The organism is Arsenicicoccus dermatophilus (assembly GCF_046267915.1).
Taxonomy (GTDB): domain Bacteria; phylum Actinomycetota; class Actinomycetes; order Actinomycetales; family Dermatophilaceae; genus Arsenicicoccus; species Arsenicicoccus dermatophilus_A.
The window spans coordinates 2835162-3293088 of sequence record NZ_CP176520.1 but is presented as its reverse complement, the minus strand read 5'-3'; the positions used below and the strand labels follow the sequence as shown (position 1 = coordinate 3293088).

At 72.9% G+C, this 457927-nt stretch carries 403 protein-coding genes, 2 tRNA genes, 4 pseudogenes and 6 riboswitches (2 of these 415 only partly in view); of the genes and pseudogenes, 257 read left to right on the top strand and 152 right to left on the bottom strand.

The features are described from left to right. Both ACK2IS_RS15450 and ACK2IS_RS15445 read right to left on the bottom strand, forming a co-directional pair. Positions 1-2352: the 5' portion of a DUF6049 family protein gene (locus ACK2IS_RS15450; RefSeq protein ID WP_409484174.1), read on the bottom strand. Its footprint begins 60 nt before the window's first position; 2352 of the gene's 2412 nt are visible here — the first part of the coding sequence; it begins with the start codon at positions 2350-2352; the stop codon falls past the left edge of the window. After that, positions 2349-2822 (bottom strand): NUDIX hydrolase, encoded by a 474-nt coding sequence (locus ACK2IS_RS15445; RefSeq protein ID WP_409485689.1) that lies wholly within the window; start codon positions 2820-2822, stop codon positions 2349-2351. The genes ACK2IS_RS15450 and ACK2IS_RS15445 overlap by 4 nt, the downstream gene beginning before the upstream one ends. A 236-nt stretch (positions 2823-3058) precedes the next feature. On the opposite strand from ACK2IS_RS15445, the gene ACK2IS_RS15440 reads away from it, so the two are divergent. The 3 genes from ACK2IS_RS15440 to ACK2IS_RS15430 all read left to right on the top strand — a co-directional run bounded on the left by ACK2IS_RS15440 (position 3059) and on the right by ACK2IS_RS15430 (position 6927). Beyond that, complete coding sequence (locus tag ACK2IS_RS15440; protein WP_409485688.1) at positions 3059-4567, top strand: CCA tRNA nucleotidyltransferase; 1509 nt, start codon at positions 3059-3061, stop codon at positions 4565-4567. 75 nt (positions 4568-4642) lie between these two features. Continuing rightward, complete coding sequence (gene wecB, locus ACK2IS_RS15435; protein WP_409484173.1) at positions 4643-5707, top strand: non-hydrolyzing UDP-N-acetylglucosamine 2-epimerase; 1065 nt, start codon at positions 4643-4645, stop codon at positions 5705-5707. Then, a complete protein-coding gene (locus ACK2IS_RS15430; RefSeq protein WP_409484172.1) occupies positions 5707-6927 on the top strand; it encodes an acyltransferase in 1221 nt (406 codons plus the stop codon). The genes wecB and ACK2IS_RS15430 overlap by 1 nt, the downstream gene beginning before the upstream one ends. Before the next feature lie 23 nt (positions 6928-6950). Here the strand turns inward: ACK2IS_RS15430 and ACK2IS_RS15425 are convergent, their stop codons facing one another. Next, complete coding sequence (locus ACK2IS_RS15425; RefSeq protein WP_409484171.1) at positions 6951-7994, bottom strand: glycosyltransferase; 1044 nt, start codon at positions 7992-7994, stop codon at positions 6951-6953. Beyond that, on the bottom strand, positions 7991-9175 hold the full coding sequence (locus ACK2IS_RS15420; RefSeq protein ID WP_409484170.1) for a glycosyltransferase family 1 protein: 1185 nt from the start codon (positions 9173-9175) through the stop codon (positions 7991-7993). The genes ACK2IS_RS15425 and ACK2IS_RS15420 overlap by 4 nt, the downstream gene beginning before the upstream one ends. Before the next feature lie 22 nt (positions 9176-9197). Here ACK2IS_RS15420 and ACK2IS_RS15415 point away from each other — a divergent pair, with 22 nt between their 5' ends. Continuing rightward, positions 9198-10187, top strand: a complete 990-nt coding sequence (locus tag ACK2IS_RS15415; RefSeq protein WP_409484169.1) for a hypothetical protein — start codon at positions 9198-9200, stop codon at positions 10185-10187. Then, complete coding sequence (locus tag ACK2IS_RS15410; RefSeq protein WP_409484168.1) at positions 10180-12201, top strand: acyltransferase family protein; 2022 nt, start codon at positions 10180-10182, stop codon at positions 12199-12201. Before ACK2IS_RS15415 ends, ACK2IS_RS15410 begins: the two co-directional genes overlap by 8 nt. Before the next feature lie 70 nt (positions 12202-12271). Here the strand turns inward: ACK2IS_RS15410 and ACK2IS_RS15405 are convergent, their stop codons facing one another. The 9 genes from ACK2IS_RS15405 to ACK2IS_RS15365 all read right to left on the bottom strand — a co-directional run bounded on the left by ACK2IS_RS15405 (position 12272) and on the right by ACK2IS_RS15365 (position 22673). Continuing rightward, positions 12272-14068, bottom strand: a complete 1797-nt coding sequence (locus ACK2IS_RS15405) for an ABC transporter ATP-binding protein (RefSeq protein WP_409484167.1) — start codon at positions 14066-14068, stop codon at positions 12272-12274. Beyond that, positions 14065-15243: a glycosyltransferase gene (locus tag ACK2IS_RS15400; RefSeq protein ID WP_409484166.1), complete on the bottom strand. Its 1179-nt coding sequence runs from the start codon at positions 15241-15243 to the stop codon at positions 14065-14067. Before ACK2IS_RS15400 ends, ACK2IS_RS15405 begins: the two co-directional genes overlap by 4 nt. 170 nt (positions 15244-15413) lie before the next feature. After that, positions 15414-16493, bottom strand: coding sequence for a glycosyltransferase (locus tag ACK2IS_RS15395; RefSeq protein WP_409484165.1), 1080 nt, complete (start codon positions 16491-16493; stop codon positions 15414-15416). 175 nt (positions 16494-16668) lie between these two features. Continuing rightward, positions 16669-17655 (bottom strand): Gfo/Idh/MocA family protein, encoded by a 987-nt coding sequence (locus tag ACK2IS_RS15390; protein WP_409484164.1) that lies wholly within the window; start codon positions 17653-17655, stop codon positions 16669-16671. Further along, positions 17655-18752 carry a DegT/DnrJ/EryC1/StrS family aminotransferase gene (locus ACK2IS_RS15385; protein WP_409484163.1) on the bottom strand — a complete coding sequence of 366 codons (1098 nt, stop codon included), beginning with the start codon at positions 18750-18752 and terminating at the stop codon, positions 17655-17657. The genes ACK2IS_RS15390 and ACK2IS_RS15385 overlap by 1 nt, the downstream gene beginning before the upstream one ends. Before the next feature lie 6 nt (positions 18753-18758). Continuing rightward, positions 18759-19382 (bottom strand): acyltransferase, encoded by a 624-nt coding sequence (locus tag ACK2IS_RS15380; protein ID WP_409484162.1) that lies wholly within the window; start codon positions 19380-19382, stop codon positions 18759-18761. Continuing rightward, positions 19383-20717, bottom strand: coding sequence for a nucleotide sugar dehydrogenase (locus ACK2IS_RS15375; protein WP_409484161.1), 1335 nt, complete (start codon positions 20715-20717; stop codon positions 19383-19385). A 124-nt stretch (positions 20718-20841) separates the two neighbouring features. Next, positions 20842-21510 (bottom strand): GOLPH3/VPS74 family protein, encoded by a 669-nt coding sequence (locus ACK2IS_RS15370; RefSeq protein ID WP_409484160.1) that lies wholly within the window; start codon positions 21508-21510, stop codon positions 20842-20844. A 71-nt stretch (positions 21511-21581) separates the two neighbouring features. After that, positions 21582-22673: an inositol-3-phosphate synthase gene (locus tag ACK2IS_RS15365; RefSeq protein ID WP_409484159.1), complete on the bottom strand. Its 1092-nt coding sequence runs from the start codon at positions 22671-22673 to the stop codon at positions 21582-21584. Positions 22674-22859: 186 nt separating this feature from the next. Between ACK2IS_RS15365 and ACK2IS_RS15360 the strand changes: the two genes are divergently transcribed. From ACK2IS_RS15360 to rplI, 6 genes are all read left to right on the top strand, one after another. Further along, on the top strand, positions 22860-25214 hold the full coding sequence (locus ACK2IS_RS15360; RefSeq protein ID WP_409484158.1) for a transglycosylase domain-containing protein: 2355 nt from the start codon (positions 22860-22862) through the stop codon (positions 25212-25214). A gap of 43 nt (positions 25215-25257) precedes the next feature. Then, the gene (locus ACK2IS_RS15355; protein WP_409484157.1) at positions 25258-26682 is read left to right on the top strand and encodes a hypothetical protein; all 1425 of its coding nucleotides are present in this window, start codon (positions 25258-25260) and stop codon (positions 26680-26682) included. Positions 26683-26822: 140 nt separating this feature from the next. Then, positions 26823-27110 carry a 30S ribosomal protein S6 gene (gene rpsF / locus ACK2IS_RS15350; protein WP_409484156.1) on the top strand — a complete coding sequence of 96 codons (288 nt, stop codon included), beginning with the start codon at positions 26823-26825 and terminating at the stop codon, positions 27108-27110. 69 nt (positions 27111-27179) lie between these two features. Further along, positions 27180-27770 carry a single-stranded DNA-binding protein gene (locus tag ACK2IS_RS15345; protein WP_409484155.1) on the top strand — a complete coding sequence of 197 codons (591 nt, stop codon included), beginning with the start codon at positions 27180-27182 and terminating at the stop codon, positions 27768-27770. Between the two features lie 112 nt (positions 27771-27882). Next, positions 27883-28119: a 30S ribosomal protein S18 gene (gene rpsR, locus ACK2IS_RS15340; RefSeq protein ID WP_288799179.1), complete on the top strand. Its 237-nt coding sequence runs from the start codon at positions 27883-27885 to the stop codon at positions 28117-28119. A gap of 20 nt (positions 28120-28139) precedes the next feature. Next, positions 28140-28589 carry a 50S ribosomal protein L9 gene (gene rplI / locus ACK2IS_RS15335; RefSeq protein ID WP_409484154.1) on the top strand — a complete coding sequence of 150 codons (450 nt, stop codon included), beginning with the start codon at positions 28140-28142 and terminating at the stop codon, positions 28587-28589. A gap of 384 nt (positions 28590-28973) precedes the next feature. On the opposite strand, the gene ACK2IS_RS15330 is transcribed toward rplI, so the two are convergent. Then, the gene (locus ACK2IS_RS15330) at positions 28974-29714 is read right to left on the bottom strand and encodes a GntR family transcriptional regulator (protein WP_409484153.1); all 741 of its coding nucleotides are present in this window, start codon (positions 29712-29714) and stop codon (positions 28974-28976) included. Between the two features lie 101 nt (positions 29715-29815). Here ACK2IS_RS15330 and ACK2IS_RS15325 point away from each other — a divergent pair, with 101 nt between their 5' ends. The 6 genes from ACK2IS_RS15325 to ACK2IS_RS15300 all read left to right on the top strand — a co-directional run bounded on the left by ACK2IS_RS15325 (position 29816) and on the right by ACK2IS_RS15300 (position 36071). Further along, positions 29816-30796 (top strand): substrate-binding domain-containing protein, encoded by a 981-nt coding sequence (locus ACK2IS_RS15325; protein WP_409484152.1) that lies wholly within the window; start codon positions 29816-29818, stop codon positions 30794-30796. Next, positions 30796-31911 (top strand): ABC transporter permease, encoded by a 1116-nt coding sequence (locus ACK2IS_RS15320; RefSeq protein ID WP_409484151.1) that lies wholly within the window; start codon positions 30796-30798, stop codon positions 31909-31911. Before ACK2IS_RS15325 ends, ACK2IS_RS15320 begins: the two co-directional genes overlap by 1 nt. Next, on the top strand, positions 31908-32717 hold the full coding sequence (locus tag ACK2IS_RS15315; protein WP_409484150.1) for an ATP-binding cassette domain-containing protein: 810 nt from the start codon (positions 31908-31910) through the stop codon (positions 32715-32717). Before ACK2IS_RS15320 ends, ACK2IS_RS15315 begins: the two co-directional genes overlap by 4 nt. A 113-nt stretch (positions 32718-32830) precedes the next feature. Then, the gene (locus ACK2IS_RS15310; RefSeq protein WP_409484149.1) at positions 32831-33853 is read left to right on the top strand and encodes a Gfo/Idh/MocA family protein; all 1023 of its coding nucleotides are present in this window, start codon (positions 32831-32833) and stop codon (positions 33851-33853) included. Between the two features lie 29 nt (positions 33854-33882). Beyond that, positions 33883-35256: a mycothione reductase gene (locus tag ACK2IS_RS15305; RefSeq protein WP_409484148.1), complete on the top strand. Its 1374-nt coding sequence runs from the start codon at positions 33883-33885 to the stop codon at positions 35254-35256. Further along, positions 35256-36071, top strand: coding sequence for a hypothetical protein (locus tag ACK2IS_RS15300; protein WP_409484147.1), 816 nt, complete (start codon positions 35256-35258; stop codon positions 36069-36071). Before ACK2IS_RS15305 ends, ACK2IS_RS15300 begins: the two co-directional genes overlap by 1 nt. A 39-nt stretch (positions 36072-36110) precedes the next feature. Here the strand turns inward: ACK2IS_RS15300 and ACK2IS_RS15295 are convergent, their stop codons facing one another. Next, positions 36111-37409 (bottom strand): MATE family efflux transporter, encoded by a 1299-nt coding sequence (locus tag ACK2IS_RS15295; RefSeq protein WP_409485687.1) that lies wholly within the window; start codon positions 37407-37409, stop codon positions 36111-36113. Positions 37410-38172: 763 nt separating this feature from the next. On the opposite strand from ACK2IS_RS15295, the gene dnaB reads away from it, so the two are divergent. The 5 genes from dnaB (at position 38173) to ACK2IS_RS15270 (ending at position 46028) form a co-directional block, all read left to right on the top strand. Next, the gene (dnaB, locus tag ACK2IS_RS15290) at positions 38173-40773 is read left to right on the top strand and encodes a replicative DNA helicase (protein ID WP_409485686.1); all 2601 of its coding nucleotides are present in this window, start codon (positions 38173-38175) and stop codon (positions 40771-40773) included. Between the two features lie 516 nt (positions 40774-41289). Next, positions 41290-42187, top strand: a protein-coding gene (locus ACK2IS_RS15285) for an IS5 family transposase (RefSeq protein ID WP_409484146.1) whose coding sequence is annotated in 2 segments (ribosomal slippage) — positions 41290-41649 and positions 41651-42187 — 897 coding nt in all. Because the reading frame shifts where the segments join, the coding sequence is not laid out codon by codon here. Between the two features lie 59 nt (positions 42188-42246). Continuing rightward, a complete protein-coding gene (locus ACK2IS_RS15280) occupies positions 42247-42777 on the top strand; it encodes a hypothetical protein (RefSeq protein WP_409484145.1) in 531 nt (176 codons plus the stop codon). 2 nt (positions 42778-42779) lie between these two features. Beyond that, on the top strand, positions 42780-43172 hold the full coding sequence (locus ACK2IS_RS15275; RefSeq protein WP_409484144.1) for an SRPBCC family protein: 393 nt from the start codon (positions 42780-42782) through the stop codon (positions 43170-43172). 231 nt (positions 43173-43403) lie between these two features. After that, positions 43404-46028 carry a hypothetical protein gene (locus ACK2IS_RS15270; protein ID WP_409484143.1) on the top strand — a complete coding sequence of 875 codons (2625 nt, stop codon included), beginning with the start codon at positions 43404-43406 and terminating at the stop codon, positions 46026-46028. Positions 46029-46103: 75 nt separating this feature from the next. Here ACK2IS_RS15270 and ACK2IS_RS15265 read toward each other — a convergent pair whose 3' ends face one another. The 6 genes from ACK2IS_RS15265 to ACK2IS_RS15240 all read right to left on the bottom strand — a co-directional run bounded on the left by ACK2IS_RS15265 (position 46104) and on the right by ACK2IS_RS15240 (position 51315). Further along, on the bottom strand, positions 46104-47687 hold the full coding sequence (locus tag ACK2IS_RS15265; RefSeq protein ID WP_409484142.1) for a diguanylate cyclase domain-containing protein: 1584 nt from the start codon (positions 47685-47687) through the stop codon (positions 46104-46106). 10 nt (positions 47688-47697) lie between these two features. Continuing rightward, a complete protein-coding gene (locus ACK2IS_RS15260) occupies positions 47698-48729 on the bottom strand; it encodes a Clp protease N-terminal domain-containing protein (protein WP_409484141.1) in 1032 nt (343 codons plus the stop codon). After that, positions 48726-48986 carry a helix-turn-helix domain-containing protein gene (locus ACK2IS_RS15255; protein WP_409484140.1) on the bottom strand — a complete coding sequence of 87 codons (261 nt, stop codon included), beginning with the start codon at positions 48984-48986 and terminating at the stop codon, positions 48726-48728. Before ACK2IS_RS15255 ends, ACK2IS_RS15260 begins: the two co-directional genes overlap by 4 nt. A 91-nt stretch (positions 48987-49077) precedes the next feature. After that, positions 49078-49929 (bottom strand): FkbM family methyltransferase, encoded by an 852-nt coding sequence (locus ACK2IS_RS15250; protein ID WP_409484139.1) that lies wholly within the window; start codon positions 49927-49929, stop codon positions 49078-49080. Continuing rightward, the gene (locus ACK2IS_RS15245; protein ID WP_409484138.1) at positions 49898-50746 is read right to left on the bottom strand and encodes a cytochrome c oxidase assembly protein; all 849 of its coding nucleotides are present in this window, start codon (positions 50744-50746) and stop codon (positions 49898-49900) included. The genes ACK2IS_RS15250 and ACK2IS_RS15245 overlap by 32 nt, the downstream gene beginning before the upstream one ends. After that, positions 50743-51315 (bottom strand): DUF2243 domain-containing protein, encoded by a 573-nt coding sequence (locus ACK2IS_RS15240; protein ID WP_409484137.1) that lies wholly within the window; start codon positions 51313-51315, stop codon positions 50743-50745. Before ACK2IS_RS15240 ends, ACK2IS_RS15245 begins: the two co-directional genes overlap by 4 nt. 280 nt (positions 51316-51595) lie before the next feature. Here ACK2IS_RS15240 and ACK2IS_RS15235 point away from each other — a divergent pair, with 280 nt between their 5' ends. From ACK2IS_RS15235 to ACK2IS_RS15180, 12 genes are all read left to right on the top strand, one after another. Beyond that, a complete protein-coding gene (locus ACK2IS_RS15235; RefSeq protein WP_409484136.1) occupies positions 51596-52516 on the top strand; it encodes an SDR family oxidoreductase in 921 nt (306 codons plus the stop codon). Positions 52517-52854: 338 nt separating this feature from the next. Further along, positions 52855-53061, top strand: coding sequence for a cold-shock protein (locus tag ACK2IS_RS15230; protein WP_241453796.1), 207 nt, complete (start codon positions 52855-52857; stop codon positions 53059-53061). A gap of 162 nt (positions 53062-53223) precedes the next feature. Next, the gene (locus ACK2IS_RS15225; RefSeq protein WP_409484135.1) at positions 53224-54690 is read left to right on the top strand and encodes a protein adenylyltransferase SelO; all 1467 of its coding nucleotides are present in this window, start codon (positions 53224-53226) and stop codon (positions 54688-54690) included. Positions 54691-54851: 161 nt separating this feature from the next. After that, positions 54852-55865 (top strand): hypothetical protein, encoded by a 1014-nt coding sequence (locus ACK2IS_RS15220; protein ID WP_409484134.1) that lies wholly within the window; start codon positions 54852-54854, stop codon positions 55863-55865. 248 nt (positions 55866-56113) lie between these two features. Next, positions 56114-57076 carry a hypothetical protein gene (locus tag ACK2IS_RS15215; RefSeq protein ID WP_409484133.1) on the top strand — a complete coding sequence of 321 codons (963 nt, stop codon included), beginning with the start codon at positions 56114-56116 and terminating at the stop codon, positions 57074-57076. Positions 57077-57228: 152 nt separating this feature from the next. Then, positions 57229-57999, top strand: a complete 771-nt coding sequence (locus ACK2IS_RS15210) for a peptidylprolyl isomerase (RefSeq protein ID WP_409484132.1) — start codon at positions 57229-57231, stop codon at positions 57997-57999. Between the two features lie 107 nt (positions 58000-58106). Further along, positions 58107-58637, top strand: a complete 531-nt coding sequence (locus tag ACK2IS_RS15205) for a DUF1697 domain-containing protein (RefSeq protein ID WP_409484131.1) — start codon at positions 58107-58109, stop codon at positions 58635-58637. Between the two features lie 41 nt (positions 58638-58678). Further along, the gene (locus ACK2IS_RS15200) at positions 58679-59845 is read left to right on the top strand and encodes a PQQ-dependent sugar dehydrogenase (protein WP_409484130.1); all 1167 of its coding nucleotides are present in this window, start codon (positions 58679-58681) and stop codon (positions 59843-59845) included. Positions 59846-59970: 125 nt separating this feature from the next. After that, complete coding sequence (locus tag ACK2IS_RS15195; protein ID WP_409484129.1) at positions 59971-61500, top strand: ABC transporter substrate-binding protein; 1530 nt, start codon at positions 59971-59973, stop codon at positions 61498-61500. Beyond that, complete coding sequence (locus ACK2IS_RS15190) at positions 61500-62513, top strand: ABC transporter permease (protein ID WP_409484128.1); 1014 nt, start codon at positions 61500-61502, stop codon at positions 62511-62513. Before ACK2IS_RS15195 ends, ACK2IS_RS15190 begins: the two co-directional genes overlap by 1 nt. Continuing rightward, positions 62510-63328 carry an ABC transporter permease gene (locus tag ACK2IS_RS15185; RefSeq protein WP_409484127.1) on the top strand — a complete coding sequence of 273 codons (819 nt, stop codon included), beginning with the start codon at positions 62510-62512 and terminating at the stop codon, positions 63326-63328. The genes ACK2IS_RS15190 and ACK2IS_RS15185 overlap by 4 nt, the downstream gene beginning before the upstream one ends. Then, a complete protein-coding gene (locus tag ACK2IS_RS15180; RefSeq protein ID WP_409484126.1) occupies positions 63325-65148 on the top strand; it encodes an ABC transporter ATP-binding protein in 1824 nt (607 codons plus the stop codon). The genes ACK2IS_RS15185 and ACK2IS_RS15180 overlap by 4 nt, the downstream gene beginning before the upstream one ends. 51 nt (positions 65149-65199) lie before the next feature. Here ACK2IS_RS15180 and ACK2IS_RS15175 read toward each other — a convergent pair whose 3' ends face one another. After that, positions 65200-66903, bottom strand: a complete 1704-nt coding sequence (locus tag ACK2IS_RS15175) for a choline/carnitine O-acyltransferase (RefSeq protein ID WP_409484125.1) — start codon at positions 66901-66903, stop codon at positions 65200-65202. 282 nt (positions 66904-67185) lie between these two features. Here ACK2IS_RS15175 and ACK2IS_RS15170 point away from each other — a divergent pair, with 282 nt between their 5' ends. Continuing rightward, a complete protein-coding gene (locus ACK2IS_RS15170) occupies positions 67186-68499 on the top strand; it encodes a polysaccharide deacetylase family protein (protein ID WP_409484124.1) in 1314 nt (437 codons plus the stop codon). Positions 68500-68545: 46 nt separating this feature from the next. Here the strand turns inward: ACK2IS_RS15170 and ACK2IS_RS15165 are convergent, their stop codons facing one another. Further along, a complete protein-coding gene (locus ACK2IS_RS15165; protein WP_409484123.1) occupies positions 68546-68686 on the bottom strand; it encodes a hypothetical protein in 141 nt (46 codons plus the stop codon). A gap of 239 nt (positions 68687-68925) precedes the next feature. Next, a complete protein-coding gene (locus tag ACK2IS_RS15160; RefSeq protein ID WP_409484122.1) occupies positions 68926-69909 on the bottom strand; it encodes a helix-turn-helix transcriptional regulator in 984 nt (327 codons plus the stop codon). 90 nt (positions 69910-69999) lie between these two features. On the opposite strand from ACK2IS_RS15160, the gene ACK2IS_RS15155 reads away from it, so the two are divergent. Together ACK2IS_RS15155 and ACK2IS_RS15150 are read left to right on the top strand one after the other, a co-directional pair. After that, on the top strand, positions 70000-70365 hold the full coding sequence (locus tag ACK2IS_RS15155) for a VOC family protein (RefSeq protein WP_409484121.1): 366 nt from the start codon (positions 70000-70002) through the stop codon (positions 70363-70365). Positions 70366-70433: 68 nt separating this feature from the next. Beyond that, positions 70434-71420 carry an IS481 family transposase gene (locus tag ACK2IS_RS15150; protein WP_409484120.1) on the top strand — a complete coding sequence of 329 codons (987 nt, stop codon included), beginning with the start codon at positions 70434-70436 and terminating at the stop codon, positions 71418-71420. A 30-nt stretch (positions 71421-71450) separates the two neighbouring features. Here the strand turns inward: ACK2IS_RS15150 and ACK2IS_RS15145 are convergent, their stop codons facing one another. Continuing rightward, on the bottom strand, positions 71451-71789 hold the full coding sequence (locus tag ACK2IS_RS15145) for a DUF2218 domain-containing protein (protein WP_409484119.1): 339 nt from the start codon (positions 71787-71789) through the stop codon (positions 71451-71453). A gap of 77 nt (positions 71790-71866) precedes the next feature. Here ACK2IS_RS15145 and ACK2IS_RS15140 point away from each other — a divergent pair, with 77 nt between their 5' ends. From ACK2IS_RS15140 to ACK2IS_RS15090, 11 genes are all read left to right on the top strand, one after another. Next, positions 71867-72796: an exodeoxyribonuclease III gene (locus ACK2IS_RS15140; protein WP_409484118.1), complete on the top strand. Its 930-nt coding sequence runs from the start codon at positions 71867-71869 to the stop codon at positions 72794-72796. Positions 72797-72933: 137 nt separating this feature from the next. Beyond that, the gene (locus ACK2IS_RS15135; protein WP_409484117.1) at positions 72934-74550 is read left to right on the top strand and encodes a metallophosphoesterase family protein; all 1617 of its coding nucleotides are present in this window, start codon (positions 72934-72936) and stop codon (positions 74548-74550) included. A 100-nt stretch (positions 74551-74650) separates the two neighbouring features. Next, positions 74651-75625, top strand: a complete 975-nt coding sequence (ligD, locus tag ACK2IS_RS15130; RefSeq protein WP_409484116.1) for a non-homologous end-joining DNA ligase — start codon at positions 74651-74653, stop codon at positions 75623-75625. Between the two features lie 142 nt (positions 75626-75767). Next, positions 75768-76703: a sensor histidine kinase gene (locus ACK2IS_RS15125; protein ID WP_409484115.1), complete on the top strand. Its 936-nt coding sequence runs from the start codon at positions 75768-75770 to the stop codon at positions 76701-76703. Continuing rightward, complete coding sequence (nrfH, locus tag ACK2IS_RS15120) at positions 76700-78043, top strand: cytochrome c nitrite reductase small subunit (protein ID WP_409484114.1); 1344 nt, start codon at positions 76700-76702, stop codon at positions 78041-78043. The genes ACK2IS_RS15125 and nrfH overlap by 4 nt, the downstream gene beginning before the upstream one ends. Before the next feature lie 3 nt (positions 78044-78046). Continuing rightward, positions 78047-79615 (top strand): ammonia-forming cytochrome c nitrite reductase subunit c552, encoded by a 1569-nt coding sequence (locus ACK2IS_RS15115; RefSeq protein WP_409484113.1) that lies wholly within the window; start codon positions 78047-78049, stop codon positions 79613-79615. Between the two features lie 405 nt (positions 79616-80020). Then, positions 80021-81013, top strand: coding sequence for a tetratricopeptide repeat protein (locus tag ACK2IS_RS15110; protein WP_409484112.1), 993 nt, complete (start codon positions 80021-80023; stop codon positions 81011-81013). Between the two features lies 1 nt (position 81014). After that, the gene (locus ACK2IS_RS15105) at positions 81015-81734 is read left to right on the top strand and encodes a cytochrome c biogenesis CcdA family protein (RefSeq protein ID WP_409484111.1); all 720 of its coding nucleotides are present in this window, start codon (positions 81015-81017) and stop codon (positions 81732-81734) included. Between the two features lie 10 nt (positions 81735-81744). Continuing rightward, positions 81745-83274: a cytochrome c biogenesis protein ResB gene (locus tag ACK2IS_RS15100; protein WP_409484110.1), complete on the top strand. Its 1530-nt coding sequence runs from the start codon at positions 81745-81747 to the stop codon at positions 83272-83274. 2 nt (positions 83275-83276) lie between these two features. Next, positions 83277-84221 carry a c-type cytochrome biogenesis protein CcsB gene (gene ccsB / locus ACK2IS_RS15095; protein ID WP_409484109.1) on the top strand — a complete coding sequence of 315 codons (945 nt, stop codon included), beginning with the start codon at positions 83277-83279 and terminating at the stop codon, positions 84219-84221. Beyond that, on the top strand, positions 84221-84847 hold the full coding sequence (locus ACK2IS_RS15090; protein ID WP_409484108.1) for a TlpA family protein disulfide reductase: 627 nt from the start codon (positions 84221-84223) through the stop codon (positions 84845-84847). Before ccsB (ACK2IS_RS15095) ends, ACK2IS_RS15090 begins: the two co-directional genes overlap by 1 nt. 210 nt (positions 84848-85057) lie before the next feature. On the opposite strand, the gene ACK2IS_RS15085 is transcribed toward ACK2IS_RS15090, so the two are convergent. Continuing rightward, entirely contained in the window at positions 85058-85396 is a 339-nt protein-coding gene (locus ACK2IS_RS15085; protein WP_409484107.1) for a DUF4288 domain-containing protein, read from the bottom strand. Positions 85397-85629: 233 nt separating this feature from the next. Between ACK2IS_RS15085 and ACK2IS_RS15080 the strand changes: the two genes are divergently transcribed. From ACK2IS_RS15080 to ACK2IS_RS15010, 15 genes are all read left to right on the top strand, one after another. Then, positions 85630-86604, top strand: a complete 975-nt coding sequence (locus ACK2IS_RS15080) for a hypothetical protein (protein ID WP_409484106.1) — start codon at positions 85630-85632, stop codon at positions 86602-86604. Positions 86605-86664: 60 nt separating this feature from the next. Beyond that, positions 86665-86881: riboswitch (cobalamin riboswitch) on the top strand. Between the two features lie 138 nt (positions 86882-87019). Beyond that, entirely contained in the window at positions 87020-88048 is a 1029-nt protein-coding gene (locus ACK2IS_RS15075; RefSeq protein WP_409484105.1) for an EamA family transporter, read from the top strand. Positions 88049-88122: 74 nt separating this feature from the next. Next, positions 88123-88300: riboswitch (cobalamin riboswitch) on the top strand. Positions 88301-88335: 35 nt separating this feature from the next. After that, positions 88336-89049, top strand: coding sequence for a (2Fe-2S)-binding protein (locus ACK2IS_RS15070; protein ID WP_409484104.1), 714 nt, complete (start codon positions 88336-88338; stop codon positions 89047-89049). Continuing rightward, positions 89019-90056, top strand: a complete 1038-nt coding sequence (locus ACK2IS_RS15065) for a FecCD family ABC transporter permease (protein WP_409484103.1) — start codon at positions 89019-89021, stop codon at positions 90054-90056. The genes ACK2IS_RS15070 and ACK2IS_RS15065 overlap by 31 nt, the downstream gene beginning before the upstream one ends. 1 nt (position 90057) lies before the next feature. Next, positions 90058-90867 (top strand): ABC transporter ATP-binding protein, encoded by an 810-nt coding sequence (locus ACK2IS_RS15060; RefSeq protein WP_409484102.1) that lies wholly within the window; start codon positions 90058-90060, stop codon positions 90865-90867. Continuing rightward, complete coding sequence (locus tag ACK2IS_RS15055) at positions 90864-91919, top strand: ABC transporter substrate-binding protein (protein ID WP_409484101.1); 1056 nt, start codon at positions 90864-90866, stop codon at positions 91917-91919. Before ACK2IS_RS15060 ends, ACK2IS_RS15055 begins: the two co-directional genes overlap by 4 nt. Positions 91920-92113: 194 nt before the next feature. Then, a riboswitch (cobalamin riboswitch) is annotated at positions 92114-92341 on the top strand. Positions 92342-92455: 114 nt separating this feature from the next. After that, positions 92456-92968: a hypothetical protein gene (locus ACK2IS_RS15050; RefSeq protein ID WP_409484100.1), complete on the top strand. Its 513-nt coding sequence runs from the start codon at positions 92456-92458 to the stop codon at positions 92966-92968. After that, a complete protein-coding gene (locus ACK2IS_RS15045; protein ID WP_409484099.1) occupies positions 92965-94878 on the top strand; it encodes a methylmalonyl-CoA mutase family protein in 1914 nt (637 codons plus the stop codon). Before ACK2IS_RS15050 ends, ACK2IS_RS15045 begins: the two co-directional genes overlap by 4 nt. Then, positions 94875-97148: a methylmalonyl-CoA mutase gene (scpA, locus tag ACK2IS_RS15040; RefSeq protein ID WP_409484098.1), complete on the top strand. Its 2274-nt coding sequence runs from the start codon at positions 94875-94877 to the stop codon at positions 97146-97148. Before ACK2IS_RS15045 ends, scpA begins: the two co-directional genes overlap by 4 nt. Continuing rightward, positions 97141-98205 carry a methylmalonyl Co-A mutase-associated GTPase MeaB gene (gene meaB / locus ACK2IS_RS15035; protein ID WP_409484097.1) on the top strand — a complete coding sequence of 355 codons (1065 nt, stop codon included), beginning with the start codon at positions 97141-97143 and terminating at the stop codon, positions 98203-98205. The genes scpA and meaB overlap by 8 nt, the downstream gene beginning before the upstream one ends. Positions 98206-98436: 231 nt before the next feature. Further along, a complete protein-coding gene (locus tag ACK2IS_RS15030) occupies positions 98437-99060 on the top strand; it encodes a superoxide dismutase (protein ID WP_409484096.1) in 624 nt (207 codons plus the stop codon). Continuing rightward, a complete protein-coding gene (locus tag ACK2IS_RS15025; RefSeq protein ID WP_409484095.1) occupies positions 99057-99356 on the top strand; it encodes a hypothetical protein in 300 nt (99 codons plus the stop codon). Before ACK2IS_RS15030 ends, ACK2IS_RS15025 begins: the two co-directional genes overlap by 4 nt. Before the next feature lie 79 nt (positions 99357-99435). Then, positions 99436-99613: riboswitch (cobalamin riboswitch) on the top strand. 102 nt (positions 99614-99715) lie between these two features. Further along, on the top strand, positions 99716-100633 hold the full coding sequence (locus ACK2IS_RS15020) for a cation diffusion facilitator family transporter (protein WP_409484094.1): 918 nt from the start codon (positions 99716-99718) through the stop codon (positions 100631-100633). A 27-nt stretch (positions 100634-100660) separates the two neighbouring features. After that, positions 100661-101047, top strand: a complete 387-nt coding sequence (locus ACK2IS_RS15015) for a DUF6394 family protein (RefSeq protein ID WP_409484093.1) — start codon at positions 100661-100663, stop codon at positions 101045-101047. Between the two features lie 34 nt (positions 101048-101081). Continuing rightward, a complete protein-coding gene (locus ACK2IS_RS15010) occupies positions 101082-102797 on the top strand; it encodes an NAD-binding protein (protein WP_409484092.1) in 1716 nt (571 codons plus the stop codon). A gap of 54 nt (positions 102798-102851) precedes the next feature. Here ACK2IS_RS15010 and pntB read toward each other — a convergent pair whose 3' ends face one another. From pntB to ACK2IS_RS14995, 3 genes are all read right to left on the bottom strand, one after another. Beyond that, positions 102852-104246, bottom strand: a complete 1395-nt coding sequence (gene pntB / locus ACK2IS_RS15005) for a Re/Si-specific NAD(P)(+) transhydrogenase subunit beta (RefSeq protein WP_409484091.1) — start codon at positions 104244-104246, stop codon at positions 102852-102854. Between the two features lie 2 nt (positions 104247-104248). Further along, positions 104249-105796: a Re/Si-specific NAD(P)(+) transhydrogenase subunit alpha gene (locus tag ACK2IS_RS15000; protein ID WP_409484090.1), complete on the bottom strand. Its 1548-nt coding sequence runs from the start codon at positions 105794-105796 to the stop codon at positions 104249-104251. Positions 105797-106010: 214 nt separating this feature from the next. Then, a tRNA-Cys gene (locus tag ACK2IS_RS14995) sits at positions 106011-106081 on the bottom strand. A 284-nt stretch (positions 106082-106365) separates the two neighbouring features. On the opposite strand from ACK2IS_RS14995, the gene ACK2IS_RS14990 reads away from it, so the two are divergent. Together ACK2IS_RS14990 and ACK2IS_RS14985 are read left to right on the top strand one after the other, a co-directional pair. Beyond that, positions 106366-109794: an SNF2-related protein gene (locus ACK2IS_RS14990; protein ID WP_409484089.1), complete on the top strand. Its 3429-nt coding sequence runs from the start codon at positions 106366-106368 to the stop codon at positions 109792-109794. 121 nt (positions 109795-109915) lie between these two features. Beyond that, positions 109916-110668, top strand: a complete 753-nt coding sequence (locus tag ACK2IS_RS14985; protein ID WP_409484088.1) for a phosphotransferase — start codon at positions 109916-109918, stop codon at positions 110666-110668. An 858-nt stretch (positions 110669-111526) separates the two neighbouring features. Here ACK2IS_RS14985 and ACK2IS_RS14980 read toward each other — a convergent pair. Further along, positions 111527-112816 (bottom strand): citrate synthase, encoded by a 1290-nt coding sequence (locus ACK2IS_RS14980; RefSeq protein WP_409484087.1) that lies wholly within the window; start codon positions 112814-112816, stop codon positions 111527-111529. A gap of 144 nt (positions 112817-112960) precedes the next feature. Here ACK2IS_RS14980 and ACK2IS_RS14975 point away from each other — a divergent pair, with 144 nt between their 5' ends. The 3 genes from ACK2IS_RS14975 (at position 112961) to ACK2IS_RS14965 (ending at position 115045) form a co-directional block, all read left to right on the top strand. After that, positions 112961-113398, top strand: a complete 438-nt coding sequence (locus ACK2IS_RS14975) for a hypothetical protein (protein WP_409484086.1) — start codon at positions 112961-112963, stop codon at positions 113396-113398. A 20-nt stretch (positions 113399-113418) separates the two neighbouring features. Next, positions 113419-113850: a hypothetical protein gene (locus ACK2IS_RS14970; RefSeq protein WP_409484085.1), complete on the top strand. Its 432-nt coding sequence runs from the start codon at positions 113419-113421 to the stop codon at positions 113848-113850. A 463-nt stretch (positions 113851-114313) separates the two neighbouring features. Then, entirely contained in the window at positions 114314-115045 is a 732-nt protein-coding gene (locus ACK2IS_RS14965) for a MarR family transcriptional regulator (protein ID WP_409484084.1), read from the top strand. 80 nt (positions 115046-115125) lie between these two features. Here the strand turns inward: ACK2IS_RS14965 and ACK2IS_RS14960 are convergent, their stop codons facing one another. The 7 genes from ACK2IS_RS14960 to ACK2IS_RS14930 all read right to left on the bottom strand — a co-directional run bounded on the left by ACK2IS_RS14960 (position 115126) and on the right by ACK2IS_RS14930 (position 120359). Beyond that, on the bottom strand, positions 115126-115722 hold the full coding sequence (locus ACK2IS_RS14960) for a hypothetical protein (RefSeq protein WP_409484083.1): 597 nt from the start codon (positions 115720-115722) through the stop codon (positions 115126-115128). A gap of 263 nt (positions 115723-115985) precedes the next feature. Further along, positions 115986-116078, bottom strand: a complete 93-nt coding sequence (locus tag ACK2IS_RS14955) for an NUDIX domain-containing protein (RefSeq protein WP_409484082.1) — start codon at positions 116076-116078, stop codon at positions 115986-115988. A gap of 105 nt (positions 116079-116183) precedes the next feature. Next, a complete protein-coding gene (locus ACK2IS_RS14950) occupies positions 116184-117782 on the bottom strand; it encodes an SDR family NAD(P)-dependent oxidoreductase (protein WP_409484081.1) in 1599 nt (532 codons plus the stop codon). Beyond that, positions 117685-117936 (bottom strand): hypothetical protein, encoded by a 252-nt coding sequence (locus ACK2IS_RS14945; RefSeq protein WP_409485697.1) that lies wholly within the window; start codon positions 117934-117936, stop codon positions 117685-117687. The genes ACK2IS_RS14950 and ACK2IS_RS14945 overlap by 98 nt, the downstream gene beginning before the upstream one ends. Before the next feature lie 167 nt (positions 117937-118103). Further along, a complete protein-coding gene (locus ACK2IS_RS14940; protein WP_409484080.1) occupies positions 118104-118367 on the bottom strand; it encodes a hypothetical protein in 264 nt (87 codons plus the stop codon). Positions 118368-118598: 231 nt separating this feature from the next. Then, a complete protein-coding gene (locus tag ACK2IS_RS14935) occupies positions 118599-119291 on the bottom strand; it encodes an HNH endonuclease family protein (RefSeq protein ID WP_409484079.1) in 693 nt (230 codons plus the stop codon). Between the two features lie 198 nt (positions 119292-119489). After that, the gene (locus tag ACK2IS_RS14930; protein WP_409484078.1) at positions 119490-120359 is read right to left on the bottom strand and encodes an alpha/beta fold hydrolase; all 870 of its coding nucleotides are present in this window, start codon (positions 120357-120359) and stop codon (positions 119490-119492) included. Positions 120360-120480: 121 nt separating this feature from the next. On the opposite strand from ACK2IS_RS14930, the gene ACK2IS_RS14925 reads away from it, so the two are divergent. The 7 genes and pseudogenes from ACK2IS_RS14925 to pflA all read left to right on the top strand — a co-directional run bounded on the left by ACK2IS_RS14925 (position 120481) and on the right by pflA (position 130260). After that, positions 120481-121026 (top strand): YceI family protein, encoded by a 546-nt coding sequence (locus ACK2IS_RS14925; RefSeq protein WP_409484077.1) that lies wholly within the window; start codon positions 120481-120483, stop codon positions 121024-121026. A gap of 231 nt (positions 121027-121257) precedes the next feature. After that, complete coding sequence (locus tag ACK2IS_RS14920) at positions 121258-121944, top strand: maleylpyruvate isomerase family mycothiol-dependent enzyme (RefSeq protein WP_409484076.1); 687 nt, start codon at positions 121258-121260, stop codon at positions 121942-121944. Positions 121945-122057: 113 nt separating this feature from the next. Next, the gene (locus tag ACK2IS_RS14915; RefSeq protein ID WP_409484075.1) at positions 122058-122867 is read left to right on the top strand and encodes a PIG-L family deacetylase; all 810 of its coding nucleotides are present in this window, start codon (positions 122058-122060) and stop codon (positions 122865-122867) included. Positions 122868-122924: 57 nt separating this feature from the next. Beyond that, a complete protein-coding gene (locus ACK2IS_RS14910; protein WP_409484074.1) occupies positions 122925-124793 on the top strand; it encodes an ABC transporter transmembrane domain-containing protein in 1869 nt (622 codons plus the stop codon). After that, complete coding sequence (locus ACK2IS_RS14905) at positions 124790-126790, top strand: ABC transporter ATP-binding protein (RefSeq protein WP_409484073.1); 2001 nt, start codon at positions 124790-124792, stop codon at positions 126788-126790. The genes ACK2IS_RS14910 and ACK2IS_RS14905 overlap by 4 nt, the downstream gene beginning before the upstream one ends. A 180-nt stretch (positions 126791-126970) precedes the next feature. Further along, positions 126971-129388, top strand: a pseudogene (gene grcA2, locus ACK2IS_RS14900) (autonomous glycyl radical cofactor GrcA2). Then, complete coding sequence (pflA, locus tag ACK2IS_RS14895; protein ID WP_409484072.1) at positions 129385-130260, top strand: pyruvate formate-lyase-activating protein; 876 nt, start codon at positions 129385-129387, stop codon at positions 130258-130260. The pseudogene grcA2 and the gene pflA overlap by 4 nt, the downstream one beginning before the upstream one ends. A gap of 111 nt (positions 130261-130371) precedes the next feature. Here the strand turns inward: pflA and ACK2IS_RS14890 are convergent, their stop codons facing one another. Next, positions 130372-132321, bottom strand: coding sequence for an amino acid transporter (locus tag ACK2IS_RS14890; RefSeq protein WP_409484071.1), 1950 nt, complete (start codon positions 132319-132321; stop codon positions 130372-130374). A 175-nt stretch (positions 132322-132496) separates the two neighbouring features. Then, positions 132497-133072 carry an SRPBCC domain-containing protein gene (locus tag ACK2IS_RS14885; RefSeq protein WP_409484070.1) on the bottom strand — a complete coding sequence of 192 codons (576 nt, stop codon included), beginning with the start codon at positions 133070-133072 and terminating at the stop codon, positions 132497-132499. A gap of 123 nt (positions 133073-133195) precedes the next feature. Between ACK2IS_RS14885 and ACK2IS_RS14880 the strand changes: the two genes are divergently transcribed. From ACK2IS_RS14880 to ACK2IS_RS14845, 8 genes are all read left to right on the top strand, one after another. Next, positions 133196-133411, top strand: a complete 216-nt coding sequence (locus ACK2IS_RS14880; protein ID WP_409484069.1) for a hypothetical protein — start codon at positions 133196-133198, stop codon at positions 133409-133411. An 80-nt stretch (positions 133412-133491) separates the two neighbouring features. After that, positions 133492-134811 (top strand): FUSC family protein, encoded by a 1320-nt coding sequence (locus ACK2IS_RS14875; protein ID WP_409484068.1) that lies wholly within the window; start codon positions 133492-133494, stop codon positions 134809-134811. Then, entirely contained in the window at positions 134808-135590 is a 783-nt protein-coding gene (locus tag ACK2IS_RS14870; protein WP_409484067.1) for a class I SAM-dependent methyltransferase, read from the top strand. Before ACK2IS_RS14875 ends, ACK2IS_RS14870 begins: the two co-directional genes overlap by 4 nt. Before the next feature lie 3 nt (positions 135591-135593). Next, positions 135594-136448: a hypothetical protein gene (locus tag ACK2IS_RS14865; RefSeq protein WP_409484066.1), complete on the top strand. Its 855-nt coding sequence runs from the start codon at positions 135594-135596 to the stop codon at positions 136446-136448. Positions 136449-136539: 91 nt separating this feature from the next. Continuing rightward, positions 136540-136977 carry a DUF6918 family protein gene (locus tag ACK2IS_RS14860; RefSeq protein ID WP_409484065.1) on the top strand — a complete coding sequence of 146 codons (438 nt, stop codon included), beginning with the start codon at positions 136540-136542 and terminating at the stop codon, positions 136975-136977. Between the two features lie 111 nt (positions 136978-137088). Further along, positions 137089-137838 (top strand): ANTAR domain-containing protein, encoded by a 750-nt coding sequence (locus ACK2IS_RS14855; RefSeq protein WP_409484064.1) that lies wholly within the window; start codon positions 137089-137091, stop codon positions 137836-137838. Positions 137839-137937: 99 nt separating this feature from the next. Next, a complete protein-coding gene (locus ACK2IS_RS14850; RefSeq protein ID WP_409484063.1) occupies positions 137938-138477 on the top strand; it encodes a DUF305 domain-containing protein in 540 nt (179 codons plus the stop codon). 96 nt (positions 138478-138573) lie between these two features. Next, positions 138574-138837: a DUF2277 family protein gene (locus ACK2IS_RS14845; protein WP_409484062.1), complete on the top strand. Its 264-nt coding sequence runs from the start codon at positions 138574-138576 to the stop codon at positions 138835-138837. A gap of 152 nt (positions 138838-138989) precedes the next feature. Here the strand turns inward: ACK2IS_RS14845 and bioB are convergent, their stop codons facing one another. Continuing rightward, on the bottom strand, positions 138990-140294 hold the full coding sequence (gene bioB / locus ACK2IS_RS14840) for a biotin synthase BioB (RefSeq protein WP_409484061.1): 1305 nt from the start codon (positions 140292-140294) through the stop codon (positions 138990-138992). Positions 140295-140387: 93 nt separating this feature from the next. Here bioB and ACK2IS_RS14835 point away from each other — a divergent pair, with 93 nt between their 5' ends. Further along, on the top strand, positions 140388-140954 hold the full coding sequence (locus ACK2IS_RS14835; RefSeq protein ID WP_409484060.1) for a TetR/AcrR family transcriptional regulator C-terminal domain-containing protein: 567 nt from the start codon (positions 140388-140390) through the stop codon (positions 140952-140954). Positions 140955-141024: 70 nt separating this feature from the next. Here ACK2IS_RS14835 and ACK2IS_RS14830 read toward each other — a convergent pair whose 3' ends face one another. Then, on the bottom strand, positions 141025-141642 hold the full coding sequence (locus ACK2IS_RS14830; RefSeq protein WP_409484059.1) for a hypothetical protein: 618 nt from the start codon (positions 141640-141642) through the stop codon (positions 141025-141027). Between the two features lie 182 nt (positions 141643-141824). Between ACK2IS_RS14830 and ACK2IS_RS14825 the strand changes: the two genes are divergently transcribed. From ACK2IS_RS14825 to ACK2IS_RS14810, 4 genes are all read left to right on the top strand, one after another. Further along, positions 141825-142487 carry a DUF433 domain-containing protein gene (locus ACK2IS_RS14825; protein ID WP_409484058.1) on the top strand — a complete coding sequence of 221 codons (663 nt, stop codon included), beginning with the start codon at positions 141825-141827 and terminating at the stop codon, positions 142485-142487. After that, complete coding sequence (locus tag ACK2IS_RS14820) at positions 142477-142863, top strand: DUF5615 family PIN-like protein (RefSeq protein ID WP_409484057.1); 387 nt, start codon at positions 142477-142479, stop codon at positions 142861-142863. Before ACK2IS_RS14825 ends, ACK2IS_RS14820 begins: the two co-directional genes overlap by 11 nt. Positions 142864-143036: 173 nt before the next feature. After that, the gene (locus ACK2IS_RS14815) at positions 143037-143900 is read left to right on the top strand and encodes an aminodeoxychorismate lyase (protein ID WP_409484056.1); all 864 of its coding nucleotides are present in this window, start codon (positions 143037-143039) and stop codon (positions 143898-143900) included. Between the two features lie 8 nt (positions 143901-143908). After that, positions 143909-144217 carry a hypothetical protein gene (locus ACK2IS_RS14810; protein ID WP_409484055.1) on the top strand — a complete coding sequence of 103 codons (309 nt, stop codon included), beginning with the start codon at positions 143909-143911 and terminating at the stop codon, positions 144215-144217. 62 nt (positions 144218-144279) lie between these two features. On the opposite strand, the gene ACK2IS_RS14805 is transcribed toward ACK2IS_RS14810, so the two are convergent. After that, complete coding sequence (locus ACK2IS_RS14805; protein WP_409484054.1) at positions 144280-145596, bottom strand: MFS transporter; 1317 nt, start codon at positions 145594-145596, stop codon at positions 144280-144282. Between the two features lie 31 nt (positions 145597-145627). Here ACK2IS_RS14805 and ACK2IS_RS14800 point away from each other — a divergent pair, with 31 nt between their 5' ends. The 9 genes from ACK2IS_RS14800 to ACK2IS_RS14760 all read left to right on the top strand — a co-directional run bounded on the left by ACK2IS_RS14800 (position 145628) and on the right by ACK2IS_RS14760 (position 154870). After that, positions 145628-146134: a sugar O-acetyltransferase gene (locus tag ACK2IS_RS14800; protein WP_409484053.1), complete on the top strand. Its 507-nt coding sequence runs from the start codon at positions 145628-145630 to the stop codon at positions 146132-146134. 161 nt (positions 146135-146295) lie between these two features. Continuing rightward, complete coding sequence (locus ACK2IS_RS14795; RefSeq protein ID WP_409484052.1) at positions 146296-147231, top strand: DUF389 domain-containing protein; 936 nt, start codon at positions 146296-146298, stop codon at positions 147229-147231. Positions 147232-147373: 142 nt separating this feature from the next. Continuing rightward, positions 147374-148699: an AI-2E family transporter gene (locus tag ACK2IS_RS14790; RefSeq protein WP_409484051.1), complete on the top strand. Its 1326-nt coding sequence runs from the start codon at positions 147374-147376 to the stop codon at positions 148697-148699. A 196-nt stretch (positions 148700-148895) separates the two neighbouring features. Beyond that, entirely contained in the window at positions 148896-150041 is a 1146-nt protein-coding gene (locus ACK2IS_RS14785; RefSeq protein ID WP_409484050.1) for an acyl-CoA dehydrogenase family protein, read from the top strand. Positions 150042-150287: 246 nt separating this feature from the next. Next, positions 150288-151052 carry an SDR family oxidoreductase gene (locus ACK2IS_RS14780; RefSeq protein ID WP_409484049.1) on the top strand — a complete coding sequence of 255 codons (765 nt, stop codon included), beginning with the start codon at positions 150288-150290 and terminating at the stop codon, positions 151050-151052. A 129-nt stretch (positions 151053-151181) separates the two neighbouring features. Next, entirely contained in the window at positions 151182-151970 is a 789-nt protein-coding gene (gene fabG, locus ACK2IS_RS14775) for a 3-oxoacyl-ACP reductase FabG (RefSeq protein ID WP_409484048.1), read from the top strand. A gap of 142 nt (positions 151971-152112) precedes the next feature. After that, positions 152113-152568, top strand: a complete 456-nt coding sequence (locus ACK2IS_RS14770) for a MaoC family dehydratase (protein WP_409484047.1) — start codon at positions 152113-152115, stop codon at positions 152566-152568. After that, positions 152568-153650: a phosphotransferase family protein gene (locus ACK2IS_RS14765; protein ID WP_409485685.1), complete on the top strand. Its 1083-nt coding sequence runs from the start codon at positions 152568-152570 to the stop codon at positions 153648-153650. Before ACK2IS_RS14770 ends, ACK2IS_RS14765 begins: the two co-directional genes overlap by 1 nt. Then, entirely contained in the window at positions 153650-154870 is a 1221-nt protein-coding gene (locus tag ACK2IS_RS14760; protein ID WP_409484046.1) for an acyl-CoA dehydrogenase family protein, read from the top strand. The genes ACK2IS_RS14765 and ACK2IS_RS14760 overlap by 1 nt, the downstream gene beginning before the upstream one ends. Positions 154871-155107: 237 nt before the next feature. Here the strand turns inward: ACK2IS_RS14760 and ACK2IS_RS14755 are convergent, their stop codons facing one another. From ACK2IS_RS14755 to ACK2IS_RS14740, 4 genes are all read right to left on the bottom strand, one after another. Then, the gene (locus ACK2IS_RS14755; protein ID WP_409484045.1) at positions 155108-157024 is read right to left on the bottom strand and encodes an ABC transporter ATP-binding protein; all 1917 of its coding nucleotides are present in this window, start codon (positions 157022-157024) and stop codon (positions 155108-155110) included. Beyond that, a complete protein-coding gene (locus tag ACK2IS_RS14750) occupies positions 157021-158910 on the bottom strand; it encodes an ABC transporter ATP-binding protein (protein ID WP_409484044.1) in 1890 nt (629 codons plus the stop codon). Before ACK2IS_RS14750 ends, ACK2IS_RS14755 begins: the two co-directional genes overlap by 4 nt. Positions 158911-158959: 49 nt before the next feature. Then, on the bottom strand, positions 158960-160693 hold the full coding sequence (locus ACK2IS_RS14745; RefSeq protein WP_409484043.1) for a diguanylate cyclase: 1734 nt from the start codon (positions 160691-160693) through the stop codon (positions 158960-158962). Between the two features lie 153 nt (positions 160694-160846). After that, positions 160847-162415 (bottom strand): GGDEF domain-containing protein, encoded by a 1569-nt coding sequence (locus ACK2IS_RS14740; RefSeq protein ID WP_409484042.1) that lies wholly within the window; start codon positions 162413-162415, stop codon positions 160847-160849. 328 nt (positions 162416-162743) lie between these two features. Between ACK2IS_RS14740 and ACK2IS_RS14735 the strand changes: the two genes are divergently transcribed. Together ACK2IS_RS14735 and ACK2IS_RS14730 are read left to right on the top strand one after the other, a co-directional pair. Further along, positions 162744-163520, top strand: a complete 777-nt coding sequence (locus ACK2IS_RS14735) for an alpha/beta fold hydrolase (protein WP_409484041.1) — start codon at positions 162744-162746, stop codon at positions 163518-163520. Further along, the gene (locus ACK2IS_RS14730; RefSeq protein WP_409484040.1) at positions 163517-165046 is read left to right on the top strand and encodes a Mur ligase family protein; all 1530 of its coding nucleotides are present in this window, start codon (positions 163517-163519) and stop codon (positions 165044-165046) included. Before ACK2IS_RS14735 ends, ACK2IS_RS14730 begins: the two co-directional genes overlap by 4 nt. A gap of 98 nt (positions 165047-165144) precedes the next feature. Here the strand turns inward: ACK2IS_RS14730 and ACK2IS_RS14725 are convergent, their stop codons facing one another. After that, positions 165145-165450: a hypothetical protein gene (locus ACK2IS_RS14725; protein ID WP_409484039.1), complete on the bottom strand. Its 306-nt coding sequence runs from the start codon at positions 165448-165450 to the stop codon at positions 165145-165147. Positions 165451-165546: 96 nt separating this feature from the next. On the opposite strand from ACK2IS_RS14725, the gene ACK2IS_RS14720 reads away from it, so the two are divergent. Together ACK2IS_RS14720 and ACK2IS_RS14715 are read left to right on the top strand one after the other, a co-directional pair. Then, positions 165547-166056, top strand: a complete 510-nt coding sequence (locus tag ACK2IS_RS14720; RefSeq protein WP_409484038.1) for a GNAT family N-acetyltransferase — start codon at positions 165547-165549, stop codon at positions 166054-166056. 120 nt (positions 166057-166176) lie between these two features. Then, positions 166177-167304 carry a hypothetical protein gene (locus ACK2IS_RS14715; protein WP_409484037.1) on the top strand — a complete coding sequence of 376 codons (1128 nt, stop codon included), beginning with the start codon at positions 166177-166179 and terminating at the stop codon, positions 167302-167304. Between the two features lie 116 nt (positions 167305-167420). Here the strand turns inward: ACK2IS_RS14715 and ACK2IS_RS14710 are convergent, their stop codons facing one another. After that, positions 167421-168929 (bottom strand): long-chain-fatty-acid--CoA ligase, encoded by a 1509-nt coding sequence (locus ACK2IS_RS14710; protein WP_409484036.1) that lies wholly within the window; start codon positions 168927-168929, stop codon positions 167421-167423. Between the two features lie 88 nt (positions 168930-169017). Here ACK2IS_RS14710 and ACK2IS_RS14705 point away from each other — a divergent pair, with 88 nt between their 5' ends. Then, positions 169018-170289, top strand: a complete 1272-nt coding sequence (locus ACK2IS_RS14705; RefSeq protein ID WP_409484035.1) for a saccharopine dehydrogenase family protein — start codon at positions 169018-169020, stop codon at positions 170287-170289. An 88-nt stretch (positions 170290-170377) separates the two neighbouring features. Here ACK2IS_RS14705 and ACK2IS_RS14700 read toward each other — a convergent pair whose 3' ends face one another. Further along, entirely contained in the window at positions 170378-170809 is a 432-nt protein-coding gene (locus tag ACK2IS_RS14700; RefSeq protein ID WP_409484034.1) for a cupin domain-containing protein, read from the bottom strand. A gap of 164 nt (positions 170810-170973) precedes the next feature. On the opposite strand from ACK2IS_RS14700, the gene ACK2IS_RS14695 reads away from it, so the two are divergent. The 4 genes from ACK2IS_RS14695 (at position 170974) to ACK2IS_RS14680 (ending at position 174225) form a co-directional block, all read left to right on the top strand. Continuing rightward, positions 170974-171381, top strand: coding sequence for a molybdopterin-binding protein (locus tag ACK2IS_RS14695; RefSeq protein ID WP_409484033.1), 408 nt, complete (start codon positions 170974-170976; stop codon positions 171379-171381). Further along, positions 171378-172256, top strand: coding sequence for a molybdate ABC transporter substrate-binding protein (gene modA / locus ACK2IS_RS14690; protein WP_409484032.1), 879 nt, complete (start codon positions 171378-171380; stop codon positions 172254-172256). The genes ACK2IS_RS14695 and modA overlap by 4 nt, the downstream gene beginning before the upstream one ends. Next, a complete protein-coding gene (locus ACK2IS_RS14685; RefSeq protein ID WP_409484031.1) occupies positions 172253-173050 on the top strand; it encodes an ABC transporter permease in 798 nt (265 codons plus the stop codon). The genes modA and ACK2IS_RS14685 overlap by 4 nt, the downstream gene beginning before the upstream one ends. A gap of 119 nt (positions 173051-173169) precedes the next feature. Further along, positions 173170-174225, top strand: coding sequence for a sulfate/molybdate ABC transporter ATP-binding protein (locus tag ACK2IS_RS14680; protein WP_409484030.1), 1056 nt, complete (start codon positions 173170-173172; stop codon positions 174223-174225). 309 nt (positions 174226-174534) lie between these two features. On the opposite strand, the gene ACK2IS_RS14675 is transcribed toward ACK2IS_RS14680, so the two are convergent. Then, on the bottom strand, positions 174535-175605 hold the full coding sequence (locus ACK2IS_RS14675) for an alkene reductase (protein WP_409484029.1): 1071 nt from the start codon (positions 175603-175605) through the stop codon (positions 174535-174537). Positions 175606-175806: 201 nt separating this feature from the next. Between ACK2IS_RS14675 and ACK2IS_RS14670 the strand changes: the two genes are divergently transcribed. Then, positions 175807-177252: a cation:dicarboxylate symporter family transporter gene (locus ACK2IS_RS14670; protein WP_409484028.1), complete on the top strand. Its 1446-nt coding sequence runs from the start codon at positions 175807-175809 to the stop codon at positions 177250-177252. A 55-nt stretch (positions 177253-177307) separates the two neighbouring features. Here the strand turns inward: ACK2IS_RS14670 and ACK2IS_RS14665 are convergent, their stop codons facing one another. Together ACK2IS_RS14665 and ACK2IS_RS14660 are read right to left on the bottom strand one after the other, a co-directional pair. Next, on the bottom strand, positions 177308-177922 hold the full coding sequence (locus ACK2IS_RS14665; protein ID WP_409484027.1) for a class I SAM-dependent methyltransferase: 615 nt from the start codon (positions 177920-177922) through the stop codon (positions 177308-177310). A 55-nt stretch (positions 177923-177977) separates the two neighbouring features. Beyond that, positions 177978-179123: a hypothetical protein gene (locus ACK2IS_RS14660; protein WP_409484026.1), complete on the bottom strand. Its 1146-nt coding sequence runs from the start codon at positions 179121-179123 to the stop codon at positions 177978-177980. A 236-nt stretch (positions 179124-179359) separates the two neighbouring features. On the opposite strand from ACK2IS_RS14660, the gene ACK2IS_RS14655 reads away from it, so the two are divergent. The 3 genes from ACK2IS_RS14655 (at position 179360) to ACK2IS_RS14645 (ending at position 182317) form a co-directional block, all read left to right on the top strand. Further along, positions 179360-180346, top strand: coding sequence for an ANTAR domain-containing protein (locus ACK2IS_RS14655; RefSeq protein ID WP_409484025.1), 987 nt, complete (start codon positions 179360-179362; stop codon positions 180344-180346). Positions 180347-180512: 166 nt separating this feature from the next. After that, a complete protein-coding gene (locus tag ACK2IS_RS14650; RefSeq protein WP_409484024.1) occupies positions 180513-181322 on the top strand; it encodes a D-hexose-6-phosphate mutarotase in 810 nt (269 codons plus the stop codon). 347 nt (positions 181323-181669) lie between these two features. After that, the gene (locus tag ACK2IS_RS14645) at positions 181670-182317 is read left to right on the top strand and encodes a YczE/YyaS/YitT family protein (RefSeq protein WP_409484023.1); all 648 of its coding nucleotides are present in this window, start codon (positions 181670-181672) and stop codon (positions 182315-182317) included. A 55-nt stretch (positions 182318-182372) separates the two neighbouring features. Here ACK2IS_RS14645 and ACK2IS_RS14640 read toward each other — a convergent pair whose 3' ends face one another. The 4 genes from ACK2IS_RS14640 to ACK2IS_RS14625 form a co-directional block, all read right to left on the bottom strand. Next, the gene (locus ACK2IS_RS14640; RefSeq protein WP_409484022.1) at positions 182373-183266 is read right to left on the bottom strand and encodes an amino acid ABC transporter permease; all 894 of its coding nucleotides are present in this window, start codon (positions 183264-183266) and stop codon (positions 182373-182375) included. Beyond that, the gene (locus ACK2IS_RS14635) at positions 183263-183943 is read right to left on the bottom strand and encodes an amino acid ABC transporter permease (RefSeq protein ID WP_409484021.1); all 681 of its coding nucleotides are present in this window, start codon (positions 183941-183943) and stop codon (positions 183263-183265) included. The genes ACK2IS_RS14640 and ACK2IS_RS14635 overlap by 4 nt, the downstream gene beginning before the upstream one ends. Before the next feature lie 2 nt (positions 183944-183945). Further along, on the bottom strand, positions 183946-184788 hold the full coding sequence (locus tag ACK2IS_RS14630) for a glutamate ABC transporter substrate-binding protein (RefSeq protein WP_409484020.1): 843 nt from the start codon (positions 184786-184788) through the stop codon (positions 183946-183948). 131 nt (positions 184789-184919) lie between these two features. Next, the gene (locus ACK2IS_RS14625; RefSeq protein WP_409485684.1) at positions 184920-185639 is read right to left on the bottom strand and encodes an amino acid ABC transporter ATP-binding protein; all 720 of its coding nucleotides are present in this window, start codon (positions 185637-185639) and stop codon (positions 184920-184922) included. 261 nt (positions 185640-185900) lie between these two features. On the opposite strand from ACK2IS_RS14625, the gene ACK2IS_RS14620 reads away from it, so the two are divergent. From ACK2IS_RS14620 to ACK2IS_RS14610, 3 genes are read left to right on the top strand one after another with little or no spacing between them, the layout of a single operon-like run. After that, positions 185901-186425, top strand: coding sequence for a SigE family RNA polymerase sigma factor (locus tag ACK2IS_RS14620; RefSeq protein WP_409484019.1), 525 nt, complete (start codon positions 185901-185903; stop codon positions 186423-186425). Positions 186426-186429: 4 nt separating this feature from the next. Continuing rightward, entirely contained in the window at positions 186430-187386 is a 957-nt protein-coding gene (locus ACK2IS_RS14615) for a hypothetical protein (protein WP_409484018.1), read from the top strand. Positions 187387-187403: 17 nt separating this feature from the next. Further along, on the top strand, positions 187404-188195 hold the full coding sequence (locus ACK2IS_RS14610; protein WP_409484017.1) for an alpha/beta fold hydrolase: 792 nt from the start codon (positions 187404-187406) through the stop codon (positions 188193-188195). Positions 188196-188292: 97 nt separating this feature from the next. Here the strand turns inward: ACK2IS_RS14610 and ACK2IS_RS14605 are convergent, their stop codons facing one another. From ACK2IS_RS14605 to ACK2IS_RS14590, 4 genes are all read right to left on the bottom strand, one after another. Then, the gene (locus ACK2IS_RS14605; RefSeq protein ID WP_409484016.1) at positions 188293-189699 is read right to left on the bottom strand and encodes a trypsin-like peptidase domain-containing protein; all 1407 of its coding nucleotides are present in this window, start codon (positions 189697-189699) and stop codon (positions 188293-188295) included. Between the two features lie 210 nt (positions 189700-189909). Continuing rightward, complete coding sequence (gene eis, locus ACK2IS_RS14600; RefSeq protein ID WP_409484015.1) at positions 189910-191136, bottom strand: enhanced intracellular survival protein Eis; 1227 nt, start codon at positions 191134-191136, stop codon at positions 189910-189912. Then, entirely contained in the window at positions 191133-191360 is a 228-nt protein-coding gene (locus tag ACK2IS_RS14595; RefSeq protein WP_409484014.1) for a hypothetical protein, read from the bottom strand. The genes eis and ACK2IS_RS14595 overlap by 4 nt, the downstream gene beginning before the upstream one ends. 168 nt (positions 191361-191528) lie before the next feature. Continuing rightward, the gene (locus tag ACK2IS_RS14590; protein ID WP_409484013.1) at positions 191529-195059 is read right to left on the bottom strand and encodes a proline dehydrogenase family protein; all 3531 of its coding nucleotides are present in this window, start codon (positions 195057-195059) and stop codon (positions 191529-191531) included. 195 nt (positions 195060-195254) lie between these two features. On the opposite strand from ACK2IS_RS14590, the pseudogene ACK2IS_RS14585 reads away from it, so the two are divergent. From ACK2IS_RS14585 to ACK2IS_RS14555, 7 genes and pseudogenes are all read left to right on the top strand, one after another. Next, a pseudogene (locus ACK2IS_RS14585) lies at positions 195255-195437 on the top strand (IS256 family transposase); the annotation flags it as partial. A 271-nt stretch (positions 195438-195708) separates the two neighbouring features. Continuing rightward, positions 195709-197457, top strand: a complete 1749-nt coding sequence (locus ACK2IS_RS14580; RefSeq protein WP_409484012.1) for an alpha/beta hydrolase — start codon at positions 195709-195711, stop codon at positions 197455-197457. A gap of 180 nt (positions 197458-197637) precedes the next feature. Then, positions 197638-198489 (top strand): PhzF family phenazine biosynthesis protein, encoded by an 852-nt coding sequence (locus ACK2IS_RS14575; RefSeq protein WP_409484011.1) that lies wholly within the window; start codon positions 197638-197640, stop codon positions 198487-198489. 163 nt (positions 198490-198652) lie between these two features. Continuing rightward, on the top strand, positions 198653-199555 hold the full coding sequence (locus ACK2IS_RS14570; protein WP_409484010.1) for an oxidoreductase: 903 nt from the start codon (positions 198653-198655) through the stop codon (positions 199553-199555). Positions 199556-199575: 20 nt separating this feature from the next. Then, positions 199576-200505, top strand: coding sequence for an EamA family transporter (locus ACK2IS_RS14565; protein WP_409484009.1), 930 nt, complete (start codon positions 199576-199578; stop codon positions 200503-200505). Positions 200506-200558: 53 nt separating this feature from the next. Continuing rightward, positions 200559-202172 (top strand): phospholipase D family protein, encoded by a 1614-nt coding sequence (locus ACK2IS_RS14560; RefSeq protein WP_409484008.1) that lies wholly within the window; start codon positions 200559-200561, stop codon positions 202170-202172. Between the two features lie 135 nt (positions 202173-202307). Next, positions 202308-203630: an AI-2E family transporter gene (locus ACK2IS_RS14555; RefSeq protein ID WP_409484007.1), complete on the top strand. Its 1323-nt coding sequence runs from the start codon at positions 202308-202310 to the stop codon at positions 203628-203630. Between the two features lie 60 nt (positions 203631-203690). Here the strand turns inward: ACK2IS_RS14555 and ACK2IS_RS14550 are convergent, their stop codons facing one another. After that, a complete protein-coding gene (locus tag ACK2IS_RS14550) occupies positions 203691-204089 on the bottom strand; it encodes an SRPBCC family protein (protein ID WP_409484006.1) in 399 nt (132 codons plus the stop codon). A 142-nt stretch (positions 204090-204231) separates the two neighbouring features. Then, on the bottom strand, positions 204232-205797 hold the full coding sequence (locus tag ACK2IS_RS14545; protein ID WP_409484005.1) for a CHAD domain-containing protein: 1566 nt from the start codon (positions 205795-205797) through the stop codon (positions 204232-204234). A 90-nt stretch (positions 205798-205887) separates the two neighbouring features. Here ACK2IS_RS14545 and ACK2IS_RS14540 point away from each other — a divergent pair, with 90 nt between their 5' ends. The 3 genes from ACK2IS_RS14540 (at position 205888) to ACK2IS_RS14530 (ending at position 209073) form a co-directional block, all read left to right on the top strand. Beyond that, positions 205888-207873: an amylosucrase gene (locus tag ACK2IS_RS14540; protein WP_409484004.1), complete on the top strand. Its 1986-nt coding sequence runs from the start codon at positions 205888-205890 to the stop codon at positions 207871-207873. A gap of 228 nt (positions 207874-208101) precedes the next feature. Then, a riboswitch (cobalamin riboswitch) is annotated at positions 208102-208269 on the top strand. A gap of 53 nt (positions 208270-208322) precedes the next feature. Then, a complete protein-coding gene (locus ACK2IS_RS14535; protein ID WP_409484003.1) occupies positions 208323-208781 on the top strand; it encodes a hypothetical protein in 459 nt (152 codons plus the stop codon). 118 nt (positions 208782-208899) lie between these two features. Next, positions 208900-209073: a hypothetical protein gene (locus tag ACK2IS_RS14530; protein WP_409484002.1), complete on the top strand. Its 174-nt coding sequence runs from the start codon at positions 208900-208902 to the stop codon at positions 209071-209073. A gap of 249 nt (positions 209074-209322) precedes the next feature. Here the strand turns inward: ACK2IS_RS14530 and ACK2IS_RS14525 are convergent, their stop codons facing one another. Further along, positions 209323-211131, bottom strand: a complete 1809-nt coding sequence (locus ACK2IS_RS14525) for a metallophosphoesterase (RefSeq protein ID WP_409484001.1) — start codon at positions 211129-211131, stop codon at positions 209323-209325. 195 nt (positions 211132-211326) lie between these two features. On the opposite strand from ACK2IS_RS14525, the gene ACK2IS_RS14520 reads away from it, so the two are divergent. The 3 genes from ACK2IS_RS14520 (at position 211327) to ACK2IS_RS14510 (ending at position 215490) form a co-directional block, all read left to right on the top strand. Beyond that, positions 211327-213081, top strand: coding sequence for an alpha/beta fold hydrolase (locus tag ACK2IS_RS14520; protein WP_409484000.1), 1755 nt, complete (start codon positions 211327-211329; stop codon positions 213079-213081). A gap of 129 nt (positions 213082-213210) precedes the next feature. After that, on the top strand, positions 213211-214419 hold the full coding sequence (gene lhgO, locus ACK2IS_RS14515; RefSeq protein WP_409483999.1) for an L-2-hydroxyglutarate oxidase: 1209 nt from the start codon (positions 213211-213213) through the stop codon (positions 214417-214419). 267 nt (positions 214420-214686) lie between these two features. Beyond that, a complete protein-coding gene (locus ACK2IS_RS14510) occupies positions 214687-215490 on the top strand; it encodes a hypothetical protein (RefSeq protein ID WP_409483998.1) in 804 nt (267 codons plus the stop codon). 370 nt (positions 215491-215860) lie between these two features. Here ACK2IS_RS14510 and ACK2IS_RS14505 read toward each other — a convergent pair whose 3' ends face one another. The 5 genes and pseudogenes from ACK2IS_RS14505 to ACK2IS_RS14485 all read right to left on the bottom strand — a co-directional run bounded on the left by ACK2IS_RS14505 (position 215861) and on the right by ACK2IS_RS14485 (position 220478). Further along, positions 215861-216460 carry a hypothetical protein gene (locus tag ACK2IS_RS14505; protein WP_409483997.1) on the bottom strand — a complete coding sequence of 200 codons (600 nt, stop codon included), beginning with the start codon at positions 216458-216460 and terminating at the stop codon, positions 215861-215863. 128 nt (positions 216461-216588) lie between these two features. Next, on the bottom strand, positions 216589-217854 hold the full coding sequence (locus tag ACK2IS_RS14500) for a hypothetical protein (RefSeq protein ID WP_409483996.1): 1266 nt from the start codon (positions 217852-217854) through the stop codon (positions 216589-216591). A 203-nt stretch (positions 217855-218057) separates the two neighbouring features. Further along, positions 218058-218573, bottom strand: coding sequence for a PadR family transcriptional regulator (locus ACK2IS_RS14495; protein ID WP_409483995.1), 516 nt, complete (start codon positions 218571-218573; stop codon positions 218058-218060). Between the two features lie 92 nt (positions 218574-218665). After that, a pseudogene (locus ACK2IS_RS14490) lies at positions 218666-219184 on the bottom strand (ABC transporter ATP-binding protein); the annotation flags it as partial. Between the two features lie 187 nt (positions 219185-219371). Then, complete coding sequence (locus tag ACK2IS_RS14485; protein WP_409483994.1) at positions 219372-220478, bottom strand: hypothetical protein; 1107 nt, start codon at positions 220476-220478, stop codon at positions 219372-219374. A 208-nt stretch (positions 220479-220686) separates the two neighbouring features. On the opposite strand from ACK2IS_RS14485, the gene ACK2IS_RS14480 reads away from it, so the two are divergent. From ACK2IS_RS14480 to ACK2IS_RS14465, 4 genes are all read left to right on the top strand, one after another. Then, positions 220687-221991 carry a M18 family aminopeptidase gene (locus ACK2IS_RS14480; RefSeq protein WP_409483993.1) on the top strand — a complete coding sequence of 435 codons (1305 nt, stop codon included), beginning with the start codon at positions 220687-220689 and terminating at the stop codon, positions 221989-221991. 278 nt (positions 221992-222269) lie between these two features. Then, a complete protein-coding gene (locus ACK2IS_RS14475; protein ID WP_409483992.1) occupies positions 222270-222902 on the top strand; it encodes a LysE family translocator in 633 nt (210 codons plus the stop codon). A gap of 55 nt (positions 222903-222957) precedes the next feature. Beyond that, a complete protein-coding gene (locus ACK2IS_RS14470) occupies positions 222958-223539 on the top strand; it encodes a Type 1 glutamine amidotransferase-like domain-containing protein (RefSeq protein WP_409483991.1) in 582 nt (193 codons plus the stop codon). Positions 223540-223684: 145 nt separating this feature from the next. Then, positions 223685-224539 carry a GNAT family N-acetyltransferase gene (locus tag ACK2IS_RS14465; RefSeq protein WP_409483990.1) on the top strand — a complete coding sequence of 285 codons (855 nt, stop codon included), beginning with the start codon at positions 223685-223687 and terminating at the stop codon, positions 224537-224539. Between the two features lie 29 nt (positions 224540-224568). Here the strand turns inward: ACK2IS_RS14465 and ACK2IS_RS14460 are convergent, their stop codons facing one another. Then, on the bottom strand, positions 224569-225201 hold the full coding sequence (locus ACK2IS_RS14460; protein WP_409483989.1) for a LysE family translocator: 633 nt from the start codon (positions 225199-225201) through the stop codon (positions 224569-224571). A gap of 88 nt (positions 225202-225289) precedes the next feature. Between ACK2IS_RS14460 and ACK2IS_RS14455 the strand changes: the two genes are divergently transcribed. After that, positions 225290-225871, top strand: coding sequence for a CGNR zinc finger domain-containing protein (locus ACK2IS_RS14455; protein ID WP_409483988.1), 582 nt, complete (start codon positions 225290-225292; stop codon positions 225869-225871). A 162-nt stretch (positions 225872-226033) separates the two neighbouring features. Here ACK2IS_RS14455 and ACK2IS_RS14450 read toward each other — a convergent pair whose 3' ends face one another. The 9 genes and pseudogenes from ACK2IS_RS14450 to ACK2IS_RS14410 form a co-directional block, all read right to left on the bottom strand. Continuing rightward, positions 226034-227017, bottom strand: coding sequence for an NAD(P)H-quinone oxidoreductase (locus tag ACK2IS_RS14450; protein WP_409483987.1), 984 nt, complete (start codon positions 227015-227017; stop codon positions 226034-226036). Between the two features lie 80 nt (positions 227018-227097). After that, positions 227098-227277, bottom strand: a complete 180-nt coding sequence (locus ACK2IS_RS14445; RefSeq protein ID WP_409483986.1) for a hypothetical protein — start codon at positions 227275-227277, stop codon at positions 227098-227100. Position 227278: 1 nt separating this feature from the next. Then, entirely contained in the window at positions 227279-227860 is a 582-nt protein-coding gene (locus tag ACK2IS_RS14440; protein ID WP_409483985.1) for a molybdenum cofactor guanylyltransferase, read from the bottom strand. Further along, positions 227857-228594: an IclR family transcriptional regulator gene (locus tag ACK2IS_RS14435; RefSeq protein WP_409485683.1), complete on the bottom strand. Its 738-nt coding sequence runs from the start codon at positions 228592-228594 to the stop codon at positions 227857-227859. Before ACK2IS_RS14435 ends, ACK2IS_RS14440 begins: the two co-directional genes overlap by 4 nt. A 101-nt stretch (positions 228595-228695) precedes the next feature. Further along, a complete protein-coding gene (panC, locus tag ACK2IS_RS14430) occupies positions 228696-229547 on the bottom strand; it encodes a pantoate--beta-alanine ligase (protein ID WP_409483984.1) in 852 nt (283 codons plus the stop codon). A 36-nt stretch (positions 229548-229583) separates the two neighbouring features. Then, positions 229584-230447, bottom strand: coding sequence for a 3-methyl-2-oxobutanoate hydroxymethyltransferase (gene panB, locus ACK2IS_RS14425; RefSeq protein WP_409483983.1), 864 nt, complete (start codon positions 230445-230447; stop codon positions 229584-229586). Between the two features lies 1 nt (position 230448). After that, positions 230449-230910, bottom strand: coding sequence for an aspartate 1-decarboxylase (gene panD, locus ACK2IS_RS14420; RefSeq protein ID WP_409485682.1), 462 nt, complete (start codon positions 230908-230910; stop codon positions 230449-230451). Positions 230911-231081: 171 nt separating this feature from the next. Beyond that, positions 231082-231867 (bottom strand): annotated as a pseudogene (locus tag ACK2IS_RS14415) (Rossmann-like and DUF2520 domain-containing protein); the annotation flags it as partial. Further along, a complete protein-coding gene (locus tag ACK2IS_RS14410; protein WP_409483982.1) occupies positions 231864-232229 on the bottom strand; it encodes a nuclear transport factor 2 family protein in 366 nt (121 codons plus the stop codon). The pseudogene ACK2IS_RS14415 and the gene ACK2IS_RS14410, both read right to left, overlap by 4 nt. Positions 232230-232376: 147 nt before the next feature. Here ACK2IS_RS14410 and hutH point away from each other — a divergent pair, with 147 nt between their 5' ends. The 4 genes from hutH to mptB are packed head-to-tail and all read left to right on the top strand — an operon-like array spanning position 232377 to position 237035. Further along, a complete protein-coding gene (gene hutH / locus ACK2IS_RS14405) occupies positions 232377-233927 on the top strand; it encodes a histidine ammonia-lyase (RefSeq protein ID WP_409483981.1) in 1551 nt (516 codons plus the stop codon). Positions 233928-233968: 41 nt separating this feature from the next. Next, positions 233969-234199, top strand: coding sequence for a hypothetical protein (locus ACK2IS_RS14400; protein WP_409483980.1), 231 nt, complete (start codon positions 233969-233971; stop codon positions 234197-234199). A 56-nt stretch (positions 234200-234255) separates the two neighbouring features. Next, positions 234256-235572 (top strand): glycosyltransferase 87 family protein, encoded by a 1317-nt coding sequence (locus ACK2IS_RS14395; protein WP_409483979.1) that lies wholly within the window; start codon positions 234256-234258, stop codon positions 235570-235572. Beyond that, positions 235569-237035: a polyprenol phosphomannose-dependent alpha 1,6 mannosyltransferase MptB gene (mptB, locus tag ACK2IS_RS14390; protein WP_409483978.1), complete on the top strand. Its 1467-nt coding sequence runs from the start codon at positions 235569-235571 to the stop codon at positions 237033-237035. The genes ACK2IS_RS14395 and mptB overlap by 4 nt, the downstream gene beginning before the upstream one ends. Before the next feature lie 93 nt (positions 237036-237128). On the opposite strand, the gene ACK2IS_RS14385 is transcribed toward mptB, so the two are convergent. Continuing rightward, positions 237129-238274, bottom strand: a complete 1146-nt coding sequence (locus tag ACK2IS_RS14385; RefSeq protein ID WP_409483977.1) for a glycosyltransferase — start codon at positions 238272-238274, stop codon at positions 237129-237131. 129 nt (positions 238275-238403) lie between these two features. Here ACK2IS_RS14385 and ACK2IS_RS14380 point away from each other — a divergent pair, with 129 nt between their 5' ends. Beyond that, a complete protein-coding gene (locus ACK2IS_RS14380) occupies positions 238404-238838 on the top strand; it encodes a cold-shock protein (protein ID WP_409483976.1) in 435 nt (144 codons plus the stop codon). A 191-nt stretch (positions 238839-239029) separates the two neighbouring features. Next, positions 239030-240685: a urocanate hydratase gene (gene hutU / locus ACK2IS_RS14375; RefSeq protein ID WP_409483975.1), complete on the top strand. Its 1656-nt coding sequence runs from the start codon at positions 239030-239032 to the stop codon at positions 240683-240685. Positions 240686-240744: 59 nt separating this feature from the next. On the opposite strand, the gene ACK2IS_RS14370 is transcribed toward hutU, so the two are convergent. Next, positions 240745-241158, bottom strand: a complete 414-nt coding sequence (locus tag ACK2IS_RS14370) for a hypothetical protein (protein ID WP_409483974.1) — start codon at positions 241156-241158, stop codon at positions 240745-240747. Between the two features lie 156 nt (positions 241159-241314). Here ACK2IS_RS14370 and ACK2IS_RS14365 point away from each other — a divergent pair, with 156 nt between their 5' ends. The 3 genes from ACK2IS_RS14365 to ACK2IS_RS14355 all read left to right on the top strand — a co-directional run bounded on the left by ACK2IS_RS14365 (position 241315) and on the right by ACK2IS_RS14355 (position 242476). After that, positions 241315-241500 carry a hypothetical protein gene (locus ACK2IS_RS14365; protein WP_409483973.1) on the top strand — a complete coding sequence of 62 codons (186 nt, stop codon included), beginning with the start codon at positions 241315-241317 and terminating at the stop codon, positions 241498-241500. 261 nt (positions 241501-241761) lie between these two features. Beyond that, a complete protein-coding gene (locus ACK2IS_RS14360; RefSeq protein ID WP_409483972.1) occupies positions 241762-242229 on the top strand; it encodes a hypothetical protein in 468 nt (155 codons plus the stop codon). After that, positions 242183-242476 (top strand): endonuclease domain-containing protein, encoded by a 294-nt coding sequence (locus tag ACK2IS_RS14355; protein ID WP_409483971.1) that lies wholly within the window; start codon positions 242183-242185, stop codon positions 242474-242476. The genes ACK2IS_RS14360 and ACK2IS_RS14355 overlap by 47 nt, the downstream gene beginning before the upstream one ends. Before the next feature lie 126 nt (positions 242477-242602). On the opposite strand, the gene ACK2IS_RS14350 is transcribed toward ACK2IS_RS14355, so the two are convergent. Genes ACK2IS_RS14350 through ACK2IS_RS14335 form a run of 4 tightly spaced genes read right to left on the bottom strand, consistent with a single transcriptional unit; the run spans position 242603 to position 246133 of the window. Next, the gene (locus ACK2IS_RS14350) at positions 242603-243208 is read right to left on the bottom strand and encodes a response regulator (protein WP_409483970.1); all 606 of its coding nucleotides are present in this window, start codon (positions 243206-243208) and stop codon (positions 242603-242605) included. Next, the gene (locus tag ACK2IS_RS14345) at positions 243205-244395 is read right to left on the bottom strand and encodes a sensor histidine kinase (RefSeq protein WP_409483969.1); all 1191 of its coding nucleotides are present in this window, start codon (positions 244393-244395) and stop codon (positions 243205-243207) included. The genes ACK2IS_RS14350 and ACK2IS_RS14345 overlap by 4 nt, the downstream gene beginning before the upstream one ends. After that, positions 244392-245150, bottom strand: coding sequence for an ABC transporter permease (locus tag ACK2IS_RS14340; RefSeq protein WP_409483968.1), 759 nt, complete (start codon positions 245148-245150; stop codon positions 244392-244394). Before ACK2IS_RS14340 ends, ACK2IS_RS14345 begins: the two co-directional genes overlap by 4 nt. Further along, positions 245147-246133: an ABC transporter ATP-binding protein gene (locus tag ACK2IS_RS14335; protein ID WP_409483967.1), complete on the bottom strand. Its 987-nt coding sequence runs from the start codon at positions 246131-246133 to the stop codon at positions 245147-245149. The genes ACK2IS_RS14340 and ACK2IS_RS14335 overlap by 4 nt, the downstream gene beginning before the upstream one ends. A gap of 98 nt (positions 246134-246231) precedes the next feature. Between ACK2IS_RS14335 and ACK2IS_RS14330 the strand changes: the two genes are divergently transcribed. The 8 genes from ACK2IS_RS14330 (at position 246232) to ACK2IS_RS14295 (ending at position 256299) form a co-directional block, all read left to right on the top strand. Next, positions 246232-247452: an allantoate amidohydrolase gene (locus tag ACK2IS_RS14330; RefSeq protein ID WP_409483966.1), complete on the top strand. Its 1221-nt coding sequence runs from the start codon at positions 246232-246234 to the stop codon at positions 247450-247452. 51 nt (positions 247453-247503) lie between these two features. Beyond that, positions 247504-248853 (top strand): formimidoylglutamate deiminase, encoded by a 1350-nt coding sequence (locus ACK2IS_RS14325; protein WP_409483965.1) that lies wholly within the window; start codon positions 247504-247506, stop codon positions 248851-248853. Next, complete coding sequence (gene hutI / locus ACK2IS_RS14320) at positions 248850-250085, top strand: imidazolonepropionase (protein ID WP_409483964.1); 1236 nt, start codon at positions 248850-248852, stop codon at positions 250083-250085. The genes ACK2IS_RS14325 and hutI overlap by 4 nt, the downstream gene beginning before the upstream one ends. 147 nt (positions 250086-250232) lie before the next feature. Then, positions 250233-251501 (top strand): sensor histidine kinase, encoded by a 1269-nt coding sequence (locus ACK2IS_RS14315; protein WP_409483963.1) that lies wholly within the window; start codon positions 250233-250235, stop codon positions 251499-251501. 11 nt (positions 251502-251512) lie between these two features. After that, positions 251513-252244: a response regulator gene (locus tag ACK2IS_RS14310; RefSeq protein ID WP_409483962.1), complete on the top strand. Its 732-nt coding sequence runs from the start codon at positions 251513-251515 to the stop codon at positions 252242-252244. A 319-nt stretch (positions 252245-252563) separates the two neighbouring features. Next, a complete protein-coding gene (locus ACK2IS_RS14305; RefSeq protein ID WP_409483961.1) occupies positions 252564-253334 on the top strand; it encodes an ABC transporter ATP-binding protein in 771 nt (256 codons plus the stop codon). Positions 253335-253337: 3 nt separating this feature from the next. After that, entirely contained in the window at positions 253338-255791 is a 2454-nt protein-coding gene (locus ACK2IS_RS14300) for an FtsX-like permease family protein (protein WP_409483960.1), read from the top strand. A gap of 19 nt (positions 255792-255810) precedes the next feature. Further along, positions 255811-256299 (top strand): NUDIX domain-containing protein, encoded by a 489-nt coding sequence (locus ACK2IS_RS14295; protein ID WP_409483959.1) that lies wholly within the window; start codon positions 255811-255813, stop codon positions 256297-256299. Between the two features lie 48 nt (positions 256300-256347). On the opposite strand, the gene ACK2IS_RS14290 is transcribed toward ACK2IS_RS14295, so the two are convergent. Further along, positions 256348-256662 (bottom strand): DUF4235 domain-containing protein, encoded by a 315-nt coding sequence (locus ACK2IS_RS14290; RefSeq protein ID WP_409483958.1) that lies wholly within the window; start codon positions 256660-256662, stop codon positions 256348-256350. 37 nt (positions 256663-256699) lie between these two features. Continuing rightward, positions 256700-256805: riboswitch (TPP riboswitch) on the top strand. A 45-nt stretch (positions 256806-256850) separates the two neighbouring features. Here ACK2IS_RS14290 and ACK2IS_RS14285 point away from each other — a divergent pair. The 6 genes from ACK2IS_RS14285 to ACK2IS_RS14260 all read left to right on the top strand — a co-directional run bounded on the left by ACK2IS_RS14285 (position 256851) and on the right by ACK2IS_RS14260 (position 286957). Beyond that, entirely contained in the window at positions 256851-257513 is a 663-nt protein-coding gene (locus ACK2IS_RS14285) for an ECF transporter S component (RefSeq protein WP_409483957.1), read from the top strand. After that, positions 257510-259777, top strand: a complete 2268-nt coding sequence (locus tag ACK2IS_RS14280) for an ATP-binding cassette domain-containing protein (protein ID WP_409483956.1) — start codon at positions 257510-257512, stop codon at positions 259775-259777. Before ACK2IS_RS14285 ends, ACK2IS_RS14280 begins: the two co-directional genes overlap by 4 nt. 358 nt (positions 259778-260135) lie before the next feature. Further along, a complete protein-coding gene (locus ACK2IS_RS14275; protein ID WP_409483955.1) occupies positions 260136-284930 on the top strand; it encodes a beta strand repeat-containing protein in 24795 nt (8264 codons plus the stop codon). Positions 284931-285188: 258 nt separating this feature from the next. After that, positions 285189-285674, top strand: coding sequence for a hypothetical protein (locus tag ACK2IS_RS14270; protein ID WP_409483954.1), 486 nt, complete (start codon positions 285189-285191; stop codon positions 285672-285674). Between the two features lie 129 nt (positions 285675-285803). Further along, positions 285804-286571: a helix-turn-helix domain-containing protein gene (locus ACK2IS_RS14265; RefSeq protein WP_409483953.1), complete on the top strand. Its 768-nt coding sequence runs from the start codon at positions 285804-285806 to the stop codon at positions 286569-286571. Between the two features lie 89 nt (positions 286572-286660). Then, positions 286661-286957 (top strand): hypothetical protein, encoded by a 297-nt coding sequence (locus ACK2IS_RS14260; RefSeq protein ID WP_409483952.1) that lies wholly within the window; start codon positions 286661-286663, stop codon positions 286955-286957. Here the strand turns inward: ACK2IS_RS14260 and ACK2IS_RS14255 are convergent. Continuing rightward, positions 286911-288308, bottom strand: a complete 1398-nt coding sequence (locus tag ACK2IS_RS14255; RefSeq protein WP_409483951.1) for an MFS transporter — start codon at positions 288306-288308, stop codon at positions 286911-286913. The two genes, ACK2IS_RS14260 and ACK2IS_RS14255, sit on opposite strands and share 47 nt — an antisense overlap. A 28-nt stretch (positions 288309-288336) precedes the next feature. Continuing rightward, positions 288337-289680 carry an MFS transporter gene (locus ACK2IS_RS14250; RefSeq protein ID WP_409483950.1) on the bottom strand — a complete coding sequence of 448 codons (1344 nt, stop codon included), beginning with the start codon at positions 289678-289680 and terminating at the stop codon, positions 288337-288339. Positions 289681-289924: 244 nt separating this feature from the next. On the opposite strand from ACK2IS_RS14250, the gene ACK2IS_RS14245 reads away from it, so the two are divergent. From ACK2IS_RS14245 to ACK2IS_RS14190, 12 genes are all read left to right on the top strand, one after another. Then, positions 289925-290752 (top strand): helix-turn-helix transcriptional regulator, encoded by an 828-nt coding sequence (locus tag ACK2IS_RS14245; RefSeq protein ID WP_409483949.1) that lies wholly within the window; start codon positions 289925-289927, stop codon positions 290750-290752. After that, positions 290749-294483 (top strand): nitrate reductase subunit alpha, encoded by a 3735-nt coding sequence (locus ACK2IS_RS14240; protein WP_409483948.1) that lies wholly within the window; start codon positions 290749-290751, stop codon positions 294481-294483. The genes ACK2IS_RS14245 and ACK2IS_RS14240 overlap by 4 nt, the downstream gene beginning before the upstream one ends. Positions 294484-294520: 37 nt before the next feature. Continuing rightward, positions 294521-296323 (top strand): nitrate reductase subunit beta, encoded by a 1803-nt coding sequence (gene narH / locus ACK2IS_RS14235; protein ID WP_409483947.1) that lies wholly within the window; start codon positions 294521-294523, stop codon positions 296321-296323. Further along, entirely contained in the window at positions 296320-297051 is a 732-nt protein-coding gene (narJ, locus tag ACK2IS_RS14230; protein ID WP_409483946.1) for a nitrate reductase molybdenum cofactor assembly chaperone, read from the top strand. The genes narH and narJ overlap by 4 nt, the downstream gene beginning before the upstream one ends. Then, on the top strand, positions 297048-297800 hold the full coding sequence (gene narI / locus ACK2IS_RS14225) for a respiratory nitrate reductase subunit gamma (RefSeq protein WP_409483945.1): 753 nt from the start codon (positions 297048-297050) through the stop codon (positions 297798-297800). The genes narJ and narI overlap by 4 nt, the downstream gene beginning before the upstream one ends. Positions 297801-298110: 310 nt before the next feature. Then, positions 298111-298800 (top strand): trypsin-like serine protease, encoded by a 690-nt coding sequence (locus ACK2IS_RS14220; protein WP_409483944.1) that lies wholly within the window; start codon positions 298111-298113, stop codon positions 298798-298800. A gap of 327 nt (positions 298801-299127) precedes the next feature. Beyond that, entirely contained in the window at positions 299128-300936 is a 1809-nt protein-coding gene (locus tag ACK2IS_RS14215) for a glycosyltransferase family 39 protein (protein ID WP_409483943.1), read from the top strand. 113 nt (positions 300937-301049) lie between these two features. Next, the gene (locus tag ACK2IS_RS14210) at positions 301050-301931 is read left to right on the top strand and encodes a hypothetical protein (protein WP_409483942.1); all 882 of its coding nucleotides are present in this window, start codon (positions 301050-301052) and stop codon (positions 301929-301931) included. Continuing rightward, a complete protein-coding gene (pgsB, locus tag ACK2IS_RS14205; protein WP_409483941.1) occupies positions 301928-303265 on the top strand; it encodes a poly-gamma-glutamate synthase PgsB in 1338 nt (445 codons plus the stop codon). Before ACK2IS_RS14210 ends, pgsB begins: the two co-directional genes overlap by 4 nt. Next, entirely contained in the window at positions 303258-304274 is a 1017-nt protein-coding gene (locus ACK2IS_RS14200; protein WP_409483940.1) for a poly-gamma-glutamate biosynthesis protein PgsC/CapC, read from the top strand. Before pgsB ends, ACK2IS_RS14200 begins: the two co-directional genes overlap by 8 nt. 44 nt (positions 304275-304318) lie before the next feature. Beyond that, on the top strand, positions 304319-306568 hold the full coding sequence (locus ACK2IS_RS14195; RefSeq protein ID WP_409483939.1) for a CapA family protein: 2250 nt from the start codon (positions 304319-304321) through the stop codon (positions 306566-306568). Further along, complete coding sequence (locus ACK2IS_RS14190; RefSeq protein WP_409483938.1) at positions 306565-307419, top strand: hypothetical protein; 855 nt, start codon at positions 306565-306567, stop codon at positions 307417-307419. The genes ACK2IS_RS14195 and ACK2IS_RS14190 overlap by 4 nt, the downstream gene beginning before the upstream one ends. A gap of 53 nt (positions 307420-307472) precedes the next feature. Here ACK2IS_RS14190 and ACK2IS_RS14185 read toward each other — a convergent pair whose 3' ends face one another. The 5 genes from ACK2IS_RS14185 to rpmG form a co-directional block, all read right to left on the bottom strand. Further along, positions 307473-307721, bottom strand: coding sequence for a hypothetical protein (locus ACK2IS_RS14185; protein WP_409483937.1), 249 nt, complete (start codon positions 307719-307721; stop codon positions 307473-307475). Positions 307722-307884: 163 nt separating this feature from the next. Beyond that, positions 307885-308130 carry a type B 50S ribosomal protein L31 gene (locus tag ACK2IS_RS14180; protein WP_409483936.1) on the bottom strand — a complete coding sequence of 82 codons (246 nt, stop codon included), beginning with the start codon at positions 308128-308130 and terminating at the stop codon, positions 307885-307887. Next, complete coding sequence (locus ACK2IS_RS14175; RefSeq protein WP_409483935.1) at positions 308127-308483, bottom strand: HU family DNA-binding protein; 357 nt, start codon at positions 308481-308483, stop codon at positions 308127-308129. Before ACK2IS_RS14175 ends, ACK2IS_RS14180 begins: the two co-directional genes overlap by 4 nt. A gap of 5 nt (positions 308484-308488) precedes the next feature. Then, on the bottom strand, positions 308489-308794 hold the full coding sequence (gene rpsN / locus ACK2IS_RS14170; RefSeq protein ID WP_409483934.1) for a 30S ribosomal protein S14: 306 nt from the start codon (positions 308792-308794) through the stop codon (positions 308489-308491). Beyond that, complete coding sequence (gene rpmG / locus ACK2IS_RS14165; protein ID WP_409483933.1) at positions 308795-308998, bottom strand: 50S ribosomal protein L33; 204 nt, start codon at positions 308996-308998, stop codon at positions 308795-308797. A 49-nt stretch (positions 308999-309047) separates the two neighbouring features. On the opposite strand from rpmG, the gene rpmF reads away from it, so the two are divergent. Beyond that, the gene (gene rpmF, locus ACK2IS_RS14160) at positions 309048-309227 is read left to right on the top strand and encodes a 50S ribosomal protein L32 (RefSeq protein ID WP_409483932.1); all 180 of its coding nucleotides are present in this window, start codon (positions 309048-309050) and stop codon (positions 309225-309227) included. Between the two features lie 99 nt (positions 309228-309326). Here rpmF and rpmB read toward each other — a convergent pair whose 3' ends face one another. After that, entirely contained in the window at positions 309327-309563 is a 237-nt protein-coding gene (gene rpmB / locus ACK2IS_RS14155) for a 50S ribosomal protein L28 (RefSeq protein ID WP_409483931.1), read from the bottom strand. Between the two features lie 118 nt (positions 309564-309681). On the opposite strand from rpmB, the gene ACK2IS_RS14150 reads away from it, so the two are divergent. Next, positions 309682-310782 carry a GTP-binding protein gene (locus tag ACK2IS_RS14150; protein WP_409483930.1) on the top strand — a complete coding sequence of 367 codons (1101 nt, stop codon included), beginning with the start codon at positions 309682-309684 and terminating at the stop codon, positions 310780-310782. Between the two features lie 175 nt (positions 310783-310957). Here ACK2IS_RS14150 and ACK2IS_RS14145 read toward each other — a convergent pair whose 3' ends face one another. From ACK2IS_RS14145 to ACK2IS_RS14095, 11 genes are all read right to left on the bottom strand, one after another. Then, a complete protein-coding gene (locus tag ACK2IS_RS14145; protein WP_409483929.1) occupies positions 310958-311347 on the bottom strand; it encodes a transcriptional repressor in 390 nt (129 codons plus the stop codon). A gap of 60 nt (positions 311348-311407) precedes the next feature. Then, positions 311408-312388 (bottom strand): metal ABC transporter permease, encoded by a 981-nt coding sequence (locus tag ACK2IS_RS14140; protein WP_409483928.1) that lies wholly within the window; start codon positions 312386-312388, stop codon positions 311408-311410. Continuing rightward, positions 312381-313241, bottom strand: coding sequence for a metal ABC transporter ATP-binding protein (locus ACK2IS_RS14135; RefSeq protein WP_409483927.1), 861 nt, complete (start codon positions 313239-313241; stop codon positions 312381-312383). Before ACK2IS_RS14135 ends, ACK2IS_RS14140 begins: the two co-directional genes overlap by 8 nt. Further along, positions 313238-314248: a metal ABC transporter substrate-binding protein gene (locus ACK2IS_RS14130; RefSeq protein ID WP_409483926.1), complete on the bottom strand. Its 1011-nt coding sequence runs from the start codon at positions 314246-314248 to the stop codon at positions 313238-313240. Before ACK2IS_RS14130 ends, ACK2IS_RS14135 begins: the two co-directional genes overlap by 4 nt. A 119-nt stretch (positions 314249-314367) precedes the next feature. Continuing rightward, entirely contained in the window at positions 314368-315588 is a 1221-nt protein-coding gene (locus ACK2IS_RS14125; protein WP_409483925.1) for an MFS transporter, read from the bottom strand. A 121-nt stretch (positions 315589-315709) separates the two neighbouring features. Next, positions 315710-317353, bottom strand: coding sequence for a cation acetate symporter (locus ACK2IS_RS14120; protein WP_409483924.1), 1644 nt, complete (start codon positions 317351-317353; stop codon positions 315710-315712). A 1-nt stretch (position 317354) separates the two neighbouring features. Next, entirely contained in the window at positions 317355-317699 is a 345-nt protein-coding gene (locus ACK2IS_RS14115) for a DUF485 domain-containing protein (protein ID WP_409483923.1), read from the bottom strand. 169 nt (positions 317700-317868) lie between these two features. Next, positions 317869-319452, bottom strand: coding sequence for a cation acetate symporter (locus tag ACK2IS_RS14110; protein ID WP_409483922.1), 1584 nt, complete (start codon positions 319450-319452; stop codon positions 317869-317871). Beyond that, on the bottom strand, positions 319446-319901 hold the full coding sequence (locus ACK2IS_RS14105; RefSeq protein WP_409483921.1) for a hypothetical protein: 456 nt from the start codon (positions 319899-319901) through the stop codon (positions 319446-319448). The genes ACK2IS_RS14110 and ACK2IS_RS14105 overlap by 7 nt, the downstream gene beginning before the upstream one ends. After that, a complete protein-coding gene (locus ACK2IS_RS14100) occupies positions 319898-320752 on the bottom strand; it encodes a LytR/AlgR family response regulator transcription factor (protein WP_409483920.1) in 855 nt (284 codons plus the stop codon). The genes ACK2IS_RS14105 and ACK2IS_RS14100 overlap by 4 nt, the downstream gene beginning before the upstream one ends. Continuing rightward, positions 320749-321951: a sensor histidine kinase gene (locus ACK2IS_RS14095; protein WP_409483919.1), complete on the bottom strand. Its 1203-nt coding sequence runs from the start codon at positions 321949-321951 to the stop codon at positions 320749-320751. The genes ACK2IS_RS14100 and ACK2IS_RS14095 overlap by 4 nt, the downstream gene beginning before the upstream one ends. A gap of 46 nt (positions 321952-321997) precedes the next feature. Here ACK2IS_RS14095 and ACK2IS_RS14090 point away from each other — a divergent pair, with 46 nt between their 5' ends. From ACK2IS_RS14090 to ACK2IS_RS14070, 5 genes are all read left to right on the top strand, one after another. Further along, complete coding sequence (locus ACK2IS_RS14090; protein WP_409483918.1) at positions 321998-322846, top strand: hypothetical protein; 849 nt, start codon at positions 321998-322000, stop codon at positions 322844-322846. 450 nt (positions 322847-323296) lie between these two features. Continuing rightward, on the top strand, positions 323297-324019 hold the full coding sequence (locus tag ACK2IS_RS14085; RefSeq protein WP_409483917.1) for a hypothetical protein: 723 nt from the start codon (positions 323297-323299) through the stop codon (positions 324017-324019). Beyond that, a complete protein-coding gene (locus tag ACK2IS_RS14080; RefSeq protein WP_409483916.1) occupies positions 324016-325206 on the top strand; it encodes a TadA family conjugal transfer-associated ATPase in 1191 nt (396 codons plus the stop codon). The genes ACK2IS_RS14085 and ACK2IS_RS14080 overlap by 4 nt, the downstream gene beginning before the upstream one ends. Continuing rightward, complete coding sequence (locus tag ACK2IS_RS14075; protein WP_409483915.1) at positions 325203-325922, top strand: hypothetical protein; 720 nt, start codon at positions 325203-325205, stop codon at positions 325920-325922. Before ACK2IS_RS14080 ends, ACK2IS_RS14075 begins: the two co-directional genes overlap by 4 nt. Further along, positions 325919-326515, top strand: coding sequence for a type II secretion system F family protein (locus tag ACK2IS_RS14070; RefSeq protein WP_409483914.1), 597 nt, complete (start codon positions 325919-325921; stop codon positions 326513-326515). Before ACK2IS_RS14075 ends, ACK2IS_RS14070 begins: the two co-directional genes overlap by 4 nt. Before the next feature lie 114 nt (positions 326516-326629). Here ACK2IS_RS14070 and ACK2IS_RS14065 read toward each other — a convergent pair whose 3' ends face one another. From ACK2IS_RS14065 to ACK2IS_RS14050, 4 genes are all read right to left on the bottom strand, one after another. Further along, entirely contained in the window at positions 326630-327745 is a 1116-nt protein-coding gene (locus ACK2IS_RS14065) for a diguanylate cyclase domain-containing protein (protein ID WP_409483913.1), read from the bottom strand. 181 nt (positions 327746-327926) lie between these two features. Further along, positions 327927-328550: a hypothetical protein gene (locus tag ACK2IS_RS14060; protein ID WP_409483912.1), complete on the bottom strand. Its 624-nt coding sequence runs from the start codon at positions 328548-328550 to the stop codon at positions 327927-327929. 159 nt (positions 328551-328709) lie between these two features. Continuing rightward, a complete protein-coding gene (locus ACK2IS_RS14055) occupies positions 328710-329942 on the bottom strand; it encodes a GGDEF domain-containing protein (RefSeq protein WP_409483911.1) in 1233 nt (410 codons plus the stop codon). A 149-nt stretch (positions 329943-330091) separates the two neighbouring features. Continuing rightward, a complete protein-coding gene (locus ACK2IS_RS14050; RefSeq protein ID WP_409483910.1) occupies positions 330092-330709 on the bottom strand; it encodes a hypothetical protein in 618 nt (205 codons plus the stop codon). A 294-nt stretch (positions 330710-331003) separates the two neighbouring features. Between ACK2IS_RS14050 and ACK2IS_RS14045 the strand changes: the two genes are divergently transcribed. From ACK2IS_RS14045 to ACK2IS_RS14010, 8 genes are all read left to right on the top strand, one after another. Continuing rightward, the gene (locus tag ACK2IS_RS14045; protein ID WP_409483909.1) at positions 331004-331276 is read left to right on the top strand and encodes a hypothetical protein; all 273 of its coding nucleotides are present in this window, start codon (positions 331004-331006) and stop codon (positions 331274-331276) included. A gap of 74 nt (positions 331277-331350) precedes the next feature. Continuing rightward, the gene (locus ACK2IS_RS14040) at positions 331351-331524 is read left to right on the top strand and encodes a hypothetical protein (protein ID WP_409483908.1); all 174 of its coding nucleotides are present in this window, start codon (positions 331351-331353) and stop codon (positions 331522-331524) included. Between the two features lie 60 nt (positions 331525-331584). Then, positions 331585-332217: a hypothetical protein gene (locus tag ACK2IS_RS14035; protein ID WP_409483907.1), complete on the top strand. Its 633-nt coding sequence runs from the start codon at positions 331585-331587 to the stop codon at positions 332215-332217. Between the two features lie 109 nt (positions 332218-332326). Next, a complete protein-coding gene (locus ACK2IS_RS14030) occupies positions 332327-332728 on the top strand; it encodes a hypothetical protein (protein WP_409483906.1) in 402 nt (133 codons plus the stop codon). A gap of 53 nt (positions 332729-332781) precedes the next feature. Beyond that, the gene (locus ACK2IS_RS14025; protein WP_409483905.1) at positions 332782-334212 is read left to right on the top strand and encodes an FtsK/SpoIIIE domain-containing protein; all 1431 of its coding nucleotides are present in this window, start codon (positions 332782-332784) and stop codon (positions 334210-334212) included. Beyond that, positions 334187-334693, top strand: coding sequence for a hypothetical protein (locus ACK2IS_RS14020; RefSeq protein WP_409483904.1), 507 nt, complete (start codon positions 334187-334189; stop codon positions 334691-334693). Before ACK2IS_RS14025 ends, ACK2IS_RS14020 begins: the two co-directional genes overlap by 26 nt. Further along, entirely contained in the window at positions 334683-334892 is a 210-nt protein-coding gene (locus tag ACK2IS_RS14015; RefSeq protein WP_409483903.1) for a helix-turn-helix domain-containing protein, read from the top strand. Before ACK2IS_RS14020 ends, ACK2IS_RS14015 begins: the two co-directional genes overlap by 11 nt. Positions 334893-335063: 171 nt before the next feature. Next, positions 335064-336062, top strand: a complete 999-nt coding sequence (locus tag ACK2IS_RS14010) for a hypothetical protein (RefSeq protein ID WP_409483902.1) — start codon at positions 335064-335066, stop codon at positions 336060-336062. On the opposite strand, the gene ACK2IS_RS14005 is transcribed toward ACK2IS_RS14010, so the two are convergent. Further along, positions 335988-337535, bottom strand: a complete 1548-nt coding sequence (locus ACK2IS_RS14005; protein ID WP_409483901.1) for a recombinase family protein — start codon at positions 337533-337535, stop codon at positions 335988-335990. The genes ACK2IS_RS14010 and ACK2IS_RS14005 overlap by 75 nt on opposite strands. A gap of 3 nt (positions 337536-337538) precedes the next feature. Here ACK2IS_RS14005 and ACK2IS_RS14000 point away from each other — a divergent pair, with 3 nt between their 5' ends. The 3 genes from ACK2IS_RS14000 to ACK2IS_RS13990 are packed head-to-tail and all read left to right on the top strand — an operon-like array spanning position 337539 to position 338422. Continuing rightward, positions 337539-337694, top strand: a complete 156-nt coding sequence (locus ACK2IS_RS14000) for a DUF4244 domain-containing protein (protein WP_409483900.1) — start codon at positions 337539-337541, stop codon at positions 337692-337694. A 4-nt stretch (positions 337695-337698) separates the two neighbouring features. Continuing rightward, positions 337699-338031, top strand: coding sequence for a TadE family type IV pilus minor pilin (locus tag ACK2IS_RS13995; protein WP_409483899.1), 333 nt, complete (start codon positions 337699-337701; stop codon positions 338029-338031). Then, positions 338024-338422: an Rv3654c family TadE-like protein gene (locus ACK2IS_RS13990; RefSeq protein ID WP_409483898.1), complete on the top strand. Its 399-nt coding sequence runs from the start codon at positions 338024-338026 to the stop codon at positions 338420-338422. Before ACK2IS_RS13995 ends, ACK2IS_RS13990 begins: the two co-directional genes overlap by 8 nt. 49 nt (positions 338423-338471) lie before the next feature. On the opposite strand, the gene ACK2IS_RS13985 is transcribed toward ACK2IS_RS13990, so the two are convergent. Next, entirely contained in the window at positions 338472-338816 is a 345-nt protein-coding gene (locus ACK2IS_RS13985; RefSeq protein WP_409483897.1) for a hypothetical protein, read from the bottom strand. 84 nt (positions 338817-338900) lie between these two features. Next, positions 338901-341303, bottom strand: coding sequence for a DEAD/DEAH box helicase (locus ACK2IS_RS13980; protein ID WP_409483896.1), 2403 nt, complete (start codon positions 341301-341303; stop codon positions 338901-338903). A 188-nt stretch (positions 341304-341491) separates the two neighbouring features. Here ACK2IS_RS13980 and ACK2IS_RS13975 point away from each other — a divergent pair, with 188 nt between their 5' ends. From ACK2IS_RS13975 to ACK2IS_RS13960, 4 genes are all read left to right on the top strand, one after another. After that, positions 341492-341893 (top strand): STAS domain-containing protein, encoded by a 402-nt coding sequence (locus ACK2IS_RS13975; protein ID WP_409483895.1) that lies wholly within the window; start codon positions 341492-341494, stop codon positions 341891-341893. A 40-nt stretch (positions 341894-341933) separates the two neighbouring features. Further along, entirely contained in the window at positions 341934-343472 is a 1539-nt protein-coding gene (locus tag ACK2IS_RS13970; RefSeq protein WP_409483894.1) for a methyltransferase, read from the top strand. Between the two features lie 206 nt (positions 343473-343678). Beyond that, positions 343679-346561: a type I DNA topoisomerase gene (gene topA, locus ACK2IS_RS13965; RefSeq protein WP_409483893.1), complete on the top strand. Its 2883-nt coding sequence runs from the start codon at positions 343679-343681 to the stop codon at positions 346559-346561. A gap of 157 nt (positions 346562-346718) precedes the next feature. Continuing rightward, positions 346719-347327: a hypothetical protein gene (locus tag ACK2IS_RS13960; protein WP_409483892.1), complete on the top strand. Its 609-nt coding sequence runs from the start codon at positions 346719-346721 to the stop codon at positions 347325-347327. A gap of 279 nt (positions 347328-347606) precedes the next feature. On the opposite strand, the gene ACK2IS_RS13955 is transcribed toward ACK2IS_RS13960, so the two are convergent. The 3 genes from ACK2IS_RS13955 to ACK2IS_RS13945 are packed head-to-tail and all read right to left on the bottom strand — an operon-like array spanning position 347607 to position 351028. Further along, positions 347607-348788 (bottom strand): trans-sulfuration enzyme family protein, encoded by a 1182-nt coding sequence (locus ACK2IS_RS13955; protein ID WP_409483891.1) that lies wholly within the window; start codon positions 348786-348788, stop codon positions 347607-347609. A 58-nt stretch (positions 348789-348846) separates the two neighbouring features. Then, complete coding sequence (locus ACK2IS_RS13950; RefSeq protein WP_409483890.1) at positions 348847-350406, bottom strand: DUF6297 family protein; 1560 nt, start codon at positions 350404-350406, stop codon at positions 348847-348849. Beyond that, complete coding sequence (locus tag ACK2IS_RS13945) at positions 350396-351028, bottom strand: ATP-binding cassette domain-containing protein (protein WP_409483889.1); 633 nt, start codon at positions 351026-351028, stop codon at positions 350396-350398. Before ACK2IS_RS13945 ends, ACK2IS_RS13950 begins: the two co-directional genes overlap by 11 nt. 55 nt (positions 351029-351083) lie before the next feature. Here ACK2IS_RS13945 and ACK2IS_RS13940 point away from each other — a divergent pair, with 55 nt between their 5' ends. Further along, positions 351084-351902, top strand: a complete 819-nt coding sequence (locus tag ACK2IS_RS13940; RefSeq protein ID WP_409483888.1) for a MerR family transcriptional regulator — start codon at positions 351084-351086, stop codon at positions 351900-351902. 147 nt (positions 351903-352049) lie between these two features. Here the strand turns inward: ACK2IS_RS13940 and ACK2IS_RS13935 are convergent, their stop codons facing one another. Next, on the bottom strand, positions 352050-352598 hold the full coding sequence (locus tag ACK2IS_RS13935) for a hypothetical protein (RefSeq protein WP_409483887.1): 549 nt from the start codon (positions 352596-352598) through the stop codon (positions 352050-352052). Here ACK2IS_RS13935 and ACK2IS_RS13930 point away from each other — a divergent pair. Beyond that, positions 352582-352878, top strand: a complete 297-nt coding sequence (locus ACK2IS_RS13930; protein ID WP_409483886.1) for a hypothetical protein — start codon at positions 352582-352584, stop codon at positions 352876-352878. The genes ACK2IS_RS13935 and ACK2IS_RS13930 overlap by 17 nt on opposite strands. Before the next feature lie 81 nt (positions 352879-352959). Then, positions 352960-354042, top strand: a complete 1083-nt coding sequence (locus ACK2IS_RS13925; protein ID WP_409483885.1) for a hypothetical protein — start codon at positions 352960-352962, stop codon at positions 354040-354042. A gap of 125 nt (positions 354043-354167) precedes the next feature. On the opposite strand, the gene ACK2IS_RS13920 is transcribed toward ACK2IS_RS13925, so the two are convergent. Beyond that, positions 354168-355283 (bottom strand): YihY/virulence factor BrkB family protein, encoded by a 1116-nt coding sequence (locus tag ACK2IS_RS13920; protein ID WP_409483884.1) that lies wholly within the window; start codon positions 355281-355283, stop codon positions 354168-354170. A 157-nt stretch (positions 355284-355440) separates the two neighbouring features. Next, complete coding sequence (locus ACK2IS_RS13915; protein WP_409483883.1) at positions 355441-357306, bottom strand: EAL domain-containing protein; 1866 nt, start codon at positions 357304-357306, stop codon at positions 355441-355443. A 268-nt stretch (positions 357307-357574) separates the two neighbouring features. On the opposite strand from ACK2IS_RS13915, the gene tmk reads away from it, so the two are divergent. The 4 genes from tmk (at position 357575) to ACK2IS_RS13895 (ending at position 361165) form a co-directional block, all read left to right on the top strand. Next, a complete protein-coding gene (gene tmk, locus ACK2IS_RS13910) occupies positions 357575-358174 on the top strand; it encodes a dTMP kinase (protein WP_409485681.1) in 600 nt (199 codons plus the stop codon). A 77-nt stretch (positions 358175-358251) separates the two neighbouring features. Further along, a complete protein-coding gene (locus ACK2IS_RS13905; RefSeq protein WP_409485680.1) occupies positions 358252-359385 on the top strand; it encodes a DNA polymerase III subunit delta' in 1134 nt (377 codons plus the stop codon). A gap of 113 nt (positions 359386-359498) precedes the next feature. Next, positions 359499-361031 carry an alpha/beta hydrolase gene (locus ACK2IS_RS13900; protein WP_409483882.1) on the top strand — a complete coding sequence of 511 codons (1533 nt, stop codon included), beginning with the start codon at positions 359499-359501 and terminating at the stop codon, positions 361029-361031. 60 nt (positions 361032-361091) lie between these two features. Then, positions 361092-361165, top strand: a tRNA-Thr gene (locus ACK2IS_RS13895). A gap of 71 nt (positions 361166-361236) precedes the next feature. Here the strand turns inward: ACK2IS_RS13895 and ACK2IS_RS13890 are convergent. Genes ACK2IS_RS13890 through ACK2IS_RS13865 form a run of 6 tightly spaced genes read right to left on the bottom strand, consistent with a single transcriptional unit; the run spans position 361237 to position 366856 of the window. Continuing rightward, positions 361237-362382, bottom strand: coding sequence for a tyrosine-type recombinase/integrase (locus ACK2IS_RS13890; protein ID WP_409482778.1), 1146 nt, complete (start codon positions 362380-362382; stop codon positions 361237-361239). Beyond that, positions 362379-362558 (bottom strand): helix-turn-helix transcriptional regulator, encoded by a 180-nt coding sequence (locus tag ACK2IS_RS13885; protein ID WP_409482777.1) that lies wholly within the window; start codon positions 362556-362558, stop codon positions 362379-362381. Before ACK2IS_RS13885 ends, ACK2IS_RS13890 begins: the two co-directional genes overlap by 4 nt. An 11-nt stretch (positions 362559-362569) precedes the next feature. Further along, positions 362570-364165 (bottom strand): replication initiator, encoded by a 1596-nt coding sequence (locus ACK2IS_RS13880; protein ID WP_409482798.1) that lies wholly within the window; start codon positions 364163-364165, stop codon positions 362570-362572. 5 nt (positions 364166-364170) lie between these two features. Further along, on the bottom strand, positions 364171-364608 hold the full coding sequence (locus ACK2IS_RS13875) for a hypothetical protein (protein WP_409482776.1): 438 nt from the start codon (positions 364606-364608) through the stop codon (positions 364171-364173). After that, on the bottom strand, positions 364605-366419 hold the full coding sequence (locus ACK2IS_RS13870) for a hypothetical protein (RefSeq protein ID WP_409483881.1): 1815 nt from the start codon (positions 366417-366419) through the stop codon (positions 364605-364607). The genes ACK2IS_RS13875 and ACK2IS_RS13870 overlap by 4 nt, the downstream gene beginning before the upstream one ends. A gap of 2 nt (positions 366420-366421) precedes the next feature. Further along, complete coding sequence (locus tag ACK2IS_RS13865; protein ID WP_409482774.1) at positions 366422-366856, bottom strand: plasmid replication, integration and excision activator; 435 nt, start codon at positions 366854-366856, stop codon at positions 366422-366424. A 138-nt stretch (positions 366857-366994) separates the two neighbouring features. On the opposite strand from ACK2IS_RS13865, the gene ACK2IS_RS13860 reads away from it, so the two are divergent. Together ACK2IS_RS13860 and ACK2IS_RS13855 are read left to right on the top strand one after the other, a co-directional pair. Further along, positions 366995-367837, top strand: a complete 843-nt coding sequence (locus ACK2IS_RS13860; protein ID WP_409482773.1) for a GntR family transcriptional regulator — start codon at positions 366995-366997, stop codon at positions 367835-367837. After that, positions 367834-368496: an HAD family hydrolase gene (locus tag ACK2IS_RS13855; RefSeq protein WP_409482772.1), complete on the top strand. Its 663-nt coding sequence runs from the start codon at positions 367834-367836 to the stop codon at positions 368494-368496. The genes ACK2IS_RS13860 and ACK2IS_RS13855 overlap by 4 nt, the downstream gene beginning before the upstream one ends. Before the next feature lie 89 nt (positions 368497-368585). On the opposite strand, the gene ACK2IS_RS13850 is transcribed toward ACK2IS_RS13855, so the two are convergent. The 6 genes from ACK2IS_RS13850 to ACK2IS_RS13825 form a co-directional block, all read right to left on the bottom strand. Continuing rightward, complete coding sequence (locus tag ACK2IS_RS13850; protein ID WP_409483880.1) at positions 368586-369464, bottom strand: RES family NAD+ phosphorylase; 879 nt, start codon at positions 369462-369464, stop codon at positions 368586-368588. A gap of 160 nt (positions 369465-369624) precedes the next feature. Continuing rightward, positions 369625-370572: a sce7725 family protein gene (locus tag ACK2IS_RS13845; protein ID WP_409483879.1), complete on the bottom strand. Its 948-nt coding sequence runs from the start codon at positions 370570-370572 to the stop codon at positions 369625-369627. 6 nt (positions 370573-370578) lie between these two features. Then, the gene (locus tag ACK2IS_RS13840) at positions 370579-371475 is read right to left on the bottom strand and encodes a sce7726 family protein (protein WP_409483878.1); all 897 of its coding nucleotides are present in this window, start codon (positions 371473-371475) and stop codon (positions 370579-370581) included. Positions 371476-372364: 889 nt separating this feature from the next. After that, complete coding sequence (locus tag ACK2IS_RS13835) at positions 372365-373687, bottom strand: thioredoxin family protein (protein WP_409483877.1); 1323 nt, start codon at positions 373685-373687, stop codon at positions 372365-372367. A gap of 332 nt (positions 373688-374019) precedes the next feature. Continuing rightward, entirely contained in the window at positions 374020-374658 is a 639-nt protein-coding gene (locus tag ACK2IS_RS13830; protein WP_409483876.1) for a response regulator, read from the bottom strand. Continuing rightward, on the bottom strand, positions 374655-375980 hold the full coding sequence (locus ACK2IS_RS13825; protein ID WP_409483875.1) for a sensor histidine kinase: 1326 nt from the start codon (positions 375978-375980) through the stop codon (positions 374655-374657). The genes ACK2IS_RS13830 and ACK2IS_RS13825 overlap by 4 nt, the downstream gene beginning before the upstream one ends. Before the next feature lie 130 nt (positions 375981-376110). Here ACK2IS_RS13825 and ACK2IS_RS13820 point away from each other — a divergent pair, with 130 nt between their 5' ends. The 5 genes from ACK2IS_RS13820 to ACK2IS_RS13800 all read left to right on the top strand — a co-directional run bounded on the left by ACK2IS_RS13820 (position 376111) and on the right by ACK2IS_RS13800 (position 382297). Continuing rightward, the gene (locus ACK2IS_RS13820) at positions 376111-377286 is read left to right on the top strand and encodes an ABC transporter permease (protein WP_409483874.1); all 1176 of its coding nucleotides are present in this window, start codon (positions 376111-376113) and stop codon (positions 377284-377286) included. 1 nt (position 377287) lies between these two features. Beyond that, on the top strand, positions 377288-378046 hold the full coding sequence (locus ACK2IS_RS13815) for an ABC transporter ATP-binding protein (protein ID WP_409483873.1): 759 nt from the start codon (positions 377288-377290) through the stop codon (positions 378044-378046). Between the two features lie 74 nt (positions 378047-378120). Continuing rightward, entirely contained in the window at positions 378121-379602 is a 1482-nt protein-coding gene (locus ACK2IS_RS13810; protein WP_409483872.1) for a diguanylate cyclase domain-containing protein, read from the top strand. Next, positions 379599-380978, top strand: a complete 1380-nt coding sequence (locus ACK2IS_RS13805; protein ID WP_409483871.1) for a diguanylate cyclase domain-containing protein — start codon at positions 379599-379601, stop codon at positions 380976-380978. Before ACK2IS_RS13810 ends, ACK2IS_RS13805 begins: the two co-directional genes overlap by 4 nt. Before the next feature lie 116 nt (positions 380979-381094). Then, entirely contained in the window at positions 381095-382297 is a 1203-nt protein-coding gene (locus ACK2IS_RS13800; RefSeq protein WP_409483870.1) for an alpha/beta hydrolase, read from the top strand. A gap of 274 nt (positions 382298-382571) precedes the next feature. On the opposite strand, the gene ACK2IS_RS13795 is transcribed toward ACK2IS_RS13800, so the two are convergent. Then, positions 382572-382979: a hypothetical protein gene (locus tag ACK2IS_RS13795; RefSeq protein WP_409483869.1), complete on the bottom strand. Its 408-nt coding sequence runs from the start codon at positions 382977-382979 to the stop codon at positions 382572-382574. Between the two features lie 16 nt (positions 382980-382995). Here ACK2IS_RS13795 and ACK2IS_RS13790 point away from each other — a divergent pair, with 16 nt between their 5' ends. After that, a complete protein-coding gene (locus ACK2IS_RS13790; RefSeq protein ID WP_409483868.1) occupies positions 382996-384123 on the top strand; it encodes a C40 family peptidase in 1128 nt (375 codons plus the stop codon). 126 nt (positions 384124-384249) lie between these two features. On the opposite strand, the gene ACK2IS_RS13785 is transcribed toward ACK2IS_RS13790, so the two are convergent. Beyond that, the gene (locus ACK2IS_RS13785) at positions 384250-384771 is read right to left on the bottom strand and encodes an inorganic diphosphatase (protein ID WP_409483867.1); all 522 of its coding nucleotides are present in this window, start codon (positions 384769-384771) and stop codon (positions 384250-384252) included. A 277-nt stretch (positions 384772-385048) separates the two neighbouring features. Between ACK2IS_RS13785 and ACK2IS_RS13780 the strand changes: the two genes are divergently transcribed. The 9 genes from ACK2IS_RS13780 (at position 385049) to ACK2IS_RS13740 (ending at position 394257) form a co-directional block, all read left to right on the top strand. Next, the gene (locus ACK2IS_RS13780) at positions 385049-386329 is read left to right on the top strand and encodes a D-alanyl-D-alanine carboxypeptidase/D-alanyl-D-alanine-endopeptidase (RefSeq protein WP_409483866.1); all 1281 of its coding nucleotides are present in this window, start codon (positions 385049-385051) and stop codon (positions 386327-386329) included. An 88-nt stretch (positions 386330-386417) separates the two neighbouring features. After that, positions 386418-387515: a zinc-dependent metalloprotease gene (locus ACK2IS_RS13775; RefSeq protein WP_409483865.1), complete on the top strand. Its 1098-nt coding sequence runs from the start codon at positions 386418-386420 to the stop codon at positions 387513-387515. Between the two features lies 1 nt (position 387516). Continuing rightward, positions 387517-388527: a tRNA lysidine(34) synthetase TilS gene (tilS, locus tag ACK2IS_RS13770; protein ID WP_409483864.1), complete on the top strand. Its 1011-nt coding sequence runs from the start codon at positions 387517-387519 to the stop codon at positions 388525-388527. Between the two features lie 104 nt (positions 388528-388631). Continuing rightward, a complete protein-coding gene (gene hpt, locus ACK2IS_RS13765) occupies positions 388632-389183 on the top strand; it encodes a hypoxanthine phosphoribosyltransferase (protein ID WP_409483863.1) in 552 nt (183 codons plus the stop codon). 126 nt (positions 389184-389309) lie between these two features. Continuing rightward, positions 389310-391385: an ATP-dependent zinc metalloprotease FtsH gene (ftsH, locus tag ACK2IS_RS13760; RefSeq protein ID WP_409483862.1), complete on the top strand. Its 2076-nt coding sequence runs from the start codon at positions 389310-389312 to the stop codon at positions 391383-391385. Next, positions 391378-391992, top strand: a complete 615-nt coding sequence (gene folE / locus ACK2IS_RS13755) for a GTP cyclohydrolase I FolE (protein ID WP_409483861.1) — start codon at positions 391378-391380, stop codon at positions 391990-391992. Before ftsH ends, folE begins: the two co-directional genes overlap by 8 nt. A gap of 11 nt (positions 391993-392003) precedes the next feature. Continuing rightward, positions 392004-392834: a dihydropteroate synthase gene (gene folP / locus ACK2IS_RS13750; RefSeq protein ID WP_409483860.1), complete on the top strand. Its 831-nt coding sequence runs from the start codon at positions 392004-392006 to the stop codon at positions 392832-392834. Next, positions 392831-393799, top strand: a complete 969-nt coding sequence (gene folK / locus ACK2IS_RS13745; protein ID WP_409483859.1) for a 2-amino-4-hydroxy-6-hydroxymethyldihydropteridine diphosphokinase — start codon at positions 392831-392833, stop codon at positions 393797-393799. The genes folP and folK overlap by 4 nt, the downstream gene beginning before the upstream one ends. Further along, positions 393793-394257: a DUF3180 domain-containing protein gene (locus ACK2IS_RS13740; RefSeq protein ID WP_409483858.1), complete on the top strand. Its 465-nt coding sequence runs from the start codon at positions 393793-393795 to the stop codon at positions 394255-394257. The genes folK and ACK2IS_RS13740 overlap by 7 nt, the downstream gene beginning before the upstream one ends. Here the strand turns inward: ACK2IS_RS13740 and ACK2IS_RS13735 are convergent. Together ACK2IS_RS13735 and ACK2IS_RS13730 are read right to left on the bottom strand one after the other, a co-directional pair. After that, positions 394254-395151 (bottom strand): IS5 family transposase gene (locus ACK2IS_RS13735; protein ID WP_409483857.1). Its coding sequence is split into 2 segments (ribosomal slippage): positions 394254-394790 and positions 394792-395151, totalling 897 coding nucleotides; the frame shifts between segments, so codons are not numbered across the junction. The two genes, ACK2IS_RS13740 and ACK2IS_RS13735, sit on opposite strands and share 4 nt — an antisense overlap. 68 nt (positions 395152-395219) lie before the next feature. Beyond that, positions 395220-395894, bottom strand: a complete 675-nt coding sequence (locus tag ACK2IS_RS13730) for a hypothetical protein (RefSeq protein WP_409483856.1) — start codon at positions 395892-395894, stop codon at positions 395220-395222. Between the two features lie 139 nt (positions 395895-396033). Here ACK2IS_RS13730 and lysS point away from each other — a divergent pair, with 139 nt between their 5' ends. The 8 genes from lysS (at position 396034) to ACK2IS_RS13690 (ending at position 403460) form a co-directional block, all read left to right on the top strand. Then, positions 396034-397566, top strand: a complete 1533-nt coding sequence (gene lysS, locus ACK2IS_RS13725) for a lysine--tRNA ligase (RefSeq protein ID WP_409483855.1) — start codon at positions 396034-396036, stop codon at positions 397564-397566. A gap of 32 nt (positions 397567-397598) precedes the next feature. Continuing rightward, the gene (locus tag ACK2IS_RS13720) at positions 397599-397781 is read left to right on the top strand and encodes a lysyl-tRNA synthetase (protein WP_409483854.1); all 183 of its coding nucleotides are present in this window, start codon (positions 397599-397601) and stop codon (positions 397779-397781) included. A 93-nt stretch (positions 397782-397874) separates the two neighbouring features. Continuing rightward, on the top strand, positions 397875-398207 hold the full coding sequence (locus ACK2IS_RS13715; protein ID WP_409483853.1) for a histone-like nucleoid-structuring protein Lsr2: 333 nt from the start codon (positions 397875-397877) through the stop codon (positions 398205-398207). A 3-nt stretch (positions 398208-398210) separates the two neighbouring features. Further along, positions 398211-398942 carry a (2Fe-2S)-binding protein gene (locus ACK2IS_RS13710; RefSeq protein ID WP_409483852.1) on the top strand — a complete coding sequence of 244 codons (732 nt, stop codon included), beginning with the start codon at positions 398211-398213 and terminating at the stop codon, positions 398940-398942. A 23-nt stretch (positions 398943-398965) separates the two neighbouring features. Next, complete coding sequence (locus ACK2IS_RS13705; protein ID WP_409483851.1) at positions 398966-399358, top strand: DUF4440 domain-containing protein; 393 nt, start codon at positions 398966-398968, stop codon at positions 399356-399358. Positions 399359-399422: 64 nt separating this feature from the next. After that, positions 399423-400109: a hypothetical protein gene (locus tag ACK2IS_RS13700; protein ID WP_409483850.1), complete on the top strand. Its 687-nt coding sequence runs from the start codon at positions 399423-399425 to the stop codon at positions 400107-400109. Between the two features lie 140 nt (positions 400110-400249). Then, positions 400250-402820, top strand: a complete 2571-nt coding sequence (locus ACK2IS_RS13695; protein ID WP_409483849.1) for an ATP-dependent Clp protease ATP-binding subunit — start codon at positions 400250-400252, stop codon at positions 402818-402820. A 115-nt stretch (positions 402821-402935) separates the two neighbouring features. Then, entirely contained in the window at positions 402936-403460 is a 525-nt protein-coding gene (locus ACK2IS_RS13690; protein ID WP_409483848.1) for an amino-acid N-acetyltransferase, read from the top strand. Here the strand turns inward: ACK2IS_RS13690 and ACK2IS_RS13685 are convergent. From ACK2IS_RS13685 to ACK2IS_RS13665, 5 genes are all read right to left on the bottom strand, one after another. Further along, the gene (locus tag ACK2IS_RS13685; RefSeq protein WP_409483847.1) at positions 403444-404268 is read right to left on the bottom strand and encodes a GDSL-type esterase/lipase family protein; all 825 of its coding nucleotides are present in this window, start codon (positions 404266-404268) and stop codon (positions 403444-403446) included. The two genes, ACK2IS_RS13690 and ACK2IS_RS13685, sit on opposite strands and share 17 nt — an antisense overlap. A 14-nt stretch (positions 404269-404282) precedes the next feature. Continuing rightward, complete coding sequence (locus ACK2IS_RS13680; RefSeq protein ID WP_409483846.1) at positions 404283-405152, bottom strand: A/G-specific adenine glycosylase; 870 nt, start codon at positions 405150-405152, stop codon at positions 404283-404285. 23 nt (positions 405153-405175) lie between these two features. Beyond that, entirely contained in the window at positions 405176-406243 is a 1068-nt protein-coding gene (gene disA, locus ACK2IS_RS13675) for a DNA integrity scanning diadenylate cyclase DisA (RefSeq protein ID WP_409485679.1), read from the bottom strand. A gap of 176 nt (positions 406244-406419) precedes the next feature. Beyond that, positions 406420-407826 carry a DNA repair protein RadA gene (gene radA, locus ACK2IS_RS13670; RefSeq protein ID WP_409483845.1) on the bottom strand — a complete coding sequence of 469 codons (1407 nt, stop codon included), beginning with the start codon at positions 407824-407826 and terminating at the stop codon, positions 406420-406422. A gap of 122 nt (positions 407827-407948) precedes the next feature. Then, positions 407949-409355 (bottom strand): DUF222 domain-containing protein, encoded by a 1407-nt coding sequence (locus tag ACK2IS_RS13665; RefSeq protein ID WP_409483844.1) that lies wholly within the window; start codon positions 409353-409355, stop codon positions 407949-407951. A 211-nt stretch (positions 409356-409566) separates the two neighbouring features. Here ACK2IS_RS13665 and ACK2IS_RS13660 point away from each other — a divergent pair, with 211 nt between their 5' ends. After that, positions 409567-410070 (top strand): NUDIX hydrolase, encoded by a 504-nt coding sequence (locus ACK2IS_RS13660; RefSeq protein WP_409483843.1) that lies wholly within the window; start codon positions 409567-409569, stop codon positions 410068-410070. A gap of 67 nt (positions 410071-410137) precedes the next feature. Here ACK2IS_RS13660 and ACK2IS_RS13655 read toward each other — a convergent pair whose 3' ends face one another. Further along, positions 410138-410857 carry a class I SAM-dependent methyltransferase gene (locus tag ACK2IS_RS13655; protein ID WP_409483842.1) on the bottom strand — a complete coding sequence of 240 codons (720 nt, stop codon included), beginning with the start codon at positions 410855-410857 and terminating at the stop codon, positions 410138-410140. Then, a complete protein-coding gene (locus ACK2IS_RS13650; RefSeq protein ID WP_409483841.1) occupies positions 410854-411753 on the bottom strand; it encodes a hypothetical protein in 900 nt (299 codons plus the stop codon). Before ACK2IS_RS13650 ends, ACK2IS_RS13655 begins: the two co-directional genes overlap by 4 nt. Positions 411754-411813: 60 nt before the next feature. Between ACK2IS_RS13650 and ACK2IS_RS13645 the strand changes: the two genes are divergently transcribed. The 13 genes from ACK2IS_RS13645 to ACK2IS_RS13585 all read left to right on the top strand — a co-directional run bounded on the left by ACK2IS_RS13645 (position 411814) and on the right by ACK2IS_RS13585 (position 422395). Next, entirely contained in the window at positions 411814-412746 is a 933-nt protein-coding gene (locus ACK2IS_RS13645) for a Ppx/GppA family phosphatase (RefSeq protein WP_409483840.1), read from the top strand. Positions 412747-412915: 169 nt separating this feature from the next. After that, positions 412916-413653, top strand: coding sequence for a sugar phosphate isomerase/epimerase family protein (locus ACK2IS_RS13640; protein WP_409483839.1), 738 nt, complete (start codon positions 412916-412918; stop codon positions 413651-413653). Next, on the top strand, positions 413650-414249 hold the full coding sequence (locus tag ACK2IS_RS13635) for a TetR family transcriptional regulator (protein WP_409483838.1): 600 nt from the start codon (positions 413650-413652) through the stop codon (positions 414247-414249). The genes ACK2IS_RS13640 and ACK2IS_RS13635 overlap by 4 nt, the downstream gene beginning before the upstream one ends. Before the next feature lie 72 nt (positions 414250-414321). Continuing rightward, positions 414322-415182: an ABC transporter ATP-binding protein gene (locus ACK2IS_RS13630; RefSeq protein WP_409483837.1), complete on the top strand. Its 861-nt coding sequence runs from the start codon at positions 414322-414324 to the stop codon at positions 415180-415182. Then, complete coding sequence (locus tag ACK2IS_RS13625; RefSeq protein WP_409483836.1) at positions 415179-415913, top strand: ABC transporter permease; 735 nt, start codon at positions 415179-415181, stop codon at positions 415911-415913. Before ACK2IS_RS13630 ends, ACK2IS_RS13625 begins: the two co-directional genes overlap by 4 nt. An 18-nt stretch (positions 415914-415931) precedes the next feature. Then, positions 415932-416885: a proline dehydrogenase family protein gene (locus ACK2IS_RS13620; RefSeq protein WP_409483835.1), complete on the top strand. Its 954-nt coding sequence runs from the start codon at positions 415932-415934 to the stop codon at positions 416883-416885. A gap of 36 nt (positions 416886-416921) precedes the next feature. Continuing rightward, positions 416922-417749, top strand: a complete 828-nt coding sequence (gene proC, locus ACK2IS_RS13615; protein ID WP_409483834.1) for a pyrroline-5-carboxylate reductase — start codon at positions 416922-416924, stop codon at positions 417747-417749. A gap of 49 nt (positions 417750-417798) precedes the next feature. Further along, a complete protein-coding gene (locus ACK2IS_RS13610) occupies positions 417799-418353 on the top strand; it encodes an N-acetyltransferase family protein (RefSeq protein ID WP_409483833.1) in 555 nt (184 codons plus the stop codon). 77 nt (positions 418354-418430) lie between these two features. Further along, positions 418431-419627 (top strand): acetoin utilization protein AcuC, encoded by a 1197-nt coding sequence (locus tag ACK2IS_RS13605; protein ID WP_409483832.1) that lies wholly within the window; start codon positions 418431-418433, stop codon positions 419625-419627. 183 nt (positions 419628-419810) lie between these two features. Then, on the top strand, positions 419811-420011 hold the full coding sequence (locus tag ACK2IS_RS13600; protein WP_409483831.1) for a helix-turn-helix domain-containing protein: 201 nt from the start codon (positions 419811-419813) through the stop codon (positions 420009-420011). 93 nt (positions 420012-420104) lie between these two features. Beyond that, entirely contained in the window at positions 420105-420203 is a 99-nt protein-coding gene (locus ACK2IS_RS13595; RefSeq protein WP_003792170.1) for a 30S ribosomal protein bS22, read from the top strand. Positions 420204-420332: 129 nt separating this feature from the next. Then, positions 420333-421400 (top strand): NAD-dependent epimerase/dehydratase family protein, encoded by a 1068-nt coding sequence (locus tag ACK2IS_RS13590; RefSeq protein ID WP_409483830.1) that lies wholly within the window; start codon positions 420333-420335, stop codon positions 421398-421400. Next, entirely contained in the window at positions 421397-422395 is a 999-nt protein-coding gene (locus ACK2IS_RS13585) for a lysophospholipid acyltransferase family protein (RefSeq protein ID WP_409483829.1), read from the top strand. The genes ACK2IS_RS13590 and ACK2IS_RS13585 overlap by 4 nt, the downstream gene beginning before the upstream one ends. Before the next feature lie 21 nt (positions 422396-422416). Here ACK2IS_RS13585 and ACK2IS_RS13580 read toward each other — a convergent pair whose 3' ends face one another. Together ACK2IS_RS13580 and ACK2IS_RS13575 are read right to left on the bottom strand one after the other, a co-directional pair. Further along, positions 422417-424039 (bottom strand): hypothetical protein, encoded by a 1623-nt coding sequence (locus ACK2IS_RS13580; RefSeq protein ID WP_409483828.1) that lies wholly within the window; start codon positions 424037-424039, stop codon positions 422417-422419. Between the two features lie 171 nt (positions 424040-424210). Continuing rightward, positions 424211-424885 (bottom strand): sigma-70 family RNA polymerase sigma factor, encoded by a 675-nt coding sequence (locus ACK2IS_RS13575; protein WP_409483827.1) that lies wholly within the window; start codon positions 424883-424885, stop codon positions 424211-424213. A 280-nt stretch (positions 424886-425165) separates the two neighbouring features. On the opposite strand from ACK2IS_RS13575, the gene ACK2IS_RS13570 reads away from it, so the two are divergent. The 14 genes from ACK2IS_RS13570 to ACK2IS_RS13505 all read left to right on the top strand — a co-directional run bounded on the left by ACK2IS_RS13570 (position 425166) and on the right by ACK2IS_RS13505 (position 438509). After that, a complete protein-coding gene (locus ACK2IS_RS13570) occupies positions 425166-425465 on the top strand; it encodes a glutaredoxin family protein (RefSeq protein WP_409483826.1) in 300 nt (99 codons plus the stop codon). Positions 425466-425657: 192 nt separating this feature from the next. Continuing rightward, positions 425658-426332 (top strand): redox-sensing transcriptional repressor Rex, encoded by a 675-nt coding sequence (locus ACK2IS_RS13565; protein ID WP_409483825.1) that lies wholly within the window; start codon positions 425658-425660, stop codon positions 426330-426332. After that, positions 426329-427660, top strand: coding sequence for a glutamyl-tRNA reductase (locus tag ACK2IS_RS13560; RefSeq protein ID WP_409483824.1), 1332 nt, complete (start codon positions 426329-426331; stop codon positions 427658-427660). Before ACK2IS_RS13565 ends, ACK2IS_RS13560 begins: the two co-directional genes overlap by 4 nt. Then, positions 427653-428669 (top strand): hydroxymethylbilane synthase, encoded by a 1017-nt coding sequence (gene hemC / locus ACK2IS_RS13555; protein ID WP_409483823.1) that lies wholly within the window; start codon positions 427653-427655, stop codon positions 428667-428669. The genes ACK2IS_RS13560 and hemC overlap by 8 nt, the downstream gene beginning before the upstream one ends. An 11-nt stretch (positions 428670-428680) precedes the next feature. Continuing rightward, entirely contained in the window at positions 428681-430339 is a 1659-nt protein-coding gene (locus ACK2IS_RS13550) for a uroporphyrinogen-III synthase (protein WP_409483822.1), read from the top strand. A 108-nt stretch (positions 430340-430447) separates the two neighbouring features. Continuing rightward, a complete protein-coding gene (gene hemB, locus ACK2IS_RS13545; protein ID WP_409483821.1) occupies positions 430448-431422 on the top strand; it encodes a porphobilinogen synthase in 975 nt (324 codons plus the stop codon). A 150-nt stretch (positions 431423-431572) separates the two neighbouring features. After that, complete coding sequence (locus ACK2IS_RS13540; RefSeq protein ID WP_409483820.1) at positions 431573-432070, top strand: MarR family winged helix-turn-helix transcriptional regulator; 498 nt, start codon at positions 431573-431575, stop codon at positions 432068-432070. Between the two features lie 59 nt (positions 432071-432129). Next, complete coding sequence (gene hemL, locus ACK2IS_RS13535; RefSeq protein WP_409483819.1) at positions 432130-433476, top strand: glutamate-1-semialdehyde 2,1-aminomutase; 1347 nt, start codon at positions 432130-432132, stop codon at positions 433474-433476. Between the two features lie 5 nt (positions 433477-433481). Further along, complete coding sequence (locus tag ACK2IS_RS13530; RefSeq protein WP_409485678.1) at positions 433482-434147, top strand: histidine phosphatase family protein; 666 nt, start codon at positions 433482-433484, stop codon at positions 434145-434147. Further along, positions 434144-434767 carry a TlpA family protein disulfide reductase gene (locus ACK2IS_RS13525; RefSeq protein WP_409483818.1) on the top strand — a complete coding sequence of 208 codons (624 nt, stop codon included), beginning with the start codon at positions 434144-434146 and terminating at the stop codon, positions 434765-434767. The genes ACK2IS_RS13530 and ACK2IS_RS13525 overlap by 4 nt, the downstream gene beginning before the upstream one ends. Next, positions 434764-435525: a cytochrome c biogenesis CcdA family protein gene (locus ACK2IS_RS13520; RefSeq protein WP_409483817.1), complete on the top strand. Its 762-nt coding sequence runs from the start codon at positions 434764-434766 to the stop codon at positions 435523-435525. Before ACK2IS_RS13525 ends, ACK2IS_RS13520 begins: the two co-directional genes overlap by 4 nt. Before the next feature lie 65 nt (positions 435526-435590). After that, positions 435591-437213 (top strand): cytochrome c biogenesis protein ResB, encoded by a 1623-nt coding sequence (locus tag ACK2IS_RS13515; protein ID WP_409483816.1) that lies wholly within the window; start codon positions 435591-435593, stop codon positions 437211-437213. After that, entirely contained in the window at positions 437210-438238 is a 1029-nt protein-coding gene (gene ccsB, locus ACK2IS_RS13510) for a c-type cytochrome biogenesis protein CcsB (protein WP_409483815.1), read from the top strand. The genes ACK2IS_RS13515 and ccsB (ACK2IS_RS13510) overlap by 4 nt, the downstream gene beginning before the upstream one ends. A gap of 4 nt (positions 438239-438242) precedes the next feature. Beyond that, positions 438243-438509, top strand: a complete 267-nt coding sequence (locus ACK2IS_RS13505; RefSeq protein ID WP_409483814.1) for a DUF4229 domain-containing protein — start codon at positions 438243-438245, stop codon at positions 438507-438509. A 76-nt stretch (positions 438510-438585) separates the two neighbouring features. Here the strand turns inward: ACK2IS_RS13505 and ACK2IS_RS13500 are convergent, their stop codons facing one another. Then, entirely contained in the window at positions 438586-439461 is an 876-nt protein-coding gene (locus ACK2IS_RS13500) for a 1,4-dihydroxy-2-naphthoate polyprenyltransferase (RefSeq protein WP_409483813.1), read from the bottom strand. 182 nt (positions 439462-439643) lie between these two features. Here ACK2IS_RS13500 and ACK2IS_RS13495 point away from each other — a divergent pair, with 182 nt between their 5' ends. Beyond that, positions 439644-440819, top strand: coding sequence for a prohibitin family protein (locus ACK2IS_RS13495; RefSeq protein ID WP_409483812.1), 1176 nt, complete (start codon positions 439644-439646; stop codon positions 440817-440819). A 25-nt stretch (positions 440820-440844) separates the two neighbouring features. Here the strand turns inward: ACK2IS_RS13495 and menE are convergent, their stop codons facing one another. Further along, positions 440845-441981: an o-succinylbenzoate--CoA ligase gene (gene menE / locus ACK2IS_RS13490; RefSeq protein ID WP_409483811.1), complete on the bottom strand. Its 1137-nt coding sequence runs from the start codon at positions 441979-441981 to the stop codon at positions 440845-440847. Between the two features lie 109 nt (positions 441982-442090). Further along, on the bottom strand, positions 442091-443305 hold the full coding sequence (locus tag ACK2IS_RS13485) for an IS110 family transposase (protein ID WP_409482884.1): 1215 nt from the start codon (positions 443303-443305) through the stop codon (positions 442091-442093). A gap of 275 nt (positions 443306-443580) precedes the next feature. Between ACK2IS_RS13485 and ACK2IS_RS13480 the strand changes: the two genes are divergently transcribed. Beyond that, a complete protein-coding gene (locus ACK2IS_RS13480) occupies positions 443581-444330 on the top strand; it encodes an SDR family oxidoreductase (RefSeq protein ID WP_409483810.1) in 750 nt (249 codons plus the stop codon). 34 nt (positions 444331-444364) lie between these two features. Here the strand turns inward: ACK2IS_RS13480 and ACK2IS_RS13475 are convergent, their stop codons facing one another. The 3 genes from ACK2IS_RS13475 to ACK2IS_RS13465 form a co-directional block, all read right to left on the bottom strand. After that, positions 444365-445024 (bottom strand): SRPBCC family protein, encoded by a 660-nt coding sequence (locus ACK2IS_RS13475; protein ID WP_409483809.1) that lies wholly within the window; start codon positions 445022-445024, stop codon positions 444365-444367. An 89-nt stretch (positions 445025-445113) separates the two neighbouring features. Beyond that, positions 445114-446280 carry a transglycosylase SLT domain-containing protein gene (locus tag ACK2IS_RS13470; RefSeq protein ID WP_409483808.1) on the bottom strand — a complete coding sequence of 389 codons (1167 nt, stop codon included), beginning with the start codon at positions 446278-446280 and terminating at the stop codon, positions 445114-445116. A 239-nt stretch (positions 446281-446519) separates the two neighbouring features. Further along, positions 446520-447488 (bottom strand): 1,4-dihydroxy-2-naphthoyl-CoA synthase, encoded by a 969-nt coding sequence (locus tag ACK2IS_RS13465; protein ID WP_409483807.1) that lies wholly within the window; start codon positions 447486-447488, stop codon positions 446520-446522. Between the two features lie 68 nt (positions 447489-447556). On the opposite strand from ACK2IS_RS13465, the gene ACK2IS_RS13460 reads away from it, so the two are divergent. Next, the gene (locus ACK2IS_RS13460; RefSeq protein ID WP_409483806.1) at positions 447557-448057 is read left to right on the top strand and encodes an NUDIX hydrolase; all 501 of its coding nucleotides are present in this window, start codon (positions 447557-447559) and stop codon (positions 448055-448057) included. Between the two features lie 8 nt (positions 448058-448065). On the opposite strand, the gene ACK2IS_RS13455 is transcribed toward ACK2IS_RS13460, so the two are convergent. Continuing rightward, positions 448066-448317, bottom strand: a complete 252-nt coding sequence (locus ACK2IS_RS13455) for a hypothetical protein (RefSeq protein WP_409483805.1) — start codon at positions 448315-448317, stop codon at positions 448066-448068. 53 nt (positions 448318-448370) lie between these two features. Here ACK2IS_RS13455 and ACK2IS_RS13450 point away from each other — a divergent pair, with 53 nt between their 5' ends. Next, positions 448371-449372 (top strand): o-succinylbenzoate synthase, encoded by a 1002-nt coding sequence (locus ACK2IS_RS13450; protein WP_409485677.1) that lies wholly within the window; start codon positions 448371-448373, stop codon positions 449370-449372. Next, the gene (gene menD / locus ACK2IS_RS13445) at positions 449369-451258 is read left to right on the top strand and encodes a 2-succinyl-5-enolpyruvyl-6-hydroxy-3-cyclohexene-1-carboxylic-acid synthase (RefSeq protein ID WP_409483804.1); all 1890 of its coding nucleotides are present in this window, start codon (positions 449369-449371) and stop codon (positions 451256-451258) included. The genes ACK2IS_RS13450 and menD overlap by 4 nt, the downstream gene beginning before the upstream one ends. Positions 451259-451406: 148 nt before the next feature. Here menD and ACK2IS_RS13440 read toward each other — a convergent pair whose 3' ends face one another. From ACK2IS_RS13440 to ACK2IS_RS13430, 3 genes are read right to left on the bottom strand one after another with little or no spacing between them, the layout of a single operon-like run. Then, positions 451407-452717, bottom strand: a complete 1311-nt coding sequence (locus ACK2IS_RS13440) for an isochorismate synthase MenF (RefSeq protein ID WP_409483803.1) — start codon at positions 452715-452717, stop codon at positions 451407-451409. Next, the gene (locus tag ACK2IS_RS13435) at positions 452714-453751 is read right to left on the bottom strand and encodes an alanine racemase (protein WP_409483802.1); all 1038 of its coding nucleotides are present in this window, start codon (positions 453749-453751) and stop codon (positions 452714-452716) included. Before ACK2IS_RS13435 ends, ACK2IS_RS13440 begins: the two co-directional genes overlap by 4 nt. After that, complete coding sequence (locus tag ACK2IS_RS13430) at positions 453748-454890, bottom strand: lipid II:glycine glycyltransferase FemX (RefSeq protein WP_409483801.1); 1143 nt, start codon at positions 454888-454890, stop codon at positions 453748-453750. The genes ACK2IS_RS13435 and ACK2IS_RS13430 overlap by 4 nt, the downstream gene beginning before the upstream one ends. A 99-nt stretch (positions 454891-454989) precedes the next feature. Here ACK2IS_RS13430 and ACK2IS_RS13425 point away from each other — a divergent pair, with 99 nt between their 5' ends. The 4 genes from ACK2IS_RS13425 to ACK2IS_RS13410 all read left to right on the top strand — a co-directional run. Then, the gene (locus ACK2IS_RS13425; protein WP_409483800.1) at positions 454990-455682 is read left to right on the top strand and encodes a demethylmenaquinone methyltransferase; all 693 of its coding nucleotides are present in this window, start codon (positions 454990-454992) and stop codon (positions 455680-455682) included. A 222-nt stretch (positions 455683-455904) separates the two neighbouring features. Beyond that, the gene (locus ACK2IS_RS13420) at positions 455905-457221 is read left to right on the top strand and encodes a geranylgeranyl reductase family protein (protein WP_409483799.1); all 1317 of its coding nucleotides are present in this window, start codon (positions 455905-455907) and stop codon (positions 457219-457221) included. Positions 457222-457297: 76 nt separating this feature from the next. Next, the gene (locus ACK2IS_RS13415; protein WP_409483798.1) at positions 457298-457663 is read left to right on the top strand and encodes an NADH-quinone oxidoreductase subunit A; all 366 of its coding nucleotides are present in this window, start codon (positions 457298-457300) and stop codon (positions 457661-457663) included. Positions 457664-457665: 2 nt separating this feature from the next. Next, on the top strand, positions 457666-457927 hold the start of the coding sequence (locus tag ACK2IS_RS13410) for an NADH-quinone oxidoreductase subunit B (protein ID WP_241452940.1). Its footprint extends 293 nt past the window's final position; the window shows 262 of its 555 coding nt (coding positions 1-262); it begins with the start codon at positions 457666-457668; its stop codon lies beyond the right edge, outside the window.

The following is a 457927-nucleotide window of genomic DNA, read 5'->3' as shown; positions in this document are numbered from 1 at the left end:
ACCGAGCTCCCGCTCGGCGCGCGTCGGGCCGCCGCGACGCAGGGCACGCGCCAGCCCGAGCACGAGAATCGCGCCGACGATACCTGCGATGAGCGCGAACACCCACGCGCTGGTCGGGCGGACGTTCATGTTGACGGTACTGGGCGAGCCGAGGACGACACCGTCCGGGGTGGTGAGCCGAGCCTCCAGCGGGACCGTCCCTGCGGCCCGGGCCGACACCTGCACCCGCGTGGTGGTGCGGCTGCCCGCCGCGATGGACAGCGGAGGCGGCGCCTTGTCGACGCGCAGGGTCCCGATCCCGGGCACGAGGTCCAGGCGCAGGTCGTGGACGGCATACGGCAGGGAGTTGGTGATGGTGATCTGGATGACGCCGGTGTCGGCGAGGAAGTTGAAGGTGCTCGGAGGCACCTGCACCCCTCGGCGTGCCGTGCCCACGGACTCGTCGAGGGTATGGCGCAGCTCCTCCCACTCCTGCGGCCGACCCCGCCACCGGGCCGAGGCGAGGTCACGCAGCGCCATGGTCCAGGACGTGGTGAGCCGCTCCTCGCTGGGCAGGATCGTGCGCAGGCCGGTGACCGCACGCGCCCCCTCCGAGAGCTCCTGGGTCGTCTGCGGGGTCAGGGGCGATGCCGTGGCGGGCCGCAGCCGGGAGGGCGCGGTGGCGCGGCTGCTCGCGCTGAGGAAGGTGCTCGCGTCCACCTGACGCAGCCACGGGACCGTGCGGGTCGCCCGCCACAGCCGCCGCAGGGCGGCCGGGCTCGGCGCGGCGTCCCGGGGGAGGGCGACGAGGGCGGTGCGCCGGGTGCCGGGGCGCTCGCCCAGCAGGGCCAGGGTCTGCCCGAGGAACTCCTGCACGAGCTGGGCGTCCGTGCGCGTGCGCCACCCCGACGCGATCGCGCTCAGCCCTTCGTCGTAGGCCAGCAGGGGCAGCCCCTCGGAGCTGCGCTGCCCGGCGCCCGGGGTCAGGTCCGGGGAGCTGCGGATCGCGTTCGTGGAGACCAGGGCGGCCGCCGGGGCCGTGCGCGCCGTGGCGGCCTGCCAGGACGCCGTCCGGCCCTCCGGCCACAGCCCGTCCGCGGGCCAGGCGACGGAGTCGGGGACGGAGCGGCCCACCGCGGCGTCGAGGGGCGAGGCCTGCTGAGGCCACAGCAGCGGCCGCAGCTCGCGCGGGTTCGCGGTGAGCAGGGCGGCGGTGTCGGGGTCGCCCGGGGGCAGGGCCCACAGGGGCTGGGTGTCGTCGAGCGCGCGCAGCCGGGCGGCGAGCTGCTGGGCGTCGCGGGCCGCACCCGCCAGGGCGCCGGCCCCGGAGCCGGGGCTCGTCGGGGTGGGTGCCGTCGGGGTGGGGGTCGTCGGGTGGCTGCGGGCCGAGGCGTGCCCGGTGGCTCCGACGAGGGGGTGCGGGGTCGGGGTCGAGGTCGAGGTCGAGGTCGACGTCGGGGTCGGGGTCGCGGTGGGCACGGCCGTGGGGTCGGAGATCAGACCGCCCGGCCGGCTCGGTGGAGCGAGGACCGCCGGGTCCACCAGCCAGGTGACGGGCGTGCCGACGGCGGCGTCCAGCCGTTGCTGCAGGGGCCCCTGAGGTCCCACCGTCCGGGACCAGGCCGCCCCCACCTGCGCCGCGGTGCCTGCCGTGAGCTCGGGGTCGGCGGGGAGCGTGATCGGGGCGACCCAGGCCAGGCGGAGGGGTTCGTACTCCGGCGTGGCCCGCAGGCCCGCCAGGACCGAGCGCAGGACCCCGGCGCGGGTGGTGCCCGAGCGGACCTCGACGGCCAGGGGATAGGCGCCGAAGGGCCGTCCCCGGGGCACCGCGTCGGCCGGGATCGTCAAGGTGAGCGTCGAGGCGCCCCGCGCCACCAGCGGCGGGATCTGCTCCTGCGCCACCTCGCGGGAGGTCAAGGGGCGCGGCGTCGTCGCGTGCAACCAGGAGTCCAGCACGGCCCGGCTGGTCACCGGCGTGTCCCCCACCAGCAGGCGAGCCGACAGCGGACCCGTGGCCGCCGGGGCCGTGACCGTCAACCGGACCTTCACCTCCTGGCCCGGGCTCGCCACCACGGGCGCCACGTCGTCCAGGGTGATGCCCACGCGGGCGGCGGACTCCCGCTCCCGGGACGACGTCGGCACGGAGCCACGCCGCGCCACCGCGGCGGCGGGGGCCGCCGAGCCGGCACGGGCCGACACGGCGGGCGGGGGGAGCGCGGCGGGCGGGGGGAGCGCGGCGGGCGCGGCCGGCCGCCCGCTCACGGCGCCCCGGGAGGACGTGGCGCCCGCTGCCGTCATACCGCCGAGGAGCGGGGCGAGGGTCGCCAGGACCGCGGCGAGCCTCGCCGCCGCCCCCCTCGCGCCTCGGATCACCGGTCGCCGGCGAGGCGCTGCCAGGCCGTGGCCGCGATGCGCCTCTCGTTGGGGAAGGTCAGCTCGGTCGTGTGGTCGCCGAGTCGCACCCACGCCACGTCGATGGCCTCCTGGTCCGGGTCGTTCTCGATCGTCAGCCGGCCGCCGAGGGCCTCCAGCAGGTAGTGGTGCACGACCTTGTGGACGCGCGACGTCGCCGTGGTGAACCAGTAGTCGATCGATCCCAGCGGGGCAATCACCCGACCGTGGATGCCCGTCTCCTCGGCCACCTCGCGCACCGCGGTCTGCTCCAGCGTCTCCACGCCCTCGATGTGTCCCTTGGGCAGGCACCACTCGACGCGGCCCGCCCGGTTGCGCCGGGCGATGATCGCCAGCTCCGCCAGCCCCCGCTCGACCCGCACGATCACCCCGCCCGCGGAGACCTCCTCCACGGCAGGCAGCCGCCGCGGGAAGCGGGCAGCCGGGCTCATGGGGTAGGGACTGGACACCCCAGCACTCTAACGAGTACCCCTGGGAGGGCGCCTGCCGCCACGTCGGGGCGAACCCAGGTGACGATGAGTGATGACCGTTCGCACCCAGCAGTCGCGGCCCCCGCTCGCGGTGCCGGGCTGCGCCGTGGCCGGGCTGCGGTGCCGGGCTGCCCGCCCCCCGGTGGACTCTCCTAAGGTGGGGTGCTGTGCCTGGACCCACCACCACCCCCGACCCGCTGCGCGACCCGCAGCCCACCCCGCCCGACGGGCCCGAGCTGCTCGCCGTCGCGGCGCGCCACCTCGGGCCCGTCTCCGGACTCCTGGGCGAGCTGGGCGAGAGGTTCGCCGCGGCGGGGCACGAGCTGGCCCTGGTCGGCGGCCCGGTCCGCGACGCCGTCCTCGGCCGGGTGTCCACCGACCTGGACCTCACCACCAGCGCCCGGCCGGAGCAGACCGAGCGGCTGCTGCGAGGCTGGGGCGACGCGCTGTGGGACGTCGGGCGGGCCTTCGGGACCATCGGGGCGCGCAAGGACGGCTGGCAGGTCGAGATCACGACCTACCGCAAGGACGCCTACGACCGCACGACCCGCAAGCCCGAGGTGTCCTACGGCAGCACCCTCGAGGACGACCTGGTCCGGCGGGACTTCACCGTCAACGCCATGGCGCTGCGGCTGCCCGAGATGACCTTCGTCGACCCCCACGACGGGCTGGGCGACCTGGCGCGCGGCGTGCTGCGCACCCCGGGCACCCCCGAGGAGTCCTTCGGGGACGACCCGCTGCGGATGATGCGGGCGGCGAGGTTCGTGGCGCAGCTGGGACTGGCTCTCGACGACGAGGTGCGGGCGGCGATGGTCCGGCGGGCGGACTCGCTGCGGATGATCTCCGCCGAGCGGATCCGTGACGAGCTGGTCAAGCTACTCCTCACCGACCGGCCCCGCGCCGGCCTGGAGGTCCTCGTCGACACCGGCCTGGCCGAGATCATGCTGCCGGAGCTGCCCGCCATGAAGGCCACCGTCGACGAGCACAAGCGGCACAAGGACGTCTACGAGCACTCGCTCACCGTGCTCCAGCAGGCGATGGACCTCGAGCTGGCCGAGGCGCCCGCCCGTGGCGCGGACGAGCCCGAGGTCGCCGACGGGGGCCCCGTCGTCCGGCCTGATTTGGTCCTGCGCCTCGCGGCCCTGCTGCACGACATCGGCAAGCCCGCCACCCGCCGCTTCGAGCCGGACGGCGGCGTGAGCTTTCACCACCACGAGCTCGTGGGCGCCCGGCTGGCGAGCAAGCGGCTCAAGGCGCTGCGCTTCGACAAGGACACGACCAGGGCGGTCAGCCGGCTGATCGAGCTGCACCTGCGCTTCCACGGGTATGGCGACGGCGAGTGGACCGACTCCGCCGTGCGTCGCTACGTCACGGACGCGGGTCCGCTGCTCTCGCGCCTGCACCTGCTCACCCGCGCCGACTGCACCACCCGCAACGCCCGCAAGGCCGCCCGGCTGCGCCGCACCTACGACGACCTGGAGCGGCGGATCGAGCGGCTGCAGGCCCAGGAGGAGCTGGCCGCCGTCCGTCCCGAGCTCGACGGCAACGAGATCGCCGAGGTGCTCGGCATCCGGCCCGGGCCGGTGCTGGGCAGGGCCTACAAGCACCTGCTGGCCGTCCGGCTGGACGAGGGGCCCATCGGTCGCGAGGCGGCCGAGCAGCGGCTGCGTGCGTGGTGGGCGGAGCAGCCCGAGTCCCGAGGCTGAGCGGTTTCACGTGAAACAGCGCCCCGCGGGCGTGGGCCGTCCGAGGGGCGAGACCACTCCCGTTAGGCTGTCCGCGTGAAGATCTTGAGCGTCGTCGGAGCCCGCCCGCAGTTCGTCAAGCTCGCGCCCATCGCCCACGCCATGGCGGACGCCGGCGTCGAGCACGTCATCGTCCACACCGGTCAGCACTACGACCACGCCATGAGCGACTCGTTCTTCGAGGAGCTGCGGATCCCGGCGCCGGACGAGAACCTCACGGTCGGCTCCGGGACCCACGGCCGCCAGACCGGCGCCATGCTTGCGGGGATGGACGGGGTGCTGGAGAAGCACCGGCCCGACTGGGTGCTCGTCTACGGCGACACCAACTCCACGCTCGCCGGCACGCTCTCCGCGGTCAAGATGCACGTCCCGCTCGCCCACCTGGAGGCGGGCCTGCGGTCGTTCAACCGGCGTATGCCGGAGGAGCACAACCGGGTGCTCACCGACCACGCCGCCGACCTGTGCCTCGCGCCCACCGAGGTTGCCATGCGCCACCTCGCCGACGAGGGCATCACCGACCGCGCCGTGCTCGTGGGCGACGTGATGACCGACGTGCTGCACCAGGTGCGCGACCGGGTCGCGGGCGACGAGATCCAGGTGCCCAGGGGCATCGACCCGACCCGCCCCTTCCGGGTGGCCACGCTCCACCGGGCGGACAACACCGACGACCCGGCCACCCTGCGCACCATCGTGGACAACCTCGCCTCCCTCGACGTGCCCACCCTGCTCCTGGCGCACCCGCGGCTGCGGGCCAAGGCCCAGGAGCACGGCATCGACCTGGGTGCCGGGTCCGTCGTGGTCGCCGACCCCCTGCCCTATCCGCAGCTCGTCCGGGCGGTCATGGGATCGGCCGGGATCATCACCGACTCCGGTGGTCTGCAGAAGGAGGCCTTCCTGCTGCGGGTGCCGTGCACGACCGTGCGCACCGAGACCGAGTGGGTCGAGACCGTCGACCTCGGGTGGAATGTCCTGGTCGCCGACCCTGCCACCCTCGCCCGGGACGTCGACCGGCCGGCCCCGGCACCGACCGAGGCCGCACCCTACGGTGACGGCCGGGCGGCGGCCCGGGTGGTCCGGGAGCTCCAGCAGCACGCCCGCTGATGAGCCCGGACACCGACACCCTCGTCTCCCCGGCCGATGGATCCTCGGTCGTGCCCGGCTCGGCCCGGACCGCGCCCACCCGCGACCGCCACGCCCCCGAGCCGTCGGGACCGGCATCGACGGACCCCGCTCCGACGGGGCCCGGCGCGTCCGCCGCCCCCTCCCGGCCGCCGCTCGCCTGGGTCGCCTGGGTCCGTCTCGTCGCCATCCTGGGCGTGATCTCCATCCACAACGCCGGGGCCAACGCCACGGCCGCGCGGGCGGGCGACCACCGGCCCGCGCACCTGCTGGGCGTGGCGCTGGACCTGCCGTTCAGCGTGGCGGTGCCGGTCTTCGTCATGGTCTCCGGGGCCCTGACCCTGGATCCGGCGAGCTTCCGCGGGACCGGGCACTACCTGCGCAAGCGGGTGCTGCGGACGGTGCCGGCCATCGTCGTGTGGCACCTGGCCTACGTCGCCTTCCTCCAGCTGTGGTGGTATCCCGAGCCGTTGACGACCCGGGACGTCGTCCAGCGGATCCTCACCGGCCGACTGGCGCCGCACCTGTACTTCCTGTGGATCGTGCTCGGGCTGAGCCTGATGGCGCCCGTCCTGATCCGGTGGCTCGCCCAGGCCGGCCGCCGCGAGCAGGTCCTGACCGGCGCCGCGCTCGCCGCCATACCGGTGCTCTCCTCCGCGACCCGGTCGTGGCGCGCGACCCAGGCGGTGGCCGTGGAGACCCCCTGGACCTGGTGGGTCTGCTACCTCGGGCTCTTCGTGCTGGGGTGGGCCCTGCGGGACGTGGTGCTGCGCGGAGTCGCCCTCCTGGTCGCGGGGCTGCTCGCCGTCGGTCTGCCGACGCTGGTGAGCTGGCAGTACGCCGACCCCGGCCTGGCTCCCCGCCTGGACCAGCTGCTGCCCGTCAGCTACTACGGCGGCAGCGTCGTGGGGGGCGCGGTCTGCGCCTTCCTCGTCGCCCGGTCGACCATCCGCCCCGGCGGCGCGCTGGCGCTGCTCGCCCGACCCGGCGTGGTGCGGTGGGTCAACCCGCTCGCCGTCGCGTCGCTCGGCATCTATGCCTGCCACGTCATGGTGATGTGGACCCTCATGAAGCTCGGGATCCTCGGCGCGCCGGTGCTGTCCGGGCCGGACCTGGTGCTGCGGCTGCTGCTGATCGTGGTGATCTCGACGGCCCTGACCCTGGCGGCCCGGCGGGTCCCGGTCGTGCGGCGGGTCTTCTGAGGCTCTCCCGCGGCCGGTCCGGGTCAGGCGGGGACGCCGAGCCAGGGGCGCAGCGCCTCGGCCGCGGCCCGGCCGTCGTGGTGGCGGGCGACGTAGGCCGGGCCCTGCGCCGCGCGCTCGGCGGAGCCGTCCCGGTCGGTGAGCACGCGGCGCAGCACGGCGTCCAGGTCGGCGGGGGTGGCGTCGACGACGGGGATCTCGTCGTCGACCAGGTCCCGCGACCCGAGCACCGAGGCGACCACGAGCCGCCCGGCCGCCATGGCCTCCACCGCGGTCGTGCCGTAGGAGTCGCACAGGATCTGGTCGACCACCACGTCGACGTCCGTGATCAGCGCGACGAGCTCGGCGTGCGGCATGTGGTCGGGAGCGAGGTAGTCGCACAGCCCCTCCGCGGCGAGCCCGCGCAGCACCGGGTCGATGACGTCGGTGCCCTTGATCGCCGGACGACGACGGCTCGGCAGGTGCAGCACCCGGGGGAGCCGGTCGCCGGCGAAGGCCGGTGCCGTCCCCGCCCACGGGGTCAGGTCGACGGTCAGCGGCAGCCAGGTCGCGCGGGGCACGTCGTGGAGCAGGTCCGGGGTGGAGACGAAGACCGGCCCGTCGAAGCCGCGCAGCACGGCCCGGTTGCGGGCGACCGCGGCCGCGCCGAGCGCGAGATAGGGCACCCCTGCGGAGCGGAACCACGAGTGTCGCACCCGCAGCGCGTGGCCGAGCGGGTCGCGCACGTCCGAGCCGTGCGCGACCAGTGCCGGGCGGACCCCGGCGGCCGCGAGCTCGGCCAGGTCCCGGTCCGGTCGCCCGGCGACCTGACCACCCGACAGTGCGAGGAAGCCGTCGAGGGCGACGTGGGTGGCGCCCGCCCACCCCGGGGCCACGGCCGGGTCGCTCACCGGCACCCGCCGCGACAGGGCGCCGCCGCGGGCCGGCATACGGCGGTCGACGGGGAAGGCGAAGCCCTCGGTGCGCGCGAAGCACCAGGCCGGGACCCCCAGGGTGCGCCGCACCGTCGCGGCCCAGGCGCTCGCCTGACCGGCGTAGTTGGCCGGCCCGACGGCGAGGGCGGTCATCGGGCCATCAGCGCGGCGATCGCGCGGTCCCACACCTGCACCTGCTCCTCGGCGGACAGGGCTCGGGCGGCGGCGTGCGAGGCGGCCTTGAAGCCGGCGACCGACTCGGGGGTCAGCGTGTCGAGCGCGGCGGCGAGGGACTGCGCGGTGAAGTCCTCGGTGACCACGCCGAGGCCGTGCTCGCGGATGATCCCGGCCATCTCCGGCGAGGGGGAGAGCACGAGCGCCAGCCGGGCCTGGACGAAGTCGAAGAACTTGTTGGGCAGGGCCCAGCGGTTGTTGAAGTTGACCGGGGGCAGGACGTAGATCCCGGCGTCGTGGTCGTTGAGCACGGCGAGCAGCCGGTCGTAGGGCACCGCCGGATGGATCCGCACCCCGTCCAGGCCCGCCGCCCGCTCGGCGAGCGTCGCGCGATAGGCCTCGTCCTCGCCGGTGAGGTAGAAGTCGAGCGTGAACGGCCGGGACGCGAGCCGCACCGCGTCGATCATCAGCTCGAGGTAGCGGTCGGGGCGGGCCTGACCGGCGTGGACCAGGGCGATCGGCTCGTGCACCGGCGTCGGGGCGAGGTCCGCGGCCGGCGAGGCATTGGTGACGACCTGCGCGTCGATCCCGAAGACCGTGCGGTACTCCTCGGCGATGCCGCGGCCCACGGTGGTCACCGAGTCGGCGCAGGTGACGTGCCGGGCGCACAGCCAGGTCATCAGCGGCGCCACGAACAGCCGCCAGCGGGTGACGTCCTCCTTCATCCGCGGGGCGTACTCGTGCAGGTCGGCGTGGACGCCCTTGCGGGCCCGCAGCGACAGCGCGAGCGGGACGGTGTCCACGTCGTCGGCCAGGACCACGTCGTAGGCGCCCCTGGGCAGGACGCCGCGCAGGTAGGCCACGACCGGGTTGCGCCAGTAGGCCAGGGCGAACTGTCGCGCCAGCACCAGCGGCCGGGGATAGCGCCAGTAGACGAGCTCGTCCGGGATCCGCACGTGGTCCACCACGCCCTCCGGCGCCTCCCCGTAGCCCACCGTCGTCACGTCGTACTGCGGCGTGAACAGGCGGATCTGCTTGAGGACGCGCGCGTCGGACCGCAGCCCGGAGAAGGAGATGATCAGCAGCGAGGGGCGGGCCATGCGCCCATTGTGGCAGCCGGGGCCGGGCACCTCGTCGAGGCGGTATGGCGGGGCGGTCACCCGGGCCTCGTAGGCTAGGCGGGTGACCGACGAGCCGCGCATCCTGCACCTCAACGACTGTGCCTACGTGGCGCGACAGCTCGTCGACGCCGCCGCCCGCACCGGACGCCGCTGGGACTACCTCCCGCCCGAGCGGGTGCGCCCCGCGACCGTGCCCGCCAACCCGCTCCTGGCCAAGGCCACCTACGCGCGGTTCGTCGCGGACCGGGCGCTGCACGTGGGGCGCGCCGACGTCGTGCACGTGCACTACGGCACCACCGCGCGGCTGCTGCGCGAGCGGGGGATCCCCCGCCGGCCCTACGTCCTGACGCTGCACGGCACCGACATCCGCGAGCAGTGGCAGGACCCGCGCTTCCACGACGAGATCCGGCGCGGCATCGACGAGGCCGCCCACGTCTACTACACCAACCTCGACACCGTCGAGCAGGCCACGACGGCCCGCGCCGACGCGGAGTACCTCCCGGCCTTCGTCGACCTCACCCGGCTGCCCGCCTGGACCCCCGCCCCCCGCCCCACCGTCGTCTTCGCCTCGCGCTGGGACGACGTCAAGGGGGCGGCCGCCAACCTCGAGCTGGCCCGCGCGCTCGGTCGGGCCCTGCCCGAGGCCCGTCTCGTCGGCCTGGACTGGGGCGCGCACGCGGCGCGGGCCGGCGAGCTCGTCGAGCTGCTGCCGCGCACCGACCACGCGGGTTACCTGCGGCTGCTGGCCACGGCCCACGTCGCGGTCGGCCAGGCCCGGGACGTGCTCGGGGTCAGCGAGTTCGAGGCCATGGCCATCGGGGTGCCCACCGCGATCCTCGGCGCCCGCATCCCGCGGCCCGACGACGGCACCACGCCGCCGGTGCTCGAGGGCACGGTCGACGAGGTCGTGGCGCAGGTCCGCGACGCCCTCGCCGACCCGGCCGCCGCCTCCGCCCGCCTGGGCGCCCGCACCTGGGTGGCCGAGCGCCACGTCGCCGACCCTGTCATCCCGCGCCTCGTCGCGACCTACCAGGCGGCCGTTCGTGGCTGAGTCCCTCGACCAGGACGTGACCGCGGCGCCCGACGAGACCCCGACGGGGGCGCCCGACCAGACGCAGACCGCCGCCACGGGGCTCTCGCGGCGCGACACCCGGCCCCAGCACGGCGGCCGGCTCGACGCGCTCGACGGCCTGCGCACCATCGCGGTCTTCCTCGTCGTCCTCTTCCACGCCGAGGTGCCCGGGATGCACAGCGGCTTCCTCGGGGTCGACCTGTTCTTCGTCCTCTCGGGCTACCTCATCACCGCCGGGCTGGTCCGGGGGCTGATGCGCGGGCGGGGCGCAGGGCTGTCGAGCTTCTGGTCGCGGCGGTTCAAGCGGCTCCTGCCCGCTGCCCTGCTGGTGTGCCTCGCGGTCCTCGTGTGGTCGATGACCCTGGCTCCGGCATACCGCCGCCCCTCCCTCGGGGCCGACCTGTGGTGGACCAGCCTGTATGCCGCGAACTGGCACTTCATCGAGTCCGCGGGCTACTTCGCGGCGCAGGGCGCCCCGTCGCCGCTGCTGCACATGTGGTCGCTGGCCGTGGAGGAGCAGTTCTACCTGGTGTGGCCGCTCGTCCTCGCCGCCACCTGGCACCTGCTCGGCCGGGGCCACCCCGGGCGGGCCCGCCGGGCGGTCCTCGCCGTCGGTGTCGTGCTGGCCGTCGCGTCCGCCGTGCTGTTCGTCCGGGTCGCGGGCTCCGGCGCCACCGACCGGGCCTACATGGGCTCGGACACCAAGGCCTTCGAGCCCCTGCTCGGGGCGTTGGTCGCCGTGCTGCTCGCCGATCCCCGTGCGGGGCAGCTGGCCCGCCGCGCCGCGCCGGTCGTCGGGTGGATCGGTGCCGTCGGGCTGGTGCTCGCCATCCCGCAGCTCGGGGACTCCGCCGGCCCGAGCCCGTGGTACTTCGGGTCGGGCGCCATCATCTTCTCGCTGCTGTCGGCCGCGGTCATCGTCGCGCTCGCCCGCGGCGAGGTCCCCGGCCTGTCGACGGTGCTGGCGCTGCCCCCGGTGTCCTACCTGGGGCGCATCTCCTACGGGATCTACCTGTGGCACTGGCCGGTGGCCTGCTGGCTGCCCGGCGAGGGCTTCGCGCCCTGGCGGGCCGTCGCCGTCGTGGTCCTGTCGGTGCTGCTCGCCGCCGCGTCATACCACCTGGTGGAGCTGCCGGTCCGCGACGGCAGCCTGAGCCGCCGGCTCACGCCTCGGCGCACGTTGACGTCCAGCGCCGGGATCGTGGGGGCCCTCGCCCTCGCCGCCGCGGTGCTCGGCGGCACCCCCGCGTCGGCCGCGATCAACGGCGTCGTCCGCCTCCCCGCACCGCCCGGGGACAAGGTCGTGCTCGTGGTCGGCGACTCGGTGCCCCAACGGCTGCTCACGGACCTGGCGGCGGCCGCCGACCGGCGTGGGCTCACCCTGGTCTCCGCGACCGCGGGCGGCTGCTCGCCGCTGGGCGCGCACACCGAGATCTCCCCCGGTGAGAAGATGGGCCTGAACTGCCTCTCGGTGCCGGACAAGATCCGCACCGCCGTGGACACCTACCACCCGGGCACCGTCATCTGGTGGTCGCGCTACGAGCTGGCGGACCGGTATGACGGCGCGACCCTGGTGCGGGTCACGGACCGGTCCTTCTGGGACGTGCAGCGTCGGGACCTGCGCACCCGGATCGGGGACCTCACCGCCCACGGCGCCACCGTGGTGTTGGTGCAGACCGACCGGGTGGGCGTGGGCATCCGCAGCCGGTGCACGCCCCAGCGGTGCCACCCCTTCCTGGACCGGCTGGTCCACCACGACGAGCTTCGGCACACCTGGAACGACCTGGTGGCCGACGTGGTGAACCAGGACCGCCGCACCCGGCAGATCGCCATCGACGACGTCTACTGCCACGATGCCAAGGCGCCCTGCGACGACCGGGTGGCCGGGGGCGTGCCGGCGCGGCGGGACGGGAGCCACTTCGACGACCCGCAGACCCGGGCCGTGGTCGCCGGGGCCCTCCTGGACCGGGCCATGGCGGCCCGCCCCCGCTGACCTACCGGCGGTGGTCGGACTCGCCGGGGAGAAGTGAGCAGGCGGATCCGACCACCGCCGGTAGGTCGGGTCAGGCGAGACCGGCCAGGCGGGCCTGCTCGGCGAACTGCGGCGACGCCGCCACCACCTCGTCGAAGGTCCCGCGCGCGGCGATCCGTCCGTCCTGCATGAAGCACACCTGGTCCGAGTGGCGGATCGTGGACAGGCGGTGGGCCACCGCGACGACGGTGACCTCGCCGTGCATCTCCCGGATCGCCTGGGAGACCGCCTCCTCGGTCGCGGTGTCCAGGGCGGACGTGGCCTCGTCCAGGACGAGGACGAGGGGTTCGACATACAGCGCCCGCGCGATCCCGAGGCGCTGGCGCTGCCCGCCCGACAGGGTCAGGCCGCGCTCGCCGATCCGGCCGTGGATGCCCCCCGGTCGCGCCTCGACGATGTCCAGCAGCTGCGCCCGGGCGAGCGCGGACCGCACCCGGGTCTCGTCGACGTGCTCGGACCAGGTGAGCGCCACGTTCTGGGCGATGGTGCCGTCGAAGAGCGTGACCTCCTGCGGGACGTAGCCCACCCGCTCCCGCCAGGCGTGCAGCACGTCCTCGAGACAGTCCCCGTCGATGGCGATCCGGCCGTGGGTCGGGGTGATCAGGCCGAGCAGCAGGTCGACGAGGGTCGACTTGCCCGCACCCGAGCCACCGACCAGAGCCAGGGACGAGCCCATGGGAACCCGCAGGTCGACGTCGCTGACGGCGGGCCGGTCAGAGCCGGGATAGGTGAACCCCACGTCGCCGAGGGTGAGCTCGCGCGGCGTCTCGGCGAGCGGCTGGTGGCCGACCTCGCGATAGGTCCGCAGGTAGCCCTCGGCCGAGCGCACGTCCTCGATGATCGTGTCGGCGAAGGGTGCGTTGGCCTCGATGGAGGTGACGTAGTTCTGCAGGCGGGTGATCGACGGGATGATCTTGAAGCCGGCGATGCCGAAGAGCGCGAGCGACGCCATCGCGGCGGGCATCCCCGCACGGACGTAGTTCGCGCCGCCGATCAGCAGCAGCCCGCCCACGAGCGCGATGTCCGTCGCGAACTTCGGCACGGCGGTGAGGAAGCGGATGTTGGCGCGGGAGCGGGTGACCCGACGCCGCACGGCGTGGATCTGGTCGCCCATCTCGTCGGACTTGTCCCGCAGCGTGATCTCCTTGAGGGCGGAGACCATCTCGGCCATCAGCTGGTTCATGTGCAGCGCGGAGTCCCGGTTGACCCGCCCGGCGATGCGGGCCTGCCGGCCGACCCAGGCGTAGATGACCAGCGCGATCACCCCCAGGTAGGCCACGGTGAGGCAGGCGGTGAGCGGGTCGCGCACCAGGATGATCGTGGTGACCGACAGCATGGTGACGATCTCGGTGGGCAGCTGCGCCGCGGGCAGGAGCACCCCGGCGATCATGTTGGCCAGGCCCACGTCGGCGAGCGACGCGAGCTGGGTGGAGGAGCGCTTGAGTCGCTCGGTCCACGGCGAGCGGATGTACGCCTGGAAGAGCTGGCGGCCGATGGACAGCTCGTAGGTCTCGAAGGTCCTGGTGGAGTGGAACTGCAGCCCCAGGACCAGCAGGGCCTTGACGATCATCAGGGTCCCGGCGGCGAGCAGCAGCCAGGCCACGGCGGACCCCTCGACGGTGCCGAGGAGGGGGATGCCGCTGACCCGGGGCACGCCGCCACCGGACGTGTTCATCAGCGGCTGCAGGACGAGGGCCATCATCGCCAGGGCGGCGGTGTCCAGCAGCGTGAGCGCCGCGGAGGTGATCGCGAAGAAGCCGAGGTAGCGCCGGGCGCCGGGGGGCAGCAGCGTGAGCAGCCGGCGGATGGTGGGGCCGAGGTTCTTCATGCGCGGGCCCCGGCTCCGCGCAGGCGCGCGATCACGGCGACCGCGGCGTCCTGGGTCCGCGCGGTCAGCGAGGCGTGCGTCCGGGTCCAGGTCACCAGGTGCTCCCGGTCCGGTATGCCGAAGGGCGTGGTCACCGAGTCCATGGCGACGGCGATCGCCGTCGGCGTGAACTCCGCCGCCAGCCCCAGCCGCTCGCTGCGCACCAGCTCGGCTCCGGCGGCGTCGGCCGCCCCGGCGAAGATCACCGGGGTGCCGGTGGCCGTGGCGGCGTAGATCTTGGTGGGGCGGGCGAAGTCGTAGCCGAGGCCCGGCTTGATGGACACCAGCGCCGCCGTGGCGCCGCGCAGGTAGCGGGCGGCGACCTCGGGGGCGACCACGCCGGGGAAGTCGACGGCGCCCGGGACCAGCCGGGCGGCCAGCTCCTTGAGGGCGGTCAGCTCGCTGCCCTGGCCGAGGAAGACCAGCCGGCAGCGGCCGCCGCGGCGACGGTGCTCGGCGAGGGCTTCGACGAAGACTCCCGCGCCCTGCCACTCGCTCATCGTGCCGGTGTAGACGAGGTAGGGCTCGTCGCTCTCCTGCCGTGGGCCCTCGGGCGTGAACACCGCGGTATCCACCCCGTTGCCCACCGTGATGACCTGCTCGCGGGGGACCCCGAGCTCGACGAGCCGGTCGGTCACCGCGTCGGACACGGACAGCACGACGGCGGCGCCGCGCAGCACGGTCCGCTCGACGAGGCGCAGCCCGGCGACCACGGGAGCGGGTGCCCCGGCGGAGCCGGCCGCGTCGGACCAGACGTCCGCGGCATACCAGACGTAGGGGACCTGCTGCAGCCGGGAGACCGCGAGCATGACCGCCCCGGTCGTGGGCGGCGGCTCCACGACGTACAGGTCCGGACGGCCCCGCAGGAGGGTGCGCACGGCGAGCGGCAGGTCGTAGGACAGGTAGGGCAGGTAGCCACGGATCACGCCGTTGTCGTCGCGCAGGGCGGGCCAGCGGGACACCCGCAGGGCACCGTCGTCGCCGGCGGGGGAGCCGGGCGCGGGGGTCGAGGTGAGCACCTCCACCTCGCAGCCCAGGGCGGCGAAGGCGTCGGCGAGCCGGCGCTGTCGGAAGGCCCCTGCCGCGACCTCCGGGGAGAACAGTCGGGAGGTCACTCGCACGAGGGGTCGACGCATGGCCCCCATCGTAGGTGTGCGGGGTGGGGACCATCTGCAGGCCCGCCTGGAGCAGGCGGCGGGCGCTCGGGGAGGGGCTGGCGGCACGGCGCCGGGGGCACGGCGATGCCGTGCCGCGAGGCTCGAGCCCCGGCTCGACGGCACCGGGCCTGAGGGCCGACCCAGGCGCCTCAGCGCATCAGCAGCGAGGCCACCATCAGCCGCAGCGGGGCCTGGGCGCCCAGCAGGTGCTCCGGCTGCGGCGTCACCAGCGTGGCCGGCAGCCCGTGCCGTCGCCGCGCCTGCGAGGCCACCACCAGCCGGGCCGCCGGGATCGAGGGATCGAGCAGGGCGTCCAGCAGTCGGCGCTCGGCGACCGACAGGGCCTGCAGCGCGTGCGGGGCGGCCACCAGCACGGCGCGTGCCCCGTCCCGGGCGGCGACCCGGTCCTCGGGCGTCCAGGCGGTGACCCGCTCGCGATAGGCCGCGATCCCGAAGAGGTGGATGCGCAGCAGCTTCACGCCGACGGCCGTCCGGTGGGCGACCGGCAGCCCGGCGAACCACGGCCGCCGCACCAGGTCCATCACGGCGGCGAGGTCGTCGGCCACCGGGCGCACCGAGGTGGTGATCCGCTCCTGGGCGTCGTGGCCGATGACGTAGGCCGGCGCGTCCGCGGCATACCGCAGCCGGCGCCCGAGCGACCACAGCCGGGTGGAGAACGCCAGGTCCTCGCCGGTGGCGAAGCCCTCCGTCAGCCGGATCTCGTGCTCGCGCAGGGTCACCGTGCGCATCAGGCCCAGCGGTGCGGTGCGATAGGCGAGGCGGTCCCGGGCCAGGTCCAGGTCGCGCCCGCGCAGCGGCAGGGTCCGCACGGGCGGGGTGCGCAGGACGCCACCGGTGGAGTGGACGACCCGGGCGACGACGGCGTCGCTGCGGTGCTCGTCGGCGATGGCCCGCCAGGCCTCGACGGCTCCCGGCTCCACGGTGTCGTCGCTGCCCATGACCGCGACGTAGGTCGCCTCGCTGGCGTCCAGCCCGGCGTTGAAGGGGCCGCCCGGCGCGGGGATCCCGTCGACGTGGCTGATGACGCGGGTGCGGTCGCGGACGTGCTCGGGCAGCAGGTCGCGCACGGCGTCGACGTCCAGGCCGTGGCCGACGACGAGCGGGCGGATGCCCGGGCCGGCGCCCGCCAGCACGCTCGCGGCGGCCCGACCCACCGGCCGGTCGGTGCGGTGGACGGCGATGACGACGTCGACGGTGCTCGTGCTCACGGGCGCCATCCTTCCACCCTCCGCCCCGCCCACCCACTAGTGGCACGTGGTGGCGACACGCCGCGCGAATCTCGCCACGTGCCCCTGGTGGCGAACCGGGGAAGAGACGGCGGCGGGGGTATGCCGACGCCCGCCGGTCGGGCGACCGGCGGGCGTCAGGTGGGTCGGGGCAGACTCAGAAGGTGATCACGGTGCCGGTCCTGGCCGACTCGATCATCGCCTCCGCGACCTTCACCGTGGCCAGACCCTGCTGCATCGTCACGATGTCCGCGTCCTTGCCGAGGACGGCGTCGCGGAACTGCTCGTGCTCGGTGCGCAGCGGCTCGGGCTTGGCGAAGGCGAAGCGCACCATGTCACCCTCGGAGACGCCCCGGAAGCGGGAGACGTCGTCCCAGGTGGTCTGCACGGAGCCGTTGGCGTAGAACGTCAGGTCGGCGTGCAGGGTGTCGGCGACGAAGGCGCCCTTCTCACCGGTGATGACCGTGGTGCGCTCCTTGAGGGGCGACAGCCAGTTGACCAGGTGGGAGGTGATGGTGCCCTTGGAGAGCTGGCCGACGGCGGCGACCATGTCCTCGTGGGGCCGGCCCGAGCGCGTGGTGGTGCGGGCCGACACCGAGGTGTAGGTCTGCTGGGTGACCCACGCGGTCAGGTCGATGTCGTGCGTGCCGAGGTCCTTGACGACCCCCACGTCGGCGATCCGCCCCGGGAAGGGACCCTGGCGGCGGGTGGCCACCTGGTAGAGGTCACCCAGGTCGCCTGCCTCGATGCGGGCGCGAGCCTGCTGGAGGGCGGGGTTGTAGCGCTCGATGTGGCCGACGGCGCCGACGAGCCCGGCGTCCGCGAAGGCCTTGGCCAGGCGCTCGGAGGACGCGGTGTCGTGGGCGAGGGGCTTCTCGACCATGCAGTGCACGCCGGCGGCGGCGAGCGTGAGGCCGATCTCCTCGTGCAGCCCGGTGGGGGCGGCGACCATGACGTAGTCGAGCTTCTGCTCGATGAGCTCGTCGATGCTGGACAGGACCGGACGGCCGGCGGCGACGCCGTGCACGTCACCGGCAGGGTCGGCCACGGCGACGAGCTCGACGCCCTCGAGGGAGCCGAGGACGCGGGCGTGGTGGCGGCCCATCATGCCGAGGCCGATGAGGCCGGCGCGCAGGTCTGCCATCACGCACCAGCCTTGGCGAGGGTGTTGACCGCGGTGACGATGCGCTCGAGGTCATCCTGGCTGAGCGAGGGGTGGACCGGGAGGGACAGGCACTCGCGGGCGGCCTTCATGGTCTCCGGGAGCTGGGCGTCGTCGGTGGTGCCGGCGAAGGGCTTGAGCTGGTGGTTGGGCACGGGGTAGAACATGCCGGACCCGATGGCGTACTCCTCCTTGAGGGCCTTGGCCAGGCCGTCCCGGTCGTCGGCCACGCGAATCGTGTACTGGTGGTAGACGTGCACGGCGCCGTCGGCGACCGGCGGCGGGGTGACGCCCTCCAGGTGGGAGGACAGGAACGCGGCGTTCTCCTGGCGCTTGGCGGTCCAGGCGTCGACCTTGGTGAGCTGGACGCGGCCGATGGCGGCGTGGATGTCCGTCATCCGGTTGTTCAGGCCCACGACCTCGTTGTGGTACTGCTGCAGCATGCCCTGGTTGCGGTAGAGGCGGGCGCGGCGCTCGATCTCGGGGTCGGCGATGCTGATCATGCCGCCCTCGCCCGAGGTCATGTTCTTGGTGGGGTAGAGCGAGAACATGCCGAAGGTGCCGAAGGACCCGACGGGGGTGCCGTGCAGCGAGGCGCCGTGCGCCTGCGCGGCGTCCTCGAAGACCTGCAGGTCGTGCTTCGCGGCGATCTCGACGATCTGGTCCATCTTGGCCGGGTGGCCGTAGAGGTGGACGGGCATGATGCCGACGGTCTTGTCGGTGATGGCGGCCTCGATCGCCCGGGGCGACAGGCAGAAGTCGTCGGCGTCGATGTCCGCGAAGACCGGCGTCGCACCGGTCAGCGCGACCGAGTTGCAGGTCGCGGCGAAGGTGAACGACGGCACGAGGACCTCGTCGCCGGCCTTGACGCCCGCGGCGAGCATGCCGATGTGCTGGCCGGACGTGCCGGAGTTGACGGCGACGCAGGCGCGGCCGAGCGTGAAGTGCTCGGAGAACTCCTTCTCGAAGGCAGCGACCTCGGGGCCCTGGGCGATCATGCCGGAGCGCATGACGCGCGCCACGGCCTCGATCTCCTCCTCACCGATCAGCGGCTTTGCCGGGGGGATGAAATCAGCCATGTTCTCTTACTCCGTCTCGGTCGTGGCCGCAGAGGCCTCGGTGAGGGTCTCACCGTTCTGGATGTACTTCTCACCCGTCTGCGGACAGGTGAACTCGTCCTCGCCGGTCTGCTCCAGGGGGACCCCGGCCTTGCCGACCCAGCGCAGCCGCTTGGCAGGCACACCCGCGACCAGGGCGAAGTCGGGCACGTCCTTGACCACCACTGACCCGGCGGCCACCAGCGCCCAGCGGCCGATGGTGACGGGGGCGACGCAGACGCTGCGGGCGCCGATGGAGGCGCCCTGCTTGCAGGTCACCCCCACGGCCTCCCAGTCGTCGCCCCGCTTGAGGGTGCCGTCCGGGGAGATCGAGCGAGGGTAGTGGTCGTTGGTGAAGACGACGGCGGGGCCGACGAAGACGCCGTCCTCGAGGCGGGCGGGCTCGTAGACGAGGGCGTAGTTCTGCAGCTTGCAGTTGTCGCCCAGCTGCACGCCGGTGCCGACGTAGGCGCCGCGGCCGATGATGCAGCCGGTGCCCAGCACGGCGTCCTCGCGCACCTGGGCGAGGTGCCAGATGCTCGAGCCCTCGCCGATCTGCGCGTTGTCGGCGACGTCGGCGGAGTCGACGATGCGGACGTTGTCGCGAGTCATTCAGCTCTCCTTGGTCTCGGGGAGCCCGCCGACGTGCTCGGCGGTCCCCACGGTGAGGAGGCGGACGCCGTCGAAGCCCGCCTGGTCGAGGATCCTGCGGCCGTCGACGACGACCTTCACGCCCGGGAGGTCGCGCGCGCTCAGACCGGCATACTCCCGGTGGTCCGCCTGGACGACGGCCAGGTCGACCTGCTCGCCGAGGTGGTAGGGCGTCCAGCCGAAGCGCTCGATCTCCTCGTCGGAGTACATCGGGTCGTGCACGGCGACGACCGCACCCTGGCGGGTGAGCTCCTCGACGGTCCCGAAGATCCCCGAGAAGGCCGTCTCCTTGACCCCGCCGCGGTATGACGCGCCGAGGACGGCGACCTTGGTGCCCGCCAGCGATCCGCCGAGCGCTCCGGCGGCCAGACCCACGGTGTATGCCGGCATCGAGGCGTTCGCCTCCCGGGCCGCCCGCACGACGGTGGCGTCGGGGTCGTTCCACAGGTAGAGCCGTGGGTAGACCGGGATGCAGTGGCCGCCGACGGCGATGCCAGGCCGGTGGATGTGCGAGTAGGGCTGGGAGTTGGCGGCCTCGATGACCTGGTAGACGTCGATGCCGTGGGCGGCGGCGAACCGGCCGAACTGGTTGGCCAGCCCGATGTTGACGTCGCGGTAGGTCGTCTCGGCGAGCTTGGCCATCTCGGCGGCCTCGGCCGAGCCGAGGTCCCAGACGCCGTTGCCGCGCGGCAGGTCGGGGCGCTCGTCGAACTCCAGCACCTGCTCGTAGAACGCGGTGGCCCGGCGGGCGCCCTCGGCCGACAGCCCGCCGAGCAGCTTGGGGTACTTGCGCAGGTCGGCGAAGACGCGCCCGGTCAGGACCCGCTCGGGGGAGAACACGAGGTGGAAGTCCTGGCCCTCGACCAGCCCGGAGCCCTGCTCGAGGCGGGGCTTCCAGCGGGTGCGGGTGGTGCCGACGGGCAGCGTGGTCTCGTAGATCACGAGGGTCCGGCGGTCCTTGTCCAGGCCGCGGGCGATGTCGTCGGTGGCGGAGTCCATCCACCCGAAGTCGGGGCGGGCCTCCTCGTCGACGAACAGCGGGACGACGACCACCACGGCGTCCGACTCGCGGACGGCGGCGGCGGTGTCGGTGGAGGCGGTCAGCCGGCCGGCGGGAACCACCTCGGTGAGGTACTCCTGCAGGTGCGCCTCGCCGGGGAAGGGCTCGGTGCCCTCGTTGACGAGGTCGACGACCCGCTGGGACACGTCGGCGCCGATCACCTCGTGCCCCGACCTGGCGAACTGGACGGCGAGCGGCAGGCCGATCTTGCCGAGACCGACGACGGTGATCTTCACGAGACTCCTCGGGCGCGTGGCGGTGGTTCGCGTCGATCCTAGACGCACGCGTCCGGCGCGCCGGGGCACCCCGCCCCTGCGCGGCGGGGGAGCCGGCGGCTCGGCCCGGGTCCGGGGGGAGCGGTCAGTGCCCCATCAGCTCGTCCACCGCGGCGAGCACCCGGCCGCACGGGCCGTGCACGTCGGTCAGCGAGCGCACCTCCAGGGCGGTCCGCAGCGCGGTCTCCCGGTCCGCCTCCAGCTCGGGCAGCGCGACGAGCAGTCCGTCGACGGCGTGCAGCAGGCCGATCAGGTGCCGGGCCCGGTCGTCGGGATCGGCGTGCCGCACCAGCACGTCGGCGATGTGCGCACGGACCTCGTTCTCGTGGCTGGAGTCCACAGCGACCCAGGTGGTGCGCGGGACCATGGACCGCTGGGTCGGGGCCTCGCGACGCAGGACGCCCTTGGCCTCCAGGTCGCGGTGCAGCAGGGGATACAGCGACCGGCCGAGGATGGGCAGCACGTTGGTGAGCTTGCGTCCCTGCATCCCGCGGAAGCCCTCGAGCGCAGCGTCCAGCACCGGGTCGGGCTGGTGCTCGACCTCGTCGTCGATCACCAGGCGGCCGGACCGCACCGGCTCGCCCAGGGAGCCCGTCACGTGCTCGTGCTCGTCGACGACGCGGACCCGCTCCACCGCGCCGAGCTCGCTCAGCGCACCGCCGGCGACGGCGAGGTCGAGGACCCGCTCGGGGACCGCCATGAGGCCGGTCTCGTCGTCCGTGAGCAGGAGCAGGAGTTCCTCGGCGAGCTGCATGCTCCGACCGTAGACCCCTGCTCCTGCCCACGCAGCGGATCAGCGCCCGCTGCCACGCATCACCCGCCGGGTCAGCGGGGCTCGCTGCCCGCGATGAAGGCCTCCACGCGCGCGCGGCCCTCCTCGTCGGGGCGCTGCTCCGGGGGCGACTTCATCAGGTATGCCGCGGGGGACAGCAGCGGTCCGCCGATGCCACGGTCCTTGGCGATCTTGGCCGCCCGGATCGCGTCGATGATGATGCCGGCGGAGTTGGGCGAGTCCCAGACCTCTAGCTTGTACTCCAGGTTCAGCGGCACGTCGCCGAAGGCGCGCCCCTCCAGGCGGACGTAGGCCCACTTGCGGTCGTCGAGCCAGGCGACGTAGTCCGACGGGCCGATGTGCACGTTGCGGTCGTCGGTCTTGCCGGCGAGCGAGCCCGTCAGGTTGGACGTGACGGCCTGGGTCTTGGAGACCTTCTTGGACTCCAGGCGCTCGCGCTCGAGCATGTTCTTGAAGTCCATGTTGCCGCCGACGTTGAGCTGGTAGGTCCGGTCCAGGGTGACCCCACGGTCCTCGAACAGCTTGGCCATCACCCGGTGGGTGATGGTGGCGCCCACCTGGGACTTGATGTCGTCGCCGATGATCGGGACGCCGGCCTCGGTGAACTTCGCCGCCCACTCCGGGTCGCTGGCGATGAAGACGGGCAGGGCGTTGACGAAGGCCACGCCCGCGTCGATCGCGCACTGGGCGTAGAACTTGTCGGCCTCCTCCGAGCCCACCGGCAGGTAGGACACGAGCACGTCGACCTGGTTGTCCTTGAGGACCTGGACGACGTCGACCGGCTCGGCCGAGGACTCGTCGATGGTCATCCGGTAGTACTTGCCCAGCCCGTCCAGGGTGGGGCCGCGCTGCACCTCCACGCCGAGGGTCGGGACGTCGCAGATCCTGATCGTGTTGTTCTCCGAGGCGTTGATCGCCTCGGACAGGTCCTTGCCGACCTTCTTGTCGTCCACGTCGAAGGCCGCCACGAACTGCACGTCGCGCACGTGGTAGTCGCCGAACTGGACGTGCATCAGGCCCGGCACGGACTCCTGGGGGTCGGCGTCCTTGTAGTAGTGGACGCCCTGGATCAGGGACGTCGCACAGTTGCCGACGCCGACGACGGCGACGCGCACTGCTGGCATGGGAGTTCTCCTCGTCGAGAGTGACATGACAAAGGGCCACTTTGTCATGCTCGACCCGTGGGCGTCCACACCTGGGTGGAGGTGCGGTGCGCTGCGCAGATCGGGCGTCAGGCACGAGACGCCCAGGTTGGGTCGGCATACTGGACCGACCTGTGATCACGCCAGGTGCCCCCCGAAGGAGAGCTCGTGACCCCAGCCACCAGCGCCGACGGCGCCCCCATCCGCGGCGCGCGGCGCACCGACGGCCCCAGCGCGCGGCGTCGTCGCCCCCTGTGGGCCCGGCTCCTCGGGTGGCTCGTGCTGCTGGTCGTCCTGATCGGTCTGGCCGGGGTGGCGGCGTTCGGCTACCTCTACTCCGTCACCGAGATCCCGGAGGCCAATCCCGCCACCAAGGCGCAGATCTCCACGGTCTACTTCGCGGACGGCAAGACCGAGATGGGCCGTCTCTCCGGCGGCACCAACCGGGAGAACGTGCCGCTGAAGCGCATCCCCCTGCACGTGCAGCGCGCCTTCCTCGCGGCGGAGGACCGGTCGTTCTACAGCAACAACGGCATCTCCCCGAGCGGCATCGGGCGGGCCGTCAAGGTGGCGCTGCAGGGCGGTCAGACCCAGGGTGGTTCCACGATCACCCAGCAGTACGTCAAGAACACCTTCCTGACCCGCGACCAGACCATGCAGCGCAAGCTCAAGGAGCTGATCCTCTCGGTCAAGCTCGACCAGCAGCGGAGCAAGGACCAGATCCTGCAGGACTACCTCAACACCATCGACTTCGGTCGCGGCGCGAGCGGGGTCCAGGCCGCCTCCCGGGCGTACTTCGCCAAGGACGTCTCCCAGCTCGACCCCGCCGAGGGGGCGCTCCTGGCGTCGGTCATCAAGGGCCCGGCGCTCTACGACCCCTCCCGCTCGGCTAAGAACCTCGCCCGCAGCAAGGAGCGTGTCGCCTGGATCCTGGACGGCATGGCGCAGGAGGGCTGGCTGACCCCCGCGCAGCGGGCGGCCGCGACCTACCCCACGGTGATGCGGCGCAAGCCGATCGAGATCACCGGTGGCACCAGCGGCTACCTCGTGGACATGGTCACCAAGGAGCTCACCGGGCTGGCCGGGCTCGACGACGACCAGGTCAAGACCGGTGGGCTGCGGATCGTGACGACGATCGACAAGCGGCAGCAGGACGCCATGATCTCGGCGATCCACGAGTACGGCGCGTCCGAGGACATCCCCGGGGCGCAGACCGGCATGAGCGCGATCAAGCCCGGGACCGGTGAGATCCAGGCGCTGTACGGCGGGGAGGACTTCCGCAAGCGCCCCTTCAACAACGCCGTGGACGCCCACCTGTCCGCGGGGTCGACGTTCAAGGCCTACACCACCGTCGCGGCCCTGGAGTCGGGCTTCTCGACCCGGTCGCGCGTGTCCGGGTCCTCCCCCTACCAGTACGGCCCGGCCACGGAGGACAAGGTCGAGAACGAGTACAACCAGCAGTACGGCTTCATCGACATCCGCGCCGCGCTGGCGGACTCCGTGAACACCGCGTTCATCCGGATCAACGAGAAGATCGGGCCGGCCGCGACCAAGAAGGCCGCCCTCCAGGCCGGCATACCCGCCACCCCCGCGGTCGGGCTGCAGGACAACCTCACCAACACCCTCGGCACGGCGACCCCCTCGGTCCTGGACAACACCAACGGTTTCGCCACGATCGCCGCGCAGGGGCGCCGCGCCACGCCGCACCTGATCCGGACGGTCAAGAGCGTCGACGGCGAGGTGGACTACACCGCGTCCACCGAGTCCAAGCAGACGATCGACAAGGACATCGCCATCGACACGACCGAGGCGCTGACCCACCCGATCACCGAGGGCACGGCCGTCAAGGCGCAGCGCCTGCGCCGCCCGGCCGCGGGCAAGACCGGCACGGCCGAGGACCACAAGGAGGTGTGGTTCATCGGCTACACCCCCCAGCTCGCAGCGGGGTGCGCGATCTACAAGCCGCAGGCCGACGGCACCGGCAACGAGCCCCTCGGGCGCAACGTCGGCGGCTACAAGTACTGCGTGCCGATCTGGACGGCCTTCATGCGCGAGGCCCTCGACGGCCAGGACAGGGCGAGCTTCCCGGAGCGGGTCGGTGTCAACGACGACGGCCGCAAGAACTTCTCCACGTCCCCGCACCCCGGCGCGACGGGGGACGGGAACGCCCCAGGTCCTGAGGGGACCAGCACCCCCGCCGGCCCCGACGGCCCCGACGCCAGCACCGGCGACGGCGGGTGGACCGACGGCTCGACGCGTCCCACGGACCGCCCCTCGCCGTCCCGCCCCTCCGACGGGCCGACGCCGTGGCCGACCCGTACGCGACACGGCCGTCGCCCCACGGCGACGGCGACGGCGACGGGTCAGGACCCGCAGCCCGCCCCGCCCCAGCCTGCTCCGCCGGAGCCGGCTCCGCCCCAGCCCGGTCCGCCGGAGCCGGCTCCGCCCCAGCCCGGTCCGCCGGAGCCGGCTCCGCCCGCGCCGGATCCGGGGAAGCCGGTGGCGACGACCGCTCACGGCTGACGGCCCCTCCCGTCGCCCGAGCAGATGCGGGCATGATGGGCCCATGCAGCTGACCGACCCCACCCGCACCGTCGCTCCCACGCGCGAGGACCCGGTCGCCCGGGCCGCCAGCGAGTGGTTGGGCGGCCCCACGGGACGTCTCGCCGCGGTCGGTCGTCGCGGCCTGCGCCCTGCCCTGCTCGCGCTGACCGCGGCCGCCACCGTGGTGATGCTGCTGTCCACCCTCCTGCGGGGCCACTGCCTCACCCACGGATGGCGGGCAGGCGACCAGTTCTGGCACATGTGCTACTCCGACATCCCGGTCGTCTACCAGAGCAGCGGGCTCGCGGACGGCGGCTTCGCCTACGGGCAGGGCACCGGGGTCGGCCAGGCCGCCGGCACGGGCGTCGTCATGTGGCTGGTGTCCCTGCTCGCCCCCGGCGGCGACCAGGGCCGCACCCTGGCCGCGGCCCAGGCCTACACCGGGCTGTGGGCCGGGCTGCTGACGCTCCTGCTGGTCCTGCTCGTCGGCCTGCTCGTGCGGGCAACCCCGCGCACCCGGTGGAACGTCGCCCATCTGGCCCTCAGCCCCGTGGTGATCACCACGGCCCTGGTCAGCTTCGACCTGGTGGCGGTGACGCTGGCGATGGCCGGGCTGGTGGCGTGGAGCCGTCGTCGGGCCGTGGAGGCCGGCCTGCTGCTGGGGCTGGCGATCACCTGCCGCACCCCCGCGGTGCTCCTGCTGGTCGCCCTCGGCCTGGTGTGCCTGCGCGCGGGACGGATCGTGGACTGGTGCCTCACCGCCGGGGTCGCGCTGCTCACGGCCGTCGCCGTGATCGGGGGCGTCGTGGCGTACGCCGGCGGTCAGGCCCTCGACGTCTACACCCGCTGGGCCGCCGCGCAGCCGGGCTACGGCTCGATCTCCTACCTGCTCACCTCGCTCGGCGTCACGGTGCCGTCCGGCCTGGCCACCGGCCTCGCCGTGACCGGCTGGGTGGTCGCGGTGCTGCTGGCCGTCCTCCTCGCCCTCGGCGCGGCCCGCCGCCCTGGTGTCGCGGAGGTGGCCCTGCTGCTCCTCGTGGTCGTGGGCCTGACGGGTCGCTCGGTTCCGGTGCAGTGGTCCCTGTGGCTCGTCCCGCTCCTCGCCGTGATCGGCGTGACCTGGCGCGAGCACCTGGTGTGGGCGGGCGTCGAGGTCGCCTACTTCGTCGGCCTGTGGCTGCACATCGCGGCAGGTCAGGCTCCCGATCGGGGTCTGCCCGCGGGGTGGTTCGCCGTCCTGACGGTGGCGCGGCTCGCGACCTGGGTCTGGCTGGCCTGGCGGGTGACCCGCCGGGCGCGCGACGAGGTGCCGGACCGCGAGGCCACCGCCGCGACCCCGGAGCCCGGGTCCGGGCGTGCCACGCGGCTGGGCGGCCGGGTCGAGCGGGACCCGCTGGCCGGCGTCTGCGCGGGCGCGCCGGACCAGGTGCTGCTGCGGGTCGTGTAGCCTGGGAAGGCTTGCATCCTCCCCGTCCGTCGTGCGGCTTCCGCCGGTGGCGGACGTCCGGGCCGGGTGCCGGCATACATGCACACCCTCCTGCCACGGAGAGACCGTGGCCGCCGAGACCAGAGGAGGTGGGTTAACGCATGCGTCAGTACGAGCTGATGATCATTCTCGACCCCGCTCTCGAGGAGCGCACCATCCAGCCGTCGCTGGAGAAGTTCCTCACCGTCGTCACCAACGACAAGGGCACCGTCGACAACGTCGACCTGTGGGGCAAGCGCCGCATGGCCTACGAGATCAAGAAGAACGCCGAGGCCTACTACGCCGTCGTGAACTTCACGGCCGAGCCGGCCACGGCCAAGGAGCTGGACCGTCAGCTCTCGCTGAACGAGTCCATCCTGCGGACCAAGCTCATGCGCCCCGGCGCCTGAGTCGTCCCATCGCTCGATCACCCCTGACCCACACCTGACACCCGCGACGCACGGATCGAGGAGAGCACCATGGCCGGAGAGACCACGCTGACCATCGTCGGCAACCTGACCCAGGACCCCGAGCTGCGGTTCACCCCGTCCGGCGCGGCGGTCGCCAACTTCACCGTGGCCTCCACGCCGCGCACCTTCGACCGGCAGAGCAACGAGTTCAAGGACGGCGAGACGCTGTTCATGCGGTGCTCGGTCTGGCGCGAGGCCGCGGAGAACGTGGCCGAGTCGCTCCAGCGCGGCATGCGGGTCGTCGTCACCGGTCGACTCGTCTCCCGCTCGTGGGACGACAAGGAGACCGGTCAGAAGCGTTCGGTCATGGAGATGCAGGTCGACGAGGTCGGCCCTTCCCTGCGCTACGCCACCGCCAAGGTCACCAAGACCCAGCGAGGCAACGGCCAGGGCGGCGGCTTCGGCGGCCAGCAGGGCGGCGGTCCGGGGGGCCAGCAGGGTGGCGGCTGGGGCGGCAACGCCGGCCAGTCCGACGACCCCTGGTCGACCGGAGGCGGGCAGGGCGGTCGTGCCCCGGCCGCTCCGGCCCAGGGCGGGGCTCCCGCCCCGCAGGGTGGCGGGTGGGGCGGCGCGCCGTCCTACGACGAGCCCCCCTTCTGATCCCGCCCGATCGAGCATCGACCGACCAGGCGCGAGCCCGCGTCGGCATACCTCTTGAGCCGTGGCCCCAGGCCCGGCACCACCTCTCGTAGACCACGCAAGGAGAACCACAATGGCCAAGCCCGTTGTGCGCAAGCCCAAGAAGAAGGCGAACCCGCTCAAGGCCGCCAAGATCGAGAACATCGATTACAAGGACACCGCGCTGCTGCGCAAGTTCATCTCCGACCGCGGCAAGATCCGCGCTCGGCGCGTCACCGGTGTCTCCGTCCAGGAGCAGCGCCTCATCGCCAAGGCCGTCAAGAACGCCCGCGAGGTCGCCCTGCTGCCCTACTCGAGCTCTGCTCGCTGAGCCCAGGGAAGGGAACTGACATGAAGCTCATCCTCACCAACGAGGTGACCGGCCTCGGCACCCCCGGCGACATCGTCGAGGTCAAGGACGGCTACGCCCGCAACTACCTCATGCCCCGTGGCTTCGCGACGCCGTGGACCAAGGGTGGTCAGAAGCAGGTCGAGGCGATCCAGAAGGCCCGCGTCGCCCGCGAGCACAAGTCGATCGAGGAGGCCAAGGACGCCAAGCAGCGTCTCGAGGTCAAGGCCTACAAGGTGCCGGTGAAGTCCGGCGACGCCGGCCGTCTCTACGGCTCCGTCCACAGCGCCCAGATCGTCGACGCGATCGTGGCTGCGGGTGGCCCCAAGATCGACCGCCGCAAGCTGGAGGTCCAGGGCGCGATCCGCACCCTCGGCGCCTACACCGCGACCGTGCGCCTGCACCCCGAGGTGCTCGCCACCGTCAAGCTGGACGTCGTCGCGGCCAAGTAGGCCCCGGCGTCGATCGAGACCCGTCACCCTCCGGGGTGGCGGGTCTCGTCGCGTCTCGCCCCGGTCCGCCCCCACGCCTCGCCTCACCCAGGCCCCGGCTCCTCGTCTGCCGCCCTCTCGTGCGCACCCACCTGCCCCGCGTCTTTCTGCTGCGCGCCACCCCCGTGTCTCTTCTGCGCTCGCAGCTCGACGAATACACGTTCTCGGCCCCAGAACGCGCACCTTCTGAGCTGCGAGCGCAGTAGGGGTCGGCCGGACCGGGCGGGGCGGCGTGGGACGAGCGGGAGGAGAACGGTGCGGAGGAAGGCGGCGGTATGGCGGGTCCGCGGTATGGCGGGGGCGGCGGTATGGCGCAGCGAGGGGCCGGCGTCGCGCGGTGCGGGTTCAGGGGTTGCGCAGGGTGTTGTCCACGACGTACTGGTCCCCGCGGTAGGCGTGGTCTCCGTACTCGATGGGCGTGCCGTCGGGGGCGTAGGACTGCCACAGCACCGTCAGGACGGCGTCGGCGCGGGTGAGCTGCAGCTGGCGGCGTTCGGTGAGGGTGGCCATGCGCGCGCCGAGGCGCTGGCGGGCGAGGTCGGCGACGACGCCGCGCCTCGCGAGCAGCTCGTAGAGCCCGTGCTCGGCCAGCTCGGCGCTGGTGAGCGTGGCGAACTGCGGCGGCAGCCAGGAGCGGAGCACGACGAGGGGTCGGCCGTCGGACCAGCGCACCCGCTCGAGATAGACCAGGGACGTGCGGGGGTCGAGGCCGAGCGCGGTGGCGGCGACCGTGTTGCGGCGGGCGGGCACCAGGCGGATCACCTGGGTCGTCGGGCGGCGGCCGGTGCGGTCGAGCGCGTCATACAAGGGCGTGAGGTCGTCGCGCTGGTGCACCACCGGGCAGGCCACGCGGGTGCCGATGCCGCGGTGGCGGACGAGCAGCCCGTCGGCGACCAGCTGGGCGATGGCCTTGCGGACGGTCGGGCGGGAGACCTGCAGGCGGGCGGCGAGGGACAGCTCGTTCTCGAAGGGGTCGCCCGGCTGGAGGACGCCCCGGTCGATGGCGGCGCGCAGCTGAGCGGCCAGCTGGTCGTAGAGCGGTGTCGACGACGAGCGGTCGAGAGTCAGGTCGGCCAGGGCACCCACACAGGCAGGTTAGTGCCGATGGGAGGTGGCGGAGTGTCATCGCGGCCGGTCCTGGGTGACAATGCTGGTGTTTGTCACCTCCCAGACCTCAGAAGGACCTCATGAGACGCCGTCCTGCCCTCGTCGTCGCCGCGGCCGCCGCGGCGCTCAGCCTGGCTGCCTGCTCCGCCACCGGGGGCCGCCAGGCCGTCGAGCAGGCCGCGGCCGCCGGCGGCAAGCCCGCCAAGACCATGACGGTCACCCTGATCACCCACTCCGCGCCCGGCGACGACTTCTGGGACCTGGTCCGCAAGGGCGCCGACGACGCGGCGGACAAGGACGGCATCACGCTCGAGTACCAGGCGAGCCCGGACGGCGCCGAGCAGGCCAACCTGGTCCAGGCCGCCATCGACAAGAAGGTCGACGGCATCGCGGTGACCCTGTCCAAGCCGGACCAGATGGGCCCGGCGGTCACGAAGGCCGTCGCGGCCGGCATCCCGGTCACGGCGCTCAACGGTGGCGTCGATGCGTGGAAGCAGCTGGGCGTCAAGGGATTCTTCGGCCAGGAGGACCGTGTCGCGGGCCAGGCCACGGGCGAGCGGCTCAAGGGCCTGGGCGCCAAGAAGGTCCTGTGCATCCTGCACGAGCAGGGCAACGTGGGAAACGACGCGCGGTGCGCGGGCGTCAAGGCGGCTCTGCCCGCGACGGAGACGTTGTACGTCAACGGCGCCGACACCGCCGACGTCCAGTCCAAGCTGACCGGCAAGCTGCAGCAGGACAAGGCGATCGACTGGGTGCTCGGGCTCAAGGCGTCGGTCGCGCTGACGGGCGTGCAGTCGGTCAAGGAGGCCGGGTCGGCCGCCAAGATCGCGACCTTCGACACCAACGCCGAGCTGATCAAGGCGATCAAGGCCGGTGACGTGCAGTTCGCCGTCGACCAGCAGCCTTACCTGCAGGGCTACCTCGCGGTGGACGCGCTGTGGCTCTACAAGACCAACGGCAACGACGTCGGTGGTGGGCAGGCGACGTTGACCGGCCCGGCCTTCGTCGACAGGACCAACGCCGCCGCCATCGAGAAGTACGCCGCCGCGGGGAAGCGCTGATGTCGCCCGCCACCGCCGGCACCGCCGCGGCCCAGCCCACCGCCGACCTGACGCCCACCGGCGCCGCACCCCAGGCCCCGGAGCTCGAGGTGGACGACCGCACCACCCGGCCCTCCCTCGCCACCCGCCTGCTCGTGCGCCCCGAGATCGGCTCGCTGATCGGCGGGCTCGCGCTGCTCGTCCTCTTCCTCGCGATCGCGCCCGGCTTCCGCAACGTCAGCAACGTCGGGACGATCCTCTACAGCGCCTCGATCATCGGGATGATGGCCGTGCCCGTCGCCCTGCTGATGATCGGCGGCGAGTTCGACCTGTCCGCGGGGGTGCTCGTGACCACGGCAGGCCTGGCGGCGGCGCTGCTGGGGTGGTACCTCAACCTCCACGTGTGGGTGGCGGTGCTGGTCGCCCTGCTCGTCACCCTGGCGATCGGCCTGGTCAACGGGCTGCTGCTGACCCGCACCAGGCTGCCGAGCTTCCTCACCACGCTGGCGACCTTCTTCGTGCTGCAGGGCGTCAATCTGGGCATGACGCGCGAGATCTCGGGCAACGTCGCGTCCCGCTCGATCGCCGACATGGAGGGCTGGGACTCCGCCAAGGCGGTCTTCGCGGCGGAGACGACCGTGCACCTGGGCGGCGCCGCGATCAACCTTAAGGTCACGCTGCTCTACTGGCTGCTGCTGACCGCGGTGGGCGCCTGGCTGCTGCTGCGGACCCGGCAGGGCAACTGGATCCTGGCGGTCGGCGGCGACGACGGCGCCGCCCGCGCGTCGGGCGTGCCGGTGCGCCGCACCAAGGTCGCGCTCTACCTCTTCGTGGCCTTCGGGGCCTGGCTGTCCGGGATGCACCTGCTGTTCGGCTACGGCGTGGTCCAGTCCGGCGAGGGCGTGGGCAAGGAGTTCATCTACATCGTCGCTGCGGTCATCGGCGGCTGCCTGCTGACGGGTGGCTACGGCTCGGTCGTGGGTGCCTCGGTGGGCGCCCTGATCTACGGCATGGCCCAGCTCGGCATCAACTACGCCGGCTGGAACCCGGACTGGTTCAAGACCTTCCTCGGCGTGATGCTGCTCGCCGCGACGCTGGTCAACGTCTGGATGAAGCGGAAGGCGGAGCGTCGATGAGCACGGTCCAGCAGGAGCGCGACCACGTCGCGGTGACCTCGCAGGCCCCGATCCTCGAGCTCGACGAGGTCGGCAAGTCGTACGGACACGTCGAGGCGCTGCGGGGGGTCTGCCTGACGGCGCGGGCCGGCGAGGTCACCTGTGTCCTCGGCGACAACGGCGCCGGCAAGTCCACGCTGATCAAGGTCATGGCAGGGCTGCACGAGCACACCTCGGGCGTGCTCCGGGTCGAGGGCGACCCGGTGCGCTTCACGTCCCCGCGGCAGGCGCAGGCGGCAGGCATCGCCACCGTCTACCAGGACCTCGCCCTGGCTCCGCTCATGGCCGTATGGCGGAACTTCTTCCTCGGCAACGAGATCACGCGTAAGCCCTTCGGGCGGCTGGCGATCGAGGAGATGAAGGCCAGGGCCGACGCGTCGCTGCGGGAGCTCGGCGTCGTCATACCGGACCTGGAGACACCGGTCGGGGCGCTGTCGGGCGGGCAGCGGCAGTGCGTGGCGATCGCCCGCGCGATCCACTTCGGCGCCAAGGTGCTGATCCTGGACGAGCCGACGGCCGCGCTGGGCGTCAAGCAGTCAGGTGTGGTGCTGCGCTACATCGCCAAGGCCCGCGACGCCGGGATCGCCGTCGTCTTCATCACCCACAACCCCAACCACGCCATGCTCGTGGGTGACCACTTCGTGGTGCTCAAGCTGGGCCGGGTCTGCCTCGACCGGGCCAAGGCCGACCTGACGCTGGACGAGCTCACCCACGAGATGGCGGGCGGCGGCGAGCTGGACGCCCTCGCGCACGAGCTGCGGCGCTGACGCCGGCAGACGACCGCATCGACGCAACTGGACCGGCTCCGGGCTCTCGACCGCCCGGAGCCGGTGCGCGCTCCTAGCCTGGGCAGATCATCCCCTCGACGAGGAGTGCACCGATGTCGCTGCCGCTGCCGTCCCCCGACCGTCTCCACCCCCTCGACGGGCCCATCGTGCGCTGGGGGATCCTCGGCACCGGCTGGGCCGCCGACCGCTTCCTCGGGTCGGTCCTGAGCCACACCAACCACCAGGTCGCGGCGATCGGCTCGCGCGACCTCGCCCGCTCCACCGAGCTCGCCGCGCGCCACGGTGGCCGACCCTGCGGGTCCTACGAGGAGCTCGTGGCGCAGGACGACGTGGACGTGGTCTACGTCGCCACGCGCCACCCGCACCACGTGGACCACGCGCTGCTGGCGATCGAGGCGGGCAGGCACGTGCTCGTGGAGATGCCGATGGCCGTCGACGCGGCGGGTGCCCGGCAGATCGTGACCGCCGCGCGGGCGCGAGGCGTCTTCTGCGCCGAGGCGATGTGGTCGATGTTCCTGCCGAAGTTCTCGGTGCTGCGCACGGTGCTGGACGAGGGCCTGCTCGGCGACATCCACCTGCTGTCGGCCGATCTGGGGGAGTACTTCGACGACGACCACCGGATCAACGACCCCGCCGCGGCGGGCGGGGCGATGATGGACCTGGGCACCTACCTCGTGGCCTTCGCGACCTGGGTGCTCGGCCGCCCCACCGAGATCCACGCGCAGGGCGTGCGCGGCCCGTCCGGCGTGATGGCGCAGACCGTGATGGAGCTGCGCCACGGCGACACCACCCAGTCCGCGCTCAAGGCGACCTCGCTGGTGCGCACCCCGACCCTCGCGTCGATCAGCGGCAGCACCGGGTTCGCGACGCTGGAGGGGCCCTTCTACAAGCCCGGCCCGCTCACCGTCCGCACCCGCGACGGCCAGGTGCTGCGCCACGAGGAGACCCCGATCGCGCACGCCGCGTTGTTCTACGAGGCGCTGGAGGTGGCGCGCTGCCTGGACGCCGGACTGCTCGAGACCCCGATCCGGCCGCTCGACGCGACGATCCTCACCCTGGAGGTCATGGACGAGGTGCGGGCGCTCACGGGTGACGCCCTGGTCGGAGCCCGCTGAGCCCCAGGCGCCACGGCTAGCCTGAGCCCATGGCGGACAGGCACTTCGACCTCATCATCATCGGCACCGGCTCGGGCAACTCGCTGCTGACCCCCGAGCTCGAGGGGCGCGACGTGGCGATCCTCGAGCGGGGGGCCTTCGGCGGGACCTGCCTCAACGTCGGGTGCATCCCGACCAAGATGTTCGCCTACCCCGCGGACGTGGTGACCGAGGCCGCAGACCTGCAGCGGCTCGGGATCTCGTATGCCGATCCCCAGGTCCGCTGGCAGGAGATCCGCGACCGGGTCTTCGGCCGCATCGACCCGATCGCCCGCGGCGGCGAGGACTACCGCCGGCAGGACCCGCACGTGACGGTCTTCAGCGGGAGCGCACGGTTCACGGCGCCCACCGAGATCGACACGGGCACCGGAGCCACGATCACGGCCGACCAGATCGTGATCGCCGCGGGCGCCCGCCCCACGATGCTGCCCGTCGACGGGCTGCGCGAGGCCGACCCCGACGCCGGGATCCACACCTCGGACACGGTGATGCGGATGCCGCAGCTGCCCCGGCGGATGGCCGTCGTCGGCGGGGGCTACATCGCCTGCGAGTTCGCCCACGTCTTCGACGCCCTCGGGGTCGACGTGGTGTGGCTGCAGCGCTCCGACCTGCTCCTGCGCACGCAGGACGAGCTGGTCTCGCGGGTGGTGACCGACGCCGCGGCCGACCGCTTCGACCTGCGGCTCGAGACCGAGGTGACGGCGGCGACGCGACAGGACGACGGCTGGCACCTCGCGCTGTCGACCGGCAGCGAGGTCGTCGTCGACGCCGTGCTCGTCGCGGTCGGACGCACCCGCAACGGCGACCAGCTCGGCCTGGCCGAGGTCGGCTACCGCATGGCGGGCGAGCGGCTGTGGGTCGACGAGCACCAGCGCACCTCGGTCGAGGGGGTGTGGGCGCTCGGGGACGTCTGCTCGCCATACCAGCTCAAGCACGTCGCCAACCACGAGGCCCGCGTCGTCGCCCACAACCTCGCGCACCCGGACGACCTGCGCAGCACCGATCACCGGTTCGTGCCGGCGGCGGTCTTCGGGCACCCGCAGGTGGCGTCGGTGGGTGCGACCGAGCGCGAGCTGCGCGAGGCCGGCCGGGACCACGTCGTCACGGTGCAGCGGTATGGCGACACGGCGTACGGGTGGGCGATGGAGGACCAGACCGGCGTGTGCAAGCTGCTCGCCGACCCGCAGACCAAGCAGCTGCTCGGGGCGCACCTGGTCGGGCACCAGGCCAGCCTGCTCGTCCAGCCGCTCGTCCAGGCCATGTCGCTCGGCACGACGGTGCCGCAGGTGGCGCGAGGGCAGTACTGGACCCACCCGGCGCTCGTCGAGGTCGTCGAGAACGCCCTGCTGGGCCTCGAGCTGTGATGGGCCTCGGTCTGGCGGCCGCGCTCGCGGGGATGCTGCTCTATGCCCTGGCCTCCGTCTCCCAGGGGCTCGCCGCGTCGCGGGCCGAGGGCTCCGCGGTGCTGCGGCACCCCGCCTATCTCGTCGGCCTGGGCTGCGACGGTCTCGCCTGGGTGGCCTCGCTGGTCGCGCTGACCCGGATGCCGCTGTTCGCCGTGCAGTCCCTGCTCGCCGGATCCCTCGCGGTCACGGTGCTGCTCGCCCGCGTGGTGCTGCACGCACGCACCTCCGGCCGTGACTGGGTGGCCATCGGGGTCGTCTCGCTCGGGCTGGTGCTGGTGGCGCTGTCGTCCGGCGCCGAGTCCGACGCCGGTGTGCCGCAGGGCTATCCGACCGCCGTGACCGCCCTGGCGGTCGCGGCGGTGGTGGCGCTCGCGGCGCTGTGGCGACGCGGTCCCGCGCTGGTGCTCGGCGGCCTGGCCGGAGTGGGCTTCTCGGGGCTGGCGCTCGCGGCGCGGGCGGTGCACGTCGGGTCCGGCGGGCCGCTCGACATGGTCCGTGAGGTGGCGCTGCAGCCGGCGGCGTGGGCGCTGCTGGCCTCCGGCGCCGTGGGGGCGGTGGCCTACGCGCGGGCCCTGGAGCGCGGGTCGCTCGGGCCGGTGACCGCCGTGATGTGGGTGGTCGAGGTGCTGCTGCCGGGCGTCATCGGGGTGCTCGTCCTGGGCGACCTGGTGCGGCCGGGGTGGGGGTTCGCGGCCCTGGCGGGTGTCGCGGTGGCGGTGGCCGGGTGCGTGGTGCTGGCGTTCAGCCCGGCGGCCGAGGCGGCGGGCGGCTGAGGCGGTGCCGCGGCCGCGGCCTCCCTCGCCTGCGCCGGCTCAGCGGGTGCCGGTCACCAGCCAGGCGTCGCTGCGGGCGCGCAGGTGTAGGGCCACCCCGCGCAGCGCCATGAACGTCGCAAAGCCGGCCCACAGCCAGGTCATCGCCAGCTCGGGTGTCTCTCCCGTCGCCAGGTGGCGCACGCCCAGCACGATCGGGACGTATGCCGTCAGCAGGCCCACCTGGGCCCCGGCGAGCCAGCGGCTGTCGCCCGCCCCGATGAGCACCCCGTCGAGCACGAAGACCCACCCCGAGATCGGCTGCGAGAGGGCGACGACGACCAGGCCCGCGGCCAGCGCCTGCCGGGTCGCCCGGTCCGGGGTGAACAGCGCGGGCAGCACGGTGTGCGTCACGAGCAGCGCTGCGCCCAGGACGATCCCGGCCACCACGCCCCAGCGCACCATCAGCGTGGTGGCGGCGCGGGTGCCCGCGGTGTCGCCCGCGCCGAGCGCCTTGCCGGTCAGCGCCTGCGCCGCGATCGCCAGCGCGTCGAGGGCGAAGGTGAGGAAGCTCCACACCGTCGCGCTCACCTGGTAGGCCCCGAGCGGCACGTCCCCCAGACCCGCGGCCGCCCAGGTCGTGAGCAGCAGCACCGCCCGCAGCGCGAGGGTGCGGACCAGCAGCGGTATGCCGTCGCGCGCGGCCCGCAGGACCCGTGCCGGGTGCGGGCGCAAGGGGGCGTGGAGTCGGCGGGCGGCGCGCCCCACGACCAGGAGCAGCGCGACCGCCATACCCCACTGGCTGACGACCGTGCCCAGCGCCGAGCCGCCGATGCCCAGGTGCAGTCCGTGGACGAGGAGGACGTTCAGGGCGAGGTTGCCCGTGAAACCAGCCACGCTGACGACCAGCGGCGTGCGGGTGTCCTGGACCCCGCGCAGGATGCCCGTCGTGGCCAGGGCCACCAGCATCGCGGGCAGCCCGAGCGCGCTCAGCCGCAGATAGGTCGCCCCCTGGTCGAGCGCGGCGGCGCTCGCCCCGAAGACCGTGAGGATCGGGCGGGCCGCGCCGGCGACCAGGACCGCGGTGACCAGGCCGAGACCGCTCGCCAGCCAGACCCCGTCCAGCCCGGTGGCGACGGCGCCGCGCTCGTCGCCCGCGCCCACGTGCCGGGCGACCACGCTGGTCGTGCCGTACGCGAGGAAGACGAACACGTTGGCGGCGGTCAGCAGGGCGGCGCTCGCCACCCCGAGGCCGGCGAGCGGAGCGGTGCCGAGGTGGCCCACGATCGCGCTGTCGGCCAGCAGGAAGAGCGGCTCGGCGACGAGGGCGAGGAAGGCCGGGACCGCCAGTCGGAGGATCTCGCGGGCCGGGGAGGCCTCCGGCGGTGGGGGTGGCGACGGGCTCTGGCCGGGGCCCGGGCGGGACTGCTCGCAGGGGTCCGTGGTCACCACCGCAGGATAGGGGGCCGTGCTCACGCAGGGTGTGGGTGAACGGCGGGTGGACGGGTCGTTGACCGCAGGAGGTTGTCCACAGCGACGGGGCCGTCGGGGCGCGAGGTGTGGACAGGGGCGCGCCGGGGCCGATTACTCATTCGTAAAGTGACCGAGCATTGACGGAGCGCAACGGTATGTCGGGTATGTGCAGCTGGCGGTCCGAGAGGGCGTCCCCCTTGTCCACATTGTCCCGCGTGTCGTCCCGGAGGGGGCCATCCCCAGGAGTCAGTGTCCATGCACAGGGCGTGTGCCGCTTTTGTGCAGATCAGAGCGGGTGTGGGGCATTCTGCGAACCCAGAAGTCACAGGTTGTCCACAACCCTGTCCACCGCGTCACCCCCAGGGGCCAGCGCGTTGTCCACACGTTGTCCACAGGCTGTGCTCGCCCGCGGGTCGTGCCACCGGCCGCTGCTGCGGACGGCGGGCACGGATCTCGCCTTGACCGTTCAAGGCCTTGGTTATCCACATCCCCCGCCCAGCGGTGGTGGGTGAACGGACCGGAGCGCCGAGCTCGACCAACTTCCCCGGCATACGCCCTGTCCGTGGCGGATTTGTCAGCGCTCTGTGATGGACTGGGCCCACCGCCGAGCAGGGGCGGCGGAGCGCGGACGAGGGAGCGGCACGTGTCGATGGACGACCACGACGGTCAGGGCGCCCCGCGGGGCGGGGACGACCGGGTCCCGCCGCAGGACGTGCACGCCGAGCAGTCGGTGCTGGGCTCGATGATGATGTCCAAGGACGCCATCGCCGACTGCGTCGAGACGCTGCGCGGCAAGGACTTCTACCGGCCCGCGCACGAGTCGATCTACGAGGCGATCCTCGACCTGTACGGCCGTGGTGAGCCGGCCGACGCCATCACCGTCGCCGACGAGCTGACCAAGCGCGGTGAGATCCAGCGGATCGGCGGCCAGGCCTACCTGCACCAGCTCATCGACTCGGTCCCGACCGCCGCCAACGCCGGCTACTACGCCGAGATCGTGCAGGAGCGCGCCGTCCTGCGCCGCCTCGTCGAGGCCGGCACCCGCATCGTCCAGCTCGGCTACGGGCAGGACGGCGACGTCGAGGACATCGTCAACGCGGCCCAGGCCGAGGTGTATGCCGTCGCGGACAAGCGCGGCGGCGAGGACTACATCGCCATCGGCGAGATCCTCGAGAGCACCATCGACGAGATCGAGCACGCCAGCGGCAAGGGCGGCGAGATGGTGGGCATCCCCACCGGATTCACCGAGCTCGACCAGCTGACCAACGGCCTGCACCCCGGCCAGATGATCGTGATCGCCGCCCGCCCGGCGATGGGCAAGGCGCTCGCGCTGGACACGCCCCTGCCCACGCCGACCGGGTGGACGACGATGGGCGAGGTCCAGGTCGGCGACGAGGTGATGGGGGCGGACGGGCGACCCACCCGCGTCGTCGCGGCAACCGAGGTGATGGTCGACCGGCCGTGCTACGAGGTGGCCTTCTCGGACGGCTCCTCGATCGTGGCCGATGCCGAGCATCAGTGGCTGACCGATACGCGAGCCAGCCGTCGTGCGGCTTCTGCCGCCCGTACCGACGGGGTCCGTCGCGGGGCGACGCAGGCTCTCCCGGGCGTCCGGACCACCACGGAGATAGCCGAAACGCTCCGAACCCAGACGAAGGATGCTCGGCTAAACCACAGCGTCCGACTCGCTCGGCCACTGGATCTCCCAACCCGCGAGCTGCTCGTTCCGCCCTATGTCCTGGGGGCATGGCTGGGTGACGGAACGTCAGCGGCGGCCCAGATCACCACGGCTGACCCTGAGATCGTCATGAGGCTCGAAGAGGACGGCCTCGTCGTCACCAAGACCACGTCCCCGATGCGGTACCAGATGTCGCTAGCAACCCCGGCGCCACAGGAGCGCAGCTGTGCCGTTTGCGGAGCGACGTTCTCGAACCCGAAGACCTTCGTGCGGACGTGCGGTCAGTCGTGCGGTGGAAAGCTCAAGGCAATCCAGGGTCCGATCCCCACCCCTCGATGCATGGACTGCGGGGGCCCCACCTCCACAGGCCGGCAATGCCTCTCCTGCCGCAGACGGACGGGGTCTCTTCAGGCGCGGCTGCGGGAGATCGGGGTGCTGGGCGCGAAGCACATCCCCTCCGCCTACCTGCGTGCCCACGAGACTCAACGTCGAGCACTGCTCGCGGGCCTGTTGGACACGGATGGAACCGTGGTCAACACGGGAGCCGTTCAGTTCACATCCACCAGTCGGCGTCTCGCCGCGGACGTTCATGAGCTCGTGCTGAGCCTGGGCTACCGGGCGTCGATCGCTTCCAAGCCGGTCAAGGGACGCTCGGCCGAGAGTTCGGTGGCGTTCAACGTCAATTTCTCGACCGACGACGATGTCTTCGAGCTGGAGCGCAAGAAGTTGCTGCACAAGGAGGCTCGCAGGCGTCAGTTCCAGCGTCGGGATTCCCGTTTCATCACGGAGGTAACCCCAGTCGCCTCGGTGCCGGTGCGGTGCATCCAGGTCGCTGCGGCGGACCACCTCTATCTCGCGGGCCGCTCGATGATCCCGACGCACAACTCGACGTTCGCCATGGACATCGCCCGGTCGGCTGCCATCCACGCCGGCCACGCCGCGGTGTTCTTCAGCCTGGAGATGAGCAAGACCGAGATCACCATGCGTCTGCTGTCGGCCGAGACGAGCATCTGGCTGCAGAAGCTGCGCAAGGGTGAGCTGCGCGACGACGACTGGACCAAGATCGCGCGGGCGACCGGGCGGCTGTCCGAGGCGCCGCTGTTCATCGACGACTCGCCCAACATGTCCCTGATGGAGATCCGCGCCAAGTGCCGGCGGCTCAAGCAGCGCAACAACCTCAAGCTCGTGGTCATCGACTACCTGCAGCTGATGAGCTCGGGCAAGCGCGTCGAGTCGCGTCAGCAGGAGGTGTCGGAGTTCTCGCGCGCGCTGAAGCTCCTCGCGAAGGAGATCGAGGTCCCCGTGATCGCGCTCTCCCAGCTGAACCGTGGTCCCGAGCAGCGTCCGGACAAACGTCCGATGGTGTCCGATCTACGTGAAAGTGGCTCGATCGAGCAGGATGCGGACATGGTTATCCTTTTGCATCGCGAAGAGGTGTATGACAAGGAGACCGCTCGGGCAGGTGAGGCCGACATCATCGTCGCCAAGCATCGTAACGGTCCGACGGCCACGATCGGGGTCGCCTTCCAGGGGCAGTGCGCCCGCTTCGCCAACATGGCCACCGGCTTCTGACTGCCGCCCTCGCTCGTCGCGATCGGCGCACCAGCAGGCCGCCTTCGCGGTTGTCGAGGTGCAAGGAACTTTGCACGAATTCCGATCTGTTCAATCTTGAACGTTTGCCATTGTCTCGATGGTGGTGCTATTGGGCTGAATGGGGTGGCGGTTGCTTGTTGAGTGTTGTTCGCAACGTCCCCGTAGACGATAATTGAATATGAAACCCGCAGGTCAAGGGCTTGCGCATGAGAACAGTTCCCACATCACAGGTCTATGGGCGAAACTTGCTGTGAACGGTTCGGCAGAGTTCTCACGGAGTGTTACTGTCGCCGCTGTAAACGTCTCCTGGGGCGGCAGCGCTTCGCGATGCCGCCGTCGTGTGGCTCCCCTGGCAAACTGCCCAAGACTCCGCGCCGGTGGCGGAGATGCGCTCTGAGGTGGTGTGGTCGGGGCTGGTGTCGGCGGCGGCGAGTTGAAGGGCAGCTAGGGCGTGTCTCCCAAAGGTGAGCGTGGTGACACGCGATTGTCGGTGTCATGTCGCGGATGCAGGTGCTCTCGGATAGCGAGTGGGAGCTGATCGAGCCGTTCATGCCGTGCGCGGACGGTAAGCGGGGCAGGCGGTTTCGTGACCACCGGACCGTGGTCGAGGGGATCATCTACCGGTACCGGACCGGGATCGCGTGGCGGGACCTGCCGGGCGAGTTCGGGCCCTGGCAGACCGTGTGGAAGCGACACCGCCGGTTCGCCGGTGACGGGACCTGGGACCGGGTGCTGACGGCTCTGCTGGCCCGTGCGGACGCGGCGGGGGTCATCGACTGGGACGTCGCGGTCGACTCCGCCATCACCCGCGCCCACCAGCACGCGACGAACACCACCCGCCTCGCGGGGGGATCGGTCGAATCACAAGAATCAGCGGATCGAGCCGGCTGACCACGCCATCGGCAGGTCACGCGGCGGGTTGTCGACCAAGGTCCACCAGCTGTGCGACGGCCAGGGCCGCCCGATGGTCGTGCTCCTGGGCCCTGGGCAGGGCAGCGACAGCCGGATGTTCACGAACCTGCTCGACGCCGTACGGGTCCCGCGCCCAGGCCCGGGCCGCCCACGCACGACACCGGACGCGGTCATGGCCGACAAGGCCTACTCCAGTCGAGCCCACCGCGCGCTGCTCCGGCGGCGCGGGATCACCACCGCGATCGCCGAGCCCCGCGACCAACGCGCCAACCGCACACGCCGCGGGTCCAAGGGCGGACGGCCCCCGAAGACCGACCCTGGCCTGTACGCCAAACGCCACGTCGTCGAGAACAGCTTCCAACAGCTCAAGCAATGGCGCGCCATCGCCACCCGCTACGACAAGCTCGCCCTCACCTACCGCGCCGCCATCCTCCTACGCGCCATCACCCTCTGGCTACCAGCATTAAGAGACACGCCCTAGGCGGGTGCCGTCGGGCGGCCGCGGTGGCGGGGCCGAGCAGCCCCGACGACACTGGGGCGATGCCGCTGCACTCCCTGGAGCTCGTGCTGACCCCCGTGGACGACGCCCGTGTCCGCGCCGACTGGGAGGCGCTCGCGCGGGTCGGGCCGTCCCAGGCGCAGCACCGGGGGGCGACCAACGCGCCGCACGCCACCGTGCTCTCGACGCCGGGCATCGCCGCCGCCCAGGAGCAGCTCGCAGCCGCGGCGTGGGGGCCGGCGCTTCCCGCGCGCGTGCGGGTGGTCGGCCTCGTGGCCCTCGGGCGGGGTCCGTTCACCCTGGCCTGGCTGCTGTCGCCGGATGCGTCCGTCGTCGCGGCGGCGCAGCGGTGCCGACGAGAGGTGGGGGATGCCTTCGACGGGGCATGGCTGCCGCACGTCACGCTTGCGCGCCGGGTCCCCGCGCCCGCGCTGCCCGCCGCCGTCGAGGTCATGGCCGCGCGGCCGTGCGCCGAGCTGACGATCGCCGGTCTGCGACGCTGGGACCCCGACACGGCGACCGTCCGCGTACTCCTCGCGTCGACCGATTCCGTTGCGACCGAGGGGAGCTGATCATGCAGCGCCGCATCACCGTCACCGGCCCGGTGGCCGTCGACGAGGCCTGGGAGAGGTATGCCGACCTGCGTCTGTGGTCCCGGTGGGCGCCGCAGATCGTCGGCGTCGAGGCGGGGTCGCACCGCCTGCAGGCCGGGCTGACCGGCCTCGTCCGGGGACCCGCGGGGATCGCCGTCCGGTTCCGGGTGGAGGAGGTGGAACCCGCCGCGCGCACCTGGCGGTGGACGGCCGGGCTGCTCGGCGTGAGGGTCCGGATGAGGCACGACCTCACGGCGGACGGCAGCGGCACCACGGCCGGTCTCGACCTGGACGGGCCGGCGGTGGTCGCGCTCGCCTATCCACCGGTCGCGGCCCTGGCCTTGCGGCGCCTCGTGGCTCGGGACCTGTCCTGATCTGGTAGTCCGCCGTCGAGCGGGAGGCCCGAGCTGCCGCGAGTGCGTGCGGCACGCCGCCGGGATCCCGCCACGTGCCCCTGGTGCGGGAGGCGGGGGCGGGATGCGAGAAGTGGCGAAGGGTAAATCGCGTCACGGGCCAACGGTGCTCACCGTCCGTCCAGGCTCCGGGCCTAGCGTGATGAGCAGTCGGCGCTCGACCCCGTGGGCGCCCCACGGTGAGAAGGTCCCATGCCTGCCCGTCGCCCTGCCAGCGCCCTCGCCCTCCTCACGGCGTCCGCCCTCGCGTGCGCCCCCGCTGCGGGCGCCGCGCCCGCCCCGACCCCGACGGCGGGTGCCCCCGCCACGGACACCAAGCCCGTGGCCGAGGCTCCGCCGGGGTGGCGGGTCCTCCCGGCCGCCAAGGGTTTCGACCTGGTGCGCCTGCCGCTGCGCCGCACCCCGGTCACCGACGCCCGCCCCCACGTCGCCACGGCGGCAGGCGACCTCGGGCCGGCGCGCACCACGCCCGACGGCTCCGTCACGATCACCGTCGACCGGCTCCCCACCGACCTGTCCTCCCTCGTGGTGCGCTACGGCCACGCCACGGAGGCCGAGCTCCTCGCGCGCCAGCCGCGGCCCGCCCCGGGAACCGACACCGATCGGGGTCTGGCCGCCCGCTCGGCGTCCGGCCCCGGCGTCGTCACCACGACATACACCGCTGCGGCGCAGCGCCTGCCCGGGCTGACGCAGCCGCAGGCGATCACCGGACGGGTGGTCGCACCCGCGACCGGCACCAGGCTCCCGGTCGTCCTGCTCCTGCACGGGCGCCACAGCTGGTGCGACGGCGGCGACGGCTCCTGGCCGTGCAAGGCACCCGCCAAGCCGGTGCCCAACCTCGAGGGATACCGCTACCTGCAGGACGAGCTGGCCCGCCGCGGCTACTTCACGGTCAGCATCGACGCCAACGCCATCAACGCCCAGGACGCCTGGCTCGCCGACCTCGGCATGACCGCCCGCTCGGCCCTGGTGCGGGCGCACCTGGCCCTGCTCGGGACCTGGCGGTCCGGCGCGTCCGCGCCCTTCGCCGGGACGATCAAGAGCCGGTACGACGCCACCAACACCCTCCTGGTCGGGCACAGCCGCGGCGGTGAGGGCGTGGCCTACGCGGCGATCGAGCAGGAGCCGGCCAAGGGCTACAAGGTCGGGGGCCTGGTGCTCCTCGGCCCCACCAACTTCTTCCACACCTCCGCGTCGACCACGCCGACGCTGACCGTGCTGCCGGGCTGCGACGGCGACGTCTCCGACCTGCAGGGAGCGGGCTACGCCGACGGGGCGGAGTGGTATGGCGCACAGCACGCCTTGTCCTCGGTGGCCTACCTGCCGGGAGCCAACCACAACTACTTCAACACCACGTGGACACCGCCCGCGGGCACCGGCGTGGACGACGGCTCCGGCACCCGGTGCACCGCCGCCTCACGCCTCACGCCCGCGCGGCAGCGCCAGAGCGGGGTGTCGCTGGTGGCCCTCGCGGCCGACCGCTTCCTCAAGGGCAAGGGGGACCCGGCCGCGATCGACGGCACCGGCACCCTGCCCGCCGACCAGCGCTGGATGAAGCTCGTCACCTCCGCGACCGGTGGCGCCCGGCGTCGCCTCGCCGACCCGCAGACCGGGGGCTGGGCCATGAGCGGCGCGACCGTCTGCCGTGGCACGACCTGCGCGCCCACCCAGGAGGACGGCACCTCGACCGGCGTCCACTGGAACGGCCATCCCCAGGAGAACCCGGCCGGCTGGCGCTGGGACCTGCGGCGATCGGCGACCCTGCGGCTGCGGGCCCCCAAGCCCGTGTCGGTCAAGGGCTCGGCCTCCCTCGACGTGCGTATGGCGCTCTCGCCCGCGGCGCGCCTCACGCCCACGCTGCGGATCACGGACGCCGCCGGGCGTGCGGCCGTCCTCAAACCGCTGGGTGCGGCCGTCCGCACGGGCGTCTCCGGCACGGCTGACGGGCTGCGCGGTCGCGTGGTGGCGCAGAACGTGCGGTTCCCCCTGCCCGCCAGGGGGATCGACCTGGCCCGGATCGCGTCGGTCACCCTGGAGCGCGGTGCCGGGGCGACCGGCACCGCGGTCGTGCTGGACCTCGCCGCGGCGCGAGCCGGCATCACCCCCGCCGTGGCCCTGCGTCCCTCCGTGCTGCGGATGCCCGCCCGGGCGACCGTGGTCGAGGGGGCCAAGCCATGGACCCATGTCGTGAACGCCACCCTGTCCGCGCCGGCGGCCCAGCCGCTCTCGGCGCTCACCGTGGTCGTCGGCCCGGGTGGGTCGGTGCTCCGGACGGTGCCGGTCCCGGCCCGCGGCCGACGGATCCCGATCGCGATGCCCGTGGCCGGCAACACCGTGTGGAACACCGAGCAGGAGATCGTCGGCCAGGTCCGGGTGCGGGGACCGGTGCTGGTGGCCACGCCCGCGACCACGCTCGTGGTCACGGACGACGACCCCAAACCCGTCGGCACCCTGACCCCCACGACCACCGCCCGGCCCGGCGGCGCGCTCACCTGGACCTTCACGCTCGACCGGGCCAGCGGTGAGAGCGTCGCCCTGGAGGTCGCCGCGGTCAAGGCGACCGGCACCGGCCTCGGGGTCGCCGACGTCGCCACCGCCGCCCGCGAGGACTGGAGCCTGGGCACGACCAAGGACGTCCCGCTCGACCAGGCCCAGGCGCGCACCTACGTGATCATCGCCCCGGGTGCCAGGACGGGGCGGATCACCCTGCCGCTCGCCAAGGGCGCCCGGGTGGGCCGCCAGGTGGCGCTCGCCGTGTCCGTCGAGGGCGCCGGGGTCAAGGGCGGCACCCGGGTGACCGGGACCGTGGTGAAGTAACCGACGTGACGAGGGGTCGGTCGCTCGTGGCGACCGGCCCCTCGAGGCTGCGGGTGTGGTCGGACCGGGCGACGATCAGGTCCCGGACGCCTCGGGGGAGCGTCGCCCGTCGGCTACCAGCTGGGTGTCCGGGGAACGCTTGGCGCCATGCATCAGCTGGTCGGCCCGCTCGAGCGCGGCCTCGCAGCCCCGCTCGTCCGACCACGCCACCCCGATGCTGGACACCACCTCGGGCAGCCCCACGTCGTCGTGGCCGCGGACGCGCGTCGCCGCCTCCAGGTCCACGGCGAGCAGGCCCTCGGCCCCCGCCGGGCGGACGACCACGAGCTCGTCCCCGCCGTACCGCGCGCAGGTGTCCCGGGGGCCGCACACGTCCTGCAGGACCTGGCCGAGCCGTCGCAGCGCCTCGTCACCGGCGTGGTGCCCGGACTCGTCGTTGATCGTCTTGAGGTGGTCGACGTCCACGAGGGCCACCTGGTGCCCGGCTCCGTCGAGGTCGGTGAGCACGGCGTCCAGGTGCCGCCGGTTCCACAGACCGGTGAGCTTGTCCCGCCGGCTGGGGTCCCGGAGGCGTTCGCGGTCCCGGTTGAGCTCGGCGAGCCGGGCCTGCAGGCGTCGGGCGACCTCGGCGGCGGTCCGGGCCTGCTCCTCGGCGCGCCGGGAGCGGTGCCACACCTCCAGGGCCCGCACGGCGACCCGGGAGCCGTCCACGTGATGCTCGTCGACGAGCGAGTGGCGACGCTCGGCAGCCTCCAGGGCCGACTCCAGATCGCCTGCCTCCCGGTGCATCTGGATGACGACGCCGAGCAGCTCCAGGGCGTGGGCGGGCGGCAGCCGGTCGACCGTCTCGGTCAGCGTCGCGAGGGTCTGGTCCGGGTGACCGGCCTCCCGCCCGAGGCGGGCCAGGGCCTGGGCGACCAGTGCGGCGTTGGTCACGTCCCGCATGCCGCGGGGGTCGGGCAGGTCGGCGGCGAGCCGGCGCGCCTCGTCGCCGTCCCCGGCCGCCAGGGTGCTCTGGGCCCGCAGCGCCCGTATGGCGGCACTCAGCTCGGGCCAGCTCCGACGCGTCAGCTCCTCCGCCTCGGCATACCCGGGCAGGCCCTCGGGCAGCTCCTTGTCGCAGGTGTCCCGCAGTCCGTGGAGGTTGACGACGGCCAGGGCCTCCAGGGCCAGGGCGTCGACCCCGGGCTCCTCCTCCTCGGCCACGACGAGGGCGTGGGCCCGGGTCCAGGCCTCGACGAAGCACGCCCACGCCCGGTCCGGGTCGCTCGCGCCGTGGCTGACCCCGAGGTCGTGGACGGTGGCGGCCACCGCGATCGGGTCGGTGCTGCGTGGGGCCTCCTCCAGAGCCTGCAGCAGGCACTCCCGCGCCTCGCAGGGCAGGCCGATCTCCAGGAGCACCGCGGCCTGGACGCTGCGGGCCCGGACCGACCACAGGGCGCTCAGGTCGTCCGACTCGAGCAGTGGGCCGAGCAGGGTGAGTGCCTGGTCCGGGCGGCTCTCGCGCCACGCCACGAAGGCCGCCAGCACGGCCCGGGGGGCGCCGTCCGGCACCTCGGTCATGATCGCCCGCATGGCCGCCGGGTCGCTGAAGCGCACCGCCCAGGCGCGTGCGGCCGCGTCGTCGCCCGGGTGCGCGGGCCGGAGGGGGTGATCCACCTCTCCGAGACTAGTGCGACCTGGCCTGCGGTGAGGGGAAGATCGGGGCTACCGCTCGGTGCTCGTCGGCGAGCTCGTCCGCGACGAGCGCGAGGTCTTGCAGCATGGTCGCCGTCGAGAGCGGGGTCAGCGCTGCCCCGATCCGGCGGAACACCCCGCCCATCGGCCCGTGACCTCGCAGGCCGCGGGTGAGACGGACGTGGGTGCCGCCGGCCGTCGGCGTCAGCGCCAGGTGCACGTAGGCGCCGCGCGGGTCACCGCCCTGCGACGGCGGGGTGAACTCCTGCCACGCAACGGTGTCCACCCCGTCCAGCCGGCCCAGCTCGCACCGGACGCGACGCAGCTCCAGGGCAGGGACACCCCGGGCACCGCTCGTCCGCAGCGTCGCCTCGTCCAGGATCGTCACGTCCTCGTGCCAGCCGAACCACCGCGTGACGGTGGCCGCGTCGCACACCGCCCGCCAGACGTCGTCGATGGGCACGGGCACGAATCGCGCCGTGCTGGTGGTGCTCTCGGCGAGGCCGTCGAGCAACCCCGGGACGGGCGGGCAGGAGGTGAAGCCCTCGACGGGACGGTCGGCCTCGGCGTGGGCGGCCTCGAGCACCCCCTCGACGTAGACCCCGGCGTGGCGCAGCGCCTCGGCAGGCGTGCCGGAGGGGTGCTCGAGCAGGTGGGCCAGCAGGCGCAGCTCGGTGAACGGCACGAGCTTCAGGGCCTGCTCGACGGCGGGGGAGACGGCGATGTCGCCCGCGGCGCCCCGACGCGGGTCGCGTGGCCGGCGCGTGGCGCCGTGAGTGCGGCCGGCGTCGGGGCGGTGCCGGTCGTCCCGGGCGGGGCGCAGCGCCGCGCGGCGCAGGACGTGGAGCCGGGCCCCGTTGCGCGCGAGCAGCTCCGCGGCCGGCCCCCCGGAGACCAGGAGGGCGATCAGCAGGTGGTCGAGGGTGACCTCGCGGCTCCCGTGGCGGGCGGCCTCGCGCCAGGCGGTGTTCTGGATCGTGAAGCTGCGGCCCGTGCTCGCGGTCAGGCGAGAGGCAAGGCTCATCGTGGGTCTCCCGGTCGACTGGTCAGCTCGGGACGGACTCGCCCCTTGAACTTCTTGTGGACGGCCTGCCGACTGACACCGAGGGCGTCGGCGATCTCGGCCCAGCTCAGGCCGGCGGCCAGGGCGGCCTCGACCTGAGCCAGCTCCAGCTCGTCGGCGAGGCGGCGCAGCTCGGTCACGGCTCGCAGACCCTGTCGGGGGTCGCTGGTGTCGCCCGCTGCGCGTGCGAGGCCGCTGCCGTTCATGGCGTCAACCATGGTTGACCATTCGGGTGACTGTCAACCTTGCCGAGAGTGACCCGACATGACGGTCCGGAGCTGCCTCGAGGCCCCCCTCGTGATCTGCGGATCAGACTGGGCGCCAGCGCTGCTCGACCTCGGCGACGGCGCCCCGGCGGGTCAGCTCGGCCACCGCTCGCAGGGCCACGCCGTCCGCGGCATACACCTCGTGGGCCACCAGGGCCAGGTGCCGCAGCTGCTCGTCGTCGAGCCGGTCCAGGCGGGCGAGGTCGCGGACGTAGAGCACGTCGGCCTCGACCAGCTGGCGCGCCTGCTCCTGGTCGGGGTCGGCCCACCGCACCGGCGCGAGCGGCCAGTCCTTGGTCGTCACCAGGCGGTGCGGGACGAAGCCCTGCGCCCGCAGCTCCAGGTCCACGTCGGCGAAGGTCGGCTGGTCCCGGTAGATCCGGTGGAAGCCCACCTCGACCTGGATGGTGGTGAGCCCGGCCAGGACTCGTCGTCCGTGCCGGAAGACGTCCAGCTCGGCCCCCTGCACGTCGATCTTGAGGTGGTCGGCGCTCTCGATCTCGGCGACGTCGTCCAGGCGGGTGGTGCCGACCGTGACCTGCTCGACGACGCTCGCCAGTCGCGGGAAGTCGATCAGCAGGGCGAGCTGCTCGGGGTCGGGCTCGTGGAGGCTGGAGAAGCCGGGCGAGGCGCAGACGTGCAAGGTGCGCTCCCCGCCGTCGCCGACGGCATACGGCAGGTAGCGCTCCAGATCGCCCGCCGCCGCCCGCAGGCGCGCCAGGCCCTCCGGCTGCGGCTCGAAACCCGTGACCCGACATCGTCGCCGGCGCAGCATCACCAGGTATGGCGGGGTGTCCTCCAGCGGGTTGGCCCCGACGTCCACCACCTCGGTCAGGCGGGCCGGCTCCAGGAGCTCGCGCAGGTCAGGGCGTGGTGGCTCGACGTCGTACGACACCGCTCCAGTCTCGGGCACGGCGCGGTTCGGGGCGCCAGGAGCTCACCATCGCCAGGGCGAGCGCCAGCTCGGCGAGATCCCCGCCGTAGTACATGAGGTCGCCCCCGGCCCGGCGGTCCGCGGCAGGCCCGGGGATGTCCACGCCGATCCCGGCATAGATCACCTGGGCGAGCACGGCGTGCACCAGGATCGCCACGCCCAGCACCCACAACCGGGCCGGCACCGAGGGTCGCCCGGGCGCGGGGTCGGGGCCGGCGATCACCCAGGAGAACAGGCACCCGGCGGCCAGGAAGTGCACGTGCACCAGGTGGTGCAGGGCGGGGTGCTCCTGGGTGAGGCGGTAGAGCGGCGTGACGTACAGCGCCACGAGGACGCCGACGTTCAGGACGAGCGCCACCACCGGGTGCGAGACGAGCCGCACCCAGCCGCTGTGCAGCACCCGGGCGATCACGCGCCGGCCCGAGGGCGAGGACGACCGCAGGAGCAGCGTCACCGGGGCCCCGAGGACCAGACCGATAGGGGCGTACATCCCGAGCAGCAGGTGCTGGTGCATGTGCCCGGCGAAGCTGCCCGCCGGGTAGGGCGAGAGCTGGGGGAGCAGGCTCACCCCGAGCAGCACCGCACCGGCGAGGAAGCTGAGGGTGCGGGCCAGGGGCCACCCGCGGGGGCTGCGCCGCTGCTGCTCGGCCAGCACGAGATAGCCCGCAGCGAGCAGCAGCGCGCCGCCCACGGCCGCCAGGATCTCCACGCCGACGGCGCCGTGGGCGTGTCCCTCGTGCCCGGTGCCCGACGTGACGAGGGCCGCCAGGGCGGTCATGCGCGGGAGGTCTGGACGTGCACCGCGCGGGCCGCCCGGTGCATGAGCGTCCCGACGGTCACCAGGACCGCGCCCAGCGCGAGGAAGCACAGGTCGGCGAGGAGCTGGTAGGGGCCGCTGACCACGTGGTGGATCGCGAGCAGGTGGTGGTCGACGACCCCCTCCACCAGGTTGAACAGGCCCCACCCGGCGAGGATCAGGCCCCACAGCGCTCGGGAGGTCCAGATCCGGCCGCGCGCGTGCGTGACGCGGGAGTACAGGATGCCCAGGCCGGCCAGCACGCACAGCCAGGTGGCGGTGTGGAAGAAGCCGTCCCAGAGGGTGTTGATCTGCAGCCCGTGGACCGTGGTCACCGGGTAGTCCCCGATCGGGATGTTGGCGCTCGCCGAGCTGGACAGCATGTGGTGCCACTGCAGGATCTGGTGCAGCAGGATCCCGTCGAGGAAGCCGCCCAGACCCACGCCGAGCAGCAGACCGGGCAGGAGGATGCCGGGCCCGTGCGGATCGGCGCCGGTGGTCGAGGCCGGGTGGGTCGGGGCGGGTGCGGGGTGGGCCGTCGATCCGGACATGGGTGCGCTCCTGGCGTCGAGGTCGCGGGCGTCTCCACCGTATGTCGTGCAGGGGCTGCGAGCGGGCTTGCGGCGCGGGCTTCTCCAACGAGCGGCCCGCCGACGAGCGGCCCGCCGGCGAGCGGCCCGCCGGCGAGCCGTCGCAGGCCCCGGGTGGCGGCCCCCCGCGCGACCCCCGCACGGCCGGGCGGCGGGGCCGTCTCGGCATACGACCCGCAGGATGGCCGCCCCGCCCGCCGGGTAGGTGAACGATGAAAGATCACCCGACCCAGGAGGACCCATGGCGTCCCAGGACACCGACCAGACCACCGTCGACCAGCTGACCCTGCAGGACCCGGTGAGCCGCTACCCCAGGATCACGCCACCGGCGGAGGCGCTCCCCGGCACCGGCCTGGACGCGCAGATGACCCCCAAGGCCGACCTGGGCGAGAAGTCCTACCGCGGCACGGGGCGGCTGCAGGGGCGCAAGGCGCTGATCACCGGCGGCGACTCCGGCATCGGTGCGGCGACCGCGATCGCCTTCGCCCGCGAGGGGGCCGACGTCGCGATCACCTACCTGCCCGAGGAGGAGCAGGACGCCGCCGCGGTCGCCGCGATCATCGAGGCCGAGGGGCGCACCTGCGCCCGCATCCCCGGTGACCTGCGCGACAAGGACTTCTGCATCGAGGTCGTGGAGAAGGCCGTGGACGAGCTCGGCGGGCTGGACGTCCTGGTCAACAACGGCGGCAAGCAGGTCGCCACCGACCGGATCGAGGACATCGACGACGAGCAGCTCGAGGCGACCTACGACATCAACATCCTGGCGATGTTCCGGGTCGTCAAGGCCGCGCTGCCGCACCTGCCCCAGGGCGCCGCGATCATCAACACCACGTCGGTCCAGGCGTACTCGCCGTCCGAGACGCTGCTGGACTACGCCTCGACCAAGGCCGCCATCAACAACTTCACCAAGGGTCTGGCCCAGCAGCTCGCCCCCCAGGGCATCCGGGTCAACGCCGTCGCCCCCGGCCCGATCTGGACCCCGCTGCAGCCCTCCGGCGGCCAGAAGCCCGAGGACCTGCCGGAGTTCGGCCACGCCACCCCGCTCGGCCGGGCGGGTCAGCCCACCGAGCTCGCTCCTGCCTACGTCTTCCTCGCGTCGCCCGAGTCGAGCTACGTCGTGGGCGAGACGCTGAACGTCAACGGCGGCATGCCCACCCCCTGACCAGGTCCCGGGCCACCGGTGCGGTCCGCCCGGGGCCCTCGACCGGCCCGGTCGGGGCCCCGGGCGTGGCGAGCTGAGAATTCTTTCGCCACCGGTGTCCGTGCAGGTCAACGGCCTGTGCCGGGGTCTCGAGAGTCGCCCTGGGGCGGCGCCGGACCACGATGTGGTCACCGGGCCCGGTCACGGTGCCCTAGTGTTGACCTCGTTGACGTTGGTAGTGCAAGGAAATGCGGAAGGCCCCGACCGGGGCGGACCGGCTTACCTGAGCTATTGGTGAGAAACATCATCGACGGACCGTTCGACACGCGGATGGTCGTCTCTCAGGAAGAGGTATTCCTATGGCTACTGGCACCGTGAAGTGGTTCAACTCCGAAAAGGGCTTCGGCTTCATCGCGCCCGACGACGGCTCGGCCGACGTCTTCGCCCACTACTCCTCGATCGCCTCCTCGGGCTACCGCTCGCTGGACGAGGGCGACAAGGTGCAGTACGACACCGAGCAGGGCCCCAAGGGTCCCCAGGCGTCCAACGTCTCCGTGATCCGCTGATCACCCAGCACCTCTCCCAGGCCTGACGCCTGGACCAGGAAGGGCCCCGCACCTCACCGGTGCGGGGCCGTTGTGCTGCGCCGCGGCCCACGAGGGCCCAGCCGCACGAAGACGTGACGCGCGAGCCCCCGCCGGAGGTGGCCGCCCGTCTAGGCTCGCCGGATGAGCCACGCCATCGGTCCCTTCCGGCTGGAGCACTCCTACGCCGAGGCCGTCCCCGAGCTCGCGCTGGCCTGGCGTGCGGCCCCCGCGCCCGACCCGGAGCTGCTCGTCCTGGACGAGGACCTGTGCGCCGAGCTGGGGGCCGACCCCGACGAGCTGCGCACCCCGCAAGGCGTCCGGCTGCTGCTGGGGCAGGTGCCCGAGCAGATCCCGACCTACGCGCAGGCCTACGCCGGGCACCAGTTCGGCGGCTGGTCCCCGCGGCTGGGCGACGGCCGGGCCCTGCTGCTCGGTGAGGTCGTCGACCGGGCCGGGCAGCGCAGGGACCTGCACCTCAAGGGGTCCGGACGCACGCCCTTCTCCCGGGGCGGGGACGGCAGGGCCGCGGTCGGCCCGATGCTGCGCGAGCACCTCATGGGGGTGGCCATGCACGCCCTGGGGATCCCGACCACGCGGGCGCTCGCGGTGGTCGCCACCGGGGAGACGGTGGTGCGCCAGACCCCGCTGCCGGGAGCCGTGCTCGTGCGGACGGCCGCGAGCCACCTGCGGGTGGGGACCTTCCAGCTCGTCGCGTCCGCCGCCAGCCCGCAGATCCTGCAGCGGCTCACGGCCTACGCCATCCAGCGGCACCACCCGCAGGCCGCGGAGGCGGACGACCCCGCGCTGGCCCTGCTCGACGCGGTCGTCACCGTCCAGGCCGAGCTGGTGGCGCGGTGGATGCAGGTGGGCTTCATCCACGGGGTGATGAACACCGACAACGTCACGATCTCCGGCGAGACGATCGACTACGGTCCCTGCGCCTTCGTCGAGAGTCCCGACCCGGCGACGGTCTTCAGCTCCATCGACACGGGCGGGCGCTATGCCTACGGCAACCAGCCCGCCGCGGCACTGTGGGACCTCGCGCGGTTCGCCGAGACGCTGCTGCCGCTGATCCGGGTGCGGGGGACCGCCGGGACGGGCGACGCGCAGCCGGACGAGGCGGTGGCGCGGGTGACCGAGGTGCTGGAGCGTTTCCACGAGCGGTATGACGATGCGCTGGTGCGCGGCTGGGCGGACAAGCTCGGCCTGGTCGAGCCCGACCGCGAGCTGGTGACCGACGCCCTGGAGCTGCTGCGCACCCAGGCCGTGGACCTGACGTCCTTCTGCCGCAGGCTGGCCCGCGACGAGGCCCGCGAGCTCTTCGCCGATCCGGGGCCGTATGACGCGTGGGCGACCCGCCGGGCCCGGCTCGTGGGCCCGGATCCCGGTGCGACGGCGGCCCGGATGGACGCGGTCAACCCGGCCTACGTGCCACGGAACCATGTCGTCGAGGCGGCGCTGGAGGCGGCGACCGGGGGCGACCTCGCGCCCTACGACCGCCTGGTGACGGCGCTGCGCAAGCCCTTCGAGGAGCGGCCTGACCTGGGCGATCTGGCCTCCCCGGCCCCGGCGGGCAGTGCCCCGCACGTGACCTTCTGCGGCACCTGAGCGCGTCTCGGGAGGCATCCGAGACGCCTCCCGAGGAGTCTTTGGTTGCACCGAAGATCGCCGAATGTTTTCTTTTCTCGGGTGCAACTGATTGCCCCCCGAAGCGGCTCTACAGGTCAGATCGCGGACGCCGGGTCCGCACAGAATCAGGGGGTAATCACATGAACACCAACGCTCTTCGCGCTCTCGTCCTCGTCGGTGCCGCCACCATCGGCCTGTCCGCCTGCGGCTCCGCCACGACCGCCTCCGCACCCGCCACCACCACCGCCACGCAGGTCGCGGCGCCGGTCGCAGCCGCCCCCGCCGCCCAGGCGCAGGGGCAGTCCGCCGGCGAGGCCTTCGCGGCCCAGCTCGCCTCCGCCACCCGCTCCGGCGCCAAGGCCACGGTCGGCCACGCCGGCGCCGTCCGGACCACCGCCCTGACCGGCAAGGCCAAGCCCGCCGGTGCGGCCAAGGCCGCCAAGACCACCACCAAGGCCACCGACGGCCCCTGGGAGGAGGGCAAGGCCGGCGGTCAGGTCAAGGGTGCGACGGGCGACCTGAAGGCCTTCCTCGTCAAGCAGCTGCGCACCATCAACGCAGGTGACGGCTGCGACGTGGGCGCCATCGTCGACAAGCGCGTGGGCGGCTACGCCCGGGGTCAGTACTGGGCTCCCGAGTGTGGCGGCGCGGCCGCGATCTGGGCCGACGCGGGCCACGGGTGGTACCAGGTCTACGAGGGCCAGGAGGCCCCGGCCTGCTCCCTCATCGCCCGCAAGGCCCCCAAGCTGCCGGCGTCCCTCGGGGTGGGCTGCGTGAACGAGGCGGGCAAGGCCGTGACCTACTCGCCCGACATGGTGACCGGCTCGGTCACCGGCGCCACGGGCGACCTCAAGACCTACCTCGCCAAGCGGGTCGGCCAGATCAACGCCGACTCGGGCGACGGCTGCGAGCTGGGCGCCGTCGTGAGCAAGCGGGTGGGGGACTACGCCAAGGGTCAGTACTGGGCCGAGGAGTGCGGCGGCGAGACCGCCATCTGGGCCAAGGGCAAGAACGGCTGGACCGAGGTCTTCGCCGGGCAGTACGCCCCGGCCTGCTCGGTCATCGCCGCCAAGGCGCCGCAGCTGCCGGCGTCGCTGGGCGTCGACTGCATCGCGTCCTCGGGCAAGGCCGTGACCTACCGCCCGGGCGTCTGAGCCCCTCATCTGGCCGTATGCCGGCGGCCGGCCCGCGGGTGACGTGACCCCGCGGGCCGGCCCGGCACGAGCCCTCGACCCGTGCGGTCCCGCTCTATCCCCATGGGAGCGGGGCCGCACGTCTTACGGAATCTTCCGGAACTTACCGAAATATCTTTCGCCACCGTGCAACGTCACGGGCGCTCTTCTCGCTCTACCAGTCAGCAGGGCGGACCACCCGCCCGACCATCATCGCCAGGGGGAATCACATGAACACCAACGCTCTTCGGGCCATCGTCGTGGTGGCCGCTCTCGCCGGCAGCCTCTCCGCCTGCGGGTCGGCCAGCACGCCAGCCGCCACGGGCACCACGACCGCGGTGCAGTCGACCACGCCGGTCGCGGGGGACGCGACGCCGGGGGGTGCCACGGACGGCGCCGGCGCGACGGGGACGCAGGGCACCGGCTCCCAGGGCACCGGCTCCCAGGGCGCCGGGGCCCAGGGGTCGAACGGCTCGGGCACCTCGGCCAAGGGCAAGGGGGCGGCCTCGGGGGTGGCGGCCGGCTCGGTGACCAAGGGGCAGGTCAAGGGCGCGTCCGGGAGTCTGCAGGACTACCTCGCCAAGCGGGTCAAGACCTACCACGGTGCTGATGGCTGCGACTTCGCGGCGATCGTCGACAAGCAGATCGGCAGCTACGCCAAGGGCCGGTACGTCGCCCCGGGCTGCGGTGGGGAGTACGCGCTGTGGGTCAAGGGCCCCAACGGCTGGTCCGACGCCGTCGCCGCCCAGGAGCCGCCGGCCTGCGACTGGCTGAAGGCCAACCACCCCCAGCTTCCCGCGTCGCTCGGCATGCTGTGCGAGGGAGGCCCCGAGCGCGCCGCCGACGCCCGGCCGGCAGGCACGGTGAGCGGCGGGTCCGCCGACCTGCAGGCCTACCTCAAGACCGTCAAGCACGACGGCGGCGACTCCTGCCCCCGCGACGCCAAGGTCACCGGTCAGGAGAACGGCTACGCCATCGTGGCCCTCACGCCGCACCAGTGCCAGGGCGTGCCCGGTGACACGATGCGGTCCCTGGCCGTCAGGCGCGGGGGCTCCTGGAGCCTGATCGACATGGGCCAGGAGGAGCTCGGCTGCGACACCCTCAAGGCCAAGGCGCCCGGCGTCCCGACCCGGCTCATCCCGACCTGCCTGGACGGCCAGCGGAACTCGATCGCCTGGAAGCCCGTGAAGTGATCCTCCGGGCGGAGCCCGACCGGGCGACGGCCGGCTGAGCAGGGGAGGGGGCGGCCGAGGCGACCCGAGGCCCCTGTCGCGGGTGGTCGTCCGAGCCTCTAGATTGACGAGTCCTGGCCCACCGGGCCAGGACTCGTCTGCGAAAGGACCCGATGATGTCTCCATGCACCCGCCTGGCGACCGCCCTGCTGGCGCCCCTGATCGTGGCCCTCGCGGCCCCGACCGCGTCCGCGGTGCCCCACCGTCCGGGCCCGCAGCCGCCCGCCCCGCACCCCACCACCGGCGCGTGCGCCTTCACCCCGATGAAGGACACCAGCCACTCGACCTACGTCGGCATGCCCCCGGACCCGCGGCGACCCCGCACCCGCGGCCGGGTGACCGTCGTCCTGCACACCCAGCGGGGCCACGTCCCGGTCGTCCTGGACCGCGCGGGGGCTCCCTGCGCGGCCGCGAGCTTCGAGTTCCTCGCTCGCCACAAGTACTTCGACGGCACCAGCTGCCACCGGCTGACCGCCTACCACACCCCGCCATACGCCCTGTCGGTCCTGCAGTGCGGGGATCCGCTCGGGACCGGGGAGGGAGACCCGGGCTACTCCTTCATGGACGAGCTGACCACGGCCAAGGCGCTGAACAACTGGCCCGGCTACCCCGACGGCAGCCGCAAGGTCTACCCCCGCGGCACGCTCGCGATGGCGAACTCCGGCCCGGACACGAACGGCTCGCAGTTCTTCCTGGTGTATGCCGACTCCCGGCTGCGCCCGGACTACACGGTCTTCGGGCACGTGACGCCCGCCGGCATGAAGGTCCTCGACCAGATCGCCGCCGGCGGGATCGACCCCGGCCCGGACGGCACCCCCGAGGACGGACGCCCCCGGCTCACGACCACGATCCACCACACGACCACGCGCCCCGGTCGGCGCTGAGGACGTCTCCCGGAGCCTGAGCCGGCTCGCCGTCCTCGTGGCGACGCAGCCCGACAGGGTGGTCGGGCTGCCTCGCCCGTCGTGGCGCGGTGAGGGAGGCTGGGGACATGACGACCTGGATCGCCTTCCTGCGCGCGGTGAACCTCGGTGGCCGGCGCACCTTCCGCCCCCCGGAGATCGTGACCTGCCTGGAGACGGCCGGGTTCACGCAGGTGGCGACGCACATCAACACCGGCAACGTGCGGCTCGTCACCTCGATGCGGTCGCGCGAGCGGGTGCGGGACGCGCTGGAGCGGGCCTTCCTCGCCGACCGCGGCTTCGAGGTGCCGGTGTCGCTGCTGACCACCGCGCAGGTGCGGCAGGTGGCGGCGGAGCTCGACGAGGTCGCCGCGGGCCACGCCGGCGCCCACCTGGTGTCCTTCCTGCGTGAGTCGCCCACCCCCGAGCAGGTCGCCGCGCTCGAGGCGCGCCAGGCTCCGGGCGAGCGGATCGTGGTGCGGGACGGGGCTGCTCACCTGCTGCTCCTGGAGGAGGTGCACCGCTCCCGGCTCGGCAACGGCGTCGTCGAGCGGTATGCCGGCACCGCGACCTCGCGTACCCGCAAGGTCGTGGCCGACATCGCCGCGATGTGGTGCTGACATCCCCCACCAGGTGACGCGGTGCGGGCTACCGTCGAGCCATGAGGACCGCGACCCTGGCCGCGACGCTGACCGCCTCGGCGCTCACGCTCGCCGCCTGCTCGGCCGATCCCGCCCCGCCGACCGGCCCGCGGACGACGAGCGCGGCGACGTCGACGGGCCCGGGACCCGAGCCGAGCTCGCCCCCGGCGACGACGGTCCCCGGCCTGCCGTTCACCATCGCCGAGCGCGGGACCTTCGTCGAGCCCTGGGCCATGTGCTGGCTGCCGGACGGGCGCGCCCTGGTCACCCAGCGCGGCGGAGAGCTGCGCGTCTACGACCCCCGATCCGGGTCGTCGACGATCGTGACCGGGACCCCGGAGGTCCACCACGTCGGTCAGGGCGGGCTCGCCGACGTCGTCCTCGGTCCGGCATACGCCCAGGACGGCACGATCTATCTCAGCTGGGCGCAGGACGGCCCCGACGGGACCTCGCGGGCCGCGGTCGGCCGCGCCACCCTGCAGCTCGCCGGTCCGGAGCCCCGGCTCGCGGGCCTGCAGGAGATCTGGCACCAGGACCGGTTCGTGCCGGGCGACGGGCACTACGGCCACCGCCTCGCGATCTCGCCCGACGGCCGCACCCTGTGGGTGAGCTCCGGGGAGCGGCAGAAGTTCGACCCGGCCCAGGACGACGGCACGACCCTCGGCAAGATCCTGCGGATGGGCCTGGACGGCACCGGCGCCCAGGTCGTCTCCACGGGGCACCGCAACCCGCTCGGGCTCGCCTTCGACGCGCAGGGCAGGCTGTGGGAGTCCGAGATGGGGCCCAGGGGTGGCGACGAGATCAACCTGATCCAGGCCGGCGGCAACTACGGCTGGCCGCGGGCGAGCAACGGCTCCCACTACGACGGCCGCGACATCCCCGACCACCGCCCCGGTGACGGCTACGTCGCGCCCCAGGTCTGGTGGAACCCGTCGATCTCCCCGGGCAGCCTGATGATCTACTCCGGCGAGGCCTTCCCGCAGTGGCGTGGTGATGCCTTCGTGGGGGCGCTCTCCGGGCAGGCGCTCGTCCGGGTCCACCTCGCGGGCGGCACGGCCACCAAGGGCGACCAGTGGAACCTCGGTCAGCGGATCCGGGAGGTCGAGCAGGGCCCGGACGGCGCCATCTGGCTGCTGACCGACGGAGAGCAGGGCCGACTGCTGCGGCTGGCGCCCGTCTCGCGCTGAACGGACCCGTTCCCAAACGTTGCCCACAGTGCACATATGCACCCCTACGGTTAGGTTTGCCGACAACCCGAGGGGAGGGGGGTCCCGTGAACCTACCCGCCGCACACCCAGACTCGTCACCGACGATGAGTCGCCGCCAGGCCCTGCAGCTCGGGGCCGGGGCGCTCGCCGCCGCCACCAGCGGACTGCTGGGCGGGTGCGCCCCCTCGTCCGGGGCGGTCACCAGCGAGCTCATCCACGGTGCCACCGGCGGCGGCCTCAAGGACTCCCTGGACCCGCACTTCCCGGTGACCATGCCCGACATCGCGCGGGTGCGCCAGCTCTACGAGCCGCTGCTGCGGTTCACCGCCGACTACCGCGTCGAGCCGAGCCTGGCCACCGCGGTCGAGCACAACCCCGACGCCACCGAGTGGACCTTCCACCTGCGCGAGGGGGTGACCTTCCACGACGGGCGACCCATGACCGCGCGGGACGTCAAGGCGTCCATGGAGCGGATGGCGAACCCCAAGAACCCCGCCGGGCTCCTCACCGACGTGGCGCCGCTCATCGACCTCGCCCGCTGCCGGGCCGTGAACGACCACACCTACCGCGTGGTGCTCAAGGAGCCCTACGGCATCCTCGACCAGCTGCTCGCGTCATACACCCTCGGCATCGTCCCCGCCGACTTCGACATGGCCAGGCCCGTGGGCACCGGGCCCTTCCGGCACGAGACGTTCCTGCCCGGCCAGCGCAGCCACTTCGTGCGGCACGACGGCTACTGGGACCGCAAGGCCGCCGTGGACTCCCTGACGATCCTGGACTTCACCGACGACGCGGCCAAGGTGTCCGCGCTGCTCGCGGGTCAGGTCCACACCGTGGACAACCTGCCGCCCTACCTCGCCGGGGCGATCGAGCGGCAGGGCGCGCACCCGCTGGTCTCCGAGACGGGCGGCTGGGTGCCGTTCACGATGCGCGTCGACCAGCGGCCCTTCAGCGACGTGCGGGTGCGCCAGGCAATGCGTCTGGTGGTGGACCGGCAGGAGCTGATCGACCAGGCGCTCAGCGGTTTCGGGCGGGTCGCCAACGACGTCTACGGCCCGTTCGACCCGGACTACATCGGGGACGAGCTGCCGCAGCGCCACCAGGACCTCGCGCAGGCGCGCCACCTGCTCAAGGCGGCGGGCGCCGAGGACCTGCGCGTCGAGCTGGTCACCTCCACGGCGGTCGGCTCGGGTGGGGTCGAGGCGGCGAACATCCTGGTGCAGCAGGCCGCCAAGGCCGGGATCACCGTCAAGCTCACCAAGGCCGACCCGGGCGTGTTCTACGGCGAGAGATACCTGACGTGGGGCTTCGCGCAGGACTTCTGGGCCACCCGGCTCTACCTGCCCCAGGCGATCGCCTGCGCGCTGAAGTCCTCGCCCTACAACGAGACCCACTTCGACGACCCGCAGTTCACCGCGCTGATCGTCGCCGCCCGCCGCACCACCGACCCGGCCCGTCGGCGCACCCTGCTGCAGGACGCCCAGCGCATCGAGCACGAGCGCGGCGGCCTGATCATCTGGGCCTTCGCCAACCAGGTCGACGCCTACGGCGGACAGGTGTCCGGGCTGGTTCCGGCGCGCGAGCAGCCCTGCTCGTCATACCGGTTCAACCTCGCCACCCTGAGGGAGTCGTGATGTCCGGAGCCACCGTCGCCGTGCGCGTGCCGCACCGGTCGCCCGCGCGGGCCTGGACCCTGTGGCTGGGCCGCCGACTGGCGCTGGCCCTGCTCACCCTGCTCGTGGTCTCCCTGCTGGTCTTCGCCGCCACGTCGGCGCTGGGGGACCCGGTGCGGGCGATCCTCGGCAAGGACTACGCCGTCAGTCCCGATCGCGTGCAGCAGATCCGGGACGCCCTGCACCTGGACCAGTCCCTGCCGCAGCGCTACCTCACCTGGCTCGGCGGGCTGCTGCGCGGCGACCTCGGCACCTCGGTCACGAGCGGGCTGCCCGTCGGCGAGGTGATCGGGACCAAGGTCGCCAACAGCGCCTTCCTGCTCCTCGTGGTCGCGCTGGTGATGGTCCCGCTGTCCTTCGCGCTGGCGGTCCTCGCCGCCCACCACCGCGGGCGCGCCGCCGACCACGTCATCCAGGTCATCACCCTGGCGCTCGCGGGCGTCCCCGAGTTCGTCACCGGCATCCTGCTCGTCGCCCTGCTGTCCACGAGCGTGCTGCACCTGTTGCCCGCCGTGACGGTGCTCCCGGCGGGCGCGATGGCCTGGCAGCGACCGGCGGCGCTGATCCTGCCGGTGGCGACGCTGGTGCTCGCGATCGTGCCCTACCTGACGCGGATCCTGCGATCCACCCTGGTGGAGACGCTGGACTCGGACTACGTCGAGCTCGCCCGCCTCAAGGGGATCCCCGAGCGGCAGGTGCTGCGACGGCACGCGATCCCCAACACGCTGGTGCCGACGGTGCAGGTGACCGCGCTGCAGCTGGCCTGGCTGCTGGGCGGCGGCGTCCTCGTGGAGTACCTCTTCAACTTCCCGGGACTCGGGACGACGCTGGTCGACGCGGTGCGCAACTCCGACCTGCCCGTCGTCCAGGCCCTGACGATGCTGATCGCCGCGGCCTACGTGCTGGTCAACCTGCTCGCGGACGCCCTGTCGATCCTGCTCACCCCGCGCGCCCGGACGGGGATGGTCGCATGAGCCCGGCCCGGAGCCTGCTGCGCGACCCGCGCACCGTCGTGGGGCTGCTGCTCACCCTGCTCGTCGTCGTCCTGGGCGTCATCGGCCCGTGGGTGGCGCCGCACGGCGAGCACGACATCGTCGGGCGGCCCTTCGCGACCGGCGGCGGCCTGCTGGGCACGGACTACCTCGGTCAGGACGTGTGGTCGCGGCTGCTGCACGGCGGGCGGACGATCCTCGTCTCCTCGGTGCTGGCCAGCGCGCTCGGCGTGGTCGTGGGGGCGCTCTACGGCGTGCTCGCGGCGTATGCCGGTGGCTGGCTCGACGAGCTGCTCATGCGCGCCAACGACGTCCTGCTCGCGCTCCCGCAGATCCTCGTGGCCCTGCTCGTCCTCACCGCCGTCAAGGACCCCGCGTGGTGGGTGGTCGTGCTGTTCGTCGCCGCCTCGCACGCCCCCCGCGTGGCCCGGGTGGCCCGCGGCGTGGCCCTGACCTACGTCCACCAGGACTTCGTCAAGGCCGCCGAGGCGGTGGGGGAGAGGCGCTGGCGGATCGTGGCCGCCGAGCTCGGCCCCAACCTCGCGGTGCCGCTGCTCGCCGAGGCCGGGCTACGCCTGACCTACTCGATCGGGATGATCGCCGCGATCGGCTTCCTGGGCTTCGCGGCCGACCCCGGCGCCGCCGACTGGGGGCAGATGACCAACGAGAACCGGCTCGGACTGCTCGTCCAGCCCTGGGGCGTCCTCGCCCCCGTGCTCGTCGTCGCCGCCTTCACCATCGGCACCAACCTGCTCGCCGACGCGATCGGCGCCCGGACCGCGAGGGGATCGCGATGAGCGATCGACGCACCACCCAGCCCGGCCCGCCCGGACCCGACCCCGAGCCCGTCTGCGTCGTCCGGGGCCTGCGCGTCGGGCTCACCAGCGGCCTCGACGACGTGGTCGAGGGCGTCGACCTGACCATCCGCCCCGGCGAGATCGTCGGCCTGGTCGGCGAGTCCGGCTCCGGGAAGACCACGACGGGCACCGCGATCCTGGGCTACGCCCGCCCCGGCGCCGAGATCAGCGGCGGCGAGCTCCTCGTCGCCGGCCACGACCTGCGCGCCCTGCCCTGGCAGCAGGTCCGCCGGCTGCGCGGCACCCAGGTCGCCTACGTCCCCCAGGACCCGAGCAGCGCCCTCCACCCGGCCATCCGCATCGGCGACCAGCTGCGCGAGCTGCTCGACCTGCACGCCATCGGCACCCCCGCCGAGCGGGACCGTCGCATCCGCGAGATCCTCCCCGAGGTGGGCCTGCCCGGCGACGACGAGTTCCTGCGCCGCTACCCCCACCAGCTCTCCGGCGGCCAGGTCCAGCGGGTGGCGCTCGCGATGGTCTTCCTCCCGCACCCCGCGGTGCTCGTCCTGGACGAGCCCACCACCGGGCTCGACGTCACCACGCAGGCGATGGTGCTGCAGACCCTCGCCGACCTGTGCGAGCGGTTCGCCGTCGGGGCGCTCTACGTCACCCACGACCTGGCCGTCGTGGCAACCGTCGCCGACCGGGTGGTGGTGATGTATGCCGGCGAGCTCATCGAGCAGGGTCGCACCGCGGACGTCTTCGCCGCGCCCACCCACCCCTACACCCGCTCGCTGCTGCGGGCGATCCCGCACCTGCACCAGCCCTACCGGCTCTCCGGCATACCCGGTCGCGCCCCCGCGCCCGGCCGACGACCCTCGGGCTGCCGCTTCCACGACCGCTGCTCCTTCGCCGTCGAGGAGTGCGCCCAGGTGTCACCCCCACCCGTCGAGGTGGGGGCCGGGCACGTCGCCCGGTGCATCCGGATCCCCGACCTGCCCGCCTGGGACCCCGACGGCCGCGCGATGGCCGACACGCCCCCGGACCGGGCCCGCGAGATCGTCCTGGCCGTCGAGCACCTCGACGTCCGGTATGGCGCCGGCCAGGTCGTCCATGACGTGTCCTTCGACCTCGCCCGCCGCGAGATCGTCGCCCTGGTCGGTGAGTCCGGGTCCGGCAAGACCACCACCTCGCGGTGCGTCGCCGGGCTCCACGACGACTGGACCGGCCGCGTGGTGCTCGACGGGCAGCAGCTCGCCCCCGCGGCCCGGCGCCGCAGCCCGGCCGAGCGCAAGCGGGTGCAGTACGTCTTCCAGAACCCCTACCAGTCGCTCAACCCGCGCCGCACCGTCGAGCAGATCCTCACCCGGCCGCTGGCGCTGTTCGAGATCGCGCGCGGACGTGCCGGGCGCGAGCGGGCGGCCGAGCTGCTGGAGCAGGTCCAGCTGGACGCCTCGCTGCTGCGGCTGCGCGCGGGCGGGTTGTCCGGCGGGGAGCGGCAGCGGGTGGCCATCGCCCGGGCGCTCGCCGCGGAGCCGGACGTGCTCGTGTGCGACGAGATCACCTCGGCGCTGGACGTGTCGATCCAGGGCTCGATCGTCGCGCTGCTCGAGCGGATCAAGGCCGAGCGGGGCATCTCCATGCTCTTCGTCACCCACGACCTGGCGCTGGTGCGGTCCGTGGCCGACCGGGTCGTGGTGCTGCAGCACGGGCGGGTCGTCGAGCAGGGCCTGACGGCTCAGGTGCTGGACGCGCCACGCGAGGACTACACCCGGCAGCTGCTCGCGCACACGCCGGTGCTGACGAGGGCCTCCGGCTGAGACCGGCGGTCCCCGGCCCAGGACGGCGGCGGCGCCGGTCAGGGCCGGCGCTCAGCCGACGCCGCAGGTGCGCAGCAGGGCCCACAGCCGGGCCACGCCCTCGTCCAGCGCGTCCAGGAAGTCCTCGACCCGCTCGGCCGCGCCCTCGGCATACGACACGGAGAACTCCAGCCCGCCGTCGACGGCGACGTAGTAGACGCCCAGGCCACCCTCGCTCGTGGCGCAGAAGGCCGCCCGCACGATCCGGTCGACGTCGCCCAGCGAGGTGGTCGACAGGAAGTCCGTGGTCAGCCGGCGATAGGCCTCGTCGGTGAAGACCGGTGCCGCCCAGCCGTGCTGCTCGGCCATCAGCCGCAGGCCGAAGAGGTGCCGGTCGATCGCCTGGCCGCTCTTGCACCGCTTGACCAGCTCGCGGTGCGCGGCGAGGTGGTCCTCCAGCAGCTCGCGGGTGGCGCTGCCGTCGACCAGGGCGTGGGCGAGGGCGACGTTGGCGGCGGTGACGGGGCGCAGGCACTCGGTGCGCCCGCCGCGGTACTCGCGCATGTCCACCGACTCGTAGGTGCTGCGGATCCGCCCGTAGGCCGCGAGCTGGGCGTAGCAGATCACCGCCTGCAGGCACGCGTCGAGGCTGAGCCGCCAGGGCAGCTCGGGCAGCTCGGGGGTGGCCACGCGGCGGATGACGTGACGCTGGCGGCCGGCCTCCTCGGCATACGCCCGCATCGCGTCGACGAGGCGCGCCCGCTGGTCGCCGGTGAGCTGCCAGGCGATCTCCTCGGCGGCCGCCGGCTGGTCGTCCGGCCCGCCGTGGACCGGCGCGACCTGCTGGGCCCGACCGAGGATCGCGACGAGGGTGGACCCGTCGAGGGTCGAGTGCTCCAGGTGCATCCCGGTGAAGTCGTCGGCCAGGTCCACGTGGAAGGTGACCGGCTTGAAGGGATAGGCCAGGCCCGCCTCGAAGGAGATGCGGGTGAGGTGCTCCTCGAGCTCGCCGCCGCGGTCGTCCAGCCCGACGAGGAACAACAGCTCGCGCAGCCGGTCGTGGGTGCGGGCGTTGTGCTCGTCCCGGCGCAGCTCCACGAGCAGGTCGGCACCGTCGTCGCTGGACAGGTAGCCCGGCGCCGTGAAGCCCGGCTCCGCGGCTGCGTCGAGCTCGATGACGCGGGCCAGCGCCTGCCGGATGCTGCTGACCGAGAGCGGGTGCCCGGCCTGGTCACTCACGCGTATGGCGACGGCGCGGCCCCGCCACAGCACCCCCACCTCACGCTCCGCGGCGCCGCCGGACCCGGGCAGGAAGACGTCGAGCTCGTGCCGAGGGTCGCGGATGCCGCCCGCCACGTGGTCCCACTGCTGCTGGCACAGCTCCTCGCCGCGGACGCTCAGGTCGGCGCCGCCCTCCCCGCGCAGGTGCGCGAGATAGACCGTGGCGCAGCGGTGGACGAGCTCGGCGGCCCGGTCGAGCCCGGATCCCGCCGTCGGCACGACGATCTCGAAGCCGACGTTGCTGACGAGCGGGAGCGGGGTGCGGGTGCGGTGGTAGCCCTCGAGCCAGGCGTCCCACAGCCAGGAGCGGCCGGCGGCGTTCTGCTGCTCGGCGAGGTCCTCCAGCGCCTGCTGGCAGCGGGGTCCGTCACCGTCGGCGAACTCCGCCACGGCGCGGCGGGTCCGGTCGAGCTCGGCAGCGGTGAGCAGGGGGGCGGCGGTCTCGAGGTAGCGGTCGAGGGTCTGGCGCAGCGGGGGGACGGGCAGCGTCTTCATGGGGGCCTCCTGGCGGCCAGCCTAGGGGGCCGGGGGTCGGGCTGCCCGCCGGCGCCGGGGGGTCTGTCGACGGGCGCGCCGAGCCTGCGCGCTCGGGCCACGCGCTCGGGGAGAGCTCGCTCGTGGGAGGCGCAGCGCCGTCCGGCGGACTCGGCGCGTCGGGGGCTGGATTCCGGCGTCATCTCCCCCTATCGTCACTGTGAGTAGTTTTCCAGCCCAGGGGAGACCAGCATGACGAGGCATTCAGGTGGTCGGCGGCGCCGAACCGTCACGGTCGGTGCCATGACCGTGATCGGGGCACTCGTGGCCATGACGTCGGTGGGGTGCTCGGTCGAGCCGCGGGGCACCGCCGCCACGACGACCGGTGGCGGGCCCGGGCATGCCGCCACGAGCACCCCGAGCGCCGCGAGCCCCACGCCCACCGTCGACGTGGTCGCCCAGGCTCGCACGCAGGCCGCGCAGTACGACTACGACGCCGCCATACGCACGCTCGCCGCCGCCACGAGCCCGCAGGCCAAGGCCGAGCTCGCGCAGGTGCAGGCGCTGCGGGCCAAGGCCGTCCGCTGGCCCGACAACACCACCATCCCGCACCTCTTCTACCACTCGGCCGCGGTCGACCCGCGCCGCGCCTTCGCCGCCCCAGGCAGCGAGGCGGTCGGGTTCAGCCAGTACATGACCTCCGTCGGCGAGCTGCGCAAGCAGCTGGAGCAGATGCACGCGCGCGGCTGGGTCCTCGTCCACCCCCAGCGGATCGCCGCCCGTGGTGCCGACGGGATCATGCGGCCGCAGCCGATCCTGCTCCCGCCGGGCAAGAAGCCCTTCGTCCTGTCCCTGGACGACCTGTCGTACTACGAGTACATGGTCGGCAAGGGTTTCGCGAACGTCCTGGTGGCCGAGCCGGACGGCCGAGTCGTCAACACCTACACCGACGCCGCGGGCAGGACGGTCGAGGGGTCCTTCGACTGCCCGCCGATCATCGACGACTTCGTGCGTGACCACCCCGACTTCTCCTACCGCGGGGACAAGGGCTCGATCGCCATGACGGGCTACAACGGCGTCCTCGGCTATCGCACGAGCATCCGCACGTATGGCGACACGCCCGCGACCCGGGCCGCCCAGGCCCAGGCCAAGGTCGTGGCCGCCGCCATGAAGCGCAACGGCTGGCAGTTCGCCTCGCACTCCTGGGGTCACATCAACATGACCCGCAGCGACCTCGGTCGGATCAAGGCCGACGCCGGCCGGTGGGACACCGAGGTGCGCCCGATCCTCGGGGACACACCCCTGATGATCTATCCCTTCGGCGCCGACATCGGCGACGCCAGCCCCTACTCGCCGGGCAACCCGAAGTTCGAGTTCCTCCACGGCACCGAGAAGTTCGACTACTTCTTCGGCGTGGACGGGACGACGCCGCACTGGGTGCAGCTGTCGGGGCAGGTCTTCCGCCAGTCGCGCGCCAACGTCGACGGCATCAGCCTGCAGCGTGCCCTGGACGGCAGGCGCACCGCGATCACGCAGTTCTTCGACGCACGGCCGACCATGGACCCGGCCCGCCCCCTCCCCGTCCCGTCGGTGGGCGGCCCCAAGGCCGGCGGCTGACGCCGCTCGTCGAGTGGTTGCTGAGGTGTCCTCGGGCTCCCCGGAGTCAGCTGTGGTGGAGACCGGCCGGCAGGACGACGAGGCGGTCGCCATCGACGAGGCGGTCGACGCGCTCCTGGATCTGTCCATCGGCCCCGAGCCAGCAGGGGCAGTCGTCCCCGCCGTGCGGCGTGCAGACGAGCCTCATCGCACCGGATGGTGGTCGGAACGCTCCCCGGCCTGAGCCTGTCGGAGGCTCTACCAGAGCGCTGCCTGCGGCCACGGGGTCGCTCGTCGGTGCGAGCACGGGCGAGGCGGCTCAGGTGGACGTGGAGCCGTGGAGATGGGCCCTGATCGGGTCCGGTTCGTCGACGGCGGAGGCCCAGGCATCACGTTCCAGCGCAACGACCCTGGGGTCGTGACCCTCGTCGCCGACTGAGCAGCGGCCTAGCTGTACTGACCGGGGACGTTGGTTGAGCTGCTTGCGGCGTGAGCCCGCATGATCTGGGCGGCGAGGTCGTGGAACCGAGTGGCCGCTTCGGTCGGGGCCAGGATGCGGATGTGGTCGCCGAACTGGAGGAGCTGTCGCACCGATTCGACATCGGGGTAGTGGATGACGATTGGGGTCCAGTCGTCCTCGGTGGTGGTGATGTTGACCAGGCGTGTTCCGAGGATTCGCTGGGCCAGGTCCACACGGGTCGAGCGCAGCAGCGCGCGCACCTCGACACCGGGCTCCGGGTGGAAGCTGGCCAGCAGGTCCCGCCACACCGACCGTAGATCGCAGTCTGGTCGCAGTGCCGCGGTGTCCGTGAGGGGCGCACAGTGCTCGATGCGGCTGGTGTTGAACAGGCGGGGTTGCCCGTCAACGTCAGCCACGAGGTACCAAGAGCTGGCCTTGTTCACCAGCCCGTAGGGGTCCGCAGTGAGCCACTGCCCGATTGCCTCCCCGCTGCGTCGATATCGGAGGAGGATGCGTCGTCGTTCGCGCGCTGCAGTCAGCAGGACGGTCAGGTCGAGTTCCTGCCCGGTCGTGTACCACCCCGATGGGTCGATGAGGAGCACCTCGGACAAGGGCGAGGTGGTAGGAGCCTGCGCTCGCGTGGCGACGGCCGTCAGCTTCTCCCGAGCGCTGGTTTGAACTGCCTGCAGCCCGACGTGCTCGAAAAGGTTGGCGTCCAGTCCTGCGACGGTCAGTAACTGCAGCTCGGCAGGATCGAGACGCGCCACATCGAGACGGGATCGGCGGTCCAGCACAATCGCCCCGCCCCGGCCCTGCTCCGTATGGACCGGGACGCCAGCGGCCGACAGCGCCTCGACATCACGCAGGATCGTGCGCTGCGATACTTCGAACCGGCGGGCCAGCTCCTTGCTCGTCATCCGCTCGTGGGTCTGCAGGAGCAGGAGGATCGACAAGAGCCTCGAGGACTTCATGGCCCGATCCTCACAAAAAAACATGACAGCAGATGTCGTCTTTGACTGATCGGATGAAGCCACCCGATCCACCGATCCGAGGAGACATCCATGCCGACACCCAACCTGTTCCTGACCTACGTCAGCAGCGCCGAACGGTCCACCGCCTTCTACCGCGACCTGTTCGACATCGAACCCACCTTCACCAGCCCGCGCTACGTCGCCTTCGAGGTGGCACCCGGGGTGCTGTTCGCCATCTGGACCGGCGGCAACGAGAACACCACTCCTGAGACACCTCGCACGAGCGAGATCGGACTCATGGTCCCCGGTCCCGCCTCGGCCATCGACGCCGTCTACCAGGAGTGGACCGCCAAGGGCGTGCGCGTTGTCGAAGAACCTCATGACGACGTATTTGGCCGCACCTTCGTGATCGCCGACCCCGACGGCAACCTCATCCGAGTCAGCCCCATCGACTGACCCGACAAGAGGCCCCACGTGGCGGCGAGCACCAGCTCGCCGCCACGACCATGTCTGCACGAGGTTCCATGTCACACCCCAACGCCGCTCTCACACCCCGCCACCGCCTGATCGTCGGCCGTCTCGTCGTCGACGAAGGCTGGCCGATCAGCGAAGTCGCCGCCCGCTTCCAAGTCTCCTGGCCGACAGTGAAACGCTGGGCCGACCGCTACCGCGCGGGCGAGTCAATGCAGGACCGATCGTCGAGACCGCGCCGGTCTCCGAACAGGACAAGCCAACAGACCACCCGGCGCTGCATCCAACTCCGGCTTCGCCTCCGAGAGGGACCAGTTCAGTTGGCCTGCCGGCTCGGCATCGCTCCGTCGACCGTCCACCGCATCCTGGTCGACGTTCACCTGAACCGGCTCTCCCACGTTGACCGCGCGACTGGCGAACCGGTGCGCCGCTACGAGCACGACCATCCCGGCGCGATGCTCCGCGTCGACGTAAAGAAGCTCGGCAACATTCCCGACGGCGGCGGCTGGCGCTACGTCGGCCGGCGGCAAGGCGAGAAGAACAGAGCCGCCACGCCCGACAAGCCGAGAAACAAGTACCGGGACCCGCTGATGGGCAAGGCCTTCGTCCACACCGTCATCGACGACCACTCCCGCGTCGCGTACGCCGAGATCCATGACGACGAAACTGCCGTCACCGCCACCGCTGTACTCGTGCGCGCTGTTGAGTGGTTCAACGCCCGTGGAGTCACCGTCGAGCGGGTCCTCTCCGACAACGGCGGCGCCTACCGCTCACACCTATGGCGCGACACCTGCGCCGACTTGGGGATCACGCACAAGCGGACTCGCCCGTACCGCCCGCAGACCAACGGGAAGGTGGAGCGCTTCCACCGGACCATGGCCGACGGGTGGGCCTACGCCCGCTGCTACACCAGCGAGCAAGAACGACGAGACGCACTCCCCGGCTGGCTCCATGACTATAACCAGCATCGGCCCCACACCGCCTGCAGCAACCAGCCGCCCTTTTCACGCTTGATCAACGTCTCCGGTCAGTACACCTAGCGCCGACCGAGCACCGACCGGGCGTCGAGCTCAGCGGCGGCGCAACCGGCCCAGCGCCCGCCCCAGCACGCCGCGCGCGGGTGACTGCGGGCCGTCGCCCGGCAGCTCCTGGTCCCAGGTGACCCGCAGCTCTGCGCGCTGCCCGAACCTCTCCAGGTGCCCGCCCACCACGCGCGCGAATCCCGGGTCCTCCAGCCGGATCTCGAGGGCGCCCGGCGTCGGCGTGAGCAGCACCACGCCCCCGTCGGCCATCGTCAGCCGGGTCGACCCGTCCGGGTCCTGCGTCGCGGTGCAGCGGGCCGCCCAGTGGCTCGCGAGCTGCCGGGCATAGCGCTCGGGCCGCTCGGTCGGCATACGGCCGGTGATCATCTGGTCCCCCTCGGTCCGGTGGCCACACCGTATCCCGGCGCGACCCGTGCCTCGCCTCGCGCACGTAGGATCGCCCGGTGCTGCGCGTCGCGACCTTCAACGTCAACGGGATCCGGGCCACCCGGCGTCGCGGGTTCGACGACTGGCTGGCCCGCCGCGAGTGCGACGTCGTCGCCCTGCAGGAGGTCCGCTGCCCGGTGCCGCTGCTGCCGGACGGCGTCTTCGGTGACTACCACCTGACGTATGACGCCGGCCGGCTGGCCGGGCGCAACGGCGTCGCCGTGCTCACCCGCGAGGCGCCCGCGGCCGTCCGCTCCTGGGGCGCCGGCGCGGTCGTCCGCGCTCCCGGCGACGCCCACGTCGAGCTCCGCGAGGAGGCCGAGCGGGGGCCGCTGGCCCGCGAGCTCAAGGCCTTCGCCCACGAGGGCCGTTATCTGGAGGTCGATCTCGCGGACCAGCCGCTCACCGTGGCGTCGCTCTACCTGCCCAAGGGCGGGCTGCCCGCCCACCTGCAGGTGCCGGGCACGATGCGCGAGGAGCCCGACGGCGGCGCGAAGTACGAACGGAAGATGAGGTTCCTCAAGGGATTCGGCCGCCACCTGACCGCCGCGCGGCGGGCGGCCAAGGCGCAGGGCCGCGAGTTCCTCGTCATGGGCGACTTCAACATCGCGCACACCGAGCGGGACCTGAAGAACTGGCGCACCTCCACGAGGTCCGAGGGCTTCCTGCCCGAGGAGCGGCAATGGTTCGGGTCGATCCTGTCGCCGCGCTCGCTGGTCGACGTGGTGCGGCGGCTGCACCCGGACGAGCCGGGTCCCTACTCCTGGTGGAGCTGGATGGGCGGCGCCTTCGACCGGGACACCGGCTGGCGCATCGACTACCACCTGGCCTCGCCGAGGCTGGCCCGGACCGCGGTCACCGGGGGCACCGACCGGGAGCCCTCGGCCGAGGAGCGGCTGAGCGACCACGCCCCCGTCGTCGTGGACTACGACCTGACGAGGCTCTGAGCGCACCACGGCATCACCGCACCGCGGAGCGGACCGCCACGACCTGGTGGTGACGCGTTCAGACCGGTGACACCGGCGCGTCATACGGCAGGAGCAGGGTCGAGCCCGATCCCGACCCGCGCCCCGAGGAGCCCTCCGTGAAGTCCGCCCTGTCCCTCGCCACCGCCGTCGGCGCGGTGCTCGCCACCTCGCTGACCGCCACCTCGACGGCGGCGACCGCGCAGCCCACGGACCGGCAGGTCCCACAGGCGGCCCAGGCCGGCGCGCCCCACCGCCCCGCCCGACAGCCGATGAACGAGCAGGTGCTGTGGCAGGAGAGCTTCGACGGCCAGGCGAGCCCCACCGGCTTCACCCACCGGGCGCCGCGCGGCTGGACGATCGCGAGCAGCGGCTTCACCACCGGCGAGCAGCGCTGGGCCGGCTGGGCGTTCACCAACGTCCGCGACTGGACCTGGGCCGTGGGGACCGAGCGGCGGCACTGGTTCACCGGCGCCCACGACACCGTCGCCGTGGTGGAGAGCAAGCACCAGCGCCTGGCTCCGCGCGACCACCTGACCACCACCCTGACGTCCCCGCCCGTCCAGGTCGCCGGGCAGCGCGACCTCGCGCTGCGATTCGACTCCCACTACGCGCAGGGCAAGGCCCCCCAGAGCGCCTACGTGACGGTGAGCTTCGACGGCGGCGCCCCCCAGCGGCTGCTCACCCTGGACAAGGACCGGCTCAGCGCCCACGAGGACCTGACCGTCACGGTGCCCCGCGGCGCCGGCACCGCCCGCTTCAGCTGGACCTACGACCAGGGGCGCAACGACCTGTGGTGGGCCGTCGACAACGTCGCGCTGGTGCGGGCGCCCAAGCCGGTCCAGGGCGCGCCGGTCGCGACCTTCGACGTCCTCAGCGACATCCACGCCCCTCGCGGGAACGCGAAGTACGTCAAGGCGATCCGGCTGCTCACCGCCCAGCCCGACAAGGCCGGCGCGCTGCTGCTGAACGGCGACGTGGTCGACCTGGGCACGGCCGAGGACTACGCCTCCGCCACCCAGATGCTCAAGGCCACGCCGCACCCCTCCGGCACGGTCCTCATGGGCTCCGGCAACCACGAGCTCCTCGGCAAGGAGGACTTCGCGGCCTACCAGAAGCGCTTCCTGGCCCTGGCCGGCCGCTCCGTGCCGTGGGGCGAGGTCACCGTCAACGGCATCCCGGCGCTGTCCTTCTCGACGGAGTACTACAGCGACGTCGACCGCGAGGGCAAGGAGCCCTACGTCACCCTCGGCCGGCAGCAGCTCGCCTGGCTGGAGTCCCGCCTCGCGACCTACGCCCGGCGCGGCACCCCCGTCGTCCTGATGAACCACCACCCGCTGCCGCAGTCGGTGTCCTTCACCCACTCCGCCTGGTACGGCAACGACTTCGCCGACCTGGAGGTGCTCAACGCCGTCATCGCGAAGTACCCGAACGTGATCTACCTGTCCGGGCACACCCACGCCTGGCTCGGCCTGAACGACTGGTGGGGTCGCTACCGCGTCGACGGGTCCGGCAACCCGGACGGCTTCCCCGCGGTCAACACCGGCGCGGTCCTCAACGCCGGCGTCCCGGACGACGACCACGACGAGGCCACCCTGCCCGGCGAGCACACGACGGGCCTGCGGCTCAAGGTCTTCCGCGACCGGGTGCGGGTCGAGGCCTGGGACGTCGAGGCCGGGACCGTGATGAAGCACCAGGACTTCCCCGTCACGCAGGCCTTCGCCCAGGGCCGCTGAGTCCCCGGACCCCACCAGCAGGCAGGGGTATGCCGACCAGGCCCGACGCACCTTCGCGGCATACCCCTGCTCGTGTCCCGGACCTGCTGGACTGGACCTCATGAGCCCCAAGGCATCGCCCGCCGTCGAGATCGAGGTCGCCGGCCGCAGCGTCCGCGTCAGCAACCCCGACCGCGTCTACTTCCCCGAGATCGGCGCCACCAAGCGCGATCTCGTGGACTACTACCTCGCCGTGGGCGACGGGATCGTGCGCGCGCTGCGGGACCGGCCGTGCATGATGCACCGCTATCCCGACGGCCTGGCGGGGGAGAAGGTCCACCAGAAGGCCCTGCCCAAGGGGGCGCCGGACTGGGTCGAGACGGTGCCGGTCTGGTTCCCGCGGTTCCGGCGGACGGTCCACGAGCTCTGCGTCACCGACCTCGCCCACGTCGTGTGGGCGGTGCAGATGAGCACCGTCGAGCTGCACCCCTGGAACAGCCGCCGCGCCGACGTCGAGCGCCCCGACGAGTGGCGGATCGACCTGGACCCGATGCCGGAGGCGGGCTTCGACCGGGTGCGCGAGGTCGCGGCCGTGGTGCGCGAGCTGCTCGACGAGCTCTCGATCACGGGCTATCCCAAGACCTCCGGCGGCAACGGGCTGCACGTCTATGTCCGGGTGCGGCCGGACCACGACCACGCCGACGTGCGGCGGGCGGCCCTGGCCTTCGCCCGCGAGGTGGAGCGGCGCGCCCCGGACCTGGTGACCGCCACCTGGTGGCGCAAGGACCGGGACCCGCGGGCGGTCTTCGTCGACTACAACCAGAACGCCCGCGACCACACCATCGCCGCGGCCTACTCGGTGCGGGGGACCCCGCGCGCGACGGTGTCCTGCCCGATCGCCTGGGACGAGGTCGCCGACGTGGCGCCCGCGGAGCTCACCATCGCCACCGTGCCCGAGCGGTTCAGCCGTCTCGGGGACCTGCACGCCGGGATCGACGAGGTGCACCACGACCTCACCCCGCTGCTGGAGTGGGCGGAGCGCGACGAGCAGGGTGGTGCCGCCGACCCCGGTGCGGGACCCGAGCCCGGTGCGTGAGCGGAGGCGATCGCGCCGATCGAGGCCTACCCTGGGTGCGGGGGCCAGGACCATCCGTCAGATGATCTAGAGTTAATCCGGTTAATTCCTGTACCCATCCCCTCCGGCTGGACCGGACGGCCCGGAGGAGGTGCTGTCCTCGGTGGACTCCCCATCGCCCCGGGAGGATCGCTCCTCCCCGGCGTCCCACCCTGATCCCCGGCGCGAGCGAGACCTGTGGTGGCGCCAGCTGCGCCTCGTCGGCGTCGGGCTGCCCGCCCTGTTCATCGTGGTGCTGCAGGCCGCCCGTCCGCTGCTCTTCGACCGGCTGTGGCCCGAGCGCTCCGACCAGATCGTCAGCGGCCTGACCGCGGTCGCCGCGATCGCCTTCGGGCTGATGATGTTCACGCTCATCGACCAGCTGATCGAGGACGACCGCTACCGCTCCACCGTCGCCGAGCGCGACCGCATCGCCCGCGAGCTACACGACTCGCTCGCCCAGGTGCTCGGCGCCACCAACCTGCGCCTGCAGGCGCTCGCCTACCAGCCGGCCGTCCGCTCCGACCAGGCCCTCCAGGAGGAGCTGACCGACATCGCGGGCGGCTGCCAGGAGGCCTATCGCGACGTGCGCGAGGCGATCCTCGGGCTGCGGGAGGGCCCGCGCGGCCAGCACACCCTCCTCGAGGGCCTGCGGACGTATGCCGAGAAGTACACCCGCCAGTCCGGCATCCAGACCGACGTGGTGGTCCACCTCGACGGGGAGCCCACCCTCACGCCGCACCGCGAGGTCCAGGTGATCCGGATCATCCAGGAGGCGCTGACCAACGCCCGCAAGCACTCCGGCGCCCGCCACGCCCGCATCACGGTGAGCGAGGACGGCGACTGGACCCGCTTCCTCGTCGAGGACGACGGCCAGGGCTTCGTGCCCGAGTCGTCCCCTTGCGGTGAGGGATTCGGGCTGCACTCGATGCGCGAGCGGGCCGAGCTCGTCGGGGGCCACCTGGACGTCAGCTCCGGGCCCGGCCTGGGTACACGTGTCGTCGTCGAGGTGCCGCGTGGTGCCCGGGGCACCCGGCTGCAGGCGATGATGTCCGGATGACGACCCCTGCGCCCGAGGCCGCCGCTCCCGTCCGGGTGCTGCTCGTCGACGACACCGCGCTGTTCCGCCGCGCCATCGCCACCCTGGTCGACCAGCAGCCCGACCTCACCGTCGTCGGTCAGGCGGACGACGGGCTGCGGGGCGTCGAGCTCGCCCGCGAGCTGCTGCCCGACGTGGTGCTGATGGACATGGAGATGCCGGTCATGACGGGCCTGGAGGCCGCCGGCCTCATCCTCGACCAGCTCCCCACGGTCAAGGTGGTCATGCTGACCGTCTGCGACGACGACGAGCGGCTGCTCGGGGCGATCCGGATGGGCGTGCACGGCTACCTGCTCAAGGACCTCCACCCCGAGGACCTGTTCTCCATGCTGCGGGCCGCGGCGCGCGACGAGACCCCGGTGTCCCCGCAGCTGGTGGGTCGCCTGCTGGCCGAGCTGCGCGGTGGTTCTCGGCATACGACCGCCGCTCCCTCCCGGCAGGAGGAGCAGCCGCACCTGTCCGCCCGGGAGATGGAGATCCTGCGGCACGTGGCGGCCGGCCTGTCCAACCGCGAGATCGCCCGCACCCTGGTCATCACCGAGGGCACGGTCAAGAACCACGTGCACAACGCCCTGCACAGCTGGGGCTGGAGTCCCGGGTCCAGGCGGCGGCCTACATGGTCCGTTCGGGGTATGCCGCGCCCCGACCCGATTGACGCCGGACCGGCGCGGGGATACAGCGGCGACCGTGCGGGGTGTACCCCGGATCTACCCATCGACGGATGGTCCCGGTCGTGCTCCTGGGCGCAGCATGAGTGCGATGGATCAGTCGACCGGGCCGGTCCGCGTGCCCGAAGGACGGTGATGAGCGTGGCCGACACGGACGGCTCGCGCCTCGGGTGGCTCCGGTCGCCCCAGGGTCTGTTCTCCGTCTTCCTCGCCCTGGGCATCGGCACGCTCTTCGGCGTCGTCCTGTTCACCTTCGGCTACGCCAACGGCGCGTCGTACTTCTCGGCGGACCCCAAGGCCTGCGTGAACTGCCACGTCATGAACACCGAGTACAACGCCTGGACCAAGTCGAGCCACGGCAAGGTGGCGACCTGCAACGACTGCCACACCCCGCACGACCTGGTCGGCAAGTACCTCACGAAGGCCGAGCACGGGTGGAACCACTCGGTCGCCTTCACCACCGGGAACTTCCCGCAGAACATCCAGATCAAGAGCCGCAGCCTGGCCACGGTCGAGGAGAACTGCCTGCGCTGCCACCAGCAGCTCGTGTCCGGGATCGAGCACACCAAGCCAGTCGGCCAAAGAATCTCCTGCGTGCAGTGTCACGCCGACGTCGGGCACCGAAGGGGCTGAACGATGAGCACTTCCACCACCAAGCAGGGCACCGGGTCCTCCGGGGCGCCACGCGGCAAGGGCCACAAGGGCCTGCTGCTCGGGGCCATCGTCCTCGCCACGGCCCTCGTGACCATCGGCGTCGTCGCCCTGCTGCTGAACATCTTCCAGCACAAGCAGGAGGCCAGGCAGACGAGCTTCACGGTGACGCAGCTCGACGACACGGTGGTCGACCCTGCCGTGTGGGGCCGCAACTTCCCCCTGCAGTACGACATGTACCTCAAGACCTCGGACCAGAGCCGCACGAAGTTCGGCGGCTCCGAGGCGCTCCCGCAGACGCCCTCCCAGGCCGACCCGCGCTCCGTGGTCGCCGCCAGCAAGCTGGAGAAGGACCCCCGCCTGGTGCAGATGTGGGCGGGCTATGCCTTCAGCAAGGACTACCGCGAGAAGCGCGGCCATGCCTACATGCTCATCGACCAGCGGGACACCAAGCGGGTCCAGGACTTCAAGCAGCCCGGCACCTGCCTCAACTGCCACGCCTCGATGGTCAAGGTCTACAAGGACCTCGGCAACGGTGACATGAACGCCGGCTTCGACAAGATCAACCACATGACCTATGCCGAGGCGACCAAGCTGGTCGACCACCCGGTCGCCTGCATCGACTGCCACGACCCCAAGACCATGCAGCTGCGGATCTCGCGTCCGGCGTTCATGAACGGCATCAAGGCGCTCAAGGCCAGCCAGGGCATCCAGAACTACGACGTCAACAAGCAGGCCACGACGCAGGAGATGCGCACCTTCGTCTGCGCCCAGTGCCACGTCGAGTACTACTTCAAGGGCAAGGAGAAGACCCTCACCTTCCCCTGGGCCAAGGGCGTCAACCTCGACGACGAGTTCGCGTACTACCAGGAGCAGGGCTTCACCGACTGGGAGCACAAGATCACCGGCGCGCCCATGCTGAAGGCCCAGCACCCGGAGTTCGAGATGTGGAACCAGGGCGTGCACGCCAAGGCCGGCGTCTCCTGCGCCGACTGCCACATGCCCTACACCGCCGTCGGTGCGCAGAAGGTCTCCGACCACCAGGTCCGCAGCCCGATGCTCAACGTCAACCGCTCCTGCCAGGTGTGCCACCACGCCTCGGAGGAGGAGATGAAGGCTCGCGTCGACACCATCCAGACCCGGGTGCAGAAGACGCGTGACTCGGCCTTCGACGCGCTGACCCAGCTCATCGCGGACATCGACGCCTCCAAGAAGGCCGGCGTGGCCCAGGACCGGATCGAGGCGGCCCAGAGCTGGCACCGCAAGGCGTCCTTCTACATCGACTACGTCGTGTCGGAGAACTCCACCGGCTTCCACGCCCCCGAGGAGAGCATCCGCTACCTGCAGGAGGCGACCGACGCGGTCCGCAAGGGCCAGCTCGCCCTGGTCGGCAAGGAGAAGATGGACCCGACCGCGGTCAAGGCCTTCCAGCTGTGGAGGGCGAAGAAGGCCGCCGACGCCGCCGCCGCGGCTGCGAACCCCACGGCGACGGCCACCACCCCGACGCCGGCCGCGACCCTGACGGACGCGGCGACGCCCACCCCCTCGCACTGAGGGATCGCGGGGAGAGCCGACACCGGACCCCTCGCCACCGGACCAGACCGCCTCGTGGGGACGAGGCGGTCTGCTCCGCGTCCGGGGTCCGGCGCGCCGATCCGGACCCGGTGGCCGCGGTGCCCCGGGGCCAGGCTGGCCCCGTGTCACGTTCAAAGAGGGTCCCGAGTGTGCTCGGCGGGGCCGGTCTGGCCCCGACGAGCAGGAACGGTGGCAAGGCGCCCACACATGGCGCTGACGCACTGTGCCCGAGTGTGCCTTCTCTGTACCCCTCTCTATCCTGCAAACCCGGATCCTCTATCTCGACCGTGACGCCCGAGGGATGGTCCAGGGCGTGCGGGCGGCGGACAGTGGTCCCATCGGACTCCCCGCGGCCCCTGGGTCGCCCGACGCACAGGACCTTCCATGACGCAGCCCACGACCGGGGCGACGACCCCGGGCACACCCACCTCCCCTCAGGCGCCGGCGGCGCCGCAGCACGAGGCGGGTGACCTGCGTCAGGCCCTGCTGACCTCGCTGGGGCTGCCCCGGGACGCCACCCCCGACGACGTGGACGTCGCCCACGACCGGGTCGCGGCCTACCTCACCGCCGCCCCCGCCGAGCTGTCCGCGTGGGCGCACCAGCAGGCCGCTGCCGCGGACGCGGCGCACGCCGTCCTCACCGGCAAGGCGGGCGACGTCCTGGCCCGGCGTGCCGCGAGCACCTCTGCCACCCGTCCGGGCGCCACCGCCGCGGCACCCGCCCGACGCAGCCTGCCGACCCCGCTGCTGCTCCTCGCCGGGCTGGCCCTGATCGCCGGGATCGTGCTCGGTGTCTACAAGTTCGGGCCCGGGGCGCAGACCACGGCGACCAAGCCTCCCGTCACCATGGGCGACCAGGGCAGCGGTCAGGACGCGACGCCGCAGGGCATGCCCACCCAGGCCAAGCCCACCCCCGCGGACCCCGCCAAGATCAAGGCGCTGCAGGACAAGATCGCCACGAACCCGCAGGACGTCTCCTCGATGGCCCAGCTCGGCGACCTTTACTTCGGCGCCGACGACTTCACGAACGCCGCCCGGTGGCGGGACAAGCTCGTCGCGCAGCGCCCGACGGACACCGACATGCTGCTCGCCGCCGGCGTCGCCCACCTCAACGCCGGCGACCGCGCCCAGGCCAAGGCGCAGTGGGAGCGGGCGATCGCGCTCGAGCCCAAGAAGGCCGAGGCGTACTACGACCTGGGCTTCCTCTACCTCACCCAGACGCCCCCGGACTCCGCCCGCGCCAAGCAGATGTGGGACAAGGTCATCGAGCTCGACGGCAACGGCCCGCTCTCGCAGAAGGTCCAGAACCACATGGGCGCGCTCATGACCCCCGCCCCCGGCGGCGCGAGCACCCCCGCCCCGACGGCCGGCAAGTGACATGGACGGGGTCTCCCTCCCGCTGGCGCTGCTCGCGGGGATCGTGGCCTTCGCGTCACCGTGCTTCCTGCCGGTGGTGCCGGTGTTCGTGAGCTATGTCGCGGGCACCACCCCCGCCGGCGGACACCGGGCCCGGCGGGCTGCGGCCACCCAGGCGCTCGCCTTCGTCCTGGGCTTCTCGGTCGTCTTCACCCTGATCTGGGTGTCCATGGGGCTGATCGGCGTGGTGGCCGGTGGTCACCGCGATCTCCTGCGGATCGCCGGCGGCATGCTCCTCGTGGTCATGGGCCTGCACGTGGCCGGGCTGATCGAGATCTCGGCGCTCTACCGCGAGGTGCACGCCCCCGTGCGGGGCGCGACCGGCCGGCCCGGCGAGCAGCCTCCGTCATACACGAGGTCGCTGCTGATGGGCCTCGCCTTCGGGGCCGGGTGGACCCCCTGCATCGGCCCGGTCCTCGGCGGCGTCCTCGGCCTCGCCACCGCCTCGGAGTCCGTCGGACGCGGCGCCCTCCTGCTCGTCGCGTTCTCCCTGGGTCTCGGGATCCCCTTCGTGCTCGTCGCGATGGGCGCCTCCGAGATCACCGTCCGTCTGCGCTGGCTGCACCGCCACGAGATGGCCCTGTCCCTGGTCTCCGGGGCCATGCTGATCGGCATCGGCTTCGCGATGATCACCAACATCCTCGGCAGGCTCTCGGGCCTGCTCCCGGCCTTCGGCGTCTGAGAGGCCCACCATGAAGCTCCGTCCCACCAGCTCCGCCCCGCCCGCCCCCGACGAGCCCACCGAGGGCCTCCTCCCGGATGACACCATCGAGGCCGCCGACACCATCCGGATGCCCGGGCCCCTGCACCGGGTCTACCGCTTCTTCATCTCCAAGCGCACCGGCATCGGCCTGATCCTGTCCATGGCCGTGCTCACCCTGCTCGGCACCATGCTGGTCCAGTCCACCGCCGACCAGCGCGAGGACCCGCAGCTGTACGCCGAGTGGCTCGACACCGTCCGGCCCAAGTACCAGGGCTGGACCGACATCCTGGACTGGCTCGGCCTGTTCGACGTCTTCGGGTCGTGGTACTTCAAGGCCGTCAACATCGCGCTGTGCATCTCGATCCTGTGCTGCGTCGTGCACCGCATCCCGCTGCTGTGGAAGCGCGCGACCCGGCCCCAGCTGCACGTCACCGAGCCCTTCTTCGCCCACGCCGGGATCCACCACGACCTGACCGCGCCGGTCCCGCCCGAGCAGGCCGAGACCCGGGTCCGGGCCGCCCTGTCCGCCGCGCGCTACCGGGTCCTCGACGACCCCAAGGGGCCGGGCCGCAACACCTACGCCGACAAGTTCCGGTGGATGCCCTTCGGCACGATCATGGCCCACATCGCCTTCGTGATCATCCTGCTGGGCTGCCTGATCACCGCCAACACCGGCTTCAGCGTCGCCAGCCTGCCCGTCACGGTCGGCACCCGCACCGACGTGGGCCACGGCACCGGGCTCAGCATCGAGGCGACGAGCTTCGAGGACGCGTACTACGACGACGGCCGGCCCAAGGACTACGTCAGCCACCTCGTGCTCTACCAGGACGGGGTCAAGGTCAAGGAGCAGGACACCCGCGTCAACGAGCCGCTGCGGTACGACGGGGTGAAGGTCTTCCAGGCGGCCTTCGGCTTCGCGGCCAAGGTCTCGGTCAAGGACCGGACCGGCACCGTGATCTACCAGGGCGGCGTCCCGCTCAAGGTCAGCACGCCCGACGGCGAGCACGTCTACGGCAAGGTCGCCGTGCCCGGCCGCGACGTCGACCTCTTCGTCGTCACCTCCGCGTCCGGCAAGGTCGACCCCGAGCTCGGACCCGGCGCCGCCGTCATCCGGATCATGCCCACCGACAAGGACGAGAACCTCGGCGAGCAGGTCGTCACCCAGGGCCAGTCCGCGACGATCCGCGGCCTGACCTACACCTTCGAGCGCGAGGCGCAGTACACCGACCTGATGGTCTCCGACGACCCCGGCGCGCTGTGGGTCTGGATCGGCTCCGGCATGATCCTGGTCGGCATGACGGTCACGATGTTCCTGCGTCACCGTCGACTGTGGGTGCGCGTCGTCCCGGCCGAGGGCGGCTCCCGCATCCGCATCGCCTCCTCCGAGCGGCACGACACGGCCTACGAGGCCTGGGTCGCCCGACTCGTCGAGGGCATCGCCGCCGACCTCGGCGCCACCCCCACCTCAGCCGCGTCCGGGCCCGACCGGGCCGCCCGTCACAGCACCGTAGGAGCCTGACGATGTTCCAGCTCTCCCAGTACGCCCTCGTGGCCGCGACCATCCTGGTCGCCCTCGGCGTGGCCGCCACCATCGCCAACCTCACCCGCCACCCCTCGCAGCGGGAGGCGCTCGCACCGGCTCCCGTCACCGTGGGCGGCGGGGGCGGCGTGGCCCTGCATCCCGGCCACGGCGGCGGGGAGTCCGGTGGGGTCGGCGGGTCCGGCGGGGCCGGCATCCCGCCCGCCGGCGGGGTGCGACTGGCGGGCTACGCCTCGCTCGTGACCGGCCTCGCGCTCCTCGTCCTGACCCTCGGCCTGATCTTCAGCGCCCTCGCCACCGGCCACGGTCCCTTCGCCAACCAGCACGAGTTCGCCGTGGCCTTCGCCTGGGGCATCCTCGCCGCCAACCTCTTCTTCGAGTGGCGCTACCACGCCAGGGCGCTCGCGATCTTCGTGCTCCCCTTCGCGCTGGCGATGCTGGTGTATGCCGTGACCATCGACGCCAAGCCCGGCCCGCTGGTCCCCGCCCTGCAGAACTCGCTGCTGCTGACCGCCCACGTCTTCACCGCCGTCCTCGCCTACGGTGCCGCCGCGGTCGCCTGCGCCGCCGGCACGCTCTACCTCCTCGCCCCGCGCATCCGCTGGCACGGCATGCCCAGGCAGTCCTTCCTCGACGAGCTGGGCTACCGCGCGGTGATGATCGCCTTCCCGCTGATGACCGTGATGATCATCCTGGGCGCCATCTGGGCCGACGTCGCCTGGGGTCACTACTGGAGCTGGGACCCCAAGGAGACCGCGGCTCTCGTGACCTGGCTGATCTACGGCGCCTACCTGCACGCCCGCGTCTCCCGCGGCTGGCGCGGCGACCGGTCGGCCTTCCTGCTGATCCTCGGCTTCGCGGCCGTGATCTTCACCTTCATGGGCAACTACTTCTTCACCGGCATGCACTCCTACGGGGGCAAGTGATGGCGACGGCCGCACCCGAGCCGACCCAGGAGGACTGGCGCAGCGGCATACGGGGAAGTCGTCGCAACCAGCTCCTCGTGCTGCTGGTCACCGCGCTGCTCGTCGCCGGTGGTGCCTGGCTGCTCGGCGGCCGCACCGGCAGCGGCAAGAGCGCCATGGCGGGCGGGCAGTCGGTCACCGTGACCGGCGACCGGTCCGGGCCCGCTCCCGAGGTCGGGAAGGCCCCGCAGGACTTCACCGCCACCACCGTCACCGGGGAGCGGGTGAGCCTCGCGTCCCTCAAGGGCAAGCCGGTCTGGCTGACCTTCGGGGCGTCCTGGTGCACCGCCTGCCGCGCCGAGGCGCCGGACATCGAGGCGGCCTACCAGGCGGCCAAGGGTCGGGGGCTGCAGGTCGTCGCCGTCAACCTGCAGGAGAAGCCCGCCGACGTCCTGGCCTATGCCGGGCGGGTGGGGCTGACCTATCCGCAGGTCGCGGACCCCGAGACGGCGCTCGCGTCGCGGTTCCGGATCGCCGGGCTGCCGACGCACTTCTTCGTCGACAAGGACGGGGTGCTCCGCAAGATCCACGTCGGCGGGCTCACCCGCGCCACGATGGACGAGCAGATCGCCACGATCGCCCGCTGAGCAGCGTGGTCGGGGGCTGAGGGCCGCGGTCGCCGACACACGGGCTGACAGGCTGCGGGCCCGTTGACAGGCCCGGTGGCCGTCGACAGGTTGCGTGGCGGCTGCCCCGCTGCAACCGGTCAACGGACGACGCGCGTGGCACCGCGCGGAGAGCGGGCGACAGCGGGGCGGCGCAGGCTCGCCCGGGCAGGGCGGGGGTTGCGGCCGGTCTCAGGACTCGTCGGTCAGCGACCGGTCGAACCGCACGTAGGCCTCGTGGTCCCGGAAGTGCCGGGCGTAGAGGTCGGCGTCCTGCGCGAGGTCCTCGTCGAGCAGCGGCGCCACGTCGACCACGCGGTCGAAGGTCCACACGATGCTTTCGCCACGATCGTTGCGGTAGCTCGTGGCCGCGGCCCGGCCGCGCTCGGCTGCTCGCGTCCGCGCCTCCTCCGGCGAGTCGGCGTGGATCAGCACGAGATCCTCCGACCACAGGGGCACGTAGCCCTCGGCTTGCGAGGATGAGCGGCTGAGCAGCACCGCGACGAACCGGGTGGTCGTGAGCTCGTCCATGGTGAATCTCCTTGACCTGCTGAGCAGTCGGCAGCCACGAGGGTATGCCGTGGGCGCGCCGGGGGTCGACCGCTGTGCGCCGGCGGCGGCCATGGCGGGGTGGCGAGGGGACCGGGCGGGGGGTGCGATCTGAGATGTGGGGCAGGTGCGATGAGCGAGGGAGCCGCCGCCGGGGAAGGCGCGTCCCACTCGCAGCGTTGTCATCCGAGACGACCTGGTGGAGGAGAGACGCCGTGATCGTGACCGCCGTGCTCGTGGGCACCGGTGCCGTGGCCGTGACGACGGGGGTGGGACGCTACGCGCGGGAGCGCTGGCGGACCCGCCACCAGCCGGCCGAGGGGCGCCTCGCGCCCGGGGTCGCGCTTACCGCCGCGGGCGGCGCCCTGGTGATGTCGCCCGACGTCATGGCCGCCGTCGGCCAGCTGCCCGTCGACGACCCGGCGTCCGCCGTCGTCCTCGCGCTCTACAACGTCCTCGCCCTCGGCGGCCTGGGCACCGTCGGCGCCGGGATGTGGCTGTCGAGCCGCCGAGTCACCCGCGCGGTGCGTGGCGGCGTCGAGTCCGTCGTGGACGGCATACCGCTCGTGGCCCGACGCCGGGCCCTGCGCCGCGGCACCCCCACGGACTTCCCGCGCGAGTGGGCCGGGCTCGTGGCGCTGGACACCGAGCTGACCCACCGCTTCCTGCGCTACGAGCGTGACCTCGAGGCGGCCGTGAACTTCCCCGTGATGACCGACCACACCGACCCGCTCACCCGCGGTGCCCTCGACGCCATGCTGCGGTGCCGCGAGCTGCGGTCCCCGGTGCCGCCGGCCGGGACGCGCGACGCCCGCGACACCGACTACGCCCGCGCGGTCGCGGACTTCGCGACCGCGCTGGAGGCCGCCGAGGCCAACGCGGAGCGCCTGGTGGCCAGCACCTTCAGCGAGGACGAGCGGCGGGTGCTCGACGAGGCCGCGGCGACGCTGGAGTTCATGCGGGCGGCCACGACGACACCGGCCGAGCGACAGGCGGTGTACGAGCGGGTGGCGGCCCAGCTCGCGGACTTCCCGCGGCGGGCGACCGAGGCCGCACCCACCGAGGCGGTCCGCGCCGAGCGCCTGGTCGTGGCGGACGACGGATCGGTGCACGTCGTGGGGGAGTCCGGGGCCACCCGGGTCGCCCGACCGCACCCCTTCCTGGACGTCGAGGACCGCGCCCGCCGCTGATCGAGTCCTTCGTGACTCGCCGGCTCCGGGGCACCCGGCGCCCCGCGACTCCCGGACCCGTCCTAGGCTGCAGGAGCTGGTCCGAGCGCCCTGATCCGAGGGTGCTCGGGGCAAGAGGGAACCCGGTGCGAGTCCGGGACTGCCCCGCAGCGGTGAGTGGGAACGACCGCCGTCATGAGCACTGGGTCCTGACCTGGGAAGCGACGGCCAGTAGGCCTCCGGGTGATCGCCCGGCCGTCCACGAGTCCGAAGACCTGCCAGCAGCCGTGCACGCCGTGCACGGTGTGGTCGTGGCCTCGTGGGTGGGCTGCTCGACCGGGTGTCCCGCAGGTGCCGTCACGGACGCGCCCGCAGGCCGCCCGTCGGGGCGTGCTCCTCCTGGTCCGACCGTCGGACCGCTCGCGAGGAGAGAGCCATGGCCCTGACCGCAGCTCACCACACCACCGTTCCGCCACAGCCCCCCGAGAACAGCGCCCCCGAGGTGGTCGAGGCCGGCGTCAGACCGCTGCCACCAGTCCTTGAGCACCCCGCGCCGCCACCGGCATCCGTGCTTGTCGGTGTCGTGCTGGCAGTGGTGTCGGCCATCGCGTTCGGCACGAGCGGTCCTTTCGCGAAGGCGCTCCTGGAGAGCGGGTGGTCACCGGCTGGTGCGGTGCTCGTCCGCCTGACCGGCGGGGCTCTCGGGCTGGGGATCCCGACCCTGATCCTGCTCCGCGGCGACCTGCGGCCCTTCGGCACGAGCTGGAAGGTGGTGTGCGGCTATGGCGTGGTGGGGGTCGCCTTCAGCCAGCTCTCCTACTTCATGGCGGTCTCCCACCTGTCTGTCGGGGTCGCCATGCTCCTGGAGTACCTCGCTCCCGTCCTCGTCGTGGGATACCGATGGGCCCGAGTCCGCGAGGTGCCGTCCGTGGGGGTGCTGCTGGGATCCGCTCTGTCGGTCTGCGGCCTGTGCCTGGTCATCGACGTCGCGGGTGGCATCACCATCGACCCCGTGGGACTGTGCTGGGGCTTCTGGGCAGCCTGCTGCAACGCGGCCTACTTCGTCCTCGGGGCGCGACCGACCAAGGGACTGCCGGCGATCGGCCTCGCGGCAGGAGGCCTGGCGGTGGGGGCGGCAGTCATCGGCCTTGCCGGTCTGGCCGGGGCTGCACCGGTCGTCACGGCGACCCGGGACGTGACGCTGGCGGGAAACCCGCTGCCGTGGTGGCTGCCGGCTGCCGGCCTGGCCCTGATCTCGGCGGCGGTGGCCTATGGCTTCGGCGTGGCGGGGAGCCGTCGGCTGGGATCCACGGTGGCGTCGTTCGTGGGCCTCAACGAGGTGCTGGCCACGATCCTGTTCGCCTGGCTGCTCCTCGGCGAGGTGCCGGGTCCGATGCAGCTCCTCGGCGGCGCCACCATCCTCGCCGGCGTCCTCGCCGTCAAGCTCGGCGGTGCGCACGCATGACCTGGACGTGGCGCTCGGCGCCGCCGCTCCACCCGGGCACCCTCCTGACGACGGTTGCCGCTGGTGACGGCCATGGCTATGGTGACCGGGTCGGTCGCACCCGAGGGGTGCCAGGGAACCCGGTCGAAGTCCGGGACTGACGCGCAGCGGTAGGGGAGCTGCGCAGGGCACGATGCCACTGGCAAGAGCTGGGAAGGCGCTCTGCGCGAACGATCCCGAGTCCGAAGACCTGCCGACGCTCCATCCGATCGGGCCTCGCGCATGGGCCCCGGCGAGAGTTGGTGCTGGTGTCTGCCTCCGACCTTTCGGTCGGCGACGCGCTGGTGGCCGCAGGCTACCCGGTGCTCGTCGACCCTGATGAGCGTGAGCCCCGTGCGGGCCGTTGGCTGCCGTTGGCCGAGGTCCGACGGCCGGAGCGGGTCCTCGACCTGGTGGAGCGGTACACCGCGTGGCTCGGGGTGCCGCACCGGGCCGCCGGCGGGGCCTGTGCCAGCCAGCACTACGCCGGACGTGTCGCGGGCTACCTCGTCGGCACCTGGGCACTGACCGGCGGGATCGTCCCGCTCGAGGATCCCCGGGTGCTGGCCGAGGTGGACGAGCACGGTCGGACCCTGCGGCTGGTCGTCCCGCGGCATCCGCAGCCTGCGCCAGGAGGGGTGGGAGAGCTGGTCAGGGGCCTGCAGAACCACCTCGCGCCCCTGCTCGACGTCGTGCGGGTGACTGCCGGGATCACCTCACGTCTGGCCTGGGGCGGGGTCGCCACCTCGGTCGCGGGCGCGTTCAGCCGTGCCGTGGTGACCGTCCCGTCAGCCCGCCGGGCGGAGGTGGTCAGCGGTGCCCATCGTGCGCTGGATCCCGTGCAGTGGCCCGGGGGCAGGCCCCTCGTGACGCCGGCCGCCGACGCGACCAGCCACCGTCGGCATACCTGCTGCCTGATCTTCCTGTCCGCCGACCACGAGGAGTGCCGCACGTGTCCGCGCCACGCCCGCCTGCAGCCCTGATCGTCGTCGTCCTCGCGGTCGCCCTGGCGGCGAGCTGCGTGATCTCCCTCGCCTTCGGCTCGGAGCCGCTGCCCCTCCCGGACGTATGGCGGGTCGTGGCCGCCCGGATCACGGGCGGCACGGCGGACCCGACGTACGACGCCATCGTGTGGGACCTGCGAGCCCCCCGCTCCCTGCTCGCCGCCGTGGCCGGCGCCGGCCTCGCGGTGGCGGGTGCGGGGATGCAGACGCTGGTGCGCAATCCCCTGGCCGATCCCTACCTGCTCGGGGTCTCGTCCGGAGCCTCGGTGGGCGCCACCGCGGTGATGACGACCGGCGTGCTGTCCGGGCTCGGGGTCTGGGCGCTGTCGGGCGGGGCGCTGCTCGGGGCCTTGGCCGCGTCGGCGCTGGTCTATGCCATCGCCATGGCGCAGGGCGGGCTGACGCCGCTGCGGCTGGTGCTGACCGGGGTGGTCCTGTCCTCGGCGTTCAGCGCGATCGCCAGCTTCCTCGTCTTCCTGTCCAACGACCCCCGCGCCGCTCAGTCGGTGCTCTACTGGCTGCTCGGGAGCGTGGCCGCCGCCACCTGGGAGCTGCTGCCGCTCGCCGCTGTCGTGACGCTGGCCGCTGTCCTCGCGATGGCCGCCGCCTCCCGGTGGTTGGACGCGCTGGCTGCCGGCCCGGACCTCGCGGCCTCGCTCGGGGTGCCCGTGGGAGCACTGCGGACAGCCCTCTTCGTCGGCCTTGCCGTCCTCGTCGGGGTCCTGGTCGCCGTGTCCGGCGGTATCGGCTTCGTGGGGCTGGTGGTGCCGCACCTGGCGCGCATGGTCGTGGGGGCCCGCCACCGGGTGGTCGTCCCCGTGGCGGCCCTGGCCGGCGGACTCTTCCTGGTCTGGGTCGACGTCCTCGCCCGCGTGTGCGTCCGCCCCCAGGAGATCCCCCTCGGCGTGGTCACCGGACTGGTGGGGGCGCCGGTCTTCCTCCTGCTCGTCGGCCGGCGCCACTACCGCTACTCCGGGAGTCGCTGACATGCGGGTGCAGACCCAGGACCTGTCCGCCGCGGTCGACGGCCACGTCGTCCTGACCGGGGTCGACCTCGACCTGCCCTCCGGCGGCGTCACCGCGCTCGTCGGCGCCAACGGCTCGGGCAAGTCCACGCTGCTGCGCACCCTCGCCGGCATCGTTGCGGCCCCACGAGGGCACGTCCTCGTCGGGGGCGAACGGGTGGACCGGCTGCGACCCCGCGAGCGCGCCCTGCGGATGGCTCTGGTGGCGCAGGAGGACTCCCCGCCCGACGACCTGCTTGTCGGCGAGATGATCGCGCTCGGCCGCATCCCCCATGCCCGACCCTGGGCCCTCGGTGGGGCTCAGGAGCGCCAGGTCGTCCTGCGCGCCCTGGCCCAGGTGGGTCTGCAGGACGTGGTGGACCGGCCCTGCCATGCGCTGTCCGGCGGGGAGCGGCGACGTGCCCTCCTCGCCCGGGGGCTCGCCCAGGACGCGCCGGTCCTCCTCCTCGACGAGCCGACCAACCACCTGGACGTGCCTCACCAGCACCACCTCCTGCGCCTGGTGCGGGGTCTGGGACGCACCGTCGTGATGGCCATCCACGACCTCGACCTCGCGCACCGCTACGCCGACCACGTGGTCGTCGTCGGGGAGGGATCCGTCCTGGCAGCGGGGCCCGCTCCTGACGTGCTGACCGGCGAGGCCGTCCAGCGGGCCTTCGGCATACGCACGGTCACTCTCGTCGACCCCGCGACCGGACAGGCACACCTGATCTGCGCCCCGTCCGACAACCACCAGGCCCCTGGGCCAGTCCTCCAAGGAGACCCATCATGATCCGTCGTCCCATCGCTCTCGTCGGCACCGGCGTCCTGGTGCTCGCCGTCGCCGCCTGCGGCTCCCCACCCGGAGGATCAGGAGCGGGCGGAACCTCCTCCGGGTCGACGGTATCGGTCACCAACTGCGGTCACTCCGAGCCCTTTCCGTCGCCGGCCAGGAGAGTCTTCGTGAACGACGGCAACATGATCGCCATGGCGCTGGCTGTGGGAGCCAAGGACCAGCTGGTCTCGGTGACCAGCCTCCAGAAGGACAGCACGGTGCTGGCCAAGGTCTACGGGGACCAGGCGCGGCAGCTGCCTGACTCGGGCGCGGACTACCCCACCCTCGAGGGCGTTCTCGCCAAGCGGCCGGACGTGATGGTCGCGGGATACAACTACGGCTACAGCGAGTCGCGGAACCTGATGCCGGACCTGCTGCGGAGCAAGGGCATCGCTCCTTACATCCTCTCGGAGAGCTGCCGCCAGAAGGCCGGTGAGAAGGCACGCGGCACCATGGATCCGTGGGTGGCGCTACGCACCGACCTCACCAATCTCGGCGCGATCACCGGGCATGCTGCCCAGGCCAAGCAGGTCACGGACGACCTCGACGCCCGGCTGGTGGCCCTGCGCGCCGCACCGCAGGCGACGCGCAAGCCCGTCGTGCTGCTCTTCGACAGCGCCAAGGATGCGGTCTTCACGAGCGGGTCGTACGGCGGGCCGCAAGGTGTCATCGATGCAGCGGGTGCCACCAACGTGGCGGGTGCCATCCACGACACCTGGACCAACATCTCCTGGGAGAAGGTGGCGACGGCCAAGCCCGACTTCATCGCCTTCGTGCACTACGGGCAGCAGACGATGGCGGACAAGGTCGCACTGCTCGAGGCCAACCCGGCCACCCGCGACCTGCCTGCCGTCAAGGAGAAGCGTTATCTGAACCTGCCCTACGCGGCGTGGACGAGCAGCCCGCTGAACATCGACGCGGCCGAGAACCTCCGCAAGGCACTGGAGAAGGCGTCCCTCCTCCCCGCCTCGCAGATCACGCCCAGGCACGACCTGCGCGAGGTCGGTTGACCCGCCCGAGGCGCGCTTGGGTCGGCTCCGACCGACCGGGTGCCGCCGCAGGTCGGGGCCCGGGAGGGGCGGACGGGCGATCTCCGGCACCACCCGTGGTGGGGTCCTCGTCCCCCGGCGTGGGGAGCGGCCGTGCCCCACGGACCTGCCGGGTGTCGGGCCCGAACCCCCCTGTCGCTGCAGGGGGAGGCATGCGCTACGTTGGCGGTGCTGGTCCTCCCGTCCTCGGTCGGGAGGGGAAAGAGGGAACCCGGTGCGAGTCCGGGACTGCCCCGCAGCGGTGAGTGGGAACGACATCGTCATCAGCACTGGGACGACCACCTGGGAAGCGACGGTGAAGGACTCCGCGACGTCAGTCGCGGTGAGCCTCCGAGGCTCGACGCCCACGAGTCCGAAGACCTGCCAGTGTGCCGCGTCAGCGGTTCGCCCGTGTCCGCGCCTCGAGGGAAGGCCAGGACACCCTGCCCGGCAGGCGTCGTCCCGTCGGCAGCGGCGTCCTCGGTGCACCTCGGGCTCATCGCTGGGAGGTCACCTCCATGAACACCCTGCCCCTGCCCTCGCCCCGCCCGGGCATCCGCTTCGTGCTGTATCCCGACCACGAGGCCCTGCACATCACCGACGAGCTGCAGCACCTGGAGCTCGTCGGGGCGCGGGTCCCCTTCCGCACGGGAGGTGGTGCCACCGACTGCTCGTCCTGGCTCGAGTCCTGCACCGCCGAGAGCGGGTTCCGCCTGGTGACGATGAGCATGGACGGGCTGCTCGTCGGCTTCGCCGCCGGTGTCGTCGCCGAGGGGCTGGTCGACCTGCGGCACCTGATCATCGCCTCGGCCGTGCGCACCCGTCACCCGGACCTGCTCGGCCTTCTTGTCGACGTCTTCGTCGAGTCGTCCCAGCAGCCCTGGGCGGACGTGCTCATCCCCCGCGGCTGCCCGGCGCTCGGCCACCTGCTGCAGGCCGGCTGGTGCCCCAGCCTGCGGACCGGCCCGGCCGTAGCCGCCTCGGGCGACCTCGGTGAGTCCCTGCGGCTGACCGCGGCGGCCGGCCGATGAGCAGCGCGGACGTCGCCGCGCCCGCCGACGTCGTCGGCCCGCCCCTGACGGGGCTCGCCGAGGGGTTCGAGGTCCTGGACCGGGCCGCATGGGCCTCGATGGCGGCCGACGTGCTCAACAAGCGCCGCCCGCCGGAGCGTCGGCTGACCGGCCAGCAGGCGGAGGCCAGGCTGCGCACCACCACCCTCAGCGGGATCGCCGTGGAGGCGCTCTACACCCGTCCGGACGGGCAACGACCGTTAGGTCGGCCCGGGGTGATGCCCTTCGTGCGCGGGTCCTCGGTGCGCCCCGGGGCCGTCGACGCCTGGCAGGTGCGCCAGTGGCACGACGACCCTGACCTCGACCGCGGACGTCGCGCGGTGCTGACCGACCTGGAGCGTGGCGCGACCGCGCTGTGGCTGCAGCTGGGCGCCGACGCGATCGCCGTCGACGACCTGGGGGCGATGCTCGACGGGGTGCTGCTCGACCTGGCGCCGGTCTGCGTCAGCAGCCACGACGACCAGATCGGCGCCGCCCGTGCCCTGATGGCGGTCTGGACCCGGGCCGGGCTCGAGGGTTTCACCGTGCGCGGATCGCTGGGCGTCGACCGGCTCGGCGCGATTGCGCTCGGGCACGGCGCGCCGTCGCGCAGCGAGGTGCTCCGGCTGGTGCGCGACTGCCTCGGCAGCTATCCCTCCGTCCGGTCCCTCACCGTGGACGCCACCGTCCACCACGAGGCCGGCGGTGGTGAGGTCGAGGAGCTCGCCTGCGCGGTCGCGACCGGGGTGGCCTATCTGCGGGGGCTCGAGGAGTCCGGGGTCTCGGTGGCGCAGACCTTCTCCCAGCTGGAGTTCCGGGTGGCGGCGACCGCGGACCAGTTCCTGACCATCGCCAAGCTGCGGGCCCTGCGGCGGCTGTGGGCCCGGGTCGGTGAGGTGAGCGGTGTCCCCGACGTCCAGCGAGGTGCCTGCCAGCACGCCGTCACGACCCGGCGGATGCTCACGCGGGACGACCCCTGGGTCAACATCCTGCGCACCACGACCGCGTGCTTCGGCGCCGCCGTCGGCGGGGCCGAGGCGATCACCGTGCTGCCCTACGACACCATCCACGGGCTGCCGGTCGAGTCCTCGCGCCGACTCGCCCGCAACACCCAGGTCCTCCTGGCCGAGGAGTCCAACCTGGGTCGGGTGACCGACCCGGCCGGGGGCGGGTGGTACGTCGAGGCGCTGACCGACGCCCTGTGCGAACGGGCGTGGGCGTGGTTCCAGGTGCTCGACGCCGACGGGGGCATGGAGGCCGCGCTGCGCGACGGGCGGGTCGCCGACCGGATCGCCGAGGTGCGCGACGAGCGCGACCGGCGCCTGGCCACCCGCAGGCTGCCGCTGACGGGGGTCAGCATGTTTCCCGCCGCGGTGCAGCCGCCGCTCGACCGGGAGCCCCGGGTCGTCCTGGCCCCGGCCACGACCCCGATCCTGCCGCCCACCCGCGACGCCGAGGTCTTCGAGCGGCTGCGCGACCGGGCCGCCGCCGCGGCCGCTCAGGGGCGACCCGCCACCGTCCTGCTGGCCTGCCTGGGCACGCGCCGCGACTTCGGGCCCCGCGAGACCTTCACCAGCAACCTGCTGCACGTGGCGGGCATCGACACCCCGCTCTGCGAGGGAGGCACCCCCGAGGAGGTCGTGACGCGCCGCCGGGAGGTCGGCGCCGAGGTCGTGGTCCTGTGCTCCTCCGCCGGCGTCTACGCCCAGCAGGGGGTCGCGGTCGCCGAGGCCCTGCACGCCGCGGGTGCCCGCGAGGTGCTCGTCGCCGGACGGCGCACCGAGCTCGGCCCCGACGCGCCACCGGGCGCGGTCGACGGCGAGCTCTTCGACGGCATGGACGTCGTCACCTTCCTGTCCACCCTCCTCGACACCCTGGGAGCCCCGGCATGAGCACCATCCCGTCCTTCTGCGCCGTGCCGCTCGGAGACGGTGCGCCCCCGCCCGGCTCCACCGAGCAGTGGGAGCGACTGGTCGCCATGACCGGGGGCTGCTCCCACGGGTGGCAGACCCCCGAGCACATCCTGGTCCCGCCGCTCTACACCGAGGAGGACCTCGCCGGCCTGGACTTCCTCGACACCACCCCGGGGGCGCCGCCGTTCCTGCGCGGTCCCTACGCCACGATGTACGCCAGCCAGCCGTGGACGGTCCGGCAGTACGCCGGCTTCTCCACCGCGGAGGAGTCCAACGCCTTCTACCGGCGCAACCTGGCGGCCGGGCAGAAGGGGCTGTCCGTGGCCTTCGACCTGGCCACGCACCGCGGCTACGACTCCGACCACCCCCGGGTGGAGGGCGACGTGGGTATGGCGGGCGTCGCCATCGACTCGATCTACGACATGCGGCAGCTGTTCGACGGCATACCGCTGGACCGGATGAGCGTCTCGATGACCATGAACGGTGCCGTCCTGCCGGTGCTGGCGCTCTACGTCGTCGCCGCCGAGGAACAGGGCGTCCGGCCGGAGCAGCTGTCGGGGACCATCCAGAACGACATCCTCAAGGAGTTCATGGTCCGCAACACCTACATCTATCCGCCCGCGCCGTCCATGCGGATCATCTCGGACATCTTCGCCTTCACCTCCGAGCACATGCCGCGGTTCAACTCCATCTCCATCTCCGGCTACCACATGCAGGAGGCGGGGGCCACGGCCGACATCGAGATGGCCTACACGCTCGCCGACGGGGTGGAGTACCTGCGTGCGGGCGAGGCCGTGGGGCTGGACGTGGACCGGTTCGCGCCCCGGCTGTCGTTCTTCTGGGCGATCGGGATGAACTTCTTCATGGAGGTCGCCAAGATGCGGGCGGCCCGGCTCCTGTGGGCCCGGCTGGTGCGTGACTTCGACCCCCAGAACCCCAAGTCGATGTCCCTGCGCACGCACTCGCAGACGTCGGGCTGGTCGCTCACGGCGCAGGACGTCTACAACAACGTCGTGCGGACGTGCGTGGAGGCCATGGGTGCGACCCAGGGCCACACCCAGTCGCTGCACACCAACGCGCTCGACGAGGCGATCGCGCTGCCGACCGACTTCTCCGCGCGCATCGCCCGCAACACCCAGCTGTTCCTGCAGCAGGAGTCCGGGACCTGCCGGGTGATCGACCCCTGGGCCGGGTCGGCCTACGTCGAGAAGCTCACCCACGACCTGGCCCGTCGCGCCTGGGGGCTGATCCAGGAGGTCGAGGCCGCGGGCGGTATGGCGAAGGCCATCGAGGCCGGGATCCCCAAGATGCGCATCGAGGAGGCCGCCGCCCGCACCCAGGCCCGGATCGACTCCGGTCGCCAGCCGGTCATCGGCGTCAACAAGTACCTCGTGGACGGGGACGAGGGCATCGAGGTGCTCAAGGTCGACAACGCCTCGGTGCGCAGCAGCCAGCTCGCCAAGCTCGCCCGGCTGCGCGCCGAGCGGGACGAGGCGGCCTGCCAGTCCGCCCTCGACCGGCTGACCTGGGTCGCCGAGCACCCGGGCGAGGGCGGAAACCTGCTGGGCGCGTCCATCGACGCCGCCCGGGCCATGGCGACCGTGGGCGAGATCTCCGCCGCGCTGGAGCGGGTCTTCGGCCGGTACACCGCGGCGATCCGCACCATCTCGGGGGTCTACAGCAGCGAGACGGGAGGCTCGGCCGCGATGGTCGAGGCGCACGAGCTGGTGAGCGAGTTCGAGAAGGCCGAGGGACGCCGCCCGCGCATCCTCGTCGCCAAGATGGGGCAGGACGGCCACGACCGTGGCCAGAAGGTCATCTCGACGGCCTTCGCGGACCTGGGCTTCGACGTGGACGTGGGCCCGCTCTTCCAGACCCCCGCCGAGGTGGCGCGGCAGGCGGTGGACGCCGACGTGCACGTCGTCGGGGTCTCCTCGCTCGCCGCGGGGCACCTGACCCTGGTGCCGGCCCTGCGGGCGGAGCTGGACGCGGTGGGGCGCCAGGACCTCATGATCGTGGTCGGCGGGGTCATCCCGACCCAGGACTTCGACGAGCTGCGGGAGAAGGGCGCGGACGCGATCTATCCGCCGGGGACGGTCATCCCGCGGGCCGCCTGCGGTCTGCTGCGCCAGCTCCTGGAGCGCCACCACGGGATCACCGTGCCGGAAGGGACAGCCGTGCCGGAAGGGTCAGCCGGGCCCACGGGGTCGGCGGGGACGGCCGGGGCGGAGGCCTCGCCGGATGCGTGAGGCCCTGTCCGTGGACCGGCTCGTCGCCGGGGTCCGGCACCGGGACCGCGCGGTGGTCGCCCGCGCGCTCACGCTGGTCGAGTCCTCGCGACCGGAGCACCGCGAGCTCGCCCGCGAGCTGCTGCGCGAGCTCGCGCCGGACGCGGGCTACGCGCGGCGCGTGGGGATATCGGGGGTCCCGGGGGTGGGGAAGTCGACCTTCACCGACGCCCTGGGGACCCGGCTCGTCGACCGCGGTCACCGGGTCGGCGTGCTGGCCGTCGACCCGTCGAGCTCGCGGACCGGCGGATCGATCCTGGGGGATCGCACCCGGATGGCGGCCCTGGCCGCCCGTGACGACGCCTACATCCGGCCCGCCCCGTCGGGGGGCCACCTGGGGGGCGTGGCTCGGGCGACGCGGGACTCCATCGTCGTGCTCGAGGCGGCCGGGTTCGACGTGGTCGTCGTCGAGACGGTGGGGGTGGGGCAGTCCGAGGTGGCGGTGTCCGGCATGGTCGACACCTTCCTGTTCCTCGCGCTGGCCCGCTCCGGCGACCAGCTCCAGGGCATCAAGAGGGGGATCCTGGAGCTCGCCGACGTCATCGCCGTCAACAAGGCCGACGGCGAGCACGCCGGGGAGGCCCGGGTGACGGCGCGCGAGCTGGCGGTCGCGATGCGGCTCGTGCTCGGTCCCGACGAGGGGCGGCCGCAGGTGCTCACCTGCTCGGCGCTGACCGGTGACGGTCTCGACGAGGTGTGGCAGGCCGTGGTCGACCACGCCGACGGGCTGCGCCGTCGGGGCGTCCTCGAGGAGCGGCGCCGTCGTCAGCAGGTGGACTGGCTGCGGGCCGTCGTGCAGGACGAGCTGCGGCTGATGCTGTCCGGGTCCGGGCACGCGGGCGCCGTCGCCCGGGCCGCGGAGCAGGACGTGGCGAGCGGCGCCGTCACCGTCCCCGAGGCCATGGACCGGGTGCTGATCGCCCTCGCGGCCGACCTGACCGCGCGAGCCCCGGGCCGCGCCCCCGAGTCAGCCCGGGGCCCCGCCCCCGAGTCAGCCGGGGGCCACGCCCCCGGGTGACCACGATCTCCCGCGGTGTCTGGACTCGCCCTTCGTGCGCCGCGGGACCACGAGTCCACGCTGCCAGCCATGCACCTGGACTCGTGCGGGCCCGCAGGGGGTCACCCGGCCCCCTGCGGGTCCGCTCCGACGCGCGGACGCCCGGGCGATGCCCCCTGTCCGGAAGTTCGCGGAAAGACGTTGTCCTACAACGACTTTCGCTTTTCGGCGCGGGTGGGCAGGATGGGTGGCATGAGCATCTACGCGCTGCCGGACCTGCCCTACGACCATGCCGCCCTGGAGCCCTACATCTCGGGCCAGATCATGGAGCTGCACCACGACAAGCACCACGCGACCTACGTCAAGGGCATCAACACCGCCGTCGAGCAGCTCGCCGAGGCCCGCGAGAAGCAGTCCTTCGACGCGCTGTCCACGCTGGAGAAGAACTTCGCCTTCCACCTCGGGGGGCACGTCAACCACTCCGTGTTCTGGGCCAACATGTCTCCCGACGGCGGGGACAGGCCCATCGGCGACCTCGCGGCCCGCATCGATCAGGACTTCGGCTCCTTCGACGCCTTCCGTGCCCACTTCCAGGCCGTCGCCCTCGGGGTCCAGGGATCGGGCTGGTCGGTGCTGGCCTGGGACCTGGTCGCGCAGCGCATGTACGTCGTCCAGCACTTCGACCACCAGGGCAACCTGCCGATGTGCCTGGTGCCGCTGCTCGTGCTGGACATGTGGGAGCACGCCTACTACCTGCAGTACAAGAACGACAAGGCGAGCTTCGTGGCGCAGTGGTGGAACGTCGTGAACTGGGCCGACGTCCAGGAGCGTCACGCCCGGGCCGCCATGCAGACCGCCGGCCTGATCCTGCCGTGACCGCGCAGGGCACCGGGAACGACCCGCAGGGGGAGGGGGCGGCCGAGCTGGTCGAGCACGCGCAGCTCGCCGCCGGCATCCTGACTGCCCGGCACCGCGGGGACCGCGGCTCCGCGGTCATGCTCGCCTCGACGGCGGACCTGCACGAGCTGCTCGGTGGCGCCCTGCTGCTCGCCGAGCTCCTGGCCGGTCTGTATGCCGACGCCTGCGGCCAGGACCCCGCCGACTGCCTCAGCGACCTCGCCGTGCAGCTCGAGGCATCCGTGCCCCGCGCTGACCACAGGCCCGGCGCGTGACCGCCGGGCCCACGCCCGCCGCCACCCGAGGGGTGCCCGGGCGCTTCCGTCCGGCGTCTTGCCGACCGGACGGAGGCAGGGCTAGGGTCGCCGGGTCGGCCGCACCCGAGGGGTGCCAGGGAACCCAGTGAGAGTCCGGGACTGACGCGCAGCGGTGAGGGAGCTGCGCAGAGCACGATGCCACTGGCGAGAGCTGGGAAGGCGCTCTGCGCGAATGATCCCGAGTCCGAAGACCTGCCGACGCTGGACCCGATCGGGCCTCGCGCATGGGCCCTGACGAGAGTTGGTGCACGTGCACGCGTTCTCCTGCGAGCCCGGACGGGCCGGCGGCCCTCCCGGCGTGGACGGGCCGGTCTGACATGGGCGCCGGACATCATCACGCGGCGCCGTCGGACAGCCGCACCCGCCTGGCCGTGACGCTGGCCCTCACCACAACGGTGCTGGTCACCCAGGTCGTCGGCGCGCTCCGGACCGGCAGCCTGGTGCTGCTGGTCGACGCCGCCCACCTGCTCACCGACTCCCTGGGGCTGGTCGTCGCCCTGGTCGCCGCCGTGCTGATGGCTCGCCCCCCGTCGGCCCGACGCACCTGGGGATGGCGGCGGGCCGAGGTGGTCGCCGCCGCGGCGCAGGCCTCGTTCCTGCTGGTCGTCGGCACCGCCGCGGTCGTCGAGGCCGTCCAGCGGCTGGTCGCGCCGCCGCAGGTGGCGGCGCCGGGCCTGGCCGTGTTCGGTGCGGTCGGCCTGGCCGCCAACGTCGTCGCCATGCTCGTGCTGGCCGGGGGCCGCGGGCACGACCTGAACGTGCGGGCGGCCTTCCTCGAGGTCGCGAGCGACGCGCTCGGCTCGGTGGCCGTGCTCGTCGCCGCCGCCACGATCGCTCTGACCGGCTGGCAGCGGGCCGACGCGGTCGCCGGGCTGGTCGTCGGCGCGCTGATCGTGCCGCGCGCCGTCGGGCTGCTCCGCGAGGCCGTCACGATCCTGCTGGAGTCCACCCCGGCCGGGCTCGACCTGGACGAGGTGCGCCGCCACCTGGCGGGTCAGCCGCACGTGCTGGGAGTCCACGACCTCCACGCCTCCACCATCGCCAGCGGCCTGCCGGTCCTCACGGCGCACGTCGTCCTCGACGACCGGTGCTTCACCGACGGGCACAGCACCCAGCTGCTCGACCGGATGCTCCGCTGCCTGGCCTGCCACCACGAGCTCTTCCTGGAGCACTGCACCCTGCAGCTGGAGACCCCCGCCCTGGCCGCCCACCACGCGGAGCACCTCCACGCCTGAGCCGTCGACACCGGTAGCCTGGACAGGGTGAATCTCGAGAAGGTCATCTTCGGCTTCTTCGTGCTGCTCGCCGCGACCGTGAACTTCGGCTTCGTGGTGGGCGACCTGGGCGACCCGGACATGCACAACATCTGGGAGCTGTATGCCGCGATCGTGGTCAACGTGGTCGCGCTGGTCCTCAAGTTCGGGGATCGCACCCAGATCGGGGCCACCCACCTGGCGACGAGCCTGGTCGCCGTGCTGCAGCTGATCGGCGCCGCGGTGCTCTACATCTACTTCACCCAGTCGCACTCGCAGGCCATCTCCGGTCCGGAGATCGCCTCGGTGGTCTCGCTCGCGTGCGGCGCGCTGCTCGCGAACCTCGTCTCGCTGGTGCTCCTGGTCGCCGAGACCGTGTCCTTCCGTCGGCGCTGAGCCGCGAGCCCGACGAGCCGACGAGCAGGCCCCGATGACCAACCCGCTGCTGCTGTTCCTCGCCCGCCCGTCGACGCGTCGTCGCGGGGTGCGCGGGCCGCGCGAGCGGGTGCGGGTGCCCACCGAGGTGCCGTCGACCGACGCGATCTTCCTGGTGCTGCGGCGGATGCGGACGCCGCTGATCGTGCTGGTCGCGATCTTCTCGGTCTCCGTGCTCGGGCTGGCGCTGATCCCCGGCGAGGACGGTGCGCGGCTGTCGCCCTTCGACGCCTTCTACTTCATCTCCTACACCGCGACCACCATCGGTTTCGGCGAGATCGTGCCGTTCACGGCGACGCAGCGGCTGTGGGTGACCTCGTCGATCTACGGCACGGTCATCGGGTGGGCCTACGCGATCGGCACGCTGCTGTCGCTCTTCCAGGACTCGGGTTTCCGCGAGGCCTTGGCCACGCAACGGTTCCGGCGCCGGGTGCTGCGGATGAAGGAGCCGTTCTTCGTGGTCGCGGGCTACGGCCGGTCCGGGCAGGCGGTGGTGGCCCAGCTGGACGAGGCCGGGCGGCGGGTCGTCGTGGTGGAGACCGACCGTGACTGCGCCGACAAGCTCGCGTGCGAGCAGCTGCAGAACGACGTGCCGGTCCTGGACGCCGACGCCTCCTTGCCCGGGGTGATGGGTCTGGCCGGTCTCGGCCTGCCGAGCTGCGAGGGTGTCATCGCGCTCACCGACGACGACACCGTCAACCTCGCCGTGGTGATGACCGTGGACCTGCTGCGTCCCGAGCTGCCCGTCTTCGCCCGCTGCCACTCGCGGATCTACGAGGAGCGGATGCACGACTTCTCGGCTGCGGCCGTGATCAACCCGAGCGACCGCTTCGGTGGCTACCTGGTGCTGGCGATCCAGCGGCCCGCGACCTTCCGCCTGGTGGCGTGGCTGATGAGCCCTGCGGGTGCGCTGCTGCAGGAGCCGCAGGGGCGCACCCGGCAGGGGCGCTGGATCGTGGCCGCCGAGGGCGCCTTCCGCGACGAGATCGCCCACGACCTGCGCCGGGCCGGGGAGGAGGTCGAGGTCGTCGACCCGCGCGCCGGCTACCACGACCTGGCCGGGGCCCGGGGCCTGGTCGCCGGCTCCGAGTCCGACACGCTCAACCTCGCCATCGCCGAGCACGCGCGCATCGTCGACCCGCAGATGTACGTGTGCGTGCGGCAGCACGCCACCTCCCGGCGGGTCCTGGTCGAGGCCCTCGACATCGACAGCGTCTTCGTCCCCAGCGAGCTCGTGGCCGCCGAGGTGCTCGCGCGCGTGGTGACGCCGACCTTCTGGAGCTGCGTCGAGCACCTGATGACGCGGCCGGAGGAGGAGTCCGAGGCGGTCCTCCAGCGGCTCGTGCAGGCGTTCGGTCGGCGGGCGCCGCACCGCGAGCTGGTGGTCGTCGACCACCGGGAGGCTCCCGCCCTGACCCGATGGCTGCAGCGTGGTCGGCCTTTCGCCGTCCGAGACCTGCTGCGCGACCCCGAGGACCGCGACGCCCGGCTGGGGGCGGTGGTGCTGGTCGTGGAGCGCGACGGTCACCGGCACCTGCTGCCGGACGGCGACCTCCAGCTCGAGGTGGGCGACCGGATCCTGCTCGCCGGGCGGGCCCGCGCGCTGGACGGGCTCACCCCCACGCTGCTGCAGGAGACCGCGGTGGAGTATGCCGCGACCGGGCGCGAGGTCCCGGGCACCTGGGTGGGCCGGCTGCTCGCCCGCCGCTGAACGCCCGACCGCCGCCGACCGGTCGGTCGGTGGCGGTCGGTGTCGGCGCTGCGGTCAGAGGGCCTTGAGGATGTCGTCCACCCGCTCCTTGGCGTCGCCGAAGAGCATCGAGGTGTTGTCCTTGAAGAACAGCGGGTTCTGGACGCCGGCATACCCGGTGCTCATCGACCGCTTGAAGACCACGACCTGGTCGGCCTTCCAGACCTCGAGGACCGGCATGCCCGCCACGGGGGAGTGCGGGTCCTCCAGGGCGGAGGGGTTGACGGTGTCGTTGGCGCCGATGACGAGCACCACGTCGGTGCCGGCGAGGTCGTCGTTGATCTCGTCCATCTCCAGGACGATGTCGTAGGGGACCTTCGCCTCGGCGAGCAGGACGTTCATGTGGCCGGGCAGACGGCCGGCGACCGGGTGGATGGCGAACCGCACGTCGATGCCCTGGTCTCGCAGCCGGCGGGCCAGGTCGGCGACGGGATACTGCGCCTGCGCGACGGCCATGCCGTAGCCGGGCGTGATGACCACGGTCTTGGCCTCGCGCAGCAGCCGGGCGGTCTCCTCGGCGGTGATCTCGTGGTGCTCGCCCTCGATGGTGGCACCCCCGGTCACCGCGCCGTCCGAGCCGAAGCCCCCGGCGATGACCGACAGGAAGGACCGGTTCATCGCCGTGCACATGACGTAGGACAGGTAGGCACCCGACGAGCCGACGAGCGCGCCGGTGACGATGAGCAGGTCGTTGGAGAGCATGAAGCCGGCCGCGGCGGCGGCCCACCCCGAGTAGGAGTTGAGCATCGACACCACGACGGGCATGTCGCCGCCACCGATGGAGGCGACCAGGTGCCAGCCGAGAGCCAGGGCGATGACCGTCATCAGCACCAGCAGCCAGGTGGACGGGGTGATGACGAACCACACCGTGAGCAGCGCGAACGCGACCAGGGCGCCGAGGTTGAGCGCGTTGTGCCCGGGCAGCATCAGCGGCGCGGACTTGATCTTGGCCGAAAGCTTCAGGTAGGCCACGACCGACCCGGTGAAGGTCACCGCACCGATGAAGACGCCGACGAAGATCTCCGCCAGGTGGATGCCCTCGGTCGTCGCGTCCATGCCGTGGGTGCCCATGAGCCACGAGCCGTAGCCGACGAGCACCGCGGCCAGGCCGACGAAGGAGTGCAGGAGCGCGATCAGCTCGGGCATGCCGGTCATCTCGACCTTGCGGGCCCGGCTCGTGCCGATCGCGGCACCGACGAGCATGGCCAGGAGGACGACGGCCACGGCGCGCAGGACGTCACCGCTGTGGGACAGGGCGAACCACACGGTCGCGAGGAGTGCCAGGCCCATGCCGGAGATGCCGTAGAGGTTGCCCATCTTGGCGGACTCGTGCCTGGCCAGGCCGGCCAGCGCGAGGATGAACAGGATGGCCGAGATCGTGTAGCTGGCCAGCAGCAGGGTGATGGGCACGGTCAGTCCTTCCGGAACATCGTCAGCATGCGCTGGGTCACGGTGAAGCCACCGGCGATGTTGATGCTGGCGAGGAGTATGGCGAGAAAGGCGAGGACCGCGACGAGCACGTTGCCGCCCGCCATGCCGGCCTGGAGGATCGCGCCGACGACGATGATCCCAGAGACGGCGTTGGTCACCGACATCAGCGGCGTGTGCAGCGCGTGGTGCACGTTGCCGATGACGTAGTAGCCGATGACGCAGGCGAGGGCGAAGACCGTGAGGTGGCCCAGGAAGGCTGACGGCATACCGAGGCTGAGCACGAGGAGCAGCAGCGCGGCCACGGCGATCAGGCCGAGCCGGCGACCTGGGCTCGGGGGCGCCGTGGGCGTGGCAGCCGGGGCGCTGACCGCGGTGGCGCCGGCCGCTGCCGGTGGGGGTGCCGCCGAGACCGTCACCGGCGGTGGCGGCCACATGACCTGCCCGCGCTGGACGATCGTCATGCCGCGCACGACCTCGTCGTCCATGTCCAGGACGTACTGCCCGTCCTTGCCCGGCGTGATCAGCTTGAGCAGGTTGACGAGGTTGGTGGCGTAGAGGCGGGAGGCGACCAGCGGCATCCGGTTGGGCAGGTTGGAGTGGCCGAGGATGCGCACGCCCTGCGGGGTGATGATCCGCTCGTCGGCGACCGAGCCCTCGACGTTGCCGCCGGACGCGGCCGCCATGTCGACGATCACCGACCCGCGCTGCATGCCCGCGACCATCTCGGCGGTGATCAGCCGCGGCGCCGGACGGCCCGGGATCAGGGCGGTCGTGATGATGATGTCCATCTCGGGGACGGTCTTGGCGTAGAGCCGCGCGGCAGCCTCGTCGAAGGCCTGGGAGGTCTCGCGCGCGTAGCCGTCGGTGCTGCGCTGCATCTCGACGTCGACCGGCAGGAAGGTCGCGCCCATCGACTCCACCTGCTCGGCCACCTCGGCGCGGGCGTCGGTGGCGTAGACGATGGCACCCAGGGCGTTGGCCGCGCCGATGGCCGCGAGCCCGGCCACGCCGGCGCCGACCACGAGCACCTTGGCGGGGGCGACCTTTCCGGCCGCGGTGACCTGGCCGGTGAAGAAGGAGTCGAACTCCTCGGCGGCCTCGATCACGGCGCGGTAGCCCGAGATGTTGGACATGGAGGAGAGCACGTCCAGGCTCTGCGCCCGGGAGATGCGGGGGACCGAGTCGGTGGCCAGGACCGTGATGTCGCGCCGGGAGTACATCTCGATGAGCTCGGGATGACGGCCGGCGCCGACCAGGGAGATGACCAGCGCGCCGTCACGCAGCCGGTCGACGTCCTCCTGGCGGGGGGCGTGGATGCCCAGCACCACGTCGGCGGCGCAGGCCTGGTCGCGGCCCCCGATCGAGGCGCCCGCGGTGACGTAGTCGTCGTCGTGGAAGCCTGCCTGCAGACCGGCCCCGCTCTCGACGAGCACGTCGTAGCCGAGACCGCGCAGCTGCTCGACGTGCGTGGGGGTCGTCGCGACGCGGGTCTCACCCGGTCGCGTCTCGCGGGGTACACCGATCAGCATGCGCAGCACCTCTGGTCCGGTGATGTCGGGCCGGCGGGCTCCGCTGCCCGGCATCTGCTGGCCGTGACCGTCCGGTCACGAGCACTCCCCAGCGTAGGACCGGGACGGGTCGGCCGTGCGCGCACCCCCCGCCCAGGCGGGAGGAGTGCTGGGGCGCAACGGTGCCGGGCCGGACATGGCGGTGGCCCCCGACGTGATCGTCGGGGGCCACGGGAGGTGGAGACAGGAGTCGAACCTGTGTAGACGGCTCTGCAGGCCGCTGCCTAACCACTCGGCCACTCCACCGGGTGACCACAACTCTGCTGCAGGACAGGCTGACGGGCTAGCCCCTGGCGGCCATTCGACCCTTTTAGGCGCAATCGTGTGACTCGCAGTGAGTTGAACCGGCAACGTGCAGTGGCGTCGGTCAGGCAACCGGCGCGTAGCGTGGCGTCGCCATACCTCCTGCCCCTGTCCCTGATCGATCGTCACGCGCCGCCTCCCTGCCCGGGCGCCCGTGGTCGGCGGGGCGGACCTGTCGGGCGGGGTGACTAGTCTGAGGCGGACCGAGCGGCGGAGGAGGCCCCAGGATGGCGCGACTGGTGCAGCTGGCCAGGGTGGACGAGCTGTCCGCGGCTCAGCTGAGGGGGCTGTGCGACTCGGGTGCCGTGACCCGGGGGCTGGGGTACACCGCCCGCGACATGGTGACCGAGCTCGTGGTCTCGGGCGACGGACGCCGGGTGGACGGCCTGGTCCGCGGGTCGGGGCGGCAGCGCTACACCACCTGGGCCGAGCTGCGCGACGAGCCGCGCCGTCCAGGTCACTCACGCTGGTCCTCGTCGTGCTCGTGCCCGATGCAGGTGGACTGCAAGCACGTCGTGGCCCTCGTCCTCACGGCGACCCAGCTGCGCAGCGACGAGCGCGCCGAGGCCGAGGACCTGGCCGATCGGGGCCCGTGGCGCCCCGGTCCGTCCACGGTCACCAGCTGGCGATCGGTCGTCGCCTCGCTCGCGGGCGACGACGGGACCCCTGCTGCGCTCCAGCTCCACCTCACGCCGCCGCCGCGCCGGGCGCCCACCCTCGGCCCCGGCGTCACCCTGACGCCGCTCGTGCAGGGTGCGCGAGGGTGGATCAAGACGGGGATCAGCTGGGGCGGCATCGACCCGGGCAGCTACTACGGCACCGTGCGCGCCGAGGTCGACCCCCTGCACCTGCAGACCCTGGAGGAGATGGCCCGCGCGGTGCGGGCCCGCCGAGCGGTCCACGCCTCGGGGGCGATCGACCGGGTGTCCCTGGCCGACATGGGGCCGCCCGCCGTGCCGCTGCTGCGCGCCGCCCGCCGGGCGGGGGTCGCGCTGATCGACGCCCAGGGACGGGCGGTGCACGTCCCCGACGAGCCCGCGTCCTTCGAGATCGCCCTGGAGACGGCCGAGGACGGCGCGGTGACCCTGCGTCCGGTGCTCGCGATCCCCGACGGCATCCCCCTGACGCAGACCCTGCCGGTCGGGGTGCCCGCGATCGCCCTGGTCCACGAGCGCCCCGACGGGCTGAGCGTCGTCGAGCTCGACCCCCCGCTCACCCAGGACCACGAGCGGCTGCTCGCCGAGGGCCCGATCGAGGTGCCGGCGCAGGAGTGGCCGTCCTTCGTCCTCGAGCAGCTCCCGGCCCTGCGGCGTCGGGTGCGGGTGCGGGTCGCGCAGGACCTGGAGACCACGGCCAGCCCCCGGCCGCGGCTGCTGGTCCAGGTGACCCCCCGACCCGGGCACCTCACGGAGGTGGAGCTGCGCTGGCGGTATGCCGTCGGCGGGCGCGGGCTGGACCTGGGGCCGGTCGTCCCGGTCCCCGGCGTCCGGGAGACCGGTGGGCGGGCCCGCGACCACGCCGCCGAGCGGGTCGTCCTCGACGAGGTGGCCCCGCTGCTGGAGCCGGTGCTCGCCCCCGTCGCCAGGCCCGGTGCCCCCTGGACGTCCGCCGCCACCCTGGTCCTCGGGCCCGCGGCGTCGATCGCGCTGTCCGCGGTGCTGCCCGACCTGCGCGAGCACCCCGACGTGGTCGTCGAGGAGGTGCTGCCGCTGCCCACCTACGTCCGGGCCACCGGCGAGGCCGTGGTCACCCTCGGGGTGGACGAGGCCGCCCCCGGCAGCGCTGACGCCACGGCACCGAGGACGCCCGACGACGCGGACGACGACGGAGCGGGCCGGGCCGGTGCGGGCGGCGCGCCCGACAGCCCTGCGGGCGAGCGGGGCGCGCCGGTCCACGCCCGCTCCACCGACTGGTTCGACCTGGACATCTCGGTCAGCGTCGACGGCGAGGACGTGCCCCTGGCCGACCTCATCCTGGCGCTCACCACCGGCCAGGAGCTGCTCATCCTGCCCTCCGGCCGCTGGCTCCCGCTCGCCGAGGACGAGCGGCTGGCGGCGCTCGCGACGGTGCTGGCCGAGGCACGCTCCCTGCAGGACGGCGACAGCGGGTCCTGGCAGGTCACGGCCTTCCACGCGGGCCTGTGGGACGAGCTCGTCGAGCTCGGCGTCGTCCACCACCAGAGCGAGCGCTGGCGTCGCACCGTGGACGCCCTGCGGGGACTGCAGCCCGGCGACCGGCCCGTCCCCGAGGGGCTGCAGGCCACCCTGCGGCCCTACCAGCACGAGGGTTTCCAGTGGCTCTCGCTGCTGTGGGAGGCCCGGCTCGGCGGGATCCTCGCCGACGACATGGGCCTGGGCAAGACCGTCCAGACCCTCGCCGCGGTGCTGCGGGCCAAGGAGACCGGCGACCTGGCCGACCCCTTGCTGATCGTCGCCCCCACCAGCGTCGTCGGCGCCTGGGCCCGCGAGGCCGAGCGCTGGACCCCCGACCTGCGGGTCGTCACCCTCGACCGCACCCTGCGCAAGGCGGGCACGACCCTGGACCGGGCCGTGGGCGATGCGGACGTCGTGGTGACGTCATACGCCCTGGTCCGGCTGGACGAGGAGGCCTATCTGGCCCGGCGGTGGGGCGGGCTCGTCCTGGACGAGGCGCAGTTCGTCAAGAACCACCAGGCCAAGACCTATCAGGTGGTCCGCCGCCTCGACGCCGGCATGAAGCTCGCCGTGACCGGCACGCCGCTGGAGAACTCCCTGATGGACCTGTGGTCGCTGCTGTCGGTGGTGGCGCCGGGCCTCTACGCCCAGCCGCGTGAGTTCCGGGACAGCTACGTCAAGCCCATCGAGGCGGGCGAGGGCGCCGAGCTCCTCGCCACCCTGCGGCGCCGGATCCGCCCGCTGATGATGCGCCGCACCAAGGAGCAGGTCGCCGACGACCTGCCGCCCAAGATCGAGCAGCTCGTCGCGGTGCCGATGCACCCGCGGCACCGCGCGGTCTACGACCGGCACCTGCAGCGCGAGCGGCAGCGGCTGCTCGGGCTGATCGAGGACGACTTCGGGCGCAACCGGGTCGCGATCCTGCGCGCCCTGACCGCCCTGCGCCAGCTGTCCCTGCACCCCGGCCTCGTCGACGCCGAGCACCTCGGCACCGGCGACGACGCCAAGACCGACCTGCTGGTCGAGCACCTGCGTGAGCTCGCCGCCGAGGGCCACCGGGCGCTGGTGTTCAGCCAGTTCACGGGCTACCTGCGGCTGGTGCGCGAGCGGCTCGACCGGGAGGGGATCGACCACTCCTACCTCGACGGGCGCACCCGCAAGCGGGGCGAGCGGATCGCGGAGTTCCGCGAGGGGACGCAGACAGCCTTCCTCATCTCGCTGAAGGCCGGCGGCTTCGGTCTGACGCTGACCGAGGCCGACTACGTCTACGTCCTGGACCCCTGGTGGAACCCCGCCGCCGAGGCCCAGGCCATCGACCGCACCCACCGCATCGGGCAGGACCGTACGGTCAACGTCTACCGCTTCGTCTCCGAGGACACCATCGAGGACAAGGTGGTGGCGCTGCAGCAGCGCAAGCGCGAGCTCTTCGCCCGCGTCGTCGACGAGGGCGACGCGCTGTCCGGCGCGATCACCGCCGAGGACATCCGCGGCCTCCTGGGGTAGCCGTGATGGTCGAGCGCGCTGGTCGAGCCGGTCGTGACAGCGCTCTCATGTCGGAAGTCGGTCATTGGCCAGGACGGAGATCCATGGGCGGTCTTGCCGAGTGCTGCCTGGCATCGGAGCAATGGATGACGAGGAGCTGCTCGAAGGTGGTAACGCGTCGGGCGCTGTCGTCAGGGTGGGTCAGACGGTCCGTAAGCCCTGGACGCGGACGACTTCACGCGTGGTGGAGTTCATGGCTGCGCTGCGCACCCGCGGGATCGACCTCCCGGGCACTCACGGAGGCGATGATCAGGGTCGTCTGGTCCTCGACTACGTCCCCGGCACGATGGCCATAGACATCGCACCACTGCCCGACGACATCGTCCGGAAGATCGGCGCCCTGGTCCGTGCCATCCACGACGCCAGCGCACCTCTCGGTGTTCCCGGCGACTGGCCCGACGGAGTCCTGCCCGCACCTCAGCGGGAGCTGATCTGCCACAACGACCGTGCCACCTGGAATCTCGTCATCGACGATGGCCGCCTCGTCCTCATCGACTGGGACGGCGCCGCGCCCAGCAGCCGACTGTGGGACCTCGCCTACGCCGCAACAGCCTTCGCCCACCTGTTTCCTCACGCCGATGTCAAGGCATCCGCACGACGACTCCGGGCCTTCCTCGATGGCTACGAAGCAGACTTCGACCTGCGGGCAGCGTTACCCGAGGCTCTCGAGCAACGCGCACAGGCCATGTTCGATCTGCTGCACGAGTCACACACCACCACCGGCCTCCAGCCGTGGGCCACCATGTACCGCGAGGGCCACGGCGAGCACTGGCGAAACACGACCCAGTTCATCGTCGAGCACCATCGGGTCTGGACTCTGGCAATACGAGGATGACGTCCTCACATCAGCGTGAGGTGTCTTGTGTCAAGGACTGGGTCGGGTGTCCCGGTGCGGTCGCTGGTCCCTGCACAGGTAACGGTGCTGTGCTCGGCAGCGTGTGATGGGGTTGTGCGACGACGGGTCGGAGCGGCCCATGATGAGCGACGAGATGCCTGGTGGTGCGGGCTCAATGCCGCGAAAGGCTCGCCCCGACCCAGCTCTTGGGGTGATGGCGCCTGCATGACCCGGGCCCGGGCCGCGTCGTCAGGGGCCGCCGCTGACCAGCGACGGTAGGAGCGCGCGGCGACCGGGCAGCCCTGAGAGGTCAGGACCGGACAGATCGACTCGACCGCGCACCCCTTGGCCTTCAGGGAGTCGACGAAGGCCATGATCAGCGCTTGCGGGATGGGGGCACCTCCCGCTTGCGGGTCGTCCTGGGCGACCCATCGCCGCAGGGTCTCTTTCGCGACGCCTTCCTGTTCGCGACAGCCTCACAGGCCTCGGTCCGGGTCCGGTAGTGAGCCCGCTGCTCACGCACCAACCTGACCGCCCGCGCGCGGGTGTGCTCGTCGTGCTTCTTCGGCATGGATCCGATCCTTCCGGTTTAGACCCGCACACCACCGGCCACGCCACCCGAACGCTTCAGACACCTGGCTTGGAACCGGCCCTCCGAGGTCTACCGTGGCCTGGCGGACCCGACCGTCCCCACCTTTCCCAGGCCGAGGTCCTGGCAACTACTTGACGCGGGACACTCGCAGCTCGGGTATGTCCTGCCGCCGAGGACGACGCCGACCCCGCCCCGCGCCCGAGCTGGTCGGTCGGGGACGGGGTCGGGGTCGGGGCGATGGTGCGAGGGGCAGCCGCCCGTGGGGTTCAGCCGCGCTGGTCCCGGGGGATCCAGTGCTGGTCGACGGGGCCGGTGTAGATCTGGCGCGGACGGTAGATCCGACCCTTGGGGTCGTCGTGGATCTCCTTCCAGTTGGCGATCCAGCCGGGCATGCGGCCGATCGCGAACATCACCGTGAACATGTTCAGCGGGATGCCCATGGCCCGCAGGATGATGCCGGAGTAGAAGTCGACGTTGGGGTAGAGCTTGCGCTCGACGAAGTAGTCGTCGGCCAGCGCGACCTCGGCCAGCTCGCCCGCGATGTCGAGCAGCGGGTCGTGGATGTCGAGCTCCTTGAGCATGTCGTCCGCGGCCTTGCGCAGGATCTTGGACCGCGGGTCGAAGTTGCGGTAGACGCGGTGCCCGAAGCCCATGAGCTTGACACCGTCCTCCTTGTTCTTGACCTTGCGCATGAACTCCTCGACGGAGGTGCCGCCGTCGCGGATCTGCTCGAGCATCTCGATGACCGCGACGTTGGCGCCGCCGTGCAGCGGGCCCCACAGGGCGCAGACGCCGGCCGAGCAGGAGGCGAACATGTTGGCCTGCGAGGACGCGACCATGCGGACCGTGGAGGTCGAGCAGTTCTGCTCGTGGTCGGCGTGCAGCAGCAGGAAGAGGTTGAGCGCCCGGGACACCGCCGGGGTCGGCTCGTAGTCCTTGTAGGGCTTGGAGAACATCATGTGCAGGAAGTTCTCGGCATACCGCAGGTCGTAGCGCGGGTAGACGATCGGCTCACCCACGCTGGACTTGTAGGCCGCCGCCGCGATGGTGCGGACCTTGGACATGAGCACCGCGGCGGCGCGCTCGATGGACTCGTCGTCCTTGGTCTCCCACACCTCGGGGTCGTGTGCCGACAGGGTGTTGATCATGGCGGACAGGATCGCCATGGGGTGGGCGTTGGTCGGGTAGCCGTCGAAGTGCTTCTTCATGTTCTCGTCGAGCATGGAGTGCTCGGTGAGGATCGACGCGAAGCGGTCGCGGTCGGCCTGTGTCGGCAGCTTGCCGAAGATGACCAGCCAGGCCGCCTCGATGAAGCTGGACTTCTCGGCGAGCTCCTCGATCGGGATGCCGCGGTAGCGCAGGATGCCCTGCTCGCCGTCGATGAAGGTGACGGCAGAGGTGCACGAGCCCGTGTTGCCGTAACCCGGGTCGAGCGTGATCAGTCCGCTCTCCGCGCGCAGCTTGGTGATGTCGATGCCGAGCTCGTGCTCGGTCCCCTCGACCACGGGCAGGTCGTAGGACGTGCCGTCGTACTCCAGCCGGGCGGTGTCGCTCATGCGTAACCCCTTCGTTGCGGTGTCGTCTTCGCTCCCACTCTACGAGCCAACCGGGGCGGCTGCCCGCACTCCTCCCGCCCGGCGGACGGGCCGCTGGACGGGGCGGCGAAGCCGTGCGATGCGGGGTCAGGGAGGATGGCGGACATGACTGAACCTCCACCGGTCCTGTCCCGGGGCACCCGTGAGGCGCTCGCCCGCCGCCACCTGGTGATGGTGCCGTGGCTCGTGACGGTGGGAGCGCGTCCGCTGCTCGATCCGACCTCGGACGCCTGGGCTCGGTGGTTCTTCGGGGTCCTGATGCCGGCCACCGCGCTGCTGTCGGTGTGGTGCTGGTGGCGTGAGGTGCGCGAGGCTCGGTCCGACGCCCCGGTACGGACCGAGGCGCGTCCCCTGGGCGGGATGCTGTGGCTCTGGCTTGCTGCGGGGGTCTGCAGCGCTGCGGTGCTCGCCGGCGAAGGTCACCTCCCCGGGCGGATCATCGGCGTGGGCTGCGCCGTGCTGATCCCGCTCGTGGCCTGGGACCAGCGGCGGGCGCGCACGAGGTATGCCGCAGAGGTCGCCGGGGCCCGTCCGCAGCTGTGAACAGGTCCGAGGGAGAGATCGTGTCCGAGCAGGTTCCGTCGTTGTCCGTGCCGACCCGGCTGGCGCTCGCCCGCCGCCACCTGATGATGGCACCGATCCTGGTCCTCCTGGTGGCCAACGCCGTTCACCGGGCACGGGATCAGGGTGACCTGCTGTGGTGGTCCACCGCGGCGGTGCTGCTGGCCACGCTCAGCGCCTCGTGGTGGGTGTGGTGGCGTGAGGTCCGCCAGGTCCGGGCGGGTGCGGAGCCTTGGTCGACGATCGTGCCGCAGTCTGCGCTGCTCCTCGTCCTGCTGGTGGCGGCGACGACCGGCTGGGCGGGTGCCCTGGTGAAGGACTTCGGGCCGGCCGGGCTGGTGGCCGGGCTCGTCGCCCTCGGCGCGACGGCCGCACTGGCATGGGATCAGCGCGCAGCCGCTCGGCGGTATGCCGGCGAGACCACGCCTCGGTGACGTCACGACTGCTACGGCTGGCCCCTGCACGATCGAGGGAGGATTTGCGCGAGAGCATGCTTCGGCGGGAGATCGCGCAACGCCTCGTCGTCGGGTCTCAGCCCTGAGCGTCGTCTCCGCGAGGCTGGTCGTGAAAGTTCATCGTGACGAGGATTGTTCAACTTTCGGGTCGGAGGCGTATGGCGGAGTACAGGCGGGCCTTCCAGCAACCGGACCCGCAGGGACCTGATCGGTGGAGCATCCAGGGTGGCGACTACCGGTGGTACCTCCCTGACCGCCTAGCCGCAGACCACTCAATCTGTCGTCAGGTACGCGGGCGCGCCTGGCCGCCGTCACGGAGCAGGTGGCACACCTGGGGGAGCGGTTTCGGGAGCGCCCCTTGCCCGCCTTGTACGCGACACTGCTCCGGTCGGAGAGCATCGCGTCATCGCGCATCGAGGGAGTGCGAGAGGATCCCAGTGCCGTGCTCCTCGCCGACATCGACGATGCGCCGAGGACTGAGCATTCGGCCGCGCACATGAACACGCGCAACATCGACACCGTCCGCCAGGCCGTCGAGAGCCTGGCTACGCGCTCTCGGTGGACGGCTGCGGACATCGACGAGCTGCACCGCACGCTGCTACCCGCCCATCCGGAAGGCTTCCGCAACTCGGGCAGTGTGTCGGCCCTCACCGCATTCCGCTACGACCCTCGGCGCGGTGAGACCGCTGACGAGGCGCGGGAGGCTTTCGTGTCGTTCTTCCTGCAAGCGACCTCTGACGCTGTGGTCGTGGCCTCGGACCTTCTTGAGGAGGTCCGACGAGTGGAGGCGTCCTGGGCGGAACGAACGGCGCACGTACGCGCCCACTCGGCGCAGCACCGACTGCTGGCACTCCTCGCGGACCGGCCGGTCCTGACGATTCGGTACGCGCTCGACCAGGCTCAGTACAAGGACTCACGGGGGACTGTGCGTACCTACTCCCGTGCTGCGATCAGCAAGGCCTTCGCCGAGCTCGAGGCCAAGGGGATCGTCGATCGGATGCCCAGCCGCGACGGCCGCCATCTCGTCTACCGGGCTCGGGAGCTACTGGATCTCCTCCTGCTGACGGAGCGGCGACTCGGCTCGGCTGAGCTCGACACCGTGGCCGCGCCTCTGTCAAAGCGCTTCCGAGGCCGGACTCCCGAGCTGCCCACCCACCTGCGCCGCTCCACCTGACGGTGGCTGCCTCGAAAAGTGGAATTCCGACGCCGTCATTCAACTTTTCTCCGCGGGAGTGAGTGCGCCGCCCTCGGGCGTCACAGGCGTGGAAGCTCTTCACCCCCGTGGCGCAGGATCCCCCTCTCCTGCCTGAGAAACAGCCAGCCCAGGAGTGTCAGCCACACCGCGGCCGCAGGCAGGACCAGCAGCCACAGCCTGCTCCCACGCCCAGGCAGGTCCTGGCCGATGAGAGCCAGCAGGGCCAGGCCAGCTGTGGTCGTGATCGCCCACGTCCACCCCCGGACGAAGCCGCGGTAGGTCCGCGGTCTGATGCGGAGGCAGAGACTGTAGTGATTCGGTCCGAGGGCGACCCACACGTCACGGGCCAGCTCGATCACGGCCGGATCGTCGTCCGCGCCGGACCGCATCAGGAAGGTCTCCCACTCGCTCGGCGACCGGTCGTCCGGCTGCCGCTCCAGGTGCTCGAACGCCGGGATGGTCGAGGGTGCGGCCCGTTCTCTGCAGGCTCGGGCCAGACGCTCGTAGCGTTCGAGCACCTCGGCGTCGGGCAGTCCGTTGAGCCGGGGCGGGGCGCCGTTCAGCGCGGCGGGGCGCCCCTGTGCCAGGGCCGTCGAGATCAGCCGGAGGGACGGAAGGCTGATCTCCCAGGGGTACCGCGGGGGAACGTCGGCCATGGCCGGAGCCTAGGTGTACTCGGCCGGGCGGCGGATCCGGTCACTCGTCGACGAGCGCTCCGATCATGGCTCCGAGTCCGCCCGCCAGGGCGTGGGCCTGCTCCGGAGGGGGCCAGCGGCAGGTCCACGTGGGGCTGGCGGCGCCGCCCTCGGGATCAGGCTCGCCGGCCGACCAGGGCGGGCGCGCTTGATCGTCGGTCGTGAGCTCGACGAAGTGGCGGCGCGCGATCTTGTTCCGGTACGGCCTGATGTCGTCGTCCGCCTCACCCCGGCTTGCGGACGAGCCGCAGGCTCCTCAGTCCCGTCTCCTCGGCGGACTCGCGCATCGCGGCCGCTTCCGGTGTCTCACCGGGCACCCGCCGAGGCCGTGGGGACCAGGTCCGGCGCGAGAGCCGGCGACGGGTGACCAGGCGGTATGTCGAGGAGCCGGCCTCCCGCGGGTCCCTCGCACCGCCCCCGGATCACCAGGGATAGGGCTCGTAGTCCTTGAGGAACACGCCGTACAGGTCCTCGCCGCGCTCTCCACGCACGATGGGGTCGTAGACGCGGGCCGCGCCGTCGACCAGGTCGAGGGGTGCGTGCCAGCCCTCGGCGGCGATGCGGAGCTTCTCGTCGTGCGGGCGCTCGTCGGTGATCCAGCCGGTGTCGACGGCGGTCATCAGGATCTTGTCGGCGGCATACATCTCCCCGGCAGAGGTGCGGGTGAGCATGTTGAGCGCGGCCTTGGCCATGTTGGTGTGCGGGTGCCCGGGACCCTTGTAGCGCCGCGCGAACTGCCCCTCCATCGCGGAGACGTTGACGACGTACGCCCGCCTGGCGCCCCGCTGCACCGCCGCGCGCATCGCCGGTCGCAGCCTGCTGACCAGGATGAACGGCGCCGTCGAGTTGCACAGCTGCACCTCGAGGAGCTCGAGCGGGTCGACCTCGTCGACGGTGTGCTTCCAGGAGTTGGTGCGCTGCAGGTCCGGGAGCAGGCCGCCGGCGTCGACGGCGGTGCCCGCCAGGTGCGCCTCCAGGGAGGCGGAGCCCGCGGTCAGGGCGACCGAGGTCATCTCGGCGGCGGTGCGCGCGGCGACCTCCAGGGCCTCGCGCTCCTCGTCGGTGCCGGGCTCGGCGGCGCCGGGGGCGAGGTGCTGCGCGGCATACCCCCGCAGGGTCCCGGCCAGCGCGACGGGGTGCGCCTCGCTGATCCGCTCGAAGCTGACCAGGCGCGGGGTGCGGGCGGCCCCGGTGAGCGGCTGCGACTCGCCCTCGACCAGGTGGGAGTAGGCGCCGGGGGAGCGACGCACGGTCTGGGCGGCGTTGTTGATCAGGATGTCGAGGGGCCCGCTGCTCGCGACCTCGTCCGCCAGCGCGACGACCTGGGTGGGGTCGCGCAGGTCGATCCCGACGATGCTGAGCCGGTCGAGCCACTCCGGGGAGTCCGCGAGCTCGGCGAAGCGGCGGGCCGCGTCCCGCGGGAACCGCGTGGTGATGGTCAGGTCCGCGCCGTCGCGCAGCAGCCGCAGCGCGACGTGCATCCCGATCTTGGCGCGGCCACCGGTCAGCAGCGCCCGACGTCCATGCAGGTCGGTGTGCTGGTCGCGGCGCTCGTGGCTCGCGGCGGCGCAGCGCGGGCACAGCCAGTGATAGAACGCGTCGACGGTCGTGTAGCGCTCGTGGCAGATGTAGCACCCGCGCGGGATGTGCAGCTCGCCCGCCACCGCGCCGCGGACCGAGCTGACCGGCGCGATCCCCTGCGTCTCGTCGTCGATGCGCATCGGGCTGCCCGTCGCCGTCGACTCCAGGACGCGCTGGTCGGCCTCGACGAGCGGGCGACGCGTCTCCTGCCGGGCCTCGGCGCGGCGGGCCTTGCGGATCCGGTTGCGCATGGTCGAGGCGGCGCGCTTGACGGTCTCGATGTCGGGGTGACCGGCGGGCAGGGTCGGCAGCTGCTCCAGGACGCGCAGCGCCGTGGCCAGGTCAGCAGGGTCGATGCCGGCCGGCTGCTCCTGCCGCGGCACCTGGTCGGGGGTCGGGTCGGTCACCGCGAGATCGTATGCCGGACGGCCCGTCCTCATCGCCCGACCGGACCTGCCCCTCGCCCTGAGCCACGGCCGCGAGGTCGCCCGCCAGCAGCTCGCGGCGCTCCACCTCGGCGAGCTCGGCCTTGAGGGCGTCCTGCTCGCGGCGGCGCCGGACCTCCGCGACGGACAGGATCGCCGCCAGGATCACCGGCCGGCAGAAGGGCAGCTGGTCGAGCAGCCAGCCCAGCCAGCCGGGCGGGGTCCACGAGGGCAGGTCGACGTCGGGACCTGGGGATCACCTGGCCAGGGGTCCTCCCGGCATACGCCTCGGGCCGCCGCGTGACGAGCGCGCGACGACCCGAGGGGGATGGTCGATCAGCAGGACAGGTCGACGACGGCGGCGTTGCCCGCCTCGTCGGTGCCCGGGTCCTCGGTCAGGCGGGTGACCAGGTCGTCGTGGCTCAGGTCCGTGAAGGGCGAGCCGGCGAGCCGCCAGACGTCCTCGGCGCCGACGTAACGCGCCGTGACCTCGAGCCCCTTGGGGGTCTGCTCGGTCATCAGCTCCAGCTCGCCGGTCACGGCGCCCGCCTCGCGGGTCATGACCCCGCCGGGCGGGGTCTCGATCGTGGTGGTCTTCATGCGCAGGTCCCCAGCATGGTGGTGAGCGCCGACTCCTCGGCGCTGGTGACGGACATGGCTTACTTCTTCTTCACCTCGACCCAGCGGGTGGCACAGAGGCAATGGGCGGAGGCGGTGACAGGCTTCCACGCCTCCGGGCCCGGGTCCAGGGGTCGTGTGCCGAAGGCGCGCGGGGGCGGCACGCGACCGGACCCCCTGGCGCGGCGAGGGGGCCCGGTCGGGTGGTCGCCGTCAGCGACAGGTCGCGAGCATCGAGGTGAGCGCGGTCTTCTCGGCGCTGGTGATCGACAGCGCGTACTTCTTCTTCACCTCCACCCAGCGGGTGGCGTAGAGGCAGTGCGCGGAGGCGTTGACCGGCTTCCACGCCTCCGGGCCCTTGTCACCCTTCTGCTGGTTGAGGCGGTCCCAGGCGCTGACCAGCACGAGCGGGTCGTTGGCGAACTGCGTCCGCCGCGTCGTGGTCCACCGGCCCGCGCCCGAGCGCCAGGCGTTGGCGAGCGGCACCAGGTGGTCGATGTCCATGTCGGTCGCCGCGTCGAACACCTTGGCGGAGTAGGGGTCGACCCACGATCCGGTGAGGTTGGTGCAGGCGGCCGACATCTTCACGCCCGTGCCGTCGCGGTAGAGCGCCGCGTTGCGCGAGTTGCAGCGGTCGTTGGGGGCCTTGGGCCAGCCCCAGGTCGAGGCGTCCTTCCAGTGCGGGAACTTCTCCCGCGAGTAGCCGGTCATGGGGCTGGCCGGGCGGACCGGCAGGCTGCGCAGGTCGGCCTTGGCCTGGGCGGGCGTCTGCGGCAGGCCGCGCTTGAGCTGGAGGGCCGCGGTGGTGGCTGGGACGGTGCCCGTCTGGGCCGCGATGGCCGCCGGCGCCGTGGTGGGGACGATCAGGGCGCCGGCCGTGAGGACGGCGGCAAGGGTGCGACGCATGGGATCTCCTGCGACTGGTCGGGATGACGACCTGACGCTAGGTTCCGCCCTGCTCGACGCGGCGCGAACAACGCCGGACATTCAGGTGATTCGCAGGATGGGGCGTGGCTGGGTGCGCGTCGGCTCCGAGCGGCCCTGTCGGGGCCGGGCCGGCTCGTGGCGGGTGGGGACGATGCCCGCGGCGGCGCGTGCGCGGGGTCAGCGGGGTGGGCGGGGCGCGAGGGAGGTGGTGGCGCTGGGTCGGCGGGTCGGGGCGTGGGCCGCCAGCCAGGGGTCCACCACGGCGTGGAAGGCATCGGTGCGCGACCGGCGTACGCAGTGGTCGGCGCCGGGGATCACCTCGACGGTCAGGGCCGGGTTGCCCAGCGCCGCCACCTCGGCGAGCCGCTCCTCGCCGAGGATCACGCCCTCGGAGCCGGTCACGACGAGGGTGGGGGCCGTGATGGCGGCGGCGATCTCGGTCCAGGGCTGCGGCAGCGCGGCCCGCCCGCCCCGCAGGAACTCCACGTCTCCGTCGGCCTTGGCCTGGGCCCACGGCAGCAGCTCTCTCTCCGGCCAGTCGGGGCTGCGCTCGCGGCCGCGGGCGACCAGGTCGGCCACGGACTCTCGCGCCTGCACCGTGCCCATGACCCGGCCGAGCGCACCCGCCGGGTCGTGCCGGTCGGGCCGCCACGCGGGGTCCTCGAGCACCGCGGCGGCCACGAGGCCGGGCTCGCGGGCGGCCAGCGCAGCGCCCAGCCCGCCGCCCATGGAGTGGCCGACCACGACGAGCGGTGCCCCGTCCTCGGTGACCACGCGGGCGGCCAGCCGCGCGAGGGCGGCATACATGACCTCGATCGGGTCATCCTGCAGCTCGGCCGGCAAGAACCTGCGAGATCGTCCGTGCCCCAAGGCGTCCCAGGCGCTGACCTGGTATGTCGAGCCCCACCGTCGCGCCGCGTCCGCCCAGGAGGGCCCGCTGTCGGTGAGCCCGTGCAGCAGGAGGAGGCGGGGTGCGCCGGCGGGGGCGTCACCTGCCCAGGCGTGCGTCGCCACGCCGGTGTCGTCGAGCGTCGTGCGCCAGGTCATGCGGCCAGGCTAGCGAGCCGGGAGCGATCCATCCCGGTACGCCCGGTCGCCTGCTACGGTAGTAATTGAATGTTCAACTATATGCGGTCGCCGTGCCGGCCGGAACCCCGAAGGAGACCCCATGACCACCCTCCAGCAGCTCGACGGCACCTACGTCGTCGACCCCGCCCACTCCCGCCTCGGCTTCGTCGCCCGCCATGCGATGGTGACCAAGGTCCGCGGCTCCGTCGACGAGTTCGAGGGCAACGCCACCACCGGCCCCGGCCTGCAGGGCGCCTCGATCGAGATCACCGCCCGGATGGCCTCGGTCGACACCCGCAACGCCGACCGTGACGCCCACCTGCGGGCCGGCGACTTCTTCGACGTGGACACCTACCCCACCATGACCTTCCGCTCGACCTCGGTCCGGGCCACGGGCGAGGACACCCTCGCGGTCACCGGCGACCTGACCATCAAGGACGTCACCCGGCCGGTCACCCTCGACGTCGAGTACGCGGGCGCCGCGCAGGACCCCTACGGCAACGAGCGCATCGGCTTCGAGGGCTCGGCCACGATCCTGCGCTCGGAGTTCGGCATCACCTTCAATGCCGCGCTGGAGACCGGTGGGGTCCTGGTGAGCGACGCGATCCGGCTGGAGCTCGAGGTCTCGGCCGTCAAGCAGGCCTGACCGCCTCCCCGGGGGCGGGGATCCGCAGCCGCCGCCCGAGCGCGCTCCCGAGGGGCCCGGCACCTGGCACCGGGCCCCTCGGCGTGTCGCGAGGCGTGCTCGGCGTGTCCTGGACCGATCCCGGCGTGTCGCGGTGTGTCACCGTCTCAATCCTTTGCGTAGTCATAGGTGCTCGTCAGACTGGAGGGCATCCGGGGCGTGTGGCTCCGCCGGAGAGCGAAGGAGCTCGCCATGAACCACCTGTGGACAGCCGTGGCCGACCTGCGCGGTCGCCTCGCCGACGACCTGGCCACCCTCGCCGAGGAGCAGTGGCGCAGCCCCTCCTGGTGCGTCGGCTGGACGGTCGAGGACGTGGTCGCGCACCTGAGCGCGTCCGCGTCCACGACCCCCTGGGGCTTCGCCACCGGGCTCGCCGCGGCCGGGCTGAGCCGGGACCGCTACGTCGCCGCCGGGATCGCGGCCAATCGCGGGGCGACCCCCTCGCTGACCTTCGAGCGCTACGGCCGGCTGCTGAGGTCCACCCTGGCGCCGCCCGGGCCCACGGCCACGTCGCTCGGCGAGATCGTGGTCCACGGCGAGGACATCCGCCGCCCGCTGGGGCTGACCGGCCACTGCCCGGCCGACCTGCTGCGCACCGTGGCGGTGCTCTACCAACGGACCGACCTGGCTGCGGGCAGCCGGCGCCGGATCCGCGGGCTGCGGCTGCAGGCCACCGACGACGCGTGGACCCACGGCCGCGGCGAGCTCGTCGAGGGGCCGCTGCTCTCATTGGTCCTCGCCATGACCGGCCGCGGCGGTGCCTGCGCCGACCTCACCGGGCCGGGCGTCCCCACGCTGCTGTCCCGGTGCTCCCTGCCGCCGGTGCGCGACGACCGGGATGAGCCGGCACGCACGGCCTCCGGCAGCGCGGCGGCCTGACCGACGACGGGGCGGTAGGCCGGGAGGCCTCTCGGCCTGAGGCCTGGTCCTCCCGGTGTCCGCCGCGGCCCTGCCAGGTCGGTCGCCGGGCCGGACTGCGGCACACTGCACCCATGTCGACCGTCGTCTTCCTCCACGCCCACCCCGATGACGAGGCCTCCCAGACCTCGGGATCCATGGCCCGGGCCGCGCGCGAGGGCCACCGTGTCGTCGTGGTCTACGGCACCGACGGCGACCACGGCGAGGTGCCCGACGACCTCGGGGACGACACGCTCGTGGCCTACCGCCGGCGCGAGGCCGAGGCGTCCGCCCGGGTCACCGGGACGCAGCGGGTGGCCTGGCTCGGCTACGCCGACTCGGGCATGACCGGCTGGGAGCAGAACTCCGCCGAGGGCGCCTTCTCCGGGGCGGACCTGGACGAGGCCGCCGGGCGGCTCGCGGCGATCCTCGACGAGGAGGACGCCGACGTGCTCGTGGGCTACGACTGGCACGGCGGCTACGGCCACCCCGACCACGTCATGGTCCACCGGGTCGCGCACCGGGCCGCCGAGCTCGCCGCCCGCCGGCCGCGACTGCTCGAGTCGACGATGAGCCGCGACCACCTGCGCCGGTCGATGGCCCAGGCCGTCGCGGCCGGCTTGGACGAGCGGCTGGACCCGGACCAGCCGATGGACGACGGCAATCCCTTCGGCACCCCCGAGGCCGAGATCCACTGGAAGGTCGACGTCCGCGACCTGGTCGAGACCAAGCGGGCCGCCCTCGCCTGCCACGCCTCGCAGCGCACCGACATCGGCATGTTCCTGGCGATGCCGGTCGAGACCTTCGCGGAGGGCTTCGGCTACGAGTGGGCGATCGAGCCGGGCCGGGCCCCGGGGATGGTCGAGGGCTGGTGGCTGGACGAGCCGGTTCCGCCCTCGGCGTAGTCCCCGCCCCGGGAAAATCGCTGGGGTCCGACGGCACCCGTCCCTAGGGTGGGCGGGGTGCAGCAGGTCTTCCCGCCCGACCTCCGGGCGTATGCCGATCCCGACGCCGACGTCCCCGACACGAGGTCGGCCGGGCGCCTGCTGTGGTGGCTGATCCGCCGCCAGGGGTGGCTCGCCCCGGCAGGCCTGCTCGTCTCCACGATCTGGATGTTCCCGATGGCCGTCGGGCCGTGGATCGTCGGCCGGGCCATCGACGAGGGCATCGTGGCCGGGGACTCCCAGGCCACCACTCGCTGGCTGGTCCTGCTGCTGGCCGTCACCGTCGTGGGCGCCCTCAGCGGCATCGTCTACCACTCGATCGTGGTGGCCGAGTGGCTGGTCGCGCTCCACGGCACCTCCCGGCTGGTCACCAACAAGGCGCTGCAGCTGGGGCACGTGCTCGCCCGCCGCACCCCCACGGGCGAGGTGCTGTCGGTGTCGTCCGGCGACGGCGACCAGTTCGGGATGCTCATGGAGATCACGACCCGCGCCTTCTCCCAGCTGCTCGCCTACCTGGTCGTCGCGGCCATCGTGCTGTCCATGTCCGTCCGGCTCGGGCTCGTGGTGCTGCTCGTCGCCCCGCTGCTCGTGCTGGTGGCCATGCCCGTCCTGCGCCCGATGGCGCACTGGCAGGGCATCGAGCGGTCCCGCTCCTCCGAGCTGACCTCGCGCGCGACAGACATCGTCGCCGGCCTGCGGATCCTGCGCGGCATCGGCGGCGAGGAGACCTTCGGCGAGGGCTATGCCGCGCAGTCCCGGGCGGTGCGTGACGCCGGGATTCGGGCCGGCGCCTGGCAGGCCGGGGTCGACGCCCTCGGCGTGCTGATGTCGGGTGGCTTCCTGGTGGTGCTCATGTGGTCCGGGGTGCGCCAGGTCGCGGTCGGCGAGCTGACGGTGGGGCAGCTCGTCACCTTCCTCGGCTACGGCCTGTTCCTCGTGGGCCCGGTGCAGACCTTCTTCGAGGCCGCGCAGAAGTGGACCCGCACCATGGTCTCGGCGCGCAAGGCCGTGGCGGTGCTGGACCAGGAGCCGCCGTGGCGCCCGGACGCCGAGGCCACCGGTCACCTGCCGGACGGTCCGGCCGACCTCACCGACGAGCGCACCGGGCTGGTGATCCGGCCCGGGCTGCTCACCATGGTCGTCTCGGCCACCCCCGACGACAGCGCCGCGCTCGCCGACCGGCTGGGTCGCTACCTGCCCGGCGACCCGGACACCCAGGTCAGCCTGGATCTCGGGGAGGACGTCAAGGGCCGCGCCCGCCGGGTGGAGCAGCGCCGCCGCGTGGTGGCCCGGCGCGCGCAGGCTGCCGCCGACCGCGAGCGGGCCCGCCAGCCGTGGGGCGTCACCCTCGGCGGCACCGACCTCGGGAGCGTCCCGCTGGGCGAGGTGCGCGAGCGGATCCTGGTGAGCGACACCGGCTCCCAGGTCTTCGCGGGGACCCTGCAGGAGGCGATCGACCCCCGGGGCCGGCTCACCCGGAGCCAGGCCGAGCAGGCCCTGCACACCGCTGCCGCCGAGGACGTCTACGACGCCGTCCCGGGTGGCTGGCAGGGTGTGCTCGACGAGCGTGGCCGCGGACTGTCCGGCGGGCAGCGCCAGCGGCTCGTGCTCGCCCGCGCGCTCGCCGCCGACCCGGACGTGCTCGTCCTGGTCGAGCCCACCTCCGCGGTCGACGCCCACACCGAGGCACGGATCGCCGACCGTCTCGCCGCCCACCGGCGCGGGCGCACGACCGTCGTGATGACGGCCTCCCCGCTGCTGCTCCACCACGCCGACGAGGTGGCCCTCCTGGCCGGGGACCGGGTGATCGCCCAGGGGCGCCACGACGACCTGCTCGCCCACGACGCGGACTACCGCGCGGTGGTCGTGCGAGGGGAGGACCGATGACGGCCACCCGCGGCACCCCCGGCCCGGCCGACCTGCTCGACCCCGCGCTCGCCGCCGACTCGGCCGCGACCTGGCTCGAGGCCCCGGCCGCGCGGGCGACGCCGGACACGCCCGGCGGGATCGACCCGCGCCTGGTGCCGCCCGGTCGCGGGGGCCTCGGCATCCGGGCTCGTGCCTGGCGGGACCGGCACCGCCTGCGCGGGGATCGGGCCCGGGACTTCGCCGCCACCGCCCTCGGCCCGCAGCGCGGCCTGCCCGTGGCCGACGACGCCGCGGTGCGCAGGTTCGTCGGAGACCTGCTCCGGCAGCGACGCGGCTGGGTCCTGGTCGTGCTCGCGACCAACGCCGCCGCCGCGGTCGCCGGCCTCCTGGTCCCGCGGCTGCTCGGCGGGCTGGTCGACGACACCACCCGGCGGTTGCGCGACCACGCCACCACCGAGGCGCTGGACGCCGCCACCTCGACCGCGCTGGTCGTGGGCGGGGTGGTGCTGCTGCAGGCCCTGCTCACGTATGCCGCGAAGCTGTCCTCCGCCGTCATGGGGCAGGGGATCCTCGCCCAGGCGCGCGAGCACGTGGTCCGTGCGGTCCTGCGCCTGCCGCTGTCCCGCGTCGAGCAGGCCGGCACCGGAGACCTGGTCACGAGAGTCACCCGAGACGTCGGCACCATGAGCGACGCGGTCCGCTGGGCGCTGCCGGAGTCGATGGTGTCCGGGCTCACCGTCGTGCTCACCCTCGTCGCGATGGTGAGCAACTCCTGGCTGCTCGCCCTGCCGTCGCTGGTGCTGCTCGCGCTCGCGCTGGTGCAGGTCCGGCGCTACCTGCGGCAGGCGCCGGCCGCCTACCTCACCGCGTCGGGCACCTACGCGCAGATCAACACCACCCTCACCGAGACCGTCGAGGGGGCCCGCACCGTCGAGGCCCTCGGGCTGGCCGAGGTGCGCCGGGCCCACGGCTGGCGCGACCTCGCCGAGTCCGGGCAGGCCGAGCGCTACACGATGAGCCTGCGCAACCTGCTCTTCCTGGTCATGGACCTGGCGTTCTCCCTGCCGCGGGCGCTCACGCTCGCCCTCGGGGCCTACGGCTGCACGCGCGGGTGGGTCACCCTCGGCCAGATCACGACGGCGCTGCTCTACGTCGAGGCGGTGTGGGGTCCCTTCGACCGGCTCGTGCACACCCTCGACCGGGTCCAGGTCGGGATGGCGTCCACGACCCGCCTGCTCGGCATCGCCACCGTCCCCCCGGACCGCGAGGCGGGCCCCGACCTGCCCGGCGGTCGGGACCTGGTCGGCCGGGACCTGCGCTACGCCTATCGCGAGGGGCACGACGTGCTCCACGGGATCGACGTCACCCTGCGCACCGGCGAGCGGCTCGCCGTGGTCGGGCCGTCCGGCTCCGGCAAGTCCACCCTCGGCCGCCTCCTCTCGGGCATCCACGGACCGCGCACCGGGTCGGTCACCGTCGGGGACGTCGAGCTGACCCGGCTGCCGCTCGACGTGCTGCGCACCGAGGTCGCCCTGGTCACCCAGGAGCACCACGTCTTCATGGGGTCGGTCCGCGACAACGTCGTGCTCGCCCGCGAGGGGGCGACCGACGACGAGGTCGAGGCGGCGCTGCGCGCGGTCGACGCCTGGGAGTGGGTCAGCGCTCTGCCCGACGGCCTCGGGGCACGGCTCGGGTCGGGCGGTGCCACCCTCACCCCGGGTCAGGCCCAGCAGGTCGCGCTGGCCCGGCTGATCCTCGCCGACCCGCACACCCTGGTGCTCGACGAGGCGACCTCGCTGATCGACCCCGGCACCGCCCGCCACCTCGAGGGCTCCATGAACGCCCTGCTCGAGGGGCGGACCGTCGTCGCCATCGCCCACCGGCTGCACACCGCCCACGACGCCGACCGGATCGCAGTGGTGATCGACGGGCGGGTCGTCGAGCTCGGCTCCCACGACGAGCTGATGGCCCAGCAGGGCGAGTACGCCGCGCTCTGGCGCGCCTGGTCCACCTGACCACCGACGCAGGGGCCGGCAGGGGCCGGCAGGGGCCGGCAGGGGCCGGTAGGGGCCGGTAGGGGGGAAGGTCGGACCACCCGTCACGGTCGCGACCGGGGCGGGATAACCTGGGGGAGGTCCTGGAGCAGTGCCGCCCGGGAGAGCCGCGATCCCTGCCCCTCACCCGAAAGGCATGGCATGTCCACGTCTGCGCCCGACCTCGCCGCGCCCACCCTCACCGACGACGAGCTCGCCTGGGCCGGTTTCACCCCTGGTCCCTGGCAGGAGCGGGTCGACGTCCGGGACTTCGTGCAGCGCAACTACACGCCCTACCACGGCGACGCGTCCTTCCTCGCCGGTCCGACGGCCAAGACGCTGCGCACCTGGCAGACGCTGGAGCGCAACTACCTCTCCGTCGAGCGCGAGCGCCGTGTCTTCGACGTGGACACCACCACCCCCGCCGACATCGACGCCTTCGCCGCGGGTTACATCAGCGAGGACGACGACGTGATCGTCGGCCTGCAGACCGACACCCCGCTGAAGCGCGCGATGATGCCCAACGGCGGCTGGCGCATGGTGGAGACGGCCATCACCGAGGCGGGCCTGACCCCTGACCAGCGGGTCAAGGAGATCTTCACGAAGTACCGCAAGACCCACAACGAGGCGGTCTTCGACATCTACACCCCGCGCATCCGCGCCGCCCGCTCCAGCCACATCATCACCGGCCTGCCCGACGCCTACGGCCGCGGCCGGATCATCGGCGACTACCGCCGGGTGGCGCTCTACGGCGTGGACGCGCTGATCGCCGAGAAGGTCAAGGACCGTGACCGCGACGTGGACGCGCCCTTCACCGAGCACTGGGCGCGCTTCCGCGAGGAGCACTCCGAGCAGATCAAGGCCCTCACGAAGCTCAAGCGTCTCGGCGAGAGCTATGGCTTCGACCTCGGCCGGCCCGCGCGCACCGCCCAGGAGGCCGTGCAGTGGACCTACTTCGGCTACCTCGCCTCGATCAAGTCGCAGGACGGGGCGGCCATGAGCGTCGGGCGGCTCTCGGCCTTCCTCGACGTGTATGTCGAGCGCGACCTCGCCTCCGGCACCCTCACCGAGGAGGCGGCGCAGGAGATCGTCGACGCCTTGGTCATCAAGCTGCGGATCGTGCGCTTCCTGCGGACCGTGGACTACGACCAGATCTTCTCCGGCGACCCCTATTGGGCCACCTGGTCCGACGGCGGGCTCGGCGAGGACGGCCGCTCCCAGGTCACCAAGACGTCCTTCCGCCTGCTGCAGACGCTGCGCAACCTCGGCCCGGCGCCCGAGCCCAACATCACGATCTTCTGGGACCCGGCGCTGCCGGAGGGCTACAAGGAGTTCTGCTCGGCCATCTCGATCGAGACCTCCTCGCTGCAGTACGAGGCCGACGAGCAGATCCGCTCCCACTGGGGTGACGACGCCGCCATCGCCTGCTGCGTGTCGCCGATGCGGGTGGGCAAGCAGATGCAGTTCTTCGGCGCCCGGGTCAACGCCGCCAAGGCGCTGCTCTACGCCATCAACGGCGGCCGCGACGAGATGAGCGGCAAGCAGGTCGTGGAGGGCTACGAGCCCGTGCCGGGTGACGGCCCGCTGGACTTCGACGACGTGTGGCTGCGCTACGAGCGGATGCTGGACTGGGTCGTCGGCACGTACGTCGAGGCGCTCAACATCATCCACTACTGCCACGACCGTTATGCCTACGAGGCGATGGAGATGGCGCTGCACGACTCCGACATCGTGCGCACCATGGGCTGCGGCATCGCCGGGCTGTCCATCGTCGCCGACTCCCTGTCCGCCATCCGGTACGCCACGGTCACGCCGGTGCGCGACGAGACCGGGCTGATCGTCGACTACGTCACCGAGGGCGAGTTCCCGGTCTACGGCAACGACGACGACCGCGCCGACGAGATCGCCGCCGCCGTCGTCCACACGGTGATGGCCAAGATCAAGGAGATCCCGCTCTACCGCGACGCCATCCCCACCCAGTCGGTGCTGACGATCACCTCCAACGTGGTCTACGGCCGCAACACCGGCGCCTTCCCCTCCGGGCACCAGGCGGGCACGCCCTTCGCCCCCGGCGCCAACCCCGAGAACGGCATGGACAGCCACGGCATGCTCGCGTCCATGCTGAGCGTCGGCAAGCTCGACTACGACGACGCCCTCGACGGGATCTCGCTGACCAACACCATCACCCCCACCGGCCTCGGCCGCACCAAGCAGGAGCAGGTCGCCAACCTCGTCGGCCTGCTCGACGCGGGCTTCGTGCCCGGCTGCTGACGGCCCACCCCGGCTCTTCCTCCCGCCATACCGCCCCTCACCAGACGGAGAACCACCATGTCGACCAAGACCTTCGACGAGCGCCTCGCCGAGATGGCCACCGCCCGCGAGGCCCGCGGCACCCGCCAGGGCCTCTTCCACGCCAACATCAACGTCCTCAACCGCGAGACCCTGGAGGACGCGATGGAGCACCCGGAGAAGTACCCGAACCTCACGGTGCGCGTCTCCGGGTATGCCGTGAACTTCGTCAAGCTCACCAAGGACCAGCAGCGCGACGTGCTGTCGCGCACCTTCCACCAGAACGCGTGACCGCCGACGGTGTCTCCGGGGAGGTCCGCCCCGCGCCCGTCGACCTCGACGTGCCCCGGCTGCGACCGGCCGGCACGGGGCTCGCGGGGATCGCCTCGACCGGACGGATGACCCACCACGAGCACCTGGAGGCGGTGCGCCGCGGGGACCTCGGCTCCGTCCACTCCTGGGAGCTGGTCACCAGCGTCGACGGCCCCGGCACGCGGCTGACGGTCTTCGTGGCCGGGTGCGGGCTGCGCTGCCAGTACTGCCACAACCCCGACACCTTCGTGATGGCCCGGGGCGAGCCGGTGCTGCTCGAGGACCTGGTGGCCCGGCTGCGGCGCTATCGCGGGGTCTTCCAGGCGACGCACGGCGGGCTCACCGTGTCCGGCGGGGAGCCGCTGATGCAGCCGGCCTTCGTGGGGCGGTTGTTCCACGAGGCCCGGGCGATGGGCATCCACACCTGCCTGGACACCAACGGCTACCTCGGGGCCAACGCCCCCGACGCGCTGCTCGACGACGTGGACCTGGTGCTGCTCGACATCAAGGCCGGGCGGCCGGACACCTACCGCGAGGTCACCGGCGTCGAGCTGAAGCCGACGCTGCGGTTCTCCCGACGGCTGGCCGAGCGCGGGCAGGCGATGTGGATCCGGTACGTCCTCGTGCCCGGTCTCACCGACGCGGTGCCCGAGGTCGAGGCCGTCGCGGCGCACGTCGCCACGCTCGGGTCGGTGGAGCGGGTCGAGGTGCTGCCCTTCCACCAGATGGGGCGCGACAAGTGGGAGTCCCTCGGCCTGACCTACCGGCTCGCCGACACCCCCACCCCCACGGCCGCGCTGCTGGACCGGGTGCGGGGCCAGTTCCGGGCCTACGGCCTGACGACCTACTGACCCCACCCCACCCGCCGCGCCACCAGGGGCAGGTGGCGGGGTTCCGGCGGCGTGTCGCCGCCCGTCGTGGCATCTCGCGCGGGTGGCGATGGCGGCGAGCTCCGCCGGACGTCAGCCGCCGACGTGCACCACGGGTCGGCGGGCTGCGTCCGGCTCGGCGAGACGGAGGATCTCGTGTGTCAGGGGCGGGATGTCGCCCTCCCCGCCGGACAGGAAGCGCATCACGTTGTCCACGGGCGCGCGCTCGCTCCACTCGAAGTACAGGTGCGGCGGCTCGGGCATCAGGTCCCGGACGTAGAGCAGGAAGGCCGCGAGCACGTTGGACACCGACGTGCCCGACAGCCGCAGGATCTGGTGGTGCCCGGCGTGCCCGGCGGTCACCTGCACGGCGGACGTGAAGTCCGAGGCGTCGTTGATCCGCACCTCCAGGAAGATCACCTGCTCGCACGGCTGCAGGTGGGTGCGGTCGCGGACGACCTGCTCCTTCTCGTCGTACTCCTCCAGGTCGCCGACCTGCATCTTGTTGGCGATGAACCGCAGCGGCTGGGCGCCGAGCGCCGCGCGCGCCAGCACTACGTCGGCGGAGTCGTCGATCTGCACGCCGGCGACCCGCAGCTCGAGCGAGCGGGTGATGCGCGACACCAGGCTCAGGACCATGATCATCGCCACGAAGATCAGGGCGATGACCAGACCGCCGGCGTGCGAGGCGATGGTGACCACGAAGGTGTAGACGAAGATCGCGCTGATCACGCCGAAGAAGGCGGCCGGGCCGCGGTGCCTGCGGCGCAGCTCGGTGAGGAACACCGCGACGGCGGCGGAGGTCATCAGCGCCAGCACCCCGGTGGCGTAGGCCGCGGCCTGGGAGTCGACGTCGGCGCCGAAGATGATGGTGACCAGGACCGCGATGAGCGCGAAGACGCAGACGAGCGGTCGGGTCGAGCGGGCCCAGTCCGGGGCCATCCCGTAGCGCGGCAGGTAGCGCGGGACGATGTTGAGCAGACCGGCCATGGCCGACGCCCCCGCGAACCACAGGATCATCACGGTGGTCAGGTCGTATGCCGTCCCGAAGGTCTCCCCGAGCCGCTCGTGGGCGAGGTAGGCCAGGGCCCGCCCGTTGGCCTCGCCGCCGGCCTTGAAGGCCTCGGCGGGGATGAGCAGCGTGGTGACGAAGGACGAGCCGATGAGCAGGACGCTCATGATCACGGCGGCGGTGGTGAGCAGCTTCTTGGCGTTGCGGATCCGGCCCTGGGGCTTGGCGTGGGTGTCGTCGGGGTCGCCCTCGATGAGCGGCATGACCACGACACCGGTCTCGAAGCCGGACAGACCCAGCGCGAGGGCGGGGAACACGAGCAGGGCGGCGCCGATGATCCCGAACGGTGCGCTGTGGGTGGAGGTCATCGCGGACACCCAGTCGCCGATGGTGCCGGGGTCGGCCACGATGGCGCGGATGCCGTCGGCGATCACCACCGTGCTCAGGCCCAGGTAGATCACGACGAGGACCACCGCGACGCCGATGGCCTCCTTGAAGCCCTTGAGGAAGACGCCGGCGAGCATGAGCAGCAGCACGACGGTGACCACGACCTGCTTGCCCACGAGGGTGCGGTGCAGGAAGGGGTTCTCGATCAGGTGGGCGGTGGCGTCGGCGGCGGACAGGGTGATCGTGATGATGAATCCGGTGGCCACGAAGCCGAGCAGGGTCAGCACCAGCAGCTTGCTCGGCCAGTAGGACAGCAGCTTTTGCAGCATGGACAGCGAGCCGTCGCCGTGCGGGCTCTCGACGGCCACCCGGCGGTACATCGGCAGCGCCCCGAAGAGCGTGATGAGCACCAGGACCAGGGTGGCGATGGGTGCCAGCGACCCGGCCGCGAGAGCCGCGATGCCGGGCTGGTAGCCGAGCGTGGAGAAGTAGTCGACGCCGGTGAGGCACATGACCTTCCACCAGGCCTGGACGTCGTCGTGCTGCTTGGCCTCGGCCTCGCGCTCGTAGAACCCGCCCGGATCGGCCTCCTCGGCGTCGAGGAACCACCTCAGGAAGCCCGAGCGCTGCTGTGTCGCTGTCACGAGCGACCAATGTAGGCCCACCAGGGCCGTGCCGGGCGCATCGTGACGGTCCCGGATCCGTCACCTCGCCTCCCGGGCGGGCCGCCGGGCGGGGTCCGGGACGCGGAGGGTGGGGAGGTGACCCGGGGCGTCGTCGCTGCGGGGAGCTTTCGGGGTCGGCGGGGCGACCCCGCGGTCACCGGTGCTGGTTGGCGAAGACCACGTCATACCCGTCGCGCAGCTGCGTCCACCCGTAATGGTGCGCGGCCTCGGGCCCGACGGGCCGACCGACGTCGTGACCGGCGGCGCGGGCCTCCAGCCCGGCGAGGCACAGGTGCCACCCGGCCGCGAGAGAGCTGGCCCGGGTCGGGTCGGCGAGCTCCTGGCGCAGGGTGATCCGCGAGCCGTGCTCGCGGGAGGTGAGGCTCCAGCGCAGGACGTCCCCGCCCCAGCGGTGGACGAGCTCGCGGGGCGGCTCGACGGCGAGCACCTCGGCGTCGACGGGCTCCTCGTCGGGGCGCTCGCGGCTCGAGGCCGGCCCGACGGTGTCCAGTCGGCGGTCGCCGACGACCGGGGACCAGGTGGCGCTCAGGGCCGGGTCGACGAGCAGCTCCCAGGCTTCCTCGGGGCCGACCGGCAGCTCGTGGACCATGGTGAGCGTGGGGACCCCCTCGGCGGTGGTGAGCGTGGCGTCGACGGTGCGGGACTCGACGTAACCGATGAGCAGGTCGTTCACGACGTCCTCCGGGGTGCGGGCGGGGTGTGCGGTCATTGTGTCCCGTCCGACGAGCTCGTGTCCGTGTGTGTTGGCTCACGATGCCCGCCGGGGGTGTCCGGCGACGCGCCGGTGGCCTCACACTGGTGGCCGGACGACCTACTCGACGAGGAGGCCCTCATGGGCAAGTACGACCTGCAGACCACCAAGATCGGTGACCTGCTCAAGGACCCCGAGGCCGTGGCGATCTTCGACAAGCACGCCCCCGGCCTCACCTCCCACCCGATGATCGGGATGGCCAAGGGCATGAAGGCCGAGAAGGCCATGAAGATGGCTTCCGGCAAGATCCCGCAGGACCGACTGGACAAGATCGTCGCGGAGATCTCCGCGCTCTGACCCGGGACGGGACCGTCGACACGGGTCGCGTCCCGGCCGGGTCGCCGCCGTGCGGCCGTCATCCGTGCCAGCCTGGTGGCATGAGCACACCCCGCGTCCCCGGCCTCGGTCCGGGCCGCGGGGTGCGTCGTCTCCTGCGGCGGGTATGGCGGCGGGTCTGGCCCGGCGGTCCCACCACCTGGGCCGACGTGCCGCGTCGGCTGCGACCGACGGCGATGCACACCGGGCGGCTGACGGTGGCCGGTGTCCTGGGCTACGTGCTGACCGTGCTGCTCACCGACGGCGCCGTCGACCTCACCGGTGCGCTCACCGCGCTGCTGGTCTGCCAGGCGTCGACCCTGTCCACGATCCGGATGGGCATGGTGCGGGTCGGTGCCGTGGTCACCGGCGTCCTCGTCGCGGTGCTGATCTCGATCCAGGTGGGCCTGACCTGGTGGTCCCTCGGCCTGGCGATCGCCACCTCGCTGCTGCTCGCCAAGGTCTTCCGGCTCGGCGACCAGGCCCTGGAGACGCCGATCTCGGCCATGCTCATCCTGTCCGCCGGCGGGCAGGAGATCGCCGTCGAGACCCGCCTGGTCACCACCCTCATCGGAGCCGGTGTCGGGGTGGGCATCAACCTGGCCCTCCCGCCGCAGATCCCGACCGGCGCGGCCATCTCGGCGGTGCGGTGGGTGGCGGTGGAGCTGGCGGACGGCGTGGACCGGATGGCGCAGAGCCTGGCCCTGGCACCGGTCCTGCGTGCGGACGTGGAGCGCTGGCTGGACGCGGTGCGCCGGGTGGGCGGGTCGATCGCGCGGGCGAGCGACCTGGTCGAGACCGTCCGGGACTCGCGCAAGCTCAACGCCCGCGCCCTCGGTACGCGCAGCCTGGAGCCGCCGCTGCGCTCCGGCCTGGACCGGCTGGAGCAGTGTCAGATCGGGCTGCGCAACCTGCTGCTCCTCATGGTGGAGGGCGCTCCGGAGCGGTACACCCGCGACGACGGCTACGGCGAGGACGTGCGGGTGGCCTTCAGCGTGGTGCTGTCGGACGTGGCCGACTGCCTGCGCACCTTCGGCGACCTCGTGGCGGCCGAGGCGCGCGGTGACGTCGAGGAGGTGGAGCGGCAGCTGGAGCAGGCCCTGGAGACCCTCGGGGAGACCCGGGCCGTGCTGACCGAGCTGATGCTGGTCGATCCGGCCGAGACGGGGCAGTGGATGCTGCGGGGTACGATCCTGGCAGGCGTCGAGCAGGTGCTCGTGCTCCTCGCCGTCGGGGTCCGCCGACGCGAGCGCGAGCGGTGGCCCGGTGCCCCACCGGCCGCCGCCCTCGTGCCCCTCGTGCGTGAGGCCCTGCCCGACTGGCGGGGGCAGCGGCGGTCGTCCCGGCATACGCAGCGAGCCCGGTCCCAGGAGCCCTCGTGACACATCCCGCCTCACCGTCGGCGCCGACCACGCAGCCGCCGCTGCCGACGTGGGCGGCCGACCTGCTCCGCACGCCGCCGCACCGGGTCGTGGGCCGGGTCTGGTCGACCACGCCCGGCCTGTCCGCGCAGGACGCCCCGCGCGACCGGGCGGCCGAGGGTCGCGACGTCGTCGGGGCCTCCCGGAGCTGCCTGCGCACGGCCTGGGGCCTGGACCCGGTCGTCCAGCGGTCCTTCGCCCGGGCCGCGCTGTGGTCCCGCCCAGGCCCGATGGTGGACCTGGCGTGCGGGGGGCTGGCCGCGACCGCCGACCTGTACGCCGTGGCCCGGCGACCCCTGCTGCTCGTGGACCGGTCCCTGTCGATGCTGCTGCGCGCCGAGGAACGCCTCGCCCGCCGCGGGGACGTGGTGCTGCTGCACGCCGACGTCGACGAGCTCGAGCTGCGCCCGCAGGGCGTGGACACCGTGGCCTGTCTCGGGATGCTGCACCTCGTCCAGCGGCCTGCGGACCTCGTGGGCCGGATCACCACCTGGGTCCGTCCGGGTGGCACCGCCTTCCTGTCCGGCCTCACCCGGGGCCGCGGCGGCAGCGACCTGCTGCTCGGGGCCCTGGCGCGGGCCGGCCAGCTGGCCCCGCCCCGCACCCAGGACGAGCTGGTCACGACCCTCGGGCTGCCCGGTGCGCGGGTCGTGCGGCGTGGCGCGATGACCTTCGTGGATGCCGTGGTGACTGGTTCCCCCCTCGATGCGCGCGATACGCGCGGCCCGGCTACGGTCTGAGGCATGGGTCCACAGGACGACGAGCGTCGGCGCCGCGAGCAGCGGCGTGCTCTCGAGCGCTCTCGGCGCGGCCACCCGGTCGGGCGCGAGCTGCCGGGCGGCGGTGTGCCGGGGGACGGCCTGCCCCCGGTCGTCGAGCACCTGACGTCCGTGGCCGGGCAGGGCACCCCCCTGGACCTGATGCTGGAGCTGTCGTCGCTGCTCCACGAGGTGGACCAGGTCCCCGTCGGGGTCGCGGTGAGCACCGCAACCCCGGCCGCCGCGCAGCCGGACCCGTCACGTCCGGGCACCGTGCAGCCCCCCCTGCCGGGGGGTGCGGACCCGATGGCGTCGGGTCGGGCGCCGTCGCATCCTGCGGCCTCGGGACGGGCGCCCTCCCACCCGGCCACCTCCGGCGGCCAGGCATCCGCGCCGGCGACCGGCGACGGACCGCCCGAATCGCCCGACGACGAGACGCTGCCCGAGCTCGACTCCCGCTGGCTCGTCGGGACCGTCATCGACCACGAGTCCCCCGCCACGACGGTGTGTCTGGCCGTCCTGGAGCACCTGCTGCACGACGAGGTGCTGCGCGCGCGGGTGCGGCGCGAGCTGCGGCTGCGGGTCGACCAGGTGCCGGCGTGGGCCGCCCGCCTGGACGACCTCGTCCGGCTGCGGGGCGTCCGTGAGGGCATCGCGCGCATCGAGCTGAGGCTGCCGGAGGACGAGGAGCTGATGGGCATCCTCCACGCCCGGCTGGACGACGCGGGCCGCCCCGTGGGCGCCGTGATCACCCCGGGAAGCCCCGCTGCGGACTGGCCGCACTGTGCTCCGCTCGTGCGCTGGGGGGTGGAGGTCGCGGGCGCCGCCACGGAGCACTAGGTTGGGGCCTGCCCGCACCACGCGGGCACGGCGCCAGGGGGGACCTCCGCAGTCCCGGCGCCAGCTCATGACCATCACCGGAAGGCCACGCATGACCACCTCCCTGCCTGAGACCCTGCTCGACCCCGCTCGCCGCGACACCGCGGTCGACACCCTCACCGGTGTCGTCGATGCGGAGATCGCCGACAAGAAGGGCGTCAGCGGCACGGTTCTCAAGACGGCGTACTCCGCCGTGAAGAAGATCAACGACGGCATCGTGCGCAAGGCCGTCGACGCCATGCTGCCCGACGCGGCCGCTGCCATGCAGCCGCTGTGGGAGACCCGCGGCACGACGCCCTTCGGCGAGCACCTGGCCGCCAACTCCTCGCAGGCCGCGGACGCCCTCCTTGCCGTCTCGGACAAGCGCGCGGCCAACCCCAAGCACGCCGCGATCGCCAAGATCTACAACGGCGTCCGGCCCAAGGCCAAGGAGCACGTGGTGGCCGCCCTCCCGCGCGTCGGCTCGGCCGTCGAGACCCTCGCGTCCTGATCGCGTCCCGGGCCCGGTGGGGCACGTCCCCCGGGCCCGGGTAGCCTCGGCTGCGTCACGTGACGGCGTACGACGATGCCGTCATCAGCTGTCGACGATCAGGAGGGAAGCATGACCACGGTCAAGGCCGAGCCCGCCGCGGTCTTCGCCGAGCTCACCACCTTGATCCACGGGCAGCCCGCTCCTGCGGCGGTCTACCAGGCCATCGTCACCGCCGCGGTGTCGCTCGTCGCCGGCTGCGACCACGCGGCCTTGATGCTCGTCGACGCCAAGGGACGGTTCTACACCGCCGCCGCCACCGACGACATCGCCATCGCCGTGGACGACCTGGAGCTGGCGCTGGCCGAGGGCCCGTGCGTGGACGCCATCCTCGACGAGGCCTACCAGCACGATCCCGACCTGTCCGACGGCACCCCGTGGCCCGAGCTCGCGGCGCGGGTGCTGGCCGAGACGCCGGTGCGCGGCATGATCGGCTACCGGCTCCTCCTGGACGAGCAGAAGGTCGGTTCGCTGGACCTGTTCTCCGACACCCCGCACGCCATGGACCGGGCCGCCGCCGACCAGGGGGCCGTGCTCGCCTCCTTCGCCTCCGTGGCCGTCATGGGGGTGCGGGCGCAGGACACCAGCACCCACCTCGAGCGCGCGCTCGGGACCTCCCGTGAGATCGGCAAGGCCATCGGGCTGCTCATGGCGGCCCATCGCGTGGACGACGAGCGGGCCTTCGAGATCCTGCGCAAGACCAGCCAGGACCTCAACATCCGGCTGGCGACCCTGGCCGAGGAGATCGTCACGGGCCAGCGGGTGCAGTACGTCGCGCACAAGACCCCGCGGACCGGGTCCTCCCCCGAGAGCGGGGGTTGAGTGGTGGCTGCGTCCTCACGACGGGGTGGTCCCGCCGCAGCCCTGGTCCCGTTCGCCCTGGCTCTGGCCGTCGCGGGCTGTGCCGGGCCACGTCAGCCGGTGCTCGAGTCCGCGGCCGATCCCACGCCGACGCCCACGGCCACCCGCACGTCCTGGCCGACCCCCGCCACCCAGCAGGAGCGTGACCTGGCCTTCCTGTCCGCGATGGTGCCGCACTGCAACCAGACCCACGACGTCTCCCGGATCGCCCTGACCGAGCACGACGCGTCACCCGACGTGCAGTGGCTGGCCCGCCGGCTCCTGGACGACCAGCACCCTCAGGTGGTGCGGCTGCGCGAGCTGCTGGGTCGACGTGGCGCGAGCGTCGTCCCGGTGGGGGAGCAGGCGCCGGTTCCGGGCCGGATGTCGGAGCAGGACGTCACCGAGCTGCGCGAGCTCCGGGGCGCCGACTTCGACCGCCGCTGGCTGGAGCTGATGATCACCCACGCCGAGGGTGCTTCACGCCTGGCCACGACGATCGAGCGGGACTCCGCCGACCCCGAGGTCCGCGAGGTCGCCCGTGCCACGGTGGACAGGGCGCGGGCTGCGCTCGGCGAGCTGCACGAGCTCCTGGCCCGTCCGTCGGTGGCACAGTCCTGACCGGTCGTCACGCTGCGTGCCTCGGGGCTCGGCTGGATGGCTGCACTGTCCCGGATCGCCGCTCGACGGGGTCCGACCCCTGGCTACCGTCGAGACATGCGCCGCAGCGGTCGAGCAGTGCCCGGCACCGACCAGAGCGCCACGTCTGCAGATGCCCGCGCCGTGGCGCTGCAGTACGTGCGCCGACTGACCGGGCGGGCCAAGCCGCGCCAGGGTGACGAGGAGGCGTGCTCCCGGGCGGTCGAGGACATCGCGCTGGCGACGGCGACCTTGCTGGACAGCATGGGGAGCACCCCCACGCCGGCGGGCCCGGGCGGACGGCCCTGCGAGATCGTCCAGCTGCGCCGCACCGCCGGCTGACCGGCTCTCGGGCCCCTGGGGTGCTCCGCCCCCGGTATCCCGTGCCTTCGTGCCACGGTGCCCTGCCCGCGACGTCGCGGACAGGGCACCGGCGTGCTGGGGGCCGGTGAGGTGCGGTTCGACGCGCGCCACCTCGCCGAGCCGCGAGCCGGTCAGGCGTTGGCGGGCAGCTCCGTGCCGGCGCCGCGCTTGCGGGGGGTGACCACGGCACCGTCGAAGGCCGCCACGGCGGAGAAGCCGGGCCGTCCCTCCTCGGTCGCGTGGGAGGCGGGGTGCCCCGGGGTGGCGGTGCTGCCGTCGCGCGGGTGGCCCTGCCCGTGCGGGTGGCCCTCGCCATGGCCGCCGCACCCGCCACCCGCGGAGCCGCACCCGCCGCAGCCGCCGCCGGAGGAGCCGCAGCCGCTCGGGGCCGCCGGCTCGGCATACGCGCTCACGTCGACCTGGTCCAGGCTGTCCGCCCAGTCGTCGGGAGCGCCCTCGGGCACGAAACCGTTGTCGCGCAGCATCTCCAGGTCGGCGCGGCCGGGCGCACCCTCGCTGGTGAGGTAGTCGCCCAGGAAGATCGAGTTGGCGATGTGCAGACCCATCGGCTGCATCGACCGCAGGTGCACCTCGCGGCCCGCGGCCATGCGGATCTCGGTGTCGGGGTTGACGAACCGGATCATCGCCAGGATCTTGAGGCAGCGCTGCGGGCTGATCATGCCCTTGCCCGCCATCGGCGTGCCCTCGAAGGGGAGCAGGAAGTTGACCGGGATGGAGTCGGCGCCCACCTCGCGCAGGGCGAAGGCCAGGTCGACGAGGTCCTCGTCGGTCTCGTCCATGCCCGCGATGAAGCCGGAGCAGGCGGACAGCTCGGCCAGGTGGGCCTTGCGGACGGTGTCGACCCGGTCGGCGTAGGTGTGGGTCGTGCAGATCTCGTCGTACTTGGACTCGGCGGTGTTGAGGTTGTGGTTGTAGGCGTCGACACCGGCGGCCTTGAGCCGGTCGCCCTGGTCACCCTTGAGGAAGCCCAGGCAGGCGCAGACCTCGATCTCGGGGTCAGCCTCCTTGATCGCCTCGACGATGCCGGTCACCTTGTCGATGTCGCGGTCGGAGGGGCCCCGGCCGCTGGCCACCAGGCAGACCCGCTTGGCGCCGCCGTGGATGCCGGCGGTGGCCGCCTCGACGGCCTTGTCCTTGCTCAGCCAGGAGTACTTGAGCACGTCGGCCTCGGAGCCGCGGGCCTGCGAGCAGTAGGAGCAGTCCTCGGGGCACAGGCCGGACTTGAGGTTGACCAGGTAGTTCATCTTCACGCGGTTGCCGAAGAACTCGCGGCGCACGCTGCCCGCGGTGGCGACCAGGTCCAGGACCGCGCTGTCCGGCAGGGCGAGGACGGCGAGGGCCTCGTCGCGCGAGCACGACTCGCCGCGGCGGCCGCGCGCGGCCAGGTCCTGCAGGTCGATGGTCTGGGTCGGCATGGGGTCTCCCTCGACATGAACGGCGTTCAATGAACAGCGTTCATGTTAACTAGGAGGGTCCGGTCCGTCGACGCGAGGGGGAGGTGCGGGCGTATGCCGCTGACGAGGGACGAGGTGCTCGCCGTGGCCGTGGCGACGCTGGACGCCTACGGCTTCGCGGACCTGTCGATGCGCAAGCTCGCGGGCGCCCTCGAGGTGCAGCCGTCCGCGCTCTACTGGCACTTCGCCAACAAGCAGACCCTGCTGGCCGCGATCGCGGAGAGCTGGCTCGGATCGGTGCCTGCCCCGGACGCGACGTCCGCCTGGGACGAGCAGGTGCGGGCCTGGGCGCACGGGCTGCGCGGCGTGCTCACGGCGCACCGGGACGGGGCCGAGCTCGTCGCCTCGGTGCTGGCGATGCGGGCCGAGTCGGTGGACCCGACGCGCGGGCTCGTCGCGGTGCTCCACCAGGCCGGGCTGCGGGCGCCGGCAGCCCGGGCGGCCGCCGCGACGGTGCTGCACTTCGTGATGGGGCACACCGTGGACGAGCAGGGGCACGCGCAGATGCGGGCCTTCGGGGTGGCGCCGGCGACCGGGGGAGTCCCCGACGACCCGGACGAGCGGTTCGACTACGGCCTGGGGCTGCTGGTCGAGGGCATCCGCAGCCGCCTCCCCGCCTGATCCCGTCGCCCGGCTCCAGGGCTCGGCAGGCGCTCCGGCGCCCCGGCGCGCCGGCCGGATCCCGGCGTGGTCAGCGCGGGGCCCGGGCGCGCTCGATCGCGGCCAGCATGGCATCGCCGTCGAGCACGTCCCAGAAGGCGAAGGTGCTCGACGCCGAGCCGAGGACGTCCAGCCCCGTGTTGTCGTACACCGCCTGGTCGCCGCGCAGCCACGAGCTGCGCTCGGCCGCGAGCACCACGCTGGTGTGTCGCCCGTCGCGGGCTCGTTGGATCGTCGCCGGGCAGCCCGCGAGGGGCAGGTCGCGGACCCCGCCCCGCGGGCCCTCGACGAGAGCGCGCTGGTCGGTGACGAGGTAGCGGGTGCGCCGCTTGCGCCAGGCCTTGTAGGCGAAGCGCCCGACGAGACCGTAGAGGCCGATGACGACGAAGGGGATCCCCCAGAGCACCATGAGGAACGGTGGGCCGCCGGACTCGTCGGTGCCCGTGCTGCTGGGGAGCGCCGTGGCCCCGAGCGCCGAGAGCTGCCAGAAGACGGCGAACGCGCACCACAGCGTGGTGAACGGGACGAGGAGGAGGTCCTTGCCGGTCAGGTGCTTGCCGGGATCCGGGGCCCCGGACCAGAGCAGGTGCTCGCCGGGGCGCAGGGCGAGCCGCAGGGGAGCGTCCCCCGTCGACGGCAGGGAGGTCATGGTTGAAGCCTAGCCACGAGGGGGATCGCCCGCCGTCTGCACGTGCCCGTCCGGCGGTTGGGCCTCAGGCGCTGGCCAGTCGACCCACCTGGCTCCATCGGCTGATGCGGTCAGCCACCTCTGGCGATGGGGGTGCCTCGGCTACTCTTCACGTGGATGGCAAGTTCTGAGAGGGGGCCAGCGTGGACATCTACCGCACACCGATCCTGACGGCCCGCGACGCTGCCCGGCACCTGCAGATGCCTGAGTCGACTCTGGACGTCTGGCTCAAACCACTGGACGGCACGGAACCACTGGTTCACTCGGTGAAGCCCGCGCGTCGCGGTTGGCCACGAGTACCCTTCGTGGGGATCATCGAGGCCCACGTCCTCCGCGAGCTGCGGATCGCGGGCATCTCTATGGACGAGATTCGCAAGGTCGTTCGCATCGCCCGTGAGGCACTAGGTGATCCTTACGCTCTTGCGAGCAAACGACTGGCCACCGTGGGCGACCCTTCCTGCTCCGGCACGAATGAGTCCCGCCTCTTCGCGCACATCGCCGACGAGTGTCTGGTGAACCAGCACAACCAGGCGTCCATTCGCGAGGCGTTTGATGCTCACCTGCGGTTCGTGGAGTGGGATGCCGAGGGTCGTCCCCTGGCTCTCCGTCTGTCGCAGTACCCGGTCCGAGCGGAGGTCATCATCGACCCACGGTTTGCGTGGGGCAGTCCCATCCTGGCGGATTCGAGGACGCCAGTCGAGGCAGTCGTATCCCTGTGGCAGGCGGGGGAGCCCATGGCGGTTGTGGCTGAGGAGTTCGAACTCAGCCGCGACGACGTAGAGGACATTTGCCGCGTTGCCGCCTGAGTTCTTCGCAGATCGGAACCTGGGTGTGGTCACCGTCAGGCGACTGCGCGAGGCGGGCTGGACGGTTCACCGGATCGCCGATATCTACCCGGACGACGCCCAGGGAGTCTCCGATGAGGTTTGGATCGAGTATGGCTGCAGGCACGGCTGGACCCTGCTGACCAAGGACCGCCGTATCCGCTACCGCGCGGAGGAGCTGTCGGCCCTCGCTGCCGACAGCCTCCTGTTCTGCCTTGCGAAGCAGGACCTCACGACGGAGCAGATGGTGGGCGCGTTCAGGTCTGCTGCGGGTCGCATCGAAAGAGCAGTCGCACGCCGCGAGGCGGGTTTTTGGCACGTGTACGCAGATGGGAACATCAAGCGGATGTGGCCCTGACAGATCCCGAGACGGCAGGGAGCTGCTCGAGAGCTGAGCCTCCCCCTGAGTCGCTATCGGGTCGCTCCAGGTCCCCGGTGAGCGCATCTGGTGGCGGCAAGCGCTTGCGTGTCGGGGGTGCCGCTCCGTGGTGGCGGGTTTGTGCCCCAGGTCTCACGGCATACGGTCTGGGCATGACTGATGCGCACCAGGTCGTGGCCGTGCTCGGCCGCGGAGTCGTGACCCCCACCGATCCGGTCGCCGGGGCCGACGACCTCGGGCTGACCCGCGGCGACGGCTGCTTCGACGCCACGCTGGTCCAGTGGGACGGCGAGGGCTGGCTGGTCCACGACCTCGACGAGCACCTCGACCGGCTGCGGCGCTCGGCCGACGCGCTCGGGATCGACGGTCCCGACGACGACGCCTGGATCGGCCTGGTCGGCGACGCCCTGCAGGAGTGGACCGGCGGCGACGAGGTCGGCCTCAAGCTGCTGCTCACCCGCGGCGACGAGCACCGCGCCGGCAGCCCCCTCGCCGTCGTGACGCTCACCGAGGTCGACGAGAGCACCCGGCGCCAGCGTGACGGGATCGGCGTCGTCACCCTGTCGCGGGGGATGCCGAGCGATGCCTTCGCGGACGCGCCGTGGCTGCTCGGCGGGGTCAAGACCATCGCGTATGCCGTGAACGTCGCCGCGAAGCGCGAGGCGTCCCGGCGTGGCGCGGACGACGTGATCTTCACGAGCACCGACGGGTTCGTGCTGGAGGGACCGACGTCGGCGGTGCTCTGGCTGCGGGACGGGGTGCTCGCCACCACGCCGACCGGGGCCACCGGGATCCTGGCGTCGATCACCCGGGCCAAGGTCTTCGCCGGGGCGCCGGCCGCCACCGGGTGGCGCTGCGAGGAGCGGCTGGGCACGGTCGACGAGCTGCTGGCCGCCGAGGGCGTCTGGCTGGGGTCGTCGGTCCGCGGGATCGCCCCGGTGACCGCCGTCGACGGCCGGGCGGTGGCCCAGGACGAGCGGGCGACCGCGATCCTGCGCCAGCTCAACGGGTTCTGAGGGTCGGTATGCCGTCGTACCGGATCACCCTCGACGTGCTCGACGTCCTGCCGGGGCACGCGCCGCCGGAGGTGCTGGAGACCGCGATCCGCACGGTCCGGGCGACCCACGTGGTGGAGGCGGACGGGCTGGACCTCGTCGGCGGGGTGCCGCGGATCTGGGTGCGGTTCACCGTGGACGCGAGCGGGCGGGACGACGAGGAGCACGACGCCCGGATGGTGCGGGCGCGGGTCGTGCACGCCGTCGCGCAGGTCGCCCGGTGCCGCGACGGCCGGGCGGCACGGCGGGTCCGGGACCGCTGGGTGCCGATCGCCTGACGGCGCCACCGCCGGCGGCCTCCCGGTCAGCGGTGGCCTCCCGGTCAGCGGTGGCCTCCCGGTCAGCGGTGGCGCAGCCGCTCCAGGAGTGGTCCGAACTCCCGCGACAGGGCCTCGCCCCAGGTCGGCACCACCACGCCCTCGTCCTGCCGCCAGCGGCGCCGGGCCCGCGAGCGGGTGACGAAGAGCGCCGCGATCAGCGCCACGCCGATGGGCAGCTGGGTGGCCATGGCGAGCCGGAAGTCGCGCAGCGTGTAGGGGTTTCCGCCGGCGGAGTGGTCGAGGACCAGGCCGATCGTCAGGATCGAGACCAGGCCGGCCACGAAGGAGCCCATGATCACCACGCCGGTCGCCGCGCCCAGCCGGTGCGCGGGCGTGAAGGTGCGCGCGAAGTCGAAGCCGATCGCCGACCCCGGGCCGCCCGAGGCCAGGCCTACGACCAGGACGACGAGCAGCCACAGCGGTGCCCGCCCCGGCCACAGCAGCACCGCCACCCAGGGCAGCAGGTTGACCAGCGCGATCCCGATCGCCAGGTTGCTGCGACGCAGGGGATGACGCTGGGTCAGCAGGCCGAGGACCGGACCGATTCCCAGGCCGAGGACCACGAAGAGGGTGAGCAGGCCCGACGCCAGCTCGCGCGAGAGCCCTTCACCCTGCACGAGATAGGGCACGCCCCACATCATCGCGAAGGACAGCGACCAGAAGCCCGTCGCCCCGTGCGTGACCATGCCCAGCCAGGTGCCGGGGTGCCGCAGCACCGCGGCGACCTCCCGGTGGATCGGCTCCCGCTCGTGCGGCGCGAGGGCGGGGGACCCGGGCGGACGGTCCTGGATCAGGGTCGCGGCGAGGACGCACGACAGGGCCGCGGCGACGGCGGCCGTGCCGAAGGTCACGGACCAGCCCGGCCCGTGCAGCAGCGCGGCCAGCGGGACGGCGGCGAGCACCTGCCCGGCCTGACCCAGCAGCCCGGTGAGCTGGGTGATCAGTGGCACTCGCGTCGCGGGGAACCACGCGGGCACCAGCCGGATCACCGACCCGAAGGTCATCGCGTCCCCGGCGCCGACCAGCACGCGGGCGGCCATCGCGGTGGGCACGTCGTGCGCCGTCGCCATGAGCCCCTGGCCCACCGCCATCAGCAGGGCGCCGATCGCCACCATGCGGCGCGTGCCCAGCCGGTCGAGCGCGACCCCCACCGGCACCTGCAGGCCGGAGTAGACGAGCAGCTGCAGCACCACGAAGCTCGCGATGATCCCGGCCGGTGCGTGGAAGCGGGCGGCGGCGTCGATCCCGGCGACCCCCAGGGAGGTTCGCTGCAGCACCGCCGCGGTGTAGGCCGCGACCCCGACTCCCCAGACCACCCAGGCGCGCGCGTTCGTCACACCCCAGTGTCTCGCGGACGCGCTCCGGACCGTGACGGATGCCCGGCCCACCAGCCCCGCCGGGCCGCACGGCGGGGCCGACCAGCAGGCCGCCGCGGGCGGTCGCACGATGCGGGAGCGCCGGGAGGTGCTCACCCCGCTCCTCGGGACGTATGCCGAAGGTGCGCACCTGCGGGCTCCGGTCTACGTCGACCACGGCGACGATCTGTACGTGGGCGCCGGGACCTTCGCGAACTTCGGGCTGGTCGTGCTCGACGTGGCGCCCGTCCGGATCGGCGAGCGCGTCCAGATCGGCCCAGGCGTCCAGCTGCTCACGGCCACCCATCCGCTCGACCCCGTGGCCCGTGGGGAGGGCTGGGAAGCCGCCGCGCCGATCACGATCGAGGACGACGTGTGGCTCGGGGGCGGGGCGCTCGTGCCGGCGGGCGTCACCGTCGGCCGGGGGTCCGTGGTCGGGGCGGGTGCCGTGGTGACCAAGGACGTGCCGCCCGGCGTGGTCGTGGTGGGCAACCCCGCCCGCGTGGTCCGCCCCGTCTGACCGGCGGGTCCGCCCGGCGCTCGTCCCTCCGCCATACCGGCACGCAGTCCTCGCGCCCCGGGCGCGCTGGGAGCTCAGGTGGTGCCCGTTCTCGGGTCGGAAACGAGGGTCGGGTGCGCTCGCAGCTCAACAAGTGCACACGCCTGGGCCACCATGGACGCATGCTCGTCCACCTGCGCCTCGTCGCGCCGCCCGACCTCGCCGACGAGGTCACCGACATCCTGCTGCGTGACCCGCACACCACCAACGTCACTCGCGCCCGCGACGCCAGCCTGCGCCCTCGGGGCGACCTGATCGGCGCCGACGTGGCACGCGAGTCGGCGGACCGGCTGCTGGACGAGCTCGCCGCCACCGGGCTGTGCGACCGCGGCGGCATGTCGGTCACGGACGTGGCCGGCACCCTGTTCACCGAGGCCCGCCGGATCGAGCAGGAGGCGGCGGGCGCTGCGGACGACTCGGTGATCTGGCGGATGGTGCGCGCCGAGGCCGAGTCGATGGTGGAACCGTCGGCGAGCTACCTGACCTTCCTCACGCTGGCGACCGCGCTGGCCTCGGTAGCGGTGATCACCGACTCCCCGATCCTCGTGATCGGGGCGATGGTCGTCGGCCCGGACTTCGGTCCGGTGGGGGCGATGTGCGCCGGGATCGCCCTGCGCGACCTGCGGCTCGGATGGCGCGCGCTGTGGCTACTGCTGCGTGGCTTCCTCCTGGCGATCGCGATCGTCACGGTCGTGGCGCTGCTCGGCCGTCTGCTGGGCGCGGTCGACGCCGAGATGGTGACCCGGGAGCGGCCGATGACGGCGTTCATCTACCGCCCCGACCTGTGGTCCTTCGTGGTCGCCCTGCTCGCGGGGGCGGCGGGGACGCTCGCCATGACCGCGGAGAAGTCCAACACCATGGTCGGCGTCTTCATCTCGGTGACGACCGTGCCGGCCGCGGGCAACCTGGCGCTGGCGCTCGCGGTGCTCGACCGTGGTGAGATCCTCGGGTCGCTCACGCAGCTGGGGGTCAACCTGCTGGGCATGGTCATGGCCGGGGCCGCGACCATGCTGCTGCAGCAGCTGGTGCTGCGTCGGCAGGCGGGCGGTCACGCCTGACGGCGGGTGTCGCTGCGGAGCCCGCGGCCGCGGAGGTCACGGTCCGGGCTCGACCCCGTGGCAGGCCCGTTGACCAGGACCTCGATGAGGCACGCTAGGGACGCACCACCCGCCCCCGGACCCCCAGGAAGGCCTTCCGACGATGGATGCGCGACCCGCTGACCCCGCCGACCCTGCCGAGCCCCTCGCCCTGAGCACGCCCACCACGGCCGCCGAGGGCGCCGGTGCCACCAGGCTGACGCCCGCCGAGGGCGCCGGTGCCACCAGGCTGACGCCCGCCGAGGCGCGCGAGCTGGTCCACCAGGCCAGCCTGGAGCGTGCCGACCGGGTCGCCCGCCAGCTCGACGAGGACGACGGCGACACCACACGTGGCCGTGGCGCGATGCCGCGGATGCTCGTCATCCTGGTGGGCTGCGCGGCAGGCTTCATCGCGCTGCAGGGCATGACGGCGTACCAGTCGCTGATCGCCCCGGCCTTCCTCGCCCTCAACTTCATGATCGCGGCCTACCCGCTGAAGTCCGCCCTCACCCGGCGCAACGTGCCCGAGTGGCTGGCCTCCATCGTGATGGGCCTGGTGGTCTTCGCCGCGGTCATCCTCTTCTTCTGGGCGATGGGGTGGGCGGCGGTGTCGCTCGTCAACGAGATCCCGCAGTACGCCTCGAAGTTCCAGGTCTACTACGACACCTCGCTGGAGGAGCTGAGCAAGCTCGGCCTGGACCAGGCCAAGCTGGAGAAGCAGCTGCAGGGCGTCGATCCGCAGAGCGTGATGGGCTACGTCACCACCCTGCTCAACAGCCTGCAGTCGGTCACCGGCCTGCTCGCCGTCGTGGTGATGATGCTCTTCTTCCTGATGATGGACGCCGCCGGCTGGGGGGCCCGGATGGACGTCGCCCGCCGCCACCACCCGCGGGTGGTCGACGCCCTCGACGCCTTCGGGGGCGGGGTGCGGCGCTACTGGCTGGTGTCCAGCTTCTTCGGACTGATCGTGGCCGTCCTCAACTGGGGGGCTCTGCTCTACCTGGGGATCCCGCTCGCGGCCGTCTGGGCGGTGCTGAGCTTCCTCACCAACTACATCCCCAACATCGGCTTCGTCATCGGCCTGGTGCCGCCCGCGCTCATGGCCCTGCTCGCCAAGGGCCCGGTGACCGCGCTGTACGTCGTGATCGCCTACTGCGTCCTCAACTTCGTCGTGCAGTCGATCATCCAGCCGAAGTTCGCCGGTGACGCGATCGGGGTCACCCCGACGCTGGCGTTCGTGTCGCTGCTGTTCTGGGCCGCGGTGCTGGGTCCGATGGGCGCCATCCTCGCGCTGCCGATGACGCTGCTGCTGAAGGCCATCCTGATCGACGCCGACCCTCGGGCGCGGTGGGTCAACGCCTTCCTGGCGGCCGACCACAAGACCGCCGAGACCCCCTCGGTCAAGGACACCGTCGACCCGGACGGGGACCACCCGGACTCGGTGGCCTGACCTCGGGGCAGCACCCTCGCCGGTCGTGGGGCTCAGGCCTGCGACCAGTCCGTATGCCGGTCCGTCAGGCGGACGTCACGTCCGCTTCCCGCGCGGACCGGTGGTCGACGTGAAAGAATGGCTACCCGGCAGTAACCTCACCGCCGTACCCCTGAACCGCACGCCGGCACCGCAGCCGCCCACCCAAGGAGACGCCATGGAGCGCACCCTCTACGGCGAGGACCACGAGGCCTTCCGTCAGTCCGTCCGCGAGTTCGTCGAGCGCAGCCTCGTCCCCCGGGCCGAGGAGATGATCCGCGAGCACGTCATCCCGCGCGACATCTGGGAGGAGGCCGGGCGGCAGGGCTTCTTCGGCCTGTGCGTCCCCGAGGAGTTCGGCGGCGCCGGCATCGACGACTACCGCTTCAACGCGGTCTTCGCCGAGGAGATCGGCCGGTTCACCGCCGCCGCGTCCTCCTGCTTCGGGATCCACGCCGACATCACCGCGCCATACATCGTGCACCTGGGGACCGAGGAGCAGAAGCAGCGCTGGCTGCCCGACGTCGCCGCAGGCAAGAAGATCCTCGCCATCGGCATGACCGAGCCGTCCGGCGGCTCCGACCTCGCCTCCCTGAAGTCCACCGCGGTCCGGGACGGCGACGAGTGGGTCATCAACGGCTCCAAGACCTTCATCACCAACGGCCACCAGTGCGACCTCGCCGTCGTCGCCGTGCGCACCGACCCCACCAAGGGCGCCAAGGGCATCTCGCTGTTCGTCCTCGAGGCCGGCATGCCCGGCTTCACCAAGGGCAACAAGCTCGACAAGGTCGGCCAGGTCGAGTCCGACACCTCCGAGCTGTTCTTCGAGAACGTGCGGGTCACCGACGACCACCTGCTCGGCCCCGAGGGCATGGGCTTCGTCGAGATGATGAAGCACCTGCCGCAGGAGCGCCTCGGCAACGCCGTCGCCAACCTCGCCAACGCCCAGCAGATCCTCACCGAGACGATCCAGTACACCAAGGACCGCAAGGCCTTCGGCGCCCCCATCGGCACCTTCCAGCACAACAAGTTCAAGATCGCCGAGATGGTCACCCAGGTCGAGGTCACCCAGGCCTTCATGGACCAGTGCATCGCGGCCCACGCCGACGGCAGGCTCACCGCCGTCGACGCCGCCAAGGCCAAGTGGTGGGCCGCCGAGGTGCAGTGCGCCGTGCTCGACGAGTGCGTCCAGCTGCACGGCGGCTACGGCTACATGAACGAGTACCGCGTCGCCCGCGCCTGGCGGGACGCCCGCGTCCACAAGATCTGGGCGGGGTCGAACGAGATCATGAAGGAGCTCATCGGGCGGGACCTCGGCCTCTGAGGTCTTCCCTCGGCTGGCTCTGGGCGGGTCTCTGGCTCGTGTGACGGCTTCGCCGGGAGGGGCGGGCGGCCTTCCGTCCGCCGCTCGCCCCTCGCGGCTCCCGCCACGCCCGCCTGTCCGCCCGCCCCTCCCGGCGCCACCGCTGCGGTGCACGCCCAGGGTGGCCGACCAAGGTCGCCCGTCGTCGTCCGGCCGGGACCGCGGCCGGACCCACCAGGATTCGCCAGGGCAGCAAGGAGGTTCGCCATGAACGGGTTCGAGGACAAGGTCGGGATCGTCACCGGGGCGTCCCGGGGGATCGGGCTGGCCATCGCGCAGCGGCTCGTCGACGAGGGCGCCCGGGTGGTGATCACGGCCCGCAAGCCCCAGGCGCTCGAGGCCGCCGTGGCGCAGCTCGGGGGAGCGGAGCACGCGGTCGCCATACCCGGACATGCCGCCGACCCCGACCATCAGGACGAGGCCGTCCGCACCGCGCTCGACCGCTGGGGGCGACTGGACCTGCTGGTCAACAACACCGGGATCAACCCGGCCTACGGGCCCCTCCTGCAGCTCGACCTCGACGTCGCCCGCAAGATCCTGGACACCAACGTCGTGGCCGCGCTGTCGTGGGTGCAGAAGGCGCACGCCGCGTGGCTCGGCGAGCACGGCGGCGCGATCGTCAACGTCGGGTCCGTCGCCGGGCTGCGGGCGGCACCAGGGATCGCGTTCTACGGCGCGTCCAAGGCGGCGCTGCTACACCTCACCGAGGAGCTCGCGGTCGAGCTCGGACCCACGATCCGGGTCAACGCCGTCGCCCCCGCCGTGGTCCGCACCAGGTTCGCGGAGGCGCTCTACACCGGCCGGGAGGAGCAGGCCGCCCGCGGCTACGCGCTCAAGCGGCTCGGCGAGCCCGAGGACGTCGCCGGCGCCGTGGCCTACCTGCTCAGCGACGACGCCGCCTGGACCACGGGGCACACCATGGTCCTCGACGGCGGCGCCACCCTCGTCGACGGCTCCGCCATCGGCGGCTGAGACACCGACTGGCACGGCGGCCCGGTCCGCCGGAGACTGACCAGCAGCACCCGCCACCCTGACGAGGGACCGCACCCCGGCACACCGCACCCGGTGCGCCCCAGGCACATCGCTCGACGAGGAGACCCGATGACCACCCACCCCGAAGCAGCCCAGGGCGACACCCGCGTGCAGCGGACCGCCGTCGTGACCGGGGCCGCCCGCGGCATCGGCGCCGCCGTGGCTCGCCGCCTCGCCACGGACGGGATGGCCGTGGCCGTCCTCGACCTGGACGAGTCCGCCTGCCAGGGCGTCGTCGACGAGATCACCCGGGCCGGCGGCCAGGCGCTCGCCGTCGGGGTCGACGTCTCCGACGAGGACCGGGTGGAGGCCGCCGTGCAGCGGGTGGCCACCGAGCTCGGCGCACCGACCGTGCTGGTCAACAACGCCGGGATCCTCCGCGACAACCTCCTGTTCCGGATGACCCTGGACGACTGGGACCAGGTGATGGGCGTGCACCTGCGCGGCGCCTTCCTGATGAGCCGGGCGGCGCAGCGGCACATGACCGAGGCTCGCCACGGCCGCATCGTCACCCTGTCGTCGACCTCCGCGCTGGGCAACCGGGGCCAGGCCAACTACGCCGCCGCCAAGGCCGGGCTGCAGGGCTTCACCAAGACCCTGGCCATCGAGCTCGGGCGCTTCGGGGTGACCTGCAACGCGATCGCGCCGGGCTTCATCGCCACCGACATGACCCGCGCGACGGCCGAGCGGATGGGGGTGACCTTCGAGGACTTCCTGGCCGGGGCGGTCGCGCAGATCCCGGTGGGGCGCGTCGGGCTGCCCGAGGACGTCGCGGCGACCGCCTCCTGGCTGTGCGGCGAGGAGTCCGGCTTCGTGAGCGGGCAGGTGATCTACGTGGCCGGCGGGCCACGCGACTGACCGACCCGTGAGGACCCGAGCGAGGCCCGGAGCGGGGCGAGGTCGGTCGCCGAGGAAGCGGTCTGGCCGACCCCGCGGGGACCTGAGCGGCAAGACCGAGGTGGGGGCCGGTGGCCCGGCATACGACGAGAGGAAGCAGTCCATGAAGACGTTCAACGGGGTCCAGGAGATCGTCGCCGCCACGGGCGAGCACCTCGGCTGGTCCGGGTGGCACCAGGTGACCCAGGAGCAGGTCGACCGGTTCGCGGAGGCGACGGGAGATCACCAGTGGATCCACGTCGACCCGGAGCGGGCGGCACGCGAGACGCCCTTCGGCGGGACCATCGCGCACGGCTACTTCACCCTGTCGCGGATCCCGGGCATGCTCGAGGAGGTCTACCAGGTCACCGGCGTGACCATGGGGATGAACTACGGCGCCAACAAGATCCGCTTCCTGACGCCGGTGCGGGTGGGCAGGGCGATCCGGGTCGGCATCGAGCTGACCGACACCGTGGAGACCACGGCCGGCCTGCAGATGATCCTGACCATGACCGTCGAGGTCGAGGGGGCGGACAGGCCTGCCTGCGTCGCCGAGGTCGTCTATCTCGTGGTGCCGTGATGGACGCCCCCGAGGGCCTGGACCTGGTGGCCCTGCGCCGGCACCTCGAGCGGGAGCGCCCTGGTCTGCTGTCGGGCGAGCTGTCCGCGCGGCTGATCGCGGGCGGCCGGTCCAACCTGACGTATGCCGTGACCGACGCCGCCGGGACCACCGTGGTGGTGCGCCGACCACCGCTCGGCCACGTCCTCGCGACCGCGCACGACATGACGCGCGAGCACCGGGTGATGTCGGCGCTGGCCGCGACCGACGTGCCGGTACCCGCGACCTACCTGTGCTGCGCGGACCCGGGCGTGATCGGGGCGCCGTTCTACGTGATGGAGCGCGCGGAGGGCACGCCATACCGCCGCGCGGCGGAGCTGGAGGACCTGGGGCCGCAGCGGACTCGCGCGATCAGCGAGCGGCTCGTGGACGTGCTCGCCGAGCTGCACTCGGTGGACCCCGCAGGCGTGGGGCTCGCGGACTTCGGGCGGCCGGAGGGCTTCCTGCCGCGGCAGGTGCGGCGCTGGTCGACCCAGCTGGAGCACTCGCGGTCACGGGACCTGGCCGGGGTCGAGGAGCTGCACGACCGGCTGGCAGCCGCGGTGCCGGTGGAGCAGAGACCGGCGATCGTGCACGGCGACTACCGCCTGGACAACCTGCTCGTCGCCCCCGGTGCGTCCGCGAGCCCCGCCGCCGGCCCGGACGCCGCCGGTCACCCGCACGAGCCGGACCGGGTCACGGCGGTGCTCGACTGGGAGATGGCCACGCTGGGGGACCCGCTCACCGACCTCGGCCTGCTCGTGGTCTACCAGCAGCTCGCCGACCTGGACGTGAGCAGCGCGCTCGTGCCCGACGTGTCGCGGGCGCCCGGCCATCTCACGACCCGCGAGCAGCTCGACCGCTACGCCGTGGCGAGCGGGCGGGACGTCTCCGACCTCGGGTTCTACGTCGCCCTAGCCTGCTACAAGCTCGCGGTGATCCTCGAGGGCATCCACTACCGGTACGTCCGGGGCAAGACGCTGGGCGAGGGCTTCGCCGAGATCGGCGGCCATGTCGAGCCGCTGATCGACGGGGGTCTGCGTGCGCTGAAGGAGCAGGGCTGATGGACTTCGGGATCGACAGCACCACCCAGGGTTGGCTGGACCGGGCGCAGGGCTTCCTCGACGAGGTGGTCCTCCCGGCGGAGGCCGAGTTCCTCGCCGAGACAGCAGATCTCGACTGGCGGTGGACGGCCTCGCCGACCTTCCGCCGGGTGCGCGACGAGGCGCGCCGGCGGGGCCTGTGGAATCTCTTCCTCCTCGGCGAGCACGGCGCGGGGCTGAGCAACCTGCAGTACGCCCACGTCGCGGAGCTGTCCGGGCGCTCGATCCAGCTGATGCCGCCCGCGATGAACTGCGCCGCACCCGATACCGGCAACATGGAGGTGCTGGCGCTCTACGGCTCCCCCGAGCAGCGCGAGCGGTGGCTGAAGCCCCTGCTGGCCGGCGAGATCCGCTCGGGCTTCGCGATGACCGAGCCCGCGGTCGCGTCCTCCGACGCCACCAACATCGAGCTGACCATCCGCCGCGACGGCGACGACTACGTCCTGAACGGGCGCAAGTGGTGGACCACCGGCGCCATGAACCCGGACTGCCAGGTCTTCGTCGTGATGGGCAAGACCGACCCGGACGCCGAGCGGCACCGCCAGCAGTCGATGATCCTCGTGCCGCGGGACACCCCCGGGCTCACGGTGGAGCGCGGGCTGACCGTCTTCGGGTATGACGACCACGACCACGGCGGCCACGGGGAGCTCGTCTTCGACGGCGTGCGGGTGCCCGCGAGCAACCTCGTCGGGGAGGAGGGCGGCGGCTTCGCGATCGCGCAGGCCCGGCTCGGCCCCGGCCGCATCCACCACTGCATGCGCTCGATCGGTCTGGCGGAGCGCGCGATCGACCTGATGTGCGAGCGCGCTTCGCGGCGGGTGGCCTTCGGGCGGCCGCTCGCCGAGCAGGGTGTGGTGCGCGACTGGATCGCCGAGTCCCGGGTGCGGGTCGAGCAGCTGCGCCTGCTCACCCTCAAGACCGCCTGGCTCATGGACACGGTCGGCAACAAGGGCGCCCACACCGAGATCCAGGCCATCAAGATCGCGACGCCGCGGACGGTGGAGTGGGTGCTGGACAAGGCCATGCAGGTGCACGGCGGCGCCGGGATCTGCCAGGACCTGCCGCTGGCCGCGATGTTCGCCGGGATCCGCACCCTGCGCTGGGCGGACGGCCCCGACGAGGTCCACAAGAGCTCGCTCGCCAAGACCGAGCTGCGCCGCTGGGCCGCCGGCCGGTCCTGACCGGTGCCCTCCACCTGGACCGGCCTGCGGGTCGGACTGGGTGGGCGCGTGGGTCTGGGGTGGGGTGTCGGTCTGTGGCCGGACCGCAGACGGACGCCCTGGGGCGAGACAAACGCCCTCGGCTCAGACCGTCGCGCCGGGGGAGGCGAGGGCGCAGGCGTCCGCTCCGGGGTGAGACGTGTGGCCTGGCGAACACCTGTGCGCCGGCGCAGGCGTGGGCGCCCAGCCGGGCTGCGGTCAGGCGAGCGAGTCCCGCCACGCCTGGTGGAGCGCGGCATACCGCCCCTGGCCGGACCCGGCCAGCTCGGCGGGCGAGCCGTCCTCGACGACCTGCCCGTGCTCCAGCACCAGCACGCGGTCGGCGATCGCGACGGTGGACAGCCGGTGGGCGATGATGATCGCGGTGCGGTCGGCGAGGATCGTGCGCAGCGCCCGCTGGACGAGCTGCTCGCTGGGCACGTCGAGCGAGGACGTCGCCTCGTCCAGGATCAGCACCGCCGGGTCGGCGAGGAAGGCCCGTGCGAAGGCCACCAGCTGGCGCTGACCGGCCGAGAGCCGCCCGCCCCGCTTGCCCAGGTCGGTGTCGTAGCCGGCGGGCAGCCCGGCGACGAAGGCGTCGGCCCCGACGGCCCGAGCGGCCTGCTCGATCTGCTCGCGCGTCGCCCCCGGCCGCCCGAAGCCGATGTTGTCGGCGACGCTGCCCTCGAAGATGACGTTCTCCTGGGTCACCATGACGACGTTGCGCCGCAGGTCGGCGTCGGCGAGGTCGCGCAGGTCGGTGCCGTCGAGCCGCACCGCACCGGCCGTGGGGTCGTAGAACCGCGCGACGAGCTTGGCGATGGTGGTCTTGCCGGCGCCGGTGGTGCCGACCAGCGCCAGGGTCTGACCGGCCGGTATGTCGAGGTCCAGGCCGGGCAGCACGGGCCGCTCGGGGTCGTAGCCGAAGCGCACCCGGTCGAGCCGGACGGCGCCGTGGGCCCGGCCGAGCGGGGTGGGGTCGGTCGGCTCGACCACGGTGGGCTGTTCCTCGAGCACGCCGGAGAGCTTCTCCAGCGCGGCCGAGGCGGACTGGAAGGTGTTGTAGAACTGGCTGATCTCCTGCATCGGCTCGAAGAACATCCGCAGGTAGAGCAGGAAGGCCGCGAGGACGCCGACGGTCATCTCGCCCTGCATCACCCGCCAGCCGCCGTACAGCAGCACCATGGCGATGGTGAGGTTGCCCGTGAGCCGCACCGCGGGCATGAAGATCGCGATCAGCCGGAAGGCGTCGGTGTTGGCGTCGCGGTAGCGGTCGGCCACCTCACCGAAGATCTCCTGGTTGCGGGGCTCACGGCGATAGGCCTGGACGGCGCGGATGCCCGTCGTCGTCTCCACGAACTGCACGATGACCAGCGCCGACGCCTCCCGGACGGTGCGGTAGCTGCGGGTCGAGGCCAGCGAGAACCACCGCAGCACGAGCAGCAACGGCGGGAACGCGAGCAGGCACAGCGCCCCGAGCCGAAGGTCCAGGAGCACCAGCAGGATCGCGGTGCCGACCATGGTGAGCACGGCGTTGACGAGCCCGTCGAAGCCGGTGGCGAGCAGCTCCTGGATGGCCTCGACGTCGCTGGTCATCCGCGAGACGACCCGCCCGGAGGTGTAGCGGTCGTGGAACTGCACGTCGAGCCGCTGGAAGTGGCTGAACACCCGGCGGCGCAGCTCCAGCAGCACGTCCTGGCCGATCCGCCCGGACCGGGACAGGAAGAAGATCCGGGTGGTGGCCTGCACCACGAGGGCGACGACGAGCAGCGTCAGCACCTGCCCGAGCGCGGCGTTGCCCTGGTGCGCGACGAGGGGCGGGACGCCGTGGTCGATGCCGCGCTGGACGAGCGTGGGGACGGCGAGGCGGGCGAGGTTCTCGACCACCACGACCAGGCACAGCAGCCACACGAGCCGCTTGTGGGGGCGCAGCAGGTCCCACAGCAGGGCGCGGCTGCGGGCCTGCAGCGCCAGCCCGGTGGCCTCGGAGCGGTCCTCGAGGTGCTCGCCGGCGACCCCGCGCCAGCCCTCGCGGACGGCGCTGCCGTCGGCCTCCTGCCGGACCCGGTCGTCGGGCTCGCCCTCGGGGGAGGATCCGGTATGCCGCGCCTGCGGCGAGGCGGTGGCCGGGCTCATCGGTGGTGGTCCTCTCCGTCGTGGTCGAGCGCGTCGCGGGCGTCGCGGCCCTGCTCCCTGGCCGCACGGTCGCTGCCGGCCAGCACGAGGGTCTGCTCGTCGATGTCCCCGCCGACGGTGTGCTCGGCGGGGTCGATCTCGTCGTCGGCCGCGAGGAGGCGGCGATAGGCGGGCACGGTCGCGAGGAGCTCGGCGTGGGTGCCGACGTGGGTGATGGTGCCGCCCTCGAGCAGGGCGACCCGGTCGGCGAGCAGCACCGTGGAGGCGCGGTGCGCCACGATCACCGCGGTGACGCCGACGAGGACGCGCCGCAGGGCCTCCTCGACCAGCGCCTCGGTGTGCACGTCGAGCGCGGACAGGGTGTCGTCCAGGACGAGCACGCGGGGGTGGGTGAGGACCGCGCGGGCGAGCGCGAGGCGCTGCCGCTGGCCGCCCGACAGCGACAGGCCCTGCTCGCCGATGCGGGTGTCCAGGCCCCAGGGCAGGTCGTGGACGAAGCCGGCCTGGGCGACCTCGACGGCCTGCGTCACCTCGGCGTCGGTGGCGTCCTCGCGGCCGAGCGTGAGGTTCTCCCGCGCCGACATGGAGAACAACGTGGGCTCCTCGAAGGCCGTCGCGACGGTCCGGCGCAGCGACTCCAGCCGCAGGTCGCGGACGTCGACGCCGTCGATGGTGACGCGACCTGCGGTGACGTCGCGCAGCCGGGGGATCAGGCTGGTGAGCGTGGTCTTGCCGGAGCCGGTGGCACCGACCAGGGCGACGGTCTCGCCGGGCGCCAGGTCGAGGTGGACGTCGTGCAGCACGTCCTCGTCGGCGTCGGGGAACCGGAAGCAGACCCCCTCCAGGCGCAGGTGCCCGCGGGGCCGGTCGAGGTCGCCGGGCCCGTCGGCGATCTCGAGCGGGGAGTCCATGACCTCGGTGACCCGGTCGGCGGCGGTCATGGTCTCCTGCAGCATCGAGATCAGGAAGCCGAGGGAGGCGACCGGCCACACCAGGGAGAGCATCAGGGTGAGGAAGGCGACCAGGGTCCCCAGGGTGATCCGGCCGTCCGCGACGGCGAGGGCCCCGAGCCCGAGCACCACGACGAGGGTGAGGTTGGGGATGACCTCCAGGAAGGTCCAGAACAGCGAGGTCAGCCGCACCTTGCGCAGCGACGTCGCCCGCAGCCGCCGGGCCCGCTCGTCGAAGGTCGCGTAGACGTGGTCGGCGCGGCCGAAGCTCTTGATCACCCGCAGCCCGTGGGCGCCCTCCTCGACGGAGGTGGCGACGTCGCCGGTCTGGTCCTGCACCTCGCGGGAGACGGTGGTGAGGGCGTGCTCGGTGCGGTGCACGAGCAGGGCGACCGGAACCACGGAGGCGAGGACCACGAGCCCGAGGGGCCAGGCCATCCGCAGCAGCAGGCCGACGACCACGGCGATCTGCAGCAGGTTGGTGACCAGGAAGATCAGCGCGAAGCCGAGGAACCGCCGCAGGGTCCCCAGGTCGGACATCATGCGCGACAGCAGCTGCCCGGACTGCCATCGCGAGTGGAAGCTCGCGGGGAGCCGCTGCAGGTGGGCGTACAGTTCCTTGCGGATCGACGCCTCGACCTCCTGCATGGCCCGGCTCACGACCCAGCGCCGGACGAGGATCAGCGTCGCCTCGGTCACGCCGAGCGTCAGCGCGAGCAGGCCCAGGGTGAGCAGTCCCCGCCCGTCCCGGTGGGCCACCGGGCCGTCGATGATCCGCCCGGTGATCAGGGGGATCGAGATCGACGTCAGGATCCCGGCCAGCGCCGCCGCGAACGACAGCAGGAAGCGAGCCCGGACGGGCCGCAGGTAGTGCATGAGTCGGTGCAGGGACGTGGTGGCGCGCACCCGTGCGGGTCGCGGCGGAAGTGTCGGCATCACCGCCAGTCTGGCACCGGGCACCGACATGCTCCCGGGGACGGCGGACTCAGCCCGCAGCCACCTCCGGGGCGGCACCGTGCGGCCGGGCGGTGGCGGGGCCCAGGGTGCGCGACGGCCGCCCCAGGCAGGGAGCCACGCAGGCCCAGACCCGGTCGCCCCCGGCGCGCTTGGCGGCGTACATCCGGTCGTCGGCGGCGTGGAGCGCCTGGTCCAGGTCGGGGTGCTCCACCGTGGTGACCCCGATGCTCACCGAGATCACCGGCACCGCCTGCCCGTCGGCGGGTGTCGGCAGCGCCTCCCGGGCCACCCCGCGCAGCGCGTCCAGGTCGTCGGCGAGCGACGCGGTGGCCCGCCCGTCGGGCGCAGGCGGGCGGACGACGACGAACTCCTCCCCGCCGTACCGCGTGACCAGGTCCGTCGGCGGCAGGTGCGCGCGCAGGACCTCCCCGAAGACCCGCAGCACCGTGTCACCCGTGGCGTGACCGAAGGTGTCGTTGATCACCTTGAAACGGTCCAGGTCCATCAGGGCCACCTGGGCGGGCCGCTCCCGGCTGCTGCCGGCGATCAGGTCGGGGGCCACGTCGGTGAGGTGCTGGCGGTTGTGCAGCCCGGTCAGCGCATCCCGGGAGCCCAGCTCACGGATCCGCTCGTGCGCGACCCGCAGCTCGTCCAGCGCCGCCTGCCGCTCGGCGAGGGCCTGCTCGAGGGCGTCGGCACGGCCCTGCGCGGCGGCCCGGTCACGCAGCAGGTGACCGCGCCGGTGCCAGGCGTCCAGGGCCCGGGCCTGCCGGGTGGCGTCGCCCTCGCGCAGCTGGTCGGAGATCGTGGCCGACCGCCGGGCCGCGGCCAGGGCCAGACGCAGGTCACCGGCCGCCTCCGCCGCCGCGGACAGGGCCGTCTGCAGCTGCACCTCCTCGTAGGCCGAGAGCTGGTCGGCCGGCTGGTCCTGCAGGATCCGGACCGCGCGCTCCGGGTGCCCGGCGCGCACCTCCAGCGCCGCCGTGATACGGGCCAGGGCCAGGCGCACCACGGTGTTGCGCACCTCCTCCGGCCTCGGGGCGTCCGCGAGCAGGTCCCGCGCCGCGGCCACGTCGCCGCCGACGAGGCAGGACTCGGCCAGCAGGCAGCGCCCCTTGAGGTGGACCTCGGGCCACGTGTCGGCGAGTACGACCAGCGCCTGCCGGACCCAGTCCTGCGCCTGGGCGAGATCTCCCTTGCGCAGGGCCATCTCACCGATGTTGAGCTGGATCACGCCCAGCAGCGTGGGCGCGTCCACCCGGCGAGCCAGCTCCAGCGCCTCCAGGAACAGCTCCGTGGCCCGCTCGTAGGAGTGCATGCTCAGCACCGCGGAGTTCTGCAGCACGCCGGCTCGACCTACGACGTCGCCGTGCACCTCGAAGAGACGGCCGGCCTCGACGAAGCGGTCCTGCGCCTCCCGCTCCAGGCCCAGCCCCGACAGGACGATCGCCGTGGTCTCCAGGGCCCGGGCCCGCCACAGGTCACGGCCGGTGGGATCGGGCTCGCCCGGGGACGGCCTGCCGATGGCCTCCTCGGCCTCGATCGCCAGGGCGAGGGCCTCATCCATCCGGCCCACGGCCCACGTCGCGCGGGCCCGCAGCACCGCCGTGACCGGGTGGTCCGGCAGGGCGGCGACCTGCTGGGCGAAGAGGTCGGCGGAGCGGTGCCGCTCCCGCCACACCCGGTCCAGGCGCGTGATCAGGTCGGGGTCGTCCGCGGTGCCGGTGCCGCCGCCGGGGGGAGTGGTCGAGGGGGTGGTCACGCGCCCATCCTGCCGCGACGGCGTGGTGTGCGCCGCACCAGGCGGCGCCCGCCCGGTGCGGCCGGGCGGGAGGGTTCGGCCGCACCGTGCGGGGGGCGGCGTGGCCGGTGCGGTCTGCGTGGTGGATCCGCCGGTCAGCGGTTCGCAAGGAGGTCATTCGACCGGCTCGGGACCGGTCACGCGGTCACCGCCGGAGCGTTTCGCGGCATACATGCCGCGGTCCGCGACCAGCAGCGCCGACGGCAGGTCGGGGGTGGTCAGCTCGACCACGCCGATGCTCATGGCGACGCCGGGCAGCAGGCGGCCGAGGGGATCACGGGCCCGGGTGCTCCCGGCGACGGCCCGCAGCCCGTCCAGGTCGGCGGCCAGGGGCCGCCGCCGGTCGTCCGGGCCGGCCGGCGGGCGGACGACGACGAACTCCTCGCCGCCGTACCTCGCCACCAGGTCCGACGGCGGCAGGTGCTCGACCAGCACCCTCGCGAAGGCCTGCAGGACGGCGTCGCCCGCCGCGTGCCCCAGGGTGTCGTTGATGCGCTTGAACTCGTCCAGGTCGACGAGGGCGACCTGGGCCGGTCGACCTGGACGGGCGCTCGCGACGAGCCGCACCCCGGCGTCCATCAGGTGCTGACGGTTGTGCAGGCCGGTGAGCGGGTCCCGGACGCTCAGCTCGCGGATCTGCGCCGTCGCCCGGCTCAGCTCGGCCAGGGCGTCCTCCAGGGAGGCGGCGCGCTCGCGGGCGGCCTCCCGCTCCTGCCGCAGCAGCGACGACCGGTGCCACACGTCCAGGGCCCGGGCCGCGGTGGTGCGGTCCTCGGCCCCGACGACCCGCAGCTCCTCGAAGGCGCGCCGGGCGGTCTCCAGGGCCTGCTCCGGCCGCCCGGCCTGCGCCTGCAGGTCGGAGAGCAGCTGCAGGAGCAGGGGCTCGGCGGTCCGGTCCCCACCGGCCTCCAGGACGGTCTCCACCACGGGTATGACGCTCTCCGCCCGCCCCTGCGCGAGCGCGACCGCACCGATCGCCCTGGCGACGGCGGCGCGCAGCTTGGGGTCAGGGGTCGTCAGCGGGTCGGGGAGCAGGTCGGCCTCCCGCCGGGCCCCGACCAGGTCGTCACGCAGCAGGGCCAGGTCGACGAGCACGCACCGGGCGCTCACCGCGAGGTCCGGTGCCTCGACGGCGAGGATCGCCTCGGCCGATCGAGCCAGCGCCTCCCGCTCCTCCCAGGGCATGCCGGTGTCGGCCCCCACGTGGGCGAGGTTCAGGCGGATGACGCCGACGAGGGCGGGGTCCGCCGCTTGCTCAGCCAGGGCGAGGGCCTCGAGGTAGAGCTCCAGCGCGGTCTCGTCGGCCTGGAACCGGAGGGTGGCGATGTTCTGCAGGGAGCTGGCGACGCCCACCGGGTCCTGCAGCCGGTGGTAGAGCTCGGAGGCGGCCGCGAGCGAGCCCTGCGCCTCGTCCAGCAGCCCCAGGGGGAGCAGGACGTTGCCGCGGGTCTCGAGCAGCCGGGCCCGCCATACGTCGTCCTCGCGCAGCCCGTCCTCGGCCTCGGCGCACAGCTGCAGGCAGCGCCCCAGGTCGCCGTCGGCCAGCGCCACCCGGGACTGCAGGAAGGTCCGGACCGGGTGGGCGGGCAGCGCGGCGACCGACTCCCGGAAGCCGGAGGGGTCGCGGTACCGCTGCTGCCAGATCCGCTCGACCGCGTGCGGGTCGGGGACGTCGGCAGCCATGGGCCCACCCTAGGGAACGGTCGAGGACCTGACCACGGATCGTCACGGAGTTGAGCCTGCCGAGCGACGAGCATCGGGGCAGAGCCGTCAGGTGCGACCCGTGAGGGCGGCGTCGGCCGGCTGACGACGGGGTTCCGGCTCCCTCGGACGCCCGCCCTCCCCTCACCAGGATCGTGTGCGTCGACCGCCGGAATCCGGCGGTCGACGCACACGATCCTGGTGGTGTCGGCGTCGGCCGGAGAGCCCTCGAATACCCCATGGGCAGGTGCGGGCCCGGTCCGCCGCCAGGGGTGGCTGGGCGGGGGCGGTGCCCGCCTAGACTGGCACGGTGCTGACTACCCTCCTCGACGGCCAGGTGATGGCCGAGAAGCACGGCTCCGGCCACCCCCGCGTCATCGCCCTGCACGGCTGGGCCCGCACCCGCCACGACTGGGCCCCCGTGCTGCGCGACCACGACGCGCTCGCGCTCGACCTGCCCGGCTTCGGAGCCACCGCGCCGCCGCCCGACGGCTGGTCGACCGAGCAGTATGCCGACCAGCTGCTGCCCCTGCTCGACCCCGCCGCCCCCGTGGTGCTGATGGGTCACTCCTTCGGCGGGCGGGTGGCGGTGCACGCCGCCCGGCTGCGGCCGGAGGGGGTCGCGGGGCTCGTGCTCACCGGCGTGCCGCTGCTGCGCGCGCAGCTCGCCCCGGCGGGCGCCAAGCCGGCCCGTGGCCCGCTGGACCTGCGCGTCGCCAAGGCCCTGCACAAGCGCGGGATCGTCCCCGGGTCCGTCGTCGACCGCTACCGCAAGAAGTACGGCTCCGCCGACTACAACGCCGCCCAGGGCGTGCTGCGCACCGTGCTGGTGAAGGCCGTCAACGAGGACTACACCCGCGAGCTGGAGGCCGTGCGCGCCGCCGGCATACCGACCGAGATGGTCTGGGGGGCAGGGGACACCGCGGCTCCTGTCGCCATGGCGCGCGCCGCCGCCGAGCTCGTCGGCCCCACCGCCCAGCTCGACGTCGTGGAGGGGTCCGCCCACCTGCTCGACGACGCCCTCGTCGCCCACCTGCGGTCCGCCCTGGACCGCGTCCTCGCCAGCCCCAAGGAGTCCCGCCCGTGATCCTCGACGTCGTCACCTGGGCCGCCGTGGCCGCCGCGCTCGCCGCCGAGGACTCGCGCTGGCTGCGGGTCGCGCAGCGGGAGCACTACGAGCCCGGCCGCGACACCGCCATGGCGCGGCTGTGGACCGAGGTCAAGCCGGAGAACGCCGTGCTGCTCGGCGCCGCCGCCATCTGCATCGGCGCGGGCCTGTGGAGCAAGCCGTTCACCCTCGTCGGGCTCGCCGCCATCGCCGCCTGGCCGCTCGGTCTGCCCGTGCGTGGCACGACCAAGGCGCTCGCGTGGACCGACCGGATGAAGCGGCTCTCGGCCGTGACCGTCGGCCTGCAGCTCGTGCTCGCCGCGGCCGCCGGGCTCGCGCGCGGGCCGTATGCCGCCGCCGTGGTCGCCCTGCTCGCGGTGCCGCTGGTGGACCTGGCCATGGCGATCATGCGGCCGGTGGAGCGCCGGATGGCGCAGAAGTTCGTCGTCGAGGCGCAGGACAAGCTGCGCCGGATGCGCCCCACCGTGGTCGCGATCACCGGGTCCTACGGCAAGACGTCGACCAAGCTCTACGTCAACCAGCTGCTCTCGCGCTCGCACGCCGCCGTCGCGTCGCCGGCGTCGTTCAACAACCTCATGGGGCTGTCGCGCACCGTCAACGACCGGCTCGTGCCCGGCACCGAGGTGTTCGTGGCCGAGATGGGGACCTACGGCCCCGGCGAGATCCGCGAGCTGTGCAAGGTCTTCCCGCCCACGATCGCCGCGATCACCACGATCGGCGAGGCCCACCTGGAGCGGATGAAGAACCGCGAGACCATCGTCGCCGCCAAGTCCGAGATCACCGAGGACGCGGCCGTGTCGGTGCTCAACGTCGACGTGCCCGAGCTCGCGGCCCTCGCCGACCGGCTCGAGGGGGCCAAGCGGGTCGTGCGTTGCTCCGCGACCGCCGGGGCCTGGGCCGACGTGGTCGTCGCCCCCGAGGGGGACCGCTGGGCGGTCACCGTCGACGGCGAGCACGTCACGACCGTGGACGGGCCGCCCGCCGGCCACCCGATCAACCTCGCGGTCGCCGTGGGCATCGCGCGGGCGCTCGACGTGCCTGCCGCGTCGCTGGCGCCCCTGATGGTCGACCTGCCGGGTGCGGCCCACCGCGCCGAGCTGCAGCGCGACGAGCGCGGGGTCGCGGTCATCGACGACACCTACAACTCCAACCCCGACGGCGCCGCGTCGGCGCTGCGGTCCGCGCGGGCCGCCGTGGGCGAGGGCGGGCGGATCTACACGATCACCCCCGGCATGGTCGAGCTCGGTGACCAGCAGGCGGCGCGCAACCGGTCCTTCGCCGCCGCCGCGACGGCCGCGGACGACCAGGTGCTGGCGATCACCGGCCTGACCAACCGGCGGGCGCTGCTCGCCGGCGCGCAGGGGCAGCCGGGCGAGGTGCGCACCTATCCCTCGCGGGAGGCCGCGGCGGCCGAGATCATGGCCCAGGCCACGGCCGGCGACGTCGTCCTCTTCGAGAACGACCTGCCCGACCACTACGCCTGACCAGGCCGTTGGTCGAGCACCTCGCGGTCCTGGCCCGGACCCACCTGCTGCTGTCCTGACGCCCGCTGTCCGGCCGGGTCGTCGGACGGCCTCGGGCGTCAGGCCAGCAGCAGGGCGGCAGCCACGACGGCGAGGGGTATGCCGAGCAGCGCCGCCAGGACCAGGCGGCCGCCGGTGGTGGCGAGGTTGGGATCCCAGCCGTTGCCCGCCGGGCGCGGCACCCACACCCGCGGGTCGTCCGGGTCGAGGTAGGCCGCCCCCCAGCGCCTCTTGGCCGGGTCCTGCACCCGGACGGGCCCGTCGAGGGCCGACCGGGTGTCACGGGCGCTGAGCACGCCGATCAGGACGAGCGCCGACACCACGACGCCCAGCACCACCACCACGGCCACCAGGTCATCGCTCATGTCGTCCAGGCTAGTCGCGGCGCCCTGCTCGGTGCGGGCAGTTCGGCGCGTCCGCGAGGGGTCGTGTGCCGGGGGCGGTGCCCCTAGGCTCGCGGCATGGACGCCACCGTCACCCTCGCCGCCGTCGACGACGAGCTGCTCGCCCGCCTGGTCACCGTGGCCACCACCGACGCCACGGCGGGTGAGGTCACTGCGCCGATCACCCCGGGCGACGACTGGACGCCCGAGCGGGTCGCGTGGTTCGAGGACTACCACCGCCGCTGCCGGGCCGGGCTGACCGGGCCGGCCGGGGAGGCGATCTGGGCAATCCTGACCGACGTCGACCCGGTGGGGTGCGTGCGGCTGCGGGTGACCGACGAGCCCGGCGTCCTGGAGACCGGGATCTGGCTGGCCCGTTCCGCTCGGGGTCGCGGGATCTCCACGGCGGCAACCAGACTCGTGCTCGCCGAGGCACGACGTCAGGGCGCCCGGCGAGTCGTCGCCGACACCGCGCAGACCAACGTCGCCGCCCAGGGGCTGCTGCGGTCGGCGGGCTTCGCGCTCGCGGCCGCGGGGGCGGGGCGCGTCGGCGCGACGGCCGACCTCGGTGGCGGCGTCACCCCCTGAGCGGGTGCCGGGCCGGTGTCGGGCGGCGCGCCGGACAGCCGCCGGGTCAGCGAGGTCCGGCCACCGGCATACGATCAGCACCAAACCCACCAGAACGTCTGCAGAAAGGTCACCCAGACCATGCCCCAGACCGTGACCGTCGTCTTCGGCGGGCCCTCGGCCGAGCACGACATCTCGATCCTCACCGGCCTGCAGTGCGAGCGCGTCCTGCAGCGCGCCGGCGCCCAGGTCCAGTGCCTCTACTGGGACCGCGGCGGCCGCTGGCACGCGGTCCCGCCGCAGACCGAGGCGCGCGACTACCTCGACGGCGCACCGGCCAAGGCGCAGAAGGTCGAGCTCAAGCTCGGCGCCGGCGCCGAGGACGGATTCCACATGAAGGCCGGCTTCCGCGGCACCAAGAAGCTCGAGCTCGGCGCGGTCCTGCTCGCCCTGCACGGCGGCGCCGGCGAGTCCGGCGGCACGCAGGCGCTCTTCGAGCTGCTGGGCGTCCCCACGACCGGCTCCTCCCCGGCGGCCGCGGCGCTCGGCATGGACAAGCTCGCGTTCGGCGCGCTCATGGCCGACGCCGGCGTCCCCACGCTGCGCCGCGAGATCGTCTCGCCGACCTTCCGCCCGACCTTCCAGGGCCCCTACATCGTCAAGCCGCGGTTCGGCGGCAGCTCGATCGGCATCGAGGTCGTCGACGACCACGACACCGCGCTGGCCCTGCTCAAGAGCTCGTTGCACATGCGCGCCGGCGCCGTCGTGGAGCCCTTCCGCGACGACCTGTGGGACCTGAACATCTCGTTCACCACCGCGCCCGAGCTCAAGACCTCGCTGATCGAGAAGCCCCTGCGCAAGGAGGGTGGCGCGATCTACGACTACGCCGGGAAGTACATGGGCGGCGGCGCCGACGGCATGACCTCCGCGCCGCGCGAGCTGCCGGCCCGGATCAGCCCCGAGCTGGAGGCCACGGCGCGCGAGCTCGCGACCAAGGTCGCCGAGCTGACCGGCCTGACCGGCATCAACCGCGTGGACTTCCTGACCGACGGGACCGAGATCTTCGTCAACGAGGTCAACTCGATCCCCGGCGCGATGGCGCTCTACCTCTGGCCCGACGAGGACCCGGGCAAGATGCTGCTCGCCATGGTCGAGGAGGCCAAGCTGGCGAGCCACCGCGTGCCGACGACGTCCTTCGAGGAGGGGGCCGCGCTGCGCGCCGCCGGCGGCATCTCCGGCAAGCTGACGGGTCTCGGCCCGCAGCGCTGACCCGCGCCGACGGGGGAGCCGCACCGCCCAGAGGGTGGCGCGGCTCCCCTCGTCGCATCCGTCGCATCCGCCGCCCCCCGTCTCCTCCGGCGCGCCACCAGGGGCAGCTGGCGGGGTCAGGGCGTGGGGAGCTCGCGCTTGAGGATCTTGCCGGTCGCGCCCTTCGGCAGGGCGTCCACGAACCGGATCTCGCGCGGGTACTTGTACCCCGCCAGTCGCTCCTGGCAGAAGGTCCGCAGCTCGGCCGCGGTCTCGTCGGAGCCCGCCAACCCCGACTCGGGCCGCAGCGCCACGAAGGCCGCGACCTCCTCGCCGTACAGCTCGTGCGGTATGCCGACCACGGCGGCCTCCAGCACGGCCGGGTGCTCGTAGAGGACCTCCTCGACCTCACGCGGATAGACGTTGTAGCCGCCGCGGATGATCATGTCCTTGGCCCGGTCGACGATGAAGTAGTAGCCGTCCTCGTCCACGCGCCCCAGGTCGCCGGACCGGAACCACCCGTCCGCGTCGATGGCCGCCGCCGTCGCGTCGGGGCGACCCCGGTAGCCGCGCATGACGTTCTCGCCGCGGATGACGATCTCGCCGACCTCACCGGGCGGCACCGGCCCGCCCTCCGGGGTGCGCAGCGCCATCTCCACGCCGCGGATCGGGGTGCCGATGGAGCCGGGCTTGCGCTCGGCGTCGGGGTGGTTGAACGACGCGACGGGTGAGGTCTCGGACAGGCCGTAGCCCTCGAGGATCATCGCCCCGAAGGTCTCCTCGAAGGCCCGCAGCACCTCGACCGGCAGCGACGCGCCCCCGGAGACGCAGGTGCGCAGCGAGGACAGGTCGGGCACCGGCGAGCCCTCGGCGGCGAGGGTGCGGGCGGCCTGCAGCATCGCGGCATACATGGTCGGGACGCCCTCGAAGACCGTGGCGCGGTCGCGCTCGACGACGCGCAGCGCCTGGTCCGGGGTGAACCGCGGGATCAGGGTCAGGGTGGCGCCGGCGAGGACGGCGGTGTTCATGGCGCAGGTCATCCCGAAGACGTGGAACAGCGGCAGGCAGCCGATCACGGTGTCGTCGGGGGTGAGGCGGACGAGGGTGTCGTTGGTGGTGCGGGCGTTGCTGAGCAGGTTGCGGTGGCGCAGCTCGGCGCCCTTGGGCCGGCCGGTGGTGCCGGAGGTGTAGAGGATGACCGCGGTGTCGTCGTCGTCGCGGTCGACGACCTCGGCCAGCGGCGTGGCCGCGGCCAGCAGCGCGGGCAGCTCCTGCACGTCGACGAAGGTCGCGTCCGCCTCGCGGGCGCCCTCGGCGGCGTCGGGGGTCGCGGCGACGATCAGCCGGGCGCCGGAGTCGCGCAGGTAGTACTCGATCTCGCGGGGCTTGAACATCGGGTTCATCGGCACGACCACGCCGCCCGCGCGCAGGATCCCGTAGTAGGCGATCACGAAGGCCGTGACGTTGGGCAGGCTCAGCACGACCGGATCGCCCGGCCGCACCCCCTGGCCCTGCAACCAGCCGGCGGCCAGCGCGGACCGGTGCTCGAGCTCGGCATACGTGAGCTCCTGCTCGTCCTGCCGCAGCGCGACGTGCCCGGGCTGCCGTCGGGCCGTGGTCGTCAGGATGGTCGCGAGGTTGGTCATGGTGTCCTCCGGTGGGCGTCGTTGCCGTGGGGGGAGCGTAGGGCGGTCGGGTTGACCGCGACAGCGCCGTCCAGGGCATGATCGACGCATGAGCCTGCAGAGCGTGACCGAGACCACCATCGGCCGAGACCGGGACCGCGACCTCGACGTCGTCGTCTACGGGGCGACGGGGTATGTCGGCCGGCTGATCGCCGGGCACCTGGCCCGCCACGCCCCGGCGGGGGTGCGGATCGGCCTCGCGGGCCGCTCGCGGGAGCGGCTGGCACAGGTGCGCCGCTCGCTGCCGGCGTCGGCGGGCCGCTGGTCGCTCGTCGTGGCGGACTCCGCGGACGAGGACTCGCTGGCGGTGCTGGCCGAGCACACCCATGTGGTGCTGTCGACGGTGGGTCCCTATGCGCGGCACGGCCTTCCGCTGGTGTCGGCGTGCGCCTACGCCGGCACCGACTACGTCGACCTGACCGGGGAGACGCTCTTCGTGCGCGACTCGATCGACCGCTACGACGAGGTCGCCCGCCGCTCGGGCGCGCGGATCGTCCACTCCTGCGGGTTCGACTCGATGCCGTCCGACCTCGGGGTGCTGCTGACCGCCGACCACGCCCGCGAGGAGGAGCAGGGCACCCTCACCGAGACCACGCTGCACGTCCGGCGGATGCGGGGTGGCATCAGCGGCGGCACGCTCGACTCGATGCGGCTGCAGGTCGACAGCGTGCGCGGCGACCGCTCGCTCGCCCGCAGGGTCATGGATCCCTATGCCCTGAGCCCCGACCGGGCCGCGGAGCCCGAGCCGGAGGGGCGCGTCGGCCAGGTGGTGCTGGAGCGGTCCGCGGACACGGGGTCGTGGGCGGCGCCGTTCTTCATGGGCGGCTTCAACGCCCAGGTGGTGCGCCGCAGCAACGCGCTCGTGGGCTGGGCCTACGGCCGGGGTCTGCGCTATCGCGAGGTCGTCGACACCGGGCGAGGGCGGCTCGCGCCGCTCAAGGCCCTGGGCATGGCGTCGGTGCTGCCCGCCCTGGCCACCGGCTTCGCGACGCCGGGGCTGCGGCAGGTCGTGGACCGGGTGCTCCCGTCGCCCGGCGAGGGGCCGAGCGAGCAGGCCCGCGCCCGCGGCGAGTTCGTCATGGAGGTGCACGCGACCACGACCACCGGGGCGCGGTATGTCACCACGGTGGCGGCGCCGCACGACCCCGGGTACGACGGCACGGCTGTCATGATCGGCGAGGCTGCCCTCACCCTGGTGCTCGACCGCCCCCGGCTGCCCGCCCTGACCGGGGTGCTCACGCCGGCGACGGGGCTGGGCGAGGCCTGCGCGGCCCGCCTGGTGTCCCAGGGCTTCGTGGTGCGGACCGAGCGGCGCCCCTGACCGTCGCCGCCGACGGTGACGGTCAGGGGCGCCGGGCCTGCCCGTCCCGTCACCTGGTCCGGGCTCACGGGCTCACGGGCTCACGGGCTCACGGGCTCGCAGGTGAGGGGGTGCGGCTCCCGGTCACGAGCTGCTTGGCCCGGCGTGCCAGGCCGAGGCACCAGGTGACCACGCCCGGCACGGGCGCGACCAGGGTGGCGTGCTTGCGGACGTATGTCGGCACCTGCCAGCGCCATACGGTCCCGGCCGGGAAGTAGCCCGAGTCCCCGACGCCCAGCGTCGTCGTGACGCCCTCCGGACTGGTCACGGTCACCGAGCCCTCGACGACGTGGATGATCTCGTCACACCCGAAGCGCCAGTCGAAGGTGCCGGCGGTGCACGACCAGACGAAGGTCGTCAGCCTCCCGTCCGGCGATCCGCCCCACCGGGTGGCATGAGCCACCGGGTCTCCCGCGACGACCCAGGAGGGGTCGATCGGGCTGGGTAGGAGTGCGTCGTGGTGCCGGCGTGCGTGGTGCATGGTGTCCCCCCGGACGGTGTCGGGGCGCCTGCTGCGGCCCCGTTGACGGGACGGTAGCCGGTGAACCCGGATTCACCACCATGGCCTGGCGGCGGGCCGGCGCGGTTTCCGCATCTGCGGCGGTCGCGCCATGCTGCCGACGCAGGTGCGGCTAGGATCCCGGTGTGGGTGATCAGATCCGGGTGCGGGACGCGGCAGCGCTGCTGGGCGTCAGCGACGACACGGTGCGTCGGTGGGTCGACCAGGGTCAGCTGGCCGCCGGCCGGGACGGCTCGGGCCGGATCGTGCTCGACGGGGTGGACCTGGCCCGGGTGGCGCGGGAGCAGTCCGGTGAGCTGCCCGACGTGCTCGGGGTCGGCTCGTCTGCCCGCAACCGCCTCGTCGGCCTGGTCACCGAGGTGCTCGTCGACGGGGTGATGGCCGAGGTGACGCTCCAGTGCGGGCCGTTCGGCGTCGTGTCGCTGATGAGCCGGCGCTCCGCCGAGTCGCTCGGCCTGGAGCCCGGCGTCCTGGCCGTCGCGGTCGTCAAGGCCACCACCGTCATCGTCGAGACCCCGGGCGGTCAGTCATGAGTCGTCCGCCGGTGGTCCTGCGGGCCGTCCCCCTGGCCGTCGTCGGGTCCCTCGGGCTGACGGGCTGCCTCGGGGGGTCCGGCGAGGGCGCTGCGGCGCCCGGGACCACCCCTGTCCGGTCGGGAAGCGCCACGGCGCACGCAGACCCGGCCCGGGGCGCGTCGTCGACGGGCACGGCGCAGGCCGGGCGTCCCGGGGACGCCCGCGTCGTCACCGTCCTCGCCGCCGCCTCCTTGCGGCGCGCCTTCACCCGCCTCGGGCAGGACTTCGAGCGGACGCACCCCGGGGTGCGGGTGCGGTTCAGCTTCGCGGGGTCCAGCGACCTGGTGGCCCAGCTCGAGCAGGGCGCCCCCGCCGACGTCCTCGCGACCGCCGACGAGCGGACCATGGGCAAGGCCGTCGCCGGGTCCCTGGTCACGGGCGTCCCCACGCCCTTCGCGGCCAACACGCTCACCATCGTCACCGCCCCCGGCAACCCGCGGGGCGTGACCTCGCTGGCCGACCTCGCCAAGGAGGGGACGCAGGTCGTCGTCTGCGCACCCCAGGTCCCGTGCGGCGCCGCGGCCACCACCGTCCAGCACGCCGCCGGGGTGACCCTCGAGCCGGTGAGCGAGGAGCAGTCGGTCGGCGACGTCCTCGGCAAGGTCACGTCCGGCCAGGCCGACGCCGGCCTGGTCTACCGCACCGACGCCGCGGGGGCGGGAGCGGCCGTCACCAGCGTCCCCCTCCCGGAGGCGGACAAGGCCGTCAACGTCTATCCGATCGCCCTCACCGCGGCGAGCAGGGGCAGCCTCGACGCGGCGGCCTTCGTCGACCTCGTCCGCGGGCCCACGGGACGAGCCGTCCTGACGCAGCTGGGTTTCCGGGCACCGTGAGGCGGGCGGGTGCCATCTCGGCGACACCGCTGCCGCGCTGGGTCCGGCTGCCCGCTGCGGTGGGGGCGGCGTTCGTCGGCATACCGCTGCTCGCCCTGGTCGCGCAGGTGCCCTGGGACCGGTGGTGGGGCCTGGTCAGCGCGCCCGCCTCGGTCGAGGCCCTGGCCCTGAGCCTGCGCACCGCCGCCGCGTCCACCGCGCTGTGCCTGGTCCTCGGGGTGCCGCTCGCGCTGGTGCTGGCCCGCGCCGCCTGGCCCGGGCTGTCGGTGCTGCGGATGCTCGTGCTGCTCCCGCTCGTGCTGCCGCCCGTGGTCAGCGGGATCGCGTTGCTGACCACGCTCGGGCGCCGGGGCCTGGTCGGGCACTACCTCGAGCTGGCAGGCGTGCGAGTGGGATTCACGACCCTGGCGGTGGTGCTGGCGCAGGCCTTCGTGGCGCTGCCCTTCCTCGTCATGTCCCTGGAGGGGACGCTGCGCAGCGCGGGCGGACGCCACGAGCAGGTGGCCGCCACGCTCGGGGCGGGGCCGACGACGGTGCTGCGCCGGGTGACCCTGCCGCTCGTGCTGCCCGGGGTTGCCTCCGGGGCGGTGCTGGCCTTCGCCCGGTCGCTGGGCGAGTTCGGCGCGACGCTGACCTTCGCCGGCTCGCTGCCCGGCGTCACCCGCACCCTGCCGCTGGAGATCTACCTCGCGCGCGAGACCGATCCCGCTGCGGCCGTAGCCCTCTCGCTCGTGCTGGTGGTCGTCGCAGCCGTCGTGGTCGGGCTGGTGCACCTGCGCAGGCCGGCGTCATGAGCAGGTATGCCGAGGGGCGGCCGGGCGGTGCGCGCCCTGACGCGGGACCCGAGGGGCTCTGCGGAGACGAGGCCTGGTCACGGAGTCAGCCGCCGCCCGGACCCGCGCCCACCCTGCAGGTGCGCGCGCGGGTGCCGCACCGCGGGCTCGACGTCGACGAGTCCTTCGCCGGTCCAGGGGTGTCCGCGCTCGTCGGACCCAACGGAGCAGGCAAGTCCACGCTGCTCGCCGTGGTCGCGGGGCTGCTGCGGGCGCCAGGCGCCGAGGTCGTGGTGGGGGAGCGCGTGCTGCAGGACGGTGTCACGTGGATCCCGGCGCACCGGCGCGGGGTGACGCTGCTGGGGCAGGACCCGCTCGTCTTCCCCCACCTGGACGTGCGGACCAACGTGGCCTTCGGTCCGCGGGCGCGAGGACTGTCACGCCGGGCGGCCGACGCGGTCGCGGCGAAGTGGCTGGAGCGGGTGGGCGCCGCCGATCTCGCGCGGCAGCGCGGGGACCGGCTCTCGGGCGGTCAGGCCCAGCGGGTGGCCCTGGCCCGGGCGCTCGCGGCTGAGCCCGCCGTGCTGCTGCTCGACGAGCCGCTCTCCGCGCTGGACGTCGACGTGGCCGCGCAGATGCGCCAGGTGCTGCGAGCGGTGCTGCACGACAGCGGCGTCCGGGCCCTGCTCGTCACCCACGACCCGCTCGACGTCGCCGGCCTCGCCCACGACGTGACCGTGCTGGAGGGCGGGCGGGTCGCGGAGCGAGGAACGGTGGCCGAGGTGCTGGGCGCGCCGCGGAGCGGGTTCGGGGCGCGGTTGGCCGGGCGGACGCTGGTGCGCGGTCGGGCGGTCGGTCCCGACGCGATCGAGCTTGCCGACGGCACCCGCGTCCACGGGCGCGGGCCGGTTCCCGTCGGCGCTGCGGCGGTGGCGTTGTGGGACCCCGCCGACGTCGCCGTCCACGTCGGAACCGTCACCGGTAGCCCGCGCACCGTCATACCCGCTCGAGTCGCCGACCTCGCCGCCCGGTCAGGGGCGGTGCGGCTCACGGCGGACACCGCGAGCGGGATCCGGCTCGCCGCCGACGTGACCCCGCTCGCGGTCGCCGAGCTCGGTCTGCGACCTGGTGTGCCCGTCAGCCTCGCGGTCAAGGCGCAGAACGTGCGCCTCCTGCCCGCCCCGGGCGACGGCTGAGTCGTCCGGGGCGACCGGGCTCGCCGCGGACGCCCGCTGCAGCCGGCGCCGGCGGAGCCGCATCCCGAGCGCCATGAGGGCCAGCGCGACCACTCCGACGACCGCCGTCTGGGTCCAGCGGTCGTGCGCGGCCTGCACCCCGGCCCAGCTCGCGAGGACTCCCGCCAGCAGCCGCAGCGCCAGGTCGGGCAGCCGGTCCAGCCAGGTAGCCCACCGGTCGTTCGTCATGTCCCGAGCCTGACAGGGCGCGGCGGTGACGACAAGGCCGCGGGCGTGCGCGGACCGCCGTCAGCCGTCAGCCGTCAGCCGTCAGCCCAGCGTGGGGTAGTCGGTGTAGCCGTGGGCGCCCCCGCCGTAGAAGGTCGACGGGTCGGGCTCGTTGAGCTCGGCGCCGGTACGCCACCGCTCGGTCAGGTCGGGGTTGGCGATGAACGGGCGACCCACGGCCACCAGGTCACCGAGGTCCTGCTCCACGATCCGGGCGGCGGTCTCCCGCGTGGTGACGGCGCCGAAGCCGTCGTTGACGATCACGGTGCCGCCGAAGCGCCGACGCAGGTCCTGGACGAGCTCGGACCGCGGGTCGGCCAGGATGCTGAGGTAGGCCAGGCCCAGCGGCGCGATCGCGTCGACCAGGGTCTCGTAGGCCGCCCGCGTCTCCTGCGGGTCCTCCTCCACGGCGCCCTGCACGTTGTGCGCCGGGGAGATCCGCACGCCCACGCGCTCGGCGCCGATCGCCTGCGCCACCGCGGTGACCACCTCGATCGTCAGACGGGCGCGGGCGGCCGGGGAGCCGCCGTACGCGTCCTCGCGGTGGTTGGCCGACGGGGCCAGGAACTGGTGCAGCAGGTAGCCGTTCGCGGAGTGGACCTCCACGCCGTCCACGCCCGCCTCCACGGCGCAGCGTGCAGCGTGCACGAACTCCGCGACCACGCCGGGGATCTCGTCGGTCTCCAGGGCGCGCGGCGTCGGGTGCGGCTGCGGGCCGGAGACGGTGACGATGGTGCCCTCCAGCGGGATCGCCGACGGGGCCACCGTCTCCGCGCCGCCCTTGTTGTCCGGGTGGGCGATGCGCCCGGCGTGCATGAGCTGCACGAAGACGTGACCGCCGCGCTCGTGGACGGCGTCGGCGACCCGCCGCCAGCCCTCGACCTGCGCGGGCGTGTGCAGCCCCGGCGTGTCGAGGTAGCCCTGGCCCACGGCGCTCGGCTGGGTCCCCTCGGTGATGATCAGCCCGGCCCCGGCGCGCTGCGCGTAGTACTCCACGTTGAGGTCGGTCGGGGCGTGGTCGCCGGGCGTGCGGTTGCGCGTCAGGGGCGCCATCACGAAGCGCTGCGGCAGGTCCATGGCGCCGACGCGGACCGGGTCGAACAAGGTGGTCACGAGATCTCCTCGAGGGTTGGGGGGTATGTCGCACAACCCGACCCGGGGGGTGGCTATTCCGCGGGCGACCGGGGCCCACGCCCGGCCTGTCCGGACGGCGTGGACGGCCCGGACGGCGTGGCGCCGGACAGAGGGGTGCATGGGTGATCAACAGGTCGCATACTTCGATCAATCGCCCCGACGACGCGACAGGACCCGCCCATGAGCGCGAGCACCCACCCCCAGATCCCCGAGCCCACGAGCCCACCGCGGGACCGCTCGCACTGGCTCTACATCGCCGTCATCGTCGCCGTGCTCGGCGGCATCGCCTTCGGCATCCTCGCGCCCGAGCAGGCCAAGGGCTGGAAGTGGGTCGGCGAGACCTTCGTCAACCTGATCAAGATGATGATCAGCCCGGTGATCTTCTGCACCATCGTGCTCGGTATCGGCTCGGTCCGGGCCGCCGCGACGGTGGGCAAGGCCGGCTCGCTGGCCCTGGCGTACTTCCTGACGATGTCGACCTTCGCGCTCGCGATCGGTCTGGTCGTCGGCAACCTCATCCAGCCCGGACATGGCATCAAGGTCGCCGCGGGCGCGGGCAAGAAGTATGCCGAGCAGGCCGAGCACGGCGGCGGGACCGTCGAGTTCATCCAGGGGATCATCCCGGAGACGTTGTTCAGCTCGCTGATCTCCGGGTCGGTGCTGCAGACCCTCTTCGTGGCCCTGCTCGTGGGCTTCGCGGTGCAGCGGATGGGCCGCCAGGGCGAGCCGGTGCTCGCCACGATCGCCGCCCTGCAGAAGGTCGTCTTCCGGATCCTGACGATGGTGCTGTGGCTCGCCCCGATCGGGGCCTTCGGTGCGATCGCCGCGGTCGTCGGCACGTCCGGCCCCAAGGCCGTCGGCGAGATGCTCAAGCTGATGCTCGGGTTCTACCTCACCTGCTTCCTGTTCGTGGTGCTGGTGCTCGGGGCGGTGCTGTGGCTCGTCGCGCGGATCAATATCCTGCAGCTGCTGAAGTACCTCGGCCGCGAGCTCCTGCTCATCGTCGCCACCTCCTCCTCGGAGTCCGCGCTGCCGCACCTGATGGCCAAGATGACCCACGCGGGCGTCGACCGCTCCACCGTGGGCGTGGTCGTGCCGACGGGCTACTCGTTCAACCTCGACGGCACCGCGATCTACCTGACGATGGCGTCGATCTTCATCGCCGACGCCATGGGCAAGCCGATGGCGATGGGCGAGCAGGTCGGGCTGCTGGTCTTCATGATCATCGCGTCGAAGGGTGCGGCGGGCGTCACCGGCGCCGGGCTCGCGACGCTGGCCGGTGGTCTGCAGGCGCACCGCCCCGAGCTGCTCGACGGCGTCGGGATCATCGTCGGCATCGACCGGTTCATGTCCGAGGCGCGCGCGGTCACCAACTTCGCGGGCAACGCCGTCGCCACCATGGTCATCGGGCGCTGGACCGGCACCCTCGACCACGAGCAGGCCCGCGCTGTGCTGTCCGGCGAGCGTCCCTTCGACTACGCCACGATGGACGAGGACCCGCACGCCACCGAGGTCCGTCCCGGCCGCGTCCCGCACCCGGTCAACCCCGCCGACCGCCTCCAGCCGACGCCGCAGGTCGACCTGTCGCAGTACCCCACCGCCGGCTCCACCCGCACCGACGCCTGAGCGACGCCCTCGGCATACCTCTCGCGACCGGACGCGGAGGTATGCCGAGAAGCGCTCACCGCGTCGCGCGCTCCAGCACCGCCACGAGGAACTCGCTCGTCGGCCGCCAGGGCCGCAGCTCCCAGGACTCGAGCAGCAGCGACTCGCGCAGCCCGGCCACCCGCGCGTCCATCCGGAAGGCTCCGAAGTCGTAGTCGCGCCCGGCGCCGAAACCCACGACCAGCCGGCCGCCCTCGGCGAGGTGGGCGCCCATCCGCCGCAGCGCCTCGACCCGCGTCGCCGGAGCCAGGAAGGCCATCACGTTGCCGGCGCACAGCACCAGGTCGAAGGGCTCGGCCAGGCCTCGCGCCGGCAGGTCCAGCTCGGCGAGGTCGCCGACCAGCCAGGTCGGTCCGGGGTGGTCGGCCTCGGCCGCCTCGATCAGCACCGGGTCGACGTCCACGCCGACGACCGTGTGCCCCGCCTCGTGCAGGAAGGCCCCCACCCGCCCGGGACCGCACCCGGCGTCCAGGATCCGCGCGCCGCGACCCACCATGGCGTCGGCCAGGCGCGCCTCGCCCCCCAGGTCCACGCCCTCGCGCGCCATGCGCCGGAATCGCTCGACGTAGCGCGCGGAGTGCGAGGCGTCGGCCTCGACGATCTGCTCCCAGCCGCTCGGCACACGGGTCACGGGTCCTCCAGGGGTGGTGGGTGGACCTGTGAGTCTAGTGACCGGCCGTGTGCCGTCAGCGCGGCGTCGGCTGCGCCGGGAGCGGCGGCCCGTCCTGGGGCGCCGCGTCCGCTCCGGTCGGCGCCGGGGCGAGGGCCCGCACCAGGCGGGTGCGCGCGGGCGTCGTGGGCGGCAGCCGCAGCTCGACGAGGCGACCGGCCTGCTCCCCGGGCGCGGTGCCGAGCAGCACCCGGTGGCGCAGCAGGATCGTGTCCTGGTGCGGGGCGACCAGGCCCACCCGCCCGAGGGGCAGGCCCGCACGACGGGCCGTGGCGGCCACGACGGGGCACGGCGCCGTCAGGGGTGCCGCCGGCTCGGGGGTGAGCCGGGCGGCCCCGGGGACCCGCTCGTCCACCTGCCACGGCGACCAGGGGGTGGCGCGCAGGACCGAGCGCCAGACGAGCAGCCGGGCCGCGCGCAGCAGGGCGACCGCCAGCGCGGCGACGGCGACGAGGACCAGCAGGCTGGTCGCCCACTGCAGCAGGATCGGCCGGTTGACGATGCCGGGGGCCATGACCGCGTCCGGCTCGCCGGGGTCGACCAGCACCTCGACCTGGGTGCCGACGGGAACCGCCACGGCGTCCAGGCCGTGTACGGTGGAGGACACGGTGCTGCCCTGCTCGACGTGGGTGACCCGGGCCCAGGGGGAGTAGCCGAGGCCCGTCCAGGTCCACCCGGTGGCCGTGACCTGCGCGGGGGTGCGCACGCCGCGGGACTCCAGGTCCCCTGCCGCCATACGGCTCATCGCGGTGGCCAGACCCAGCAGGACGAGGGCGGTCAGGGCCACGGCCAGCGGCGCCACCGGCAGGCGCCACCGTGCGCGCCAGGCGTGCCGGGTCGCGGTGTCGGCCCACGCCGGGTCCAGGCCGTCGCAGGCGCGGTGCTGCAGGTCCCCGACCGTCAGGACGGCGAGCCGCTCGGGGTGCCGGGCCCGACCGCGCGCCGTGACCTGGTCGCGCAGGTGCCCGAGCCGGGCCCAGCCGGCGAGGGCGAGAGCCCCGACCAGGCAGGCCGTGACCAGGGTCAGGTCGACCGTGGGTGGCTGGGCCACCGAGGACCGCCGGGACCAGCCCACCAGCAGGTGCAGGACGACGACGGTGACGAGGATCCCCGCCACGACGAGAGCAGCCCGACGGGCGCGGTCGACAGCGGCGCTCGGCACGGCGCACCTCCTGGGGACGGACGAGAGTCCTTGTCGCACACTGTGCCACGGCCGAGTCGTCACGGGGCGGAGCACCGCCGTGACGCCATGGAGTGCTTCGTTGTCCACCGCTGCCCGCCCGTGCCTATCATGGGCCTCCGCCCAGGCTCGGTCAGCCTGGGCAGCGTCGTTCAGACACCAGCGATGCACCGCGTGGCCGTGGTCCCCACCCGGCCGCGTCTGGCAACGAGCTGGATGTGAGCGACGTGAGCGAGTTCCCGAGCCCTCCCACCGCCTGGTGGCACCTGGACGTGCCCGACCCCGAGCACCCGGAGCGCGTCACCTGGCACCTGACCCCGGAGGTCTACCACCTGCACGGGGTCGACCCCGGGGCGTCCCCGGACGCCGCCGCCGTGCTGGAGGCCGGACGGGTCGAGGACGACGCCGAGCTCGTGGAGCGGGCGGCGCAGGGGCTTCGTGAGCGGGGGGCCTTCGCCCACCGGCGTCTCCTGGTCCGCGGCGACGAGCAGGTCGCGGTGCTCGCCGTCGGGGTCGGCGAGCTGGACGAGCAGGGTCGGATCACCCGCGTCCGCGGGGCCTTCGTGGATCTCGGGGCCACCCTGCACGAGGCCGTCGCCGCCGGCGTCACCGCCCAGCTCCAGGAGGTCGTCGACGCCCGGGCCGCGATCGAGCAGGCCAAGGGAGTGCTGATGGCGGGCTACGGCCTCGACGCGGATGCCGCGTTCGCCCTGCTGGGCGCCTACTCCCAGCGCACCAACACCCGCGTCCGGGTGCTCGCGACCCGCATCGCCGGCTGCGCGCCGGGCCGCCCCGCCGACGGCACCGACCTGGACGCCCACCTGTCCCGCGCCCTCGACCCCCGCGCCGAGGAGGTGCCCGTGGTCCGGGCCGGGGCGGCCGCCGCAGCGGTCGAGGCCGGGCAGGTGAGCGGCACCCTGGTCGACGGCCACGTGGTGCTGGCGGTCACCGGGAGGGTGGACGCCGTCGCCGCGCTCGCGGTCGGCTCCGAGCTGCGGCGCCTGCTCGGCGAGATCCGTCGGCCGCAGCGGCTGCACCTGCTGGACCTGACCCAGGTGGCCTACCTGAGCCCCGCCGCCACCGTCGCCGTCGTCGGCGTCGTCAACCGGCACCGCACGCTGCCCGCCGCCCTGCGCGTGCTGCCCGGTCCGGCGCAGCAGGCGCTGCTGGCGGCCGGCATCGACCCGGCTGCGTTCACCCCCTGACCCCCGGCCGGTCCCCGCCCGCGCTCCGGCCCACCCCGGACCCGGCCGTCGGGCCGGCTCCCCGGCGTCCCCGCAGCGGCCACCCCGGCGTCCCCGGCGGCCCCGGAAGGGTCCTCGCGGGGGGCGCGGGGTGTCGCCGCGCAGCGGCGCGGCATACGGTCGGGGCATGACCACGCTGCCAGCTCACGACATCTCCGGCCCCGAGGCGATCGCCACCATCCACGACCAGGGCGCCCACCTGCTCACCTGGGCGCCCGAGGGGCAGCCACCCGTGCTGTGGGTCAGCCCGCAGGTGCGCCTCGAGGAGGGCAAGGGCATCCGGGGCGGGGTGCCGATCTGCTTCCCGTGGTTCGGGCCCGGCCGCACCGGTGACCGCACGCCCACCCACGGCCCCGCGCGCACCACCGCCTGGCGGGCGACCACGATCGAGCCCAGCCACGCGACCTACACGATCACCGGCGCCGAGCTCGGCGTCCAGGACCTCGAAGCGACGTACGACGTCCGCGCCGGCGCCCGGCTGGAGCTGACCTTCACCGTGCGCAACACGGGCACGCAGGAGCTGACCTACGAGGAGGCGCTGCACGCCTACCTCACCGTCGGCGACGCCCGCGAGATCACCGTCGAGGGCCTGGCCGGTGCGACCTACGTCGACAAGACCGACCAGGGCCGCACCCACCGCCAGGACGGCGAGCTGCGCCTCACCCGCGAGACCGACCGGGTGTTCCGCTCCGCCTCCCCGGTGACCGTGGTCGACCCGGTGCTGGGGCGGCGGCTGCGGGTGACCAAGACCGGATCGGCCTCCACCGTCGTCTGGAACCCCTGGGACGAGCTGTCCGCCTCGCTCGGCGACATGGGGCCGGAGGCGTGGCAGACCATGGTGTGCGTCGAGGGCGGCAACGCGATGGCCGACGAGATCACCCTGGCGCCCGGCGACGCGCACACCCTGACCTACCACCTCGAGGTGCTCCCCCTCTGACGGGAGCCCATCTGCACCACCGCCCCGCCTCGCGCCCTCCGTTCCTCTCAGGCCCTCCGCTCCGCCCCCGTGGAGACGTCCGCGATCCTCCAGGGCGTTCCTTACCTGCGCTCGCAGCTGGGTAAGTGCACGTCAGGGGCCGCTTCGGGGTTCCTTCTGCGCTCGCGGCTCGGCAACTGCACGTCTGGGGGTCGAGAACGGGTACTTCGTGAGCTGCGAGCCCAGGAAGTCGCGGGCGAGAGCGGGCGAGCGTGCGAGGTGGCGGGGCGCGGGGGAGGGCGGTCGACCGCGGGCTGCGAGGGTGGACGATGCGGCGGCGCAGCGGCGGCCTGGGCGACGATGGCCGTATGACGACCCGACGCGCCCTCACCCCCATGACCCCGGCGCAGCAGCTGCGGGCGGGTCGCCTGCCGAGACGGCTGACGCAGCTCTTCGTCGGGCTGACGATCTACGGCGTCTCGATGGCCATGATCATCCGAGGCGCGCTCGGCCTGGACCCCTGGGACGTGTTTCACGTCGGGGTGGCGCTGCACCTGCCCCTGTCGATCGGTCAGATCGTCGTCGCGACCGGGGTGCTGGTGCTGCTCGCGTGGATCCCGCTGCGCCAGTGGCCGGGCCTGGGCACCGTCGCCAACACCGTGTGGATCGGCGTCGCCACCGACGCCGCCCTGCACGTCCTGGCCGAGCCGTCGGCGGTGTGGTTGCGGGCGGCGCTGCTGCTCGGGGGGATCGGGCTCAACGGCCTCGCCGGAGCGCTCTACATCGGGGCGCAGCTGGGGCCGGGACCACGCGACGGCCTGATGACGGGTCTCGCGCACCGCTTCGGCTGGTCGATGCGGGTGGTGCGCACCACGATCGAGGTGACCGTCCTCGCCGTCGGGTGGCTGCTCGGCGGCGGCGTCGGGCTCGGCACGGTGCTCTATGCCGTGACCATCGGTCCGATCGTCCAGCACCTGCTGCCCTGGTGCGTGGTCGAGGTCGACGCTCTCGCCTGAGCCCGCGGCCCCACCCGCAGGACGGGGTGGTGGGGCTGCGGGCCGGGCAGGCGGGTCAGCGGGCGACCGAGCCCTCCAGGGCGTCGGTGCTGTGCGCCTCGATCTCCTCGGGGGTGGCCTGCGGCGCGAGGCCGGCGGTGTGCCCGGACCGGCGCAGCCGGCGCTCCACCAGGTGAGCCAGCGAGGTGAGCGAGAAGTTCATGGCGATGTAGATCAGCGCCACGAAGATGATCGCGGGCACCACGTTGCCCTGCCAGGAGCCGATCTGGTCGGCCTTGCGCAGCAGCTCCTCGTAGAGGATGACGTAGCCGAGCGCGGTGTCCTTGAGCACCACGACCAGCTGGGACACCAGGGACGGGAGCATCGCGGTCAACGCCTGCGGCAGCAGCACCGAGCGCAGCGTCTGACCCTGGGTGAGCCCGATCGACAGGCCGGCCTCCCGCTGCCCCGTCGGGAGGTTCTCCACGCCCGAGCGCAGCAGCTCGGCGATCACGGCGCCGTTGTAGACCGTCAGGCCGGTGACGACGCCGGCGAGGGACTCCTGCCCGCCGAACCACCCCATCTTGAGGTAGAGCGCGTACGCGAACAGCATCATCACGAGCACCGGCACGGCGCGGAAGAGCTCGACGACCGTGCTCGCGAGCCACCGCACGGGAGCGACGTGGGACAGGCGCCCGACGCCCAGGAGCAGGCCGATGACGCCGGCGGTGAGGATGGACAGGGCCGCGGCCTCGAGGGTGCCGAGGATCCCGGGCAGGAGGTACTCCGACCACACGTCGGTCCACAGCAGCGGCCGCCACTTCGCCGGGTCCAGCTGGCCCTTGGCGGCGAAGGTCGTCAGCACCCAGGCGCCCAGAGCCAGGGCCGCGAGGAGCAGGACCGCCGCGACGATCCGCTGGGTGCGGCGGGCGCGGGGTCCGGGGGCGTCGAACAGGACCGAGGCGCTCATCGGTGCACCGCCAGGCGGCGGGACAGCCGGGTGAAGAGCAGGCCCGTCGGCAGCGTGAGCATGACGAAGCCCAGCGCCACGATCGCGAAGAAGGTGAACATCACGTCCGGGCGGTCCTCGATGACCTGCGCCTGCAGGTAGGAGATCTCGGCGACGCCGATGACCGACAGGACGGTGGTGTTCTTGGTCAGGGCGATGAGGGTGTTGCCCAGCGGCACCAGGGCGGCCCGGAAGGCCTGCGGCAGCACGATCTCGCCGAGGGTCTGCCGGAAGCCCAGCCCCAGGGAGCGGGCGGCCTCGGCCTGCCCCACCGGCACCGTGTTGACGCCCGACCGCAGCGCCTCGCACACGAACGCCGCGGTGTAGACCGACAGCGCCGCCACCCCGATCCGGATGTTGTTGTCCTTGATGAAGGTCGCCGAGTGCGGGTCGGCCAGGTGGAAGCCGAGCTGGGCCACCAGGCCGAGGCTGCAGAACACCGCGATCAGCGTGAGCGGGGTGTTGCGGACCACGTTGACGTAGAGCGCGCCGAGGAAGCGCAGCATCGGGACGGGGGACAGGCGGAAGATCGCCAGGATCGTCCCGATGACCAGGGCGCCGATGCCGGACAGGACCGTGAGCGTGATGGTCATCCAGAAGGCGCCCAGGATGTCGAACTCCCGGAACAGGTCGAGCATGATCAGGCGCAGGCGGCGGGCTTGGGCGGGTTCTTCGTCTTGTCGATGGCGAAGCCCGAGCCGAGGTTGGCGTCGATCGACTTCTGCCACTCGCCGGAGGAGATGTACTTGTCGATGGCCGTGGTGATCTGCTTGCACAGGGCGGTGTCGCCCTTCTTGAGGCCGACGCCGTAGCTCTCCTCGGAGAAGGTCGTGCCGACGACCTTGAGCTTGCCCTGGTACTGCTTCTGCGCGGCATACCCGGCGAGGATGGTGTTGTCGGTGGTGAGGGCGTCGACGGAGCCGCTCGCGAGGGCCTCGGCGCACTTGGAGTAGGTGTCGTACTCCTGCAGCTGGACCTGCGGGTACTTGTCCTTGATCTTGGTGGCCGAGGTGGAGCCCTTGACCGAGCAGAGCTTCTTGCCGGCGAGGGCGTCCGGGCCGGTGATCGCGGTGTCGTCGGAGCGGACCAGCAGGTCCTGCCCGGCCACGAAGTAGGGCCCGGCGAAGTCGACCTTCTCCTTGCGCTTGTCGGTGATCGAGTAGGTCCCGACGACATAGGACACCTTGCCGGCCTGCAGCATCTGCTCGCGCTGGGCGGACACGGCCTCGACGAACTCGGGCGTCTTGCCGAGCTCCTTGGCGATGTACTTCGCCAGGTCGACGTCCATGCCCGAGTAGCTGGCGCCCTCCTTGAGGCCCATGCCGGGCTGGTCGAACTTGATGCCGACCTTGATGGTGTCGCCGGAGCGGCCGGCCGCGCCGGTGCCCGAGGTGGTCTTCGAGTCGCCGGAGCTGCCGCACGCGGCGAGGGAGGCGGCCAGCGCCACGGCGGCGCCGGCGGAGAGGGTGCGACGGATCGTCATGGGATCTCCTTGATGGGTGTGGTCGAGGTATGGCGACGGTCGCCGGCCTCGGGAGGATGGGTGCGGCTCCCGGGGATGGGGCCCGGGGAGCCGCGGACAGGAGGACGGTGGGAGCGCGGCGGTGGCCGTGCTCAGTGGGTGAGGATCTTGCCGAGGAAGTCCTTGGCGCGGTCCGAGCGGGGGTTGGTGAAGAACTCCTCGGGCGTGGCCTGCTCGACGATCTGGCCGTCGGCCATGAAGACGACCCGGTCGGCGGCGCGCCGGGCGAAGCCCATCTCGTGGGTGACCACGATCATCGTCATACCGCTGCCGGCCAGCTCGGTCATGACGTCGAGGACCTCGTTGATCATCTCGGGATCGAGCGCCGAGGTGGGCTCGTCGAAGAGCATGACCTTGGGGTCCATGGCGAGGGACCGGGCGATGGCGACGCGCTGCTGCTGGCCGCCGGACAGCTGGGCGGGGTACTTGTCGGCCTGGTGGCCCACGCCGACCCGGTCGAGCAGCTGCCGCGCCCGGGTCTCGGCCTCGGCCTTGGCCACGCCGCGGACCTTGATCGGGCCGAGCGTGACGTTGTCCAGGATCGTCTTGTGGGCAAAGAGGTTGAAGGACTGGAAGACCATGCCCACGTCGGAGCGCAGCTGGGTGAGCGCCTTGCCCTCCTCGGGCAGCGCTGCGCCGTCGATGGTGATGGTGCCTGACTCGATGGTCTCCAGGCGGTTGATGGTGCGGCAGAGCGTGGACTTGCCCGACCCGGAGGGGCCGATCAGCACGACGACCTCGCCCTCGTGGATCGTCAGGTCGATGTCCTGCAGGACGTGCAGGGCGCCGTAGTGCTTGTTGACGCGCTCCATGACCACCAGCGGGCGGCGGTCGTGGTGGGGCGTGGCAGCGGTGCTCATGTCCGGGAGAGTAGCCGGGCCCCTGCATGGACCGCGCACCCAAGCGGACCCTGTGAGACGAACGGTGTGCATATCGTGACCAACCGGGCGTCCCGGAAGAGGTCCGACCGGGGTAGGGGTGGCCGGTTGGACCGGATCTGACGGGGCGTGCAACCTTTGCCGAGGCACCCGCGTCGTCAGGGTGTCAGCCCTCTCGGGGAGGAGACGGACCGCATGGACGAGCGCGATGAGGAGTTCACGGCCTTCGTGGCCGCACGCTCCGCAGCGTTGCTGCGTTATGCCTACCTGCTGACAGGAGATCACGCCTCGGCGGAGGACCTGCTCCAGAACACTCTGGTGAAGGTCTACCTGTCGTGGCACAAGATCGCGGACCGAGGGTCTGTCGAGGCATACACGCGCACGGCCATGACTCGCACCAACATCTCGGTGTGGCGCAAGGTCGGGCGTCGTGAGTTCGCAACCGAGACGACACCGGACCGGGTCATCGAGGACCGGCACGACATCGACGAGCGGGACGGGATGTGGGCTCTGTTGCAGACGCTCGGACCCCGCCAGCGCACGGTGCTCGTGCTCCGGTTCTACGAGGACCTGCCGGAGGCGGAGATCGCACACATCATGGGGTGCTCGCTAGGCACGGTGAAGAGTCAGCTCTCACGAGGGCTGGCCAACCTGCGCAAGGCGCTGCCCGAGGACACGGCGGCGGGACGACCCGCGGCCGCGGGCAACGAGAGGAGGTGACGTCGTGCGCGACGACGAGATCGGACAGCTGATCCAGCGCTCGCTGGACCGGCACGTGGACGACGTCCAGCCCGCGCCCGACCTGGGCGAGTGGGTGGTCGAGCGCGGCCGGGTGGTGCGCCGCCGCCGCCGCAACGCCGCCATCGGCGGAGCCGCAGCATCCCTGGTGCTCGTCGCCGGCGCGGCGCTCATGGTGCCGCGGATGGGGCAGCAGGACGACACGGTGGTGCCCGCGGGCACCACCTCGGCCAGCCGGCGGGCGATCCCCCGGCCGACGGCCACGACCACGACGACGACGGCGCCCAGCCCGACGGACGTCCCGACCAGCCGGCACCGCTCGACGTCCTCGTCGACGGTCGTGGCGGAGCCGGCCCCCACCGAGTCCACGGGGGACCCCACGGCCACGGCGACCGACCCGGCCACCGGGACCACCACCACGACGGTTCCGGCCGGGGACACCCCGAGCCCCACCGGCTCCGGCGAGCCCACCGGCCCGACCTTCACCACGCCCTACGGCCCGGTCGCCCTGCCTGACGGCGCGAGCGCGAAGCTCTCGGGGCTCCCGCTGGGCGGGTCCTACCTCGCGCTGGTCGGCAGCACGGGCAGCCCCAACCGCGGCATCCTGCTCAACGTCCTTCCCGACCGGTCCTACAGCGTCGTCACCCAGGCGGGGTCGGGCAGCATCCGCGGCTACGACACCAGCCCCAACGGACGCTACCTCGCGGTCGCGGTCCAGCAGGGCGGGGAGCAGATCCAGGTCTACGACGCCGGCAACCCCGGTCGGGTGATCACGAGCTACGACGTCCCGGCTGAGTGGGCCGGCGGGCTCGCCGGATGGACCTCGGAGGGGGTCAGCATCATGTCCGGCAGCGGTCACGGGCCCCTGGTCTGGTCCATGGACACCGGGGTGGTGACCGTCCGGGAGAACTCCGGCGCCCCGGCGACCACCATCGCCCCCTGACGGAGCACACTGAGCGCATGACCATGCATCGCATCGCCCTCCCTGACGGATCTCACCTCGCGGTGGACCGCACGGGAGCAGGCGAGCCGGTGCTGCTCGTGCCGGGCATGAGCCAGGACCACCGGCTGTGGGGCCCTCTGGTGCGCGAGCTCGCCGGCCGGGTCGAGACCCTGGCCCTGGATCAGCGGGGCACCGGCGACTCCGACGACATGGACCGACGCGATCCCCCGACCATGGGCTCCTTCGCCGACGACGCGGCCGCCCTGCTCGACCTGCTCGAGGTCCCCCGGGTCCACGTCGTGGGGCACTCCATGGGCGGACGCATCGCCCAGTGGCTGGCCGTCAACCACCCGGCCCGGGTCGCCTCGCTCACCCTGCTGTGCACCTCGCCCGGAGACCGCATGGGCGCCCCGCGCGACGAGGCCGTGGACGCCACGCTGGCCCGCTGCGACCCCCTCGAGATGGCGCTGCTCAACTACACCCCGGCCTGGCTCGGCGCCCACCACGACGTCGTGGAGGAGGTCGACGCGGCCACCACGACCCGGTCCGCGCAGCGCGGCCTGCACTTCCGGGCCTCGCACGGGCACGACTCCTGGGACTCGCTGCCCCGGATCACCGCGCCCACGGTCGTCGTCCACGGCGACGCCGACCGGATCAACCCGGTGCGCAACGCCGAGCTGCTCGCCGCGCGGATCCCGGGGGCCGAGCTCGTGGTGCTGCGGGGAGCCCGGCACGGGCTGCCGGTGCAGCACGCCGCCGAGGTCGCCGAGATCGTCCTCGGCCAGGTGGCCCGGCACCCGACCCGCTGACCTGCTCTCCGGCCGGGGGCGGCCCGGGTGAGGGACCGGGGGTACGCCGAAGGGCGGGTGACGAGCTCTCGTCACCCGCCCTTCGGCGTGGGTCGGGTCAGCGACCGGCCAGCGCCACGTCGTCGATGACGAAGGAGGTCTGGTTCATGGAGTCCTCGGTGGCGGCGAACTTCAGCGTCACCGACTTGCCGGCGTAGCTCGACAGGTCGACGGACTTCTGGACGTAGCCGTTGGTCTTGTCCAGGTTGGAGTAAGACGCCACGGTGGTGCCGTTGACCGACACGGTGGCCTTGTCGTACTTGCTGTAGGAGCTGGTCTCGGCGGTGTCGACGGCGATCCAGTAGGTCAGCGTGGCGCCACCGGCGGGGACGGTGATGGTCTGCTGCGCGTACTCGCTCGCGGTGCGCCCGTTGCCACCCAGCCACAGCTTCCAGGAGCCGCCATGGGCCTTGCGGCCGGAGTTGTCGGTGATCACGCCGCTGGAGCCGGTCCACCCGGTGCGACCCTGCTCGAAGCCGCCGTTGACGATCACGTCACCGCCGGGCTGGGCGGTGGGCGTGTCCGTCGGCGTGCTGGTGGGCGTCGACGTGGGCGTGCTGGTGGGGGTCGACGTGGGCGTGCTGGTGGGCGTCGACGTGGGCGTGGCCGTGGGCGTCGGGGCGGGCGTGGGGGAGCCCGTGGCGCCGTACAGGGTGCAGCCGGCCTTGGCCAGGTCGACCCGGCCGTTCTCCCAGCACGCGTTGATCTGGTAGGTCTGCTCGGCGTAGGACTGGCCCTTGTGGACCGTGATGTTGCCGGCCGCGTCCACCTCGCAGGGGTTGTTCATCGTGCAACGCTCACCGTCGTCGTTGCCGGTGTTGTTGATGCCGATGACCGTGCCCGTGCCGCGGTCGATGATCGGGGAGCCGGAGGAGCCGTGCGGGGTGGTGCAGCCGGCGCTGTAACGGATCGAGTCGTCCCAGACGTAGCCCTCCTCCTTCAGGTGCGGCACGAAGCCGTTGATGGAGCAGCGGTACTCCTGCTTCCAGTAGCCCGAGGGGATGGACAGCGCGGTGCCGTCGACCGGGTGCGTGGTGAGCATCGGGCGGGCCGTGACGCCGGAGCTCTGCTTGAGCTGGGCGTAGGTCACCGTGCTGCGGTAGAGCGCGACATCGGTGCCGGTCATCGTGGCGTAGAGGATCCGGTCCAGGGTGAGCGTGGTGACCTTGTGCGCGTCCTCGCCACCCAGGATGGTGACGGTGCGGTTGGCGGCCTTGTCGTAGACGTAGGTGTTGGGGTCCGGCATCTGCGGCAGGCAGTGACCGTTGGTCATCACCACGGCCTTGTCGGTGTCGGCGGCGCCGGGGAAGCGGACGACGGAGCCGGAGCAGTTGTCCAGGGCGACGATCGCGTCCCAGGTGCCGAAGGAGGAGGCGGCCTGAGCCTGACCGGCGACGACGCCGCCGGTGGCGAGGGCGAGGGCGAAGGTCGCCGTCAGGGAGCGGCGGGTGAGCAGACGGGTCATGTCAGTCCTGCGGGTGCTGGCGGCCGTGGCCGCTGGGGGAGGTCCTGCGGGCGCCGGTGGGCGGAGGGGTCCCGTCGTACCGGTGGGGTCGACGGTAACCCCCAGATGGGTCAATTGCCAGGTTTCTCGGAAACGAATTCATGATGTGGTCAAGCGGTTTCGCAGGGTGTTCGCTACGTCCGGTCGAAGCATCCGCACACCCCGTGATGGTCAGAAGTAGTCGCGTACGTGCACCTGGCGACCGCCGCCGAGGGCGTCCCACAACCCGTCGTCCTCGGCCGGGCCGGTGAGCAGGCCGGTCGCCCGCTGCGCGGACGAGGGCTGGGCTCCGGCAAAGGCCAGGGCCAGCCCACGCGGGTCCAGGGTGCGTATGCCGTCCGGCCCGGCCGGCTGCTCCGTCCGGGTGCACCGGGCGCGGCCCGCCGCCACCTGCAGCGCGTAGCTCCCGGCCACCGGCCCGGGGCCGGTCACCGCGAAGGCCAGGTCGGCGCGCAGGTGCTCGGGGTAGCCGCGCGCCTCGAAGGCCCCCACCACGTCGAGCACCGCCAGCATGGCCGGTCGGCAGTCGATCCCGCGCCAGGTCGTGCCGGGCAGGAAGGTCCGCACGACGTCGGCGCCGCTGGTCCACACGGTGGTGCGCGGGGCGACGTGATGGCTGGTGCCGAGGTGGCGCAGGAGCACGGCATACGCCCCGGGGCTCGTCGCCACCAGGTCCTCGACCTCGGTCGTGCCGCCGTGATAGCCGTCGGTGCGCCGCCAGATGGCGTAGCCGGTGACCTGGCCGTGCTCCTCGGCGAGGGTGACCCGGGCACCTCCCAGCCGCTCCAGGAAGGTCGCCCCGTCGGCGGGGAAGAGCGCGCCGGTGCGGGTCAGCGGCCCGTCCTGGGCGCCCGCCCAGGCGGTGTAGACGGCGCGCACCGCGTCGTGGTCGTCCGCACCGGCCCGTCGCAGCCGCACCTGGTCGGTGGCGACGACGGTGCGCGCGTCCTGCAGCTCGCGGGTGACCAGCTCGACCTGGTCGTAGGACGTGACCGTCTCGTAGCCGAAGCGGCGGTAGATCGCGGGGGCGGTGGGGAACAGCAGCGACAGGACGTCGCCCCGCTCGCGGGCCCGGTCGTGCAGCTGGTCGAGGACGGGCGCGAGCGCGCCGGCCCCGCGCTCCTCCAGCCGGACCGCCACGCTGGCGACCCCGGCCGTGGGGATCTGACGACCGCCCCACCAGGTGCGATAGGGCAGCGCGCACGCCTGGGCCATCAGCTCGTCCCCCTCGATGGTCCCCACCCAGATCCGGCCGCCGCGACCCGGGTCGGGCAGCTGCTGGTCGGGGCCCGGGTCGGGATGGCCGAAGGCCTCTGACCCCAGCCGGGCGGAGGCCATGGCGTCGTCCGGACCCAGCAGGCGGGTGGTGCGGGCGCCGGCCGAGCCGGGCCCGCTCACGCGCGGTCCCCTCGGGTGCGGATCCGGTCCCAGACCCAGGCGATGGCGACCCACAGCGCTCCGAAGAGCACCGCCTGCGTCAGCGTCTCCAGGAAGGGCTCGTGCAGCAGCCCCAGCCCCCGCATCACCAGGCGCAGGATCAGCAGGGAGATGGTCATCACCAGGCCCTCGCCGAGGCGGCTGGCCCAGGACCGTGGGGGACGTCGGACGTCGTCGTCAGGCATGGCTCGACCGTAGCCCACCCGCCCCGGCCGGGGCGGGTGGGCTACGTGGGCCAGGCGCGCTCGGGCCACCGCCCGGTGAGTCACGGGCCAGTGAGTCACCGGGCACGTGGGCTCGGGCGGGTAGGCCGCCGGCGGCGTGGGGTGCCGGCGGCGTGGGGTGCCGGACGGTCAGCGGGCCAGGTCCGGGGCCACGTGGCCGTAGCGGTGCAGCGTGCGGCTGATCGCCTGCTCGCGCAGGAAGGTCAGCAGCTCGCGGCGGCCGTTGGCGAGCACCGGACCGGTGAGCACGGTGGTGGGCGAGCCGGCCAGCTCGCGCACCAGGGGCTGCGCCTGCCCGACGACCCGCACGCGGGTGGGTCCGGCCTCGCCGACCCGGGCCACGAAGGCGGCCCGGTCCTCGACCTGCACGACGTCCCGCAGGTCGTCGGCCGCCTGCCGGGCCTCCCCGGACCCGGTGGCCAGCGCCTCCCACCAGCCGGCGACGGCGGGGTCGAGGGACACGGTGGCCCGGGAGCCGGTCAGCGCGGCGGCGGCCAGCAGCCGGACCAGGTCGGCGGGACGGGCCCCCTCCTCGAGCCGGACGAGCACCTGCGGGTGCGGGCGGTAGCGGAAGACGTTGGCCTCCACCGACAGCCCGCTCTCGTCGTGCTCGACCCCCAGGTCGCTGCGCCAGGCCTGCGCGTCCGACCGCAGCGCGGCCTCCAGCCGGGGCCGGTCGGCGGCGGGCACGAGGGGCGCCAGCCGGTCCACGAGGGCGCGCACCCGCGGGGCGGGCGTGGTGCCCTGGGTGGGCAGCGCCTCCTCGTCCCAGCGACCCAGCAGCGCGACGTAGTTGGGGCCGCCGGCCTTGGCGCCGGGGCCCACCACCGAGCCCTTCCACCCGCCGAAGCTCTGGCGGCGCACGATCGCCCCGGTGGTGTGCCGGTTGACGTAGGCGTTGCCCACCTGGACGTGCTCGGTCCACCAAGCGATCTCGTCTGCGTCCAGGGAGTGCAGACCCCCGGTGAGGCCGTATGCCGTGGCGTCCTGCAGCTCGGTGGCCTCCTGCAGGGTGCGGGCGCGCATCAGGCCGAGCACCGGCCCGAAGACCTCGGTGAGGTGGAAGAAGGACCCGGGTCGCACGCCGTCCTTGACCCCCGGCGACCAGAGCCGTCCGGTGGGGTCCAGCGGTCGGGGCTCGACCAGCCAGGTCTCGCCGGGCTCCAGGGTGGTGAGCGCGCGCAGCAGCTTGCCCGAGGGCGGCTCGATGACCGGACCCATGGTGGCGCCCAGGTCCTGCGGCCACCCGACGCGCAGCGAGCGCACCGCGTCGACGAGCTGGTGGCGGAAGCGCTCGGAGCGGCCGACGGACCCCACGAGGATGCCGAGGGAGGCGGCGGAGCACTTCTGCCCGGCGTGCCCGAAGGCGCTGCGCACCAGGTCGGCCGCCGCCAGGTCGAGGTCGGCCGCGGGGGTGATGACCAGGGCGTTCTTGCCGGAGGTCTCGCCATACACCCGGGGACCGGCAGGGTGCTCGGCCCGCCACCCGGCGAACAGCTCGGCCGTCTCGGTGGCCCCGGTCAGGACCACGGTGTCCACGTCGCGGTGCGCCACGAGCGCCCGGCCCACGTCGCCCTCGTCGCAGCGGACCACCTGGAGCGTCTCGCGGGGCACCCCTGCCGCCCAGAGCGCGGCGGCGGCGACCTCGACGCAGCCGGTCGTGGGGGCGGCGGGCTTGATGATCACGGCGGCGCCGGCGGCCAGGGCGGCGAGGACACCGCCGATCGGGATGGCGACCGGGAAGTTCCACGGCGGGGTGACCAGCACGACGCGGTCGGGGGCGAAGGTCGAGCCGTCGGTGTGCGCCGACGCCCCGAGGTCGAGCTCCAGGGCCCGGTCGGCGTAGTAGCGCGCGAAGTCGACGGCCTCGCTGACCTCGGGGTCGCCCTCGGCGACGGTCTTGCCGCCCTCGGCGGCCATGACGGTGATCAGCTCGCCGCGTCGCTCCTCGAGCCGGCGGGCGGCCTCGCGCAGGACACCGGCGCGGTCCCGGGCGGGGCGCCCGGCCCACGCGGGGGCCGCGGCGACCGCGCGGGCCACCACGGCGTCGACGTCGGCGACGGACCCCAGCACCGGGGAGGTGAGCGGCGCCGGCTTGGACGTCACGGCTCGACGGGCCCACTCGCGCACCGCGGGCAGCGCCGGGTCGGAGTCGGCGGTGTTGTCGAAGCGGTCCGTGATCGCCGCCCGGTCCGGGGTGCGACGCGGCCCGACCGGGGTCGTGGCCATCGCGGCCACCGACTCGCGGAACCGGCGCTCCTGGTCGGCCATCGCGTCGTGGCTGCCGGAGTCCGGGCCGGACCGGCCGCGGCCCTTGGCGCCCGCCTGGGGGTCGGCGGCGAACATCGCGTGCAGGAAGTTCTGCGGCTGGGCGTTCTCCTCCAGCCGCCGGATCAGGTAGCTCACGGCGACGTCGAAGTCCTCGGGGGCGACGACGGGGGTGTAGAGCAGGACCGAGCCGACGTCCTCCTTGACCGCGCGGGCCTGGCTCGGGGCCATGCCCTGCAGCATCTCCACGTCGAGGGCGTCCAGGCAGCCGCGGCGGCGCGCCAGCAGGTAGGCGACCGCGGTGTCGAAGAGGTTGTGCGAGGCGACGCCGAGGCGCATGACCTCGGTGGCGTCGGGGCGCAGCGCCCGCTCCACGAAGGACAGGTAGTTGGCGTCCACGTCCTCCTTGGTGGTGTATGGCGCCTGCTGCCACCCGTGGACCTCGGCCTCGGCGCGCTCCATCGCGAGGTTGGCGCCCTTGACGACGCGGATCTTGATGCCCGCGTGGCCGGCCGCGTGCCGTTCCTGGGCGAACCGGATCAGCCGCTCCAGCGCCGGGACGGCGTCGGGCAGGTAGGCCTGCAGCACGATGCCCGCCTCGAGGTGGTGGAACTCCTCCTCGCGCAGCATCCGCTCGAAGACCTCCATGGTGAGGTCGAGGTCCTTGTACTCCTCCATGTCGAGGTTGACGAAGGCCCGGGGCTGCTTCTGCGCGGCGGTGCGGTAGAGCGGCCGCAGGCGCTCCAGCACCCGCTCGACGGTCCCCTCGGTGTCCCACGTGGAGATCTGGCTGACCAGCGAGGACACCTTGATCGACACGTAGTCGACGTCCGGGCGGGCGAGCAGGGCCCGGGTGCGCTCGGTGCGGCTCGCGGCCTCGTGCTCGCCGAGCACCGCCTCGCCGAGCAGGTTGACGTTGAGCCGGAAGCCCTCGGCCCGGGCGGCCGCGAGGTGGCGGGCCAGACCGGGGTCGGAGGCGTCGGCGACCAGGTGACCGACGATCTGGCGAAGCCGCTTGCGGGCGATCGGCACCACGACCGGTGGCGCGAGCGGCGCGACCCGGGCGCCGAGGCCGAGCAGCGACCGGTCCACCGGGCCGAGGAAGGAGCCCGCGTCGGAGGCCGTGATGGTGGACAGCACCTTGGCGGCGACGTAGGGGTCCTCGGGCCGGGCGACCTCGTCGACGAAGGTGACCGCCAGGTCGAGCCCGGTCTCGTCCCGGAGCAGGGCCCCGAGCTGGGCGGACGTGGCCCGCTCCGAGCGGGTCGCGCCCTCCGCCGTGGCGCGTGCCCAGCGGCGAGCCACCTCGACCGCCTCGTCGGCGATCGCGGCGACCGCCGCGTGGCCGGTGGCAGGGGTGAGAACGGTGTCGGAGCGTCGGTGATCCGTCATGAGCCCGATTGTTCACCGCGGGGCCCGACCCGTCATGGGCGGGGTGTGCGCAATCGACGCGACGGGTGAGCCGGCGGTGGACCCGGGGTGAACCACGGCGACGGGGTCCCGTCCAGGACGCCCTGGCCGTGACCGCGTGCTCGCCCCTGACCGGTGACCAGACCTTCGACGCCTCCTCGTTCGGCACCATCACTGCGTGCACCCCGGACACGGGGTCACTTCCCCAACGACGCCGCCGCGCTCAAGTGCCTGTACCTCGTCACCCGATCCCTCGACCCGACCGGGCGCGGTAGGGCACGATGGGTCATCAGGTGGAAGGCGCCACTTAACGCCTTCGCCATCACCTTCGAGGGACGCATCAGTCCCTCGTTCAACTGAACACGCTGGGCTACCCGCCCACCGTTAAACGGACAGACCCACAGTCGCGTGTCACCCCATCACCCTCGGCAGACACGCCCTAGAGGGGCGTCGAGACAGGGAGCTGGGCAACGCCGGCGCGGCGGCGTGGAAGTAGGCCTGCAGGGACCTCTCTCATGAAAAGCCAAAGGCCGTGGTGTTCCATGGGTCTGGAGCTCCGTCGTCGCCATCGCCGGTCGGGCTCCCCATCCGCGGCCCGGGGGGGCCAGCCGTTCTCGTGAGGAGACCATCGATGTCATCCAACCGTGCCGCCACCCTGGCGGCGCTCACCCTCGCCCTCGCCGGCAACGCCGTGGCGCCTGCCGCTTCCGCGGCACCCGGCTCGCCCGCCGCCGCCCGTGCGGCTGCCGAGGGCGACCAGCGCACGGTGCGGGCCACCCGGGCGCTGACCACCCCGCGGATCTCCTGGCAGCACTGCGGGCAGGGTCTGCAGTGCGGCACCATGGACGCCCCGCTGGACTACCGTGACCTGTCCAAGGGGACGATCACGCTCGTGCTCTCCCGCCGCCCCGCCGACGACCAGCGCAAGCGCATCGGCTCGGTGTTCGTCAACCCGGGTGGTCCCGGCGGCCAGGCCACGAGCTCGGTGCGGGGGCTGTCCCAGGCGCTCGGGTCCGAGGTCCGGCACCGGTTCGACGTGGTCGGCGTCGGCCCTCGTGGGGTCGAGGGTGCCGATCTCGCCGTCTGCACGGGCAAGCCGGGCGAGACCATGCCGACGGCCGGCGAGAGCGCCTTCCCGATCAACGCCAAGGAGATGCAGCAGCACCTGGCCTACGACGAGGCCTTCCGCCGCACCTGCCGCCAGCACAAGCCGCGGATCCTGGACCACATGACCACGGCGGACACGGCCCGCGACCTGGACCTGGCCCGACGGGCGCTGGGGGACAAGAAGATCACCTACTACGGCATCTCCTACGGCACCTACCTCGGCGCGACCTACGCCGCGATGTATCCGCAGAACGTCCGCGCCCTCGTCGTCGACGGGGTGCTGGACCCCGTGGCCTGGGCCACGGGACGGGCCAAGGAGGGGATGAACGTGCCGGTCACCGAGCGCATCAACTCCCACAAGGGTGCCTCCGAGGAGATGAACGCCGTCCTCGCCGAGTGCGAGCGCAGCGGCGTCAAGCGCTGCCCCCAGGCCACGACGGCCCGGGAGGACTGGAAGGTCCTCATGGACCGCCTGTCCAAGGGCCCGATCGACCTCAAGGACGGCACGACCCTGCGCGTCGACGACGTCATCGCCCTGACGACGCAGGTGCTGTACTCCTACGACGACATCCCGGTGCTGCTGCCGGCCCTGGAGAACCTGCGCGAGGCCGTGGCGCCCCGAGCCTCGGCGCGGGCCGACACCCCCGCCGCCGACGCCAAGCAGGCCGTGGCCCGGCTCCAGGCCCTGGCCGCCAAGGTCAAGCGCGAGCACCCGTCCGGGGCGTCGCTCACCAGCCCCCTGCTGCCCGAGAAGGCCCGCCGGTCCACGGGCCCGGCCCAGGTCCTCGCCGCCCCGGCCCCCGCCGGCGAGCCGTCGGAGGCCCCGACGTACGACGCGACCTTCCAGGGGGTGCTGTGCGCGGACAGCGTCAACCCGGCGACGGGCAAGGCCTGGATGACGGCCGACCCGCGCACGCGCAAGGCGGCCGGGAACTTCGGACCCTTCTGGCTGTGGCGCTCCAGCGCCTGCGCGGGCTGGCCGGGCTCGTCGGCGTCGGCCTACCGCGGCCCGTTCACCAGGTCCACGTCCACCCCGGTGATGGTGATCGGCACCGAGCACGACCCCGCCACGCCCTACTCCGGCGCCAAGGCCTACCGCTCGATCCTGCCGACCTCGCGCCTGGTCACCCTCAAGAACGGCTTCGGCCACGGCGCCCTCGACGTGTCCTCCTGCGTCGACAAGGTCCGCACGAGCTACCTGCTCACCGGCAAGGCCCCTGCCAAGGACACCGTCTGCACGCCTGACCACCCCTTGTTCACCAACCTCGGCTGAGGTCTTCGGCCGAGGTCCTCGGCCGGATCCCCTCGGCGAGAGCCGGTCGGCGGTCGTGGTCGTCCACGGCCGCCGACCGGCTCTCGCCGTGACGACCCGGCGCACACCGCGAGACGGGGGTCACAGCGTGGGGAGCGACCTCCCGCTGCCGGAGCCGGGCCCGACGGCTAGCCTGGGCCCATGCCTTGCGACTACCGACTCCTCAACGTGTTCACCACGCCGGAGGACCTCTTCTCCGGCAACGCCGTCGCGGTGTTCACGGACGCCTCCGGTCTCGACGACGAGACCATGAAGCAGACGGCCCGCCAGCTCGGGTGCGAGTGCTCCTTCATCACCGGCTACGACGCCGACGGCAACCCCGAGGTCCGCTTCTTCCAGCCCGAGGGGGCGTCCGGCTTCGCGGGCGGCCCGTCGATGGCGACCGCCCAGGTCCTCAAGGAGCTCGACGGCGCTCCCGAGGGCGGCGTGATCAGGCTCGTCGGGCAGAAGCACCCCGAGATCCAGGTCATCGACTCCGGCGACCACTGGACCATGATCGGCCGCAAAGCCACGATCGAGGAGATCAAGACCGAGAAGCGTTTCCTCGCCGGCCTCGTCGGGCGCAAGATGCCCGCGATCATGGACCCGACCGTCAAGGTCACCTTCAGCCGCTCGACGATCGTGCTGCAGCTCGCCACCGCGCAGGACGTGCACGAGGCGCGCATCGACGCCCGCCTGCTGCACCAGTACGCCATGCTCCTGCACGTCGAGCCGCAGGTCTACGTCTGGGCCTTCCGCGAGGACGGCGAGATCGAGTCGCGCATGTTCTACGGCCCCCAGGGCGGTGTCCTCGAGGTCGCGGCCACCGCGTCCGGTGCCTCCCGCCTCGGCGAGGTCCTCGCCGCCCGGGGCGAGCGTGACAAGGCCTACCGCGTCTACCAGGGGCGCGAGATCGAGCGTCCCTCGATGCTGCTGATGAACATCGACGCCGACGGTCAGGTCTCCCTCGGGGGCCACGCCAAGGAGATCGCCACCGGCCACATGCACCTGTGACGGTCGCCGGCACCACGAGGGCGGGCCCACCGGTCGATCCGGGGGCCCGCACTCGCGGCTGCGGTCGTATGAGGCGGGTGCCGGGGAGAGCGGGTCAGGCGGGACGCCGGCCGGCATACCTGGGTCAGACTGGAGCCATGAGCACCTGGGTCAGACTGGAGCCATGAGCACCTGGACCGCCAAGGACATCCCCGACCAGACCGGCCGCGTCTTCGTCGTGACCGGGGCCAGCTCGGGCCTCGGGCTCGAGACCACCCGCGCCCTCGTCGCCAAGGGCGGCTACGTGGTCATGGCCTGCCGCGACCTGCCCAAGGCCGAGGCCGCCCTCGCGACCGTCGACCGCAGCGGCGCCGGCGACGCCGAGGTGCGCCACCTCGACCTCGCCTCCCTGGCCTCCGTGCGCAGCTTCGCGCAGGAGCTGGCGGACTGGCGCATCGAGACGCTGGTCAACAACGCCGGGGTCATGGCCATCCCCCACGCCCGCAGCGTCGACGGCCACGAGATGCAGCTCGCCACCAACGTGCTCGGTCACTTCGCGCTCACCGCGCAGCTCCTGCCGCGCCTGACCGACCGGGTGGTGTGGCTATCGTCGCTGATGCACCGGATGGGGCGGCTGGACCTGGCCGACCCGAGCTTCGAGCGGCGCCCCTACCAGCCGTGGGCGGCCTACGGGCAGTCCAAGCTGATGGACCTGATGCTGGCCTACGAGCTGCAGCGCCGCCTCACCGCCGCCCGCTCGCCGCTGCGCTCGGTGGCGGCGCACCCCGGCTACTCCGACACCGACCTGCAGGGCCGCACCGGCAACGCCTGGGCCGACCGCGCCATGCGGGCCACCGCCAAGGTCCGCCAGGTCGCCCAGACCGCCGCCGACGGCGCCCTGCCCGAGCTGTACGCCGCCACCGTCGACGACCTGCCCGGTGGCAGCTATGTCGGCCCCGACGGCTTCCTGGAGGCGCAGGGCCACCCGCGCACCGTGGGCTCCAGCGCCGCCTCCCACGACCGCCGCAAGGCCGCCCAGCTGTGGCAGCTGTGCGAGGAGCTCACGGGAGTCACCTTCCGGGTCTGAGGGTCTGACAGGGTGGAGGCGTGCTCGCCATCACCTATGCCCTCGTCTCGGCCGTGCTGTACGGCGTCTCGGACTTCCTGTCGGGCGTGCAGTCGCGTCGGCGTCACTTCCTCGTGGTGGCTGCCGTCGCCCAGACCTTCTCGGCGACCTGCCTGACGGCGCTCGCGCTCGCCCAGGGCAGCCCGCCGACCCGTCAGGCCGTGGTGTGGGGCCTGGCCGCGACCGTCGGGCACGTCTTCGGCACGCTGATGCTGATGCGGGGCCTGGCCGCGGGGGCGATGCACGTCGCCGGCCCGCTGTCCGCCGTCTGCGCGGCCGGGCTGCCGGTGCTGCTCGGGGTGGCGCTCGGGGAGCGACCGACACCGATCGCCCTGGTCGGGATCGCGCTGGCCCTGCCAGCGGTGTGGGCGGTGGCGGCCGGCGAGGGCGGTGGCCCGAGCGGGAAGAGTGGCGCGCAGACGGGCGACGGGAGCGGTGGCGCGAGCCTCGCCGGGAGCGGCACCGGCACCCCCACCGCCTCGCACGACGACCGGGCGGGGGTCCGCGACGGGCTGCTCGCCGGCGTGGGTTTCGCGGTCTACTTCGTCGCCCTGGCGCACGCCGGGGCTGGTGCCGGGAGCTGGCCGGTGGCCGTCTGCCAGCTCGGCTCCCTGGTCGCGATGTGGGCGATCGTCCTGCAGCAGCGGGCCCACCGACGCCCCGACGGCGGGGTGCGGGCGGCGCTGCCCGCCTGGTCGGTGGGGCTCACCGGCGCCTTCGGCGCGCTGACCTACTTCCTGGCGAGCCGGGCAGGCGGGGGCCGACTGACGATCGTGCCGGTGGTGGCGTCGCTCTACCCGGCGTTCACCGTGCTGCTCGCCATGGCCGTGCTGGGGGAGCGGGCGAGCCGCACCCAGGTGGTGGGCCTGCTCGGCTGCGCCGCGGCCGTGGGTCTGATCGCCGCAGGCTGAACGTGCCCGGGCAGGTGGGGCACGCGTTCCGGCCTGCGGGCAGAATGAGTGGCATGACCATCCGGGACTGGCTCCTCACCAAGGACGAGCGGGCCAACCCGCGCACCACCCTGGACGACGTGCACCCGGACGACCAGGCGTGGAGCGACGGCAACCTTGCGACTCCCCTGATCCACGGTCGGGAGTACTTCCGCCACCTGCACGCCCGGCTGGAGGCGGTCGGCGAGGGGGACCTGGTGTGGTTCGCCGACTGGCGCGGCGACCCGGATGAGCGGCTGCTGCCCGAGGACCCCGGCTCGGAGATCGCGGCCGTGCTCATCCGCGCGGTGCGTCGCGGGGCCGACGTGCGCGGCCTGGTGTGGCGCTCGCACTGGGACAAGCTGCACTTCTCCGGCACCGAGAACCGCCGCTTCGGCGAGCAGCTGCAGCGCGAGGGCGCCGAGGTGCTGCTCGACATGCGGGTGCGCACCGGCGGCAGCCACCACCAGAAGTTCGTGGTGATCCGGCACCGCGACGACCCCACCCGCGACGTCGCCTACGTCGGCGGCATCGACCTGTGCCACTCCCGCGGCGACGACCGCGGCCACGGCGGCGACCCGCAGACCCAGGACATGGCCGAGGAGTTCGGCGACACGCCGCCCTGGCACGACGTGCAGGTGTGCCTGCAGGGGCCGGCGGTGCATGACGTGGAGACGGTCTTCCGGGAGCGGTGGAACGACCCGACCCCCTTGTCGCGCAGCCCGATCCGGATGGCCGCCGACCGGTGGCGCGGCGACGACACCGACCCCGACCCGCTGCCGCCGCGCATGCCTCCGCCGCCGCCCGTGGTCGGCGGCACGCACCACGTGCAGCTGCTGCGCACCTATCCCGACCTGCGCCACGGCCGGGACTATCCCTTCGCCCGCGGAGGCGAACGGTCCGTGGCCCGGGGCTACTCCAAGGCGCTCGCGCGCGCCGACCACCTGATCTACATCGAGGACCAGTACCTCTGGTCCTCCGACGTGGCCGACCAGTTCAAGGACACCCTGTCGACCAGCCCGGACCTGCACGTCATCGCGGTGCTGCCGCAGGTGCCCGACCAGTCCGGCGCGCTGTCGCGGCAGCCGCAGCTCTACGGCCGCCACCAGGCGTTGTCGATCATCGAGCAGGCCGGACCCGACCGGGTCGGGGTCTACGGCATCGAGAACCCTGCCGGGACCCCGGTCTACGTCCACGCCAAGGTCTGCGTCATGGACGACAGGTGGGCCACGATCGGGTCGGACAACTTCAACCGCCGCTCGTGGACCCACGACTCGGAGCTGTCGGCCGTGGTCTACGACGACGCCGGCACCGACCACAACGCCTACGCCCGCCGCCTGCGCCTCCTGCTCGCCGCCGAGCACCTGGGCCGCGAGCTGCCGCCCGACCCCTCCGACGAGCAGCTCCACGCCGTCATGGGCGACTGCATCGGCAACCGCGGCATGTTCCGGGCCTATGCCGAGTGCGCGGACCGGCTCGAGGCCTGGCACGCGGGCGGGTGCTCGGGGGAGCGGCCGCCGGGACGCCTGCGCCGGCTCCGGCCCGTCGAGCAGGGGCCGCTGACCCGGGCCTGGTGCAAGGTCGTCTACGACCTGCTGCACGACCCCGACGGGCGGCCCGGGGCGCTGCGGCGGGCGCGGGAGTTCTGAGCCGCGGCCGGCGAGTTGGTCACGGGCGGATGACGGAACGGCCTTGAGGTCCCCCGTTCGGCATACGGTGTCCTCGGGCCGAGAAACCCCAGCCGGGCCATGAATCATGGTGCGCGACCGCCCGAGAGGACCGTGATGGACCAGGACGACCTGCACGACGACCAGAGCGGCGCCACCCGGACGCCCCTCCTCCGGGGGACGATCGGGACGGTGGCCCGCACGGTCCGGGCCCGGCTCGACGCGCCGCCGCCCTCGCAGTGGGCCGCCGCCGCGGACACGCCCCAGCCCACCGCCCACGTGCACGTCACGGTGCCGGGCCCCCACGACGACGCCGACCCGATCCCCCTGGCCGTGCGGGCCGCCGCCGCGTGGAGCTGGCGGCTGATCCTCATCGCCGCCGCCGTGTGGCTGGTCGCCCACGTCCTCGGCGCGGTCCCGATCGTCACCATCCCCTTCGTGATCGCCCTGCTGCTGACGGCCGTGCTCGGCCCGGTGCAGCGCCGGCTGCGCGACGGGGCGCGGGTGCCGCACTCGCTGGCGGCCTTCCTGGCGCTGCTGCTCGGCATCGCGGTGATCGGCGCGATCATCACCTTCGTCGCCATGCAGATCTCCGCCAACGCCCCGCGGATGGGGGAGCAGTTCACGGAGTTCCTCAAGCAGGCAGGCTCGTGGCTGCACGACGGACCGCTGCAGGTGAGCGACAAGCAGCTCGACAAGTACCTCGCCGAGGCGTCCGACGCCATCTCCAAGAACCAGGGCACCCTCGTGTCCAGCGCGATCACCACCATGTCGACGCTGTCCGAGATCGTGGCGGGCGGGCTCCTGCTGCTGCTCAGCACCTTCTTCCTGCTCCGTGACGGCGAGGAGATCTGGCGCTGGGTGCTCGGCCTGATGCCCGCCGGATCGCGGCGCCGTCTCGACCAGGTCGGGCGCGTCGGCTGGCACACCCTCGGCGGCTACATGCGCGGCGTGACGATCATCGCCACGCTGCACGCCACCACGATCTGGGTGGTGCTGCTGGTCCTGCACGTGCCGATGGCGGTCGCACTGGCGGTGCTGATCTTCGTCGGGTCCTTCATCCCGCTGATCGGCATGACGGTGACCGGCTGCTTCTGCATCGCGGTGTCCCTGATCGAGCACGGCCCGGGCGCCGCCCTCGTCGTCGCCGTCACCATCGTGATCCTGGTGCAGCTCGAGGCGCACCTGCTGCAGCCGCTGATCATGAGCCGCAACGTCGAGGTCCACCCGCTCGGCGTCGCCCTGTCGGTGCTGGCGGGCACGGCCGTGGCCGGCGTGGCGGGCGCGCTCTTCGCGGTGCCGCTGGTGGCCTTCGCCAACGCGACGCTGCGGGCCTCCCACCTGCCGCTTCCGCCCGGGCCCGAGGACGAGCGGCTGTCGTCGCCGGAGGCCGCGTGCGCCGAGTCCGACGCCGCCGAGTCCGACGCCGCGGTGAGCTGACAGGCCGAGGGCCTCGCACCCGGGGAGCGGGTGCGAGGCCCTCGGCCTGCGACGGAGCGGTCAGACGCGCGCCTCGATGCGGGTCTTGATCGCCTCGAGCGCCTGGTCCAGGCCCATGTCGATGGTGGCCGGGTCGCCGTGCTCGGTGCTCAGCGCGATCTGCAGCTCGGCGGGGCGCTCGCCGGTGACGGCGAGGGAGCCGTGGTAGCTGTGCCGCTCGGAGCTCCAGCGCATGGTGCGGGCGGCCTCGTCGACCTCGAGCTGGGCGGTGCCGTGCACCTCGAGCTCCTGCTTGCCGTCGGGGGTGACCACGGCGGTGACGGCGACGGTGCCGTCGCCCTGCGGCTCGACCGACCGCATCCGGGGCATGAAGTCGGGCAGGTTGCGCGCGTCGCTCAGGTAGCCGAAGGCGATGTCGGCGGGGGCGTCGACCGTGATGGTGCGGGTGTGCTCGGACATGGGGTCTCCTCGTGTGGTGGGTGCCCTCCAGTCCTATCAGCCGCGGCGCGCCAGGTGGTCGGTGCCCCACCCGACGAGGCCGGTCAGCAGCCCGGCGACCGGCATCCGCCCGGCCGCGGCGGTTCGCGGGGACCGGCTCGGCTCAGACCTGCTTCCAGCCCTTGAGACGGCGCTTGCGGACGTCGGCGAGGGCCTTGCGGTAGCCCTCGGACGCGAGCTCCCCACGGCCGGCCTCCTCGATGCCCTCCAGCCGGCCGTAGGTGAACGACGGCTCCCCGTGCCGCTGGGCACGCATGCCGAGGTCGCGGATCGCCTCCTGGGTGATCACCGAGTCCTGGTGCTCGCCGAGCACCTCCGAGAGGGCGGCGGCGGACTTCGCGAGCTGCTTGGCCCGCAGCCCGAGCACCACGCCGGTGGACTCCGCGGCATACCGCAACCGCTTGGCGCCCTTGCGCACCTCGTGAAGGGCGTCCTCGGCGCGGGCCGGGTCGTCCTCACGGGTGGCCTGCGCGACCGCGCGGCGCATGCGGCGCCAGTCACGGCCGAGCAGGCGGGGGACGACGAGCCGGGCCTGCTCCTGGGCGAGAGGGGTCGTGGGCGGGCTGGCGACCAGCTCGTCGAGGGCGTCCAGCAGCGCGTAGTAGCGCTCGTGCTCCAGGCCGCGCACCAGCCGGGCGTGCGCCCGCGCATAGTCCTTGGCCATCTCGGCCTCGATCCGCTCGCTCACCGGGCCGAGCACCGCCTGCGCCGGCTGGGCCTCGACGAGGGCGAGCAGGCGGTCGCGCATCACCTCGGCGTCGCGGACCCCGCCCAGGGTCTCGGCGAGCACCTTGAGCTCCTCACGCAGATGAGCGGTGGTGTCCGGGTCGAGCAGCGGGCCGTAGGTCGACAGCAGGGTTCGCAGCCGCCGCGACGCCACCCGCATCTGGTGCACGGCGTCGGGCGCGGACAGGCGTGCACCCGCGTCCTCGGCCTTGAGCCGCTCCACGGTGGACTGCAGCGCCGCCATCATCACCTGGCCCGCGGTGGGCCTGTCGGGGACGGCATGGATCGCGACCGGGCGCGGCGCGAGGGACCCGAGGGCCCGCACCAGCTTGGAGGGGCCGCTCGCCGGACGCGCTCCGGCGGCCAGCAGCACCCGCTCGACGGCGTCCAGCAGCGACCGGGGCCCGTCGACGAGCTCGACCTCCCACTCGCTCCAGGTGCTCGCGGGCAGGCCCTCGCGCAGCGGGGTCGCGGTGACCCGGTCGGCGCACACCTCGGCGAGGAGGGTGCGCCGCTGCCCGGCATACAGCTCGGCGGTGGTGCGCTGGTTGGTGAGCCGCACGACCGGGGTGAGGTCGCGGCCGCGCGTGTGGGCGAGCACGTGGGGGAGCAGCTCGGCCGGGACCTGCAGCCGCTGCACGTCGATCGAGCCGTCCGCGCGGGTCGGCTCCTCGCCGAGGGGGGCGTGCAGCTCACGACGGACGTCCTTGCGGGCGGGGAGCTTGAGGTGCCAGCCGGCGTCCTTGCCCCCGGTGCGGCGGCGGAGGGTGATGCGGGCGCGGGCGAGCGCCAGGTCCACGGTGTCGACGTAGATCGCGTCCAGCTCCTCGGCGGGACGCACCTCGACGTGGTCCACCCCCGGCAGCGTCACGAGGCTGGGCAGCTCGGCCCCGCCGTCCACGTCGTACTTGCGCTCGATCTCCTGATGCTCCGTCGCAGTCACCCTCCCATTGTCGCCGACGCGCGGGTGCGGCGCCGACCGGGCTGCGGGCGGCTGCCCGGCCGGCCGCCGCGTCGATGGGAGCATGGCGTCATGGTCACGCCCCTGCCCGAGATCCCCCGGTCCTATCGCGCCCTGCCCGAGTGGGGAACTCTCGGCGAGGACGCCCGGGCAGTCTTCGAGGCCCGGCTCGCGACCCTGTGGACCGACGTGGTGCGCCCGGTCCAGGGTCTGTACGGCGCAACGGCCGACGGGGACGCCGCAGACCCGGCCCTGGACCAGGTCCTCGACGGTCTCGTAACCGTCGCCGCGCGGGCCTTCGCCGTACGACCGCAGGACCTGCACCTGCTCGACCAGCGCCGGCTGTCCCAGCCCGACTGGTTCCAGCGACCGGAGACGATCGGCTACGTCTGCTACACCGACCGGTTCGCGGGGACCTTCGCGCAGCTGCCCGAGCGGCTGGACCACCTCACCGAGCTCGGCGTGACGATGCTGCACCTGATGCCGATGCTGCTGCCGCGCGAGGGCGCCGACGACGGGGGCTACGCCGTCGCGGACTACCGGCGGACCGACCCGCGTCTCGGCGACGTCGCCGACCTGACCGCCCTCGCGAGCACGCTGCGCTCCCGGGGGATCTCGCTGGTCGTGGACCTGGTCTGCAACCACACCGCGCGGGAGCACCCCTGGGCGCGGGCGGCGGTGGCGGGCGACCCCGAGGCGCGCGCGATGTACCACTTCCATCCCGACCGGACCATGCCCGACCGGTGGGAGCAGACCCTTCCCGAGGTCTTCCCCGACTTCGCGCCCGGCAGCTTCACCTGGGTCGAGGAGGCCCGCTCCTGGGTGTGGACGACCTTCCACGACTACCAGTGGGACCTGAACTACGCGAACCCCCGCGTGCTGGCGGAGATGCTCGACGTCGTCTGCCACCTCGGCAACGTCGGCGTCGAGGTGATCCGGCTCGACGCCGTCGCGTTCCTGTGGAAGCGGCTCGGCACGAGCTGCCAGAACCAGCCCGAGGCGCACCTGGTGCTGCAGGCCTTCCGTGCGCTCACCCGCCTGGCCATGCCCGGCGTGCTGCTGCTCGCCGAGGCCATCGTCGCGCCCGAGGACCTGGCGCCCTACCTCGGCCAGGGCGAGGCGACCGGCAAGGAGTGCGAGCTCGCCTACCACAACGTCTACATGGTCGCGCTGTGGTCGGCGCTCGCCGAAGGCTCCGCCCGACTGCTCACCCACACCGTGCGCGCGATGCCCCCGCTGCCGCCCACCGCCGCGTGGCTGGGCTACGTGCGGCTCCACGACGACATCGGATGGGCGGTCAGCGACGAGCACGCCGCCGCGGTGGGCCTGTCCGGGCCGGCCCACCGCGCCTTCCTGTCGGACTTCTACTCCGGGGCCCATCCCGGGTCGTGGGCGGTCGGCGAGGTCTTCCAGGCCAACCCCGCCACCGGGGACCGCCGGATCAGCGGGTCCCTCGCGTCCCTCGCCGGCCTGGAGCGGGCTCGCTCGCTCGCGGGTGCCGAGCGGGAGCGGGCGGAGCTGCTCGGCATACGCCGGATCCTGCTGCTGCAGGGGCTCGTCCTCGCGCTCGGCGGCGTGCCGCTGATCTACATGGGCGACGAGATCGGGATGCTCAACGACCGGTCGTACGTCCAGGACCCGGCGCACGCGGACGACAACCGCTGGCTGCACCGGCCGCGCATGGACTGGGCGGCGGCGGGGGAGCGGCACGAGCCGGGAACGGTGGCGGCGCGGGTCTTCGAGGGGCTGCAGGCGCTCGTCGCCACGCGGAAGTCCTTGCCGCAGCTGCACGCCCAGCAGGCGATCGACGCGGTGCCGCTGGACAACCCGCACGTCTTCGCGCTGTGGCGGACCGGGCCGCGCGGGCACTGCCTGGTGCTCGCCAACCTGACGGCCGAGCCGCAGCACGCGTCGATCCACGGGTTCGCGGGCTTCGGGCCGCTGTCGGGGCTGCAGGACGCGCTCACCGGCGAGGACGTCTGGTGGGACCTCATGCTCGACCCCTACCAGCAGCGCTGGCTGATCCCTACCGGGGGCGGTCGGGTCAGCCGGGGTTAGTCGAGCAGGTCGATCCGACCGCCGCCGGTAGGTCTGCCGACGGTTGGTCTGCCGACGGTTGGTCTGCCGACGGTTGGTCTGCCGGCGGTCGGTCTGCCGCCGTGAGCAGCTCGTGGGGCGCCGGCCGCAGGCACCGCGACCGGCGGAACGCGCCCCGCCAGGCCGCCCCATGCCCGCCTGGATAGGTTGGGCCGCACTGGTCCGGCAGACCCTCGGGCGCGCCGGGGCAAGAGGGAACCCGGTGCGAGTCCGGGACTGCGCCGCGGACAGCCGTCCGCGGTGCAGCGGTGAGCGGGAACGACCGCGCCACACGCACTGAGCAGTCGGCTCGGGAAGCGGCGCCTAGGCCCGCGCGCAGGTCAGCCTGCCGCGCGACGCCCGCGAGTCCGAAGACCTGCCAGCGCGGCGGCCCACCCGGGCCGTCGGACCCGACTCGGTCTGGAGGACCCATGCTCACCACGCTGTCGATGCGTGTCTCCCACTACGACGGCGCCGGCGCCCAGCGTCTGCGCGACGACCTCACCCACCTGGAGGAGGCCGCCCGCTCGTCCGACGCCACCGTCCCGTGGCTCGCCCGGTCCGAGGGCGACGAGAGCTTCCGGCTGGTGACGGTGAGCCTGGACGGCCGGCTGGCGGGGTATGCCGCCGGCACGCTGCGCGGCGACCACGTCGAGCTGCAGCGCCTGCTCACGGTGCCCGCCGCCGAGCACGCCGAGCCCGGACTGACCCAGACGCTCGTGGACGTGATCATCGAGCTCTTCGCGCTGCGGCACCCCAAGGTCTCGCTCGCCTGCGACTCGCGGGCGCTCGGTCACCTGATGCACGTCGGCTGGCGCCCGGTCGTCGCCGAGAACCTCGCCGAGGGCCAGGTCATGGTCGAGCACACCGGCATGCACCGGCACGGCTGATCCCGCCGGGCACGACGGGCCGTCCTGCGGGGCGGCCCGTCGTGCGGCGTTCGGGCCCGTTCTCACGCACTTGTCGCTACGCTCGGTGATCGACCGTGACTCTTTCCCTGGAGGGTGTATGCCGATCGACCAGCAGTCCGTGAACAACGCCGCCTCGGGCACCCTGATGGTGTCGAGCCTGGTCTCGGCGTGGCAGGCCTTCCGCCGCAAGGACTACGCGACCGCGGCGGCCGTGGCCGTGCCGAGCGGCATCGCCCTGTGGCGCATGATCGGCTCGCGCGTCCGCCGCTGAGCACCTCGCGGGTGGCCCGGCCTGCCATCCGCCTCGCGCCGCCCCCGGCGCCCCGCGCCGACCACGCGGGCGCCCCACCCCCGCGTGGTCGTCCTGCGCTCGCAGCGCAGGAAGTGCACGTTCTGGCGCGCAAAACGTGCGTGTAGTGAGCTGCGAGCGCGAGAAGGGCACGTGGAGGGGTCGGCAACGTGCGTGTAGTGAGCCGCGAGCGCAGGAAGGTCAGGGGGTGGAGGGTCAGGGGGTGGAGGGTCAGGGGGTGGTACTGACGGCCGCCCGCGCGGGGGAGGTGCTCGGCTCGCCGGCGGCGCCGGCCACCACGGTCTGCAGGGTCAGCGGCGCGTCGGCGCGGCACACCCGCCCGGCAGCGGGCTGCGGCGCCTGGATCGAGCGGCCGTTGACGGCGCGGACGTCGTCATACACCGGACGCCCCTCGAGCAGGTCGCGGTAGCTGTAGCGGGTGAGGGTCTCCAGCCGGCAGTCGGCGCCGTAGCTGAGGATGTCGAAGGCGTAGGGCTGGCCGTTGAGCTCGGCCCCCGCGGGGTCCTGGCTGTAGTGCGCGACGACCCCGCCCCCGGTGAAGGTGCCCAGCTGGATCCGGTTGCCGTGCAGCGCCGCCGAGTGCATGTGACCGTTGAGGCGCACCCGGGCGGCGGCGAAGGCGTCCGCGGCATAGGGCTCGTGCGCCACGAGCAGGTCCAGGCCCCGGCGCAGGTCGGTGGTGACGGCGGCCGACGCGGCCGGGTCCGCAGACGCGCCCGGTGTGGTCGCCGGTGCGGTCACCCCCGGGGCGGTCCGCCCACCCACCGGCGTCGGCGTCCCGCCCCGCGTCGTGCTCGCGGCCGGCGCGACCCGCCCCGACCGCACCAGCTCCATCGCGCCGTCGAAGCGCCGCGCCGCCGCGACCTGCCCGGCCGTGTCGCCGCCCTCGTCGCCGAACCAGCGCGGGTCGTTGAAGCCTGCGACCTGCAGCCCCCCGATCGTGGCGACGGTGTAGGTCCCCGCGGTCGGCTCCAGCAGGATCACGTTCGGGATCTTCGCCATCCGTCGTAGCACCGACTCGTCGGTCGCGGCGCTCGCGTCGTGGTTGCCGCGCACGAAGACGTACGGGACGCCGAGGGAGGCGATGCCGGCATACATGCCCGCCGCCTCGCCCTCCTGCGCGTGCCCGAAGTTGAGCAGGTCGCCGGTGTCGACGACCGCGGTGATGCCCTCGGTCTGCACGATCTGCCGCATCAGGGGATAGGCGTTGGCGCCGTGGATGTCGCTGACCAGCAGCAGCTTGACGGCGGCCGGGCGAGCCAGGTCCGGCGGGACGAAGTGCTCCTGCAGGGCCGCGGACAGGGCGAGCATGTTCTTGACGTAGGGCTCGGCCTGGGCGGAGCGGGCCTGCACGTCGGACAGGATCCGGGTGTTGGACCGCACGTAGCCGAGGAGCCCGTCGGCCTGCACGGTCTCCAGCCGGTCGGGCCGGAAGGTCGCCCACGCCGACCCGCCCGTCCCGACGAGCGCGACCACGGCGGCGAGCGCCGGGACCGGGGCGGCCCGGCGCCACGGGCGCAGCCCGGTCTGGGCGGACCGCCAGTGCCGTACGGCGAAGGCGGCGAGCACGCAGGTGAGCAGCACCCCGGCGGCGTACCTGCCGGCGAGGGAGGACACCCCGGCGCCGATGGCGGCGTCGATCTCGGCCGCGCCCGGCTTGAGCGCGGACACGGACAGGTCCTTGGTGGCGAGGATCGCGGTGATCCGGTCGCGGACGCGGGCGTCGGCGCTGACCCCGGGCGCGGGCAGCGGGCCGTCGAAGCGCAGGTCGAGGTTGCCGAAGAGCGTCGGGGCGTGGACGGACGACAGGTGGTCGGGCTCGGCCGACAGGCGCAGGGTCGCGGCGTAGGAGCTGGTCTGCACGTCGGTGGGCCACACGCTGGTGACGCCGATCCCGACGACCGCGGCGGCCAGGGCGAGGGCGGCCAGCCCGAGCAGCGACCCGAGCACGCGCAGGGGGCGCAGCGCCCAGGCGGGTGGGGGCTGCCGACCCCGGTCGGGGGACGTGGCTGGGCTCACGGGCCCAGGGTAGCGACTGCGGATCCGCGCCCGCGCCGCATCGCGTGGATCACCGGGGCGGCCGGGGCCTGCGCGGATGACGCAGAGTCATCGCCGGACGCGAATCTCGCACTGGTGCGGGCGTGCTCGGCGGGTCCACCATGGACCGGCGGTGCCCCGGCGCCGTTCGTCCGTCATACCTGCCTGGAGGCCCGCATGTCCGTGCCCGCCCGAGGGGTCGCGCTGGTCGCGGCCGCCCTGGTGTCCGTCCCGTCGGTCGCGACGGCGGCCGGCCCCACCCCTGCGCCGGGCTCCCGCACGACGGCCGGCCCGGCCGCCGGCATCACCTGGGAGGACTGCGGCCGTGGCCTGCAGTGCGGTGAGCTCACGGTCCCGCTCGACCACGCCGACCCCGGCGCGGGCACGATCACGCTGAGGCTGGCGCGACGCCCCGCGGAGGATCGGGCGCACCGCGTGGGCTCGATCTTCACGAGCCCCGGAGGCCCGGGTCTGGCGGTCCCCGACCGGGTGGGGCAGATGGCGGACAAGCTCGGTCCCGAGGTCCGCAAGAGGTTCGACGTGGTCGGGCTCGCGACCCGGGGCACCGACGCGAGCTGCACCGCGGTGGGCGAGGACCCGGACCTTCCCGGTGGTGGCCTGGTGTTCCCGGTCACGGCGGACGAGCAGCGGGTGCGCCTCACCGCCGACGCGCGCCGGCGGGCGCTGTGCGCCACGGGAGCGCCACAGGTGCTGGACCACATGTCCACCGCCGACGACGCCCGCGACCTGGACCTGGCCCGCGCCGCACTGGGCGACGATCAGCTCACCTACTACGGCACGTCCTACGGCACCTACCTCGGCCAGACCTATGCCGCGCTCTTCCCCGACAAGGTCCGCGCCATGGTCCTCGACGGCGTCATCGACCCGGTCGCGTGGAGCACCGGCCGCGACCAGGGCACCGGGCGGCCGCTGACCGAGCGGCTCGGCTCCCACGTGGGGGCCAAGGAGGCGCTGGAGGCGGCGCTCACCGAGTGCGAGCGGGTCGGGGCGCCGGGCTGCCCGTCGGCCGCCACGGCGCGCCAGGACTGGGCCGACCTGGTCGCCGCCACCGAGCGGGGACCGGTGGCCCTCGGCGACGGGCGCGAGCTGCGGTATGACGAGCTGCACTCCACCGTCCTGCGCGCGCTGTACTCCGCCGATCAGATCCCCGGCGTCCTGACGACGATCCACGACCTGCGGGCCGCCCTGCCCGCGCGGATCCCCAGCAGCGCCATGCTCGCGGCGCCGCGGGCCCGGGCGAGGGCGACCGCCGCGCTCAAGCAGCTGCACGCGCTGGCCCGCGCGGCCGAGGCCACCACGCCGGCCGCGCAGGAGGTGCCCATCGACGTCAACCCCCAGCCGGGCGTCCATCGGCGACCGGGCGTCGTCCTGCCGGACCGGCGCCGACCGGGCTCCAAGCCCACCCCGCGCCCCACGGCCACGCCGCGCCCCAAGCCCACGGCCACCACGCCGCCGGGCCAGGAGGCCGGCTACTGGGTGGGCTACTCGGGCGTGCTGTGCAGCGACGCGGTCAACCCGAGCGACCCGCAGGAGTGGGTGGCCGCGGCCGAGCGGGCCAGGACCGCCGCGGGGGGCTTCGGCCCGCTGTGGACCTGGGCCTCGAGCGTGTGCGCCGCCTGGCCGGGCAAGGCCACGGGGGTCTATCGCGGCCCCTTCGACAGGCCCACGTCCACCCCGGTCCTGCTCGTGGCCAACCAGCACGACCCGTCCACGCCCTACGCCGGTGCCGCGGCCTACCGCTCGACGCTGCCGACCTCGCGCCTGATCACCGTCAAGGACGGTTTCGGCCACGGCTCGCTGCACGGCTACTCCGCCTGCGTCGACGAGGCGGTCACGGCCTACCTCACCACCAGGCGGACGCCGGCCGCCGACGTCACCTGCACCCCGGACAAGGCGCTCTTCGCCAGGTGACCGCGGGGGCCGGGCCGCGTCCGGGCGTTCCTGGGCGCGGCCCCGGCATACCTCCTCCCCCCACGTCGGGAGGTCCGCTCCGCCGCGGGACCGCGCGCGAGAGACTGGGGGAGTCGAAAGGGGAACCACATGAAGACCGAGGTAGACGTCCTCGTCGTCGGCGGGGGGATCGTCGGGCTCGCCACCGCCCGAGCGCTGCAGCTGCGCAAGCCTGGTGCTCACGTCGTCGTCATCGACAAGGAGGACGACATCGCCCGGCACCAGACGGGCAACAACTCCGGCGTGATCCACGCGGGGGTCTACTACCCGCCGGGGTCCTACAAGGCGCGGCTGTGCTTCGACGGCCGGGTGCGGCTGGTGAAGTACCTCCAGGACAAGGCGATCCCGCACCGGATCGACGGCAAGGTCGTGGTCGCGACCAGTGCCGCCGAGGTCGACGCGATGCGCGAGATCCAGCGCCGCTGCCAGGCCAACGACGTGCCGACCCGCTGGCTGAGCCGCGAGGAGCTCCGTGAGGTGGAGCCGCACGCGGAGGGGGTCGCGGCGCTGCAGGTGACGGTCACCGGAGTCGTCGACTACCCGGCGGTATGCCGGTCCTACGCGGACGACATCCGCGCCGCGGGCGGGGAGATCCGCACGGGCACCGCGCTCGTGTCGGGGCGGCCCGGGCTGCGCGACGTCGCCGTGGAGACCACTCGGGGCGAGATCGTCGCCAGGCAGGTCGTCACCTGCGGCGGGCTCAACGCCGACCAGGTCGCCACGGCGATGGGGGCGCACCCGCAGACCCGCATCGTCGGCTTCCGCGGGGAGTACTACGAGCTCACCCCCGAGAAGTCCTACCTGTGCAGGTCGCTGATCTATCCCGTGCCGGACCCGCGCTTCCCCTTCCTCGGGGTGCACGCGACGCGGGGCGTCGACGGGCACGTCCACCTGGGGCCCAACGCCGTCATCGCGCTTGCGCGCGAGGGCTACTCGTGGACCGAGATCAACCCCCAGGACCTGGTCCGGCTCGCGGCCTTCCCGGGGATCTGGCGGCTCGCGCAGAAGTACTGGCGGTACTCCCTCGGCGAGCTCCGGCGATCCTTCTCGACGGAGGCCTTCGTCAAGGCGACGCAGAAGATGCTGCCCGAGGTGCAGGTCGACGACGTGGTTCGCGCCGGGGCCGGGGTGCGGGCCCAGGCCATGCGCCCCGACGGCACCCTCGTCGAGGACTTCGACTTCCTGCACGAGCACCCGCGCGTCCTGCACGTGCTCAACGCTCCGTCGCCCGCGGCCACCGCTTCGCTCGCGATCGCCAAGGTCGTCGCGGACCAGCTGGCCGAGGCCGAGCGCCTCTGAGGCCGGGTCCGCGGCCACGCCGCGGACCGCACGGCGTCGGCCGCGCCACGCCCGTCCCGCCGTCCCGGCGCGGCGGGCGTGGTCCTTCCGGACCGGGACCTGGCCCGGACGGCGGTCGCGAGTAGCCCGAACGGCTCAGTCGTCCGATATGCCCGGATCATCCCGAAGATGACGCATGCGGGCTCTGTCGCCCACGTGCCGACTGCGACAGAGTTGTGGCCAACGGCGCCCGCGGGGGGCGGGCGCCGAATCCTCAAGGAGCCCAACATGTCTCGTACGTCGGCTATCGTCCTCGGCGCCACCGCCCTGTTCGGCGGGGCCGCCGCCGCGCCGGCCCTCGCCGCACCCGCCACCACCACGACGACCACCGCCACGACCACCGTCACGGCGGCTCGCCCCACCCTGACCACCGTCGGCCGCGCCCGCCTCGCGCTGCCCACGGGCTGGAAGGCCACCTGGAACCCGCACGGCCTGCGGTCCTGGTGCCTCCACCCGGCCGGCACCACGACCTGCGACGTCCTCTACATCGAGCAGGTGCCCGAGCAGCAGGTGGTCGACACCGAGACCCACGGTGGCTTCGAGGCCGACCCGCACTACTGCCCCGACCACTCCAACGGGCCGCTGACCCGCTACGCCACCCTGTCCCTGGGCGGCCGGGCCGCGGAGTACCGCCGCTGGGACATCACCTGCGGCCGCACGGCCGGCCCGACCGTGATCCAGTACGTCACGCCCATCTGGCCGGCCTCGGTCCTGTTCGCCGAGACGACCCGCGCCAAGGGCAACCGGACCGACGCGGTGCTCGCCCAGATCGCCCGCGGCTCGGTCCTGCCCAAGCAGACCCGGCCCCAGCGGATGTCCGACGTGGGCTACGTGCGCGCGGTGGCCAAGGTCAAGGGCGGTCAGCGCATCACCCTGGACCGGGTGCTCCTCGACGGCCGCGGCGGCGTCATCAACAAGGCCCGCACGACCTACACCTACGTCGTGCCGACCGCGGCTCGGCGCGAGGCCTTCCGCGTGGGCCGGCTGGTCTCGCTGCGCGGGGACGGCTACCGCATCACCAACGCCTACTGACCGGGGGCGGGACGGGCCGTTCGAGGGGGACGGCCCGCCCCGCCCCGGCCGTGACCGGTGATCGGCAGGGTCCGACTGATCCGAAATGGCCTGAAATGACTATGCGTTCGATAGACCTGGACCATCTGTGAAGATGATCCACGGGGGGCCTGTCGCGAGGGGGGTCTGGTGCGAGAGGCTGAGGGTCAGCGGCGCCCGCTGGGGGGCGGGTGCCGCGGGACCGGGGAGGCAGGCCGGGTCGCTGGGGGGCGGCCCGGCCTGCGCGTCTCCGGCGGCAGGACGAGGGGTCCGTCCAGGGCAGGGCTCCGTCGCCGGGCCGGGGTATGCCGCTCGGTGCGGTGCGGTGCGGTGCGGTGCGCGAGGAGTGCGGTCAGCGGCCGGACGTGGTGCAGGGCCTGACGAGGGCGGACAGGATCGCCCGCTGCACCGCGGTGGTGCCGTGCGCGCCGGTGACGACGGACCGGACGGTGGTGCCGGTGGGGTCTGCCGCCATACCCAGCACCGCGGCACCGGGGTCGCCCGCCAGGCCGGAGGGCCGGGCGCCGGGTGCGGTGACGGGGGCATGACCACCCTGGACCAGGTCGTGACGGGTGCCGGTGGCCGATCGGTGCGGGCATAGGTGTGCTGGCCCCCGATGACCTGGCGGCCGTCCGCCAGGCGGGTCGCCGGGGTCACCTGCCACAGGGGAGCCGCGCACCAGGTCATCACCCCGGAGACGAGGAGCGGCCAGCGACTGCGGGGTGAAGCTCCTGACCCCGGCCGGCATGGCGGGCACCGCCACCCGCACGAAGGTCGTGCCCTGGCTGCGCCACAGGGTGCTGGTGGCGCCCGTCGTGAGCAGCCAGATGGTGCCGCTCGAGACGGCGACCTGGCCGGCTCCGGCAGCGGCCGCCTGGGCCCGGAAGGGCGGGCGTCGGACCGTCCAGAACCCGAGCGCCGCCGGCTGCCGGGGTGCCCCGGGGCGCTCCACGACCGGACCTGCCGCCCCGGCGGCGGTCGGGGCGGACCGGGCCCCGGGGACGGCGCCGGAGGTGAGGAGGCGAGCGCCGGAGGCAGGAGCGGCTGGACGAGGGCGGGTGGACGGGACGGCGGCGGGTGTCAGCCCCGGACCGGGCCCCGGGCCGGGGGCACGGCGAGGGGCCTGGGCGCCGTCCTGGCGGTGGTGCCGACGGTGAGGACGGCGCGCTGCACGGCCGTGCGGCTCCCGGTCCTGACCACGGACCAGACGACGGAGCCCCTCGGCTCGGCGGCCAGGTCGACCACGGCGTCCCCCGGATCGCCGGGCAGGACCTGCGGGGTGGCGCCCTGCGCGGTGAGGACGGCATACCCGCCCTGGACCAGGTCGGTCCGCTCCTGGGTGATTCGGTCGTCCGTGGTGAAGGTGTCCTGGCCCCCGACGACCTGACGGCCGTCGGCCAGGTGGTCGGCCGCGGTGACGGCGTAGGCCGGGGCCGGGCACCGGTCGCGGCGGCCGGGCGTCACCCGGAGGCACAGACCGCGGGTGCGGTAGACGAGGTCCCCTCGCGGGTCCAGGGTGGTGCCGGCGCCCCACGCGGTGACGTCCTGCGGGGAGCGCGCGGTGAGGGCCTGGGCCCGGTAGCCACCGCCGTCCGGGGCGTGCACCTCGAGCCAGCCGAGATCCTTCGGCGGGGTGGTCGCGTAGTCGTAGAGCGTGCCGTAGATGTGCGTAGCCCCCATGAAGCCGGTGCCCGCGAGGGCGTGGCCGCCGACGAGCTCGAGGACGGCGTCACCGGTGCGGTCCGACGGCCCGTACAAGGTGGTGGGGCCGAAGGAGTCCTGCTGGAAGGTCCACGTCCTGCCGTCGAAGCGGGCGAGCGCGCCGCTGCCGGGGCGGGATCCCGCGCCGGTCGTCGCACCCCAGAGCACCACGGTGTGGCCCTCGGCGGCTACGGCGTAGGGCGTGAACGCGGTGGTGCCGGGCGGCAGCGGGACGGCCACACGCTCGTGACGGGTGCCCTGCGAGCGCCACAGGGTGGGCGTGGCGCCGATGCCCAGGACCCAGGCCGTGCCGGCGCCGGAGGCGACGCGCGCCTGCGTGGCCGAGCCGGGCAGGGTTCGGGTGGTCCAGCCGAGGGGGCCGACGGTCTCGACCACGATCGGGCCGGGGGCGCCCGGCCGGGCCTTGACCCCGACCACGACCGCTGTTCCCGTGGCGGGCGAGGTGACGGACTGGGCGGTGAAGCTCGTCGTGCGGACCGTGCGGAAGCCGGTGGCGGTGGCGGACCTGCCCGCCGGGGCCTTGGCGCCGGGCACGGGCCGTGGGGCGGGCGCGGCCGCCGCGGTGGCGGTGCCGGCGGTCAGGGCCGCGAGCAGGGTGGCGGCGAGCGTGCGGGTGATGGTCATCTGGGGTCCCCCTCGGAACGGACGGGTGAGCGGCAGTCGGTCACCTCAGTTGATCTCACTTGAAGTGACCGATCAATGGCCCTCTGTAGCCATTTGTCGGGTTGCTCCCGGCGTCCGGTGTCGCGTCAGGAAGGGCTGGGCGTCCGTGGGGCCTGGCCCTGGGCGGGGCGAGGGCCAGGCTCCAGGGCCAGGTCAGGCGGGCGTCAGCCCCGGCCCAGCAGCACCCGGGCCTCGACGTGGTCGAGCCAGCGGGCCTCGGCCTCCACGGCATACACCTGGTGCTCCAGGACCAGCAGCCGGGCCAGGTCCTCGCGCGGCAGCGTCGACTTGGCCCGGGTCAGCTCGTGCAGGGCGCGCATCGTCGCGGTGCGCTGGGTCTGCACGACCTGCACCACGTCGACGCCCGGCAGCGTCACCGCGAGCGCGAGCTTGATGGCGAGCTCGCTGCGCGGGGTGGCCTCCCGGTCCACGGGCTGCGTCCACCAGCGGGCGACCTCACCACGACCGGCGTCGGTGAGGGCATAGGTGGTGCGGCCCTCGGCGTCCTCGCCCTGCTGCTCGACGAGGCCGTCGCGCTCCAGCCGGGCGAGGGTCTGGTAGACCTGCCCGACGTTCAGCGGCCAGGTCCCTCCGGTGCGCTCCTCGAACTCGCTGCGCAGCTGCGCGCCATACCTCGGCCGCTCCGCGAGCAGGGCGAGCATCCCCTGTCGGATCGACATGTCGGTGTCCTTCCTGCTCAGGCCTGGCGGCGGGTGAGGGTGGGCTCGGAGCGCACCATGGTCATGGCGAGCAGGGCGGCGAGAGCCGGTATGCCGACCAGGGCGCGGGTGATGGCGACGCGCTGGCGCTGGCCGCCGGACATCTCCTCGGTATAGCGGTCGGCGAGCTCGGCGATGCCCACCTCCTCCAGGGCTGCCTGCGCCTGGCGGCGGGCCTCCCGCGGGCCGGTGCCGTCGAGCTCGAGCGGGAGGGCGACGTTCTCGGCCGCGGTGAGCGAGGTGATGAGGTTGAAGTCCTGGAAGACGAAGCCCACCGCGCGACGCCGCAGCCGGGCCAGGGCGTCGGGCCGCAGGGTGGTCACCTCCTGGCCCTCGATCGTCACCTGGCCGCCGGTGGGGCGGTCGAGCGCCCCGGCCAGGTTGAGCAGCGTGGACTTGCCGGAGCCCGAGGGGCCCATCACGGCGACCAGCTCGCCCGGCTCGATGGTCAGCGACACTCCGCGCAAGGCGTGCACGGCCGTCTCGCCCGAGCCGTGCGTGCGGCTCACGTCGGTCATCTGCAGCACCGTCATCGGTGGCTCCCCCCGGAGGTGTCGGGGCCGGCCGGTCATCCCCCTGGTGACCGGCCGGCCCGGATGGGTGTCGTCGACATACTCGGTATGTCGTATGACAGGTAGAGGTATACCCGGTAAGTCGGCAGCGGGTCAATACCCGGTATGTGCGGATCTGGTGCGCCCGCCCGGGCACGCCGAGGCCGCCTCCCCGTCGTGCGGTGAGGCGGCCTCCTGCGGGGTCGGGTCAGCGGCGCGCGGCGTGGGCGTCCAGGCGCTGCAGCCGGCTGACGGTGCCGGTCCGGGTCAGCGCCCAGGCCACGTCGGTGCCCTTCTCCACGGACACCTGCAGAGTGCGGTCACCCGGGTCGCCCGCGATGACCTGCACCGACCCGTTGGCGCGGTGCAGGGCGAACCGGCCCTGCGCCGCCCCGAAGAGCGGGATGCCGCGCTGCTGCGCCCCGAGCGCGGCGGTGTCGCTGCCGCCGAGCACGTTGATGCCGTTGGCGAGCTTGGCGGCACCCGTGACCGGCCACGCGATCGCCCCGTCGGCGAGACGCCGGACCCCACGGCTGTCACCGCGGGTCTTCGAGGTCGAGATGTATGACGAGAAGCCATACACCGTCGCGGACCTCGCCGACTCGGGCACGACCGCGGCGCCGGAGAACAGCCACGCGCTGCTCGTGGGCGGCGCCTGCCAGGTGGGAGCGATGTCGACGGCCTTGCCGCCCACCGGGACGAACAGCTGCTCGGTCGTCGGGTGGGACGTCTCGGTGCCGCGCGGCATCATCGGGGTCGCGCCGAAGGCCACGGCGGCCGGGCCCTGGGCGGCGTAGGTGCCGTAGGTCGCGACCTCGGCCCACCCGGCGCCCATGAACCGCCACACCTTGGCGGTGGACCGGCCCACCCCGGCGGTGACGTAGCAGCCCGGGCCGGGGACGTCGACGAGGTTGGCGACGCCACCGATGCCCTCCGGCAGCGCGACCTGGCTGAATCCCCGCCCGCGGGAGTGCAGCAGCCACTTGCCGTCGGTGACCCAGACGTCCTGCGGGCTGCTCGCGCTCAGCCGCACCACGGCGTCCGCGGCGACGGCGCCGAGGCGCTGCGTGCTCACCCGGCCCCGGGCGATGTGCTGGACGACGAGCCGGCCGCGGGAGCGACCGGCGACCCACACGTCACCGGCGGCCGGCGTGGCCAGGGACTCGGCATCGATGGCCAGGGTGCGCTGCACCGTGAACCCGAGCGGAGCCGGCTTGGCCTGCTGGCCCCGCTGCGCGGGAGCGGCGACGGCGGTCGAGGCGGCGGCCGGTGCGGCGGCGCCCGCGACGGCGGCGGTGACCGCGAGGGTCGTCATACGAAGGATCCTGCTGGACATGTGTTTCCCCCCAGAAGCAGCTGTCCGGGCCGGTCGACCCGGCCCTGTCATCCTGCGCCCGGACCCGGGGGACCCGCCCTAGCCCGACCTGACCTGATCGTGAGGTTTCACCGGGAGTTTCCGGGACGGCCACGACGGCGCAGGGGGCCGAGCGGCGGGGGGCCGTCGGCCCGGCATACTGGGCGGCATGAGCCACTCCTTCGACACCGAGGTCGAGGCCCGCGGCCTGTGCACCTTCGTGGACGCCGCCCCGTCCCCCTTCCACGCCGTGCAGGAGGTCGGCCGCATCCTCGACGCCGCCGGCTTCACCGAGCTGGCCGAGGCCGACGCGTGGCCGACGCAGCCCGGGCGCTACTTCACGGTGCGCGGCGGCTCGCTCGCGGCCTGGTCGACCGAGCACGCCGACGGCCCGGCGACGCCCTTCCGGGTGCTGGGGGCGCACACCGACTCGCCCAACTTCCGGGTCCGCCCCAACCCCGACCTGTCCCGTCACGGCTGGGCCCAGCTGACCTGCGAGGTGTATGGCGGCCCCCTGCTCAACAGCTGGCTCGACCGCGACCTGGGCCTGTCCGGGCGGGTCGGCATCCGGGGGCGCGACGGCGTCGAGACCCGCCTGGTGCACGTGGACACGCCGATCCTGCGCATCCCGCAGCTGGCGATCCACTTCGACCGCACCGCCAACGACGCGCTCACCCTCAACCCCCAGACCCAGCTCGTGCCCGTCTGGGGCACCGGCGGCGACGTGCCCTCGATGCGTGAGTTCCTCGCCCGCGAGCTGGAGCTCGACGGCTACGACGTCCTCGCCTGGGACCTGATGACCCACGACCTCACCCCGTCGACGATCCTCGGCGTGGACCGGTCGCTGATCGCCGCGCCGCGCCTGGACAACCTCGGCACGACCTACTGCGGCACCCGGGCCTTCGTCGACGCGGTCGACGGCGACGGGCCCTCCACGCCCCACGTGCAGGTCCTGATCCTGTTCGACCACGAGGAGATCGGCTCGATGACCGAGCGCGGCGGCTTCTCCTCGATGCTGCCCACCGTCATGGAGCGCATCACCCGCTCCCTCGGCGGCGACCGCGACGACTACCAGCGCGCCCTCGCCGGCACCGTCGTCGCCTCCGGCGACATGGCCCACGCCACCCACCCCAACTATCCGCAGATGCACGAGCCCAACCACCAGGTCGCCGTCAACGGCGGGCCCGTCCTCAAGACCAACGTCAAGGGGCGCTACGCCACCGACGCGGTGTCCGCTGGCTGGTTCCGGATCGCGTGCGACCAGGCGGGCGTGCCCATGCAGGACTTCACGGCGCGCGGCGACCTGCCCTGCGGGTCCACGATCGGGCCGATGACCGCCTCCCAGCTCGGGGTCACCACCATCGACTTCGGCGCGCCGATGCTGTCCATGCACTCGGCTCGCGAGCTGATGGGCGCGCACGACCCGGCGCTGTATGCCGGCGCGCTGTCGGCCTTCCTCTCACCGCAGGTCTGACCCCCGCCGCGGGCGCCCGCCCTGCGTGGTGCCGCCCGCCCGCGGTCTCGACGGGGCCGGGCGGGCGGCCTCCCCTCCGCCGCTCGGCCCCGCGGCTCTCGTCGGACCCCCCACCCGGCCCCGCCCCCGGCTCGGCATACGGAATCGCCTCTCGCTCGGGCGCGCGTCACCACGGGCCAGCCTGGCCCTGTGGCACGTTCAAAGAGGCGGCTAAACGTATCTTTCGGGGCCAGCCTGGCCCCTGGGCGCGGTCGTGGCCGGGCTGCGACGATGGGCGGGTGACGTGGACCGGAGCAGTCGGATTCGCCGTGGCCGTCGCGCCGTTGGTCGTGACGCCGGGCGCGAGCTTCACCCTGGTGAGCGCTCGCGGGCTGGCCGGCGACCGTCCGGGGGCGTGGGCCACCATCGCCGGCACGGCGGCAGGGATCGTGACGCACGCGGTCCTGGCTGGTGTGGGTCTCGCCGTCGTGGTGATGCGGTCGGCGCAGGTGTACCAGGCCCTGCGCATCGCCGGGGCGGCATACCTGATCGGCCTGGGTCTGGTCCTGCTGCTGCGAGGGCTGCGTGGGGATGGCGCGGACCCTGCTGGCAGCCCGTCCGCCGCCGGCAGCGGTGCCGCTCGGCGAGCCTGGCAGGCGTATGTCGCGAACGTGCTCAACGTGAAGGCCGCCTCGGTGTACCTGACGCTGGCGCCGCAGTTCGTCGCAGCCGAGGGGGTGGGGGTGGTGTCCATGCTGTGGCTGGCCGGGATCCACGTCGGCGTCATGATCTTGTGGCTGGGGCTGTGGGCGTCCGGGCTGACCTCCCTGACCGCGCGGCTGGATCCACGGCGGTGGGTTCGTCGGATCGACGCGTCCGGAGGTGCGGTGCTGATCCTGCTGGGGCTGCGCAACGCCCGCTCGGCCACGTAGCCGTCCCGGCCCCGGGCGCCCGCACCACGGTGGCCTGCCACCTAGCATCCGGCTCATGAGGATCTACCTGAGCGCCTATCGGCTCGGAGCCCGCGCCGAGGTCCTGGCCACGGACGGAGGGCGGGCAGCGATCGTCATGAACGCGTTGGACCCCTTCCCCGACCGGCTCCGCAGCTGGGCGCGGGAGACCTCGGACCTGGCGCGGCTCGGGTACTCGAGCACCGAGCTCGACCTGCGCCAGTTCTGGGGCGATCCCCATGCCCTGACCGGCCGCCTGGCCGACGTCGACCTGCTGTGGGTCGTCGGTGGCAACGCCTTCGTCCTGGCCCGCGCCGCCACCGCGGCCGGGCTCGCCTCAGCGCTGCACCGGTCGCCGCACCTCACCTATGCCGGGTACTCCGCCGGGGCCTGCCTCACATCGCTCGACCTCGCCGGCATCGACCTGATGGACCCGGCCGATGAGCTGCCCCAGGGCTACCGCGCCGACATGCCGGCCACGACCCTGAACCTGACCGGCACCCGGATCGTCCCCCACGCCGGGACACCTGAGGCCGACGCCGCGCAGCGGCATCTCGCGTCGGCGGGCCTGGCCTGCACCGCTCTCGCCGACGGCGAGGACCTCCTCGTGAACTTCTGACGTATGGGCACGCAGCCGACTCCCGCAGCACAGTCCCGCAGCCGGCCACCGTCCTGACCCCCGCTTCCGACGCGCTCGTGGAGCGGCTGAGTCATTGCTAGCGTCGGCGTCGTCGCGAGAGGAACGCCGCCGGGAGGTCCTGCGCATGAACCCCGCATCGATGCCGACGTGGACGGTCCACCGTGCCGGCGAGCAGTCCTTGGCGCGGTTGGCAGAGCTGCACGCGGCCGGTTTCGCCGGGTACGCGGCTCCGGTGCAGATGGACGCCGCTGCCCTGTCCGACCGGATGCGCAGCGAGGACATCGACCTGTGGTCCTCGTTCACCCTGCACCACGAGGGGCGGGACGTCGTCCTGGTCCTGATCGCTCGTCGCGGCGCCGCGACCCGCATCGCCAGCATGGGTGTCCCGCTCGACGCACGCCGACAGGGCTGGGGCCGGCGAGCCCTCCAGGTCGCCCTCGACGAGGCGAGGGAGCGCGGCGACAGCGTCCAGCTCGAGGTGCTGACCACCAACGAGGGCGCGGTGGCCCTCTACTCCTCCATGGGTTTTCGGGTCGCCCGCACCCTGGTCGGCTTCGAGGGCGCCTTGTCGCCCACTTCGGGCGCCATGCCGGCATCCGCTGGAGGCGTCCTGCGGCGAATCCCGATCGGCCAGGCAGCGGCTCAGGTCGCGCAGCACGCGCCGGGTCTGACGTGGCAGCTCGACGCCCCGTCCCTCTACGCGCTGGGCAGCGACTGGCAGGCCTGGACCGACGGACCCGCCGTAGTTGTCACGAAGAGCAGCGGCACGACCCTCCACGTTCTCTGCCTGCTGACCCACCCCGACCATCGCCGTCAGGGCCACGCCCGCTCGCTCCTCGGCCGCGTCGCGGCGGTCGAGGGCACCGATCGGGTCCGGGTCATCTCGATCGTGCCGGACGGCCTGGCCGACGACTTCTTCCACCGGTGCGGTGTGGCCACTGCGCCGCTGCGGCAGTACGAGATGACGCACCACGGCTGATCCCTGGGGACTCGGCCCGGTCGCCGGGGCTACCCGAGATGTGCCCCGGCTGCCTCACCGATGATGAGGAGGGCCAACGCGAGGTAGACGGCCGCCGCGAGGCGGTGCAGGGCCTGCTGGGCGCCGGGGCGGGAGATGAAGCGGTTACGAAAGGTGCTCGCTCCGACGCCGACGGCCCCGTACAGGGCGACCTCCGTGGTGACGTTGACGGCTCCCAGCATCGCCAGCTGGGCGGTCGTGTCCTGCGCCTGGCCGAGGAAGCGGGGCAGGAAGGCGAGGAAGAACAGGATGAGCTTGGGATTGGTCAGGCTCACCATCGCCCCACGGAGGAACCACCGCTGCGACCCCACGTGGGCTGTGCCGGCCGCGATGGTCCGAGCGGTCCGGAATGTGCTCACGGCCAGCCACAGCAGGTATGTCGCGCCGGCGAGCTTCACCCCCGTGAGGGCTGCCGGGTAGGCCGCAGCGACCGCCCCGAGCCCCAGGGCCACGGCTGCTGCATACACGCTCATGCCGGCGCCGATCCCCACGATCGCCCTGATCGCCGCGGCTCGTCCGCCCTGGAGCCCGACCGCCACCATGTACGTCATGTCCGGGCCCGGCGGCGCCAGGAACGCGAGGATCACGGCAAGGAACGCGGGCAGGACCGACACGTCGAGCATGACCACCTCGGTGCGCCTGAGCGCCTGGAACCGGCTTAGGTGGTTCCAGTGTAGGTGGGTGGGTCCACGGGTTTCCTACAGTGGGGCGATGGACAGCTCTGCGACGCCGACGTTCCGCACCGGCGACGTCCTGGCCACGGTGTTCACTGGGACCCTGACCGAGCGCCACGGCGACACCGTCGAGTGGATCCCCACACCCGAGCGGTTGCTCGAGTGGCTCGCCGTCAACGCCCTCGCGGTGGAGAGCTGCTCCGAGGCCGAGCTCGCGTCGGCCCACCGGCTCCGCGAGGCCATCCATGTCGCCGGAACGGCCGCCGCCACCACCGACGCGGGCGAGCCCCTGCCTCCGGTCGCTCTGCGGACCATCAACGAGGCAGCACGCGGTGGCCGGGCTTGTCCCCAGCTCGGAGCGGACGGGGAGCGCACCTGGCGGCTGGGGGGATCCGGCCGCGGACGGGTCGGGGACGCGCTGTCGGTCATCGCCGCCGACGCGATCGAGATCCTCACGTCGGCCAACCGCGACCGGCTCGCGCTGTGCGCCTCGCCGACGTGCCGGGAGATGTTCGTGGACAACAGCCAGAGTCACACCCGTCGGTGGTGCGACATGAACGTGTGCGGGAACCGGCAGAAGAAGGCCCGCCACCGCTCCGCGGCCCGTCGCACCGGGTAACGGGTCGACGGAGCCTTCCATCCGGGGCCAGGGTGGCCCCGTGGCACGTTCAAAGAGGGGGCTAAACGTGTTGATCGGGGCCAGCCTGGCCCCGATCGACACGTGGGTGGCGCGGTCACGACACGTGGTGGTGCGGTCAGGTCGTGCGGGGGAGTCGCGGGATCAGCCCTCCGCGTCGCCGACGAGGAGCAGCACCTTGCCGACGTGGGTGCCCTTGTCGAGCTCCTCGTGGGCGGCGGCGACCTCGCTCATCGGGAAGCGGGCGTGGATGATCGGTCGGATCTCCCCGGACTCGACCAGGGGCCAGACGTGCTCACGCACCTCGTCGACCACGGCAGCCTTCTCCGAGCGGGGACGGGCTCGCAGCGAGGTCGCGATGACGGCGCCCCGCTTGGCGAGCAGCTTGCCGATGTTGAGCTCGGCCTTGACGCCGCCCTGCATCCCGATGATCACGAGCCGACCGCCGGGGGCGAGGGCGGAGACGTTGCGGTCGAGGTACTTCGCGCCCATGTTGTCCAGGATCACGTCGGCGCCGCCCACGGCCTTGAGCTCCTCGACGAAGTCCTGCTCCTTGTAGTCGACCAGGACGGAGGCGCCGAGCGTCCGGCATACCTCCAGCTTGTCCGCGGAGCCGGCGGTGACGGCGACCTCGGAGCCCAGGCAGCGTGCGAGCTGGATCGCCATGGTGCCGATGCCGCTCGAGCCGCCGTGGACGAGCAGGGTCTCGTCGGGCTGCAGGCGGGCGGTCATGACGAGGTTGCTCCACACGGTGCAGACCACCTCGGGCAGCGCGGCCGCGTCCATGAGCGAGACGCCCTCGGGGACGGGGAGCAGCTGACCGGCGGGGACGGCGACCTGCTCGGCATAGCCGCCGCCGGCGAGCAGGGCGCACACCTCGTCGCCGACCGACCAGCCGTCGACGTCGGCGCCGAGAGCGGCGATCCGGCCGCTGACCTCCAGGCCGGGGAGCTCGGACTCGCCCTGGGGCGGTGGATAGTGACCCTGGCGCTGGAGCAGGTCCGCCCGGTTGACGCCGGCGGCGACGACGTCGACGAGCACCTCGTCGGGTGCGATCTCGGGGGTGGGGACGTCGCTGGGGGTGAGGACCTCGGGGCCGCCGAAGGACGGCAGGGTGATCGCCTTCATGGGTTCACCGTAAGACCTGCCGCCGGTCGTCGGACTCGCCTGGTCGACCAAGGGCGGCGGATCCGACCGCCCCCGGTAGGTCAGAAGTGGTGGGTGAGGGTGAAGGAGAGGGCGGCCAGCGTCATCACCGTGACCGCGAGCGGGATCAGCAGGATCGACCACTGCGGGTGCCGGCGGCGCACCGGCCCGGTGAACGCGAACACGAACAGCACCCACGACAGCACGAACAGCGCGAGGGCGACGACCTCCCCGGTGGCCATGTCAGCCCTGGCAGCGGGCCCGGGCGGCGTCCAGGTCCGCGGGGGTGTCCACGTCGAGCAGCGCTTGCGTGGTGGGAGCGGCGACCCCGCTCATGCGGACCGCGGCGGCCTGCCGGTGCACGGACACGTCCCGCGTGCCGCTGGGGAAGGCCCCCCGCAGGGCGTGCGTGTCGTAGGCCGCGAGCAGCGGCTGCAGCTGCCCGGTCTCGTCCACGACCGCCACGGCCTCCACGCCCGGCTCGCGCCGCTCGAAGGCTGCGTGGACCAGCTCGGCGGCCTCGCCCGCGAAGGGGAGGTCGCCCGCGACGACGACGGTGGTCGGCGTGGTGCTCAGCGCGGCTCCGGCGGCGATGCCCGCGGCCGGCCCGCCGAGCGGCGGCTGCTCACGGGTCCAGCCGACCGGGCGGGTCGTGGGGCGCTCCTGGCCGACGCAAACGATCTCCCAGCCCGAGGGGAGGCGGCCGAGCAGGTGGTCCAGCACGGTGGTCTCGCCGAGCGTGGCGGCGGTCTTGTCCCGACCGCCCATGCGCTCGGAGGTGCCGCCGCACAGCACGACGACGGTGACGAGGGGATCCAGACTCATGGGCGCTCCTTGTGCGGGCCGCCGAGCCTGCGGGTGAGCTCGCGGGCAGCCTGTCGAGACGCCGCGGCGAGGGGCTCCACCGCGGTGTGGGCGTCCCTAGGGTAGGTGATGGCGACCGCCGCGACGGGGTGGCCTGCCGCGTCGAGGACTCCGCAGGCCACGGAGGCCAGCCCGTCGGTCACGGTGTCGACCTCGAGCGCGTAGCCGCGAGCCCGGACCTCGGCCAGCGCCGCCCGCAGGGCGTGCAGGGTGCGCGGCCCGTGGTCCCCCCGGGTCACGAACGCCCCGCGGTCCGGGAACAGCGCCCGCACCTGGGCGTGCGGCAGCGCCGCGAGCATCGCCAGCCCGCTCGCCGTGAGCTGCGCGGGCAGCCGGACGCCGACGTCGGTCACCAGCATCGGGCGACCGGGAGCGCGCTCCTCCAGGACGTAGAGCACGTCCCGGCCGTGCAGCACGGCGAGGTGGCCGTTGTGCGTGGTCTCCTCGACGAGCCGGCTGAGCACCGGCCGACCGATGCGCGCCAGCCCGGCCTGCCGGGTGTAGGCCGAGCCCAGCTCGAACGCCGCCACCCCCAGGCCGTAGCGCCGCTCCTCCGGCAGGTGCGTCACGAAGCCCTCGGCCACCAGCAGCGCGAGCAGCTTGTACGCCGTGGACCGGGGCATCCCCAGGTCCCGGGCGACGGCGGCGGCGGGCAGCGGCTCGGGGTGGCGCGCCAGCAGCCGCAGGATCCGCAGGGTCGCGGTGGCCGCGGGGGCGGGCGAGCCCGAGGCAGGGGAGCCCGAGGAGGGGGAGCCGGGGGCCGTCGCGGACCGGTGCACGGCGGGGCAGGCCACGCTCAGGGCTGCAGGATCGTGTTGTCCAGCAGGCGGGTCCGCCCGAACCGCACGACCAGCGAGACGAGCGCCCCGGTCTCGGGGACGGTGTCGAGCTCGGCGAGGGTGTCCGGGTCGGCGACCGAGACGTAGTCGAGCTCGCCCGCGGGGGCCTCGCGCTGCACGAGACCGCGCACCAGGGCCCGCAGCGCGTCGCCGTCGCGGCCCCCGTCGCGCCATACCTGCTCGACGGCCCGGACGGCATGGGAGAGCACCACGGCCTGGGACCGCTGCTCGGGGGTGAGGTAGACGTTGCGGCTGGACCGGGCCAGACCGTCCTCCTCCCGCACGATCGGCTCGACCCGCACGACCACCGGGATCGCCAGGTCACGCACGAAACGCCGCACCACGACGGTCTGCTGGGCGTCCTTCTGCCCGAAGTAGGCCCGGTGCGGCCGCACCACGTTGAACAGGATGGTGCAGACCGTCGCCACGCCCGCGAAGTGCCCCGGGCGGCGCTCGCCCTCGAGCACCTCGGTCACCCCGTGGACCTCGACCGACGTCGCCGACCCAGGGGGATAGACGTCCTCGACGCCCGGCGTCCACACCAGGTCGACCCCCGCTTCGCGCAGCAGCGCCAGGTCGCGCTCCAGGTCCCGCGGGTAGGTCGCCAGGTCCTCGCCCTCGCCGAACTGCGTGGGGTTGACGAAGATCGACACCGCCACGGCCCCGCCGTCGCGCTGCGCCGCCCGCACCAGCGACAGGTGCCCGTCGTGCAGGTAGCCCATCGTCGGGACGAGCGACAGCTCCCGCCCGTCGGCGAGCAGCTCGGCGCGCGCCCGGTCGAGCTCATCGCGGGTGGTGACGACGTGCATGGTGCTCTGCTCCTGGAGGTCGTATGCCGGAAGGGACTACTCGCGCTCGCCCGCCCGCCGCACGGCCTCGGCGAGGATCGCTGGGTCCATGGCGGCGGCGTTGGCCGCGGTGGGGAAGCGACGCTCGCGGACGTCGTCGGCCAGCCGGTCCAGGGCGGCGGCCGCGTCGTCGGCGAGCGTGGCGTAGCGGGTGGTGTGGCGGGGCACGTGCTCGTCGTACAGGCCCAGCACGTCGTGCCAGACCTGGACCTCGCCGGAGCAGCCGACGCCGGAGCCGATCCCGATGGTGGGCACGGGAACTCGTGCGGTGATGGCCTCGGCGAGCGGCGCGGGGACGAGCTCGAGCACGATCGACCAGGCGCCCGCCTCGGCGAGGGCCTCGGCGTCGCGGAGCAGCTCCACGGCGCGGGCGGCGTCCTTGCCCTGGACCCGCAGCCCGATCTGGTGGACCGACTGGGGGGTGAGCCCGAGGTGGCCCATGACCGGGATGCCCGCGTCCACGAGCCGGCGCACGGTGGGGGCGACGGCGCGGCCGCCCTCGAGCTTGACGGCCCCGGCGCCGCCCTCGGCCATCAGGCGGCCGGCGCTGCGCAGCGCGTCCTCGGGCGTGGCGTAGGTGAGGAAGGGCAGGTCCGCGACGACCAGGGCGCGCCGGGTGCCGCGGACGACGGCGCGGCAGTGGTAGACCACGTCGTCCAGCGTCACCGGCAGTGTCGAGTCCTGGCCCTGGACGACCATGCCCAGCGAGTCGCCGACGAGCACCATCGGGATCGAGGTGCGGTCCACGATCCGCGCGGCGGTGTAGTCGTAGCAGGTCACCATCGGCAGCCGCTCGCCGTCAGCATGAGCCCGGAGCAGGTCGGGGACGGTGCGTCGGCGGACCGGCTGGTGGACGGACACGTCAGCCCTCGTGCTCGGCGGAGGCGACGTCGGGGGCCGCGTCGGGGGACAGGGTGTCGGCAGCCAGACCCTCGACGGACTGGGGGCCGCGCAGCGCCTGGGGGTGCTGGCGGCTGGTGATCAGCTCGGCGATGGAGTTGTCGCGGGGGTCGACCAGGACGACGCGGGGGTGCCAGTCCTCGGGGACCGGCACGGTCACCTGCTGGTAGGCCATGACGATGACCAGGTCGCCGGGTTGCACGAGCCGGGCGGCGGCGCCGTTGAGCTGGATCTCGCCCGAGCCGCGCTCGCCGGGGATGGTGTAGGTCTCCAGGCGGGCGCCGTTGTCGATGTCGACGACCTGCACCCGCTCGTAGGAGTCGATGCCGGCGGCGTCGAGGAGGTCCTCGTCGATGGTGATCGAGCCGACGTAGTGCAGGTCGGCGGCGGTGACGCGGGCGCGATGGATCTTGCCGCTGACCATGGTCTTGAGCTGCACGGGAGGTCCTCCGGGAGTGGGGGTGAGCGTCCTGATGCTAGGTGACGCGGCGGGGTCCCCGGTGCCGGTCGGTCGATCGAGGGCCCTCAGGGTGGCCCGGATCTCGGCCTCGGACCGGCCGGTGACCTGCAGCAGCGGTATGACGGCCCGCGCGGCGGCGGCGTAGAGGTCGAGGGCCGGCGGCTGGTCGTCGAGGGCCGCGCGGTGGCGGGCGAGGGTGCCGGTGTCGCCGCGGACGAGGGGTCCGGTGAGCGCCTGGGCGGGGCCCACGGCGTCCACGGCGGCCAGGGAGCCGCGGGCCAGGTCGGTGAGCGCCTGCCGGGACCCCTCGCCCAGGCCGCAGGCGCGCAGCAGGGCCTCGGCCTGCGTGACCGCGGCGACGGTGCCGAGGACGGCCAGGCTCGCGGCGGCGTGGTAGGTCGCGCGGTGCTCGGGGGCCAGCCGGGCGGGGACGCCGCCGAGGTCGCGGGCGAGGGTCTCGAGGCGGGTGGCGAGGGGCTCCGGCGCGGTGATCGTGCACAGGGTGCCGGGGGCGAGCCGGGCCGCCGTGGTCGGGAAGGCCTGGAAGGGGTGCCAGCACCCGGTCGCCCAGCCGCGGGCGGCGAGCGCGGCCAGGGCGTCCGGCCCGGTGGCGCCGGAGCAGTGGACCACGGCGGCTCGCCCCCGGGCGGCGTCGACCTCCGGGGCCACCCGTGCCAGCTCGGCCGCCACCACCGTGATCGCGTCGTCGCTCACCGCCAGCACGAGCAGCCCGCCGCGGTCGCGGACCTGGGTCGCTGCCTCGGCATACGTCAGGGTCGGCACCCCGCAGGAGGCCGCCAGCGCGGCCACCCGGCCGGCGTCGCGGCCGCTGACGCCGGCGAGCCTCCCGACCCCGGCGAGCCCGTGCGCCAGGGCGCTCGCGACCCGCCCGGTGCCGACGACGACGGCGGGGGTGCTCACGCCAGCGGGGCGTAGAAGTAGGTCGTGCGCCGGACGATCCGGTCGCCGGCGAGGGTGTAGAAGTCGCCGAACCGCAGGTCGAGCGCCGCCCCGTCGCGCCGGACGCCCCGGAAGGTGCCCTGGACGGCCACCTCGTCGCCGGCCACCACGGCGTGGGTGAGGGTGTGTCGACCGGACGCGATGACCCGCTCCCCGCCGTAGAACGCGCGCAGCCCCTCGTGCCCGACGATCGGGGGATAGCCCGGTCGCTCGTAGGTCGCGTCCGGCGTGAACAGCTGCACCAGCGCCTCGGTCTCGCCGGCGTCGACGAGCTCGAAGTAGCGGGCGACGGTTTCCGGGACGGCCGGGGGCGTCGGGCTCATGAGGGGGGTCCTTTCGTCATACGACCTGGTCATGGCGGTGTCGACGGTATGCCGTGGGGAACGGCTGGAACACATCGTCTCGGATCCGGGACACAACCGCCACCCCCGGTGCCGACCGACCCGCCCGCCCGCCCCACAATCGTGCTCATGGACGAGCAGCAGACCGTGCGCGTGGGCCGCGGGCCCCTGACCTTCGAGGACGTCGTGGCGGTGGCCCGGCACGACGCCCCGGTCGAGCTGACCGGGTCGGCCGTGGAGGAGATCGCCCGGTCCCGCACGGTCATCGAGGGCCTGGCCGGCGACACGGTGCCGCACTACGGCGTCTCCACCGGCTTCGGGGCGCTCGCCAACCGCCACATCCCGCTCGACCTGCGCGCCCAGCTGCAGCGCTCGCTCGTCCGCTCGCACGCCGCGGGCTCCGGCCCCGAGGTGGAGCGCGAGGTGGTCCGTGCCCTGATGCTGCTGCGCCTGTCCACCCTCGCCACCGGCCGCACCGGGGTCAAGGTCGAGACCGCCCAGGCGTACGTCGGGATGCTCAACGCCGGGATCACCCCGGTCGTCCACGAGTACGGATCGCTCGGCTGCTCGGGCGATCTCGCGCCCCTGGCCCACTGCGCGCTCGCGCTGATGGGGGAGGGCCCGGTGCGGCTGCGCACCGGCGAGCAGGTCGACGCCGCCGACGCCCTGCGCGACGCCGGCCTGACGCCGATCCGCCTGGAGGAGAAGGAGGGTCTGGCCCTGATCAACGGCACCGACGGCATGCTCGGCATGCTGGTGCTCGCGATCACCGACCTGCGCGACCTGCTCAAGGTCGCCGACGTCAGCGCCGCGATGAGCGTCGAGGGCCTGCTCGGCACCGACGCGGTCTTCGCCGCCGACCTGCACGAGCTGCGGCCCCACCCGGGCCAGTCCGCGTCGGCCGCCAACCTGCGGGCCGTGCTGGCCGACAGCCCGATCCGCGAGTCCCATCGCTCGCACGCCTGCACCCGGGTGCAGGACGCCTACTCGCTGCGCTGCGCCCCCCAGGTCGCGGGTGGCGCGCGGGACACGGTGGAGCACGCCGCGCAGGTCGCCCAGCGTGAGCTCGCCGCCGCCGTGGACAACCCGGTGGTCACCCTGGACGGGCGGGTCGAGTCCAACGGCAACTTCCACGGCGCGCCCGTCGCCTACGTCCTGGACTTCCTGGCCATCGTCGCCGCCGACGTCGCCTCGATGAGCGAGCGGCGTACCGACCGCTTCCTGGACAAGGCCCGCAACCACGGCCTGGAGCCCTTCCTCGCCGACGACCCCGGCGTGGACAGCGGCCACATGATCGCGCAGTACACCCAGGCCGCGATCGTCTCGGAGCTGAAGCGCCTCGCGGTGCCCGCCTCCGTGGACTCGATCCCCTCCAGCGCCATGCAGGAGGACCACGTGTCGATGGGCTGGTCGGCCGCCCGCAAGCTGCGTCGTGCCGTCGACGCCCTCGCCCGGGTGCTCGCCATCGAGGTGCTGACCGCCGCCCGCGGCATCGAGCTGCGCGCCCCGCTGCAGCCCTCGCCCGCCACGGGCGCCGCGATCGGCGTGCTGCGCGGCGGCGGCTGGGAGGGCCCCGGCATCGACCGCTTCCTGGCCCCCGACATCGCGCTCGCCCACCAGGTCGTGACCGACGGGAGCCTGCTCGCCGCGGTGGAGGGGGTCACCGGCCCCCTGCGCTGAGGGCACGGCATACTGGATCCCCTTGGACCGAGGGGGATCTCGTGCGCAACCTGACCTGGCCGCTGTCGCCATGGGGACGTTTCCTGACGGGGGTGGCGCTGGCGCTCGTCGCCGGGCTGCTCGCCGCCGGGGTGCTGGCGCTGCTGGGGCAGGACCCCACCGTGCCGGAGATCCTCTTCGGAGCGCTCGTCTCGGGAGTCCTGCAAGGGGCGCTGACGGCGGTGGCGCTGCAGGGCGGCGAGAACGTCTGGCACCCGCAGCGGCCACGCTGACCTGGGCTGCCGACGCGCGGTCCGGAGCGTCGCCGCGGTCGAGTAGCGTTCGCGTCGTGGCCCCTTCGGTGAACGCCGTCCGCCCGTCCCTCTCCCGCCGATCGTCCTGGTCGCCCGGGCGCACCGCCTGGTGGGTGACCTGTCTGCTCGTCGTCGCCGTCCCGGCGTTGGCGGTCCTGGTGCGGGGCTACGTCGGCGCCGACGTCGCGGTCTATCGCCGTGGCGGCGAGGACGTCGGGCGCCTGGACGACCTCTATCGCGCCGGCTGGCAGGGGCTGCCGTTCACCTATCCGCCGTTCGCCGCCCTGGCGTTCTGGCCGCTGCACCTGGTGTCGCCCGTCGTGATGTCGGCGCTGTGGTCGGCGCTCGTCGGGGGGCTGCTGGCCCGCACCACCTGGCTCCTCGCGGGGCCCCTGCTGGCGGCCCCGCCGACGGCCGAGGACGCGGTGGGCAGGGACGCGAAGGCCAAGGGCGCGGCGGGCGGGTGGCGCCGCTCGGCATACCTCCGCGCGACCCTGCTGCTCGCCGCCACGGTCGTGAGCGAGCCCGTCCTGCGCACCTGGCTGCTCGGGCAGGTCAACGTGCTCGTCGTCTGGCTGCTCGTCGAGGACTGGCTGGGCCGCGGCCGGCTGCGCGGCTGGCTCACCGCGCTCGCGGTCGGCGTCAAGCTCACCCCCGCCGTCGTCGGGCTCGCCCTGGTGCTCGAGGGTCGGTGGAAGACGCTGGGCGCCACCGTGGTCGGCACGCTCGGCACCGTCGCCGTGGCCTGGCTGGTGCGGCCGCACTCGTCGGTGACCTACTGGTGCGGCGCGCTGCTGGACCCGGGCCGCGTCGGTGGCATCGAGTATGTCGGCAACCAGTCCCTGCAGGGCGTGATCTGGCGGCTCGCCGGTCCCGGGGGAGCCCCGGCGGTGTGGGGCACGTCGGCGCTGCTGACCGTCGGGCTCGCCGCCCTCGCCGCCCGCCGGGCCGTCGGGGCGGGCGACCGCCTCGGTGCCCTGCTCGGCTGCCTCGTGGCGGGCTGGCTGGTGTCACCGATCAGCTGGTCCCACCACTGGGTGCTGCTCGTGCCCTTCCTGGTGTGGTGCTGGCGCGGCCGGGATCTCGCGGTGCGGCTCGTCGTGGTGGCGCTGCTGCCCTGGGCCTACGGCTGGCTGCCCTGGCTGACGCCGAGCGAGCACCACGCGGAGTTCCACCACACCCCCTGGCAGCAGCTGCTCGTCAACGCCCAGCCGTTGCTCACCCTGCTCCTGCTCGCCCTCGTGGCGGTCCGGCCGAGGTGGTCACGGGCGAGCGACGATCTGGTCGTTCAGCCTGCGGCCACTTGTCATTCACGACCAGCGACCCAGGGCGCCCTATCGTCAGCGAGGTGATCAGGCGTGGTGTCGTCGGTGCCTTCCTCGTGCTGGCGGGGGGCTTCGTCACGACGCCGCTGCCCCGCTCCCTCGGAGCCGACCTGGTGGCGCCGCTGGCGCACGTCGGCAGCACCATGGAGGGGCGGATGGTGGGCCTGGCGCTCAACGTCCTCGGCCTGGCCCTGCTCTCCTGGGCCTGGCTCACCCTGGTCAAGGCGTGCAGCCGCGGCCACGACGGCGTCGACGTCGCCACCGTGCGGCGGGCGACCTGGGCCTGGTCGCTGCCCCTGCTGCCCGCGGCCCCGCTGTTCAGCCGGGACGGGTTCAGCTACATCGCCCAGGCCGAGCTGACCCGACGCCTGCTGTCGCCATACACCTTTGCTCCCGACATGCTCAGCGGCGTCTGGAACGAGCGCGTCGACCCCCGGTGGCTGTCCACGGTGACGCCCTACGGCCCGGTGCCGCTCGTGTGGGGGGCCGTCTGCACCACCCTGACGCGGGATCCCTCTGTCGCGATCGTGCTGGAACGCTGCTCGTCCCTGCTCGGCATCGCGCTGCTGCTGTGGGCCATCCCGCACCTTGCGCGGTGGTGCGGGCGCGACGGCGCCACCGTCACCGCCCTCGTCGTCGCCAGCCCGCTGATGATCGCCCACGGGGTCGGCGGGCTTCACAACGACGTGCTCCTCGCGGGCCTTGCCGCCGCCGGCCTGGCCCTCGCCGGACGCGGGCAGTGGGGCTGGGGCGCGGTGCTCGTCGGCCTCGCCGCTGCCGTCAAGGTCCCCGCCGGGATGGTCGCCGTCGGCATCGTCCTGGTCAGCCTGCGCGCCGACGCCACCCTGCGGGCGCGCCTGACCCGGGCCCTGGCCGTCGCCGCCGTCGCGGTCGCCACCCTCGTCGCCGCCGGCATCCCCTATCACCTCGGCGTCGGCTGGGTCTCCGCCCTCGCGGTGCCCGGGGAGGTGCTGACGCCCTTCTCGGTGTCGAGCACCGTCGGGCGCGTGATCGGCTGGGCGGCCGAGCGACTCGGGGCCGACGACGTGTGGGCGACCTGCCTCACCGTGGCCCGCACGATCGGTATGGCGCTCGCGGTGCTCGTCGGCGCCGCCGTCGCCCTGCGGGTGCGCACCGGGGACCGGGCGGCCGCGCTCGCGGGACTGGCCGTCACGATGCTCGCCGTGCTGCTGCTCAGCCCCGTCGTCCACGCCTGGTATGCCCTGTGGGTGATCCCCTTCGTGGCCCCGCTGCGCCTCGGGCAGCGCCGGCTGCGGGTGCTGCTCGCGGTCAGCGTGGTCGCCGGGATCTCGGCCCCGCTGGACTCCTCGCTCGAGGGGGCGATCCCGGCGACCGTGCTCACCACGGCGATGGTGCTGGCCGTCGTGGTGCCGCTGCTGGTGCGGACCGGCCCCGTGGCGTCGGCCGCCCGCCTCACGCCGGCCGAGCACGCCGACGCCGACCGCGTGGCCGCCGGCCTGGTCGCCTGACCGGCAGACACCGCTCGCCCCTCGCCTCGCCCGCCACCCCGCCCGCGTGCCCTGTCGCAAGACGTGACGGGTACGGGTGGGGGAGGGGCGTGGTCAGTCGCGGGGGCGGGTAGCCAGCTCGCGGTGCAGCGCCAGCATCCGCTCGACCGGCGCCGCCCAGGGATAGCGCTCGGCGCGCGCCCGCGCCGCCAGGCGCCGCTGCGCCTCCGGCCGCTCGGCCACGCGGAGCACGGCGTCGGCCAGGGCCTCGGGATCGTCGGCGGCCGCCCAGCCGCCCGAGGTGTCGTCGACGAGCTCGCGGGCGCCCCCGCGGTCGGCGGTCACCACGGGAGTGCCGCACGCCAGGGCCTCCAGCACCGCCAGCCCGAAGGTCTCGCCCGCGCACAGGCTCAGCGAGACGTCGGCCTCCCCGAGCCGGCGGGCGATGGCCCCGCGGCCGGCCACGTGCCCGTGGAAGATCACCGGCAGCCCGGCGGCCAGCGCCTCCAGCTCGCCGCGCATCGGGCCCTCGCCATACACGTCGAGGTGGACCGGGACGCCGCGGCGGTGCAGGGCGCGCAGCACCTTGAGAGACAGGTGCGGCTCCTTCTCGCGGGACAGGCGCCCGGCGTGGACGAGCCGGAGCAGACCGTCCCGGGGTATGTCGGCGCGGACGGCCTCGTCGAGCGGGGCGAAGGTCTCCAGGTCCACGCCGAGCGGCACCCGGTGCAGCCGGGTGGCGTCGACGGCCGCGAGCCCCGAGAACTCGCCCGCGGCATAAGCGCTCGTCACCACGATCTCGTCGTAGACCCGGGCCAGCCGCCCGTTGAACCACCGCAGCGGGTGCCGCAGGCTGCGGGACAGGCCCGTGCCCAGCCCCACCCGCAGCGAGAGCATGGCGTCGAGCCGCTCGTGGGAGAACAGCACGGTCGGGATGCCCCGCCGCTTGGCGGCCACGGTGACCGCGAGCAGCGTCGTCTTGTCCGACACCTCCAGCGAGGTGGGCCCGAAGGCCTCCAGCGCCCGCAGCACCGGCCGGGGGTCGACGATCATCCGGTAGCCGCCCGAGACGGTGGGCGCCGCCACCGTGACCACCCACCCGAGCTCGGTCTCGATCCAGTCGTCGGTGGAGCCGGGCACGACGAGCAGCCGTTGCGCGCCACCGGCGCGGTAGCCGCGGGCGAGCTGGTCGATCGCGATCTTCATGCCGCCGGACGTCGGGCCCACGAAGTTGGCCAGCTGGGCGATGCGGAGCTCCACACCGCGACCCTAGCGGCCCGCCCCCGACCGGGCTGCTCCGGGCGACCGCGCCCGGCGACGGATCCCGCCCTGGCACCGGAGCGGGTCTATCCCCCGCACGGCCCCCTCACGGTGGGTAGTCTGCGAGGCATGGCGGATGTGATCCAGGGTGAGGTGCTGTCGTTCGACGCGGTCAAGGGGTATGGCTTCATCGCCCCGATGGACGACGGCCCGGACGTGTTCCTCCACGTCAACGACATCGTCGGCGACCGATCCCAGGTGCGACCGGGCGTGATCGTGGAGTACGTCGCGGAGGAGGGCGCCAAGGGCCCCAAGGCCGCGGAGGTCCGGGCGCTCGGCGACGAGACCGACGTCCGGCGGCTGCGGGCCCAGGCGGTCGACCCGGTGGCGGTTCGCGACGACCGTCCCGACGGCGAGGTGGACGTGCTGTCGCCGCGCGAGTTCGAGGCCACGGTCACCGAGCTGCTGCTGCGCGCCGAGCCCACGCTCACCGGCACCCAGATCATCCACCTGCGCACCCGGCTCGGGGCCATGGCCCGCGGGTTCGGCTGGGTCGAGGACTGACCGCTCCACGGCGTCCGGCCCGAGCGCCTCGGCGCGGGGGAGGCCGCCGAGGGTGATGTCTCGGATGCGGGACAGTTACCCGGTCGGGCTGCTGGTCCGGCGTGCTCCCCCGGGGGTGGGATGGAGGGACTTTCTTTCCGGCCTACGGTCCGGCAGCGCTGCCGAGACCGCACCATCAGCAGGAGGCAGCCATGGACGGCGCCCGCCCCGTCCGCGCACCGCGCGGCACCACCCTCACCGCACGCAGCTGGCAGACCGAGGCCCCGCTGCGCATGCTCATGAACAACCTCGACCCCGAGGTGGCCGAGCGTCCCGACGACCTCGTGGTCTACGGCGGGACCGGCCGGGCGGCCCGCGACTGGCGCAGCTTCGACGCCATGGTGCGCACGCTGACCACCCTCGAGGACGACGAGACCATGCTGGTCCAGTCCGGACGGCCCGTCGGCGTCATGCAGACCCACGAGTGGGCGCCGCGCGTGCTCATCGCCAACTCCAACCTCGTCGGCGACTGGGCGACCTGGGAGAAGTTCCGCGAGCTGGAGCAGCGCGGGTTGACGATGTACGGCCAGATGACCGCCGGCTCCTGGATCTACATCGGCACCCAGGGCATCCTGCAGGGCACCTACGAGTGCTTCGCGGCCATCGCCGAGCGGCGGTATGCCGGCAGCCTCGCCGGCACCCTGACCCTCACCGGCGGCTGCGGCGGCATGGGCGGCGCGCAGCCCCTCGCCGTGACCCTCAACGGCGGCGTCGTGATCGTCGTCGACGTGGACGAGGCGCGGCTGCGGCGGCGGGTCGAGCACCGCTACCTCGACGTGGTGGCCTCCTCGCTGGACGACGCGGTGGAGCAGGCGCTCGCCGCCAAGACCGCCCGCAAGGCGCTGTCCGTCGGCGTCGTCGGCAACTGCGCCGAGGTCTTCCCCGAGCTGCTGCGCCGCGGCGTCGAGATCGACGTCGTCACCGACCAGACCTCCGCCCACGACCCGCTCAGCTATCTGCCGGTCGGCGTCGAGGTCGACGAGTGGGCCGACTACGCCGCCAAGAAGCCCGAGGAGTTCACCGACCGGGCCCGCGAGTCCATGGCCGCGCACGTGCAGGCCATGGTCGACTTCCAGGACCGCGGCGCCGAGGTCTTCGACTACGGCAACTCGATCCGCGACGAGGCCCGCAAGGGTGGCTGCGAGCGAGCCTTCGAGATCGAGGGCTTCGTGCCGCGCTACATCCGGCCGTTGTTCTGCGAGGGCAAGGGCCCCTTCCGCTGGGCGGCGCTGTCCGGCTCCCCCGAGGACATCTACGCCACCGACCGCGCGGTGCTCGACCTCTTCCCCGACGACGACCGGCTGCAGCGCTGGATCCGCGGGGCGCGCGACAAGGTCGCCTTCGAGGGTCTGCCCGCCCGCATCTGCTGGCTGGGGTATGGCGAGCGCGACCGCGCCGGCCTGAGGTTCAACGACATGGTCGCGAGCGGTGAGCTGCAGGCCCCCGTGGTGATCGGCCGCGACCACCTGGACTGCGGCTCCGTGGCGTCCCCCTACCGCGAGACCGAGGCCATGGCCGACGGCTCGGACGCCATCGCCGACTGGCCGCTGCTCAACGCCCTCGTCGCGGCGTCGTCAGGCGCCTCCTGGGTGTCGATCCACCACGGCGGCGGCGTCGGGATCGGCCGCTCCATCCACGCCGGTCAGGTGTCGGTCGCCGACGGCACGCCGCTCGCCGCCCAGAAGCTCGCCCGCGTGCTGCGCAACGACCCCGGCATGGGCGTCATCCGGCACGTGGACGCGGGCTACGAGCGCGCCGACGAGGTCGCGGCCGAGCGCGACGTGCGGATCCCCATGCGCGAGGGCTGAGCCACCCGGTCCCGGCCGCCTCGCCGCCCGCTCAAGGCCGTCTCGTCGCCCGGCCCCGGTCACCCCTGCTGCGGGTGGTCGGGGCCGCCGTCCGGCATACGGCTGGGCAGGTCCGTGGGGCGCAGCAGCCGGGGCAGCCGCCGCTGCAGGCCGCGCAGGGCGTGAAGGGTCTCGACGTCGTCGAGACCGGTGCACGTCGCCCACTCCACCCCGACGCCCAGCCCGTCGCTGACGAAGGCGATCTCGGTGCAGTCCAGTGCCCAGTACCAGTCCTCGGCGGTGAGTCCGGCGCCGCTCGAGATCGCCCGATGGAGGCGGTCGGTCCGGGCGTAGAAGTCCGCCACGTCGGCGCACTCGAGCAGCGTGATCAGGGCGGGGCTCGGGGCGACCGGGCCGCCCCACTCGCCCAGCCCGCTGCCCAGCACCTGCTGCTCGATGCGGGTGAGCTCGATGGTGATCGTCGCGTCCGTCATCACCCGAGCATGCCGCACGCCCGGCCCGGAGCGACCGGCGTCGTCCACAGGTGCCGCGCGACGTCGAAGAAGTGGGCGTCGCCGGACAACCGTTCGGGGGACCCGTGCGTCTCACAGACGGGCGCCCGATGGGTGCGCACCTCCTGGGGGGATCCGATGAGAAGTCTCAAGACGGCGGCCGCCGTGGCCGCCGCGATGATGATCGTGATGCTGCACCTGTGCGTCTGCGACACCGACCAGCCGGCGTCGCCGCAGGGACGAGCCGTGTCCGTGATCGTGGGGTACGTGCAGCGCACACCGGCTCCCACGCGCACCCTGCCGCCCCCGTCCGCCCTGCCCTGACCCCCGCCCGGCACCCACCGATTGGCCCGCCTGTCGTACGCCCGCTCGGCGGTACTCGCCGATGGCGACCACACCCGCGCCCGCCCCGCGCTGAATTGCGCTCGCAGCTCACACAGTGCACGTTCTGGGCGTCGAGACGTGCACTTTCTCAGCTGCGAGCGCGGAAGGGGTACGAGGGCGTGATCCACAGGCCCCATGCCCGAGCCGCGCTCCTGTGCATAGTGATCTTCAGCGGGTGCAAACCTGATCAAACTGTCGAGCATGACCACGAACAGAAGGCTCCCTCCAGGACTCGCGGCTCGCCCCTTCTTCACGGTCGCGGAGGCGGTGGAGCTGGGAGTCTCACGCCGTACGCTGGCGCGGCTGCCGCGGCCCCATCGCGGCGTACTCGGCCACCACCTGCCCACCACCGTCCTCGAGGACGCGCAGGCCCTGTCCCTCGTGCTCCCGCCGGGATGCAGCTACTCGCACCTGACCGCCGCCTGGCTGCTGGGACTGCCGGTGCCATGGCGCTGGAGTGCCCGTGAGCGGCCGCACCTCGACGTGGCGTGCTACGGCCGTACGCCGCCACGGCGCGAGCGGGTCGACGGGCACCGGCTCAACCGTCCGGACCTGCCCACCGTGATGCTGCCCGAGCTGTCCGTCCCAGTCCTCGATGCCCCGCACGTGTTCCGGCAGCTGCATGCCCGCGCCGGAGCTGAACGCCCCCGTCGTCGACGAGCTCGGTGAGCCCTTCGCCTATGCCGACTTCCTGTGGGAGCGCTACAAGCTCGTGGTCGAGTACAACGGCGACCACCACTTCCGGACTCCGGAGCAGCGGCTCGCCGACGAGGCGCGGCGCAACCGGCTCGAGCGCCTCGGCTATCGGGTGATCGTGATCAACCGCGTCGACCACTTCCAGCACTGGGAGCGCACGATGCAGGCCGTGGAGCGTGCGCTGGCGGAGCAGGCCCGGTCGCTCGGGGTGGCTGCCTGAGCTCGCAGCCCAAGAACTGCACGTTCTGGCCCCCAAAACGTGCGCTGACTGAGCTGCGAGCGCGGAAGGGTGCCGGGGAGGCGCCGAAACGTGCGCGGGAGGGGGAGGTATGCCGGGAGGACGGCGTCAGAGCCACCCGCGCTGCTGGGCCTCGCGGGCGGCCTCCACGGCGGTGGCGGTCGACGTCTTGGCGATGGCCGACGAGAGGTGGTTGCGCACCGTCCCCGCCGACAGGAACAGCCGCGACGCGATCGCCGGCGCCCGGTGTCCCTCCAGCGCGAGCCGCAGCACGTCGACCTCGCGGGCGGTGAGCGACGACGCGCCGCCGTACAGGGACTCGGTGGCGAGGGCCGGGTCGACGACGCGCAGCCCCGCGTGGACCCGCCGCACCGCCTCGGCCAGCTCGGAGGCGGGGGCGTCCTTGACCACGAAGCCCGAGGCGCCCGCCTCCAGCGCCCGCCGCACGTAGCCCGGCCGCCCGAAGGTGGTCACCACCAGCGACCGCACCCCGGTCGTCTCGCGGGCGAGCTGCGCGGCCACCGCGATCCCCTCGAGCCCGGGCATCTCGATGTCGAGCAGGCACACGTCGGGGCGGGTCTCCAGGACGGCGGGCAGCACCTCGTCGCCGCGCCCGACCTGGGCGACCACGTCCAGGTCCGGCTCCAGCGAGAGCAGTGCGGCGAGGGCCCCGCGCACCATGGCCTGGTCGTCGGCGAGCAGCAGGCGGATCACAAGGTCACCTCCAGTCGGGTGCCGCGGCCGCCGGGGCCGCCGGCGAGGTCCAGGCCGCCGCCCACGGCGGCGACGCGTTCGCGCAGGCCGCGGATCCCGTTGCCCTCGCGGCCTCCTCGCAGCCCGCGTCCGTCGTCCTCGACCACCAGGGAGCCGGGGCCGAGGCGGACCGTGCAGCGGGTGGCGTCGGAGTGGCGGACGACGTTGGTGACCGCCTCGCGCAGCATCCAGGCGAGGACCGTGCGGTGGCGGGGGTCGACGACGGTGAGGTCGGTGGGCAGGTCGGGCTCGATCCCGGCGCCGGTCAGGGCGGTGCGGGCGGCGTCGATCTCGTCGGCGAGCACGGCCACCCGCAGGCCGCCGACGGTGGCGCGGATCTCGGCCAGGGCGGTGCGGGTCAGCGAGCGGATGTCGGCGAGCTCGGCCCGGGCCCGCTCCACGTCGACGTCGAGAAGCCGCTCGGCGAGCTCGGCCTTGACCGACACCACGGTGAGGGAGTGGCCGAGGACGTCATGGACGTCCCGCGCGACCCGCTCACGCTCCTCGGACAGCCGCAGCCGCTCCACGGCCCGGTCGTACTCCAGCCCGCGCGCGTTGCTCACCCGCGTCACGAAGGTGCTCACCGTGACGATTCCGAGGATCGCGAGCATCCCCACCCAGTCCGAGCCCCGACCCGTGATCAGCGGTACGCCGACGGCGAGCGCCCACACCACCGCGCTCAGGGCCAGCCCCAGGGCGATCGGGAAGGTGAACGCCAGGAAGGACACCAGGAACGGCGCGATGCCGAGGGCCTCGAGACCGATCACCGGCAGCTGTCCCGCCACCAGGGCGATCAGCACCGCGAACAGCCGGTAGGCGAGGCGGGACCGTGGCCAGGGCGTCTCGGCCCAGCAGCGGGCGCAGCCGTAGACGAAGACCGCTCCGAAGGCCGCCAGGTCGGCCAGGCCCAGCGCCCGCACCCAGACCGGGTGGGGCGTCCGCACCATCGCGATGGCGGGATGGACGAGGAAGACCAGCCAGACGGCGGGCATGATCCAGGCGAACCGCACCCAGGGGTTGTCCGGTCCGGGCGCCGAGGCGGCGCCGGCCTCCGTCGGACCGGCCCCGACCGGCGCGGCCTCCGTCGGGCCGGCTCCGACCGGGGCAGTCCCGCTCGGGACGGCAGCCGTGACCACGCCGTCGGTCACGCCCGCTCCCGGCCGCGGCGCACCAGCAGCGTCGCGAGCACCCCGAGGATCACCAGCCATGCCGCCACGTTAGCGAGCGGGATCCACAGCGGCTCGGCGACCAGGTGGCCGTCGCCGTCGATGGTGTGGCCGCCGGTCAACGGGTGGCGGGCGAGCTGGGCCACGCCATACAGGGGGGTGAGACGCCCGATCTGCAGCAGGACGCCGGACAGCGGCATGAACAGCCCGCCGAGGAAGGCCAGCACGACCAGTGCGCCGCTGGCGGCGCCGACGGCCGAGCGCGAGCGCATCCCCAGCCCGAAGCACAGCCCGAAGAGCGCGAACATCGCGGCGCCGAGCACCACGAGCAGCGCGGACTGCCACCACACCTGGTGCTCGGCGCGGGCGCCGGTGGTGGCGGCGGTGGCATAGATGACCGCGACGGGCAGGGCGGCCATGGTGACCGCGGCGGCGGCCTTGACCAGCACGAACTGCGCGTCGGCCAGGGGCGTCAGGCCGAGCTGGCGGCCCCAGCCGAGGGTCTTCTCCAGGGCCGCGGCCGCGCCCAGGGAGGAGGTGGCGCTGATCGCGCCGTACAACGCCATCGAGATCATGACGTGCGCCGCGAGGTTGCCGTGCCCGGCGGAGAGGTCGCCGTACGACCGGGAGGCACCGAAGACGAGGTACATGAACAGCGGCATCCCGGCGGTGAAGAACAGGCCGACGCGGTCCCGCAGCTCGCGGACCATCTCGTAGCGGTAGTAGGTGACGTTCATCGCTGCAGCTCCAGGGTGCGGGGGTGGTCGGCGGGTGGGGTGTCGGCGGTCGCGCCGCCGGTGAGGTCCACGAAGGCCTGGTCCAGCGAGCCCCGGCTGACCTCGAGCTCGCGGGCTCCCCCCTCCAGGAGCACGCGGGCGAGGGTGTCGGAGTCGGTGCACCGGGCCGTCAGCCGGATGCCGGTCCGTCCGGTCCCGACGGTCTCGACCTGCCCGACCCCGGGGGTGCGGGCGAGGAGGCCCTGCACGCGGGACAGGTCGGCGGCGTCGACGTCCGCGGAGACGACCCGCGTGGACGAGCGGGCGCGCAGCTCGGCGACGGTGCCGTCGGCGACGACCCGGCCGCGGGCGACGAGGACGATCCGCTGCGCGAAGTGCTCGGCCTCCTCCAGGTAGTGGGTGGCGAAGACGACGGTCCGGCCGGCCGCGGCGTCGGCGTGCATGGTGGCCCAGAAGTCCTGGCGCGCCTGCACGTCCATGCCGGCGGTGGGCTCGTCGAGGATCAGCAGGTCCGGCTCGGGCAGCAGCGCGAGCGCGAACCGCAGCCGTTGCTGCTCGCCGCCGGAGCAGGTGGCGACGCGGCGGTCGACGAGGCGGGTGAGCCCGGCCCGCTCGACGACCTCGGTGACGTGGGCGCGGGAGCGCAGCGCCAGCTCGCGATAGGTGGAGGCGACCAGGTGGACGGTCTCGCGGACGGTGAGGTCGTCGAGCAACCCGCCGGTCTGGAGCACGGCACCGACGCGCCCCGCCTGCACCGCCGCGCGCGGCGCGCCGCCATACGTCCGGACCGTCCCGGAGGTGGGGGAGGTGAGCCCGAGGACCAGGTCCAGGGTCGTCGTCTTGCCGGCGCCGTTGGGTCCGAGGAAGGCCACCACCTCGCCGGGCAGCACGGTCAGGTCCAGGCCGTCGACGGCGGTGACCGTCTCCTTCTTGACCCGGAACTCCTTGCGCAGGTCGCGCAGCTCGATCGCTGGTGTCGTCATGGCTCCCAGCCTGGTCCGGACCCGGTCCCCGCCTGCAGAGGCGGCTGTCACGTCGCCCCCATGACACCTGTCACGAGGGTCGGGGATAGGTTCGGGGCATGTCGACGCCGACCTCGCCCAGCCCTGCCGTCACGGACTTCGACCGGATGTGGGCGGAGCTGCAGCCCGTGGGGCGCGCCGGCTCCGGCGGCTACCGGCGGTTCGCGTGGACCCGCGAGGACGCCACGCTGCGCGAGTGGTTCGCGGGGGAGTGCGCCCGCCGCGGCCTGGACCTGGTCGAGGACCGCCTCGGCAACCAGTGGGCCTGGTGGGGCGACCCGGACGCCCAGGGCCCCGGCGTGGTCATCGGCTCGCACCTGGACTCGGTGCCGGACGGCGGGGCGTACGACGGCCCGCTGGGCGTGGTCACGGCGCTCGCCACGGTCGACGCGCTGCGCGCCGCCGGCCACACCCCCCAGGTGCCGCTGGGCGTCGTGAACTTCGCCGACGAGGAGGGGGCGCGCTTCGGTGTCGCGTGCATCGGCTCGCGGGTCGTCACCGGCGCGATGACCCCCGAGCGGGCGCTGTCGCTGACCGACAACGAGGGCGTGACGATGGCCGAGGCGCTGCGGGCCGCCGGACGCGACCCGGGGGCGATCGGTCGCGACGACGAGGCGGTCGGGCGGGTCGGGACCTTCGTGGAGGTGCACGTCGAGCAGGGCCGCGGCCTGGCCGACCTGGACCGCGCGGTCGCCGTGGGCACCGCGATCTGGCCGCACGGCCGCTGGCGCCTGGACCTGGTCGGGCAGGCCAACCACGCCGGCACCACCCGGCTGGAGGACCGCGACGACCCGATGCTGCGCCTGGCCTCGGCCATCCTCACCGCGCGCAGCTCCGCGCAGACCCACGCCTGCGTCGCCACGATCGGCAAGACCCGCGTGGTCCCCGGCGGCGTCAACGCCATCCCCTCGCAGGTCACCGCCTGGCTGGACGCCCGCGGCCCGGTCGACGCCGACGTGCGCGAGGTGGTCGCCGAGGTCGCCCGCACGGTGGGCGTCGAGGCGGTCGAGGAGAGCTGGACCCCGGAGACGGGCTTTGACGCGCAGCTGGCGGCGCGGCTGTCGGTGCTGCTCGACGACGCGCCCCTGCTCGGCACCGGCGCGGGCCACGACGCCGGGATCCTCGCGGGCGCCGGCGTCCCCACCGCCATGCTCTTCGTCCGCAACCCCACCGGCATCTCCCACTCGCCGCAGGAGCACGCCGAGGTCGAGGACTGCCACGCCGGGGTCGACGCGCTGAGCCGGGTCGTCGCCGACCTGACCGCCGAGGCCCGGGCTTAGGGTGGAGCCGCGTCGCTGCCCCCGCAGCGGGCATGTCGAGGAGAAGCCACGATGACGACCTTCTGGGCCGAGCACGCCCAGCTGCCGAGCGGGATCACGAGCGGCGTGCGCATCCAGGTCAGCGGTGACCGGATCAGCGCCGTCGAGGTGCGCACCCACCCGCGACCGGGCGACACCAAGCTCCAGGGCGTGACCTTCCCCGGCATGGCCGACGCGCACTCGCACGCCTTCCACCGGGCGCTGCGCGGGCGGACCCATGCCTCCGGCGGCGACTTCTGGACCTGGCGGGAGCGGATGTATGCCGTGATGACCCGCCTGACCCCGGACAGCTACCGCGACCTGGCGAGGGCGGTCTTCGCCGAGATGGTGCTCGCGGGCTTCACGACGGTGGGCGAGTTCCACTACGTGCACCACCAGCCGGACGGGCGGCCGTACGCCGACCCCAACGAGATGGGGCACGCCCTGCGCGAGGCCGCCTCGGACGCCGGGATCCGGCTCACCCTGCTGGACACGTGCTACCTCACCGGCGGGCTCGACGGGGGCGGCTACCACCCCCTCGACAGCGCCCAGCGCCGGTTCGGGGACGGCTCGGCCGAGTCCTGGGCCGGGCGGGTGAGCCAGCTCGTCGAGGGCCCGGAGTTCCGCGTCGGGGCCGCGATCCACTCGGTGCGCGCGGTGCCCCGGGACCAGCTCACCGAGATCGCCGAGATGGCCGGCGACGCGGGCGGCGTCCACCAGGCGCCGATGCCGCTGCACGTCCACCTGTCCGAGCAGCTCGCCGAGAACGCCGCCACCCTCGCGTGCTACGGCCGCACCCCGACCCAGCTGCTCGCCGAGGAGGAGGTGCTCTCCGCGCACACCACCGCCGTGCACGCCACCCACCTCACCGAGGAGGACATCCGGCTGCTCGGCGACTCCGGGACGGGCGCGTGCTTCTGCCCGCTCACCGAGCGCGACCTCGCCGACGGCATCGGCCCGGCCTACGACCTGCACCGCGCCGGCTCGCCGCTGTCCATCGGCACCGACCAGCACGTGTCCATCGACCCGTGGGGCGAGCTGCGCTCCCTGGAGATGCACGAGCGCCTGGTCACCAACGAGCGGGGGCGGTTCACGCCCCTGGAGCTCGCCACCATCGGCACCGAGAACGGCTACCGCGCGCTCGGGTGGCCCGACGGCGGACGGCTCGAGGTGGGCGCCCTCGCCGACCTGTGCACCGTGCGCCTCGACTCGGTCCGCACCGTCGGCGCCAAGCCGGCCCAGGTGCTCTTCGCCGCCACCTCCGGCGACGTGGACACCGTCGTCGTCGGCGGCCGCGTCGTCGTCGAGGGCGGCTACCACCGCCACGGCTCGGTGGCCCTGATGCTGCGCACCGCCCTCGACCAGCTCCTGGAGGAGATGTGACCTCGCTGCTGGTCACCGACATCGGCGAGCTCGTCACCGCCGACCCGACCCTCGGCGACGAGTCTCCCCTCGGGCTGCTGCGCGACGCGGCCGTCCTCGTCGACGACCTGCCGGCCCCGGGGGTCTCGGCATACCGCATGCTCGAGGGCGAGGCCGTCCCGCAGCGCGGCTCGGTCGCCTGGGTCGGACCCGCCGCGTCGGCGCCCGCCGCCGACCGGGTGATCTCGGTCGAGGGGCGCTGCGTGGTGCCCGGGTTCGTCGACTCCCACGCGCACCTCGTCTTCGCCGGGGACCGCGGGGCCGAGTTCGCCGCCCGGATGACCGGGGAGCCCTATGACGGCGGCGGCATCGCCGTGTCGGTCGCCGCCTCGCGCGCCGCCTCCGACGAGGAGCTGCAGGACCGGCTGCTCTACCGCCTCGCCGAGATGCGCGCCCAGGGCACCACCACCGTCGAGGTGAAGTCCGGCTACGGCCTGTCCGTCGCGGACGAGGCCCGGATGCTGCGGCTGGCCGTCGAGGCCGGCGTGGAGGAGACGACCTTCCTCGGGGCGCACGTGGTCCCCGCGGAGTTCCGCGACCGGCGGGCGGACTACGTCGAGCTGGTGACCGGGCCGATGCTCCAGGCCTGCGCGCCGTATGCCGCCTGGGGCGACGTCTTCTGCGAGCCCGCGTCGGCGCACGCCTTCGACGGCGACGAGGCGCGCACCGTCCTGCTCGCCTGTCGCGAGGCCGGGCTCGAGCTGCGGGTCCACGGCAACCAGCTCTCCGCCGGACCCGGTGTGCAGCTCGCCTGCGAGCTCGCGGCCGCGTCCGTCGACCACTGCACCCACCTGACCCCCGCCGACGTGGACGCCCTGGTGTCGTGCGCCGCGACCACGGTGGCGACCCTGCTGCCGGGCGTGGAGTTCGCCACCCGCTCGCCCTATCCCGATGCCCGCGCCCTCCTGGACGCCGGCGTCTCCGTGGCGCTCGCGACCGACTGCAACCCGGGCACGTGCTACTCCTCGTCCATCCCCTTCGTGGTGGCGCTGGCCGTGCGGGAGATGGGGATGACCCCGGCCGAGGCGCTGCTCGCGGTCACCCGGGGCGGGGCCGCGGCGCTGCGGCGCTCGGACGTGGGGCACCTGGGGATCGGCGCGCGGCCGGACCTGACGCTGCTGGACGCGCCGTCATACGTCCACCTGTCCTATCGCGCGGGCGTCCCGCTCGCCACCGCCCTCGACCTCTCCTGAGCCCAGCCGGATCTCGGCCGCGCCTGGTCCGGGCGCCCGCGGTGCGGGCCTGGGGGCCCTGACCGCAGGTCAGACCTCGGAGCTCTGACCGCAGGTCAGACCTGGGGATGACGACCCGGCGGTGGTCGACGACCTAGCGTGGGGCGGGTGACCCGACTGCACCGCCTGCGCGCCTGGCTCGCCGCTCATCCCATGCTGGTGGACGGCGTCTGGGCCCTCCTGGTCGTCGGTCCCCTCGTCGTGATCACCGGCGGACTGCCCGAGAGCCGCCTCGGTTCCCCGTGGGCCGCGATGGCCTGGGCGGTGGGCTTCTTCGTGCTGCCGCTGGTGTGGCGGCGCACCCGCCCGGACGCCGCCATCGCCGTGGTCGCGCTCGGCTGCCTGACCCAGCTGTGGCTGTGGGACGTGACGCTGCCCGTCGACATCAGCGCGCTGCTGATGCTCTATGCCGTGGGGGCCTACGGCCGGCGCGAGTGGCGGCACTGGTGGCTCGCGGCCGCGCTGGTGGGGGCGGCGCTCGGGTCCTGGGACTGGTCGCTGCGGGTCGGACACGGGATCATCGACCCGGTGGTCTACGGGATCACCAACTGGGTGTTCAGCGTCGCCCTGTCGGTGGCGTTCTACGTCCCCGGGGTGCTCGCCCGCCAGCGGCGGGACCTGCTGGCCTCGCTGCAGGACCGCGCCCGGTCCCTGGAGCGCGAGCGCGACTCCTCGATGCGGCTCGCAGCCCAGGAGGAGCGGGCCCGGATCGCCCGCGAGATGCACGACATCGTCGCCCACTCCCTCTCGGTGATCGTGGTCCAGTCCGACGGCGCGGGGTATGCCGTCCAGCACGGCGACCCCGACGCCGCCCGCGAGGTCGCCGCGCGGACCCTCGCCACCATCGGCGACACCGCCCGCACCGCCCTCGCCGAGACCCGCCGCCTCGTCGGGGTGCTGCGCGAGTCCGGCGAGGAGGTGTCCTATGCCCCGCAGGCCACGCTCGACCAGGTCGACGAGCTGGTCGCCAAGGTCGACGAGGCCGGTATGCCGGCGACCCTGACCGTCGTGGGCGACCCCGCCGGGCACGCCGCTCTCGGGGCCACCGAGGGCATGGCGGTCTATCGCGTGGTGCAGGAGGCGCTGACCAATGCCATGAAGCACGCCGGTGCCGGCGCATCCGTGGCGGTCGAGATCCGGCACCTGCCCGGGCGCGTCGAGCTGGCCGTCCGGGACACCGGGAGCGGGCCGGGCTCGAGCGCGCGCTCGGGCTCGGGATCGGGTCCCGAGTCCGGGGACGGGCACGGCAACGGGCTCGTCGGGATGCGCGAACGGATGGCGGCCGTGGGCGGCGAGCTGGTCGCCCGCGAGCGACTGGGTGGCGGCTTCGAGGTGCTTGCTAGCCTGCCGCTGGGTGCCGCGACCGCCGCCCTGTGACAGGGGGACTCATGACCGACGACACGATCCGGCTGCTGCTCGCCGACGACCAGGAGCTGGTCCGGATGGGCTTTCGCATGGTGCTCGACGCCCAGCCGGACATGATCGTGGTGGGGGAGGTGGGCGACGGGGCGGCCGCGGTGGCGCGCGTCGCCGGGCCCACGACCGCGGGCGCCTCAGTCTCGGGGTCGTCGACGTCGGGGGTGGACGACGTCGACGTGGTGCTCATGGACATCCGGATGCCCCGCATGGACGGCGTCGAGGCGACCCGCCGCATCGTGGCGTCCGGCGCGTCGGCGCGGGTGCTCGTGCTCACGACCTTCGACCTGGACGAGTACGTCCACGCCGCGCTCAAGGCCGGGGCCAGCGGCTTCCTGCTCAAGGACGCGGGTCCGGCGGAGCTGTTGGCCGCCATACGCGCGGTGCACCACGGGGACTCCGTGGTCGCCCCGAGCGCGACCCGCCGGCTGCTGGAGCGATTCCTGCCGGACCTGCCCGACGAGGGCGCCCCGGCCCCCGCCGGCGCCGAGGAACGGCTGGCCCCGCTGACCGAGCGCGAGCGAGAGGTGCTCGTCGCGGTGGGTCAGGGCCTGACCAACCAGGAGATCGCGGCCGAGCTCTACCTCGCCGAGGCCACCGTCAAGACCCACATCGGTCGGATCCTCGCCAAGCTGCACCTGCGCGATCGGGTGCAGATGGTCGTCCTCGCGTACGACACCGGCCTGGTCCGCCCCCGCGCCTGACCCCCGCACCCGCCATATGCCCCGCCCGCCATACCCCGGAGCCTCTCGCGCCCGCTCTCTCCCGCGCTCGCAGCTGCGTCACTACACGTCTTGAGCGCCCAGACGTGTAGTTCTTGAGCTGCGAGCGCAGCAAGGTCGTGGGTGGGTCGAGGTCGGGAGGGCGCGCGGCGAGGGGCGAGGTGCGACCGGGGTCGCAGGTGCCCTCCCGGCATACGACCTGGGTATGACGAGAGCAACCGCCCCGCAGGCGGATCCGCGCGACAGACCCGGCTCCCTAGCGTCGTGGACGTCCTCGATCGCCATATGTCAGGAGCCTCCGATGAGCCTCGCACCCGCCGCACCCCCCTCGACCAGGTCCGCCACCTGCACCCCCGCGGTGCGGGTGCGGGAGCTGACCAAGACCTACGGCGAGGGCGACACCCGGGTCGTCGCGCTGGACCGGGTGGACGTGGACCTGGCCGCCGGCGAGCTCACCGCGATCATGGGGCCGTCGGGCTCGGGCAAGTCGACGCTGATGCACTGCGCGGCCGGGCTGGACGACGTCACGAGCGGCCAGGTGTGGCTGGGCGACACGGACCTGACCACGCTGGACGACACCCGGCTGACGCGGCTGCGGCGCGAGCGGATCGGGTTCGTCTTCCAGGCCTTCAACCTGCTGCCGACGCTCACCGCGGAGGCCAACATCCTGCTCCCGCTGCGCCTGGCGGGCCGCCGCCCGGACCAGGACTGGCTGGACCACGTCGTGCAGGTGCTCGGGCTGCGGGATCGGCTGCGGCACAAGCCGACCGAGCTGTCGGGCGGCCAGCAGCAGCGGGTGGCCGTCGCCCGCGCGCTGGTGACCCGGCCCGAGGTGATCTTCGCCGACGAGCCGACCGGCGCCCTCGACAGCGTGACCGGGCACGAGCTGCTCGACCTGCTGCGCCGCAGCGTCCGCGAGCTCGGCCAGACCGTCGTCATGGTCACCCACGACCCCAACGCCGCGACCTACGCCGACCGGGTCCTCCTGCTCGCCGACGGTCGCCTGGCCGGCGAGCTGCGCGAGCCCACCGCCGACGACGTCCTCGGCGCGCTGCGTGGTCTGGGGGCCTGAGCGATGACGTCGATCTCCTTGGCAGCAGCCAACGTCCGCGGCCAGGGTCGCCGCCTGGTCAGCGTGTTGGTGGCCATCGCCGTGTCCGTCGCCTTCGTCACCGCCTGTCTCGCGCTCAGCGACTCGTTGAGCGAGCGGCTCACCCGCGACGTCCGCGCCACCGTCGGCGCCAGCGCGGTCGTCGTCACCGGCCCCGGGCGGGACGGCACGGTCCCCCCGGCCCTCGTCGAGCAGCTGCGCGCCGCCCACCCCGACACCGAGGTGCGCGCCGTGGCCACGGGATTCGTGCGGCAGCTGGTCGGCGGGCGGGAGGCCTTCCTCGCCCTGCGGTCGGTGCCCCGTCTGAGCTCGACCACGACGCTGGAGGCCGGCCGCCTGCCTGCCGCCGGCGAGATCGCCCTCGCGGCGGATGCCGCCCGCTCCCGCGATCTCGCGATCGGGCAGGTCGTGCGGCTCAAGCCGCTGCCCGACGGCCAGGTGCGCGACCTGCGCCTCGTCGGCCTGGTCCACCCCGGCGCCGACGCCGTGGACGCGACCGGCAACCCCTGGGGCTTCCTGCCCGAGCGGGACCTGTGGACCCTCACCGGGACGACCGGCTACCGCGCGGTGTATGCCGGGAACGGCGCCACCGACGCCGCCCGCCTCAAGACCGCCGTGGCCGCGCTACCCGCCGCAAAGAGCCTCACCGTCCGCACCGGCGCCGAGGAACGGGACGCCCGGATGGCCGACCTCGGCAGCGAGGTCGCCGTGATCACCTCGGCGCTGCTCGTCTTCGCGATCATCGCGACGTTCGTGGCGATGCTGGTCATCGCCAACACCTTCGCCATCCTCGTCGCGCAGCGCACCCGCCAGCTCGCGCTGCTGCGCTGCATCGGCGCCGAGCGCCGCCAGGTTCGCGGGTCGGTCGTCGTGGAGGCGGTGCTCGTCGGCGTCGTCGGCTCGCTCGTCGGCGTCGGGCTCGGCCTGGCGCTCGCCGCCGGCGCGGTCCGCCTGAGCGCGGGCACCCCGATGGACCTGGGCGGCCTGACCGCGGCGCCCGCCACCCTGCTGGTCCCGCCGGTCGTGGGCGTGCTGGTGACCCTGGTCGCGGCCCTCATGCCGGCCCGCGCGGCGACCCGGGTGACCCCGCTCGCGGCGCTGCGGCCGCAGCCGGCCTCCCGGGGGCGCCGGGTCGCCCGCACCCGCCTGGTCCTGGGGGCCCTCGGGGCGGTGGCCGGGACCGTGCTGCTCGTCCTCGGCGCCCGGGCCCACTCGATGGCCCTCGGCGTGCCCGGCGGCCTGGTGTCCTTCGTCGGGATCATGCTGCTCGCGCCCGTGGTGGTGCCGGCCCTGGCGGCGCTCGTGGGCGGCATACCCGCTCGTCTCTGGGGAGTGCCCGGCGCGCTCGCGGTCGACAACTCCCGGCGCAACCCGGCCCGCGCCGCCGCCACCGCCTCCGCCCTGCTCGTCGGCGTCACCCTGATCACCATGACCACCGTCGCGGCAGCGTCGGCCACCCGCTCCGGCAACGACTCGCTGGACCGCCGCTATCCGGTCGACGCGACGGTGCAGGCGGCCAAGGGCCTCACCGCCGCCGACCTGGCCACCGTCCGGCGCAGCCGCGTCGTCGAGCAGGCCGCCCTGGTCACGCGGCTGCACCCCACCCTGTCGATCGCCGGCCGCGACCCGCAGGCCGAGGACGTCACCGGCATCACCCACGCGGCCGGGCAGGTCTCCCGCCGCGCCCGGAGCCTCGCGGGGCTCGACGACGGGACCGTCCTGCTCACCCCGCAGACCGGCGCCCGCACCGGCGACCGGGTGCGGCTCACCCAGGGCGGCCGCACCATCGAGCTGCGCGCCCACGTCGGTGACGAGCACCCCTCGACCCCCGTCGTCACCGCCGCCACCGCCCGGCGCCTGGACCCCGCCGCCCCCGCGGCCGCCTGGGTCCGGCTCGTCCCCGGGGCGGACGCGGCCGCCATCGCCGAGCGGCTCGCCACCGACACCGCGCAGATCCCGGGCAGCCAGACCGCCTCGGTCGCCGGCCAGCGCGCCGAGCTGCAGCGAGTCATGGACACCGCGCTGATGGTGGTGACCGGGCTGCTCGCCTTCTCGGTGCTCATCGCCCTCGTCGGCATCGGCAACACCCTCGGGCTGTCCGTCCTGGAGCGCACCCAGGAGTCCGGCCTGCTGCGCGCACTCGGGCTCGAGCGACGCCAGCTGCGCGCCATGCTCGGCCTGGAGGCGCTGACCCTCGCGGGCGTCGGCACCCTCGTCGGGCTGGCCCTCGGGGTGGGTTACGGAGTGGCCGCGGCCCACGCCGCGCTCGGCGGCGACCTGACCGTGGCGATCGACATCCCCTGGGCCCGCCTGGCCCTGGTCGCCGCCGTCGCCCTGGCCGCAGGATGGGCCGCGTCCGTCATACCGGCTCATCGGGCCGCCCGGGTGAGTCCCTCGGCAGCCCTCGCGACCGAGTGACCCGACCTAGGCTGACGCCATGCCTCGCACCAGCGCCGGACTGCTGCCCTATCGCCACACCGCCGACGGGCTCGAGGTCCTCGTCGGCCACATGGGTGGACCCTTCTGGGCGCGCAAGGACGCCGGCGCCTGGTCGATCGTCAAGGGCGAGGTGGAGCCGGGGGAGACCGACCTGGAGGCCGTGGCCCGCCGCGAGGTCGCCGAGGAGCTCGGGATGCCCGCGCCGCCCGGCCCCTGGCTCGACCTCGGCCAGGTCCGCCAGTCCGGCGGCAAGGTCGTCCAGGCGTATGCCGTGGCGGCGCCCGACCTCGCGCTGGTCTCCTGCACCGAGGTCGAGATGGAGTGGCCGCGCGGGTCGGGCCGGGTCATCCGCTTCCCCGAGCTCGACCGGGCCGAGTGGCTGAGCCTGCCGGCCGCCCGCGAGCGCCTGGTCGCCGGGCAGCGTCCGCTGCTGGACCTGCTGCAGGACGTGCTGCAGGACCGACTCGCCCGCGGCCCGCAAGCATGACCGAGGCCCGCCCCCACGACAGGGGACGGGCCTGGGACGTGCCTGGGGTCAGGCGCGGTCGCTGCTGACGTCGGCCTGGGCCTGCGGGTCGACCTCGCCGATGTCCTTGCTCTGCCGCTTGACCGCGGCGACGTAGCCCTTGGCGGTCTGGCGCTGGGCGACGAGACGGGCCACGCCCATGACGACGCCGGACAGCGCCGCGAAGGCGAGCGCCTCCTTCCAGTCGACCTCGGGGTTGGTGGGGTCGGAGGGAGCCTCCTTGCCCGTGGCCTTCTGCCAGCTGGTGTTGACGATCTTGTTGGCGACGACACCGGCGAGCGCGGCGGCCCCGGTGCCGATGAGCTTCCAGAGGTTAGGTCCCATGCGTTGAGTCTCACACGTCCTTGCGGTTATCGTCACCTTTCAACGACAGGGGAGCGCACCCAGCGCTGAGAGTGCGGATCGGTCCGCAGACCCTCGAACCTGCTCCGGCTAGCACCGGCGAAGGGAGTCGAGCTTCTCGAGGTGCCCCGGCACCTCTCCCTCTTGGCACCGACCAGGAGATCTCTCGTATGGCCACCACCACCCGCCCCACCGACGCGACGGGCACCCGCTCGCCGTGGTCCGTCCTCGCCCGCCGGCCCCTGCTGGGCTGGCGCGGCATCGACCTGGTCGTGGGCGCCGTCCTCGCCGTGGCCATGGGCGTGGCCTTCTGGGCCTGGGACAACTCGCTCTACCACCTCGTGGAGGGACCGGCCGCGGCCTACGCTCCGATCGGGTCGCTCGTGCTCGGGGTCTGGCTGCTGCCCGCGGTGGCCGGCGCCCTGCTGGTCCGGCGGCCCGGGGCGGCGCTCTACGTCGAGCTGATCGCCGCGACCGTGGAGACCCTGCTCGGCAACAAGTGGGCCGCGCTGGTGATGCTGTCCGCGCTGCTGCAAGGCCTGGGCGTGGAGCTCGCGATGGCGGTGTGGCGCTGGCGTCGCTTCGACCTGACCGCGGCCGTGCTCGGCGGGGTGCTGGCCGCCGTCCTGGAGATCTGCTGCTACGAGTGGTGGGCCTACGTCCCGCAGCTCGCACCGGTCCACAAGCTCGTCTACCTCGCGTTCGGGGTGATCTCCGGCGCGGTGATCGCCGGTCTCGGGGCCGTGGCGCTGGTCCGGGCCCTGGCGCGGTCCGGCGCGGTCGACGCCTTCCCGCCAGCCCAGGAGGCCCGCGAGGCGCGACGCGCCGCATGACCGGCGGGGCCGCCGTCGCGACGCAGGACCTGACCTGGCTGCCGCACGGCCTGGACGTGCCGGTCCTGGACCGGGTGTCCCTGCACCTGGCACCGGGGGAGCGGGTGCTGCTCGCCGGCGCGTCCGGCTCGGGCAAGTCCACGCTGCTGCGCGCCCTGGCGGGGGTGCTGGCGGAGACCGGCGGGGGCGAGCTGACCGGGTCGGTCGAGGTGACCGACGGTGCCGTGGCTCCCGGCCCGGTCGAGGGCGCGACCGGCACCGGTGCGGCCGCTGTGCCGACGCAGGCGCAGGCGCAGGCCGGGCTGCTGTTGCAGGACCCCGCCGACGCCGTCGTCGCCCGCACCGTCGGCCGCGACGTGGCCTTCGGCCCGGAGTGCGCCGGGGCGCCACGCCCCGAGATCTGGGCGCGGGTGCGGTCGGCGCTGCGGGCGGTCGGCTTCCCTCGTGCCGAGGACCACGAGACCCGCGCGCTGTCCGGGGGCGAGGCCCAGCGGCTGGCGCTCGCGGGCGTGCTCGCCCTGCGCCCCGGCCTGCTCCTGCTCGACGAACCCTGCTCGATGCTCGACCCCCGCGCCGCCGCCGAGGTGCGAGCGGCGGTGGCCGAGGCGGTGACCACCTCCGGCGCCACGCTCGTCGTCGTCGAGCACCGCCTGGAGCACTGGACCGACCTGTGCGACCGGCTCGTGGTGCTGGGCGACCAGGGGCGGGTGGTCGCCGACGGGCCGCTCGCGACGACGCTGCACGCCCAGGCCGAGCACCTGACGCGGCTCGGGCTGTGGGTGCCCGGCGCCCCGGCGCCGACGCCGACGGCGGTCGAGCCCGCGCTGGTCACGCCGGCCCGGCCCGCCGGTCTCTCGGTCGAGGTCGCCGAGCACACCCGCCAGACCCAGCCGGGCCTCGCCTCCTGGCAGGTCGAGCACCCGCCGGTGGTGGTGCTCGAGGACGTCGCGCTCGCCGCCTCGCCCGGTGAGCTCGTGGCGCTGACCGGCGCCTCGGGGGCCGGCAAGTCCACGCTGCTCGCGCTCGCCGCAGGCCTGGACGAGCCCACGCGCGGCCTGGCCCACCTCGACGGGGTCGACGGCCCGCCCGCCGCCGCCGACGGCCCCGACCTCGCCGCCGTCGTCGGCTGGGTCCCGCAGCGCCCCGAGCTGCCGCTCCTCGCGCGCACCGTGCTGGACGAGGCCCAAATGACCGCGCGGGCCCTGGGCCAGGACCCCGAGGCAGCCGAGCGGCGCGCCCGCGACCTGCTCGCCGTCGTCGGGCTGAGCGAGCGCCTCGACGCCGACCCGCACCACCTGTCCGGCGGCGAGCAGCGCCGCCTCGGCCTGGTCGCCGCCCTGGTCCACGGCCCCGGCGTGCTCCTGCTGGACGAGCCCACCGTCGGACAGGACCGCCGGACCTGGGCGGCCGTCGCCGGGCTCGCGGGCACCGCCGCCCGTGCCGGCACCACGGTCGTGACCGCCACCCACGACCGGCTACTCGCGGGCGGCGCCACCCGCGAGGTCGCCCTCCCGAGCCCGGACCGGCGACCCGCCACGCCCCGACGACGCGGCCGGGGCCTGGCCTCGCACGCCTCCCCGCTGCCGCTCCTGCTGCTCCTGCTCGTGGCCGCGGTGGCGGGTCTCGCCATACCGTCGCTCGGCTCCGGTCTGCTGCTCCTCGCCGTGGAGCTCGTGGTCCTGGTCGCCCTGTGCGGGCTGCGCTGGCCGCAGCCGGTGCTGCGCCTGGGGCCGCTCGTCGTGGCCGCGGCCTCGTTGTGGTGGTCCGGCTGGGCCTGGTCGGAGCACCACGACGCGCCGGCCGCCGCCCTGGCGCCCCTGCGGATGACGACCGCGGCGTTGCCGGGCGTCCTCCTCGGCGCCTACCTGGAGCCCTTCACCCTGGGCGACCACCTCTGCCAGCGGCTGCGGCTGCCCGCCCGTCCGGTGGTGGCCGCGGTGGTCGCGCTGCAGCGGTTCGACGAGCTGCGGTCCACGGCGTCACAGCTGCGGGCGGTGCGTCGGGTGCGCGCGGTGACCGGTGGCCGCGGCGTGCTCGCCGCGGTGCGTGACGCGGCGGGGTCGACCTTCGCGCTGCTCGTCCTCGCGCTGCGCCAGGCCGGTCGTACGGCGGTGGCGATGGAGGCGCGGGGCTTCTCCTCGGCCGTCGTCCGGGAGGGGCGGCGGACCTGGGCGGAGCCCGCCCGCGGCGGACGCGGCGACCTGGGCGTGCTGCTGGTGGCGCTCGTCGTGGGGATGGCGGGGGTGCTCGGCCACCTGCGCTGACCACGCCCGGTGGCGACGGACGGGTGATTCCTCGCGCCACCTCCACCCGTGCGGTCCAGTCACCCGAGCGGTGGTCCCGCGTCGCGGCAGGTCAGCGGCATGGCCGGGAGCGTTACCCCTGCCCGGGAGCTGTCGACGGCGGTGTCCGAGGTGTCCGTTGCGCCCAGAACCACGTCACTCACCTGGGTGTACTGCTCAGAGTCACTTTCAACAACGCTGAGTCATACCTGCTGCTGCCATGCCATATTGAGCATCGACTCTCTGCACTTTGCGTGACCGAGAGTCACTGAGGGTGTAACAGCACGCCCTCTCAGTGCTCATCGTGCGGCATCCCCCGCCGCACCACCGAAGGGGTCACATGGCCAGCAGCTATCGGTCGTCCGGAGTCTTGACGGTGCGTAGTCACGACTCGCGTTCGTGGCGTACCCGCTCCGCCATCGCCGTCTCCGCGGTGATGGCGGTCCTCGCTGCCCTCATGCTGGCCTTCGCCACCCCTGCCCAGGCCTCGATCGTCGACCCCATGAACGAGTCCTACAACGACGTCGTCAACGGCGACTTCATCACCATCGGCAACGGTGTCCTCGGCTGTGGCACGCAGACGGGATGTGCCGCCTGGCAGACCGGTAGCACCTCATACAGCAACGGGTCGTTCACGATGGTGCCGGTCGACGTGGACGCCGACGCCACCACCTGGGACTCCTCGCAGGGAACGCTGACCGTGCCCAACGGGGCCAAGGTCGTCAAGGCGATGCTCTACTGGGGCGGCACCACCGGCTACTACAACAACAACGGCACCCTGGCCTGGGGCGGGGGCACCCTGATCCCCGGCGCGCCCAGCTCCCCGGCGAACGCCCCGGTCAGCCTCAAGGTCGGGACCGGGACCTACCAGGCCTACCCGCCCGCGGTGTTCGCCGCCGACGGCGTCGCGCAGGCGGCCAACGGCGCGAACCAGTACTACACCGCCCAGGCCGACGTCACCGACGCCTTCGCCTCCATCGCCACCGGGTCCGCGCAGACGATCTCCGTCGGCAACGTCTGGGGTGTCCAGGACCAAGGCATGGCGGCCGGGTGGACCCTCTCGGTGGTCTACGACTTCGGCACCGCGATCACCGGAGTCGCCGCGTCGCAGGCCCGCAACGTCGTGCTCTACGACGGCATGATCCGCAAGACCAGCGGTGAGGGCTCCGACGCCGTCCAGCTGACCGGCTTCACCGCCGTCGCCTCGGGGGCCCGCGCGTCCTACGGTCTGATCGAGGGCGACAACAACATCACCGGTGACTACGCGGAGTACGCCGTCGGGACCAGCACGAGCTACACGAGGCTGGCCAACCAGACCGGCAGCACCACCAACATCGGTCAGTCCTACTCCGACGGGGCGGTGCGGTACGGGACGAGCACCTCCGGCACCTTCTTCAACGGCAACGTCGACGCCCGCAGCGTGAACCTCACGAACGTGACGACGGGCAGCTCGCTGATCAACTACCGCTTCGGCACCAGCGGCGACGAGTACGTCTGGCAGTCCGCCGCCATCTCGGTGCCCGTCTCCCAGGTGCGCATCACCAAGGCCGCGCAGGACGGCACGGACACCCAGACCGTCAACCAGGGTGTCCAGCCGGTCTTCAAGATCACCGTCAAGAACACCGGTGCCACCACGCTGAACAACGTCAAGGTCACCGACCCCCTGGCGCCGGCCTGCGAGGTGACCTACACCGCCCTGGCCTCCGGTGAGGAGAAGACCTACACCTGTCTGGGACCGGTCGCGCAGAACACGTACACCAACACCGCCACCGTCGCCGGCACGGACTCCACGAGCACCACGGTGACCACCAAGGACGCCACCCAGGTCAACGTGCTCAAGCCGATCATCGACGCGGTGAAGTCCGGTGGCACCATCACCGGACCGGACGCGTCCGGCAACTACACCGTGACGTACGACGTGTCGGTGGCCAACACCGGCGCGGGCTACGCGATCGTCGGCCCGCTCACCGACAACCCGGCCTTCGACACCACCCACCTAGCCGTCAAGGGCACCTCGTGGACCGGCACCGGCGGCGGCGCCACGTCCGGCTCGGTGACGGGCAGCGGCTCGGCCGTCCTGGCCGGGGCCTCCACCCAGATCGACCCGGGTGTCACCATGACCTGGAAGGTCGCGGTCACCTTCGGCTTCCAGGACCAGAACCCGGCCACGGTCTGCAACGGCTCCGGGACCGGTCTGTACAACTCGATCACCCTCTCGGGCGCGTCCGAGACCTCGCTCACCAACAACGCGGCGTGCGTCAACCCGCCGGTGCGGACCGCGGTCTTCGACGCGGCCAAGTCGGCCGGCGTGGTCAACGGTCCTGCCGCGGACGGCACCTACACCGTGTCCTACACCGTCACCGTCAAGAACACCGGGCAGGTCGACGGGCAGTACGGAGCGCTCACCGACCGCCCGCAGTTCGCCTCCAACATCGCGGTGGACTCGGCGACGTGGACCACGAGCGGTCCGGCCGTCCCCGCCGGGACCGGCGCGACCGGTGCCGGGCCGTACACCCTGGCGCCCGCCGGCACCACGCTGCAGGCCGGCGGCACCCACACCTACACCGTGCTGGTGAAGTTCCACTACACCGACTCCAACCAGGCCGTCGCGTGCAACACCCAGCAGCCGGGGACCGGTCTGTACAACTCCGTGGCGCTGCCCGGCACCCAGGACGTCGTGACCACCAACAACGTCGCCTGCGTGCCGCCGCCGCTGCCGCCGGTGCCCGCGCTGCAGCTGACGAAGTCGGCCGCCCCGATCGTGGACAAGAACGGCAACGGGCTCCAGGACGCCGGTGACACGATCACCTACACCTTCACCATCAAGAACACCGGTCTGGTCAACCTCACCAACCTGCGGATCAGCGACCCCAAGCTGGGCATCAGCGCGCTCACCTGCAACAGCTCGGTGACCACGCTCGCCCCCGGCGACAGCGTCACCTGCTCCCCCAGCCAGCTCTACACGATCACGGCCACCGACGTGACCAACGGCAAGGTGGACAACACCGCGACCACCACCGGGCAGGACCCCCAGGGCCGGCAGGCGACGGGCACCGCGTCCAAGACGATGACCATCTCCGCCGGACCCAAGATCGACCTGGCCAAGACGGTCAGCTCCGTCGTGGACACCAACAACGACGGCCGTCGCAACGCCGGGGACACGGTGACCTACACGTTCACCGTCACCAACACCGGTAACCTGCCGATCGCCAACGTCCTGGTCACCGACAACAAGCTGGGGGTGACCAACCTCAGCTGCGGGGACGTCGCCGTCGGCGCCACCGTCACCTGCCCGACCAGGGCGCACGTCCTGACCCAGGCCGAGATCGACGCCGGCAAGGTCGACAACACCGCGTCCGCGAGCGGCACCGCGAGCGACAACTCCAGCGTCACCGCCACCGGCTCCGCGAGCCTGACGGTGCCCCCGAGCCCGTCCATCCTGCTGGACAAGAAGGCCTCCGCCACCATCGTCGACGTCAACAAGAACGGCGTCACCGACGTGGGTGACCAGCTGACGTACTCCTTCACCGTGACCAACACCGGCACGGTCACCCTGTCGCCGGTGACCGTCAACGACACCAAGCTGGGGATCAACAACACCTGTGCGGGCTCGCTGGCCCCGGGTGCCAGCGTGGACTGCCCCACCGCCACCCACTCCATCACCCAGGCCGACCTGGACTCCGGGTCGTACGACAACGCCGCGTCCGCCTCCGGAACCAGCCCCTCGGGCTCGGTGGTGCTGTCCACCGACAACGCGTCCAGCACCGTGCAGGGCACCTCGGCCCTGACGCTGGACAAGACGGCCGGCTCGGTCATCGACGCCAACAACAACGGTCTCACCGACGCCGGTGACACCATCACCTACTCCTTCTCGGTCAAGAACACCGGCTCGGTGTCGCTGAGCACCCTCGTGCTCACCGACGCCCGCCTGGGCCTGAACCGTCTCGCCTGCGGCACCGGCTCCCTGGCGCCGGGGAACATCCGCGCCTGCACGCCGTACACCTACACCCTGACCCAGACCGACGTGGACTCCGGCGCGGTCAACAACACGGCGTACGCCTACGCCCAGCCGCCGGTCGGCAACGAGATCAGCGCGCAGGACGCCGCGTCGACCACCATCGGTGCCGCCCCGCTGCTCGCCCTCACCAAGACGGCCACCCAGGTCAAGGACACCAACGGCAACGGGAAGACCGACCCCGGCGACACCATCGACTACACCTTCGCGGTCAAGAACACCGGGTCGGTGACCCTGGACCAGATCTCGATCACCGACACCAAGATCTCCCAGGCCGCCATCTCGTGCGGCACCGGCCCGCTCGCCCCCGGCGCCTCCCGCTCGTGCGGGGTGACCGTGACCTACCGCCTGACCCAGGCGGACATCGACGCCGGCAAGGTGGACAACACCGCGCGGGCCAAGGGCATCGCGCCGTCGGGCGCCCTCGCGGAGGGGCCGGCCACGGTCACCGTCCCGGTCACCACGACGCCGAGCATCCTGCTGAACAAGCAGACGCTCGCCTCCACGACACCGGCCACCTCGCCGTTCATCGACGTCAACGCCAACGGTCGCATCGACATCGGTGACAAGATCACCTACCGCTTCACGGTGACCAACACCGGCAACGTCACGCTGAGCAACGTCCAGCTGGTCGACGCCAAGCTGGCGCAGAACTACACCTCCTGCTTCGCCGGCAGCCTGGCGCCCGGCGCCACCGCGACGTGCAGCGACTACACGTACACCGTGACCCAGGCGGACGTGAACTCCGGGACCCTGGACAACACCGCCACCATCCACGGCATCTCCCCGCAGAACGCCGACGTCACGTCCACGGACAGCGAGTCCACCACGATCCCGGCCCAGGTCGCCCTGACCCTGGCCAAGACCGCCGCCTACACCGACGTCAACGGCGACGGCATCCGCAACGTCGGCGACACGGTGACCTACTCCTTCCAGGTGGTCAACACCGGCAACGTCTCGCTCGCCTCGGTGACCCTGACCGACGCCAAGCTCGGCCTGACCGATCGGGTCTGCGACGCGAGGACGACCGGCCCCCTCGAGCCGGGTCAGTCCCGCGACTGCACGCCGGTGACCTACCCGATCACCCAGGCCGACGTCGACGCCGCCAACGTGCACAACGACGCCTCCGCGACCGGCACCGGCTCCGACCCGGCCGCCACCAAGGCGAGGGCCACGAGCATGGCCGACGTCCCGATCCAGGCCGTCCCCATCATCTCGCTGGACAAGGCCGTCACCCCGCAGAACGGTGGTCTGGGCTCCACCGCAGGCGTGATCGACGTGGACCGGAGCGGCACCGTGACCGCCGGCGACCAGATCACCTACACCTTCGTGGTCAGCAACGGGGGCAACGTGTCGCTGACCCCGGTCACGCTCACCGACGCCAAGGTCGGGTGGACCGGTCAGGTCTGCGACGCCGGCGACACCAGCCCGCTGGCGCCCGGCCAGTCCCGCACGTGCACCCCCAAGACGTACACCCTGACGCAGGCCGACGTGGACGCCGGCACGGTCAACAACTCCGCCACCACGACGGCCACCAACCCGACGAGCGGGCGCACGGTGACCAGCACCGACGGCACCTCCACGCAGTACACCACCGCCCCCGGCCTGACCCTGGACAAGCGCACCAGCGCGCTGTCCGACCCGGACAAGAACGGCCCGGACGCCGGAGACACCCTCACCTACACCTTCGTGGTCACCAACACCGGCACCGTGACCCTGAGCCCGGTCACCATCACCGACACCAAGCTGGGCCTGAACGCCGTGGACTGCGGCGTGGGCGCGCTGCTGCCCGGTGACACCAAGACCTGCACCGTGGCCAAGACGTACTCGATCACCCAGGCCGACATCAACGCCGACGCGCTGGTCAACACCGCCACCGCGATCGGCACGCCGCCGAGCGGTGCCCAGGTGTCCGGCGAGGACACCGAGCGCACGACCTTCTCGACGGTCCCGTCGACCTACCCGATCCAGCCGCCGAGCATCGCGCTGGACAAGCAGGCCGGGGTCGTCGCCGACGCCAACGCCGACGGCAAGACCGACGCCGGTGACACGATCACCTTCACCTACCTGATCACCAACACCGGGACCGTCACGCTCTACAACCCCACGGTCACCGACACCAGGCTGGGTCTGGACGCCCAGGCATGCACCCCGGCCACCGCTCTCGAGCCGGGAGTCCAGCGCGAGTGCTACCAGAAGGTCTACACGCTGACCCAGGCCGACCTGGACGCCGGGACCTACGACAACACCGCGACGGCGTCCGCGACCGGGCCCGCTCCCCGCAGCACGCCGGCCACCTCGGCCCCGGACAGCACCTCGAGTCCCATCACCCAGGCGCGGGGCCTGGTCCTGGACAAGACCGTCTCGGCGCTGGCGGACACCAACGGCGACGGGCGCAACAGCGCCGGTGACACGGTGACCTACCGCTTCCTGGTGACCAACACCGGGACCGTCACCCTGACCGGCGTCACCGTCACCGACGCCAAGCTGGGCCTGAACGCCACGACGTGCGGCACCGGCACCCTCGCCCCGGGACAGTCGCAGTACTGCTTCGCCTCGACCGCGGGCCTGCGGTACACCGTCACCCAGGCCGACATGGACCAGGCGTCGATCGTCAACAACGCGTCCGTGACGGGCAACCCGCCGATCGGCGCCGCGCTGGTGGCGAGCGACACGGTCACCGTCCCCCTGGCCCCCGCCTCGACGTTCACCTTCGACAAGTCCGCCGAGGTCGCGGCCGGGCGGCTCGGCACCCCGGCGGCGGTGATCGACGTCAACGGCAACGGGCAGGTCAACCCCGGTGACCAGATCCGCTACGTCTTCACGATCACCAACACCGGCACCACCACGTTGACCGCAGCCCAGGTCACCGACACCAAGCTGGGCATGGCGGGTGCGATCTGCCAGGGCGGCACCGTCCTGCCCGGAGCCGCGCTGACCTGCACCTCCCCGGCCTACACCCTCACCCAGGCGGACATCGACGCCGGCTCGTTCAACAACACCGCCTCCGCCACGGCCACCGCGCCGGACCGGGCGACCAGCACCCAGACCGACGGTGCCTCCGTGGCCTACACCACCGCCCAGGCCCTCGACCTGGTCAAGACCGCCGGTGCGGTGGTGGACGCCAACAACAACGGCAAGCAGGACGCCGGCGACACCATCCAGTACACCTTCCAGGTCACCAACACCGGTGCCGTGACCCTCAACACCATCAAGCTCACCGACACCAAGCTGGGCCTGACCAACGTCGACTGCGGCACCGGCGCGCTGGTGGCCGGCGGCGTCCGCAGCTGCACGGCGGTCGTCTACACGGTGACCGCGGCCGACGCCAACGCCGGCAAGGTCGACAACACGGCGACCATCACCGGTATGACGCCTGCGGGTGCGCAGGTGTCCGCCAAGGGGACCGCCACCAGCCCGCTGGTCGAGGCGCCCGCCATCACGATCGACAAGATCGCCAGCTCGATCACCGACGCCAACGCCTCCAACCGCGACGACGCCGGGGACACCATCACCTACCAGTTCGTGGTCCGCAACACCGGCACCGTGGCGCTGTCCGGCGTCACCCTCGACGACGCCATGCTCAGGCTCACGGGGGTGAGCTGTGGCTCCGGCCCGCTGGACGCCGGCACCTCGCGCACCTGCACCCCGGTGACCTACACGATCACCCAGGCCGACGTGGACGCCGGCACGGTGCACAACGACGTGACCATCGCCGGCACCTCGCCCGCCGGCCAGAAGGTCACGGGCACCGACGCCACCGACACCGCCATCACCCAGGCCACGGGAATCAAGCTCACCAAGGCGGTCACCGCCCTGACCGACACCAACGGCGACGGCCTGGTCGGCGCCGGCGACCAGGTGACCTACACCTTCTCCGTCGTCAACAACGGCACCGTGGTGCTCGACCCGGTCACGGTCACCGACTCCAAGCTCGGCCTGTCCGGCGCGGCCTGCGGCACCGGCCCGCTCGCGCCCGGCGCCACCCGCGACTGCCGGCTCGCGACGGCATACACCCTGACCGTCGCGGACGCCGACGCCGGCTCCGTGGTCAACAACGCGACCGCCTCGGGCCGGACGCCTGCGGGCACCTTCGTGACCGGCGGCGCCACCACGACCACGACGGTCCCGGCCACCCCGAGGTTCACCTTCGACAAGCAGGCGAGCACGGTCGTCGACACGAACGCGAACGGCAAGACCGACCCGGGCGACACCATCACCTACACCTTCGTGGTGCAGAACACCGGCAACGTGACGCTCAACCCGGTCACCGTGACCGATTCCCGGCTGGGCCTGACCAGCGCGCAGTGCACCACGCCCAGCCTCGCGCCCGGCTCGGCCGCCGCCACGTGCCTCACCCGCGCCCTCACCCTCACCCAGGCGGACCTGGACGCGGGCTCGGTCAACAACACGGCCACCGGCAACGCCACCACCCCCACGGGCCAGGTGCTGACCCTCACCGACCAGACGTCGACGCCGCTGACGCGAGCCACCACCCTCTCGGTCGCCAAGACCTCGACGAAGGTGCGGGACACCAACGCCGACGGGCGTGACAGCGTCGGCGACACCATCGGCTACTCCTTCTCGGTCACCAACACCGGCAACGTGACCATGACCTCGGTCACGATCACCGACGCGCTGCTGGGCCTGACCAACGAGCCGTGCACCACCCAGCTCGCCCCGGGCGCCACGGCGTCGTGCACCGTCGCGACCGCCAAGGCGACCTACACCCTCGTCGCCGCCGACCTCGACGCCGGCACCGTCACGAACTCCGTGACCGCCACGGGCACCCCGGCCAACGGCTCGGCCGTCACGGCCACCGCCACGGTCACCGACACCGTCCGGCAGGTCTCCTCGCTGACGACGGACAAGACCGCGGGCCAGGTCATGGATCTGGACGGCAACGGCGTGGACGTCGGCGACACCGTCACGTACTACTTCTCGGTGACCAACACCGGGACGGTGGCGCTGTCCGGTCTGACGTACGACGACACGCTCACCTCCCCGGAGACCACGGCCCTGGCCACCAAGAAGGTCTGCGGCACGACGCCGCTCGCCGCGGGTGCCACCCGCACCTGCTCGGCCGTGACGTACACGCTCACACAGCTGGACATCGACGCCGGCTCGGTCACCAACTCCGCCACCGCCACGGGCACGAACCCCGCGGGCGCCGCCGTGACGTCGGCTCCCGACACCGCTGCCGTCACCACGGCCGGCCGCGCCTCGATGACCCTGGACAAGACCACGCTGGGCGTCCAGGACACCAACGGCAACGGCGTCACCGACGCCGGTGACCGGGTCATCTACCGCTTCCGCGTCCTCAACACCGGCACGGTCTCGCTGCACCACGTCGACGTGTTCGACAACAAGATCAACCCCGCGACGACCACCTCCGGCTCGACCTACTGCAAGTACATCGACGACGTCCACTACGTCGCGGGCGACCCGGCCAAGCCCGGTCTGCTGCCCGGCCAGGCCGAGTGGTGCTACGGCGCCGCGCAGTACTACACCATCAAGCAGTCCGACATCGACGCCGGCACGGTCGACAACACGGCCTACGCCACGAGCCTGGACCCGGCCGGCCAGGTGGTGACCGCGCCCAACGACACGACCACCACCCCGCTCAACCCGACGAGCGCCCTGACGCTGACCAAGACGCACGGCTCGCTGACCGACGCCACGCTGCCGGCCGGTCCGAGCGCGGGCGACACCGTGACCTACACCTTCGTGGTGACCAACACCGGCACCACCACCCTGACCAACCCGGTGGTCAACGACCCGAGGATCGGGATGACGGCGGTGTCCTGCGCCCCCGAGCTCCTGCCGGCCAACGCCGCGACGGGCGCGCCCGGCCAGAGCTGCACGCTCAGCCGGACCTACACGCTCACCCAGGCCGACCTGAACTCCGGCACGGTCAACAACACCGCCGGTGCGAGCGCCACCAACCCCAAGGGCACGACCGTCACGGGCAGCGCCTCCGACACCCTGCCCCTGGCCCCGGCCCCCGCCCTGACCCTGGACAAGCAGTCCTCGGCCGTGGCGGACAATGGTGACGGGGTGACGCCGAACGCGGGCGACACGGTGACGTACGCCTTCGTGGTCACCAACACCGGCAACGTGACGCTGAACCTGCTCAACCTCACCGATGCCAAGCTGGGTCTCGCGGGACGGGTCTGCGACCAGCCGACGCTGGACCCGGGCCGGACCACGACGTGCTACCGGACCAACTACTCGATCACCCAGGCGGACATGAACGCCGGGACGATCCACAACGACGCCACCGTCCAGGGCACGCCGCCCACGGGCGCGCCGGTGACCGCCAAGGACTCCGACGACGTGAGCCTGACCCCCAGGGTGAGCTACGTCTTCGACAAGACCGCCTCGAGCGTGGTCGACCGTGACGGCAACGGTGTCGACGCCGGCGACGAGATCGTCTACGGCTTCTCCGTGAGGAACACCGGCACGGTGACGCTCAGCCTCGTCACTCTCGACGACCCCAAGGCCGACATCGTGGGCGCGACGTGCGCCACCGGCACGGTCGAGCCGGGCCAGACCCTGGTCTGCTCGTCCAAGACGTACGTCCTGACGCAGGCGGACGTCGACTCCGGGGCCACGGTCAACAACGCCACGGCGACGGTCACCGACCCGCAGGGCAAGACGTACGCGACGACCGACGGCACCTCCTCGACCACCTCGGGCTCGGCGCTGGTGTCGCTCACCAAGTCGCTGCTCTCGCGCACCGACGTCAACAGCAACGGCCGCACCGACGCGGGCGACGTCCTGGTCTACGGCTTCCAGGTGACCAACACGGGGGCCGAGACCCTCAACCAGCTCAGCATCGCCGACCCGAGGCTGGACTCCTCCCCGGTCCTGGGCTGCACCCCCCTGCCGCTGGCCCCCGGGGCGACGGCCACCTGCGCGCAGGGTCAGCACACGCTGACCCAGGCCGACCTCGACGACAGGACCGTGGTCAACACGGCCACCGTGACGGCGGTCTCGGCGACGGGCAAGAAGGCCACGGCCTCCTCGACGGTCACGCGTGACCTGACGCTGGCGCCGTCGATCGCCGTGGACAAGACCGCGGGCACCGTGGTGGACGCCAACAAGGACGGCAGGCAGAGCGCCGGCGACACCATCGGCTACACCTTCGTGGTGACCAACACCGGGAACGTGACCCTGGACCCGGTGTCGATCACCGACGCCAAGCTGGGCCAGACGCTCGTGCCGTGCGGCACCGGCGGGCTGGCTCCGGGCGCCACCCGCACGTGCTCCCCGGTGAGCTACACCCTGACCCAGGCGGACGTCGACGGCGGCACCGTGGACAACTCCGGCTCGGCCAACGGTCGCACCCCGCAGGGCGCCACCGTCACCTCGACCGACACGACGACCACGCCGATCACCCAGACCGACGTGCTGGCCGTGGACAAGGTCTCCGGGGGCATCGTCGACGCCAACGGCAACGGCCGCCAGGACGCCGGTGACACCATCCGGTACACCTTCACCGTCACCAACAACGGCACGACGACGCTGACCGACGTCCGCCTGACCGACGCCAAGCTGGGGCTGACCAACGTCGCCTGCGGCACGGGCGCCCTGCCCCCGGGCGCGACGCGGGAGTGCACGCCGTTCAACTACACCCTGACCGCCGCGGACGCGGACGCCGCGAAGGTTGTCAACGACGTCCAGGTGTCGGCGCTCAACCCGGCGCTGCGGACCCTGACGGCCACCGACACGGTCACCGACGCCGTGGCGGAGGCGCCGTCGGTGTCCATCGACAAGACGGCCGACCCGGTCGTCGACGCCAACGGCAACGGTCGGGTCGACGCCGGGGACACGATCACCTTCCACTTCGTGGTCTACAACACCGGCAACGTCACCCTCACCAACGCCTACGTCCAGGACATGCGCTACCCGCTCGGCAGCCTGTGCAACGGTACGGGTGGGCCCATCGCCGCCGGCGCCTCCCTCACCTGCCGTCCGTTCACGTACACCATCAGCCAGGCCGACATGGACACCGGCACCGGTGAGAACACCGTCAAGGTGACCGCCGCCTCGCCGGCCGGCACGAGCGTCGCCGGCACCGACCGCACCTCCACGGCGCTCGTCCCGTCGGCCACGCTGGCCCTGAAGAAGACCGCGGGCGGACTCGTGGACGCGGCCGCGCCCAGCGGGCCGAGCGTCGGTGACACCGTGACCTACACCTTCGCGGTCACCAACACCGGCACCCAGACCCTCAAGAACGTCACAGTGAGCGACGCCAAGCTCGGCCTGTCCGGCGTGGCCTGCGGCACCGGTGACCTGCTGCCGGGGGCCACCCGGGACTGCCAGATCAGCCAGCCGTACGCCGTGACGCTGCCCGACATGGACTCCGGCGCGGTCCGGAACAACGCCTCGGCCAACGCCACCGCGCCCAGCGGCGCCTCCGTCACCACCAACGCCACGACGACCACCGGCCTGACGCCCAACCCTGCCCTCGCGCTGGACAAGACCGCGTCCGCGGTCGACCCGGGAGCGGACGGGATCGTCAACGTCGGTGACACGATCACCTACACCTTCGTGGTGACCAACACGGGCAACGTGACCCTGTCCCCGGTGACCCTCAACGACGCCCGGGCCAACCTGAACAACGCGACCTGCTCGCAGGCCTCCCTGGCGCCGGGCGCCACGGTCACGTGCGCGACGGTCGGCTACCGGTTGACCCAGGCGGACGTCGACGCGGGCTCGGTGGTCAACAACGCCACCGCCTCGGGCACCTCGCCCAGCGGCGCCACCGTCACCACCCCGGACAGCACGGCCACGGCCGTCAACGCCCCCGCGGCCCTCCAGCTCACCAAGACCGCGGACCCGCTGGTCAACGCCAACGGCAACGCGATGCAGGACGCCGGGGACACGGTCCACTACGTCTTCACCGTCGAGAACACCGGCTCGACCACGCTCAACCCGGTGACGATCAGCGACGACAAGCTCGGACTGGTCAAGGAGGCCTGCGGCGCCACCGGTCTGGCACCGGGGGAGACCCGCACCTGCCCGATCACCGTCGCCAAGACCACGTACGTCGTGCAGCAGGCGGACGTCGACGTCGAGCAGGTCGTCAACCACGCGACGGCCTACGGCAAGCCCCCGTCGGGCGCCGAGGTGACCGCCCCGGCCACGACCACGACGCCCCTGGCCCACGTCGCCACCCTGTTCTTCGACAAGACCGCGGGGGCCATCACCGACCTCGACGGCAACGGCCCGGACGCCGGCGACACGATCACCTACACCTTCCGGGTGACCAACACCGGCAACGTCACCGCCAACCAGCTCGTGCTCGACGACCCGCTCGTGTCGCCGACGCCGGTCCAGTGCGGCTCGACGCCGCTGGCCCCCGGCATCTCCCGGGACTGCTCGGCGGCGACGCACGTCCTCACCCAGGCAGAGGTGGACGCGGGGTCGCTGGCCAACAGCGCCACGGTCACGGCCCTGGACCACGACGGCGAGCCGTTCACCTCCAACAGGGACACGACCTCGACGACGACCTACGGCCAGGCCACGCTGGTGCTCGACAAGCAGGCGGGGTCGATCGTGGACGCCAACGGCGACGGCCGCACCGACGTGGGTGACACGATCACCTACCGCTACCTGCTGCAGAACACCGGCACCGTCACCCTGACCGACCTCACCCTGACCGACGCCAAGCTCGCGATGACGGGTGTGGTCTGCCCGCAGACCACCGAGCTGGCGCCGGGCGCCTCCGGCTACTGCTTCCCGAACGGCGCGACCTACACCCTCACCCAGGCGGACATCAACGCCGGCACGGTGGACAACCGGGCCTCGGTGACGGCGCTCGACCCGAAGCGGGTCCAGGTCCCCGGCACCGACGGCACCTCCACGCCCATCGGCCGGGTCAACGCGATGAGCATGACCAAGACCCACCAGGCGTACGTCGACGCCGACGGCAACGGGCGCCCGGACGCCGGCGAGACGATGACCTACGCGTTCTCGGTGACCAACACCGGCACCACGACGCTCACCAACGTGACGTACAACGACGCGAAGCTCGGGATCACCAACCTCAGCTGCGGCACCGGCAGCCTGGCGCCCGGCGCGACGATGACCTGCCCGACCAAGACCTACGTCCTGACCCAGGCCGACGTCGACGCGGCCCAGGTCAAGAACGACGCCACCGCGAGCGCCGTCGACCCGGCGGGCAACCCGGTGCCGGCCTCCGCCAGCGACCAGGCGTCGCTCGCCCAGGCCCCGGGCATCACCCTGACCAAGACGGCCTCGGCGGTCAAGGACGACGGCGACGGGCGCACGCCTGACGTGGGCGACCAGGTGACCTACACCTTCCAGGTCACCAACACGGGCAACACCACGCTGTCGCTGGTCAAGCTGACCGACGCCAAGCTCGGGCTCGCCGGCGTCATCTGCGACACCCCGACCCTCGTCCCCGGCCAGGTCTCCACCTGCCGCACGGTGGCGTACACCCTGACCCAGGCCGACGTCGACGCCGGGTCGGTGCCCAACACCGCCACCGTCACGGCGACCCCGCCGATCGGGCCCAACCTGACGAGCAACAGCTCGGTGACGACCCAGACGCAGGGCACCTCCTCGTTCACCTTCGACAAGCAGGCCGGCTCGCTGACCGACGTCGACGGCAACGGTGTCGACGCCGGGGACGAGATCGTCTACACCTTCGCCGTGACCAACACGGGCACCACGACGCTCAGCAGCGTGCTGCTCAGCGACGCCAAGCTCGGTCTGTCCGCCGCCACCTGCGCCACGGGCACCGTCGCGCCCGGGGCGACCATCAGGTGCTCCGCCAGGACCTACAGCCTGACCCAGGCGGACATCGACGCCGGCAGCGTGCAGAACACCGCCACCGTCACCGCCAAGGACCCGGCGGGCGCCGCGGTGCCGCAGCAGTCCGACACGGCGGACGTGACCACGGACGGCGCGGTCAACGCGACCCTCACCAAGCGGGTCCAGTCGCTCGACGACCCCAACAACAACGGGACCGCCGACGCGGGCGAGACCATCACCTACGCCTTCACGGTCAAGAACATCGGCACCGAGACGCTGAGCGCCATCACCATCGACGACCCGCGCATCGGCGTGGCCGGCCTGAGCGGGTGCAGCCCGCTGCCGCTGGCCCCGCAGGCCACGGCGACCTGCCCGGCGGCGACCTACACGCTGACGCAGGCCGACATCAACTCCGGCCGGATCGACAACACGGCGACCGCCGCGATCACCTCGGTCACCGGCAAGACCGCCCGGCCGCAGAGCTCGGCCACGCAGACCCTCGTGGCCGCCCCCCGGATGGCCTTCACCAAGACCGCCGGCGCGGTCACCGATCTCGACGGCAACGGCGTGGACGCGGGCGACACCATCGCCTACACCTTCACGGTCCGGAACACCGGCAACGTCACGCTGACCCCGGTCACGGTGACCGACCCGCAGGTCTCGCCCCAGCCGATCTACTGCGGCGCCGCGCCGCTGCAGCCGGGTGACCCGACCCGCACCTGCCCGGTGGTGACGTACCCCATCACCCAGGCCGACGTCGACGCCGGGACGATCATCAACAAGGCCACCGGCACCGGCACCGCGCCCGACGGCACCAAGGTGACGCCCACGGCGACGGCCACCAGCCCGCTGGCGCGCACCGCGTCCTACACCTTCGACAAGGTGGCGAGCAGGCTCGCCGACCTGGACGGCAACGGTCCGGACGCCGGCGACCACATCACCTACACCTTCTCGGTGACCAACACCGGCAACACCACTCTCGCGCCGGTGGTCTACACCGACGCCAGGCTGGGGATCTCCGGCGCCCAGTGCGTGGCCTCCCTGGCCCCGGGCGAGCAGGCCTACTGCCCGGCCAAGACCTACACGCTGACCCAGGCGGACGTGGACTCGGGCACGGTGGACAACACCGCGCAGGTCACCGCGACGCCGCCGCCCGGCACCACCGTGGTCGACCAGACGGACGGCACCACCACGCCGTCGTACGGCGGGCCGGCGCTGACCCTGTCCAAGACGGCCGCGGCCCTGGTGGACACCGACAACAACGGCGGCGACGTCGGGGACACGATCACCTACACCATGTCGGTGACCAACTCCGGCACGACGACCCTGACGGACGTCGCCGTCCATGACCCCAAGCTGGGCGTCTCCTCGGTCACCTGCACCCCGGCCACCCTGGCCCCGGGCGCGACGGCGAGCTGCCTGACGCAGACCTACACGGTGACCCAGGCGGACGTGGACAACGGCAAGGTCGTCAACGACGCCACGGCCACCGCGACCGACCCCAAGGGCCAGCCGGTCACGGGCGCGGCCGCGGCCACCACGGCGATCAACCCCAACCCGGTCGTCAAGCTGACCAAGACCGCGTCCACGGTCACGGACGCCAACGGCGACGGGCGTCAGGACGCCGGTGACACGATCACCTACACCTTCGTCGTGGCCAACACCGGCAACGTCACCCTCGATCCGGTCGTCCTCGACGACGCCAAGGCCGGCCTGTCCGGCTACTCCTGCGGCGCGCTGGCCCCGGGGGCCACCGCGACCTGCCTGGTCAAGACCTATGTCGTGACCCTGGCGGACGTGGACGCGACCACGGTGGACAACACCGCCACCGTCACGGGCTCGGCCGCCAACGGGACCCAGGTGCGGTCCGCGTCGTCCACCTCGACGCCGCTGACCACCGCACCGGCCGTCAAGCTCGTCAAGTCGGCGAGCGCGGCAACCGACACGACCGGCGACGGCGTCATCGGCGCCGGCGACGCGATCACCTACACCTTCTCGGTCACCAACACCGGCAACAACTCCCTCACGGCCGTGACCGTGACCGACGCCAGGGTGGGCCTGACGGCACAGCCCTGCGGCGCGGCGGGCACCGCGCTGCTGCCGGGGCAGACCCGCGCCGACTGCGTCACCCGCACCTACACCCTGACCCAGGCGGACGTGGACGCCGGCAAGGTCGTCAACTCCGCCAAGGCCAACGGCTCGGACCCGCAGGGCACCGTCGTGACGGGCCCGGCGAGCACGACCACGTCCTTCGCCGAGACCTCCAGGATCAGCCTGGACAAGGTGGCGGGCTCGGTCACGGACGTCGACAACAACGGCGTGACCAACCCCGGTGACACCATCCAGTACACCTTCGCGATCACCAACGAGGGCACCACGACCATCACCGGCCCGACGTACTCGGACACCACGCTGGCGCTCACCAACGTCGCCTGCGGCACCGCGCCGCTGGCGCCGGGGGAGACGCGGCAGTGCCCGGCCAGGACCTACGCCCTGACGCAGGCCGACATCGACGCCGGTTCCGTCGTGAACCGGGCCTCGGCCGCCGGCACGAGCGCCCTGGGGACCCCCGTGAGCGGTGCCGACACCACGACGACCCCGATCACCCAGGCCCCGGCCATCGCCCTGGCCAAGCGTGCGGGTGGGTACGTCGACGACGGCGACGGGCTGGTGGGCGCCGGTGACAAGATCACCTACTACTTCACGGTGACCAACACCGGCAACGTCAGCCTGGACCCGGTGACCTACTCCGACGCCCGCGTCGGTCTGGCCACCACCGCCTGCGGCGCCGGCCCGCTGCTCCCGGGGGCCTCCCGCGACTGCGCCCCGGTGACCTACACCCGGACGCAGGCCGACGTCGACGCCGGCACCATCCGCAACGTCGCCACGGCGACGGGCACCCCGCTGGTGGGCGCCCCGGTCACCGGGACGGGCACGGCCGACGTGCCGACCCGGGCGACGATCTCGCTGGACAAGAGGGCCGGCGTGCTGCAGGACCTGGACGCCAACGGTCCGGACGCCGGCGACAAGATCGGCTACTCGTTCACGGTGACCAACACGGGCACGGCCGCGCTGTCGGCGGTCACGATGAACGACCCCAAGCTCGGTGTGGCCGGGGTGCCGTGCGGCCCGGTGCCGCTCGCGCCCGGCGCCGTCGCCACCTGCCCGGACTTCACCTACACGGTGACCCAGGCGGACATCGACGCCGGCAGGATCGTCAACACCGCCACCGCCCAGGGCACCTCCTCGGTCTCGGGCCTGAAGACCCCGATCGCCTCCGCCTCGGTCACCACCGTCGAGAAGGGCACGACGAGCGTGCTGCTGGACAAGCAGGCGGGCTCGATCGTGGACGCCAACGGCTCGACCAGGGTCGACGCCGGCGACAGCATCACCTACCGCTTCTACGTGACCAACACGGGCACGGAGACGCTGCGGTCGGTCACCGTCACCGATCCGACCAACGGCCTGGCCGCGGTGACCTGCGCCTCCGGCACGCTGGCCCCCGGCGCCTCGACGTACTGCTTCCCCTCGGGTCGGCCGTACACCCTGACCCAGGCGGACATCGACGCCGGCACGCGCGACAACGACGCGACGATCAACGCCGTGGGCGCCACCGGCACGGCGGTGAGCAGCTCCGACACCACCACCTCGCCGATCACGGAGCGCCCGACGCTCGACCTGGTCAAGACCGCGAGCTCGATCAAGGACGTGAACGGGGACGGCAAGCAGGACGTGGGTGACACGATCACCTACACCTTCACCGTCACCAACACGGGCACCAGCACGCTCAAGGGCGTGACCTACACCGACCCGCTCTTCTCGAGCCAGCCGGTGGCGTGCGGCACGACCGACCTGGCCCCCGGGCAGACGCGCACCTGCGACACCAAGACCTATGCGCTGACCCTGGCCGACCTCAACGCCAACGGGCGGGCCAACACGGCCACGGCCACCGCCACCTCGGCGGGCGGCCAGACGGTCACCGACGCCGCGTCCACCAACACCCCGATCAACGCCGTCCGCTCCATCGCGATGGACAAGATCGCGGGCACCATCAGCGACCTGGACGGCAACGGGCCCGACGCGGGCGACCAGATCACCTACCGCTTCGTGGTCACCAACACCGGAAACCTCTCGCTGCACGACGTGACCTACACCGACTCGCGGATCGGGCTGCAGGAGACCTCCTGCACGACCGAGGTCCTCGACCCGCTGGCCACCCACGAGTGCCCGCCGGTGACCTACACCCTGACCCAGACCGACGTGGACACCCTCGTCACCCTGGCCGACGGCACCAAGGCGCCCGCGATCCTCAACACCGCGCTCGCGAGCGGTCTGACGCCCAAGAACATCCTGGTCCAGGGCTCGGACCAGACCGAGACGCCGATCGCGGCCAAGCCGGCCCTGGCGCTGTCCAAGACGGCCACGGCGGTGCTGGACACCAACTCCACCGGGCGGCAGGACGCCGGGGACACGATCAGCTACACCTTCACGGTCACCAACACGGGGAACCAGACGCTGACCCCGGTGTCGGTCTCCGACCCCAAGGTCGGGGTGTCGGCGGCGCCCTGCGGCACCACTCCGCTCGCCCCCGGCGCGACGGTCCAGTGCCTGGTCAAGGCGTACGCCGTGACCCAGGCCGACGTGGACGCCGCCGCGGTGCCCAACACCGCGACCGCCATCGGTGTCGCCCCGGACGGCACCTCCGTGCAGGGCAGCTCCTCGGTCACCACCACGGTGGTGCGGGCCTCGGCCATCACCCTCGCCAAGAAGCTGATCTCCATCAAGGACGACGGTGACGGCATCGCCGGACCCCGTGACGTGATGACCTACGGCTTCACGGTGACCAACAGCGGCAACACCACGTTGACGGCGGTGCAGTACGCCGACCCGACGATCGGGCTCGCGACCGCTGCCTGCGGCACCCAGCCGCTGCTGCCCGGTCAGTCCCGGGTCTGCCCGAACGCCACGCACCTGCGCACCCAGGCCGAGATCGACGCCGGCGTCTTCACCAACACCGCGTCGACCACCGCCACCGCGCCGGACGGACCGGTGTCCAACACCTCCACCGTGTCCACGGACATCCGGGCCACGATCACGCTGGACAAGCGGGCGAGCAACCTCAACGACGTCAACAGCAACGGCCGCGCCGACGCGGGTGACACGATCGGCTACACCTTCGTGGTCACCAACACCGGCAACGAGACCCTCACCTCGGTCCTGCTGAGCGATCCCCGCCTCGGGTACGCCGACGCGGTGTGCACGAGCACCACCCTGGCGCCGGGGGCCTCGGTCACCTGCCTGGCCAAGACCTACCCCCTGACGCAGGCGGACGTCGACGCCGGCGTGGTGAACAACTCCGCCACGGCCTACGGCCGGACCGCCCTGAGCGGGCTGCGGACCCCGACGGTCGGCGACACCACTTCGACGCCGGTCCCGGCGGTGTCCTCGATCACCCTGGACAAGACGGCCTCGGCCATCGCGGACACCAACTCCACGGCGCGCAACGACGCCAACGACACAGTGACCTACAGCTTCCTGGTCCGCAACACCGGCAACACCACGCTGAGCGCGGTCACCCTGGACGACCCGACGATCGGGGTCGTGAACGTGGCGTGCGGCACCGGCCCGCTGGTGCCCGGTGCCACCCGCAGCTGCACCGCCGTGGGCCACCGGCTGACCCAGGCCGAGGTGGACGCGGGCGTCATCGACAACACCGCGACCATCTCCGCCACGGACCCGCAGTCGGCCCGGGTGAGCAGCAGCGACAGCGTCACGACGCCGATCAACCGCAGCTCGCAGATCCTGCTGACCAAGACGGCGGGCTCGATCGTCGACGTCAACAAGGACGGCGAGCAGGACGTCAACGACACGGTGACGTACACCTTCACCCTGAAGAACACGGGCAACGTGTCGCTGTCGACGGTCACCCTGACCGACCCCATGGTGGGCTTCGACCACGTCGCGTGCGGCGGTGTCAGCGCCCTGGCACCGGGGGCGTCGACGACCTGCACCGCGACGTACGCCCTGACCCTGTCCGACCTGAACGACAACGGCATGACCAACACCGCCACCGCCGCCGGCGTCGACCCCATGGGGCAGACGCAGACGAGCACGGCCCAGGTGCCGGTCTCGATCACCGCCGTCCGGTCCATCTCGATGGACAAGCAGGCCGGCGCCATCGCCGACACCAACGGCAACGGCATCACCGACGCCGGTGACCAGATCACCTACCGGTTCTACGTCAAGAACACCGGCAACCTGACGCTGCACGACGTGCGCTACACCGACGCCCGCATCGGCGTGGTCGACCAGGTCTGCTCCTCGCAGTCCCTCGACCCGGGCATGTCGGCGCAGTGCCCACCGGTGACCTACACGCTCACCCAGAAGGACTTCGACAGCCCGGTGACGCTGGGCAACGGCACCCGCTCGGCCGCGGTGGTCAACTCCGCGACCGCGACCGGCCTGACCCCCAAGAACATCCAGGTCAGCGGCGCCGACCGGATCGAGACCCTGCTGGTCGAGGACCCGGAGCTGCAGTTCGACAAGGTGGCGTCCGGCATCGCGGACACCAACGCCGACGGTCGTCAGTCGGCCGGTGACCAGATCACCTACACCTTCACCACCAAGAACATCGGCAACGTCACCATGACCCTGGTCGGGGTGACCGACGCCAAGATCGGCATGATCAACGTGCAGTGCACGCCCAACACCATCCAGCCGGGCGAGGAGTCCGTCTGCACCCGGGTGTACTCCGTGACCCAGGCCGACATCGACGCGGGCTCGGTGGACAACGTCAATGCGTACGTCACGGCCACCACGCCGCTGGGCAAGCAGTCCCGGACCTCGGACAGCGCGTCCTCGCCGGTGACCCAGGCGCCGAGCCTGTCGGCGACCAAGCACGCGATCAACCTGATCGACAACGGTGACGGCGTCACCTCCGTCGGCGACAAGCTCGTCTTCGGCTTCACCGTCACCAACACGGGCAACGCGACGGTCAACGACGTGACCTACACCGACCCGCTGGTCTCGCCGACCCCGCTGCCCTGCGGCACCGGCCCGTTGGCGCCTGGTGCGACCCGCACCTGCCCCAGCCTGACCTACACCGGCACGACGACGGACTTCCAGAACGGTGTCATCGTCAACACGGTGACGATGGCCGGCACCACCGGGACCGGTACCAGGGTGACGGCCGACGCGTCGGTGACCGTCCCCACCCGCCAGGAGGTCCGGCTGACCAAGTCGGTGACCCCCATCGAGGACGTGGACGCTAACGGCCCCGACGCCGGCGACAAGGTGACCTACAGCTTCACCCTGACCAACACCGGCACCACGCCGCTGGACCGCCTGGTGATGAGCGACCCGCTGCTCGGCATCGTCAACGCCGGTGGCTGCACGGTGCCGGTCCAGCCGGACGGCTCGACGTACCTCATGCCGGGCCAGTCGACCACCTGCACCTCGCGTGGCTACACGCTCACCCAGGCCGACGCGGACGCCGGCAAGGCCGTGAACACCGCGACGGCGTACGGCCTCAACAGCCGACTGCCGATGGTCCACTCGCCGATCTCCACCTCGGTGGCGCAGTCGGACATCACGCCGGCACCGGTGATCGTCCTCGGCAAGTCCTCGGGCGGTGCCGTGGACAGCAACGGCAACGGACGCATCGACGCCGGTGAGCCGATCACCTACACCTTCACGGTGACCAACACCGGCAACCAGACGATCAAGGACGTCCGGATCACGGACGCCATGCTCGGCCTGAGCAGCGTGGCGTGCGTGGCGGGTGCGGTCACCACCCTGGCCCCCGGGGCCTCGGCGACCTGCACCACGCGGACCTACACGCTCAGGCAGAGCGACGTGGACGCCGCCACGGTGACCAACACCGCGTCCGCCTCCGGCACGTCGCCCGCCGGCACCTCGGTCACCTCGGACGCGTCCAAGACCGACGGCTTCCCCCGTCAGCCCGCGATCGCGCTCGACAAGGTCGTCTCGGCGGTCACGGACACCAACGCCAACGGGATGAACGACGTCGCCGACACGGTGACCTACACCTTCAAGGTCACCAACACCGGCAACGTCACCCTCACGCCCGTGCTGCTGCGGGACCCGAGCCTGCGCATCGCGGACGCCTACTGCACCTCTGCCGCCCTCGCCCCGGGTGCCACCGTCAGCTGCCCGCCGGTGACCGTCAAGCTCACCCAGGACCAGCTGGACGCGGGCACGGTGGACAACGCCGCCACCATCCTCGGCACCGCGCCCAACGGGCAGGTCGTCACCTCCGACGACACCACCTCGCTGCAGCCGGTCCAGGGCTCGGCCTTCACCCTGGCCAAGTCCCACCTCAACCTGGCGGACGGCACGGCTCAGACGACCGACGGTCCGTCGGGCCTGCCGGGCGTGGTCGACGCCGGGGACACCGTGACCTTCTCCTTCAAGGTCACCAACACCGGCAACACCACCTTGTCCGGTCTGCAGATCACCGACCAGCTGCCCACCACCGCGGTGAGCTGCCCCGATACCACGTCCCTGCTGCCGGGCGCCAGCGTGATCTGCACGGCGGACTACACGCTGACGCAGTTCGACATCAACGCCGGCGAGGTGAGCAACACGGCCACGGCGTCGATGGCGGCACCCGCCGGAGCGCCGCAGCCGCCCGTCCAGACGTCCACCGACGTCGCCAAGCTCGCCCTGAAGGCCGCGGTGACCTTCGACAAGCAGGCCGGCACCGTCGTGGACGCCAACAAGACCGGCAGCCAGGAGGCCGGGGACACCATCCCCTACACCTTCGTGGTCTGGAACACCGGCAACGTCCCGCTGACCGTCTCGGCGATCCAGGACGACAAGCTGGACGCCGCCGGCACGGCGTGGCCGACGTCGTACACCTGCTTCCACCGCGACCCGAACCACGGCGCCTTCGACCCGACCAAGGACGAGATCGCCCCGCAGACGGGCATCGAGTGCACGGCGGACTACACGATCACCTCGAGCGACATGCTGGCCGGTGACGTGACCAACCACGCCACCCTGGTGACGGGCGTGGGCGGTGGCTACACCATCGACCCGCCGGCGCCGCTGACCGACCAGACGTCCACTCCGCTGCAGAAGGCCTCCGCCGCCATCCAGGTGCAGAAGAACGTGCTGACCATGGCCGACGGCTCGAGCTTCGTGGACAACAACGGCGACGGCATCAAGAACGCCGGCGACTACGTCTACTTCTCGCTCGTGTCGCAGAACGTCGGCACCGCCGGTCTGACGGACGTCACCGTCGGCGACCCGATGCTGTCCCTGCCGAACGTCACGGTCGTCCAGGGCACGCTCAACGCCGACAACCGGCTGTCCTGCCCGATCGCCACGGCCCAGCAGCAGCCCATCACCTCCGACTGGATCACCAGCCCGGGTGGGTCGACCATCCTGGCCAAGCGGGCCACCGGTCTCACCGGCCTGCTGGCCGGCCTCGTCGGCGGCCAGACCGCCGCCGGGGTGCCGGTCCTGGACCCGACCCAGTGGTGCGGCTGCGGCGTGCTGCAGTACGAGATCACCGAGAACGACGTGGCCAAGGGCATGGTCCAGACCACCGCGGACATCAGCGGCATCCCCCTGGGGGCCACCGAGGCGGTCAAGGACATCGACCAGGCCCCGGTGCCGCTGGACCTGACGGCCGGCTACACCATGGACAAGCAGGCCGAGCTGCGTGACACCAACGGCAACGGCAAGGCCGACGCCGGTGAGCAGGTCGTCTACTCCTTCCTGGTCACCAACACCGGTCAGATGGACATCCCGAGCCTGAAGGTCACCGACCCGATGCTGGGGCTGGCCGGCCAGGAGTGCCTGCCGTCGCCGCTGGCCGTCGGCGCGAGCTTCACCTGCCTGTCCACGCCCTACACCGTGTCGAGCAAGGACCTCGGCTACGGCACGATCCAGAACGTGGCGACGGCGCAGGCCGCCTACTCCGACGGCACGCGTCTGGGGTCGCAGGCCACCGACACCACGGACACCCCGGTCTCCGACCTGGTGGACGGCACCCGCACCACGGTGCCGGGCACCGGTGGCGGCGGCACGGGTGGCGGCTACGGTCCGGGCCTCATCCCGGGCGGTGTCTACGGCGGTATGCCGGGGATGATCATCTCCACCAACGACGGCACCACCTGGCAGCCGGGCCAGCCGGTCCCCCCGGGCTACTACGTCGACCCGCGGACGGGCAGGCTCGCCAAGACGGGTGCGGACGTGCTGATCCTGCTCGCGGCAGGCCTCGGGATGCTCCTCGCCGGTGGCTGGCTGCTGGTCCTCGCGAAGCGTCGTCGCGACGACGAGGACGAGGAGGGGACCGCCCCGGCCTGATCCGGGCGCTCCGCCGCGGGCCGGTCCGGACACCAGCGGTGTCGGGGCCGGCCCGCAGCGGCATACCGGACCTGACGGGTCGTGATCGGTAGCGGAGAAACATCTCCGGAAAAGTCACTGAAAGTGAGTGAACGTCCCGGCATCTGGCCTATGATGATCACGCAAAGTATTCATAAGGCTGCAAGAATCGGAGTTCGTGTGACTCCCTGCAGTCGACCGACAGCCCCGGTGCAGGCCGGGGGGAAGGTGGCAGTGACCATGGTCGCTCCCAAGAAGCTCGGCGCCACGCTGGCCGCGGTCACGGCGGCCTCCGCGCTCGCCCTGGCCGGCTGCTCCGGCGCCACCCGCACCACCGCCACGACCACGACCTTCCCGCCCGGCGCCGCCGCCGGGCAGGCCGCGCGGGTCAACGACGCGGGCATCTCACCCAAGGACCTGGTGGTCCCGCCGGTGCTCAAGCCCCAGGGCCTGGAGGGCGCCCGCAAGGACTTCACCCTGGACGGCAACTGCGACACCAAGCTCGGGGAGCAGAAGGTCACCGGCACGTTGAAGTCCTCGGCCAAGGGGCCCAAGGACTACGTCATCACCATCAACTGGGTCCACGGCTCGGACGTCATGGGCCGGGCCACCAAGCTGGTCGAGAACGTCGCGCCCGGCTCGACCCAGAAGGTCGAGCTCACCACCAAGCTCACCAAGGCCGCCGACGGCTGCACGGTCAACGTCACGCGTGGCGCCAAGGGCTGAGGCCCTCGCACGCCGGCAGGCCGGGATCCGCCGAGGGGGTGGTTCCCGGCCTCCTGCTGCTCAGGGCAGGGCACGTACCCTGGTGCTCCGGTGCCCGCGTCGCGAGCGCCCGTCCGTCGGAGGAGTGCCATGCCCAGGGAACGTGAGGCGTTGCTCTCGTCGGGCGTCCGCCGCCGGATCACCGAGCTGGTCGAGGCCGAGCCCGACCGCTGGACCGCCCTCGCCCTCGCCGACGCGCTGGGGCTGCACGTCACGACCGTGCGCTTCCACCTGGACCAGCTCGAGCAGGCCGGAGTCCTGGAGTCCCAGCCCGAGCGGCGGGAGCGACCCGGGCGGCCTCGCAAGGTCTATCGCCGCGCCACCGACACCACCCCGGTGAGCGCCACCGCCTATGTCATCCTCGCCGATGTGCTGTCGGCGACGCTGGCCGACGGCGGACGGTCGGGCCCGGACGTGGCCGCTCGGGCGGAGGCCGCGGACCGCGCGGGAGCGGCCTGGGTGCAGGCCCACGGGCAGGCCGTCGAGCCGGCGGACACGTCGTCGGGCGCCGACACGAGCGGGAGCATCCCGGTGCGGCGCTTGGTCGACACCCTCGCCCGCTGGGGCTATCCGCCCGAGACCGTCACCGTCGAGGGCGACCTGGCCACCCGCTGCCAGGCGACCCTGACCTACTGTCCGATGATCGAGGCGGCCCGACGCCACCCGGACGTGATCTGTGGGATCCACCTGGGCCTGGTGCGCGGCACCCTCACCGAGCTGGGCGTGCCCGACCCGCAGGTGCGCGTGGTCCCGATGATCACGCCGGGCGTGTGCGCCGTCGACATCAGCACCGCCGCGGCCGCTCCTGGGATCGTCGTCGAGGACGGCCTCGACCTGCGTCACGTCCTGCCCGACTGAGCTTCTGCCCGAGGTCGTGACGCAGTCACCGACTCCGCCGGTCCGCGTGCCGGGAAAGGCCGGGCACCTTGGTGCGTAGCCTGCCGGACATGAGCTATGAGGTCAGTCCCTTGCGCGCCGCCGACGCCGAGGTGATCGGCCCGGGTCACAACCGGGTATGGCGGGTCGCCTACCGCGGGCTCCTGCCCGACGAGGTCCTTGACGCCCGCTCCGACGAGGACAGCACCCGGCGGTGGCGCGACCGCGGCCGCCAGCACGAGCAGACGGGGCGGAGCGCCGAGGGGGCGACCACGGAGCTGGCCGGCACCGGGACGACCGAGCTGCGGATGGTGCGGGGCGTCAGCCCGGCTTCGGAGCGCCCTTGCGGGCGTAGCGCATCCAGGTGATCGCCGTGCACATGAGGGCCCAGGCGACGCCCACCCGGTAGAACGCGGTGGCGCCCATCATCCCGATGCCGAGGGCGAAGAGGAAGGGCCCGAAGGCCGCGATCGCCGCGGTCCAGCCGATGACGCCGCCGGCCTGGCGCTTCTCGAAGATCATCGGCATCTGCTTGAAGGTCGAGGCGTTGCCGATCCCGGAGAACAGGAAGATCAGCATCATCCCCCAGAAGAAGTGCGTGAACCCGCCGTGCAGGGCCGCCGCGGACGAGGTGTCCGGGGACAGCGCCGGGATCGTCCAGACGATCGAGGCGATCAGACCCAGGCCGGAGATGAGGGTCCAGATCGCGCCGCCCATCTTGTCGGTGAGCGGAGCGAAGACCATCCGGGCCAGGGCACCGATCAGCGGCCCCCAGAAGACGAAGGTGACCGGGTCGGGGACGGCATACCCGTGGACGAGGATCTGGGCGGCCGCACCGGAGCCCTTGACGATGTCGGCGTTGCCCGAGCCGTAGAGATTGGTCGCGAGCAGGCCGAACTGCGCCGAGAGGCCGGAGAAGGTGCCGAAGGTCATGATGTAGATCAGGGTCATCAGCCAGGTGTCGACGTTGCCGAAGATGTCGAACTGCTGGCGGATGTTGGCCTTGACCGGGACCGACCTCAGCAGGGTCCAGGCGAGGGCGGCGCCGACGAGCACCAGGGGGATCCAGACGAAGGCGGCGTTCTGGTACCACACCTGCGTGGAGGGCTTGCCCGGCACCTTCATCATCTCGGAGTGGCCGAGGAAGCCGAGCATCGAGAAGCCGATGAGCCACGGCGTCAGCAGCTGCACCAGCGAGACGCCGAGGTTGCCGAGCCCGGCCTGCAGGCCGAGGGCCGTGCCCTGCAGGCGCCGGGGGAAGAAGTACGACGTGGACGGCATGAAGCCGGAGAAGGCGCCGCCGCCGATGCCGGCCAGGAAGGCCAGGACCATCAGCTCCCAGTAGGGCGCGGTCGGCGAGGTCACCCGCACGCCCCAGCCGAGGATCGGCAGCACGAGCGCCAGGGTGGTGAGGGAGACCATCCTGCGGGTGCCCATGACCGGCGGCAGGACCATCCACACGATGCGCAGCAGGCCGGCGGCCAGGCCCGGCATCGCCGACATCCAGTAGAGCTCCTGCTTGCTGAACGAGTAGCCCAGGGCGTTGAGCTTGGGGATGATCGCGCTCGGGAGGTACCACGCGACGAAGCACATGGTGAGCGAGAAGGTCGTGATCCACAGGGTGCGCCAGGCGAGGCCCTTGTCCCAGGTCGCGTCGTTCTCAGGGTCCCAGGCCTGCAGCCACTCACCCCCGGTGCGGGTGTCGGTCGCGGTGCTCATGGTGTGGTCTCCAGTCGGTGTGGTCAGGTCAGTGGTCGAAGCGGTCGGCGAGGTGCGGCGACTGCTGGTGCAGCATCCGGACGACGGTCAGGTGCATCCAGGCGAGGCAGACGGCGGTGAGCAGGAAGAGCACGAAGAAGCTGCTGGACGGGAAACCGCTCCACGCCTTGGAGTACGCGAACAGCGGCGGCAGGAAGAAGCCGCCCAGGCCACCGAGCATGCCGACGAGGCCGCCGACGGAGCCGACGTCGTCGGGGAAGTACTCGGGGATGTGCTTGTAGACCGCGGCCTTGCCGACGCCCATCGCGCACCCGAGCAGGAAGACGATCACGGTGAACGGCACCAGGCCGAGCGACCAGGGCAGGTGCTGGGACTGATGGCCGTCGGGGTGAGTGATGACCAGGTGGCCGCTCGGCATCATCAGCAGCCCGCTGGTGAGGAGCATCACGGCGAAGGTGCCGTACATCGCCTTGCGCGCGCCGAAGCGGTCGGAGAACCAGCCGCCGACGGGGCGCAGCAGCGAGGCGGGGAAGATGAACAACGCGGTCAGCAGACCGGCCTGGGTCAGCGAGACGTCGTAGTTGTCCTGGTAGTAACCGGGCAGCGTGCTGGACAGCGCGACGTAGGCGCCGAACACCGCGACGTAGTAGAGGCTGAAGCGCCAGACGCGCACCTGCCGCAGCGGGGCCAGCATCTGCGTGAGCGGCTTGGCCGCCCCGGGCATCCGGTCCGCGCTCGGCGTCCCGAACCACGTGAGCACCGCGAGGACCACGAGCAGCACGGCATAGATCACCGGGACGAGGCGCCAGCCGCCCGTGACCACGCCGAGGTAGGTCGCGCCGGCGGTGCCGGCGATCAGCGGGGGCCCGATGAACTTGGTGACCGAGGCCCCGACGTTGCCCGCCCCGAACAGCCCGAGCGCGAAGCCCTGCCGCTGCCGGCTGAACCACGCGGAGTTCCAGGCCACCCCGACGCTGAAGGAGTTGCCCACGAAGCCCACGAGGAAGGCGAGCAGCAGGAGCACGGCGTAGGAGTGCGCGTGGGCCACGAGGTAGGCCGGGACGGCCCCCAGGAGCAGCAGCGCCGTGAACACCGTGCGCCCACCGATGCGGTCCGTGAGCATCCCGGCCGGCAGGCGCCACATCGACCCGTTGAGGATGGCGGCGGCGAGGATCCAGGAGTACTGCTCCTCGGACAGGTGCAGCTCGGCCCGGATGGGCTTCTGCAGGATGCCGAACATCATCCAGACCGCGAACATCACGGTGAACGAGATCGTGGACCAGGTCAGGACCCGGCCGGCGCCGGCCTCGGCCGGGTGGGGTGCGGCCGCCGCCGAGGCAGGGGCGGCCGTGCTGCGAGCAGGGGTGCTCACGGGCGACTCCTCGAATTTGAAGGATCGTTGCGCATCACGCTAGGACCCCATGGTGCGGCCCACAAGACGACAGGCCGAGGGGATTTCTGCGGATCGATTCACCAGCAAGTTTGTCATACGTATGGGATTTGGAGGACAGCGGGGCGGTCCTGCACGGCGGCCTGGACGGGGGTTAGACTGCGACCGCCTGTTCGATTAAGAGGATTCATCGCCGTCGCTCGTGCGAGCCCTGGGAGGAGGCCGGATGACCACCGCCACGCCGCTGCCCGACACCTGGGCCCGCGACGCCTGGGCCCGCGACGCCTGGGCGCCGGACGCCGGCTCCCGGCCCGGCCTGCTCGCACCCTCGCCACGTCGCCGGGTCATCGACCTGCTGGCCCAGGCCCCACGGCTCACCGACGGCCGGGCCCGGGGCGTCACCGCCCAGGAGGTCGCCGAGCACCTGGGCGTCCACGTCACCACGGCCCGCACCCACCTGCGGGTCCTCGTCGACGCGCACGTCGTCGAGGCCAGCGCCGAGCGCGGCGGCCGGGTCGGCCGCCCCCGCACCCTCTATCGCCTGGTCCCCGCCGAGGTGCGCCTGGACCCCACCCACCGTGAGCTGTCCGGCCTGGTCACCTCCCACTGGGGGCTGCCCGAGCCGGAGGGCTCGGCCCGGATGGAGGAGGCCGCCCGCGCCTGGGCGCTGGAGCGCGCCCAGGTGGCCGCGCCCGCCTGGGCCCCCGCCGGCACCCCGGGGCAGTGGCTCAGCACCGCCGAGCTCGTCGTCGACGTGATGGCGGGGTGGGGCTTCCGCCACGACCTGGTGCTGACCGGCGACGGCCGTCAGGTGGAGCTGGAGCTGACCCGGGCGCCCTTCCTGGCCATCGCGGCCCGGCACGCCCCGGTGCTCTACGCCTTTCGCCGAGGACTGCTCGGCGGGGTCCTGGAGCGGCTCGGCGAGACCCGGGTCGACATCACGCTGCGGCCCCACGCCGACATCGCCGTCACCACGGCCACGCTGACCACCCGCACCCCGCTGCGGCATACCGTCACCACCCGCACCGACGAGTCCACCAGGAGATCTGCATGAGCACGTCCACCACCCGGGGCAAGAGCCCCTCGGGCATCGACGGTCCGCTCGCCGAGGCGCTCGTCGGCACGCGCCGGTTCTTCACCAGGTCGGCGATCAGCCCGGACGGCCGGACCATCCACGAGGTGGGTGGCCGCGAGGCCGACGCGTTCTACCGTGACCGGTGGAGCCACGACAAGGTCGTGCGCTCCACGCACGGCGTCAACTGCACCGGCTCCTGCTCGTGGAAGGTCTACGTCAAGGACGGGATCATCACCTGGGAGGCCCAGCAGACCGACTACCCCTCGACCGGCGGCGACCGCCCGGAGTACGAGCCCCGCGGCTGCCCCCGCGGTGCGGCCTTCTCCTGGTACACCTACTCGCCCACGCGGGTGCGCTATCCCTACCTGCGCGGCGTGCTCCTGGAGATGTACCGCGCGGCCAAGCAGCAGTACGGCGACCCGGTGCTCGCCTGGGCCTCGATCGTGCAGGACCCGCAGCGTCGGCGCCGCTACCAGTCGGCGCGCGGCAAGGGCGGACTGGTGCGGGCCTCCTGGGCCGAGGCCACCGAGATCGTCGCGGCCGCGCAGGTCTACACCATCAAGCGCTGGGGCCCCGACCGGATCGCGGGCTTCTCGCCGATCCCGGCCATGTCGATGGTGTCCTACGCCTCCGGGGCGCGGTTCACCGAGCTCATCGGCGGCACCATGCTGTCCTTCTACGACTGGTACGCCGACCTGCCGCCGGCCTCGCCGCAGATGTTCGGCGACCAGACCGACGTGCCCGAGTCGGGCGACTGGTGGGACGCGGCCTACCTGATGATGTGGGGCTCCAACGTCCCGCTGACCCGCACGCCGGACGCCCACTGGATGACCGAGGCGCGCTACCGCGGCCAGAAGGTCGTCGTGGTCGCCCCGGACTACGCCGAGAACGTCAAGTTCGCCGACGAGTGGATGCGCGCCATGCCGGGCACCGACGCGGCGCTGGCCATGGCCATGGGGCACGTGGTGCTCAAGGAGTTCTTCGTCGACCGGCAGGTGGACTTCTTCCGGGACTACACCACGACCTACACCGACCTGCCCTATCTCGTCTGGCTCCAGGAGGAGCGCGGCGAGGACGGCGAGCTGCGGTTCGTACCGGGCAAGTTCGCGGTCGCGGGTGACGTCGCGGGCGGCCCGGAGTCGACCTCCGAGAACGCCATGTGGAAGCCCATGCTCGTCGACGAGGTCACCGGCGAGGTCGTCGTGCCCCGCGGCTCGATCGGGCACCGCTTCGGCGAGGAGGGCGTCGGGCGGTGGAACCTCGACCTCGGCGACGTGCGCCCCGCGCTGTCGATGATGGTCGAGGGCGCCCAGGTGGCCGAGGTCGCGCTGCCGCGCTTCGACGCGCTGGACGGCCAGGCCACCCTCCAGCACCGCGGCGTGCCGGTGCGGCCGCTGGGCGACGGCTACGTGACCACGGTCTTCGACCTGATGCTGGCGCAGTACGGCGTGGCCCGCCCGGGCCTTCCGGGGCAGTGGCCGAGCGGCTACGACGACGTGCTCGCGGCATACACCCCGGCCTGGCAGGAGGACATCACCGGGGTGCCGGCCGAGCAGTGCGCCCGGATCGCGCGGGAGTTCGCGCAGAACGCCGTGGACACCCAGGGCCGCTCGATGATCCTCATGGGCGCCGGCACCAACCACTGGTACCACTCCGACCTGATCTATCGCGCGATGCTCGTCCTGACGACGATCACCGGCTGCCAGGGCCGCAACGGCGGCGGCTGGGCGCACTACGTCGGGCAGGAGAAGGCCCGCCCGCTGATGGGCTTCCAGCACACGGCCTTCGCGCTGGACTGGGTGCGTCCGCCGCGCCACATGAACCAGACGACCTACTGGTACCTGCACACCAGCCAGTACCGCTACGACACCTACTCCGCCGACGACATCGGTGCGGGCCGCGGGGCCTTCCCGGGCACGGCGGTGGCCGACCTGGTGGCGCAGGCCGCGCGACTGGGCTGGGCGCCGTCATACCCCACCTTCAACCGCTCCTCGGTGGCCCTGCCCGACGAGGCGGCGGCCGCCGGGATGGAGGTCCCGGCCTACGTCGTGGACCAGCTCACGAAGGGTGAGCTGCGGTTCGCCGCCGAGGACCCCGAGGCCGAGGAGAACTGGCCGCGCGTCCTCACCCTGTGGCGGGCCAACCTCTTCGGCTCCTCGGCCAAGGGCGACGAGTACTTCCTCAAGCACCTGCTCGGCACCGACCACGGCGTCAACGCCGAGGAAGCGCCGGCGGACAAGCGCCCGGCGACGATCGAGTGGCCCGAGCGGGCGCACGAGGGCAAGCTCGACCTGCTGATGACCATCGACTTCCGGATGACCAGCAGCACCCTGCTGTCCGACGTGGTGCTCCCTGCGGCGACGTGGTACGAGAAGAACGACATCAACACCACGGACATGCACCCCTTCATCCACTCGTTCAACCCGGCCATCGCGCCGCCGTGGCAGTCGCGCACCGACTGGGACGCCTTCGTCACCATCGCCGAGGTGTTCAGCGAGCTGGCCAAGACCCACCTGGGCACCCGCAAGGACCTGGTCGCCAAGCCGCTGTGGCACGACACCCCGGAGGCGATGGCCAGCGTCCACGGCCGGGTGCTCGACTGGGCGAAGGGCGAGTGCGAACCGGTGCCGGGCAAGACCATGCCGGTGCTCGCCGTCGTCGAGCGGGACTACACCGCGGTCCACGCCAGGATGACCGCGGTCGGGCCCCTGCTCGACACGCTCGGCACCACCTGCAAGGGCATCACCTACGACGTCACCCGGCAGGTGGACTGGCTGGGCCGCAAGAACGGCCTGGTCCGCTCCGGGCCCGCAGCCGGGCGCCCGCGCCTGGACACCGCGGTCCAGGCGGCCGAGATGATCATGGCGCTGTCCGGCACCACCAACGGCCACGTCGCCACCCAGGGCTTCAGGACCCTGGAGAAGCGCACCGGCCACCAGCTGCACGACCTCGCCGCCGAGCACGAGGGCAAGCAGATCACGTATGCCGACACCGTCGCCGCGCCGGTCCCGGTCATCACCTCCCCGGAGTGGTCCGGGTCGGAGGCCGGAGGTCGCCGCTACAGCCCCTTCACCATCAACATCGAGCGGCTCAAGCCCTTCCACACCCTCACCGGGCGGCAGCACTTCTACCTCGACCACGACTGGATCCAGAAGATGGGCGAGACGCTGCCGACCTTCCGGCCGCCGCTCAACATGACCCAGCTCTTCGGCGAGCGCCCGCTCGGCGAGGTGACCGAGGACGAGCGCGGGGTCTCGGTGTCGGTGCGCTACCTGACCCCCCACAACAAGTGGTCGATCCACTCGGAGTACCAGGACAACCTGTTCATGCTGTCCCTCGGCCGCGGCGGGCAGTCCATCTGGATGTCCGACAAGGACGCCGCCAAGATCGGGGTCCGCGACAACGACTGGGTGGAGGCGGTCAACCGCAACGGCGTCGTCGCCTCCCGCGTCATCGTCACCCACCGGATGCCCGAGGGCACGATCTACATGCCCCACGCCCAGGACCGCCTCATCGACGTGCCGCTCACCGAGCACAACGGCCGGCGCGGCGGCATCCACAACTCGATGACCCGGATCATGGTCAAGCCCAGCCACCTCATCGGCGGGTACGCGCAGCTGTCCTACTTCTTCAACTACATCGGCCCGACCGGCAACAACCGCGACGAGGTCACGATCATCCGCAGGCGCTCGCAGCAGGTCACGTACTGATGGCCGCCACCGGTTCGGCATACGAAGGAGACGTCCCATGCGCGTGATGGCCCAGATGGCGATGGTCATGAACCTCGACAAGTGCATCGGCTGCCACACCTGCTCGGTCACCTGCAAGCAGGCCTGGACCAACCGCTCCGGCACGGAGTACGTGTGGTTCAACAACGTCGAGACGCGGCCCGGCCTGGGCTACCCGCGCCGCTACGAGGACCAGGAGGAGTGGCAGGGCGGCTGGGTGCTCGGCGCAGGCGGCCGGATCCGGCTGCGCGCGGGCGGCCGGCTGAAGAAGCTGCTCACCATCTTCGTCAACCCCAAGATGCCCTCGATCCAGGACTACTACGAGCCCTGGACCTATGACTACGAGACGCTGCTCAACGCCCCGGCGCAGCAGCACTTCCCGGTGGCCCGGCCGCACTCGCTGATCAGCGGCAAGCCGATGAACATCTCGTGGTCGGCCAACTGGGACGACGACCTCGGCGGCTCGATCGAGACAATGCACCAGGACGTGATGCTCAAGGGCATCCAGGACAAGGTCAGGACCGAGCTCGAGTCGACCTTCATGTTCTACCTGCCGCGCATCTGCGAGCACTGCCTCAACCCCTCGTGCGCGGCGTCGTGCCCCTCCGGCGCGATCTACAAGCGCGAGGAGGACGGCATCGTCCTGGTGGACCAGGAGGCCTGCCGCGGGTGGCGCATGTGCATCTCCGGCTGTCCGTACAAGAAGGTCTACTTCAACCACAAGACCGGCAAGGCCGAGAAGTGCACCTTCTGCTTCCCGCGCATCGAGGTCGGCATCCCGACGGTGTGCGCGGAGACCTGCGTGGGCCGGCTGCGCTACATCGGCCTGGTGCTGTACGACGCCGACCGGGTGCTCGAGGCGGCCGCCACCCCGGACGACCGCGACCTGTACGACGCGCAGCGGTCGGTGCTGCTCGACCCGCGCGACCCCGCGGTGGTCGCCGAGGCCGAACGGGCGGGGATCCCGTCCGACTGGATCACCGCCGCCCAGCGGTCGCCGGTCTACCGCCTGATCAACGACTACCAGGTGGCGCTGCCGCTGCACCCGGAGTACCGCACCATGCCGATGGTGTGGTACATCCCGCCGCTGTCCCCGGTCGTCGACGCCATCGCCGGGTCCGGCCACGACGGCGAGGACAAGGACAACCTGTTCAACGCCATCGAGACCCTGCGCATCCCGGTGGAGTACCTCGCCAACCTGTTCACCGCCGGCGACGTCGCCCCCGTGGACCGGGTGCTGCGCACGCTCGCCGCCATGCGGTCCTACATGCGCGACATCAACCTCGGGCGCGACCCCCGCGAGGAGATCCCCGCGTCGGTCGGCATGTCCGAGGAGGACATGTACGAGATGTTCCGGCTGCTCGCGCTGGCCAAGTACGACGAGCGCTACGTCATTCCCACGGCCCACGCCGAGCAGGCCCACGGCCTGGAGGAGCTCGCCACCGACTGCTCGGTCAGCAGCTACCAGACCGGGGCGCAGGGCGCCTTCGGCGAGGGCTCCGGCGCGCTCACCCCCATCGCGGTCGAGAACTTCCAGATGCTCCAGGCCCGCCAGACCGCCGACACCCTCGTCGGCGGCGGCTCCAAGGCCGGCCGGGTCAACCTGCTCAGCTGGGACGGCAAGGGGATGCCCGAGGGCCTGTTCCCGGGCGGGCCGACCGGACCTGGGGCGGGCACCGCCGACCTGGGAGCCGCCACCGAGGGCACCCTCGGGGCCGGCGTCACCGAGGACGCGCTGCGTGAGGGCGACGGCATGCCCATGGGCGCCGACCCCTCCGCGTCGCGCGACTCCGGCGCCATCCCCCCGGAGCAGATCTCGTGAGGCTCGCCCTGCGGCGCCGCAAGCAGGCCCAGCTGCCGGTGCCCGAGGACGCGATGCGGGCCACCTGGCAGTGCGCCTCGCTGCTGCTCGGCTATCCCGACGAGCAGCTCGTGGCCCACCTGCCCCTGCTGCGGGCGACGCTGGCGCAGCTGCCCGCCGTGGTCGCCGAGCCGCTCGGGCGGGTGGCGGCGGCCGTCTCCGCGGCATCCGACGCAGGTCGCCTGGACGAGCTGCAGACCAGGTATGTCGACACCTTCGACCACACCCGCCGCTGCGCGCCCTACCTGACGTACTTCGCGCACGGCGACACCCGCAAGCGCGGGATGGCGCTGGTGCAGTTCACGCAGGCCTACCGCCGGGCCGGCGTCGAGATCGGCGACGAGGAGCTGCCCGACCACCTGGCGGTCGTGCTGGAGCTCGGCGGCACCGTCGACCTGGAGGTCGCCCTAGGGCTGGTCCTCGACCACCGGGCCGGGCTGGAGGTCCTGCGCCTCGCGCTGCTCGACCGCGAGTCCCCCTGGGCCGACGTGCTGGTCGCGGTGTGCGCCACGCTGCCGCCCCTGGACGGCGACGAGTCCACCGCCGTCGCCCGTCTCGTCGCGGCCGGACCGCCCGCCGAGGAGGTGGGCCTCGCGCCGTACGAGATCGACCCCCGCCTCAACCCTCATCCCGCCCTCGACCCGAGCGTCGAGGACCTCGCCGCGAGCCTGCACGGAGGACGTTCATGAACATGCTGCTGTGGGTGGTCTTCCCCTACATCTGCCTGACGGTCTTCGTCGTGGGGCACTGGTGGCGCTACAGGTACGACAAGTTCGGCTGGACCACGCGGTCGAGCCAGCTCTACGAGGACCGGCTCCTGCGCTGGGGCTCGCCGATGTTCCACTTCGGCATCCTCTTCGTGGTGCTCGGCCACGTGATGGGCCTGTTGGTCCCCCAGGGCTGGACCGAGGCCGTGGGCATCTCCCAGGAGATCTACCACGTCATGGCCGTCTCGGTCGGCCTGCTCGCGGGCCTGCTGACGCTGGTGGGCGTCGCCATCCTGATCTACCGCCGCCGCACCACCGGCCCGGTCTTCAGCGCGACGACCCCGATGGACAAGGTGATGTACGTCTTCCTGGTCCTTGCGATCCTGCTCGGCCTGGCCAACACCCTCGGGTGGCACGCCCCCGGCCTCGGCAACCCCGGCCAGCTGCCGGAGCACTACAACTACCGCGAGGGCGTGTCGATCTGGTACCGCCAGTTCCTCACCTTCCACCCGGACGCGGACCTGATGGCGGCGGCCCCGCTCGGCTTCCAGCTGCACACGCTGGCCGCCTGCTGCCTGTTCGCGCTGTGGCCGTTCACCCGGCTCGTGCACGTGTTCTCCGCGCCCGTCGGCTACCTCAACCGGCCGTATGTCGTCTACCGCTCCCGCACCGCCCGACCGGGGCGTGGCGTCGGGACCCGCGCGCCGCAGCGCGGGTGGGAGCGCGTCTGACAGACTGTCCCCGGCGACCGCTGCGAGCGGGTCGCCCCACCGACCCGGAGCCCCCGCGACCCCCCCCTCACGCGGGGGCTTCGGCCTGCCCAGGCTTCCCAGGCTTCCCAAGCTTCCCAGGCTTCCCAGGCTTCCCAGGCTTCCCAGGCTTCCCAGGCCTCCCAGGATCGTGTGCGTTGCCCGCCGGATTACGGCGGGCAACGCACACGATCCTGGGAAGGGAAGGGGTGCGGGGGCGGGGGGTGGACAATCCGCCGGTCAAGGTTGCGAATGATAATCGTCCACATCTTCCTCAGGAAGGAATGTCCCCATGCGTCCCACCACGCTCTCCGCCACCCTCGCCGCCGCGGCGGTCCTCGCCGGCGGCATCGCCGGCGCCGCGCCCGCCTCCGCGGCCCAGGGCGGCGGCCGTCTGCCCGCCAACCCGGGTGTCGTCGCGCTCCTCGACGGCGCCGGCAACCACGTCTGCAGCGGTGTCCTCGTCGCCCCCCGATGGGTCCTCACCGACGAGGGGTCCATGCCCTGTCAGGGCGCCACCACGGTGACCGGCGACATCACCCGCGAGTCGGTCAACATCACCGAGCGCAAGATCCCCTTCCCCGTCAAGGGCTGGAAGGGCAACGACCCCACCAAGTCCGGGGCGATGCTCCTGCACCTGGACAAGCCCGTGAAGCGGGTCAAGCCGGTGGCGCTGTCCGACGCCCACCCCGCGAAGGGCGAGAAGCTCGACGTCGTGGCCTTCAACGGCCCCGAGGGCATCAACCACACCCTCAGCGTCGGCACGAGCTCGGTGACCGCCAAGAACCACAACGGATGGGCGAGCTACTACGGCAAGCCCGCCGCCTTCACGCTGGAGGGGCCCGTCGACAACGGGTCGCCCGTCATGCGTGACGGCAAGGTCGTCGGCTTCGTGCAGGTCGCCAACCCGCGGGGCTTCAACGCCGAGGACATCGCTCACATCCACGCCTGGATCACCAAGACCGCGGGCCTGAAGAAGTAGTCGCTCGCACCCCTCGGACCGGGCGACGTCCGGATCCCCGCCCTTCCCCGAGGGGGTCGCGTGACCCCCGCAGCACCTGCTCCGCGCGGTGCTGCGGGGGTCACGTCGCGCCGGTGGCCGACGGGGGTCGCGTCGCGCCGGTGGCCGACGGGGGTCGCGTCGCGCCGTCTGTCGCGAGATGTGCCGGTGTCCCAGGAAGTTCGCGCCAGGCGCCAACCGCCGTGGTGCCTGCGGCGTCTGCGTGGTGCGAGGTCGGACCACCACCGGACACCTCGTCGCCGGTCCTCGCCCAGCAGGACCCAGGTCGGAAGTCGGGAGTCTCGTGCGATGAGTGGCACCACCGACGGGCACCGGGCTGCCCGCTCCTGGTCCCGCGCGCGAGGAACCTGGCTGCTGGCGGTCACGGTGGCGACGTGCTACCTGTACGACCTGCCTGTCAACGGGTTCGGCAACGAGTACTACGCGGCGGCGAGCTGGGCCGGCACCCGGGACCTCACGGCGCTGGCCTTCGGGTCCCTGGACCCCGGGAACGTCGTCAGCGTGGACAAGCCCCCGCTGGGGGTGCTGCTCCCCGCGCTGTCCGCCCGCCTGCTGGGCTTCTCGTCCTGGAGCGTGCTGGCGCCGCAGGCGCTCATGGGGGTCGCCGCCGCGCTGGCCGTGCACGCGACGGCACGGCGGGTGGCCGGTCCCGCAGCCGCCCTCCTGGCCGGGACGATCATGGCCGCGACCCCGGTGTCCGCGATGATGTTCCGCCACAACAACCCGGACGCGCTCACGGTGCTGGCCATGACGGTCGGCACCTGGTGCACGGTGCGGGCGGCCCGCACCGCCTCGACCCCCTGGCTCCTGGCCGCGGGCGCCGCGACCGGCGCGGGCTTCCTGGCCAAGATGCTCGGCGCCTTCCTCCACCTGCCCGCCCTGGTCGTGCTCTACCTGCTGTGCGCCCCGGCGACCCTGCGGCGCCGGCTGACCCAGCTGGCTTCCGCGCTCGGGGTCCTGCTGGTCAGCGCCGGGTGGTTCCCCGTGCTGGTGGAGCTGTGGCCGCGCCACCGACGGCCGTATGTCGGCGGGTCTTCCGACGACTCCCTGCTCCAGCTCGCGTGGGGCTACAACGGCATGACGCGGATGGCCGGAGGCGCTCGTCGGGCCTTCGGGTCGCGACCGGGGCCCTGGCGGCTGTTCCACGGCGAGTTCGGCATCGAGATCTCCTGGCTGCTGCCGGCAGCCGTGGTCGCGGTCGTCGCGATCCTGCACCTGCGCCGCTCGCGCCCGCGTCCGGACCTGGTGCGCGGACTGGCCGTGATGTCGGCCGTCTGGCTGGCCACCGGCTGGGTGACCCTGTCGTTCATGCGGGGCCCGACGCACGCCTACTACTCGCTGGCGATGGTGCCTCCGGTAGCCCTGGTCGTGCCCCTCGCCGCGCACGAGGTCGGGCGGGCCCGGCACGAGCTCGCCGGCCGCGTCCACGCCGCGGCCCTGGTGCTCACCTCGGCCTGGGCGGTCCGCCTGCTCTGGCACCACGAGAGAGGGTGGGCGTCGTGGCTGGGATGGCTGGTGCTGGCCGCGGGAGCAGGAGCGCTGCTCGGCCTCGCCGCCGCCGGCTCCCGCCCGGTCCTGTGGCGGCCCACGCTCGTGCTGGGCCTGGTCGCCCTGCTCGCGACACCGCTGGCCTACTCCCTGGCCGGCCTGACCCGCTCCCACCAGGGACCGAGCCCCAGCGCCCGACCCGCGGACCCGCCCCGCACCGGGTCCCCGGCCGCTCCCCGACCCGCTCCCCGGCCCCCCGCCGACGAGACCCCCCACGTCGTGGCGCTCCTCGCGGGAGCCGGGGACGACTGGGCCGCCGCCGTCCCCGGCGCGCAGGAGGCCGCCCGCCTCCAGATCGCGGCCCGGGTCCCCGTCATGGCGGTCGGGGGCTATCTCGGCACGGACCCGGCACCGACCCTGCAGGACTTCCGCGCCCTGGTCCGGGCCGGCCGGGTGCGGTACTACCTGGCCCGACCACGCACCACGGCGCCCCGCCGTCGGTCCCGGCTCCCGTCCGCGCGGATCGACGCCTGGGTGCGAGCCACCTGCCCGGCCCGCGTCCTCGACGGGCTGCTCCTGCACGACCTGCACACCTGCCAAGGACGGTGAACACGTGAGACCTGATGTCGGCGAGCTGCTGACGCACGCTGCCGCAGCGATGGCTGCGACCTGCCTGATCTATGGGCTGGCCAGCCGGCGACTCGCGCGGAAGGGGGATGGCCATGAGGGCGCTGCGCACCCGATGGACTGAGCTGCACACCGGATCGGTGCTGCTGAGCCTGTCGGCCGCCACGGCGGGCGGGGCCGCTCTGACCGGTGGCGGGGGAGCCCGGCTGGTCGTCCTCGCCCTGGTCCCGGTCACGGCCTGCGCCGGCGTCCTCGGGGACGGCTTCCTCGGCCTGGGGGTGGGGGTCCTCGGTGCGACGGCGAGCGCGGTGGCCATCCGCGAGACGGGCGGCTGGCGGCCCACCGCCTTCCCGACCCTGCTGACGCTGGTGCTCTCGCTGGTGCTCGTCGGCTGGGTGGCCGGGCTGCTGGGCGGATCGGCCCGTCGGCTGCAGGCCACGCTGCGGCGGGGACGTCCGGCCGACGTCCGGCCCGCGCTGTCCTCCCTCGGGCTCGTCGACAGCGACGTCGCCGCCCTGCGTGCCGACGAGGAGATCACCCGCGCGCGCCGCCACCGCCGCCCGCTCGCGGCCGTCGCCATACGGCTGGAACCTCGGCCGGACAGCTCCCCGGACCAGGCCCGGGCGGCGCTGCGCTGCCTGTCCCGGCACCTGGAGCACCGCCTGCGCCGCTCGGACGCCCCCTTCGCGCTGGACGAGACCACGGTGGCCGCCCTCCTGCCCGAGACCGACGCCCTGGGCCTGATGGCTCTCGAGGCGAGCCTGCCCGCGTCGGTGCGGGGCCTGGTGCTGCGCGACCACGCGGACCGCGGCGTGATCCCGGTCGGTCAGGTCGGTGACCTCGTGGTCCGCGGGGTGCTCCTCGCGGAGGAGCACCCCGACGGTGCCGCGCTCCTGGACGCGCTGCACGGCGCCCTGGGAACCGCTCCGCCCCGCGTCGGCGCGACCGCTGCCGGCCCGGTCCGGGCGACCTCGTGATCAGGCCGCTGGTGGGGGTGGGCTTCCTGCTCCTGCTGTGCCTGGTGACCATGGGCTACTGGCGGCAGGCCACCCAGGCCCACCGTCGTCGGCTGGACCAGCTGGACGTGCGGCTGCACGTCAACGGGATCCGGGGCAAGTCCACCGTGACCCGCCTGGTGGCCGGCGTCCTGCGCGAGGGGGGCTACGTCACGGTCGCCAAGACCACGGGGTCGGCCGCCCGGGTCATCTCGCCGAACGGCCACGAGACCCCCATCGCCCGACGAGGCGCGGCGACCATCAACGAGCAGATCGACGTCGTCGCCGAGCACGTGCAGCCCGACGTGGAGGCCCTGGTCATCGAGTGCATGGCCGTGCGACCCCTCTACCAGGAGTACGCCCAGGAGTTCATGGTGCGCTCGGACATCACGATCATCACCAACGTGCGCCTGGACCACCAGGAGGAGATGGGCGAGACGCTGGAGGAGATCGCGGACTCGCTGTCGCGGACCATCCCCCACAACGGGATCCTGGTGACGGCCGAGGACCGCCCGCACCTGCGCGAGCGACTCGCCCGCAACGCGGCGGCGCGCGGATCGACGCTGGTGCACGCCGACCCGGCCCAGGTCACCGACGAGGACATGCGAGGTTTCGACTACCTCCAGTTCCGGGACAACGTGGCCACCGGGCTGGAGATCGCCCGGCTGCTGGGGATCCCCCGCGAGGTCGCCGTCCGGGGCATGTGGAAGTCGGTCCCGGACGTGGGCGTGGTCCGGCTGCGCACCTACGACGTCCTGGGCAAGCGGATCCTGTGGGTGCCGATGTTCGCCGCCAACGACCGGGAGTCGGTGATCCTCACCTTCGCCAACCTCAAGCCGGTGTTCCCCGAGGGGGCCCCGGTCATCGGGGTGCTGAACAACCGTCACGACCGGGGCCGGCGCGCCGAGCTCTTCGCCCACATGGTCCCGGACGACCTGGCGGGCTACCTCGACCACGTGATCACCTTCGGGGCCTACGAGGAGACCGTCACGGCCACGATGGTCGAGCGCGGGTACGCCCGGGACCGGATCCACCACCTGGGGGAGACGGTGCAGCCCGGCCTCGAGGAGATCCTGAGCACGATCGCGGGGCTGGTCCCCGGCCCGGAGGGGGTGCTCGTGGGCATGATCAACATCCACACCGACCAGGCCGAGCTGCTGATCGAGCACTTCGCGCACCTGCTGGGCGACGGCTCGGACGACGAGCTCGCCGAGTCCACGCTCCCGGCCCGGGCCCCGCTCGGCCGCCAACGCGTGCTGGCGGCGACGACGCACCGCTCCTGGGTGCCCGGGCCGGGGGAGCCTGCTCGTGCCTGAGTACACCTTCACCCCGGAGGTCGTCCGCATCACCGTGCTGGTGGGGGTCGTCCTGTCGATGCTCGTCTACGAGCGCATCCAGCTGACGACGGGGGGAGCCATCGTCCCGGCATACCTCGCGCTCGCCCTGGGTCGCCCGGTGGCCGTCGCCGTCACCCTCGGCATCGGCCATCTCACCTTCGTCCTCGTCAACCGGGTGATCGGGCGCCGCCGGATCCTCTACGGCCGCAGGAAGTTCGAGATCGAGGTCCTCGTCGGCCTGGGCCTGGTCATGGTCACCGCCCTGGCGGCTCGGGCCCTGGGACACCTGGACCCGAGCCTGGCCGGGATCACGGGGATCGGCTTCCTCGTCCCCGGGATCATCGCGCACGACATGGCGCGCCAGCGCCCGGGTCGCACGGTCCTGGTGGTGCTGGCCACCACGGCCTTCCTCGGCGTCGTCGCCTGGCTGGCCTCGGTCCTGCTGGCCATCGCGCCGGGGGCGGCGCTCGACCAGCCCATGCACCTGGCCTCGGTGACCGGCTATCCGCGCGAGATCCTGCTGTATGCCGTGGCCCTGTCGGTCCTCGTCGGCATGGTCGTGTTCTCCCGGCTCGGCCTGCGCTCGGGCGGCTTCGTCACGGGGGCCTACCTCGCGCTCGTGGGCCCGCGCTGGTCCGACCTGGCCTTCACCGCGGTGGTCGCCCTGGTGACCTGGGCGCTGGTCGTGCACGTCCTGATGCCTCGGCTGCTGCTGTTCGGGCGACGCAAGCTCGCCGCCATGCTCCTCGTCGGATCGGTCGTGGCCTGGAGCGTGGAGATCGTGATGACCGCCCTGTCGCAGGGCGACTTCATCCCCTGGCGCGGCCTGACCGCCGCGACCGTCGTGGTGCCCTCGCTGATCGCCAACGACGCCCAGCGGCAAGGCTGGGAGCGGACCGTCTGGGGCACCACGCTCACCGCGACCGGGGTGTATGCCGGGGCCTGCCTGGTCGCCGCCGCCACCATGACCATCGGAGGTCTCCCGTGAGGTCCAGCCCGACCCGTCGTCCCGGTCCTGCCGACCCGGCGGAGGTGAGGTCCCACGCCCCGCGACGGTGGCACGCCCCCGCCGCGGGAGCCGTCGTCACGACGCTCGCCCTGGCCGTGATCACGGCGGGGACGCCGGTGCCGGTCCCGCCGCGGCCGCCCAACGCCCCGATCGAGGTGGTGGACGAGAACGGGCACCCGCTGCCGCAGGCCACGGTGCAGGACCGGGACCGGCGGACCACCTCGGGGGCCGACGGCGTCGTCCCGCTGAGCGTCCGGTCGGGTCGCTACGTCGCGGTGAGCGCACCCGGCCGGGCCACCCGCGTGCTCGGGGTGCATCCAGGTGGGTCCGCCCGGGTGGTCCTGCCGCCGGCGCAGAGCGTGAGCCTGCGGTTCGCCGGAGAGGTGTCCCTCGGCGGCGCGTCGCGCGGGACCACCCCCGGGGACGCCGGGCGCCCGGGCCCGGGTGCCCGGGACCCGCTGTCCGGGGTGCGTCCGCTGCTGGCGGACGGCACCCTCGCCGCGGTCGTGCTGCGGGACCCGCTCGGCCTGCGGGCGCGGCCGTCGGCTCCTGGCAGCCCCGCCGGTGGCCGTGCGCCCGCCAGGGTCTCCTCGGGCCCGGCCTCGGCCTTGCGGCAGGCCGCGGGACCGAGGCCGGGCCCGACTCCGCACCCCGCCCGCCAGGGCCGTCCAGGCACGCCGCCCGCGCCCGGGGGCACCCCGAGACCCTCCGGGGGCACCCCGAGACCCGTGCCCGTGCCGACACCGCCGCCGGCCGGTCCGGCTCCGGCCGACCAGGTGGCGACGGCCCGGGCGTTGAAGCGGTCGGGGGTGTCGGTCGTCGACCTGGCGTCCGCGCACGTCAACGACGCCGGGGCGCCTGGTCTGCGCGACACCATGGCTGCTCTCGACGCCGCCGGGGTCAGGCACGTCGGGGCCGGGCGGACCGAGGACGAGGCCTGGCGGCCGCTGCAGGTGCCGGCCGGGGGACGACGGATCGCCTACGTGGCCTGCCTGATCGACCCCGGCCCTCGCCCGTCGCCGAGGGTGGCCCAGGGCGGGCGCGGGGGCGCGGCCCGCTGCTCCGCCGACCGGCTGCGCCGCACCGTTTCCCGCGCCCGGGCCGCCCAGGAGGACGTGGTGGTGATGATCACCGGCACCGACGGACGTCCCGATCCCACCGCCGGCGCCCTTCAGCTGGGGACGGTCGCGCGCCAGGCCGGGGCCGTGGTCGTGGTGGGCCAGCACGGGGCGGCGGTGGGCCCCAGCGCCCTGCAGGCGGGCACGGCCGTGCTCCCCGGGCTGGGGACCCTGCTCGCCGACCGGACCTCGTGGAGCTCCCTGACCGGCGCGGTGCAGCGGGTGGACCTGGTGGCCGGCCGGCCGGTCCTGGTCTGCGCGGACCCGATCATGTCGGTCCACGGCCTGCCGCAGCAGGCCCCTGCGGCGGTGGCCGCGGCGGTGGCCAGGTTCGTGGTGGGTCCCCGCGCCACGGGGGCCGTGTCCGACTCCTCGGCGGCGACCATCGCGGCGGCCGCACCGTCCCTGCCGTCGATCGAGACCCGGCACGTGGGGGCCCGATCGCTCACCCGGATCCAGCCGGGCTGGTCCCCGGTGGCGATGCCGCCCTCGGCCAGGGCGGGCAGCGACCTGCTCCTGGGGACCGGTGGTTTCGAGGACCCCGGCGGCACCGGGACCGCGTCGTGGTCGCTGTCGGCGAGCAGCCGGCGCACCAACGCCGCCGCCTGCGTGGGGGCGGGTCAGGACGTGGTCGCCCAGCGTGGTCTGGAGCTCGTCCGCGGACCGGCCAGCGGGGCCGACGTCGTCGTGCGCACCGCCCATCGTCTCCCGGTCACCCCGGGGGAGCGGCTCTCGCTCGTGTTGTCGCTGCGCCACGCCTCGGCCGGCGCCTCGGCCGAGCTGCGGTGGTTCGCCGGAGGGCCGGCGACCACCGGGCAGCGGACCGTGGCCGCGGTGCCGGAGGTCTCCCGGGAGGCGAACGACTGCCGTGGCGTGCGGGTGACCGTGACGGTTCCCGCCGGTATGACGACGGTCCAGCCGCTCCTGCGGCTGCGCGCGCCCCGCGACGGGGTGGCCGGCGCCCGGCTGGCCGTGGACGACGTGATGCTGATCCGCTGGTCCGCCCAGGGGCGTCGCCCCGACGTCGTCCTCAGCCCCACCGGCGGCGGCATCACGCTGTCCCGGGACAGCGACAGCTCTGCCGAGAGCCCCCTGGACCCGCACTGGTCCGGGACGGTTCCCGAGGAGCTGTCCGCCACGACCGGCGGGGCATGAGCGTGCGACGGTGGGTCGGCGCGGTCGGGTGCGCGCTGCTCGGGGCCTGCCACGCCCCGGCCCCCGACCCGCTCCTGCCCACGGTGGTCCGGGTCGTCCAGGACCGGGCCCCGGCGACGACCGGTCCGACCTTCGACCGGCGGGCCGACGAGATGGCCACGGCGGTGCGGGCTCTCGTGGCGGGGCAGGACGTCCGCCCCCAGCCGCGGTACGTCCTCGCGAGGGTGGCCACGAGCACCGGCGAGCGGGCGTGGGCCCTCGTCCCCCAGGGGATGCCCACCACCGGTGAGGGTCTGTACGTCGCCCGGCCCCCGGGGACCGCCGCCGCCCTCGCCGTGGAGATCCCGCACCCACGGTCGGACCGGTTCACCGACGAGATGGGGACGGCGGTCTTCGAGCGCACCCGAGCCCGGGCCCTGCTCATGGCAGGAAGCCTGCGGGACGCCGGTGACGACGCCGACGTGGCCCACGCCGGCGACGCCGTCTTCGCAGCGGTCGACCGAGCGGTCGTGGCGCCGGGGTGGGTGGTGCTGCAGCTGCACGGGTTCAGCCGGGCGCGCCATCCGCACTATCCGGCCGTGGTCGTCGCCGGCGGGGCCACCCGGCCCGGGCCGGTCCTTCGCGGTCTGGCGGACGGGATCGGACGGGCCGGGTTCCCGGTCCTGGTCGCCGAGGACGGGCGTGGGGAGCAGCTCGCGGCCCGGACCAACGTCGAGGGACGGCACGCGGCCAGGGTGGGTGCGCAGTTCGTCCACGTCGAGGCGGACGACCGGGTGCGCGACGACCCGGCCCTGCGAGGTCTCCTGGTCGACGCCATCGTCCACGTCCTGCGCGAGGTGCCCGTGCCCTGAGGGCGCCGGCGGGGCCTGCCCACGGGGGTCGGCCCGGTGGGCGGCTCCGGAGGTCAGTGCTCGTGCACGTGGTCCCCGTGCTGGAAGTGCCGGTGACCGTCGTGGACGTGGTCGAGGTGGCCGTCGTGCTCGACGGTCTGGCAGCCGTCGCCCTCGGTGTGGACGTGGTCGTGCCCGTCGTGCAGCACCGCCTCGCGGTGGCACTCGTCGCCGTGGACGTGGTCGACGTGGCCGTCGTGCTCCACGGTCTGGCAGCCGTCGCCGGCGCAGTGCTCGTGGTCGGTGATGTCGACGTGAGTCATGGGGCTCCCCCTGGTCTCGAAAGAGTGACCTTATGAATGCGGTCAGTGACAAGGCTAGGGCAGGGAGCGGGTGTGGCGGAAGGTGTGGGTCACCGTCTTGCGCCATACGGGCTGCAGGTGCCGCCGGCGACCACCGGTCAGCCGTCGGCGGCACCTGCAGGGATCAGGACCGCCCGTAGCGCCGGTTGAACCGCTCGACCCGGCCCGCGGAGTCCATGACCCGCTGCCTGCCGGTGTAGAAGGGGTGCGACGCGGACGAGACGTCCACCGTGATCACGGGATAGGTGTTGCCGTCCTCCCACTCGACGGTCTCCGAGCTCGTGGCCGTCGACCGGGTCAAGAACGCGAAGTCGGCGGACCGGTCGCGGAAGACGACGGGGTGGTAGTCGGGGTGGATGTGGGGCTTCATCGTGCTCCTCTGGCGGCGGACTTGAGCGTGCTGCCGGGCGTGAGGCGGACCCCGTGCTGGGCGGGCACCTCGAGGGGCTCGCCGGTGCGGGGGTTGCGGACGGTGCGGGCGGCCCGGTGCACCCGCTCCATGGACAGGACGCCGGTGAGATGGACCCGCGTCCCGTCGGCGGCGCACTCGCGCAGGACGTCGGCGAGGGCGCCGAGGACCTGGCCGACCTGCACCGGCGGCACGTGGGTGCGGCGGTTGATCTCGTCGACGACACCACGGGTGCCGAGCGTGCGGGCGGGGAGGTCGCCGACCCCGCCCGCGTCCGGCTCGTGCGGGCCGCTCGCGTCGTGGGGTTGACGCATGCCGCTCACCAGCTGGACTTGGTGACGCCGGGAAGCTGGCCCGCGTGCGCCATCTCGCGCAGCCGGACCCGGGACAGGCCGAACGTGCGGTAGACCGCGCGCGGCCGACCGTCGACGACGTCCCGGTTGCGCAGCCGGGTGCGGCTGGCGTCACGGGGCATCCGCTGCAGCCGCAGCTGGGCCTGCTGCCGCTCCTGCGGGGTGCTGCTCGGGCTGGCGACAGTGCGCTTGAGCTCGGCCCGCTCCTCGGCGTGCCGGGCGACGACGACACGACGCTGCTGGTCGCGGGCGATCTTGGACTTCTTGGCCATTCAGCGCTCCTCCTGGAACTCGACGTGCCGGCGGACGACCGGGTCGTACTTGCGGATGACCAGGCGGTCGGGGTCGCTGCGGCGGTTCTTGCGGGTGATGTACGTGTAGCCGGTCCCGGCCGTCGACCGGAGCTTGATCTTGGGGCGGATGTCGGTGCTCTTGGCCACTGCTGCCTCCTGCGTAGATATGAGAATGGTAATCATATCTGATACAGATGGGGTGTCCCGTCCCGCGACCCGAGGAGGAGCCGTCATGGCCGTCCCCAAGCGCAAGATGTCCCGCTCCAACACCCGCTCCCGCCGCGCCACCTGGCGCGCCGAGGCGACCCCGCTCGTACCGGTGACGGTCGACGGCGCGGTGCTGCGGGTGCCCCGTCGGCTCGTGCGGGCGGTCCGGCGCGGCCTGGTCGACCCGGCGTCGCTTCCCCGCTGAGCCCCCGCCGGGGGTGCCCCCGAGGGGCGGCTCCTCGGTCAGGGCAACCCTCCCCGGAGGGCGGTCCGGTCGAGGCCGTCCGGGCGGCGCGGCGAGCGATCAGATCCGCTCGCCGCGCGCCTGGATGCGGGCGACGGCCGCATCGATGCCGATGCGGTCGATCGTGCGGATCCCCGAGGTCGACAGGCGCAGCGTGACCTTGCGCCCCAGGCTCGGCGCGTAGTAGGTCCGGGTCTGGATGTTGGGGTCGAAGCGCCGGCTCGTGCGTCGGTGCGAGTGGCTGATGGCGTTGCCGAAGCGCGGCTTCTTGCCGGTGAGCTGGCAGTGCGCGGACATGGGTCCTCCTCGGGAAGGGTCTGGAACCTGCGCTACAGTAGAGAACGATTCTCATATTTAACAAGCGGCGGTATGGCGGATCCTCCCGGCATGCCGCCCCTGAGCCCAGGAGGACCTCATGGCCACCCCCGTCCTCGTCGTCGCCGGTCTCGACGCGACCGACCAGGCCGTCACCGCGATGGGGCTGCAGTGCGACCTGCCGGGATCGGCCCTCGTGCGGCTCGCCGTCGACCCCGAGGCCGGCCAGGTGCGGTGGACCGTCAGCGACCTCACCGGTGTGGTCGAGCAGGACGGCCAGGACGTCGCCCACCCCTGCCTGTCCTGCTCGATGCGGGAGGCGATCCTGCCGGCCCTGGTGCGCCTGGCCGGGACCGGACGCTGGACCGCGCTCGTGGTCGCGCTTCCCGCCGCCGCCGAGCCGCTGCCCATGGCGCTGGGCCTGGCCGAGGCTCACCTGGACGACGGCCGCCGCGTCGCCGACCACATCGACCTGCGCGGCGTCGTCACGGTGCTCAGCTGCCCGGACCTGTGCGCCGGCGTCTTCGACGACCCGCTGCTCGTCGAGCTCGGCCTGGCGATGACCGAGGACGACCGGCGGACCTATGGCGAGACCCTGGTCCAGCAGCTCGAGCTCGCCGACGCGGTCGTCGTGGCGCAGGAGTCCTTCGACGACTCCGACAGCGCGCTGCTCGACCACCTGCGCCGCCCGGACAGCAGCGTGACCTTCGGCTTGTCCGCGCTGTCCGGGGCCGCCGTGGTCGAGCGCGGCTGGTCGGCGGTGCGGGCCCGGGAGTTCGTGGACCCGCGGCGGCGCCGGGCCACCGGGGCCGCGCCGGCGGGCGGGGTCCGCACGATCGAGCTGTCCACCTGGCGGCCCTTCCACCCGGGGCGGCTGCTGGAGCGGCTCGAGCGGCTCGGCGGGGGAGAGGTGCGCGGTCGGGGGGCCTTCTGGCTGCCCGGGCGGCCGGGCACCGCGATCGCGTGGGAGGCCAGCGGCGGCCAGCTCTCGATCGGCCCGGTCGGCGGCTGGGAGGGGTGCGAGCGGGCGACCCGGCTGGTGGTGACCACCGACGACGAGACCGCCGCCCAGGTGACTCGAGCCTTCGAGGAGAGCGTGATGACCGACGCCGAGATGGTGACCGCGCGCGAGCGCTGGCTCGGGCGGCAGGACGGCTTCGAGGAGTGGCTCGGCGAGGAGGGCGCCGCCGAGGTCGCCTGACGCCCCGCCCCCGCCAGTGGTGGCACGTGCGGGCGACACGCCGCAGGTTCGCCGCCACGTGCCCCTGGTCCTGGCGACACGCCGTGTGGGACGCGCCACGTGCCCCTAGCAGCGCGCGAAGGCAGGGCGGGGTGGCGCGGCGGCGCGGATCAGGCCGCCGCGTGACGTGGGTGGGTCAGTGGCGGTCGCAGGTGCCGAAGACCTCGAGGGTGTGCGACACGTCCCGGAAGCCGTGCTCGCGAGCGACCGCGTCGGCCCAGGACTCCACGGCCGGACCCCCGACCTCGACGGTCCGCCCGCACTCGCGGCAGACCAGGTGGTGGTGGTGCTCGTCGGACGCGCACAGCCGGTAGCGTGCCTCGCCGTCGTCGACCCGCAGCATGTCCACGCGCTCGTCCTCGACCATGGCGTTCAGCGCGCGATAGACCGTGGCCAGCCCGACCGTGCTGCCGTCGGCGCGCATCCGCGCGTGCAAGGCCTGGGCGGAGACGAAGTCGTCGGTCTCGCGCAGCACCTGCTCGACGGCGGCGCGCTGCTTTGTGGAGCGTCGTTCGGTGTCGGCCATGGGCGTGGGCTCCTCGGGGGGCTGTCACGGAGGCGGGCGGCCTCGGCGCCGTCCTCCTCGTCATACGTGCTGGTGGTCCGGGTGGTGCTCGTCGTAGTGGTCCCCGTGGGGGGAGTGCAGGTGCCCATCATGCAGGTAGTCCGTGTGATCGCCGTGCGGGACCGCCTCGTGCCCGCAGCCGGGACCGTGCTCGTGCTCGTGGGTCTCCGCCCAGCGGTGACCCCGGGCCCGGGCCTGGCGGGCGACGGCCGACCCGACCGCGAGCAGCACGAAGGCCGCCAGCACCATCAGGACGATGGTCCCGCCCGAAGGGGTGTTGAGCTGGTATGACGCGACGACGCCGCCGGTGGCGCACAGCACCCCGAGCGCGACCGCGACGAGCCGCGTGGTGCGGAACGAGCGGGCGACCTGCTGGGCGGCGGCGTTGGGCAGGATCATCAGGGCCGAGATGAGCAGCAGCCCGACGACCCGCATGGCCACGACGACGGTGACCGCGGTCAGGATCCCCAGGACGAGGTTGAGCGCGAGGACGGGCAGCCCGGCGGCGCGGGACCACTCCTCGTCGGCGGCGACGGCGAACAGCCGCGGCCGCAGCACCCAGGTGAGCGTGACGACGACGACGGTCAGCACGGAGAAGACGACCAGGTCCTCCTCGCTCGTCGTGGTGATCGCCCCGAAGAGATAGCTGGTGAGCCCGGCCCCGCCCTTGCCGGCGGCGCCGGGCATCAGGACCACGCCGAGCGCGATCCCGCCGTAGAACATCACCGCGAGCGCCACGTCCCCGCTGGCGCGGCCGTAGCGCTGGATCAGCTCGATGATCACGGCGCAGGCCACGGCGGCGACCAGGGCGGTGGCGACCGGCTGCTGCCCGGTGATCAGGCCGACCGAGACGCCCGCCAGCGCGACGTGGCCCATCCCATCCCCGACCAGCGACAGCCGGCGCTGCACCAGGAAGGTCCCGACCATGGGGGCGGCGGCCCCCACGAGCAGCGCGGCGAGCAGGGCCCGCCGCATGAAGTCGAAGCTCCACAGCTCAAGCACGGGGGTCCTCCTCGAGGCGGGTGGTGCCGGGGCGGCTGGCGGCGGCCGGTCGCACCTGGACCCAGCCCGCCGCCGGCCGGGCGTCGGGGGCGGGGTCGTGGTGGTGCTGGTCCCCGAGGGTCCACGGGTCGGCCCCGGCGCTGGCCACGAACTGCGGCAGCGTCCCGTCGAAGGCGATCCGCCCGCCGCGCAGGTAGACCACCCGGTCGAGCAGGTCCTCCAGCGCGTCGACCTCGTGGGTGACGATGAGCAGCCCGACGCCGCGGTCGCGCAGCCGGTGCAGGACGGTGGCGAGCAGCCGCTGGTTGGCGGTGTCCACGCCCGCGGTCGGCTCGTCCATGACCAGGGCGTCCGGCTCGCCGGCCAGCGCCCGGGCGATGAGGACCCGGCGCTGCTGGCCGCCGGACAGGGTGGCGACGTCGTGCCGCGCGAACTCCGTCAGCCCCACGAGCTCGAGGGACTCGGCGATCACCTCGCGGTCGCGGCGCCCGAGCCTGGCGAGCAGGCCCTGGTGGGGCAGGCGGCCGGCGGCGACCACCTCGGTGACCGTCGCCGAGACGGTGGTGGAGAGGGTGTGCCGCTGCGGCACGTAGCCCAGGCGGTGCCGCTGGCGGAAGCGGGCGAGGGGCGCGCCGAAGAGCTCGACCTCGCCGCCGAGGTGGTCGTTGAGGCCGAGGAGCCCCTTGACCAGCGTGGACTTGCCGCAGCCGTTGGGGCCGAGCAGGGCGAGGGCCTCGCCGGGCCGCACGACCAGGTCGGCGTCGACGACGACCGCGCGGTCGGCATACCCGAAGGTCGCCGACCGCAGCGTGATGAGGGGGGCGTCGGACGCGCCGACGCGGGGGGAGGTCACTGGCAGGACTGGCCCTTCTGGAGGGTGGCGAGGTTGGCCGCCATCACCTCAAGGTAGTCCTTGCCGGCCGAGGTGTCCGTGATCCCCTCGATCGGGTCGAGGACGGCGACCGTGGCGCCGGTCTCCTTGGCGACGGTCTCGGCGGTGGCCTTGGAGACGAGGGTCTCGGCATAGATCGTGGAGATCTTGTTGGCCTTGGCGAAGGCCGCGACCTTGGCGAGCTTGGCGGGGTCGGGCTCCTCCTCGGGGGAGATGCCGGAGATCGGGACCTGCGTGAGGCCGTAGCGCTGCGCGAGGTAGCCGAAGGCCGCGTGGCTGGTGACGAGCTGCTTGGTGGTGCAGGTCTTCAGGTGGGTGGCGAAGCTCGTGTCCAGGGCGGTGAGGCGCTCCTTGAACGACGCGAGGTTCTTGTCGTAGTCCGCCTTGTGGGCCGGGTCGGTCGTGGCGAGGCGGGCGGCGATGGCCTCGGCGACCGTGGCGTAGCGCTGCGGGTCGAGCCAGAAGTGCGGGTCCTGCCGGGCGCCCTGCTCGTGGGCGTGGGCGTGGGCGTCGGGGGTGGCGCCGGCCGAGGACGCCTGGGCGTCCTGGTGCTCCTCGCCCTCGGCCGGGGCCTCGAGCGTGAGGTTCGCGGCGGTGGCGACGTCGAGCGCCTTGTCGCCGAGCGGCTTGACCGCGTCGTCGACGGCGGGCTGCAGGCCCTTCTCGTAGACCGCGACCTGCGCCTTGCTGACCGCGGCGACGTCCTGCGGCTTGAGCTCGAGCTCGTGCGGCTCCTCGCCGGGCCTGGTCAGGTTGGTGACGTCGACGTGGTCGCCGCCGATCTGCCGGACGGCGAACTCCAGCGGGTAGAAGCTCGCGACCACCCCGACCTTGCCGCCTGCACCCGCACCTGCGCCGGCCGGACCCCCTCCGGCGGCGCTGGTGCTCGTCGCGGACCCTCCGGCGCCACCGCAGGCGGTGAGCGCGAGGGCGGACAGGGTGCAGACGGCAAGGAGGCGGTGCTTCATGCACCAAGCGTCACCCAAAATGACAATCATTGTCAATCTGTGCCGAGATGTATGGCGGGCCAACGTCGTTCGCCGCGCCACGGTCGGACGACCGGCGCCGACGACCGGCAGGCGCCTGGTCAGGGGGTGGGGTCCACGGCCAGGACCGGCACCCGCCGCAGCCACAGGGCGAGCACCACCGCGACGAGCACCAGACCACCTGTCCACGCCACCACCAGCGGCCAGCCGCCCGCGCTCCACGCCGCCCCGGCGACCGTCCCGCACACCGACGACCCCAGGTAGTACGCGAACAGGTAGAGCGAGGTGGCCTGCGCCGTCCCGCGGCCCACCCGCACCGCCCGCTCGGCCACCCACCCCGACGCCACCCCGTGGGCGGCGAAGAAGCCCACCGACACCACCGACAGCCCGGCGACCACCAGCCACAGCGGTGTCGCCAGGGTGATCGCGAGCCCGGAACCGAAGGTCGTCAGGGCGATCGGGACCACGACCCTGGCGCCGTGCCGGTCCGCCATACGCCCGGCTCGGGCCGAGGCCACCGAGCCCGGCGCATAGACCGCGAAGACCAGACCCGCGACCCCGACCGACAGGCCGTACGGCGCGGCTGCCAGCCGAAAACCCATGGCGTTGAACGCCGACACGAAGGCACCCATCGAGCAGAAGGCGATGCCGTAGAGCGCGAGCAGCACGGGGTCGGTCGCCATCCGGCGGGTCATCGCGAGAAGCTCGCCGAGCGGCAGCGGGGCGGGCGTGAACCGGCGTGACGGCGGCAGCAGCACCCGCACCGCCACCGCGCACCCGAGCGACATCAGCCCCACCGCCGCGATCGCCCAGCGCCACCCGGCGAGGTCCGCGATGCCGCCGGTCACGAAGCGACCCGCCATGCCGCCGAGGGCCGTCCCGCCGATGTAGAGCCCGGCCGCCCGGGACGCGGCCGACGGGTCGACCTCCTCGCGCAGGTAGGCCACGGCCACGCCGGGCAGCCCCGCCACCGCGACCCCGAGGAGCACCCGCAGGGCGAGCAGCAGGTGCCAGCCGGGCGCGAGCGCGGTCGCCACCGTGACCAGGGAGGACGCCAGCAGCGAGGCGTGCATGACGCGGGTGCGGCCCAGGGTCTCCGACGAAGGGCCGACGGCGAGCATCGAGGCGCCCAGCGCGAGCGTCGTGGCGGACACGGACAGCGCGGACCGGGCGGGGCTCAGCCCGAAGACGCGGGCCAGCTCGGGCAGCAGCGGCTGCGTGGTGTAGATCGTGGCGAAGGTCGCGAGGCCCCCGAGGAACAGCGCCACCGTGATGCGACGGTAGGCCGCGCTGCCCGGTCGGTGCCCCTGCGGTCGCTCCACCGCCTCAACCTACCGGGGGCGGTCGGATCTGCCTGCTCGCGTCGAGCGGGCAGATCCGACCGCCCCCGGTAGGTCTGCTCAGCCGGGTCGGGCTCCTCGTCGGACCCGGCAGGGGGCGTCGTCAGTGCTGGACGGCCTCGGCGGTGCCGTGGCCGGACAGCGACCGGACCTCCATCTCGGCGTACTTCTCCGGGTCGGGCTTCTCCGAGTCGGTGATCGACCCTAGCCACCCGAGCAGGAAGCCGAGCGGGATCGAGACGATCCCCGGGTTGTCCAGCGGGAACCAGTGGAAGTCCACCGCGGAGTTGGCGATCATCGACAGGCTCTTGCCGGTGACCGGGTCGACCTTGCCGGACATGACCGGGCTGAAGATGATCAGCAGCAGCGCCGACCCGAGGCCGCCGTAGATCGACCACAGCGCCCCGCGGGTGGTGAACCGCGACCAGAACAGCGAGTAGAGGATCGTCGGCAGGTTGGCGCTCGCCGCGACGGCGAACGCCAGCGCCACGAGGAAGGCGATGTTCTGCCCGTTCGCCAGGATCCCGCCGACGATCGCGACGACGCCACCGCCGAGGGCGGCATACCGCGCGACCTTGACCTCCTGCTCGGGGGAGGCCTTCCCCTCCTTGATCACCATGGTGTAGATGTCGTGGGCGAAGGTCGCCGAGGTGGTGATCGTCAGGCCGGCGACGACGGCCAGGATCGTGGCGAACGCGATGGCCGCGATGACGCCCAGCAGCACCGAGCCGCCGAGGTGGTAGGCGAGCAGAGGTGCGGCGGAGTTCTCCTTGCCGGGGGCGGCCTTGATCGCGTCGGGACCGACGAGCGCCGCCGCGCCGAAGCCGATGACCAGGGTGAACAGGTAGAACAGGCCGATCAGCCAGATCGCCCACTCCACCGACTTGCGCGCCTCCTTGGAGGTGGGGACGGTGTAGAAGCGCATCAGCACGTGCGGCAGGCCGGCGGTGCCGAGGACCAGCGCCATCGACAGCGAGATGAAGTCGATCTTGGTGGTGGTCGTCTTGCCGTACTTCAGACCGGGGTTGAGCAGCTTCTCGCCCACCTTGGGCGACTCCTCCACGGCGCGCTGCATGACGTTCGACAGGTTGAAGCCGAACCGGCCCAGCACCCACACCGTGATCACCGCGGCGCCCGCGATCAGCAGGCAGGCCTTGATGATCTGCACCCAGGTGGTGCCCTTCATGCCGCCGATGAGGACGTAGACCATCATCAGCGCGCCGACGACGGCGATGACGATGGCCTGCCCGGCCCAGCTGGACACCCCGAGCAGCAGCGAGACGAGGCCGCCCGCGCCCGCCATCTGGGCGAGCAGGTAGAAGAACGACACGGCGAGCGTGGACGTCGCGGCCGCGAGCCGCACCGGCCGCTGTCGCAGGCGGAAGCTCAGCACGTCCGCCATGGTGAACCGCCCGGTGTTGCGCAGCAGCTCGGCGACGAGCAGCAGGGCGACCAGCCAGGCGACGAGGAAGCCGATGGAGTAGAGGAATCCGTCATACCCGGCCGTGGCGATGGCGCCGGCGATGCCGAGGAAGCTGGCGGCGGACAGGTAGTCGCCCGCGATGGCGACGCCGTTCTGGCGGCCGGAGAAGGCCGCGCCGCCCGTGTAGTACTCGCCGGCGGTCTTCTTGCCGCTGGAGACCCTGATGACGACGACCATCGTGACGAGCACGAAGATCACGAAGATGCCGATGTTGAGCATCGGGTTGCCGACCTGCTGGGCGGTCGCGAGCGTGAGGGCGCGCATCTCAGTCCTCCAGCCCGTGCTGCTCGACCATCTGGTGCACGCGCGCGGCGCGCGGGTCGAAGACGCGGTCGGCCCAGCGCACGTAGGCGATGGTGATCGCGAAGGTCGTCAGGAACTGCAGGAAGCCGAACACCAGGCCGACGTTGATGTTGCCGACGAGCTTGTGGCTCATGAACGCCGGGAAGAACGCGGCCAGCGCCACGTAGAGGAAGTACCACGCGAGGAAGGCCGCGGTCATCGGGAAGACGAAGGAGCGCAGCCGGGACCGCAGCTCCTGGAACTCGGGGGACCGCTGGACGTCGCCGTAGGCGGCGCCGTAGTCGCGGGTCGGCTTGGTCGCGCTCACGCGAGGCCTCCTGGTGGCTCGGGGAGCCGGCACGTCCTCGTGCCGGTCACCTGACTGTGCGGCGCGAGGGGTCCGCGGGGCGAGGGCGGCTCGCCGGTGAGGGGCCGAGCGGTCCGCCGGTCGCGGTGAGTGGTCCCGATCTGTCCGTATGCCGGGAAGACGTCCCTGGTCACCCGGTGGAGCGGTCGACGCCGACGTTCTCGGGGGTGTGCAGCCGGACCATCGTCCGCGCCGTGCCGCGGGGCACCGATCCCGGTGTCAGGAGGGAGACCACCACCGCGGTGGCGAACGCCGCGGGGGCGGTCCACGCGGCGGGGGCGGCCAGCAGGGCCCGGGGCCACCCCTCGCCGCCCACGCCGGCGAGGGAGAGCCCGGCCGCGCCGACGGCGAGCACGGCCCCGACCCCGATGGAGGCGAGGCTGCCGACGCGCGACAGCCGCGGCCACCACACCCCGAGCACCAGGAGGGGGGCGAACGTCGACGCGGTGACCGCGAAGACGGCGATGACGACGGTGTTGACGCCGACGTGCTCCACGAGGGGGACCGCGGCGAGGGGGACGACGGTGGCGATCCCGGCGGCGACCCGGAAGCTGTGCCGCCGGTCCAGGTCGCCGCCGGTGAGCCGGGACAGGGCGGGGCCGACGAGGTCCTGGTCGAGGACGCCGGCCAGGGCGACGACCAGGCCGCTGGCCGAGGACAGGACGGCGACGAAGGCCCCCGCGGCGAGCACGGTCGTGAGCAGCTGGCCCCCGGCGCCGGGCAGGGCCGCCAGGGGCAGGCGCAGCACCATGGTGTCGGTGGACGAGCCGGCCGGCAGCGAGGCGACGTACACCCGGCCGAGCAGGCCGTAGACCGGCAGCGCGAGGTAGAACGCCGAGATGAGCCCGATCACGGTGAGCGTGGTGCGCCGCGCCGCCTGCCCGTCGCGGATCGTGTAGTAGCGGACGACGACGTGCGGCAGCGCCATGGTCCCGAGCGCCTGGCCGAGCAGGCTGGACCAGGTGGTGTAGAGCGGGTGCTCGCGGCCGCCGTGGCCGCCGAGCGGGCGGGACCAGGCGGCGAGCTCGTCGGGTGGCAGGGCCGGCTCGGGCGCGCCGGCGCGCAGCCACACCGCGAGGAGCACGAGCGCGGGCAGCCAGAGCGCGGCGAGCTTGAGCCAGTAGTGCCAGGACTGGACCAGGGTGATCGAGCGCATCCCGCCGGCGCTGACGACGGTGAGGACCACGGCGGTGACGACGCAGGCGCCGAGCCAGGTCGGGGCGCCGGTGAGGACGGTGAGGGCGAGGTTGGCGGCCTGCAGCTGCACGAGGAGGTAGACCAGGCCGACGACGAGCACCAGCGCGGCCACGAGGCGCCGCACCCGCCGGGACTCGAGCCGGTCCTCGGCGAAGTCCGGCAGCGTGTAGGCCCCGGACCGGCGCAGCGGGGCGGCGACGAGGACGAGCAGCATGAGGTAGCCGACGGTGTAGCCCACGGGCAGCCACAGCTGGTCGGCGCCGCCCGCCCACATCATGCCGGCGAGCCCGAGGAAGGAAGCGGCGGAGAGGTATTCGCCGGTGATCGCGGAGGCGTTGCGGCGCGCGGACACGGCCCGGGACGCGACGTAGAAGTCGCTGGTGGTGCGGCTCGTGCGCGACCCGCGCAGCCCCAGCGCCAGGGTCAGCAGGCAGACCGCGGCGACGGCCCCGACGCCGTATGCCGGCACCAGCGCCGGCCCGGTCTCGTGCGCGCCGGGGACCGCGGCGGTCAGCACCGGGGGTCCTCGTGGCGCACCCGCCCGCTCTCGCGCTGCAGGGCGATCCGGAAGTCGCTCTCGAGCCGCTCGACGCCGCGGGTGTAGGCGCGGGCGAGCAACCACAGCGCCGGGTAGACGACGACGCCGACGAGTGCCCAGGCGACGGTCACCGACCCGAGGGAGAGCCGGGCGACCCCGGGCACGAGGGCGAAGGTGAGGGGCAGCCCGACGAGCAGGGTGGTGATCGAGACGAGGATGGCGGTGAGCAGCCGCCGGTGGCCGCGCAGATAGGTCTGCATGTAGATCTCGCCGAGGGTGGTGCCCTCGTCGATCTCGGCGGTGCCGGGGCGCTCGACGGGGCGTCGGCGGGCGGCGTCGCGGCGGGGGGAGGTGACCCGCACCCGCGGCGGGGGTGGGGGCGAGGGGGTGGCCGGCCGGTCGCGGGGACCGGCCGCGGCACCGGTCACCGGGCCTCGCGGCGGCGCATGTCGCCGGGGCGGCCGAGCAGGTCGCGCAGCTCGCGGGCGTGCCGCCGGGCGACCTGCAGCTCGACGGCGCCGAGGAGCACGGTGCACCGGCCGTGGTCGGTGCGGACCTGGGTGACGTGGCGCAGGGAGACCAGCGTGCTGCGGTGGATCCGGGCGAATCCCGCGGGCGCCCACCGCTCCTCGAGCGTGGACAGGGGGATCCGGACCAGGTGGTTGCTGTCGCGGGTGTGCAGCCGGGTGTAGTCGCCCTGCGCCTGCGCGTAGAGCACCGAGGAGCGCCGGACGAAGGTCGTGACCCCGGCGAGCTCGACGGGGATGGTCTCGTCGGCGAGCGCCTCGCCGCGGGCGGCGAGGGTGGGCCGAGGCGGTGCGCCGCCGGTCGCGCGACGACCCTCGGCACGATCGGCCGCGACCTCGCCGCCGGACCCGGCCGTGGGCCGCGTGGCGACCACCCGGCGCACCGCCTCGGCCAGCCGTTCCTCGCGGACGGGCTTGAGGACGTAGTCCGTCGCGCGCAGCTCGAAGGCGTCGACGGCGTGGGCGTCGTGGGCGGTCACGAAGATCACGGCGGGCGGCTCGGGGTGGGCGGCCACCGCCCGGGCGACGTCGAGCCCGCTCAGCCCGGGCATGGAGACGTCGCAGAGCAGCACGTCCACGGGGTGCCGGGCCAGCGTCGCGAGCGCCTCGGCCCCGCTGCCCGCCAGCAGCACCTCGCCGATCCGCTCGTCCTGGGCGAGCAGGTGGGCCAGGTCCTCGCGGGCGGGCGGCTCGTCGTCGACGACCAGGGCGAGGAGCGGCGGGACGGCGGCGGTGCCGGTCGGGGCGCTCATGATGTCCCCATCGTCGCGACATGCACGCCCGGCGCCCACTTGGGCACGTGGAAGGTCACCCGCGTGCCCGCCCCTGGCGCGGTTTCCACGACGACCCCGTAGGCGTCGCCGTACACCTGGCGCAGCCGGGCGTCGACGTTGCCCAGGCCGACGTTGTCGCCGTCGTGCTCGCCGGAGAGCACCGAGCGGACCCGGGCGGGGTCGGAGCCGACGCCGTCGTCCTCGACGCTGACCTCGGTGACGGTGCCCAGGTCACGGGCCCGGATCCGCACGGTGCCGTCGCCGACCTTGCGCTCCAGGCCGTGGCGGACGGCGTTCTCGACGAGGGGCTGGACCGACAGGTAGGGGATCGCCACGCCGAGCACCTCGGGGGCGATGTCCAGGTCTACGAACAGGCGGGGCCCGAACCTCGCCTGCTCGAGCAGGAGGTAGCGCTCGACGTTGCCGAGCTCCTCCTCCAGCGTGGTGAAGGCCCCGCCGCGGCGGAAGGAGTAGCGCGTGAAGTCGGCGAACTCGAGCAGCAGCTCGCGCGCCCGGGCCGGGTCGGTGCGCACGAAGCTCGCGATCGCGGCGAGGCAGTTGTAGACGAAGTGCGGGCTGATCTGCGCGCGCAGCGCCAGCAGCTCGGCCTCCATCGTGCGGGTGCGCTGGCGGGACAGCTCGGCCAGCTCGACGTTGGTCGACACCCAGCGGGCCACCTCCCGGGCCGCCCGCTGCAGCCCGTAGCCCACCTGCGGGGCGTAGGCCACCAGCGCCCCGATCACCGTGTCGTCGACGGTGATGGGGCACACGACGGCCGCCCGCACGGGAGCCCCTTCGGGCCCGAGGTCGCGCACCACCTCGGCGTCCCCGGTGCGCAGGACGGGTGCCACGAGGTCGAGCACCCGCTCCTGCAGGGGGTCGGGTGTCCCCTCCCAGACGAGCAGGGCACCGGTGTCGGTGATCGCCAGGGCGGGCACGCCGAGCAGGGCGCGCAGGTGCCGGGCGGCGCGGGCGGCCCCGTGGGCGGTCAGGCCGTCGCGCAGGTGCGGGGCGGCGAGCCCGGCGGTGTGCAGGGCGTCGTACGTCGCCTCCTCCGCCACCGAGGAGAAGGTGCGGCGCACCCGCAGGACCCGCAGCGCGGACCAGGCGACGAGGGCCAGCAGGGCAGCGGCGATGGCGATCAGCACCACCGTGGTGCGGTCGGACCCCGCCAGCATGACCAGATCGTATGGCGACGGCCTGCGCCTCTCTAGGCTGTCCTGGGTGAGCAACGATGTCGCCCGGTCGGTCCTGCCCCTCCTCGCCCTGGACGGGGTGCGTGAGGCGGTCGACGGCGCCCGCAAGGCGTGCACGCAGCTGCGCTGGCACCAGGCGCTGCGTCGCCGCATCCCCGAGGCGGCGACGGAGTCGCGGGTGCGCGGGGCGCGGGACACGGCCTTCCTGGACGGGATCCAGCTGCCGGTCGACACCGTGCGGGACCTGTCCCGCGGGGCGGTGACCTGGCGCCAGGACCCCCTGCCCGACGAGCTGGTGGTGCGGGGGGCCATCCAGGTGACGGCGGAGGCCGAGCACCTGCGCTCGGTGCTGGCGGCGGCGCCGCGGCAGGCGGTGGCCCGGCTGCACACGGCCGCCGCGTCGCCCCTGGTCGCCGCCGAGGCGCTGGGCCGGCCTCGTCGGGCGGGGGAGGACTGCCTCGAGCTGGTGGAGCTCGGTCACGCCGTCGACCCGGCCGCGCTGCCGGCCCGGCTGGACGGGGTCGTCGCGCTGCTGGCCGCTGCGGGGCAGGTGCCCGCCGGCGTGGTGGCATCGCTGGTGCACGCCGAGGTCGCGGTGGCCCGCCCGTTCACCTACGGCAACGCCATGGTGGCTCGGGCCCTGGAGCGGGTCGTGGTGCAGGCGGCTGGGCTCGACCCGACCGGGGTCGCCGTCCCCGAGAGCGGTCACCGGTCGCTGGGGCTGAGGGCGTACGTCGGGGCGCTGGCGGCCTATGCCACCGGGACGCCGGACGGGGTGCGGCTGTGGCTGCTGCACTGCTGCGACGCCATGGTCCGCGCCGCCGCCGAGGGCGGCCGCGTCGCGGACGCCGTGCTCGCCGGTCGCACCGATGTGTGACCGGTGACTGGTCCGTCCGGTCTAGGCCGGGCGAGGAGGACGCGCTTTGGATCCTTCACATCGTTCAACCTTCAAGTTGTTGACCCAAATGGGTGACTTTGAGGGGGGTTATGACCCGTATGACTAGTCATCCTCCCGGAGCAGGCACATGATGGTCGTACGCGCTCCCCTCGGGTCGAGCGCAGTGCCTGGGCTCTTCCCCCCCAGAGCCTAGGCACGGCGACCCCAGTCACCCCCCCGGCTGGGGTCGCCCTGCATCTGCGGCCGGACGGCCCCGCGAGGTAGCCACCTCGCGGGGCCGTCTGCCGTCAGGGGACGTGCCGGGGCGACCCCGCTCGTGACCCCCCGCGGGCGGACCTTGTCCACAGGCCGCCGCGATCCGGTCCCCGCCGTCCACAGGACCTCGGGGGCCCCTCGCACCGGCGCCCGGGCTCCCGGCAGCGTGGCCCCATGATCTCGATCGCGGTGCAGGGAGCGAGCGGTGGCCTGGGCGCCAGCTCGCTGGTGGCAGCCGTCGCGGTGCGCGGGGCGCAGAGCGGCCGGCAGGTGGTGTGCGTCGACCACGTCAGCAGCGGTGGCGGGCTGGACGTCGTGCTGGGCATCGAGCAGCGTCCCGGGCTGCGATGGCCGGACCTGCGCCGGGCACGGGGGCACATCGACGGCGCGGAGCTGGTCGGGGCGCTGCCCTCTCGGCGCGGGGTGCACGTCCTGGCCGCCGACCGGGCGCACCCGCATCCCGTGGCCGGGCCTGCCGTGCGCGCGGTGCGCGACGCCCTCGTCGACGCCGCCGACCTGGTGATCCACGACCTGCCGGACCCGGCAGCCGCGTCCTGGCCCGGAGCCGTCGCGGGCCACGACCTGGTGGTGCTGCTCGCCGGCAGCCTGCCGCACCAGGTGTCGGCCGCGGCCGCCGGCCACGCCCTCCTGCGCGAGGCCGGATCGTCCGACGGCGCCGACCGGCGGACGGCGCTCGTGGTGCGCGGTCGGTCCGGGGACGACGCGCACGCGCTCGCAGGCATGCTGGACCTGCCCCTCGTCGCGGTGCTGCGGGAGGACCGGGCGCTTCCGGGAGCGCTGGCCCGAGGGGCGGTCCCGGGCGCCGCCCGAGGACCGTTGCGCGACGCCGCCGACCTCGTGCTCCTCGCCGCGCTGCGGCCGGTGGTCGCCGCATGAGCCTGCCACCGGGGGTCTGGCGGGAGATCAGCGAGGGACGGGGGCCCGACGAGAGCCGGGTCCGGTCGGTGGTCGCCGAGCAGCGCGTGGTCCTCGGGGACGGCGGCGCCAGGGCCGAGCTGGCCCGGGTCCGCCGGGACACCCTCGGGGCAGGGGAGCTGGACGACCTGCTCAGCACGCCCGGGGTGACCGACGTGCTGGTCAACGGTCCGCGCTCGGTGTGGGTGGACCGCGGGCGTGGTCTGGAGCGGACCGCGGTGGACCTCGGTGACGAGGCGCGGGTCCGGTCCCTGGCCACCCGGCTGGCAGCCCGGGCCGGTCGCCGGCTCGACGACGCCTCGCCGTGGGTCGACGCGGTGCTGCCGTCCGGTGCGCGGCTGCACGCCGTCGTGGGAGCCATCACCCCGGGGGGCACCCTGATCTCCCTGCGCGTCCCGCGTCAGGCCCCCTGGTCGATCGAGGAGCTCGCCCGCCGGGGAGCCCTCGCCGGTCCGGTGGAGGACGCCCTCACCGCCCTCGTGCGCCGTCGCGTCGCCTATCTCGTCACCGGGGGCACCGGCACGGGCAAGACGACCCTGCTGTCGGCGCTGCTCTCCTGCGTGCCCGCCGGCGAGCGGATCGTCCTGGTGGAGGACGCGTGCGAGCTGACGCCGACCCACCCGCACGTGGTCCGGCTGCAGGCCCGGCACCCCAACGTCGAGGGGGTCGGCGGCGTCGACCTCGCCGCCCTGGTGCGGCAGGCGCTGCGGATGCGACCCGACCGCCTCGTCGTCGGCGAGGTGCGCGGCGGGGAGGTGCGCGAGCTCCTGACGGCCCTCAACACCGGGCACGAGGGCGGGTGCGGCACGGTGCACGCCAACTCCGCCGGCGACCTGGTGGCCCGCCTGGAGGCGCTGGGGGCGCTGGCCGGGATGAGCCCGGCGGCCGTGTGGGCGCAGACCCGCAGCGGGCTGCGCGTGGTCGTCCACCTGGACCGAGCGGGTGGCCGTCGCCGGGTCGCCGAGATCGCGGTGCTCGATCCCGCCGGCGAGGGCCGCCCCCAGGTGCTGACGGCCCTGTCGGTCTCGCCGGAGGGCGTCTGCGAGGACGGTCCTGGGCTACCCCTCCTGCGAACCCTCCTCGGCTGCGCGGACCAGGATGGCGTCGCGGGGGCCGCTCGGGGTCTGCGGCCGAGGGCCGGGCGATGACCTCGCTGGTCGCCGCCCTGACCGGGGTGGCCGTGTTCCTGCTCACCTGGCCCACCCGCAGCGTCGGGCCGCTGGTCCGGGCGACGCGGAGACCACCCGCGGGGCGGTCGGTCGCGCGGGCCACCGGCCCCGCGGCGCATGGTCGGCTGCGGCTGCCGGCCCTGCCGCGCCGAGCCCCGGACCCGGCCGGGCGCGACCGGGAGCTGCTCGCGGTGGCCGAGGCGCTCGCCTCGGCCCTGGGGGCCGGGCTCGACCTCGCCACCTCCCACGAGGTCGCCGTGGCTGCGGCACCGCCGGTGGCTCGGGACCTGTTCGCCCGGGCGGGCGGCCGAGGGCCGGCCGAGGCCTGGGCCGAGGTGGGGCACGAGTCGCAGGTAGCCCGGGCGGTGGCGCGCGCCCTGATCGTGTCCGCAGCGACCGGGAGCCCCGCACGGGAGGCGGTGCGTCGCGCCGTGGCCGCGGGCCGGGAGCACCGCAGCCAGGCGGGCTCCGTCGACGCGGCCGTGGCGGGTGCCCGGGCGACGGCGCGGTTGCTCGCCGCGCTGCCGCTCGCAGGTCCGTTTGTCGTGCTCGCCCTCGGGCTGGACCCGGTCGCCACGTACGCGCAGCCGCTCGCCCTCCTGTCCTGCGCGCTGGGGGCGGGGCTGTGCCTGCTCGGTCGGCGCTGGGTGGCCCGCCAGGTGGACGCCGCCCGACGTGAGCCGGTGGCGCCATGATCTGGTGGATCGGGGTGCTTGCCGGTCTGGCCGTGCTCGTGCTGCCCGGCCGGCGGGGGCGTCCCCCCTGCGCAGCGGCCGAGGTCCCGGTCGGCGACGACCCGGCTGCCCCAGGCACCGCTGGGTCGCGGGATCGCGCCGGCACCACCGAGCCGCTGACCCTCGCCGGGGTGGCCGACGCGGCCGACCTCCTCGCCGTGGCCCTGTCCGGGGGCGCCGCCCTCCTCGGCGCCCTGGACGTGGTGGCCGAGGCGCTGGGTGGCCGAGCCGCTGAGCAGCTGCGGGTGGTGTCGGCGGCCATGCGCTGGGGGCTGCCCGTGGGTGAGGCGTGGAGCCTGGCCCCGGCCGCCTGGGGCCCGGTCGCTGCGGCGTTCCGGGTCGCCGAGCGAGCGGGGGTGCCGCCGTCGGGGGTGCTCCTGCAGGCCGCTGCCGCGCTGCGGGAGGAGCAGGCTCAGGCAGCCGCCCTGCGGGCGGCGGAGCTGTCCGCGCGCATCGCCCTGCCCCTCGGGCTGACCTTCCTGCCGGGCTTCGTGCTCACCACCGTGCTGCCGGTCGTCCTCGGTCTGGCACGCGCCCTCACCGGCGCGGGGTGAGCGCGTGCCGGGGCCGGGCACCGGCACGGCGTCGTCCGCCGACCCCTCGCGTCGGCGGACTGCCGCGCGGAGCCCACGGTCGCACCCGCCCGAGGAGGGCAGCAGCCGGACGTCTCAGGAGACGCGGGCGACGCGGCGCCGGTGCTTGTCGAGGCCGGCGGCGTGGTCCGCTCGGCGGACGCACTCCTCGACGGAGCCCCCCGGCGGGCACACCGCCACCCCCAGGGAGGCCGAGACCTGGTGCCCCAGGCGCCCGGAGGCCGCGACCATCGCCCGCCGGGCCATCACGATGAAGTCCGGCATCGGATACCCCTCCGACACCATGAACAGGACCCCGAACTCGTCGCCGCCCAGCCGGGCCACGACGGCGTCCTCCGGGCCCAGGGAGCGCATGACCTGGGCGACCTCCTGCAGCAGCAGGTCACCGGCCTCGTGGCCGTACGTGTCGTTGGTGGGCTTGAGGTGGTCGACGTCAGCGACGAGGACCACCGCGGACCGCCGATCGGCGCGAGAGATCTCCACCGCAGCCCGGGCGACGGCCTCGTCCCACGCCCGACGGTTGTGCAGCCCCGTCAGAGGGTCGGAGTGCACCTGCTCGCGCACCTCGGTGTAGGCCGTCTTGATCTCCTCGGCCTCCTTGCGGTGGGACTCCCGGTCCGACTTCATCAGCCGGACGAGGATGATCGGCGTCGCGAGGAGCAGGTAGGCCGCAGGTCGGGTCTGGGCGGTCGCGACGATGCAGAAGCCGATCGGCGCCAGCAACGCGTCCACGGAGAAGGTCCACAGCAGCGGTCGGGCCATCTGGCGCGGGGTCACCCCTTGCACGGCTCCTCGCAGCAACGCAGCCACGCCGTCCAGGGCGAACTGGGCCGCGAGCGCCAGCAGCAGCGTAGACATGGCGACCATGTCGGGGTCCGGGCGGGCCGCGAGATGGAGCACGGCCACCGGTCCGAGGACGTGCAGGCCGTTCCCGGCCCGCAGGAAGAGGTTGTGGAGCGGATTGCGAGCCCCGTGGCTGTCATGGCTGCCGACGAGAACGGCGACCAGCACGGCAAGCGGAACCAGCCGAAGTGGCAGGGTGAAAAGCATGGCCACCAGAACGGGTTGGGTGGCCACGAACGCCCCGCCCGTGGCCGGGAACTCCGTTCGGAAACCGATGACGTAGACGGCGATGAGAAGCGCAGCACCGAGCAGCGACCACGGAGACGGCAGGGGACCCGAGGCAGCCATGGTCAGAGCGACCACCACCGCCAGACCGCCCAGGAGTGCCGCGCTGATGCGGTCTGGCAGACTCGGGGCGCTCCGCTTGATGTCCTGTCGCAGTTCCTCGACACCGGGCGAGTCAAGGACGCTCGCGTACGCGTGCACGTCCGCCTTGCGGTGCCGACCTTGGCCGAGTCCTAGCACGAGGCTACTGAGTGTTGTACCGCCAGGGGTCGACCACGACGTCGTCGACCTGGAACGACCCGCCGACCGCCTCGAACGCCACGGTGGTCTGCTGCTTGCCGGTCTCGTCGGTCCAGTCGGGGACGACCATCGTGGGCGACAGCTGCCACTGGGTGCTTCCGCCGTCGAGCACGTAGGTCGTGGTGTAGCTCGAGGAGTACAGGACGTTGCTGGTCGACGTCACCCGGATCCGCAGCGCGGACCCGGGCCGTCCGGTGCCGCGGTAGAAGAACCGGGCCCGGTCGTGGGTGCTGTCGGTGCAGAAGGAGTCGCTCGTGGCGGTCGCGCCGTACGGCAGGGACAGGGAGCCGCCCCCGGCGCGCATGACGTCCTGCGGGGCCGAGTCGGGGGCTGCCGTGGCGCCACCGGTGGTGCGCCAGGAGGTGAGGCCGTCGGCGAAGGAGCCGTTGGTGACGAGGTAGTACCAGCCGTCGTCACCGAAGGACGCCAGGGCCTGAGAGGTGGGCGGGACGGGGCAACCGCTCTGGGAGGGGGGGCTAGGCGGGGTGGGGCCGGGCGCGGCGTGCGCCGTCCCCACGGGCATGGCCAGGCCGAGGGACAAGGCAGCGACTGTGAGCCAGCGGCGCATGTGGCACTCCAGACACGAGGGGCGACGTGGGATGGCCCGAGTGCAAGAAGCATCGCACCCTTTGCGAGGCTTTGCCCAGGTTCCAACCCCCCTTCCAGGCGTATTTTCAGGGGCGTCATACCTCTGAGTAGGCACTAATCGCTCTATGAATCGTTTCACCTAGGGAGGAAAGATCCCCCGAACGGGCGAACCGGGACCGCGGGCCCCCGGGGCTCCAGGGGTGAAGTCCGGGGCGGCGTGCTCCCGGCTCGCGCGCCGTACGGCCTTGTCCGCGCGGGCCCGCTCGTCCGCGACGAGCACCGCCCGCCTCACGTCGCCGCCGGTCTCCATGTGCGCCTGCCCGAGCGATGCGGACAGTCGCACCGGGAGCCCACCCTCGTGGCGACGCAGCGCCTGGCGCACCGAGGTCACCAGGTCCACCTCGCCCCGTCGGGCGGGGGCCACGCAGAGGACGGCGAACTCGTCCCCGCCCAGCCGGGCCACGGTGGCGTCGGCGGGGGCGCAGTCGCGCAGCAGCGCGGCGAACTCGGTGATCAGCCGGTCGCCGACCTCGTGGCCGTAGGTGTCGTTGGCGATCTTGAGCTTGTCCAGGTCCGCGACGAGCACCGTGCCGACGAGGTGGGAGTCGGCGTGCAGCCGGTCCTCGGCGGCCTGAACCGAGCGATCCCAACCGAGGCGGTTGGCGCAGCCGGTCATCGGGTCGGTCTGGGCGGCGGCGTCGGCGGCCGAGAACTTGGTCTGCATCTCCAGCGTCTGCCGCAGGTAGGCCTCCCGGTCGGCGCCGAGGAAGCGCACGAGCAGGATCGGGGCGAGGACGAGCATCAGCAGCAGCGGGATCCGCCCGTGGGCCGACTGCACCAGGCCCCAGCCGATGACGGCCATCAGGGCGTCGATGGTCCAGGTCCACGCGAGCGGCCGCACCAGGGCGCGGGCCGGGGTCCTGGAGGGTCGCTCCATCAGGTATGCCGCGACGGCGTCGGCGAGGAACTGCGCCAGGATCGCCGCCGCCAGGAGCAGGGAGGAGGGGTGGGCGACGCCGGCCGGGCCGCGGGTGTGCCACAGGACCGCCACCGGGGCGAAGACGTGCAGCACGTTGCCCACCTCGAACGCCATCGACCGCGCCGTCCGCTTGCCGTCGACCAGACCGGCCAGCACCACCGCGGTGAGGATCATGGCGGGGACGAGGTGCAGGGGGCAGGTCAGGAGGGCGCCCAGGAGGACCGGCATGGTGGGCACGGAGCCGCCCACGGAGGACTGGAAGGGCGACAGGTAGGCGAACAGGTAGAGCAGCGTGAGCCCGACGCCCCCCAGCGAGGTGACCCAGGAGAGCTCGCCGGGTCCGAGGAGGAGGACCACCGGCACGGCCAGCACGCTGATCAGGCCCGGCAGCATCCCGGCGCCTCGCCTGGCCCAGGAGGACTCCTGCCAGAGCCGGTCCGGCCTTCGGACCTGCGGCTCGTGGGGGTCCTGGCCCGCCGTCCCGGCACGCGGCCGGGCCCCCGACGCCTCGAGGCGTCGGGGGCGGGGCAGGCCGAGGGCGATCAGTACCCCCAGGAGCGCCACGGGTCCACGAGGACGTCGTCGACCTGGATGGGACGAGCGTTCCGGTTCGCCGTGGCGTTGCCGAACCGGAGGGTCACCAGCTGGACGCCGCCGAGGGAGCGGTTCGGGATCGCCAGGACCGGCGAGAGGCGCCAGCCGGTGAAGGACGCCGGCAGGCGGTAGTCGTAGGTGTAGACGCCGGTGCCCGAGGTGATGATCGCCTTCACGGACAGGACCGAGCCGCCGTGCCCGGTGCCCTTGTAGAAGAAGCGGGTGGTCTCCTCGCCGGCCGACAGGCACAGGTCAGGGCTCTTGGCCCAGGCGCCGCTCGCGAGCGACAGCGAGTTCTGGGAGGAGGCGGGGTTGACGTACCACGGCTCGTTCTCGGGGGAGATGCCGTAAGAGCCCTCCCAGCCGGCGGCGCGCGAGGCGAAGGAGCCGTTGTCCACCTCGAAGTACTCGTTGGGGTCGCCGAACCTGGAGAGCATGGGGGAGGTGGTGCGGGTCGGACAGCTGGTGGGGAGCGGGTACGTCGCGGCCTGGGCGGGCGCGGCGGCCACGACCCCGCCGGCCAGGGTGGCGACGACGGCGGCGAGGGCAGCGAGGGCCTTGCGCATGGGGGGACTCCTGGGTAGTCACGGCACCGGAGCACCTCATCACGCTCCGTATGGATTGGCTCCATCTCATCAGCGCGACCGCCCGCATGAGGGGGGTCGAGGGGTCCTGGCACCCCAATGGCGAGCACAAATACCTCGCCGGGCCCAAGTCTGGTGAGCGGTCCTCAGCGTTCCGTGACGAACGCCACCCCACATCATCTCCTTCGGTAACTGTCCGCTACTGACGGGTAGGGAGCTCGCGCAGATACCCCCGCACGGGGCACGATGAGGGGGCCGTCGACCAAGGAGAAGCTCGTGACCGACTTCCTGCCCCAGCCCGTTCACCTCATCGTGCTCCCCACCGAGGGGGTGGCCTCCCACGTCGCCGAGCAGCTGCGGACCGAGGGCTTCGACTCGGTCGCCGTGGTGCGCGACGGTCAGGCGTGGGGCGTGCGCATCACCGACGACCGGCTGCCGGCGGACGAGGGCAGCGGCGCGGCCGCCGGGCTGCGCACCCGTTTCGAGGCCCTCGCGACCGAGCACGAAGGACGCTACGTCGCGGAAGGGACCAGCGGAACCCGTCCCTGACCGTCGCTGTCCACAGCTCGTCGCGGTCCGCGCGCGCCTGTCCACAGGGCCCGGCGTCGCCCGGTGCCCGACCGGTGGACCCGCCCACGATGGTGCTCGTCAACCCCCGAGGTGAGGAGCAGCAGATGGGTCAGGTCATGAGGGCGTACGAGCGGTGCCGCCGGTGGTGGAGCGAGGTCGCGGCCCGGGCGCGGGGCGAGGCCGAGGCGGGGATGACCACGGCGGAGTACTCCGTTGGCGTGTCGTAGGACGCTCACCCCCCTGCAGGTCCCGTCAGTTCAGACCCGCCCACCCGCTAGAGTCCTCACATGAAGCCCTCATCCGTCCTCGGCATGGTCAGCGCCGCCCTGCTAGTTTCCCTGTCAGTCGGCTGTTCCACGCCGCAGCAAGAACCGCAGCCCCCTCAGAGCGAGGCGACTGTTGCGCCTGAGCAGACTCCTAGCAGCACCAACATGGGTAGCGCCCCCGCTTCAGTGAAGGCTTGGTTTGCCAGCAACTGCCCCACGGTGGTGGAGATTGATCCCAACTCGAACGCGCCATTCCTCGTGCAAGGCGCGGTGCGACTCCCGGACAACTTTGGCGATGTTGACCTATACAAACTGGACAAGTCCGACATGTCCGTAGCCGTCTACCGAAAGGCAAAGCCGCAAGAATGGTTCTGCATTCGGCGCTCGGTGCCTGATGTCACTGGCAAAGATAAGAAGTACACTCCGCCGAGCACCGGTCAATACATGAAACTAACAGGTCCTGACACAGAGGTTGAGTCTTACGTATCGAGCCTTCTTCCTGAGCCCTACGTCAAACTCACGCAGGACGCTAGCGCGGAAGTTTCGGAGACTTCGAGTCGATGGGTACTCGACCCAGCATCATTTCCCATGCAGGATGCGCTTAAGAATGCCAAGACTGCACCCGAGTGCCAGTTGGAATCTTGCGGCGGTTGATCTACTAAAGATTTCCAGCCTACCTGAAAATAATTTCGGGACTTTGTAGAGAACGGGGATATTGAGGGTATATTCTAATGATGGCTAACAGAAAAGGAGAAAAGCCATCATGGACATTCAGTCCCTCGTATTCGATGCCTCAGGAGGCATCCCAACTAATGCACAAGCCTTCCCATTCGTCGTGAAGGTGAACGGCTCCGGCTCGGGAGAGCCAAAACTCAAGGACGGCAATCAGCAGATGTGTGCTGACGGTCGCGGTTTGCACGTGGTAAAGGGTGAAGTCCTTCACAAGAACTTCAATGGTGAAATTGAAGGCGCTAAGAACATCTTCATCAACTCGATTGAGCCTCTCACTGTCAAGTTCGATGTCTTCGCGGCTGCACCGCTCTTCGTCCCCTCTGGCAAAGTGTGGGTCAAGGCTTTTGTGGGAAATAACAACCGTGTTGCCTACTCCATCACTGCGGAAAAACTGGTCCCACTTCAGGGTCAGTCTCAGGGGGAGTCCAAGTAAGGCTCTAGGGGGATGGCTTCGGCTGTCCCCCTTTTGCCCCTTGGGGGTGACTCATGAAAAAAGATGCCTCGGTCTTCCTGCTGGCGTGGCTAGGAAGAATTCTACTGGCGGTTTTCGTCTATACTTGCGCCAACGTCCTTGTTCTAGGCGCCGCGATAGCGGCTTTGTATGCAATGCATACGGTTCATGGACCCAATCAGCCCTATGTAGGCGCTGCCGTCTTCTTGGCTCCGTTTGCACTGCTGCTTCTACTCTACGTGGTGCATCGTCCCACCTTCAATAAGGTCTGGCGTCCGTTTGGTTGGTGGAAGACGCAAGTCCTAGCCCGCTACAAACTGTCTCTTTCCTTCCGGGCACTCGCTCTAGATGCTCAGTCCAAGGGGGAAATGTTCAACGTTCCACACTTTTTCCGCATCAAGACTACCGGGCGAAACTTCGAAACAGTTCTTTGTACTCGTCGCTACCAAACACTGGAAGACTTTGAAAAGGTAAGCGAACGCATTCGGGCGGCTCTTGGCGCTCGTCGTCTAGTACTTCGGGAAGTTGCTCCACGCCGTGTTCTGCTTCGCGCTATCTACGCCGAACCACTAGAACAGGGCTGGTCTGGGGCATCCTTCCTTGATCTGCTCAAGGCTGGCACCGCTCTCGATGCCCTTCCCATCGGCGTCGATGAAGAGGGGGCGCGCGTCCATCTGAACTTCGCCCGCTCTCCGCACGGGCTCTTTGCTGGAACTTCGGGCTCTGGAAAGAGTGTTGGGCTTAATGCCCTGCTGGCGGCTATCTGTCGGCTCGATCCGCTTCCCCAACTCATCCTCATTGATCCTAAGAGGGTTGAACTCACGCCGTGGCTTCCCTTTGCTCGACGCCATGCCGTGGAAACTCAGGCGATGGTCTCGGCTCTGGAAGATGCTCGAAACGTGATGGAAGATCGCTACAAGTCGATGGACTCGATGGGGATTCGTGACTTGAACAAGCACCCTGAGAAACTGAGGGAACTTGGCGGATCACTCTTTGTGATTGTGGATGAGTTGGCGGAATTACTGGCTTTCGGAGGGAAAGATGCGGGCGTCCTGCTTTCATCTTTGGCTCAGAAGGGGCGGGCGGCTTCGGTCTTCTTGGTCGTGGCTACTCAGAATCCGAAGGCTGAACTCTTTTCCAAGTCGTCGGGTACTGAAACTTTGCGGTCCAACCTGTCAAACATCGTGGCTTTCCGCGTAACGCGCGCGCCTGACTCTGACGTAATCCTTGGCTCTGGCGCTGCTTCTGAGGGTCGTGACGCTTCTTCAATCAGTCCTGATCTTCCGGGCGCCGCCTACTGCTCTTGGTCCGATGAACGGCTAAGGGTTCCATATCTGACGGACGAACAGATTCAAACTTTCGTTTCCACCTACGCCCCGATGTCTTTTGAGGGCGATTCCCAGAAGGGAGAACAACTAGAACTAGTAAAGGAAAACTCTGATGAACAAAGTATTTTGGCGGATTGATTCGCTACCTCATGGATGGAATGTCCTAGCCTCGCTCTTCATTGGCGGCGCTATCACCGCGCTTGCCTACGCTCTAAGTTCGGCTGGTTTGGCTGAACTCGCCGGAACCTTCCTCACGTATTGGGTCGTGTTCTGTTTCCAGCGTCTCTTTGCCAAGATGGCGGGTTCTCGCAAGGGACACTTTGCGGGCTCTAGCGCCATGCTTCGGCAGCTTCAGCACGACGCTTCTCAGTGGATGCGTGACCGTACCGTCTTGAGCATCTTCCTGCTTGGCTTCTTCGTCGCTGTTGCCTTCACTGCCGCTCGCTCGGGGGTCATCGCCGTTCTAACGGTCTTCGGCAACCCGTGGTTCGCTCTGGCTGGTGGTCTGCTCGTCTCGGCTCTGGTGGCTTCCCCGGTGCTCTTCCGGGACCTTGGCTCGGCTCTTGGTTCTGGCGCTGCTGCTGACGAGACTGAGGGGGTCGAGTCTCATGACGATTGATCCCCGGCAGACCTACAGCGCTCGCCAAGTGGCTCTCTACCTCGGATGCGATCCAAAGACCGTCACGGCTGCAATCCGCCGTGGCGACTTACCCGCCTACAAGGTGGGACCCCGGAAGTACTTCGTCCTTGGTGCTGATGTGCTCGCCTTCGTAGGCGTCACCCGGCGTGACGAAGGAGCGACGGGGGGCGTCCTATGACCGGGTACGTAGACCTGTACACAGGTGCCGTTAGTATTACCGGCACCTGTGTAGCATGTAGCACAATTTCAAACCCCCACGATTACAGGGCTTTTGAGCGGAATTTCTGCTACACAAATTGCTACAATGTAGCAGGATTTCAGACCCCATGTAGCAGTTTTGGGGGTCGTCATGCCTGAGAAACAACCCGGAATGTCTCGGTCGTGGATTTTGACTCTCAAGGCTGAAGACTTCTCAAGGGAAGAGGTCGAAGAGAAGTTGAGTGCGTACACCTACGTTGGTCAACTTGAGAAGGGTAACACCACTAATTACTTGCACTGGCAAATCTACATCGAGCATTCGGCGCCGATCCGTTTTAGTACCTTGAAGAAGAAGTTCCCTTCGGGTCATTTCGAAACTCGCAAGGGAACACGCCAAGAGGCTTATGATTACTGCACCAAGTCGGATACATTTCAGGGTGTGTCCATCTCGAACGGAACCATTGACGTTGAAGTTGGGGAAGAGAACTCTCAAGTCACCGAAGGCGAACGTCTCAGGGCTCTGATGCTTGAAGAGGGCTTGACGTTGCATGAACTGATTTTGACAGAGCCAAGGATTGGTCCTCACTTGAAGTTCTTGACCCAACTTGAACAGCATATCGGTGAAGAGAAGTTTGGGCAGTCTCTCCGTGATGTTTCGGTTACTTGGCTCTTTGGTGATGCCGGGGTGGGTAAGTCTTCTTCGATTTACGCTGAACACGGATTCAAGGATGTCTATAGCGTCTCGACATACTCAAACCCGTGGGATTCCTACCGTTGGCAATCGATTCTTCTTCTCGACGAGTTTGTGGGGCAATTTGACGTTCCGTTCACGCTCAAACTGTGGGATCGATACCCGCTGCTACTTCCCGCGCGTTACGCGGATAAGTGGGCTGCCTACGGTCAAGTGATCGTGGTTTCAAACTCAAGTTTCCATGACATTTACGGGCACCTTGAGAAAGATGATCCTGCAAGATGGCGCGCTCTCTGTCGCCGAATCGCTTCTTATCGCTACATGGATGAAGAACGACGGATTCACGACCTTCCGAACCCGCTGGTCGTTAAGGCGGAGGACTTCTTAGCCTCTGATCCCGCTCAGCAAGAGTTCTTTTTGGGTCTCTCGGTCGGTTCCGAAGTGGGCGGGGTGAAGTAGTGCGGCGGTGATCTTGCTACCTTTCAACGGCTGCTTTGGTGTCCGCCTCGGCTTGTAGTCGTTGAGGGTATGGGGCGCAACCCTGAACACCATGTCTAGCCGCTCTGGTTGGAACTTGCCTTGTCCCTCGCGGATGAACGGTTGGACGGTGATCCTTTGAAAGATGCGAAGTGCAATCTCTCGTTTCTTCTCGGGGTCACCGTTCAGCCATGTCTCTAGCAGCCGTTCCCCTTGCAACCACTCGGGGACCTCCAAACGTTCTACTGCAAGGTCGTACTCCTCGCGCCGCTGCTGTATATCTCGGGCAATCCGGTCTTGTAGGGTTATCAGTTCCGGTTCGCTGATTAGTCCCAAGTCAAAAGCCTGTTGCTTCTTGCTCATCTCTGCCTCTAAGTCGCTCAGGTCTAGCGGCTCTCTGTCTGCTGCTGGCAACTCGTCTCCGGCAAGAAGGCGCTCCAGAATCAGTAAGTCGATGATGTGCTCAACATCTGGTTTGCTGATGGCGTTTTGGCACTTCCGGCACGCGTACTTTCGCTTGCCCATACTGACGAACGGTCGCGGGTCGTCACACTTGCCGCATGTCATGACGCCGGACAAGTAGTGTTTCAGGGCTACCGGCTGTTTGTAGGTACGTCGGTGTTTCCGTAGGTCTTGGATTTTGACGCGCTCTTCTTCGGTGAATATCGCTTCCCAATCGGCTTTGTGTTCTTGCATCACACCGCTATCATCTCTCGCAACCCACTTGCCGTAAAGTGGTGGACTTAGAAAAGTCTTGCTCAAGTTGCGCGCTGTCCAAAGGATAGGCTCTGGCTTAGGCTTGCCCTCTTCTTCCTTCGGCTGGTTCGGCGGCAAGATGTTCTCTTGGTTCAGCCAGTCGGCAAGGCTGCGCCATGACTCCCCGGCGGTTACCCGTTCAAACACCGTCCTTAGTGCGTCTCGTTCATCTTCGACGATCACGCGGTCATTGCTTCCGTCACTGTAGCCGAACGTTCGCGGTCCCTGCCCCAGGAATTTTCCCTTGGCTCGGTCTTGGCTCTTGCGGAAGAGGGTTCTACGCCGGATCGTCTCGATCTCTTGGCGTTTTAGGACTGTCATAAGTGCGGCTACGGTTTGTCCGGCTTCCTCGGAAAGATTCAGATTCCGTGTAACGGAGTAGATTTTTGCCCCTCGCTGGGCAACGTTGATGAGGCGGTCAAGGTCGGTGAGGGTTCGGGTCAGGCGGTCCAAGTCGTAACAGATGAGGGTGAACGCTACTGGCTCTGCTTCCGCTTCCGCCATCAGGGCTTCAAAGAGGGGTCGCTTCGGGACTGCGCCTCGCTTGTAGGCGGGCAGTTGCTCCTTGACCACTTGCTCTAGCGGTAAGTCGATTCCCAACCGTTGTGCGTGCTCAACGATGATCCTTGCCTGATTGTCGAGCCCTCCGACGTTGGAGTCGCGTCCGACGCTCAACCTTGCGTAGCCCCATGTACCCATGGCGTGAGTCTAGCGTCCTACGTCTCTCCTGCTGAGTATGCCGTGGGCACGATCGCGGCCGTCGCCTTCGCGGCGACCCTGATCGCCATCGTCCGCTCCGACGCCGTGCGGTCCGCGCTCACGGGCATCATCACCGCGGCGCTCGCGACCCGAGGCTGAGGCCATGGTCACGGCGGAGCTGGCTCTCGGGACCGGGGCCGTGGTCCTGACCCTGGCGGCCGGCCTGCAGGCGCTGTCCCTGGGGATCGACCAGGTCCGCTGCGTGGACGCCGCCCACGTCGCCGCGCGCGCCGCCGCTCGAGGTGACCCCCTGGATCAGGTGCGGGCGCTCGCCGCAGGCCGGGCCCCGCAGGGCAGCGCGGTCACGGTGGCGGTGGGCGAGTGGGTGGTGGTGCAGGTGGTGGCACCCCGCACCGGGCCGGTCCGGTGGCTGGCCGAGGCGGTCGGGGCGCACGCCGAGGCGACCGTGCCGGTCGAGCGTGGCGGCCATGCCTGAGCAGCGGCCGGCCCCGCGGGCCCGTGCCGGGCGCGACGACGACGAACGAGGCTCGGGGTCGGTGCTCGGCCTGGCGACGTGCACCGTGCTGATCGTGCTGACGGTGGCCGCCCTGACCCTCGTCACGGCCGTGCTGGCCGCTCACCGGGCGCGGGGGGCCGCGGACCTGGCCGCCGTGGCGGGCGCGACGGCAGCCGCCCGCGGAGGTGACCCCTGCCCGGTGGCTCGGGCCGTGGCGGTCCGGGCCGAGGCCGAGCTCGCGGCCTGCCGCCCGGTCGGCCCGGACGTGACGGTCGAGGTGTCCGTCGCCGCGGCCCGTGGACTCCCGCGGGCCAGGGCCCTGGCCCGGGCCGGACCGCGCACCACCGCCGGATCCGCCCGTCCGGGCTGATCCCCCTCGAGGACGCCGACGCCGGTGCGCCCCGCCCTCGACGGTCGGCTCAGCGGCGGGGCTCCTCCATGCTGGTGGCTCCGTCGCGCGGGACGTCGGCCACGGGGCGCTCGCGGTCGAGGCGGTCCTTCTCCTTCTGCTCGCGACGCAGCTCCTTGAGCTCGCGACGCTTGCGGGCGGAGCGGCGGGCGCCGAGCGACATGAGCCACAGACCCAGGGACAGGGCCAGCATGGAGGCGACGCCCAGGAAGAAGACGGCGGTCGGGGAGATCGACAACGTGCTCCCGAGGAAGTTCCAGCTGATCTGGTTGACGTCGGCCGACGGCAGGCCGTAGACCGCGAGGACACCGGCGAGGAGCGCGGCGAGGACGAGGAGGAGGCCGAGGACGACCATGAGGGGCTCCTGAGGTGAGGAAGGTGACGCTGCGGACATGGATGGCCCGGAACGGGTGACAACCGGGACGACTCGGGCAGCAGGCTACGGGAGCAGGGAGGGCGAATGGGTGACATCGGACGAACCCGTCATCATCTCGCGCACGAGCCCGTCGAGGAGCCGTAGCGCCGCCGCCTTGTCCAGCGGCTCGTTGCCGTTGCCGCACTTCGGGGACTGCACGCACGACGGGCACCCGGTCCGGCAGCCGCAGGCCCGGATGGCGTCGGCGGTCGACCGCAGCCACGTCGTCGCCCGCTCGTACCCGCGCTCGGCGAAGCCGGCTCCGCCCTGGTGGCCGTCATACACCAGGATCGTGGGCAGGCCGGTGTCCGGGTGCAGCGGGGTGGAGACGCCACCGACGTCCCAGCGGTCGGCGGTGGCCACCAGCGGGAGCATGCCGATGGCGGCGTGCTCGGCCGCGTGCGTGGCCCCGGGCACCCTGGCCGCGTCGATGCCGTGCCGGTCGAGCCAGTCCTCGGTCATGGTCCACCAGACCCCGCGGGTCTGCAGCCGGGACTCGGGCAGGTCCAGCGGGTGCTCGCCCAGCACCTCCCCGGACGGCAGGCGGCGCAGGAAGGACGTCACCCGCGATCGCACCGCGACGCTGCCGAAGGCCAGCCGCAGGTCGGCGCCCAGCTGGTCGTGGCGCTCCTCGGCCAGGAGGTCGAAGGCCGACGCGGTGCGCGCCGTCGTCGTCCACCCCGGGTCCCCGGCGACCACCAGGGCGCAGGCGTCGTCCAGGTCCAGCTCGGTGACGACGTACGGCCGTCCCTGGTGGAGGTAGACCGCTCCGGCGTGGACCTGGCGCTGGGCGGCGGCGTGGTCGACCGTGCCCAGCACGGCACCGGTGCGCCGCTCGACGATGCGGACCACGGTTTCCTCGGTGCCTCGCAAGGAGACGTGGTCGTGAGCCCGGTCCGGGCGCGCCCAGTACCACCCGCCGTTCGGCCGACGACGCAGGATCCCCCGCTGGGCGAGCGTCTCCAGCAGCGGACCCGTCGAGGGGCCGAAGACCGCCTCGTCGGCCCGGGTCAGCGGCAGCTCGGCCGCGGCCGCGGCCAGGTGCGGAGCGAGGACGTAGGGGTTGTCCGGGTCCACCACGGTGGCCTCGACCGGCCGGGAGAAGATCGCCTCGGGGTGGGTGACCAGGTAGGTGTCGAGCGGGTCGTCGTCCGCGACGAACACCGCCAGCGCCTCGCGCCCGGACCGACCCGCCCGCCCGGCCTGCTGCCACAACGAGGCGAAGGTGCCCGGCCACCCGCACAGCAGCACGGCGTCGAGCCCGGACACGTCGATGCCGAGCTCGAGGGCGTTGGTGGCCGCGAGGCCCACGACCGACCGGGTGCGCAGGGCGCGCTCCAGGTCGCGGCGCTCCTCGGGCAGGTAGCCGCCGCGGTAGGCCGCCACCCGCCCGCCGACGCCCTGCCGCATCCCGCGAGCCGTCTCGGCCAGCACCTCGACCCCCTTGCGAGACCGGGCGAAGGCGACGGTCTGCACCCCCTCGTCGACCAGGCGGGCGAGCAGGTCGGCGCTCTCGGCGAGCGTGGACCGCCGGCTCGTGGGGGTCGCCCCGGCAGCCGGGTCCCCGGGCGGCACCACGCCGCCGTGCTCGTCGAGCAGGGGTGGCTCCCACAGCGCGAACGTCATCGCGGCCCGCGGCGAGCCGTCGTCCGTCACCGCCTCGCAGGGCAGACCGGTGAGCCGCTGGGCGTGCGCGGCGGGCTCGGCCACCGTGGCGGAGGCGAGCACGAAGGTCGGGGTCGCGCCATACCGGGCACAGACCCGGCGCAGCCGTCGCAGCAGCGCCGCCAGGTGCGCGCCGAAGACGCCCCGGTAGACGTGGCACTCGTCGATCACCACGTAGCGCAGCGACCGCAGGAAGGGCGCCCACCGCTCGTGCTGCGGGAGCAGGGAGTGGTGCACCAGGTCCGGGTTGGTCAGCACCAGGTGCGCGTGCTGACGGATCCAGCGGCGCTCGTCGGCGGGGGTGTCACCGTCGTACGTCGCCGCGCGCAGACCCGGCAGCCGCAGGGCCGAGAGGCGGGCGAGCTGGTCCGCGGCCAGGGCCTTCGTGGGGGACAGGTACAGGACCGTCGCGCCGCGCCCCGACGGCGCACCCAGTCCGTCGAGCACCGCGGTGAGGGCGGGCATCAGATAGCCGCAGGACTTGCCCGAGGCCGTGCCCGTCGCCAGCACCGTGTGCCGTCCCGCCCACGCCAGCTCCGCGGCGCCCACCTGGTGCGTCCACGGCTCGGTCACGCCGGCGCCCTCCCACGCCGCCCGCAGCGCCGGGTGCACCCAGGTCGGCCACGGCGCGGTCCGGGCCGCCCGAGCGGGAAGCGTCTCGACGTGCCGCAACCGCTCCCGCCGCGACCCGCGGGTGAGCTCGGTGAGGGCGCGGCCAGGCTCGAAGGGTCGCCCGGCGGCCGGGTCGGGAAGGGTGGGCATCGGCTCCACCGTACGCGGCCGAGTCCGTGACCTGAATGTGTCACTGCACGCGTATGCGTCATGGCTCACCGGGTATGGCACGCTGCAACGAAGCGCCACCTGATGTGGCGAGCGGTCAAGCCACGGCCGGTTCCGAGCCCTCGTGACGAGGGAGTGCACCTCGGGTATCACCCGAGCCGGGAGGACCGATGACTGCCCAGCTGATCCCGACCGCCATCCGTGCCGGCCAGGTCGTCCTGCGGGCGACCGGCGAGCTCGACATCGTCGAGGCCCCGCGTCTCGCGCGTGCCCTGGACGCCCTGGTCGCGGCCGGTGCCTGCCGTCTCGTCCTGGACCTGACCGACCTGGAGCTCGTGGACTCGGCGGTCATCAACGTGCTCGTCTCCCGGCTGCGGGCGCTGCGCGCCCGCGGCGGTGACCTCGTGGTGGCGGCGGGGGCCGAGCGCATCGTCCGGCCCTTCACCGCCACCCGCACCGACGAGGTCCTCGCGATCGTGTCGACCGTCGCGGACGCGCAGGACGTGGCCGAGCTGCGGGCTCGCCGGGTCGCCCACGGCACGCCCCGGCCCGCCCGTCGCCGCGCCTCCTGACCGTCCCGGTCCGCGCCGGTCGCCGCCCTACCCTGGGCCCATGAGCGACCTGCCCGCCCCGGACCCCGCCCTCGTCGACGCCCTGCGCACGGACCTGGGGGAGGCGGGTTACACCGTGGACGCGGTCACCGCCGCCCTCGGGCCCGTGGCGGCGGCGGCCCTGCACCGGGAGCAGGCCCTGCCCGCGCGCCGGGTCACCGAGGGCGCCGACCTGCCCGGCCAGGTGCGTCGCACGGAGCTGCTGGTGCGGGTGTTCACCCTCGGGGTGCCGGTGCGGGCCGCGGCCCTCGACGAGGCGCTGCCCCGCACGGGGACGGCCGGGCTGGTCGCGCTCGGCCTGGTCGAGCCGGTGACGGGGGCGGCAGGGCTGGTCCGGGCCCGCCTGGACCTGCGGCCGTACGGCGACGAGCGGCACACCTGGTGGGTGGTCTCCGACCTGGGCGAGCTCGCCCTCGGCCAGGCGCTGCCCACCGACCACGTCCTGGGCATCGGCGGGGCCTCGACGACCCTCGCCTCCTGGACGCCCCGTCGCCCGGTGCGGCGGGCGCTCGACCTCGGCACCGGCTGCGGCATACAGGCTCTGCACCTGGCCGGTCACGCCGACACGATCGTCGCGACCGACCTGTCCGCCCGGGCCCTGGACGTCGCCCGCCTCAACGCCGCGCTCGCCGGGCAGTCCTGGGACCTGCGTCGGGGGGACCTGCTCGAGCCCGTCGCGGGCGAGCTCTTCGACCTGGTGGTGAGCAACCCGCCCTTCGTGATCACGCCGCGGGTCGCGGGCGTCCCGACCTACGAGTACCGCGACGGCGGTGCCCGCGGCGACGACCTGGTCGGGCGGCTGGTCCGCGGCGTCGGCGCGCACCTGGAGCCGGGCGGGATCGCCCACCTCCTCGCCAACTGGGAGACCACCGCCGACCGCACCTGGCGCGACCGCTGGCAGGAGTGGCTGGAGGGCACCGGGCTGGACGCCTGGGTGGTGCAGCGCGAGGTCCAGGACCCGGCGGAGTACGCCGAGCTGTGGGTCCGTGACGGCGGCACCTCCTGCGGGCCGGCCTTCGAGCGGTGGTATGCCGCCTGGCTCGACGACCTCGCGTCGCGCGGGGTCACCGGGATCGGCTTCGGCGTGGTCACCCTGCAGCGGCCCGCGACGGCGCGCGCCCCCTGGGTGGACCTGGTCGAGGTGAGCGGGCCCGTGGGGTCGCCCATGGGCCCGACGGTGGACGCCGGGCTGCGCGCGCGCACCTGGCTCGCCGAGCAGCCGGACCGCGAGGCCGCGCTGCTGGACACCGCCTGGCGGCTGGCGGGGGACGTCACCGAGGAGCGCTTCGGGCGGCCCGGGGACGGGGACCCGGCGATCATCCGGGTGCGGCAGGGCGGCGGGCTGGGGCGCACCGTGACGGCGGGGACGGCGCTCGCGGCCTACCTCTCGGTGGCCGACGGCAGCCTGACGCCGCGCCAGGCGCTGGTGGCGATCGCCGCGCTGCTCGAGCGGGACCCCGGCGAGGTCGTCGCCGAGGTGCTGGCGTCGCTGGAGGTCCTGGTGGTCGACGGCCTCCTGACGCGGGCCGACGGGCGGTAGGGCGGCAGGGCGGTGGGTCACCCGGGCCGGGGCGCCTGCCCCCGGCCGGGTGGTGCGGGCGGGACCGGGAGCGCTGCCAGGAGGATGCGGGACGGGCGCACCGCCGGGGCTCTGTGCGCGGACCGTGCTCCCTCCGCTACGGTGACCACCGAGCGCCCCGCCGCAGGCGACGACGAATCCGTCGCGGGGGCCGTCAAGTGAGGCAGGTGTCATCCGTGGCTGGTCGCAAGCTCGTCATCGTGGAGTCCCCCGGCAAGGTCAAGTCCATCCAGGGCTACCTCGGGGACGACTACGTCGTGGAGGCCTCCATCGGCCACATCCGTGACCTGCCCAACCCGCGCGAGCTGCCCGCGGACATGAAGAAGGGCCCCTTCGGCAAGTTCGCCGTCGACGTGGACCACGGCTTCGAGGCCTACTACGTCGTCGACCAGGACAAGAAGAAGAAGGTCACCGAGCTCAAGCGCCTGCTCAAGGACGCGCCCGAGGTCTATCTCGCCACCGACGAGGACCGTGAGGGCGAGGCCATCGCCTGGCACCTGCGCGAGGTGCTCCGGCCCAAGGTCCCGACCCGCCGGATGGTCTTCAACGAGATCACCAAGGAGGCGATCCAGCGGGCGGTGCACACCACCCGCGAGATCGACCAGGACCTCGTCGACGCCCAGGAGACCCGCCGGATCCTGGACCGGCTCTACGGCTACGAGGTCAGCCCGGTGCTGTGGCGCAAGGTCCGCCAGGGCCTGTCGGCCGGGCGGGTCCAGTCCGTGGCGACCCGCATGGTGGTCGAGCGCGAGCGGGAGCGGATGGCCTTCCGCAAGGCGTCCTTCTGGGACGTCGAGGGCGAGTTCGCCCCCGCGGGCGGGGGCCAGGCCTTCACCGCGCGCCTGTCGGAGGTCGCGGGGCAGCGGGTGGCGCAGGGGCGCGACTTCGCCGACGACGGGACCCTGACGGCGCGCCACGCCGTCCAGCTGGACGAGGCGACGGCCCGGGGGATCGCCACGGCGGTGATGGCCGCGGACGTCATGGTCACCGACGTCTCCGAGAAGCCCTACACCCGTCGCCCGTCCGCGCCGTTCATCACCTCCACGCTGCAGCAGGAGGCCTCCCGCAAGCTGCGGATGAGCAGCAAGAACGCCATGCGGGTCGCGCAGCGGCTCTACGAGGGCGGCTACATCACCTACATGCGCACCGACTCGACGACGCTGTCCGAGCAGGCGCTGACGGCGGCCCGGCAGCAGGCCCGGGACCTGTACGGCGCGGAGTACGTCCCGGACGCCCCGCGGCGCTACGAGAAGAAGTCCAAGAACGCCCAGGAGGCGCACGAGGCGATCCGTCCCGCCGGTGACCGCTTCCGCACGCCCGCCCAGGTCGCCGGCGAGCTGCGCGGCGAGGAGTTCGCGCTCTACGAGCTGATCTGGAAGCGCACCGTCGCCTCCCAGATGGCCGACGCCCGGGGGTCCACGGCCACCGTGCAGCTGGGCGGCGAGCTCGCCGACGGCCGGCGGGTGACCTTCGCCGCGAGCGGGACCGTGATCACCTTCCGCGGCTTCCTCGCGGCCTACGAGGAGGGGCGGGACGAGGACGAGCGCGCCGCCAGGGCCCAGGCCGACGAGGAGCGTCGCCTGCCCCGGCTGTCCGTCGGCGTCGGGCTGGACACGCTGCGCGCGGAGGCGGAGGGCCACGAGACCAAGCCGCCCGCCCGTTACACCGAGGCGACCCTGGTCAAGGCGTTGGAGGAGAAGGGCATCGGCCGTCCGTCCACGTATGCCGCCACGGTCGGGACGATCCAGGACCGCGGCTACGTCCGCACCCGCGGCTCGGCGCTGATCCCGACCTGGCTGGCCTTCGCGGTGACCCGGCTGCTCGAGGAGCACTTCACCGAGCTCGTGGACTACGACTTCACGGCCGGCATGGAGGAGTCCCTGGACCGGATCGCGTCGGGCGACCTGGGCCGGGTGCAGTGGCTGCAACGGTTCTACTTCGGCGACCCGACCCGCGACGCGGAGGGGCTGCAGGAGCTCGTCGCGGATCTCGGGGAGATCGACGCCAAGGGCATCTCCACCATCGAGCTCGGCGACGGCATGGTCGTCCGGGTGGGGCGTTACGGGCCGTACGTCGAGGAGGTGCTGCCGGCCGGCGTGGACCCGGCCACGGGCGAGGTCGCCGAGGGCGTGGAGCTGCCCGCGGACGGTGCCGCGCCGCGCCGCGCCACCATCGGCGACGACGTCGCGCCGGACGAGATGACCCCGGCCAAGGCTCGCGAGCTGCTGGAGCTGGCGTCCGACGACGGTCGCGAGCTGGGTCAGGACCCCGCGTCCGGGCGCACCGTCGTGGCGCGCTCGGGTCGCTACGGCCCCTACGTCACCGAGGTGCTGTCCGAGGAGGAGGCCGAGCTCAAGGGCAAGGCCAAGGTCAAGCCGCGGACCGCCTCGCTCTTCCAGGACATGGACCTGGCCACGATCGACCTGGAGACGGCGCTGCAGCTGCTCTCGCTGCCCCGGGTCGTCGGCGTCGACGCCGAGGGCGTGGAGATCACTGCGCAGAACGGCCGCTACGGCCCCTACCTCAAGAAGGGCACCGACTCGCGCTCGCTGGAGAGCGAGGCGCAGCTGTTCTCGATCACCCTGGACGAGGCGCTCGCGATCTATGCCCAGCCCAAGCAGCGCGGCCGCGGTGCGGCCAAGCCGCCGCTCAAGGAGCTGGGCGAGGACCCGGTGTCCGGCAGGCCCACCGTCGTCAAGGACGGACGTTTCGGGCCGTACGTGACCGACGGCGAGACCAACGCGACCCTGCGCAAGGACGACGACCCGGAGACCATCACGCCGGAGCGGGGCTTCGAGCTGCTGGCCGAGAAGCGCGCCAAGGGGCCGACCACGCGCAAGCGGGCGGCCAAGAAGGCGCCGGCCAAGAAGGCCACCGCCACGAGGGCGGCCACCACGAAGGCCACCGCCACGAGGGGGGCCACCACGAAGGCCACCACGAAGAAGGCGACGGCGAAGAAGGCGAGGACCGGGGCGGCTGCGACCCCCGCCCCGGGCGCGGCGACCGCCACCGTGGCCACCGACCGGGGCGAGGTCTCCGACGCCGGCTGACAGTCACCTGGGAGCAGGTGACCGCCCGTCACGCTGCGCTGATGAATGGCGCTGGAAAGAGCCGATTTTCGCGGCACAAAGTCGCCGTCCGGATGCTCTGGGTAGTCGACCGGCCCGCGGTCTTGGCAGGCCGAGGAGCGGGATCTATCGTCGCCCCATGACCATCCGCTCCCTCGCCCTCGCGGGCGTCCTCGTCACCGCCGCGGCCTCGCTGTCCGCCTGCGGCGGTGGCGACTCGGCCGCCACCCAGTCCATCGCCGCCACCACCACCGCCACCGCGGCCGCCCCCGCGCAGGGGACCACCGCGGCCGAGGCGACCACCCCCGCGGCCGAGTCCGCCACGACGAGCAACGGTGTCGCCGTAGGGGAGCCGCACCCCAGCAACATGGCCCCCTCCACCCTGACCAAGCAGGACGCGGGCGTGCCGGGGGCGTCGGGCGCCAAGGGTGCAACCATGCAGGAGTTCTGCGGCGACCTCAAGGTCGCGCAGTGGAGCCCCAAGGACATGGGCGACCTGCCCACCGGCGGCGACATCAAGGTGACCACCGAGGCCGTCGTGGAGCGTCTGCAGCGCCTCGGCCCGGTGCGTCCCCCGGCCGAGCTGGCCGAGGACTGGCGCACGGCCCTGGAGTCCTTCGACACCATTGCCAGCAAGGTCCAGGGGGCCGGCAAGCCCGCCGCCGTCCCCGGCATCGTCAAGGCCGGTCTCGCGGACAGCAAGAAGGCGCGCGATCACGTCCTCGAGGTCGCCAAGCCCTGCCGCTGACGGGCGGCACGACACGGGGCGGACCGGCCCGTCGGGGGCCGGATCGCCCCGCTCGTGTCCCTGGGGAGCGTCGACCCGGGGCACGAGGACCAGGAGCCTGGGGATCCGAGCCGGACGTGGGGGCGGCCGGCACGGATCCTCAGGCTCCGCTGCACCTGCACGGCACCTGTCGGGCGCACCTGCGCCGCGACGCACGTGCGCCCGGCGTTGCGCCCGGGCCAAGGGGCTCGGGCAGAACGCCGGGCGGTCGACGCGAGCGCCGAGGAAGCGGAGGATTCGTCAGTCGCCCAGCGCGGCGTCCAGGTCCGCGACGAGGTCCGCGGCGTCCTCGAGCCCGACCGACATGCGCAGCACGTCGGCGTGCGGCTTCGCGTCGTCGGCGACCGGGCGGTGGGTCAGCGAGGCCGGGTGCTGGATCAGCGAGTCCACCCCGCCCAGCGACACGGCGTGGATGATCAGCGAGGTCCGGCTGACCGCCCGCGCAGCGGCGTCATACCCGCCCTTGACGGCGAAGGCCACCATGGCGCCCGGGCCGGCCAGCTGCCGCCCGACGATCCCCTGCGGGTCCTGGCCGGGCAGCCCGGGGTAGTACACCCGCTCGACGGCGGGGTGCCGGGCGAGGTGCTCGGCGACCTGCTGCGCGGTGGCCTGCTGGGCGCGGACCCGGATCGGCAGGGTCTGCAGCCCGCGGTGGATGAGGTAGGCCGACAGCGGGTGCACCAGCGCGCCGGTGAGCGCGCGGACCGAGCGCAGACGCCGGGCCCAGTCGGCGTTCGTGGCGATGACGCCGGCGATGACGTCCCCGTGGCCGGCGAGGTACTTCGTCGCCGAGTGCAGGACCAGGGTGGCCCCGTGGCGGGTCGGCTGCTGCAGCACCGGGGTGGCGAAGGTGTTGTCCACCAGCACGGGCACGTCGCCCGCCTGGCGCACCACGGCGTCCAGGTCGAGCAGCTCCAGGGTGGGGTTGGCCGGGGTCTCGACGATGACGACGCCGGTCTGCGGGGTGATGGCGTCGGCGATCTCGTCGGCGCTCACCCAGCTCACGGTGGTGCCGAGCAGACCGTGGTCGAGGACGTGGTCGGTGCCGCCGTAGACCGGGCGGACGGCCACCACGTGCGGGGTGCCCGCGGAGACGCAGGCGACGAGCACGGCCGACAGCGCCGCCATGCCGGAGGCATAGAGCACGGCCTCGTCGCAGCCCTCGAGGGCGGCGACGGCCTCCTCGGCCCGGGCGACGGTGGGGTTCCACAGGCGCTGGTAGATGTGCGTGTCGCCAGGGGCCGGGCGGCCGCCGGTGGCGAGGTTGTCGTAGCTCGCGCCCCCCGCGAGGACGTCGCTCACCGGGTTGGTGGTGGACAGGTCGATCGGCGGCACGTGCACGCCGAGAGCCGTCAGGTCGGCTCGTCCGGCGTGGACGGCGAGGGTGTCGGGGCGCATGTCGCCCTCGGGGGAAGCGGCCATGGGTGGGCTCTCCTTCTGCGTCGTTGCAGCAGCGCCGCGGTGGCGGTGCCTCGCCAGACTAGCGAGCGCGCCCGTCGGCCGGTGGGGGGAGGTGGGCGCGGGCGCAGCGCGACCACTGCCAGGCGACGGCGATCGCCGCGACCGCGACGCCGGTGGGCCAGGGAGCGACCACCGCGCCGAGCACGGCCACGAGGGCGATCTCGTAGCCCTGGGCCGCGGTCATCGCGCCGGCCGGCATCATCCCGAAGGCCGTGGGGATCATCAGGCCCATCAGCTCGAGGTCGCGCGGTCGGGCGCCCGCCAGCAGCGACGCCACCGCCGCCAGGGTGAGCGTGGTGGCGGTCGCGGGCGGCAGCCCCACCAGGGCGCAGGCGGCCAGGCTCCACAGGGCCGCGGCGAGCGCGGGTCCGGCGAGCAGCGCAGCCCGCACCTGGTGGTCGGGCAGCGGCAGCTCCCGGCGCAGCCCGGTCGAGCGGGTCCACAGGACGAGGCCGTCGCCGAGGGAGCGGGCGACGCGGGCCGCGGCGAGAGCCATCACGGGCAGGGTGACCAGGGCAGGCGCCATGGCGGCGAGCAGCGCACACCCCACCAGCAGGGGTATGCCGAGAAGCAGGCGGTCGCGCTGGCGCGCGACGCGGACCAGGTCGCGCCGCAGGACGGCGGCCACGCCGGTGCCTGCGCCGCGTCGGGAGCCGAACCGGCCGCGGCGCCCGAGGCGGGCCCGTTCCCCACGCTGGGCGACCGCGCTCGCGTCGAGCATCAGCGCCGCCTCGTGGGCCGCGGAGAAGGACTCGCCCGCCCGCCGCAGCTCGGTGCCGTCCACCTGCTCGGACCGCCGGTCCGCGAGCGTCAGCAGGGCGAGGGCGGCGGCGAGGGCGAGGACCCCGGCGGCGACGAGCAGGGCGGGCAACGGGAGCCCTGGTCCTGGGAGCACATCCGAGAGCGCGCCCGGGTGAGCGTGAGGTCCGACCGTGCCCGCCCCGGGCGGGGTGCTTGCGCTCCCGACGGAGAGACGGGCGAGCGCCGCGACCACCACCCCGGCCAGCAGCAGGAGGCGGGGGAGGCGGGCCACCCGGGTGCGCCATACCGGGTCGTGCTGGGCCGCGGCGACGCACCCGGTCACCAGGGACCCCAGGACGGCGCCCAGCGGCGTGCCCCACGCCAGCGCGTCCGGGGTGATCGGCAGCCCGGCGGTGGCCGCCACGGTGGGCCCGGCGAGCCCGCAGACGAGCGCGGCGCCGAGGGCGACGAGCCACACCCGCCCGCGCAGGTCGGGCCGCCGGGGTGCGGGCCCGGAGAGCAGCCAGGTCGTCCGGGGGGCGTCCGCGCCGACCGGGCCCCAGGCGCGGACAGCCGCGGCGGTCCCGCCCAGCGCGAGCAGGGCGAGGGCGACGGCGGCGAGGGGTCCGCCCCCGTGCCCGCAGCCGGCCCCGGTGCAGGCGGCCCGGGCGATGAGGGCGCTCCACCCGCTCGCGGTCGTCGCGGCGAGCAGCAGCAGGCCGAGCACCCACATGTAGACCTCGGCGAAGGTGTCGCCCGGCTCGCCGTGCTCGCGCCGGGCCCGCCCGAGGTAGTCCCGCGCGTCCGCGAGGTCCGCGGCGCCCGTCTCAGACGTCACCGTGCAGCTCCACCACGCGCGCCCCCGAGCGGGCGACCAGGTCCGGGTCGTGCGAGGCCATGAGCACCGCCCTGCCCGCGGCGGCGCGCTCGGCCAGCCAGGTGCCGAGCCAGGTCCGGCCGGCCTGGTCGAGCCGCTGCTCGGGCTCGTCGAGCACGAGCAGCGACCACGGTCGCACCAGCGTGGCCGCCAGCGAGACCCGGCGTCGCTGACCGGAGGAGAGGGTCCACGGGACCTGGTCGGCGACGTGGGCGATCCGCAGGGTGTCCAGCGCCGCGTCCACCCGCTCGTCGGGGTCCGCGACGCCGTGGGCGCGGGCCAGCACATCCAGGTGCTCGAGCACGGTCACGTCCGGCCAGAAGCCCGCGTCGTCGAGCACGGCGCACACCGCCCGCCGCACCTCGGGGTCGGTGTCGCGCAGCACCCGGCCGTCGAGCGTCACCACGCCCGCATCCGGCCGCTCCACGCCCAGCACGCACCGCAGCAGCGTGGTCTTGCCCACGCCGTTGGGCCCGACCAGGGCGACCACCTCGCCCGGCCGCACGTCGACCGTGACGTCGCAGACCACCGCGCGTCCGGCATACGCCTTGCTCAGACCGACGATCGCCAGGCCCTGCTCCATCGTTTCCCCCTGATCGCTTGACCCTCACGCGACGTGAGCCGTCACCCTTGCAGACATGACCACGACGACAACGGTTCCCAGGCAGCTGCTGACGGTCGGTCAGGTGTCCGAGACGTATGGCGTGACGGTGCGCACCCTGCACCACTACGACCAGGTCGGGATCCTGCGCCCGAGCGAGCGCAGCACCGCCGGCTATCGCCTCTACACCGAGGACGACCTGGAGCGGCTGCAGCACGTCGTCGTCTATCGGCGGCTGGGTTTCTCCCTGGGGGAGGTGGCCCGGCTGCTCGCGGACGTCGACGCGCAGGGGAGCGAGGCGGCGGTGGCGCACCTGCGTCGCCAGCGCGAGGTGGTCAGGACCCGGCTCGCCGAGATGCGTGATCTTGTGCGGGCCATCGACCGAGCGATGGAGAGAGCCATGAACGACACGCCAGCCACCCCCCGGGACCTGCAGGAGATCTTCGGCCAGGCCTGGGACGAGCACGAGGGTTACCAGGCCGAGGCCGAGCAACGCTGGGGCGACACCCCGCAGTGGGCGCAGGCCCAGGGCCGACAGGCCGGCATGACGAAGGCCGACTGGGCCGCCGTGAAGGCCGAGTCGGACGCGCTGGAGCGGGATCTCGCGGCGGCCCTGGCCGCGGGGGAGGACCCGGGCTCCGACGCCGCCGCGGCGCTTGCGGAGCGTCACCGCGCCGCGATCGAGCGGCACTACGACTGCCCGCACGCGTTCCAGGTCAAGCTCGCCCAGATGTATGTCGCGGACGAGCGATTCCGGTCGCACTACGACGAGCGTCATCCGGGTCTGGCGCAGTGGCTGCACGATGCCATCGTGGCCAACGCCGCACGTCAGGGGGTTGTCGACGCAGGTGCGTGACCCCTGGGGTGGACGGGACGGGAGGGGCTCTCGGGGCCTGCGGGATCTGTGGGCGAAGTGTGGCAATGGGTGACCGTCGCCCCTTTCGTTACGTATTCTGGCAAGAGGGTCCGTCCCCCCTGCGGCCCGGAAGAAGGTCCCGATGCGTCACCATCCGTCCCGTTCTGCCCCTGGCCGCAGGTTCGTGACCCTGTCGGCCGTCGGTCTGGGTGCCGTCGTCGCCGTCGGGTCCGCGCCGGCGGTGGCCTCGTCCGGAGTGACCGTGGACCGTCGGGTGCCGGTCGTGTCCGGGCCCGTGGCACCCGTCGTCAAGCCGCATCCGACGATCACCATCCCCTCGGGCGAGACCCCGACGCCGGTGCCGAGCCCGGCGCCGACCCCGACCCGGACGCGGCCCACCACGACGCCCAGGCCGCCGAGACCCACGCCCACCCCGACCCGGCCGACCCCGGCACCGCCCACCTCGACCCCGCGGCCGACCACGCCCCATCCCCGGCCCACCGAGCCGCCGACGCCCAGCCCCACGTCCCCGCCGCCGCCGCGGCCCAGGCCCACCGGCACGACGTCGCGCCCTCGCCCGACGGCGCGACCCGAGGCGACGACCGCCAGGCCCTCCGCGACGTCGCACCAGGGCCCGACCGGCAGCGCCGAGCGATCCCCGTCGTCCTCGTCCAGGGCGGTGGAGGAGCCACCCACGCAGCACCCGTCCACGACCATCCCGCTCGAGGCCCCCGCCACCGAGACCGATCCCCCCGGCACCGAGCCGGCGCCCGGCGTGGCGCCGGACCCGACCAGCACCGATCCCGCCCCCTCACCCACGAGCAGCGAGGCCGAGCCGCTGGCCTCGTCGATCTTCCGGGACCCCGGCGAGGACGCCGGGCGCACCGGAGCCTTCTTCGCCGCGCTGACGGCTGCCCTCTCCGGTGGCATCATCTATCTGCGCCGTCGCAACCGTGAGGCCGAAGAGCTCGCCTGAGCCACAAGAGATCTCACGACCTGTGGGGGTGACGGCAGTGCTTGTCCGACGTCGGCCCCGATCCGGAGGAACACTCCCACCATGGTCCTAGCTCGGCTCGGACGGCTCCTGCTGTCGTCGGTGGGACTCACCGACGCCGCGGAGTCCTCCGGGGCGCCCTCGGGCCACCCGGGGCGCACCCCGCTGATCCTGCTCGGCGCCGCCGGGGTGCTCGGGCTGGGGGCCACGGGACTGGGTCAGGTCGGCTCCCCGAGCCCGCGCTCCAGCACCCCACGGGTCACCGATGGCCGCGTCCGCTCCGTCGACCTCGCGGCCAAGCTCCCGCCCCTGGAGGAGACACCCGCCACCACGACGGTGCTCGCGGTGCCGAGCGCCACGCCAGGCGTGGCCGCCCGGTCCGCCGCGCCGCCCACGCCCCGCACCGCCGCGTCCCTCGCCCTGCCCGCTCCCGTCGGCCGCGCCGTGACCGCCCCGCCCCGACCCACCGTCACCGTGGTGGTCCCGCCCCCGCCGGTCACCGTCACCGTCGTGGCGCCCGCCCCCGGGCGGGTCGGGACGCGATCCGCCCCCGCGCGCACCACGCCTTCGACCTGGCCGGCGGTGCCGGCTCGGCCGGCCGCCCGCGCCCGCCCGGCGATCGCCCGGCGGGCCGCTGCGGTGGCCGCACCGGCCCCCGCGGTGCGGACCGACCCACCCACCCCGCCGCCGCGGCTGACCGTGCGGCTGCCGGTGCCCGCACCCCCGCCCACGACGCTCACCGGGACCCCCTCGCGGTCGGCGTCCACCGGCGTGGCGTCCCCGTCGGTGACCGCCACCGTGACCCGGACGGTGACCGTGACCGCCGCCCCGGTGGTGCCCTCGCCGTCGCCGACCACGGCCGGCACCACGCCGGCGCCGGCCGCTACGTCGACCTTCGCGCTGCTCCCGTCGGCCGGGGCCACCACCTCGCCGAGCCCGGCCGGGTCGGGCACGCCCGCCGCTCCCGGCGCGAGGCCCTCCGTGGGCCCGGGGCACGCGGCCGCAGCGGCGGCCTGGACCGACCCGGGTGACTCCGTGGAGCGCGCCACCGGGCTGTTCCTCGGGCTCACCGCGCTGGTGCTGGCGGGCTGCCTGTGGCTGCGTCGTCAGGGCCCCGGAGGACCCCGGACCTGGTCGCAGGAGTGACCCCGGCGCGGTTGCCGCGACATACGGCCGACGGTCGGGCCCGGGTCCGGCACGGCCCCGCCGTCCGGCACGCGCCGAGGGCGTCCCCACCCGTGGTGGGGACGCCCTCGGAGGATGGCGCAAGGTCAACCGCGGTCGCCGCGCCGCTCCTTGCGGGCCTGCTCCCGCACGCCCTCGCGGCGCAGGTCCAGGGCCTCGGCCTTGAGCTCCTCGACGGTCCGCTCCTGCTTCTTGATCCCCTTGTCGTCGCGAGGCGGCAGGAGCACCTGGTCCTCGGCGGGCATGCCCGCGGCGAGCTGACGGGACCGCTCGATCTCCGAGTCGAGCTCGGCGCCGAAGAGCAGCGCCAGGTTGGTGATCCACAGCCACAGCAGGAAGACGACCGTTCCGGCGACCGAGCCGTAGGTCTTGTTGTACGACCCGAAGTTCGAGACGTAGAACCCGAACGCCGCCGACGCCAGGACCCACACCCCGAAGGCCACGGCCGCGCCCGGCGAGAACCACTTGAACGACGGCTGCTTGACGTTGGGGGTGGCGTAGTAGAGCAGCGCGATCACCAGGCACACGATCACGGCGATGAGGGGCCACTTGACCAGGGTGTACGCCGTCTTGACGGGACCGTCGAGCCCGATCAGGCTGCTCACCCAGTCCGTCATCGGGCCGGAGATGATCAGCAGCACGCCGGCCAGGGCGATCAGCAGCAGCGTCACCGCGGTGATGCCGAGCTGCAAGGGACGCAGCTTGAGGAAGGGGCGACCCTCACGCACGTCGTAGATCTGGTTCATCGCCCGGCCGAAGGCGCCGATGTATCCCGACGCGGACCACAGGGCCGTCAGCAGACCGCCGACGAGCGCGAAGCCGGAGGCCTTGGACGCCGCGATCTCCTTGATGATCGGACCGAGCAGGTCCACCGCCTGAGGGCTGAGCTGCTTGACGCCGTCGAGCATCTTGGTGAGCGTGTCGCCGTTCTGTCCGAAGATGCCGAGCAGCGAGATGAGCGCCAGGATCGCCGGGAAGACCGACAGCACCGAGTAGTACGTCAGCGCGGCCGCCAGGTCGGTGCACCCGTCGCGGGTGAACTCCTTGACGGTGCGCTTGAAGGCGTACTTCCAGTGCGGGCTGGGCAGCTCGGACATCTCCTCCGGCTTGCCGTTGTCGTCGGGGTCGTCCTCGGGGCGGGCGCCGGCGGGACGGTCCAGGTCGTCGGCGTCCTCGTCGGGGTGCGAGGGAGGTGGCGTCATCGGTTGTCTCCTCGGGACTGGGGGTGGTCAGGAGACCACATGCCCCGAACGGCGCCGGGACATTCCGGGCGATCCGTGGCCGGGCCGACGGCCAGGGCGCCTGCCCACGCCCTGCCTCAGGTGCGGATGGGGGTGGGTGGGCGGCCGGAGATGGGGCTCAGCGTGGCTCGGGGGGCCAGGGGACCGGCTGGCCGAAGTAGTAGCCCTGCACCGCGTCGGCGCCGAGCTCCACCACGCGGGCGAGCTGCTCGCGGGTCTCGACCCCCTCGCAGACGGCGCGGATGCCCAAGGCCCGAGCCACGTCGAGCGTGGACCGGAGCATCGCCAGGTCGACGGCGCTGGTGAGGCACCCGCGGACCAGCACGCCGTCCACCTTGAGGACGTCGACGGGCAGGTCGCGCAGGTTGCCGTAGCTCGTGGTGCCGGCTCCGAAGTCGTCCAGGGCGAAGGCGACCCCCGTGGCGGCGAGGTGGTCCATGCCGGCTCGGACGGCCGACGTGGAGCCGATGGGCAGGCGCTCGGTGAGCTCGACGACCAGGCGCCCGGCCTGGCCGGACCGGCGCACGAGCTCCTCGGCCCAGTCCACGAAGGCGCCGTCGAGCATCGAGTGGGGGCTGACGTTGCAGGACACCCGGGCGTGGGTGCTCTCGCGGTCGAGGGTCTCCACCACCCGGGTGAGGACGGCCCGGTCCAGGGCGTTGACCACGTCGTACTGCTCGGCCAGGACCACGAAGTCGTCGGGCAGCAGCAGCCGACCGTCCTCGTCGACCAGGCGCACCAGGACCTCGGCGTCCATCGGGGCGTCCACGTCGCTGACCACGCTGGTGACGGGCTGGGCGACCATGGTGAGCCGCCCGCCGAGCACGGCGGAGCGGACGGCGTCCATCCGACGCAGCTCGCCGTGGGTGTCGGACTGCCCGTCCGCGCTGGGCACATGCACGAGCACCCGCCCGCGGCCGGACCGCTTGGCCTGGTAGGCCGCCGACTCGGCGCGGGACACGATCTCCTCGATGCCGTGGCCGTGGCCGGTGATGGCGTAGACCCCGGCGGAGAAGGCGGCGGGGACGTCGCGGCCGCCGACCTGCACCGGGTGGTGGGCGAGGTCCTCGGCAACGGCCTCCAGGGCGTCGCGCAGCTCCTCGGCCGGCCCCTCGGACAGCGCGCCGAACTCGTCGCCGCCGACCCGGAAGACCATGGTCGGGGCACTGGTGTCGATGGCGCGCAGCCGCTCCGCGACCGCCCGCAGGACCCGGTCGCCGGAGCCGTGGCCGAGGCGGTCGTTGGTCATCTTGAGGTGGTCCAGGTCGATGAACGCGAACGACGCCTCGCCCCGCGCCGCGGCCCGGGCCTCGCCGATGGCCTCGAAGGCGGCGGCGCGGTTGGGCAGCTGGGTCAGGGCGTCGGTCCGCTCCAGGGCGCGCGTGGTGCTGAGCAACGCCGTGAGCTGGGCCTGCAGGGCGTGCGGGTCCCCGGTCGGCGGGGCGTCGACGAGGCGGTGGGCCCGGCTGGAGACGACGGTGCCGGCGAGCGCGGCGAGGTCGACCAGGCGGGCGGGGATCACCTCGCGGGCGGTGACGGCCAGACCGCCGACGAGGGACCGGCCGAGGGTGATGGGGACGGTCACCCGCTCGACGTACCCCTTGTCGCGGAGCGCCACCACGGAGGGGTGCGTCTGCCCCGCGAGGGTGAGGACGTGCGGCGGGGACCCGGGCTCGAGCCCGGCCAGGCAGCCGGGCACGAAGGTGTAGGTGGTGACCGGGAGCTCCCCGGGATCTCCGCCGTGGAGCAGGTGCGCGGTGACGTGCTCCCCACGGTCGTCGAGCAGCCCGAGCTCGATCCGGTGGTCGCCCAGGACCCTGGGGAGGTGGGTGGCGAGGGTGTCCACGAGGTCCTGCCGGCTGCCGGACAGGGGGAGGTGGTCGGCCAGCGCGCCCAGGTGGGCGAAGGCGTTGCGAGGGATCCGAGCAGAGGGGAGCGCAGCGAGCCGTCGGCCGCTGCGCTCGTCCTCCCCAGGCGTCGTCACGTGCTCCAGGGTAGGGCCGATGCCCTCCGGCGGGGGCGTCAGCGACAAGCAGCGCCTCCGCACGGGGTGGATCGTCGCGGGCTGCACCGCAGGAGTGACCGAGCGTGATTCGTCTGCGGGTCGTCGTGGCCCCGGAGGTCTGTCGGCAGGCTGTCCTAGGCTCGGGTCCGTGACCTCAGGAGCGCAGACCTCGGCAACGACGACCCCAGGAGCAGGGGCCTGGCGCGACCGGGCCCCGGCGCCGTCCGGTCGCCGGGCGCCGGGCGGGATCTTCGTGGCGCTCGAGGGCGGCGACGGAGGCGGCAAGTCCACGCAGGCCGAGCTGCTGCGGGAGTGGCTGGGCAGCCTCGGCCGCACCGTCGTGCTCACCCGCGAGCCGGGCGGGTCGCCGCTCGGCGCGCAGGTCCGCGAGCTGCTCCTGCACGGCGACCACGTCGCCCCCCGCGCCGAGGCGCTGCTGTATGCCGCGGACCGGGCGCACCACGTCGCCACCGTCATCCGCCCGGCGCTGGAGCGGGGCGACGTCGTCGTGACCGATCGGTACCTCGACTCCTCGGTGGCCTACCAGGGGGCCGGTCGGGCGCTGGTGGGCGAGGAGGTCCGCGACCTGTCGCTGTGGGCGGTGGAGGGGCTCCTGCCCGACCTGACCGTGCTGCTCGACGTCAGCGCCGCCACCGGTCGGCAGCGCCGCGGGCAGGTGCACGACCGACTGGAGTCCGAGCCGGACGAGTTCCACGAGCGGGTGCGGGCGGGCTTCCTGGCCCTGGCGGCCGCCGAGCCGCAGCGCTATCTCGTCGTGGACGCGTCGTTGCCGTCGGAGCAGGTGCACGCGGCGGTGCGCGAGCGGCTCGCGGAGCTGCTGTCGTGACCGGCCCGACGACGCAGCCGGGGCCGGGCTCGCGGGGCACCTCGCCTTCCGGCACGGCTACGGCGGCCGGGCCCGGGGTGTGGGGCCCGCTGGTCGGCCAGGAGCCTACGATCCAGACCCTGTCGGCGGCGGTGGCCGACCCCACCGCGATGACGCACGCGTGGCTGCTGACCGGGCCGCCGGGGTCCGGGCGGTCGGTGGCGGCCCGGTGCTTCGCGGCGGCGCTGCAGTGCCCGCAGGGCGGGTGCGGCACCTGCCTGGAGTGCCGGACCGCGCTGGACGGCACCCACGCCGACGTCGACGTGGTCGCCACCTCGGGCCTGTCCATCGGTGTCGACCTGGCCCGGCAGCTGGTGCAGACCGGCGCCCTGCGACCCTCGGTCGGCCGCTACCGGGTGATCGTGGTCGAGGACGCGGACCGGCTCACCGAGCAGGCCGCCAACGCGCTGCTCAAGGCGGTCGAGGAGCCGGTGTCCCGCACGGTGTGGCTGCTGTGCGCACCCTCGCTCGACGACGTCATCGTGACGATCCGCTCGCGGTCACGGCACGTGCGGCTGCGCACGCCCCCCGTCGACGCGGTCGCCGAGCTGCTCGTGCACCGCGACGGGGTGGACCCGGCGATGGCGGCCTACGCCGCGCGCGCCGCCCAGAGCCACGTCGGCATCGCCAGGCGGCTCGCCACCGACGCGGCCGCCCGCGAGCGCCGGCACACGATCGTGTCGCTCCCGGCCAAGATCCGCGGGGTCGGCGACGCCATCGCCGCCGCCGCCGACCTGGCCGCCATCGCGGACGAGGAGTCCGGGGCCTCCGGGGCGGAGCGCGACGCCACCGAGCGCCGCCGGCTGCTGGAGCGCCTCGGCGCCGACCCCGCCGCGCGCACCCAGCCGCCGCACGTCCGGTCCGCGGTCGCCGCCCTGGAGCGTGAGCAGAAGCAGCGGGTCACCCGTCACGCCCGCGACGTCGTCGACCGCGCCCTCGTGGACCTGACCAGCGTCTACCGCGACGCCCTCGTCCGCCGGCTCGGCACCCCCGTCGACCTGGTCAACGTGGACGTCGAGCCCGTGGTCGCCCGTGTCGCGCAGGTCAACACCTCCGAGCAGCTGCTGCACGCCATCGACGCCATCGGCACCGCCCGCGAGCGCATCGACCGCAACGTCGCGCCCCTGCTCGCCCTCGAGGCGATGTGCCTCGCGCTGCGTCTGCCGCGGTGAGCCGTGCCGGATCTGGGGGAGGTGGCGCCGAGGACCCAGCCGCGCGCCATACCATCAGCCAGAGCGACGCTCCACCGCCCGCTTCCGCCCTTGTTGACCTGGAGATCTCCCGCATGCTGCCGCGTCCGTCCCGCCCTGCCCGTGTGCTCGCCGTCCTCACCGGCCTCTCCCTGGTCGTCGGTGGCTGCTCGTTGCCAGGGTCGCGCACCACTCCCAGCACCACCTCGGCGACGGGACTGCCCACCCACTCACCCGATCTGGCGAAGTTCTACTCCCAGACGATCGACTGGCAGAAGTGCGGACGCTTCCAGTGCGGGGAGCTGCTCGTCCCCGTGGACTACGACAAGCCGACCGGCGAGACGATCAAGATCGCCCTCAAGCGGCAGCGTTCCACGTCCCGCTCCCGCGCGGGCTCCCTGGTGGTCAACCCCGGCGGTCCGGGCGCCTCCGGCGTCGACTTCGTGGGCGACTTCGCGCCGGTGCTGGCGGGCAACGTGCAGCGGCACTACGACGTGGTGAGCTTCGACCCGCGCGGGGTCGCCCGCTCCCACCCGGTCACCTGCCTGGACCCCAAGGAGATGGACGCCTTCCTCGGGCAGGACCCGACGCCCGACGACCCGGCCGAGCGCGAGCAGATGATGGCGCAGAACAAGAAGTTCGCCGATGCCTGCAAGCAGCGCACCGGCGACCTGATCGGCCACGTCTCCACCGTCGAGGCGGCCAAGGACATGGACGTCCTGCGGGCGGCGATCGGCGACCCCAAGCTCAACTACTACGGCGCCTCCTACGGCACCTTCCTCGGGGCGACCTACGCCGGCCTGTTCCCCAAGCACGTGGGCCGGATGGTGCTCGACGGCGTCATCGACCCCGCCCAGGACGGCAAGCAGTCGGCTCTCGGGCAGGCCAAGGGCTTCGAGCGGGCCACGCGGGCGTATGTCGAGCACTGCGTCGGCACCGGCCAGTGCCCCCTCGGCAAGACCGTCGACGAGGCGATGCAGGGGCTCAGCGACTTCCTCAAGCAGGTCGACGCCAAGCCGATCGACGCCCGCGGCATCGGCACCGGCACCCTGACCGAGGGGTGGGCCTCGCTGGGCCTGGCGCTGCCGATGTACTCCTCCGAGCTGTGGCCCGACCTGGACCAGGCGCTCCTCGCCGCCAAGCAGGACAACGGGCAGCCCCTCATGCGGCTGGCGATGCAGTATGCCGACCGCAACGACGACGGGACCTACAAGGGCAACATGCTCCAGGCGATCAACGCGGTGAACTGCCTGGACCGACCGACTCCCGGTGGCGCGGACACCTTCGTCCAGGAGGAGAAGGACTTCACCGCCGTCGCCCCGGTGTGGGGTCGCTTCATGGCCTGGGGCGAGTCCGTGTGCGGCCCCTGGCCGGTCAAGGGCCCGGGCAAGGCCGAGCCGATCAAGGCGGCCGGCTCCGGACCCATCGTGGTGCTGGGGACCACGCGCGACCCGGCGACGCCCTACGAGAACTCCGTGGCCCTGGCCAAGGAGCTGGACGAGGGCGTCCTGGTCACCCGCGACGGCGACGGCCACACGGCCTACCAGCAGGGCAACAACTGCATCGACCGACTGGTCGACGACTACCTCGTCAAGGACAAGGTGCCCCACGACGGCGCCCGCTGCTGAGTTGGCTCGCGGGCCTGGCTGACCTGTATAGTGAGCGACCGGTCGTCCCGGACGGCCGCTGCCGCTTTAGCTCAGTCGGCCAGAGCGATTCACTCGTAATGAATAGGTCGTCGGTTCGATTCCGACAAGCGGCTCGGACAAGGCCCTCCACCACCGTGGGGGGCCTTTCCGCTGCTCAGAGGCCCATAGTCGCACGTCGTGGTGGTCATGCGGCGTCTCCGTCCGCGTCGCCCGCGGTCGTCTCGGGGGCGGACGTGCCCTCCGGTGCCCCCTTGGTGCCCCCGACGAGGTCGGCAGCGGCCCACAGGTTGCGGTCGATGAGGTGCCCGTAGAGGTCCATCGTCATGGTCGCGGTGGCGTGCCCCAGGACCCGCTGGACCACCTTGGGGTCAGCCCCGGCACCGAGCCACAGCGACGCCGCCGTGTGCCGCAGGTCGTGCGGGCGCATCGTCGGGCGACCGATCGCGGCGATGGCCCCCGACCACCCAACCGTGCGACGCCAGTTGGACTCGGCCAGAGCCCCACCCCGGGGAGCGGCGAACAGCCAGTCGCTCGGGGACCTGCCCGCGGCCCAGCGCTCCACCACCTCACGAGCAGCGGCAGGCAGAGGAACCGTGCGGGCGCCGTAGCCCTTCAAGGTCTCCTCGTAGAGCGCACCCGTGCCCGAGTCGGCGATCACCGTGCGACGCAGACGCAGGCCCGGACCGGGGGAGGTGATGACGTCACCCACCTGCAAGCCCGCCACCTCGCCCCAGCGCAGACCGCACAGACCCAGGACGATGACCAGGTCGCCATACCGACCACGACACGCAGCAGCCAGAGCATGCAGCTCGTCAACGCCGAGGAACTGCCCCTCACGACGAGCCTTGCGACCACCCGTGACGACCTTGACACCCTGCGCCGGATTCTTCGCGATCCGGCCGTCCTGCACCGCATAGGCCAGCAGGGACCGCAGGGTCGCCAGATAACGGCTCGCCGTCGAGGGCGCCAGGCCCGAGGCGACGAGGTCACCCGCCCACGCCGACACCTGAGCCGCCGTGATCGACGACAACGGCGCCCGACCGAAACGAGGCTGGATGTGCCCCTTCCACGCCGACTCGTGGGCCCGCCGCGACTTGCGCTTCTGAGTCTCCAGGGTGCGCAGCCAGTCGGCGGCGATCCCCTCCAGGGGGAGACGCCCACGGCGCGGGTCGAACCACTCACCCGCCTGCAGGCTGCGCACCTGGTCCCGCTCCCACGACTCGGCATCCCGCTTACGGTCGAAGACGCGCGTCGCGACCTCACGACCACCGTGCTTGACGCGGGCACGGTAACGGACGACACCACCACGAGTGATGCGCTGCACGCTCATGCCGCCGCAGCCTCACGCTGCTCCGCCAGCCAGGCATCCACGTCAGCAGGGGACCAAAGAAGCCGACGACCGACCTTGTAGGCCGGTGCGAAGCGACCCTCCTGCCGCAGCCACCGGATCGTCTGCACCGGCACACGCAGGCGCTCCGCTACCTCAGCAATGGTCAACAGATCCATGACAGTTCCTTTCAACGAGCGGGAGTAAAAGTGAGGCTCTTGCGCTGCTCAGCGCGCCATTGGCGGTATTCGCGGGCGCGGGCAGCGGCGGCAGTGGCGAGGGCGGCGTCGCCGGGGCGGGGCCAGCCGGTGCCCGCGTACTGCCAGGACCCGATCACCAACGTCGTCTCGTCCTCGTCATCGGCCAGCAATCGCGCTTCGAGGTCGCGGGTGTCCAGGGGCCGGCCTTCACGGGCGGCTTGGGCCGCGAGGCGCTGAAAGCGCTGCCGTGCCCGGCGGAGCCTGCCGAGGGTGACGGAGTACAGGCGGGACTTGGTGGTGAAGTGGCCGCGGAAGCCGAGCATGTGGGCCCACTTCCCCAGGAGCGCGTAGACGTCTCGTCCGGTCTTGGGGTCGACTCCCCCGGCGGCCTGATCACGTCCCGACGCTCGGCGGGCATCGCGGACGGCGGCGAGGAATCCGAGGTGTCGGGCGTGGGCAGCCAACTTTGCGAGGTGGGGGCGGTGGGCGTCGGTGCGGAGGTCGGTGGCGTCTTTGGTGGCGTACTTGGCGAGGTACCCGGCGACCTGCTCCGGGGAGAGTTCGTCGCTGGTGCGCAAATGCGTGGGGCCGGTGGTGATGGTCTTGACGTCGATCTGGCGTCCCCAGGCGAGGGTTCTCGGGGTGTCCCAGTCGGCGGCGGCCGGGGCTGGGCAGGTCACGGTTCTGGCGGCGGTGGTGACGAGGGTGGCGAGGGTGTCGCCGTCGATGGGTGCGGGGGTGCCGGGGCCTTCTGGTCCGTCGAGGCGGATGAGGGCGTGGAAGTGGATGGCGCCGCGGGTCTGGTATTCGGCGACCTTGGCGAACTGCAGCGACGCCACGTCCCGTAGCCGGGAGGGCGCGACGTGGAGGTGTGCGGCGAGGTGGCGGCGGATGGTGATGGTGGTGCGGCGCCAGAGTTCGGGGGCGTGCCATTGCCAGACGAGGGCGGTGGTCCAGTCGTAGCAGTCCCAGCACAGGGGTGACCCGACGTGGGGGTCGTCGTCGGTGTGACGGGCGTGGCAGGCGAGGCGCACGCCGTGGGGGCAGCGTTCGACGCGGTCCGTCGAGCGGGGTCGGCACTTGGCGTTGTCGGGGCGGGTGCCGTGGACGTGGCCGAAGGAGGGGGCCGTGAAGGTGACGAACAGCAACGGCGCCGAGGAGACCGAGGCTGGGATGGTTTTGCCGCCGGTGATGCCCGCGCGGATGACCTCGAAGGTGTCGCGGGCGTAGGTGCGGGAGCAGGCGGGGCAGATGTGGGCGCGGCGGTTTCCGCAGGGGATGAGCACTTCACCCAGAGGTGCCTGCGCGGAGGAGAAGGTGGACAGGACTTCCCCGGTGCGGGAGTCGAGGGTGGTGGAGTGGCCGGTGAGGCGGATGGGGTGCGCACAGTTCCCCACCGATGCCAACGCCGAGGAGAGGGCATCAGCGGTGCCGTCCAGGAACCGCGACAGGACGGATGAGACAACGGCGGGGGTGGTGGGCAGGTCCAGCGGTGCACCCTCCCCGAACCCTGGAAACGAACCGAACGACGCCGGGGCGCCGGCCTTTCCTAGGGTCCGGGTGGGTGCGCCACTGTGGCTGTCCACCACGCTCACGCCGCGCTCCCCAACAGGGGCATGGCGCCCTGAGCACCGACCAGGTGTCCGCGACGGGAACGCAGGGGCTCCCAGACCGTCCCGGCAGGCCCGACAGCGCGACGAGCCGCAGCAGCCGGAGCGACAGAGGCGGGAGCGGCCGGGGTGGGAGTGGCCGGGGTGGCCCAGGTGGGGGCGGTGTCGGCGGTGTGGGCGTGGGGGTCGCGGTCGGTGCCGGCCCACCAGCCGCCGGTGACATCCAGGGCGTCGACAGCAGCCAGACAATCCAGCACGACCGGGCAAGCCGCGCACACCGCGGCCATGGTGGCGGCGTCCCAGGGGTGCACGTCGGCGTGGTCGCTCAGCCACGGCAGGTCCAGGCGGGTAGCGCACGCCGCGTGGGAGTCCCAGCGCGTCGGGTCGGGGCGGCTTACCAGGGCGGTGGTGGTGGTCATGCGGCTTCTCCCTTCTCGTCCGTAGCGGTCGTGCTCGTGTCGGTCACGGTGTCCGTGCTAGTGGTGTTCTTGGGGCGGGTGTTGCGGGTGCGGCGGGTCTTGGGGGTGCCCTCGACCAGGGAGGCGCCGGGTTCGTGGACGTGTCCGGACACGCGGGTCACGTCGTGGGTGGCCGCGAGGGCGGGTGCTTGCCAGGCGCTGGGGGTGGTGTTGGTGGCGTGGGTGCCGTCCTCGACGCGGCGCAGGTAGGTGGCGTAGGTGGTGGAGTCGAGGCGGGCGCGGGTGAGGGGGTGGCCTGGGGTCTCGGTGAGGCAGATGCCGGGTGGGAAGGCGCGCACGTCGGCGGGGTCGACGTCGATGCCGTCGTGGAGCATGCGGATGCTGTCGGTGGAGTCACAGCGCAGGGTGATGCGGGTGGGTAGGTTGGCGCGGTCGTCGGTGTCCAGGGTCTTCGCGCTCATCCGCTGCGCGAGCACCACCACCCGCACCCCGACCTTCGCGCCCTCCCGGACGAGGCGTCCGACCTGGCGTTCGATCAGCGGGGTGATGCGGTCGCCGGCCTTGCGGCCGGTGGTGTCGTCGTCGCTGCGGGCTGCGGCGAGCAGGCCGGGGTATTCCTCCAGGACGACGACCAAGACCGGCGTCGCGGGGGTGAAGCGGGTGAGCTTGTCCACCCCCGCGTGGGTGAGGGTGGCGATGCGGTGGTCCATCTCGGTCACGAGGGCGGTCAGGACCGCGGCGTGCGCGGTCATGTCGCGGGTGCCGGTCGCGATCCACGCCCCACCCCGCCCCGCGCACCAGGGGCCCAGGAGGATGCCGGAGGGGTCGCAGCCGGTGACGACGACATCGGTGCGCATCGACAGGCCTGCGAGGAGGGTTTGGACGCCGTGGGACTTCCCGCCACGGGTCTGGCCCTGCAACCCGATGTGCGCGTCCACCCAGGGGTCCCACGTCAGATCCGTCCCATCCTCCCTACGCCCGAGGACCACCGGTCCCCGAGCACTGGTCGGGGGTGCGGAGGGGCGGGGGGTGTCCAGGACGCGGACCATGCACAGGTGCCAGACCGCGACGCTCGGGGAGGCCTTCTCGGCGCGGACGGAGGACGCGCCGGCCATCGCCGCGACCGCCTCGGCCTGGGCGAGCACGTGAGCGGCGGTCTTGCCCGCGGGGACCCGGACCCGCACGTGCAGGGTCGTGGACGTGGCCTTGACCCGGGCCCGGGCGGGACGCCACACCGTCACCTGGTCGCCGTCCTTGGCCGTGGTGGTGTGTTCCCGGCCGAGGTCGAGGACCTGGCTCATGCCCGGCCAGGACCGGCGCCACCACCACGACAAGCGGACTCGTCGCCAGGGGCCGGCGCACCACCGCTCGAACCCCACCGGATCCACCTCCCGCCACCAGGCCCCCACCAGAGAGGGCACCGCAACGGCGAGGAGCACGAGGGTGAAGAGGCGGGTGCCGCCCACCAGCCACGACACCACCCCAGCGACAGCGAGGGCTGCGGTGTGGCGCTTGTGCCGCCAGCACCACCAGGCGAGCCGCCACACCCCCACCAGGACGGCACGGACCGCCGTGGCCAGGACTGGGCCCACCACCCGCGCGAGCCCTGTGACCCGGCCCGTGATCCGGTCCGCAGACGACGCGAGCACCGCAGCCACCAGAGACGACACCGTGGTCGTGGACGCGACCGGAGCCGTGACCGGGGACAAGACCGGAGTGGCCGTTGAGGGCGTGGACGCGGCCATCGCGGGGACCGGGGTCGTCGGGGCCGTGGGGGTGGTGACCGTCGTCGTTGACGTGTCCGCGGTCATGGTCAGGCCGCCTCAGACTTCCGCGGCGCCTGGACCTTGCTGCTCTGGCCGGGGGCGACCATCCCCTCAGCCCGATACGACCACGCGATCCGCGCTCGACCGTTACCCATCTCCTCCACGTACGGCAGCGCGGTCAGGCCCACGAACTCCACCGGCGTGAACGGAAACGGCGTCTCATTGGTCGGCGGCACCGGCTGATGCGCGGCCACGATCTTCACCGTCACCGTCTTGTCCTTCTTCCCCGCCTCCGGATCCGCGTCCAGCACCTGCACCGCCCACACCGGCAACCCCGTATCCCGATCCACCTGCTGCGGCCTCGACCCATCCGGGCGCGCCGCAGCGTTGAAGTCCACCACCGGCGCCACCTCACCCACCAGAAACGTCGAGTGCGGGAACACGGTGTGGTGCGCGAACGGGATCCGCTTCTGCATAGCCATGATCAAGCCCTTCCATAGGTTGCCTAAGTTGGCTAGTCATCTGCCAACAACGACAGAGTGAACTAGCCTGGCTAGCCATGTCAAGACGTGGAGCGTTTGATCATGCTGGCCAGCCAACCGGCCGCGTAGCCTGGAGGCATGGCGCTCGACCTCGATGACCCCCGACCCCCGTACCAGCAGGTGGCGGCATCCCTGCGCGCCTCGATCCTGACCGGGGTCTTCCCGCCGGGAGAGAAGATGCCCTCCCAGGCCGAGCTGTCCGAGCACTACGGTGTCGCCCGCATGACCGTCCAGCAGGCGCTACGCATCCTCAAGGACGACGGGCTCGTCACCTCTCGGCAGGGCAGTGGCATGTTCGTGCGTGAGCGGATGGCCAAGCCTGTGGGGCTGCGCCCCCACATCGAGCAGGCGTTCCGCGACCAGCACGTCACCATCGACTTCGCCGGTCAGACCTCCGAGACACTGCACGGAGTGCTCAGCGAACCCCTCGACCAGGTCCGCACCGGGCGCCTGTCACCCGAGACCATCGCCATCCGCGTCCTTGTCCCGGACCTCACCCGGCCCCTGGCTCTGCCGGCCGCCGCAGACGGCGACGAGACCATCTCCGCCAAGGCACGAGACCGGCTGCGCGGCATCACCGACCGCCACCTGAACGCCCTCACCGCCACCGTCGAAGAACTCGCAGACCTAGGCCTGGTCAAGACCGGCACCGTCGAAGCCCGCCAGCACGGCACCACACCCCTGTTCAAGGCCTACGTCATCAACGACGTCGACGTGTTCTTCGGCTACTACCCCGTCGTCCGCCACGAGGTCCGCCTCGACTCCGACCGCGCCGAGATCCTCGACCCCATGGGCAAGGACACCGTCCTGTTCCAATACACCGACGACGGCAACCCCGACGACCCCGGCACCCAGTTCGTCCACCAGACCCGCACCTGGTTCACCAGCCTGTGGGACACAGTCGCAGAGCCCCGCCCATGAACACCTCTCCCACGGCCCGCGAGCTCATCGCCAACTGCTCAGCCCTCCTGCTCGACTTCGACGGACCCATGGCCGCCCTCATGCCACCACCACGGAACGCCGAAGCCGCCCAACGAGTCCGGCACGCCGCCGCTGTCGACCTCCCCAGCGACCTACGCACCACCACCGACCACCTCGCCATCCTGCGCCACCTCCTCGACCAACCCGACGCACTCGCCCGAGCAGAAGCCGAAGCCACCGCCGCCGAAATCGACTGCGCACGCACCTGCGAGCCCGCCCCCTGGCTCCCCGACCTCCTCACCGAAACCCACTACCGCGGCATCCCCTGGGCCGTCGTGACCAACAACAGCCCGGAAGCAGTGTGCTCATTCCTGAGTCGTTTCAAGTTTGCAGCCCCGGCAGCGGTCGTTGGCCGGGAGCCAAGCACTGTGGCTCGGATGAAGCCAAATCCATTCTTTGTCTCAGTTGCAGTGCGCGCCACTGGCGCGAGCACCGGGACCGCTCTCTTCGTGGGCGATTCAGTAAGTGACATGAGTGCAGGGATAGCTGCGGGAGCGCGAATGCTCGGCTATGCGAAAACTCCAGGTCGAGGTCGCGAACTCATTTGCGCCGGGGCAAACGCCCTCGTATCGCCTGGACTCTCAATCTCAGAGCCGTAGTGAAGCGAAAAACATACAGGGCTTACATGTTTTGATTGCGTTACGCGCACACGGCCCCGCATTATCCCCGTTGCGGTGCGTGTATTATCTCACGTTTTAGATGCCTCTACCGTAACGCCCACCTTGCGCACTAAATAGGCGGAGACGTCCTCGCATGCGACCTCAGATGGCTCGAATAGTGCCAGATTTACCCCGTCACCCACTGAACTTTGATAAAGAACTCCGTCGAAACCGCAATTTTTGATGAACTCGCAGAGATACTGGCTCGGCACATACTCATAAGCTGCCGTTCTAGGTAAGACTGGTTTCGTGAGTTCTTCCCCTAGTGCTTCGAGCAAAGGAACATCAGCGCGCAACTGCAGGACCCCGTCCGAATCGGCCAAAATAAAAGGCGAGACCGCGGCCCGAGGACTTCGCAGGTCGACGAGCCGCACTCTAGGCAAGCGGAACTGGGCGATGCTCGCGAAATCGCCAGTATGGGGTCTAGTCTCCGCGACGCACGTCTCCACATCTGACGCAACATATAAATAAGGAATGCCCGCTGGGTTGGCGCGTCCCCCTGAGGCCAGATGCGGAGGAGGAGCGCCCATCTGATCCGCTGGATACGGATCTACTCCGTCCATAAGCCGGCAGCGAAACCATTCTTCGTCCGGCCCGAAGTCGTCACAAACCAGCAAGTCCAGCAAGTCCCTGAGCCTAGACAGGTCTATTTGATGATCGGCAAACCAGCGATTGCTATGCATCATACCAGTTCGGAGAACCTGCCACTGGCTGGCAGTCGAAGGGGATTCCTGATTGGCGGGCAAGAAGTTCTTTCTGACGATGTCACCATCGTCCAGAACGTCCGCCAGTAATTCCTTCGCATGAGCGTCATCCATCACCGGATGCGCGAAGATCCCCCAATCTTCGCGAAGCCATGAAACGAGGGGGCGGCCACCTATATCAACCTGTTCATAAGCGCTCGTCACTAATTCAAATATGGATCGCAACTGTCCAGGTTTAAGGAGGTATGAATGCTGGCCCCCGCAATAGTCGCACCGCAGGGGATCAGCGCTCTCGGTTGCGAGATAGACAAAAATGCTCTTCTCTAGCTGCCTGTCCCCAAAGCAATTTGGGCAACATTGGCGCTCAGTCATGGGACGCCCCGCCTCGATACCTAGCCATGGTCTCGAGATGATGCTTGATGGATAGCTTCTTTACATACCCAAGGCCTGGGAAGTGGCCCTTCTCGTGCAGTGCAAAGAGTTCTGCTACGGCGGCTGTATCGTAGATCTTTGACTGTTCACCCTGTGCGGCTGTCACCAACTTATCTAGCGCCTGGGCGAATTTTCCGGCCGGATCGGTCGGCGTGTCGTTGGTGTCGGAGACAAAATGACGCACAAACATAGCGTCGTCTCGGGATGGATCAATATAGGTGAGATGGATGGCAACGGCGTATGCGGGGCCGCCACCCTCTGAGTACATGTCACCTACCGTCAGAAAATCACCATAGCCTTGCACGTTCATCTCGTCGAACGTAACGTGCAGGTCAGAAAAATAGTCTTCGTGGTCGTAGTCGGCATTACGTTTATTCTGAAATCCATCGCGCACTAGAACCTTCGTTGTAGCGCCAGAGAATCTGCGCCGGTAGAGTCTTGAGGTGAACTCGTCCAAGAAGACATGCTCGGTGACTTGGTCCTCTGAAACAACTGCATCAATAACGCTAGATGCGTCGCTGGCTCCCGCGTGGATTAAGCCAAACGGTCTGGTGGTCAGCTGTCTTAGCCGTGCGATCTCATGGGAGGGGTTGTAGTTGCCATCGAGCTGCACCGCAGGGATGATATTTTCGGATATGAAGTGCTCCAGTAAGTCGCATACACTTTGACCATTCTGCGATAAGTCACCGTGTCGAGGATTAATGATCACAAGGGCCCGAGCGCCCACCGTCTGCAGGGATTCAAGGCTGCGTTCGAGGCTCTTCAAGGATGCTCGAACGGGCTCAATTATTGGGGTAAAATTAGACTCTGCAATGAGCGTCGCAGTTTCACGAATGGCGATTAATTCGAACTGCTTTCCGCGAAAAAACGGGTAATACATTTGCTCTCACTTCCAATTCGACACTTCTGCCATCGGCACTTGCAGAACAGCCTTTAATCGGCGACAATCAGATTCTGGCACGTCGCAAGAGAGGGCGACTGCCCAAAGGCTTGTTGGAAGCGATCTGATGTAGTCGTTCATGTCGGCTTTGGATCGCGAACCCTTGAGTATCTCCGTCATGGCAGCGTGCACGTCGGCCGGAGCAAGGCCCTCTGCAAGAGTCCTGAGCATCCTGCGACGCTGCGTATTCGGGCAGGAGGGAACAGAAACACCTAAAGCCTGGAGGACCGCGGTGGCCTCGCTGACTCGAAGAACGTCCACAATGTCAGCGCTGGACGTTCTGCTTGGACGATTTTCAGGCGCCCTGACAGACTGCAGGGTATATCTGGCGGATAGGGTCATTACCCCCACGTCAGGTGGTGCGATCTTCAGAATCTGCGGAATGTGATTTGGACTAGCAACAATGCAAACAGATGCGAATACTTTAGAGTATGAAGCAATCTGGCCAGGTAAGCGACTCAGGGTGTCGCGCTCCGACTTAACCTCGTAGGCGGTGGCCGTGCCATTCAGCAGGACTAGATCCGCTTTGTTGGGGCCAACGCGCCATTCGCTGACTAAGGTTGCCGTGCGCAGGGAATGGCGCCCCATGGCTACCTTCTGGGCGATGGCCGACTTATATACATACTCGTCTCGCGCGCCTATTCGACTGAGGATGTTAAACGCATACTCGAAGCCTTCTGCAAGGCAGGCGTTTCTTCCGACTTGGGCGACTATTCCAGTCTGAATGAGAAGCCTTCCGAGCATGGGAGAATACCCCTTGGTGCTCAGATCTCGATACACGCCAGGCGAGAAGATTCGTGTCAGAGCTGATGGGTGATATGGGATCTTTGTGTGCTTCTCCATGTCGTCCCTTCTGCGGCAGATCTTCATAATATCCGGATGACTCCAGTGTCGCAGACATATCCGTGGTCCTCGTGAGTGGGCCTGGTGAGGAGTTTCTGTACTGGTTCAAGGCGCGCCTTCGGCGCGCGGGCCCGTCCGCCTGCGGCGGCCGGCGCTGCGCTGCGGCCTGGCGGCCGTTCTCGCGCTCGTCCGCCGCAGGCTCCCCGGGCCCAGGCATGACGAAGGGGCGCCCCGAGCCAGTGCCCGAGACGCCCCATGCCAGAGCGACCGCCAGTGCGTGCAGCGCTCCTCAGTGCCGCCGTCACCTCCTCCTGCCGGGCTCCACCGCCCGGACCCGCGACCCGACGCGATCCGCCACAGCCCGCGCCAATCTCACCAAGACCAACACGTGGCGGATCACGCCGGAACGGGAGACCTCTGCCGTGCCCCCGTGGTGCCCCCGGTCGTGTCGAAACGGCCCCGAACACCCGTCACCCAACAGGCCCTCAACACCTGGTCCTTGTGCGTGAGAGCACAGGTCCGACAGGAGGCATCCGGTCTCGTAATGAATAGGTCGTCGGTTCGATTCCGACAAGCGGCTCGGACAAGGCCCTCCACTGCGGTGGGGGGCCTTTCCGCTGCTCAGAGGCAGGCGCATCGCCTCGGTCGCGCGAGGTCGCCTCGCGGCAGCACGCCGACGCGCACCCTCCCCGATCGGAGTCGCCCGAGCCGGGGTGGGCGTGGGGAGGTGCGCGTGGGCGTCGGGAGGCGGGCCGGGGCGGGGGCAGCCGGGTGGTCAGCGGCCCGCACGTGCCTGGGGGGTGCGCCGAAAAGGTCACCCACCCCGGCGGGGGACCAGGGCTGCGGGCAGCCTCGGTGCCGGGGTGGGTGACCTCAGGCGATCAGCGGATCAGGCCTTGGGGTAGTGCGTGCTCAGCATGGTGTCGACCCACTGACGCATCTGCGGCTCCTGGACGAACCCGACGAGCGGCTTGAGCTGCATCTTGCCGTTGTAGAAGACGTACATGATCGGCATGCCCTCGGGGCGGATGCCGCGGCCGTGGAGCAGGCAGGCGACCGTCGGCAGGTCGGCGTTGACGAGGCTCCACTTGCCGCCGTCGGCCTTGACCATCTTCTCGGCCATCTCGCCGTGCTTGCGGAAGGGGCGACCCATGTGGACGCGCAGCGCGACCGGGTGACGCTTGGACATGGCGATCATCTGGTTCCAGGTCGCGGTGTCCTTGAGGTCCATGACGAGCGGGTCGCCCGCGGGGGCCTGGCCCTTGGCGACCGCGTCGAGCCAGGCGGTGATGGCCGCCTTGTCACCCTCGTAGCCGGCGTGGCGGGCGATCTCCTTGCCGTTGCGGAAGGCGATGAGGGTCGGGAACCACGGGTTGTCGAACTTCTTCCACAGCGCCGGGAAGGCGGTGCCGTCCAGGCGCGTGTACTGCCAGGAGCCCTTGTCGGCCCGGTACTTCTCGTCCATGATCGGCGCGAGCGCCAGGCAGGGCTCGCAGTGGTCCTTGGAGAAGTCGATGACGACGGTGCGCTTGGCGGACTCCTCGACGACGTCCTTCTGGAAGTTCTTGTCGGTGAGCTGCACGGCGCCCGGGGGGAGGGTGGGCAGGGTGCCGTCACCGGGGACCGGGGCGGGCTTCGGCGGGACCGGGGCGGGCTTGGTCGGGCCGGGCTTCGGCGGGACCGGGGCGGGCTTCGGCGCCTGGGTGGGGGCGGGGCCGGGCTTGACGGGGCCGTAGGCCTTGACCACGCTGCTGATCCAGGAGCTGGTCTTGTCCTGGCCGCCCCAGCCGACCAGGCGGGCGGGCGACTTCATCTCGCCGCTCTTGCCCCAGGGGATCATCGTGGGCAGCCCTCGGACGCCGAACTCCTGGGCCGCGTCCTTGGCCTTGTCGGTGTCGATGACCGCGAGGGTCCACGTGCCGCCGGCCTTGGCGTTGATGTCGTGGATGACCGGGTCGAGCTGGCGGCAGGCGCCGCACCAGGACGGCGCGGTGACCAGGAAGACGACGGGCTTGGACTTCGCCATCTCCTTGACCTGGGCCTTGTTGGCGGCGGTGACCTCGACGACCGAGCCCTGGGCGGCGACGGCGACGGCCGGGACGGAGCGGGTCTGGGCGGCCGGCGCGGCCAGGGCGGGGGTGAGTCCGGCGCCGAGACCGGCCACCAGGAGACCGGCGGCCAGGGCGCTGGCGGCCTTCGACGAGCTGTGCATGTGAGTTCCTGTCTGGAGCGGGGCGAGGCCCGGGGACGAAGGGGTGCCTGCGCGAGCGCTCGACCTGAGCGGGCCGCGCTGCGCGACAGGGACACCTCGGACCATAGCGACCGGCCAAACAGGGGAAAACCCGCCTACCCACCGACAGACCTCGCGGGTCACCCCGGGTAGCGGCTGGGTCGGCTGCGTCATGTGTTCCGTCGGGAAGGTGGCGATAGGTCACAATTCGAACACGAGTAGTGATCCCGATCGCCGTTCTCGTGGGCGGTTCGTCGTACGGCCCTCAGCGGGCCTTCAGCGACCGGTCCGGTCGACGGGGTCGGCAGCCGCGCTCAGCGGATCAGCCGTCGTTCCCGGGCCACCCGGGCCGCGGCCGTGCGGTTGTCCACGCCGAGCTTGTCGTACAGGTGCACCAGGTGCCCCTTGACCGTGGACTCGGACACGAACAGCCGCCGTGCGATCTCCCGGTTGCCTGCCCCGGTGGCGAGCAGCTGCAGGATCTCCGCCTCGCGCGGGCTCAGCGCGGCGTCGGGGGCGGCGACGCGACCGACCATGCGCAGCGCCACCTCCGGGGACAGGGCGGGGCGGCCGGCCGCCGCGTCGAGGACCGCCTGCACCAGGGTGGTGGTGGGGGTGTCCTTGAGGACGTAACCGACGGCGCCGGCCTCGAGGGCCCCGAAGATGTCGGTGTCCGCGTCGAAGGTCGTCAGCACCATCACCTGCACCTGCGGGTGCGCCGCGCGCAGCCGCCGGGTGGCCTCGATCCCGGTGATCCCGGCGCCGAGCTGCAGGTCCATGAGCACCAGGTCCGGGTCGCGCCCGGAGCGGGCGAGCGCGTCGACGACCACCAGCGCCTCCTCCCCGGAGGCGGACTCGCCGACCACCTGGATGCGCGGGTCCGCGGCGAGCAGGGTGCGCAGCCCGGCGCGGACGACGGGATGGTCGTCCACCAGGACGATCCGTGAGGTCATGGCTGCTCCTGCGACGGCGCGGGTGGGTGGGAGGTGGGCGCCGGGTCGACGGCGGTATGTCGGACGGGGGCGGTCAGCGCCACCGTCGTCCCCTCGCCCGGGACGCTGTCGACGGACACCGCGCCACCCACCGCGGCGAGTCGGGCCCGCAGCCCCCGCAGCCCGAAGTGCGCCGACTCGTCGGACGGCTCGGGCGCGGCGGGGTCGAAGCCCACCCCGTCGTCGACCACGTCCACGACCACCTCGTCCCCGAACCAGCCCAGCCCGACCGCGCACCGGGACGCCTGCGCGTGCTGCAGGACGTTGGCCAGGGTCGCCTGGGTGCCGCGGTGCAGGGCGGTCGCCGTGGCCGGATCCAGCTGCGGTGGGGGGCTTCCCGTGACCGAGAGGGTCACGTCGAGCCGGTGGCCGGCGGCCTGCGAACGGTGGGCGGTGTCGGCGACGAGCCCCCGCAGGGCGGTCTGGAGCCCGGCCGCGCCGGCGGGCCCGCCGCCCAGGTCACGGATGAACCGCCGCGCCTCGGTGAGGTTCTCGCGTGCCGTGGTCTCGATGAGGGCGAGCCCCTGCGGGTCGTCGGGGCGGCAGGTGCGGGCCAGCACGACGATCGAGGCGAGTCCTTGACCGATGGTGTCGTGGATCTCGCGGGCGAGCCGCTCGCGCTCGGCGAGGACGCCGTTGGCGTGCTCGGTGGCCGCGAGGTCCTCGTGGGTGCGGCGCAGCTCGTCGAGCAGGGCGCGGTGGCGCAGGGCGTCCCGGCGCAGCTGCCCGTAGATCGCGTGGCCGAGCAGGGCCACCAGGGCACCGAGCAGCGGGCCGAGCCAGGCTCCGACCGACGGGGGAGCGGTCGGGCGGCCCCACAGGTGGTCGCGCCCCGCCCCGCCCGCCACGGCCCAGCCCACCATGGCGAGCACCGCGAGGGGCCCGGCCGGCCCAGGCAGCGCGAGCAGGGCGAGGAAGAACAGCGGAAAGGCCACCCACGCGAAGCCGTCCGCGACCAGCACCCCGAGCCCCCACACGAGCAGCAGCCCGGCCAGCCACCACCGGGTGCCCGGCCCGAGCGGCAGCGGCGACAGCGGGTCGCGGCGGCCGACGCGGTCGGACAGGGGATGAGGACGGGTGCTCCCGGCGGCATACAGCAGGAGCAGGAGCCCGGCCGCACCCAGGGCGAGCCAGGCACGAGTCTGCCCGGCGGGCACGGCAGCGCGCTGCAGCCAGGCCCGCAGCACCGCCACCAGCGTCAGCAGGGCGACGGCGGTGTGCATGGCGTGCCGCATCGTCACGACCAGGCGGCGGTCGCTCACGGGTCCGGCGGGCACGCTCACCCGCGCACGATAACCCCGCGTGGGTGGCTCGTCACCGGTCCGAACGGACCGTCCTGACCCGTCCGGTCGTCGCGGGAGACCGACCGCCGGCCCCTGCCGGACCGGTCCGGCGCGACGCGAGGCTGGACCCATGTTCGTCGCCCTGCGTGAGATCCGTACCGCGCGAGGACGGTTCGCCCTGATGGTGACCGTCGTCGCGCTGATCACCCTGCTCCTCGCCGTGCTCACCGCCCTCACCCAGGGGCTGGCCCGGCAGTCCACGTCCGCCCTCGACGCGCTCGACGGACGCGTCGACCGGGTCGTGCTCACCCCCACCGCGGGGACGACCCCGACGTATGCCGACTCGGTGGTCACCGCCGCGCAGGCCGACACCTGGTCGAGTGCGTCCGGGGTGACGGGCGTGGAGCCGCTGGCCGTCGGGCACGCCCGGGTCGGGCGATCCGGCACCGGGGCCGCCGCGTCGGTGGCGCTGTGGGGGGTGGCGCCGGCCGGGGTGGCGGCCCGGGCCCTGACCGGTGAGGACCTCACCCGTGAGGCCGGCAGCGCCGACGCCGACAGGGGCCGGGGCGACGCCGATCACGCCGTCAGCGCCGCCGCGGCCGGGCCGCTCGACGAGGGGGCGATCGTGCTGCCCCAGGACACGGCGGACGCGCTCGGCGTCCGGGCCGGCGACACGGTCGACGTCGAGGGGCACGGTCTGCGGGTGGCGGCGGTGCGGCCCACCCGGTGGTACGCGCACTCCCCGGTCGCCCTGCTCACCAGCCGGACCTTCGCCGAGGTGGGGCACCTGGCCCGCGGCCAGGTCGGCTCGGCGCTCCTGGTCCGCAGCGCCGCGTCCGACGACGTCCTCGCGGCCCTGGACGCCCGGGCCGGGACGGTCGCCCTCACCCCCCGCGACTCTCTGGGGGCCCTGCCCGGCTATCGCAGCGAGCACTCCTCGCTGCTGCTGATCCAGGGCTTCCTCTACGCCATCTCCGCACTGGTCGTGCTGGCCTTCGTGAGCGTGTGGACGCTCCAGCGCACCCGCGACCTGGCGGTGCTGCGCGCCCTGGGCGCGTCCCGGCGCTACGTCCTCGGCGACGCCCTCGGTCAGGCGGCGAGCCTGCTCGTCGTGGGCACCGCGCTGGGCGGCGCGCTCGGGGCGGCCCTGGTGCTCGCGATCCGTGACGTCGCCCCCGTCCTCGCCGGACCGACGACCGTCGGCATACCCGTCCTCGGCATCGCCGTCCTGGGCCTGCTCGGCTCGGCGGCCGCCACCCGACGCGTCGCCCGCGTCGATCCCCTGCTCGCCCTCGGAGGTAGCTGAGATGACCCTCACCACCAGCCTGACGACCGCTCAGGGCGCCCTGGGCCGCTCCACCGGCGCCCTGGCGCTCGACCGAGTCACCGTCCGCCACCCCGACGGGGTCGCCGAGGACGGCTCGCCCCGGCACCTGCTCGCCCTGGACCAGGTCTCGCTGACCGTCGCCCCCGGCACGATCACCGCCGTCGTCGGACCGTCGGGGTCGGGCAAGTCCACGCTGCTGAGCGTGGTCGCCGGCCTGGTCGTGCCCGACGAGGGCGCGGTGACCGTCGGCGGCACCCGCCTGGACGGTCTGGACGAGGACGGGCGCACCCGCCTGCGCCGCGACCGCGTCGGGATCGTCTTCCAACAGCCCAACCTGCCGGCGTCCCTGACCGCGGTGGAGCAGCTGACCGTCGTCGCCCACCTCGCAGGGGCGCGCCGGGCCGGGCTGCGGGCGGCCCACGAGCGCGCCCGGCGGCTGCTCGACCGGGTGGGCCTGGGTGGCCTGGAGGACCGCCGACCGCACCAGCTGTCCGGCGGCCAGCGGCAGCGGGTCGCCATCGCCCGCGCCCTGATGCGGACGCCCGCCGTGCTGCTCGTCGACGAGCCGACCAGCGCCCTGGACCACGAGCGCTCCCGCGCGGTCGTGGACCTGCTCGCCGAGGTCACCCGGGAGGCGGACGTGGCGACCCTGCTCGTCACCCACGACCTGGAGACCACCGACACCGCCGCTCGGGTGGTGACGCTCAGGGACGGCCGTCTGGTCCCGCCGAAAGGCTGAGAGACGCCTGGCATACGCCCGAACGGTCGGCCACTGACGCACCGCCGCACCGATGAACTACGTAGAGTGAAAGGGTGAGCACGTCAGTCGGCCTCCGCCCCCGGCGCGACGCGGCCCGCTGGCCGCAGGTCGTGCCACCGCACGGCCTGCTCGTGGTGCTGCTCGGCTTCGTCGCCGCCACCCTCGCGCTCATCGGCACCTACTGGCTGCTGCCCGACCTGTCCTCCCGCAGCGTGGCGTTCGCCGCCTCCCGGATCCTGTCCACGGTCGCCTTCGCCGCCGGCGCGCTCACCTCCCGGCGCGGGTTCCGGCGGGACTGGCTGCTCATGACCGCGGCGATCCTGGTGTGGGCCCTCGGCGACCTGACCGCGGCGATCCGCGTCTACACCCACGGTGCGGTGGGGGACTGGCGCCTGGAGGGGCTGGGCTCGCTCGTGGCCTTCGTCCTCATGGGGGTGGGGGTCTTCCGGCTGGCCCACCGGGACGGCTTCGTGGCCGGGGCCGCGGTCAGCCTGGACGCCGCCGTCTACGTCGTTGCGGTCGCGCTGCTGTGGTGGGTGATGGTCGGCCAGCAGGTGCTGGACCACCACCAGGCCCACCCCTGGGAGGTGCTCCTCGCGAGCATCGGCCCGTTCGGCGACGCGCTGCTCCTCGCCGCCGCCACCGCCATCATCAGCTCCCGCAACGCCCATGCCCTCTCCTCGCGGGCCCTGGTCCTGATGGCGGCGGCCGCCCTCGTCGGGGACCTCGGCTTCGGCCGCTCGGTGAGCGGCCCGGAGCAGGTGCTGCCCCTGTGGGTGCCGGTGGTCTGGATGCTGCAGTTCGCGCTCGCCGCCGTCGCGGCGCTCAGCTCGGGCCTGGTCGCCGAGGACGCCCGCTCCCGGCTGTCCGCGGTGGGGGTCACCCTCACGACCTTCGCCATGGCCGGACCCCTCGTCGCGACGGTCCTACGGTCCTACCGCGGGGACCAGCCGCTGCGCCCCGGCACCCTGCCCGTCGTCCTCACGGGCACCCTGGCGATGATCCTGCTGGTGTCCTACCGCGTGCTCCTGGTCGTGCGCCAGCTCGAGTCCCAGGCCCAGGAGCTGGTCACCACCGCCCGCACCGACGAGCTCACCGGCCTGCCCAACCGCCGCGCCGGCCGCCACCTGCTCGAGGACGCCGTCGACGAGGCCCGAGCCCAGGATCGCCCGCTCGCCGTGGCGCTGCTCGACCTGGACCACTTCAAGGCGTACAACGACGCGCACGGCCACCAGGAGGGCGACCGGCTCCTGCGGTCCGCCGGTCGGTCCTGGACCGCCGCGCTCGGGGAGCGCGGTCTGGTCTACCGGTACGGCGGGGAGGAGTTCGTCGCCGTGCTGCCCGGCCACACCCTCGCCGACGCCCTGCCGCTGCTCGACGCGATGCGCCTGGCCACGCCGCTGGGTGAGACCTTCTCCGCGGGCCTGGCCGAGCTGCGCGACGGGGACGACGCCCAACGGCTCGTGGGACGCGCCGACGCCGCGCTGTACGCCGCCAAGGCCGGCGGGCGCGACCGCACCACGGCCAGCGCATGATCCGACTCGTCGTCGTGGTGGCGCTCGTCGCCCAGGCCGGCCTGTGGCTGGCCCCCGGTCGCTGGGGCGTGACGGTCGCCGCCGTCTGCGCGGCCACCTGCCTGACCGTCCTCGCCCGCGCCGGCCTGGCCCGGCCCACGCACCCTCGCCAGGGGCGACTCCTCGTCCGCGGCGGGATGCTCCTCGGCCTGGGCACGATGGGCGGGGCGCTCGCCGAGCCGTGGACCGGCAGCCCCCGCTGGGGGATCGCCGCCGTCGTCATGGTGGCCGGGTCCGTCTCGCTCGCCTGGGGCATGATCGGCGTCGCCCGCCGGGAGGGGCTCCTCCCCGACGCCGCCGTGGGCCTGGAGTCGGCCGCCACGGCGGTCAGCCTCCTCGTGGGATGGTGGGCGCTCACCGGCTGGCAGGCCGTGGTCGCCGCTCCCCGCTGGACCTCCCTCGCGGCCCACGTCTATCCCCTCGGCGCCGCCGCGCTGCTGGCCGGCCTGATCGTGCTGCTCGGGTCCCGCCGCGGCAGCGACGGGATCTGCCTCGCGCTCGTCGCGGCGGCCGCCCTGATGATCCTGGGCGACCTCGCGCACGGCCTGGCCACCATCGGGGTGCTCGCCGAGACCCCCGCCGTGGCCCTGTGGTCGAGCGGGTTCGCCGCGCTCGCCGTGGCGCCGCTGCTCGAGCGCCCGGACCGGGAGCCCCGCCTGTCCGCGGTGTCCGACGCCGGCGTGGTGCTGCTCCTGCTCTCGGTGGTGCTCCCCAGCGCGATCCTCGTCGTGCGCCGGGCGACCCTGGGTGAGGCGGTCACCCGCACCACCGCAGCCATCACCCTCGGCGGACTCCTGGTCGCGGCCCTGCTCGTGGCCGCCCGGCTGCTGCACCTCGTCCGCCTCGTCGAGGCACAGCACGAGCAGCTCCACCAGACCGCCCGCACCGACGAGCTCACCGGCCTGCCCAACCGCCGCGCCGGCGACCGCATCCTCGCGCGGGCCGTGCGCGAGGCCCGTCGCCACGGCACCCGTCTGACCGTCGCGATGATCGACCTCGACCACTTCAAGGAGTACAACGACAGCCGCGGCCACCAGGCCGGCGACCAGCTCCTGCGCTGGGCCGGACGGGCCTGGGACGCCGAGCTCGCCGACCGCGGCGCCCTCGCCCGGTACGGCGGCGAGGAGTTCCTCGTGGTGCTGCCCGACACCGATCTCGCGCACGCCACCGCGATCCTCGACGCCATGCGCAGCGCCACCCCCCGGCACCAGAGCTTCTCCGCCGGCCTCGCCGCCTGGCAGCCCGGCGAGGACGTCCCGACCCTGCTGCGGCGGGTCGACCAGGCGCTGTATGCCGCGAAGGACGCCGGACGGGCCCGCACGATCGCCGCCGCGTGACGGCATACGGGCTGGTCGGCCGTGGTGCCGGGTGCCCGGGACCCAGCGGGTGTGGTTAGCATCCCCCGCAGGGCGCGACGGGGTGCGTCCGGCCACGGTGCGAGAGGAGGCCCCGCATGCAGCCGACATCGGGTCTGTTCATCCTGCTGGTCCTGACCCTGGGGCTGGCCGTCCCGATCCTGGTCGGGGTGCTGTGGTGGCGGCGCGGCGGCCCGTCCCGTCGTCGACGAGCCGCGGTCGCCGCCGGCCTGGCGGCCGCCGTCGTGCTGTCCCAGGGGCTCGCCGTCGTCGGCGTCGCCGCGGTCCTCAACCGTCAGCTCGGCTTCTATCCCACGTGGACGGCGCTGGCGGGGGCGCTGTCCGACGGTGACCCGCTCGCCGGCATGGCGGGCCCGGCCGGGCAGGACGTCCTGAGCAGCGGTGAGCTCAGCACCATCGCCACCCGGGGCTGGGGCGACCACCGGGTCCAGCCGGCGACGGGCAACGGCAGCTATCGGGACTACCTGGTCACCGGGATCAAGGCGCGCACCACCCAGAAGGTCGTCGTCTGGATGCCTCCGGGCTACGAGAAGGCCGCTGACGCCAGGGGTTTGCCGGTGCTGCTCGTGCTCGGCGGGGCCTACGTCACGACGGACTTCGCGGCCAACGGGCTGCGCTTCGGGGACGTCGCGGGGCCGATGGTCCGGTCCGGGCAGCTCAAGCCCTTCGTGGCGCTGCTGCCCGAGGTCAACATCAAGATGCCCCACGACACCGAGTGCGTGGACTTCCCAGGCGGGCCGCAGGCGTACTCGTGGCTGGCGTCGGACGTGCCCTCGTGGGCGGTGAGCACCCTGCACGTCGACCACGCCCGCGACAGCTGGGCCGTCATGGGGTGGTCGCTCGGCGGCTACTGCGCCGCGAAGCTGACCGTCAGCAGCCCGCAGCTGTTCCGCGCCGGCGCTGCCATCCAGGGCTTCTTCGTCCCCTGGCCGGACGGCACCACCGGGGCGCTGTCCGTGGACCTCGCGCACAGCGAGGAGCTGCGGCACCAGAGCGACGTGGCGTGGATGGTGCGCAACCGGCCGGTCCGGGACCTGCGCCTCATGGTCATGTCCTCGCCCACCGATCCCCAGAGCTGGCCGGCCACCGACGCCTTCCTCAAGGCCACCCAGGGGGTCCCGGGCATCACCCCGCTCGTGGTGCCCGACCAGGGGCACACCCTCAACGCCTGGCGGGCCACGCTGCCGACGGTGCTGCCCTTCCTGATGCAGGGTCAGGGGGCGACGGCGCCCACCACGGGCGACGGCATGGCCACCGGCGGCGGGGCCGCCCACCCCTGAGGCCGACGACCGACTGTCCGTAGGCGGGGCGGCACCACCATCCGGGGGACCCCGTTACCTATTCGTTATTTTTGCTGGTCCACCTGAGTGTGACGGATTGATATCTCTCTGTGACCAGCGCGAATGTCGGCGGCCGCCGCTCAGGTGACACCCAGTGTTACCTTCCTTACGGCTCGTAAGGGCCCTGGGCCGCACACCGATGTCACCGACCCGCCGCGCGCCAGCCGCGGATCTGCCTACTCTCAATGATGTCGACGCCCTGACCAGGGCGTCTTCATCGTTGCGGCGCCATGTGGCGCCCAGGCCACACACGAGGGGGCAGGTCCGTGCAGTCATCCTCGAGCGCGCCTCGACGCGCCAGGCGCGCCACTCGGGTCGTGCTGTGCGGGAGCACCGCGCTGTCCGTGGCGCTCGGCGTGGCGGACCCTGCCGCGGCCGCCCCGGCCCCCGTCGCACCGGCCAGCAGCCCGGCGCCCACGCCGACGCCCACGCCGACCCCCACGCCGACGCCGACCCCGACCCCTGCTCCGCGACAGTCCCCGCGGCCCACCCCGAAGCCGGCTCCTGCGCCCACCCCGAAGCCGGCTCCTGCGCCCACCCCGAAGCCGGCTCCTGCGCCCACCCCGAAGCCGGCTCCCGCGCCCACCCCGAAGCCGGCCCCGGCCCCCACGCCGGTCGCCATCCCTGCTGCGCCCGCGATGCCGACCGCCGCCGAGCTCCAGTCCGCGGCCGCCGAGCTGTCGGCCCGCCAGGCCCGGGCCGCCCAGGCGGCCGCCGACTACGCCGCCGCCACCCGCCAGCTCGAGGCCCTGCGCGCCGCCGCCGCCCTCGCCGCCGAGCGGTACAACGGCGCGAAGGTGCGGCTGGACGCCTCGACCCGAGCCTTCCGGCAGGCCGACGCCCGGGCCCGGGCTGCCGAGACCGCCCTCGCCGCCGCGCAGGTCAATCTCGGGCGGGTCGCCTCCCAGACCTACGAGTCGGGCAGCCGGTCGCTCGCCGGTCTCGAGGCCTTCCTGACGCCCGGAGGTCCTGCATCGGCCCTCGACCGGCAGCTCGGACTGGCCACCCTCGGGCAGCTGCAGAGCGATGCCGTGCGCAGGGCCACCACCGACGCCGGGGTCGCCCGCGAGCTGCGCCTCGCGGCCCGCCGCGCCAACGACCAGCGACTCGGGGACGAGCGCGCCGCCGCCGCGGCGCGGGACCAGGCCGCGGTCGCCGTCCGCCAGGGCGAGCTCGCCGCCGTGGCCATGCGCGCCGCGCAGGACGCGGCCCTGCTCGAGCTCGCCCGCGCCAACCAGACCACCGTCGCCCTGGAGCGCCGGCGTCAGGACGCCGCCATCGCCCAGGCCGAGCGGGACATCGCGGTCCAGCGCCAGCTCGCCACCTATGCCGGTTCCGGGGCGGGCGGCACGGACCTGGGCGCAGGGACGGGCCAGGCCTCGCTGACCGTCGCGGCCCCGAACCCGCGAGCCAGGCAGGCCATCGACTTCGCCATGGCTCAGCTGGGGAAGTGGTACCTGTGGGGCGGCGCCGGCCCGGACCGGTGGGACTGCTCGGGCCTGACCCAGGCCGCCTGGGCCCAGGCAGGGGTGCGCATCGACCACTACACCGGCTCCCAGTGGAACCAGACCGATCACCTGCCCCTGGCTCAGCTGCAGCCGGGTGACCTGGTGTTCTTCGGGGGGAGCGTGTCCTCGATCCACCACGTCGGGATGTACCTCGGCGACGGGATGATGATCAACGCACCGCACACCGGCGCCCAGGTCCGCATCGAGTCGATGTACTGGAAGGACCTGCTGCCCTACGGCGGTCGGGTCCGCGGCTGAGCACCGGACCGGCCGCGGACCGGACCGCGCCCGAGGACGTGGACCGCCTCGACCCCCTGACGACCACAGAGCCCGGCCCGCTCCAGGATCAGGAGGTGGCCGGGCTCCGCGACGGTCCGAGGTGGCTCAGTGGCCGTGCGGGGCCGGCCAGCGCAGCGTGGAGACGTCGTTGTCCTTGGCGCGCTGGATCGCCTCGCGCACGATCTCCTCGGCGCGCTCGCGGCCGGCCCAGAAGGCGCCCTCGACGGACTTGCCGGGCTCGAGGTCCTTGTAGGTCTCGAAGAAGTGCTGGATCTCCAGGCGGTCGAAGTCGCTGATGTGCTCCAGCTCGGTGATGTGCTCCTTGCGGGGGTCCCCGGCGGGGATGCAGAGCAGCTTGTCGTCGCCGCCGGCCTCGTCACGCATGTGGAAGACGCCGATCGGGCGGGCGGAGACCACGCAGCCGGGGAAGGTCGGCTCGTCGAGCAGCACCAGGGCGTCCAGGGGGTCGCCGTCCTCGCCGAGGGAGTCGTCGACGTAGCCGTAGTCCGCGGGGTAGCGCGTGGAGGTGAAGAGCATGCGGTCGAGGCGGATGCGGCCCGACTCGTGGTCCACCTCGTACTTGTTGCGGTTGCCCGACGGGATCTCGATGGTGACGTCCAGCTCCACTGGTGGCCCCTTTGCGTGGCTCTCGTGCAGCGCCAGGAGAGAACTCCTACGCTGCAGATCGGTCGACGTGATCGTTGTGGCACAACCTACCCAAGCAGAAGGGGTGACCGTGCGTCGGATGACGCTATTGACCGGCCTGGCAACGGTCGGTGTGGCCCTTGCCACATATGGGGTCGCGGATGCCCACGACGTCGTCCCGGGTATCCTCACGATCGACCCGGACCCGAGCGCCCTGGCGGCGACCCGGCCCACGGAGGAGCAGGAGGACGGCGGCCCCGTGACGCCGCGCGTCCCGCTGCCCACCCCGGTCGCGGCGACGGCGGCCCGGCCCGCTCGGGTCCCCACCACCGCCGGCCTGGCCGCGACCTTGGCGCCGCTCGTCCGGGACCCCCGGCTGGGGACGGTGTCCCTCACGGTCCGCGACGGTGCGACCGGGGCCCACCTGCTCGACGTCGCCGCCGACGTCCCGCGGACGCCTGCGTCCACCACCAAGCTGCTCACCGCCGCCGCGGTCGTCCACGAGCTCGGACCCGACGCCCGCCTCACCACCGCGACGGTGCTCGCCCCGGACGGCGCACTCGTGCTGCGGGCGGGCGGCGACCTGCTGCTCGGCCGCGGCGAGTCCCGCCCCGGCGCGTCCGAGGGCCAGGCAGGGCTGGGCACCCTGGCCCGGCAGACCGCGGCGGCGCTGCGGGCGAGGGGGATCACCTCGGTGACCCTGCGCTACGACCCCGGCGTGGGCGGACCGGACGTCGCGCCCACCTGGGACCCGAGCTACCTGGGCGAGGGGATCGCCGGGCGCGTCACGTCGGTGGGACTGGCCGACGCGCTCGTCGTGCCGGGCGCGGCCGCCACGGCCGACCCCGTCGCCGACGTCACGGACGTGCTGCGGGAGGGCCTCCAGGACGCGGGAATCACGGTCACCGGGCCGCTGGTCCGGGTGGCGGCCGGGTCGACGCCGGCGGCCGCGACGCCCCTGGCCGGCATACGGTCCGCGACGATCGCCGACCAGCTGGCCGTCGCGCTGGACCGCAGCGACAACGCGCTCACCGAGGCGCTGGCCCGCCAGGCCGCCGTGCACGCCCGAGCCGTCCCGGCCGCCAGGGCCGAGTTCGCGCCGGTCGCCGCCTGGGTGCAGGCGTCGTTGCCCCGGCTGGGATACGACGTGCGCGGGCTGCGGCTCGCCGATGCCTGCGGGTTGTCGCCGGGCACGCTGGTGCCCGCCCGACTCGTCGGCGACCTGCTGACCGCCGGCAGCACCGGGCGCGACCCGGGCCTGGCCCGCGTCGTGGCCGACCTACCCGTCGCGGGGCTGAGCGGGACCCTGTCCGAGCGGTATGTCGCGGGGCCGGCCCGTGCCGGCGCCGGGCTGGTCCGCGCCAAGACCGGCACGCTGACGGGCACGAGCTCGCTCGCGGGCACCGTGGTGGACGTGGAGGGGCGGACGCTCGCCTTCGCCGTGCTCGCCAACGACGTCCCCGCGGCCACGGGGACGCTCGGGGCCCGGGACGCGCTGGACGCCCTCGCGACCCGGCTCGCGGCCTGCGGCTGCCGCTGACCGCCCCCACCGGACGACGCGGGGGGGCGGGCCGCGCCGGCCCGGCCCGCCCGGGAACGGATCGGTGCCCCGCGGGGTTGTCATGGGCATGAGCCCGAACGAGCCTGTCCAGGACGCCCCGGCCGTCGCCGCCCCCGGGACCACGCCGGAGCTGGTCGACTGGGGCTTCGCCGCCGCCACCGGCCGCCGCCTCGTCCCCCGCGGACCCCAGGTCACCCCGGCGGAGGCCACCGACGCGGTCCGGACCCTGCGCCGCTGCGCGGATGAGTCCGTCCGGCACGTCGCCGACACCGCCCGGATGCACGCCCCGGCGAGCGCCGAGCCCGCCCGGGTCGTGGACCGCGGCGGGTGGATCGACGCCAACGTCGAGTCGATGCGCGGGATGCTCGCGCCGGTCACCGACAAGCTCCTCGCCGCCCGCTCCACGCCGATGGGCCCGACCGCGCTCGCGGTGGGCGGCAAGGTCACCGGCGGCGAGACCGGTGCGCTGATGGCCTTCCTCGCGAGCAAGGTGCTGGGGCAGTACGACCTGGCGCCCGGCGGCACCCCCCGGCTGCTGCTCGTGGCGCCCAACGTGGTCGAGGTCGAGCGGGAGCTCGGGGTCGACCCCACCGACTTCCGCCGCTGGGTGTGCCTGCACGAGGAGACGCACCGGGTGCAGTTCACCGCGGTGCCCTGGCTGCGCCAGCACCTGCTCCACCGCACCCGTGAGCTGTCGGTCAGCCTGGTGCCCGACCCCGACCAGCTGGCCGCCCGCCTCGCCATGATGGTCCGCAACCTGCCGGCCGCCGTCTCCGAGGGCGGCAACGGACTCTCCGACCTGGTGACCACGCCGGAGCAGCGCGCGGAGATCGCGCGGATCACCGCGATCATGAGCCTGCTCGAGGGCCACGCCGACGTGATCATGGACGACGTGGGACCGACGGTCATCCCCACCGTCGAGACCATCCGGGCGAAGTTCGACGAGCGCCGCGGAGGACGCTCCGACGTCGATCGGATCATCCGGCGTCTGCTCGGCCTCGAGGCCAAGATGCGGCAGTACTCCGAGGGGGCGACCTTCGTCCGCGGCGTCATGGACGCGGTCGGCGTGGACGGCTTCAACGAGGTATGGACCTCGCCCGAGACGCTGCCCACCCCGGCCGAGATCGGTGACCACCGGATCTGGCTCGCCCGCGTCCACGGCTGACGTGGCCGCACCCCCACCAGGCGTCGCCGCCGTCCGGCTCGCCGTGCGGCGCCACCTGGACCAGCTCCCCGAAGGGCTGATCCTGGTGGCGTGCAGCGGCGGGACCGACTCGCTCGCCCTGGCGTCGGCGGTCGCCTTCGAGGTCGACAAGACCGGCCGCGCGGCAGGGGCCGTGGTCGTCGACCACGGCCTGCAGGACGGCTCCGCGCAGGTCGCCGCCCAGGCCGCCGACCGGTGCCGGGACCTCGGGCTCGACCCCGTCACGGTGCACCGCGTCGCGGTGCGGGCAGCGGCGGGCGGTCCCGAGGACGCCGCGCGCACCGCCCGGCACGGCGCACTGGCCGAGGCCGCCGCCCGGCTGGGTGCCGTCGCCGTGCTGCTCGGCCACACCCGCGACGACCAGGCCGAGCAGGTGCTGCTCGGCCTGGCCCGAGGGAGCGGGGCCCGGTCGCTCGCCGGGATGCCCCCGGTCCGCGGGATCGTCCACCGACCCCTGCTCGGCGTCACCCGGGAGGACACGGCGGCCGTGTGCCGGCACGACGGCCTCACCCCGTGGGCGGACCCGCACAACGCCGATCCCGCCTACACCCGGGTGCGGGCGCGGGCCCTGATGCCCCTGCTCGAGGAGCAGCTGGGCCCCGGCATACGCGATGCCCTGGCGCGCAGCGCCGATCTGCTGCGGGCCGATGCCGACGCCCTGGACGCCCTGGCCGACGACTGGCTGGCCGCACGTGCGCCCGGCGGCGTGCTCGACGGGCCGCCGGCGACCCTGCCCGCCGCGGAGCTCGCCGTCCTCCCCCGAGCCGTCCGCAGCCGGGTGCTCCACCGGGCCGCCCTGGCCGCCGGGGCCACCCCGGGAGCCCTCACCGCGGCGCACGTCGACGCACTGGACGCCCTGGTCACCCGCTGGCGGGGTCAGGGCCCGGTCGCCCTGCCCGGGTCCGTGACCGCCCGCCGCACCCGCGGGCGCGCCGGGCGGGTCGTGCTGGATCACGGCAGAGCCTCGGGCTAGGCGCACCGCGGTAGGTCCGGGGCACGGCATACTCGTCTGTGCACGTCGCACCGGGGCGGACCTCCCGGGGACGCGCAGCTCACCCCCGACCCCGAGGAGACGCAGTGGAATCCCGCCACATGGGTGACGACCTGGCCGAGGTGCTCTTCACCGAGGAGCAGATCCAGGCACGGCTCGCCGAGCTGGCCGAGCAGATCTGGCGAGACTACGAGGGCAAGGACGTCCTCCTGGTGGGGGTGCTCAAGGGCGCGGTCATGGTGATGGCCGACCTGATGCGGCACCTGCCCGGCAGCGTCGAGATGGACTGGATGGCGATCTCGTCCTACGGGTCCGGCACCAAGTCCTCCGGCGTCGTGCGCATCCTCAAGGACCTGGACACCGACATCAGCGGCCGGCACGTGCTCATCGTCGAGGACATCATCGACTCCGGCCTGACCCTGTCGTGGACCCGGTCCAACCTGGAGTCCCGGGGGCCGGCGAGCCTGGAGATCATGTCGTTGCTGCGCAAGCCCGATGTGGTCAAGGTGCCTATCGACGTGCGCTACCTCGGCTTCGACATCCCCGACGAGTTCGTCGTGGGCTACGGGCTGGACTACGCCCAGCGCTACCGCAACCTGCGTGACATCGGCACGCTCGCTCCCCACGTCTACCGCTGACGTGGGGGAACACCTCCCCGGGCTCGGTCGTTGAGCCATACGGCAGTGCCCGGACCGGGCGCCGCCGCCCTATCGGCCTCGGCCGCAGTGTGAGCAGGAAGGGACGGGGTCGCTCCCCGCACGTACATGGATCTGAAGCGCATCTTCCGCAGCCCCTGGTGGCTCGCCGTCCTCGTGGCCGTCGCCCTCATGGGCTGGATGGCGATCGGGGAGAGTTCGGACTTCCGCGAGATCGACACCTCGCGTGCCGTGCAGCTGATCAAGGAGAAGAAGGTCGAGTCGGCCAAGGTCGTCGACGGCAACCGGGTCGACCTGACCCTGAAGAAGGGCAGCGAGTTCTCCGACGGTGCCCGGGTCAAGAACGCGCGCCAGGTGCGGGCCCACTTCATCGACGCCCGCGGCCCCGAGATGGTCAAGCTCCTGGACGAGAACACCCCCGAGCAGGGGTACAACGAGGAGCCCCCGTCCGACTCGCCGTTCCTGGCGCTGCTCGGCTACCTGCTGCCGCTGCTGCTCTTCGGCGCCTTCGCGTGGTTCATCATGAGCTCGATGCAGGGCGGCGGGACCAAGGTCATGCAGTTCGGCAAGTCCAAGGCCAAGGTGGCCACCAAGGACATGCCCAAGGTCACCTTCGCCGACGTGGCGGGTGCCGACGAGGCGGTCGAGGAGCTCCAGGAGATCAAGGAGTTCCTCGTCGAGCCGGACAAGTTCCTGGCGGTCGGGGCCAAGATCCCCAAGGGCGTGCTGCTCTACGGCCAGCCCGGCACCGGCAAGACCCTCCTCGCCCGCGCCGTCGCGGGGGAGGCGGGCGTCCCGTTCTACTCGATCTCCGGCTCGGACTTCGTGGAGATGTTCGTCGGTGTGGGCGCGTCCCGCGTGCGCGACCTGTTCGAGCAGGCCAAGGCGTCGGCGCCGGCCATCATCTTCGTGGACGAGATCGACGCCGTGGGTCGCCACCGCGGCGCCGGTCTCGGGGGCGGGCACGACGAGCGCGAGCAGACGCTCAACCAGCTGCTCGTCGAGATGGACGGCTTCGACCCGCGCACCAACGTCATCCTCATCGCGGCGACCAACCGGCCCGACATCCTGGACCCGGCGCTGCTGCGCCCCGGTCGCTTCGACCGGCAGATCGCCGTGGAGGCGCCCGACATGCTCGGCCGCCACCAGATCCTGCAGGTCCACGCCAGGTCCAAGACGCTGGCGTCCGACGTGGACATGATGGCGGTCGCCCGGCGCACCCCGGGCATGACCGGCGCGGACCTGGCCAACGTGCTGAACGAGGCCGCCCTGCTCACGGCCCGCACGGACCAGAAGCAGATCACCAACGCCACCATCGACGAGGCGATCGACCGGGTTATCGCCGGCCCCCAGAAGCGCACCCGCATCATGTCGGCCAAGGAGAAGAAGATCACCGCCTACCACGAGGGTGGGCACGCCCTGGTCGCGGCCGCGATGCGGCACACCGACCCGGTCAGCAAGATCACGATCCTGCCGCGCGGCCGGGCCCTGGGATACACCATGGTGCTGCCGTTGGACGACAAGTACTCCACCACCCGCAACGAGATCCAGGACCAGCTGGCCTACGCCCTCGGCGGCCGGGTGGCGGAGGAGATGATCTTCCACGACCCGACGACCGGCGCCTCCAACGACATCGAGAAGGCCACCGGCCTGGCGCGCAAGATGGTCATGGAGTTCGGTATGTCGGAGCGGGTCGGAGCGGTCAAGCTCGGCCAGTCCGGGGGCGAGGTCTTCCTGGGCCGCGACATGGGGCACGGCAAGGACTACTCCGAGGGCCTGGCCGCCGTGGTCGACGCGGAGGTGCGTCGCCTGATCGAGGACGCCCACGACGAGGCCTGGCACGCCCTCAACGACAACCGCGACGTCCTGGACCGCCTCGTCCTGGAGCTGCTGGAGAAGGAGACCCTGGGCCGCGAGGAGCTCGAGGTGATCTTCGCCGACGTCGTCAAGCGCCCGGAGCGTCCGATCTGGCTGTCCAGCGAGGAGCGTCAGGTGAGCCACCGACCGCCGGTCCTCACCCCCGCCGAGCAGGCCGCCCTGCAGCACGGCGCGGGCGACCCGCTGCGCGCGCAGGTGGGCGACCACCCCGATCCCGACCGCGAGCACCCGCCGACCCAGGTGATCCAGAACCCGCCGCAGGGTGTCGTCGACCCCGGCTACCGGGTCCCCGACACCGATGTCTGAGCGCGTCAGCACCACCACCGACGTGCTCGGCCCGCGCATCGACCACGCCCGGGTCGAGGCGGCGGTGCGGGAGATCCTGCTCGCCGTGGGTGAGGACCCGGACCGCGACGGGCTGCAGGACACCCCGGCGCGGGTCGCCCGGGCCTACGAGGAGGTCTTCGCCGGCCTGCACCAGGACCCGGGGGCCGCGCTGGACGCGGTCTTCGAGATCGGCGGCCACAGCGAGCTCGTCATGGTCCGGGACATCGAGGTCTACTCCACCTGCGAGCACCACCTCGTGCCGTTCCACGGCGTCGCGCACGTGGGCTACATCCCGGGGCGGGACGGGCGGGTCACCGGGTTGTCCAAGCTCGCCCGCCTCGTCGACGTCTACGCCCGCCGACCCCAAGTGCAGGAGCGGCTCACCACCCAGGTGGCCGACGCCCTCGTAGAGCACCTCAATCCTGGTGGCGTGATCGTGGTCATCGAGTGCGAGCACCTGTGCATGTCGATGCGCGGCGTCCGCAAGCCTGGGTCGCGCACCATCACCTCCGCCGTCCGCGGCCAGCTGCGCGACCCGGCCACCCGGGCCGAGGCGATGCAGCTCGCCCTCGGCGGCCGAGGCTGAGCGGGCCGGTCATGGCTGCCCGCACGCGACCGCTGCTCATGGGCGTCGTCAACGTCACCCCCGACTCGTTCAGCGACGGCGGACGGTGGCTGGACGCCGACCGGGCCGTGGCCCACGGCCTCGACCTGGCCGCACAGGGGGCCGAGCTCGTCGACGTGGGCGGCGAGTCCACGCGGCCCGGCGCCGACCGGCCCGGCGCCGACGAGGAGCTGGCGCGCGTCATACCCGTCATCACCCGGCTCGTGGCGGCGGGCATCGCGGTGTCGGTCGACACCATGCGCGGGACCGTCGCCCGGGCGGCGGTCGAGGCGGGCGCCACCGTCGTCAACGACGTGAGCGGCGGCCTGGCCGACCCCGAGCTGGTCGCGGTCGTCGCCGGCACCGGCGTCACCATGGTCGCCCAGCACTGGCGGGCCCACGGCGCGGTCATGCAGGGCGCGGACCACCTGGCGTATGCCGACGTCGTGGCCGACGTGCGCCGCGAGCTCGACGAGCGGCTGGCCGCGCTCGGCGCCGCCGGGGTGCGCGAGGAGCAGGTGGTGCTCGACCCGGGCATCGGCTTCAGCAAGACCGCCGAGCACAACTGGCGGCTGCTCGCGCACCTGGACGAGCTCGCCTCGCTGGGGCGGCCGCTGCTCGTGGGCACCAGCCGCAAACGCTTCCTCGGGTCCCTGCTCGCGGACCCGGACGGGGCGCCACGGCCCGCCGACGAGCGCGACGTCGCCACCGCGGCGACCACGCTGCTCGCCGCCCAGGCCGGGGTGTGGGGCCTGCGAGTCCACGACGTGCGCGCCAGCGCCGACGCGCTCGCCGTCCTCGGTGCCTGGGAGGGCGCGCGATGAGCGACCGGGTCCTCGCCTCCGACCGGATCACCCTGACCGGGCTGCGCGCCCGCGGTCGGCACGGGGTGCTGCCCGAGGAGCGGGTCCTCGGGCAGGAGTTCGTCGTCGACCTGGTCCTGCACCTGGACCTGCGGACGGCCGCCACCACCGACGACCTCACGACCACGGTGAGCTATGCCGAGGTCGCCGAGACCGTCCACGCGCTCGTGGCAGGGGAGCCCCTCGACCTGATCGAGACCCTCGCCGGCCGGATCGGGGCGCGCCTGCTCGCCGACCACCTGCGCCTGACATCCGCCGAGGTCACCGTGCACAAGCCCGCCGCTCCCATCGCGGTGCCCTTCGGTGACGTCGCGGTCACCGTGGTCTCGCGGCGCGACGAGCCCGTCGTCATCGCCCTCGGGGCCAACCTCTTGGATCCGGCCGCCGCCCTCGCCCGGGCCGTCCGGCGGCTGCGCCGCGTGCGCGGCCTGCACGTCACCGGGTGCTCCGGCCTCTACGAGACCGCGCCGGTCGGCGGCGTGGAGCAACCGGACTACCTCAACGCCGTGGTCGTCGGCCGCACCACCTTGTCGGCATACACCCTGCTCGCCGAGCTGCACCGCCTGGAGGCCGCGCAGGGCCGCGACCGCAGCCGCGAGCAGCGCTGGGGCGCCAGGATCGTGGACCTGGACCTGATCGCGTACGGCGAGGTCGTCAGCGACGACCCGGTCCTCACGCTGCCGCACCCGCGGGCCCACGAGCGCGCCTTCGTGCTCGTGCCCTGGGCGCAGGCGGACCCCACCGCCGTGCTGCGGACACCGGTCGGCCCGCGTCCCGTGGCCGAGCTGGCGGCCGAGGTCGGGGCGGTCGACCCCAGGACCGGCGCGGGTGCCGGCATCCGACCCGGACCTCCCTGGCCCCGGCGCCGCCGAGAGGGCCGGTCCGTGGACGACGCCGCGCGCTGCCCGGAGGCCGAGCCGTGCTGACCCGAGGGCTCACGGCCGGTGGCGTGGTGCTCACGGCGATGCTGACCTTTGCCGGGTGCTGGGTCGGGCTGGCCCGGTGGAGCGACACCGGTCACCCGATGCCGCCGTCGGGCTACCTGGGTGTCGTGCCCCCGCTGCTCGTGGCCGCCATGGTCCTCGCCGGGGCCTGGTCGGTGCGGCGCACCGTCACCGGTCGCCGGCCGGCGGGTCCCCACGACGGGCTCCGGGGTTATCGCGTCCTCGTCCTGTGCCAGGCTGCGGCGCTGACCGGGGCCGTGGTCCTGGGATGGTCGGCGGCCCTGACCGTCGTGGGACGCGCGACGCTCGCGCTGGAGGGGGCGGGCTCGCCCGCCGCCGGAGCGCTGGCCACGGCGTTCGCTGCGAGCGTGCTCGCCGCCGCGGGGTTGCTGGGCCAGTCCTGGTGCCGACTGGACGACGAGCCGCCCGCACCGCGCTAGGGCGTGTCTCTTAATGCTGGTAGCCAGAGGGTGATGGCGCGTAGGAGGATGGCGGCGCGGTAGGTGAGGGCGAGCTTGTCGTAGCGGGTGGCGATGGCGCGCCATTGCTTGAGCTGTTGGAAGCTGTTCTCGACGACGTGGCGTTTGGCGTACAGGCCAGGGTCGGTCTTCGGGGGCCGTCCGCCCTTGGACCCGCGGCGTGTGCGGTTGGCGCGTTGGTCGCGGGGCTCGGCGATCGCGGTGGTGATCCCGCGCCGCCGGAGCAGCGCGCGGTGGGCTCGACTGGAGTAGGCCTTGTCGGCCATGACCGCGTCCGGTGTCGTGCGTGGGCGGCCCGGGCCTGGGCGCGGGACCCGTACGGCGTCGAGCAGGTTGGTGAACATCCGGCTGTCGCTGCCCTGACCGGGACCGAGCAGCACCACGATCGGGCGGCCCTGGCCGTCGCACAGCTGGTGGACCTTGGTCGACAGCCCGCCGCGTGACCTGCCGATGGCGTGGTCAGCCGGCTCGATCCGCTGATTCTTGTGATTCGACCGATCCCCCCGCGAGGCGGGTGGTGTTCGTCGCGTGCTGGTGGGCGCGGGTGATGGTGGAGTCGACCGCGACGTCCCAGTCGATGACCCCCGCCGCGTCCGCACGGGCCAGCAGAGCCGTCAGCACCCGGTCCCAGGTCCCGTCACCGGCGAACCGGCGGTGTCGCTTCCACACGGTCTGCCAGGGCCCGAACTCGCCCGGCAGGTCCCGCCACGCGATCCCGGTCCGGTACCGGTAGATGATCCCCTCGACCACGGTCCGGTGGTCACGAAACCGCCTGCCCCGCTTTCCGTCCGCGCACGGCATGAACGGCTCGATCAGCTCCCACTCGCTATCCGAGAGCACCTGCATCCGCGACATGACACCGACAATCGCGTGTCACCACGCTCACCTTTGGGAGACACGCCCTAGACCCCGGGTCGGTCTGCTCACCCGCCGTCGGTCGGGACCTGCGAGGTCGCGCTCGGCGAGGGGGAGTCGCCGGGGGAGTCGCTGGGGGAGGGCTCGTCGGGGCACACCGGCAGGCTCTCGGCCCGGGTGACCCACCCCTCCTCGTCGAGGGTGAGCTTGACCAGGCCGGCGTCGTCCGGAAGCGCCTGGATGGCCTCCAACGTGCTCTTGCTCGCCTGAGGTGCCGTCCCGTCCGGGCTGCAGGTCAGCTGGAGCACCTCGGCCGCCGGGTCCACCGGGATCCGGAAGGACACGGTGTTGCGGTTGCTGAACCGGCTCTTGACCGTGAGGTCGAGGCCGGTGCGTCCCATCGAGGAGTCGGAGCGTCCGCGCACCGACCACCGGTCCAGCACCAAGACCTGGTTGCCGCCCTCCTCCTCCAGACCGGTGATCCTCCCGAGGTCGAAGTTGCGGCCACGCACGGCGCTGCGCACGTCCGGGTTGCGTGTGGGCGTGGGCGTGGGCGTCGGTGACGGGGCTGCCGCCATCGGCATCGACGTGGGGGCGCTCCTGGCGCTCACCGTGATCGTCGGCGTGATCGTGACCGTGACCGGCGGGGCGTAGCTCGACGTAAGTGCCGTGCAACCCGAGACGGACGCCACCACCGCGACGATGCCGAGGGGAAGGGCGTGGCGGGCAGGGGGCAGCGGCATGGCGGGTCCTTTCGTCGGGCCCAGTCTCACCCGGCGCGCGCGAGGGGCCAACCCGGCGCGCCCGGCCGAACCGGTCGGACCTCGGTGGTGGCTCCGTCGCGGGACCGGGAGGAGGACCTGCGGCGACTACCCTGGACCCATGAGCGACACCCCGACCCGCGAGCACGTCCAACCCGATCCCGGCATCCCCGACAGCGACGTCCCCGAGCAGATGCGCGTCCGCCGGGACAAGCGGGAGCGGCTGCTGGGCAAGGGGGTCGCGCCATACCCCGTGCAGGTGCCGCGCACCCACACGCTGGCCGAGGCGGCCGCGCTGGGTGAGCCGCTGGAGGCGGGCGAGGAGCCGGAGGGCGAGCAGTTCGCGGTCGCCGTCGCGGGCCGGGTCGTCTTCTCCCGCAACACCGGCAAGCTGTGCTTCGCCACGCTGCAGGAGGGCGTGGGCACCCGGCTGCAGGTCATGCTCTCCCTCGCCGCGGTCGGCCAGGAGGCCCTCGACGCCTGGAAGGCCGACGTCGACCTCGGTGACCACGTGAGCGTCACCGGCCGGGTCGTGCGCAGCCGTCGCGGCGAGGTATCGGTGATGGCGGACTCCTGGACGATGGCGAGCAAGGCGCTGCGTCCGCTCCCGACCCTGCACAAGGACCTGTCCGAGGAGACCCGGGTCCGGCAGCGGTATGCCGACCTGATCGTGCGTCAGGAGGCGCGCGACATGGTGCGCACCCGCGCGGCCATCACCTCCTCGATCCGCCGCACCCTGGACGATCGCGGTTTCGTGGAGATCGAGACCCCGGTGCTGCAGCTCGTGCACGGCGGCGCGGCCGCTCGGCCTTTCCGCACCCACCTGAATGCCTTCGATCAGGAGATGACGCTGCGCATCGCGCTGGAGCTCAATCTCAAGAAGGCCGTGGTGGGTGGGATCGACAAGGTCTACGAGATGGGTCGGATCTTTCGCAACGAGGGCATCGACTCCACGCATTCCCCGGAGTTCACGATGCTGGAGTTCTACCAGGCCTACGCCGACCAGACGTCGATCGCCGAGGTGCTCCGGTCGGTGATCCTCGACGCCGCCGACGCCGTGGGCACCCGTCGCATCGAGACCGACAAGGGGATCATCGACCTGGACGGGGAGTGGCGCTGGCTGCCGGTCTACACCGCGGTGTCCGAGGCCGTGGGCGAGGAGATCACCTGGGAGACACCGGTGGAGCGGCTGCGCGAGCTGGCCGCTCGGCACCAGGTGCCGCTCGACGAGTCCTGGGGCGCCGAGAAGGTCGTCCTGGAGCTGCTCGGCGAGCTGGTGGAGCCGACCCTGCTGCAGCCCACCTTCCTGTGCGACTACCCGCCGTCGGCCCAGCCCCTGGCCCGGCAGCACCGCACCGACCCGCACCTGATCGAGGCCTGGGACCTGATCATCGGCGGGATGGAGCGGGGCACGGGCTTCTCCGAGCTGATCGACCCGGTCGTGCAGCGCGAGGTCCTCACCGCCCAGTCGCTGAGGGCCGCGGCGGGTGACCCCGAGGCGATGAGCCTCGACGAGGACTTCCTGCGGGCGCTGGAGTACGGCGCGCCCCCCATGGGCGGGATCGGCCTGGGCGTGGACCGTCTGGTCATGCTCTTCACCGGCGCGGGGATCCGGGAGACGATCTTGTTCCCGCACCTGAAGCCGCAGCAGTGACAACCTGTCGTCAGAGGAAAGGTGGCCGGTCGATGGACATGGTCTGGAAGGTCTTCGTGGCGCTCGCGCCGACGGTCGGGGTGCTGTTCATCTTCTGGCACGTCATGAAGAGCATCCTGGAGGGCGACCGGCGCGAAAGGATTGCTCACGCCCAGTGGGAGCGCGAGCAGGATCGCGCAGCACGAGAGAGCGGGCCGGAAAAGGATCGAGCCTGAACCGGCCTCGTCCTTGATTGCGCAAAGCCATTAGCAGAGGTTATGGTCATGGGTGCGCCTGCAGTATCCCCTCAACATTTTCAGGAGCTTTCCATGGCCCAGCGTGTCCAGGTGATTCTCGAGGACGATATCGATGGTGGTCCCGCCGCGGAGACCATCACCTTCGCGCTCGACGGGGTGACCTACGAGATCGACCTGTCCGAGGACAACGCAGCCAAGCTGCGCGAGGACCTGGCCCAGTGGATCGGGCACGCCCGCCGCTCCGGTGGCCGCCGCTCCACCTCGCCCGCCCGCCGGTCCGGGTCCGCCGGTGGTCGGCGCAACCTCAACGACGTGCGTGAGTGGGGCCGGGCCAACGGCTTCAAGGTGTCCGAGCGCGGTCGGGTCTCGACCGAGCTGCAGGAGGCCTACGACAAGGCTCACTGAGCCGTGGGCTATCCCCTCGTCGGAGCCGAGCTGGAGTTCGCCTGCGACCTGGTGGCCTCCCGCATCGCCTGGCTCGAGCTGTCCGTCGAGCCAGGCGATGGCACGAGCGGTCGCCCCACGATCGACACCGGGGCCGTGGCCGACGGGGACCCGACGGGTCTGGCCCAGCTGGCCGCCTGGCGGGGGCGGGTCGAGCAGGTGTGGCTGCGCACGTACGGCGTTGCCCAGCCGCCTCACATCGCCGCGACCTTCGTGCTCGGGTGGTATCTCGACGCCCTGGCCCACACCGCGGCCCACGCGGCCGAGCTGGGGCCGTGGGTGCTGGACGTGGCGCCAGGCGCGGTCACCATCCAGCCGCACCCCACCCAGGGCTACCCCGAGCGGGTGCTGCTGAGGCCCACCGCCGCGCACCAGGTGGTCGCCGCGGAGCCGGTGCGCCGCCGGCGGGCGCAGGAGCGGTACCGCGCCCATGCCGAGGCCGTGGCGACGGCGTACGCCGTGCCCGGGGTGCGGATGTCCAGCCGGCAGCGGCTGGGCATGGTCGACGACCTCTGGCACGCCGCGACGGTGCGCGCGCGCTCCGGCGCAGGGAGCCCGCTCCTCCCCCCATCGGGGGATGCGGACGGCGGACGGGTCCGGCGTTCCTGCTGCTTCATCTACGCTCTCCCCGGAGGGGGCTTGTGCTCGACGTGCCCGCGCCGATCCCGGCGCGTGCCCGCTCCGCGCAGCACCTGACGCCCCGATCCGCGAGGAGAGCCATGTCGACCGCCGCCGACGCTGCCGCCACCGCCGTCCAGACGGCCGAGCTGGAGCACGTCGTCGAGCTGGAGATGAAGTTGCTCGACCCCAACATGCGCAGCGACCGCGAGGCCGTGCAGAACCTCCTGCACGAGTACTTCAACGAGTTCGCGCCCAGCGGACTGGTCTATCACCGGGGCAACGTCGAGCTCGCGCCCGTGGAGGACTCCTCGGCCGCTCTCACCGTCGAGCAGCTCGAGGCGGAGCTGCTCACCCCCGGGGTCGTCCTGGTCACCTACCGCGTGCATCGCTCGCAGCGCGCGTCCTGGCGCTCCTCGCTGTGGCTGCACACCCCGGACCGCGGGTGGTTGCTGCGCCAGCGTCAGACCACGCCGATCCGCCTGGACGGCTGACCGGACCGGCGCGTGACTCGGCCGTCTTCCGCCCGTATGACGGGGCAGTGACTACGCTGTGCATATGACGCCATACACCGCCGCCGGGCTCTTCACGCTCACGGTCCTCGTCGTCGGCCTCGGCCTGATCGCACTGCGTCATCTGTCCGGATGGTGGTGCGTGGTGCTGGCGACGGGGGTGAGCGTGCTGCTCGCCGTGCTGCGAGCCGCGGGCGCGCTCACGGGACCGGGGTGGCGGAGCGGCTTGGGCTGGTTGCTCGTCTCCCTGGTGCCGCTGGTGGCTGCGCTGCTGGGGGAACGGTCGTGGCGTGGCGTGCTGCGAGCGGGCCGCACCGTCGCACCCCTTGCCCCGGACGCCGCTCTCCGCCGATCCTGGGGGCGCGGTGCGCTCGTGCTCGTGGCCCTGGCCGCGCTCGCCGCGGTCCTCCTGGGAGAGCTGACGACGGCGGTGGTCGCCGTGCTCCCGCCGCTGGTGCTCGGGCTGGGTCTGCTGGCACTCGGTCACCGCCTGCGGCTCGGCTGGCTGCTCGTGCTCGCGACGCAGGTGTTCGCCGCGGCGCAGATCGTCGCCGCGCTGGTGGCAGGTCTCCCGACATACACCGGGCTGGGGCTGATCGGCCTGCTCGCGCCCCCGGCGCTCCAGGTGATCGCCGTTGTCGCCGTGGCGCTGTGGGGACGGCGGGAGTGGACCCGGCGCGAGCGCACCCGTCCGACCGCGCCGACGACCGGCTCGGCCGCCGCCGTCCGCTGACGGCGAACACCAGGTCCGGAACACCTGGCGGGTGCGCCGCGTTGATGCCGACGAGTCAGGCGGACCTGCGTCGTCCATCACGGGGTCGGGCCGCAGTCGCAGCTAGCATCGAGCCATCTCGACAGCGAGGAGCAACGCAGATGTTCGAACGGTTCACCGACCGAGCCCGTCGCGTGGTCGTGCTTGCGCAGGAGGAAGCGCGCATGCTCAACCACAACTACATCGGGACCGAGCACATCCTGCTCGGGCTGATCCACGAGGGCGAGGGCGTGGCCGCCAAGGCTCTGGAGAGCCTGGGCATCTCGCTGGAGGCCGTGCGCGAGCAGGTCCAGGACATCATCGGCCAGGGCCAGCAGGCCCCCACCGGCCACATCCCCTTCACCCCGCGCGCCAAGAAGGTCCTCGAGCTGTCCCTGCGCGAGGCGCTGCAGCTCGGCCACTCCTACATCGGGACCGAGCACATCCTGCTCGGGCTGATCCGCGAGGGCGAAGGCGTCGCCGCGCAGGTGCTCGTCAAGCTGGGCGCGGACCTCAACCGGGTCCGCCAGACCGTGATCCAGCTCCTCTCCGGCTACCAGGGCAAGGAGACCGCCGGAGCCGGCGTCGGCGCCGCCACGGGCGGCCCGGCCGAGGGCACCCCCGCCGGGTCGCTCGTCCTCGACCAGTTCGGGCGCAACCTCACCCAGGCCGCGCGCGAGGGCAAGCTCGACCCCGTCATCGGGCGCGACAAGGAGATCGAGCGGGTCATGCAGGTGCTGTCCCGCCGCACCAAGAACAACCCCGTCCTGATCGGTGAGCCGGGGGTCGGCAAGACCGCCGTCGTCGAGGGCCTGGCCCAGGACATCGTCCGCGGCGACGTCCCCGAGACGCTCAAGGACAAGCAGCTGTACACCCTGGACCTCGGCGCCCTCGTGGCCGGTTCGCGCTACCGCGGCGACTTCGAGGAGCGGCTCAAGAAGGTCCTCAAGGAGATCCGCACCCGCGGCGACATCGTGCTGTTCATCGACGAGATCCACACCCTCGTCGGTGCCGGCGCGGCCGAGGGCGCCATCGACGCGGCGAGCATCCTCAAGCCGATGCTGGCCCGCGGCGAGCTCCAGGTCATCGGCGCCACGACGCTGGACGAGTACCGCAAGCACATCGAGAAGGACGCCGCGCTGGAGCGGCGCTTCCAGCCCATCCAGGTCGCCGAGCCCACGCTCGCGCACACCATCGAGATCCTCAAGGGCCTGCGCGACCGCTACGAGGCGCACCACCGGGTGTCCATCACCGACGGGGCGCTCGCCGCGGCCGCCAACCTCGCGGACCGCTACATCAACGACCGCTTCCTGCCGGACAAGGCGATCGACCTGATCGACGAGGCCGGGGCCCGGCTGCGGATCAAGCGGATGACCGCCCCGCCGGAGCTGCGCGAGTTCGACGACAAGATCGCGACCGTGCGCCGGGAGAAGGAGGCCGCCATCGACGGCCAGGACTTCGAGAAGGCCGCATCCCTGCGCGACGACGAGCGCAAGCTCGTCGAGGCCAAGGCCGAGCGCGAGACCCAGTGGAAGTCCGGCGACATGGACGTCGTCGCCGAGGTCGACGACGAGCTGATCGCCGAGGTCCTCGCGGCCTCCACCGGCATCCCGGTCTTCAAGCTCACCGAGGAGGAGTCCTCGCGCCTGCTGCACATGGAGGACGAGCTGCACAAGCGGATCGTCGGCATGGACGACGCCATCAAGGCGCTGTCCCAGGCCATCCGCCGCACCCGTGCCGGGCTCAAGGACCCCCGCCGCCCCGGTGGGTCGTTCATCTTCGCCGGCCCCACCGGCGTGGGCAAGACCGAGCTCGCCAAGGCGCTCGCCGAGTTCCTCTTCGGCGACGAGGACTCGCTGATCCAGCTGGACATGTCCGAGTTCGGCGAGAAGCACACCGCCTCGCGGCTGTTCGGCTCGCCCCCCGGTTACGTGGGCTACGAGGAGGGCGGCCAGCTCACCGAGAAGGTCCGTCGCAAGCCCTTCTCCGTGGTGCTCTTCGACGAGGTGGAGAAGGCCCACCCCGACATCTTCAACTCGCTCCTGCAGATTCTCGAGGACGGTCGCCTGACCGACTCCCAGGGCCGCATGGTCGACTTCAAGAACACCGTCATCATCATGACCACCAACCTCGGCACCCGGGACATCTCCAAGGGCGTCTCCCTGGGCTTCGCCGGCGGCGCCGACGACACCACGTCCTACGACCGGATGAAGCTCAAGGTCTCAGAGGAGCTCAAGCAGCACTTCCGCCCCGAGTTCCTCAACCGCGTCGACGACGTCATCGTCTTCCCGCAGCTGTCCAAGGACGAGATCGTCCAGATCGTCGATCTGTTCATCGCGCGCCTGGACAAGCGGCTCAAGGACAAGGACATGGGCATCGAGCTCACGCAGTCCGCCAAGGAGCTGCTCGCGAAGCAGGGCTACGACCCGGTCATGGGTGCCCGCCCCCTGCGCCGCACCATCCAGCGCAACATCGAGGACGTGCTCTCCGAGAAGATCCTGTACGGCGAGCTGACGGCCGGCGAGATCATCCTGGTCGACACCGACGGCGCGGAGAAGGACCCGAAGTTCACCTTCTCCGGCACCACAGGCTCGGACATCCCGGACCTTCCGCCGCTCGACGTGGCCCTGGACGGTGGGCCTGCGCAGAGCAACTCGGTGGACGGTGCCCCCGAGATCGGGACGGACGGCTGACCGATCCCGCCCGACGCCTCGACCCGACGGCCCCGCCCACCACATGGTGGTCGGGGCCGTCGGGTGCGCGAGAACCAGAGCTATGGTGGGCGTCTCCGCGACCGACGAGGACCCGATGAGGCGCACCCCGCAGCAGAACCCCATGACGATCCGGCGGGCCCGCACCGCCGACGTCCTCGCCATACGAGGTCTGGTCCGGCCGTATGCCGAGCAACGCATCCTCCTGGACAAGGACACGGTCGCGTACTTCGAGGCGGTGCAGCAGTTCCGGGTGGCCGAGGTCGACCACGTCGTCGTGGGATGCGGGGCGCTGCACGTCTTCTGGGAGGACGTGGCGGAGGTGCGTACGCTGGCGGTCGCCCCGGAGGCGGCCGGGCGTGGGGTGGGTGGCCGGCTGGTGCAGGCGCTGCTCGACGACGCCCGAGAGCTGGGGATCGCGCGGGTGTTCTGCCTGACCTTCGAGGTGGACTTCTTCGCGCGGCACGGCTTCCGCCCCATCGAGGGGACGCCGGTGTCTCCGGAGGTCTTCGCCGAGCTGGTTCGTTCCTACGACGAGGGGACCGCGGAGTTCCTGGACCTGGACCGGGTCAAGCCCAACACCCTCGGCAACACCCGGATGCTCCTCACTCTGCAGGAGTGATGCCGGCGAGCAGCTCCGCCGCCCAGATGCGGCAGCCGGTCGGGCCGGGGTGAGAACCGTCGCTCGCCAGGTCGTCCGGGCCGACACCGACGTGACGGACGGGCACGTGCACCAGGCGGTGCCGGTGCGCGGCCTCCGCCAGACGCTCGTCGAACGCGCGGGCCCGAACCGCCAGCAGGGAGCTCAGCGGGCGGGGCAGCAGCGGCATCCAGCGCGGGTCGGGCAACCCGCTCAGCACCACCTGGGCGCCGGGCGCGAGGTTCGCGATGCGGGTGACCAGCGCCTCCACGTCCCGCGCGAAGGCCGCCGGTCGTGCGCCGCGGATCAGGTCGTTGACACCCAGCACCACCGCGACGACGTCCGCCGGCGTCCTGGCCAGCCGGTCGAGCAGGTGGGTGGTGCAGTAGTCCACGGTGGCCCCGTCAGCGGCGACGGTCCGCCAGGCAACGGGGCGATGCTCGCGGTCGGCGAGCTGCTGGGCGAGCTGGGCCGCGAGGATCTCCTCCGGCCGGGTACACCCGATCCCGAGGGCCGTGGACTCGCCGAGCACCACCAGAGCGATCTCGGTCCCGTCGCCCTCAGCAGGATGGGCGACCCCGTGCCCGCCGTCTGCCGGCGCGGTGAGCTTGGGTGCAGCGGCGGCGATCCGACGGTGCAGCAGCTCGCGGGGTCCTGGAGCCCGCAGCAGACCTGCCGACGCGCGGGCGGTCGAGGCCGCCGACGTGACCAGCCCGGCCATGTCGCCCAGGTCGAGCGCGCGCCGCACCTGGGGGGCATCGACACGGCGAGGGATGATGCGAGGAGCCATGGCTCCATGATTCCTCAGCCGGGCAGCTGGTAGCGGCCTCTGCTGACCGGTTCGACGAGCCCGTCCGCAACCAGCCCGTCCAGACATCGCATCCGCCGCAGCTCGTCGTCGGGGCAGGCCGGGGTGAGGGCGGCCAGGGGGACCGGGCCGGCCGAGGCCCGGAGGATCGCCAGCATCGCGCCGCGGACCTGACGATCGGTGCCCTCCCAGGACTGCGTCCTGCGGGGCGGCCCGTCGTAGGCGGGGGATCCGGCGAGCACCCAGGCACAGCGCCCGGCGATCGGGCAGCTGCCGCAGCGTGGAGTGCGGGCGGTGCAGACGAGCGCACCGAGCTCCATGACGGCGACGTTCCAGACGCGGGCGACCGAGGGGTCCTCGGGGACGAGGGAGCCTGCGAGCTCGGTCTCGGCGCGCGACAGCGCGGGAGCGGGCAGGGCGAGCCCGGAGACGGCCCGGGCCTGGACCCGGCGGACGTTGGTGTCCACGACCACCGTCCGCTCACCGTGGGCGAAGCAGGCGACGGCCGCCGCGGTATAGGACCCCACTCCCGGCAAGCCCAGCAGCTCGGACTCCGTGGCCGGGACCTCGCCGTCGTGGTGCTCCACGATTGCGACGGCGCACTGGTGCAGCCGCAGGGCCCGGCGGGGGTAGCCGAGACGACCCCACGCGCGCACCGCGTCTCCGGCGGGTGCCAGGGCCAAGGACGCCGGGGTCGGCCACCGCTGCAGCCACTCCCGCCACACCGGCAGGACCCGGGCGACGGGGGTCTGCTGCAGCATCACCTCGCTGACGAGCACGCCCCAGGGCGAGCAGCTCTCGTCGCGCCAGGGCAGGTCGCGCCGGTTCTCGGCGTACCACTGCAGGATGGGGTCGACGATGCTCATGAGCAGGGCGGATGGTGTCGCGATCAGACGTAGCGCTCGAGGATGCTCGACTCGGCCAGCCGAGACAGCCCCTCGCGGACCGCACGGGCTCGTGACTCGCCGACCCCGTCGACGTCCATGAGGTCCTCGAGGCTGGCGGCGAGGAGTCGCTGCAGGGAGCCGAAGTGTTCCACGAGCCGGTCGACGATGGTCCCCGGTAGCCGCGGGATCTTGGACAGCAACCGGAACCCGATGGGGCTGACCGCCTGGTCGAGGACGTCGGCGTCCGAGGCGAAGCCCAAGGTGCGGGCGACCAGCTGCAGGTCGATGAGCTCGCTGGTGGACAGCTGCGCCAGCTCGGCCAGGCTGGTCTGGACGCTGACCGCATGGTCTGCCTCACCTCCGACCGCCTCGTGCAGGTAGTCCCGGATCACCAGCTCGCGGTCGTTGCCGAGGCCCTGCATGAGCTCCTCGAGCTGGAGGCTGAGCAACCGACCGTCGGTGCCCAGCTCGACGACGTAGCCTTCGATCTCCTCGCTGATGCGACGCACCATCTCGAGCCGCTGCAGCACGGCCATGACGTCGCGCACCGTCACCAGGTCCTCGATCTCCAGGGCGGAAAGGGTCCCGGTCACCTCGTCCAGACGCGCCTTGTAACGGCCGAGGGTGGCCAGCGCCTGGTTGGCGTGGGACAGGATCGCGGAAGAGTCCTCGATAACCCGACGCTGGCCGTTGACGTAGAGCGCGATGATCTGCATCGACTGGCTCACCGAGACGACGGGGAAGCCGGTCTGCTTCGCCACCCGCTCGGCAGTGCGGTGACGGGTGCCGGACTCACTGGTCTCGATGGACGCGTCCGGGAGGAGCTGGGTGGCGGCCCGCACGATGCGGGAGACGTCACGGGTGACGACGATGGCGCCGTCCATCTTGGCCAGCTCGCGCAGGCGGGTGGCAGCGAACTCGATGTCGATGGGGAAGCCGCCGGTGGAGATCTGCTCCACCAGCTTGTCGTTGCCCAGGACGATGAGGGCGCCGGTGCGGCCGCGGAGGATGCGTTCCAGCCCGTCACGCAGCTCGGTGCCGGGTGCGACGGCTGCAAGGGCCGAGAGCATCAGCTCGTCGTCGGGGCGGCGGTCCACGCACTCTCCTTCTCGTCCGGGCGGCGGGCGCCACGGCTCCACGGTCACCGCATGCAGGGTGTTGCCTGCAGTTGACCCGCTGTCATCCTAACGGAGCATGCAGGGTGCGTCATGGGGACCATTGGCCGGGTTGGACCGGGCGCAGGCACTCAGTCGCCGTCAGGACCCTCCCCGCGCCGTGGTCCCAGATCCAGGGCCAGGCCGATCGCCCGCCCCACCTGGTTGACCTCCAGGACCTGTATGCCGGCGGGCAGCTGCCCCTGTGCCACGGTGCCGGTCGGCACGATCGCTCGTCGAAATCCGAGGCGGGCGGCTTCGATGAGGCGCCGCTGGAGGCCGGTGCAGGCCCGCACCTCACCAGCGAGCCCCACCTCGCCGAACGCCACCGTGCCCGAGGCGACGGGGGTGCCGGCGAGGGAGGACGCGAGCGCGATGGCGACGGCGAGGTCGGCAGCAGGCTCGGTGAGGCGGACCCCCCCGACCGTGGCGAGGTAGGCGTCGCACTCGTGGACCGCGAGCCTGGCGTGCTTGCTGAGCACGGCGAGGACCATGGCCGTCCGGTTGTGGTCCACGCCGCTGGTGGTGCGGCGCGGGTTGGTGGCCCTGGTCTGGTCGAGGAGGGCCTGTACCTCGGCCACGAGCGGGCGGCGACCCTCCAGCGTCACGGTCACGCAGGTGCCGGCCACCTCGGTGTCCCGGCTGGAGAGGAAGAGTCCGCTGGGGTCGGTCAGTCCCACGATCCCGACGTCGGACAGGTCGAAACACCCGACCTCGTCGGTCGGGCCGTACCGGTTCTTGACGGCTCGCACCAGGCGCAGCCGGCTGTGTCGCTCGCCCTCGAACTGGACGACCACGTCGACGAGGTGCTCCAGCACGCGCGGCCCGGCGATGGACCCGTCCTTGGTGACGTGCCCGACGAGCAGGGTCGCCATGTCTCGGCGCTTGGCGGCTGCGATGACGCTGGCCGCCACCTCGCGCACCTGGGACACGTTTCCTGCGGCTCCCTCGATCTCGCCCGAGCTGATGGTCTGGACCGAGTCCACGACCAGCAGGTCGGGCTGCACCGCCTCCACCTGACCCAGCAGGGTGGCCAGGTCGGTCTCGGAGGCGAGGTAGAGCCGGTCCGCGATCGCGCCGATCCGCTCCGCGCGCACGCGCACCTGCGCCGCGGACTCCTCGCCGCTGACGTAGAGCACCGTCCCGCCGGCCTGGGCTACCTGGGCCGCGACGTCGAGGAGGAGGGTGGACTTCCCGATCCCCGGCTCCCCGGCCACGAGGACGACCGCGCCGGCAACGAGCCCGCCCCCCAGCACCCGGTCGAACTCGCCGACCCCGGTGGACCGGGCCTCGGCCCGGCGGGCGTCGACCTGGGCGATGGGGACGGCCGGGCGCTCGACGTGGCTGGCCGCGGTGGTGCGGATGGCCACCGCTCCGACCTCGCTCACCGACCCCCAGGTCTGGCACTCGCCGCACCGTCCGACCCACTTGGGCGTCGTCCACCCGCACTCGGAGCAGCGGTAGGTCGCCTTGGTGGTCTTGGGGGCCTTGCTCGCCATACGCGCAGCCTAGGCGGCCGGTCGGACAAACCCCTGGGCACCAGTCCTGGGCGGTGGCATGGGCCATCCTCGCGGGGCCGGTCGGCTCCGTGGTTCGCGGCTCGGGCCGGTCGGCGCTGCGCTCAGGCGGCGTCCTGCTCCGACGTCGAGGGTCTCGGCGGCGGGTCGGGGTCCTCGGCCGCGGTCCAGCCCCACCGGGTGCGGCGCACCTGCCAGGTCACCCGCCCGTCGGTGACGGTGCCACGGACGCCGTGGTGGTGCGTGAACCGGTGGTGGTGCCCGCACAGCAGCGCCAGGTTGTCGACGTCGGTGGCACCGCCGTCGGCCCAGTGGACGAGGTGATGCGCCTGGCACCAGGAGGCAGGTGCCCCGCACCCGGGGAAGGTGCAGCCGCCGTCGCGCACCTCGAGGAGCTGACGCTGACGCGCGGTGGCGAGCCGGGTCGTGCGGCCCACGTCCACCGGGGTCCCCCGCTCGTCGACCCATACCGGTGTGACCTCCGCGGCGCAGCTCAGCTCCCGCGCGTCCGTGGGGGAGAGCAGCATGCCGCTCCCGTCGTGACCGAGCGCCAGGCTCGTCCCCGCCTCGCCGTCGGGTGGCCCGGCGGCCGGGGCGTCGCCATCGGTGCGGTGCAGGCCTGCGCTCGGTGTCCGCAGGGCGCCGAGGGGGAGGACGAGACTGACCCTGGTCGTGGCGCCCATGGGGCCGGTCCGGGACCGGGACGCGGCCTCGCGGGCGAGCGCCACCAAGGCGTCGAGGCGGCGCTGCGCCGGGGTTCGTTCGTCGGGCAGGGTCTCACCGTGGCGCCCCTGCGCGTGGTCCGGCGCCGAGAGCGCGTCGACGGCAGCGCCGAGCACGGCCTTGTCGGCGTCGCTCAGGAGCCCGTGCAGGGACCACATCCCGTCGGCCTCACGCACGAAGGCCGACAGCCCGCGCCGGGTCTCCTGGTGCCGTCGGCGTCGGTCCTCGTCGACCGGAGCGGTATGGCGCAGCCGGGTCGCCGTCGCATAGGCCCGCAGCTGGTCCCGCCCGTCGGGCTGCCGGGCCAGCGTGGCCACCTCGGAGGCGATGCCGGCGTGGAGCTGTGGATCGGTCGTGCCCCGCAGCTCGTCGTGGATCCGCGCCGCCATCACGGCGTCGGCCGCAGTCGCCTCGCCCGACATCACGGCAGCCCGCAGCTCGGTCACCGAGGGGTCGGCGGTGACCTCGAGAGCGCGGCGCACGGCGTAGGCCTCGGTGGTGGTGAGCCCGGCGTCCAGGTCCAGGAGCCACTGCGCGCAGCCGGGCGCCCCGGACCCGAGCCGGACCCCTCGAGCCTCGGCCTCCGCCGTGCACGTGACCAGCAGGCCGCGAGCGAGCCGGGAGATCCGGGCTGCCTCCGCCGCCAGCGGAGCGAGATCGCCGTCGCCCACGGACGCGATGGTGAGCCGCAAGGATCGCAGGGCGTCCGTGAGGGCGCAGAGCGACGACTGCGCCGCCTCGACCTCGCCCCGCCCCGCGTCGTCATGCCTTACCGCTGGCTGTCCCACCTCGACCTCACCTCCGACGCACACCCGCCACGACCTCGTCCTCGCACCGCGCCGACGCACACCCGCGTCGGACCCGTCGATCTTCTCGAAGTCATGTTCGAGGAGCAAGGGATGTCGCCCGAGTGACCCAGCCGTCTCCACGGAGGGCGAACGGCCGACAGCGCGGCGGGCTGACCCCTCGGGCGCCCGGCGCCCGGGATAGCGTCCGACCATGCACTTCACCGAGTACGACACCCGCCTGGCGGCCTACGCCCTCGTCGTCGACGGCGACCGCGTGCTGCTCACCTGGTTCAACGGGCAGGGCGGGCGCCGGCCGTGCTGGACCCTTCCCGGCGGCGGCGTCGAGCTGGACGAGTCCTGCGAGCAGGCGGTCGTGCGGGAGTGTCTGGAGGAGACCGGCCACACGGTCGAGCTCGGCCGCCCGCTCACCACGACCCATGGGGTATGGCGAGAAGCCGGCGCCCGCCCCTACAAGGCGGTGCGGGTGATCTACGAGGCCCGCATCACCGGCGGGGTCCTCGGTGTGCAGGAGGTCGGGGGGACCACGGACCGGGCGCAGTGGTTCGTCGTCGCCGACGTGCCCGCCCTCGAGCCGCGCGCCGACTCGGTGGATGCCGCTCTCGCCGCGTGGCGGCGCCATGCGGGCACGACGCCGCCGCCGACGACGGCATCGACGACAGCACCGACGACGACGGCATCGACGACGGCGCCGTGATCCACGCCGGCGCCGGGAGCCACGCCGGTGTCGCCACGTCCGCCCACGCCCACCCGCTCGACGGCCGTCACCAGCTGCGGTGCCAGAGGTTCACGGCGTAGTCGACCTCGGTGCCGTCGTGCCCGGCGAGGATCCGGTCGGCCGCGTCGGGCGCGAACTCCAGCCGCACGACCTGCTCCAGGTCCGCCCGGGTGGCGTGCGCCCAGCGCATGTCCACCCGCTCCACGGACCAACCCTGGCGTCGCCAGAAGCGTTCGACGCCGAGCGCGTCGTACGTCGGCCAGGCCCGGGTGAACCACCCGCCGAAGGTCGACCGGGTCGCGTCGTTGTCGATGACGAAGGCCGTCGCCCCGGGCCGCATCACGCGATCCAGCTCGGCCAGCCCTGGCTCGCACCCGGCCCCGAAGAAGTACGCCCACCGCGCGTGCGCCACGTCGACGGACCGGTCGGGGAGCGGCAGGGCCTGGGCGCCCCCCTCGCGCACCTCGATCCGGTCGCGCACCGTGGCGTCACGCATCTGCGCCACCCGTGCCCGCGCCCGCGTCAGCAGCGGCGGGTGCGGCTCCACGCCGACGACCTGCGCCCCCAGCGCCGCGAACCGCGGCAGGTGATAGCCGCTTCCGCAGCCGATGTCGACCAGGTCGAGGCCGGTGAGCGGCGCCTCGCCGTCGCGTCCGAGCGTCCGCAGCATGGCTGCCTCGATGGTGCCGTCGGGGTCGACGCCGCGGTTCTCCAGCTCGTAGCCGTCCGGGTCCTGCCAGATGTTGGGGGAGGGGATCGCGGTCATCGAGACGCCTTGTCGGGCACGGGCTTGCAGGTCACGGCGCGCTCGCCCTGGGCGGCCAGGGTGGCGGGGTGGACGAGCAGCGGCAGCAGCGTGCGGACCCCCGTCGAGCGGGCGGCTCGCACGGTCGCCAGGTGGGCCTCGCACCGGATCACGAGCTCGTCGTACGCGCGATCGCCCATCAGGTCGCGCAGCTCGGCCTCGGCGCTGCGATAGACCGGCTCGCGTCCGACGTGCGCCTCGGGGTTGCCGGAGCAGTACCAGTCCAGGTCGTGCCCGCCGGGTCCCCAGCCGCGGCGGTCGAACTCGCCGATCGACACCTCCAGATAGCTGGTGTCGTCGGGCATCTCGACCGTGCGGTAGCTGCGGCGGATGGGCAGCTGCCAGCACACGTCAGGCTTGACGGTGTGGGGTGCCTCACCCTGCTCGATCGCCCACCGGTGCAGCGAGCAGCCCTGTCCGCCAGGGAATCCCGGTCGGTTGAGGAAGATGCAGGCCCCGTCGACGACGCGCGTCTTGAGGTCGCCGTCCGCCCGCTCCAGCCAGGCCGGCAGCGGGTCCTCGGTCCCGTCCGCGGCCACCTTCCCGGCCTCACCCCCGCCGGCCTGCCGCGAGTCTCCCGTCACCACCCCGACGGGCCGCAGCTCCCAGCGGTCGCCCGTCAGCTGCGAGGCCACCCGGCGCACCCGCGCCACGTCCTCCTCGTCGGTGAAGTGGGCTCCGAGTGTGCAGCAGCCGTCGTCGGGCCGTTCGTCGTAGATCCCCGGGCACGCGGCGCCGTAGAGGCAGGTCCATCGAGACGTGAGCCAGGTCAGGTCGCACCGGAAGCGTTGCTCGGCGTCGGCGGGATCGGGGAACTCGATCCAGGTGCGGGGCACGTCCAGGGGGGTCTCGGGCACCCGACCACCATAGGACCCGCCCTCCGGCGTCCCCGGCAGGCGGGGGCTACGCTCGTCACCATGCGTCTCGGAGTGATCGACATCGGGTCGAATACCGTCCACATGCTCGTCGTCGACGCTCACTGGGGAGGCCGCCCGCTGCCGGCGATCAGCCACAAGGTCGAGCTGCGCATCTCCGAGCACATCGACGACGCGGGCCACGTCGACGCCCCGACGGTGCAGGCGCTGGAGCGGTTCTGCGCCGAGTGCCTGCAGATGGCCGAGGACGAGGGTGTGGAGCGGCTCACGGGCTTCGTGACCAGCGCGATCCGCGAGGCCGGCAACGGCGACGAGGTGCTGGAGATGGTCCGTCGGAGCACCGGCGCCGAGCTGCAGGTCCTCTCGGGCGAGGACGAGGCCCGGATGACCTTCCTCGCGGTCCGCCGGTGGTTCGGCTGGTCCAGCGGGCGGGTGACGATGATCGACATCGGGGGCGGCTCGTTGGAGATCGCCACCGGTCTGGACGAGGACCCGGACGTGGCGCGGTCCTTCGAGCTGGGGGCCGGACGCGTCACCCGCAACCTCCTGCAGGGCGATCCGCCGCTGGAGGCGCAGGTGCGCGAGGCCCGCAAGCACGTGCGCGCGACGATCGCGCGGGGGCTGCGGGACATCGCCAGGGCGGGCGAGCCGGACCTGGCCGTGGGGACCTCCAAGACGATGCGCTCCCTGGCCCGGGTCCTCGGTGCGGCTCCGTCCAGCGAGGGCGTCCAGGTGCGCCGGCACCTGGAGCACGCCGCCCTCGCCGAGCTCGTCCCGCGCCTGGCGCGGATGACCGTCGCGCAGCGGCGGGAGCTGCCCGGCATCTCCGCCGGCCGGGCCCAGCAGCTGCTCGGCGGCGCCCTGGTGGCCGAGTCGGCGATGCACCTGCTCGGGATCGAGCGGCTGGAGATCTGCCCGTGGGCGCTGCGCGAGGGCGTGATCCTCAACGAGCTCGACCTGATGCGGATGGAGTGACCGCGCAGGAGAGGGGGTCCGGGCGTATGCCGGGCGCTCCCGGCATACGCGCTGATCGACGACCCGGGAGGGCGTCCGTGCCCGGGACGGGCGCTAGGCTCGCGCCGTGACCTCGGCTCCTGCTCGTCCACGCGTCGCCCTGTCGACCTCGTCGGTCTATCCAGCGAAGGTGGCGGACGCCTTCCGGATCGCCGCGGAGCTGGGCTACGACGGTGTGGAGGTGATGGTCTACACCGACCCCGTGTCCCAGGACGCCGACGCGCTCGACGCCCTGGTGCAGCGGTACGGCCTCCCGGTCGTCTCGGTCCACGCCCCGACGCTGCTGCTCACCCAGCGGGTGATGCACGCCGAGCCCTGGCCCAAGATCGACCTGTCCGTCGCGCTGGCGCGGGCCGTGGGCTGCCAGACCGTGGTCGCGCACCCGCCCTTCCGCTGGCAGCGGGTCTACGCGCGGGAGTTCGTGGAGGGGGTGGCCGTGCGCGAGCACGAGACGGGCATCACCATCGCGGTGGAGAACATGTATCCCTGGCGTGCCGGCCGTCGGCTCGTGCAGGCCTACCTGCCGCACTGGGACCCGGTCGAGCAGCCCTACGACCACGTGACCTTGGACCTGTCGCACGCGGCGACGGCGCAGGAGGACTCCCTGGAGATGGCCCAGGCGCTCGGCGACCGGCTGCACCACGTCCACCTCACCGACGGCCTGGGGTCGGCGCTGGACGAGCACCTGGTGCCGGGGCGTGGCTCCCAACCGGCCAAGGAGCTGCTGGAGCACCTCGTCGCCACCGGCTTCACGGGCGACGTGGTGGTCGAGGTGAGCACCCGTAAGGGCGACGCGCAGCAGCGGCTGGTCGATCTCGCGGAGTCCCTCGACTTCGCGCGCCGGCACCTGGCTCGGCCGGGCGCGTGAGCCCGCGAGGACCTCGCCCGGCGGGGGAGGACGCGCGGGCCGACATCGTCGAGGCGGCGCGGACCGAGTTCGCCGAGCGGGGGTATGACGGCACGTCCCTGCGCGCCGTCGCGCGGGCTGCGGGCGTGGACCCCGCACTGGTCCACCACTACTTCGACGGCAAGCCGGGCCTGTTCGCGGCGGCGATGGAGCTGCCGGTCAACCCGCGCGACGTCGTCGACGAGATCCTCCAGGCACCTCACGACCGGCTGGGCGAGTCGCTGGTGCGGCACTTCCTGGCGGTGTGGGACTCGGCGCAGGGCCGGCCGCGGATGGCGGCGCTGCTGCGGGCCGCGGCGACCCACGACGCGGCGGCGACGGTGCTGCGGGAGTTCGTGGTGGCCGAGATCTTCGGGCGGATCGCCGAGGCCCACCCCGCGGGGTCGCCGCCGCGCGGCCCGGAGGAGGCCCAGCGCCGCGCGGCGCTGATCGGGACCCAGATGGTCGGGGTCGCCTTCCTGCGCTACGTCATCGAGCTGCCGGGCGTGGCCGACGCGGACCCGGATCAGCTGGTCGCCGACGTCGCCCCCTCCATCCAGCGCTACCTGGACCGCTGACGCACCGAGACCTCTTGTGGCGCCGTCGTCTGCGCGCTAAATTCATCACATGATGAAACGTCAGGACTCGTGATGAGACGCCAACGTTCGACCACCTCGACCACCACGTCCGACACGCCGGACCGCGCCGCTGCCGAGCCCCGTCGCGGCGACATCGCCATCGACGTCCGAGGGCTGGTCGTGCGCCGCGGCCCCCGCGAGGTCCTCCACGGCCTCGACCTCCAGGTGCCCACGGGGCAGGTCGTCGGCCTGCTCGGCCCCTCCGGTGGGGGCAAGTCCACGCTGATGCGCGCCATCGTCGGCGTGCAGGTCACCCACGGCGGCGAGGTCCTCGTCCTCGGGCGCCCGGCCGGCTCGCCGGCCCTGCGGCGCGAGGTGGGCTACACCACGCAGGCGCCCAGCATCCACGACGACCTGTCCGTCCGCGCCAACGTCACCTACGTCGCGCGCCTGCTCGGGGTGCGGGGCGTCGACGCGGAGGTCGCCCGGGTCCTGGACCTCGTGGACCTCACCAGCCACGCCGACGACACCGCCCGGGCCCTGTCCGGCGGCCAGCGCGGCCGGGCCTCCCTGGCCTGCTCCCTGGTCGGCAACCCCCGGCTGCTCGTCCTCGACGAGCCCACCGTCGGGCTCGACCCGGTCCTGCGCCGCAGCTTGTGGGAGCTCTTCCACCGGCTCGCCGCCCAGGGCACCACGCTGCTCGTCTCCAGCCATGTCATGGACGAGGCCGCCCGCTGCGACCGGCTCGTCCTGATCCGCGACGGCCGGATCCTCGCCGACGCGACCTACCCCGAGCTCCTCGCCGCCACCGGCGCCGACGACGCCGAGCAGGCCTTCCTCACCCTCATCGACCGGGCCGACGCCGGGGACGAGGGGCACACCACCCCGCGGGCGGACGTGCCGCGCGCCGACATACGGCAGGAGCAGTCATGAACCCCCGCCTCACCGCGGTCACCGCGCGCCGCATCCTGGCCCAGATCGTCTCCGACCGGCGCACGGTCGCGCTCCTGCTCGTCGTCCCCTGCGTGCTCATGGGGCTGCTGGCCTGGGTCTTCGACGGCGGGCCCGTCTTCGACCTGGTGGGCCCCGCCCTGCTCGGGGTCTTCCCCTTCGTCGTGATGTTCATCGTCACGAGCATCACGACCCTGCGCGAGCGGTCCTCCGGCACCATGGAGCGGCTCTGGACCACGCCCCTGGGCAAGGGTGATCTCCTCGCCGGATATGCGCTCGCCTTCGGCCTGTTCGCCCTCCTGCAGGCCCTCGTCGCCACGGCCTTCGCGGTGTGGGTGTGCGGCCTGGACGTCCAGGGCTCCCTGGGGATGCTGGTGCTCGTCGCGGTCGTGGACGCGGTGCTCGGCAGCACCTTCGGGCTCTTCGTCTCGGCCTTCGCCACGACGGAGTTCCAGGCCGTGCAGTTCCTGCCGGCCTTCGTGCTGCCGCAGTTCCTGCTCTGCGGGCTGCTGACCCCGCGGGACCGGATGCCCGAGACCCTGCACCGGGTCGGCGACGTCCTGCCCCTGAGCCATGCCGTCGACGCCATGCAGACCATCGCCCGCCGGTCCGACGGCGACGGCGACGTCTGGCGCGACGTCGCCGTCATGGCGGCCTTCATGGTCGCCGCGATCGCCCTGGGGGCAGCCACCCTGCGTCGGCGGACCCCCTGACCGTCTAGCCTGGGCGCCATGCTCGACCCCGCCGACTCCCTGCGCCTGGCGTCGCTGCGCCTCGCCCGCGTCCACCGCGTCCAGTCCGTCATCGAGGAGTCGCCCGGCACCCGCGAGGTGCTCGCCCGCTACATCGCGGGAGACGCCACGCGGACGGCGGTGGACGCCTCGCGCGACCTGATGGAGACCGGGCGGGACGTCACCGTGGCCTACCTCGGGCCGGACGCCGACACCCGGGCCAACAGCGACGCCACCGTCGCCGAGCACCTCCGGCTGGTCGAGCAGGCCCGCGAGCGAGGGCTGACGCGCGGCCGGCGGTTCGAGCTGAGCGTGCGGCCCGCGGCCTTCGGCCGGCTCGACCAGACCACCGGACAGGAGCTTGCGCTCGCCCAGCTGCGGCGGGTCGTGCGCGCCGCCCACAACGCCGGCGTGGAGACCACCTTGGACATGGAGGGGCTGGACTCGGTCGAGCCCACCATGCGGATCGCGGACGCCCTGCGCGCCGACCTGCCGACCGTGGGGGTGACCGTCCAGGCGGCCCTGCTGCGCGCGGAGGGGGACTGCGAGCTGCTCGCCGACTCCGGGGCGCGGGTGCGGCTGGTCAAGAGCGCCTACACGCTGCACGAGCGAGGGACCTTCGACGCCGCGCCCGACGTCGACCGGTCCTATGCCCGCTGCCTCGCGATCCTCATGCGCGGCGACGCCTATCCCATGGTCGCGACCCACGACCCGCGCCTCACGGACCTGGCCGAGCGGCTCGCCCGGGCGACCGGCCGCGGTCGACGGGACTACGAGCACCAGATGTACCTCGGCATCCGCCCCCTGGAGCAGACCTCGCTCGCCGACCGCGGGATGCGGATGCGGGTCTACGTCCCCTACGGCCCCTCGTGGTACTCCTACCTCGTCCAGCGGGTGGCCGAGCGCCCCACCAACGTCACCTTCTTCCTGCGCTCCCTGCTCACCCGCCGCTGATCGCCGGCCCGACCGGCATACCTGAAAGGGCTTGACATGGCTGACGACCCGCAGGACCTCGGGACGCGCACGGTCGCGTTCTACGGCACCGGCGCGATGGGCTCGGCGCTGCTCGCCGCCCTGGTGGCGGGTGGCCACCCGGCCGAGCAGGTCGTGGCCGTGGACGCCCACGCCCCGGCCCTGGAGCGGGTCCGGCGGCGGTACGGCGTGCGCACGGCGTCGCGGGCGGCCGAGGCCGCGCCGGATGCCGCGGTCCACGTGGTCGCCGTCAAGCCCGCGGACGTGGCCGAGGTGCTCGCCGAGATCGGGGAGCACCTCGGTGAGGACGACGTGGTCGTGAGCATCGCCGCCGGGGTCACCCTGGCGGCGCTGGAGGAGGCGCTGCCCGAGGGCGCGGCGGTCGTCCGGGTCATGCCCAACACCCCCGCCCTCGTGGGGGAGGGGATGGCCGTGCTGGCCCCCGGGTCGGCCTGCTCGCCCGCCCGGTCCGCCCTGGCCGCAGCCGTGCTCGCCCCCTCCGGGCAGGTGCTCACCCTGCCCGAGAGGCACCTCGACGCCGTCACCGGGCTGTCGGGATCGGGCCCGGCCTACGTCTTCTACGTCGCCGAGGCGCTCGCCGAGGGCGGGGTGCTCCTGGGACTGCCCCGCGACGTGGCGGTGACCCTCGCGCACCAGACCCTTCTCGGGGCGGCGACCATGCTGGCCCGGGGCGAGGACAGCGCCACCGTCCTGCGCGAGCGGGTCTGCTCGCCCGGTGGCACCACGATGGCCGGTCTCGCCGAGCTCGACGACCGCGCGGTGCGGGCGGCGCTGGTGGCCGCCGTGCGCCGGTCCGCCGAGCGGTCGGCGGAGCTGGGACGGTGAGCACGCCCTGCTGTGGCAGGGCCCAGATCCCCCGTGCGAGGATCTACCCATGACCGAGCTGACCGTGCGCGTGCTGACCGACAACGACTGGGAGCTCTACAAGCGCTTCCGGCTGGCGTCGTTGCAGGAGTCCCCGGAGGCCTTCGCCGCGACCTTCGAGGCCGAGGTCGCCTGGGACGACCAGGCCTGGCACGAGCGGATGCAGCGGGCGACGCGGCTGGTCGCCGAGCTCGACGGCAAGCAGGTCGGGGTCGGCTCGGTGCGGGCCCAGGCGCCGCGCGAGGGCACCGACGACGCGATGGCGGAGTTCTTCGGGATGTGGGTGAGCCCGCAGGCGCGCGGCAAGGGCGTCGGCGTGGAGCTGGTCCGCGCGGCCGCCGGAATCGCTCGCAGCATGGACTGCCGCCACCTCGCCTACTGGGTGGGGACCGACAACGGCGTGGCGGTCGCCTTCGCCAGCTCCTACGGCTTCCGGGTCACGGACACCCGCCGCCCGATGGTGGCCCGGGGCGAGTCCCCGGGGGATGCCGACGAGGACGAGATGATGATGATCCTTCCGCTGGCGGACGACCCGGGCGCGGTCGCCAGCACCTCCGTCCGCTGAGTCGGCCGCCTCCACCTGACGCGCGGGCCGTCGGCTTCGCCGCGCCGCCCCGCACCCGCGCGGGTACCGTCGGGAGCATGTCGCTGCCGACGAGAGTGGTCTGGGACCAGAGCTTCACCCGTTACGACTTCGGGCCCGACCATCCCATGAGCCCGGTGCGCCTCGACCTGACCGCGCGCCTGTGCGCGGAGCTCGGGGTCTTCGCCCACGACGACGTGGAGCTGGTGGACCCCCCGGTGGCGGACGACGAGACGCTCGGTCGGGTGCACTCGGCGGACTACGTCGCGGCCGTGCGGGCGGCGGGGGAGGACCCGAGCCAGGCCGACCGGGCGTACGGCGTGGGCACCGAGGACGACCCGGCCTTCCCCGGCATGCACGAGGCTGCCGCCCGGATCGCGGGCGGGACCCTGGCGGTGTGCCAGGACGTCTGGCAGGGACGAGCCCGCCACGGGGTCAACTTCTGCGGCGGGATGCATCACGCGATGCCCGACAAGGCGGCGGGCTTCTGCATCTACAACGACGCGGCGGTGGGGATCCACTGGCTGCTCGAGCACGGCGCCCGGCGGGTGGTGTACGTCGACGTCGACGTGCACCACGGCGACGGGGTCGAGCGCTGCTTCTGGGACGACCCGCGGGTGATGACGATCTCCGTCCACGAGACCGGCCGGGTGCTGTTCCCCGGCACCGGCTTCGCACGGGACACGGGCGGCCCGGCCGCCGACGGCACGGCGGTCAACGTCGCTCTGCCACCCGGCACGGGCGACGCCGCGTGGCTGCGTGCGATCAACGCGGTGGTCGACCCGCTCGTCCGGGCGTTCGCCCCGGACGTCCTGGTGACGCAGCAGGGCTGCGACTCGCACTTCCAGGACCCGCTGGCGCACCTGGCCATCTCGGTGGACGCCCAGCGGCAGGCCTTCGAGGGGCTGCACCGACTGTCGCACGAGGTGTGCGACGGTCGCTGGGTGGCGCTGGGCGGGGGCGGCTACGAGGTCGTCGACGTGGTGCCCCGGGCCTGGACCCACCTGACCGCCATCGCGGCACACCACCCCCTCCGGCTGGACACCCCCATCCCAGCCGGCTGGCGCTCCTACGTCCAGGAGCGGTACGGCCGGCCCGGGCCGGAGACCATGAGCGACGGCGTCGCCGAGGGGGGGATCGTCTGGTGGCGCGGGTGGGAGTCGGGCTACGACCCGGAGGACCCGGTCGACCGCGCGGTGATGCAGACCCGCGAGGCGGTCTTCCCCCTGCACGGGTTGGACGTCTGGTTCGACTGATCGCGCGTGGCTCATGCCGTACCGAGACGTCCCCCGCGGCGTGTCGGCTGGACAGCACGGGTGAATCTGCTCAGGGCTGCGTTCTCAGAGGTCCTTCAGGCACCTACAGTCGCAGCAGCACACGGGTGGCGTCTCGACGGATTCTGCCCACGACACCCGGTGCACCAGGAAGGCGAGTGAACGATGACGGCTGCGCGTCCCTTCGAGGGCGTCACCTTCTGCACGGTGGCCGAGGTGGCGGCCCGCCTGCGGGTGTCCAAGATGACGGTCTACCGGCTGGTGCATGGCGGCGAGCTGCCGGCCGTGCGGGTCGGCCGGTCCTTCCGGGTGCCCGAGCAGGCGGTCGACGAGTACCTCTCCCGGGCCTTCACCGAGACCGCCTGAGGCAGGTCCGGGCCCGGGGCGGATTCGTCGGGCCCACCGGCCAGGCGGTAGGCTGGGACGGATTCTCTCCACCTGCCCGACGAAGGACGACCTATGGGTTCCGTGATCAAGAAGCGCCGCAAGCGCATGGCCAAGAAGAAGCACCGCAAGCTGCTTCGCAAGACGCGCCACCAGCGCCGCAACAAGAAGTGAGCGCCCAGGGCCTTCGACCTTCCCGGTCGGGGGCCCTGCTCGTCCCCACGGGGCGCCCGGTCGTGCGTCCCCGCCACCGCTCACCTAGGCTCGGGAGCACCGCCACTCGCCGGCCAGCAGGAGGTTGCCGTGCCTGACGTCGTGCTCGTCACCGGCGTGTCCCGGCTGCTGGGCGGGCTCACCGCGACGGCGCTCGCGGCTCGCGAGGACGTGGGCCAGGTGGTGGGTATCGACGTGGTCCCACCCGCTCGCCCGCTCCCGGGCGTCGACTTCGTCCGGGCGGACCTGCGCAACCCGGTGGTGGGTCGGCTCGTGGAGCGGTATGCCGTCGACACGGTCGTCCACATGGGTGTCATCGCGACGCCCACCGCGGCGGGCGGACGCGCGTCTCAGAAGGAGATCAACGTCCTCGGAACCATGCAGCTGCTGGCGGCGTGCCAGAAGGCACCCGCCATCCGCCGGCTGGTCGTGAAGTCGGCAGCCGCGGTCTACGGCGCCTCGCCGCACGACCCGGCGGTGCTCGCCGAGACGGCCGCGCTCGGGGTGCGCACGGCCGACGGCTTCGGCCGGGACTCCGGCGAGGTGGAGACCTACGTCGCCGGGTTCTCCCGCCGCCGACCCGAGGTGGAGGTGAGCGTCCTGCGCTTCGCCAACGTCATCGGGCCCAGCATCGCGACGGGGCTCACCGACCTGTTCAGCCTCCCCGTCGTGCCGATCCCGGCCGGCTTCGACGGGCGACTGCAGTTCGTGCACGAGGACGACTGCGTGCGCGCCATGGTGCTCGGGGCCACCGGCAGCGCCGAGCGCGTGGTGGGCACCACCAACGTCGCGGGCGACGGGGTCCTCACCGTGAGTCAGTGCGCGGGCATCGTCCGCCGCCCGGTCGTGCCCACGCCGCTGGCGGCCGAGGGGAGCCTGCGCCGGGCCTTCCGGTGGTCCCGCATGGCGGAGCTGCCGGAGGGCCAGCTCCACCAGCTGGCCTACGGTCGCGTGGTCGACACCCGGCTGATGCGCGAGCGGCTCGCCTTCGAGCCCACCTGGACGACTCGACAGGCCTTCGAGTCGTTCGCGCGCAGCGCCACCCTCACCGTCCCCGGGGTCGACCTGGCCCGGACCGGCCTCCGGCAGGTCGACACGGTCCTGGCCGCCGTGGGGCTGCGCCCCGACCCCGCCACCACCCCAGGAGCGCGCCCATGACCGCCGACCCCACCAGCGATCGCGTCCCGCCGCGGTGGTCCGGGGTGCCCGGGGCGAACTCGCCCCTGGGCGGCGCCTTCGACCTCGACGCCGCCGTGGACGCCCTCGTCCAGGTGCTCCGGGGCGCAGCCGCCCTGGCCCAGCTGTCCCCCGAGGACACCGAGGTGCAGATCGCCGAGATCCTGGGCTTCCTGCGCCGCCGGGTGACCGGCGACTACGAGGTGGACGAGTTCGGCTTCGACGAGGACTTCCTGCGGTATGCCTGCCTGCCCGTCCTGCGCCCGCTCTACCGGCAGTGGTTCCGGGTCGAGGTCCGCGGCATCGAGCACGTCCCCGCCGAGGGTGGTGCGCTCGTCGTCGCCAACCACTCCGGCACCATCGCCCTGGACGCCTTCATGACGCTCCTCGCGATCCACGACGAGCACCCCGCGGCGCGGCACCTGCGGCTCCTCGGTGCCGACCTGGTCTTCAGCTCCCCGGTCGTCGGCGACGTCGCCCGCAAGGCCGGTGCCACCCTCGCGGCCAACGACGACGCCGAGCGGCTGCTGCGCCGCGGTGAGGTCGTAGGTGTCTTCCCCGAGGGCTTCAAGGGCGTCGGGAAGCCCTTTAGCGAGCGCTACCGCCTCCAGCGCTTCGGCCGCGGTGGCTTCGTGGCGGCAGCCCTGCGCTCGGAGGTCCCCATCGTCCCGTGCGCCATCGTGGGCGCCGAGGAGACCTATCCGATCATCGGTCAGGTGCCTGCCCTCGCCAAGCTGCTCGGCCAGCCGTACTTCCCGCTGACCCCCACCTGGCCGTGGTTCGGGCTGCTGGGTCTGATCCCGCTGCCGAGCAAGTGGATCATCGAGTTCGGCTCCCCGGTGCCCACCGACGAGCTGGGTCCCGAGGCCGCTGACGACCCGATGCTGGTGTTCGGACTGACCGACCAGATCAGGCAGACGATCCAGGAATCGCTCTACCGGTTGCTCGCGACCAGGGAGTCTGCGTTCTTCGGCTGACCGTGTGCCGCGCGGCAGGCGCTAGGGTCGCCCGCAGTCGAGGTAGAGCCGCACCCAGGTGCTCGCCGCGCCGTCGGCGAGGACGTGGCCCGGCAGGGGACGTGCGCGCACCGTGACCTCGACGACGTCACCCAGGGTCGCGCGGTCCCAGGAGTAGCCGAGGCCGCGCACCGTGGGCAGGGTGACGATCCGTGAACCGGGCAGGCACAGCTCGGCGAAGACCGGGGCAGCGGGCCTCACGGGCACGGGGCGGCCCTCGGGGCGCGGTCGCCCCGTGTGTCGAGGGCGGTGCGCCGGCTCCGACGCCGACGCGGTCGGGTCGGTGGCCTGGGTGGTCGCCACGACCGGTGGCGCCGCGACGACGGTCACCGTGGGCTGACCCGGCCCCTGCGGCACCCGGACGCAGAAGGGGCCGATCCGGACGTAGCCGGGCGGGCACTGGGGATCGGGGCTGGGGGTGGGGGTGGGGTGTGGCCGGGGCGGCACCCTGGTGGGCGCCGCGGTCCCGGTCACGGTAGGCCTCGGACCGGGGCGGGTCGGCCGGGGTGTGGCCGTCGGGGCCGGGGGCGCCGGCGGGCGGACGGTCGCCGGCACGGTGGCGGGTGGACGCGGGGGCCGCGGGTGAGGCGGGGAGGGAAGGCGGGTCGGCGGTGCGGTCACCCGCGCCGAGGAGGTCGGCGCCGGGCGGGGGGCGCTGCGCCGGGGTGGGGCGGGACTGTCCGTCGGCCTCGTCGTCGGCGGCACCACCGGCCCGATCACCTGGGTCGGCAGGGGCTGGGAGCCGGCGGAGGAGCTGAGAGCGGGCACCGCGCTCGGGCTGGTTGAGGTGACCGCGGGGGAGGTGGCCGTGGGGGTGGTCGCGGTCTCGGGGTCGCGCGGCACGACGACGTCCCGGCAGCTGTCCCCGCACGCGGCCAGCTTGGCACGCAGCTGGCTGGCTCCGGACGCGACCGTCGACTCCAGCGACGCCAGCTCGTCCGACACGGCGGCAGGCAGGACGCGGCGCAGCTGCTTCAACGCCGGCTCGGACCAGGAGGTGAAGTCGCGGACCGCGACCAGGTGGCTGGGGTCCCGGGTCGCGTCGAAGGCCAGGAAGAGCTTGGCGTCACCGGACTCCACCGAGGCGGCCGCGCCGCGCAGCGCGGCCCGGACGGCGTCCACCTCGGGATCGGGACGGCCGGACAGCGTCTCGGTGTCGCCGATGTGCCGCCGGGCCTGGGCCAGCAGCGTGCGCCCCTGCTCGCCGTCGGAGCCGGCCAGCTGGACCGAGAGCCCGTCGACGACCCCGCGGACGCCATACAGCAGGTCGCCCGGCAGGGCGCGCTCGGCGGCGACCCCCAGGCCCGTGGTGGCCACGATCACGCCCGCCGCGGCGCCGGCGAGGGCCTTCGGCCAGGCGCGGCGGACCTGCACCACGGAGGGGCCCTGGTCGGCCGGCGTGGCCGGGACCGCTGCCTCGCCGTGCAGCCGATCGGCGAGCCGGGCGACGAAGGCCGGGTCCGGTGCGGGCACCGGGATCGCGCGGACCTGCTCCACGGTCTCGAGCAGCCGGGCCAGGTCGGGGGAGGGCGAACGGCCGGTGTCCAGGGCAGCCTGGAAGGCGTCGGCGTCGGCACGGGAGACGAAGTCGTCGAGCGTGCTCATCGTCGCCTCCTTCCTGGCGGGCGGCCGGCTGGTGCTTCCCGGGGGACGGGATGACGGGGGTGATCGCGGATGGAACGGCACGGGACGCGCGGCGGTCTGTGCCGAAGCGTGCTCTGCGTGACTAACGAGTGGGTCGTGCCCAGGGTTACGGCCCGCGGCCGGATCGGCTGCTCACAGCTCTTCGCCCTCGAGCGCCCGCTGCAGCGCCCGGACGGCTCGCAGCTGCAGCTGCTTGACGGCGTTGACCTGCTTGCCCATGATTTCGGCGGTCTCGGCGAGGGACAGTCCGTGGATGAACCGCAGGGTGACGCACTCGGCCTGCTCCGGCTTGAGCTGGGCGACCGCACGCAGCAGCCGTTCGTCCCGCATCCGGTCCATGACCTCGCCGTCCGGGGCGGCCACCTCCGAGTCGGCGTCGCGCATGTCGGCCGTGGCCACCTCGAGGCGGAAGCGGGAGCTCTTGGTGTGGTCGTTGACGACGTTGCGGGCGATGGTGATCAGCCAGGCGGCGAGGTCCTTGCCCTGCCAGGTGAAGCCGGGCAGGGCGCGCAGCGCCTTGATGAAGGTCTCACTGGTGAGGTCCTGGGCGGTGTGGGCCGAGCCCACCCGGACGTAGACGTAGCGGTAGACGCCGTCGACGTGGCGGCGGTAGAGCTCGCCGAAGGCGTCGGCGTCCCCGTCCTGGGCCAGCGCCACCAGGGCGCGCACCCGTTCGAGGTCGTCCTCCTCCGCCGCGGAGCGGCCGGCAGGACCGCCGTCCGACGGGGGCTCGGTGCCGCCGAGAACCATCCGCAGCGGCCCCAGGTCCAGGTCCGGCGGGGGCAGCCGACCCGGGGCAGCGGGCACCGTCACCAGGGGCCCGAGGCGGGCCGGCTGGAGGGCTGGTGTCGCTCGCGCGGGCAGCCATCGACGGCTGCCGCGTCGGCGTCGGGTGACGGTCCGGATGGTGTGGCCTCCTGGGCGGGGCGAGGGAGCCGAGGCGGGGCACGGAGCGTCCATTGCAGCACAGGCTCACGGCCGGTGGCGATCTCCGCCCGTCCCGCGTGGCGACCGGGAGGATCGAGGCAGACACCGCCGGAGGGCGCCGTCACCGGGCGCCACCGGTCCGCTCGGTAGGGTCGGACGGGTGAATCCTGCAGCGACTCCCGGACCTTCCGCGGCTGACTCCCCGGACCCCGCCTCCCCGCTCACCGGTGCCCGCGTGGTCCTGCTCGGTCGCGTCGGCTGCCACCTGTGCGACGACGCCCGCGAGGTGATCGAGCAGGTCGTGGCCGACACGGGCGACACGGTGGCCGAGGTCTGGATCGACGACCACCCCGAGCTCCTCGAGCGGTATGCCGAGCAGATCCCGGTCACCTTCGTGGACGGCCGCCAGCACGACTACTGGCGGGTGGACGCCGGCCGGCTGCGGCGCGCCCTCGTCTGAGCCCGCCCGGTGGACGGTGCCGGTCCGCGCGCGGGGTCGTGGCGGGTTTGGGCAGGTAGCAGCCACGGACATACTCTGGTCTGTGGTGTCCGCCCGAGGGCGCCGGGGTCCTCGTCCGCCGTGGCGCTCGCTGCGCGGGCCGGACCGCAGACAGCAGGCGGCCGTGGGGGCCACCAAGGAGGAGCGGCTCACATGGTCGAGGCCACCGAGCGCCGGGAGCTGTCCGACGCCACCGTGCTTCGCCTCCCCGGCTACCTCGACGCCCTGGACTCGTTGCGGGCCCGCGGTGCCCGGGGCGTCTCCTCCGAGGAGCTGGCCGCCGCGGCCGGCGTCACCTCTGCGATGCTGCGCAAGGACCTGTCCCAGCTGGGGTCCCTGGGGGTTCGCGGGGTGGGCTACGAGACCGAGGCGCTGCGGTCCCAGCTGATGACGGCGCTGGGCCGCGACGCGGTCCGCCCGGTCGTCATCGTCGGCCTGGGGCGGCTGGGGCTGGCCATCGCCTCGCACGGCGGCTTCGACGGTGACGGCTTCGAGGTGGTCGGTCTGCTCGACCACGACCCTCACGTGGTGGGCACGACGGTGCTCGGGCGGCAGGTGCATGACGTCCGCGACCTGCCGCAGGTGGTCGCGACGGCCGGACCCGGCACCATCGGGGTCGTGGCCACCCCGGGCTCGGCCGCGCAGGACGTCGCCGACCTGCTCGTGACGGCCGGGGTGCGCGCCATCCTGACCTTCGCCCCCACCCCGCTGCGCGTCCCCGACGGGACCGCCGTGCGCGAGGTGGACCTGTCCTGCGAGCTGCGCCTGCTGGCCTACCGCTCCCGGGCCGCCGCGGCCCGTCCCGCCGCCGGAGGTGCTCGCGCGTGACCCTGCTCGTCGTCGGTCTGTCCCACCGCAGCGCCCCCTTCGACCTGCTCGAGCGCACCACGCTCGACGCGGACCGCGCGACGACCCTGCGTGACGCCCTCGCAGCCGCCGGCCAGGTGCGCGAGGCGGTCCTGGTCAGCACCTGCAACCGCACCGAGGTGTATGCCGACGTCCTCACCTTCCACGGAGGCGTCACCGAGATCGGCCACCTGCTGGCCGAGGTGACCGAGGTCGACCCGCTCCTGCTGCGCGAGCACCTCTACGTCCACCACGAGGACCGGGCCGTCTCGCACACCTTCTCCGTCGCCTGCGGGCTGGACTCGATGGCGATCGGCGAGGGGCAGATCCTCGGTCAGCTGCGGGGGGCGCTGCGGGCCGCCCAGTCCGCCGGTGAGGTCGGTCCGGAGCTCAACGCCCTGTTCCAGCACGCGCTGCGCGTCGGCAAGCGGGCCCACTCCGAGACCGCCCTCGACGACGTGTCGGTCTCCCTGGTCTCGGCCGGGGTCGACGCGGCCGCGGCGGTCCTGGGACCGGTCCGTGGGCTCGACGTCCTCGTCGTGGGCGCAGGCGCGATGAGCTCGCTCGCCGTGGCGACCACCACCCGGGCCGGGGCCGGTGCGGTGGTCGTGGCCAACCGCACCGACGCCAAAGCCACCCACCTGGCCGCGGCCTACGACGCGCGAGCCGTCCCGTGGGGTGACCTGGACGAGGCGCTCGCCGCCGCGGACCTGGTCATCACCTGCACCGGGGCCGCCGGGCGCATCGTCGACCGGGAGCGAGCCGCCCACGCCGCCGCGGCCCGGGACCACCGGCCGCAGGTCTACCTCGACCTGGCCCTGCCGCTCGACGTCGACCCGGCCGTCGCCGAGGTGCCCGGACTGACCGTGATCGGCCTGCAGCGGCTCGGTGAGCTGCTCGCCAGCGACGGCCTGGTCCCGGCCCAGGTGCAGCAGGTGCGCGACCTGGTCGTGGGGGAGGTGGCGGGCTACCTCGCCGCCCGCCGCGTCCAGGCCGTGGCCCCGACCCTCGCGGCGCTGCGCCGCCGCGCCAGCCAGGTGGTCGACGCCGAGCTGGCCCGCCTGGACGGACGGGTCCCCGACATGGACGAGGCCACCCGCAGGCAGGTCGCCCAGACCGTCCACCGGGTCGTCGAGAAGCTCCTGCACACCCCGACCGTGCGGGTGAAGGAGATGGCAGAGGAGGACGCCTCCGGGTCCTACGCCGAGGCGCTGCACCGACTCTTCGACCTTGACCCCCACACCGTCGCCGCGGTCTCCGCGGTCCGCGTCCAGCCCCCCGTGGAGATGAGTGGTGCCAGCGATGACTGACCAGACCTGCGGCGCGATCCGGCTCGGGACCCGCCGCAGCGCGCTCGCGACCACCCAGTCCGGGTGGGTGGCGGACCGGCTGCGCGAGCTGGGCCTGGACGTGGAGCTCGTCGAGATCACCACCGAGGGGGACACCAACGCCGCCCCCCTGACGACCATCGGCGGCACCGGCGTCTTCGCGAGCGCCATACGAGAGGCCCTGGTGGCCGGGCAGATCGACTGCGCCGTGCACTCCCTCAAGGACCTGCCCTCGGCCCCTCACCCGGGTCTGGTCGTCGCCGCGGTGCCGCCGCGCGAGGACGTCCGGGACGCCCTGTGCGCCCGCGACGGCCTGACCCTGGGCGAGCTGCCCGAGGGTGCCGTCGTCGGCACCGGCTCGCCGCGCCGGGCCGCGCAGATCGCCGCCCTCGGGCTGGGGCTGGAGCTCGTCCCGATCCGCGGCAACGTCGACACCCGCCTGCAGCACGTGCGCGACGGGCGGTGCGACGCCGTGGTCCTGGCGATGGCGGGCCTGCGGCGGCTGGGCCGGACCGAGCTCGTCACCGAGGCCCTCGACCCGGTGCAGGTGCTCCCGGCGGCCGGGCAGGGCGCGCTGGCGCTGGAGTGTCGCGAGGACCACCCGCTGCGCGAGACCTTCGCCCGTCTGGACGACCCGGAGACCCGGGCGCGGGTGGCGGCCGAGCGGTCGCTGCTCGCCACCCTCGAGGCCGGGTGCACCGCCCCGGTCGGCGCGCTGGCGGAGGTCGTCGAGTCCGAGGACGGCGTGGAGCTCTCGCTGCGTGCCTTCGTGGGCGTGGTGGACGGCTCCGAGGGGCTGCGCAGGTCGCTGACCGGCTCGTACGCCGCTCCCGACGAGCTCGGACGGCGGCTCGCCACCCTGCTGCTGGAGGACGGTGCCCCCGGCCTCGGCGGTGCGGGTGACGTCTCGCCCCGGAGACTTGGCATGCCGGGCGCGGTGGGCGAGACTGCACCTCGGGTCACTCCACCGATCACCGACACGAGGGCCTAGGAGCAGGTTAGATGCGCAAGTCGAGCACCACGGGCGCCGCCTGTGCGCCCCCGGCCCCGCAGGCGGCTGCGGGCGAGCGCGCCCAGGTGGCCTTCGTCGGCACCGGACCCGGCGACCCCGGTCTGCTGACCCTCCGGGCGGCCGAGCTGCTCGGCCGTGCCGACGTGGTGCTCCTCGACCGGATCGACTCCGCGGAGATCATCCGTCGTCACTGCCGCGACGACGCGCGGATCGTCCCGCCGCCCGCTCTCGCGATCCCCGAGGTGCTGCCGGCCCCGACCCCCGAGTCCCTGCAGTGCGAGCGGGTGCTCGACGCGCTCCACTCCCTCGACGGGGGTGGCCTGGTGGTGCGCCTCATGTCCGGCGACCCCGGCGTCTTCACCTGCCTGCTGCAGGAGTGCAGCGCTCTCACGGCCGAGGGCGTCCCCTTCGAGGTCGTCCCCGGCGTGACCAGCCTGTCGGCGGTCCCGTTGTACGCCGGCATCCCCCTCACCTCCCCGGAGTCCCCGCGGCTGCACCTGCTGGACACCTCCCTGCGCCACGACCTCGGCGACTCCGCGCGCGACGACGTCACCGTGGTGATGATGGGCACCCCCGGTCGCCTGGTGGAGCAGCTCAGCTCGCTCCTGGAGGCCGGTCGCGACCCGGGCACGACGGTGGCCCTGACCGATCACGGCACCACGGCCCTGCAGCACACCAGCACCACGTCGCTGGGCGACGCGGCGCACGTGCTCGACCACCTCGACGACGACGCGCAGCTGCTCGCCATCGTCGGGCGCACGGTCCCGCTGCGGACGTCGATGAGCTGGTTCGAGAACAAGCCGCTCTTCGGCTGGCGGGTGCTCGTGCCCCGTACCAAGGAGCAGGCGGGCGGCATCAGCGCCCGGCTCGAGCACTACGGTGCCATCCCCACCGTGGTGCCGACGATCAGCATCGAGCCGCCGCGGACGCCCCAGCAGATGGACAAGGCCATCACCGGCCTGGTCGCCGGGCGCTACGAGTGGGTCGGGTTCACGTCGGTCAACGCCGTCCGCGCCGTGCGGGAGAAGTTCGACGAGTACGGCCTGGACGTGCGGTCCTTCGCGGGTCTGCGGGTGGCCGCCGTCGGCGGGGCCACGTCGGCCGCGCTGCGCGAGTGGGGCCTGGTCCCGGACCTGGTGCCGAGCGGCGAGCAGTCCGCGGCGGGCCTGCTGGAGGAGTGGCCGCCCTACGACGCGCTGCTGGACCCCATCGACCGGGTCTTCCTCCCGCGGGCCGACATCGCCACCGAGACCCTCGTCGCCGGCCTGCAGGACATGGGCTGGGAGGTCGAGGACGTCACGGCCTACCGAACCGTGCGGGCGGCCCCGCCCGCCGCCGACGTCCGGGAGGCGATCAAGGCGGGCGACTTCGACGCCGTGGTCTTCACGTCCAGCTCGACCGTGCGCAACCTCGTGGGCATCGCCGGCAAGCCGCACCGCGGCACCGTCGTGGCCTGCATCGGGCAGGCCACCGCCAGGACCGCCGAGGAGCACGGCCTGCGCGTCGACGTGATCGCCGGCGAGGCCAGCGGCGACTCGCTCGTGGACGGTCTCGCCGAGTTCGGGCACGCCCAGGCGCGCGCGGCCTACGAGGCCGGCGAGCCCGTCGTCCTGCCCAGCAAGCGCCGTCGGCGCCGTCGCAGCAGCTGATCGTCGGTCGGGACCACGGTCCTGGCCCACCCCCGGCCGCCGGTGCCGGCAGAGTCCGCGAGGAGTCTTCCGGCATACGGCGCGCAGACCTGCCACCGAGAGGATCTCGTGAGCTTTCCCACCCACCGTCCGCGTCGCCTGCGCCAGTCCCCGGCGGTCCGCCGCCTGGTCGCCCAGACCCGGCTGCACCCCGCCCAGTTGATCCTGCCGGTCTTCGTCAAGGAGGGCGCCCAGGAGCCCACGCCGATCGGCTCGATGCCGGGCGTCGTGCAGCACTGCCTCGCCTCGTTGGAGCAGGCGGCCCGCGAGGCCGTCGCGGCAGGCGTCGGCGGGATCATGGTCTTCGGCGTCCCCACGGCCAAGGACGCCGTCGGCTCCGGCGGCACCGACCCCGAGGGCATCCTCAACGTCGCGCTGCATCGCCTGGCCGACACGGTGGGGGACGAGATCGTGGTCATGGCCGACCTGTGCCTGGACGAGTTCACCGACCACGGTCACTGCGGGGTGCTCGACGCGCGGGGTGCGGTCGACAACGACGCCACCCTGGAGCGCTACGCCGAGATGGGGATCGCCCAGGCCGAGGCCGGCGCCACCGTGCTCGGCCTGTCCGGGATGATGGACGGGCAGGTGGGCCACGTGCGCGCCACGCTCGACCAGGCCGGTCACCGTGACACCGTCGTCCTGGCGTATGCCGCCAAGTACGCGTCCGGGTTCTACGGCCCCTTCCGCGAGGCCGTGGCCAGCTCGCTCGTCGGCGACCGCAGGACCTACCAGCAGGACCCCGCCAACCTCACCGAGTCCCTGCGCGAGGTGCGCCTGGACGTCGAGGAGGGCGCCGACATGGTGATGGTCAAGCCGGCCCTGCCCTACCTCGACGTGCTGACGGCGGTCGCCGCCGAGTCCCCGGTGCCGGTGAGCGCCTACCAGGTGTCCGGGGAGTACGCCATGATCGAGGCGGCCGCCGCCAACGGGTGGATCGACCGGCAGCGGGTGGCCCTCGAGGCGCTGACCGCCATCCGCCGGGCGGGCGCGGAGCAGATCCTCACCTACTACGCCACCGAGGCGGCCGGCTGGCTCGGCTGAGCCGGCCCCAGGACCCCGAGTCCGGGTTCCGGGCGCGGGTTCCGGCGACGGGAGATGATCCGGTGCGGCAGCCGGGGGCCAGGGGCACTCGCTAGGGTGGACGGTCACACCGGGTCAAGACCACTGGCCCGATCGAGCGTAGGAGTGATCGTGTCCGAGCCGGTCCGTTGGCTGAGTCCCACCGAGCAGATGGCCTGGCGGGCCTACCTGCGAGGACAGCGGCTGCTTGAGGCAGCCCTCGACAAGGACCTGCAGGCGCACGGGGTGACCCTGCCGGAGTACGAGATCCTCTCGATGCTGTCCGAGCAGGGGGCCCGCTCGCTGCGGATGTCCGAGCTGGCCGCGCTCGTGGTGCAGTCCAGGTCCCGGCTCACCCACACCGCCAACCGTCTCGAGAGCCGCGGGTGGGTGCAGCGGCGCCCCGTCGAGGCCGACGGCCGCGGGGTCGAGCTGGCGCTCACCGACGCCGGCCTCGCCGAGATCCGGGCCATCGCCCCGGTCCACGTGCGCAGCGTGCGGGAGCACTGGCTCGACGCGCTCAGCCCCGAGCTGGTGCAGGCGCTCGGCGAGGCGATGACGCGGGTGCGCGACGACAACGGCACCTCCGCCCAGCAGCGGGACGAGGTCGACCGCATCCGCCGGGCCTGACGCGCGGACGCACCGGACGTCGTTTGGTGCCCCGGCGTCCCGGGCGTGAGACTAGGACCATGGCCACCTCCCTCCCGTCATACCCCTTGGACGCCCCTGCCTCGGAGGCGATGTTCGCCCGGGCGAGCGCCGTCATCCCGGGCGGGGTCAACTCGCCGGTGCGGGCCTTCCGGTCCGTCGGCGGGACGCCGCGGTTCATGGCGAGCGCCCGCGGTCCCTACCTCGTGGACGTGGACGGGCGGGAGTACGTCGACCTGGTCTGCTCGTGGGGCCCGATGATCCTCGGCCACCAGCACCCGGCCGTGCTCGAGGCGGTCCAGGAGGCGGCGACCAAGGGCTTCTCCTACGGCACGCCGAGCGAGAACGAGGTGCTCCTCGCCGAGGCGATCGTCAACCGGGTCGAGCCGGTCGAGCAGGTGCGCCTGGTGTCCAGCGGCACCGAGGCGACGATGAGCGCGCTGCGCCTGGCGCGCGGCGTCACCGGCCGATCGGCCGTGGTGAAGTTCGCCGGGTGCTACCACGGGCACGTCGACGCGCTGCTGGCGCACGCCGGGTCCGGTGTCGCGACCTTCGCACTGCCCGACTCCGCCGGGGTGCCGGCGAGCTCGGCGGGCGAGACGATCGTGCTGCCCTACAACGACGCCCGCGCCCTCGAGGAGGCCTTCCGCGAGCGCGGGGACCAGATCGCCGCGGTGATCACCGAGGCCGCGCCCGGCAACATGGGGATCGTGCCGCCGGCGCCGGGCTTCACCGCCACGATCCGGCGGCTGACCCGCGAGCACGGCGCGCTGATGATCACCGACGAGGTGATGACCGGCTTCCGCGCGTCGATCTGCGGGTGGTATGGCGTGGAGGGTCCTACGGAGCTGGGTGCCCCGGACCTGTTCACCTTCGGCAAGGTCATGGGGGGTGGCTTCCCGGCCGCGGCGTTCGGCGGGCGGCGGGACGTGATGGAGCACCTGGCGCCGACGGGCCCGGTCTACCAGGCCGGCACCCTGTCCGGGAACCCGGTCGCCACGGCGGCGGGCCTGGCGACGCTGCGGGGCTGCACGCCCGCGGTCTACGACCGGCTGGAGACGGCGGCGCACGCCGTCGCCGACGGGGTGACCGCCGAGCTGGCCGCGGCCGGGGTGGCGCACACGATCCAGTGGGCGGGGTCGATGTTCTCGGTGTTCTTCCGCGAGGGGCCGGTGCTGTCCTACGCCGACGCCCAGCAGCAGGACACCGCGGCGTTCGGGAGGTTCTTCCACTCGATGCTGAGCCAGGGGGTCCACCTGCCGCCGAGCGCCTACGAGTGCTGGTTCGTCAGCGCGGCGCACGACGACCTGGCCGTGGACCGGGTGCTGGCCGCGCTGCCCGCCGCTGCCAGGGCCGCCGCAGCCGGAGCAGGGACGAGGCAGGGATGAGCGCCATGACCGACCTGACCCGCACCGGCGAGCCCCGGACGGTGGTCCACGTCGTCCGCCACGGCGAGGTGCACAACCCCGACAAGATCCTCTACGGCCGGCTGCCGGACTTCCACCTGTCCGAGCTGGGCCGCCGGATGGCCGACCGGGTCGCCGAGCACCTCGCCGGCCGAGACGTCGCACTGGTCGTCGCGTCCCCGCTGGAGCGGGCGCAGGAGACGGCACGCCCGACCGCCGAGGCCTTCGAGCTGCCGGTGCTGACCGACAGCCGCCTCGTCGAGGCGGGCAACCACTTCGAGGGGCGCCGCTTCGGCCACGGGGCGGGCTCGCTGGCCCGCCCGGCGAACTGGTGGCTGGTGCGCAATCCCTTCACCCCCTCCTGGGGCGAGCCCTACCGCCGGATCGCGGCGCGCATGGAGGAGGCCGTCGACGCGGCCCGCCGCCAGGCCCCCGGCCGCGAGATCGTCCTCGTGTCCCACCAGCTCCCGGTGTGGACCCTGCGGCGTCACCTCGAGGGGCGGCCGCTGTGGCACGACCCGCGCCGCCGCCAGTGCGACCTGGCCAGCGTGACCAGCCTGCACTACGTCGGCGACCGGCTGGACTCGCTGCGCTACACCGCGCCCGCGGCGTCGCTGCTCGCTCCGGCGGACGACGACCAGGTGGGTGCATGACGGCAGGTCTGTCCTTCCGGCATACCCGCCGGAGCCTCCTGGCGATCCTGACGGCCGCGGTCGTCGCGACGCCGCTGGCCGCGTGCTCGGAGGACCCGGGGTCGGTCAACGCCCAGGCCCGCTCGGGCGACCAGAAGGGCTACCTGTCCGGCGACGGCACCATCGAGCGCCTGCCGGCCGCGCAGCGCAGGGCCCCGGTGACCCTCAGGGGGACCACCCTGGACGGGAATCCCTGGGACGCCGCCCGGCAGCGCGGCCACGTCGTCGTCCTCAACCTGTGGGCCTCCTGGTGCCCGCCCTGCGTCGAGGAGCAACCCCGGCTCACCGCGTTGTGGACCACCCTGCGCCGCACCCACCCGGACGTCGAGCTGCTCGGGGTGCACGCGGGCCGCGAGTCGGCCGACAACGCCCGCGACTTCGCCCGCGGCCACCAGGTGCCCTATCCCACGCTGGCGTACGACGGGCAGACCGTGCTCGCCCTGCAGGGCAAGGCGCCGTCGCCGCCCACCACCCTGGTGCTCGACGCCCAGGGCCGCATCGCCGCGCGGATCCTCGGTCCGGTCGCCTCCGAGCGCACCGTCGCCGACCTGATCACCGACGTGGTCGAGGAAGGCCGGTGATCACCGGCGCGACCGACGTGATCGCCGGCGGGGCGCTGCCGCTCGCCGCGCTCGTCGCCCTCGCCGCCGGGGCCGCGTCCTTCCTGTCGCCGTGCGTGCTGCCGCTCGTGCCGGGGTTCCTCGGCTACGTCACCGGGCTCGGCGACACCCGGCTGGAGGAGCGCCGCTCCCGGACGATGCTGCTCGGGACCGCGCTGTTCGTCCTGGGCTTCACCGCGGTCTTCGTCCCCCTCGTGGTCCTGGTGGTCTCGGCCCTGTCCGCCGCTTTGCAGGAGCACCATGAGGCCCTGGTGCGCGTGGGCGGCGCGGTGGTGCTGGGGCTCGCCGCCGTCTTCGCCGGGCTCGGCACCCAGCGGCAGGTCAAGGTCGGGTGGCGGCCCGCCGCCGGCCTCACCGGCGCCCCCCTGCTGGGCGCAGCCTTCGCCCTCGGCTGGACCCCCTGCGTCGGGCCCACCCTCGGCGCCGTCATGGTGCTCGGCAGCCCCTTGGACGGCGGCGCCGGACCGGTCGCCCGCGGCGCGGTCCTCGGCGTGGCCTACTGCCTGGGTCTCGGGCTGCCCTTCCTCGCGCTCGCCGGTGGCTATGCCCGGCTCGTCGGCGCCTGGACCGCGCTGCGCCGCCACCAGCGGGCCCTGCAGCTCGCCGGCGCCGCCCTGCTCGCCGTCCTCGGCCTGCTCATGCTCCTCGGCCTGTGGGAGCCACTCGTCTCCGGCCTGCAGCAGCGGCTCGTGGACCTCGTGGGAAACCCGGTGCTGTGATGCCTGCCTCCACCCCGCCTCCCGGCGCACCGGCGCGCGCCACCTCGTCTGCCGCCCGCGACGACGTGACTCAGCCCCGCCTCGGCGCCCTCGGCCTGCTCCGCTGGGCCTGGCGGCAGCTGACCAGCATGCGCACGGCGCTGCTCCTGCTCCTGCTGCTCGCCGTCGCGGCGGTCCCCGGCTCGGTGTTCCCCCAGCGTGGCATCGACCCGGTGCGGACCCGCACCTACCTGCAGCAGCACCCGGCCCTCGGCCCCTGGCTGGACCGCGCGGGCCTCTTCGACGTCTATGCCTCGCCGTGGTTCTCGGCGATCTACCTGCTGCTGTTCATCTCCCTCGTCGGCTGCGTCGTCCCCCGGCTGCGGCTGCTGTGGCGCGAGGTGCGCTCGCAGCCGCCCCGCGCCCCCCGGCGCCTGGACCGGATGCCGGAGCACCGGGTCGTGGAGCTGGGCGACGTGACCCCGGCGACCGCCCTCGCCGCGACGCGCGAGCTGCTGGCGTCCCGGCGCTACCGGGTGCGGTCCGACGACGCAACGACCGACGGTTCCCCCGGTGCCGGGCCCGCCTCCTCGGCATACGGCTCGGTCTCCGGGGAGCGGGGCTATCTGCGCGAGGTCGGCAACCTGCTGTTCCACCTGGCGCTGCTGGTCGTCATCGTCGCGGTCGCCGTCGGGCACCTGCTCGGGTGGCGCGTCGACGCGATCGTGCCGGTGGGGGAGACCTTCGCCAACACCACGAGCCAGCACGACACCTTCAGCAAGGGGCCCTGGGTCGACGAGGAGTCGCTGCCGCCGTTCACCGTGCGCGTGGACAAGGTCACCGTCGACTTCGAGACCGAGCTCAAGGGCAAGCAGTTCGGCCAGCCACGGTCCTTCGAGGCGGCCACCACCACCCGCGCCACCCCGGACAGCCCCGAGGTGCGGCAGCGGCTGGCGGTCAACGAGCCACTGAGCTTCGGGCAGTCCTCGGTCTACCTGCTCGGCAACGGCTACGCCCCGATCATCACCGTCAAGGACGGCCAGGGCCGACAGGTCTACCACCAGGCGACGGTGTTCCGCCCGCAGGACAACAACTACACCTCCACCGGCGCGGTCAAGGTGTCCGCGCTGCCGGACGGCAAGCAGCTCGGCTTCCTGGGGATGTTCGCCCCCACGATCTCCGACCAGGGGCTGCGGATGCGCCCGCAGAGCGACTTCCCGGCGCCCGTCGCGCCGGGCCTGCTGCTGGAGCTGTGGGAGGGCACGCTGTTCCCCGACGGGCGGCCGCAGTCGGTCTACACCCTGGACACCTCGCGGATGACCCAGCCCCGGCAGGAGTCCGGGCTCCCGGTCCGGGTCGCGCTGCGGCCGGGGGAGACCAAGGCCCTTCCCGGTGGGCGGGGGAGCGTGACCTTCGACGGCTACGAGCGTTTCGCCGGCCTGTCGGTGCGCCACGACCCGGGCAAGCCGGTGGCGCTCGCCGGGGCCGGGCTGGTGCTCGTGGGCCTGCTGATGTCCTTGCTGATCCGACGCCGCCGCGTCTTCGTGCGCATCACGACCCGTGACGGACGTACCCTGCTGGAGACGGCCGGCCTCGCGAAGAGCGAGGACCCGGGCCTGGCCGAGGCCGTCGACGACCTCACCGCCGAGCTCTGCTCGCGCCTGGGGGTCGAGGCGCCAGCCCGCACCACCGAGGAGAGCCCCCGATGATCCATCCCGCGCTCGCGCAGTACTCCACGCTGTGCGTCTACGCCTCGCTGCTCGTGCTGGGGGTCGCCTTCGTGGCCTTCGCCGTCGACCTGGCCCAGACCCGCCACCGGGCCCTGGGTGACGCCGAGGGCATGACGACCACCTCCGGCGGTGCGGCTGCGGGGACGACCGCCTCCGTGGGCGCCGCCGGCGGGGGGACCGACACCCTCGTGCGCACCGCCGCCGGGTCGTCCGCGTCGCCGGTCGCGCCCGCCCCCGGTCGGCGGCAGGCCGCGGGGATCGGGCTCGCTCTCACCCGTCTCGCCTCGTTGCTGCTCCTCGCCGCCGTCGCGCTGCGGGGTCTGTCGGTGATGCGCGCCCCCTGGGGCAACCTCTACGAGTTCCTGCTCACCGCGGCCATGCTCGTGGTGCTGGTCTACGTCGCCATGGGGCTGCGCCAGGACCTGCGCTGGCTGGGCGTCTTCGTGACCGGGCTGGCGCTGCTCGTCCTGGGCCCGGCCCTGACGGTCTACACCGAGGCCGGGCAGCTGATGCCCTCGCTGCGGTCCTACTGGCTCGTGGTGCACGTCTCCATCGCGATCCTCGCCTCGGCCATGTTCGCCATCGGGGCGGCGCTGTCGGCGCTCTACCTGGTGCAGGAGTCCGGCGAGCGGCGTCAGTCGGCCGGGGCCGCCCTCGCCGGCTGGCGGCGGACGCTGCTCGCCGCGGTGCCCGCCTCCCGCGTCCTGGACCGGATGGCCTACGGGCTGCACGCCCTGGCCTTCCCGCTGTGGACCTTCACCGTCATCGCCGGCGCCGTCTGGGCCGAGCGCGCGTGGGGCCGCTACTGGGGCTGGGACCCCAAGGAGGTCTGGTCCTTCATCATCTGGGTCGTCTACGCGGCCTACCTGCACGCCCGCGCCACGACGGGCTGGAAGGTCCGGCACGCCGCCTGGATCGCCCTGGTCGGTTTCCTGTGCATCGTCATGAACTCCTTCGTGGTCAACAAGTTCATGACCGGGATGCACTCCTACTCGGGGATGTGACCTGATGAGTCCCGGTGTGCGCTACACCCTCCTGCGGCTGCTGCTCTTCTTCGGCTGCTTGTCGGCCCTCGGGCTGGTGGGCCTGTGGGGCCCCCTGCTCGTCGTCCTCGCGGGCCTGCTGTCCATGGTCCTGTCGTTGTTCGTCCTGCGCGGTCCGCGCGACGAGTGGAGCGCCCGCATCCAGCAGCGGGTCGAGGGACGGCTGGCGGACCGGACGGGCGCCCACAAGGTCACCGACGAAGAGGTCGAGGACGCCGAGCTCGACCGCTGACCCCGGCCGGGACGGCGGGCTGGTCCTGGTCGTCCGCAGCGGGTGAGCGCGGCCTCCCGGCACACGGCCCGGAGGGTCAGCGGGCGGCGAGCCCGATCGCGAGGGTGAGACCGTAGGTGAGGCTGACGAGCCCCGTCGCGCCGAGCACGGCGACGAGCGCCGGGCCCTGCGCGCCGCCCAGCACCGAGCGGCAGGGCTTCACGGCAGGGACGAGGCCGAGGAGCGACGGCAGCGCCCACGGGTGCCCGGTGAGCGCGGCGAGGACCGAGCACCCGGCCGGCAGCGCCATCAGCGCGACGTAGCACCACCGCGTGGCCCGGTCGCCCATCCGCACCGCCAGGGTGCGCTTGCCGGAGACCCTGTCACCCGCGATGTCGCGCAGGTTGTTGACCACGAGCACCGCGGTGATGATCGAGCCGATGCCGACGGCGCCCGCCCAGGTGCCCGTGTCGGTGGTCCTGACCTGGGTGTATGCCGTGCACCCGGTCGCCACGAGCCCGAAGAACACGAAGACGAAGACCTCCCCGAGGCCGGCGTAGCCGTAGGGGCGCGGACCCCCGGTGTAGAACCACGCGGACAGCACCGCCGCGATCCCGACGCCGAGCAGCCAGGTCACGCCCGACAGCCCCATCAGCGCCAGGCCGGCCAGGCAGGCCAACCCGAAACAGGCGAGTGCTGCGTACTTCACGAGCGCCGGCGTCGCCAGGCCCTGGCCGACGAGCCGCACCGGACCGACCCGCTCGGCGTCCGTGCCGCGGATCCCGTCGGAGTAGTCGTTTGCGTAGTTGACGCCGACCTGCAGGAACACGGCCACGAGCAGCGCCAGCAGCGCCAGCCCGGCGTCCAGGTGCCCCAGCCCGGCCGCCGATCCGGTGCCGACGGCGACGGGGGCGAGCGCTGCAGGGAGGGTGCGCGGGCGGGCGCCCGCCACCCACTGGGAGATCGTGGCCATGAGGAGCATTCTCTCGTGCCCGGGCGGGTGCCCGGTGCGCGGCTCGCACGCCACTCGGGTGACCCGGACGAGGGTCGCGACCCGGTACCGGAACCGGGGCGAATCTTCGCGACGTCATACGGATGTCGATCCGCCAGGGGGGCGGGTCCCGTGGCGCCTCGGGCGCAGAATCGCAGGCCTTGATGGGCACCTTCGTCCTCGGAGTTCTCCTCCTCCTCGCCGGTCTGGCCACCCTCGCGGTGGCCCGCCGGGTCCGGCATCGGGCGGCCACGGACGGCGGCTCCACGCACGGGGCCACGGCCGCCACCGCGCCCCCGCCACCCGAGGGCGGGCCGGAGCTGGATCGCTGGCAGAAGGCCGCCAAGGCGCAGCGGCGCCGGGCCCCGATCGCCACGAGCGCCCCCGCGCCCGCCTGGATCCTCCCGCTCGCCGGGTGGGCGATGACCGGCCTGGGCGTCCTGACGCTGTTCCTGTCCACGCTCTACACCCAGGACGTAGGTGAGGCGATCGTCATGCGTACGCCGGGCGGCACCGTCGCGGGCGTCGACACCACGCCGGGCTTCTCGATGAAGGCGCCGTGGAACGACATCGTGAAGTACGACGTGCGCAACCAGGTCATCACCATGGCGGGGGAGCAGGGGGCCACCGACGGCCCGGCGATCAACGCCCAGACCAGCGACAACGCCACCGCCGCCGTCGACATCACCGTGCGCTACTCGATCGTCCCCGCCAAGGTCGGCGACATCTACTCGGCCTACCGCACCCAGGAGGGCCTGGTCAGCCGGGCCCTGGACGTGGACGTCCGCTCGATCGTGCGCGACGTGCCCGTGCACTACACCGCGGGCGAGCTGCGGCAGAAGCGTGCCCAGGTCTCCACCGACATCGCCAAGGAGCTGCAGTCGCGGTGGGAGCGCCTGGGCGTGACGGTCGACTCGGTCGACTTGCGCGACATCCGCTATCCCCAGGAGATCGAGCAGTCCCTCGCGGCCGTGCAGACCGCGCGTTCGCGCGTGGAGTCCGCCCGCGCGGAGCTCGAGTCCTCCAAGATCAACGCCGAGAAGGTCAAGACCGAGGCCCAGGCCCAGTCCGACTCGGACCAGATCATCCGCTGCGGCGCCATGTCCACGACGGTCAAGGAGATGATCGCCGGCAAGGAGGTCGCCTCCGTCAAGGTCGTCCCGGTGCCGCCCGCCCAGTGCCAGAACCGGCTCAACGAGCAGGTCCTCACCAGCAAGTACATCGACATGCTCAAGGAGGCGGCGGCCAAGGGCAACACGATGTACGTCGTCCCGCCCAGCCAGTCCGCGCTGCTGCAGCTGCCGGCCCCGGCGAACGCACCCGCCACGCCCAAGCGCTGAGCGTCGCGTCCCGGGCGGGGACGTCCTACTCCGTCAACAGCTCTCGTGCCGCTGCGCGGTCCGGCTTGCCCGGGCCGCGCAGCGGCATCTCGGCGACCAGCCGCACCCGACGGGGCAGCGCGTGGGCGGGCAGGTGCGGACGCAGCAGCTCGCGCAGGGCGGGGACCTCGTCCGGTCGCTCCCCGGCGCCGGGCTCGCCCACGAGCAGGACCCCCACCGCCTGGCCCCAGTCGGGGTCGGGCACCCCGACCACGAGACACTCCCGGATCCCGGCGACGTGGGCCAGGACCGCATCCTCCACCACGCGCGGGGCGACCTTGAGGCCGCCCGTCGTGATCAGGTCGTCCGCCCGCCCCAGGACCGTGAGCGTCCCGTCGGCCGCCACCTCGCCCAGATCGTCGGTGCGGAACCACCGGGTGCCCCGCTCGTCCGTGGTGAGGACCTCTGCGCTCAGGTCCGGGCGGCCCAGGTAGCCGTCCATCACCACCGGACCGCCGAGCTCTACGCGGCCCTCGCGGGTGAGGCGGACGGCGGTGGCCGGGAGCGGCGTCCCGTCATACACGCAGCCGCCGCAGGTCTCGCTCATCCCGTAGGTGCGCACGATCCGCAGCCCGGCCGCGACCGCCTGCGCGTGGACGCTCGCGGGGAGCGCGGCGCCGCCGACGAGGATGGCGTCGTAGCTCGCGGCCGCCTCGGTCCCGACGGGGGACGCCAGCAGCCGCAGGAGCTGGGTCGGCACCAGCGAGGTGTGATGCCGTATGCCGGGAGTCAGGCGGGCCGTCGCCTTTGCGAACACCTCGGGCTTGAACGGCCCGTCGGGCATCGCGACCGGAGCGTGCCCGGCGAGCAGGGACCGGGCCAGGACCTGCAGCCCCGCGACGTGGGTGGGCGGCAGCGCGAGCAGCCACTGCGCGTGGCCGCCCAGGTGCTCGGCCGTGGCCTGCCCGGACGCCCGCACGGCGGCCGCCGACAGGACCGCTGGCTTGGGCGTGCCCGTCGACCCCGACGTGCCCACCACGACGGCCGCGCCGGCGGGTGACGCGGCGGTCACCCCCGACGGGCACACCGCCGGGCCGGCGCCGCTCAGCGCCCGCTCGAGCGGACCCAGGTCACGCACGGCGTCGGCGGGGGAAGAGGACGGGGGCCAGGCGACGAGCTGCACCCCCGCACGATAGGGCAGGGCGCCGGTCGACGGCCGGGCTGCGACGGCCGGGCTGCGGTGAGCGGCGGCCGATCGCGGGCTGCGGCGGGGGGTGTCCCTATGTTCTTCGTCAAGCGGCGAGGGGCGTGGGTGCGGGCGCTGGGGCGCGGTAGGTCTCGTGGTTGCGGAGCATGGCGTGCAGGACGTCGCAGCGTCGTCGGGCGAGGCAGATGAGTGCGGCGTTGTGCTTCTTGCCTTGGGCGCGTTTGCGGTCGTAGTAGGCGCGGCTGACGGGGTCGAAGCGCAGGGCCGCAAACGCGGATAGGAACATGGCTCTCTTGAGGTGCTTGTTGCCTGATCGGGCGGGGAACTCCCCGCGGATGCTGGTGCCGGAGCGTCGCGTGACGGGGGCCAGGCCGGCGTACGCGGCGAGGTGTCCGGCGGTGGGGAAGGCCGAGCCGTCACCGACGTCGAGCAGGATCCGGGCTGCTGTCCTGACTCCGACGCCGGGCATCGAGGTCAGGACCTCGGCAAGAGGGTGGGCATCGAGGACTTTCTCGACCTGGGTGGCCAGATCGGCTCGTTGGGCCAGGGTTGTGCGCAGCGTCGCGGCCAGGTGTGGCAGGACCTGCTCACCGGCGGTGGTGCCGGCCACGACCACGGTCTGCTCGGACAGGGCCGCCATGATCGCGTCGGTGAGCTCGCCCGCGCCACGGGGGTTGGCCTTGGTGATGACGCGTGCCAGGCGTGCGCGCCCGGCGCGGGTGATGCCTTGTGGGCCGCCGAGGTGTTCCAGGACGGCCAGGCCGGCCTTGGTGGCGATCTTGGGTCCGAGGACTCGTTCGAGGGCGGGGTGGAACTGGGTGAGCAGGCCACGGATCCGGTTGCTGAGGCGGGTGGCTTCGGCGGCGAGGTCGTCGTCGAATCCGACCAGGACCTTCAGCTCGGCCAGGGCCTCTTCGCCGACGTCCACGCGGCGCAGGGTGTGGGGCATGGTGCGGGCAGCGTCGGCGATGATGAACGCATCGCGGGCGTCGGTCTTGGCGTTGCCCGGGTGCAGGTCGGCGATGCGGCGCATCGCCAGCCCAGGCAGGTACGCGACCGCGATCCCCATCGAGCGGGCCACTGCGATCGGCAGGGCGCCGATGGTGTTGGGCTGGTCAACGATCACCAGGACCCGACCCCGGGCGGTCAAGGTCGTGAAGAGTTCTTCCAGCCGTGCCTGGTCCTGGGGTAGGGCCTTGTCGAAGACCTTGTTGCCCGCGCAGTCCAGGGCGCAGGCGTGGTGGTCTTGCTTGCCAACGTCCAGCCCGCACCAGATGTCGTAGCCGATGTCCTCGCTCATGACGGTGACCATCCTTGCATCGCAGGACCGGTCGCCAGGCTGTGGTGAAGCGTCAGCTGCCGGCACCCACGTTACGAAGAGACCTCATCTTGGGCCGTGTCCCTATCAGCGGTCAGACCGACGCCACCAGGCCCGGTGACAACACCCCCCGGATCATGGAAGAGACAGGGGCGGTAAGTCATGCCGGGCCCGGCGACCGTGACCCCGCACCGCGGGGCCACCAGCAAGGTAACGGGGCGTGCGCGCCCGGGCGGGGCGGCGCGACAATGGGCCGCATGACCCAGACTCCTCGCCTCGCCGTCGTCACCGGAGCTTCCAGCGGGATCGGCGCCGCCACCGCGCGCCGCCTCGCCGACGAGGGCTACCAGGTGATCTGCGCCGCCCGCCGCACCGACCGGATCGAGACGCTCGCCGCCGAGATCGGTGGCCGGGCGGTCACCTGCGACGTGAGCGACCAGGCCGACGTGGCTCGCCTCGCCGCCGAGGTGGGCGACCGGCTCGACCTGCTCGTCAACAACGCAGGCGGCGCGCTGGGCACCGAGACGGTCGCGGACGCCGTGGTCGACAAGTGGCGGGCGATGTACGAGTCCAACGTCATCGGCGCGCTGCAGGTCACCCAGGCGCTGCTGCCCGCCCTGCGCCCGGTCAAGGGCGCGATGGTGGTCTTCGTGTCGTCCATCGCCGGCCTCGGGGTCTACGAGGGGGGTGCGGGCTACTGCGCGGCCAAGCACGCCGAGACCGTGATCGCCGAGACGCTGCGGCTGGAGGCCGTCGGCGACGGGGTGCGCGTCTGCGAGATCGACCCGGGCATGGTCCGCACCGAGGAGTTCTCGCTCGTCCGGCTGGGCGGGGACCAGGCCGCCGCGGACAAGGTCTACGAGGGTGTGGCGGAGCCGCTGGTCGCCGAGGACGTCGCCGACGCCATCACCTGGATCGCGACGCGACCCGCCCACGTGAACGTCGACCGCCTGGTGCTCAAGCCGCAGGCGCAGGCAGCGCCGCACAAGGTGATCCGCAGGTCCTGAGCCTGCGGACCGGACCGCGCCTCGCGGCCCGGTCCTAGGTCTGCAGGTGCTGCGGCTGCTCGGCGAGGCGCTTGATGGTGAGCAGCATCTCCCTGCTCATGACGAAGCTCACCGGCTCGATGACATAAGGACCGCCCGTGAGCCGCTCGACGAGCCCGTCACCGTGGGCATAGGCGTTGCGCTCGATCAGCCGGGTGCGCCCCTGCGAGAGAGGCCGCAGGTGATAGGACCACACCGTGCTGGGCAGCAGGTCGGTCTTGTCCGGTACGCCGGCGAGGACCAGGTGGGCTCCGGGCTGGACCCGGGCCACCACGAGCGGGGGCAGCTGAGGGTGGAGCCGGACGTGGTCGCCGGTCCGGATGTGCTGGAGCTCGGGCACGATCCGGGCCACCGACTCGTCCAGGCTCCCGGCGAGCTGCTCGAGCAGGTCGTAGCTGTAGAACCCGGCCCGGCCGCGACCCAGCTGCGCCAGCCAGGGCCACACCCGCTCCGCCGGAGCCCACACGGTCACCGCACGGGTCGACCGCCAGTCGACGTCACGGATCAGCTCGTCACCGGGCAGGAAGGCCTTGGTCTCCTCCGGGGTCGCGCCCCAGGTGCGGCGCTCCTGGCTGTGGATCGGTCCGGTGGCCAGGTGGGCGGCCATCCGGGCCGCCCCGGCGAGGTTGTCCCGCAAGCGGTCTACGCGTCCCATGGGGCCAGCCTAGGAGGCCATCCCGTCACCGAGGAGGTGGGGGGCAGCGGCCCGCGCGCGAGGGGGATGGCAGGCGCGGGCCGCCGCGGTCAGTAGGGGCGGTAGGGGCCGCCGGATCGCAGGCTCTTGACGCCGGGGATGTCCGACAGGCTGCCGTAGCGGGCGGTGCCGTAGCGAGCGCCGGCACAGATCTGGGCCACCGGGTCCTTCGGGTCGCGGCGGTTCGGGAGCGCGTGGGCCTCGAAGGTCGGGCCGATGGTCTGCATCAGACCGAACGAGGGCATGCCCGCCGCAGCGTTGGTGTCCCACGTGTTGACGCTGCCCGGGCTGCCACCGGACTCGTTGAAGATGACGATCGCCAGGTCCTCGGCGTCGTGGGGCCCGCGAGGCTGGCCGGCGCGGTAGAGCTCGTCCAGGGCCTCACCGATCCAGGCGCTCACCTCGGGCGTCACGGACCACCCGTTGCCGATGACGGGGGTACCGACCTTGATGGTCGGGACGGCGCGCCCGTCCTTGAGGCGCACGAGGATCCCCTCGGCCAGGCCTCGGCGGGTGTCGGCCGCGTCGAGCCGCTGGGCCTGGTCGCGCAGGGTGGTCAGGGACCTGATCGAGGCGGCATGCGCGTCGGCCGCCGCTCGCAGCCGCTTCTCGGCCGCGAGTCGGGCCTGGTAGGCCGCGGTGGTGGCCTTCTGCCCCTCCAGGGCCGGGCCCGCGACGCTCGCAGCGACGCCGGAGGCGCCGTGGGTCACGGCCTGCCGCGCGACCGCGGTCAGGCCTCGGCGGGCTGCCTCGAGGCTGGGGGTGGTGTGGTCGTCGGCGACCTTGGCCCAGGCCGCCTCGGCGCGCTCGGCGTCGGCCCGGGCCGCGATCAGGTCGGCGCGGGTGCGGTCGTAGGTGGCGTGGGCCGCGGTGAGCTGGCTCTTGGCGGCCCGGGTGGCGGCGCTGTCGATCTCGCGGCCGGTGAGCAGCGCCTGAGGCACGGTCACGGGGCGCATCAGCCGGGCGATGCTCGCCGCGCTGGAGGCGCGGGCCGACCGGGCCGTCGACCGCGACGCACGCATGCCGGCGTGGCCGCGGTCCAGCATCGGCTGGGCGGCCTGGATCGAGCTGCGGGCGGTGACGGTCGGGGCGGACTCCGTGAGCTGGGAGGCGGCAGCCGTGGTCGCGCCGGCCACGAGCGTGGCGGCGGCGATCGTGGGCGGCGACACGACGCGCGTGGTGCGCGCGATGTTGCGGTGGCGAGGGGAGTAGCGCATGAGGACCGTTCGTGGAGCTTGGGGGACCGGGTGCGACGACGCCCGAGCGGGTGAGCACCCGCTGCCGACGTCGTGCCCCGACCATAAGCCCTGGCGCGCGTGTCTGAAAAGGCGGGTTCGTGACGTCCCGTCCCGATAGAGCCACTCTTGTGGCGGTATTAGGGCCTGTTACCACCGTAGTCTGTGACTGAGCGTAGTCTTACCACCCGAAAGGGGTAGGCCGACGGGAGCCGGTCGGCTCAGAAGTACCAGGGGTAGGGCGACCAGTCGGGGTCGCGCTTCTCCAGGAACTGGTCACGGCCCTCGACCGCCTCGTCGGTCATGTAGGCCAGCCGGGTCGCCTCGCCCGCGAAGACCTGCTGCCCCACGAGGCCGTCGTCGACGAGGTTGAAGGCGAACTTGAGCATCCGCTGGGCCTGCGGGGACTTGCCCATGATCTCGCGGGCGACCTGCAGCGCCTCGGCCTCCAGCTCGGCGTGGTCGCTCACGATGTTGACCGCGCCCATACGGTGCATGTCCTCGGCGGTGTAGGTCCGGCCGAGGAAGAAGATCTCCCGGGCGAACTTCTGCCCCACCATGCGGGCGAGGTAGGCCGAGCCGTAGCCCCCGTCGAAGGAGCCCACGTCGGCGTCGGTCTGCTTGAACCGTGCGTGCTCCCGGGAGGCCATCGTCAGGTCGCAGACCACGTGCAGCGAGTGACCTCCGCCGGCCGCCCAGCCGTTGACCAGGCAGATGACGACCTTGGGCATGGTCCGGATCAGCCGCTGCACCTCGAGGACGTGCAGCCGACCTCCCTCGGCCCTGGCCCGCAGCTCGTCGACCCCGCCGGCGGTCACGTCCCCGGTGGCGTCCTTGGCGTACTGGTAGCCCGACCGGCCCCGGATCCGCTGGTCCCCGCCCGTGCAGAAGGCCCACCCCTGCGTCTGAGCCGACTTGCCCGGGGTCGGGTGCGGCCCGTTGCCCGTCAGCAGCACCACCCCCACGTCGGGGGTGCGGCGCGCGTGGTCGAGGGCGGTGTAGAGCTCGTCCACGGTGTGCGGGCGGAAGGCGTTGAGCACCTCGGGCCGGTCGAAGGCGATCCGGACCACCCCCGAGCTCGGCCCGTCGCCGTTCGCCCGGTGGTAGGTGATGTCGGTGAACCCGAAGCCGGGCACCTCGTGCCACCGGGAGGGGTCGAAGGTCTCGCTGACGTGCGGAAGGGCGCTCACCGGCCCGAGGATAGCCGCGACGCCGCAGGAACGGGCGCCCGCCGCGGCGGCCGACATACGCTGGCCGCATGCCGATCCCCGAGTTCGTCGTCGAGCTGCGCCGTCACGTCGGGCACGACCCCCTGTGGCTCGTCGGGGCCACGGCCGTGGTGCTGCGCGGCGAGGGTCCCGCCGAGGAGGTCCTGCTCGTCCGCCGCGCCGACACCGACGAGTGGAGTCCCGTCACCGGGATCGTCGAGCCGGGGCAGGAGACCCACGACACCGCCGTGCGGGAGGTCCTCGAGGAGGCCTCGGTGGTCGCGGAGGTGGAGGCCCTGGTGTGGGTGTCCACGACGGAGCCGGTGACCCACGTCAACGGCGACCAGGCGCAGTACGTCGACCACACCTTCCGGCTGCGCTGGGTGTCCGGGGAGCCTGCGGTGGGCGACGACGAGAACCACGAGGCCCGCTGGTGGCCGACCGCGGCGCTGCCGCCGATGCGTCCGCACTTCGGGGACCGGGTGGCCGTGGCGCTGTCCGACCCGGACGTGGTGCTGCTGGGGAACCCACCGGTCCGCCCCGGGCGCTGATCCGCCGGTCAGGTCTGTCGAGGATCGGGCGCCGTCGCCCCGTGCCACACCGCCCACAGGCTGAGCAGCGTGAGCACCCCGCAGACCACGGCGGTGACCAGGTAGACCAGTCGTCGGTGCTCCCACTGCCCATCGCCGGGGTGGGCGGTGCGGGCCCGGGCGACCTTGCCGGAGTAGTGCTGGAACCACAGCTCGTCGGGACGCAGCGCGCCATACGTCGCGACCGCGGTGAGCACGGCGAGCACGATGACGAAGACCATGGCGGACCTTTCCGTCCGGGGCGGCGGCGCGGGGCGATGATGGCGGTATGCCGATGCCCCTGCCGACCCTGGACGAGCTGCTGGCGCGGATGTCTGTGGTCACCATCCCCCTGCACACCCGCTTCCGCGGGGTGACACACCGTGAGGCAGTGCTGGTCGAGGGCCCGCACGGGTGGGGGGAGTGGTCGCCCTTCCTGGAGTACCCGCCGGACGAGGCCGCACGCTGGCTGGCGGCCACCGTGGAGGCCGGGTGGCTCGCCTGGCCGGAGCCGGTCCGCGACCGGGTGCCCGTCAACGCCACCGTGCCTGCGGTCCCTGCGGACGAGGTCGCGGGGGTGCTCGCGCGCTTCGACGGCTGCACGACCGCCAAGGTCAAGGTCGCCGAGCGGGGCCAGGACCTGGCCGCGGACCGGGCCCGGGTGGCCGAGGTGCGTCGGGTCATGGGTCCCGCCGCGCAGGTGCGGGTCGACGCCAACGGCGGCTGGTCGCTCGACGACGCGGTGGGCGCCCTGGCCGCGCTCGCGCCCCACGACCTGGAGTATGCCGAGCAGCCGTGCACCGCCGTCGAGGACCTCGCCCGGCTGCGGGTCGCCCTCGCCCGCGCCGGGGTGGACGTGCCCGTCGCGGCCGACGAGTCCATCCGCAAGGCCGAGGACCCGCTGCGGGTGCGCGAGCTCGAGGCCGCCGACGTGGTCGTGGTCAAGGTGGCCCCGCTCGGCGGGGTGCGACGCGCGCTGGACATCGTCGACGCCTGCGGCCTTCCTGCCGTCGTCTCCTCGGCGCTGGACACCTCGGTCGGGATCCGGGCGGGGGTCGCGCTGGCGGCGGCCCTTCCCCGGCTCGACCACGCGTGCGGCCTGGGGACGGTCACCCTGCTCGCCGGTGACGTGGCCTCCGACCCGCTCGTGCCCCGCGGCGGGGTCCTTGGCCTGCGCCCGGTCGTCGCCGACCCAAACCTGCTCGAGCGGCACGCCGCACCCGCCGACCGTCAGACCTGGTGGCGCGAGCGGATCACCGCCGCCCACGCCCGGCTGGATGCGACGATGACCCGATGAATCCTTCCCAGGCGCTGGCCGAGGTCCTGGTCGACGAGCTGGTCCGCCAGGGGGTCCGCGAGGCGGTGCTGTGCCCCGGGTCCCGCTCCGCGCCGCTCGCCTACGCCCTGCAGGACGCCGACCGGGCGGGGCGGCTGCGGCTGCACGTGCGGGTCGACGAGCGCTCCGGCGCCTTCCTCGCGCTCGGCCTGGCCAAGGCCACCCGACAGGTCGTCCCGGTCGTCACCACCTCGGGCACGGCCGTGGCCAACCTGCACCCGGCGGTCCTGGAGGCCCACCACGCCGGCATCCCCCTCCTCGTGCTGTCCGCCGACCGGCCCGTCGAGCTGCAGCGCACCGGCGCCAACCAGACCACCGTGCAGCCGGGGATGTTCGGCGAGGCGGTGCGCTGGCAGCACACCCTCCCGGCGCCCGGCCGCCGGGCCGGTCAGCAGGCCGTATGGCGCAGCGTGGTCGCCCGTGCCTGCGCCGCCGCGACCGGCGCGCTGTCCGGGTGGGCGGGCCCGGTCCACCTGGACGTGTGCCTGCGCGACCCGCTGCTGCCCGACCTGCCGGGCGGGGGCGAGGACTGGCCCGAGCCGCTCGACGGCCGACCCGGCGGGGAGCCCTGGACCCGGGTCAGCCCGGCGCCCACCGACTCGGGGGCCGGCCTGGAACTGGTCCCGCGGACCGTCGTGGCGCTCGGCGACCTCCCCGAGCCGGACCTCGCGGCCGAGGCCGTCGAGCTGGCCCGGACGATGGGCTGGCCCGTCGTGGCCGAGCCCTTCGGGACCTACGACCGCGCAGCCGTGGTCCCGCACGGCCCGCTGCTGCTCACGGCCACCGACTGGCTCGACCGGCACCTGCCGGACCGGGTGCTCGTCGTCGGACGGCTCACCCTGACCCGCGACGTCGCGGCGCTGCTGCGGCGGGTGGACCGGGTCGAGTGCGTGACCCCGCTGTCCGACTGGCCGGACCCCGGCGCCCGGGTCACCCGGGTCCACCCCTGGGGTGCGCTCGCGGCCACCCGTTCCACGGCCCCACCGGCGGGCCCGCACGCTCCGGGCCCGCACGCTCCGGGGGCGGACCACGACGGCGGTGGGACGACCGGTGCCCGCACCGCGCCGGACGTCCACGGGTCCCGGACCGATCAGGACGTTCTCCCGACCGACGCCGACCGCGCCTGGCTGCGGGCCTGGCAGGAGGCGGGGGCGGCGCTCGCGGCGGAGCCGCCGTGGCCCGCCGACGAGGTGAGCGGGCCGACTGTCGCGAGCGCGGTGCTCGTGGCGGCGGCGGCCCGGGCGCGGAAGGCTCCCGGTCCGGCCGAGGCCGATCTCGCCGGGGCGGCGACCCCCGGGGTGGTCTTCGTCGGCTCCTCCCAGTCGGCGCGCGACGTGGACCGGGCGGTGACCGCCGACCTGGGGACGGACCTGTGCGTGCTGGGCTCGCGCGGGCTCGCCGGGATCGACGGGTGCGTCTCCACGGCCGTCGGTCTTGCGCTGGGCCTGGGCCGGCCCGTCACCGCGCTGCTGGGCGACCTGACCTTTCTGCACGACTCGGGCGGGCTGCTGATCGGCCCGGCGGAGCCCCGCCCGGACCTGACGATCGTGGTCACCAACGACGACGGCGGCGCCATCTTCACGACGCTGGAGCACGGCGCGCCCGAGCGGGACCAGGAGTTCGAGCGGATCTTCGCCACCCCCACGCGGACGGACCTCGGGGCCCTGTGCACCGCGCACGGGGTGCCCCACGAGCGGGTGACCACCCTGGCGGCGCTGCGCTCGGCCCTCGATCGGAACCCTGCGGGCCTGCGGGTCGTGGAGGTCGTGACCGACCGCAGCCGGGTGCGCGAGCAGGGCGAGCGACTACGGGCCGAGGTGGCCCGCCGGGTGGGGGCGGGCGCCTGAGGCCCGCCATCCCTGATGTCCGAGCGTCCGACCTGAGCCAGGCTCCCCGGCCGCGCCGACCAGGGGCCGGGTCGACCAGGACCCGTGCCGACCAGGGCCCGGGTCGGCGCTGACCCCGCCGACGAGGGGCCGGGGCAGCCGGGGTGCCTCAGCCGCCCAGGGCGTCGCGCATGGGCACGAGCTTGGCGTCGGTCTCCGCCAGCTCGGCGGCCGGGTCGGACCCGGCGACGATCCCGCACCCGGCGTGCACGGTGATCTCGCAGGGGTCGTGCGCCGACACCACGCCGGAGCGCAGCGCGATGCCCCACTCGCCGTCACCGTCGGCGGACAGCCAGCCGACCGGCCCGGCATACCGCCCGCGATCCATGTGCTCCAGCTCGGTGATCAGGGCGTCGGCCACCTCGCGGGGCGTGCCGCAGACGGCGGCGGAGGGGTGCAGCGCCTCGGCCAACGACAGCGAGGTCGAGGCGGAGGAGAGCACGCCTGCGACATCGGTCGCCAGGTGCATGACGTTGGGCAGGTGCAGGACGAACGGCGTCTCGGGGACGTTGATCTCGTCGCAGTGGGGGGCGAGGCGGTCCACGACCGAGCGCACGGCGTACTCGTGCTCCTCCAGGTCCTTGCTCGACCGGGCCAGAGAGCCGGCCAGCGACAGGTCCCGTTCGTCCTCGCCGGTGCGAGGGATGGTCCCGGCGAGGACCCGTGAGGTGACCAGGCCCCGGGAGAGCCGCACGAGCATCTCCGGGGTGGCCCCGACGAGCCCGTCCACGCTGAACGTCCAGGTGTTGGGATAGCCCTCGGCCAGGCGGGCCAGGACGTGGCGCACGTCGATCGGCGCGGTCGCGCGCGCCCGCAGGTCCCGGGCGAGGACGCACTTGTCCAGCTGCCCGGCCGTGATCCGCTCGACGGCGGTGGCGACTGCACCCATCCACTGCGTCGGCGACAGCGAGCCGTCGCCGAAGGTCAGCCCCTCCGGGGCTGGAGCCGGGGGGTATGCCGACACCCGCGTCGCCGGCTCCTCCGGGCCCGTCGCCTCGGTCCCTGCGGCGTCGATGGTGGTCACCCACGCGTCCGGGCCCCGACGGCCCACCACGACGGCGGGGACCACGAGGGTGCCGCCGCTCGCCGAGCGGGGGGAGTAGGCCATCGAGCCGAAGCCCACGAGCCCGGTGCCGGGCACCCGCACGTCGTCCTCGACCTCGGCCGCGCCGGCCAGCTCGCGCCACCAGGCCTCGGCGTCGGCGAACCGGCGCTCGCCGGCGGTGACGACCGCCGCCGCACGACCCCAGCCCACGATGCCCTCGCCGCGGCGCACCCAGGTGCACGGCTCGGTGGCCGCCAGCTCCGGGGGGAGCAGCGCGACCAGGTCGCCCGGGTCCGCGAGGCGCGTGGTGCGGACCCGCAGCCGGGGGACCGCGCCGCTCCCCCGGCCGCGGGACGGCCTGGCGGGGTCGGTCACCGGGCGGCGCCCTCGCCGAGCACCTCGACCGTGTCGAAGCGGGTCACCGTGATGCGCATGTCGCACGGCAGCCGGTCCCCCGGGTGCACCGCGCCCTCGGGCACCGCGACCATGGACACCTGCATGTGTGGGACGTCGAGATAGGTGAGCCGGCGACCGGCGAGGCGGAAGGGCGAGGGGGCGCCGCCCACCTGGGACAGGACCGCCCGGGCGACCTTGCGGGCGGCGAGCTGCGGGGTCATCCGGGGACGGGCGGTCTCGATGCCGACACCGTGCGCGGTGCCGCCCGAGACGACGGCGAGCCAGGTGGCCTTGCGGACCGCGCGCCGGGAGTAGCCGATCCGGCGGCCCGCCGCGATCGGGTGCACGTCCAGGACCTCGCCGTAGGCCCGCAGCGCCTCGGGGTCGCCGAGCCACAGGTCGGTGCCCGTGCGGACCAGGATGCGGGTGTCGCCGGCGACCGCGGCGAGCTGCCCGACCTCCGCGGTGGACAGGTGCGAGGCGAAGAGCCGGGGCACCGTGACGCCCAGCTCGCCCAGCCGCGCCAGCAGGGAGGAGACGAAGCCGACCCGGTCCCCGAAGGGCGGGTTGTGCACCGCGAGGCCGGCGCAGCGGTCGTCCCGCAGGGCGTCGACCAGGCCCGGCAGGCGCGTCCACGGGATCCCGTGGCGACCCATGGGGGAGTCCACCTCCACGACGAACCGCCGCCCGGTGCCGCGGATCTCGGCGAGCGTCTCCTCGGCGGCCACGGTGTGGATCAGCCGCGGGTCGTCGTCGAGGGGACGACCCGCCACGGTCGGGAAGAGCACGAGCACGTCGGCGTCCGGCACGGCCGTGACGGCCTCGCGAGCCTCCTCGGGGGTGCCGGTGGCGACGACCGGGGCGCCCACCCGGCGGCACTGCTCCAGGACGCGCTGCGCGCCGATGCCATAGCCGTCGCCCTTGACCACCGGGACGACCCAGGGCCGCTCGGCGAGGTAGGCATCCACGTGCGCCTGCCACCGGGGCAGGTCGATCACCAGGGAGAAGGTCATCCGCGTCGCTCCAGGTAGATCTGGAAGGCCTTGTGCAGCACCTTGTTGATCGGCAGGTCCCACTCGCCCACGCGCTCGTGGACGTCGCAGCCGACCGAGATCTTGAAGCGCACCAGCCCGGCGTGCGGGTTGTCCTCGGCGATCTCGTCGGTGATGCCGCGCATGTCGTAGACCGTGCAGCCCTCCTCCAGCGCCCGGCGGATGCCGAACCACTGGGTGCCGTTCATGGCGCGCGCCTCGCGGCGGGCCGTGGTCGACGCGCCGTAGAGGTACCAGCAGTGGTCGGCCACGGTGATGTTGATGGTGGCGGCGAGCAGCTCGCCGTCCAGCTCGCCCAGCGCCAGCTCGAAGCGGGCGGGGGAGCCGGGCTCGCCCATCAGCTCGGCCATGCGGTGGAAGTAGGACTCCGGACGCGGGGTGAAGCCGTCGCGCTCGGCCGTCTCGACGTACACCCGGTGGAAGGCGCCGATGTCCTCGCGCAGCGTCTGCGGGGTCGCCAGGCGGACCTGCACGCCGGCCTTGGTGGCGGCCTTGATGTTGCGGCGCCACTGCTGGTTCATGCCCTTGAGCAGGGCCTCCTCGGTCTGGCCGACGAGCGGCAGCCCCGCGGTCAGGCGCGGCTGGCCGGCGGCGAAGCCGGGGCCGACGTCCGCGCGCCGCCAGCCGTGGTTGGCCAGCCACGAGACGATCCGCTCCCCGTGGGGGTCGTGGCGGTCGGCCGGGACGTCGTAGAGCGAGGTCTGGGACTCGTCGGCCAGCGCCGCCTTGACGGTGCCGGGCTCCCAGGACCGGGCGGTGGCCGGGATGCCGATCCGCAGGGTGAAGGCGCCGCAGCGGCGGGCGTGCTCGACGAGCGGGGCCAGCCAGCGCTCGGGGTCGGCGGCCACCTCGTCCCACGGCAGGACCGGGCCCTCGGGCAGGTAGGCCAGGGAGCGACCGACCTTGGGCAGGCGGCGGTGCAGGATCAGGCCGACCCCCTGCACGTGGTCGTCGCCGTCCAGCCAGGCGATCCGCTCGCCCTGCCACTCGGTCTTGAGCGCCGCCCAGGAGGACAGCTGGAGGAAGCTGCCGGAACGGGCCGCCACTCCCTGGTCCAGGCCCTCGGTGGACAAGGAGACGATGCGCAGGGGCTCGGTCATGTGGCTGGGCGTCCTCGCGGGTCGGGGCTGGGGCGGGCTCAGGCTAGCACCGGGCTCGTCGGGGGTCGGCGCGCCGTCGTGCGTGGGAGGATGACGGCCATGAGCCGAGCCTCCCTGTCCAAGCAGCCGCACGAGGTCGCCGCGATGTTCGACCAGACGGCCGGCCGCTACGACCTGATGAACGACGTGCTGAGCCTCGGCCAGGTCCGGCTGTGGCGTCGCGCCGTCAACGAGGCCGTGGCAGCCGGCGAGGGTATGACGATCCTCGACATCGCCGCCGGCACCGGCACCAGCAGCGAGCCCTTCGCAGCGGCGGGCGCCCACGTGGTCCCCGCCGACTTCTCCCTCGGAATGCTGCGGGTGGGCAAGCAGCGGCGCGCCGACCTGTCCTTCACCGCCGCCGACGCGACCCGCCTGCCCTTCGCTGACGGCACCTTCGACGTGGTCACCATGTCCTACGGCCTGCGCAACGTCGTCGACCATGAGCGGGCGCTGGCCGAGTTCCTGCGGGTCACCCGCCCGGGCGGCCGTCTGGTCGTCAGCGAGTTCAGCCACCCGACGAACGCCGCCTTCCGCCGCGTCTACGTGCAGTACCTCATGGGGGCGCTGCCCACGGTGGCGCGGCGGCTGTCGAGCAACCCGGAGTCCTACGTCTACCTGGCCGAGTCCATCCAGGCCTGGCCCGACCAGCGCGGCCTGGCCACGCAGGTCCGGGCGGCCGGGTGGCACGACGTGCAGTGGCGCAACCTCGCGGGCGGCATCGTGGCGCTGCACCGCGCCGTCAAGCGCTGAGCGCGGGCGACCACGAACCGCCGTCCGGCCTGCGTCCGGACGACGGCGCGGATCACGATCCGGCGACGATCACGGCGACCTTACGCACGACTTAGGCAACCCTAAGACGACATGCCGCAGGTGCCCTCCTAGACTCCCGAGGTGGTGCGCCCACCGCCCGCGGTCCGCTCGTCTGGGACCATCCTGAGCCCTGGAGCACCCGCACGAGACGACGGAAGCGGAGTGACTGTGACTGCAGGGACGAGCCCCTCGGGGGTGGACAGCGCCGACGTGATCGTCGTCGGCGCCGGCCCCGGCGGCTCCGCCACGGCGGCCTACCTCGGGCGCGCCGGCCTCGACGTCGTCCTGCTGGAGAAGGCCACCTTCCCCCGGGACAAGATCTGCGGCGACGGTCTCACCCCCCGCGCGGTCCGCGAGCTCACCACCCTCGGCATCAGCACCCGCGAGCAGGACGGCTGGATCCGCAACAAGGGCCTGCGCATCGTGGGCGCCGGACAGACCTTCCAGCTCGACTGGCCCGAGTCCGCGTCCTTCCCGGGTCACGGCATGGCCCGCGCCCGCGCCACCCTGGACGAGACCCTGGCCCGCCACGCCGAGGCGTGCGGCGCCCGGCTGCTCGAGGGTGTCTCCGTCACGGGGCCGGTCGTCGAGGGCGGCCGCGTGGTCGGGGTGAGCGCCAAGGTCCTCCAGGACGGCCGCGCCACCGGGCAGACCCGCGAGTGGCGTGCCCCCGTCGTCGTCGCCTGCGACGGCGTCTCCTCCCGGCTGGCCACCGCCGTGGGCCGCGAGAAGCTCACCTCCCGCCCCATGGGCGTGGCCGCCCGCTCCTACTGGACCAGCCCGCGCACCCACGACGACTACATGGAGTCCTGGCTCGAGCTGTGGGTGCCCGAGGACGCCGATCGGCCCGACGGCAAGAAGGTCCTCCTGCCCGGCTACGGCTGGATCTTCGCCCTCGGCGACGGGCGGGTCAACATCGGCCTCGGGATGCTCGACACCTCACCGCAGTTCGGCAAGGTCGACTACAAGGACCTGCTGCGCCGGTGGGTCGCCACCCTGCCCCCGGAGTGGGGCTGCACCGACGACACCAGGACCCAGCCGATCCGCGGCGCGGCTCTGCCGATGGCCTTCAACCGCAAGCCGCTGTACGCCGACGGCCTGATGCTCGTCGGCGACGCGGGCGGCATGGTCAACCCCTTCAACGGCGAAGGCATCGACTACGCCCTCGAAGCCGGACGCCACAGCGCCGAGGTGATCGTCCAGGCGCTCGCACGGGACGCGGGCGGCCGCGAGCGGGTGCTGCAGGCCTATCCCCGGATCATGGCCGACGAGCTCGGTGGGTACTTCACCCTCGGGCGCACCTTCGCCCAGCTGATCGGCCACCCCGAGATCATGCGGCTCGCCGTCAAGCACGGCCTGCCGCGCCGAACCCTGATGAAGCTGCTGCTCAAGATCATGGCCAACCTCGCCGACGAGCACGGTGGCAGCGTGACCGACCGGGCCATCACCGCGCTCACGCGGGCGGTGCCGTCCTCGTGAGCAGCCGTGAGCAGCACCGGTCGGCGGACCCTAGGATGTTGATGCAGCAGACCAACCGAAAGGGGTGCAACGCGGGATGAGCCTCAACCCGTACGTGCCGATCCTCTTCCTCTTCGCGATGGGCATCGGCTTCGCGGCCCTGTCGGTCCTGGGCTTCGGGGTCATCGGCCCGCGTCGCTACAACCGCGCGAAGCTCGACAGCTACGAGTGCGGCATCGAGCCCAGCCCGGTCGCCGAAGGTGGCGGTCGGGTCCCGGTCAAGTACTACGTGACCGCGATGCTCTTCATCATCTTCGACGTCGAGTCGATCTTCCTGCTGCCCTTCGCGGCGGCCTTCGACCGCCTGGGCCTGTTCGCCCTCGTCGAGGTGGTCCTGTTCATGCTGACCGTCTTCATCGCCTACGCCTACGTGTGGCGCCGCGGTGGATTGGAGTGGGACTGACCATGGGTATCGAGGACAAGATCCCGTCCGGGATCGCGCTGACGACCCTCGAGGCCGTCGCGGGGCAGATGCTCCACCGATCGATGTGGCCCGCGACCTTCGGGCTCGCCTGCTGCGCGATCGAGATGATGGCCTCCGGCGGCCCCGACTTCGACATCGCGCGGTACGGCATGGAGCGCTTCTCGGCGACGCCGCGCCAGGCCGACCTGATGATCGTCGCCGGCCGCTGCTCGCAGAAGTTCGCGCCCGTCGTGCGCCAGGTGT

Bases quoted from the DNA above. Each gene is read 5' to 3' on its own strand.
- ACK2IS_RS15445 (WP_409485689.1), bottom strand. From the start codon at position 2,822: ATGAGCCCGGCTGCCCGCTTCCCGCGGCGGCTGCCTGCCGTGGAGGAG.
- ACK2IS_RS15430 (WP_409484172.1), top strand. From the start codon at position 5,707: ATGAGCCCGGACACCGACACCCTCGTCTCCCCGGCCGATGGATCCTCG.
- ACK2IS_RS15425 (WP_409484171.1), bottom strand. From the start codon at position 7,994: ATGACCGCCCTCGCCGTCGGGCCGGCCAACTACGCCGGTCAGGCGAGC.
- ACK2IS_RS15405 (WP_409484167.1), bottom strand. From the start codon at position 14,068: ATGAAGAACCTCGGCCCCACCATCCGCCGGCTGCTCACGCTGCTGCCC.
- ACK2IS_RS15400 (WP_409484166.1), bottom strand. From the start codon at position 15,243: ATGCGTCGACCCCTCGTGCGAGTGACCTCCCGACTGTTCTCCCCGGAG.
- ACK2IS_RS15390 (WP_409484164.1), bottom strand. From the start codon at position 17,655: ATGGCAGACCTGCGCGCCGGCCTCATCGGCCTCGGCATGATGGGCCGC.
- ACK2IS_RS15385 (WP_409484163.1), bottom strand. From the start codon at position 18,752: ATGGCTGATTTCATCCCCCCGGCAAAGCCGCTGATCGGTGAGGAGGAG.
- ACK2IS_RS15380 (WP_409484162.1), bottom strand. From the start codon at position 19,382: ATGACTCGCGACAACGTCCGCATCGTCGACTCCGCCGACGTCGCCGAC.
- ACK2IS_RS15370 (WP_409484160.1), bottom strand. From the start codon at position 21,510: ATGCAGCTCGCCGAGGAACTCCTGCTCCTGCTCACGGACGACGAGACC.
- ACK2IS_RS15365 (WP_409484159.1), bottom strand. From the start codon at position 22,673: ATGCCAGCAGTGCGCGTCGCCGTCGTCGGCGTCGGCAACTGTGCGACG.
- ACK2IS_RS15355 (WP_409484157.1), top strand. From the start codon at position 25,258: ATGCAGCTGACCGACCCCACCCGCACCGTCGCTCCCACGCGCGAGGAC.
- rpsF (WP_409484156.1), top strand. From the start codon at position 26,823: ATGCGTCAGTACGAGCTGATGATCATTCTCGACCCCGCTCTCGAGGAG.
- ACK2IS_RS15345 (WP_409484155.1), top strand. From the start codon at position 27,180: ATGGCCGGAGAGACCACGCTGACCATCGTCGGCAACCTGACCCAGGAC.
- rpsR (WP_288799179.1), top strand. From the start codon at position 27,883: ATGGCCAAGCCCGTTGTGCGCAAGCCCAAGAAGAAGGCGAACCCGCTC.
- rplI (WP_409484154.1), top strand. From the start codon at position 28,140: ATGAAGCTCATCCTCACCAACGAGGTGACCGGCCTCGGCACCCCCGGC.
- ACK2IS_RS15325 (WP_409484152.1), top strand. From the start codon at position 29,816: ATGAGACGCCGTCCTGCCCTCGTCGTCGCCGCGGCCGCCGCGGCGCTC.
- ACK2IS_RS15320 (WP_409484151.1), top strand. From the start codon at position 30,796: ATGTCGCCCGCCACCGCCGGCACCGCCGCGGCCCAGCCCACCGCCGAC.
- ACK2IS_RS15315 (WP_409484150.1), top strand. From the start codon at position 31,908: ATGAGCACGGTCCAGCAGGAGCGCGACCACGTCGCGGTGACCTCGCAG.
- ACK2IS_RS15310 (WP_409484149.1), top strand. From the start codon at position 32,831: ATGTCGCTGCCGCTGCCGTCCCCCGACCGTCTCCACCCCCTCGACGGG.
- ACK2IS_RS15305 (WP_409484148.1), top strand. From the start codon at position 33,883: ATGGCGGACAGGCACTTCGACCTCATCATCATCGGCACCGGCTCGGGC.
- ACK2IS_RS15300 (WP_409484147.1), top strand. From the start codon at position 35,256: ATGGGCCTCGGTCTGGCGGCCGCGCTCGCGGGGATGCTGCTCTATGCC.
- dnaB (WP_409485686.1), top strand. From the start codon at position 38,173: ATGGACGACCACGACGGTCAGGGCGCCCCGCGGGGCGGGGACGACCGG.
- ACK2IS_RS15280 (WP_409484145.1), top strand. From the start codon at position 42,247: ATGCCGCTGCACTCCCTGGAGCTCGTGCTGACCCCCGTGGACGACGCC.
- ACK2IS_RS15275 (WP_409484144.1), top strand. From the start codon at position 42,780: ATGCAGCGCCGCATCACCGTCACCGGCCCGGTGGCCGTCGACGAGGCC.
- ACK2IS_RS15270 (WP_409484143.1), top strand. From the start codon at position 43,404: ATGCCTGCCCGTCGCCCTGCCAGCGCCCTCGCCCTCCTCACGGCGTCC.
- ACK2IS_RS15260 (WP_409484141.1), bottom strand. From the start codon at position 48,729: ATGAGCCTTGCCTCTCGCCTGACCGCGAGCACGGGCCGCAGCTTCACG.
- ACK2IS_RS15255 (WP_409484140.1), bottom strand. From the start codon at position 48,986: ATGGTTGACGCCATGAACGGCAGCGGCCTCGCACGCGCAGCGGGCGAC.
- ACK2IS_RS15245 (WP_409484138.1), bottom strand. From the start codon at position 50,746: ATGACCGCCCTGGCGGCCCTCGTCACGTCGGGCACCGGGCACGAGGGA.
- ACK2IS_RS15240 (WP_409484137.1), bottom strand. From the start codon at position 51,315: ATGTCCGGATCGACGGCCCACCCCGCACCCGCCCCGACCCACCCGGCC.
- ACK2IS_RS15235 (WP_409484136.1), top strand. From the start codon at position 51,596: ATGGCGTCCCAGGACACCGACCAGACCACCGTCGACCAGCTGACCCTG.
- ACK2IS_RS15230 (WP_241453796.1), top strand. From the start codon at position 52,855: ATGGCTACTGGCACCGTGAAGTGGTTCAACTCCGAAAAGGGCTTCGGC.
- ACK2IS_RS15225 (WP_409484135.1), top strand. From the start codon at position 53,224: ATGAGCCACGCCATCGGTCCCTTCCGGCTGGAGCACTCCTACGCCGAG.
- ACK2IS_RS15220 (WP_409484134.1), top strand. From the start codon at position 54,852: ATGAACACCAACGCTCTTCGCGCTCTCGTCCTCGTCGGTGCCGCCACC.
- ACK2IS_RS15215 (WP_409484133.1), top strand. From the start codon at position 56,114: ATGAACACCAACGCTCTTCGGGCCATCGTCGTGGTGGCCGCTCTCGCC.
- ACK2IS_RS15210 (WP_409484132.1), top strand. From the start codon at position 57,229: ATGATGTCTCCATGCACCCGCCTGGCGACCGCCCTGCTGGCGCCCCTG.
- ACK2IS_RS15205 (WP_409484131.1), top strand. From the start codon at position 58,107: ATGACGACCTGGATCGCCTTCCTGCGCGCGGTGAACCTCGGTGGCCGG.
- ACK2IS_RS15200 (WP_409484130.1), top strand. From the start codon at position 58,679: ATGAGGACCGCGACCCTGGCCGCGACGCTGACCGCCTCGGCGCTCACG.
- ACK2IS_RS15195 (WP_409484129.1), top strand. From the start codon at position 59,971: ATGAGTCGCCGCCAGGCCCTGCAGCTCGGGGCCGGGGCGCTCGCCGCC.
- ACK2IS_RS15190 (WP_409484128.1), top strand. From the start codon at position 61,500: ATGTCCGGAGCCACCGTCGCCGTGCGCGTGCCGCACCGGTCGCCCGCG.
- ACK2IS_RS15185 (WP_409484127.1), top strand. From the start codon at position 62,510: ATGAGCCCGGCCCGGAGCCTGCTGCGCGACCCGCGCACCGTCGTGGGG.
- ACK2IS_RS15180 (WP_409484126.1), top strand. From the start codon at position 63,325: ATGAGCGATCGACGCACCACCCAGCCCGGCCCGCCCGGACCCGACCCC.
- ACK2IS_RS15175 (WP_409484125.1), bottom strand. From the start codon at position 66,903: ATGAAGACGCTGCCCGTCCCCCCGCTGCGCCAGACCCTCGACCGCTAC.
- ACK2IS_RS15170 (WP_409484124.1), top strand. From the start codon at position 67,186: ATGACCGTGATCGGGGCACTCGTGGCCATGACGTCGGTGGGGTGCTCG.
- ACK2IS_RS15165 (WP_409484123.1), bottom strand. From the start codon at position 68,686: ATGAGGCTCGTCTGCACGCCGCACGGCGGGGACGACTGCCCCTGCTGG.
- ACK2IS_RS15160 (WP_409484122.1), bottom strand. From the start codon at position 69,909: ATGAAGTCCTCGAGGCTCTTGTCGATCCTCCTGCTCCTGCAGACCCAC.
- ACK2IS_RS15155 (WP_409484121.1), top strand. From the start codon at position 70,000: ATGCCGACACCCAACCTGTTCCTGACCTACGTCAGCAGCGCCGAACGG.
- ACK2IS_RS15150 (WP_409484120.1), top strand. From the start codon at position 70,434: ATGTCACACCCCAACGCCGCTCTCACACCCCGCCACCGCCTGATCGTC.
- ACK2IS_RS15145 (WP_409484119.1), bottom strand. From the start codon at position 71,789: ATGATCACCGGCCGTATGCCGACCGAGCGGCCCGAGCGCTATGCCCGG.
- ligD (WP_409484116.1), top strand. From the start codon at position 74,651: ATGAGCCCCAAGGCATCGCCCGCCGTCGAGATCGAGGTCGCCGGCCGC.
- nrfH (WP_409484114.1), top strand. From the start codon at position 76,700: ATGACGACCCCTGCGCCCGAGGCCGCCGCTCCCGTCCGGGTGCTGCTC.
- ACK2IS_RS15115 (WP_409484113.1), top strand. From the start codon at position 78,047: ATGAGCACTTCCACCACCAAGCAGGGCACCGGGTCCTCCGGGGCGCCA.
- ACK2IS_RS15110 (WP_409484112.1), top strand. From the start codon at position 80,021: ATGACGCAGCCCACGACCGGGGCGACGACCCCGGGCACACCCACCTCC.
- ACK2IS_RS15105 (WP_409484111.1), top strand. From the start codon at position 81,015: ATGGACGGGGTCTCCCTCCCGCTGGCGCTGCTCGCGGGGATCGTGGCC.
- ACK2IS_RS15100 (WP_409484110.1), top strand. From the start codon at position 81,745: ATGAAGCTCCGTCCCACCAGCTCCGCCCCGCCCGCCCCCGACGAGCCC.
- ccsB (WP_409484109.1), top strand. From the start codon at position 83,277: ATGTTCCAGCTCTCCCAGTACGCCCTCGTGGCCGCGACCATCCTGGTC.
- ACK2IS_RS15090 (WP_409484108.1), top strand. From the start codon at position 84,221: ATGGCGACGGCCGCACCCGAGCCGACCCAGGAGGACTGGCGCAGCGGC.
- ACK2IS_RS15085 (WP_409484107.1), bottom strand. From the start codon at position 85,396: ATGGACGAGCTCACGACCACCCGGTTCGTCGCGGTGCTGCTCAGCCGC.
- ACK2IS_RS15075 (WP_409484105.1), top strand. From the start codon at position 87,020: ATGGCCCTGACCGCAGCTCACCACACCACCGTTCCGCCACAGCCCCCC.
- ACK2IS_RS15060 (WP_409484102.1), top strand. From the start codon at position 90,058: ATGCGGGTGCAGACCCAGGACCTGTCCGCCGCGGTCGACGGCCACGTC.
- ACK2IS_RS15055 (WP_409484101.1), top strand. From the start codon at position 90,864: ATGATCCGTCGTCCCATCGCTCTCGTCGGCACCGGCGTCCTGGTGCTC.
- ACK2IS_RS15050 (WP_409484100.1), top strand. From the start codon at position 92,456: ATGAACACCCTGCCCCTGCCCTCGCCCCGCCCGGGCATCCGCTTCGTG.
- ACK2IS_RS15045 (WP_409484099.1), top strand. From the start codon at position 92,965: ATGAGCAGCGCGGACGTCGCCGCGCCCGCCGACGTCGTCGGCCCGCCC.
- scpA (WP_409484098.1), top strand. From the start codon at position 94,875: ATGAGCACCATCCCGTCCTTCTGCGCCGTGCCGCTCGGAGACGGTGCG.
- meaB (WP_409484097.1), top strand. From the start codon at position 97,141: ATGCGTGAGGCCCTGTCCGTGGACCGGCTCGTCGCCGGGGTCCGGCAC.
- ACK2IS_RS15030 (WP_409484096.1), top strand. From the start codon at position 98,437: ATGAGCATCTACGCGCTGCCGGACCTGCCCTACGACCATGCCGCCCTG.
- ACK2IS_RS15020 (WP_409484094.1), top strand. From the start codon at position 99,716: ATGGGCGCCGGACATCATCACGCGGCGCCGTCGGACAGCCGCACCCGC.
- ACK2IS_RS15010 (WP_409484092.1), top strand. From the start codon at position 101,082: ATGACCAACCCGCTGCTGCTGTTCCTCGCCCGCCCGTCGACGCGTCGT.
- ACK2IS_RS15000 (WP_409484090.1), bottom strand. From the start codon at position 105,796: ATGCTGATCGGTGTACCCCGCGAGACGCGACCGGGTGAGACCCGCGTC.
- ACK2IS_RS14990 (WP_409484089.1), top strand. From the start codon at position 106,366: ATGGCGCGACTGGTGCAGCTGGCCAGGGTGGACGAGCTGTCCGCGGCT.
- ACK2IS_RS14985 (WP_409484088.1), top strand. From the start codon at position 109,916: ATGGATGACGAGGAGCTGCTCGAAGGTGGTAACGCGTCGGGCGCTGTC.
- ACK2IS_RS14980 (WP_409484087.1), bottom strand. From the start codon at position 112,816: ATGAGCGACACCGCCCGGCTGGAGTACGACGGCACGTCCTACGACCTG.
- ACK2IS_RS14975 (WP_409484086.1), top strand. From the start codon at position 112,961: ATGACTGAACCTCCACCGGTCCTGTCCCGGGGCACCCGTGAGGCGCTC.
- ACK2IS_RS14960 (WP_409484083.1), bottom strand. From the start codon at position 115,722: ATGGCCGACGTTCCCCCGCGGTACCCCTGGGAGATCAGCCTTCCGTCC.
- ACK2IS_RS14950 (WP_409484081.1), bottom strand. From the start codon at position 117,782: ATGAGGACGGGCCGTCCGGCATACGATCTCGCGGTGACCGACCCGACC.
- ACK2IS_RS14940 (WP_409484080.1), bottom strand. From the start codon at position 118,367: ATGAAGACCACCACGATCGAGACCCCGCCCGGCGGGGTCATGACCCGC.
- ACK2IS_RS14935 (WP_409484079.1), bottom strand. From the start codon at position 119,291: ATGCGTCGCACCCTTGCCGCCGTCCTCACGGCCGGCGCCCTGATCGTC.
- ACK2IS_RS14930 (WP_409484078.1), bottom strand. From the start codon at position 120,359: ATGACCTGGCGCACGACGCTCGACGACACCGGCGTGGCGACGCACGCC.
- ACK2IS_RS14925 (WP_409484077.1), top strand. From the start codon at position 120,481: ATGACCACCCTCCAGCAGCTCGACGGCACCTACGTCGTCGACCCCGCC.
- ACK2IS_RS14920 (WP_409484076.1), top strand. From the start codon at position 121,258: ATGAACCACCTGTGGACAGCCGTGGCCGACCTGCGCGGTCGCCTCGCC.
- ACK2IS_RS14915 (WP_409484075.1), top strand. From the start codon at position 122,058: ATGTCGACCGTCGTCTTCCTCCACGCCCACCCCGATGACGAGGCCTCC.
- ACK2IS_RS14905 (WP_409484073.1), top strand. From the start codon at position 124,790: ATGACGGCCACCCGCGGCACCCCCGGCCCGGCCGACCTGCTCGACCCC.
- ACK2IS_RS14885 (WP_409484070.1), bottom strand. From the start codon at position 133,072: ATGACCGCACACCCCGCCCGCACCCCGGAGGACGTCGTGAACGACCTG.
- ACK2IS_RS14880 (WP_409484069.1), top strand. From the start codon at position 133,196: ATGGGCAAGTACGACCTGCAGACCACCAAGATCGGTGACCTGCTCAAG.
- ACK2IS_RS14875 (WP_409484068.1), top strand. From the start codon at position 133,492: ATGAGCACACCCCGCGTCCCCGGCCTCGGTCCGGGCCGCGGGGTGCGT.
- ACK2IS_RS14865 (WP_409484066.1), top strand. From the start codon at position 135,594: ATGGGTCCACAGGACGACGAGCGTCGGCGCCGCGAGCAGCGGCGTGCT.
- ACK2IS_RS14860 (WP_409484065.1), top strand. From the start codon at position 136,540: ATGACCACCTCCCTGCCTGAGACCCTGCTCGACCCCGCTCGCCGCGAC.
- ACK2IS_RS14855 (WP_409484064.1), top strand. From the start codon at position 137,089: ATGACCACGGTCAAGGCCGAGCCCGCCGCGGTCTTCGCCGAGCTCACC.
- ACK2IS_RS14845 (WP_409484062.1), top strand. From the start codon at position 138,574: ATGCGCCGCAGCGGTCGAGCAGTGCCCGGCACCGACCAGAGCGCCACG.
- bioB (WP_409484061.1), bottom strand. From the start codon at position 140,294: ATGCCGACCCAGACCATCGACCTGCAGGACCTGGCCGCGCGCGGCCGC.
- ACK2IS_RS14835 (WP_409484060.1), top strand. From the start codon at position 140,388: ATGCCGCTGACGAGGGACGAGGTGCTCGCCGTGGCCGTGGCGACGCTG.
- ACK2IS_RS14830 (WP_409484059.1), bottom strand. From the start codon at position 141,642: ATGACCTCCCTGCCGTCGACGGGGGACGCTCCCCTGCGGCTCGCCCTG.
- ACK2IS_RS14815 (WP_409484056.1), top strand. From the start codon at position 143,037: ATGACTGATGCGCACCAGGTCGTGGCCGTGCTCGGCCGCGGAGTCGTG.
- ACK2IS_RS14810 (WP_409484055.1), top strand. From the start codon at position 143,909: ATGCCGTCGTACCGGATCACCCTCGACGTGCTCGACGTCCTGCCGGGG.
- ACK2IS_RS14795 (WP_409484052.1), top strand. From the start codon at position 146,296: ATGCTCGTCCACCTGCGCCTCGTCGCGCCGCCCGACCTCGCCGACGAG.
- ACK2IS_RS14790 (WP_409484051.1), top strand. From the start codon at position 147,374: ATGGATGCGCGACCCGCTGACCCCGCCGACCCTGCCGAGCCCCTCGCC.
- ACK2IS_RS14785 (WP_409484050.1), top strand. From the start codon at position 148,896: ATGGAGCGCACCCTCTACGGCGAGGACCACGAGGCCTTCCGTCAGTCC.
- ACK2IS_RS14780 (WP_409484049.1), top strand. From the start codon at position 150,288: ATGAACGGGTTCGAGGACAAGGTCGGGATCGTCACCGGGGCGTCCCGG.
- fabG (WP_409484048.1), top strand. From the start codon at position 151,182: ATGACCACCCACCCCGAAGCAGCCCAGGGCGACACCCGCGTGCAGCGG.
- ACK2IS_RS14770 (WP_409484047.1), top strand. From the start codon at position 152,113: ATGAAGACGTTCAACGGGGTCCAGGAGATCGTCGCCGCCACGGGCGAG.
- ACK2IS_RS14765 (WP_409485685.1), top strand. From the start codon at position 152,568: ATGGACGCCCCCGAGGGCCTGGACCTGGTGGCCCTGCGCCGGCACCTC.
- ACK2IS_RS14760 (WP_409484046.1), top strand. From the start codon at position 153,650: ATGGACTTCGGGATCGACAGCACCACCCAGGGTTGGCTGGACCGGGCG.
- ACK2IS_RS14755 (WP_409484045.1), bottom strand. From the start codon at position 157,024: ATGAGCCCGGCCACCGCCTCGCCGCAGGCGCGGCATACCGGATCCTCC.
- ACK2IS_RS14750 (WP_409484044.1), bottom strand. From the start codon at position 158,910: ATGCCGACACTTCCGCCGCGACCCGCACGGGTGCGCGCCACCACGTCC.
- ACK2IS_RS14740 (WP_409484042.1), bottom strand. From the start codon at position 162,415: ATGGCTGCCGACGTCCCCGACCCGCACGCGGTCGAGCGGATCTGGCAG.
- ACK2IS_RS14725 (WP_409484039.1), bottom strand. From the start codon at position 165,450: ATGAGCGATGACCTGGTGGCCGTGGTGGTGGTGCTGGGCGTCGTGGTG.
- ACK2IS_RS14720 (WP_409484038.1), top strand. From the start codon at position 165,547: ATGGACGCCACCGTCACCCTCGCCGCCGTCGACGACGAGCTGCTCGCC.
- ACK2IS_RS14715 (WP_409484037.1), top strand. From the start codon at position 166,177: ATGCCCCAGACCGTGACCGTCGTCTTCGGCGGGCCCTCGGCCGAGCAC.
- ACK2IS_RS14710 (WP_409484036.1), bottom strand. From the start codon at position 168,929: ATGACCAACCTCGCGACCATCCTGACGACCACGGCCCGACGGCAGCCC.
- ACK2IS_RS14705 (WP_409484035.1), top strand. From the start codon at position 169,018: ATGAGCCTGCAGAGCGTGACCGAGACCACCATCGGCCGAGACCGGGAC.
- ACK2IS_RS14700 (WP_409484034.1), bottom strand. From the start codon at position 170,809: ATGCACCACGCACGCCGGCACCACGACGCACTCCTACCCAGCCCGATC.
- modA (WP_409484032.1), top strand. From the start codon at position 171,378: ATGAGTCGTCCGCCGGTGGTCCTGCGGGCCGTCCCCCTGGCCGTCGTC.
- ACK2IS_RS14670 (WP_409484028.1), top strand. From the start codon at position 175,807: ATGAGCGCGAGCACCCACCCCCAGATCCCCGAGCCCACGAGCCCACCG.
- ACK2IS_RS14650 (WP_409484024.1), top strand. From the start codon at position 180,513: ATGACCACGCTGCCAGCTCACGACATCTCCGGCCCCGAGGCGATCGCC.
- ACK2IS_RS14645 (WP_409484023.1), top strand. From the start codon at position 181,670: ATGACGACCCGACGCGCCCTCACCCCCATGACCCCGGCGCAGCAGCTG.
- ACK2IS_RS14640 (WP_409484022.1), bottom strand. From the start codon at position 183,266: ATGAGCGCCTCGGTCCTGTTCGACGCCCCCGGACCCCGCGCCCGCCGC.
- ACK2IS_RS14635 (WP_409484021.1), bottom strand. From the start codon at position 183,943: ATGCTCGACCTGTTCCGGGAGTTCGACATCCTGGGCGCCTTCTGGATG.
- ACK2IS_RS14630 (WP_409484020.1), bottom strand. From the start codon at position 184,788: ATGACGATCCGTCGCACCCTCTCCGCCGGCGCCGCCGTGGCGCTGGCC.
- ACK2IS_RS14625 (WP_409485684.1), bottom strand. From the start codon at position 185,639: ATGGAGCGCGTCAACAAGCACTACGGCGCCCTGCACGTCCTGCAGGAC.
- ACK2IS_RS14620 (WP_409484019.1), top strand. From the start codon at position 185,901: ATGGACGAGCGCGATGAGGAGTTCACGGCCTTCGTGGCCGCACGCTCC.
- ACK2IS_RS14610 (WP_409484017.1), top strand. From the start codon at position 187,404: ATGACCATGCATCGCATCGCCCTCCCTGACGGATCTCACCTCGCGGTG.
- ACK2IS_RS14605 (WP_409484016.1), bottom strand. From the start codon at position 189,699: ATGACCCGTCTGCTCACCCGCCGCTCCCTGACGGCGACCTTCGCCCTC.
- ACK2IS_RS14595 (WP_409484014.1), bottom strand. From the start codon at position 191,360: ATGCCTGACGACGACGTCCGACGTCCCCCACGGTCCTGGGCCAGCCGC.
- ACK2IS_RS14590 (WP_409484013.1), bottom strand. From the start codon at position 195,059: ATGACGGATCACCGACGCTCCGACACCGTTCTCACCCCTGCCACCGGC.
- ACK2IS_RS14580 (WP_409484012.1), top strand. From the start codon at position 195,709: ATGTCATCCAACCGTGCCGCCACCCTGGCGGCGCTCACCCTCGCCCTC.
- ACK2IS_RS14575 (WP_409484011.1), top strand. From the start codon at position 197,638: ATGCCTTGCGACTACCGACTCCTCAACGTGTTCACCACGCCGGAGGAC.
- ACK2IS_RS14570 (WP_409484010.1), top strand. From the start codon at position 198,653: ATGAGCACCTGGACCGCCAAGGACATCCCCGACCAGACCGGCCGCGTC.
- ACK2IS_RS14560 (WP_409484008.1), top strand. From the start codon at position 200,559: ATGACCATCCGGGACTGGCTCCTCACCAAGGACGAGCGGGCCAACCCG.
- ACK2IS_RS14555 (WP_409484007.1), top strand. From the start codon at position 202,308: ATGGACCAGGACGACCTGCACGACGACCAGAGCGGCGCCACCCGGACG.
- ACK2IS_RS14550 (WP_409484006.1), bottom strand. From the start codon at position 204,089: ATGTCCGAGCACACCCGCACCATCACGGTCGACGCCCCCGCCGACATC.
- ACK2IS_RS14540 (WP_409484004.1), top strand. From the start codon at position 205,888: ATGGTCACGCCCCTGCCCGAGATCCCCCGGTCCTATCGCGCCCTGCCC.
- ACK2IS_RS14535 (WP_409484003.1), top strand. From the start codon at position 208,323: ATGCTCACCACGCTGTCGATGCGTGTCTCCCACTACGACGGCGCCGGC.
- ACK2IS_RS14530 (WP_409484002.1), top strand. From the start codon at position 208,900: ATGCCGATCGACCAGCAGTCCGTGAACAACGCCGCCTCGGGCACCCTG.
- ACK2IS_RS14520 (WP_409484000.1), top strand. From the start codon at position 211,327: ATGTCCGTGCCCGCCCGAGGGGTCGCGCTGGTCGCGGCCGCCCTGGTG.
- lhgO (WP_409483999.1), top strand. From the start codon at position 213,211: ATGAAGACCGAGGTAGACGTCCTCGTCGTCGGCGGGGGGATCGTCGGG.
- ACK2IS_RS14510 (WP_409483998.1), top strand. From the start codon at position 214,687: ATGTCTCGTACGTCGGCTATCGTCCTCGGCGCCACCGCCCTGTTCGGC.
- ACK2IS_RS14500 (WP_409483996.1), bottom strand. From the start codon at position 217,854: ATGACCATCACCCGCACGCTCGCCGCCACCCTGCTCGCGGCCCTGACC.
- ACK2IS_RS14495 (WP_409483995.1), bottom strand. From the start codon at position 218,573: ATGTCGATCCGACAGGGGATGCTCGCCCTGCTCGCGGAGCGGCCGAGG.
- ACK2IS_RS14485 (WP_409483994.1), bottom strand. From the start codon at position 220,478: ATGACGACCCTCGCGGTCACCGCCGCCGTCGCGGGCGCCGCCGCACCG.
- ACK2IS_RS14480 (WP_409483993.1), top strand. From the start codon at position 220,687: ATGAGCCACTCCTTCGACACCGAGGTCGAGGCCCGCGGCCTGTGCACC.
- ACK2IS_RS14470 (WP_409483991.1), top strand. From the start codon at position 222,958: ATGAGGATCTACCTGAGCGCCTATCGGCTCGGAGCCCGCGCCGAGGTC.
- ACK2IS_RS14465 (WP_409483990.1), top strand. From the start codon at position 223,685: ATGAACCCCGCATCGATGCCGACGTGGACGGTCCACCGTGCCGGCGAG.
- ACK2IS_RS14460 (WP_409483989.1), bottom strand. From the start codon at position 225,201: ATGCTCGACGTGTCGGTCCTGCCCGCGTTCCTTGCCGTGATCCTCGCG.
- ACK2IS_RS14455 (WP_409483988.1), top strand. From the start codon at position 225,290: ATGGACAGCTCTGCGACGCCGACGTTCCGCACCGGCGACGTCCTGGCC.
- ACK2IS_RS14450 (WP_409483987.1), bottom strand. From the start codon at position 227,017: ATGAAGGCGATCACCCTGCCGTCCTTCGGCGGCCCCGAGGTCCTCACC.
- ACK2IS_RS14445 (WP_409483986.1), bottom strand. From the start codon at position 227,277: ATGGCCACCGGGGAGGTCGTCGCCCTCGCGCTGTTCGTGCTGTCGTGG.
- ACK2IS_RS14440 (WP_409483985.1), bottom strand. From the start codon at position 227,860: ATGAGTCTGGATCCCCTCGTCACCGTCGTCGTGCTGTGCGGCGGCACC.
- panC (WP_409483984.1), bottom strand. From the start codon at position 229,547: ATGCACGTCGTCACCACCCGCGATGAGCTCGACCGGGCGCGCGCCGAG.
- panD (WP_409485682.1), bottom strand. From the start codon at position 230,910: ATGGTCAGCGGCAAGATCCATCGCGCCCGCGTCACCGCCGCCGACCTG.
- ACK2IS_RS14410 (WP_409483982.1), bottom strand. From the start codon at position 232,229: ATGAGCCCGACGCCCCCGGCCGTCCCGGAAACCGTCGCCCGCTACTTC.
- hutH (WP_409483981.1), top strand. From the start codon at position 232,377: ATGGACGAGCAGCAGACCGTGCGCGTGGGCCGCGGGCCCCTGACCTTC.
- ACK2IS_RS14380 (WP_409483976.1), top strand. From the start codon at position 238,404: ATGGCGGATGTGATCCAGGGTGAGGTGCTGTCGTTCGACGCGGTCAAG.
- hutU (WP_409483975.1), top strand. From the start codon at position 239,030: ATGGACGGCGCCCGCCCCGTCCGCGCACCGCGCGGCACCACCCTCACC.
- ACK2IS_RS14370 (WP_409483974.1), bottom strand. From the start codon at position 241,158: ATGACGGACGCGACGATCACCATCGAGCTCACCCGCATCGAGCAGCAG.
- ACK2IS_RS14365 (WP_409483973.1), top strand. From the start codon at position 241,315: ATGAGAAGTCTCAAGACGGCGGCCGCCGTGGCCGCCGCGATGATGATC.
- ACK2IS_RS14360 (WP_409483972.1), top strand. From the start codon at position 241,762: ATGACCACGAACAGAAGGCTCCCTCCAGGACTCGCGGCTCGCCCCTTC.
- ACK2IS_RS14355 (WP_409483971.1), top strand. From the start codon at position 242,183: ATGCCCGCGCCGGAGCTGAACGCCCCCGTCGTCGACGAGCTCGGTGAG.
- ACK2IS_RS14340 (WP_409483968.1), bottom strand. From the start codon at position 245,150: ATGAACGTCACCTACTACCGCTACGAGATGGTCCGCGAGCTGCGGGAC.
- ACK2IS_RS14335 (WP_409483967.1), bottom strand. From the start codon at position 246,133: ATGACGACACCAGCGATCGAGCTGCGCGACCTGCGCAAGGAGTTCCGG.
- ACK2IS_RS14330 (WP_409483966.1), top strand. From the start codon at position 246,232: ATGTCGACGCCGACCTCGCCCAGCCCTGCCGTCACGGACTTCGACCGG.
- ACK2IS_RS14325 (WP_409483965.1), top strand. From the start codon at position 247,504: ATGACGACCTTCTGGGCCGAGCACGCCCAGCTGCCGAGCGGGATCACG.
- ACK2IS_RS14310 (WP_409483962.1), top strand. From the start codon at position 251,513: ATGACCGACGACACGATCCGGCTGCTGCTCGCCGACGACCAGGAGCTG.
- ACK2IS_RS14305 (WP_409483961.1), top strand. From the start codon at position 252,564: ATGAGCCTCGCACCCGCCGCACCCCCCTCGACCAGGTCCGCCACCTGC.
- ACK2IS_RS14300 (WP_409483960.1), top strand. From the start codon at position 253,338: ATGACGTCGATCTCCTTGGCAGCAGCCAACGTCCGCGGCCAGGGTCGC.
- ACK2IS_RS14295 (WP_409483959.1), top strand. From the start codon at position 255,811: ATGCCTCGCACCAGCGCCGGACTGCTGCCCTATCGCCACACCGCCGAC.
- ACK2IS_RS14290 (WP_409483958.1), bottom strand. From the start codon at position 256,662: ATGGGACCTAACCTCTGGAAGCTCATCGGCACCGGGGCCGCCGCGCTC.
- ACK2IS_RS14285 (WP_409483957.1), top strand. From the start codon at position 256,851: ATGGCCACCACCACCCGCCCCACCGACGCGACGGGCACCCGCTCGCCG.
- ACK2IS_RS14280 (WP_409483956.1), top strand. From the start codon at position 257,510: ATGACCGGCGGGGCCGCCGTCGCGACGCAGGACCTGACCTGGCTGCCG.
- ACK2IS_RS14275 (WP_409483955.1), top strand. From the start codon at position 260,136: ATGGCCAGCAGCTATCGGTCGTCCGGAGTCTTGACGGTGCGTAGTCAC.
- ACK2IS_RS14270 (WP_409483954.1), top strand. From the start codon at position 285,189: ATGGTCGCTCCCAAGAAGCTCGGCGCCACGCTGGCCGCGGTCACGGCG.
- ACK2IS_RS14265 (WP_409483953.1), top strand. From the start codon at position 285,804: ATGCCCAGGGAACGTGAGGCGTTGCTCTCGTCGGGCGTCCGCCGCCGG.
- ACK2IS_RS14260 (WP_409483952.1), top strand. From the start codon at position 286,661: ATGAGCTATGAGGTCAGTCCCTTGCGCGCCGCCGACGCCGAGGTGATC.
- ACK2IS_RS14255 (WP_409483951.1), bottom strand. From the start codon at position 288,308: ATGAGCACCGCGACCGACACCCGCACCGGGGGTGAGTGGCTGCAGGCC.
- ACK2IS_RS14245 (WP_409483949.1), top strand. From the start codon at position 289,925: ATGACCACCGCCACGCCGCTGCCCGACACCTGGGCCCGCGACGCCTGG.
- ACK2IS_RS14240 (WP_409483948.1), top strand. From the start codon at position 290,749: ATGAGCACGTCCACCACCCGGGGCAAGAGCCCCTCGGGCATCGACGGT.
- narH (WP_409483947.1), top strand. From the start codon at position 294,521: ATGCGCGTGATGGCCCAGATGGCGATGGTCATGAACCTCGACAAGTGC.
- narI (WP_409483945.1), top strand. From the start codon at position 297,048: ATGAACATGCTGCTGTGGGTGGTCTTCCCCTACATCTGCCTGACGGTC.
- ACK2IS_RS14220 (WP_409483944.1), top strand. From the start codon at position 298,111: ATGCGTCCCACCACGCTCTCCGCCACCCTCGCCGCCGCGGCGGTCCTC.
- ACK2IS_RS14215 (WP_409483943.1), top strand. From the start codon at position 299,128: ATGAGTGGCACCACCGACGGGCACCGGGCTGCCCGCTCCTGGTCCCGC.
- ACK2IS_RS14210 (WP_409483942.1), top strand. From the start codon at position 301,050: ATGAGGGCGCTGCGCACCCGATGGACTGAGCTGCACACCGGATCGGTG.
- ACK2IS_RS14190 (WP_409483938.1), top strand. From the start codon at position 306,565: ATGAGCGTGCGACGGTGGGTCGGCGCGGTCGGGTGCGCGCTGCTCGGG.
- ACK2IS_RS14185 (WP_409483937.1), bottom strand. From the start codon at position 307,721: ATGACTCACGTCGACATCACCGACCACGAGCACTGCGCCGGCGACGGC.
- ACK2IS_RS14180 (WP_409483936.1), bottom strand. From the start codon at position 308,130: ATGAAGCCCCACATCCACCCCGACTACCACCCCGTCGTCTTCCGCGAC.
- ACK2IS_RS14175 (WP_409483935.1), bottom strand. From the start codon at position 308,483: ATGCGTCAACCCCACGACGCGAGCGGCCCGCACGAGCCGGACGCGGGC.
- rpsN (WP_409483934.1), bottom strand. From the start codon at position 308,794: ATGGCCAAGAAGTCCAAGATCGCCCGCGACCAGCAGCGTCGTGTCGTC.
- rpmG (WP_409483933.1), bottom strand. From the start codon at position 308,998: ATGATTACCATTCTCATATCTACGCAGGAGGCAGCAGTGGCCAAGAGC.
- rpmF (WP_409483932.1), top strand. From the start codon at position 309,048: ATGGCCGTCCCCAAGCGCAAGATGTCCCGCTCCAACACCCGCTCCCGC.
- rpmB (WP_409483931.1), bottom strand. From the start codon at position 309,563: ATGTCCGCGCACTGCCAGCTCACCGGCAAGAAGCCGCGCTTCGGCAAC.
- ACK2IS_RS14150 (WP_409483930.1), top strand. From the start codon at position 309,682: ATGGCCACCCCCGTCCTCGTCGTCGCCGGTCTCGACGCGACCGACCAG.
- ACK2IS_RS14145 (WP_409483929.1), bottom strand. From the start codon at position 311,347: ATGGCCGACACCGAACGACGCTCCACAAAGCAGCGCGCCGCCGTCGAG.
- ACK2IS_RS14130 (WP_409483926.1), bottom strand. From the start codon at position 314,248: ATGAAGCACCGCCTCCTTGCCGTCTGCACCCTGTCCGCCCTCGCGCTC.
- ACK2IS_RS14120 (WP_409483924.1), bottom strand. From the start codon at position 317,353: ATGCGCGCCCTCACGCTCGCGACCGCCCAGCAGGTCGGCAACCCGATG.
- ACK2IS_RS14100 (WP_409483920.1), bottom strand. From the start codon at position 320,752: ATGAGCGCCCCGACCGGCACCGCCGCCGTCCCGCCGCTCCTCGCCCTG.
- ACK2IS_RS14095 (WP_409483919.1), bottom strand. From the start codon at position 321,951: ATGCTGGCGGGGTCCGACCGCACCACGGTGGTGCTGATCGCCATCGCC.
- ACK2IS_RS14085 (WP_409483917.1), top strand. From the start codon at position 323,297: ATGATCTCGATCGCGGTGCAGGGAGCGAGCGGTGGCCTGGGCGCCAGC.
- ACK2IS_RS14080 (WP_409483916.1), top strand. From the start codon at position 324,016: ATGAGCCTGCCACCGGGGGTCTGGCGGGAGATCAGCGAGGGACGGGGG.
- ACK2IS_RS14075 (WP_409483915.1), top strand. From the start codon at position 325,203: ATGACCTCGCTGGTCGCCGCCCTGACCGGGGTGGCCGTGTTCCTGCTC.
- ACK2IS_RS14070 (WP_409483914.1), top strand. From the start codon at position 325,919: ATGATCTGGTGGATCGGGGTGCTTGCCGGTCTGGCCGTGCTCGTGCTG.
- ACK2IS_RS14065 (WP_409483913.1), bottom strand. From the start codon at position 327,745: ATGGCTGCCTCGGGTCCCCTGCCGTCTCCGTGGTCGCTGCTCGGTGCT.
- ACK2IS_RS14060 (WP_409483912.1), bottom strand. From the start codon at position 328,550: ATGCGCCGCTGGCTCACAGTCGCTGCCTTGTCCCTCGGCCTGGCCATG.
- ACK2IS_RS14055 (WP_409483911.1), bottom strand. From the start codon at position 329,942: ATGCTGCCGGGCCTGATCAGCGTGCTGGCCGTGCCGGTGGTCCTCCTC.
- ACK2IS_RS14050 (WP_409483910.1), bottom strand. From the start codon at position 330,709: ATGCGCAAGGCCCTCGCTGCCCTCGCCGCCGTCGTCGCCACCCTGGCC.
- ACK2IS_RS14035 (WP_409483907.1), top strand. From the start codon at position 331,585: ATGAAGCCCTCATCCGTCCTCGGCATGGTCAGCGCCGCCCTGCTAGTT.
- ACK2IS_RS14030 (WP_409483906.1), top strand. From the start codon at position 332,327: ATGGACATTCAGTCCCTCGTATTCGATGCCTCAGGAGGCATCCCAACT.
- ACK2IS_RS14025 (WP_409483905.1), top strand. From the start codon at position 332,782: ATGAAAAAAGATGCCTCGGTCTTCCTGCTGGCGTGGCTAGGAAGAATT.
- ACK2IS_RS14020 (WP_409483904.1), top strand. From the start codon at position 334,187: ATGAACAAAGTATTTTGGCGGATTGATTCGCTACCTCATGGATGGAAT.
- ACK2IS_RS14015 (WP_409483903.1), top strand. From the start codon at position 334,683: ATGACGATTGATCCCCGGCAGACCTACAGCGCTCGCCAAGTGGCTCTC.
- ACK2IS_RS14010 (WP_409483902.1), top strand. From the start codon at position 335,064: ATGCCTGAGAAACAACCCGGAATGTCTCGGTCGTGGATTTTGACTCTC.
- ACK2IS_RS14005 (WP_409483901.1), bottom strand. From the start codon at position 337,535: ATGGGTACATGGGGCTACGCAAGGTTGAGCGTCGGACGCGACTCCAAC.
- ACK2IS_RS13995 (WP_409483899.1), top strand. From the start codon at position 337,699: ATGGTCACGGCGGAGCTGGCTCTCGGGACCGGGGCCGTGGTCCTGACC.
- ACK2IS_RS13990 (WP_409483898.1), top strand. From the start codon at position 338,024: ATGCCTGAGCAGCGGCCGGCCCCGCGGGCCCGTGCCGGGCGCGACGAC.
- ACK2IS_RS13985 (WP_409483897.1), bottom strand. From the start codon at position 338,816: ATGGTCGTCCTCGGCCTCCTCCTCGTCCTCGCCGCGCTCCTCGCCGGT.
- ACK2IS_RS13980 (WP_409483896.1), bottom strand. From the start codon at position 341,303: ATGCCCACCCTTCCCGACCCGGCCGCCGGGCGACCCTTCGAGCCTGGC.
- ACK2IS_RS13975 (WP_409483895.1), top strand. From the start codon at position 341,492: ATGACTGCCCAGCTGATCCCGACCGCCATCCGTGCCGGCCAGGTCGTC.
- ACK2IS_RS13970 (WP_409483894.1), top strand. From the start codon at position 341,934: ATGAGCGACCTGCCCGCCCCGGACCCCGCCCTCGTCGACGCCCTGCGC.
- ACK2IS_RS13960 (WP_409483892.1), top strand. From the start codon at position 346,719: ATGACCATCCGCTCCCTCGCCCTCGCGGGCGTCCTCGTCACCGCCGCG.
- ACK2IS_RS13955 (WP_409483891.1), bottom strand. From the start codon at position 348,788: ATGGCCGCTTCCCCCGAGGGCGACATGCGCCCCGACACCCTCGCCGTC.
- ACK2IS_RS13945 (WP_409483889.1), bottom strand. From the start codon at position 351,028: ATGGAGCAGGGCCTGGCGATCGTCGGTCTGAGCAAGGCGTATGCCGGA.
- ACK2IS_RS13940 (WP_409483888.1), top strand. From the start codon at position 351,084: ATGACCACGACGACAACGGTTCCCAGGCAGCTGCTGACGGTCGGTCAG.
- ACK2IS_RS13925 (WP_409483885.1), top strand. From the start codon at position 352,960: ATGGTCCTAGCTCGGCTCGGACGGCTCCTGCTGTCGTCGGTGGGACTC.
- ACK2IS_RS13920 (WP_409483884.1), bottom strand. From the start codon at position 355,283: ATGACGCCACCTCCCTCGCACCCCGACGAGGACGCCGACGACCTGGAC.
- ACK2IS_RS13900 (WP_409483882.1), top strand. From the start codon at position 359,499: ATGCTGCCGCGTCCGTCCCGCCCTGCCCGTGTGCTCGCCGTCCTCACC.
- ACK2IS_RS13890 (WP_409482778.1), bottom strand. From the start codon at position 362,382: ATGAGCGTGCAGCGCATCACTCGTGGTGGTGTCGTCCGTTACCGTGCC.
- ACK2IS_RS13885 (WP_409482777.1), bottom strand. From the start codon at position 362,558: ATGGATCTGTTGACCATTGCTGAGGTAGCGGAGCGCCTGCGTGTGCCG.
- ACK2IS_RS13875 (WP_409482776.1), bottom strand. From the start codon at position 364,608: ATGACCACCACCACCGCCCTGGTAAGCCGCCCCGACCCGACGCGCTGG.
- ACK2IS_RS13870 (WP_409483881.1), bottom strand. From the start codon at position 366,419: ATGACCGCGGACACGTCAACGACGACGGTCACCACCCCCACGGCCCCG.
- ACK2IS_RS13865 (WP_409482774.1), bottom strand. From the start codon at position 366,856: ATGGCTATGCAGAAGCGGATCCCGTTCGCGCACCACACCGTGTTCCCG.
- ACK2IS_RS13860 (WP_409482773.1), top strand. From the start codon at position 366,995: ATGGCGCTCGACCTCGATGACCCCCGACCCCCGTACCAGCAGGTGGCG.
- ACK2IS_RS13855 (WP_409482772.1), top strand. From the start codon at position 367,834: ATGAACACCTCTCCCACGGCCCGCGAGCTCATCGCCAACTGCTCAGCC.
- ACK2IS_RS13845 (WP_409483879.1), bottom strand. From the start codon at position 370,572: ATGTATTACCCGTTTTTTCGCGGAAAGCAGTTCGAATTAATCGCCATT.
- ACK2IS_RS13840 (WP_409483878.1), bottom strand. From the start codon at position 371,475: ATGGAGAAGCACACAAAGATCCCATATCACCCATCAGCTCTGACACGA.
- ACK2IS_RS13835 (WP_409483877.1), bottom strand. From the start codon at position 373,687: ATGCACAGCTCGTCGAAGGCCGCCAGCGCCCTGGCCGCCGGTCTCCTG.
- ACK2IS_RS13830 (WP_409483876.1), bottom strand. From the start codon at position 374,658: ATGACCTCACGGATCGTCCTGGTGGACGACCATCCCGTCGTCCGCGCC.
- ACK2IS_RS13820 (WP_409483874.1), top strand. From the start codon at position 376,111: ATGTTCGTCGCCCTGCGTGAGATCCGTACCGCGCGAGGACGGTTCGCC.
- ACK2IS_RS13815 (WP_409483873.1), top strand. From the start codon at position 377,288: ATGACCCTCACCACCAGCCTGACGACCGCTCAGGGCGCCCTGGGCCGC.
- ACK2IS_RS13805 (WP_409483871.1), top strand. From the start codon at position 379,599: ATGATCCGACTCGTCGTCGTGGTGGCGCTCGTCGCCCAGGCCGGCCTG.
- ACK2IS_RS13800 (WP_409483870.1), top strand. From the start codon at position 381,095: ATGCAGCCGACATCGGGTCTGTTCATCCTGCTGGTCCTGACCCTGGGG.
- ACK2IS_RS13795 (WP_409483869.1), bottom strand. From the start codon at position 382,979: ATGGCGACCGGCGTGGGGGCCGGGGCCGGCTTCGGGGTGGGCGCGGGA.
- ACK2IS_RS13790 (WP_409483868.1), top strand. From the start codon at position 382,996: ATGCCGACCGCCGCCGAGCTCCAGTCCGCGGCCGCCGAGCTGTCGGCC.
- ACK2IS_RS13775 (WP_409483865.1), top strand. From the start codon at position 386,418: ATGAGCCCGAACGAGCCTGTCCAGGACGCCCCGGCCGTCGCCGCCCCC.
- ftsH (WP_409483862.1), top strand. From the start codon at position 389,310: ATGGATCTGAAGCGCATCTTCCGCAGCCCCTGGTGGCTCGCCGTCCTC.
- folE (WP_409483861.1), top strand. From the start codon at position 391,378: ATGTCTGAGCGCGTCAGCACCACCACCGACGTGCTCGGCCCGCGCATC.
- folP (WP_409483860.1), top strand. From the start codon at position 392,004: ATGGCTGCCCGCACGCGACCGCTGCTCATGGGCGTCGTCAACGTCACC.
- folK (WP_409483859.1), top strand. From the start codon at position 392,831: ATGAGCGACCGGGTCCTCGCCTCCGACCGGATCACCCTGACCGGGCTG.
- ACK2IS_RS13730 (WP_409483856.1), bottom strand. From the start codon at position 395,894: ATGCCGCTGCCCCCTGCCCGCCACGCCCTTCCCCTCGGCATCGTCGCG.
- lysS (WP_409483855.1), top strand. From the start codon at position 396,034: ATGAGCGACACCCCGACCCGCGAGCACGTCCAACCCGATCCCGGCATC.
- ACK2IS_RS13720 (WP_409483854.1), top strand. From the start codon at position 397,599: ATGGACATGGTCTGGAAGGTCTTCGTGGCGCTCGCGCCGACGGTCGGG.
- ACK2IS_RS13715 (WP_409483853.1), top strand. From the start codon at position 397,875: ATGGCCCAGCGTGTCCAGGTGATTCTCGAGGACGATATCGATGGTGGT.
- ACK2IS_RS13705 (WP_409483851.1), top strand. From the start codon at position 398,966: ATGTCGACCGCCGCCGACGCTGCCGCCACCGCCGTCCAGACGGCCGAG.
- ACK2IS_RS13700 (WP_409483850.1), top strand. From the start codon at position 399,423: ATGACGCCATACACCGCCGCCGGGCTCTTCACGCTCACGGTCCTCGTC.
- ACK2IS_RS13695 (WP_409483849.1), top strand. From the start codon at position 400,250: ATGTTCGAACGGTTCACCGACCGAGCCCGTCGCGTGGTCGTGCTTGCG.
- ACK2IS_RS13690 (WP_409483848.1), top strand. From the start codon at position 402,936: ATGAGGCGCACCCCGCAGCAGAACCCCATGACGATCCGGCGGGCCCGC.
- ACK2IS_RS13685 (WP_409483847.1), bottom strand. From the start codon at position 404,268: ATGGCTCCTCGCATCATCCCTCGCCGTGTCGATGCCCCCCAGGTGCGG.
- ACK2IS_RS13680 (WP_409483846.1), bottom strand. From the start codon at position 405,152: ATGAGCATCGTCGACCCCATCCTGCAGTGGTACGCCGAGAACCGGCGC.
- disA (WP_409485679.1), bottom strand. From the start codon at position 406,243: ATGCTCTCGGCCCTTGCAGCCGTCGCACCCGGCACCGAGCTGCGTGAC.
- radA (WP_409483845.1), bottom strand. From the start codon at position 407,826: ATGGCGAGCAAGGCCCCCAAGACCACCAAGGCGACCTACCGCTGCTCC.
- ACK2IS_RS13660 (WP_409483843.1), top strand. From the start codon at position 409,567: ATGCACTTCACCGAGTACGACACCCGCCTGGCGGCCTACGCCCTCGTC.
- ACK2IS_RS13655 (WP_409483842.1), bottom strand. From the start codon at position 410,857: ATGACCGCGATCCCCTCCCCCAACATCTGGCAGGACCCGGACGGCTAC.
- ACK2IS_RS13645 (WP_409483840.1), top strand. From the start codon at position 411,814: ATGCGTCTCGGAGTGATCGACATCGGGTCGAATACCGTCCACATGCTC.
- ACK2IS_RS13630 (WP_409483837.1), top strand. From the start codon at position 414,322: ATGAGACGCCAACGTTCGACCACCTCGACCACCACGTCCGACACGCCG.
- ACK2IS_RS13625 (WP_409483836.1), top strand. From the start codon at position 415,179: ATGAACCCCCGCCTCACCGCGGTCACCGCGCGCCGCATCCTGGCCCAG.
- ACK2IS_RS13620 (WP_409483835.1), top strand. From the start codon at position 415,932: ATGCTCGACCCCGCCGACTCCCTGCGCCTGGCGTCGCTGCGCCTCGCC.
- proC (WP_409483834.1), top strand. From the start codon at position 416,922: ATGGCTGACGACCCGCAGGACCTCGGGACGCGCACGGTCGCGTTCTAC.
- ACK2IS_RS13610 (WP_409483833.1), top strand. From the start codon at position 417,799: ATGACCGAGCTGACCGTGCGCGTGCTGACCGACAACGACTGGGAGCTC.
- ACK2IS_RS13605 (WP_409483832.1), top strand. From the start codon at position 418,431: ATGTCGCTGCCGACGAGAGTGGTCTGGGACCAGAGCTTCACCCGTTAC.
- ACK2IS_RS13600 (WP_409483831.1), top strand. From the start codon at position 419,811: ATGACGGCTGCGCGTCCCTTCGAGGGCGTCACCTTCTGCACGGTGGCC.
- ACK2IS_RS13595 (WP_003792170.1), top strand. From the start codon at position 420,105: ATGGGTTCCGTGATCAAGAAGCGCCGCAAGCGCATGGCCAAGAAGAAG.
- ACK2IS_RS13585 (WP_409483829.1), top strand. From the start codon at position 421,397: ATGACCGCCGACCCCACCAGCGATCGCGTCCCGCCGCGGTGGTCCGGG.
- ACK2IS_RS13580 (WP_409483828.1), bottom strand. From the start codon at position 424,039: ATGAGCACGCTCGACGACTTCGTCTCCCGTGCCGACGCCGACGCCTTC.
- ACK2IS_RS13565 (WP_409483825.1), top strand. From the start codon at position 425,658: ATGGTCGAGGCCACCGAGCGCCGGGAGCTGTCCGACGCCACCGTGCTT.
- hemC (WP_409483823.1), top strand. From the start codon at position 427,653: ATGACTGACCAGACCTGCGGCGCGATCCGGCTCGGGACCCGCCGCAGC.
- ACK2IS_RS13550 (WP_409483822.1), top strand. From the start codon at position 428,681: ATGCGCAAGTCGAGCACCACGGGCGCCGCCTGTGCGCCCCCGGCCCCG.
- hemL (WP_409483819.1), top strand. From the start codon at position 432,130: ATGGCCACCTCCCTCCCGTCATACCCCTTGGACGCCCCTGCCTCGGAG.
- ACK2IS_RS13530 (WP_409485678.1), top strand. From the start codon at position 433,482: ATGACCGACCTGACCCGCACCGGCGAGCCCCGGACGGTGGTCCACGTC.
- ACK2IS_RS13525 (WP_409483818.1), top strand. From the start codon at position 434,144: ATGACGGCAGGTCTGTCCTTCCGGCATACCCGCCGGAGCCTCCTGGCG.
- ccsB (WP_409483815.1), top strand. From the start codon at position 437,210: ATGATCCATCCCGCGCTCGCGCAGTACTCCACGCTGTGCGTCTACGCC.
- ACK2IS_RS13505 (WP_409483814.1), top strand. From the start codon at position 438,243: ATGAGTCCCGGTGTGCGCTACACCCTCCTGCGGCTGCTGCTCTTCTTC.
- ACK2IS_RS13500 (WP_409483813.1), bottom strand. From the start codon at position 439,461: ATGGCCACGATCTCCCAGTGGGTGGCGGGCGCCCGCCCGCGCACCCTC.
- ACK2IS_RS13495 (WP_409483812.1), top strand. From the start codon at position 439,644: ATGGGCACCTTCGTCCTCGGAGTTCTCCTCCTCCTCGCCGGTCTGGCC.
- ACK2IS_RS13485 (WP_409482884.1), bottom strand. From the start codon at position 443,305: ATGAGCGAGGACATCGGCTACGACATCTGGTGCGGGCTGGACGTTGGC.
- ACK2IS_RS13480 (WP_409483810.1), top strand. From the start codon at position 443,581: ATGACCCAGACTCCTCGCCTCGCCGTCGTCACCGGAGCTTCCAGCGGG.
- ACK2IS_RS13475 (WP_409483809.1), bottom strand. From the start codon at position 445,024: ATGGGACGCGTAGACCGCTTGCGGGACAACCTCGCCGGGGCGGCCCGG.
- ACK2IS_RS13470 (WP_409483808.1), bottom strand. From the start codon at position 446,280: ATGCGCTACTCCCCTCGCCACCGCAACATCGCGCGCACCACGCGCGTC.
- ACK2IS_RS13460 (WP_409483806.1), top strand. From the start codon at position 447,557: ATGCCGATCCCCGAGTTCGTCGTCGAGCTGCGCCGTCACGTCGGGCAC.
- ACK2IS_RS13455 (WP_409483805.1), bottom strand. From the start codon at position 448,317: ATGGTCTTCGTCATCGTGCTCGCCGTGCTCACCGCGGTCGCGACGTAT.
- ACK2IS_RS13450 (WP_409485677.1), top strand. From the start codon at position 448,371: ATGCCCCTGCCGACCCTGGACGAGCTGCTGGCGCGGATGTCTGTGGTC.
- menD (WP_409483804.1), top strand. From the start codon at position 449,369: ATGAATCCTTCCCAGGCGCTGGCCGAGGTCCTGGTCGACGAGCTGGTC.
- ACK2IS_RS13435 (WP_409483802.1), bottom strand. From the start codon at position 453,751: ATGACCTTCTCCCTGGTGATCGACCTGCCCCGGTGGCAGGCGCACGTG.
- ACK2IS_RS13430 (WP_409483801.1), bottom strand. From the start codon at position 454,890: ATGACCGAGCCCCTGCGCATCGTCTCCTTGTCCACCGAGGGCCTGGAC.
- ACK2IS_RS13425 (WP_409483800.1), top strand. From the start codon at position 454,990: ATGAGCCGAGCCTCCCTGTCCAAGCAGCCGCACGAGGTCGCCGCGATG.
- ACK2IS_RS13415 (WP_409483798.1), top strand. From the start codon at position 457,298: ATGAGCCTCAACCCGTACGTGCCGATCCTCTTCCTCTTCGCGATGGGC.